Below are 461,373 nucleotides of genomic sequence, written 5' to 3'. Positions count from 1 at the left end.
GGGCCACGGCCTCCCACAGCGTCCTCGGCGTGCGGAACATGTCGGTGAACGGCAGGTCGTCCGGAATGGTGACGCCGTACGCCTGCTCGATCGCCACCAGCATGCCGACCATGCGGAACGAGTCCAGGCCGGCGTCCGCGAGCGAGCGGTCCGCGACGACCGAGTCCCCTTCCGGAGCGAGGTCGAGCGTCTCCCGCAGCAGCGTCTCGAACAGGTCGTCCCACGGGCGGCCGCCGGAGGCGTCCCCGTCCGGGTCCGCGGCGGGCGCGGCGGGCTCGGGCAGCTCGTCGACCGCCAGTGTGCCGTCCGGGTGGAGCGGCCACTTCTCGACCACGGCCCACCGTCGGGGGACGAAGCGCCGGGCGAGCCGTTGGCCGGCGAGCCCGAGGCGTACCGCGTCGACGTCCACCTCCGTCCCCCGCGCCGCCCGTACGTAGGCCGTCACGCACGCCGTCCCGCCGGCGTCCGGGCGGACCAGGACCCGGCTGTCGAGGACCGACGGATGGCGGTTCACCAGCTCCTGGATCCGCAGCAGTACGGCTGCCGAGCCCTGCGGCCACAGCGCCTCGGTCGCCGGGTCGAGATCCGCGGGACCCAGGATCTCCAGGGCGCCGTCGAGCCCGGTACGGGCGGCCGCCCCGGTCCGGTGCGAGTCGATCCACAGGTCACCGGGGACACCGCGCGGGACCGGCAGCCGGTCCGCGTCCAGCACCCGGGCGATGACCCCGGCGGCGGCGTGCCCGGAGCCGGAGGCCGTATCCCCTGAAGACGCCGCCCCTGAAGACGCCGCCTCGGACGGCTCCGCCGGGAGCCCGGTCAGCCGCCGCACCGCGGCCGCGACCGGACCCGGGCCGACCGGGACACCGCCCTCCCACCGGACCGGCCGTCCCGCCTCCGGCTGATCCGCGCCGAGCCGCAGCCGGACCGTGTCCACCGGCCCGTCGGGCCCGAGCGCCATCTCCTCGGCCACGAGCCGGTACAGGGCCAGCAGCACCGGAGCGGCGTCGGGGGCCACCGTGTGGTTGTCCGCGTTGATGCGCAGCACACCCTGCACGGTGAAGACGTGCAGACCGAACTCGTTGACGTTGTCGTTGTACGTCCGGTCGTTCTCGACGAGGGTGTCGTCCACCTGGTGGAAGTCCAGGTAGTTGAAGAACACGTCCAGCAGGCGGTCACCGCCGCCGAACTCCTTTTGCAGCAGCGGCATCGGGTAGCGGCGGTGCGGCCACAGCCCGGTCAGCCGGTCGTGGACCGCGCGCACCAGGTCGCCCCACGTGTGCGCGCCGGACGGCATCCGGAAGGGCAGGGTGTTGAGGTACATGCCGAGGACCCGGTCCGCCCCCACCGTCTCCGGCCGCGCGTCGCACACCAGCCCCGTGAAGAAGTCCTCGGAACCGCCCAGCAGCCGCATCACGGTGAGATGGGCGGACAGCATCACCGCCTTGAAGGACGTGCGCGTCTCCTCGGCCAGCCTTCGCAGCTCGGCGTCCAGGTCCCGCAGGTCCACCAGGTACTGGTCCCGCCTCGGTGCCAGGTGCGGCGGGTCCTGCCAGCTCACCGGCAGAGCCGGCTCCACGCACCCCTCCACCGCCTGCCGCCAGTAGGCGTGGTCCTCGGCGCTGTCCCGGGCCCGCGCCTCAGCCGCGATGTAGTCCGCGTAACGGAACGGCACCGGGTCCGGCTGCTCCGGCGGCCTCCCCTCCCGCAGCCCTCGGTAGACGGTCAGGATCTCCATCAGCATGGTGTGGAAGCTCCACCCCTCCAGGATGGGATGGCACTCGGTGATGGTGAGCCACCACCGCGACCGGTCCGGGCGCGCGTGGGCGTGCACACGGATGAGCGGGGCCCGCGTGACGTCCATCGGGGTCCGCCGCTCGGCGGCCCCGAACTCCTTGAGGACCGGCAGCCAGTCCTCCGGCTCGCCCTGCGCCACGGTGGTCACCCCCACCGCGATCGGGGCGCCGCGGTGCACCAGTTGCAGCGGAACCGAGTAGCCCGCCAGGTCGAAGGACGTACGCAGCACCTCGTGGCGGTCCACCACGGTCTGCGCGGCCCGCCCCAGCAGAGCGGCGTCCAGCGGAGCATCGTCGCGGATCAGGAAGGAGGTGCTGTCCTGGTAGGTGGTGAGGTTCGGCTTCGAGCGGAGCTCGATCAGCATGCCGAGCTGTACGGCGGCCAGGGGATAGGCGTCGACCACGTCCGCCGGCAGGGCCGCCCGGTCCTCGGGGCCGATCAGGGCGAACGGCTCGACCGGGTCCGGTACGTGCGTCACCGCCGCGCGCCGGGCCACGGCCGGGACCAGTTCGGCCACCGACTGGTACGCGAACAGGTCGCCGGCGGCGACGTCCAGCCCCCGGCCGCGCAGCAGGCCCGCGAGCGCGACCGCGCGCAGTGAGTCTCCGCCCAGGTCGAAGAAGTTGTCGTCCGGGTCCGGGTCGTCGACACCGAGCACTTCCGACCATGCCCGCGTCACCAGTTCGGCCACCCGCTCCGCCGGCCCCGGCCCGGCCGCGCCGACGAGGTCCGACTCAGGAGCCCCCGGAGCCTGCCCGGCAACGGGCCCATGGGCCATCCCGGCCGCCGACAGGTCCTCAGGACCCGCCACCGACAGGTCCTCAGGTCCCGCCGCCGGCCGGGCATCGGGATCGCGCACCCCGGCCTCCAGCACCGAACGCCAGCACTCCGCCCACGCCGCCGCCGTCGCCTCGTCGATCACCGCCGCCGCGTACTCCAGCCGCGCCGCGTACCGGCCGTCAGGCAGCACGTCCGCGTGCAGGTTCACATCGAACTTCGCGGGCGTCTCCTGTGCGAGCCCGAGCTGTTCCACCGTGAGCCCCGGCAGCCCGAACAGGTCGCCGTCGGCGGGCTCGTCCATGTCGAACGCCGCCTGGAACAGCGGATTGACACCCGGTGTGCGCACCGGCCTGAGATCGTCGACCACCCAGGCGAACGGTGCGCTCTGGTGGTCCAGCGCGCCCAGCAGCCCGCCGCGCACCTCGTCCAGCAGCGCGCCGAAGGACGTCCCGGGGCGCGGACGGGCCCGCACCACCACGGTGTTCACCAGGTAGCCGACCGTGCCGCGCAGCTCGGGCGAGCTGCGCAGACCGACCGGCAGGCCGACCGTGACGTCGTCGGTCCCCGCGACACGTCCCAGGGCCGCGTGGAACGCGGTGAGCAGCACCGCGAACGGCGAGGTGCGGTGCTTGGCGGCGAGCGCCCGTACGGCGTCGGACGCCGCCGGCGGCACGACCACCGTGACGGCGCCGCCGCGGCTGTCCGGCCTGGCCGGGCGGGGGCGGTCGAGGGGGAGCGGCAGCTCCGTCACCCCGGCCAGCGCGGCACGCCAGTAGGCCAGATGCGGTTCGAGCCGGCCCTGGGCCAGGCCGGACAGCTCCCAGGCCGCGAAGTCCGCGTACTGCACCCCCGGTTCGGGCAGCCGGGGCGGGCGCCCGCCGACCCGGGCCCCGTACAGCTCGCCCAGTTCGCGTCCGATCCGGCCGGGGCCGTCGCACGCGATGTGGTGGACGGTCACCACCATGAGGTGCAGCAGGTCGTCCATCCGGATCAGGGTCACCCGCACCGGCTGCTCGGACGTCAGGTCGAACGGCCGGCGGCGTACCCAGTCCGCCACCTGCCGCGCCCGCTCCTCCCGCCGCTCCGGCGGCAGCCGCGTCAGATCGACCTCGTGCCAGGCCGGCGCGGCGACCGGGTCGACGATCTGGACGGCGTGGTCGCGCCCGCCGGGTTCGGCGTCCGCGTAGCGGGTGCGCAGCACCTCGTGCCGGTCGGCCATGTCCGTCCACGCCAGGCGCAGCGCGGCACCGTCGAGCGGGCCCGTGATCCGTATCGGCCACGACATCAGATAGGCCGGACTGCCGGGGTCCATCCGGTGCAGGACCCACATCTGCTGCTGTCCCGAGGACAGGGCGCAGGGCCGGTCGCGGTCCGCCCTGGGCAGGACCGGCCGCGCCGCCGCCCGGAGACGCCTGCGGACCAGGTCCTCCACCGTGCGCTGGGCCGGGGCTCCCGGCGGGCCGTCAACCTGGTGGGCGGTCATGGTGAGTTGCCTTCCTCCGTGGATGCTCGGGACATGCGGCCGTCTGCCGGGGACCGCCGGCGGATTCAGCCGGTCGAGGCGGCCTCCGCGTCCAGTTCCGCCCGCAGCAGCCGTTCGATCTCCTCCGCCAGCGCGGCCGCCGTCGGACGGTCGAAGAACACCCGCATCGACACCTCGACCCCGAAGGCGTTCTGGACGTTCCAGAGCAGCCTGGCCGCCGCCAGCGAGTTGCCGCCGCGAAGGAGGACGTCGTCCTCGGGGCCCACGTCGTCCTGCTCCAGCACCTCGCGTACGAAGCCCAGGACGGTGGCCGTCACCAGCGACTCCTCCGGCGCCCGTACGGCCGTGCCCGCGTCCTCGCCCCCGGCGGCATCAAGGGAGGGCGCCCCGACGGCCGTGTCCGGGTCGGCGGCGAAAGCGGCCGCCAGCGTACGGAAGCCCTCGACCAGTTCCCGCGCGGCGCCGTCGGACACCACGTCCACGGCGTACTCCAGGGCGCCGCCGAAACCCCCGGCCGCGCTCGGCCACAGCGTGAGCGCCACATCGGTACGGGCCACCCGCCAGGCGTCGGCCAGCAGCCGCAGGTCCCTTGCGCGGACCTCCTGGCCGACGAGCCCGTCCCCGCTCAGCGTGAACAGCGTCTGGAACACCGGAGTGCGGGACCGGTCCCGTACCGGTTCCACCTCTTCCGCCACCTGCTCGAACGGCACCGCGCTGTGGGCGAACGCCTCCCGGCACACCTGCCCGACACGCTCGACGGCCGTGCGGAAGGGCAGGTCCGGGGTCAGCCGGGCGCGTACCACCACGACGTTGATGAACAGGCCCACCAGGTCGTGCAGTTCGGGCCGGTCGCGGCCGACGTGCGGTGTGCCGACCCCGAAGTCCCAGTGCCCGGCGGCCCGGGCCAGCAGCACGGTCCACAGCGTCAGGAACACACCGTGGGCGGGCACCCCGGCGTCCCGGCCGGCCGCCAGCAGCGCCTCGGCGTCCTCGGCCGCCACCGTCACCTCGACACCGGCGCCCTCGATTCCGCGGTGCCGGGGTCGGTCCCGCGTCCCGGGCAGGGCCAGCGGTGCCACGCCGTCCAGCGCGGCGCGCCAGTGGCCGAGCTGTTCCGCGGTCACCCGGGCGGTGAGCTGTTCGCGCTGCCAGGCGACGGCGTCCCGGTACCGCACCGGCAGTTCGGGCAGCGCGGCCGGCCGGTCCTGGCGGACGGCCGCGACGAACGCGCGCAGATCGCGTTCGAGCACGCGTGAGGACCATCCGTCCCCGGCGATGTGGTGGCTCACCACGAGCAGCAACTGCTCGGCGCCGCCGTCGCGGATCAGGCGGTGGCGCACGGGAGGGGCGGAGGCCAGGTCGAAGCCCCGCGCGAGGGCCGTCCGCACATGCCCGACCGCCTCCGCGGGTGTCGTGTCGACCGCCTCGAAGTCGGGGGCGAAGGCCGCCTCCTGGCCGTGCCCGTCATGCTCCGGCCCGGGAGCGGGCAGCACGACGGCGTGCAGTCCGTCCGCGTCCATCGCGTAGCGCGTCCGCAGGGGTTCGTGGCGGGCGACGAGCAGGTCGACCGCGCGACGGATCGCCGGCTCGGGGACGTCGGAGGGGAACCAGCACAGGACCGGCAGCAGGTACTCGGGGCTGCCGGGGTCCAGCCGGTCCTGGAGCCAGAAGCGCTCCTGGGCGGGGGAGAGCGGTACGCGGGAACCCTCGGGCAGCGCGCCGATCGGCCTCGCCCCGGCCGCGTCCGTGAGCAACCGGGCCTGGGCGCGCGGTGTGGCCGCGAAGTGCAGCTCCCGGAAGTCGACCTCCACACCGGACGTCTCGGCGAGGACGGCCGCGAGCCGGGTCATGAGCAGGGAGTGTCCGCCGAGACGGAAGAAGTCGTCGTCGAGCGCGATGCCGCCGACGTCCAGCACCTCCTGCCAGGCGTCGAGCACCAAAGCCTGCTCCCGGGTCACCGCTGGGCCGGTGACCGGCGCCGCGCCGTTCTCCCGCGGCGAGCGCCCCCAGTCCGGCGCCGGCAGCCGCGACCGGTCGATCTTGCCGCTGGTGGTCACGGGCAGCGCCGCGACCGTGGTGACGACCGACGGCACCAGCGCGGTGGGCAGGCCCGCGCGCAGGAAGTCCATGAGGCCGGGCGGCTCGCCGCCGTCGGTGGTGACGAGCCAGACGCCCAGCCGGCGCAGCCCGTCCGGGTCGTCCACGGGCGCGGCCGCCGCCGCGACCACGGCGGGATGGCGGTCGAGGGCCGCCTCGACCTCGCCGGGTTCGATCCGCACGCCGTTGATCTTCACCTGCGCGTCCGCCCGCCCGGCGAAGGACAGCGTGCCGTCCGCGGCCCGGCGCACCAGGTCACCGGTGCGGTACATGCGCGCGCCGGGAGGGCCGGAGGGGTCGGGGAGGAAACGCTCGGCGGTCTGCGCCGGGTCCCCGTGGTAGCCGCGCGCCACCCCGGGACCGGCCGCGTACAGCTCGAACAGGGTGTCAGGATCGTGCGCCGCGCCTTCGGCCGGGGCCGCGTCGGGCGTTGCCCCGGCGGGCAGCAGCCGCACCTCCATGTGGTCAATCGGGCGCCCGATCGGCACCTGCCCGCTGTACTGCGCGGGGTCGAACCGGGCCGCCGTGATGTCGATCGAGCACTCGGTCGGCCCGTAGGTGTTCCAGATGTCGACGGCCACGCGCGCGCGGACGGTCCCGCACAGCTCGGCGGGCAGCGGTTCACCGGCGCAGCACACCGTACGCAGATTGACGCACGCCTCAAGACCGGGTTCCACGGCCAGCAGTCGCAGCATGGAGGGGACCACCTGAAGGACCGTCGCGCCGGTCTCCCGCAGCGACGCCACCAGGGCGGCCGCGTCCCGCCCGGCGTCCGGACGGCCGAACACCACCGGCGCGCCGATGACGAGCGGCGCCATCACCTCCCAGCCCGCGGCGTCGAAGGTGAGCGGGGTCTTCTGGAGGATCCGGTCGGCCGCGGTCAGGCCCAGCGCCCGGATGCCCCACAGCACGCGGTTGGCGATGCCCGCGTGCTCGACCACGACCCCCTTGGGCGTCCCCGTGGAGCCGGAAGTGAACACCATGTACGCGGCCCGGTGGGGCGGAGTCCTGCCGGCCACTCGGGGCGCGCCGTCCGGCGGGCCCGGCGCGTCGACCCGTACGACCGGGAGGTGTCCCGGAGTGGCGGCCGCCCCGGACTCACGATCGGTCAGCAGCACGGCCGCGTCGGCCAGTTCGAGCACCCGGACCTGGCGTTCCGGCGGCGCCAGCGGGTCGAGCGGGACGTAGCACGCGCCCGCGAGCCATGTCCCCACCAGCGCGGCGACCAGGCCGGGACCCGGGGCCACCAGGACGCCGACCGCCGACTCCGGGCCGGCGCCGTGCGCGCGCAGGGCGGCCGCGACCCGCTGCGCCCGCGCTCCCAGCTCGCGGTAGCTGACGACCGTGTCCCCGGCGACGACAGCGGGGGAGTCCGGGTGTCGCCCGATCGAGTCCAGGACGAGTTCCGGCAGCATGGCGGACATCCGCTACCTCCCTGCGTACGGTACGGGCGGGACCGGTGCCGCGGCGCCGCGGACACTGAGCGGACGCAGGTCGTGCCACACCTCGGCGATCCGGGCGAGGCACGCCTGCCGGGTCCCGGTGGAACCCTCGGGCCGCCAGCCCGGCGGCGGCTCGCGAAGCGCGGGCCACACGGAGTGCTGCTCCTCGTCGTTGACCACCACCTGGTAGAGCGGTTCGGAGGAGGCGTCGTCCTCGGAGCCCCCGGACGGGTTCTCGTTCACCGTGCTCCCTTCTCCGGTGTCGTCGTCATCGGCGCCGAACCATCGGCCCGGCGCCTGCCCGCCCCGGCCCGCCCTGCTCTGGCCCGGCAGCAGGGCCTCAAGCGCGCGCCGGTCGACCTTGCCGTTGGCGGTCAGCGGAAAGGCGTCCACGACCACCACGTCGGACGGGACCATGTAGTCCGGCAGTCGGCGGGCCAGTCCGGCACGCACCCGCGCGGTGTCCGGTGCGCGGTCGGGCGCGGGGACCAGGAACGCGGCCAGGCGCACGGGCTGCCCGACCGCCGCCACGACGGCGTCGGCGACCCCCGGTGCGCGGCGCAGGGCCTGGCGTATCTCCCCGGCCTCGATCCGGTAGCCGCGGACCTTCACCTGGTGGTCGGTGCGGCCCAGGAACTCCAGGTCGCCCGAGCCGGTCCGGCGGGCACGGTCACCGGTCCGGTAGAGCCGGGTCCCGGGAGCGCCGTACGGGTCGGGGAGGTAGCGCTCCGCGGTGAGCGCGGGCTCCCCCAGATAGCCGTGGGAGACCCCGGCACCGCCGACGTACACCTCGCCCGGCACGCCGACCGGAACCGGTTCGAGCAGGTCGTCCAGCACGTACATCGTGGTGTTGGGGATGGGCCGGCCGAGCGGGATCAGACCGTGCGGATCGGGATCGTCCACCTGCTGGCCCGAGTTCCCCACGGTGATCTCGGTCGGGCCGTACTCCGTGGCGACCAGGGTCCCGTCCGGGCCGGCGAGGTCGATCCACCGCCGGGCCAGCGCGCCGGTGAAGGCGTCACCCGCCGCGATCACCAGACCGGCCAGTCGGCGCGCCTCCGGCGGAGTCAGTTCCAGGCTCAGCATGTTGAGATGCCCGGGGGTGCACTTGACGAAGCTGTACGGGCCGCCGGCCGTCAGCAGCGCGCCCAGGTCCGCCGGGTCGAGCGGATCGGGCAGCAGGTGCACGCTCTGGCCCACGAGGAGCGGCGTGAACAGATTCGGCACACCCAGGTCGAAGCCGATGGAACCGAAGAACGGCGCACCGCCGGTTCCCCGCGAGGCGTAGCTGTCCGCGGTCCACAGCAGGTAGTTGGCCAGGCCGGCGTGGTGCACCAGCACGCCCTTGGGACGCCCGGTGGACCCCGAGGTGTACATCACGTACGCCGGGCTCTTCGGGCCCGGCCGCACCGCGGGGCCGGGGGCGTCGGCAGTGTCTTCGGATCGGCCGTCCGCTGCCGGCGCGGTGTCCAGCACCAGGGTGTCCACGCCCGCGACGCCGTCCCACAGCGGCAGGTGCCCGGTACGCGTGACCACCAGCCGGCACCGCGCGGAGGACGCCATCGTGTGCAGCCGCTCGGCCGGCAGGCCCACGTCCAGCGGCAGATACGGCGCCCCGGTCTTCCACACGCCGAACAGCGCGGGCAGCAGGTCGGGTCCGCTCCGCAGCGACACACCCACCGGCAGGTCCGGTCCCGCCCCGCGCGCCGCCAGCAGCGCCGCGACGCGGTCGGACCGCTCGTCCAGCTCCCGGTAGGTGAGGACCGTGCCGACGCATCGCACCGCCGGCGCGTCCGGGCTGCGCAGCGCCTGCGCCTGGAACAGGTCGAGCACGGTGTCCCGCGGCCGCTCGGCCCGGCCGCCCGAACTCCACCGCTCCAGCACGGCTCGCCGTTCGGCGTCCGGCAGGCACGCGGCCCGTACGTCCCCTTCCGGCTCCGCGGCCGCCGCCAGCGCACCCCGGTACAGGTCCGCGAGCCGGTCGACCGCGGCGCGCGACAGCGCACGGCTGTCGGCGACCAGCCGCAGCCCGTCCTTCCGCGCCGTCACCACGAGCCCGTACGGGGACCCTTCCCGGGGACGGCTGTCGGCGGGCCCGGGAGGTCCGTCGACGTCCAGCAGCACGCCCGCCGCCGGGTCCTCCGGCACCGGGCTGCCCGCCGTCCACCTGACGGGTCCGCCCGGAGCGGCCCGGGGGCCGGTCAGCAGCCGGGCCAGCGCCGAGGTGAGCTCGCGCCAGGTGCCCACCGCCCGCAGGTCGGCCCGGAGTTCGCGCTCCGCGCCGCCGTCGGGCCGGACGGCGGTGCGGAACCGCCGGTCCTCCGACAGCATGCTCATGACCTTGACATGGACGGCGGCCAGCACCGGCGGCACCGCGCCCGGCTCCGTGCCGCCGCCGTACACGTCGCTCAGCCCGTCGGCGGGCACGACGACGGTGTAACGCGTCGCCGTGTCTGCCGTGTTCGTTTCTGCCGTGTTCGTCGTTTCCACCGGCCGCCAGGCCGTCGGCAGTGACACCACCTGGACACCCGTCACGTCCGCACCTCGGCAGCCGGCAGGGCGGCCAGCAGGGAACCCACCACCGCACCCGCTTCCTTCAGCAGATAGTGCGGGGCGTCCAGCATGTGCACCGCGAAATCAGCGGTGGTCTCCGCGGCCCACGCCCTGAGCGCCGGCTCGGACACGAACCGGTCCCGCCGTCCCCCGATCACCGCGATCGGCGCTGTGAGCGGCGGCCCGGGGGAGTACCGCAGCCGCTCGACCACGCGGTAGTCCGCCCGCAGCAGCCGCTCGACCATCGCCCTCAGGTCGGGGTCGGCCAGCACCTGCGGAGCCGTCCCGCCGTAGTCGACCACCCGGGCCAGCAACTCGTCCCGGGACAGCAGATGCAGCGGGTCCGCGATGTGGCGCGCCGACGGCCCCTCGGCCGACGAGACCACCACCAGGGCCGGCGCCGGATGCCCCGAGAGCTGGAGCCGACGGGCGCACTCGTACGCCAGAACGCTGCCGGAACAGTGGCCGAGCAGCACGAACGGCCGGTCCAGCAGCGGGAGCATCGCGGTCAGCACCGCGTCCACGGCCTGCCCGGGATCGTCGAGCAGCGGCTCGCGCAACCGGTTCTCGCGTCCCGGGAAGCGCACCGCGCACAGTTCGACACCGGCGGGCAGCAGATCCGCCCACGCGTTGAACGCCGCGCCGCCGGCGCCGACATGCGGGAAGCACAGCAGCCGCAGCGCCGGATCGAGAACCTTGCGCGGCCGCGCGAACCAGCGCGACGCCGGAGGCTTCCGGGTTTCACCGGCGGACGGGGTAAGAGAGTTCACGCCCCACAACCCCCTCGTAGCGCCTCGGCCAGACGCGGATCCCGCAGCGCGCCCGCCGGCGACCGCAGACCGTGGTCCAGCGGGCACACCTCCACCGAGGCCAGCGCGGGCCGCCACGCCTCCTCGGCCGGTGCCAGGCGCGCCGAGTCGACGGCCAGCAGGGCCGGAGCGGCGACAGCGCCGAGCCGGTGCCCCGCGACCGCGGCGGTGAGTTCCACCCAGGCCGCCTGCATACGGACGAGTTCCGCCCCGGAGGCGACATCCCCGAACCAGCCCGACGCGTGCGCCTGACGCAGCAGCTCCCCCGGGCCGTCGCCGTCCTCCAGCCCGAACCGGGCCCCCAGCAGCGCCACCCGCTCGGCCAGCAACGCCCTCCGGTCCGGCGCCGCCGTACCCGGCAGCGCGGGCGACACGAGGGCGAGCAGCCCGACCTGCCGGCCGGCCTCTTGCAGCGCATGGGCCGCCTCGCAGGCGAACACCGCCCCCAGCCCGAAACCCGCGATCGACACCGGTCCGTCCGGCTGCCGCTCGCGTACCGCCTCGGCCACGCCGCGCGCAGCCCGGACGATGCCCGGACCGTCCGTGACCGTACCGTCGAGGCCCGGCAGGCGGAGGCCGTGGACGGGACGGCCGAGCTCCCAGCGGAGCAACGCCTCCTGCTCGGCCGTGCGGTGACTGTCCGAATGGATCACGAACAGCGGGCTCCGGGTGTTCCCGCCGCCGGGCGCGGTCGGCGTGCTGCTCCCGTCGGCCGGCGTGCCGTTCGCGTCCGCCGTCGTGCCGTTCGCGTCCGCCGACGTGGCGCTCCCGTCCGCCGACGAGGCGTCTCCGTCCAGCGCGGCGCCCACCAGGGCGAGCAGCCGCCGCGGGGCGGCCGGGCCGGGGGAGGGCATCGTGACGGCCTCCGCCAGCCGCGCCGGAGTCGAGTGCCGCAGCGCCTGCGAGGCGCGCAGCTCCAGCCCGTGCCCGCGTGCGGCGAGCACGATGTCGAGCACGGCGAGGGAGTCGCCGCCCAGGTCGAAGAAGTCGTCGTCGGGGTCCACCGGGCGCCCGAAGTACGCGCCCCACAGGGAACACACCAGGGACTCGACGGCGTGCGTGGGCATGCGTTTCGGCAGCTCGCTCACTGCGCTGGTCACTTCGGTCACCTTCTCCTGCCGTTCGCCGACCGGGCGGCGCCGCGGCGGGGCCCGCACCTCGCACTCCGTGCGGCGCCATGCCGCTTGCCACGGAGCACCGGCTGGTGAGCTTCGCCTCCGCGTACGTGCGCGGGCCAGGCATCGGGGCGGCAAGTTGGGCGCGGTGAGTTGCCGGTCACGTGCCTGGAACGGATGTGCGGTCAGTGACGAAGGTGATACGGACGGATCACGCCTCCGCCGGAGCGGCGCGCACGGCCGCAACCGCGGGCGGGCGTCAGATGGCCGGGACCGCTGCGGAGGGTCCCGGCCGGCGACAAGGGAGACACGGACGTGACGGCAGGACCGGCCACTGCGACGGACGCGCCGCCGCGCGACAGCATGCGGATCCGGCTGACGCCGGACGAGACGGCGGGCATCGCCGCCCTGGCCGAAGGGCTCTCCCGGATCGAGCCGGGCGCCGTCGACCATCCCCGCTGGGTCGCCGCCGCGCGGACCGCGAGCTGCGAACTCCCCGTCAGACTGCTCCAGACCGTACGCGCCTACCGCAACGACCCCGGAACGGACGGTCTCCTGCTCGTCGGCGGCCTGCCGGTCTCCGACGACGTCCTGCCGCCCACCCCGAACGTGCCGGAGTCCGTCGAGCCGGTGGCCACCGTACCGGCGGCGGTCGCGATGCTGGTCGGACTGCAACTCGGCGAGATCATCGCCTACCGGGACGAGAAGCGCGGGGCGCTCGTGCAGAACGTCGTCCCGGTGCCGGCGCTGGAGACGTCGCAGAGCAACGGCGGTTCGGTGTCACTGGAGTTCCACACCGAGAACGCCTACCACTCCCACCGTCCCGACTACGTGGGGCTGCTCTGCCTGCGTCCGGCGCGTGAGGGCGTGGGCACGACCGTCGCGTCCATCCGGCGCGCCCTGCCGCTGCTCGCCGACAAGGATGTCGCCGTCCTGCGTGAGCCCCGGTTCGAGACCGCGGCGCCGCCGTCCTTCAACAACGCCGACTGTTCGCCCCGCCACCCGGTCCTGTCCGGTCATCTCGGCGACCCCGACATCCGGGTGGACTTCCACGCGACGACCGCGCTCGACGAGGAAGGCGCGAAGGCGCTGGAACAACTGCGGTCCGCCCTGGACGCGGTGCGCCGCGATCCCGAACTGCGGCCGGGGGAGATGGTGTTCCTCGACAACCGGCTGGTGGTCCACGGCCGGGGTGCCTTCACCCCGCGCTACGACGGGTCCGACCGCTGGCTGCATCGCGTGTTCGTCCACCTGGACAACCGCCGGAACCGGGAGCGCCGTATCGGCGACGGGGCCGTTCTGGTCTGACCGGTCTGCCCGGCCTGGCCCGAACGCAGCGGACGGAGGAAGCAGACGTTGATGTCGTCGAGGAACGTGACCAGGGGGCAGGACGGGCTGTGGAGAATCGACCGCGGCCACGGCGACGGGCCGCTGCCGTCGTGGATGCTGCTGCGTCTGACGGTCGAGTTCGACACGTCCTCGGCCGTCGTGACGGCAGCAGACGCGCTGACACAGGTCATGGAGCGGCATGAAGGGCTCCGTACGACCATAGAGGTGGACCCGGCGGGTTCCCCCGTCCAGACCGTGCACGAGGACGCGCGGCTGGACGTCGAGACCGTCGAAACGGATGCCGACGGTTTCGACGAGGCGAAGAGCGCTCTGCTTGACCGCCTTTCGGGGCCCCGCTTCGACCTGAGCAGGCACTACCCCGTGCGTGCGGGTCTGGTCGACTGCGGCGAACGCCAGGCCCTGGTGCTGCTCATCCACCACATCGCCGCGGACCGCTGGAGTCTGCGCGTACTCCACGACGAACTCCTGGAGGCGGTCACCCGCGGACGGGTGGACTGGCAGCACCCGATGCAGCCGGGCGACGTGGCGGAGAGAGAATCGTCCCAGGAGGGCAAGCGGCGCAACGAACTGGCACTGCGTTACCTCGAACAGTGCCACGAGAAGGCCCCGCAGTGCCTTTTCATGGAGAGCGAGGGGGACGACGGCCCGCAATTCACCTCCACCTGGCTCCATTCGCCCGCCGCCTACAGCGCGGCCCGGAAGATCGCCTCCCGGTACGGTGTCTCCGAGCCCGCGATCTGGCTCTCCGCCTTGTCGAGCTATCTTTCCCTCACCTCCGGGCTCGATGGATGCCGGTTCCATATGCAGGTGTCCAATCGAACCGACAAGGCCGAACACACGGTCGTGGCGAGAATGGCGCGCTCCGTCCCGGTCGCCGTCGACCTCTCCGGCGACCCGGCTTTCTCCCAGGTGGCCCAGCGTTCCCTCCGCGCCACGGTGGGGGCGATGCGGAACGCGAACTTCTCGAACCGGCAGTACGAGGAAATCGTACGGAGCGCGCAGCGGCGAAGGGGTGTTCACTTCCGTGACCAGGTCTTCGTGAACTATCTGCCCGGACTGCCCTCGGACTCCCGGGCGGACGACGACCCGGACCGGATCAGCGGCGTGGCGTTCACGCGGAGGACCGATTCCGGCCCGACCTTCGAATTCAGCGTCGTGTCCGAGAAGGAGGGCGTCGTGCTGGCCGTGGACAGGCGCTACGTGAAAGACCCGGAGGGCGCGGTCCACTGGGTCGAGAGCACGCTCTGCCACCTCGTGGAGGTCGGTGACGTACCGCTCAGCGCACTGCCCGGACCGACGAGGACCCGGCCGACGGCGGAACTGACCCGGTACGAGAATTCCTGGGTCAGCCTGCCCGAGATCGCGGCGGCGCTGAACTCCCATCCCGCCGTGGCCTCCGCCGAGGTGTCGGTGCGGAGGGACGACGGAGCGGAAACCCTGGTGGCGCGCGTCCACCTCGAACGCGGCGACGTACCACCGGAGGAACTGCGCGCCTACATGGCCGAGAGCCTGCCGCGAAGGTCCACGCTGATGGTGCCGAAGGAGTTCATCGTCCGCCCCGGCGCGGCCGAATAGCCGCTCCGGCCGCGAACGGCTAGCGCCGTGGCCGGAAAGGTTGCCTGGTTCGCGGCGTCCGGTGCGGTGCATCGCAAGGCGGTGGGGGCACCTCCCGGCCGCCAGGCCGGGGGAGCCCTCGTACTGGGCGTACTCGGGCGACTTCGACAACGTGGGGGCACCTCCCGCCGAAGGCAGGGGGAGAGGTGCCGTGCAGGGCGTCGTGAACCGGTGAACCTTTCCGGTCACGGCACTAGCGCCGAACGGCTAGCGCCGGGCGCTTTCGCGGACGTGGCGGTCGAGGCCCGCCCACCAGCCGGAGAGGTGCTGGGCGGGCGCGGCCTGGGTCTGTTCCTCCACCAGGCGGGTGAGCAGGTCGAGTTCGCCGGCCATGGCGAAGCCGTACACGAGCCGTTTGAGGACGCGGTGCTGTCCGGCCGCGTCCGTGGCGGTCCGGGCGTGCTGGTGGAAGACGGCCCGCCAGTAGCTCTCCGGGCTGTGGCCCCCGATGTGCCCCAGCGCGTGCACGGCCGCGAGGGTCACCTCCTGGGGCAGACCCCGGGCCAGGGTGAGATCGGCGACCACGCCGCGCTGGCCGGGCCCACCTAAGACGCGAAGGGCGTGCAGCAAAGGGACGGCGCTGTCCTCGGCGCGTACGGTCGTGGTCCGGCGCAGGTCCGCGGCCAGGGCCGCGGCGATCCGCGGTCCGTACGGACTGGCGCTCAGCAGCATCGCCGCGTAGAGCCGGACGTCCGCCACCGGGTGGTGCAGCAGGTCGTCCACGAGAGTGCCCAGCACGGCGGTCGTCTGCGCGGGCACGTCGTCGTCGCCCAGCCGGGCGACGATGCGGGAGACGGTGACGGAGGCCGCGACCGGATCGGTCAGTGAGCCGTGCGCCACGACGGCCCGGACGGTGGGACCGCGGTGGGCGGCGGAGGCGGTGAGCCGCGCGGTGTGGGCATCCGACAGCGGCAGCCGGTGCAGGAGGACGGCGGCGGCCTCCACCACGGACACCGGATGGGCCGGTTGCGGGCCACCGGTCAGCACCCCGTCCACGACGTCCACGAGCGTCCGGGTCTGTTCGACGGTGAAGTGGCGCTTGCGGGTCTTGCGCGCGGCGGCGAGCAGGGCGCCGTAGAGGCTGTCGGAGGTGGTGGGGTCGGTGAGCTGGCGCAGCACGGCCCGCGCGGCATCCGGATGCGGGCTGCCGTCCAGCGCGCACACCGCCTCGATCAGACCGGCGTGCGCGGGCTGCTCCGCGACCCCGGCGCACACGGCGATGGTCTCCGGCCCCCACAGCGGGTCGGCCATCAACCGGCCCAGCGCCTCGAAGCGACGCATCCAGGAGGCGCCGTCCGACACCAGGGTCTCCTCCAGCAGCCGCCGTACGACCGCGTGGCGGACGCGGCCCGGGGAGACGCGTCCGCCGCCATGGGTGGCCCATCGGGTCAGATCGTCCCAGTCGGCGCCGGTGAGCACCCCGCCGTCGAGGACCTGGTCGAGCAGCGGATCCATGCGCGGGTCGGGGTCCGCGGACGGCGGACCGCCGCCTCCGCGCAGGAACGCCGCGGCGGCCGGGCCCCCTTCGTGACGGGCGATGGTCTGTACCGGCAGGAGCAGACGGTGCGGGGACAGGCCGAGCACATCCTCGTAGCGGCGGATGGAGGCGGACGTCACCGCGACGAGGCCGTTCTCCCAGCGGGACAGCGAGCTGGGACTGATCCCGCCCGCGTACCGCCGGTCCTCGCGGTAGGCGCGGGCGAAGCCGGTCAGCCGCCGCAGCCCCGGGTCGGGGTGGTGCAGCCGGTGTGCCCGCAGCAGCCAGCCGGCCCGTACCTGCCATGGAGTCCACCGGATGACCGCCGGCCCGGCCAAGGTCGTTCGCGCCACTTCCGCCCCCGCTCGCGCGCCACCCCCGCCCGGTCCTGTCCGGGTTTACTCCACACTGGACGGTTTCCTTCGCCACGGCGAGGTGATTTCCGGACGTACCGGATGGGCCGGACGGTCCACCGGCCGGATGCCGCACCGGCCGGACGTCGCACCGGCCGGAGGCGTCGGTCGGGCGGCTCGCAGCGCGTAGCAGAGGCGGCGCCGTGCCGGGGCGGCCGTTGCAGCGGGAATACGGGGGCGAAACGCCGGCCCCTCGGGGCGGACCGCGCACCTAGAACTGGAACCCCCGGGGAAAGCCCCCGGGGGACTTCGGGAAGAGGCCAGACCATGACCACACAGCACGGCCGGCTCACCGCCGGCGGCACCGCGGATCCCGGGCGGGCGCCGAAGACACCCCTGCGCAAGAGGCGCGGCGTCCTGTTCGGGCTGCTGGCCACGGCCTCCGTCGCCGCGATGCTGGCGGCGGGCACCCCCGCCTCGGCCGCCACCCAGGGCGTACGGATCGGCAACGACAGCCTCAGCGTCCGCGACTGCTACCACCCGTACAAGCAGTCCTACCCGAGCCAGAGCTGCACCTTCCAGGCGACCCTGGAGGCGGGTCTCGCCGTCACGCTGGTCTGCCAGACCGCGGGTCAGGGCATCGGTCCGCAGAACGACGTCTACTGGGACTACGTCGTCTACCCGGCGACCGCCGGCCACGGCTCGGGCGAGGGCTACGTCTCCGACTGGTACGTCAACACCGGTGTGCCGAACGCGCCCTTCCGGGACTACAACGTGCCTCTGTGCAGCTACTGACCTCACGACGACGTATCCCGGGCCCCTTCCCGGCCGCGCATCGGCCGGGAAGGGGCCCGGTTCCTTGCCGAAGTCCCCATGAGCGGGTCGCCGGCAAGCCCACCGTCAGCGTGCCGCCCGCGCGTACCGGGCGAGGACGGCGGCGCCGACACGCTCGGCCGACAGGCACTCCAGATACGCGGGCGGCCCTTCGGCGGCGCTGAACTCCAGCACCTCGCGCAGCACGAGCACGGCCCGCTGCCGCGCCGGCAGGATCTGCGTCGCCGCCACCAGCGCGAGCCGTATGCCGGCCCGCACCTCCGGGTCGAACCGCGCGTCGGGGAACGGCTGAAGCCGGGGGATGTCGAACGCCGGCGTGAGCGGCGCCCCGGAATCGTCGCTCGGCGCGCCCAGCCCGGACGGCAACGGCCGCCGGACCCGGCCGGCTCTCCGCCTGCGGTCGTGGGGCGGCCCCGCGGTCCGGCGAAGCGCCGCCGGTCCGAACGGTCCGCAAGACAGGGCTTGTCGGCGGCCCGGGCGGCGCATTGGTCCGCCGACGTCCGTGTGCGACAGGGCCGAAACACGGCGGGCCGCCCTTGAGCTCGGCGATCGAGGCGATCCGGCCCAGGTTTCGGGTCAGGTATGGGCCTGGGTGTAGACGGCCACGGTCAAGGGGTTCGCCGCGGTGTCCTCCGTCGTACCGGCTGTGCTGTTCGCCTGGAGGACTTCGTTGAGAGATCGTTCGATGTCCTGCCAGGCGAGGCGGCCGAGGCCGGCGGCGATGCGGGGCATGGCGATGAGTCGGATGCCGTGGGTGTTCGCTTGGGCGATCATCGCGTGGAAGGCGGTGCGGACATCATCCAGGCGGGCGGGAGTGCGCCAGTGCGCTTGTGTGCCGAGGTTGTAGATGGTGGTGCCGTCGGGTGCGCGCCAGGGGAAGACCTCACCGGGGGTGAACAGTCCGGTGCGGCAGCGGTGCTGGTACTCGGTGTACATCGATGGCCACCGGTGTTTGAACTCCACTGCGATGCCGCGGCCCATGGCACCGGCGCAGTTGCACCCGTGGGCCAGCGCGTCGGCGTCGTCGGCGCTGAACAGGTCGCCGGTGCGGTGGGAGGCGGGACCGCCGGAGACCCGGCTGCGTCGGGTGTCCGTCAGTGGCGGCCGGGGGCGTTGAGGCGGGCGGCCTGGCGGGTCAGGTGGTCGCGCTCCGCGAGGTGGGGCGCCTTTCGGGCCGCCTCGGCGTACAGCCTTGCCGCCGTCTCCAGGTCGCCGTCGCGCTCGTGGAGGTACGCCGCCACCGCGGTGTGGCGGGGGAGCGAGTCGTCCACCCCCGCGAGCGCCGCCAGGCCGGCGCGCGGTCCGTCCGCCTCGCCGACGGCCACCGCGCGGTTGAGCCGGACGACCGGGCTGTCGGTCAGACGCGCCAGCTCGTCGTACCACTCGACGATCTGCGCCCAGTCGGTCTCCTCGGCGAACGGGCCGTCGGTGACCGGCGGGCGGCCCTCGCCGTCGTACCGGACGAAGGTCCCCTCGGGAGCGAGTGCCTGGCCGTCGACGAACTCGCCGGTCTTCTCCAGCCGGTCCGCGAAGTCCCGCATGTACTGGATGTGGGCCGAGATCTCCTCCGGCGTCCACCGGTCCATGGGCACGTCGTTGACCGCGGCCGGGGCGCCTCGGTAGTGCTTGAGCAGCAGATACTTGGCCATGGTGCTTCTCCTCGGTGCTGGTGCGGCCCATTGTGGTCGCGTTGACTGCGGGGACGGAGCCGGGCACGGGTTCTCGACATCGCCGTCCGACTTTTTTGGCTCTCGTGGCTGAACCCGGGCCACCCGTCCCGAGGCCGTCGTCCGCGCCGGGCCCCGCGCCGGGCCCCGCACCGGGCCCCGCGCCGGGCCCCGCACCCGGCCGCGGCAATCGGCGCGTATCGCAGCAGGACCATTCCCCAGAGGGCATCCTCGATTGCGCACGTCACCTGCCCCCTGCCCGCAGGCCGGGCCCACAGCGTCCGGGCAGGTGGCCGGCGGCGCACCGAACCCAGCGGATCCCGAGCGAACGGAACAACTGTGAAGCACATCGAACTGCGTGACCTGGACGTTTCCCGGATCGGCCTGGGTGCGATGGGCATGTCCCATGCCTACACGGGCGCCGGAAGCGACGACGCGGAGTCGATCCGTACCATCCACCGCGCCCTGGAGCTGGGCGTCACCTTCATCGACACCGCCGAGGTCTATGGCCCCTACATCAATGAAGAACTTGTCGGCCGCGCTCTGAAGGGCCGCCGGGACCAGGTCGTGCTCGCGACGAAGTTCGGCCTGATCTCCCACACCGGCCGCGAGGGAGGTACGGACAGCAGTCCGGCCAGTATCCGCACGGCCGTCGAGGGCTCCCTCAAGCGCCTGGACACCGACCGCATCGACCTCTACTACCAGCACCGCGTCGACCCCGGCACCCCGATCGAGGAGACCGTCGGAGTCCTGGCCGACCTGGTCGCCGAGGGCAAGATCCGGCACATCGGCCTCTCCGAGGCCGGACCGGACACCATCCGCCGTGCGCACGCCGTCCACCCGGTCACCGCCGTGCAGTCCGAGTACTCGCTGTTCACCCGCGATCCCGAGGCCCGCGTGCTGCCGGCGCTGCGCGAGCTGAACATCGGCTTCGTGCCCTTCTCACCTCTCGGACGCGGCTTCCTGACCGGCACGATCCGCTCCACCGACCAGTTCGACGCCAACGACTTCCGCGCCAACAACCCGCGGTTCACCGACGAGAACTTCCAGCACAACCTGCGCCTGGCCGACGAGGTCGCCGCCGTCGCCACCGAGATCGGCGCCACCCCGGCCCAGGTCGCCCTGGCCTGGCTGCTGGCCCAGGGCGACAACATCGCGCCCATCCCCGGCACCCGGCGCGTGACCCGCGTCGAGGAGAACGCCGCCGCCGACGCGGTCCACCTCACCGACGAGCAGCTCGCCAAGCTCACCAGCCTTCCCCGGGCCGCCGGGGACACCCACAACGAGGCGGGCATGCGCATGATGGAGCGCTGACCCCCACCGCCGACCACCTGCCGGCCGCGATCGACCGGCTCGGCAAGCGCCGCCTGGACAACTGACGACCGCGCAGGGGCGGTTGCCGGTGAACCGCCGCTGCGGTCCCCGTACGCGTACCCGCGCGTCGGGCCCGGCGGTTCACCGGCAACCGGCGGCGGTGCGGAGCCCGCCGATCGGGTCTCGTGGAGGCCGAGGTCAACCACCGGCACGAGGCGGGGGAGGCCCGGCTGCCGCCGCGGTCCCACCGGGCGCCGGAACGTCCATGCTGCGCAACTCCATGCCTCCGACGAGGTCATACGGTGAAATGCTCCGGGCCTCGCAGTAGAGATTCTCGAAAAACGCGAGAAAGGGGCCGTCCCGGAACTGCCGCTCCGCCTGTACGAATGGTGTGATGGCCTCCCACACCTGGATGATGCGGAAGTGGAAGAGGCCGATGGCGATCCGCCGGTCCATGACACCGAGTTTGTACATCATGCCGATGCTCTCGTACAGGAAAGCCACGTTCCAGACGGCGTTGCGCTCCCTTTCGGGAAGACCGCTGACAGTGATTCCGGGCTGCGGGTGATCCAGGGTCAGTTGTGAGACGACGTAGCTCTGGTCGTCCTGGTACTCCTTGCTCCGCACATCGCGCAGATACACTTCGAGTACCGCCGCGAAGTCGCCCGCACTTTTCGTTTTCTGATCCTGCCGCCACGCGACGAGGACCGAGACGACCAAAGCAACAATCGACGTGGCAAGCGACACCACATCACTCACGATGCCCCCCCGGGATGTGGACTTGGGCCTTCAGTATCCCAGCCGCCACCGCGCGGGGAGGCAGGACAAGAACATTCCCGGCCACCGAAGCACCGGGAGGCCGCCTCCCCGTACGGCCTTCCGCCGCGAGGGGCGTCGTCACCGAGAGTAGCCACGAGGGCCGGCCACTCCGCGGCGGACCTGATCTTCCACGTGGATCGCATGGCGCGAAAACGCCGTGGCCCTGAAGGCCCCTGTTCGCGCCCGAACCCGCATCCGGACCGGCCCCTCTTCTTGTCCGGTCGGACAATCTCGTGCAAATAGGTCATAACGCAACCGCGCTGAAGCCTCCGGCGCGCAGAGGCAGGTCAAGAGCGCGTCAAAACAAAGTGGTCAGGTCACTTGATAACTCCGCGGGGGAGGGATAGCTTTCGGCCATCTCGCCCCGTCCCCAGGGTGCCTGAAGAGCTGAGGAGAGCACACATGGTCAGCATTGCCGGCTGTGGGCAGCGGTTGGGAAGGCGTATAGCGATAGCCATGTTGGCCGGGCTGGCTGCGGGCGTGAGCGCTTGCAGCAGCACGGGCAGCACGTCCAAGTCCGACCCGGTGAAGAGTGACGGCAAGGCGTCCGGCACGGTTTTCTTCCTGGTACCGAACTCGACCACGCCCGCGTGGCCGACGTACTACATGCCGGCCGTGCAGGAAGCGGTCGCGAAGACTCTGCCGGGCGTCAAGTTCGTCATTCAGAGCGCCGACAACAGTCAGTCCAAGCAACTCAGCCAGGTCGAGGCCGCAATCGCCCAGCAGGCAGCCGCGGTGATCATCAGCCCGCCCAATCCGGCGCAGGCCGGAGCGGAGCTGGTCAAGCTCTCCGCCGCCAAGATTCCGGCCATCGGCTACCTCAACGACCCCAACGGCGGGCCGGTCTACGCATATGTGTGGGTCGACTTCGCCACCATCGGCAAGTACTGGGGCCAGTGGCTCACGGACAATCTCGAGAAGTCGGTCGGCCATACGCCGGTGCGCGTGGCGGCCATTTACGGCGACCCGACGTTCAAGGTCTACGACCTCTGGCTCCAAGGCATCAAGCCGGCACTGGACAAGCTGACCGCCGAGGGCAAGATCAAAATCGTCTGCCAGGCCGACACACCCGGATGGGACCCGGCGGTCGCGCAGAAGGCGATGGAGCAGTGCCTCACCAAGACCGGGGACAAGGTCGACGTCACGCTGGCCATGAACGACAGCACCTCGGACGGAATCTGGGCCGCGCTGAAGGCGCAGAGCCTCAACGGCAAGGTGAAGATGATCGGCGGTCACGACGGATCACTGACCGCCGTGCAGCGGGTCCTCGTGGGTGATCAGGTCGGCACCTTCCACCCTGACAGCGCCCAACTCGGTGACTCCGTGGCGAAGCTCCTCCAGACCGCCCTGCAGAACAAGGACGCGGCCGATGCCGGCGTCATCAACGGAACCTTCGACAACGGCTTCGTGAAGAGCGGTGTGCCGACCGTGTTCGGCAAGGAGAACCTCATCTCCGCGGACAACGTCCAGCAGGAGATCGTCGACCACAAGATCTTCACCAAGGATGAGATCTGCAAGGGAATCGCCGCCGGGACCAGCTTCTGCAAGACGCCGTGATTCCGCACACGTAATCGCTCGTCAGCCCGGCCCAGTTCCGGGCCTGCGACGACCCGAAGTCGCCGGCCCGGAACACCCCTAGAGAAGAAGCGATCGTGAATGGAACGTCAATGACGACGAAGAGCCTGCTCGAAGTCTGTGACATAGCGAAAAGCTACGGCCCGGTGACCGCTCTGAAGCGCGCCAACTTCTCCGTCCACGCCGGCGAGGTGGTAGCTCTCGCCGGCGACAACGGGGCAGGAAAGTCGACCCTCATCAAGATCCTGTCAGGATCGGTCACGGCCGACAGCGGGGAAATCCGCTTCGGTGGAACTCCGGTGACGATCACGAGTCCCAACGACGCCACCCAACTCGGTATTCAGACCGTCTACCAGGACCTCGCGCTCTGCGACAACCTCGACGTGGTCGACAACATCTTCCTCGGCCGTGAGCCGCGTGCGCCCTGGTGGCGCGGCTTCCGGGTCAGGCGCCCGAAGATGGAGCGCCTCACCGCCCGTGCCCTTGAGTCGGTGGGAATCAGAATCCAGCGGGTCGACGTCCCGATGGGTTACCTGTCGGGTGGCCAGCGGCAATGCGTTGCTGTCTGCCGGGCCATCCTCGGTGATCCCAAGGTGGTGATCCTCGACGAGCCGACCGCGGCGCTCGGTGTGACCCAGAGGCGCGAAGTGCTCGACCTCATCATTCGGCTGAAGGAGCAGGGGCGCGGCGTCGTCCTCATCTCCCACGACCTCGGGGACGTGTTGCGCGTCGCCGACCGCGTCGTAGTCCTTCGACTCGGAGAAACAGTGGCGGACAAGCCTGTACCGGAATGGACCGAGCACTCTCTTGTCTCGGCCATCACGGGTGCCGGTACGGAGAACGGTTCGATATCGGCCGGGGAGCGGCGATGAAGCTTCAGGAATCCAAGCGAAAGCTCACGACAGCTCTGATGGGCCCGTGGCGCACCGCGCCCATCATCATCTCCCTGATCGTGATCGCACTGTTCTTCAACAGTCAGAACTCACTCTTCCTCAGCAGCAGGAACCTGACGAATCTCACCAGTCAGATCGCCGTCCTCGCAACGGTCGCCCTCGCCCTCGTCGGTCTGCTCCTTGTGCGCCAGATCGACCTCTCCCTGGCGGCGCTGTCCGCTGTCGCCGGGGGGATAGCGGCAAAGCTTTCGGTCGAAGTCGGGATGAATGTCGTCGTGGCGGTCGCGATCGCGCTCGCGGCCGGCGTCGCGGTCGGGATCATTCAGGCGATGATCGTCACGATATTCAGGGCGCCCGCCTTCGTGGTCACTCTCGGCGGCATGTTCATCCTCATGGCCGTCCTGCTGTGGCTGCTGCCCGCGACGTCCGTCATCCCGCTCGCCGACACTCCCTTGGAGAAAATCTCCAACACCTGCATACCGGCCTGGCTGAGCTATGTGCTGCTGGCGGTCGTCCTGGTGGTCTTCGGCGGAATGCGACTCACCCAGCACCGGAGTCGGACAAGCGAGGAGATACCCTCGAATCTGCTGCGCAGCACGGTCGTTCCGACCGCTCTCCTCGCGGTCGTCACGCTGATCCCCTTGATCTTCGTCTTCAATTCCTATCAAGGGGTACCCACACCGGTCGCGATCGTACTGGCGCTCATGGGATTCATCGCCTACGTGACCACTCAGACGCCTCTGGGCCGTCAGGTGTACGCGATCGGCGGCAATCCGGAGGGGGCCAGGCGGGCCGGCATCTCCGTACCGCTGGTGACGACGATCGTCTTCGCGACAGGCGGGTTCCTCGCGGCGGTCGGCGGCATCATGGCCGCCTCGCGCCAACTCGGCGTCTCATCCTCCAACTCCGATCTGACCCTGCTTCTGGAGGCGCTCGCCGCCGTGGTCATCGGAGGCGTCAGCCTCTTCGGCGGACGGGGCACCGTATGGGCCGCGCTGTTGGGGTCGCTGGTGATCGGCAGCATCTCCAACGGGCTGTACCTCCTGAACGCCAGTACGCAGATGCGCTGGACCATCGAGGGCGTGGTGCTCATAGCGGCAGTGGCCATCGACTCGTCGATCTCCCGGAAATCGGGTGCGCAGCAAGACTCTTGAGACCGCCTTTCCACGGCTTTCAAGGAGGAGACACATGGAAATCCAGACAGAGATCAGTCCGACCACGGATGCGCAGCATCTGGTCATGAGGTTCTTCGAGGCGCTGGGCGACTCGACGGCACTGAGCGAGGTGTTCGCCCCGGACGTGACCTGGACCGTGTGGGGGAACTCCCCGCTGGCGGGTACCCACACCGGCCGCGAGGCCGTTGTCCACGGATTCCACGCGGAGGCCGGAAAGCTCTTCTCCGCGGACCACCCCGGCACCCTCACCGTCACCCAGTTCATCGGCGACGGACCGACGGTCGCGGCCGAATTCAACTACCGCACGATGACGGCGCTCGGCCGGCAGTACCACAACCACTACGTGGAGGTCTTCGAAGTCGAGGGCGATCACATACGGAAGGTCCGCGAATACATGGACAGCCAGCATTTCGGGGCGGTGTGCTACTGATGGACAGCGAAAAGAAGATCGATCACGTGGATGTGGCCGTCATCGGTGCGGGCCCCGGCGGGCTGGCGGCCGCGGCGATGATCAAGAAGGCCGGAATGCGGCCGGTGGTCTTCGAGCGGGCGCAAGCGGCCGGAGCCTCGTGGCGCAACCATTACGACCGGCTGCATCTGCACACGATCCGGCGGTTCTCCGATCTGCCGGACCTGCCGTTCCCCAAGGACGAAGGCAAGTGGGTCTCCAGGAACGGTGTGGTGCGGCACCTGGAGAAGTACGTCGAGCACTTCGGTCTTGACCTCCGGACCGGAATCGACGTGCAGCGCATCGATCCCGCCGAGGGCGGGTGGCAGCTGGAGACGTCGAAGGGCCCCGTGCACGCCTGGGCCGTCGTGGTGGCGACGGGCTACAACCGGATTCCGATCGAGCCGGACTGGCCGGGCCGCGACAGCTTCCAGGGCGAGTTCGTTCTCGCCGCCGACTACCGGAACCCCGCGCCGTACCGCGACAAGGACGTGCTGGTGGTCGGACCGGGCAACTCCGGGGGCGAGATCGCCACCGACCTGGCCGAGGGCGGGGCCGACAAGGTCTGGCTCTCCTACCGGACCCCTCCGAACATCATCTCGCGGGACCGGCCGCTCCCTCCGCCGGTGCTGGGCGTGGTCATGGAGGCTCTGCGCGTCCCGCCGAAGTTCGGTGACTGGCTCTCGACGTTCATCCAGCGGCACACGATCGGCGACCTGTCGGCGTACGGCCTCCCGCCGGCGCCGCGCAGCATCGCCACGCAGATGGCTCGTGACGAGGTCATCCCGATCATCGACCTCGGGCTCGTCGCCATGGTCAAGAAGGGCCGGGTCATCCCGGTTCCCGAGACGCGGGGCATGGACGGCCGGGAGGTCCTGCTGGCCGACGGGCGCCGGCTCACTCCCGACGCGGTGATCTCGTGTGTCGGCTACCGCCCCGGGCTTGAGCCGCTCGTCGGGCATCTGGGGGTCATCGGCCCCAAGAAGGGCCATCCCGTCGTCTACGGCGGCGACACCGACCCCAGCGCCCCCCGGCTGCATTTCGTCGGCATGAGAGCGGTGGCCACCGGCCTGTTCCGCGAATTCGGCATCGAGGCGCACGCCATCGCGGCCGCTCTGAAGAAGGCACGGCAGACCGGTCGGTAGAGCGGCCGGAAGCCCCCGTACCCGTCACCACAGGAAGGATGATCCGAGATGACCGAACTTCCCCGCGAAGTGCGAACCCTCCTCGACAAGCAGGAGATCCACGACCACCTCATGCGCTACTGCCGGGGAGTCGACCGCAGTGACGTGGAGCTGATGCGCGGCATCTTCCACGAGGACGGTACGGCGTTCGGCGGCAACGCCTGGGAGTTCTGCGACCACTTCGTTCCGGCCAACGAGGCCGACACGGCCTTCACGATGCACATGATCGCCAACATCCTCGTGGACGTGGACGGCGACACCGCCCACTCCGAGGCCTACTTCGTCACGTACGTCGGCCGCGAGGACCAGGGCAGGGAGTTCGTGGACGCGTTCTGCGGGCGGTACGTGGACCGTTGGGAGCGTCGCGCCGGCCAGTGGGGCGTGGTCGAACGCCGGACGGTCCAGGAGTGGAGCCGCGCGAACCTCGCCGGCCTCGAACCGTTCCCCGTGCCCCCGAGCGAGGAGGGGACCTTCGTGGTCCCGCTCAGATCCCGCGAAGACGTCTCCTACCACAGCTGATCGCCGGCTCGTGCTGACTGAAAGGGTGGACCCTTGACTGGATTGGTCGAGTCCGGGCTGCTGATCGACGGTGTATGGGCCGAGGCAGCCGGCGGAAAACGGTTCGACGTGCTCGACCCGGCCTCCGGCCGGCGGGTGGGCTCCGCGGCGGACGCCGGCGCGGACGATGTCGCGCGCGCGGTCGACGCCGCCGCGGCGGCCCTGCCGGCCTGGCGAAGCACCACCGCCCATGAGCGCGCGCGGGTGCTGCGGCAGTCCGCCACCGTCATCCGCGACCGCGCGGACGGCATCGCCGAGGTGATGACGGCGGAACAGGGGAAGCCGCTGACCGAGGCACGCGGAGAGGTGGAGTACGCGGCGAGCTTCTTCGACTGGTTCGCCGGCGAGGCCGAACGCGTCTACGGCCAGGTGGTACCGGCGACGAATCCCTCGAACCGGGTACTCGTCCTGCGGCAGCCGGTCGGAGTGGTGGCCGCGATCACTCCGTGGAACTTCCCGGCGGCGCTCGCGGCACGCAAGCTCGCCGCGGCGATGGCGGCGGGATGCACGAGCATCGTGAAACCGGCGGAGGCGACTCCCCTCACGGCCGCGCTGCTCCTCGGGGCGGTGAACGACGCCGGCTGTCCCGCCGGTGTGGCCAATCTCGTCACTCCGGCGAACGCCGTGGAATTCGCCGACACCGTGTTCGCCGACGCGCGGGTGCGGAAGATCTCCTTCACCGGGTCGACCACTGTGGGCAAACAGCTGATCCGCAGATCCGCCGACCAGGTCAAGCGCCTCTCGCTCGAACTCGGCGGACACGCCCCCTACCTCGTGTTCGCCGACGCGGACCTGGACCAGGCGGTCGAGGGGATCATGCTCTCGAAGTTCCGCAACGCCGGCCAGACCTGCGTCTGCGCCAACCGCGTCTATGTCCAGCGACCGGTGTACCGCCAGGTCGTCGAGATGCTGGCCGAGCGTACGGCCGCCTTGAAAGTCGGCTCGGGAAGCCGCCCGGGCACCGACATCGGACCCCTCATCGACGCACGCGCGGTGGAGAAGGCCCATACGCATGTCCAGGACGCCGTGGACAAGGGCGCGCGGATTGTGACGGGCGGCACCCGCCTGACCGACGGCGAGTTCGCGGACGGATTCTTCTACGCTCCGACCGTGCTCGACGGCGTCACCCCCGAGATGCTGATCTCGGTCGAGGAGACCTTCGGCCCCGTCGCCGGTGTCACGGCCTTCGACACCGAAGCCGAAGCGGTCCGGCTCGCCAACGACTCCACGTACGGCCTGTCCGCCTACTTCCACACACGCGACTACGCGCGGCTGCTGCGGGTCGCGGAGCAGCTGGATTACGGCGTGGTCGGGGCCAACACGGGAATCATCAGCGCCGCCAGCGTTCCCTTCGGGGGAATGAAGGAGTCCGGCTACGGCAGGGAGGGCGGTTCGCTCGGAATCGACGAATACCTCGAATACAAGTACGTCCTCGTCGCCGGTGTCACGGAGTAGCCCCGTCAGTCCGGATGTGACCCATCCGCTCGCCCGCAGTGGCCTGGTCACTTGTTGAACAGGGCACTGTCGAACCGGTCTTCGCCGCGGCGCGTCGCTCAGGGCGCGGCCACCTTCGAGCAAGAGAGATGAAGCTGTGGAAGATATATCCGCAAAGAGGAACAGTCCTGTGGACACCCTTCCGAAGGGATTGATGATCGGCGGGCGCTTCCTGCAAGCCGCGTCCGGCGCGACGTTCCCCACCGTGAACCCGGCGACAGGAATCGAGCTGGGGCAGGTCGCCCGGGCCGGCAAGGAGGACGTGGACGCGGCGGTGGCCGCCGCCCGGTCGGCTTTCGAGGGGCCCTGGCGCGGTGCGTCCCCGCTGGAGCGTCAGAACGTCCTGCTCCGACTGGCGTCGGCCGTCGAGGACAGCATCGAGGAGCTCGCGCTGCTCGACACCCTCGACGTCGGCATCCCCATCACGCGCTCCCGGGCCGGAGTGGCGGGCGCGGCGAACGCCCTGCGGGCCTACGCGAGCGCGGCACGGACCATCCGTGGTTCCACCATCGAGAACTCGGTCTCGCGGGACATGTTCTCGTACACGCTCAAGGAGCCGGTCGGCGTCGTCGGAGCGATCATCCCCTGGAACAATCCCGTCAACACGATGGTGGGAAAGATCGGGCCCGCGCTTGCGGCCGGCTGCACGGTTGTCGTCAAACCCGCGGAACAGTCGCCGCTGAGCGCGGTCAGACTCGCGGAACTGTGCCTGGAGGCGGGCGTCCCCGACGGCGTGGTCAATGTGCTGACCGGTTTCGGTGATGCCGGGGCGGCCTTGGCCTATCACCCGGGAGTCGACAAGATCTCCTTCACCGGGTCCGTCAAGACCGGGCAGGCGATCATCCGGGCGTCCGCCGGGAACATGAAACGGCTGACCCTTGAACTCGGCGGAAAGTCACCGGACATCGTCTTCGCGGACGCCGACCTGTCGGCGGCGGTCCCGGGAGCGGCGATGGGCGCGTATCTGCTCTCCGGCCAGTTCTGCGCGGCCGGCACCAGGCTGTTCGTCGAGCGCCCCGTCTACGACGAGTTCATCCAGGCCGTTGTCGACTACGGGCGCGAACTCGCGGTCGGCGATCCGCTGGACGACTCGACCGTCCTGGGGCCGCTGGTCTCGGGGGAGCAGCTCACGAAGGTGCTGGAGTACGTGGAGAGCGGTCTGACCGACGGGGCGCGACTGCTCAGCGGTGGCAGGCACCTGACGGACGACGGTTACGCCGGTGGGTTCTACATGCGGCCGACGGTGTTCGGCGAAGTGCGCAGTTCGATGGCCATCGCCCAGGAGGAGATCTTCGGGCCGGTCCTGTCGGCCATGCCGTTCGACGACATCGACGAAGTGCTCTCGGCCGCCAACTCGACGCAGTACGGTCTCGCCTCCGGCGTCTGGACGAGCGACGTACGCAAAGCGCACTGGCTGGCGCCTCGGCTGGAGTCCGGAATGGTCTGGGTGAACACCTACGGGAACTACGACAAGGCCGTTCCCTTCGGCGGGTACAAGATGAGCGGACTCGGTCTCGAGAACGGCAGCGAGGGCCTGGACCAGTACCTCAGGACGAAGTGCGTGTGGATCGACGGTTCCCGGCCCGTACCGAGCGCGGCGGCCCCGACGGCCCCGACGGAGATCTCGTCCCAGGTGTCCGATGAGTGACCACGCGGCGGGACCCACCCTCGGGTACGAGCCTGCCCCGGACTGGGACGGCTTCATCGGCGCGGAGACCTCGTTCGCCGGCGACGCCACCGCCGTGGCAGTGAACTCGCGCGACCAGGTCTTCGTGTTCAACCGGGGACCGGTCCCCGTGATCGTCTTCGATCCGAGTGGGCGGGTTCTCGACGCCTGGGGAGCCGGAGAGTTCACCCGGCCCCACTCGATCCGGATCGACCGGGATGACAATGTGTTCCTGGTCGAGAGCCAAGGCGGCCACGTCATTCAGAAGCGCTCTCCCGGCGGAGAACTGCTCATGGAACTGGGCAGCCGTGGCAAGCCGTCCGGTCCGCATTCGGGAGCGCCGTTCAACAGCCCCACGGACATCGCGATCCACCGTACGACGGGAGATCTCTTCGTATCGGACGGCTACGGAAACTCCCGTATCCACAGGTTCGACGCCCAGGGGAACCATCTTCTCTCCTGGGGCGAGCCGGGGGGCGATCCCGGGCAGTTCTACGTGCCGCACTCCCTCGCGTTCATCGACGACGAGCATCTGGTCGTCTGCGACCGCGAGAACTTCCGGCTGCAGATCTTCACCCTTGACGGCGTCTTCGTGGACCAGTGGCACGCTTTCCGTCCGTGCGCCGTGACCGTCTCCGAGGTGACAGGGCTCCTGTACGTGGCGGAGCTGGGCCCCGCGCCCGCCTATCATGGGCTGCCCGACCTCGGCAGCCGAATCCGGATCCTGACACCCTCGGGACAACGTGTCGGCTCGATGGGTGCGCGGACTCCAGGACACGGCCGCGACCAGTTCATGGCCCCGCACAGCCTCGCCTTCGACTCGTCGGGCGCCCTCTATGTCGCCGAGGTCTCCCGTACCTGGGCGGACAACTACTTGCGCCTGAAGGACGAACCGACCACGGAACCGATCAGTCTGCAGAAATGGATTCAGCGGGGAACGAAGGAGGACCGGGCGTGACCGGCCAAGAAGCTCATGGATTCGGACGCGGGCTGACGTCGTACGGCGACCGCGGATTCAGCCGGTATCTGCGCCAGGCTTTTCTCGCCTCGGCCGGATTCGACGCCGAGGACTGGGAACGCCCGATCGTCGGAATCGCCCACACCATTTCGGACTATGTCACCTGCCATCGGCAGATGCCCGAACTGGTCGACTCCGTGCGCCGGGGAATTCAGCTCGCCGGTGGACTCGGCATGGCGTTCCCGGTCACCTCCCTCGGCGAGATCTTCCTGTCGCCCACCTCGATGATGTTCCGGAACCTGGCGGCGATGGAGGCCGAAGAGCTGGTCAAGGCCCAGCCTATGGACGCCGTCGTCTTCGTGGGGGGCTGTGACAAGACCGTCCCCGCCCAGATGATGGCGGCCGTCTCGGCGGACGTACCGGCTCTCTTCACCGTCGCGGGCCCGATGCTGACCGGCTCCTGGCACGGAAAGCGGCTGGGCGCCTGTACCGACTGCCGCCGCTACTGGACCGAGCACCGGGCCGGTGTTCTGGACGAGGAAGAGATCAACGACGTCCGGGACTCGCTGTGCCAGACCGCGGGAACCTGCTCGGTCATGGGGACCGCCTCCACGATGGCCTGCGTGGTCGAGGCCCTGGGGATGATGCTCCCCGGCGGGGCGACGATGCCGGCGCCCTCGGGCGCGCGCCTGCGCCACGGGGCGGCCACCGGGCGGCTGGCCGCGGGGCTCACCGTGCGACCGAGCGCGGTTCTGACGGCCGGCGCGTTCCGGAACGCGCTGGTCGTCCTGTGCGCGATCGGCGGCTCGACGAACGCCGTCATCCATCTGCTGGCCATCGCGCGCCGCGCGGGCGTACCCCTGTCCCTGGACGACTTCGCGGAGATCTCGCGGATCACCCCGGTCCTGGTCGACTGCAAGCCGGCCGGCGCGGGATATCTGGAGGATCTCGACCGCGCCGGAGGGGTCCCGGTCCTGATGAAGGCGCTCGAACCCCTCCTCGATCTGTCGGCCGTCGGGGTCGGCGGAGAGAGCGTCGGAGACCTGCTCGCCCGTACCGGGGCACCTCAGGGGTGGCAGAGCACCATCCGCAGCCTCGACGATCCGCTCAAGCCGGCGAACGGGCTCGCGGTGCTGACCGGGACACTCGCTCCCGACGGCGCGATCCTCAAGGCGTCGGCGGCCACCGAGAGCCTCCTGCGGCACCGCGGTCCCGCGGTCGTGTTCGACGGCCCCGAAGATCTGGAACGCCGCCTGGACGACCCGGCGCTCTCCCTCACCCCGCAGCACGTCCTCGTGATGCGGAACGCGGGCCCGATCGCCGCCGGTATGCCGGAAGCGGGTCTCATACCGATCCCGCGCCGCCTGGCGGAACAGGGCGTACGGGACATGGTGCGCGTTTCGGATGCCCGAATGAGCGGAACGGGCTACGGCACGGTGATTCTGCATGTCAGTCCCGAGGCGGCCGCGGGGGGACCATTGGCTTTGGTGAAGGACGGGGACATGATTGAACTCAACGCATTCACCGGCAAACTGGACCTTTTGGTGGAATCGGCGGAGCTGGCCGCACGTCGCCGGCAATGGCAACCGCCCGCATTGCCAGAGCGAGGATGGCGCAGGCTTTTCGCGGAACATGTGGCACAGGCCGACAGGGGTGCTGACCTTGACTTCCTGTAGACTTGTCGCGACCAAAAGACCATCTCACCATGCCCGTTCGCTAATTATTGCAGACAAGGAGCGGATGAATTGGCCGCGACACGAAGCCACGACGACGCCAAGGACAATAATGCTGCGAAGTTTGCTCGCGTCACGCGTCGGGGAGCTTCAGCGGAGGCTGTTGCGGGAATTCAGGACCTGATCCGCAACGGTCAATTGAAGGCCGGTGAGCGGCTGCCCACCGAGCGTGAATTGGCCGAAGCGCTCGGACTGAGCAGGCCGACGGTTCGCGAAGCGGTCCAGGCACTCGCGGCCATGAACATCCTGGACGTACGTCACGGGACCGGAATCTTCGTCGCTTCGCTGGACCTCGCGACGCTGCTGGCTCCCCTGTGGTTCGCCCTCGAACTGACCGAACCCGCCTTCGACCAGTTGTACGAGGTTCGGATCATGCTGGAGCCCTATGCCGCACAACTCGCCGCCGCGAGGGCCACGGACGAGGATCTGGCACGTATACAGGAAGCATTGCAGCCGCTCTGCGAAACGGGACTGGACAGAGAAAGCCGGCTGTCCGCCGATGTCACGCTTCACCGCAGCATTATCGAGGCGTCCCACAATGACCTGCTCATCGGGGTCATCGCCAGTCTGACCGTGCTGGCCCGGAAGAGCCGTGAACTGACGGTGGAACTTCCGGGCCGGGAGGCCCGGGCGGTGGACGAGCACCGCGCGTTGGTGGACGCCATCGTCCGCAAGGATCCGGAGGCCGCCCGGCAGGCGATGCAGCACCATCTCGGTGACGTCTACCGCGGGTCGCAGGAGCACCGCGACGAGCTGTTCTCGTCGGGTGACTGAACGACCGGGTCGTGAGCGAGCCCGTCGCCGCCCCCGCCGGGCGCCGGGCCGCCGCTGAGGCTTCCCGAACAGCGGCGGGTTCTCCGGCGGGCCGCCCGACCCGCGGGCCCGCGCCCGTGCCTGCCGGCTGCCCGTTGCCGGCTTTCGGCGTGGGCGCCTGGCACCCGCCCACCGCGACAGGAAGAAGACGAGTTGTGAACAAGGTCTGTGCGAGCGCCCGGGAGGCGGTGGCGGACATCGCCGACGGATCCTCGCTCGCCGTCGGCGGGTTCGGACTGTGCGGCATACCCTCGGTTCTGATCGAGGCGCTGTTCGAGCACGGGACGACGGGGCTCTCCGTCGTGTCCAACAACTGCGGTGTCGACAGTGCCGGACTGGGCCCCCTCATCGCCGCCGGCCGTATCGCCCGGGTGACCGGAAGCTATGTCGGCGAGAACAAGGAGTTCGCCCGTCAGTACCTTTCCGGGGAACTCGAAGTGGAACTCATCCCCCAGGGCACGCTGGCCGAGCGACTGAGGGCGGGCGGCTGCGGAATCCCCGCCTTCTACACACGGGCGGGAGTCGGCACCCAAGTGGCCGACGGCGGCCTGCCGTTGCGCTTCGGCGCCGACGGAAGCGTCGCCGTGGCCTCGCGGCCCAAGGAACGACGTACCTTCGACGGTCACGAGCACATACTGGAGACCGCCATCACCACGGACTTCGCACTCGTGCGGGCCGCAAGAGGAGACCGGCACGGAAACCTCGTCTTCCACCGCTCCGCGCGCAACTTCAATCCCCTGGCGGCCATGGCGGGACGTGTCACCGTGGCCGAGGTCGAAGAACTCGTCGAGCCGGGCACGCTCGACCCCGACGCCGTTCATCTGCCCGGCGTCTTCGTACAGCGGGTCGTCCCGCTCACTCCCGCGCAGGCGGCCGACAAGCTCATCGAGAAGGCGACGGTGCGACGCTGATGCCGTGGAATCGTGATGCCATGGCTGCCAGAGCGGCAGCGGAACTGAAGGACGCCTCCTACGTCAACCTCGGCATCGGACTGCCCACCCTCGTGCCGAACCACCTTCCGCCCGGCAGCGACGTCGTCCTGCACTCCGAGAACGGCATTCTCGGAGTCGGCCCAGCCCCGGGCGACCACGAGGTCGACCCCGACCTGATCAACGCCGGCAAGGAGACCGTGACGGTCACCACGGGAGCCTCCTTCTTCGACTCGGCCCTGTCGTTCGGCATGATCCGCGGCGGCCACATCGACACGGCGATCCTCGGCGCCATGCAGGTCTCCGCAGGCGGCGACCTCGCCAACTGGACGGTGCCCGGCAAGATGGTCAAGGGCATGGGCGGCGCGATGGACCTGGTCCACGGCGCCCGCCGGGTCATCGTCCTGATGGACCACACCGCCAAGGACGGACGCCCGAAGATCGTCCGCGAGTGCACACTGCCCCTCACCGGGAAGGCATGTGTGCATCGCGTCATCACCGATCTGGGCGTTTTCGACATCACGCCCCACGGAGTCGTGCTGCGTGAACTCGCGCCAGGGGTATCGGTCGATCACATACACGACGTCACCGGAACCGATGTCACCGTGGACATCCGCCGGGAAACTCCGGCGTGCGGCGGGAGCCGACGGTGAACGCGGATTCCCCTCTTCGCCGGCCGACGGAGGTCACGTCATGTCCCGCACGGTGGTGAACGGTCAGCGCATCCATTTCGAGGACACCGGGGGCGACGGTCCCGCGGTGATCCTGGCACACGGTTTCCTGATGGACTCGCGGATGTTCACCTCGCAGGTGGAAGCATTGCGCGGGACCCACCGAGTCATCACCTGGGACCAGCGCGGATTCGGCCGGACCGAGTTCGACGGTCGGCCGTTCAGCTTCTGGGACTCGGCCAGGGACTGCCTCGGGCTGCTGGATTGTCTGGGAATCGAGCGCGCGGTCGTGGGCGGAATGAGCCAGGGGGGTTTCGTGGCACTCCGTACGGCTCTTCTGGCCCCTCGTCGCGTCCGCGGGTTGATCCTGCTGGACACGGAAGCCGGTGTCTTCGACGCGGACGAGAAAGCCGCCAACGACGCGATGAACAGTCACTGGCTCACCAGCGGTCCCACGGATGACCTGGTCGAGGCGATTGCCGCTCATATCATCGACGATCCGGCGCACAGCCCCGCGTGGATTCATCGGTGGAAGTCCCGCCCCAAGGAATTCTTCGAGTGCCCCTACGCGTGTCTCGCGGACCGCGACGATCTCACCGACCGTCTCGGTGAGATCAATTGCCCGGCCCTCGTCGTCCACGGGACGGAGGACGTGGCCATCTCGATGGACCGTGCCGAGATCCTGGCGGCGGGGCTTCCCGGCTCCGGCGGTGTCGTGAAGGTCCGCGGGCCGCATGCTGCCTGCCTGACCAACCCCCCGCCGGTGAACGCCGCGATCCTCGGCTTCCTCGCCAAGCTCCGGTTCTAGCGGACAACTCGACCCGCGCAAGCGCGAGTTCGCCGAACGCGCCACCGCCGCTCCCCGGGTTCCCCGACCGCGTCGCCGACGCCGCCACGTGACGCTCCCACGCGACGGCATCGCGGCGCCGGCACCGACGCCCGTGCTCGGCGACGGCGCCGCCTCGTCATCCGCCCCGCTCAGCGCGGCAGATGGATGACACCCACGGCGTGGTGGTTGCTGGAGGGGTCCGGATCGGTGTCCGGGGAGTCCTTCGACAGGCTGGGAACGATCATCCCCATGCCCACGACCGAGCGGCTCGGTGCCCCGGCCACGGAGGTCAGCGGGATGCGCGTGCTCCACTCCGGCACACCGCGTGGGCCGAGACCGGCGGGAACGGTGATGCGGACGACCTCGGGTACGGACGGGTCGGCGTTCTGATAGATCCGTTCCATGTGAACCGGCAGCCGGTGTGTCCGGTCGACAGGTACGCGAGAAGCCGGGCCACTGCGGCGCGTCGGCGCCGGCGCCGGCCCGTACGACGAGGCTGCCCGTGGTCTCGGCGGCGCTTGCGGTGACCGTCGCCCCCGAGCGCGACCAGGACGGTGACGCCCCCGCCCAAGCCGACCATGACGCCGGGTTCGCCGACTCCCGCAGACCGGGGAGCAGTTGGCCGGCACTGGTCATGGGACGGCGCCGGATGCGAGGATCGGGCGCCTGACGGCCGGTGCCCGGCCGGGCTGCCGGGCCCGGCGGGCGCCCTTCGCTTGCGGCAGGGGACGGACCACGCATGCCCACGATTCACCGTGAACCGCGCTTCGTGTACGAGGACTTGCTCGACCTCGTGGAGGGTCAGCTCCGCGTCGTGGAGCTGACCGCCATCAACGCCGAGATCGGCGGTCCGGACGAACGGTTGTGGATGACCGAACCCGGCCTCATGTCACCGGGCGTCTACCGGCTGTGGCGCAAGGGCAAGGGCAGACGTACGTACTGGGCCGTCGACCGGGACGACCCGTGGGAGGCGATGTCCTGGCTGCGCGCGGGCCTGAGCGGTGTCCTGGACCGGCTGACCCGCCCCGGATCGGCGGACGCGTACGCCCTGGAACCGGGCCGCGAGGAGCGTGACCTCGCGGTGCTCTCCGAACTGGACGCCGTATGGCTGTCCGGCCTGTCGCCCTGGGGCAGGGCATTCGGTCCGCGTGCGGCGGAGCGGGCCCTCAACCACGAACTCCTCATACCTGCGCGGGCCGAGCTGGCCCGGGCCGGAGCGCTGCGGTCCCGCATGCTCAGGGAACATTTCGGTACCGGTCCTGACGCGGCGGAGCGGGCCGCGTCCGAACTCGGCTGGGACATGGCCGAAGCCCGCAAGGCGCTGGCCGCGTACGACGACTACCGGCTCTGGGTGCGCGAGGGCGCGGCCCACGCCCGCGCCACCATCCCGGTCCACCGGCCCCCGGGCGACACCGGCCTCCCCGACGTCCTGGCCGCCACGCTGATGACCGAGGCGTGCCGGGGCGAGAAGATCGTCGCCGACCGGCCCAGTCCCGTGCCGCTCCCGGAGGAGCTGGCCCGCTGGTACGTATTCGTCAAGACCCTCGGCGCGTGCGTCGCCGTGGCGGTCGAGGACGTGTACGCGCCCGGCGGCAGCCCCGCCGACTACATGTACGTCGTCCCGGTCGCCATGGTGCTGCGAGCCGGTTGGACCGTACGTGACGGGGTGGTCGTCACACCCGTCCCCTACGACGGCTGCACCGAGTGCGTCGAGTACGACGAAGAGGCGATCCTCGCCGGCGGAGGAGAACCCCTGCACGACGACTCGACGCAGGTCACAGACCCGCGCGAGCGCCCCAAACCCTGAGGTCGGCCAGGACGGCGCCGTGCTCCTCGCCGGTGACCGGCTCCAGCCAGGTGGTGCCGTCACCGACGACCAGGGCGAGGTGAGCCATCACGTTGCTGCCCGTCGCGCCGTACTCCCCACCGGCGCCCACTCGTACGACCCACCCCCGGCACCTCCGACTCGGCCGCCCGGCCGTCGTCGGCACGCGGCGGCGGGCGTGCGATAGGTTGCCCGGCATGACTGAGGTCGGACCCGCCGCCTGGCCGCCCGCCCCGATCAGGACCGGGCGGCTCGTGCTCCGGGAGTCCGAGGCCCGGGACCGCGCGGCGTTCATCGAACTGTTCGCCTCGCCGGAGGTCGGCACCTACGTCGGCGGCCCCCGACCGCGTGCCGAACTCGAAAGCGCGGTGCCCGAGGTGCCCGGGCGGCGCCCCGGCTTCTTCGTGGTCGAGCGCGACGGAGCGATGATCGGCACGGTCCAGCTCGACCCGCACGACCCCGAGCAATCGGGCAACCGCCGCCGGGAAGCCGGGAAGACCGCGCTCGGCTACTTGTTCCTGCCCGGGGCGTGGGGACACGGGTACGCCACCGAGGCGTGCGCGGCGGCACTCGACTGGTTCGCCGACGCGCATCCCGGTGAGCCGGTCGTGTTGTACACCCAGACCGCCAACGCCCGTTCGACGCGCCTCGCGGCGAAGCTGGGGTTCACCGAGGTGGAGCGGTTCGAGGCGTACGGCGCCGAGCAGTGGTTCGGCGTGTGGTCCCCGGGCACGCCGTCCGGTTGAGCCCGCGTCCGTTCCGGTGTCTGCTGAACTCCTGTCCCGGTGTCTGCTCAAGCGGTTGTACAAGGGGCGGGGCCCCGGTTGGAGGCATAGGTGAAGAGCCCTGACATGTCCCGCGGTGCTCGTCTGGCCGCCCACGGTGCCGTGTCCACATCGCTGGCGCTGTGCGGTGATCGCGGACTGCGCGAACTCCTGGACGCCGCCACACCGTTGGGTTCCGGCATCGGCGGGAACACAGCACTGCTGGAAGTGGACGGAACCCCGGTCTTCGTCAAGCAGATACGCCTGACCGATCTGGAGCGACGGCCGGAGAACGTGCACTCCACGGCGAATCTGTTCGGATTGCCGGTCTTCTGCCACTACGGCGTCGGCACCATCGGCGCTCCGGGGTTCGGCGCCTGGCGGGAACTGGCCGTGCACACCATGACGACGAACTGGGTGGTCGCGGGCGACTACGAGGGCTTCCCCCTGATGTACCACTGGCGGGTGCTGACGGACTCCGGCCGGCCACTTCCCGAGGAACTGGCGGATGTGGACCGAGCGGTCGCCTACTGGGGAGGCGGATCAGGAGTACGCCGCCGGATCAAGGCCCTCCAGCAGTCCACGGCGAGCCTCGTGCTGTTCCTGGAGTACATCCCGCACAACCTGCACGACGACTGGTTGGGCGTGCGGATCGGGTCCGGTGACGAGGCGGCCGAGCGGGCCTGCGCCATGGTGGACAGCGAGCTGGAGGCCGGCGTCTCGTTCATGAACGCCCGCGGACTGCTGCACTTCGACGCCCACTTCGAGAACATCCTGACCGACGGCCGGCGGCTCTTCTTCGCCGACTACGGCCTCGCGATCTCCTCCCGTTTCGAACTCACACAGGAAGAGGCCGACTTCTTCGACCGGCACCGGACCTACGACCGGTGTTACACCGTCACGCACCTGGTGAACTGGCTGGCCGTCGCTCTGTACGGATACGCGCCGGAGGAACGCGAGGCGTTCGTGCACACCTGCGCCCAAGGGGTGCCCCCGGAGGGGATTCCGGCGCCGGTCGCGGCACTCCTTGTCCGTCACGCGCCGGTCGCCGCGGCGATGGGCGACTTCTGTCGCCGATTCCGGCAGGAGAGCCGGACAACTCCCCCTCCACTGGCGGCGATCCGCCGGACGGGGCAGCAGGACAGCAGCCCATCCACCGCCTGACGCGTCGACGGTGGTGGCGCTACGAGGTCGGCTGTCGCACCGACGAACGGCGGAACGCCCGACCTTTCGTGATGACCGGGTCCGCGCCGCGAGCGGTCCGCGCTTGCTGGGGGCACCGCCTTGTGCGCCCAAGGGCGCCGCGCGCCCAGGGCGGCGGGAGGACTCTCGTGGACCCTTGCCCAGGGGAACCTAACTTAGACTAGCCTTACCTAAATTGGCGGCGGCTGACGGCAGTCGTTCCGGAGGGTGGGCGGGTGGCATCACAGAAGCTGTCGGGGCGTCAGGTCCTGGCAGGGGCAGTCAAAGGACAGCGGCGTGACGTCGTCGTCGGAACACTTCTGGGAGCCTGCCATCAGTTCGGCGAGGCCCTGGTCCCGGTCCTGATCGGCGTCGTCATCGACCGGGCCGTGTCCAAGGGCGACAGCGGCGCCCTCGTACGGTGGCTGGCCGTACTCGCGCTGATGTACGTGGGGCTCTCGCTCGGCTTCCGCTTCGGCGCCCGCGCGGGGGAGCGGGCCGCAGAACAGGCCGCCCACCTCCTGCGGGTGGAACTCGTACGACGTGTCCTCGACCCCCGCGGCGGCGTCGAGCGCGGGCGGCTGCCGGGCGCGCTGGCCAGTATCGCCACCGAGGACGCCAAGCGGGTCGGGGCCGTCAACATGGCCGTGACGACCGGCGTTTCATCGCTCACCGGGATACTGGTGAGCGCCGCGGCACTGCTGTGGATCTCCCTGCCGCTCGGCCTGGTGGTGCTGATCGGCACCCCCGTACTGCTCTGGCTCGGCCACCTGCTCAGCAAACCGCTGGAGGCCCGCAGCGAGGCCGAGCAGGAGCAGGCCGCGCACGCCTCCGGCATAGCCGCCGACCTCGTCGCCGGGCTGCGGGTGCTCAAGGGCATCGGCGCCCAGGGCGCCGCCGTCGACCGCTACCGGCGCACCAGCCGCGACTCGCTCGCCGCCACGCTGCGGGCCGCCCGCGCCGAGGCATGGCAGAACGGCGTCGTGCTCGCGCTCACCGGAGGCTTCATCGCCCTGGTCGCCCTGGTGGGCGGACGGCTCGCCCTGCACGGCGACATCACGCTGGGTCAGCTGGTGACGGCCGTCGGACTGGCGATGTTCCTCCTCGGGCCGCTGGAGGTGTTCGCGTGGGTGAACACCGAGTTCGCCCAGGGCCGGGCCTCGGCGGCGCGGATCGCCGGAGTGCTGGCCGCCGAGCCCGATGTGGTGCCCGGCGACGCGCCCCTGCCGAGCCCGGTCCGCGGCGCGCTGCGGCTGCGCGGTGTCACCCTCGACGCGCTGCGCGCAGCCGACCTGGCCGTGGCGCCCGGCGAGCTGATCGGCGTCGCCGTCACCGACCCGGCCGCCGCCGAGGCGCTGCTGCGCTGTCTCGGCCGTACCTCCGACCCCGAGGCGGGCGTGATCGAGCTGGACGGCGTGCCGATGCCCGACCTCGACCCGGCCGAACTGCGAACGGCCGTCCTGGTGGCCGCACATGACGCCGATCTCTTCGAGGGCACCCTCGGCGACAACATCACGGCCGGCGGGACCGGCCCGGCGGAGGACGCCATGGCCGCCGCGGGCGCCGACGAGGTGGTCCGCTCGCTGCCGCTCGGCAGCGCCGCCGAGGTCGGCGAGGGCGGCCGTTCCCTGTCCGGCGGCCAGCGCCAGCGCGTCGCGCTCGGCCGCGCCCTCCACGCCGCCCGGCCGGTGCTCGTCCTCCACGATCCGACGACCGCCGTCGACGCCGTCACCGAAGCCCGGATCGCCGACGGCGTACGGCGCTTCCGGCACGGCCGCACCACCGTCCTGGTCACCAACAGCCCGACGCTGCTCGCCGTCACCGACCGCGTGGCGTTCCTCGACGGCGGCCGCTTCACCGCGGAGGGCGCGCACGCCGACCTGGTCCGGTCGAACGCCGCCTACCGTACGGCGGTGCTGACATGACCGGCCCCCACCACCCAGCACACGGAACCTCGTACGGCGGCCGGCCGGGCCCGGGACCACGACGCGCGGAAAGGGCGAACCCATGACCACCGGGCCCGACACCGGGACTCCAGAAAAGCCCGCGGCGCCCCGGGAGCTCCTGCCCACCGCCACCCCGGCCCGCACCCGGGCCGCCGTGCGCGACCTCGTACGCCCCCACCGCGCCCTGGCCTGCGCCGGCTTCGGGATCATGGTGGTGGCCACGGCCGTGGGCCTGATCACGCAGCCGCTGCTCGGCCACATCATCGACCTCGTCACGGACCACCGGCCGGCCGACACCCTGACCCTGCCCGTCGTCCTGCTGGTCCTGGTCGCCGTCGCCCAGGGCGTCACGACCGCGCTCGGGATGTCCCTGGTGTCACGGCTCGGCGAGACCGTACTGGCCGAGCTGCGCGAGCGGTTCGTCGAGCGGGCGCTGTCGCTTCCGCTGGACATGCTGGAGCGGGCCGGTTCTGGCGATCTGACCGCACGCGTCACCCGCGACGTGTCCCGCGTGGCCGAGGCGGTGCGCACGGCGCTGCCGGAGCTGGCCCGCTCCGCGCTGTCCATCGTGCTCACCCTCGGCGCCCTCGCCCTCCTCGACTGGCGCTTCCTGATCGCCGCGCTGCTCGCCGTGCCGGTCCAGGCGCACACCGCCCGCTGGTACGTACGCAACGCCACGCCGCTGTACGCCAAGGAGCGCATCGCCACCGGCGCCCAGCAGCAGCAACTGCTCGACACGATCGGCGGATCGGGCACCGTACGGGCCTACCGGCTGGAGGCCGAGCACACCGAACGGGTCACGGAACGCTCGCGCTCCGCCGTCGGCCTGACGCTGCGCGGGGTGCGGCTCGTGCTGCGCTTCTACAGCCGGCTGCACGTGGCCGAGTACACCGGTCTCGCGGCCGTTCTGGTCACCGGTTTCCTCCTGGTGCGGAACGGGTCCGCGTCGATCGGCACCGCGACCGCCGCGGCGCTGTACTTCCACAGCCTGTTCGGCCCGGTGAACACCGCGCTCGTGCTGCTCGACGACGTGCAGTCGGCCACCGCCGGCCTCGCCCGCCTGATCGGGGTCGCCGACGGCCCGGGACACCGTACGGCGCATCGGCCGGAGGCGCCCGCCGCCGCTCCGGCCGTCACCGTGACCGGCGTCGGCCACGCGTACGTCCCGGGCAGCGCCGTGCTGCGGGAGGTCGACCTGGTGCTCAGCCCGAAGGAGCGGGTCGCCCTCGTCGGCGCCAGCGGCGCGGGCAAGACCACCCTCGCCAAGCTCATCGTCGGCATCCACCGCCCGCTGGAGGGCCGGATCGACATCGGCGGCACCGAGCCCGACGAGGACGGCCGTACGGTCGCGCTCATCACCCAGGAGGTGCATGTCTTCGCCGGGACCCTCGCCGACGACCTGCGCCTGGCCCGGCCGGACGCGGACGAGGAGGAACTGCGCGAGGCCCTGGAACGGGTCGGCGCCCTCGGCTGGGCCGAGGCGTTGCCCGAGGGCCTGGACACGGTCGTCGGCGAGGGCGGCCACCGGCTGACCGCCGACCGGGCGCAGCAACTCGCCCTGGCCCGACTGGTGTTGGCCGATCCGCCGGTCGCCGTCCTCGACGAGGCCACCGCGGAGGCCGGCAGCTCCGGTGCCCAACTGCTGGAGGAGGCGGCCGCGCGCGCCTTGGAGGGCCGTACGGCGCTGGTCGTCGCGCACCGGCTCAGCCAGGCCGCCGCCGCCGACCGGGTGGTGGTGATGGAGGCCGGCCGGATCGTCGAGAGCGGCACCCACGACGAACTGCGCGCCGCCGGGGGGCCGTACGCCGCCCTGTGGCGGGCCTGGTCGGAGAACCGCAGCACCGCACAGCCCTAGCCGGGCCCCCTACGTCCCCGCCCAGCACCGAACACCGAGACCTGAACACCGAGCACCGAGCACCGAGCACTGAGAACCGAGCACCGTACCGAAGAGAAGGATCACGCGATGTCCCGCGCCACCACAGCCCGCCGGTTTGCCGGGCTGCTCGTCTCCGTTCTGTTCCTCGTCGGCACCGCGGCCGCCTGCGGGTCATCCGGTGACTCCGGTGACTCCGGTGATTCCGGGGCCGGCGGCGGCTCGCCCAGCCCCGGGAAGACCACGGCGAGCGGTGCCTTCCCGGTCACCATCTCGCACAAGTTCGGCAGTACGACCGTCAAGTCCGAGCCCCAGCGCATCGTCACGGTCGGTCTCACCGACCAGGACGCCGTGCTCGCCCTCGGCAAGGTCCCGGTCGGGACGACCGAATGGCTGGGCGGCTACAAGGGAGCCATCGGCCCCTGGGCGCAGGACAAGCTGGGCGGCGCGGCCGTGCCGACCGTACTGAAGGACACCGGCACCGGGCCGCAGGTCGAGAAGATAGCGGCCCTCAGGCCGGACCTGATCCTCGCCGTCTACTCCGGGCTCACCAAGACGCAGTACGCGACCCTGTCGAAGTTCGCGCCGGTCGTGGCGCAGCCGAAGGAGTTCAACGACTACGGCGTCCCCTGGCAGCAGCAGACCGAGACCATCGGCAAGGCGCTCGGCAAGGCCGACGAGGCCAGGAAGCTGGTCGACGGCGTCGAGGCCAAGTTCGACGCCGCGAAGAAGGCCAACCCCGCCTTCGCCGGGGCCTCCGCGATCATGGCCACCCCGTACGAGGGCACCTTCGTCTTCGGCAGCCAGGACCCGCGCTCCCGGCTGCTGTCCGACCTCGGGCTCAAGCTGCCGGCCGACCTGGACAAGGTGATCGGCGACCAGTTCGGCGCCAACATCAGCAAGGAACGCACCGACCTGCTCGACCAGGGCGTCGCCGTGTGGATCCTCCCCGACACCACCAAGGCCGTCGACGAACTCCACGCGAACAAGCTCTACGGCGACCTGAACGTGGTCAAGCAGGGCCGTGAGGTCTTCATCAAGGAGAGCGGCGACTACGGCAACGCGGTCTCCCTGTCGACCGTGCTGAGCATCCCCTACGTCCTGGACCGCCTCGTGCCGCAGCTCGCGGCCGCCGTGGACGGCGACCCCGCGACGAAGGTCGAGCAGCCCGCCTCCTGACCGACTCCCCGCGCACGCGAAGGGGGGCAGGCCCGCGGGCCTGCCCCCCTTTTCTTTGTCCGCGTGTTCTCTGTCCGCGCGCCCCGGACTACCCCTCGATGAGGCTCTTGGGGCGCATGTCCGTCCAGTGCGTCTCGACGTACTCCAGGCACTCCTGGCGGCCGGCCGGGCCGTGGACGGCCGTCCAGCCCGCCGGGGTGTCGACGAAGTCCGGCCACAGGCTGTGCTGGCCCTCGTCGTTGACGAGGACGAGGTAGACGCCCTCCGGGTTCTCGAAGGGGTTGCTCATGCTCCAGCTTCCTTTCGCTTGACGAGGGCTTCCAGGGCCAGGAACCAGGTCCGTGCCAGGTCCCGTACGGCCTCCTCGGTGAGGAGACCGGCGGCATAGGCCCAGTGGGCGCCCAGCTCCGGACCGCCGGGGCGGTCCTCGGTCAGGGCGTTGAGGGTGAGGGCGTGCGACATCGGCATGCCCGGGTCGGCGTCGAGGTCGGCGGCGTCGCTCTCCTCGGCGTACGACCAGTCGGCGGCCTCGGGGTGCTCGAAGCGGCCCATGTAGTTGAACTCGATCTGTGGTTCGCCGAGCCGTGCCAGCTCCGGCGCGGTCAGCGGGTTGAGGTGCCGCAGCAGACCGTGGCCGGTGCCCGCCACGGGCGGGGCCGCCAGCGCTTCCTTGACCCGGGCCAGGGCCTCGTCCAGGGCCGGGCCGCCGGCGAAGGCGTCGGCCAGGTCGACGGCGCCCGGGTCCAGCCGGACCGGGACGACGCTGGTGAACCAGCCCACCGTACGGGACAGATCGGCCCCGCCGGACAGCTCCTCCTCGCGGCCGTGGCCCTCCAGGTCCACCAGTACGGCATTCCCCGAGCCGCCCGGGCTACCCGAACCACCGGGCCCGCCCGAGCCGCCGGGCCCGCCCGAACCACCGGGCCCGCCCGAGCCGCCGGACGCGCCCGATTCCAGGATCCGCCCGCGCCAGTCGGCCACCGCCAGTGCGAACCCCGTCAGCAGTACGTCGTTGACGGTGGCGCCGTAAGCGGCCGGCACCCGGCCCAGCAGCGGCCCGGTCACCTCGGCGGGCAGCGTCAGCGACAGATAGCGGGTGGTCTCGACGGTGTCCCGCGCCGGGTCCAGCGGCCGGTCCAGCGGCAGGGCGGCGCCCTCGGCCAGGACCGAGGTCCACAGCGGGAGTTCATCCTCGCGCGCCGGGTCCTTCGCCCGCGCCGCCAGCAGTTCCGACCAGCGGCGGAAGGAGATGTCGACCGGGGGGAGGTCGGGGGCGCGCCCTGCCGAGACGGCCTCCCAGGCGGCGGCGAGGTCGGGCAGCAGGACACGCCAGGAGACCCCGTCGATCACCAGGTGGTGGACGAGCAGCAGCAGCCGCCCGGGACGCTCCGGACCCGCGTCGAACCAGACCGCCCGCACCATGTCGCCGGTGTCCGGGTCGAGTCCGTCCCGCGCGCCGGCCGCGCGCTCGGCGATCACCGAGCGCAGCGCCGCGTCGTCGGCGCCGGCCGCATCGGCGCGGCTCAGCCAGGACGCGACATCGGCCGTACCGGGCGCAGGCACACGCAGCGCCCAGGTCTCCCCGGGCCCGGTACGGGTCCGCTCCAGCCGGGCCCGCAGCATGTCGTGCCGGTCGGCCACCGCCCGCAGCACCGAGAGCAGTTGCTCCTCGTCCAGGCCCGCGGGGGTGCGCAGCAGCGCCGCCTGGTGGTAGCCGCGGATCGGGCCGCCGCGCTCGCGCAGCGCGTGCATGATCGGCGTGAGCGGGACCGGGCCGGTGCCGTCGTCGTGGGTCACGGCCCGGTCCTGGGGGGCCAGCGGCACGGCGACCGCCGCCAGCGCGCCCACGTCGCGGTGCTGGAACACCTGGCGCGGGGTGACCCGCCAGCCCGCCGCGCGGGCCCGTACCACCAGCTGCATGGCGACGATGCTGTCGCCGCCGAGCGCGAAGAAGTCGTCGTCGGTGCCGACGGACTCCTCCGCCAGGCCCAGCACCTCGGCGAAGACCGCGCACAGGGCGCGCTCGGTCTCGTTCGCCGGCCCGCGGCCGCCCGTCGCCGCCGTGAAGTCCGGCGCGGGCAGCGCCTTGCGGTCCGTCTTGCCGTTGCTCAGCAGCGGCAGCCGGTCCAGCACCACGACGGCCGCCGGCACCATGTACTCCGGCAATGTGGCCGCCACGTGCGCCCGCAGCGCCGCCGGATCGGCGACCGCGCCCTCGGCGGGGACGACATAGCCGACCAGCTGCCTGACCCGGGGCCGGTCCTCGCGGACGACGACCACGGCCCGCCCGACCGCCGGGTGTGTGTCCAACGCGGCCTCCACCTCGGCCAGTTCGATGCGGTAGCCGCGGATCTTGACCTGGTCGTCGGACCGGCCGGCGTACTCCAGCAGACCGTCCGGGGTCCACCGGGCCAGGTCGCCCGTGCGGTACATCCGCGCGCCCGCCGGCCCGTACGGATCGGCGACGAACCGCTCGGCCGTCAGATCCGGGCGGCCGAGATAGCCGCGGGCCAGCCCCGCACCCGACAGATACAGCTCCCCGGTGACACCGGGCAGCACCGGACGCAGCGCCGCGTCCAGGACATACGCCCGCGAGTTGTGCACCGGGCGGCCGACGACCGGGCGGTCGCTGTCACGGACCCGGCCCACGAGGGCGTCGACGGTCGCCTCGGTGGGCCCGTAGAGATTGAACGCCTCCGTGGTGCGCAGCGATCCCAACTCGGTCCAGAGCGAGTCCGGCACGGCCTCACCGCCGACTCCGACCACGGCCAGCGGGCACACACCGTCCCGGATCAGGCCGACCGCGGCCATCTGCGCCAGGAAGGACGGCGTGACCTCGATGAAGTCCAGCTCCCTGTCCCGGATCAGGGCGGCGAGCAGTTCGGGGTCGCGCCGGGTCTCGTCGTCCACGATGTGCAGGGCGTGCCCGTCAAGCAGCCACAGCTGCGGCTGCCAGGACGCGTCGAAGGAGAACGACCAGGCGTGCCCCACCCGCAGATGCCGCCGGCCGGTCAACTCCTTGGCGCGGTCGTGCAGATCGTGGCGGTGACTGTGAAAGAGGTTGGCGACGCTGCCGTGGGTGACCACGACCCCCTTGGGTCGGCCGGTCGAGCCCGAGGTGTAAATGACATACGCCGGGTGACCGGGGGCCGGTGCCACCGGCTCCCGCTCCGGCTCGCCGTCGAGAGCGTCGAGGGTGTCGATCAGCAGCACGGGCAGGTCCGGTACGGCCGGATCCGGTACGGGCAGCGCGGCGGCTCGTTCGGCCGTGGTCAGGACCAGGCACGGACGGGTGTCGGCGAGCATGTCGCGCACCCGCTCGGCGGGCAGGTCCGCGTCGAGCGGCAGATAGGCCGCGCCCGCTTTGAGCACCCCCAGGATCGCGGTGATGTGCTCGGCCGTGCGCGGCAGCGACAGCGCCACGTACCGCTCGGGGCCCGCTCCCCGGGCGGCGAGCACCCGTGCCAACCGCTCGGCCCGGGCGTCGAGTTCGGCGAAGGTCCAGGTGACCGTTCCGTCGGTGACGGCGACCGCGTCGGGGGAGGCCGCGACCTGCGCCGCGAAGAGCGCGGGCACGGTGGTCGCCGGAGCGGGCAGGGCGTTGTCGTTCCACGTGTCCAGGACCGTACGGCGGGTGGCGGGCGTGAGGACGTCGAGCCGTCCCACCGGCAGCTCCGGGTCGGCGGCCATCGCCGCGAACAGGGCGGTCATCGCGTCCGCGATCTGTGCGGCCCGCTCCGGCGTGAACAGATCGGGCCGGAACTCCGCCGTCAGCCGCAGCCGTTCGCCCGGCTCGACGGCCCACGCGAACGGGTAGTGCGTGGAGTCCTCATGGTCAAGGACGGTGCTGCGGGGCCCGTCGGACTCCGGGTCGTCCGCGACGGGATACGACTCGAAGACGACGAGGCTGTCGAAGAGTTCGCCGAGTCCCGCGCCGCGCTGGATGTCGGAAAGGCCCAGATACTGATGGTCCATCAGCCGGGACTGCTCGTCCTGCAACCGGCCCAGGAAGGCGCCCACCGGTTCCCGGTCGAGCGGCCGCACCCGTACCGGCACGGTGTTGATGAACAGGCCGATCATCGCGTCGACCCCGTCCAGCTCCGGCGGCCGTCCGGCGACGGTCGCGCCGAAGACCACGTCCTCGCGTCCGGTCAGCCGCGCCAGCACAATCCCCCAGGCACCCTGGACCAGGGTGTTCACGGTCAGCCCGCGACTTCGGGCGAACGCGGTGAGCCCGGCGGTCAGTTCGGCGTCCAGCTCGACGGTGTGCGTGGCCGGGACGACCGGCGCCCGGTTGGGGTCGGCCGGCACCAGCCGGGTCGGCTCGTCCAGACCTTCGAGCGCCTGCGCCCACGCGGCGGCCGAGGCGGCCGTGTCCTGGCGGCCGAGCCACCGCAGATACTCGCGGTACGGGACCGGCGCGGGCGGCACCTTGCCCTCGTACAGCTCCCACAGCTCGGCGACCAGACGCGGCACCGACCAGCCGTCCAGCAGCAGATGCTGATGGGACAGCACGAGCCGGTGGCGCCGCTCGCCCAGTCGCACCAGCAGCAGCCGCAGCAGGGGCGGCTGCGCGGGGTCGAAGCGCCGCCGCTCCTGGAGCAGCAGCCGGTCCCACTCGGCCGCCGTGTCCGCGCGGCCGGTCAGGTCCACCTGCCGCCAGGGCAGCGGCACGGACCTCGGGACGACGGCCACGGTCCGCCCGGAGGACAGATAGCGGAAGCCCGACCGCAGGCTCTCGTGCCGGTCCAGCAGGGCCTGTCCCGCCGCCCGCACCCGCGCCGGGTCCAGGGCGCCCTCGACCTCGTACGACACCTGGACGGTGTAGACGTCCGGGCCGGTGTCGCCGGAGTCGAAGGAGGCGTGGAAGAGCAGCCCGGCCTGGAGCGGGGACAGCGGCAGCACTTCCGCGCCCGCTGTGGCGCTGAGTTCCGCCCGCTCGTCGTCGGTGAGCGCGGGCAGCAGCCCGGCGCCGTCGTCGGCGGCGGGCGCCACCGCGTCACCTGCGACCGCGGCCAGGGCGGCGGCCGTCCGGTGCCGGAAGACATCCCGGGGGCTGATCGTCAGCCCGGCGGCCCGGACCCGGCCGACCAGCTGCATCGCGATGATGCTCTCGCCGCCCAGCGCGAAGAAGTCGTCGTCGGGGCCGACGCGTTCGAGCCCCAGCACCCCGGCGATCAGCCCGCACAGCAGCTCCTCGCGCGGGGTGCGCGGCGCCGTCTCGGACACTTCGGCCGCGAAGTCCGGCGCGGGCAGGGCCCGGCGGTCGAGCTTCCCGCTCGGGGTGAGCGGCAGGCCGTCGAGGACCAGGAACGCGGACGGCACCATGTGCTCCGGCAGTTCCGCCGCCACGTGGGCCCGCAACTCCGCTGCCTGCGGCCGCTGTCCGGCGGCCGGCACCGCGTAGGCCACCAGCCGCTCGTCACGGACGAGGACGGCGGCGTGGGCGACGGCCGGGTGCCGGGCCAGTACCGCTTCGATCTCGCCCGGTTCGACCCGGAAACCGCGCAGCTTGACCTGGTCGTCGACCCGGCCCAGGTACTCCAGTTCGCCGTCCCGGGTCCAGCGCGCCAGGTCGCCCGTGCGGTACATCCGCGCGCCCGCCGGGCCGTACGGATCGGCGGTGAACCGCTCGGCGGTCAGGGCCGCCCGGCCGAGGTAGCCGCGGGCCAGCTGCGCGCCCGCGAGATACAACTCCCCGGGCACGCCCGGCGGTTGCGGCCGTAGGGAGCCGTCCAGCACATAGGTCCTGGTGTTCCACACCGGGCGGCCGATCGGGACGGCGGCCGCCCCGGGGGCGACCTGCCGGGCGGTGACGTCGACGGACGCCTCGGTGGGCCCGTACAGATTGTGCAACTCCACACCGGCCAGCACCTGGTGGAACCGCTCCGCCAGCGGCGCCGGCAGCGCCTCGCCGCTGCACACCACCCGCCGCAGGACGCCCGCGGCGCCGGCGGCGGAAGGCTCCGCCAGGAACGCCCGGAGCATCGACGGCACGAAGTGCGCGGTGGTGACGCCCTGCCCGGCGATCAGTCCGGCCAGGTACGCCGGGTCCTTGTGCCCCTCCGGCCGCGCCACGACCAGCGTCGCGCCCGAGATCAGCGGCAGGAAGAACTCCCACACCGACACGTCGAAACTCGACGGGGTCTTCTGGAGCACGCGCTCTGCCGGGCCGATCCCGTAGGTGTCCCGCATCCACAGCAGCCGGTTGACGATGCCCGACTGCGGCACGACCACGCCCTTGGGCCGGCCGGTCGACCCCGAGGTGTAGATCACGTATGCCGGGTGCCGCGGGTCGTACGACTCCGGCAGTGCGCGACCGGCGTCGGTGTCCCCGGCGGGTGTTCCCCCGGCGTCGACCGGCAGGCGGGGGGCGCCGGAGTCCGGGAGCGTGACGCCCTCGGTGGTGATCACGCAGGCCGGCCGGGCGTCGGCGAGCATGAACGCCAGCCGTTCGGCCGGGTAGTCGGTGTCGAGCGGCAGATAGGCGCCGCCCGCCCGGTGCACCGCCAGCAAGGCCACCACCAGCGCCGTCGAGCGCGGCAGGGCGACGGCGACCGTGGTCTCCGGGCCGACGCCCGCCCCCGCCAGGGCGCGCGCCAGCCGCTCGACGCGCGAGTCCAGCTCGGCGTAGGTCAGTTCGGTGTCCTCGAAGACCAGCGCGGTCGCCGTCGGTGTCCGCTCGGCCTGGGCCCGGAAGAGCTCCGGCAGGGTCGGCGCGGGCACCTCGTGGGAGGTGGCGTTCCAGCCGTCGAGCACCGCCTCGCGCTCGTCGGGCCCGAGGACGTCCAGCTGTCCGACCGGCCGCTCGGGGGTGTCCGCGACCTGCTCCAGCAGGCCGACCAGGCGCCGGCCCAGCGCCTCGGCGGTCGACCGCTCGAAGAGGTCGGCGCTGTACTCGATCCAGCCCTCGATCCCGCGGCCCACACCCTGCTCGACGAAGTCGAAGCCGAGGTCGAACTTCGCGGTGTCCTGGCCGACCGGCTCAGGACGCACCTCAAGACCGGCAAGGTCCGGGGCGCCGCCGCGTCCGGCGATGTGCACGACCATCACCTGGAACAGCGGGTGCCGGGCCAGCGAACGCGTGGGGTTCAGCTCCTCGACCAGCCGCTCGAAGGGCAGGTCCTGGTGCTCGTAGGCGGCGAGGTCGGTCTCCCGCACCCGGCGCAGCACCTCCGTGAACGCGGGGTCCCCGGACAGATCGGTGCGCAGCACCAGCGAGTTGACGAAGCAGCCGACCAGGTTCTCCAGTTGCTCGTCGCCGCGTCCCGACACCGGTACGCCCAGCGGGATGTCGTCGCCCGCGCCGAGCCGGTGCAGCAGCGCGGCCACCGCGGCCTGCGTGACCATGAACAGGCTGGTGCCCTCGCGGCGGGCCAGCTCGCGCAGCCTGCCCTCCAGCTCCGGCGGGACGGTGAAGCCGACCGTGCCGCCGGCGTGCCCGGACTCCGCGGGCCGGGGCCGGTCGGCGGGCAGCGCCAGTTCCGCGGGCAGATCGCTCAACTGCCGGGTCCAGTAGGCGAGCAGATCCTCGCCGGTCTCCTCAAGCAGCTCCCGCTGCCACAGGGCGTAGTCGGCGTAACTCACCGGCAGCGGCGCCCAGTCGGGGGCGCGGCCCGCCGCGCGCGCCGCGTAGGCGGCGCTCAGGTCGGCCAGCAGCGGCCGGTCGGACCACTCGTCGGTGGCGATGTGGTGCAGCAGGAGCAGCAGGACGTGCTCGTCGGGCCCGGTCGCGCACAGCGAGACCCGCAGCGGCGGTTCGTGCGCGAGGTCGAAGACATGGCCGGCCGCCCGCGCGAGGGCGTCGTACGGCTCGGTGCGGATCTCGACGCGCGCCTGCCCGGGGTCCAGGACCCGCTGGTACGGCACGCCGTCCTCGGCCGGGAAGACCGTGCGCAGGGCGGCGTGCCGGGCGACGAGGTCGTCGACCGCCGCTTGCAGCGCGGCGCGGTCCAGGGCACCGGTGATCCGCCACGCGGCCGGGATGTTGTACGCCGTGTTCGGGCCGTCGACCTGGTGCAGCAGCCACAGCCGCCGCTGGGCGGAGGACAGCGGCAGCCGCTCCGGGTGCGGGCGGTCCGCGCCGAGCGCGGGACGGGACCGGTCGCGCTCCTCGTCCAGGCACGCCGCGATCCGGGCGACGGTCGGTGCGTCGAAGACCGTGCGCAGCGACACCTCGGCGCCCAGGACCGTACGGATCCGGCTGACCAGCCGCATCGCGAGCAGCGAGTGGCCGCCCAGGGCGAAGAAGTCGTCGTCGACACCGACCCGCTCCACCTCCAGGGCGGCCGCGAACAGCTCGCACAGCGCCTCCTCGCGCGGGGTGCGCGGCAGGCGGCCGGCCGCGGCCGGGGCGAAGTCCGGGGCGGGCAGCGCGGACCGGTCGAGCTTGCCGTTGACCGTGCGCGGCAGCGCGTCGAGCGCGACGAAGGCGGCCGGCACCATGTGCTCGGGCAGCCTCGCCGCCGCGTGGGCGCGCAGGGACGCCCGGTCGGCCGCGCCGCCGGAGGCGGGCACCACGTACGCGACGAGCCGGGGCACGCCCGGTTGGTCCTCGCGGACGACGACGGCCGCGGCGGACACGTCCGGGTGCGTGGCGACGACGGACTCGATCTCGCCCGGCTCGACCCGGAAACCGCGCAGCTTGACCTGGTCGTCGGCGCGGCCGAGGAAGGCGAGCGTCCCGTCGGCGCGGCGCCGCACCAGGTCGCCCGTGCGGTACATGCGCGCGCCCGGCCCGCCGAAGGGGTCGGCGACGAAGCGGCCGGCGGTCAGCGCCGGACGGTTGAGGTAGCCGCGGGCCAGCCCCTCGCCGGACAGATACAGCTCGCCGGGCACCCCGACGGGCGCCGGCCGCAGCCGCTCGTCCAGCACGTGGGCGCGGATGTTGTCCACCGGGGCCGCCCAGTCGGTGCCGCCGCTGTGCCGGCCGTCCGTGCCGCCGCTGTGCCAGCCGTAGGCGTCGACCGCGCACTCGGTGGGCCCGTACAGGTCGTGCACGGCCGTGCCGGGCAGTTCCGTCAGCCGCCGCCACAGCGCGGCGGGGGTCGCCTCGCCACCGACGGACAGGACGGCGGGGACCCGGCTGCCCGACGCCAGGAAGCCGTGGTGCGTCAGTTCGCGCAGATAGGTGGGCGTGAGGTCGACGTAGTCGATCCCCGCCCGCTCGATGTACGCGAGCAGCGCGGCCGGGTCCAGCACGGTGGTCTCGTCGGGGACGTGCAGCTCATGGCCCGCGAGCAGCCACAGCAGCGGGTCCCAGGAGCCGTCGAAGCTGAACGACGCGTTGTGCACGGCCCGCAGCCGCTCGCGCCCGGTGTCGCGTACGGCCGGGCCGATCAGGTCCCGCAGATGCGCGCCGAAGAGGTTGCCCAGACCGCGGTGGGTGCCCACGACGCCCTTGGGCGTGCCGGTGGAGCCGGAGGTGTAGATCGTGTACGCGGCCGACAGCGGCGGGTACGCGACGGGTTCCCCTACCCCGGCGGCCGGGAGCGGCGGGTACGCGACGGGTTCGCGTACCCCGGCGGTCGGGAGCGGTCCGTCCAGGAGCAGCCGCTCGACGCCCGGCGTCGCGGGTACCCGGTCGGCCAGGGCCGCGGTGGTCAGCACGCACACCGGGGCCGCGTCGGTCAGCATGAACTCCAGGCGCTGAGCCGGGTGTTCGGGGTCCAGCGGCAGATAGGCCGCGCCGGAGGCCAGCACACCGAGGATCGCCGGGACGATCTCGCGTCGCGGCAGGGCCAGCGCCACCACGGCGCCCTCCCCGGCGCCGTGCCGCCGCAGCAGGGCGGCGAGGGCGTCCACCCGGGCGCCCAGCTCGGCGAAGGTCAGCCGCCCGTCGCCCGTGACCAGGGCCGTGCGGTCCGGATGTGCTCGTACGGTGTCGGCCAGGATCTCCGGCACCGCCCGCGTCTCCAGCGGGTGGGCGGTGTCGTTCCAGCTTCCGGTCGACGCCTCCCGCTCGGCGGCGGTGAGCACATCGAGCGCGCGCACCTCGCGGTCGGGGTCCTGCGCGGCCTGCCGCAGCAGCAGTACCAGCCGGTCGATCAGCAGCCCGGCCGTCCCCGGGTCCACGAGGTCGGCCGCGTACTCCAGCAGCAGCGTCATCCGGCCCGCCTCGCCCTGGTCCACGCAGGTGAAGTCGAGGTCGAACTTGGCCGTGCCGGTGTCCATGTCGGACCACCGCGCCGGCAGTCCCAGCAGGTCCGGGTCGCCGTCGGGCCGGTAGTGGTAGCCCAGCATCACCTGGAACAGCGGGTTGCGGCCCGCGACGCGGGGCGGGTTGACGGCCTCCACGACCCGGTCGAAGGGCAGGTCCTGGTGCTCGAAGGCGGCCAGCGCGGACTCTCTTACCCGGCGGAGCAGTTGACGGAACGTCAGCTCGTCCCCGGACAGATCGGTCCGCAGGACGAGGGTGTTGACGAAGAAGCCGACCAGCTCGTCCAGCGCGCTGTCCGTGCGTCCCGAGATCGGCGCGCCGAGCGGGATGTCGTCACCCGCGCCCAGCCGGTGCAGCAGAGCGGCCGTGGCCGCCTGGAACACCATGAACATACTGGTCCCCGTCGCGGCGGACAGCTCGCGCAGCGCCCGCCCGACCTCGGACGGCACCTCGCGCCGTACCGTGCCGCCGCGCCCGGTGGACTCCGCGGGGCGCGGCCGGTCCAGCGGCAGCGCCAGCTCCTCGGGCAGCCCGCGCAACCGCTCGGTCCAGTAGGCGAGTTGCCGCTCGCCGACCTGGGACAGCAGCCGCTCCTGCCAGAGCGTGTAGTCGGCGTACTGCGCGGGCAGCGGTGTCCAACTCGGCGCCTGGCCCGCCGCGCGGGCGGTGTAGGCGGCGTCGAGGTCCGCGAGGAACGGGCGGTCGGACCACTCGTCGGTGGTGATGTGGTGCAGCACCAGCGCCACCACATGGTCGTCGGCGCCGAGCCGGAACACCTCGCAGCGCAGCGGGAGTTCCGCCGACAGATCGAACGGGCGCCGCTGCGCCGACCCGATCAGCGCGGGCAGTTCCTCCTCGGCGCACCCGGTCACGACGAACGACGGCTCGGCCCGCGGCGCCGGGACGATCCGCTGCCAGGGTTCGCCGCCGTCCACCTCGACGAGCGTGCGCAGCGACTCGTGCCGGCCCGCCACGTCGCACAGCGCCTGCCGCAGCGCCGCCGGGTCCAGCTCACCGCGCAGCCGCGCGACCAGCGGGAAGTTGTACGCCGCCCCTCCGCCGGTGATCCGCTCCACCAGCCACAGCCGGCGCTGGGCCGCCGACAGCGGAACGCGCTCGGGCCGCCGTACCACCGGGGTGACCGCCGGACGGGCGGGCCCGCCGGCCTCCGCGCGACCGGCCAGCAGCGCGGGCGTGGGCGCCTCGAAGAGGTCACGGATGGCGAGTTCGGCGCCCAGCTCGGTACGGGCGCGGCTGACCAGCCGGGTCGCGAGCAGCGAATGGCCGCCCAGGTCGAAGAAGTTGTCCTCGGCCCCGACCGAGGGCAGGGCCAGCACCTCGGCGAAGAGCCGGCACAGCACCTCCTCGCGCGGGGTGCGCGGGCCGCGGCCGCCGCCCGTGGCGACCGCGGGTGCGGCGTCGGGCAGCGCCCGTACGTCCAGCTTCCCGTTGTCGTTCATCGGCAGCCGGTCAAGGGTGACGAAGGCCGCCGGGACCATGTAGTCGGGCAGTTGCCGCTTGAGGTCCTCGCGCAGCCGCCGTACGAGACCGGCCTCGTCACGGGCCGCGGTCGGGTCGGAGGTGTACGGGGCCGTGCCGCCGCCCGGCGCGTACAGCCCGTCGGCCAGCCGGAGGTCCCCGGCCGGTACGAACACCGCGTCGTAGGCGCCCGCTTCGCGCGACCAGGTGGTCAGCACGCGCAGGCCCAGCTCGGCGCCCAGGTCGTGCAGCGTCTCCGGGTCGACGCCGTCGCTCCGGGTGCGGCCGTCGGGAACACCCGTGACGCGCAGCCGTTCCGGGCGCTCGGCGCGCAGCCGGCCGGGCAGTTCCGGGTCCCACGCGGTCACCGGTTCGCCGCCCAGGACGAGATCGGGCTCGCCCTTGTACAGCACCGCGTCGTACCGATGCCGGGTCAGCTCGTTGTGGTGCCGGCCGCGCTTGGTCCGCAGGTCGACGCGGTAGCCGAGCGCCGTGAAGTAGTCGGGGTCGACGAGGAGTTCCTTCTCCAGCCGCAGACCCCGCTCGACCGCGCGGTCCACAGCGTCCTCGGCCGTGCCGCGGGCGCGCTGGATCTCGGTGTGGAAGGTGCGGGCGAGCCGCAGATTGCGGACGTCGCCGACGAAGAGCGCGCCGCCGGGGGCCAGCAGGTCCATCGCGCCGCGGATGACGGAGGTCAGATAGTCGGCGCTCGGGAAGTACTGGATGACGGAGTTGATGACGATCGTGTCGAACCAGCCGGTGGGCAGGCCGCTCAGGTCGTCGGCCGGGCGGCAGCGCAGCTCCACCTTCGCCGCCAGCTCCGGGTCGCGGCGCAGGTCCTCGCCGATCTTGCGGATGACGGGGGCGGCGAAGTCCGTGGCCCAGTACGCCTCGGCCGCGGGCGCGAGACGGGACAGAAGCAGGCCGGAGCCGACGCCGATCTCCAGGACACGGCGGGGCCGCAGCTCGCCGATGCGCGCGAGCGTGGCCTCCCGCCACTCGTGCATGTGCGCGAAGGGGATGGGCTGTCCGTCGTAGGAGCTGTCCCAGCCCGCGTACTCCTCCTCGAAGACGGCGGTGGAGATCTCCTCGTACTCGTCGGAGTAGATCTCCTGCCACTCGCCGACCCGGGTCGCCTCCGCGGACTTCCGCTCCCGCTCGTCGAGTTGGGCCGGTACGACATAGCCGACGAGCCGGTCCTCGCGGACGAGCACGGCGGCCTGGGACACCTGCGGGTGGCGGCTGAGCGCGGTCTCGATCTCGCCGAGCTCGACCCGGTAGCCGCGGATCTTCACCTGGTCGTCGGTGCGGCCCAGGAAGTCCAGATTGCCTCCGCCGGCCTCGGGGGACCCCGGGCGACGGCGCACCAGGTCGCCCGTGCGGTACATACGCTCGCCGGGCAGGCCGAACGGGTCGGCCACGAACCTCTCGGCGGTCAGGCCCGGCCGGTCGAGATAGCCGCGGGCGAGCCCGACGCCCGCGATGTACAGCTCACCGGGGACACCGTCGGGCACCGGCCGCAGCCAGCTGTCGAGGATGTGGGCGCGCGTGCCGCGGATGGGCCGGCCGACGGTGGGGGTGGCACTGTCGTGCGTGCCGCCGCCGAGCGTGTTGATCGTGTACTCGGTCGGGCCGTAGAGGTTGTAGCCGTACGTCCCCTCGGTGTCGCGCAGCCGCGACCACACCGTCTCGGAGACGGCCTCGCCGCCGAGCAGCACCAGCGGCGGGACATGCCCCTCCAGCAGTCCTTCCTCGATCAGCAGCCGGGCATAGGTCGGGGTGACGTTGACGACGTCGATCCGGTGCCGCTCGCAGTACGCCACCAGGGCCTCGGCGTCACGCCGCAACTCTTCGTCGCACACGTGCACTTCATGGCCCTCGACCAGCCAGAGCAGTTCCTCCCACGACATGTCGAAGGCGAAGGAGACGGTGTGCGCGATGCGCAGCCGGCGCCCGCCGGCCGAGGCGACGGCCGGGGCGAAGATCTCCTTCTGGTGGTTGAGCCGCATATTCGTCAGACCCCGGTAGGGCGTGACAACGCCCTTGGGGCGGCCGGTGGAACCCGAGGTGTAGATGACATAGGCCGGGTGCTCCGGGCTGAACGAGACCGCGACCGGGCCGGCGGGCAGCGCCGCGAGTTCCGCCGTCACCGCCGGGTCGTCGAGCAGGACACGCGGCAGATCGCCCTCAAGTCCCGCCGAGACGGCCCGCGTGGTGAGCAGGAGCAGCGGCCGGGCGTCCCCGAGCATCAGGGACAGGCGTTCGGCCGGGTAGTCCAGTTCGAGCGGCAGATAGGCGGCGCCGGTGCGCAGCACCGCGAAGAGCGCCACGACCATGTCGGTGGACCGGGGCAGCCCGAGCGCGACGACCCGCTCCGGGCCCGCGCCCCGGGCCAGCAGCAGCCGGGCCATCCGGTTCACGGCCGTGTCGAGAGCGGCGTAGGTCAGGGTCCGGTCGCCGAAGACCAGCGCCGTGGCGTCCGGGGTGCGGGCCGCCTGGGCGGCGAGCAGATCGGCGACGGTCTCCTCCGGCACGGGCACCCGGCTGTCCGCCCACCGCCGCTCCAGCGCGGCGCGTTCGCCCGGCAGCAGCGGGTCGAGACCGCCGACCGGCGCTGCCAGGTCCCGGGCCATCCGCTCCAGCAGCGTGGTGAAGCGGTCCAGCAGCGCGCGTGCCGTGGCGTGCCCGACGGTGTCGGGGCGGTGGGCGAGGGTGACCTGAACGCGTCGGCCCGGTGTCACCACGAGGTTGACGGGATAGTGGGTCGCGTCGACGTTGGCGACGGCGGAGGCGCCGTGCCGCTCGCGCAGCCGCTCCAGACGTTCCCCGGTGTCGTTGTTGCGGAGCACGAACAGTGTGTCGAACAGCCGCCGGTGCCCGGTCTCGGCCTGGAGCACACCCAGGCCCAGATGCTCGTACGGCATCAGCTCCAGGCGCTCGCGCTGGACCCGCCGCAGCAGGTCGAGCACCGGCTCGGCCGGGTCGAAGGCGACGCGCGCGGGCACGGTGTTGAGGAACATGCCGATGATGTGCTCGACGTCGGGGACCTCGCTGGGCCGGCCGGCCACCGTCGTACCGAACACCACGTCGGTGCGGCCGGTCGCCGACGCGAGGGTCAGCCCCCACGCCGCGTTGAGGACGGTGTTCAGCGTCAGTCCGTGCGCCCGCCCGCTCTCGACCAGCAGTTCGCCCAGCTCAGCGGGGAGCAGCACGTCCAACTGCTCGGGAATGACCGGCTCAAGGCCCGCGTCGGCGGCGGCCGGCACCAGCAGCGTCGGCTCCTCCAGCCCGGCGAGCGCGCGGCGCCAGGCGGCGGTGGCGGCGGTGTCGTCCTGACGGTCGAGCCAGGTCAGATAGTCCCGGTAGGAGCCGGGACGGGGGAGCGCGGAGTCGTCGCCGCCCGTCTCGTACAGATCGAAGAGCTGGTCCAGCAGGAGCCACGCGGACCAGCCGTCCCACAGGATCAGATGGCGTCCGACGACCAGCCGGTCGCCGCGCTCCGCGCCGAGCCGGACCAGCAGCATCCGGAACAGCGGCGGCGCCGACAGGTCGAAGCGGCGGGACCGCTCCTCGTCCATCAGCGCGCGCAGCCGTACGTCCTGGTCGGCCGCAGGCAGCGCGGACAGGTCCACCTCCTCCAGCGGGACCGCCGGGTCCTCGACGATGAACTGCACCGGCCGGCGCTGCCCCTCGCTGGTGAACCCCGCCCGCAGGCTGGGGTTGCGGGCCAGCAGGGTGCGCGCGGCGGCGCGCAGCCGGTCCGCGTCCAGGCGCACGGCGAAGTCGAAGGACTCGTGGACGGTGTAGACGTCCAGGGCGCCGTCGTCGTAGGTGGAGTGGAAGAACAGGCCCTCCTGGAGCGGGGCCAGCGGCCAGATGTCCACCACCCGGCTCGCCGTGAGGCCGTGGACGCGGGCCGACTCCTCGGCGGTCAGCTCCAACGGGACGGGCGCGGGAGCGGCTTCGGCCGTCGCGGTGGCGGAGGCCGCCACCGCGAGGGCCGCGGGGGTGCGGTGCTCGAACACATCGCGCGGGCTCAGCTCCAGGCCCGCCGCGCGGGCCCGGCTGGACACGCCGATCGAGCTGATGCTGTCGCCGCCGAGCAGGAAGAAGTCGTCGTCCGCGCCGACCTCGTCCCGGCCCAGCACGGCCGCGAACACCGCGGTGAGCAGCTGCTCCCGCTCGGTCGCGGGCGCGCGCGGCACGGCCCGCTCCTCCTCGGGCGCGGGCAGCGCCGCGCGGTCCAGCTTGCCGCTCGGCGTGAGCGGCAGCGCGGCGAGCACGACGAAGGCGTCGGGCACCATGGGCGCGGGCAGCGCCGCGGCCGCAGCGGCGCGCAGCTCCGAGGTGCCGGTCCGCCCGCCGCGTGCCGGGACGACGTACGCGACCAGCCGCTGCTCCCGTACGGTCACCGCGGCCTGGGCCACGCCCGCGTCCCGTACGAGCGCGGCCTCGATCTCGCCGGGCTCGATCCGGTTGCCGCGCAGCTTCACCTGCCGGTCGGTGCGGCCCAGATAGACGACGGTGCCGTCCGCCCGGCGCCGTACGAGATCCCCGGTGCGGTACATGCGCGTGCCGGGGTCGCCGTAGGGGTCGGCGACGAAGCGGTCGGCGGTCAGCCCGGGGCGGTCGTGGTAGCCGCGGGCCAACTGCACGCCGGTCAGATACAGCTCGCCGGGCACACCGGCGGGCACCGGCCGCAGGCAGGTGTCCAGCACACGCAGCCCGGTGTTCCACACCGGCCGGCCGATGGGCACGGTCGTACCGGGCTCGCCGTCGTACGGGTGGTACGTCACGTCCACGGCGGCCTCGGTCGGGCCGTACAGATTGTGCAGCGGCACTCCGGTGAGCGCGTGCCAGCGGGCAGCGGCCTCCCCGGCCAGCGCCTCGCCGCTGCTGAACACCCGGCGCAGGCTCGCCGCCCACGACGGGTCGGCGGTCACCTCCGGCGTGCTCAGGAAGGCTTCCAGCATCGACGGTACGAAGTGCGTCGTGGTGACGCCCCGGGCCCGGATCAGCTCCGCGAGACAGACCGGGTCCCGGTGCCCGTCGGGCGCGGCGAGCACGATCGCGGCGCCCTCGCACAGCGGCCAGAAGAACTCCCACACGCTCACGTCGAAGCTGGACGGGGTCTTCTGGAGCACCCGGTCGTCCGGCGTCAGCCCGTACTCGCCCTGCATCCACGCCAGGCGGTTGACGACGGCCCGGTGGGTGACGACGACGCCCTTGGGGCGGCCGGTCGAGCCGGAGGTGTAGATCAGATAGGCGGGGGAGTCGGGGCCGGCCGGGACGGACTCCGGGTACGCGTCCTCGTCGGTGTCCGCGGCGTCGTCGTCGAGGACCAGCGCCGACAGGCCGTCCGCGCGGGGCAGCCGGGGCGCGGCGGCGGCCGTGGTCACGACCGTGGCGGCGCCCGAGTCGGCGAGCATGTAGGCCACGCGGTCGGCCGGGTAGTCGAGATCGACCGGCAGATAGCCGGCCCCGGACTTCAGGACGGCCAGGAGCGCGACCACGAGTTCGGCCGAACGCGGCACGGCGACGGCGACGAACCGCTCCGCCCGGGCGCCGCGGGCGCGCAGCCGGCGGGCGAGCGCCTCGGCGCGGGCGTCCAGTTCCGCGTAGCTCAGCGTCGTGTCACCGAAGACGACGGCGGTGGCGTCCGGGGTGCGGGCCGCCCGGGCCGCGAAGGCGGCGGCGAGCGTGGTCTCCGGGACCGCGCGGGCGGAGCCCCGGAGATGGGCCGAGGCCCGTTCGCGCGGGGAGAGCAGATCGACGTCGGCGGAGGTACGGGTGCCGGGGTCGTCGGCGATCGCGTGCAGCACGCGGGCGAGCCGGTCGGCGACGTCCTGGACGGCCGCGGCGTCGAGCCGCCGCGCGTGGTGCTTGAGCCGCAGGTCGAGACGGCGGCCCGGCTTGACGATCAGCGCCAGCGGATAGTGCACCGTGTCGAGGAAGGTGTGCCCGGTGATCCGGACGGCGCCGGACGGATCGGTCGGCCCGGACTCGGCCGGGTAGTTCTCGAAGACCACGAGGGTGTCGAAGAGGTCACCGGCGTCGGAGTGCCCGGCGAAACGCTGCACCTCGGCGAGGCCGAGGTGCTGATGGTCGAGCAGGGCGCTCTGCTCGTCCTGCAACCGCCTCAGCAGCTCCCCGAGCCGGTCGGAGGGGGCCCAGCGGAAGCGGGTCGGCAGGGTGTTGATGAAGAGGCCGACCATCGACTCGATGCCGTCGACGGCCGTGTCGCGGCCCGAGACGGTCGTGCCGAAGACCACGTCCTGACGTCCCGTCAGTCCGCCCAGCAGCAGGCCCCACGCGCCCTGCACCACCGTGCCGAGCGTCACTCCGTGCTCCCGCGCGCGGGCCGCCAGCCGGGCGGTGACGCGCTCGGACAGCTCGACCCGGATCTGCGCGGGCTCGATCGGGCCGCCGTCCGCGGGCACCTCGGCCAGCCGGGTCGGCTCCAGCCCGGTGAGCGCGTCGTGCCAGGCCGTGCGGGCCGCGTCCCGGTCGGCGGCGGCGAGCCGGCGCAGATGGGCGCGGTACGGGGCGACGGCCGGCAGCGCGGCGGGCGCGTCCCCGTACAGGGCCATCAGCTCGCGGTGGATCACCGGCAACGACCAGCCGTCCGCGACGATGTGATGGAACGTCAGAAGCAGTCGGCTACGGTCGTCCCCGAGCCGGATCAGCGCCAGGCGCATCAGCGGCGCCCGGGCCAGGTCGAACGGGCGGGCCCGCTCGTCGGCCGCGATCCCGTCCGCGAGGGTGCCGCGCAGCGCGTCGTCCCGGGAGGTGAGGTCCACCTCCCGCCACGGCAGCGCCGGCCGGGCGGCCGTCAGCTGCACCGGCCGGCCGTCGGCGAGCTGCCGGAAGCAGGCGCGCAGTGGGGCATGGCGGTCCAGCAGCCGTTCGGCGCCGAGGCGCAGGGCGGAGGCGTCCACCGGTCCTGACAGCTCGATCGCCTGCTGCACGACGTAGGTGTCGTGGTCGGCGCCGTCCACCAGGGAGTGGAAGAAGAAGCCCTCCTGGAGCGGGCTCAGCGGCAGCACTTCTTCGACGGTGACCGGGTGGTCGCCTTGGAGGGCGGCGAGTTCGTCCTCGGTGAGGGGCACCAGGGCGCGGTCGTCGGTGTCCGTGCCCGCCGAGCCGCCGTCGGCTCCTTCAGGTTCGGCGACTTCCGCGAGCGCGGCGACCGTGCGGTGCCGGAAGACATCCCTGGGCGTGAGGCGCAGTCCGGCCCGGCGGGCCAGGACGAGCAGCTGGATGGCGACGATGCTGTCGCCGCCGAGGGCGAAGAAGTCGTCGTCGATGGTGACCGAGCGCAGACCGAGCACCTGCGCGTACAGCCCGCACAGCAGTTCGTCGCGGGCGTCGCGCGGGGCACGGCCGGAGCTGAGCGCGCCGTAGTCGGGCACGGGCAGGCCCGCGTTGTCGAGCTTGCCGCTGGGGGTGACCGGCAGCCGGTCGAGGGGTACGAGGGCGGCCGGGACCATGTACGCGGGCAGCCGTTCGGCGGCGTGGGCGCGCAGGGTACGCATCAGCCGGTCGACGTCGCGGAAGGGCGCGGGCCGGTTGGCGTGCGGGTGTGCGCCGCCGGGGCGGTAGAGCGTGCCGAACGCGGTGTCGTCGCCGCGCGCGAACACGGCGTCCAGCCTGCCGTCCGCGGCGGAGCCGTCCCAGGTGAGGGCGGTCCGGTAGCCGTGGCGGGCGGCGAGCGCGCGCAGCGCCTCCGGCTCCACGCCGTCGGCGCCGGGGCCGCTGCTGCCGTCGAGCGCGCCGAGCGCGGCCAGGTCTTCCGTCAGCCGGGCGTTGGGCACCGCGCCGACCCGCAGCAGGTCCGGGCGCCCCTCGCCGGACAGCACTGCGGACAGGGCGTCGAGGCCGCCGAGCGCCGACCACGCGATCTCGGCGGCGGGAGCGGCGGGGGCGGCCGGGTCGTCTTCCGCGGGTGTGCCCGTGGGCCGGAGCACCACGTCGTAGCGGTAGCGGGTCAGCTCGTTGTGGTGCGTGCCGCGCTTGACCCGGATGTCGGCGGTGAAGCCCTCCAGTGACGCGAAGTAGTCGGGGTCCAGGAGCAGTTCGCCCTCCCACGCCACCGACCGGTCCACGGCCGCGCGCAGCGCGTCCTTGTCGTCCGCGCCCGTGCGCCCGCTCTCCACCGCCGCCCGCAGGGTGCGCAGCAGCCGCAGATTGCGGACGTCGCCGACGAAGAGCGCGCCGCCGGGCGCCAGGAGGGTCGCGGCCTTGCGCAGGACGTCCGTCAGATAGTCGGCGCTCGGGAAGTACTGGGCCACGGAGTTGACGACGACCGTGTCGAACCAGCCCTCCGGGAGCCCGGAGGTGTCGTGCGCGGCGCGGGCCAGCAGCTCCACCCGGTCCGCGAGCCCCGGCTCGGCCCGGATCTGCTCGTCGAGGGCGCGGATCGCCTGCTCGGAGACGTCGGTGCCCCAGTACGCCTCGCAGTCCGGCGCGACACGTGACAGCAGCAGGCCGCTGCCGACGCCGATCTCCAGCACGCGGCGCGGACGCAGCGCGGTGATCCGGTCCACCGTCGTCGCCCGCCACTCGCGCATCTCCGCGAGCGGGATCGGCAGCCCGTCGTACATGCTGTTCCAGCCCGCGAAGTTCTCCTGGAAGCCCTCGGACCCCGCGGCGGTGTAGAGGAGTTCGTGCAGGTCCTTCCAGTCGGCGACCTCCGCCTCGCCGTCGAGCGAGGGCACCACGTACGCGGCGAGCCGGCGGTCGCCCGGCCGGTCCTCGCGGATCACGACGGCGGCCTGGTCGACCAGGGGGTGGGCGCGCAGCACGGACTCGATCTCGCCCGGCTCGACGCGGAAACCGCGGATCTTGAGCTGGCTGTCGACGCGGCCGAGGAACTCCAGCCGTCCGTCGGCCTTCCACCGCACCAGGTCGCCGGTGCGGTACAGCCGCTCGCCGGGCGGGCCGTACGGGTCGGCGACGAAGCGCTCGGCCGTCAGGTCGGGCCGTCCGAGATAGCCCCGGGCGAGCCCCGATCCGCCGAGGTACAGCTCACCGGTGACCCCGGCGGGCACGGGCCGCAGCCGCCCGTCGAGGACATAGGCGCGGGTGCCGGGATCGGGTACGCCGATGGGCACGACGGTGCCGGTCGGGGTGTCCGGGTCGCACAGGCCCAGGGTGGAGTTGGTGGTCGCCTCGGTGGGGCCGTAGGCGTTGAACATCATGCGGCCGCGCGCGTACCGGCGCACCAGCTCGGGGGAGACCCGCTCGGTGCCGGCCAGCAGTGTCGCGCCTGCGGGCAGATGGACGTCGTCCGGCATCGCGGCGAGCAGCGCCGGCGGCAGGATCATGAAGGTGACGCCCTGGGCGTTGGCGTAGTCGGCCAGCGGCGCTCCGGGCACCCGGCGCTCGGACGGCACGACGACGAGCCGTCCGCCGGAGAGCAGGCCGAGGCACAGGTCCCAGAAGGCCACGTCGAAGCTGGGGGAGGCGAATTGCAGCACCCGGCTGTGCGGTCCGATGCCGAAGCGCTCGGTCTGTGTGGCGACGAGCCCCGCGACCCCGGCGTGGGACAGCACGACGCCCTTGGGACGCCCGGTGGAGCCGGAGGTGTAGATCACGTAGGCCGCGTGGGCGACGGACAGCCGTCCCCCGAGATCCGGGCCGTGGGCCGGGGCGGCCGCCAGTTCGGCGGCGGTCTCCTCGGTGTCCAGCAGCAGGGCGGTCGCGGCCGGGGGCAGTTCGGGCAGGTCGCCGGCCACCTCGGCGGTCGTGACCACACAGACCGGTGCCGCGTCGGCGAGCATGTAGCCGACCCGGTCGGCCGGGTAGTCGGTGTCGACGGGCAGGTAGGCGGCGCCGGACTTGAGCACCGCGACCTGGGCGACGATCAGTTCGGCCGAGCGCGGCACGGCCAGCGCCACCACGCGGTCGGGGCCCGCGCCCCGGGCGGTCAGCGCGTGCGCCAGCCGGTTGGCGCGTGCGTCGAGTTCACGGTAGGTGAGCCGGGTGTCCTCGAAGACGAGGGCGGTCTCGTCGGGCCGGGCGCGGACCTGCGCGGCGAACATCTGCGGCCAGGTCGCGGCGGGGACGTCGTGCGCGGTGTCGTTCCACTCGACAAGAACGCGGTGCCGCTCCGCCTCGTCCAGCAGCTCCAGTTCGCCGACGGCGCGGTCGGACCGGGCCACGGCGTCCGCCAGGAGCGTCGCGTAGTGGGTCAGCAGCCGGTCGACGGTGCCGGCGGTGAACAGACCGGGGGAGTACGTGGCGTGGACCTCGCCGCCGTCCGTGCGCAGCGCCAGGTCCAGCGGACCGCCGTCCCAACGCCCCTCGCCGAAAGCGGTGTTGCACAACAGCCCACCGCCGCGCGTCGGTTCGGGCCGCAGCTCGGCCGTCAGCGCGGACAGCGGTACGCGGTGCGCCGCGGCATCCTCGCGGACGGCGGCGACCCGGTCGCACAACTCGGCGAACGTGGTGCCGTCCTCGCACGCCACCCGCAGCGGGAGACCGTCGTGCGCGACGGCCACTTCGCCCGCGCCGCCGCCGTAGCGGTGCAACAGCGCCACGAAGGCGGCGAGTTCGGCGACCGTGCCGGCCGGCCCGGACCCCAGGGCGCGGGACCGGGTGAGCACGGGCGCCGAAAGACGCGTCGGATAGGGGAAGTCGACGGGAAGGACGCTCTCGCGCGGGAGCGGAAGCAGCCGCCCACGCCAGAAGTCCCTTGCCGCCGCTGTCAGTTTTCCAGTACCCGACACAGGTGACCGTGCCTTTCCAGACGTGCGGAACCGACTCGACCGGCCCGCGGCCGCTCGCCATATTAAGGTAAGCATTACCTAACTTGATAGCCCCTCGTTCGGAGGGACGCACGGCTCCAGCCGCTAGAGTTAAGGTCTGCCTAACCTAAGGATGTTGACGTGGAGACTGGCCGGTGACCCGGCGCAGGAGGCTGCGCCCAGCCATGCTCGTCGCGCTGCTCGCGGCCGCGCTGACCACGCTGTGCCTGTTGTCGATCGCCCTGGGCGCGCTGAGCATCCCGCTCGACCAGGTCGTTCGCGCACTGGTCGGCCACCCCTCCAGCCGGCTCGTCGACAACGTCGTCTGGACGGTTCGCGTCCCGCGTACCGTCCTCGGTCTGTCGGCCGGCGCCGCGCTCGGACTGTCCGGCGCGCTCATGCAGGCGCTCACCCGCAATCCGCTCGCCGACCCCGGGGTGCTGGGCGTGAGCGCGGGCGCGTCCTTCGGGATCGTGGTGGCCGTCGCCGTCTTCGGGTTCGGATCGCTCTACGACTACGTGTGGTTCGCCTTCGCCGGCGCGCTGGCCACCAGCGTGCTGGTCTTCCTGCTCGGCCGGGTGGGCGGCCCGGGCGGCACCCCGGTCAAGCTGGCGCTGTCCGGAGTCGCCGTCACCTTCCTGCTGTTCTCGCTCACCAACGCGATCGTCCTCACCGACCCGGACGCGCTCGACCGCTACCGCTTCTGGTCCGCCGGGAGCCTCGCGGACCAGGACGGCGCCGTGGTCGTACGCATCCTGCCCTTCCTCGCCGTCGGCGCGGTGCTCGCGCTGACCGCCGCGCCCGCGCTCAACAGCCTGGCGCTCGGCGACGACGTGGCGGCCTCGCTCGGGCGGCGCGTCGGGCTGGTACGGCTCCAGGGCGCCGTCGCGGTGATGCTGCTGACCGGCGCCTCGGTCGCGGTGATCGGTCCGGTGGTCTTCCTGGGCCTGGTCGTCCCGCATGTCGCCCGTGTCCTCGCCCAGTACGCCGGGCTCGGCCCCGACCACCGCTGGCTGCTGCCGCTGTCGGCGGCGCTGGCCCCCTGCCTGCTGCTGACCGCCGACATCATCGGACGGGTGGTGGACCGGCCCACGGAGATACAGGCCGGCGTCCTCGTCGCCTTCGTCGGCGGCCCGTTCTTCATCGCGCTGGTCCGCCGCAGCAAGCTCGCGGAGGTCTGAGCATGACCACTCCCGCCACCGCCGCTTCCGTATCGGTTCCCGCCGTCACCCGGGCCCGCCGGCCCTTCCGGCTCGCCACCCCGCCCGTCTCCGGCGTCCTGCGCCCCCGGCTGGTCGCCGTCTGCGCCGCCCTGACCGTCGTGGTGGCCGTGCTCTTCTGCTGGGGTATCGCGATCGGGGACTATCCGATCAGCCCCACCGGCGTGGTCAAGGCCCTCGTCGGCCAGGGCGATCCGGGCACCCGGCTGGTCGTCCACGAACTGCGGCTGCCCCGCGCGCTCACCGGTCTCCTGGTCGGCATCGCCTTCGGCATGTCCGGCGCCCTGTACCAGACGATGACCCGCAACCCGCTGGCCAGCCCCGACATGATCGGCCTCACCGAGGGGGCCGGCACGGCCGTCGTCGCGGGCATCGTGCTCGGCTGGGACGGCGGCCTCGGCACCCAGACCCTCGGGCTGCTCGGCGCCCTGGCCACCGCGCTGGTCGTGTACGCCCTCGCCTGGAAACACGGCGCCACCGGCTACCGGATCATCCTCGTCGGCATCGGCGTGTCCTGGATGTGCACCAGCGCCACCGACTACCTGGTCGCCCGCGGCCAGCGCTTCGAGGCCCAGGCCGCGCTGGGCTGGCTGGTCGGCAACCTCAACGGCCGTACCTGGGACCAGGTCACCCTGCTCGCCGCCGCGATGGCCGTACTCGTCCCCGCGGCCCTGTGCATGAGCCGCTGGATGCGCACCCTCCAGCTCGGCGACGACATCGCCGCCGGACTCGGCACCCCCGTCGGGGCCGTACGGCTCGTGCTGATGCTCATCGGTGTCGGTCTCATCGCCTTCGGCACCGCGGCGGCGGGACCGGTCGCCTTCGTCGCGCTGGCCGCCCCGCAGATCGCCCAGCGGCTGGCCGGCACGGCGTGGCCGCCGCCGGTCGCCTCGGGGCTGACCGGCGCGCTGGTCGTCCTCGGCTCCGACCTCGTCGCACGCGAGGCGATCCCCGGCACCGAACTGCCCGTCGGCATCGTCACCGGTGTCATCGGAGCGCCGGTGCTGCTCTGGCTACTCATCCGCGCCAACCGCGCGGGCCAAGGAGGCTGAACGCATGGTGACCACAGACCCGACCCCCGCGCCCGGCCCCGACCTGCGGGCCCGCGGCCTGCATCTGGCGTACGACCACCGGCTCGTGGTCGAGGACCTGGACCTCGTCGTCCGCTCGGGCCGGATCACCGCCATCGTCGGCGCCAACGCGTGCGGCAAGTCCACCCTGCTGCGGGCCCTGGCCCGGCTGCTGGCCCCGCGTCAGGGCGCGGTCGAACTGGACGGCCGGGCCCTGCAATCCGTGCCGACCCGGGAGTTGGCGCAGCGTCTGGGGATACTTCCGCAGACCCCGGTGGCACCGGAGGGGCTGACCGTGGTCGACCTGGTCAGCCGGGGCCGCTCACCGCACCAGACCTGGTGGCGGCAGTGGTCGAAGGCGGACGAGCTGGCCGTCCACGAGGCCCTGGCGGCGACCTCGCTGACCGAGCTGGCCGACCGCGCGGTCGACGAACTGTCCGGCGGGCAGCGGCAGCGCGCCTGGATCGCCATGGCGGTCGCCCAGGGCACCCCGGTCCTGCTGCTGGACGAGCCGACGACCTACCTCGACATGGCCCACCAGATCGATGTGCTGGACCTGATCACCGACCTCAACCGCCGCGAGAACCGTACGGTGGTGATGGTGCTGCACGACCTCAACCAGGCCTGCCGGTACGCCGATCACGTCATCGCCATGAAGTCCGGCCGTATCGTCGCCGAGGGGCCGCCGGCCGAGGTGATCACCGCGGCCACCGTCGAGGACGTCTTCGACCTGCGCTGCCAGATCACCACCGATCCGGTCAGCGGCACCCCCCTGGTCATCCCCATCAGCCGCCACCACGACATCGCCGCGGCCCCGGTCGCCGCGGCGGCGACGTCCGGGGCCTGAGCGGACCGGGCCGACCGGGCGGACCGGGCAGCCCGGCCCGCTGTGACGCGCTCCAGGGCGGCCGGGACCGCGCTCACGGCCGCGCGGTGAGGTAACCGCCCATCGTGCGGAAGTAGTCGGCCGCCGCGTACTCGGTGCCGCTGTCGTCGCGCACCCGCCGCACGAGCAGACCGGGACGGCGGCCGGTACGGGCGTCCGCGCCGGCCACGATGACGACGCCGTCGCCCTCGCGGATGAAGATCCGCCCGGGCGTCCCGCCGTACCGGGCCTCGGACAGGGCGGCGGAGACGATACGGACGCGCTCACCGCGGTGGTAGGTGAAGGCGTTGGGGTACGGGTCGGACTGCGCGCGGACCAGGCGTTCCAGGTCCTCGGCGGGCCAGGTCCAGTCGATCCTGCTGTCCTCGATCGACCGCTTGTGGAAGAAGCTGGCCTCCGTGCGGTCCTGGGGCTCCCAGTGGTCGCGGCCGGACGCCATCAGGTCCAGGGACTCGCGCACGATCGGGCCGATGAGGTCGACGGTCCGGTGGAACAGATCGGTGGCGGTGTCGGTCGGGCCCACCGGCACCGAGCGCTGCAACAGGATGTCGCCCGCGTCGAGTTCACCGTTCATCCGGTGCGCGGTGACGCCCACCCGCTGCTCCCCGTTGATCAGGGCCCAGATGATCGGGGAGAAGCCCGCGTACGCAGGCAGCAGCGAGTCGTGCACGTTGAGCGTGCCGCGCGGCGGCAGGTCGAAGATCTCCGGCGGCAGCCAGGTGCGCCAGTTGTTGGCCACGATGATGTCGGGGGCCGCGGCCCGGATCGCCGCTATCAGCTCGGCGTCGTCGGGACGGTTGCGCAGCAGCAGCGGAACGCCGTGCTTGTCGGCCAGTTCGGCGACGGAGTCGTCCCAGATCTTCTCGTACGCGTGCTCGCTCTTGGGATGGGTGACGACGAGGGTGACCTCGTGGTCGGAGTCCAGCAGAGCCTGGAGTGTGCGATGGCCCCAGGTCTGATAGCCGAACATGACGACCCGCATGCGGTTCTCCCCTTCCACGACATCATTGCAAGGCAAGCCTTACCTTACCTACTATGTGTGCGCTGAGGGAGGCGATGCCACGGTGACAGCACCGCGCGTTGAGTCGGGCACCATCCATGACGTCCTGGGAGTGGGTTTCGGACCGTCAAATCTGGCTCTTGCCATAGCCATTGACGAGTGCAACGCCGAACTGGCGGAGGATCAGAGGCTCGACGCCCTCTTCCTGGAACGGCAACCGCGCTTCGGCTGGCACCGCGGCATGCTGATCGACGACGCGACCATGCAGGTCTCGTTCCTGAAGGACCTGGTCACCATGCGCAATCCGACCAGTGACTTCAGCTTTCTGTGCTACCTGCGCGAGCAGGGCAGGCTGGTGGACTTCCTCAACCAGAAGACCCTCTTCCCGCTCCGCGTCGAGTTCCACGACTACTTCGAGTGGGCGGCCGCCCGGGTGGCCCACATGGTGGGCTACTCCTCCGAGGTGGTGTCGATCGCCCCCGTGCGCGACGACGACGGCGTCGTGGGCCACTTCGAGGTGACCTGCCGTCAACCCGGCGATCCGGGACGCGCGGTGATCCACCGGGCCCGCAACATCAGCGTGGCGCTGGGCCTGGAGCCGCATCTTCCGCCCGGCAGCGAGCTGTCCGAACGCGTCTGGCACAACAGCCAGTTGATACCCCGGGCCGCCGAACTGAGCGCCACGGGAACGCCGGTGCGCCGGGCCGTCGTCCTCGGCGCCGGCCAGAGCGCGGCGGAGACGGTGGAGTATCTGCACCGCACCTTCCCCGACGCCGAGATCTGCGCGGTGTTCGCCAAGTACGGCTACACGCCCGCCGACGACAGCCCCTTCGCCAACCGGATCTTCGACCCGGAGGCGGTCGACGTCTTCTACGACGCCCCCGCCGCGGTGAAGCAGTCGCTCTTCGACTACCACCGCAGCACCAACTACTCCGTCGTCGACATGGACCTCATCGAGGCCCTGTACGCGACGTCGTACCGCGAGAAGGTCCAGGGCCGCGAGCGGCTGCGCTTCCTCAATGTCTCCCGTATCCGGAAGGTCGACGTCCTGGACGACCGCGTCGACATCGGCGTCGAACACCTGCCGACCGGTCAACTGCGCACCCTGGAGGCGGATCTTCTGGTCCATGCCACCGGCTACCGCGCGCGGGACATCGCCGCGCTGCTGGGGGAGGCCGCCAAGATCTGCCTGCGCGACGACGGCGACTCCGTCCGCGTGGGCCGGGACCACCGGGTGGAGGTCTCGGCCGAGGTCGCCGCCGGCATCTATCTCCAGGGCGGGACCGAGCACACCCACGGGCTGACCTCGACCCTGCTGTCCACCACGGCCGTTCGGGCCGGCGAGATCCTCGACTCGCTCCTCACCCACCGGAACGCCGGTGAGCAGATCGGCGCGGGCCGCCGCTGAGGCACGGGCGGCCCCCCGGGTGACGTGATCGCGCGGCGGCGCGGGGGCCGCCGCCCTCCGGGGGCAGGGCGGGCGTCCCGGAACCCGGCGAGGGTCGCTAGTAAGGGTAGGCTAACCTTATTCGCATGACGGCTGGTGAGACACCCGACAGCCGACCGCGCCCGCGCGGCCATGAACTGTCGGCCATGGGAATGACGGTGGCGTACGACCGCGTCGACGTCGTGCACGACGCCGCGATCGTGCTGCGGCCCGCCGAGGTGACCGCGCTCGTGGGTCCGAACGGCAGCGGCAAGTCGACGCTCCTGCGGACCCTCGCCCGGCTCCAGCGCGCCCGCGGCGGCACGCTCGTCCTCGACACCGGCGACGACGTCACGGACGGCTTCGCGCTGGGCTCCCGGGAGTTCGCCCGGCACGTGGCGCTCCTGACACAGGGGCGGCCCACGCCGAGCGGACTCAGCGTCCGCGACGTCGTCGAGTTCGGCCGCTACCCCCACCGGGGGCGCTGGGGACGGCCGGACCCCGCAGGCACCGCCGCCGTGGACCGGGCGCTCGCCCTGACCGGTGTGGAGCACCTGGCCGGACGCGGGGTCGAGCACCTTTCCGGCGGACAGCTCCAGCGGGTCTGGCTCGCCAGCTGCCTCGCCCAGGAGACCGGCGTACTGCTCCTCGACGAGCCGACCACCTATCTGGACCTGCGCTATCAGATCGAACTCCTCGACCTGATCCGCGATCTCGCCGACGACCACGCGATCGCGGTCGGTGTCGTCCTCCACGACCTCGACCAGGCGGCGGCCGTCGCCGACCGGGTCACCCTGCTCAGCGAGGGACGGATCGTCGCCGACGGCCCGCCCGGGGACGTACTGACCCCGGAACGGCTGTCCGAGGTCTACGGCGTCCGGATCGACGTCGACACCGACCCCTCGACCGGCCGGCTCAGGACCCGCGCGGTCGGCCGCCACCACACTCGAAGCGAAAGGCTCCACCCCTCCCCATGATCCGCCTCCGCAGGACACCCGGGCCCCTGAACTCCGGTGCCACCGACCGCCCGACGGGCCGGCGCCTCCTTCTCACGGCAGCCGCCGCGGCGCTCTCCCTGACCGCGTGCGGAACGACCCACTCGGCCGACGACGCAGGCCCCGGGTCCTCCGCGCCCACCGGTTCCGCCACCGCCGCCGGCCCGATCACGCTCACCGACGCGACGGGCGCGACCGTACGCCTGGACGCCCCGGCCACCAGGGTCGTCGGCACCGAGTGGAACGTCGTCGAGGACCTGGTCACGCTCGGCGTCGACCCCGTCGGCGTCGCCGATGTGAAGGGCTATCAGGCGTGGGACTCGGCGGCCCCGCTGAAGAACGCGCCCAAGGACATCGGCGTACGCGGCGAGCCCAGCATGGACACGATCGCGGCCCTCGCGCCCGACCTCATCGTCGCCACGGACGACCTGTCGGCCTCGGCGGTCGCCCAGCTGCGGAAGGTCGCCCCCGTCCTCGAAGTACGGTCCGCCGACGCCGGTGACCAGATCGGCGTGATGACGCAGGGCCTCGACCTCATCGCCCGGGCCACCGGCACGACGCAGAAGGCGACCGCCGCCAAGCAGGCGTTCGACACGAAGCTGACCGAGGCAAGGACCGCCCTCAAGGACGCCGGCATCGCCGGGGCCGAGTACGCCTTCGGCGACGCCTACGTCGAGTCCAACCAGGTCTCCATCCGCCCCTTCACCGGCGGATCGCTCATCGGCGCCGTCAACGAGCGGCTCGGGCTGAAGAACGCCTGGACGGTCAAGGGCGACAAGGACTACGGCCTCGCCACCACCGACGTCGAGGGCCTGACCGGCCTGGGCGACGTCCGGTTCGCCTACATCGTGAACGCCGTCGACGGCGACCCGTTCGCCGACAACCTGGCCAAGAACGCCGTGTGGAAGTCGCTGCCCTTCGTCAAGGCCGGCCAGGTGAACCGGCTGCCCGACGGCATCTGGATGTTCGGCGGACTCGCCTCCATGGAGGCGTACGCCGACGCCGTCGTCGACGCCCTGACGAAGTAGCGCCGTGGCCGTCACCACCTCGACCGCCACCGCCGCCGCCCGCCCGGCCGCGTCCACGACGGGCGCGGTCGCGGTGACGGCCGCGCTCGTCCTGCTGGTCGCCGCCCTCGCCGTCGTCGACCTCACCCAGGGCACGGCCGACGTCGGCGCGAGCCAGGTGTGGAAGGCGCTCACCGGCCACGCCGACCCGGGCGACGCCTCCGTCGTCGTCGCCTCGCGCGTGCCGCGCATGGTCGCCGGTGTCCTCGTGGGGGTCGCCCTCGGCGCGGCGGGCGCCGCCCTCCAGGCGGTGAGCCGCAATGTCCTCGCCGCGCCCGACACCCTCGCGGTCAACGCCGGTTCGTATCTGGCGCTCGGGGTGCTCACCGTCACCGGTACGTCGATCCCGCTGCTCGCCTCCGCGGGCGTCGCGTTCACCGGCGGACTCGCGGCGGCCGCCCTCGTACTCGCGCTGTCCGGGCTCGGCGCCGGTACCGTCCGGCTCGTCCTGGCCGGCAGCGCCCTCGCGCTCGGTCTCGGCTCGGTCGCCGACGCGATGCTCCTGCTGTTCCCCGAACGCACCAACGGCCTGTACCAGTGGAGTCAGGGCAGCATCAGCCAGAACGGATTCGACGGCGTCGTGCAGATGGCGCCCGTCGCCGTACTCGGCCTGACCGGTCTGCTGCTCGTCGCCCGCCGCCTCGACGCCCTCTCCCTCGGCGACGACGCGGCCCGCGGCCTGGGCGTCCCGGTCCGGGGCACCCGCGTCACGGTCGTCGTGCTCGCCACCCTGCTCGCGGCCGCCGCGGTGACGCTGGCCGGCCCGATCGGCTTCGTCGGCCTGTGCGCGCCCGCGCTGGTCCGCCCGCTGACCCGCCGCTTCCCCGGACTCGTACGGGCACGGGCCGGCCTGCCCGCCGCCGGGCTCGTCGGCGCGGTACTCGTACTCGGCCCCGATGTGCTGCTGCGCGCGTCGGTGAGCGCCGACTCCGCGGTGGCCGTGCCCACCGGAGTGGTCACGAGCGTCGTCGGCGCCGTGTTCCTCGTCGTGATGGCGCTGCGCACCCGAGGCGGTGGTACGTCCGCCGCACCGGACCGGCTGCGCATCCCGAGCCGGGCGGCGTTCGTCGTCACCGTGGCGGGGCTCGCGGCGGTGCTCGTCGGCGTGGTGATCGCGGCGGTGCTCCTCGGCGACACCAAGCTGCTGCTCGGCGACGTCGTCAACTGGGCCCAGGGCAGGGGCGACCGCGTCGTCACCTTCGTCCTCGACACCCGGGTGCCCCGGGTGCTCGCCGCGCTGCTGGCGGGGGCTGCGCTCGCGCTGGCCGGGACGCTCGTCCAGGCCGTCACCCGCAACCCGCTCGCGGACCCGGGCATCCTCGGCGTCTCCGGCGGGGCCGGTCTGGGCGCCGTACTGCTCGTCACCACCGTGCCGGCCGCCGGTTCGTGGGGCGTGGCCGGAGCGGCGTTCGCCGGCGCCTCGGTCACCGCCGCCCTCGTCTTCGGACTCGCCGCGCGCGGCGGCTTCCAGCAGAACCGGCTCGTCCTGGTCGGCGTCGGCGCGTCCGCCGGGACGACGGCGCTGATCAGCCTGCTCATCGTGCTCACCGACCCGTTCAACGCGACCAAGGCGCTCACCTGGCTGTCCGGCTCGACCTACGGGCGGACCCTGCCCGATGTGCTGCCGGTCGCCGCCGTGCTCGCCGTCGGCGCCGCCGTGGCGGTCGTCCGCCGCAAGGAACTCGACCTGGTGTCCCTCGACGACGACACCGCGCGGCTCCTCGGGATGCGGCTCGCGCCCGCCCGGCTGGGCCTGCTGGCGCTGAGCGTCCTGCTCAGCGCCACCGCCGTCGCCGCGGCCGGGACGATCGGCTTCGTGGGACTCGTGGCCCCGCACGCCGCGCGCGCCCTCGTCGGGCGGCGGCACGTCCGGGTCACCCCGGTCGCGATGATGCTCGGCGCCGCCCTCGTCTGCGTCGCGGACATGCTCGGCCGTACGGTGATCGCACCGGCCCAGCTCGGCGCCGGCCTGATGACGGCCGTCGTCGGAGCGCCGTACTTCGTCTACCTGCTGGTCCGCACCCGCAGGTAGGGGCACGGCCGTACGGCGACCGCGGCGACACCCGCCGTCAGCCCGCGGCGGCACGGCGGGTCAGCGGCCGGACATCAGGCGCAGCATGTCGGCGTACCGGCCGCCGGCCTCGGCGAACCGCAGGGGCTCGACCGCCTTGACCAGGATCTCGTCCGGCTGCCCGGCCGAGCCGAGGATGTCCATGACCTCGTCGAGGAAGGCGTCGAGCGGCAGGGCGTTCTCCATCTCCTCCTGTCCCATCAGGGCGGTGCGCACGGCCGGCGGCACCAGTTCCAGGACCTCGACATTCGTGTCCGCCAGCTGGACGCGCAGGCTCTCGGTGAAGGAGTGGACGGCCGCCTTGGTGGCGCTGTAGGTCGGGGTGAACGGCAGGGGGACGAAGGCCAGCCCGGAGGACACGGTCATGATCGTCGCCCGCGGCCGGGCGGCGAAATGCTCGGTCAGCGCGGCCACCAGACGAAGGGGGCCCAGGAGGTTGGTCGCCACGGTCTCCTCCGCCGTGGCCAGGAAACCGCCGTCGTGCAGATCCTCCGGCAGCATGATGCCGGCCATCGCGATCAGGACGTCGAGGTCGGGAAAGCGGCTCACCAGCCCCGCGGTGACGTCCCGGATCGCGACCGGGTCGGTGGTGTCGAGCACGACGGACTCGACACCGGGGTTCTCCGCGACGATCCGCGCCAGCCGGTCCTCGCGGCGCCCGGAGACGATGACCCGGTTGCCCGCCGCGTGCAGTCGCAGCGCGAGACCGAGGCCGATACCGGAAGTCGCTCCGGCGATGAAAACGGTGTTGCCCGTGGGATTCATGGGGTGCTCCGATGGTCGTTGGCGGATAAACGGATGGCGACTGTCGCGGAACGCAGTACGTCGTCCCGCCATGTCCACTGGACCGCACCCGGCGACGCGGATGAAGGACCCGCTCATCCACTGACTCGCAGTCCGTGGATGAGGCCGCCGCCGGCTGCGACACTGGTGAAAGCGGGGTGACGGCGGCTTCGACCGGCTTCGACCGACGTCGGCACCGCACTCGACACCGCACTCGACACCCGGAGGAGGGCCCATGGAACAGACCGTGGACCGCGCGTCGCTGGGCGCCTTCCTGCGGGCCCGGCGGGAGGCGCTGCAACCGGAGGACGTGGGCCTGCGCCGCGGATCGCGCCGCCGCGCCCCCGGGCTGCGCCGGGAGGAAGTGGCCGAGCTGTGCGACATGTCGGCCGACTACTTCGCCCGTCTGGAACGCGGCAACGGGCCGCAGCCGTCGCAGCAGATGGCGGCCGCCATCGCCCGCGGACTGCGCCTGACCCCCGACGAGCGCGACCATCTGTTCCTGCTGTGCGGGCACAGCGCGCCGCGCCGGCAACTGCGCGACGAGCATGTCAACCCCGGCCTGATGCGCGTCCTGGACCGGCTGCGGGACACCCCGGCGCAGGTCATGGGCCCCCTCGGGGAGACACTGCTGCAGACGCCTCCCGCCGTGGCCCTGCTCGGCGAGGAGACCCACTACACCGGGGACGCCCGCAGCGCCCCCTACCGCTGGTTCACCGATCCGGCCGCCCGCGAGCGGTACTTCCCCGACGACCACGCCCGCGCCGGCCGGGTGCACGTCGCGGTCCTGCGGGCGGCGGCCACGAGCGAAGGGCCCAGCTCGGCGGCCGCGCGTCTCGTGGCGAGCCTGCTGCGCCGGAGTACGGAGTTCGCGGCGCTGTGGGACCGGCAGGAGGTCGGCGTGCGCTGGAGCGACGCCAAGCGGTTCGTCCACCCGCAGGTCGGGCGGATCGACCTCTTCTGCCAGAACCTGCGGGACCCCGACCAGTCGCAGTCCCTGCTCATCTTCACCGCGACACCCGGCACCGAGAGCCACGACAAGCTGGCGCTGCTGAACGTCCTCGGCGCGGAGAGCTTCCCCACCGGCTGACGCCCGCTCGTCAGGAACCCCCACCGGACTCCCCACCGGGCTCCCCGCCGGACGGCCCCGGGCCGGACCACCGGACACCCGGCCTGGGCCGGTCGTCGACGAGCAGACCGAAGACGTCGGGCCGGGAGTAGTGGCCGCTGGCGTCGAAGTCGAACCGGGCGCGGGGCAGTTCGTCGAGGTCGAGTTCGGCGGTCAGGACGCCCTCGGCGTCGCGCAGCGGTCCGGCCAGCACATTGCCGAGCGGGGAGACGATGACGCTGCCGCCGTTGATCAGCACGGTCCCGGGCGCCTCGCCCTGGACCGGCCGGACATCGGGCGGCAGATCGGCGCGGGTCAGGAACTGGTTGGCGCACAGCACGAAGCAGCGCCCCTCCAGGGCGACATGACGCATCGTCACCTGCCAGGCGTCGCGGTGGTCGACCGAAGGGGCGCACCAGATGTCGACACCCTTGGCGTACATGGCCGCCCGGAACAGCGGCATGTAGTTCTCCCAGCAGATCCCGGCGCCGAGGCGGCCCGTGCCGGTGTCGACCACCGGCATGGTGGACCCGTCGCCCTGGCCCCAGACGATCCGCTCTGCGGCGGTCGGCATCAGCTTGCGGTGCTTCGCCAGCAGTCCGGAGCGCGGGCCGAAGAACAGCGCCACGCAGTAGAGGGTGCCGCCGGAGCGCTCGACCGCGCCCGTGACGATATGGACGCCCAGATCCTGGGCCAGCGCGGCCAGGGCGTCGGTCTCCGGACCGGGCACGTCGATCGCGGACGCGAAGTAGCGGCGGAACTCCTCGCGGCCCGGCCGGGTGCGTTCACCGATCGTCACCCCGAAGGTGAGCCCCTTGGGATACCCCCCGAGGTACGCCTCGGGCAGGACGACGATCCGCGCGCCGCCGCGTGCGGCGTCGGCGATCACGTCGTGGGCCTTGGCGAGGGTACGCGGGGTGTCGAAGAGATACGAGCCGACCTGGACGACGGCAGCGGTCACACGGGACATCCACCTGGCTCCCTTCACGTCGTGCCGGCGGGGCTCTCCGTACGGGCGGGCAGGGCTTCTCCCGTACGGGCGGACCGACCGGCCTCAGCCGTACGCCGCCGTGACGAGCAGATCGTCGGCGGGACACCGGGCGCGGGCCACATAGGTGTCGGTGAACTCCGCCACGGCCGCCTGGAGATCGGGGGCGCCCATCCGGGACAGCGCGGCCCCGGCGGCGGTGAAGCAGGTCAGCGCGGCCCGGTGCAGCCGAGGGTCGGTGAGGCCGTAGCGGGCGGCGCGCAGCCACAGCGCGTTGCGCGGGGCGAGCGGCCCCTCAGGAACGGCGAGCTGCCCGACGGCGTCCTCCGCGGCCTGGGTGGCGAGCACGTCCTCGAAGAGCGCGGTGGTCACCGCGAGCGGTACGACCCAGCCGTCCGCGCCGGGCTGTGCGTCGATCATCCGCAGTTCCAGATAGCCCTGCGGGCGTACCGGCGGGAACATCGTGCCCAGGTGGTAGGCGAAGTCGTCCAGCGTCGGCGGCCGGCCGCCGGGCGACTGCGCGCCCTGCTCGATCCACTGACGGAAGGTCATGCCCGGCAGCAGGGACCACGCTCCGCCCTCGTCGGCGTTCCGTACGCACATCACCGCGGCGTCGAGCGCGTACCGCGCCCACCCGGCCCGCGGGTCCGTGCCCGCGGCGGCGACCGCGAGCGTACGGGAGGGGTCCAGCCGCGCCCAGATGGCCTGCCGGGTGGACCGCCATCCGGTGGGACGCCCCGCGGCCATGGGCGAGTTGGCGAACGCCGCCACCAGGACCGGGCCCAGCAGATGCGCCAGCCGCCAGCGCCGCAGATGGTGGGCGGGTCCGGGCTGAGCGGTGCCCGCGTCCACGCAGACCTGGACCGACGCGGAGGCCCCCATCATGAAGCGGCCGGCCGGGGTGAAGGAGTCGAAAAGGCTCTCCATCGCCTGGTAGCGCGGCAGATGCAGCAGGGCGCGCCGAGGCGGCCGCCACGGGTCGATGCCGTGTCCGGCGAGCGTGTAGCCGTACGCCGTGAGCCCGTCGCGCAGCACCCGCAGATCCTCGCGGACGTCCGCGACGCACCGGGTGAGCGAGGGGGCCGCAGCGGAGCTCAGCTCCACCTGGCCGCCCGGTTCGCGGCTCAGCGCGGACCCGCGGGGCAGACCCGAGGAGGGGGAGACGGCTTCGAGCGCGGCGCTCAGACGTTCCTCGTCCACGGGAAGCGTGCGGTCGCGCGCGTCCTGGACGAGCCATTCCAGTTCGACGCCGACGAGTCGCGGCGGCCCGGTGCTCAGGCACTTCTCGCGCGCGTAGCGGGCGCAGTCCGCGGTGTCGGCCGGTGACAGCATGGCTGAAGTCGTGCGCTGGGGCATGGTGCGGACCTCCGGGGGCTCCAGGGGGCGTCGGCCGGTCTCCGGCGGGTGCCGGCCGGCCTCCCGCGTGCGGCCGGGAAGGTCACACCTGGCCGTAGGCGGAGCCCTCGATACGGATGGACTCCTTCTCCCATGCCTCCCGGTCCCGCAGATAGGCGGGGCGGTCGGCCAGGATGGCCCTGGTCTCCGCCGCGCCCTCCCGCAGCGACCAGCGGACCGAGCCGTCGACCCGTACGGAGCAGGTGTCCATGAACGACTGGACGGCATGGCGGAGTTCACCGAACCAGCGGCCCTCCAGGGCCTCGCGCACCCACAGTTGCTCCAGGTGCATCTTCTCCCGCATGGTCTCGGCGCCGAGTGTCGCCGACTCCACGTGCCGGTAGGTACGCAGCAGCAGGGTGGCGGCCGGCATCTCCCGGATCTCCAGCACCTTTTCGCCGTTGTCCAGGTGCTCAAGGCCGGTGTAGCGGCCGATTCCGTAGCGGCCCGCCCGGTCGTTGAGCGCCGCTATCAGATCCTGCAACGGCATGTCGGCGCCGTCGATCGAGGTCGGTGTTCCCCGGGTCAGGCCGACTTCGACGGTGTCCCGGGGGCAGTCGTTCCGTACGGCGCTCCACCGGTACATGTCCTCGGGAATCTCGTGGTTCTCCGGGTCGTCGAGGACACCGGACTCGAATTCACGGCACCACAGATTGGAATCGCCGCTCACCACGCGTTCACCGAGCTGTTCGAGACCGACTTCCTTCAGCTCCCGGATCTTCTGCTCACGGTCGACGGGATCGAGGTCGTACGGGCTGCCGTACCACCCGGTGAAACCGAGCAGCGCGAGTCCGCCGTTGAGCCGGCGCAGTGTGTTCTGGGACCGGTTGGCCGTGTGGAGCACGGCGGAGGCGTCCAGCTCACGGGCGAGGCCGAGGGCCAGCCGGGCGATCAGCGGGCGGCTGAGGCTGGAGCTGACCGGGTGGGTGTCCAGATAGACGGCCTGGGCCGCGATGGCCGGGCGCAGGAAATCCTCGGCGAAGGTTCGGCGGCCGTCCAGGATGTGCAGCCGAGCACCGAGCCGCTCCGCGATCAGGCGTTTGTCCTCGCTGGTCTCGTCCTCTCCGAGGTCGATACTGACCGCGTGGATGTCACGGAATCCCGCCTCCCCGAGCCGGTGCAGCAGATAACTGCTGTCGAGGCCGCCGCTGAAAAGAGTGACGACCGGCCGGCGGACGTCCAGATTCTCGGCCGTGATCTGCTGGAACGAGCGAATGAGCTGGGCATGCCTCATATACGTCCCTCCGAACCCGCTGCTGCGTCGTCGGACCTGGTCAGGCATTGAGTAAATAAGGGAATAGTCATCAGAAATCGGTCACCCGCACCATGCTAGCGGGGGCGCGAGGACACGGCCATTCGGCGTATACGTACGCATACGGGCGCATACGGGAGAGTGGGCGTCCGAAGCCCGTCCGCGCTCGTCGCGGCGGCGGAACGGGGCCGCACACGCAGCCGCCCCGCGAGGCCGTGGGGCCTCGCGGGGCGGATGTCGGCGTCAGTCGGTCAGGCGATGGTGCAGGTGGCCGAGCCGATCGGGAAGTTGTTCCCGGTGGAGTTGGCGGTGAAGCCGAAGGTGGTGGACCCTTCGGGGTTGATCGTGCCGTTGTAGGCGGCATTGGCGACGCTCACCGCGCCACCCGAGCCGGTGCTGAGGGTGCCGTTCCACAGACTGGTGATCTGTGTGCCGGTGCCCAGCGTCCAGTTCGCCGTCCACTTCGTGGAGGGCTTGGTGCCGTGGTTCATGACCGTGACCTCACCCTGGAAGCCGCCGCTCCAGGCGTTGGTGACCGCGTAGGTGACCATGCAGGCGCCGTTGGCCGGAGGGGTGGTGGTGGGCGGCGTGGTCGGCGGGGTCGTCGGCGGCTTCGTGGTGGGCGGAGTCGTCGGCGGCGTGGTCGGCGGCGTGGTGGGCGGGTTGGTGGTCGGCGGGTTCGAGGTCGGGGGAGGCGTGGTGGGCGGAGTCGTCGCACCGCCACGGATGCCGGTGACCTCACCGTGACCGCCGTCGAAGGCGATGTCGGAGCAGGAGAAGAAGTTCTCGTTGCTGTCCGAGCGCACCCACTGGATGAACATCAGGGCGTTGCCCGTACGGCCCGAGGGCAGCGCCTGGTTCCAGTAGTAGTGCCCGCCGTCCGTGCCCGGGGAGCCCACCTGGGGCGGGTTGGTGACGGTCGAGACGAGGTCCAGGTCCGCCCACTTGAGCGCGGACGAGGCCGACCAGCCGGGCTTGGTGAAGTAGACCCGGAAGTCACCCGGGTGGGCGGCCCAGTTGCTGTACTGGAGCTCGATCGTCGCACCGGACGTCAGGTGGGTCCGCGGCCAGTCGTCACGGGCGGCGCTGTAGGCCGAGAAGTCGTACGGCGACTTGTTGCCCGCGCTGCACAGCGTCCCGTCGGGGACGTAGCCGACGTTCTTGCCGCCCGCGTTGGAGTCGAGCACGGCGAACCAGTTGTACAGCGGCGTCGTGCCGGTCGCGGCGATCGCGGCGGCACAGGCCGGGTTGGTCGGAGTGAGCGCACCGTTGGGGGTTTGCGCGTCCTTGTAGCACAGGTACGTACGCGAGCCCGGGGACATCGCGACGCCGTGCGCCGAAGCCGTGCCCTGGCCGAGGAAGATCAGGCCGAGCGCGGAGAAGAGCGTCGCTACAGCGGCCAGTAAAGAGATCGTTCTGCTTCTGTTCAAGGTGGAGACCTTCCGGAGACATCCCCCGGAACCACGGCCCACCGCAGCCGGTCCCGGGGTGGGGGGTTGGATGTTCGAATTCGTGGGAGCGCTCCCATAAAAAACATAACAGCTGATCAACGAGGTGTAAACATGCGTGTCGCAAGGTGTTTCCCGTCTGATGCCGCGTAAGCGGAAGGCGGACGGGGCAAGGTGTGCGCGGTGAACTCCCGTGCGTCCAGGCGGCGTTGAGGTCGACCATGGCCGCCTCGCCGGGCGCCACCGTGCGGACCCGCCCGCCGACCTCGATCCGGAAAGGTGAGCGGTCCGAGCCCGGGACGCTCACCCGCGGCCGGCCCGCCCCCGCCGCATGGGCCCGCGCGGGGCCCGCGTGCCCGGCCGGTCACCGCTCACACGCTCTCCACCTGGCGTCCGGTGGTGGTCCGCGGCCGGATACGGATCCACAGCGGGCGGTCGCCACCGGCCCACGGCTCGGTGACGTCCTCCTCGGCGAGACGCCGGACCGCCGACCGGTCGTCGATCCGTTCGGCCGTTCCGGTGATGAGGACGCTCCAGCCGCCCCGCGTACGGTCGTCGATCCGGTCCACCTGGAAGGACACGTTCGCGCCGGTGTCCAGCGCGGCCGGACCGTGCGGCGCCGTCCGGTAGACGATGGTCCCCGCGTCGACCCCGTAGTTGACGGGGAGCACGTCGGGGGACGGCTCGGCGGGTACGGCGACGCGGCCGACGCCGTGGGTGCCCAGTTTGGCCCAGCACTCGTCCACGGTGAGGTGGGCGAGCGCCGGCCGGGGTGCGGCGCCGGTCTGTCCCGGGGGCGGATCGGCGGGGCCCTGGAGCAGTTCCTCGTAGGTCAGTTGCAGGGCGGCGGCGACACGGTGGACCCCGTTCGGGTCGAAGTCGGCCTCCTCGTCCAGCAGATGCCGCAGATAGCGCGGCGCCATGCCCGACCGGGTGGCCAACTCGGCCTCGCTCAGGCCCAGTCGGCGGCGGTGCTCGGTGACGCGGTGCCGGAGGACCCCGTGCTCGGGCGGGTCCGCCGCGGGATCGGCGTTCTCGTTCACGCTCTGTCCTCCCTGGTCGCTTGCCGGTCAGTTGCCGGTCGGTCGCCGGTCGGTCGCCGGTCGGTCCGTGGTCGGTACCGCGGCCCGCCGGCCGGGACCCCCGGCGGCCGTCCGCCGGGGGCCACGGATGCGCCCGTGCCCGACCAGCCTCGCCCAGGTGGCGGCCGGTCGCCATGCGGCCGCCACCGGCGGTACTCCCCGTCCCCGCCCCAGGACGGAGACGGGGAGTGCGGCCGGCCCGGTCCCGGGGCCGGGCGATTGCCGGTACGGACCGGTGGCCGCATGCTGGGGAACATGGCGCTCGAAGCGGCACCCGGCGGGACCCTGAACGGTTGGGCCGTCGGGGAACCCGGCCCGGTCAGCACACGGCCCCTGGTCCCCGTACGGCGGGAGGTCCCCGTCCCCGGGACGGGTGAGCTGCTGGTCGAGGTCGAGGCGTGCGGGGTGTGCCGTACCGATCTGCATCTGGCCGAGGGCGATCTGCCGCCGCACCGGCCCGCGACGATTCCCGGCCACGAGATCGTCGGCCGGGTGATCGCCGCGGGGGACGGGGTGACCCGCTTCGGGCCCGGTGACCGGGTGGGCGGCGCGTGGCTGCGCGGTACGTGCGGGGTCTGCCGCTACTGCCGCGCCGGACACGAGAACCTGTGCCCGTCGTCCGTGTACACCGGCTGGGACGCCGACGGCGGCTTCGCGGACATCACGGTGCTGCCGGCCGCCTACGCCTACGCGCTGCCGGACACCGCCGACCCGGCCCGGCTGGCGCCGCTGCTGTGCGCGGGCATCATCGGGTTCCGCGCCCTGCGCCGCAGCGCGCTGCCGCCCGGCGGCAGACTCGGCATCTACGGCTTCGGCGCGTCCGCCCATCTGGCCGCGCAGGTCGCGCTGGCCGAAGGGGCGACCGTCCATGTGCTGACGCGTTCGGCGCGGGCCCGCGAACTGGCCCTGTCGCTGGGGGCGTCCTCGGCGCGTGACGCGTACGACGCGCCGCCCGAGCCGCTGGACTCGGCGATCCTGTTCGCCCCGGTCGGTGACCTGGTACCGGTCGGGCTGGCGGCGCTCGACCGCGGCGGCACCCTCGCGGTGGCCGGAATCCATCTGTCGGACGTTCCCGTCCTGAACTACCAGCGCCATCTTTTCCAGGAGCGCGATCTGCGCAGCGTCACCTCCAACACCCGGCAGGACGGCGAGGAGTTCCTCGCGACCGCCGAGCGCATCGGCATCCAGGTCACCGTCACCCCGTATCCGCTCGACCGGGCGGATCAGGCGCTGGCCGACCTTGCCGCGGACCGGGTGAACGGCGCCGCCGTACTGATCCCCGGCGGCGGGCGCGGCCGCTCCTGACGCGAGACCGCGCGCCGGTCGGCACAGGACCGCCGGCCGGTCGGCCCAAGTCCAAGGCCGGTCAGGGACGTCGGCCGCCCGTTCTTCTCCAGGTCTTTCCCGAACCGGGCGTTTGCCGAGGGACGGCCCACCCGTCAGGGTCAACTACGGGCGGCAGCCCTGTTGTCGCGGGCGCGGTGGCCGGACATTGGGGTACATGCAGCATCCGGAGAAAAGAACAGAGGGAACCGTACGGCGTCGTGCCGCCCGACGGGGACTGATCGCGCTGGTGGCCGGCGCCCTGTGCGCCGCCTTCCTGATGGTGGCCGGCGGCAGCGCGTCCGCTGCCCCGCCGGACTCGAACCGCCTGGCGACCTGGAACATGCAGCGGTCGTCCGGCCGTTGGACGTACGCGCTGGACCTGTCCGACCGCGCGAGCGTCGTGGCCCTCCAGGAGGCGTCGATCACGCCGCCGGCCGGGGCCGTGTCGCTGGGCCGTATCGGCGCCAACATCCGCGCCTACCGCATCCCCGCCACCCGCACCCGGGGCGTGCGCTACCTGTACATCCTCCACCAGGGCGCCAACCCCGCCCGCGGCGTCAACCCGGCCATGATCACCTCCTTCCGCCCCGACCGGGTGGAGGAGATCCCCGGCGTCTACCGCTCCGCGCTCGGCGTCACCCGCAGCGCGGACGACACCCTGTTCGCCTCCATCCACGCCAGCGCCCGGGGCGGTACGGACGCCGCCTCCCTGGTACGCCGGGTCAGGGCCCGGGCCAATCTGCGCGGCCTGGCCAACTGGGTGGTGCTGGGCGACTTCAACCGCGCTCCCCGCACCCTGCCCGTCGGCGGCGCCACCGGCATCCCGGCGAACGCGCACATCTACGAAAGCGGCGGACCCACCCAGCTCAGCGGCGGCCGCCTCGACTACGCCGTCTCCAACGTCTACACGGAGAACTGGCAGGCCGCCAGGGGCAATCCCCACGGCAGCGACCACTGGCCGATCACCTTCTCCGCGCTGCGCGCCGGAGCCGGCCCGGCCCGCTTCACCTTCGGCGACAACGGCGGCAACGGCAGCGTCGTCGACGTCTACCAGGCACGGAGGACCAACGGCACGCATCTCATCCTCTACCACCCCGACGGCGGCACCAACCAGCAGTGGACCCTGCGCGCCACCGGCTTCCGGAACGAGTTCGACCGGATCGTCAGCGTGGCCAGCGGCAAGTGCGTGGACGTCGACAACGGCGCCGCGAGCAAGCAGGGCTCCCAGATGAACATCTGGACCTGCCACCGCAACGGCACCGGCAACGACACCCAGAACTTCGCCCTGGAGAACCCGCTGCCGCTCTTCCCGAACCTCACGACCATCGCCGACGAGGCGACCTCGTACCTGCTGAACGTGGCGGGCAACAGCAGCGCCGACGGCACCCCCGTCATCCAGTACGCCCAGCAGTACGGACCGCTGCCCTTCCCCGCGGACAACGAGGCCTTCTACCTCCACCCCGTGAGCTGACACCGCTCGCCCGGCGCCCGCGCCGAGCCCCCGGTCAGGGTCAGGCCCTGACCGGGGGCTCCGGTCAGCCCAGGCGCTCGCGGAGCCGGCGGTACGCGCCGGCCAGGTGCCTCTCCACCGCCTGTACCGCCGCCTCGGGATCGCCCGCGGCGACGACATCGCGCAGCTCCGTGTGCAGGGACGTCGCGATGGCCGCGAAGTCGTGGCTGCCGAGGTTGCGGGAGAGCAGGAACATGTAGACCTGCGGGCGCAGATCCTCCCAGGCCCGCTGGAGCCGGACATGGCCGGACGCCTCGTAGATCGCGTCGTGGAACTCCAGGTCGAGGTTGGCCGCCTCCTGCGGGGTCGAGGACGCGGTCAGCTGGGAGAAGCGGGCCAGCGCCCGGTCGATGGCCGCGATGTGCTCCGGACCGGCCCGCAGAGCGGCGCGTTCCACCGCGAGGCGTTCCAGGGACAGCCGCAGGGTGAACACCTCCTCGGCGTCGTCCGGCGACAGCTGGACGACCTGGGCGCTGCGGTGGCGGCGCAGGGTCACCAGACCTTCGCGGGCCAGCACGGCCAGTGCCTCACGGACCGGGCCCCTGCTGACGCCCAACTGCTGGGCGAGGTCCGTTTCCGGCAGCTCCTGGCCCGGGGCGAGGTCGCCGCGGGCGATGGCCTCCCGCAGATTGTCGACGACGAAGGTGGCCAGGGTGCCGCGCGGGGGAGCCGTCGTCGCCCACCCGAGCTCGGCTTTGGGTCCAGTCATGCTCACTCACTCGTAGAGGCTGCCCGGCCGACGCCGGCCGAGGGCGTCCCACACGATAGCAGCCGACGGTCAACAGTCAACGTTGACTGTTAACAGTTGACAATGTCGGACTCGGGCGTAGTGTTCAGGCCATCGCAAGGCCGGCACCGTCGCCAGGTTGATCGTCACGGTGTGGGGTGCCGCCTCTGCGCGAGCAGCGAGAAGCACCCGCCTCCCCCTACCGCCACCCATCCCCGCCACGGGCGTTTCCCCCATCCGCAGCGCCGGGGACCCGGCGAAGGAGCCGTCACCATGACCAGTCCCGCCCTGCACGTCCTGCGGCGCGGAGCCGAGGGACTCTCGGCGCACCTCCAGCCCTCCGGCGAACTCCACGACCCCGTCTTCGCCGAGCCCACCCAGTACGGAACCGCCTACTACGCCTATGTGAACGCCGCCCTCGCGTCCCTGACCGAAGGCCCGGAACGCGCCCGGTACGCCGACGCGGCCCGCCGCGGGCTGACCGCGACGCTCGACCACCTGCTCGACCCGGACAGCCCGACGCCGACCACCCGCTACTACCCGGCTGTCGGCAGCCCCGGCACCGACAACCTGCGGGACTTCATGTGGCCGCCGGCGCTCCGCGCGCTGCGGCTGCTGCGCGCGGTCGGCGCCCCGGACCTCGACCCGGTGGCCGAGCGAATACGGCGGGTCGCCGTGCCCGACGCCTTCAACAAGCGCCCGCCCGTGAACTGGGCGTCGGTGTGGATGTCCGGCGAGTGGCTGCGCATCGGCGACGGCCTGTCACCGTACGACCAGGGCCGGATGGACGAGTGGCTGGAACCGTTCCTCACCGAGGCGATCGACCTCGAAGCGGGCTTCTACCGCGAACCGGGGCTGCCCAACTCCTACGACCTCTTCACCCGGGTCCATCTCCTCTACCTGCTGGCCGACGGATACGCGGGCGCCCACCGCAAGGACCTCGAACGGCTGCTGGTCACCGGGCTGCGCCGCAGCCTCGCCGTCCAGCTCTCCAGCGGTTCGCTCGCGGGCGCCCACCGCAGTACCGGCCAGGTGTGGACGCTCGGCGCCCAGTGCTCGTACTTCCACCAGGCGGCGGCCCTCGTCAAGGCCGACGACCCGGCCCTGGCCGCGGCCGCAGACGCCGCCGCCGTACGGTCGCTGCACGCGATGGCCGACTGCTTCCGGCCCGCCGGCGATCTCAGCCCGGTGGAGAACGTCCTGCCGGCGAATCACCGGGTGGGATACGAGGTCTACACCTCCGACCCGCACTACGTGAGCCTGCCGCTCGGCTTCCTGGCCACCGCCGTCCTCGCCGGATTCACCGGTGAGGAGCCTGCCGGGCGGACCGCCGCGGACCGCGAACCCGTCGCCCGGGTCGAGGGCGAGCCCGTGCACCGCGCCCTGCTGCACGCCGACGGCTGGTCGGTGCACCTCAACCTCGGCCCGCGCGACGGCTATGTCACCGCCGACCAGGCGTTCGACGCCTTCGGCATCGCCGACCTCACCCTCGGCCCGCGCCGCCGGCTGCGCTTCGGCGGCCAGGTGCATCACATGGCGACCGGGACCCCGCTGACGCTCGGCATCGCCGTCCACCGGCCCGACCGCTCGATTCAGCCGGTGGCCGCGCTGCGGCCCTCGGACCGGGGGCCCGCCGTCGTGACGGGCCGGCGGCTGGAGGCGGTGGCGGACTTCGACGGTCTCGCCTACCGGATCGCGGTCGACCTCGGGCCGGACGAGGCCCGGATCGTCGAGGAGGCGCCCGGCCACCCGGTCAGCCTGCTGGTGCCCTACCTGCGCGACCGCGGCGACGGCCGGACCACCGAGGTCCGGGTGGACGGCGGCCGCGTCCGTCTGACGGCGGGCGACGAGGAGGTCGTGGTCGAGGCCGGGGGCCCGGTGCTGCACACCGTGCACCTGCCGCACGGCTACGAGTCCCGGCACGGCCTGGTCGGCCTGGTGCGGATCGACCTCGCCGGCACCGGACGGGCCGCCTACCGGGTCCGGCGCGTCCGCTGACCACCGCCGGCCGGCACCGCCGGCCACCACCCGGCGGCGACCCGCAGCACCGGCCGTCCCCGTAGCGACGGCGACCGGAACAGGAACAGGGGAGGGAGAAGCACATGGCGATCAGGACGAGCGTCTTCAGCGACGACTTCGTCACCGACTTCACCGCAGCCGCGCGTGGCGCCGCCGAACTGGGCCTGGACGGCCTGGCCGTGCGCAATGTGCGGGGGCGCAACATCAAGGACCTGGAGCCCGACGACGTACGGCGGGTCAGGCGTATCGCCGACGACCACGGCCTGTGCGTCTCGGCCCTCGGTTCGCCCTACGGCCGGGGATTCTTCCTCGACGACGACGGGAGCCGCCAGGAGGCCGAACGGCTGCTTGACCGGATGCTCGGTTACGCGGACCTCCTCGGCACGCGGCTGATCCGGATCTTCGCGCCCTGGCTGCGCGGTCACGACGACTACGCCATGTGGTCCGACCGGCCGGACTTCACCGACTGCCTGGACCGACTGGCGGAACAGCTCGCCCCCTCGGTCCGCGCCGCCGAACGGGCGGGAGCGGTGCTGATGGTGGAGACCGAGGGCGCCAGCCACATCGGGCAGGCATGCGAGACCGCCCTGCTCCTGGAGCGGTTGGACTCACCGGCGCTCGCCCTGTGCTGGGACGTCGCCAACGCCTGGCGCTCGGGCGAAACGCCCCTGGACGGCCTGACCGCGGCCCTGCGGCTGCCGGTCGTGGACGTCCACATCAAGGATCTGCACGCCGACCCGGCCGACCCCGCGAAAGCGGGCACCCGGCGGGCCGTCGCCGGAGAGGGCGACGTGCCCTACCGGACCATCCTCCCCGCGCTGATCGACCACGGCTACGACGGCTTCCTCACCGTGGAGCGCAACTACCACCCCCGCAGGCCCGAGGACGATCCCGGGCTCACCAGCGACGTGCAGTCCGACATCAGGAATCTGCGAGCCATCGTGGACGACATCTACCGGAGGTAGGCAATGACGCCACCCGAACCACCCGTGAACTTCGCCGTTGTCGGCCTCGGCGCCTTCGGTGCGACCAGCGCCGAGGCGGTGACCTCCACCCCGGGCACCCGTCTGGTGGCGGTCGCCGACCTGGACGCCGAGCGCGCCCGGGAGACCGGCGCCCGGTACGGCGTCGACTGGACCACCGACTACCGCGAGCTGCTGACGCGCGCTGACATCGACGTCATCGGGGTGTTCACCCCGAGCAACAAGCACCGGGACATCGTCGTCGAGGCGGCCCGGGCGGGCAAGCACGTCCTCGTCACCAAGCCCCTGGAGATCTCGCTCGACCGCGCCGACGCCATGATCACCGCGTGCGAGGAGGCCGGGGTCGAGCTCTTCTGCGAGTTCTATCTGCGGTACATGGCGGAGAACTTCCGTATCCACCAGGCGATCGAGGCCGGCGCGCTGGGCAAGGTCGTGCTCGGCGACTTCAGTTACAAGTGCTACCGCCCCCAGTCGTACTACGACGCCGACGGCGGCTGGCGCGGAAAGCTGGCCGACAGCGGCGGCGGCATCGTCATCAACCAGAGCATCCACGCGGTGGACAAGCTGCGCTGGTACCTCGGCGAGGTGGAGAGCGTCCAGGCGCTGACCGGGACCTTCACCCATGACATCGAGGTCGAGGACACCGCGGCGGCGCTGCTGAAGATGCGCAGCGGCGCGATCGGCATGCTGGTGGGCACCGCCACCTTCCACAACACCAACCCCGTGCACCCCGTCTACGGCGGCGGCTCCACCAGCCGCAGCGAGGTCAACGGCGACCTGGGCAGCGTCATCGCCATCGACAACGCCATCACGATGTGGAAGACCACCGGGGACTTCGACCCGGAGCCGGGCGACGCGGGCGACGGACCGCCCGCCAATGTCTTCGCCGACGTGGCACGGACACTGCGCGACCCCGGCTACTCCTCGTCCACCCTCGTGCGCGGCCGGGACGCCCGCGCCTCGCTCGAAGTCGTCCTCGCTCTCTATGAATCGGCCCGTACCGGGCAACTCGTCCGGGTTTCCGGCGTGGACGCGGAGGTGGAAGCACGATGAACAGACGCATGACGATCAGACGCACGGCCGGGAACAGACAGCCCCTGCCCGGGACCGGCTCCGCGGGCCGGCGCGGGCCCGCCCTGCGGGGGCCCGGGGCGCTGGTGTGCGCGGTCGCCGTCGCCGCGACCACGCTGGCGGGCTGTGCCTCCGACACGGCCGGCGGCGACAAGGTGATCACCGCCCTGGTCCCGGCGGCCGGCGCCGGACTCGCCAGCCAGTACGCCGAGTACTACAAGGCGCTGGCCGCGGAGTTCAAGGCGACCACGGGCGCGACCGTGAAGTTCCAGTACTTCAACTCGCCCGACCAGGAGACCACGCTCATCCAGACCTCCCTGGTCTCCGGCTCCGGCCCGGACATCGTGGACTACGGCAGCAGCTTCGGCGGCACGCTCTACGAGACCGGCGGCTTCCTCACCCTCACCGAGGACGACTGGAAGGCGGTCGGCGGCCGGGACACCTTCATCCCCGCGCTGCTGTCGATGTCCGGCAAGGGCGAGGGCAAGGAGATCGGCATCCCGCACACCACGGTGCCGTACGTCATGGCGTACAACACCGCGATGTTCGCCAAGGCGGGCATCGACAGGCCGCCGACCACCTGGACCGAATGGATCGACGACGCCAAGCGGCTCCAGAAGGCCAACCCCGGGGTGCACGGTGTCGGCATCGACCCCGCGGACGGCTTCGACCCGTGGAAGTTCGCCTGGTCCTACACCCACCAGCTCGGCGGCAGCGGCTTCCTGTCGAAGGACGGAAAGACCGCCGCCCTCGACAGCCCCCAGCTCAACAGCGCCGTGGACTTCTACTTCGCCCAGATCTACCAGCACAAGGTCGCCCCGGCCGAGTCGCTGACCTGGAACAACGCCCAGATGGTCGCGGCCTTCCTGGGCGGCAAGGTGGCCATGCTGCCGATCGCCACCAACAGCGTCCAGCTTGCCGCCGCCGACCAGCCCATCGCCAAGGACATCGGCCTCGCCCCGATGCCGAACGTGCCCTACGGCATGACCGAGCGCCCGGCCGGCGGCACCCCGGCGCAGAGCATCGTGGCCGGCCGTGACTGGGCGATCCCCAGCTACGCCAAGGGCAAGAAGGATCTCGCGCTCGCCTTGGCCAAGGCCAGTGTCAGCCCGTCGGTCAACAAGAAGCAGTACGAACTCACCGGCTGGATGCCCGCCACCACCGCGGGCATGGACCAACTGGCCACCGACCACCCGGAGGCCAAGCCGCTGATCGCGGTCGCCGGGCAGGAGGAGCCGACCGAGTTCACCGGCGCCTGGTCGTACATCCAGACCGGTATCGGCACGGCGATCAAGAACGTGGCCGGGAACCTCGCCACGACGGGGAGCTGGAAGCCCGACTATCTGACCGCCCAACTGGCCAACCAGAACAAAGCCGTTCAGGCCCATCTGTGAGCAGGACCATGAAGACCTACTCCGAAGACTCCGCAGACTCCGCGCTGCGGGCGTCCGGGGACGCGGTCACCGCCGGCCGGCCGGACGTGCCGGCCGGCGGGCCCGCCCCGAAAGCGGCGGGCCGCGGCCGCCGGCCCCTGTGGATGCTCGTCCCCTGCGGGGCGGCGCTGCTGGCGGTCGTGCTCGTCCCGGTGGCGCTCACCGTCGACATGAGCCTGCACGACGTCAATGTGAGCACGCTGCGCGACTGGGTGCACGCCCCCTGGTCGGGGCTGCGCAACTTCAAGGAGGCGTTCACCGGCCCCAGCGTGCAGGGGGTGGGCGCGGCCAGGTCACTCGGCATCAGTGTGGCGTTCTCCCTGCTGACGACCCTGGTCGTGGTGCCGGTCGGCTTCCTGGCCGCGCTGTCGGTGCACCGACCCTTCCGCGGCCACGGTGTGGTGCGGGCGCTGTATCTGATCCCGCACATCATTCCGATGTTCGTCACCGCGCTGCTGGCCCGGATCATGTTCCTCAACCACTACGGGCTGGTGGACCGGGTGCTCGGCCATGTCGGGCTGGCCAGCCAGGACACGTACTGGCTGATCGGGCCGAACGCCTTCTGGGCGATGACGTTCACCAATATGTGGGCGCAGTGGCCGTTCATCTATCTGCTGGTGCTCGCCGGGCTCCAGACCATCCCGCGTGAGCAGCTGGAGGCGGCCGAGATGGACGGCGCCTCCCCGCTGACGAAACTCCGCAGGATCGTGCTGCCGCAGATGAGCGGGCTGCTGAAGCTGGGCGTACTGCTGTCCACGCTCTACCACTTCGGCAACTTCACGCTCGCGTACGTGATGTTCTCCTCGCCGCCGCCGGCCTCGGTGAACGTGCTGCCGATCAACGCGTACTTCCGCGCCTTCTCGACATTCGACTACGGCGTCGCCAGCGCCATGGCGGTCCTGATGATGATCATCCTGATCGTGCCCGGATACATCTATCTGCGGGCCACCCGTATGACGGACGAACCCGAATGAGCGCCCCGGCGACGCGACCGGCGGCCGGGACCGTCCGGTCGGCGAGAAAACGAGGACCCCTGATGTCCGCTTCCGCGCCCCGGACCCGTAGCCCGCGCCTGAGCCAGCCGGACCGTATCCTGCCCGCCTGGCTGGCCCGGCTCGTCGTGGTGGTGCTCTCGGTCACCACGCTCGTCCCGGTCGGCTACATGCTGCTGCTGTCCCTGAGCCCGGACACCCGCGCGGCCCTGGGCGAGGTGAGCCTCGACGGCCCCCTGCTGCACAACTACCGGGCCATGTGGTCCGACGCGCCGTTGGCCTCCGGCATCCTGCACACCGTCATCATCGCCGGGGTCTCGTCCCTGGCCTCCGTGATCCTCGGGCTGCTGGCGGCCTACCCGCTGACCCGCTACCGCTTCCGCGGCAGGAAGGTCTTCCTCCAGACGCTGATCGGCACCCAGACCGTACCGGGCACCACCCTGGTCCTGCCGCTGTTCGCGGTCTTCTCCTGGCTCCAGACCACGCTGGGCGTCCATCTGATCGGCGGATACGGCGTCATCATCTTCACCTACATGACGTTCGGACTGCCGCTGTCCACCTGGCTGCTGGCCGGCTACCTCCAGACGGTCCCGCGCGAACTGGACGAGGCCGCGGCCATCGACGGATGCGGACCCCTGCGGACCGTCTTCCGGGTGATCCTGCCGCTCAGCCTGCCCGCGATCGTCGTGGCCTTCGTCTTCTCCTTCCTCGTCGGATGGAACGACGTGCTGTTCGCGAGCGTGCTGACCAAGTCCGACACCCAGCCGCTGGCCATCGTCATGCAGGGCTTCGCCAACACCCAGGCCGACTCCGGACTTCCGCTGTACGGCGAGCTGATGGCCGCCGCCGTCATCAGCTCCCTGCCCGTCGTCGTCCTCTACCTGGTCTTCCAGCGCTACCTGGTCCAGGGGCTGAACGCCGGTGCGATGAGCGGGGTCTGAGCCGTGCCCGGAGCGCGCGGCGCGCGGTCCACCCAAGCAGAGCGAAAGGCAGAGCATGAAGATCACCGCGATACGGCTGCGCCGGGTGCGGGGCACCGCGGAAACCGAGGGCCCGCACTGGGAGGACCGGGCGGTACGTCCCCTGGACGTCTACCCGCACTACCGCGAGGACCGCTGGCGGCCCGAAGTCGGCCAGGCCGTCACCTACTTCGAGCGGGGCGAGCAGATCGACGACCACCATCTGCGGCTCGCCTCGACCTTCCTCCAGATCGACACGGACGAGGGCGTCAGCGGTGTCGCCGGGCCGCTGGCCCCGTCCGCCGCCATGCTGGTGGGACTGCATCTGGCCCCCGTGGTCACCGGCTGCGACCCGCTCGCCAGCGAGTATCTGTGGGACGTGATGCACCGGACGCTCTCGCACGGACGGCAGGGCGACGGGATGATGGCGATCAGCGCGATCGACTGCGCCCTGTGGGACCTGCGCGGCAAGTGGTTCGGCGTGCCGGCGTACCGCCTGGCCGGCGGCCCCACCCGCGAGACCGTACCGGCCTACGCCAGCATGTTCGGCTTCGGCGTCGGCGATCTGGGGATGGTCCGCGAGCGCGCCAAGTGGGCGCAGGCGCAGGGCTACCGCGCGCAGAAGTGGTTTCTGCGGTACGGCCCGATGAGCGGGCACGAGGGGCTGCGGCGCAACGTCGACGTCGTAAGGACGGTCCGGGAGGCCATCGGCGAGGACGACGACATCATGATCGACTTCTGGACCGCCCTCGACGTCCCCTACACCGTGGCCCTGGCCGAACGCGTGGCAGAGTACCGGCCCCGGTGGATCGAGGAGCCGGTGATGGCCGACCGGGTCGACAGCTACAAGCGCATCCGGCAGCGCATCAGCATCCCGGTGGCCGGCGGCGAGCACGAGTACACCCGGTGGGGGCTGCGGCGGTTCGTCGACGAGGGGGCGCTCGATGTGCTCCAGCCCGACATCTACTGGGCCGGCGGACTGTCCGAGACGCTCAAGATCGCCGGATACGCCACCGCGCACGACCTCATCACCATGCCGCACGGCACCTCTCCCCAGGCCACGCTGCACTTCTCGGCCACCCAGTCGCCCATCCACACCCCGCAGCAGGAGTTTTTGATCAAGTTCAGCACGGTGACCCAGCACTTCCTGCGGCACCGCGTCGAGCCGGTCGACGGCGAACTGGTCCTGGACGACACCCCCGGCCTCGGCATGGAACTCGACCCCGACCGGATCGAGTCCGAGACCGAACTGGAACCGGCATGACGGGCGCACCCGACGCGGCCGCCGATGTGGAGGTCGCCGCCGACCCGGGGACCGGAGTCGCCGTGATCCGCCTCGCCCGGCCCGGCAAGCTCAACGCCCTGCGCTCCGGCGCGGTCCGCGAACTCGACCGGGTGATTGGCGTACTGGAGGCGGACCCGGACTGCCGGGTGCTCGTCCTGGCCGGCCGGGGCCGGGCCTTCTGCTCCGGCGCCGACCGGGGCGAACGGGCCGACTTCACCCCGGACAGCCGCCGGCGCTTCATCGCCGCCGGGCGCGCGACGCTGGCAAGGCTGCGGTCCTCCCCGCTGATCTCGGTCGCCGCGCTGCACGGGTACGTGCTCGGCGGCGGGCTCGAACTGGCCATGTCCTGCGATCTGCGGGTCGCCGACGAAGGCACGCTGCTCGGGCTGCCCGAAGTGACCCTCGGCCACCTCCCGGGCTGGGACGGCCCGGCCCTGCTGTCCCGGCTCGTCGGCCGGGGCCGGGCGCTCGACCTGGTGCTGACGGGCGAACGGCTCGGCGCGTCCGCCGCGCTGGCCGCCGGCCTGGTGGACGAGGTCACGCCGGACGGCACGGCCTTCGCGGCGGCGCTGGACCGGGCCCGGCGCTACGCCGCCGCGCCGGCGGCGGTGACCGGACGGGTCAAGCAGGCGCTCGATCTCGCCCCGGATCTCGACCCGGCCCCGCGCCTTGCCCCCGGACCGGGCCCGGCGGCCCCGCACCCGGCAACGGAACACACCGAAAGTGAGGAACCCCCGTGCGGATACTGACCGCCCAGGAGGCCGTACGGCTGATCCCCGAGGGCGCGACGGTCGCGCTGTCCGGCGGAAGCTACCGGGCCGTGGCCGAATCACTGCTCGAAGCCCTCGCCGAGCGCTTCGACCGCGACGGTACCCCCACCGGCCTCACCGTGGTCGCGGTGAGCATGGTCGAACGCAGCCGCCGAGGCGAGGGCGGCGCCGGCACCGGACTCAACCTCATGGCCCGCCCCGGCATGGTGACCCGGGTGATCAGCGGCAGCTACGCCCGCAACCCGGAACGGGAGATCAACCGCTTCGTCCGCTCCGGCGACGTCCCCGCCTACAACTACCCGATGGGGACCATCCTCCAGTGGCTGCGCGCCACCGCGGCCGGGCGCGGCGCCCTGCTCACCCCGGTCGGCATCGGCACCTTCGCGGACCCGCGGCTCGACGGCGGCCGTGTGGTGCCCGGCCGGTACGCGCCGCTCAACCGGGTGGTCGAGGTCGACGGCGAGGAACTGCTGAGCTATCCGCGGCTCCCGGTCGACGTGGCACTGGTCAAGGCGACCTCCGCGGACCGCCGGGGGAATCTCTACGCCGACCGGGAGGCGTACGACCACGGCGCCGTCGACGTGGCCATGGCGGCCCGCAACAGTGGCGGCATCGTGCTCGCCGAGGTCAACCGGATCGTCGACAACGGCGAGGTGCACCCGCGCTTCGGCCGTATCCCCGGCCCGCTGGTCGACGCGGTCGTGCTCAGGCCCGACCCGTGGGAGGACGAGCAGGACCCCGGGCTGACCGGGGAGCGGCGGGTGCCGCTGCCGGAGGACCGCCCCGGCGACCGGCCCCGCGACACGATCGCCCGGGCCGTCGTCTCCCTGCTGCCCGAGGGCGGCATGGTCAACCTGGGCGCCGGGCTGCCGATGTACGACGTGCCGGCCGCCGCGCGGCTGAGGGGCCGCGACGATCTGTACTTCACCGTGGAGCAGGGCCCGATGGGCGGCCGGCCGCTGGTCGGCGGCGCGGCCCTCAACCCCGAGATGATCATGGGCCAGTTGGAGGTGTTCGACTTCTACGAGGGCGGCGGCCCCGATCTCAGCGTGCTCGCCTTCGGCGAGATCGACCGGCACGGCCATGTCAACGTGAGCCGGTTCGGCGGGATGATGCCGGGCTCCGGCGGCTTCGTCAACATCGTGCACGGCGCCCGTGAACTGGTCTTCTGCGGCACGCTCACCACGGGCGGGCTGCGTGAGTCGGTGGTGGACGGCCGGCTGGTCATCGAGCGGGAGGGCACGATCCGGCGGTTCGTCGACGAGGTGGAGCAGATCACCTTCAACGGCACCCGGGCCCGCGCGGCGGGACGGCCGATCACCGTGGTGACCGAGCGGGCCGTCTTCGCGGTGACCGGGGCCGGCTACCGGCTGGACGCCGTGATGCCCGGCGTGGACATCCGGCGGGACGTCCTCGCGCACATCCCGTTCCCGGTCGCCGTGGCGCGCGAACCGCGGTCGATGGGGGAGTTCCTGGTCCACACGGTGTCCTGACAGGACACCGGCCGGCGGACCCCGGGGTACGGCGCCGAATCCGGGCCCGTACCCCCGTCCGTCCTCCGGGCCCCGCCCGCCGTACCCCCTCCGGTATCCCCTCCCGTACCGCCGCCGTACCCCGGCCGGCCCAGTCGGCACGTGCCGTGGGCCCGGCCCGGTGCTTCCATGAGAGAAGACCGCGCCCGGCGCTGACGCGGTGTTCGTCAGCCGGCCGGGCACAGGACGGTTCGCCGCCGTGACCGCACGGGCCGGCCGGAGCCGGCGAGGAGGGTCATGGCGATCGACGCACCGGGCGGGGCGGGTCCCGGCAGCCGGCGGCAGACGGTCATCCGTACCGAGGGCCTGAGCAAGGTGTACCCGAAGGCGTCCGTCGCCGCGGTGGACGGCCTCGACCTGGAGGTCTGCGCCGGCGAGCTGTTCGGACTACTCGGCCCCAACGGCGCGGGCAAGACCACCACCATCGGCATGCTCGCCACCCGGGTGATCCCCACGTCCGGCAAGGCGTACATCGGGGACATCGACGTGGTCGCCCAGCCGACGCTGGCCAAGCAGGTCATCGCCGTCGTGACCCAGCAGAACACCCTGGACCGCTCCCTGACGGTGTGGGAGAACCTCTATTACCACGGGCTGCTGTTCGGCATCCCGGCCGGACGGTCCCGCCGGCTGGCCGACGAGTCCCTCGAACGGTTCACCCTGTCCCGGTGGGCGTCCTCCCAGGTGGGGAACCTGTCGGGCGGCATGGCCCAGCGGCTGCTGGTGGCGCGGGCGATCTTCCACCGCCCGGCCGTGCTCTTCCTCGACGAGCCCACCGCCGGTCTCGACCCGCAGAGCAGGCTCGCGCTCTGGGAGATCCTGGGCGACCTCATCGCCGACGGCCAGACCATCATGCTCACCACGCACAACATGGAGGAGGCCGACCGGCTCTGCGACCGGGTGGCGATCATCGACCACGGCAAGATCCTCGCGCTCGACACACCGGAAGCCCTCAAGCAGGGCATCGGCGCCGACACCATCGTCACCGTGCTGGCCAATGGCGACACCGAAGCGCTCGCCGCCCGGCTCGCCGACGACATCGAGGGCGTCGTCAGGACCCGCCAGATCGAGGGCGGGGTCGAACTCCAGGTGCAGGGCGACGAGCGGCTGCTGCCCCGCGTCGTGGCCAGCACCGAGAAGGGCGGCTTCGACCTGGTCGACCTGTCGATCGTCCGCAGCTCCCTGGAAACCGTCTTCATCAGCCTCACCGGGAAGGAGCTGAGGGAGTGATGGCATCCTCGGCCGACGCCTCCACCCCGCTGTCCCCGGCGGACCGCCGCCTGACCGTACGGCCCAGCCGGTCGGTGGCCGCGGCCAGCCGTACCGCACTCGGCGCGCTCATCCGGCGGGACCTGCGGGTGCTGTGGAAGAACTTCGGCCAGTTCGTGGGCCGGACCGTGATGCAGCCGTTCCTCCTGGTGTTCGTGTTCCTCTATGTCTTCCCCACCATCGGGCAGGGCGTCGGCGGGGCCAGGGGCTCGGCGGGCGAGTCGGCGTTCGCCACCGTGCTGGTGCCCGGGGTGGTCGCCATCAGCATCATGTTCCAGGGCATCCAGTCGGTCGCGATCCAGATGTCGCAGGAGTTCGGCTACACCCGGGAGATCGAGGACCGGGTGCAGGCGCCCTGCCCGATCTGGCTGGTCGCCGTCGCCCGGGTGCTCTCCGGCGCGGTCCAGGCGCTGATCTCGGCGGTCATCGTCCTGCCCATCGCGGCCGTCGTGCACGCTCCCGGTGTCCAGGCGCACCTGACCATCCACTGGTGGATCGTGGTGACCCTCGTCCCGCTGGCGTGCCTGGCCATGACCGCGCTCGGGCTGCTGCTCGGCACCACCTTCCAGCCGCAGAACATCGGGGTGATGTTCGGCTTCGTCGTGCTGCCCCTGGTCTTCCTCGGCGGCACCTACTACCAGTGGACGAAGCTCTCCCTCGTCCACCTCGGCGGCTTCCACTGGCTCCAGATCCTGGTCCTGATCAACCCGCTGATCTACATCACCGAGGGCATGCGGGCGGCCTTCACCCAGACGTCCCACATGCATCTGTACATCGTCTATCCCGTACTGATCGGGGCGTGCGTCGCCTTTCTCGGCCTGGGCCTGCGGAACTTCCGCCACCGGGTGCTGTCCTGACCGCGGCCCCGCGGCCCGCGGCGGTTCCGTACGAAAGGCGACAGCGTGTCCTCCCAAAGCCCCGTTCGCGGCACCGCTCCCGGACCGCGGGCGGAGCCCGTGCAGCGCCTGCTGTTCGGCGGCGTGTACGGGACGGTGCTCGCCAGCGCGCTCGCGGCCGCCCTCGACCACGACAGCGGACCGTCCAACCCCGGCTACGACGCGCTGTGGATCCTGGTGGCCTCGATCGCCACGGCCGCCGCGCACGGCTACGCCCACTCCATCGCCCACCGGACGGTCGGCGAAGAGAAGGTCGCCGCCGGGACCCTCCGCTCGGTGCTGGCCGAGTGGCCGCTCGTCGTCGCCGTGGTGCCGACGCTGGCCCTGCTGCTGGGCGCGTCCGCCGGATGGTGGAGCGAGGGCACCGGGATCAACATCGCGCTGGGCATCAACTCGGCGGCGCTGTTCGGATGGGGCCTGCTGGCGGCGCGTACGGCCGGGCAGGCATGGACGTCGGCCTGCCGTGTCGGCGGGGTGGACGTCCTGCTGGGCCTGTTCATCGTGGCGGCGAACATCCTGAGCCACTGAATCGGCGTCCTGCGTCCTGGGCCCTGCGTCCGGCGTCCGGCGTGCTGCCGGGCCCCGAGGCCGCCCGAACGGCCGCTGACGCCGGGGCCGCCGAGGGGCACGCATGAACAGACGACACCTTTCCCCGTTCCTTCCCCCAAGGATGAGATATGTCTGTGCGATTCTCCGCGCTGCGCGCCGTCGAGGTTCTGGACTCACGGGCGCGGCCGACACTCCAGGTCACCGCGGCCCTGGCCGGGGGCCGTACGGTCCGGGCGGGGGTTCCGTCGGGGGCGTCGACCGGCAGCCGGGAGGCGGTGGAGCTGCGCGACGGCGACCCGGCGCGGTACGCCGGGCAGGGCGTGCGCAAGGCGGTCGGCTACGTCAACGGTGAGATCGCCGAGGCGCTGGTCAGCCGGGACTTCGCCTCGGCGGCCGAGATCGACGCCGCGCTCGCCGACCTGGACGGGACGCGCGACAAGTCCCGGCTGGGGGCCAACGCGGTGACCGGCGTGTCACTGGTCGCGGCCCGGGCGGAGGCGGCCGGCCGGGGTCTGGAGCTGTGGCAGTCGCTGGCGGCCGTCGCCGGCACCACGCCCCGCCTCCCGGTCCCGCACTTCAACGTGGTCAACGGCGGTGTGCACGCGGCGAACAACCTGGACTTCCAGGAGTTCATGCTCGCCCCGCTCGGCGCGCCGACCCTGGCGGCCGCCGTACGCGCCGGCGCCGAGGTCTACGGGCGGCTCAAGGCGCGGCTGGCGGCTGCCGGGCATGCCACCGGTCTTGGGGACGAGGGCGGTTTCGCGCCCGCGGTCGACCGTCCGGAGGAGGTACTGGAGCTGCTGGTGGAGGCGATCGGGGACGCCGGCTACACGCCCGGCCGGGACGGCGTCGCCCTCGCGCTTGACCCGGCGGCGAGCGAGTTCCGCAAGGACGGCCGGTACACGGTGGCGGGGGAGAGCCTGACGTCGGACCAGCTGATCGACCGTTACGAGGGGATCGTCGAGCGCTTCCCGGTGTGGAGCATCGAGGACGGGCTCGCCGAGGACGACTGGGAGGGCTGGGTCCGGCTCACCGAACGGCTCGGGGACCGGGTCCAGCTCATGGGCGACGACATCTTCGTCACGAACCCCGCGATCATCACCGAGGCCGTGGCCCGAAAGGTCGGCAACTCGGCGCTGATCAAGGTCAATCAGATCGGCACGGTCACCGAGACCCTGGAGGCCGTGCGGATCTGCCGGGACGCCGGATACACCCGGATGATCTCGCACCGCTCCGGGGAGACCCCCGACTCCTTCATCGCCGACCTCGCCGTCGGTACCGGGGCCGGCCAGATCAAGTCCGGCGCACCCGCCCGCGGCGAACGCGTGGCCAAGTACAACCGTCTCCTCGAACTCGCCGACACCCACTCCGCGCAACTCCCGTACGGCCTCGACTGACCCGTACGAACACGGCCTGGGCCGAGCCGTACGAAGCCGCCGCGCCCCCGGCGTGGGCACGGCGGCCGTTCCGCGCGGTCGACCCCGTGTCCGCACCGGCATGACGCTGCCCGAGCGGCGGCATTCGCGGATCAGTTGTCGTAGTACAGCTCGAACTCGTGGGGGTGGGGGCGGAGTTGGAGGGGGGCGATTTCGTTGGTGCGCTTGAAGTCGATCCAGGTGTCGATGAGGTCGGTGGTGAAGACGCCGCCGGCCTGGAGGTATTCGTTGTCCTCTTCGAGGGCGGTGAGGACGGCCGGCAGGGAGGTGGGCACCTGGGGGACGCTCGCGTGCTCGTCGGGGGCGAGTTCGTAGAGGTCCTTGTCGATCGGCTCGGCGGGCTCGATCTTGTTCTTCACGCCGTCCAGGCCGGCCATCAGCAGCGCCGAGAACGCGAGGTAGGGGTTGGAGGCCGGGTCGGGGGCGCGGAACTCGACGCGCTTGGCCTTGGGGTTGGAGCCCGTGATCGGGATGCGCATCGCGGCGGAGCGGTTGCGCTGTGAGTAGACCAGGTTGACCGGGGCTTCGAAGCCGGGGACCAGGCGGTGGTAGGAGTTCACCGTCGGGTTGGTGAAGGCGAGCAGGGAGGGGGCGTGCTTGAGGATGCCGCCGATGTAGTAGCGGGCGGTGTCGGACAGGCCCGCGTAGCCGTGCTCGTCGTAGAACAGGGGGGTCCCGTTCTGCCAGAGCGACTGGTGGACGTGCATGCCGGAGCCGTTGTCGCCGAAGATGGGCTTGGGCATGAAGGTCGCGGTCTTGCCGTTGCGCCAGGCGACGTTCTTCACGATGTACTTGAAGAGCATGAGGTCGTCGGCCGCGGCGAGCAGGGTGTTGAACTTGTAGTTGATCTCGGCCTGGCCCGCGGTGCCGACCTCGTGGTGCTGGCGCTCGATCTGGAGCCCGGAGGCTTCGAGTTCGAGGGAGATCTCGGCACGCAGGTCGGCGAAGTGGTCGACGGGCGGGGTGGGGAAGTAGCCGCCCTTGTAGCGGACCTTGTAGCCGCGGTTGTTCTCGGTAGCGCCGGTGTTCCAGGCGGCCGCCTCGGAGTCGATGTGGTAGAAGGACTCGTTCGCGGAGGTCTGGAAGCGGACGTTGTCGAAGACGTAGAACTCCGCTTCCGCCCCGATGTAGGCGGTGTCGGCGATGCCGGTGGAGGCGAGATGGGCTTCGGCCTTCTTGGCCACGTTGCGCGGGTCACGGCTGTACTGCTCGCCGGTGATCGGGTCGTGGATGAAGAAGTTGATGTTGAGCGTCTTGTCCCGGCGGAACGGGTCGACCCGGGCGGTCGACAGGTCCGCGCGCAGCGCCATGTCGGACTCGTGGATGGCCTGGAAGCCGCGGATGGACGAACCGTCGAAGGCCAGCTCCTCGGACGGGTCGAAGGTGTCCGCCGGCACCGTGAAGTGCTGCATCACCCCCAGCAGGTCGCAGAACCGGACGTCGACGAAGGTGACGCCCTCGTCCGAGATGAATTTCTTGATGCTTTCAGAGTCCTGGAACATGCCACTCCTCACGGCCGAAGCACCGACGCCCCGGAGGCCGGAACGACGACGACAGAAGGGGACCGGACGGGAAGGAAGGCTGTGCGCCTGGAGAAAGCACGCCTGCCGCGAGGGCGTCGCCGCACAGCGCACACGTTTTCCCCACGCCCGGTAAGGGTGCGGGGACCGTTGGCGGATCTCCGCGGTCGACGGCGAGGTCCACCGTCGTGTGCAGTCCCATTTTAGCCCAAATCGGACGGCGTCCGGTGTTCGGCACGTTACGCCGAGCGGCTGAACCGCACGGCCGCGGCGGCGGTCCGGCGGACCACGACGCCCTACCGGCCGCGCCGCGCCGCGGCCTCGCCCTCGCCGGCGGGCTCACCGCCGCCCTCGCCGCCGGGCCGTGGACTACTCTCCGGTGGCCCCGTCCACCGCCTCGCGGATGAGGTCGGCATGGCCGTTGTGCCGCGCGTACTCCTCGATCAGGTGGAAGAGGATCCACCGCAGGCTGGGCGTTCCGCCGCGGAAGCCGGGGCGCCGGGCGGGCTGATCCAGACCGCCGTCGGCCAGCGCCTCCGCGACCAGCACACGGGAGCGGGCCACGGCGTCCTGCCAGAGCGTACGCAGCTGCTCGGGGGTGTCGTCGGCCGCCGAGTGCCAGTCCCAGTCGGGGTCGGCCTTCCAGTCCACTGTGTCCCACGGCGGGTGCGGCTCCCGCGCGTGCAGCCAACGGGAGCACCACCAGTCCTCGACGTAGGCCAGATGCTTGAGCATGCCGCCCAGGTTCATCGGGGAGGAGCCGACCGTCGCGTTCAGCCCGGCCGCGTCCAGCCCCTCGCACTTCCACGCCAGGGTCGCGCGGTGGAACTCCAGGAATCCCAGGAGCGTGGCGGTCTCGTCCCCGGCGACGGGAGGCGGCGTACGCCCCTGCTCATCCAGTTGGTCCATGATCCGGGAGTCTAGAACAGCCCCGGACCCCGCGGTACGGCCCGTGACGACGGCCCGCCCCCGGGCCGGAGCGCCCCGGCGGCGGCGGACCGGCGGCGGACCGGCGGTCGGCCCCGCCCGACGGGCCGTCAGTGCGCGGACGACAGCGCGAAACCCACGGTGTTCGCCGTGGTGACCAGCGCGGGTGTGAAGGACGTCAGCGTCTCCATCGGCACCAGGAAGGTGACGGTCGAGATGCTGACACCGCCGACCGGCGCCCCCGTGCGGTCGAGCACGGGCGCGGCGACGCAGCGGACCGTCCGCTCGTTCTCCTCGTTGTCGATGGCGAAACCCTGCCGCCTGATCGTCTCCAGTTCCTCGTTGAGCCGGTCGCGGCTGGTGATGGTCGACGGTGTCCTGGCCGGCAGTCCGGCCCGGCCGACGATGTCGGTGACCTCGTCGGCCGGCAGGTGCGCGAGGATGCACTTGCCGATCCCCGTACAGTGCAGCGGCACGCTCATGCCGATGCGCGAGGCCATCTGATACGGCTGGTCGCCCGCCACCTTGTGGGAGTACACCGCGCGGTCACCGCTGCGCAGCGCCATGTGGACGGTGTGGCCCACCTCCTTCACGAGCCGGCCGAGCGTGTCGCCGACCCGGGCGTCGCCGGTCAGCGCCTGGACCGAGGCGGCGAGGGCGAGTGCCCGGGGCCCGGGGCCGTAGACGCCGGAGCCGTTGTCGTTGACGAACCCCAGCTCCACCAGGGTGCCCAGGATGCGGTGGACCGTGGCCTTGGGGACGCCCGTCTCGCCGGCGATGTCGGCGAGCCGCCGGGGCGCGGTGCCGGTCACGGCGGCCTCCAGGATCGTCACCGCCTTGGTCGCCGCGTTGCCCGCGCTGGACGACCGGCCGCCCCTGCGGGGCAGTTCGAGGCTGGCCGGGGCTGACTGCCCGTCTGTTTCGTTCTCTGTTGGATCCATTGACACTCCTTTTGCAGTCCGTATACCGTCGCGGTCGTTCCGCAAGGCAGAGTGTGATTTCACTACGCGGAACGCTGACACTGTAGCGCACCGCACGATGCCGAGTGGCCGGGACCGAGCTCAACTCGCCCCCGGCCCAGGCGCATCACTCCGGTCCTGAGCGATGGCGCCAGGTATGACAAGGAGCGAGACGTGACGAACAGACCGACAGACGGCGGCCCGACGCCGACCCGGCTCGGCTGGGACATTCGAAATCCCGGTACGGGCGCGGTACTTGGCACCATGCCGGTCTCCTCCCCGGAGCAGATCCGGCAGGCCATGGAGAACGCGCTGCGCGGCCGCCGGCTGATGGCCGCGATGCCGGCCCACGAGCGGGCCCGGCTGCTGAACGCCGTGGCGGACGGAATCGAGCGCCGGGGCCCCGAACTGACCGCGCTGGTGGCCGCGGAGAACGGCAAGCCGATCCGGCAGACCCGTGAGGAAGTGGCCGCCGCCGTCAGGATCTTCCGCGGTTTCGCCGCCGAGGCCACCCGGATCTTCGGCCGGCAGATCCCGCTGGACGCCGTACCTGGTCTGGAGACGCACCTCGCCTTCACCGTACGGGAGCCGGTCGGTGTCGTCGCGGCCGTCGTCCCCTTCAACTACCCGGTCGAGCTGTACGCGCACAAGGTCGCGGCCGCGCTGGCCGGCGGCAACGCCGTACTGGTCAAGCCGCCGGAGAAGTGCCCGCTCGCGGTACTGGAGATCGCCGGGATCGTCGAGCGGGCGGGCTTCCCGCCGGAGGCGCACCAGGTGCTGACCGGCGGCGTCGAACTCGTCCGCGAACTGGCGACCAACCCCGCGGTCGACATGGTCACGCTGACCGGCAGTACGGCGGCGGGCCGGGCCATCGCCGAACTGGCCGCCGGCACACTGAAGAAGACCCACCTCGAACTCGGCGGCAACGACGCGCTGATCGTCTGCGCGGACGCCGACCTCGACAAGGCCGTGGACGCCGTCGTCCTGGGCCGGCTGGCCCGCGGCAACGGGCAGATCTGCTGCGCCGTCAAGCGTGTGTATATAGAGGACAGCCTCTACGGCACCTTCGCCGACGCCGTGGAGGCCCGCGCCAGGGAACTGGTGGTCGGCGACCAGCTCGAAGAGGCCACCGACGTGGGCCCGCTGATCACCGAGCAGGCGGCGGAATCGGTGACGGCCGCCGTCGCGGCCGCCGTCGCGCACGGGGCGCGGCTGCTGGTGGGCGGTCCGCGCACCGGGGCCTTCGTACCGCCGACCGTGCTGGTCGATGTCGCGCCGGACGAGGAGACCACGGCCGAGGAGATCTTCGGCCCGGTGGTTCCCCTGATGCGGTTCGGCGACGTGGCGGACGCGGTGGCCATGGCCAACGCCTCCCCGTACGGCCTCCAGGCCGCCGTGTTCACCAAGGACCTCGCCCGCGCCTTCGCGGTGGCCCGCCGGCTGGAGGTCGGCGGAGTGGTGATCAACGGATCGACCGCGCTGCGCGCCGAGAACCTTCCCTTCGGCGGGCTGAAGCTCACCGGCGGCGCCCGCGAGGGACTGCACGACACGCTGCTGGAGATGACCGAGCAGAAGACCGTGGTCGTGATGGACGGCCTGGCATGAGACTCGAACTGCGCGGTGTGCGCAAGGCGTACGCCGGGGTGGAGGTGCTGCGCGACATCAGCCTCACCATCAGGGGCGGGGAAGTGCTCGCCATCGCGGGCGCGAACGGCGCCGGCAAGTCGACCCTGATCAAGTCGCTGGCCGGAGCCGTGCCGCTGGACGGCGGCGAGATCGTGCTGGACGGCGAACGGCTCGACCTGCACCGGCCGCAGGACGCGCACCGGGCCGGTTTCCGTACGGTCCATCAGGAGCTCAGTCTCGTACCGGACATGACCGTGACCGAGAACGTCCTGCTGGGCGCGATGCCGTTCCGGCGTGGCTTTCTGGACTGGCGTGCCGCCCACGACAAGGTGCGGGGGCTGCTGGCGGAGATCGGCTTCCACGAGATCGACCCGCGTACCAGGGCGGGGGAGCTGTCGGTCGCCCGCCAGCAGATGGTGGAGATCGCCAAGGCGCTCTCCGGCCGGCCGCGGCTGCTGGTGCTCGACGAGCCGTCGGCGGTGCTGGCCGGATCGGACCTGGACGCGCTGATGGCGCTGATCGGAAAGCTCCGGGAGAGCGGCGTCGCCGTGGTCTACGTCTCGCACCGGCTGGGCGAGGTGATGGACATCGCCGACCGGATCACCGTGATCAAGGACGGGCGGGTGGTGGCCACGACACGCCCCGACGAGACGAGCGAGCAGGCCATCGTGGAGATGATGGCCGGCCGCAAGCTGGAGCAGGTCTACCCGGACCGGGTGGTCGAGGCCGGGGCGCCACTGCTCAAGGTGACCGGGCTGTGCAAGGACGGCGTGTTCCAGGACGTGTCGTTCTCGGTCGGGGCCGGCGAGATCGTCGGCATGTTCGGGCTCGTGGGCAGCGGCCGCAGCGAGATCGCCCACTGTGTGTTCGGGGCGGACCGGCCGACCGGCGGCTCGGTCGAGGTCAACGGCGAGCAGAAACGTTTCTCCAGCCCCCGGGAGGCGATCGAAGCGGGACTGGCGCTGGTCACCGAGGACCGTAAACGCAGCGGGCTCGTCCTGGGCATGAGCGTCTCGGACAACGCGACCTTCGCCACCCTCGGCCGGATGCGCAGATTCGGCCTGCTGGATCTGCGGCAGCGGGACGCGGCGGTCACGGACATGGTGGAACGGCTCGCCATCAGCCCGCCGCGGCCCCGGATGCCGGTGGTCCAGCTCAGCGGCGGCAACCAGCAGAAGGTCGTCCTGGCCAAGTGGCTGCTGACGAACCCTCGGGTGCTGATCCTCGACGAGCCCACCCGGGGCGTCGACATGGCGACCCGCGTCGACGTCTACCGAATGATCGACGAACTCAGCAAGAACGGGATCGGCGTTCTCTTCATCTCCTCGGACCTGACGGAAGTGCTCGGCGCGACCGATCGCGTTCTGGTGATGCGTCAAGGCCGGCTCGTGGCCGAGGTGCGCTCCGGCGAGACGACCGAGAACGAGGTCCTTTCTCATTCAGTGGGAGTTTCCGCGTGACCGACCAGAGTGCGACGACGCTTGAAAAGCCGCCGGGCCAGGACCCGGCCGGAACCGAGAAGAAAACACCGGCCGTACTGGGCCGTATCCGGCCGACGAACCTGGTGTTCTTCGCTGTCGCGGTGATATTCGTCGTGGTGGCGGCGCTCACCAACGACTCGTTTTTCACCACCGACAATCTGACGAATATTCTTTCGCAGATGGTGACGACAGGACTGCTCAGCCTGGGTATGCTGATGGTGATCCTCACCGGCGGAATCGATCTGTCGGTCGGCGCGATCGTCTCGCTCACCGGAATCATGTCGGCCGGCCTGGTGGCCGGAATGCCCCTGCCGCTCGCCATCCTGCTCGCCATTCTCGTCGGCGCCGGATGCGGAATCGTCAACGGCATACTGGTCGCCCACTTCCGGATGGCGCCGTTCGTGGTCACCCTGGCGGCGATGACCGCCTTCGGGGGCCTCACCTACGTCTACTCCAAGGTCCCCATCACCCCGGACAACCTCGGGTTCCTCACCCTCGGCGCCAAGAACATCGGCGTGATACCGCTGTCGGCGATCATCACGGTGGTCCTCTTCGGACTGGGCTGGATATTCCTCAACCGGACCGCGGCGGGCCGCGCCCTGCTGGGAATCGGCGGGAACGAGGAAGCGGTCCGGCTGGCCGGCGTCAATGTACGCAATTACCTGATCCTCGCCTATGTCATCAGCGGGGTCTGCGCGGGAATCGCGGGAGTGATTCTCGCGTCGCGGGTCGGAATCGCCCAGCCGAATGTCGGCAGCGGTTTCGAACTCGATGCGATAGCCGCCTGTGTGATCGGCGGCGCGGCCCTTTCCGGCGGGCGCGGCACGATAGGCGGCGCGCTCGGCGGAGTGGTCCTGCTCGGTCTCATCGACAACCTGCTGAGCCTGTACGACGTCGAAAGCTACTGGCAGCAGGTGCTCAAGGGAGTCATCATCGCCGTCGCGATTCTCGTACGGCGTCGGGAACAACGGGGCGCTTAGTCCGTCATTCGGTTCGGTTTGCCTCGGAAGGAACAACCATGAAGAAGATCATCTCTGCCGCTGTCGTATGCGCCGCCGCGGTCTCGCTCACCGCGTGCGGCGGAAATTCGGACGACAAGGCGGGCAGCGGCAGCGGCGGCGGCGGCAAGCAGCAGATCACGATCGGTGTGGCCAACTTCGGGCTCCAGGCGCCGTACTTCATCGCCATGTCGAAGGCCGTCCAGGACGAGGCCAAGAACTACCCCAACGTCAAGGTGATCGTCACCGACGCGCACTCCCAGGCCAACCAGCTCACCACCGACGTGCACAACCTGCTCGCCCAGCACGTGGACGGCATCATCATCTCCGGCGGCCCGCTCAACGCCGCGCCCGCCGCCATGAACGCGATCAAGCAGAAGAAGACCCCGGTCATCCTGGTCGACCGCAAGTTCAGCGGGGACCAGTACACCAGCTGGATCGGCCCGGACAACACCCAGATCGGCCAGGGCGACGGCAGTTACATCGCCGACCGGCTCGGTGGCAACGGAACCGTCGCGATCATCAGGGGCGGCCCCGCGGACAACACGATCGGGCTGGACAGAACCAACGGCGTCAAGGCCGCGCTCAAGCAGGCACCCGGCATCCAGACCGTCGTGGCCCCGGACTTCGGCAACTGGAGCCCCGACGGCGGCCTGGACGTCATGCAGAACCTGCTGGTCAAGAACAAGAAGATCGACGCGGTCTTCTGCGAGAACGACGCCATGTGCCTCGGCGCCCAGAAGGCGATCTCCAACGCCCACCGCAGCGAGGAGATGTTCCTGGTGGCCGGCGACGGCCAGAAGGAAGCGCTCAAGGCCATCGTGGACGGCACCAACTACGCCGGAACCGCGCTGAACAACGCCAACACCATCGGCCAGATGGGCTTCAACCGGCTGCTGGCCGTGCTGGGCGGCGCGACCCCGCAGAAGGACACCCCGCTGGCGGCGCCGCTGGTCACCAAGGACAACGTCGCCCAGTACTACGACCCGAAGAGCGCGTTCTGAAGCCGAGCACAGGGACGGCCATGCCATCGGGTCAGGGGAGGACCGTTGTGAACGACGCCATGGGAGCGATCGCCGGTGACACCGGACGTCCGACACTCGTCGCGGTCGGCGAGGGACTGCTGGAGGTGGGCGTACGCGCCGACCTGCCGCGCAACCTCCTCGGCCGGGGGTTCGGGGGCGATGTCCCCAACGCGGCCGTCATGGCCAGCAGGCTCGGGGTGAACGTACGGCTGCTGACGCGGCTGGGCACGGACACCGCCGGACGGCTGCTGCTGGACTTCTGGCGCGAGTCGGGGGTCGACGTGGGACGGATCGTCAGCGACGCCGACGCGCCGACCGGTGTCTACATCAACGACATCGGCCCCCGCGACCACCGGTTCGACTACTACCGGTCCTCATCGGCCGCCACCCTCCTGCACGAGGGCGACGTGGACGCGGAGTCGCTGAACGGCGCCGACGCCCTGTACATCAGCGGGATCTCGATGTCGATCTCCGAGAGTTCGGCCCGCGCGGTCGAACACGCGGCGGCCCTGGCCCGCAAGCGCGGCGTGAAGGTGGCCTTCTGCGTCAACTACCGCCCCGCGCTGCGGCCCGACCCCGACCGGCTGCTGGCGCTCGCGCGCACCGCCGATGTCGTCATCTCCTCGGGGGACGACATGCGGGGACTGCTCGGCTCGGGCGAACCCGAGCTGATCAGGCGGGAGTTGGGGCCGGGGCCCGCGGAGATCGTGGTGACCTCGGGCGGTTCGGGAGCGGTGGTCGACACGGGCAAGGCCAGACACCATGTACCGGCCCCCCGGGTCCGCACCCGCGACACCGCCTGCGCCGGGGACGCGCTGGCCGGCACCTACATGGCGATGCGGCTCACCGGGGCGGCGCCGCACCGCGCCCTGTCCTGGGGCGTCCTCGCCGGGGCCCTGTCCTGCCGGGGCGTGGGCTGCGCGCAGTCCTACCCGTCTGCGGACGAACTCGCGCGGGCCCGTACCGAAGTGGGGGACGACGAGCGGGTGTTCGTCGGCGACTGAGCGGCCCGTCCGCGATGAACTCCGTTCCGAGCCGGTGGCACGGCCCGGAACGGCTCACCCGAAGCCTTCGCAGGCGTAAGGAGGTGCACTTGATCCTCGTGTCGTGGCGCACGGTTCTTTAGCACACGAAAGGAATGATAATGCAAGGCAGAGTTGTGAGGGGGCGTCGGCGCGGACTGGCGGCCTTCGTCACCCTGGCGGTGGCCGCGACCGGTCTCACCGCGGTGACATTGCCCGGCACGGCACAGGCGACCACCATCGGCGGCGGCGCGTCCGCCCTCAAGGTCCAGTCGGTGGCCGCGCACGACGACAAGTCCGTCGACATCACGTTCAACAAGACGCTCGGCAGCGACCTGTTGCAGTTCACGGACGCCAACACGGCCTACGCGGGCCAGTACATCAGGATCAGCGGCGGCGCCGACGGAACGGACGCCGCGCTCGACGGCCGGCCGCTCTCCGAGATCGCGGGCACCGAGGTCCGGCCCGTCGACACCGCGCAGCACAGCACGCTGCGCGTGGTCTTCGGCCCCAGCGTACGGCTCAACGACGCCGCCTACCGGCTGTGGTTCGACGGCGGCGCCGACTCGCTCGACGACCTGTTCTTCCGCGGCGACAACGGCGGCGCCCTGCCCGGCCGCACCACGGCCCAGACCGCGTTCACCGGCACGTCGCAGGACGCGGCGACGGCCGCGGTCACCAAGGTCACGGCGCTGAGCACCCGCAGCGTCGAGGTGACCTTCGCCTCCTCCGTCACCTCCGGGATGCCGAACGGCGCCTACACCGGCAACACCATCTCCCTCACCTCCGGGGCCACCACCGTGACCCCGCGTTATGTCGAGCGGGTGGCCGGCCAGGACAAGAAGGTCTACCGCCTGTACTTCGGCTCGGACCTCCAGGCCGACGGCGCCTACCAGCTCACGCTGGGCAAGTCGCTGAAGCTCACCACCGACGCGGGCGCGAGCCCCGCCGACCTCGTCACCGCGGTGACGGGCAGCCGTACGGCCTGGAAGCCGGCCGAGATCTCCGCGATCGCCGCGAGCGGGAGCGGCGACCAGATCCGGGTCGAGTTCAGCCGGAAGGTCGCGCAGGTCAACCCGGCGGGCGCGGCCGTGCCGGTCAAGGAGACCGCCACCGGGGTGAGCGGCACGACCCTGACGGCCGACCAGGTCAGGAGCCTGTTCACGTTCAGCGGGGTGCGCACCAGCACCCTGCGGGACGCGGCCACCGTGCTGCGCGACGACGCCGCGTACTTCACGGACGCCTCCACCCTGTACATCAAGCTGGACAGCGGAGAGCGGCTGCTCCCCGGGCTGGGCGGCAAGATCGCCCTGCGGCCCGGCGCGCTGACCGACGTCACGGGTGCCACCAGCACCAGCACGGCGGCGGAGAAGGTCTCCGTACCGCTGTTCTCGCTGCCCAAGGACACCGGCTACAACGCCTACGGTCCCGACTACCTCAAGGTCGAGACCCACGCCACGACGGTCTTCCAGCGCTACGACTACTCGGTCAACCCCGACGGTCAGTCGGTCTCGCAGAAGAACGTCAAGGACAAGGTCGTCGGCGAGACGGTCAAGACGATCGTCGCCGAGAACAAGTACATCAAGGCGACCTTCGCGCCCAACTACGGCGGCCGCCTGCTGTCCATCGTGTACAAGCCCACCGGGCACGACCTGCTCTACACCAACCCGGTCGGCACCCCGTACGGCTTCTCGTCCGCGCCCGCCGGCACCCACGGCAACTCGCCGTTCTACAAGAACTGGCTGATGGTCTGGGGCGGTGTCTTCCCGACGATCAGCGAGGCCGAGCACGGCAAGTACTGGAACACGCCCTGGGACTACAAGATCAAGCAGACCGGTGACAGCTTCTCGATCACCGTCGACCAGACCGACACCGTCGACTACCCGGACGCGCCCTCGAAGTACGTCTACGGCGCGACCGGCATCGAGACCTCGGTCACCTACACGCTGACCAAGAAGCAGCCCCAGGTCGGCATGACCGTGTCCCTGCACAACCCGACGGGCCAGGACAAGAAGTACGAGTACTGGACCTGCACCACGCTCGCGCCGGGCGCCGGCTCCCACGAGGGCTCGCCGACGATGTCGATCGTGGCCCCCGCCAAGGAGATCTACCAGGACCCGAGCTACACGTGGATGCGGAAGCGGGAGGCCCCGGCGAACCCGGACACCCCCACCGACGGCTACCTGAAGTTCGACAGCCTCAAGAAGATGGAGAACTGGGACAACAACGGCATCGCCTACGGCCAGAATCTCGCCACGCTTCCGCAGGCGAACTGGTGGGGCGTCATCAACCACGAGAACAACGAAGGCGTCGTCCGGGTCGGCGACAACACCAAGACCCCCGGTATGAAGATCTGGGAGTGGGGCCAGAACGCGTCCTTCGACACCAATGTGTACTCCAAGGGCAACTCGGCCCGGCCGTACATCGAGCTGTGGGCGGGTGCTTCCACGCACTTCTTCACGCCCGCCACGCTCAAGGCCGGGGAGACCCTGTCCTGGACCGAGTCGTTCATCCCCACGATGGACCTCGGCGACGTGACCAACGCCAACACCAACGGAGCGGCCCACGTGGGTGTGGACGCCGCGGGCAATGTGGAGGCCCGGGTGTTCTCCACGCAGTTCGGCCAGATCCTGAACGCGGCGCTGGTCGACGTGACCACCGGGAAGACGCTCACCCAGCGTCTGTTCATCGGTGACGAGCTGACGGCGTTCGAGGTGGACGCGAAGGCGCCCGCCGGGCACCAGGCGAAGCTGGTGCTGACGGACCTCCTCGGCAAGAACCTGCTGACGGCAGAGTCCGGGAAGTAGGCGAGCGGCGTTTGCCGCGGGGGCCGGTACGAGGTGGGTGATCCGCTTCGTGCCGGCCCTCGCGGGCGTTGGTGGGGGCGCGGCCGGCGTGGTGGGCGGTCGGCGTACGTGCCGGGTCCGCGCGGGGGCGTACGGTCGGCGTGCGCGTCGGTCAGGGAAGGGGCGCGCCGGTCAGCTCGGTGGGCGGGAGCTGTGGACGCGGCGGGAACCGTGGACGCGGCGGTAGCTCCAGACGAGCAGCGTGAAGAGCACGACGCCGGACAGGATGAGGCTCGATCCGGTGCTCCAGCCGGTGAACGGCAGTTGCGACACCAGGGGTACACCCCACACGATCCCCGCGGCGACCAGCGCGAGACCGGCCAGGACGGAACCGGCGATCCGCCACGCCGAGGTAACGCTGGCCTCGGCGGCCACCATCGCCTGGTTGCGGACCGGCGCGACGAACCGGGCGAGCGGGGGAACGGCCCGGGAGAGCATGATCAGCCCGGCCAGCACCAGCAGCAGTCCGGGCCCCGGCAGGACCAGCAACGCCGTGCCGATCAGGGTGAGCACGCCGCCCGCGATGCCCAGGACCAGCCGTTTCGCGGGGTGCAGCCGGACCGGGGGAGCCTCGGTCGCCCCTTGCGCGGATTCCGCGTCCGGTGCCCCGGTCTTCGCCCGCCGTGCTCCGTTCACGCGCCCACCGTAACCGCCCCGGGCCTCCGCAGCGGTCCGCGACTCGGGGAGGGACGGGTCGCGGGCGGTACGGAGTGGGGGGTGGGATGGCGGCCGGGCTCACGGCCGGGCTGGCGTGGGCGGCCTGGCGGCGGGGCTGGGTGCGGGCCGGCGTGGCGTGGGCCGGCCTGGCCTGGGCTGGGCGGCGATCATATGCCCGCGGTCACGGCCTTCAGCTCGTCCAGTGACTCCCGTATGAACTGCGCCATGTCCCGCTCGTCCGTTCCGCCGATCCAGCGTTCGAACGCGATCTTGAAGACGGCTATCCCCGCCTCGGCGGCCAGGCTCGCGCCCGGGTCCGCGACGCCGCGCCCGCGCAGCGCCTCGGCGAGGGCGGCGGACAGTGACGCGAGCTTGATCAGCTCGCGTTCCCGCAGCTCCGCGTTCGCGTTGATGACCTTCTGCCGCTGCCGGGAGTGCTCGCGGCGTTCCTCGAAGACGGCCGCGGCGGCCTGGAGAGCCGCGGCCACCGCGTCGATCGGCGCCGCGGACCGCGGCGCGGCGGTGAGGGTGCTCACGAAGAGCTCCTGGAGGGAAGCCGCGCCCGCGAACAGAACCTCGCGCTTGTCGGCGTAGTGCCGGAAGAACGTCCGCTCCGTGAGCCCCGCCCGCCTGGCGATCTCGGTCACGGTGGTCTGTTCGAACCCGCGCTCGCTGTAGAGCTCCAGTGCGGCCTGCTCCAGCCGGCCGCGCGCGTTCGGCTCCCATCGACTCATGTCGCCGATCCTATGTGATGACAGCGACTGGCATCAGATGTAGGTTGATGACAGTCGCTGACATCGACCGCCCCGCCGCCGTGTGTGCCGTGGTGCGGACGGTCGCCCCTATCCGGGAGGTTTCCCTTGCGTGTGTTCATGACCGGTGCGTCCGGCTGGATCGGTTCCGCCGTCGTACCCGAACTCCTCGGCGCGGGCCATCAGGTCGTCGGGCTCGCCCGCTCGGACGCTTCGGCCGCCGCCCTCGCCGCGGCCGGGGTCGAGGTGCGGCGCGGCTCCCTGGACGACCTCGACGCCCTGCGGAGCGCGGCCGCCGGGTCGGACGGCGTGATCCACCTCGCGTTCAAGCACGACCTCTCGTTCTCGGGGGACATGAAGGGCGCCGCCGACGCGGACCGCCGTGCCATCGAGACCTTCGGCGAGGCGCTCGCGGGCTCCGACAAGCCGTTCGTCATCGCCTCGGGGACACTCGGGCTCGCACCGGGACGGATCGCGACCGAACGGGACGGGCAGGCAGCGGACCCGGCCGCGCCGTCGGACGCTCCGGTGAATCCCCGGTTGCTCAACGCGCGGTTGACGCTCGCGCTGGCTTCCCGAGGTGTGCGCTCGTCCGTGGTGCGACTGCCCCCGACGGTGCACGGCGAGGGGGACAACGGCTTCATGGCGATCCTGATCGGCATCGCCCGCGACAAGGGTGTCTCCGGCTACGTCGGCGACGGGGCCAACCGCTGGCCCGCCGTGCACCGGATCGACGCCGCGCACCTCTTCCGCCTGGCGGTGGAGAAGGCCCCGGCGGGTTCGACGCTGCACGCGATCGAGGACGAGGGCGTGCCGGTCCACTCCATCGCCGAAGTGATCGGCCGTCATCTCGGCGTCCCCGTGGTCTCGGTCCCCCCGGAGAACGCGGCCGAGCACTTCGCCTGGCTGGGCGCCCTCCTGGCGATCGACGGCCCGGCGTCCAGCGCGGCAACGCGCGAGCTGCTGGGCTGGCACCCGACCCACCCCGGCCTCCTGGAAGACCTGGACAAGGGCCACTACTTCCAGTCCCCGTCCGCCTGATCCCCTCGCCCGCCGACGAACACCCTGACGACCGTGACGGTTTCGGAGTTCTGTGGCGTCGATTCGGCGTGAGTCCGGGCAAGGCGCTGACGGTGGGCACCTGGGGCCGCGATTCCTCGATCGGGGCGGGGAATTCGCCGAGGGCATCGCGTACGGCCCGGGACGGCTCCTGGGCCATCAGGATCTCGAACGCCTCCTGCCGGCGGACAGGGTCTACGCTGTGGACTGCGGTCACCGCGCGTGATCTTCGGGTTTCGCACACCGAGGATCGACGGTGGCCGTACCCGTCTTCTACCAGGTGGGAGTGGTACTCGCAGTGTCGAATCCGCCTGAGTTCCGCGGCTTCAACGTGGTGTGGCGGGGCTACGACCGCCGGCAGGTCGACCGCTGTCTCCAAGCCCTGTCCGAAGCGGGCGCGCCGGTCGACCCGCCTCTGTTCCGGATCGTGGGGCGGGGCTATGACCGCCGGCAGGTCGACGTACGCATCAGGGACCTCCTGGCGGACAACGACGTCAACGGCTGACTGCCCGCGGGAGTCTGTGACTTCGGGCGACAGATGGGCGTCGCGGCACTATGTGCCCGGCGCCGTGTCGGTGCTGGTCGCGCTGTCGCCGGCGGGTTCCCGGAGGTGGTGGGCGGTTGTGCGGTCGCCGCCGGGCAGGTGCTCGATCGCGGCGAGGAAGTCGCGGAAGGCCCGGTCGGTGCGGGCCGCGTCGGCGGTGGCGTCGAGGTCCATGAGGAGACCGCGGATGACGGCGAGGACGAGCGTCGCCAGCTCCGGCCGGCCGATGCCGCGCAGGCCGTCCTCGAGCGGCCCGAGCCAGTCGGTCGTCGCGGTGCGCCGGAAGTCGGGCCACAACCGCTGCTCCGCGCTCTCGCGCAGCTGACCGAACATCCGCAGGTACGGCCGCCCGGCCGAGCCGGTGATCGAGGTCCAGGCGCGATCCAGGGTGGCGGTGTAGGGCTCGTCGGGTCGCACCCGCAGGAGGTCGCCGAATGTGTCCAGCTGGCGCCGGCGCGCGTGCCCGAGGACGGCCCGCAGCAGGGCGTCGCGGGTGCCGAAGTGATAGATCAGCATGCGGGCCGAGGTGCCGGTGGCGGTGGCCAGCGGTTCGAGCCGGTCGGGGAGGCCGTGCGCGAGGGCGTAGTCGGTGCAGGCGTCGAGCAGCCTGTCCTTGATGTGCGGCTGCGGTCGTCTGCCCATGCCGGCATTTTTTCCCGTAACGGCGGCTACGTCTACCGTTGGTCGAAAGGCAGTCACGGCAGACGCGGAGGCAGCGATGAGGGTCGTGTTCGTCCATGGGGCGTGCGTACGGGACGGGTCGTGGTGGTGGCACCGCACCGCCGGGCTGCTGCGGGAGCGGGGGGTGCTGAGCGTGGCCCCCGCGCTGCCGAGCTGCGGCGAGGCGGGACCGCCCGGCGGCGTCGGCGGTCCTGGGCTGTCCGAGGACGTCGCGGCGGTGCGGCAGGCGCTGCTGGACAGCGACGAGCCGACCGTGGTGGTCGCCCACAGCTACGGCGGCATCGTCACCGCGGAAGCCGCCGCGGGCATCGGGTCGGTGCGCCACCTGGTGATGGTCTCCAGCTACCTGCCCGAGGTCGGGCAGAGCCTGTCGGATTTCGGGGACGGCGGCCCCGCCCCCTTCCTCGACGTCGACCCCGACGCCGGCACCTTCGGGGTCCGCCCCGAGCTGCTCGTGGACACATTCCTGCGGGACTGCGACCCCGAGGTACAGGCGCAGGCGGCGGACCGTCTCGCCCGGCAGAGCGTGCGGGTGACCGGGCAGCCGGTCGGGGCGGCCGCGTGGCGGCAGGTGCCCTCGACGTACCTCGTCTGCGCTCAGGACCGGGGCACCCCGCCGCGGCTCCAGCGGGAGTTCGCCCGCCGGGCCGGCGGCGTCGTCGAGCTCGACGCCGGCCACCACCCGTTCCTGTCCCAGCCCGCCGCGGTCCGGGACCTGCTGCTGAGCCTGTGACGACAGCCGCGGACGAGCCGGGCCGGCGACCCCGACATCACGTGACGGATGCCACCCGAGACCTCGGAGTTCGCAAAACCGCGACCAAGGCGCTCAGAGATTTCCGGAGGGGTGGCTTCGCTGCTCATGCAGGCGTCCCACCTCAAGGAACTGCTGATAAAGGAGGCCGAGCAGCGCCGCGTATGCGTGTTGTGAACGAGCTGCCGCCCGGTCGCCCTCCGACGCGACATCGCCGATCCGATCAATTCGATGCATGACCTCTTGAAGCAAGGTGAGGACATCAACCGGCGCCGGCTTGAAGATCCCGCGGTCCACATATCGGATGACCGTCGTCATGTACTCGTCGGCGCCCGCCAGATCACTGTGAGTGAGAATCAGGTCTTCGCCTGACCCGCTCGGGGGGAAGGGCAGGTGGCGCCACAGAGTATAGGAGTCCATAAAGCTCAGCATCATTTATTCCCTGCTTCTAGTAGGCATCGGCGTACCAGAAGGAGACAACCTTTCCATCCGGACCGATGATCCCACCCGCGCCTCCATGGGGATCTGAGTACTTCACGCCGAACTGACCATTGTCAAACGGCATCCTCTTTGCGTTCAAGCCGGCCTTTCCTCCCGGCTTGGTCAGTCGTTGTGCCCAATTGTTTGAGTCCTGCAAGTACTGTTCTGGCGTGACGTTCGCCGGTGCGCCGTGCTTGTTGTAGTGGTATTGGAAACTGTCCTCGGGCGAGTCAAAAGTGCCCTCGTTCCAGGAATCCGCAACCCCGTTCGGGCATTGCCCCGTATTGTGAACCAATATCGGCGTGGTGCCGGCGAGGACATAGTACGTGTGGAGGTCGTCGACGGTCAGGTTGTACATGTCGGCGGCCGGCGCAGGGAGGGGGTACGTCGCGGCGACGGACACATGCCGGCCGGTCGCCGTGATCAGCGAGTGACCGGGGACCAGGGCGCCGGCCCGTACCCAGGTGTGGGTGGTGTCGTCCCAGAACCGGTGGAGCGACGTGGTGCGGATCGTGCTCGTGCGGCCGGAGCTGTCGCGGATCGTGACATCGGCAAGGTCGGAGTCATGGTTGACGTGTGTGGCCGTGACTTTGCGCGGGCCTTTGTGCTTTCCGTTGTCGGGGTCCGCGGCCTCGACATCGTCACCCTTCTTGATGTCTTCTATCCGCTTCGTCTTCCCACCGGACATCAGGACGCGCGTGTCCGGAGTGAAACTGCAGGCACTGCTGCCCTCCGACGAATCGGAGAGCGCGGTGCGCTCGGAGTTGATGAGGTCGTTGGCGCCCTTGCCGAGGAGGGTGACACCGGCTGCGGCGAGGGTACTGCTGGCGAAGACGGCGGGCGCGCCGACCAGGCACAATGCGCCCGTCGCACATGCGGTACCACCCAGGAGGTCACCGCCCACGCCGACCTCGGTGGCCATCAGACCGAGCACCATTTCACTGGCGCTGAGAAGAGAGGCAGGATTGAATACCTTGAGAGTCTGCTTTCCGGCAGATTTGAAGAAATTCCAGGTCTGACGGGTAATGGAAGGCGGCGGCTTGGGCTTTGCCCGGAAGTGGGCGACGGTAATGCTGGTCTGCCCATGGGTGGGAATGCTGACGACGGCCACCCAGGTGTCGCGGTCGTCCGTCCTGCTGTGCACTTGGTTGTAGGTCCAGCCGCCCTTGGAGGTGTTGGTCCAGAAGGCGTTGTTCTTCTTGTTGTACGCGTCCTCGTCGTAGAGGGAGTCGGTGGCGAGCGGGCGCAGACCGCTGGGGTCGGCGTAGGTGACGGGGTTGGCGTTGGCGTAGGTGTAGCCGTTCATCTGCTGGGGGTTGGTCAGGTCCAGCACCGGGTCCACCGAGATGAAGCGGCCGGTCGACGGGTCGTACTCGCGCGCGCCGAGGTGGGTGAGACCGGTGGCCGCGTTCGTTGTGCCGCCGACGAAGCCCTTCGTTCCCTGCCAGCCCGTGGTCGAGCTTCCGCGTGTGGCGCCGAAGATCGTGGTCTTCCGGCGTGTGACCGCCTGCGTCGCCGCGTCGATCTGCGTCGTCGCCGTTCCGTGCGGGTCGGAGACCAGGTAGACGATCTTCCCGCCCGAACGGAGGGCCACGGTCTTGCCGTTGAAGTCGTAGTAGCGCGTGCCGGTGAGCGTGCCGTCGGGCTTGAGGAGGAGTTCGTTGCCGCCGGGGAGGTAGAGCGTCGTGCCGGTGGCGTCCGTCGAGGTCAGCCGGTTGCCGGCGGTGTCGTAGGTGTAGGACGCGAGCGTGGTGGTGCCCTGCGTGACCGAGGCCAGGTGGCCCTGCGGGTCCCACGCCAGGGACTGCTGCGGGGCGGAACCCAGCGTCCGCGTCGTGGTGTTGCCGTCCGCGTCGTACGTGTAGGTGTCGGTGTGCGGGTTGCTGCCGGTCTGCGTGACGCGCGGCAGGTCGTGCGTGCCGGTGTCGGGGGCCGCGTACGTCCGGGTGGTGTCGGCGGCGGGTCCTGCGGTCGTGGCGTGCTGGGTCTCGGTGGTGCGGTTGCCGACCGGGTCGTAGCTGTACGACGTCCAGTACGCGTCCGGGCCTCCCACGGTCGCGGCGGAGGGCCCGTCGGCGCAGTGGCTGCCGCCGTTGAGCGTCCACGCCTGCGTCACGCGGCGCAGCGCGTCGGTGCCGAAGCACTGGGTGTCGGTGACCGCGCCGGCGTCCTGTCCGGTGGTGTCGCCGATCGAGGTGACGTTTCCGGCCTGGTCGTAGGTGTAGTGGGCGGCGTCGATGCGTTGGGGTGCGGTGTCGCGGTCGGTGATCTGGTCGGTCAGCGCGCCGGTGTGGTCGTCATACTCGTACGACGTATAGACCTTCTGATTGAAGGCGCCGAACTCCTCCCGCGCGTCCCGCCCGTAGTGGTCGTAGACGGTGTTGGACACGACCGGGTCCGAGCCCGCCGCCAGCGTCACCGGCAAGGCCGAACCGGAGGTGTAGAGCGGGGTGACGTCCTCCTGCGGGAGTCCGCCGATCGCGGGCTGCCGGGTCCACTTGACCTGGCCGGTGAAGTAGTACGCGGTGGTCCACGCGTAGGTCCCCGCCGGCGCGACCGTACCCGGGATCGTCACCCGGGAAGCCGCCGGCAGATAGAGACTGCTGTAGGAGGTGACCTCGCTGGTGTACGGCTGCCCGTCGACGTACTGCGTCGACTTCGCCGGCTGCCCCACACCGCCGGTCGCCGTGTCGTACGTCCAGGCCGACAGCGTCGTCGTCGTGCCCTGATAGGTGGAGGTGAGCTGAGTCGGACGGCCCAGGGCGTCGTAGTCGCTGTGCAGACGGTAACCCCGCGCGTCGGTCGTGTCCGTGACCCGGTCACCCGCGTCGTAGGCCACGGAGGCCGGGCCCTTGTCGGGGTCGTTCGCGGTGATCTGCCGGCCGCGGGTGTCGTAGGTGTAGGTCCACTTCGCGCCCGTCGGGTCGGTGACCTGCGCGAGTCGCCCGTGCGCGTCGTACGCCGAGAGTGTGGACTGCGACGACGTGCGGGCGGCGTTGGTGTACTCCTTCAACTCCGTGGTGCGGCCCAGCGCGTCCAGCACCGTCGTCGTGGCCGTCCCGCCCGGCGGCGGCACCACCGTCACACTGTCCCCGGTGTACGTACTCGTCGTAACTTCGGCGGGGTCACCGAACTTCTTGGCGGTCACCGACACCACCCGGCCGGCGCCGTCGTACGCCGTGTCGGTGGAGGCCGGGTAGTGCAGCTCCTGGCCGGTGACGGGGACCGCCTCCGGGGAGCCGTCCGCGTAGTAGGTGCCCGAGGTGCGCCAGGCGAGGCCGCGCGTGTCGTACAGCGTCTCGGTGACCAGCCGTCCGGAGCCGTCGGGGGAGGGCGCCTGCGTCTGGTACGGCCGCAGCATCCCGTCGTAGAAGGCGTAGGAGGGCTGGTAGACCTCCTGGTAGTTGAGGGCCTTGGTGGTGACGACGACCGGGCCGTCGTTGCGGATGGTGTAGCCGAACGTGCAGCTCGGTGTCGTCGGGTACGCGGACTGCGCGCGGGCCGGTGTCCACACCTGGGTGACGCGGCCCAGGGCGTCATAAGTCGTCGTCGTGACACGGCTGTTGGCGTCGGTGACGGTCAACGGCTGGCCGCGCAACGGGTCCAGGGTCGTCGTCACCGTCTGGCCCAGCGGGTTGGTCACCACCGCCTTGGTCGGGACCTCGCCGGTGGTGGGGGTGTAGACGGTCGTGGTGGTCTTCCCGAAGGCATCGGCCACGGAGAGCGGACGGCCGTAGAGGTCGAATTCGCCGGCCGGCACGGCGCTCACCTGGTCGTAGCCCGACCCCGAGCCCTTGATCTGCTCGACCTTGGTGACATCACCCTTGGTCGGCGCGGCCGTGACCGATGTCGCGCCGTCGTAGTACGTACGGGTGTCGGCGTTGAGGTCGGCCGGCAGAGCCGGTGTGACATCGCAGGTCCGGTCGGTGGTCCGGGTCTCGGCGACCAGGTCCAGCAGCCAACTCGTGGTGTTGCGGGTGTAGGTGGTGGTCGTGCAGGACTCGTCGCCGGACTTGGCGGTGTCCCCGGTGGACGAGGACGTCGACACCATGCCGTAGGAGTCGAAGGTGCTGTGCACCGATGTGGTCCGGGTGCCACCGGTCACGGTGGTACGGGTCTGCTCGTCGGATGTCCCGGTGTGGTAAGCGACCAGGTCGGGCAGGCCCGTACGGGTGCGGGTCGCGGTCGCCGCGGACCGCCACGGCGTGTACGAGGTCGCCGACACGAGCTTGGCGGCGTCGTCCCCGTTGTAGGTCGCCGACTCCCGTACCATTCCGGCGAATTGCTCCCGGTCGGTGACCGCCACGCCCGCGGAGTCCTTGACCGCGGCGCCGTCGACACCCCGGAAGTAGCGGGTCTCGCCGAGCGTCAGCGGATCGAGCCCGGCCCCCGTACGGGTCTGCACCAGCCCGTAGCCGCGCTGCACCGAATACGTACGGTCGTCCGCCTTGCTGAACTCGTCCGTCGATTTGGCCCAGGCGGCGCCGCCGACGTAGGCGTACGAGGTGACCTTGTCGGGGGTGGCCGCGAGGTTGTCGCTCTCCACGACCTGCTTGACCGGGTAGGAGTTGAACCAGTCGAGCTTGGCGGTGTCGCCTTCGTAGGGCCATTTGACCGGGTAGCAGGTGGTGGTGTTGTCGGCGTCGGCGGTGGGCAGTGAAGTCGCCGTGCAGCCGGGGTCGTTGTAGTAGACGCCGATGGTGCCGCCGGTCTCGGTGGTGATCTGCGACATCCGCAGCCGGACGAACGGAGCCAGCGCGTCACCGGTCTTGTCGACACGGTTGGCCAACTGCTCACCGCTGAAGGTGACCGGGGGAAGCAGCGCGGTGAACGTTCCCGCGGAGTTCACCGATCCCCGGGTGACGGAGTTGAGCCACAGCGGAGTGGAAATGCCGTCGCCGGCCGGCGGGAAGCCCTGGTCCAGCTTCCAGGAGTCGACGTTCTTGTACGCGCCGCCGGTCAGTACCTGCGTCGTCACCAGGGTCAGCCGCTTGCGGGACCAGAACGTGGGCGAGTACTGGTCGGCGCACTTGGTGGCGCCGTCCTTGCAGTTCTGGTCGACGGGTGTGTCGGGCCAGTTGGCGGCGTGTGCGGTGTCGAAGGTGTCGCAGCCGGTCAGGCAGCGCTCGGAGGTGCCGAAGAGCACTTTGCCCATGGCTTTTCCGGCGTAGACGGCGTTGGAGCGCAGTCCGTAGTCGATGTGGTCGAGGTAGCCGCCGCGGGTGTACGGCGTGACGGTCGACGCGCCGGTGGTGGCGTTGACGTCGCGGCCGTAGTTGTTGGTCTCCTTGTTCCAGTAGTAGGCCATGGCGTTGCCGTGGACGTCGGTGACGTAGTCGAGTTGCCAGCGCCAGGCCTGCTGGCACCAGGCGGCGGCGAAGGAGGAGTTGTAGCAGGGCTCGCCGGTCTGGTTGCCGAAGACGGGTTCGGTCCAGGCGGAGTTGGTCTCCGGCGTGGTGGAACCGGTCCAGCCGGGGAGGCGGTTGAGACCGAAGTAGTACTGGGTGCCGTCGGTGGTGGTGATCTTCCAGTACTCGCCGTCGTTGTCGCCGTTGACGGCGCCGGTGAGCTTTTCGACCTTCTCGCCGGAGTCGTCGGCCGGGTGCCAGCCGGTGGTGGCGTCATGGACGAGTTCGGTGGACTTCCCGCCGAGCGAGAGGGTGGCGTTGTCGTTGTACCAGCACAGATCGCCGACCTTGGTGGTGTTCGTCCCGCCGGTCTTGTCGTCGTCACAGGACTTGTAGCGCCGCTCGACGAACCCCGGCTCGTACGCCCAGCCGTCACCGATCCACGACGGCTGATTGTTCGACGCCGAGGTCTGGCCGTCCACGCCTTGCGAGTTGTAGCCCAGCGACACCGACGGCTGGAGCCCGCCCGGCACCGCCGGGGCGGACATCGGGTACGACCAGCTGAACGCCCCCGTCGAGTCCCCGGCGCTCCACGAACCCGACGGCTGCAACGACGTCGCCGTGTACGTACCCGAGGAGCCCGACGCGCCCGACTCCGCCGCGAGCACCGTGGCCCCCGAAGCGGCGGCGGTGACCTGAGCCGAAAGGGTGGACGCCGTGGTGTCGTTGGTGGTCTCCACCGGGGTGGCGACCTGGCAGGCGGCTTCCTCCGGGGTGGTCAGCGCGCACGCCGGCAGTCGCACCAGGCGCAGCCGGGAGGCCCAGTCACCGCCGTAAGCACCGCGGAAGGACGCGTAGTCGACCTGTACCCGTACGGGACCGGGCTGCTTCACCCCGTCCGTGCGGCCGACCGACAGCAACAGGCCGTCGACGCCCGCGCGTTGGGCCGCGGCGTGATCGGCCACAGTCACGCGTACAGCTGACGGCCGTGACGCTCCGGCCCGTGGCGCGGCCCCCGAGGCGGCCACCCGTACCGGCAACGACCCCGCCCGAACGGCCGATCCGGCCGGGCTGATGTCGGCGTGTCCCGCGCCCGGCCAGCTGACCTTGGGCGCTTTCCAGTGCGTGGCCGCCGCGTTGGGGCGTTTTCTGCCGCCGATGGCCAGCGGCTTCACCGGCACGGCCTTCGGCTGTCTCACCCCCGGCAGCGACAGCCCCGGGACCGCGTCGGCGACCCCCACCGCCGGCAGCAGGGTCACCGCGACCGCGACCACCGCCGACACCGCCACCGACCGCACACCGAACCAGCCCACGCCGACACCCCACCCCTTGCCGTCATTGCAATGAGGGCCGGACTTTAACAACTGCTGCCGCGCGGTCACCAGAGCCGAAAAATTCGCCATTTCTTTGTGAATCCTCGGTCGTAGTACCGGTCACCGCCCGCGCGATAACCGGTCGGGGCGCCCTTCGTCAAGGGGGCGTTTCGGGGCAAAAGTTCCGGGAAAGAATGGCGTCCGCACCCGGCGTACGACGTACGACGGGTCCGGTCGTCTGAGGGTGGGTGCCGCTGTCACCTGCGTAGATACCCTCTTTGGTCGCTGACTGCGGTTCGCTTCGCCGTATAGAGTTCCGTCAAAATGTCCGACGAAGAAAAGGAATGTAATGTTCCAAATAAGGCGTGGCGGGCCGCCTCCGCGAAGGTATATGCACGGTATTGCCGTGGCGATGGCCGCCGTCATCGGGAGCGCGGGACTGATCCCTCTTTCCGTGGCTTCCGCCGCCCCGCGCCCTTTCGATTCGGCCACGGTCAGGGACAGTGGTTCCCGCTCCGTGGCCGGGTCTTCGGGGGTGGATGACGGGTCGGTGTCGGAGGAGGACCGGGCGTTGGGGGAGGCGCGGTCGTCGGGTGTGGCGGTGGAGGTGGTGTCGGCGCGGACGGAGTTGTCGGATGAGTGGGCGGATCCGGATGGTTCGTTCGCGGTGCGGCGTTACGGTTCGCCGGTGCGGGTGTTCCGGGGTGGGGTGTGGGTGGCGGCGGATCCGTCGTTGGTGTTCGCGGGGGACGGGAGTGTGGTGCCGCGGGCGGTGTCGGTGGCGGTGGTGTTTTCGGGTGGGGGTACGGGTCCGCTGCTGTCGGGGGTGAAGGACGGGCGGACGCTGACGCTGTCGTGGCCGTCGCCGTTGCCGGTTCCGGTGCTGGAGGGGAATGTGGCGACGTACGCGAATGTCCTGCCGGGTGTGGATGTGCGGCTGAAGGCGGAGGTGGAGGGGTTCTCGCAGCTGATCGTGGTGAAGTCGGCCGCCGCTGCGCGGAATCCGGCGCTGGCGACGTTGCGGTACACGATGAGTACGGTGGGGCTGTCGGTGGCTTCGGATGCGGATACGGGCAGTATCACGGCGACGGATCCGGCGGGGCAGACGGTGTTCACCAGTCCGACGCCGCTGATGTGGGACTCCACCACGCAGACCAGCGGCACGACCGGCACGGCCGCCGCCAAGTCGGCCAGGGGGGACAAGCCGGCCGGGGCGGGCGGGGTTTCGCGTGCCGCACCGGCCGGGACCCTGCTCGCCGCGGGTGATGCGGGTGGTGTGTTCGAGCCGCCGCCGGGTGCGCGGGACGCGCAGATGGCCACGTCGGTCAGCGGCAGCACTTTGTCGATCACCCCGGACCAGGCCCTGCTGACCGGCAGCAGCACTCAGTATCCGGTGTACATCGATCCGTCGTGGGCGTGGGGCAAGCGGCAGAACTGGACGCGGGTCTACAAGAAGTACCCCACGACGTCCTTCTGGAACGCCAACGAGGTCGCCCGGGTGGGGTACGAGGCGGAGACGAACGGGCTGTCGCGGTCGTTCTTCCAGTGGGACATCTCGAACATCGAGAACGCCGGGGTGATCTCCTCGACGTTCCGGATCAAGAACACCTGGTCGTGGTCGTGCCAGGCACGCCCGGTGCAGCTCTGGCAGACCGGGCCGATCACCTCCCGCACCACCTGGAACAACCAGCCGGGCAAGATCGGCTCCTCCCCGCTGGCCACGGTCGACCAGTCCAAGGGCTGGGGCAGCGCCTGCCCGGCCGGCAACCTCGAATTCGACCTCACCCCCAGGATCAGGGACGCCGCAGCCCATGCCAACGCGAGTGTCACCCTGGGCCTGTACGCCGCGGACGAGTCCGACACCTACGGGTGGAAGAAGTTCGACCCCAAGACCGCCGTCCTGGAGACCACCTACAACCACGCTCCCACCGCTCCCGCCGACCCGGGTACCAACCCCAGGACCTCCTGCGGCGCCGGCGGGCTGATCGGCAACACCACGGTCAGTCTGCACGCGACGGTCGACGACCGGGACGCCGGCAACCTCACCGCCCGCTTCCAGGTCTTCCCGGCAGGGTCCGCCACCGCGGTCGTCAACACCACCGTCCCCGCGCTCAGGGGGCGGGTGGCCACCCTGGTCGTGCCCGACAGCAGCCTGCCCACCGGCACGTACACCTGGAAGGCCAACGCGACCGACGCGATGAACGCCACCTCGCCCTGGTCGGCGACCTGCACCTTCACCGTCGACCGCACCCGCCCCGCCCGGCCACCACTGATCAGCTCCACCGTCTTCCCACCCGGCGACAACGGCTGGCCCACCACGACCGGCAAGGCCCGTACCGCCGCCGACTTCACCCTCGCCGCCAACGGGGTCACCGACGCGAGTGAGTACGGCTGGTACACCGACTACGACCCGCAGGTGAACTACGTACACGTGGCGGCCGGCGGCACCGCGACCGTCCGGGTCACACCGCCCGGCTTCGGCCCGCACTTCGTCTACGCGTTCAGCGTCGACGCGGTCGGCAACCGCTCCGACACCGCTGCGTACATCTACTACGCGGCCGGTTCGGGGGTCCGGGACGTCCCCGGTGACCTCAACGGCGACGGCAACGACGACATCTGGAACGTCGACTCCAACGGCACCCTGCTCACCTACGCGGGCCAGGGCGACAGCCAGTTCTCCGCCGCGACCAACGGCGGCCAGTCCTTCGACGGTGCCCAGGTAGGCTCGCGCGGCGACTGGGGACAGGACGGCTACAACGACCTGATCACCCTCCAGCCCAACGCCACCGGCACCGCCAAGAACCTCTGGGAGTACCCCAACAACGGCTCCGGCATCGCCACGGACGCCGGGGTCGACGGCGGCAAGCAGCCGCTGACCGTCGCCTGCCCGGCCGTCACCGCACCCACCGACGACAACCCCGACGGCTGCGCCACGGGTGACGACCACTGGCACGACGCCGACCAGATCATCGCCCCCGGCGACCTCAACGGCGACGGCGCCCCCGACCTCCTGGTCAAGGAGGGCACCCTGCTGTGGGCCTACTACGGCGACCGCGCCACCAAACGCCTCGACATCCACGGCGACCCCGTCCTCGTCGGCGGCGCCGACTGGAACAAGTACACGATCGTCGCCCCTGGCGATGTCAACGGCGACGGCCTGCCCGATCTGCTGATGCGCGACAAGGCCAGCGGCGATCTCTTGCGCGCCTACGGCAAGCCCGGCGAGCAGCCGGGCGTCGTCAACCCCGCCACCTGGGGCGATCCCGGCAACCGGGTGAAGGTCGGCGGCGGACTGACCTCCGCCTACGCCGTACTCGGCGCGGCCGACGTCAACGGCGACGGCCTGCCCGACCTGTGGGCACGCAAGACCGACAACACGATGGTGGGCTGGGCCGGGATCTACACCGGCGGCGCTCTCACCGGCTACCAGACCTCGTTCAGCATCGACGGCATCGTCGGCGGCACCCGTATCCCCGCGGGCACCACGCTGACCTCCGGTGCGAGCTTCACCTCGCGCTCGGCCAAGCTCACCCTGCGGTCCGACGGCAATCTCGTCATCACCAACAACAGCGGCTCCACCCTGTGGTCCACCGGTACGAGCGGCAACCCGGGCGCCACCGCCGTGATGCAGCCGGACGGCAACTTCGTGCTCTACAAGGCCGACGGCAGCACCGCGCTGTGGGCCTCCAACACCCGGCAGGCGGGCGGCTACGCGCTGCTCCAGGACCGCGGGAGCCTCGTCGTCTACAACGTCAAGGGCCAGTCGCTGTGGAGCAGCGGGACCGCGGTACGGCACGACTACACCGGCGACGGCCGCAGCGACATGGCCGACTGGTACGACTTCGCCGACGGCCACGACGGGACGCACACCTTCCCCGCCGCCTCCGACGGGACGCTCACCACGCCGTTCTCCTCCTACAGTTCGCTCGCGGGCAGTTGGTACGCGGAACACATGAAGTTCGTCACCGGTGACTTCAACGGTGACGGACTGGGCGACGCGGCCGTGCTCTACGGCTACAGCGACGGGTCGGTGAAGCTCTTCACCGCGCTGAACAACGGCAGCGGCGGATTCAAGACGCCGCAGCCGTCCTGGAGCGTCCCGGCGGGTCAGTGGTACTTCGAGCATGTGCACCTGGAATCGGGCGACTTCAACGGCGACGGCCGCGACGACCTCGCCGCCTGGTACGACTTCGCCGACGGCCACGACGCCCTGTACACCTTCACCGCCAATGTCCAGGGCGGCTTCAACGCCCCCTTCTCCTCCTACAGTTCGCTCGCGGGCAGTTGGTACGCGGAACACATGAAGTTCGTCACCGGTGACTTCAACGGTGACGGCCGCGACGACGTCGCCGCGCTCTACGGTTACAGCGACGGCCATGTCACGATGTTCAGCTTCCTGACCAACCCGGACGGCGGCTTCCAGGCCCCCAAATCCTCGTGGACCAGCGCCACGTGGGGTTCGTTCAGCCGCACGTATCCGCAGGCGGGCGACTTCGACGGCGACGGCAAGGACGACATCGTCTTCTGGTACGACTACGCCGACGGCCACGACGCGACGCACACCGCGACTGCCAAGTCCGACGGCTCCGGTGGCTTCAACACCCCGGTCCAGTCGTGGACCACCGTCGCCGGGGACATCTACTACCAGCACATGAAGATCGTCACCGGTGACTTCAACGGTGACGGCAAGGACGATCTGGCCGCCATGTACGGCTACGAGGACGGCTCGGTCCGCATGCTCACCTGGACCGCCAAGTCCGACGCGTCGGGCTCCTTCAACGGCTACACCAAGGGCTGGTCGACCACCCCCGGCAACTGGACCTTCGGCAACGTCACCATGATCGCCCCCTACAACTGACGGACTGACACATCGTCACCCAAGGTGCCCCGGCAGGCGTCCGCCCGCCGGGGCACCCCCTTGCCCGTATGGACGGTGGGGGACTGAACGGCCTTGTCGTACAGGGGAGTTGCGCGGCCTGTGGGAATCGGCCGCCTCCCGGAGGCCGGGAAACCCCCTCCACGGCTGTCACAGGTGTGACATAGGCTGACGACCGCCGCCCCCGCTCGTCGCGGGTGAATCGACGCGGCATTACCTTGGGGGGTAATCACCACCGTGCGTACGCGCACCCTCGCCGCCGCGACCTCGCTCGCGGTCGTTTTCAGCTCGGCCGCGCTCGTCGCGGTCTCGACGGCACCGGCCGTCGCCGACTCCGCCAAGACCCTCTCGCTCAGCTCCGCGGGCGATGTGCTGGTCGACGGGGTCCACCAGCGGGTCTACATCTCCGACCCCTCCGGCGGCCGACTGGTCGTCACCGACTACTCCGGCACGGTGCAGAAGACCCTGCTCGATCTGCGGGGCGTGGACGGCCTGGCGCTGTCGGCCGACTCCGGCAAGGTCTACGCCGCGGTCGCCGGCTCCGACCGGATCGTGGCCGTCAACACCACCACGTACGCCCTGAGCGCGAGTTACCCGATCGGCGCCGACAACCCGCAGACGCTCGGCGAGGCCGGCGGGAAGCTGTGGTTCGGCTACGCCGAGGGGTCCGTCGGCCACCTGGGCTCGCTCGACCTGTCCGGGCCCGAGCCGGTCGTCACGCTTGAGCAGGAGGGCGGCCGGTCCTGGACCCGTACGCCGCTGATCGGCTCCGATCCGGCCGCCTCCGTGATCGCCCTCGGCCAGCGCGAGGGCGGCACGCTGGCCGTCTACGACGTGTCCTCGGGCAGCGCGGAGCTACGGGTCCAGTCCGACCTGGGCAACGAGGGGGACAATCTGCGCGACCTCGACGTGTCGCCCGACGGCACCGAAGTGGTGACCGCCAGCGGGTATCCGTACCACCACCCGGTGTTCTCCACCACTGACCTGCACAAGCTCCTCCAGTACCCGTCCGGTGACTACGGAAGCTCGGTCGACATCAGCCCCAAGGGCGTCGTCGCGGCGGCCACGTCGTCCTGGTATGCCCCGGACCTGCACATCTACGAGCAGGACTCCACCACTGCCGTCCGTGAGTACGACTACCCCAACACGGGCAACAGCAGCGGCGGCGACACCCAGGTCGACGGCGCGCTGGCCTGGGCCCCCGACGGCAGCCGGGTCTTCGCCGTCTCGGTGAACAGCGAGGGCGTGTATTCGCTGCGGACCTTCACCGACCCCACCAAGTACCTGCCCAAGCTCACCGTCAGCGCCCCCGCCAAGGCGACCCGGGCCAAGAAGCTCACCGTCACCGGCAAGCTGACCTCGGCCAAGGCCCTGCCCGCGGGCACGCCGCTGACCGTGACCCGTACGGACATCGACTCGCCCAAGGGCAAGGCGCTGCCGGCGGTGAAGACCGCGGCGGGCGGCGCGTACTCCTTCACCGACACCCCGCCGGACGGCGGCACCGTGAAGTACACGGTGACGTACGCGGGCGACGCGGCGCACGTCAAGGTGTCGGCCTCCGACAGCGTGGCCGTCTCGCGCAACGCGACCAAGCTCACGCTGAACCGCAACGGCAAGCTCTACGCGTACGGCACGCACGTCTCCTTCACCGCGCACCTCGGCTCCACCTACAAGAACCGTACGGTCGCGATCTACGCCGATCCCTTCGGCGGTGACAAGCCCAAGAAGCTGATCAAGTCCGGCAAGGTCAACTCCAAGGGCAATCTGTCGGTAACCGTGTCCATGACGCGGGACACCGCCGTCTCGGCCGTCTTCTCGGGCGACGCGCGGTCCGCGTCGAAGACCGTCAAGTCCACGGCGTACGCCAAGGTCAAGGTCTCCTTGGCCGTCTCCAAGCACTACAAGACGGGCAAGATCGGCTCCACGAAGTACTACTGGTTCCACCAGACCAGCGACCCGGTGCTGACCACGACCATGACGTACTACAAGGGCCGCCAACAGCGGCTCGACCTCCAGGTCTACTCCCAGGGCAAGTGGTACACGACCGCGTCGGAGTACTTCGCGCTGAACACGAAGGGGAAGTCGGTCGTCCGTCTGGAGGGGCCCGGCAAGGGCGGCGCCGGAATCCGCGCGCGCATGCGGGCGGCGTACATCAACGGGTCCTCGGGGGACACGGTGAACTCCACGACGTACGGGGCGTGGAAGTACATCTACTTCACGAAGTAGCGCGCGATGTAGTTACGGGTGGGGGACAGGGCAGGCTTTCCGCGAGGGCGGGGGCCTGCCCTGTTCGCGTTTCGGCGTCAGTCGGCGGCGCGGTGGTCCGCCAGGTGCTCGGTCAGGCGGTCGAGGAAGGGGCGCTGGCCCTTCACGATCTTCTTGCGGGCCTCGTCGAGGGGGAGCCAGGCCGCCCGGTCGATCTCCGGGAACTCCTGGAGTCTGCCGGAACCGTTCGGCCACTCCATGGTGAACGTGCCGGGGACGGCGAGGGCGGGGTCGAGGTCGCCGAGCAGCGCCCAGACGGTGACGACCTTGCCGCCGGACTGGCGGACGTCGCCGAGCGGGACCAGTTCGCCGTCGGGCACGGGGAGACCGAGTTCCTCGCGGAATTCGCGCCGGGCGGCACTCAGCGCGGGCTCGTCCGGCTCGTACTCGCCCTTGACCACGCTCCACGCACCCGCGTCGCGCCGGGCCCAGAAGGGTCCGCCCATGTGGCCGAGCAGCACTTCAAGGGTGCCGTCGGTGGGGGTCGGGGCCGTGTCGTCATCCGTGCCGGGGTTCCCGCGGAAGAGCAGGATGCCGGCGCTGTGTTTGCTCGCCACGCCGCCAAGTCTGCCGGGCTGGTGCGGCGCCCGCGCGGCCGCAGCCCCAGCCGGTGTGTCGGAACGCGGGCGCGCGGGCGGCGGTCCGTAGGGCCTGCCGGTATATACGGAGTAACTGGTTCCGTAACCGCTGGTGTTCGGTCGGGCGATTGTGGTGCAGATTGTGCTGGCCTGCGGTGGCACGGTCATCTGTGGATTCATCACTATAAGTCAGGTAAAGACCGGAACAGGGAATTGATCTCGCCATGACGGGCTATTTCGCCTCTGGGTTCCACTCGACTGGGCAGCTTTGCCAAAGCATGGTGAATCGATTGGATGTGCTTTGCTTTTTGACTGCAAGGATGCAGCGCTAACTGCACGGTGTGATCTGTTCACCGTGTGTTACCTCTGGGTGGGGGCTGGGATGGGGACTGGTGGGGGCAGGCGTCTGCCTGCGTACGCGGCTTGGCTGGCGGCGGGGGCGCTGCTCGTGCAGCCTTTGGTGATGGCCGGGGCTCAGGCGGCCGCGGCTGACACCTCTTCAGGCCCCCGGGCCGCTGCCGGACTGTCACCGGAGGCCGAGGCGTCGCAGCAGGCGGCCGACTCGGGCAGCCCCGTCGTAGTGGCTTCGGAGACGACACCGACTCAGCTCGTGACGGCATTGCCTGAAGGAACGTTTCAGCTGGACGTCGACACGGTGCCGGTGAGGGCCCGTCAGGACGGTTCGTGGGTGCCCCTCGACACCACGCTTCAGGTGCTGGCCGACGGTTCGGTGCGGCCGAAGGCCGCCGCCGCTGACGTGACGTTCTCCGGTGGCGGTGCGTCCGCGCCGCTGGCAACCGTGTCTCGGAACGGCACGTCGTACAGCGTCTCCGCACCGTGGACCCTTCCGGTACCGACGGTCTCGGGTTCGGTGGCGACCTACGAGTCGGTGCTGCCGGACGTGGATCTGCTGGTGACGGCGGTCCCGGACGGCTTCACGGAGAACGTGGTGGTCAAAAGCCGCGAGGCCGCTCAGAACCCGGAGTTGGCGAGCCTGCGGTTCCCGGTGTCCCTCCAGGGACTGGACGTGCGCGGCCAAGCGTCGGGCGGGGCGGTATTGGTCGACGACCAGGGCCGCCCGGTGTTCTCGACGGGCGCGGCGCTGGCGTGGGACAGCGACAGCGGCGGTACGGGCGGTGAGCCCGCGACGGAGCGGATGTTCGGGCCGGCGGACACGGAGGTCGGGCCAGGGCCGGGCTCGAAGACGTCGGTGATGGATGTGGACATCACCGCTACGGCGATGACGGTCACACCGGACCAGGACTTCCTGACCGATCCGGCGACGGTGTACCCGGTGGTGCTGGACCCGCAGACCACCAGTTCGTCACTGGCGGGATGGACCGCCCTGTGGTCGAACGCGAGTATGGCGTCGACCTCCTTCTGGAAGACCACCCACAGCCTGGGCGTCGGCTACGAGGCGAGCGTCGACAACAAGAAGGTCCGCTCGCTTTACCAGTTCGACACGCATGTGGTGGATGGCAAGAAGGTCCTGCAGGCGACGTTCACCGCCGAGGAGATCTGGTCGGCGAACTGCACGGCCAAACCCGTTGACTTGTGGAGCACCGGCGCGATCTCGTCGTCCTCGACGTGGAACAAGCAGCCCAGTTGGAAGACCAAGGTCGACACGGTCACCGTGGCGAAGGGCTGGTCCTCGTCCTGTCCGGGCGGGAACGTCGAGTTCGACGCGACCCACGCGATCCAGGACGGGACGACCACCACCGTGGGGCTGCGGGCTTCGGACGAGTCGGACCCCATCGCGTGGAAGCAGTTCGCGTCCCCGTCGGACACCAAGCCGACCCTGTCGGTGACCTATGTCTCGGCGCCCGCGACACCGACCGCGCTGAAACTGTCCGACCCGAATGTGGCCTGCGGCCCGCGCTCCGGTCTCGCGACGAACATCCGTTCGCTGACGCCGACCCTGACCGCGACGCCGAAGTCGGCGGACGGCTCGCAGGCGACGTTGCGCTCGAACTTCGAGCTGTACCGCTTCGACCCGGACATTCCCGACCCCAAGGTGGCCTCGGGCAGTTCGTCGGCGTGGACTGCGTCGGGCACGGCCGGTACTTGGAAGACACCGACGCTGCAGAACGGCCAGACGTACTGGTTCCGGGCACGCACGGAGTACAAGTACACGTTCAAGGGCGTGACGGCGTCGATGTATTCGGGGTGGACGACCACCGGGGTGTGCGCCTTCCACATCGACACCAGCAAGGTCCTCCCGCCCACGGTGACCTCGACCGCCTATCCGGAGTGCGCGAGCGCGGACGATCCGGACACGTGCACGGCGCACGGCGGGGTGGGCGCGCCGGGAGCTTTCACTCTGACCGCCGGTTCACCGAACGTGGTGAAGTACACGTACACCCTGAACGGCGGGGCTCTGGTGACGAAGTCGTTCTCGTCACCGACCGCGAGTACGGCGGTGACGCTGTCGCCGAACGCGCTGGGGCTGAACGCGCTGACGGTGGAGACCGAGAACTCGGCGGGAGCCACCTCGGTGGGCGTGACGTACTTCTTCCGGGTCGCTCCGGGGGCACCGGCGGTCGACCACTGGGCGTTCGACGAGGGCACGGGCGCGAGCGCGGCTGATTCCGCCGGCACTCATCCGGCGTCGCTGTCCACGGGCGCGGCCTGGTCGGACCGGGCCCGCACGGGTAAGGCCCTGGCCACGGATGGCACCGCGAGTTACGCGTCGGTCGCGTCTCCGGGCCTGGACACCTCGAAGTCGTTCACGGTCTCGGCGTGGGCCCGGCTGACCGGCACATCCCACAACGCGGTGGTGGCCGCCCAGGCCGGTGTGAATGGCTCCGCGTACGCGCTGTACTACTCCACGGCGTACCAGAAGTGGATCTTCAACCGGTACACCTCCGATGTGGCGTCACCGACGATCGTCCGCTCGGTCGCCACGACCAGTCCGGCCGTGGGCGCGTGGACGCATCTGCTGGGGGTGTACGACGCGCAGGCCCAGACCATCCAGCTGTACGTCAACGGGCTGCCGCAGGGTAATCCGGTGGCGTTCACCACCCCTTGGGCGGCCACCGGCGCCATGCAGATCGGCCGCGGACAGCTCAGCACCAGCTTCACCGACTACTTCCCCGGCCAGATCGACGAAGTCCAGCTGTGGAACCGCATCCTGTCGCCTGACGAGGTCGCCGGCATTCAGGACATGACCGATCCGGCAACGGGCCTGGCCCGTCCGGCCCTGGTGTCGGACTGGGAGCTGAACGAGTCGTCCGGCGGCACGGCCGCCGACTCCTCCGGCTACGGTCACGCGGGCACCCTCGGCTCCGGCGCCACCTGGACGGACGACCTCGAAGGCTCGATGGGCAACGTGCTCAGCCTGGACGGCACCGCCGCTTCGTATGTGTCGGTGCCCGGCCCGATCGTCGACTCCCAGGGTGACTTCACGGTGTCGGTGTGGGTGTATCTCGATCCGGATGCCCTGGCCAACACCAGCACCGCGCACACGATGCGGATCGCCGGGCAGTCGGGCACCACCCGCGACTCCTGGGGCCTCTGGTACACCCAGGCGGCGGGTCAGTCGGACGGTCACTGGGTGTTCGGCCGTACCTCGGCCGATACGACAGCGGCGACCACCACGACATCCCCGGGGAATGTGACGGCCGGTAGACCCGCGGTCGTCGGGCAGTGGACGATGCTGACGGGCGTGTACGACGCGGCGAACGGCCGTCTGCAGCTGTATGTGAACGCTCAGCCCTCGGACGCGACCGGTGACGACCCAAACGGCTCCGACACGGGCGGCGGGACCGACTTCACCTCGTCGTGGCAGGCGACCGGCACGTTCTCGATCGGCCGTGGACGTACCAACACCGGCGCCTACGGCGATCCGGTCAAGGGGATGGTCGCCAAGGCCCGTGTGTGGACCGGCCTGGTCTCCTGGCAGGACGTCGTAACGCTGTTCAACTCAGAGGAGCCGCCGCCCGCGTTCCCTGACGAGTGACGAGAGCCTGCGACACGGCGTGAGCCATTTTCGTACGAATACGAGATGCGGAGTTCGGTGATGGGCAGCATTGGGGTGGGGACGGTCAGGCGGCACAGGCAGCGTCGGAGCCGGTGGTGGATTGTGGGGCTGGCGGCCGGGGCGGTCCTGGCCGGCGGCCTCGGATCGGCCCCGGTGGTGTGGGCGAGCGAGCATCACGGGCACTACAACGTGTCCCTGCCCAAGGCGAAGTACGGCACCGCCGTGCCTTTCCAGGTCGCCGCGGTCAAGCGGAAGGACCCGGCGGCCGACGCGGCCAAGCGCACCGCTGAGCTGCTCAAGAAGCCGGTCTCCTGGCCGACTTCGGTCGATGCCGTGGTCAGACCGATCGGCCGGACGGCCGCCGCCTCCGCGGACTCCGCCGGTCTTACTGTCACCGTGGCGCCGCACTCCGCCGCGACAGCTGCCGGAGTCTCCGGGGCCGTGCTGACGGTGACCAGGGCCAGCGGGGCTGAAAGCTCCTCCGCCTCGAAGATATCCCTGGACTACTCCGGCTTCGCGCACGCCTACGGCGGTGACTTCGGCGCTCGTCTCACCCTGGTCCAGTTGCCGGTCTGTGCGCTGACCACACCGGAGAAGGCCGAGTGCCGCACGAAGACGCCGGTGGCGACGGAGAACGACCTCAAGGCGCAGACCCTGACGGCCTCCGTACCGGCGGCGGGTCCCGCGTCGGCCGGCACCCTGCTGCTGGGCGCGGACGCGACCGCGAAGTCGGGGGCGGGCTCCTACCAGGCGACCTCCCTGGCTCCTTCGGCTTCCTGGAGTGCGGGCGGCTCCAGCGGTGACTTCTCCTGGTCGTACCCCTTGGCAGTGCCTCCCGCGGCAGCCGGCCCAGCACCGAATCTGGCGATCGACTACGACTCGCAGAGCGTCGACGGCCGGTTGCCGTCGACGAACAATCAGCCGTCCTGGATCGGTGAGGGCTTCAACCTGCCCGCGTCGTACATCGAGCGGTCCTACGACTCGTGCGACGACGACGGCCAGTCGAAGAAGTACGACGAGTGCTGGGCGAACGACAACGCGACCATCGTTCTGAACGGCAAGGCCACACCCCTGATCAAGGACCAGACCAGCGGCGTCTGGCACCCCAAGGACGACGACAACGAGCGTGTCGTGCGCTCCACGGGAGCGACCAACGGGGACAACGACGGCGAGTTCTGGACCGTCACCACCACTGACGGCACCCAGTACGTCTTCGGCAAGAACCGGCTGCCCGGGTGGACGACCGGTAAGCCGGAGACGAACTCCACCTGGACCGTACCGGTGTACGGCGACGACAGCGGCGAGCCGGGCTACAGCAACGGCACCTCGTTCTCCGGCCGGGCCGTGACCCAGGCATGGCGGTGGAACCTCGACTACGTCGTGGACACCCACCACAACGCGATGTCGTACTGGTACACCAAGGAGACCAACGCCTACGGGCAGAACGGCACCACCACGGCCAACGGCACGGTGTACGACCGCGGCGGCTACCTGTCGCGCATCGACTACGGGGTCACCGACTCCACGTTCTTCGGCAACGCCCCTGACCAGGTCGTCTTCACCACAGCCGAGCGGTGCCTGGTCACGAGCACGGAGACGTGCGGCTCCCTGACCTCCTCCACGGCCAAGGACTGGCCGGACGTGCCCTTCGACCGGATCTGCGCGTCGGGCGCGGTCTGCAAGGACTCGCCCGCGCCGACATTCTTCACCCGCAAGCGGCTGACGGGGATCACCACCAAGGTGTGGGACGCGGGCCTCTCGACGCCTGCCTACCGCAGTGTGGACTCCTGGGCCCTGGACCAGAGCTTCGTCGACCCCGGTGACGGCACGTCGGCGAGCCTGTGGCTGAAGTCGATCACCCGCACCGGCCTGGACGGCACCGCGCAGGCGATGCCGAAGGTCTCCTTCGAGGGCCTCCAGCTGCCCAACCGGGTGGACACCACCCATGACGACATCGCCGCGCTCATCAAGTGGCGGGTCCGGACGATCACCACCGAGACCGGTTCGGTCATCACCGTCAACTACAACGACAACGATCCCACCGGCCAGTGTGTCGCCGGCACGAGCATGCCCTCGGCCCCGGACAGTGACACGAAGCTGTGCTACCCGGTGATGTGGACGCCGCCGACCATGGCGGCCCCGCAACTGGACTGGTTCCACAAGTACGTGGTCAAGCAGGTCGTCGAGTCCGATCCGAGCGGCGGGGCGCCGAGCAGGGAGACGGACTACACCTACGCGAACCCGGCCTGGCACTACGACAGTGACAACGTCACCAGCCTGGCGAAGTACAAGACCTGGTCGGTGTGGCGCGGATTCGGCCAGGTGACGACCACCACCGGCAATGACCAGACCACCCGTACCAAGACGGTTGCCACGTACTTCCAGGGCATGGACGGCGACAAGCAGTCCAGCGGCCCCGCCCGCACCGCGACCGTCACCGACTCCAACAGCACCCACGTCACCGATCAGGACCAACTGGCGGGCAGCGTCCGCGAGTCGCGGACGTTCAACGGCACGGCCGAGGTCGGCAGCACCATCACCGACTGGTGGATTCACCAGACCGCGACCGACGGCACCCGTACCGCCGACTACGTGCGGCCGTCCGCCGTCCACACCCGCACTGACCTCACCAGCGGCCTGCCCCGCACCACGACGGTGTCCACCACCTACGACTCGACCACGGGCGCCCCCACACAGGTGAACGACGGCGGCGACGACACGGTCAGCGGCGATGAACAGTGCACCCGCACCACCTACGCGGACAACACCACCGCCTGGCTGCGGGCCGTGCCGATCCGGATGGAGAGTGTGGACGTCGCATGCGCCGCGGCCACCACGCGCCCCGCCGACGTGATCGCCGACGTCCGCAACCTGTACGACTACCAGTCCTACGGAACCGCGCCGACGCTGGGCGAGCTGACCTCCACCCAGCGGGTGTCGTCCTACAGCGGGTCCACTCCCGTATACCAGACCGTCTCCAGCAGCACATACGACACCCAGGGCCGGAACCTGAGCGTCACGAATGCCGACGGAAACAGCAGCACCACCAACTACACTCCGGTCACCGGCGGCCCGTTGACCAGTACGCTCACCAAGGACGCCAAGCAGTTCGCCACCACGACGACTTTCGATCCGGCACGCGGACTGGCTCTGTCCGTGGTGGACCCGAACAACAAGCGCACCGACTTGGGCTACGACTCGCTGGGGCGGATGACCGGCGTATGGCTGCCGACCCGCATCAAGGCGTCCAACCAGCTGCCCAACATCAGCTACGACTACCAGCTGTCCAAGACTGTCGCCTCGTACGTCCGCACCGGGAAGATCCGTAACGACGGCACCAGCTACAACTACACGTACGCGATCTACGACGCCATGTTGCGGCCGCGCCAGACCCAGGTCCCCGCTCCTGGCGGCGGACGGGTGATCACCGAGACGAAGTACGACTCGCGCGGCTTGGCCGTCGAAGCCGACGCCAACTATGTCGACGCCACGAACGCGTCCGGAGCGCTGGCGAACATCATCTCCGCCCAGCCGTCGCAGACACAGACCACCTACGACGGAGCCGGACGCCCCACCCTCGCCGACTTCTACGCCGGCGGTACGTACAAGTGGTCGAGCAGCACTGTCTACGGCGGTGACCGCACGACCGTGATCCCGCCCAACGGCGGCATCGTCACCACCACTCTGGTCGACGCACTCGGCCGTACCTCCGAGACCCGGCAGTACGACAACGGCACCCCCAGCGGCCCCTACACGTGGATCTCGTACGACTACGACGCCAAGAACCGCCTGAACAAGGTCACCGACGCGAACCACAACGTCTGGACGTACGACTACGACCTGATGGGCCGCAAGATCACCACCACCGATCCGGACGCCGGCGCGAGCACAACCAAGTACACCGACCTCGACCAGGTGCTGTCCACCACCGACAGCCGCGGCAGGACGATCAGCTACACGTACGACGAAATCGGCCGCAGGACGGGTGAGTACGACGCCGCGGGCGATGCGCAGGCCCCCGCCAACCAGCTGGCCAAGTGGACCTACGACAACGTCGCCAAGGGGCAGCCGACCTCCTCCATCCGCTATGTCGACGGTTCCGAGACCGGCGCCACGCAGTACATGTCCCAGGTCGGTGCCTACGACGCCCTGTACCGGCCGACCTCGACCCGGGTCGTGATCCCCTCGGTCACCGGTGAGGAAGCCCTCGCGGGCTCCTATGTATCGTCGGCCTCCTACTTCCTGGACGACACCCTCGCCTCGGTGACCGACCCGGCCGCCGGCGGACTGCCGACCGAAGCGATGGTGTACACCTACAACAACCTGTTCATGCCCACCAAGCTCCAGGGCTCTTACAGCTATGTGCGTGACAGCGTGTACACCAAGCTGGGCCAGGTCCAGCAGATCACCATGGCCACGGCCAAGCAGGTCCAGGAGACCAACACCTACGAGGACGGCACCGGCCGGCTGACCCGCCAACTCGTCACCTACGACACCGGCGGCGGCATCGTCCAGGACACCCACTACGGCTACGACGACGCCGGCAACCCCACGATGACCGACGCCCGCGCGGACGGCGCGGACGACACCCAGTGCTACCGCTACGACGGTCATGACCGGCTCACCGATGCGTGGACCTCGTCGGACACCTGGCAGACCGCGGGCGCCTGCGGTTCGAACCCGTCGACCGCCGCCCTGGGCAGCGGGCCCGCGCCGTACTGGCAGTCCTACTCCTACGACCTGCTCGGCAACCGCACTCAGCTCGTCCGGCACGCCACGGCCGCCGGTGCCCCGGACACGACGACGACCTACGACTACGGGGCCCCGGTCGGCTCCCCGAACGGCAAGCAGCCCCATACCCAGACCGGCTCGGCCACCACCATCGCGGGCAGCACCACCACCAACTCCTACGGCTATGACTCCGCCGGCAACACCACCACCCGTGACCTGGGCGGCACCACGGAAGACCTCGTCTGGGACGACGAGGGGCACCTCGCCTCGGACACGAAGTCCGACGGCACCTCCGCGTCCTACCTCTACGACGCCGACGGCAACCGGCTGCTGACCCGCGACGACACCGGCACCACCGTCTACCTCGGTGACACCGAACTCCACCTCGACAAGGGCACCACCCACACCACCGCCACGCGCTACTACACCTGGCTCGGCCAGACCGTCGCCGTCCGCTCCTCCGACGGCAGCTTCAAGTGGACCCTGTCCGACGCCCACGACACCGGCACCACCCAGATCGACGCCACCACCCAGGCCGTCACCCACCGCCGTACCGACCCCTTCGGCAACGTCCGCGGCACCATACCCGGGGCGTGGACCGGCGACCACGGCTTCGTCAACGGAGTCCGGGACACCACCACCGGCCTCACCCACCTCGGCGCCCGCGACTACGACCCCACCACGGGCCGCTTCATCTCCCTCGACCCGCTCCTCGAACTCACCGACCCCCAGCAGATCAACGGCTACAGCTACGCCGCGAACAACCCGGTCACGGGCTCGGACCCCACGGGCCTGATGAACAAGGACAGCAGCGGGGGTGGCGGCGTCGTGACACCCCCCGCCTCCGACTGCCCGCCCGTCTGCACCCTCGATGGCCAGGCCCATGGCCCCAGCACCGGCGGAGGAGGGAATGGGCAGGCGAAAGAAAGTCAGCGCCCGACGGGCAGTGGTACATCCAGACTGACTAATGTCAGCTCGCATGTTTCGATCGATAAACGGTCAGGCTATGCAGCTCCTCTTGCATCGGCGTGGGCATCGATCGTGCAACATTTTGGACATCTACCGAGTGGTCCCAGTGAGGAATACCGGTACTGGCGAGCACTTTGTGATCTTAATCAGTGCCCTCCGGAGCTCAATGGGGCATTCGGGATAGGGAATTTGAATTTTGGGCAGAGTGATATATTTATCCATGGTGCTGTTCTAGTTACGGCAACTGGAATGGTGAGAAGTTTCAAGGATATTCAGAGCCTGAGAGGGGTCACTCGGGAGGAAGTCAATCAAATGGCTACAGATGCAGGATTCGAGAAGCATGATATGAATCCTAGGGCTGCTACAGGCGGAGAGGGTGACAGGTATTCCATGCCGGATGATCCGGGTGTGCAGATAATGTGGGAGAAGGGCGACCCGGACTCGTATGGGGATCCAGTGCACAGGGGGCCATATGTGAAATATCAGGTGTCGAAGTCTACGATGGGTGGAAAGAAATGGGAGGCGCGAATTCCTGCGTATGGAAACCCGGATCCATCGACGGGTCATGGTGGAGGTTTTCCGTCTCAAGTGGAGGCGTGGTTGGATGAGAGATTTCCATCGGTTGAACCACCTGGCATGTCCGGTGAAGTGGAGTTCCCTGAAGTAGGCGCGCCGTAGTAGCGGGTGTGAATCATCAGGCGCGTACGGGCGATCGGCATGGTATCTTGGCGGACGTGAGCAATAATGTAGGGAAGGTCCCGGAGGACGTGCATCAGTTGGAAGTCCTTTTGCTTCGTGGGGCGTCGACTGTATGTTGGGTGGAGGCAGCCGAAAGGCTGGTGCTGCGGGTCGAAGGGCTTCGGCTCTGGCTTGTTAAGCATGGCTTCATGCGAATGCATCGTGATTCCGCTGGGCGCTTGTATGCAGCAACTGATTTCGACCGAGCGTACGCGGAAGCGATCGAGATGCAACGGTCTGGTGGAGACGGTGCCCTTGCCGCCTCTGGGCTGAATACATCCGAGTGGTCGGTATTGGGGATCGCAGCGAACCTTTCGGGTAAGGTTGGAAACTCCCTACGGTACTCGGTACACAATATTGATGCGGACCATGCTAGCCTCGCCGCGGAAGCAGTCCTGTACGCCATGGGGTATATGGATGCCACTATCGACGTGGTTGGTAATGAAGTGGACGGCATAGGGCCAAATGGGGTGGATTACGAGCGGAGGCTCAACGAAGGGTGACGGCGGGCGTAGGGCCTGCGCGTTCTTCGGCTTTGTTCGTAGTCGCCGGTGACGGTCGGCGATGGGTGTCGTTACCCTCGATGCGTCAGCGGTCGCGAGCGAGTGAATGAGCATCTGATTTGCCCCCTTTGTCCCGTGTGGGCGTGTGCGGGGTCGCCGCGTGTCGCTGCGACTGCGCCGAGGTTCCACGGCACCCGCAGGTGGTGGAGGTGTGCTCCTTGCTGTCTCGTCGGGGCTGGTGGGCAGGATTCAGGTGATGGTCGGCAGGATGGTCAGGCGCTGCCAGTAGGTGGTGAACGCGGTCGCCCAGGGCCAAATCCGCCCGACGCACAGGAAGCAGTGGCGGGCGCGGTCGGCGAGGCGGGTGGGCAGGTGGTAAGCGCGTAACGCGATCTTGCTGAAGTGTCCTGGTTGGCCGTGACCGCTGTGAGGATTCGGCTGTTCGTGATGTGTGACTACTCGGCCGTGGATCGTGGACGACGACTTGTGGGCGCTGATCGAGTCTGTGCTGCTTCCTTGGCCGGAGCGCTCGCCGGGGCCGAGGCCGGACTGGCTCTGTCTCCAGGGCATCCTGTTCGTTCTCTACAACGACATAGCCTGGCAACTTCTGCCGTTGAAGCTGGGGCTCGGCTCGGGCCAGACGTGCTGGCGGCGACTGGACTGGTGGCAGAAGGCTGGAATCTTCGACCAGCTGCACCGGATTCTGCTCGCGGAGCTGAACGCGGTCGGCAAGCTCGACTGGTCACGTGCGTGCGTGGATGGTTCTCACAGCCAGCCCCGCGAAAAAGGGGGCGCCGACACCGGTCCGTCACCGGTCGACCGGCGGAAAACGGGCAGCAAGCACCACCTGATCTACGACGGACGCGACACCCCGCTCAAGGTCATTACGACCGCGGCCAACGTCAACGACGTCTCCCAGACCCTCGCCCTGGTCGGCGGTATCCCGTCCGTCGTCGGACGCTCCGGCCAACCTCGCAGAAGAACCGAAGCGCTGCTCGGCGACAAGGGCTACGACTCCAACCCCAACCGACGGGAACCGCAGACGCCGGATCCGCCGATCCCCGGACGCGCTGAGTGGCGCCGAGGTTCAATCGGCGGCGGCGGAGATTGCCCAGCGGATGCGTTCACTTCTGCGTTGACGTGCGTTCGAATCGAGGGCCTTCGGTCTACGAAAAGGTGGGTTTGCGCAATACTCGACGTGAGTCTCTTCGAGGCGAAAGCCCGCCTTGACCGCAGCAGGACCGTGCGTACGGCGAGGTCGAGGTGAGCCTGAAGGCGGGGAGCAGGGGGCGAGCTTCCGTGGTGGTCGGGGCTGCGATGTCCGTGTGGTCGGGCTCGCGGGGGCGGGGGCGGTCGCGCGAGGATGCGGGGGTGATGGAGTGTGAAGCGGATCTGCTGGCCCTGCTGCGTGGGCTCGACGGTCCGGAGTGGCTGGAGTGGCCACCGGATGACGACCGACGCCGCACCGGTGCGAAGTTCGGCGGCCTGGTGGCACGGCTTGACGGTGACTTCGCCACTCGATGCGCCGAAGCGCGGGACACCCAGGATTCCCCCGAGTACGGACGGGTCACGGTGCCCGCCGAAGCAACCGTGTGCGGGACGCGGATCGTGGTGTGCGTGAGCAAGTTCGGGTCTCTCGCCCTTGTCTGCGCCGACAACCCCGGAGCCTTCCTCGACACCGCGGAAGCCCAGGCCGAAGGCGAGCTGGACGCAGCCGACCTCGCCAAGGTCCGTCGGGCGTTGGCCGACCTCGCATACACGACCGTGCCCGAAGAACTGCTGGAACGCGACTACGACGGGCCCGGCCGGCCGGCTCGGGGCCTTCAACGTCCCAGCTGGTGGGACCGCTTTTTCGGCGTCTTCTGACGACTTCCCTGCCTCTCCTTCAACGACGAGGCGGCGGCCCCCCGTTCGGCCCCCCGTTCGGGCCGAGTGGCGGCGCGGGTCAGATGGAAAGACCTTGAGCCGTGGCTTCGGTGTCGAGGTCTACGACGCGGTAGTCGGTGAGGCGCATGATGAGCTGGCCGGCCTGGAGCCAGCGGGTGCGGGTGTCGTCCAGGGCGAGTGTGGCGACGCCGAGGGCCTGGGGCTGGTACGGGCCGGGGACGTACAGGGCGCCGTACACCCCTGACAGGTGGAAGCGCCGGGCGCGGACGGCGGTGTAGTGGTCGCGCAGGTGGGGGCAGAGCCGCACGGCGCGTACGGCGCAGGCCAGGCAGACGGGCGGGTGCGGCGACTCGACCGGGGCCGGCCAGGGCTCGCGTTCGTACTCGGCCCGGCCCATGAGCCACAGCACCCCGTCACGGCTCTCGTCGGCCGGCCCGCCGCACACCTGACACAGCACCCGCCGCATCGCCCGCCGCTGACGAAGCGTGTGCACCGCCCCGTATTCGGGCCTGCCCTTCCCCGGACTCACACCGAATCGACGCCACAGAATTCTGAACGCATCGCGGTCGTAAGGGTGTTCGTCGGAATAGGCGAGTCGGTCCCGGTGCGCGACCAGGGTCCCGGGTAAATCCCTTTCCGACGACCAGGCGGTGATGTACGGCACGACGGCGCGCTGCGGGTGGGGGAAAGCGCCGAGAGGACGGGTGGCGGCGGCGCCGGTCAGGGCCATGGGGCGGACTCCCTGGGGGTTTGCGGTTGAGGGGACCCACCCTCGCGGTCGGGGTGACCGTTTCCCAGACCCGGCGCGGGGCCAACGTGCGCTTGTCCACAGGACATTGTCCGATCCGGCCGCCCGGCGGTACGTGGCCGGTGCAATATGGCAGGACAAGGAGGTGTGCGGGAAGTGGTCGAACGAGACGATGACGGACGCCTGACCCTGTCACGGGTATTGGGCAACGAACTGCGCCGGCGGCGGGAAGCGCTCGGCTGGTCGCTGCGGGAACTCAAGAAACTGACGACCTATGACCATGCGTACCTGGCACGGGTGGAACGCGGCGAACAGATCCCGTCCGACAATCTGGTGCGCACCCTTGACGAGCAATTGGCGACCGGCGGCATTTTCAGTGAGCTGCTGGAGGCCATCGGCAGTGGAACGATCCAGGAGTACCAGCGCAAAGGTGCCGAACGCGAGGCCAGGGCCGAACGTATTCAGGTCTTCGCCAGCAGCGACATTCCGGCACTGCTGCAGACGGAGGAGTACGCGCGGTCACGTATCAGGGCGCGGAAACCCAAGGCGCCCGCGTCCTTATTCGACGGCGCGGTATCCATGCGTATGCGCCGCAAGCTCGTGTTCGATCGCGAGGACTCACCACCGTATTGGGCGGTGATGGACGAAGCCGCTCTGAAACGCCCGGTCGGCGGACCGACAGTGATGGCGGATCAGATGGAGGCGCTGCTCCGTGCTGCCGAAGATCCGAACATGACCGTGCAGGTGGTGCCGTTCGAAGCCGGGGACTTCTGGATGCTCGGCGGATCGCTGACACTCCTGACCTCCCCGAAGGGGGCGACCATCGCCTACGTCGAATCGTTCGGTTCGGGCGAACTGGTAGAATCGACCAAGCGAGTCGTTGAACTGACGCAACACTTCGATTGGACGTGCAACCTCGCACTCAATGAGGAAGCGTCGTTGGAGTTGATTCGGCGATATTTGGAGGAATACCAGTGAACGTGATAGTCGATCTGAGCACAGCGCCCTGGCGTAAGTCCACGTACAGCGGCATGCAGAACGACTGCGTCGAGGTGGCTCCCGTGGACGGCCGCGTCGCCGCGCGTGACAGCAAGAACCCGGCCGGACCGGCCCTCGTATTCTCCGGCAGTGAATGGGCGGCGTTTGTATCCGGTGTGGCAGCCGGGGAGTTCGGCAACGCGTAATCGACCGCGGCCCACCGCACGCTCGGTGCCCCGTCCGAATCGGGCGGGGCATCGGCATGTGCGGGGCCGGGCTCGGGTGGTGCCGGGCCGGGAGTTGGGGCGGAGTGCCGATACGGCTCGGCCGGTCCTCGGCCGGGGCGGGAAGCGGCGTGGCGGCCTCGGGCAGGTCCGGCGGCCTCCGCGGGGGCACGGAGCGCTCGTCGCCCCTGCGGGCCGCGGGCGCAACGTGGTGCGCCGTCCGCCCCCGAGAGGGCGGACGGCGCGGGGTGAGGGGCGGTGGGGCGCCCCTCGGGGTTGGTCAGGAGCAGGCAGCGCCGTTGAGCGTGAAGCCCGTGGGTGCGGCGTACGCACCCGAGGTCGTGCCCTGGAAGCCGAACGACTGGGAGCCGCCGGCCGGGATCGTCCCGTTGTAGGAGAGGTTGGTCGCGGTGACAGCGCCGGAGGACGGGCTGACCGTGGCGTTCCAGGCGCTGGTGATGGTCTGGCCGGACGGGAGGGTGAAGCCCAGCTTCCAGCTGCTGATGGCGCTGGAGCCGGTGTTGGCCACCTTGACGTCAGCGGTGAAGCCGCCGGACCAGGACTGCGGGGTGACGGTCACCTTGCAGCCGGAGGAGCCGGTGCCGCCGGTGGAGCCGCCGTTGGTCGACCCGCCGGTGGTGGTCCCGCCGGTCGTCGAACCGCCGGTCGTCGAACCGCCCGTGGTGGTGCCGCCGGTCGTGGTCCCGCCGGTGGTCGACCCACCAGTCGTGGTCCCACCAGTGGTGGTGCCGCCCGTGGTGGTCCCGCCGGTCGTCGAACCGCCAGTCGTCGAACCGCCGGTGGTTGACCCGCCGCCGATGTTCACCGTCGAGGAGAAGGAGCTGACGGCCAGGCCCGCGCCGTTCTGCCAGGGCTCGAAACCGGCCTGGACGCTGGTGAGGTACCAGGAGTTCTGGGCCAGACCCCGGTTGATCGTCTCGTTGGCGAACGCCTTGACGTCGAAGCTCCAGCTGTCGATCGCCGAGGACGAGACGAAGGAGATCACGTCGTTGCCACCGTTGTTACCGGTCCACACGTCCCAGTTGCGCCCGGCCACACTCGCCGTGCCCACCTTGGAGCCCACCGGCTGGATGGAACCGACATGGTTGTACCACACCATGATCTCGGTCTTGTTGACGCCGTCCTTCTTGGCCGCCGGGTCCAGCCAGATGTCGTACGCGGCGTCGAACACCGCGTTGTTGACATACGTGTACGAGATGCTGGTCGGCGCGCTGCTGATCGAGCTGAGCTGCGCGGGCAGGTTCGTGCCCGGCGAGCAGTTGGTGTAGTGGCAGCCGTTGTAGATCGACGGGTACGACTTGGGGGCGCCGTTGGTGGCGACGGAACCGTCGGCCTGGGTGACCTGGAAGCCGGTGCTGGTGACGTTGATGCACTGGGCCTCGGAGGTGCCCCAGCGGTTGTTCTGCACGACGTAGCGGCCCTGGATCGTGGTCGAGCCGTACTGCGTGCAGATCTGGGTGTCCGCGTGAGCGGCCGGGGCGGTCGTCAGTGTGAGCAGACCGCCCACACCGAGGCCGAGTGCCGCCACGGAGGCCACGACGGCCTTGCGGGTTGATCGGAGAGCTTGCCTTAGCGTCTTCATGCTGACCCTTCAAACAGGCACGGAAGGTGGGGGGATGAGCAAGCGCCCGTGGAAGCGCTCCCACGCGATCCGTGGGAGCGCTCCCAAAGTGGCTCCGAGCACGGAACCGTATGGGGTCGACGCGCAAGTGACAAGAGTTACGACAGCATCTTCCCGGTGGGCGCCACCGCGATGGCGTGAATTGTCCGGTCGTCGCGGGCCTCGGCCGCCGCGTAGGGGCCCGCAGTCGGGGACATGACAGCCACCAAGCGAACACCGCTGACGTCCGCACCGGCCGCCCCCGCCTCACCCCGGACATGGCCGCGGCCCGTACGCCGGGGGAGCGTACGGGCCGCGGGGCGGAGGGGACTCAGCGGAGGGGACTCGGCGGAGGGGGCTCAGCGGAGCCAGGTGTGACGGCGGACGACGGGGATCGCGGCCCAGATCCGGCCGAGCCCCCAGGTGTTGCCCGCTGCCGCCACCGCGAAGACGATCATCGCGAGGGCGTAGACGACGTGGTAGTCGACGAACGGGTTGGACGACATGCTGGGCGCCCCGGTCGACAGGTGCTGGGCGGGCGGCCACTCCGCGGCCCACATCATGGCCATCAGCACGGTGCCGGCGACCGCCGTCAGCCGCAGGGCGACACCGCTGATCAGCGCGAGGCCGATCGCCAGCAGGCCCAGCATGAACAGCCAGTCGGCCCAGCCCGCACCCGCGATGGAGTGGAAGAAGGACTGGAGCGGGCCCGCCGAGACGCCGGAGAGGAAGCCCTTGGTGGGCGAGCCGCCGTCGGTCCAGCCCTTGCCCGAACCGGTGGCGTAGTGCCAGCCGAAGGTCTTGTCGAGGAACGCCCACAGGAACACGAATCCGGTCGTGATCCGGACGACGGCGAGCGAGCGGGCGACGACCGCGGTGTTCACCGCCGCGGCGGCCGCCGTGCCGTCCGCGCGTCCGGCCCGGCTCGTCAACCCCTTGTACCAGGACGGGAGATGAGCCCCGCTCCGCTGCCCGGCGGCGTGGTCGTGAACGGCCATGATGACTCCCTGGTCGATGAGTGCTGCCCGTTTCTGCCTGCGGTTTCACTGTCCCGCGCGCCGCCCCCGGCCCGCTGGGGGCCGACGACCCGTTCCGGTGGGCCGAACGGCCCTGCCGACAAGGACCGTTCGGAGCGCGCACCGGGACCACACGGGACGTACGACCCCGGTGGTGCGCCGACTCGCGCGTTCCCACCCCGGGCGCACACCGACTCGCGTACGCCACGGCCGTACGTCAACCCGCCTGCCCACCAGGGCCGTTTCGACTCAGCCCGCCGGCACCGGATCTGGAGCCCCCGCCCTCACCCGCCCCAGCTCCACCCCGCCACCTCCGGCAGGTCCGTACCGTGCTCGCGGATCCACGTGTGGTGCCGCAGCCGGGTGTCCTCCATCAACTGCCGTACGGGCGCGGCGGGTACGGCCAGGCCCGGGACACGGTCGATGACGTCCATGACGAGGCGGTAGCGGTCGAGGTCGTTGCGCACGACCATGTCGAACGGCGTGGTGGTCGTACCGATCTCCTTGTAGCCGCGTACATGCAGGTCGTCGTGGCCGGTACGGCGGTAGGCGAGGCGGTGGATGAGCCAGGGATAGCCGTGGTACGCGAAGATCACCGGCTTGTCGGGGGTGAACAGGGCGTCGTACTCGGGGTTGGACATGCCGTGCGGGTGCTCCTCCTTGGGCAGCAGCCGGGCGAGGTCCACGACGTTGACCACCCGCACCGCGAGGCGGGGCAGATGCTCGCGCAGCAGTGTGGCGGCGGCCAGCACCTCCAGCGTGGGGACGTCGCCCGCGCAGGCGAGGACGACATCGGGCTCGCCGCGGCCGTCCTCGGTGCCGGCCCACTGCCACACCCCGGCGCCCCTGGCGCAGTGCGCGCGGGCGGCGGCGGGATCGAGCCAGTCGAAGCTGGGCTGCTTCCCGGCGACGACGACATTGACGTAGTCCTTCGAGCGCAGCACATGATCGGCCACGGAGAGCAGGGTGTTGGTGTCCGGCGGCAGATAGACGCGCACGACTTCGGGCGCCTTGTTGAGCACGTGGTCGATGAAGCCGGGGTCCTGGTGCGAGAAGCCGTTGTGGTCCTGCCGCCAGACATGGGAGGTGAGCAGGTAGTTGAGCGAGGCGATCGGGCGGCGCCAGGGCAGGGAGCGGGTGGTGCGCAGCCACTTGATGTGCTGGTTCACCATCGAGTCGACGATGTGGACGAAGGCCTCGTAGCAGGAGAAGAGCCCGTGCCTGCCGGTCAGCAGATAGCCCTCCAGCCAGCCCTGGCAGGTGTGTTCCGACAGGATCTCCATCACCCGGCCGTGCCGGTCGAGGTGTTCGTCCACCGCCAGGACCCGCGCCTGCCACGCCTTGCCCGACGCCTCGTAGACCGCCTGGAGCCGGTTGGACGCGGTCTCGTCCGGGCCGACGAGACGGAAGTCGCGCCGCTCCGCGGTGTCGGCCATGACCTGTTCGAGCATGCTGCCGAGTACGCGGGTCGGCTCGTGGAGGGTCACCCCCGGTTTGTCGACCGGTACGGCGAACCGGTCCGGGTCGGGCAGGGGCAGATCGCGCAGCAGCAGACCGCCGTTGGCGTGCGGATTGGCGCCGAGCCGGCGTTCACCGCGCGGTACGCGGGCCAGCACCTGCTCGCGCGGCCGGCCGTCGGCGTCGAACAACTCGTCGGCGCGGTACGACAGCAGCCACTCCTCCAACTGCCGCAGGTGCTCCGGGTTGTCGCGTACGGCGGCCAGCGGCACCTGGTGGGAACGCCAAGTACCTTCGACCGGCAGCCCGTCGACGACCGCGGGGCCCGTCCAGCCCTTGGGCGTACGCAGGATGATCATCGGCCAGCTCGGACGGTCGCCTCCGCCGTACGCGGCGCTTCCGCCACGTGCCTCGGCCCGGATCGCGTCGATACGGTCCAGGGCGGTGTCCATCGCGGCGGCCATCGCGCGGTGCACGGTGAACGGGTCGTCGCCGGTGACATGGATCGGGTCGTGGCCGTATCCGCTCAGCAGCTCGTCCAGTTCGGCCTCGGGGAGGCGGGCGAGCACGGCGGGGTTGGCGATCTTGTAGCCGTTGAGGTGCAGGATCGGCAGCACGGCGCCGTCGTCGACCGGGTCGAGGAACTTGTTGCTGTGCCAGGACGCGGCCAGCGGCCCGGTCTCGGCCTCGCCGTCGCCGATCACGCAGGCGACCAGCAGATCGGGGTTGTCGAAGGCGGCTCCGTAGGCGTGGGAGAGCGAGTAGCCCAGCTCGCCGCCCTCGTGGATCGAGCCCGGGGTCTCGGGGGCGACATGGCTGGGCACCCCGCCGGGGAACGAGAACTGCTTGAAGAGCGCGCCCATCCCGGCGGCGTCGCGGGTGATGTCCGGGTAGGTCTGTGTGTAGGTGCCGTCCAGCCAGGAGTTGGCGAGCACGGCCGGACCGCCGTGGCCGGGGCCCCAGACGCAGATCGCGTCCAGGTCGCGGGCGGCGATCACCCGGTTGAGGTGGGTGTGCACCAGGTTCAGCCCGGGGGAGGTGCCCCAGTGGCCGAGCAGCCGCGGCTTGATGTGCTCGGGGCGCAGCGGCTCGGTCAGCAGCGGATTGGCCATGAGGTAGATCTGCCCGACGGCCAGGTAGTTCGCCGCCCGCCAGTGCGCGTCCAGGGCGTGCAGCTCGTCGTCGCCGAGGGCGGCGGGTTCGGGCGTGGGAACGTCGGACATGTCTTCCTCCGCGGGATCGGGGTGGTCCCCTTCACCCTCGGCTGCCCCGCATACCGCCCGATAGGGCCATCCGGGGCGTCCTCGCCGGGGGAGCCCCGGGCGGGCGTACGGCTGCTCCGGGGCCCGCGTCCCCGCCGGGCCGCCCGGGGTGCGCCGAACGGGGGACCGTTCGGCCCTGGTACGGGCGGGGCGGCGCGCGCGATGATCGGAGACCGGGGCGGACGGACGACAGGACGAGGACCGGCGGACATGACCGAGGCACGGCAGTTCTCAGCGCAGGCGCCGATCAGGGTCTTCCTGCTGGACGACCACGAGGTCGTCAGGCGCGGAGTCCATGACCTGCTGGACGCGGAGCCCGACATCGAGGTGATCGGCGAGGCCGGGACGGCGGAGCAGGCCGTGGCCAGGGGCCCGGCGCTGCGGCCGGATGTCGCCGTGCTCGACGTACGGCTGCCGGACGGCGACGGCATCACCGTCTGCCGGGAGCTGCGTTCGCGGATGCCGGCGCTGGCCTGCCTGATGCTGACGTCGTTCGACGACGACGACGCGCTGCTCGACGCGATCATGGCGGGCGCGGCGGGCTACGTGCTCAAGCAGATCAAGGGCTCCGACCTGGTCGCGGCCGTCCGCACGGTCGCCTCCGGGCAGTCGATGCTCGACCCGGCCACGACCACGCGGCTGATGAGCAGCCTGCGCGGCGAGGAGAACGACAGCACACAGGGGAACGCGGCACAGGCGCTCGCCGAACTGTCGCCGCGCGAGCGCGAGATCCTCGGCCTGATCGGCGAGGGCCTGACCAACGGGCAGATCGGCAAGCGGCTGTATCTGTCGGAGAAGACGGTCAAGAACAATGTGTCGCGGCTGCTGGCGAAGCTGGGGGTGGAACGCCGAGTGCAGGCGGCCGTCATCGCCACCCAGGGCACGCCCCCGCCTCCGGCCCACGGCCCCCGCTGACCGCGATTCCCTTGCGCGGGTGCGACGGCCGACGCGGCGGACGGCCGCGCGCCGCGGGCGTGCGGTGTGGGGCCCGGCCGGTTGCCGTCGGGGACAGTTTCCGGCGCTGCGCGCCGCGCGCCCGGCCGGGCCGGTTGGCTTGGCCCTCGTGGGCCTCGTCCTCTGCGGGGGTCGTCGGGGTCGCCCGTCGCTGGTTACGGCATCGCTGGGCCCCCGTCCCGGTCGGGGACGGCTGTGGCGTGGCCGGGTCGGCGTCGACGGCCTCGCCCTCTGCCCGGCCGAGTCGGCCTTGCCAACGGGGGCGGTTCCGGGCTCTGCCTCCGGGCCTCCCGCCCTTCGGTCGCTTTCCCGCCGGGGCGGGGGCGAAGCGATGCCTCGCCGGACTGTTGTCGGGTGCCGTGTGGGCTTTGTCCTTTGCCGGGCGGGGTCCGCCGGGGTCGCCCGTCGCTGGTCTCAACTGCCTCTGGAGCCCTCGCCCCCCTGCCGGGCCGGGCCGCCGTTGCCAACGGTGGCGGTTCCCGGGCCTCCCGGCCTTCGGCCGCCTTCCCGCAGAGGCGGGGGCGGGGGCGGGGCGACGCCTTACCGGGACGCGTGGCCCGTGCCGGCACGGCGGGGAGGGCCGAGTGGCCCACGTGGGGTGACCGACGGGCCCTGCCGGGCCCGCTTCCCGGACGCGAGGCTGGACGTACGTACCCGGGAGCACCGGACGGTCGGGAGGAGAACGGCATGAGGTCCACAGCACTGGACGCGGCGACCCTGGAGAAGCTCATCTCCGCTGCGGTGGCCGCGCCCTCGATCCACAACACCCAGCCGTGGCGCTACCGGCTCGACCCCGACACCTCGACGGTCGAGGTCCGCGCCTCGGCCGACCGCACGCTGCGGCGAGCCGACCCGCTGGCCAGAGCCCTGCACGTGTCCGTCGGCGCCGCGCTGTTCAACCTGCGGGTCGCCGTCGCGCACTTCGGCTGGGAGCCGGTCGTACGGCTGCTGCCCGACCCCGCCGAACCCGACCTGCTCGCGTCCGTCCGGCTCGCGGGCCCGCTGCCCGGCGGAGCCCACCACGGCCAGGACCTGTACGACGTGCTGTGGCGCCGGCACACCAGCCGACTGCCCTTCTCCGACCGGCCGCTGGCCCCGGGCGTGCTGACCGAACTGGTCGAGGCCGCGCACGCGGAAGGCGCCCTGCTGGCCGTACGCGGCGCGGCGGAGACCATCCGCCTGCTGCGGCTCACCGCCGAGGCCGAGTCACGCAACATCAGCGACCCCGAACGCAGGGCCGAGAGCCGCGAGTGGATTCGTGACGACGCCCCCGACGGGCTGCCCGGCTGGGCGCTCGGCCCGCAGGACGCCGACGGACACCTGCCCGTACGGGACTTCTCGGCCCTGCGCCCGGCGGACCGTCGGCCGCCCGCCCTCTTCGAACGGCACCCGGTGATCGCCGTCCTGTCCACCGGCCACGACCGCCCCGCCGACTGGCTGCGGGCCGGCCAGGCGCTGGAGCACGCCCTGCTGGTCGCCACCGCGCACGACGTACGCGCCTCGCTGATGCACCAGGCCCTGGAGTGGACGGACTTGCGGTGGGTGCTGCGGGATCCGCGCGGCGGCGTGGAGCACGTCCAGATGCTGATCCGGCTCGGCTACGGCCGCGAGGGCAGGCCCACCCCGCGCCGCCCCCTCCGCGACGTGACGGACAACTAGCGGGCGGCAGTACGACAATCGGACCGGCGGCAACCGTACGACGCGACCCGCTCCCGTACCCGCCCTACCGCGGTGGCCCCGCCGACGGCGGCGACGCCGGCACCCGCCAGACCAGGCGGGTGCCGCCCTGCGGCCCGGGCCCGATCCGGAACTCGCCGCCGAGCCGCTCCGCCCGTTCCGCGAGGTTGCCCAGGCCGCTGCGGCGGCCGCCGTCGGTGAGGCCGACCCCGTCGTCGGTGACCGTGACGGTGAGAACGCCGGCCCCCACCACGAGCGAGACCTCGGCGCCGGACGCCCGCGCGTGCCGCGCCACGTTGGACAGGGCCTCGGCCAGCACGGCGAGGGCGTCGTCGGCGACCGCGCCCGGCACGTCCGTGTCGATCAGCCCCTCCATCCGCAGCGAGGGGGTGAATCCGAGCGTGCGCGCGGCCTCCTCGACGGCCTTCGCCGCGCGGGCGCGCAGCCCCTGGGACGCGCGCCCGGAGTCGTGGGACCTGAGCCCGAAGATCGTCGAACGGATGATCTTGATGGTCTCGTCGAGGTCGTCCACGGCCCGCAGCAGGCGCTCGGCGGCCTCGGGGTGCTCGATGAACCGCACGGCGCTTTGCAGCGTCATGCCCGTGGCGAAGAGCCGCTGGATGGCCAGGTCGTGCAGATCACGGGCGATCCGGTCGCGGTCCTCCAGGAGCGCGAGCTGTTCGGCGCCGCGCCGCCGGTCGGCCAGTTCCAGGGCCAGGGCCGCCTGACCGGCGAAGGCGAGCAGCGGTGACGTCTCGGCCTCGGTGAAGGGGGCCGCGGCCTCCCGGCGGGCCAGCAGCAGCGCGCCGCGCACCCCGTCGTCGGTGACCATCGGCACCGCGACCGCGGGCCCGAGGCCGTCCCAGCGCGGCGGCCCGACCGTCACCCGCGAGTCCTTGGCTATCCGCGGGGTGGTGATCGGCCGCCCGGCGGCCATCGCGGCGCCCATGAAGCTGCCCTCGCGCGGCAGGAGCAGCGCCCGGTGGGCGTCGGCCTCCACCCCGTCGGCGATCATCACCTGGAGTTCGGTCGTGCCCGCGACGGGCAGCGCCACCACGGCCAGGTCGGCCGACAGGATGCGCAGGCCGTGCTGGGCGATCAGCCGGAGCACGTCCATCTCATCGGCTCCGGACAGCAGCTTGCTGACGACCTCGGCGTTGGCCGTCATCCACAACTGGCCCTCGCGGGCGGTCCGGTAGAGCCGGGCGTTCTCGATCGCGACGCCCGCGGCGACCGCGAGCGTGGACAGCAGGGTCTCGTCCTCGCCGTCGAACTCCTGGCCGCCGCGCTTCTCGGTCAGGTAGATGTTGCCGAACACCTCGTCCCGCACCCGGATCGGCACCCCGAGGAACGAGTGCATCGGCGGGTGATCGGCCGGGAAGCCGTACGACGCCGGGTGCGCGGACAGCTCAGGCAGGCGCAGCGGCTCGGGGTGGCGGATCAGCTCGCCGAGGATCCCGTGCCCGGACGGCAGCGGGCCGATCGCCTCGATCTGCTCGTCGGGGACCCCGACGGTCAGGAAGTCAGACAGCCGCTCGTCCTCGCCGATCACTCCGAGGGCGCCGTACTCGGCGTCCACCAGCACCACGGCGGTCTCCACGATCCGCCGCAGCACATGGGAGAGGTCCAGTTCCTGCCCGACGGACAGCACCGCTTCCAGCAGGCTGTGCACACGGTCCCGGGTGCCGCGCACCGCGTCGATCCGGACCTGCAACTCCTCCAACAGGTCGTCGAGCCGCAGCCGGGGCAGCTGCCTGCCCGAATTGCCGCGATCCTCGCCCAACGGTCCCTCCGTCCGTGCCGGGTCACCACGGTGACCACCGCCCGCCCCACCGTATCGGCTGGAGTGGGGGCGTGCGCCCGCGTGTTCGACATCAAGGGAGGCGAAGCGGACCGGGCGACGGGCACGGCTGTGTGCGCCGGGGGCTCGCGGGGGAGGGTGCACGTGGGGGCGTACGGCGGGCGACCGGTGACGGGCCTACGGCGGCGGGCATACGGCGTTCGGCGTACGGTGACGGCTCCGCGGCGAGGGGCCTACAGCACCGGCCCGCGCTCGACCCCTGCCGGCGAGGCGAGGGAGTCGTCGTACCGGTAGTCCAGATCCTCGGTGACCCGGACGACCCCGTCCACGCCCTGGCACAGCCGGAGCACGACGGGGATCAGACTGACGCGCTCGACGGTTCCGTGCAGCGTGACCTGCCCGTCGGTGACGTCCACTTGGACCTCGGCGGGCGTGATGCCGAGCGTACGGGCCAGCACCTCCCCGCTGATCTCCTCGCGGATGGCCCGGTCCCGGCGCAGGAACACCCGCAGCAGGTCGGCGCGGCTGACGATCCCGACCAGCCGCCCGGTCTCGTCCACCACCGGCAGCCGCTTGATCCCGCGCGTGTCCATGACGCGGGCGGCCTGCACGACCGTCCACTCGGGCCGGGCGACGACGGCAGGGCTGCTCATCAGCCCCGCGGCGCTTGTCGCCGACCGCGCCCGCCCGGCCGGGTCCGGTCGGCCGGACTGGCGGCGCAGCAGATCCGCCTCGGAGACCACGCCGACCGGACGGTCGCCGTCGTCCACGACGGGCACGGCGGTGATGTCGTGCTCGGAAAGCAGCTTGACGACAGCCTTGAAGGGGGCGTCCGCGGGTACCCGTACCACGGAACTGGTCATCAGGTCGCCCACTGTGCGGTGCCTCATGGTGGCTTCTCCCTGCCGGTCGTGGAGTCTTTCCGCCCACTCTGCGCGGTTCGCCGCGCCGGGCGTAGGGCCGACCGGGGCAAGCCCGCCGGGGCCCATGGTCCCGGCGTCCCGGCGTCCCGGCGTCCTGGCGGGCGGGGCCGGGCCGGTCGGCCCGGCCCGGGGTCCCGGACGGCCCTCGCGCGGCGGGCCGGGCGGGACCAGAGTGGAAGAGGTGCCGTACGGCCTCGGGCGGCTCACGGCCTCGCGGTCGTCCCGCACGACCTGCACCGCCGCAGTACGGAAGGACGTGATCGCGTGAACGGACAGCCGGACACGGCAGGCGACATCGGCCGGCGGCTGGCGCTGCGCCGCAAGGAGGTCGGGCTCAGCCGCGAGGAGGTGGCCGACCGGGCCGGGGTGGCTCCCGGCTACCTCCAGTACGTCGAGGAGCAGCAGGGGGCGTTTCCCGGGCAGGCGTTCCTGCTCCGGGTGGCCGACGCGCTGGGCACCACGACGTCCCACCTGCGCGGGGGCGACGCCGGGCTGCCGCCGGGCACGGGCAGGGCCGCGGGCCACCCGACGTTCACCGTCCTCGACCCCGACGAGTGCCGGGCCCTGATGTCCGACCACGGAGTGGGCCGGCTCGCCGCCGTCACCCCCGAGGGGCCGGTGATCCTGCCGCTCAACTACGACGTGGTGGACGGCGCCGTCGTGTTCAGGACGGCCGAGGGCGCGGTGCCGTCCCTCGCGGCGGGCACCGAGGTCGCCTTCGAGGTGGACCGGATCGACGACGCGCTCAGCCAGGGCTGGAGCGTCCTGGTCACGGGCCCGGCGACCCGGGTCACCGACGAGCAGGCCGTACGCCGCCTCGCCGCCGCCGCGCACTCCGGGCCCTGGGCGGGCGGGCACCGGGACGTATGGATCCGCGTCGACCCGGAACGGATCACCGGGCGGCGGATCTCGGCGTCCTGAACGGGTCCGCGTCCGCGGGGGGTCTGTACGCGGCTCCGGGTGCGCGGGCCGGGGGCGGGGCCCCGAACCCGCCGCGACGGCGGGACGTCAGACGAACCGGTTCGGCGGTGTCCGACCGGCCCCCGTCGGTCGGCGACGCGAGCCCTGGGAAGGGGCTCCGGCGCGGGCGGGTGCGGGTGAGTCGGGTGGCGTCACCCGATGCCGCCGCGATGGCGGGACGTGGGACGTCCCGGTCCGGCGGTGCCCGGGCCGGTACGTGGCGCCGGGCGGCGGGGCCGGCGGGTTGGGCGGTCGGGCCTCCGCCGGAGCACCGGCGGCCGTACGTCGCGCCGAGGCACTGCCCGGCCAGGGCCCGTACGGAGTGCGGCGTCGTACCGGTCGACGGTGACGGCGGCGGCCGGTCGCCGACGTGTGGCGGGCGGGCCCCCGGCAGGCCGCGTTACCCGTTCGGCTCTCCCCGGTGGGACGCGCGGGCCGCGTCCGGGCACATGGAGAACATGACCGAGCACTGCGCCGGGCCCGGTGAGGGCGCCCCCGGCGGGGCGGGCGCGCGGGTGAGCGCTGCCCGCGCGGCGCGCGTGCCGGTACGCGGGCGGCGCACGCCGGCCGGGCGCGACCGCCGGAGCGCGGGACCCGCCGACGGCCGGGCGGACCGGGCGGGGGACACTCGTCAGCGGGACCCCGGCGACCGGGGCCCGCCACGGGACGAGGCTCCGCGACGCAGCGCGCCCTGCGACGCGAAACCCCTATCGAACGGCTGGAACAGCCCGTGACACCCTCCCCCCTCGACCCCGCCGCCCTCCTCGCGCGGACCGACGCCGACGTCCCCGCGGCGGTGCGCCGCGCGCTGGAAGCCTTCCTCGACCGGCGCCTGAAGGAGGCCGCGGCCGTCGACGCCACCTTCGCGGCGGACGTGGCCCGGCGGCTCGCGGACTTCGCCCTGGGCGGGGGCAGCCGACGGCGTTCCGCCCTGGTCTGGTGGGCGTGGCGCGCCTGCGCCGCGCCCGCGGACGACAGCGCGCGGGCGGTGCTCGACGTCGCCGCCTCCGTCGAACTCGTCCAGTCCTGCGCGCTCGTCCACGACGACGTGATGGACGGCTCCCTGCTGCGCCGGGGCCGCCCCTCCGTACACGTGGACTTCGCCCGCCAGCACCCGGGCGGCGGCGCGCCCGGCGCCGGGGCGGCCGCGCCCTTCGGCTGGTCGGCCGCCGTGCTCGTCGGCGATCTGGCGCTGGCCTGGGCGGACGACCTGGTCGCCGAGGCCGGGCTGTCGGCCGGCGCGCGGAGTCGGCTGCGGCCGGTGTGGGCGGCCATGCGTACGGAAATGGTCGCGGGCCAGTATCTCGACCTGCACGCGCAGACGACCGGCGAACGCTCGCCGGCCCGCGCGATGCGCATGGCGTATCTCAAGAGCGCGCTGTACTCCGCCGAGCGGCCGCTCGCGCTCGGCGCCGCGCTGGCGGGGGCAGACGCCGCCGACGCCCGCGCGCTGCGTGACGCGGGCCGGTGCGCGGGCGTCGCCTTCCAGCTGTACGACGATCTGCTCGGCGTCTTCGGCGACCCCCGGCGCACGGGCAAGCCCTCGGGGGACGACATCCGCGAGGGCAAGCTCACGTATGTGACGGCCGTCGCGCGCGTCCGGGCCGAGAAGTCCGGCGACAAGGCCGCCTTGCGGCTGCTGGACGACGCGGTCGGCGACCGCGCACTCTCGCCGGCGGACCTCGCCGCCGTACGGGAGGCCCTGACGCGGACCGGGGCACGGGCGGTCGTCGTACGCCGGATCGACCGGCTGATGGAACGCTGCGCCGCCCGTCTCTCCGCCGCCCACCTCACCCCACGGGCCCGCACCGCCCTCCTCGACGTCCTCGAAGCGTCCACGGGCCGGGGCCCCGCGGCCTACGATCCGTACGATCCGACGACGAGGTCGTCGTGACCGACCGCCCCCGCCCGGGCCTGCCGTCGGCCGCGACACAGAACCTCAGCTGCGGCGGCCGTCCGTCCCGGCCAGCAGCCAGGCGAGGAGATCGCCGGTGACACGTTCGCCACCGCTGTCCTCGATGTCCCCGTCGACCGCACGGAAGTCCAGCCGGTACACCGACGTCCGGTCGCGGCCGTGGCGCCGCATGAACAGTCCCCGTCCGCCGCCGTCGTCACCGATGAGCACCCAGTGCGGCGCCAAGGCCCGTACCCGGTACGTCCTGTCGCGTTCGACGAACGTGTGCGGTCCGTAGACATGGACCCCGTCGGGCCGCAGAACGCCAGGGGTGGACCGCCACAAGCGGGCGATCGTCGGGTTCGGGCCGTTTCCGAGCCCCGACGCGAGTGCGACCCGCGCGGTCAGGAATCCCGCGAAGGAATCCGCGAACCGCTCCTCGCCCCCTGTGAAGCAGTCCCACCGGACCACCGGACACTCCTCGTCCTCCCGCTCGTCGAGGGCGAAGTGGTAACTGTCGTCGCAGTCGCCGTCGTCGTGGAAGCCGAGCCGGTTCCCGGCCCGCAGCCCGGTGAGGTCCCCCACCGCCCCGGCGTGCCGGGGCGGTACGACGGTCGCCAGCGCCTCACCGTGGACCGTTCCCTCGCCGTAGTGCGCCAGCCACCACCGGTACGACGCCGGCAGCGGGCCCACGACCGACTCCGCCCGGCGGATGTCGGCCTCCGGGCAGCCCCGGTCGGGCCTGGTGCCGATCACCGGCGACGAATCGATCAGGTCGCGCAGGAGTACGAGATCAGGCTTCACGGAACGCGACACTGCCATACGCGATCCGGCGCCCGCCGAGGGCGTCGCGTCGGGGGTCCCGGCCCGTGCCGCGCGTCCGCCGACGCCCTGACCCGCCGGGCCTGTCGGGGGTGCTTCCCGCGAGGCCGCGGCCGGCTCCCGTACGCGGAGGCGCCGACGCGCGCCGACGTGCGCCCCCCGCGGGGCCTGTTCGGGTCGCCGCGCGCGGCGGGATGGTGACGGATGTCTTGACGCGCGGGCAGCCCGGATGCCATTGATAGGCATCTGTGGGAGCGCTCCCACAAGATCCCCCCACGCGGAAGGACCGAAGATGAGGACCCACCACCCCCTGGCGCGACCTCTACTCAGAACGATGCTCGCCGTGCTGCTCGTCGTGGCCGCCGTCGTCGGTGTGCGGGGCGCCCGCCCGGCCGCCGCCGCGTCGCCGGCCGCCGCTGCCGCGCCCGTGCGGATCATGCCGCTCGGTGACTCCATCACCGGCTCGCCCGGTTGCTGGCGCGCCCTGCTCTGGAACCAGCTGCAGAACGCCGGTTACAAGAACATCGACTTCGTCGGCACCCTCGGCCCGCAGGGCTGCTCGGTTCCGTACGACGGCGACAACGAGGGCCACGGCGGCATCCTGGCGACCAACATCGCCAGCCAGAACCAGCTGCCCGGCTGGCTGTCGGCCACCAAGCCCGACATCGTTATCATGCACCTGGGGACCAATGACGTCTGGAGCAACATCGCGCCCAGCCAGATCCTCGCGTCCTTCACCACGATGGTCGGCCAGATGCGGGCGAGCAACCCCTCGATGAAGGTCCTGGTCGCCCAGATCCTCCCGATGAACCCGAGCAACTGCGCCGAGTGCGCGCAGCGCGTCATCACGTTCAACCAGCAGATCCCGGCGTGGGCGCAGTCGATCAGCACCGCGCAGTCGCCGGTGACGGTCGTGGACCAGTGGACCGGGTTCAACGACGCCACCGACACGTCCGACGGCGTCCACCCCAATGACGCGGGCATCGTGAAGGTGGCCGCCCGTTGGTACCCGCCGCTGGCGGCCCTGCTCAGCACGGGCGGCGGCACCACCGGTGGTACGAGCACCGGTGGTACGACGACCGGCGGCACCACGACCGGCGGTACGACCACCGGCGGGACGACCGCCGGCTCCACGTCCGGTTCGACCGCGGGCTCCACCACGGGGTCGACCAACGGCGGCAGCACCACCGGCAGTTCAAGCGGCACCACCGCCGGCTCCACGACCGGTTCCACCAGCGGCACGACCAACGGTGGTACGACGACCGGCGGCACCACCACCGGAGGCTCCGGCTCCGGCGGCACGGGCGGCGGGGGCTGCACCGCCGTCCTCAGCATCACGTCCTCCTGGCAGGGCGGCTACCAGGGCGCGATCACGGTGAAGAACACCTCCGGCGGGTCGATCCGCAGCTGGGCCGTGACCATCGTCCCGAACGGAGGCGCCCAGATCACCCAGGCCTGGAACGGCACCCTGACCACTGGCTCCAACGGATCGGCCACCGTCCGCAGCGCCGACTGGAACGGCTCTCTGGCCAACGGAGCGAGCACCGACTTCGGCTTCCTCGCCTCCCTGCCCGCCGGCGCGGGCAACCCCACCGCCACGGTGAGCTGCTCGGCGACCGCCTGACCGGGGGCCCGCGCCGACGGGCACCCACCAAGCGGCCACCCGCCCCCGGGCGGGTGGCCGCCCACCAGCCCAACGCCCGGCCCATGCTCCAGCGCCCCGCGCCCCGCGCACGACACGCGCCCCCGTACCCCCGAAGCGCCCCCGCGCCCCCGCGCTCCCGCCCGCGCCGGCCCCACCCGCGCGCCCACGTCCGGCAGTTGACCGGCAATCGGAAAGCCGGGCGCAGCACCGTCAAGGGCCCTCCCACGCCCAGCGGCGCGCCCGGACCGCGCCGACCTGACCTCCTGAGGCGACGCCCCCGGCCGTCACAGGACCCCGGCGTTCCCGTACCGACCGGTCCGTATCCAGTGGCGAGGGCGGAGCCGTCCCGGTCCCTTACGGCCCGCCGCCCCGGCCCGCCGCCCCGTGCCGCCGCCCCGTGCCGCCGCCCCGGGCCGGCGGCACGGACAGGCCCGCGGCCTCGGGCGATCGCGGCGGCGAGTTGCCGGTCCCGGCGGCACGGCTCAGCATGAGAGGACAGGAGACCGCCCGCCGTTCTCCGGAGAGGTCTGGCACTCATGGGCCTGTACTTCGCGAATGAGATCGACGACCTGGTCGGTGACGCCCTGGCCGGTTTCGCCCGGGCCCACGCCGGGACCGTCGTCTGGGACGAGCAGAACGGATACATCCGGTGTCTGCACCCCTCGCCGTCCCGCCGTGTCGGACTGGTGTCCGGCGGTGGGTCGGGGCATGAACCCCTGCACATCGGCTATGTCGGGGCAGGCATGCTGGACGCCGCCTGCCCGGGTCGGATCTTCGCCTCGCCGCACAACCGGCAGATCTTCGCGGCCTCCCGCGCGGTGGCCCGGGAGGGCGGTGTGCTGCACCTGGTGAAGAACTACACCGGCGACAAGATCAACTTCGGGATCGCGGCGGAACGGCTGGCCCGCGAGGGCATCGCCTGCGCCCGGGTCCTGATCGACGACGACGTGGCCTCGGAGTCCGCCGAGGTCGCCACCGGCCGCCGCGGCACGGGAGCGACCGTCCTGGTGGAGAAGATCCTGGGCGCCGCGGCCGACACCGGCATGGGTCTGGCGGAGCTGGTGGCGCTGGGCACCGATCTGGTGAGCCGCTGCCGCAGTCTGGCCGTGGCGTCCGCCGCGCACACCGCTCCGGCGACCGGCCGGCCCGCGTTCGACCTGCTGGACGGCGACATCGAGTTCGGCGTCGGCATCCACGGGGAGCGCGCCCGCCGTACGGTCTCCACCCGGCCGCTGGGCGAACTGGTGGGGGAGATGGTGACCTCACTGGCCGGACCCCTCGGCCTCGGATTCGGCTCGCCGGCCGTGGTCCTGGTCAACGGACTGGGCGCCATCACCCGAATGGAGCTGTACGCCGTCCTCCAGGAGGTGACCCGCCGGCTCGACGAGCTCGGGGTGGTCACCGAACGGGCCCTGGTCGGCGACTACGTGACAGCCCTCGACATGCGCGGCTTCTCACTGACGCTGCTGGAGGCGGACGCGGCCACGCTCACGCTGCTCGACGCGCCCGCGCACACCGCTTCCTGGCCCGAGACACCCCGGTACGAGGGGAGGCGGACTCATGCTCATGCGATCCGGAGCTGAAATCACCGACGCCTGGATGCGCCGCTTCGCGGCCTCCGCGTCGGCGACCGAGGCGGAACTCAGCTCGCTCGACCAGCAGGTCGGCGACGGTGACTTCGGCGCGAACCTGGTGGCCGGACTGCAGGCGACCCTGCGGCTGCTCGGCGAGGAGGGCACGGACACGGCCAGCTCGACCGCGGCCGGTCCGCTGGAGGCCGCGGCCGCCGCCTTCCTGGACGAGGTCGGCGGGACCAGCGGTCCGCTGTTCGGCCTGCTCCTCCAGGAGATGGCGGTGGCCGTGGCCGACGCCGGCGGCGGTCTTGACGCCGGTTCGCTGGCCATCGGCGCGGACAACGGACTGTCGGCGATCCAGCGGGTCGGGGACGCGGCGGTCGGCGACAAGACGCTGGTCGACGCGCTGGTACCGGCCTGCGAGGCCCTGGCCTCCTTCCCCGCGGCCGCCGACCCGCACGAGGCCCTCTCCCACGCGGCGCGCGCCGCGTGGGAGGGGGTGGGGAACACCGCTCGGCTGACCGCCCGCCGGGGCCGGGCCAGCTATGTCGGCGACCGCGCCGCCGGGATTCCCGACCCCGGCGCGGTGGGCATCGGACTGCTCTTCTCCTCGGCGGAGGGGACCGTCACCCGATTGGCTCCCTTCCTGCGGGAGCCGGAGGGCGTCCCCGTGAAGCGGAACGCCTGACGGGCGACGGCCGCCGTCCGCGCGGCCCTAAGCCGACAGCGCGCGGGCCACACGCTCGCCGGCCCACTCGAAGATGTTCGGCTCGTCCAGCGAGCCGACCCACAGGTCGACGCTGGCCGCAATCTGCTCGCCGGGCCACGGGCCGACGCCCAGCACCCGCATGCCCGCCCTGACCGCGGCCTCCACGCCGCAGCCGGAGTCCTCCACCGCGAGGGTGTCGGCCGGTGCCGCGCCGCACAGGCGGGCGGCGGTCAGGTAGACGTCGGGGTGCGGCTTGGGGCGGTTGTCGTCGTCGGGCACCACGATGTGGTCGAAGTACGTCCGGAGCCCCGCGTTGTCCAGACAGGTCTCCACGACCTCCAGGGGGCAGTTGCTGGCGACCGCGAGGGGGGCGAACTTCGCGGCGTTCGTGACCAGTTCGGGGGCGCCCGGCATGGTCTGCGGGTCGTTGGCCACCAGCGTGCGGAAGTGCACGAGGAGACGGCCGGTGAGCTCGTCGACGAGCTCCGGGTGGCCGGACTCGTCGGCCATGAGCCGGCCGCACTCGGTGTAGTGCAGGCCCTTGCTCCGCTCCGCGAATTCCGCGGCGGCGCTGACGCCGAAATCCCGCAGGGTCAGATCGCGGGCGTCCTGCCAATGGCGTTCGGTGTCCATCAGGGTGCCGTCGCAGTCGAAGACGATGGCTGCGGGGGTCCAGGAAAGAATGCGGTGAGAGGTCATCGAGGGGATGTCCGTTCAGGAATGCCTGAAGGCGTCGGCGCCCTCCGCCGCAGCATTTGTGTGGCGAAATGACTGGCGTACCGGTGGATCAGGCAGGAGCGGGCTCTCGGTGGACGCAGCCCGAAAAAGAAGGCGTTCTGGGTGACCACCAAGAACATATCGATCGTTACGCGATGATCCGACACGAAGGGTGGTCAAGCAAGCACGTAAAGAAATGGCGCGTGTCGCCCGTACTCAAGAGCGCCGTACGCCGTGCATTTCGTGCCCTGGCGGATACGGAAGGCGCAGGTGAGGTGGTACGGGACGGACTCGACCCGGGCCGGAGGGGCGAACTCGGTGAAGCGGCGGGCCACCAGCCGGCCCGCCGTCGGCCGCATCAGCGCGCCGTCGCTGGCCTCCGCCGCGGCCTGCCGGGCGGCCTCCAGGAGCACCATCCCGGGCACGTGGTCGGTGGCGTGGTCGAAGAAGAACGGGTGGTGGGGGTCGGCGGGGTCCACGGCCAGCGCGCCCGCCGTACGCGCGATCAGCACGTCCCTCGGCTCGGCGACGGCCAGCTCCGCGGGGTCGGGACGGCCCTCGGCCGTGGGTGGCGGCTGGCGCGCCACCAGCAGCTCGGCGCGCACACCGGCGTAGTCACGGGCGCTCAGGAAGCGGGCACCGCCACCGGCGCGCGCGAATATCGCGCCCCCGGCCAGGTACTTGACGTCCAGCCGCAGCCCGGAGGCGGAGCCGTCGGGTCCGCGGTGGATCTCGCTCACCGTGACCCGGCAGGTGACCTCGGTGCAGCCCTGGCCGGCCCGTGGCTCCCGCCCGGCTATGAGACCGAAGTGCAGATCGCCGATGAGCAGATGGCTGGTCGGCGGGACGCCGAAGTATCTCAGCGGTAGGTAGATGCCCAACTGGCGCAGGGTCTCGACGAGCACCAGCGGGCTGTGCAGGTCCACCCCGTCGCGCGGGAAGGTCGGGTGCGAGCGCGGCCAGCTGGCCGCCGCCTCGAAACCCCCGTACCGGTCCGCCCGTACATCGGTCAGCAGAACCTCGGCGACCGATGCGCGATGCACCATCTCGCGGTCGACCGTACGGGACCAGCTCAGCGAATTGTCCTGCCCGGAAACTTCTTCGACCGAATGATTCATACCATAAGAAGAACTCACGCCCCGCCGATACGCACGCGCATTGCTTCTCAGATGTGTCGGGAAGGCAGTACATTGCCTGCCGTGAGCAACGACGGGTCATCCGGAGTGAACGTGCAGGTACGTGCGGAGACAACGCGAAGGTTTCTCCTGGAGGCCGCTGCGCAATTGTTCGACGAGCGCGGTTACGCCGGGACCAGCATCAGCGACATCAGCGCGCGGTCCGGCCGTACCAGCGGAGCCATCTATTTTCACTATGCGAGCAAGGAAAAACTGGCCCTGGCGGTGGTCGAAGGGCACTTCGAGACCTGGCCCGAGTTGATCGGCCGTATCAGGACCGCGGGCGGCTCCGCGCTGGAGAAAATGGTCGCGCTGAGCTTCCTGGTGGCGCGCTCCTTCCGCGACGACGTCGTCGTCCGCGCCGGGTCCCGGCTGTGGATGGAGCACAAGGCCATCGACGAGCCGCTGCCGACGCCCTTCATCGGCTGGATCGACACGGTCACCGAGCTGCTCGAAGAGGCGCACGAGCAGGGCGAACTGGCCGCCGGCGTGGAGCCGGAGACGGCCGCGTTCGGCGTCGTCTGCGCCTTCTTCGGCCTGCACACCGTCTCCGACGCCCTGGACGGCCGTGACCACATCGAGGAGCGGCTGTACGACCTGTGGCTGCTGCTGCTCGCCGCGCTCCAGTCGGACCCCGACCCCGCGGCCCTGCTGGAGCGGGTCCGGGCCGGCCACCTGTCGGGCGGCACCGACTGAACGGGCCTACGGTGGTGGGAGATGGTGATGCGCACCGCCCTCCGCCGGCGGGGGTCTGCCGACGGCCGACGGTGCGCGGGTGACCCCGGGCCCGCCCGGCGGTCCGCCGGGCGCGCTCGACGAGGACTCCCCGTCCCTCAGTCCGCGCGGATCACGGCGTTGAGGCGGTCGTAACGCCGCAGCCGCTGCGCCCGGTACGGCTCCCGGCTGGTGCCCAGCAGGCCCAACTCGTGCCGTACCGCCAGGCCCAGCCGCCGGCAGAACTCCTTGGGCTCCTGGGCGGCGTCGGGCCGCTCCGGGACGACCTTGTCCACGATGCCCGCGGCCAGCAGATCCGCCGCCCGTACGCCCTGCCGCCTGGCCATCTCGTCGGCGCGGTCGGTGGTGCGGTGCACGATCACCGAGGCGCCCTCCGGCGGCAGCGGCGACAGCCAGGCGTGCTGGGCCGCGATGACCCGGTTCGCGGGCAGCATCGCCAGCGCCGCGCCGCCGCAGCCCTGGCCGAGCAGAATGGTGAGCGAGGGCGCCTCCAGCGCCATCAGGTCGGCCAGGCAGCGGGCGATCTCCGCGGCCAGACCGCCCTCCTCGGCGGCGACGGACAGCGCGGCGCCCGGGGTGTCGATCACATTGACCAGCGGCAGCTGGAGCTGGCTGGCCAGCTGCATCCCGCGCCGGGCGACCCGCAGCGACCCCGGGCCGAGCGGCCGCCCCTCGCTCTGGCCGCGCCGGTCCTGGCCGAGTACGACGCAGGACGCGCCCTCGAACCGGGCCAGCGCCAGCAGCACCCCGGGGTCGGCCTCGCCCACACCCGTGCCGTTGAGCGGGATGACATCCATGGCGGCGAAGTCCAGGAACTCGCGCACACCGGGGCGTTCGGGCGCCCGGGTGCGCAGGATCGACTCCCAGGCGTCGACCGCCGCCGGCTGCTCGAAGACGGGCTCGGGCGAGGGGGTGGGCCGCCCCGCCGTCAGGACCGTGAGGGCGCGGTCCAGGACGTCGGGCAGCTTCTCCGGCGCCACCACGGAGTCCACCAGCCCGTGCGCGTACAGGTTCTCCGCGGTCTGGACCCCCTCGGGGAACGCCTCGCCGCTGAGGGCCTCGTAGACCCGCGGGCCCAGGAAGCCCAGCAGCGCGCCCGGTTCGGCGATGGTCAGATGCCCCAGCGACCCCCACGACGCCAGCACCCCGCCGGTGGTGGGGTGGCGCAGATAGACCAGGTACGGCAGACCGGCCGCCTTGTGCCGGATGACGGCGCCGCAGATCGTCACCATCTGCACGAAGGCCGGGGTGCCCTCCTGCATCCGGGTGCCGCCCGAGGCGGGGGCGGCGAGCAGCGGGATGCCCTCGCGGGTCGCGCGCTCGATCGCGACGGTCAGCCGGCCCGCGGCGGCGCGCCCGATCGAGCCCGCGAGGAAACGGAACTCGCAGGCCGCGATCGCGACCCGCCGGCCGCGGATCAGCCCCTCCCCGGTGATCACCGACTCGTCGGTGCCGGACCGCTCGGCCGCGGCGTCGAGCTGCCGGGCGTAGTCGGCGTCGACGCCTGTCCGGTCGGGCGGGGTGTCCCAGCTGCGGAACGAGCCGTCGTCGACGACGGTCTCCACCAGTTCGAACGCGCTGAGCCGCGGGCGGGATTCGGACATCACCATCTCCTGCTCGTTGGGTCTGACGGCCGCGTGGGCCGAGCCGGCCGGTACGGCCGTGCCTGCCGCGCACGGCCGTACCGGCTTCGGACAGTCTTTCGGTCTCGGACAGCCGTTTCGGTGTCGGACGGCTGTTCAGGAGGACGCCGGCTCGACGGCTTCCCCGCCGGAGACCGGCTCCTTGTCCGGATCGGCGTCCCCGGCGGACTCCTCGTCCGTGGACTCCTCCGTGCCGCCGTGGCCGAGATAGGACTCCAGCAGCGCCGAACGGTCGTTGAGCTCGGCCGACGTCCCCGACACCACCACCTTCCCGGACAGCAGCACCACGCCCTTGTCGCAGATGCTCAGGCCGATCGAGGCGTTCTGCTCGACCAGCAGGATCGGCATGTCCCGCTTGACCTGCGCGAGCGCCTGGTACACCGCCTTGACGACAATGGGCGCGAGACCCAGCGACGGCTCGTCGAGCATGAGCAGCCGCGGCGAGGACAGCAGCGCCCGGCCGATGGCCACCATCTGCTGCTCGCCGCCGGACAGCGCCCAGCCCAGCCGCTTGCGCAGCGGCCGCAGCGCGGGGAAGACGGAGTAGACGTCGTCCAGGCTGAACTTCGCCGGACGCCTGCCGCGCGCGGTCATGCCCACGAGCAGATTGTCGTTCACCGTCAGCGTGCCGAAGACATGACGGCCCTCGGGCACGTGGATCAGACCGCGTCTGGCCAGCTCCTCGGGGGCGACCTTGGAGACGTCCTCGCCGTCGAAGGTCACCGTCCCCGAACAGGGCACCAGCCGGGAGACCGCCCGCAGCGTGGAGGTCTTGCCGGCGCCGTTCGCGCCGAGCAGCGCCAGCGCCTCGCCCGCGCCCACACTGAGGTCGGCGCCCGCGACCGCCTCCGTCGTTCCGTACATGACCCGCAGGTCCTTGACCTCAAGCATCGATCGTCACCTGTCCCAAGTAGGCGTCGACGACCTTCGGGTTCGCCCAGACCTCCGCGGGGTCGCCCTCGGCGATCTGCCGGCCGAGTTCGAGCACCACCATCCGGTGGCAGAGCTCCTCCAGGAAGTCGATCTTGTGCTCCACCACCAGCAGCGCGGGGCCGTCCTGGTCCCGCCAGCGCGTCAGCAGCTCGACCAGTTCGCTGGTCTCGACGTCGTTCAGCCCGGCGGCGGGCTCGTCGAGCAGCAGCGTCCTGGGCTGCCCGGCGTAGGTCCTGGCGAACTCCAGCCTGCGCCGCTGCCCGTACGACAGCGCGCCGGCCAGTACCCCGGCCTCCTTCTCCAGCCGGACGAAGCGCAGGGCCTCGTAGGCCAGATCCCAGTGTTCGCGCTCCACCCGCATCATCGCCGGGCGGCGGAACCAGGTGGGCAGCAGCGATCTGACCCGCCAGTCCTGGAGCCCGATCAGCACGTTCTCCAGGCAGGTGAGTTCGTCGTGCACCTGCGGTGTCTGGAAGGTGCGCAGCACTCCGAGGCGGGACAGCTGTCCCGGGCGGCCGAGCCGTACCTCCGCGCCGTCCACCCGCAGTCCGCCGGTGGCCTTGACCAGGCCGGTCAGCGCGTTGATGAAGGTGGACTTGCCGGAGCCGTTGGGCCCGATCAGCCCGACGACCTCGTGGTCCTCGACTTTCAGCGACAGGCCGTCGACGGCGACGACACCGCCGAATCTGACCCCGATCTCCTTGGCCTCAAGCACGGGCCTTCCACCTCCGTTGGATCGTCTCGCGCAGTCCGGCGATGCCCTTGGGGAACGCCACGACGATGAGCAGCACCGCGAGGCTGTAGATGAAGTCCGAGTACTTCTGCATGGAGCGCAGGTATTCCGGCAGGTACGTCAGCACCGCCGCGCCGATGACCGCGCCGTAGATGGACCTCGATCCGCCGAGCAGCAGCATCAGCAGGACCAGCAGGGCGATGTCGACGTCGAAGGCCTCAAGGCCGACATAGCCGGAGTTGTGGGCGTAGAGCGAGCCGGCCGTGCCCATCATCCCGGAGCCGACGGTGAAGGCGGCCAGTTGCAGCAGCTTCGGCTTGAGGCCGACCACCGCGGCCACCGGGCCGTTGTCCCGGGCCAGTTGCAGATCGCGGTAGGCGGGGGAGCGCAGGAACCAGACGGTGAGCAGCAGGAAGAGCGACAGCAGACCGAGCATCAGGTAGTACCGGTCGGCCTGCGAGTTCAGGTCGAGGCCGAAGAAGCTCGGCACCGCGATGTCGGAGATCCCCGCGAAGCCGCCGGTGAAGGAGATCCACTCACGGAACAGGATGATCAGCAGACCGCCGCAGGCCATCGTCGCTATGGCGAAGAAGATCATCGAACAGCGGGCGAAGACGATCTTCATCACCGCGCCGAGCAGCGCGCAGACGACCGTGGCGGCGATCAGCCCCGACCAGAAGCCGCCCGCGTGGTTCGCCACCCAGATCGAGACGTAGGAGCCCGTCGCGTACACACCGTAGGTGGCGAAGGTGAAGGACCCGCCGAGCGAGAAGCACCAGAAGAAGCCCAGGGTCAGGATCGAGTAGATCATGACCGTGTTCATGATGCCGTCGCTGTACTCGTCACCGCCGTAGACGTACGGGGCGACCAGGCCGAGCACCACCACGACGGCGAGGGTGCGGAACTGGTGCTGCCGGAAGACCGGCGGCGCGAAGCGGAACGCCGAGGCGAGCTTTCCCTCCTCCAGGGGGAGGGGTCTTTGCGTGACGTCAGTACCGGACACCGGACATCATCCTCACCAGACCTTGGGGGCGGACCGCCAGCACGGCGACCAGAATCAGGAACGGGTAGGCGTCGGTCAGGTCCGGCGAGAGGTACCCGCCGAGCAGCGACTGCGCCACCGCGATGGCCAGGGCCGCGGCCGCGACGCCGCCGAGGCGCTCGCCGCCCAGGACCACCGCGGCGAAGGCGCTCAGCAGCAGTCCGAAGCCCAGGGTCGGCGTCACGGAGATGGTCGGGCCGATCAGCACCCCGGCCAGGCCGGCCAGCGCCGCGGACAGCCCGAAGATCACCGGTGACAGCCGCTTGACCCGGATGCCCTGGAGCAGGGCCGTCTCCCGGTCCGCCGCCAGCGCCCTGACCTGCCGGCCGAGCGAGGAGCGCTGGAACATCAGGAACAGGCCGGCACCGACCAGGACCGTCACCCCGACGGTGAGGAACGCCTGCGCGGGGATGGCCGCGCCGAACACCTTCACGGTGTCGTTGCCGAAGGGCGAGGGCAGATTGCGCGGGTCCGTGCCCTGCCACAGGACGATCGCCGAGCGGATCGCCAGGCCGAGGGCGAAGGTGGAGATGACGATGGTGAGCGGACTTCGATTGCGGATCGGCGCGTAGCCGACCCGTTCGAGCACCACGCCGGAGCCGAAGAGCAGCACCAGCATGACCACGAACATGGGCAGTTGACTGAGACCGTGCACGCCGACCAGCCAGAAGCCGACGTAGGCGCCGAGCGTCATGAGGTCGCCCTGGGCGAAGTTCACGACACCGGTGGCGTTCTGCAGCAGGACTATCCCGAGTGCGATGAGCGCGTAGATCGCGCCTTGGGCGATGCCGCTGGACAGGATCGAGACGAATCTATCCATCGAGCCGACCTCCCGATTCTTTGGTGAGTGATGCCGGATCAATCCGTGGGGTCGAAGCAGAGGGCCTCAGAAATCGGTGGGCAGCTTCTCTTCGAGCTTGGCCAGGGTGGGCTTGCCGCCCTCCCAGGACAGCACCGGTACGTTCTGGAACATGTTGTTCTTGTCGTCGGCCTTGAGCGTGCCGCAGGCGCCGTCGCGGGTGATCGTCCTCAGGGCGTCCGACACCTTCGCGCCGTCCGTCGAGCCGGCCTGCTCGATCGCGGCCTTGATCAGGTACATCGAGTCGTAGTTGTTCGGGGACAGATAGTCCGCGGGGGAACGGCCGTACGCCTTGGTGTAGGCGGCGACGAACTTCTCCGACTCCGGGGTGCGCAGGACGGCCGCGCCGCAGTTGGAGACATTGAGGGTGTTCTTGGTGGCCAGTTCGGCGGGCAGCAGTCCTGAGGCCACCGCGGAGCCCACGCTGAAGGTCATGACCGGCACCTTGACGTTGTTCTGCGCGGCCTGTTTGACGACGAGCGCGTCCGTCGTGGCGTAGCCCCACTCCCAGATCGCGTCGGCCTTGCGCGCGGCGAGCACGGGCTCGGTCAGATCGGTGACGTTCGGCGGGACCGCGCGCTCGGTGGTCCTGATGCCCTTGCTCCTGGCGTTGTCGATGACCTTCCGCGCGCCCTCGCTCGGCGCGGCGTCCTCGGTGTGCAGCATGAGGAACGACTTCACGCCCAGGGTGTCGATCAGATAGCTGTTGGCGGCCTCGGCGTACTGGGTGGTCGTCGGGCCCATCCGGAACGCCCGGTCGTACTTGAGGTTCTTGGCCGAGGTGAGCGATCCCAGGGTGTTGTGCAGGACCGGGATGCCGGCGCCCTTGATGCTGAGGATGGACGCCTTGAGGCCGGAGGTGACGCTGTATCCGACCAGGGCGACAGGCCGGTAGCGCAGCGCGAGGCTGGTCGCGCGGGCCGCGCCCTGCGGGGTGATGTCGGTGTCGAATTTCTTGTACTCGACGGTGCGGCCGTTGATGCCGCCCTCCGCGTTGATCTGCTTGATCGCCAGCTCGAAGGCGTCCGTCGATCCCTTGACGGCGTTGGGGCCGCTGAGGATGCCGAGGTACGCGATGCGGATCGGGCCGTTCGCGCCGGAGGAGCCGACCCCGCCACCAGGTGCGCAGGCGGCGGCGGACAGGCCCAGGGCGACGGCTGCGGCCAGCCATGCCGGAGAGTTCTTCATGAGGGCTCCTTCGCGGGACACCGATGGCCCGCTGCGTGAGACAGGTCCCCGTCGCGTCGGACGGAAGGCGGGGGAGCGCAGTACCCCATCACAGTTGCACGAGTTTCAAACTGATGACCCTGGAGGCTATGACACCGAGGTGACGAACTGGATCTGCGGCGCATTGTCGCTGATGTCCATCGCCGGGGTCATCGTGAGCGCCCCGGATTCGGTCGCCTGGCCGAGCCGGACCGCCGCGACCTGCGGATCGGTGTCTTCGCCGAGGTCGTAGACGGCGAGATACCGGTCCGTCCCCTCGTTCAGTCCCAGCCGGTATCTCCGGACCTCTCCGACGACCGACAACAGGGCGCTGACCTGCGGAATGTGCACGGTGTCATACCATTTGTGGAACGCGTCCCCGGCGCCCGGTGCCGGACTGGCCCAGGCGAGTAGCAGAGTGCGAGACATCAAGCCCTCCGAGATAGTTTGATATCTATCAACGGGTAGTTAAGGCTGGTCGGCGCGTCACGTCAAGGGTTTGTTCGAGGACAGGTTTCGGACAGTCGGCCGACAGGTGGTTTACCCGGCCGCCGTACGGTCCTGGCCGGCGGACCCGCCGCCCCCGCGACAGGCCCGCCGGCGCCGGCCGGGGCCGTCAGTCCAGGGATTCCACGAAGTCCCGGAGCTGCCGGATCGAGCGGCACTCCACCACCCGGTCGCACCAGGGGGCGTACCGGCCGATCACCGAGTCACCGCTGTCCCAGGACGCCCTGGGCTCGGGATTGAGCCAGTAGACGTGTCCGGCGACGGCCGCGACGGCGGCCAGCGCCTCCGCCCGCGGCTCGTGGTAGTTCGTCCGCGCGTCGCCCAGCACCAGCACCGTGCTGCGCCGGCTCAACTGCCCGGCCACCGTGTCGCGGAACGACTCGAAGGCGTGCCCGTAGTCCGATCTGCCGTCCAGCCAGACCCCGCCGGCCCGCGCGTTGATCTCGCGGGTCGCGGCCAGGATGTCCGGCGAACCGGCGAGCACGTCGGTCACCTCGTCCACGCCGTCGACGAACACGAAGGACCGCACGGCGGCGAACTCCGTGCGCAGCGCGTACGCCAGTTGCAGGGTGAAGGCCGCGAACGCCGCGACGGACCCGGAGATGTCCGCCAGGACGACCAGTTGGGGCTTGGCCGGGCGCCCGGGCCGGAAGACCGGTTCCGCGGCGGCCGTGCCCGTCGACATCGAGGCGCGGATGGTCCGCCGGAAGTCCAGCACCCCGCGTGAGCGCCGCCGCCGCTTGGTCTGGAGCCGCGAGGCCAGCTTGCGCGCCAGCGGCTGCACCACCACCCGCAGCGCGGCCGCGTCCCGCTGCGACGCCTGGAGGAACTGCACGTCCTCCGGCAGCGGTTCCCGCAGTGTCTTCGCGACCGCCTCGGCCCCCCGGTCGGCGACCAGGCGGCGCCGGATCTCGGACTCCACCTCGCCCTCGACCCGCCGCACACCCCGCTCGGCCCGCTCCCCGGCCAGCCGCCGGTCGAGGTCGCCCGTGACCCGCCGCGGCGAGGCGTCCGGCGGGCCGTCCGGTGGCGCGGCGGCCCCGGTCAGCGCGGCGGACAGGGCGTCGGGGTCGATCGCCCGCATCGTACGGAGCCGGTAGAGCGTCCCCGCGACCGGGCGGCCCGGCTCGAAACCGGCGTGCCGGTCCACGAACCGGCCCACGACCAGCCGGGTCAGGGCGGTGTCCCCGCGGTGCACCGCCCCGGCCAGCGTCGCCCGCAGCTCCCCGTCGTCGAGCGCGTCCAGCGCGCCGCCGGGGCCGGTGCCGGAACCGGTGCCGGAAGCGCCCGGGCCCTCCGCCCCGGGCTCCCCGTCCGTGCCGTCCGGCCGGGCGCGGCCCGCGAAGTACACCTCGAAGACCAGGTCGAAGGTCGCGTCGTGCGCGTGGTCCTTGACCAGCGTGGCCCGCAGCGCGGCGCGTACGGCGGCCCGGTCGATCAGGTCCACCTCCCGCAGCGCGCGGGCCGCGTCGAGGTGTTCCGACATCGCCACCGGGACGCCCGTCGCCCGCAGTTCACGGACCAGTCCGTCGAGCACGCTCAGCATCCTCCGCCCCGCTTCCCCTGGTCAGCCGCGGAGACCCGACGTACTCTCGCGCCGTGTCTGCCACGAGCGTGCTTCTTGTCCACGGACTGGGTTCGACCTTCGAGAACAACTGGGTGCGGCCGGGCTGGGTCGACGTCCTGGAGGCGGAGGGCCTGGCCCCGCGCCCGGTCCGGCTGCCCGGCCACGGCGGCGCACCGCTGGAGACCCCCGGCGCCGCGTCCCCCGCCGGCGCCGCCGCGGCCGCCGTGCTCGCCGCGGCGGACGACGCGGCGGGTGACGCGGCCGGTGACGCGGCGGACGACGCGGCGGGCGGCAAGCCGGACGGCGTCGCCGCCGCCGGCTTCTCCGCCGGGGCGGTCGCGCTGCTGGCCGCGGCCGCCGCCGCGCCCGACCACTTCTCGCGGATCGCGCTGCTCGGGATCGGCGACCATGTGCTGGCCCCCGCACCGGAGTCGGTCCGGCCGCTGGTCGCGGCCCTGCGCGGTCCGGCCGAGCCCGAGGCCGTACGGGAGCGCACGTTCTGGCGGCTGGTCGAGCGCAGCGGCAACGACCGGCTGCGGGTGGCCGACTTCCTGGAGTCCGCCGCGCTGGGCGTCGACCCCGCGCTGCTCGGCGGCGTCCGCTGCCCGGTGCTCGTGGTGGTCGGCGACCGCGACGAGGCGATGCCCGCCGACCGGCTGGTCGCCGCGCTGCCCGACGCGCGGCTGCGGGTGCTGCCCGGGGTCGACCACTTCGCGACCGTGTCGGCGCTCGCGGCCTTCGACGTGGTGGCGCACTTCCTCGCCGCCTAGCCGGGCCGGCGGGCGAGTTCGCCGGTGACGAGCTCGATGTCGGCCTGGTTCTTGAGCAGGACGTTCAGCCCGTCGAGGACCGCGCCGCCGTCGACGTCCCGTACCCCGAGGTGCGCCAGCGCCCGGGCCCAGTCGAGGGTTTCCGAGACGGACGGCTTCTTGCGCAGCTCAAGACCGCGCAGCGAGGCCATGACGTCGGCGATCTGCCGCGCGACGGTCTCCGGCAGGTCCGGTACGTGGGCCCGGACGATCTCGCGTTCGCGTTCTGCGCTCGGGTACCCCAGGTGCAGATACAGACAGCGGCGCTTGAGCGCCTCGGACAGCTCGCGGCTGTTGTTCGAGGTCAGAAAGGTCCGCGGGTGGGTACGGGCGTGCACCGTGCCGAGTTCCGGGATGGAGATCTGGTACTCCGAGAGGACTTCGAGCAGCAGCGCCTCGGTCTCGGTGTCGAGCCGGTCGACCTCGTCGATGAGCAGCACCACCCGCTCCTCGCTGCGGATCGCGGCGAGCAGGGGGCGTTCGAGCAGATAGCGGGCGCCGAAGATGTCGTCCTCCAGGCTGTCCCAGTCGGCGCCGCCCCCGGCCTGGATCCGCAGCAGCTGCTTGCGGTAGTCCCATTCGTACAGCGCCTTGGACTCGTCCAGGCCCTCGTAGCACTGGAGCCGGATCAGCCGCGCGCCGTCGGCCTCGGCGACGGCCTTCGCCAGCGCGGTCTTGCCGGTGCCGGCCGGTCCCTCGACCAGGACCGGTTTGTCGAGCCGGTCGGCGAGGCTCACGGTGCTGAGTGTCTGGGCGTTCGGCAGATATCCGGTACGCCGCAGTGCCTCGTCGAGCGATGTCGGTGCCGCCGACCCGGTGGGCTCACCCATGGAGCATCCCTTCGATCGATACTTTGCCTTTCCTCAAACTATTTTGGCCCACGACCCGGGTCAAGCGGCCCGGGAGCAGGGTTGACAGCGCAATTCCGCCGAGATACTTTCATGACCATCGAATGACCTTGCGGAGAGTCGCACGTCGTCCGACTCTCCGCAAGGCGCTCGAAACGTACGGGATGTACGAAAGGTAGGGGTTCCATGCCGAAGATCGTCGCGCTCGTGAAGCACACGCCGGACCTGGCGAGTGACCGCAGTTACGCCGACGACCTGACCGTCGACCGCGAAGGGGTGGACTGCCACCTCTCCGAACTCGACGAGTACACCGCCGAACAGGCCATCGCCCTGTCAGAGAAGGTGCCGGGCACCGAGATCACCTATCTGACCATCGGACCCGAGGACGCCGACGCCACCTTGCGCAAGGCGCTCGCCATGGGCGGCGACCGAGGGGTGCACGTCCTGGACGACGCCCTGCACGGCTCCGACGCCTCCGCGACCGCCCGCACCCTCGTCGCCGCCCTCGGTCGGCTCGACTACGACCTGGTGATGTGCGGGATGTCCTCCACGGACGGCGCCATGGGCGTGCTGCCCGCGATGCTCGCAGAACACCTCGGACTGCCCCAGGTGACCTACGCGGTGAGCCTGACCTGCGACGGGACCACCGTCGAGGCCGTGCGCGAGAGCGACGAGGGCACCGAGGAACTGGTCTGCGAACTGCCCGCCGTGGTCAGCGTCACCGACCGCACCGGCGAGGCACGCTACCCGTCGTTCAAGGGGATCATGGCCGCCAAGAAGAAGCCGGTCGAGACCTGGACCCTCGCTGACCTCGGCCTCGGCGCCGACTCGGTCGGCGCCGCCGGTTCCCGCACGGCCGTACGGGAGGCCGTCAGGCGGCCCCCTCGGCAGGCCGGCGAGCAGGTCAAGGACGACGGCGAAGGCGGCGCCGTGCTCGCCGACTACCTCGCCCGCAACAAGTTCATCTGAGGAGCCCCGATGTCCGCCGTACTGGTTCTGACCGACGCGCGCTCCGCGCACCTCACCAAGTCGGCCGCCGAACTCGTCACGCTCGCCCGCCGGCTGGGCGACCCCTGGGTCGTCTCCTTCGGCCCGCTCGACCCGCAGGAGTACGGCCGCTTCGGCGCGACGCGCGTCACCGTCGTCGACGACCCCGCGGTGGCCGAGCACCCGGTGCTGCCCGTGGTCGACACCGTGGCCGCGCTGCTGGCCGAACTGCCCGAGCCGCCCGCCGCGATCCTCACCCCGAGCTCGTCCGACATGCGCGAGGTCGCGGCCCGGCTCGCGGTCCGCACCGGCTCCGGGGTGATCACCGACGCCGTCGACGTCCGCCCCGACGGGCAGGGCGCGGTCGTCGCCACCCAGTCGGTGTTCGCGGCCTCGTTCATCGTGACGAGCGACGTCACCGTCGGCATCCCGGTCATCACGGTCAAGGCCAACGCCGTCACCCCCGAGGAGGCGCCGGCCGCCGTCGAGGCCGACCACCGGCCCGCCGTCGTCACCGACCTGGCCCGTGCGGTCCGCGTCACCCGCCGCACCGCGCGCGAGTCCTCCGGCCGGCCCGAGCTGACCGGCGCCTCGATCGTCGTCAGCGGCGGCCGGGGCCTGGGCGGCAGCGAGGCATTCGCCCTGGTCGAGCGGCTGGCCGACCAGCTCGGCGGCGCCGTCGGCGCCTCCCGGGCCGCGGTCGACGCGGGCTGGTACGCGCACAGTTACCAGGTCGGGCAGACCGGCAAGACCGTCTCGCCGGAGCTGTATCTGGCCGTCGGCATCTCCGGCGCGATCCAGCACCGCGCGGGCATGCAGACCTCCAAGACGATCGTCGCGGTCAACAAGGACCCCGACGCGCCCATCTTCGACCTCGCCGACTTCGGAATCGTCGGCGATCTGCACGAGGTCGTACCCGCTCTGTCCGAAGACATCGAGCGCCGTCGCGCTTGACCGATCCGTTCCCGGAGACTCCCCATGGACGTGGACCTCACGGCCGACCAACGGCTGTTCCACTCGACCACCCGCGACTACCTGGAGAAATCCGCACCGCTCAGCCGGGTGCGTGAACTGGCGGACCGGGCGCTCGGATTCGAACGCGACTGGTGGCGGCGGGGCGCCGAACTCGGCTGGACGGCGATGCTCGTGCCCGAGAGCCTGGGCGGCGGCAGCGTCTCCGGATCGCCGGTGGTCGACCTGGCCATCGTCGCCGAGGAGATGGGACGGGCCTGCGCGCCCGGCCCGCTGACCACCACCAGCGCCGTACTGACCGGCCTGGTCCGGGCCGGTGAACCCTTCGCGGACCCGATCGCCGGCATCGTGGCAGGTGAGAGCATCGCCGCCTGGGCGGTGTACGAGCCCGGCCACGGCTGGGACCCCGCGCCGCCCGGCACCCGGGCCGAGCCGGACGGCGACGGCTACCTGCTGACCGGGGTCAAGGACCGGGTCGAGTCCGGTGACCAGGCCGACCTCTTCCTGGTGACGGCCGCCGCGCCGGACGGACCGGTCCAGCTGCTGGTGCCGGCCGACGCGCCCGGGGTGACCGTGACCCCGGTCTGGACCCTCGACCTGGTCCGCCGTACCGCGCAGGTCTCCTTCGAGGGGGTACGGGTCGGCGCCGACGCGGTCGTCCAGCGCGGCGCGGCTGCGGCCGAGGCCGTCGAGGCACAGCTGCGCGTCGCGGCCACGCTCGCCACCGCGGAGATGACCGGCGCCGTGGCGCGGAGCTTCGACGTCACCGTGCAGTGGATGTTCGACCGCTACAGCTTCGGCCGCCCGCTCGCCTCGTACCAGGCGCTCAAGCACCGGATGGCCGACAACAAGACCTGGCTGGAGGCCTGCCACGCCACGACCTCGGGCGCGGCGCACGCGATCGACGAGGCCCCCGAGCGGGCCGCCGAGGCGGTCAGCGTCGCGAAGTCGTACGTCGGCGCCAAGGCCCCGGTGATCGTCCAGGACTGTGTGCAGCTGCACGGCGGCATCGGCGTGACCTGGGAACACGACCTGCATCTGTATCTGCGGCGGGTGACCCTCGACCGGGCCCTGTACGGGACCCCCGAGGATCACCGGCGCCGCGTCACCGACCTGTTGGAGAGGAGCGCCGCATGAGCGCCGGCCCCCTGGACGTCGAGTCCGTCGAGAGCTTCCGGGACCGCGCCCGCCGATGGCTCAAGGCCAGTCTCCCCCCGGCGCCCCCGGCCCACGCCGGGGGTGACGACGACGCGCGGTGGGCGCGCGCCCGCGTCCTCCAGAAGCAGATCCACGAAGGCGGTTTCGCCGGCATCTGCTTCCCTCGCGAGTACGGCGGCCTCGGCCTGACCCCGGCCCATCAGCGGGCCTTCACCGAGGAGTCGCTCGGGTACGAGATGCCGCTGCTGCTGAACGTGCCCACGTTCTCGATCTGCGCCCCGACGATCCTCGACATGGGGACCGAGGAGCAGAAGCTGCGGCACCTGCCGGCCGTGATCCGCGGCGACGAGGTGCTGGTCCAGTTCCTCTCCGAGCCCAAGGGCGGCTCCGACCTGGCCGGACTGATCACCAGGGCGGACCGCGACGGCGACGAGTGGGTGGTCAACGGCTCGAAGATCTGGAGCTCGGGCGCCTACGCGGCCGACTACGCGCTCTGCCTGGCCAGGACCGACTGGGACGCGCCCAAGCACCGCGGGCTGACGATGTTCCTGATGCCCGTGCACGCGCCGGGCGTCACGATCAACCGGATCAAGCAGGTCAACGGTTCGACCGAGTTCTGCCAGGAGTTCTTCGACGACGTGGTGCTGCCCGCCGACGCGGTGGTCGGCGAGGTCAACGGCGGCTGGGCGACGGCCTCGCGCCAGCTCTTCCACGAGCGCAACGCGGTCGGCGGCGGTTCGCCGTACACCAGCGGCGCCGGGCCGCGGCTCGGCGGCACCCCGCCGGACCTCCTGGAACTGGCCCGCGCGACCGGCCAGTTGGAGGACCCCCGGGTGCGCGAGCAGATCGGCGAGGTCCGGGCGATGAAGCTGGTGCAGGAGCAGCTGATCGCGCGGGTCACCCGGGCGATCGGCACGGGCGCGATGGAGGCCCCGGCCGGCTCGGTGATCCGGCTCTTCCACGCCGAGAGCGACTGGCTGGAGGCCGATGTCAGCGTCGCGATCGCCGGCGCCACCGGCGTCACCGGGGAGCCGGACGGCGAACAGGGCCTGGGCCTGTTCGGGGTGAACTACCTCTTCCGCCAGGGCGCGAGCCTCGGCGGCGGCAGTACGGAGATGTCCCGCAACATCATCAGCGAGCGCGTGCTGAAGATGCCGCGCGAGTTCGCCGCGGATCGCGACATGCCGTTCAAAAATGTCAAACAGGGACATTGACGCTGAGAGAGCAGATGTGTCGGAAGTGTCAGGAGTACGCATGAATCCGTACGAACTGCGGCGGCAGGACTTCTCCCTGGACGACGACCACGAGGCGGTACGTGACGCCTTCGCCGGTTTCTTCGCCAAGGAGTGCCCCACCGGCGTGGTCCGCGCCGCCGAACCCCTGGGTCACGACCCGGCGCTGTGGACCAAGCTGGCCGGGATGGGGGCGGCCTCGATGGCGCTGCCCGAGTCGGTCGGCGGGGACGGCGCCGGCATTGTCGAACTGAGCCTGGTCGCCGAGGAGATGGGCCGCACCCTGGCCCCGGTGCCGCTGCTTGAGCATGTGGTCGCCGCCCGGCTGCTGGCGGCCGCGGGCACCGAGGCCGCCCTCGGGTTCCTGGAGCGGGCGGCCGACGGCACCGGGCTGCTCGGTGCCGCCCTCACCCCACTGGGCGGGCCCCGGCTGGTGTCGACCGCGGCGGTCGCGGACTCGGTGGTCGCCCTGGACGGCGACCAGCTGGTCGTACTGACCGCGGCCTCTCCCCGTCCGCACGTGCCGAACCAGAGCAGTCTGCCGTACGCCTGGGTCGACCCGGCGGACACCGGCCAGACCCGTACGGTGGTCGCCGGGTCCGGCGGCCGCGCGCTGCTGGCCCGCGCCGCCCGTGAGTGGAAGACCCTGGCCGCGGCCGCGCTGACCGGCCTGACCGAGGGGGCGCTCGCGCTCGCGGTCGACTTCGTGAAGACCCGGCAGACCATGGGCGTGGTCATCGCCACCCTCCAGGGCGTCTCCTTCCCGCTCGCCGACGTGGCGATCGGGGTCGCCGGAGCCCGCAACCTCTACCGCAGGGCGGCCTGGTTCCTCGACCACGAGCCCGACTCCGAGATCGGCCTCCAGGCATCCGCGCTCGCCTACGCCGCCAAGGTCGCCAACCACGGCGCGACCACCGCCCAGCACGCCCAGGGCGGACTGGGCTTCACCGTCGAGGCCGACGCCGGCCTGTTCTTCCTGCGCGCCAAGGGCTGGGCGCTCAGCGGCGGAGACCCGCAGCAGGACGTACGGACGGTGGGCGAACTGCGCCTGGCCGCCGTCGGTACGCACTGACCCGGGCCACGACCGCGACCACGAGGAGAAAGGACGGACCATGGATTTCGGCATCATCGAGCTGGACGACGCGCACCGCGCCCTGCGGCAGGAGGCCAGGGACTTCGTACGGGAGCAGTTCACCGACGAGGTGTACGAGCACGAGCACCGGACCGGCGACGGATTCAACGAGAAGGTCCATCTGGCGATGGGCGAGCGCGGCTGGATCCTGCCCACCCGGCCGGTCGAGCGCGGCGGCGCGGGGCTCGACCCGCTCGGCGCCCGCATCCTGGAACTGGAGCTCCAGAAGGCGCATGTGCCCTGGGTGACGCTCGGCACCACCCGGCTGGTGCTGTCCGCCGTGGAGCGATATGCCTCCGAGCCGATCCGCGACGACGTGATCTCCGGGGTCGCCAGCGGGCGGGTGCGCTTCTGTCTCGGCTACACCGAGCCCGACGGCGGCTCCGACATCGCCGGGGCGAGGACCCGGGCGGTCAGGGACGGCGACGAGTGGACGGTGAACGGTTCGAAGATCTTCACCACCGGCGCCCACAACTGCCAGTACACCTTCCTGATCACCCGCACCGACCCCGAACTGCCCAAGCACAAGGGCCTGACGATGTTCCTGATGCCCCTGAACAGCAAGGGCATCGAGATCCAGGGCATCCGGGCGTTCAGCGGCGAGCGGACCAACATCGTCTACTACGACAACGTCCGGGTCTCCGACGACTACCGGCTCGGCGGGGTCAACGACGGCTGGGCCGTCCTGCGCGGGCCGCTGGACGAGGAGCACAGCATCGGCGGCGCAGCGGAGGACGCCGGGCTCGACGACCCGTCGATCGGTGTCCAGTTCGTCCGGGAGCTGCACCTCGCGCTGGACGCCGCCGCCGAGTGGGCCAACACCTCGGCCCCCGACGGCTCCCGGCCGGCCGACGACCCGGCGGTCCGCTACCGGCTGGGCAAGGTCGCCGTCGAACTGGAGGCCGCGCTCGCCACGCCCGGCGCCTTCGGCCGGGTCAAGTGCGCCGAGACCATCGTGGCCGGCGCCGCGGAACTGCTCGACCTGCTCGGCCCGGCCGGGCTGATCTCCCGGGGCGCCCCCGGCGCGATCGGCGGCGGCCAGGTGGACTTCGCCCACCGGTACGCGCAGGGCACCGCCACCTACGGCGGCACCGTCGAGGTCTTCCGCACCATCATCGCCCAGCACGAGCTGGGACTGCCACGCGCCGTCTTCCCCGGCAGCAAGGTCTTCTCCGCCCGCTCGGGCGCGTAACCCCCTCGGTATCCCTCCGGTACCTCTCCGGTACTCCTCCGGTATTCCGACGTTTCCGGCGGCTCGCGGCCCTCGCGCCGCGCCGCGTTCACGACTTTCCGTTTCCCGCTCTTGGAAAGGCAGGACCACCATGCCCATCGGACGCCTGTTTCACATCATCCACATGACGGGGGATCTCCCCTCCCTGGAGACCTGGTACGACGACGTGTTCAGCGTGCGCCGCGGTTTCCTCGACCACCACTACATGGAGGGCGAGGTGCGTGACGCCTCGCTGGTGCTCCTCGGCGACACGGTGATCGAGCCGCTGGCCCCGGCCTTCCGGGTCGACGGCTGGGACGCGATGCCGATCGGCCGGTTCTACAACCGGTTCGGCAACCACTGGCACTCGATCGCCTGGTACACCGACGACGCCGGCGAGATCTGGCAGCGCTGCACCGACGCCGGAGTGCGTGTCTACATCGAGGGCGGTCAGCTCACCGACACCCGGCCGGGCCCGGACTCGGCCATCATGACGCACCCCAAGGACACCGTCACCCAGCTCGAATTCATGCGCCCCGGTGAGTTCGGCGAGAAGAACGACCCGCGGCTCCAGCCCGACTGGGACCCGGACTGGTGGATCAACAACCACCCGATCGCCACGCCCGGCCTGGCGTACACCACCGTGCTCACCAAGGACCGGGACCGCGCGGAGCAGGTCTACGCCGGGGTGCTGGGCGGGACCGTGCTGCACAAGGGGAAGTCGGCCCTGACCGGCACCGAGGACACCTATGTGCTGATGGGCGACACCGTGGTGCAGCTGTCGACCCCGTACACCGACGGGACGCTCGCGGCCGACGACATGGCGGCGAACAAGGAGATCCACCACGCGGCCGCGTTCAAGGTGCAGAACCTCGACACCACCGAGGAGTACCTGAAGTCCAAGGGGATCAAGACGCTCGCGCGCGACGACGAGACGCTGATCACCGACCCGGCCACCACGCACGGTGTGCCGTTCCGGTGGACGACGTGGGACGCTCCCGGCGGGCCGCGCGACCGGGGCTGACCCCGCGCGCCGGCAGGTGCGGACCGGGCCGACCGACGGAACCGGGCCGCGGGAGGAAGCCCCGCGGCCCGGTTCCGTCGGTTCTGGCTCCGGTTCCGGTTCTGGTTGCGGTCCCGGTCCCGGCTCTGGTGGCGGTCCTGACCGCGTCAGTTCAGCAGCAGGGTGGCGGTGCCGGGCGCGAGCCGGTTGCCGTCCTGGTCCTCGGTCCAGACCTCGACGTCGACCTCGCGGCCGCCGTCCGCGTCGCGCACCGCCGTGACCGTGCCCTTGGCGGTGACCACCATCCCCTTGGTGTTGGGGGAGCGGAACTGGCAGGCCAGGCGTACGATCCGGGCGCCGGGCAGCCACTCGCGCAGCACGTTGTGCAGATACGCCCACTGCAGATTGCCCATGCCGAAGGCGGTGGCGTAGCCGGCCGCCCGGCCGGCCTCGTCGTCCATGTGGATGGGGACGAACTCGTCGTTGACCGCGGCGTACCGGTTCCAGTTGGCGAAACCGGTGGTCCGGGTGAACACCGGGATCGCCTGTCCGACGGTGATGTCGTACTCGCTCATGCCTCTCCTCGGCGCTCAGTAGCGGATCAGCGTGATCCGGCTGCGGCGGACCACCTGCTCGTCCTGGTTGGTCCAGACGTCCTCGATGACCGTGAACAGCATCAGGCCGAGCCTGCCCTGCCGTTCGCGGTACTCCGCCACACCGGAGACCGTGGAGATGACGTCGCCGGGCCGGATCGGCACGCCGTACTCGACCTCAAGGCCGCCGTTGAGCTGGAACTTCAGACCGGGGCCCGCGATGCCGAGCAGATGCTCGGTGTTGTCCGGGTCGTTGGGCTCGCCCCCCGAGCGGTCGTCCGGGCCCGCCGTCGTCATCCAGGCGAAGGGGTTGAAGTCCTCCGGCGCCACGATGCCGCCGTGCCCGCCCCTGCCCGCCTCCTCCTCGTCCCAGAAGACCGCCGGCGGCGGCTCCGGGTAGTAGACCGCGATCGCCCACTTGCGGATGTCGGAGGCCGACACCGGAAAGCTGGTCGAGTGCCGGAACTTCCGGCCGATCGCGGCCCGCATCTCGGCGGAGATGTTGCTGACTGCCATACCTTCTCCCATCAGTTAGACGATCATCGAATGATCGAGTGCGAGAACTCGTTGACCGTCCCGAATGGCGCAGATAGACTCTACAACACATTTAAGTCTATCGAATAGTGATTGACTCTCAGTGTTGCCACGACGTGAGTGAGGTCCATGTATGAGCATCGCCGCCGACGCGTCCGCCTCCCGGCAGGGTGAGCCCTCCGCCCGCAACCAGGGCGAGGCCCTGCGCCGCCTGCTGAAGCCCCGCACGATCGCCGTGGTCGGGCTGAGCGACAAGTCGTCCTTCCTCGACTACATCGCGCCGAGCCTCGACAGCGACGCCGAGGTGTTCTTCGTCAACCCCAAGTACGACACGGTGCTCGGACGCAAGACCTACGCCCGCATCCAGGACATCGGGCGCCCGATCGACGCCGTGCTCTCGGTGATGTCCGCCGAGCGCACCACCCAGCTCGCCGAGGACTGCGCCGACCTCGACTGCGGCGGCCTGGTGCTGATCGCCGGCGGTTTCGCCGAGACCGGCGCCGAGGGCGCGGCGCTCCAGACCCGGCTGGTGGCCGCGGCCGAGCGCGGCGGCATGGCCGTCATCGGCCCCAACGGACTCGGCTACATCAACGTCCCGCACCAGGTCAGCCTCACCATCGCCAGCCGGCACAAGCGCCGCCCCGGCGGCATCTCCATCGTCTCGCAGAGCGGCGCCATGCTCAGCGGTGTGGCGATGGCCGCCTGGGACCGGCCCGGCACCGGCCTCAACGTCCTGATCTCGGCAGGCAACGAGGCCGTCACCGACCTCGCCGACTACATCGACTACTTCGCCGACGACCCCGAGACCGAGGTGATCGGCCTGGTCATCGAGCAGGTACGGCGCCCCGAGGCGTTCTTCGCCGCGGTCCGGAAGGCGACCGCCGCGGGCAAGCCGGTGGCGGCGCTCAAACTGGCCCGCAGCTCCCGCACCCAGGCGATGGCCGCCTCGCACACCAACGCCCTGACCGGCGACGCCTGGGTCTACGACGTCGCCTTCGCCCAGGCGGGCATCGCGATGGCCCGCGACCCGGAGGAACTGGTCGACCGCCTGTCGATGTTCCCCCAGCTCGACGCCGACCGCTGGACCGGCGTGCGGAACCTCGGCATCATCACCATGACCGGCGGCTTCGCCTCGCTCTCCTACGACATCGCCGAGGCCGAGGGCCTGGAGGTGCCGGCCCTGGAGTCGATGAAGCCCTGGGTGATGGAGAACCTGCCGGGTGTCACCGTGCCCAACCCGCTGGACACCACCGGCCTCGGCAGCGCGTTCTGGCCGCAGATCGTCGACAGCTACGCCAACTCGCCCGAGCTGGACGCCCTGCTCTACATCCACCCGCTGGCCGACGAGGACGACTCGCCGACGACCCGCGGCCTGGTCGCGGAGTTCATCAAGGCCGCCCGCGAGGTGCGCAAGCCCTTCGTCATCGCCAACTGCTCCGGCCCCCTCGGCGACTTCGTGGACGAGCAGGTCAGGGGCACCGGAGTGGTCGCGCTCGGCCACGGGCTGCGCTCGACCCTGCGCGGCCTGGCCACCCTCGGCGGCTTCGCCCGCCGGCAGGCCGCGACCGTCCTCGCGTCCGGCGCGGTGACCCCGGCCCCGCGGCCGGCGGCGGCCCCCGTGCGGATCGCCGAGGGACCCATGCTGCCGTTCGGCGCCACCATGGACCTCATCGCGTCCTACGGCATCCCCACCGCGCCCCACGTGCTGATCGAGGAGGGCGCGCCGGTCGCCGTACCGGACTTCGCGGGCCCTTACGTGGTCAAGCTCGCCGACGTGGGCCACCGTACCGAGCACGGCGCCGTACGGCTCAAGGTCACCGGTGAGACGCTGGCCGGGGCGGTGGCGGAGATGCGGGACATCGCCGCACGCGACGGGCTGCCGGCGCTGGTGGCCGTCCAGCCGATGGCCGACATCCAGGGTGAGACGATCGTCGGCGTGCAGGGCGGCAGCGAACTGGGCCCGCTGGTGGTCTTCGGCATCGGCGGCGTCCTGGTCGAGGTCGTACGGCGGGTCGGCGGGCGGATGGCGCCGCTGACACCCGCCGAGGCACGCGGCCTCATCGAGGAGTTCGCGGACCTCGGGCTGATGCACGGCTTCCGCGGCTCCGAGCCCTGGGACCTGGACGCGCTGACCGAGATCCTGGTCGGCGCCGGCCGGCTCGCCGCGGAGGGCGCCGACTGGATCGCCTCCCTCGACATCAACCCGCTGGTCTACGGCTCCCAGGGGTTCGTCGCGGTCGACGCCCTCTGTCTGCTGCGCCCGTAGCCCGCGCGGCCTGACGGCTCCGCACACGAAACGGCTCCGGCGAACCCCGGGAAGGGGGTTCGCCGGAGCCGTTCCTTGTCGCTTCGGCGTCTACGCCGGGTCGGCGGCCGCGAGCCGCCAGGCGTCGGTCCCGCCGACCGGCCGGGACACCCGCCCGAGCTTCTCCAGATGCCGCAGATGGGTGTACGTCTCGCTGATCGCGGTCTGCCGCATCAGCCCGTAGGTGCTCTCCCAGCCGCGCGACCACGAGATCGTCTCCGCGATCCGCCAGGTGCTGCACCCCGGTTCGGCCCGCACCGCGGCCTCGATCTCCGCCAGCCGCTGGTGATGGTGGCCGAGCATGGCCGTCACCCGCCCCGGCAGGCCCGCGAAGCGGTACTCGTGCGCGGGCAGCACCTCCTCGACCCGCAGCCGTCCGGTGGCCGTGAGCGAGTCCAGGTACGAGCCGATCGCGTCGTCGTCCAGGCCCGGCGCGCGCGAGACATTGGGGGTGATGCGCGGCAGTACGTGGTCGCCGGAGAGCAGCACCCGCTCGTCGTCGAGCAGGAAGCACAGATGGCCCTCGGTGTGGCCGGGCGTCCACACCGCCCGCAGATCCGCCCGCCCCCGCAGCGGCCGGCTGCCGTCCTCCACGAGGAAGTCGGGCGGGGCCAGTGCGTCCTGGAAGCGACCCATGGCCAGCAGCGAACGCCGCAGTTCCTCGTTCTCCGCCCGCGGCGCCCCGCGCAGTTCCAGCCACCGCTCCTGCGTGGGGCCGGTGACGGCGAGCGCGGCGACCCGCGAGAGGACACCGGCCTCGGCGGGGTGCATGCCGACCGCGGCGCCCGAGGCGCCCACGATCCGCGAGGTCAGCCCGTGGTGATCGGTGTGCGCGTGGGTGATCAGCACCGTACGCACGTCCTCGACCCGGTGGCCGGTCGCGCCGATCGCGTCCTGGAGCCCCTGCCAGGACTCGTCCGCCGGCCAGCCGGTGTCGACCAGGGCGATCCCCCCGGTGTCGAGCGCGACCGCGTAGGCCAGCACGTAGCGCAGCGGGTTGTCCGGGATCGGCACCGGCAGCGACCACAGCCCGGGCCTTATCTCCTCGACCGGTGGCAGCCGGCGCTCCCGCCAGGCCCGGTGCTGCTCCCGGCCGGCCGCCGACGGCGCGGCGACCGCCGTCACGGGAGCACGTGTCCGATCAGCTTGACGTCGAGGTACTCCTCGATGCCCTGCGCGCCCCCCTCACGGCCGAGACCGCTCTCGCCGGTACCGCCGAACGGTGCCGCCGCGGCGGTCGGGTTGATGTCGTTGATGCCGACGATGCCGAACTTGAGCGCCTCCGAGACGCGTACCGCGCGGGCCACATCGGTGGTGTAGACGTACGACGCGAGACCGTAGACGGTGTCGTTGGCCATCGCGATCACCTCGTCCTCGTCGTCGAAGGGGATGATCGCGGCGATCGGCCCGAAGGTCTCCTCGCGGTAGATCGCCATGTCCGGGGTGACGTCGGCCAGTACGGTCGGCGCGAAGAACAGCCCGCTGCCGTAAGGCTCTCCGGTCAGCTGCTCGCCGCCGGCCAGCACCGAGGCGCCCTTGGCCCGGGCGTCGGCGACCTGACGCCGCATCTTGTCCATGGCGTCCTGGTCGATGAGCGGCCCCACGGTCGAGGACTCGTCCAGGCCGGAGCCGGCCTTGAGCCGTCCGACCCGGTCGGTGAGCACCTTGGAGAACTCCTCGACGGCCGCGCGCTGGACGTAGATCCGGTTCGGGCAGATGCACGCCTGACCGGTGTTGAGGTACTTCACCAGGGCGGCGCCCTTGGCGGCGTGGGAGGCGTCGGCGTCGTCGAAGACGATGAAGGGCGCGTGGCCGCCCAGTTCCATCGAGACGTGCTTCATCGTCGCGGCGGCCCGGGCGGCGAGCATCTTGCCGACGTCCGTGGAGCCGGTGAAGGTCAGCTTGCGGACGGCCGGCGAGTCCAGCAGCGTGTCGCCGACCCCGGCCGGGCGGTTGGTCGTCACCAGGTTGACCACACCCGGCGGCAGGCCCGCTTCGTCCAGGATCTCGAAGACGGCCGCGGCGCACAGCGGGGTCTGCTCGGCGGGCTTGAGCACGATCGTGCAGCCGGCCGCCACGGCGGGGGCGACCTTGCGGGTGATCATCGAGATCGGGTAGTTCCACGGGGTGATGCCGGCGACGACACCGACCGGCTGGCGCAGGACCGTCAGCCGCTGGTTGACCCGGGGCGAGGGGATCGTGCTGCCGTAGACGCGCTTGGCCTCCTCGGCGAACCAGATCAGGAAGTCGGCGCCGTAGCGCACCTCGTTGCGCGCGGCGCGCAGCGGCTTGCCCTGCTCCAGGCTCATCAGCCGGGCCAGCTCCTCGGCCCGCTCCAGCATGAGGACGTGGGCGCGCAGCAGGGCGTCCGCCCGGGTGTACGCGGACTCGGTGCTCCAGGTGGCGAAGGCCGCGGTGGCGGCGTCGACCGCGCGCCGCGTCTCGGCCGCGGTCGCGTCCGCCGCCCGGCCGATCGCCTTTCCACTGCTCGGATCGGTGACCTCGAACTCCGCACCGTCGTCCGCCCCCGCCCAGCTGCCGTTGATGTACAGCGTTGCGCCGTCATGTGCGCTCATGCTCGACCACCCTTATGACAGATTGATAGTTGTGGAACTAGGAAACCATACTGCAACAACGATCGAAATATCGACCCCGTGTCGTGAGGGACGTCTCACCCGCGGACGGGCGCGGGGGCGGGTGCTGACGTCGGGTGCCGACGGTCGGGCCGGCGCGGCGTGCGCCGCTCCAACGGGAAGGCGCCGGGGGCCGCGCGGGCATGCGAAAGGCGCCGGCCCTTCGTGGGTCGACGCCTGTCAGAGGGTGGCCGGGCGGCGTGCGCCGGGCGGCCGGGGGCTCACCAGGTCAGCAGCACCAGATCGTTCTGCTGGCCCGAGGCCGCCGCCTCCTGCTGCGTGTGCTCGTCCTGCCGGGAGTAACGCCGACGGGACGGCGAACGGTGCTCGACACGGCCCTGCTTGACCGGACGCGGCTCGGGGGCCAGCGCCCACAGCTCGTCCATGAGGTCCCGCAGCACCTCGCGATTGAGCGTGTAGAAGAAATTACGGCCTTCTTTGCGGACTTCGAGCAGACCGACCTGGCCGAGGATCTTCGTGTGATACGAAATGGTCGGCTTGGAGATGGGCAGGGTCGACTCCAGCACCGCGCACGGCAGCTCGGGGACCTCGGCCATCTGGCGGATGATGTCCCACCGGATCGGGTCGCTCAGCGCCTTCATGACGTCCGAGACCGACACGCCCGGATTCGCGATCTGCCTCATCGTGTTCCTTTCGGCGCCGACGGTAGTGTCACAACTATCAATATACTCCCAGCGTAAAGGAACGACGCGCGGTGCGCGTTTCTGGCGCGTTAACGACCCTGGAAGTGCGCGGGCCGATGCTGGCGGCGCGCCTGGATGCCCTCGTGCAGATCCTCGGTCGCCATCGTCACCGGCTGGGCCAGTGCCTCCCAGCGCAGCGCCGCGTCCAGGCCGTGGAAGGACTGCTCGAGCCCGACCTTGGTCAGCCGGGTGGCGATCGGGGCCGCCTGCGCGATCCGGTCGGCCACCTCGAGGCTGTGCGTCAGGACGTCGTCGACGACGTCGCTGACCAGTCCCCAGTGCAGCGCCTCCTCGGCGTCCACCGTCCGGCTCGTGTACAGCATCTCGCGCGCGCGGGCGATGCCGATCACCTCGGGGAGCAGATAGTTGACGCCCATCCCGCCGTGCGTGCCGAGCGAGTTGAAGGGCGCGCTGAAGACGGCGTCCTGGCCGCCGTAGCGCAGATCGCAGGCGAGCGCGAGACACAGTCCGGCGCCGATGGCCGGGCCGTTCACCGCGGCGACCACCGGCACCGGCAGCCGGCGGGCCATCAGCCAGGAGTCGTAGAACGGCGCCATCTTGTCGCGCAGCCGGTCCGGGGTGTTGTGGTGCGCGCTGCCCTGGTCGAGGAACGACAGATCGGCGCCGGAGCAGAACGAGCTGCCCGCGCCGGTCAGTACGACGGCGCGCACCGTCCTGTCGTCGTGGATCTCGGCCATCGCCGCGCGCCAGGTGTCGGTCATCTCCTGGGTCATGGCGTTGCGCACATGCGGCAGGTTCAGCGTCACCAGGCGTACCCCGAAGGAGGGTTCCTCGACCACGACCTCCTTGCCGGTCCGCTTCATACTGGCTCTCCGATCCGTGCGTGCCGACGGCGGAACCGGTCCGGCCCGTCGTGACTCCGTGTGTCGAACTGTTGTCAGTCCGAGAGACCACCTAAGTATCGAACTATTTCCGCCGACCGCAAGTAGACCCCGGACGCCACGCCCGGGGCCCGTGGTGCGGAGGTCAGGGGTCAGTGGGGCGGCGGGGCCGTACTCTCCCTGACCATCAGTTCGGTGGCCAGCTCCAGCCGCTGGGTGCCCCCGGGCAGCACGGTCCCGACCCCTTGCAGCACCATCCGCGCCGCCATCCCGGCCATCTCGCTGAGCGGCTGGCGGACCGTCGTCAGGGGCGGCGAGGCCCACGCGGCGGTGGGCAGGTCGTCGAAGCCCACCATGCTGACGTCCCGCCCGACCCCCAGCCCGGCCCGGCGCAGCGCCTCGTACGCGCCCAGCGCCTGCAGATCGCTGCACGCGAAGACGGCGGTCGGCGGGTCGGCGAGCGCGAGCAGTCCGTTCATGGCGGAGAAGCCGCTGGCGTGGCGGAACACACCGTCGGCCACGAGCGCGGGGTCGACCGGGATGCCGGCCCCTTCGAGCGCCGCCCGGTAGCCGTCGAGTCTGGCCCGGGCGCACAGTACGTTCTCCGGTCCGGTCAGGATGGCGATCCGGCGATGGCCGAGGTCAAGCAGGTGCTGGGTGGCGGCCAGTCCGCCGTGCCAGTTGGTCGCGCCGACGGACGGGACACCGGGGTCGGGGGTGCCGACCGGGTCGACCAGGACCAGCGGCGTGTTCAGGTCCTGGAGCTTGCGCCGGTGCACGGGGGAGAGTTCGGTGACGGTGAGGATGACCCCGTCGCTGCCGCGCTGGGCGATGTTGTCCAGCCAGCGCACGGTGTCCGCCGCCCGGCCGTGCACCGCGGTGACCACCACCCCCGTACGGTGACCGGCCGCGACCTCGTCCACGCCCCGGATGACCTCGACCGACCAGGGGCTGTCCAGCTCGTCGATGACCAGGTCGATCAGTCCGACGGTACGGGCCGGGCGGCTGCGGCGGCGCAGGTAGTGGTGGCTCTCCAGCAGCGATTCGACCTTCTCCCGGGTGACCGGCGAGACATGGCTGTGCCCGTTGAGCACCTTGGAGACGGTCGGCACCGAGACACCCGCCTCACGGGCGATGTCGGCGATGGTCACCCTGCCCGTCTCCGGGGCCGTGCCCTGGCCCTTCGCGCTTCCCTCCGCCGTGGCGGAGGTCGCTCCCTTACGGCCGTTCTCGGGCACGGTCACCTCGTCTCCCTCAGCTGTCCCGGTCGTCGCGGCGAAAGTACCGCGGCGGTGACGGACGGCCCTTGCGACCGGCGCCGGTGAGAAGCGTTCCCGCTGCCGCCCCGCGCGACCCCCGTACGGCCGTACGGGTGACACGCCCGTACGGCGGTCGTTCGGCGCCCGGCTACGGCTGTCGCGGGGCCTCGGTGCTGTCGCATCTCCACAACGGGTCGACGGTGCCGTTCTCGCCGGTCCCGGCGTTCAGACACCTGTCCGCGAAGCCGGAGCGCGTCCCCGCGGCGGCCGGGGCCTTGATCCAGCCGGCCCGGTCGGCGCTCTGGACGGCCCGGTCGAAGGCGGCGGCCATCTTCCGGTAGCCCCGGTCGTCGGGATGCAGCGGGCTCGCCAGGTCGGACCTGGCCACGGCGCTCATGTCGACGTATCCGACGTGCTCGCCGGCCGCGCGCTTCGCCCGCACGACGCCGGGGACCGCCCGGTTGAAGGCGGGCCTGTGCGGCTCCTCGGTGTGGCTCCTGGAGGGGATCAGGGACCCCACCAGCACGGTCACGCCGGGGTCATCGGCCGTGATCCGGTCGATCAGCGCGCTCAGCCGGTCGGCGGCGGTGGCGACCCGGTGGTCCTGGTTCAGGTCGTTGGTGCCGATCTCCAGCGTGACGACGTTGGGCCGGTAACGGGCGAGCGCCGTGTCCGTGAGGGCGGCGATCTGGTCGATCCGGTAGCCGGGGTGGCCCTCGTTGTCGGAATCCGCCATGTCGCCGTGGCGGACGGACCCGACGAAGTCCACCCGGTGACCTTGGGACGACAGCTCGTCCCTGAGCACGGCGCGGTAGCCGTTCCCGGTGCTGCTGCCGACACCCCAGGTGATCGAGTCGCCCAGCGGCATCAGCCGCAGCGCGGTCGCGTGCGCGACCGAGGCAGGGGCGGCCGGTGTCGGCAGCGCGGCGCCCCAGGCCAGGCCGAACACGGCCGTCAGCACGGCCGGCACAGCCACTACGAGTGCTTTCCTCACACCCGTCCTTTCTGAGTGCGGTTGACCTGGTCTCAGCATCTCAAGCCGGGGGCCGTTCGCGGTGCCGTTCGCACCGTCTTGGGCGGTCGTGTCGGGGTCACGAGCCCGGTCCGCCGGCGCGGTGGCACCGTCCTCGACGTTCACCTCCGATTGTCCCCGCCGGTGGCGTCGAGCAGCGCGGGGAGAGGGCCGATGGCCATATGTTCGATCGTTCTGTCGATATAGCGGCTCGCTTTCTTGTCACAGGTCGGGCCATTGGCACCGCTCGCACGCTTCGGGCGGTCAGGCGCGTGCCGGCCTGGGGGCCGGTCGGTGACAAGGTGGTTGGCGGGTCCGGCGCACGCGTCGGCGCGAGGGCGGGACCGGCGTTGTGAAACGGTGAACGTCGAACACCGCTCGTTTCGGGGAGCGCCCCCGGCAGTCAGGAGAGGGACCTCATGGCCTGTGTGGACGGATCCTCCCCCGCCGAGGCGCCCGGGCCGGAGGCGGACGGCGGCGCGGCTGCCGCGTACCCGTGGGCCCGCGTCGACGGGGGTGCGCAGTGAGTGCCCGGGAAGCGGAGGTTCGTCGGCTGCGGGAACTGCTCGGCGGCGGGGTCGCCGACGACCCCGGGACCCGCGCGCTCTACGCCTCCGACGCGTCCAACTACCGCGTCCCGCCCGCCGCCGTCGTCAGAGCGACCTCCGAGCAGCACGCCGTGGACACCGTGGCGTACTGCCACCAACTCGGCCTGCCCGTCACCGCGCGCGGCGCCGGGACCTCCGTCGCGGGCAACGCGATCGGCCCCGGCGTCGTCCTGGACCTCACCGCCCTGGACCGGATCACCGAGGTCGACCCCGACGGACGTACCGCCACCGCGCAACCCGGCGTCGTCCAGGCCGATCTGCAACGCGCCGCGGCCCCGTACGGCCTGCTGCTCGGCCCCGATCCGTCCACCGCGGACCGCTGCACCCTGGGCGGGATGATCGGCAACAACGCCTGCGGCGCGCACGCCGTGGCCTGGGGCAACACCCGGGACAACGTGGAGTCGCTGCGGCTGCTGCGGGCCGACGGCAGCCTGGTGACGGCAGGTCACCACGGCACCTCCGACCCGGCCCTCGACGCGCGCCTGCGGTCCGTGGCCGACGCCCGGCTGGCCGTGCTGCGCACCGAGTACGGCAGGTTCCCGCGCCAGGCCTCCGGCTACGCGCTGGACGCGCTGCTGCCCGAGCGCGGCTTCGACGTGGCCCGCTCACTGGTCGGCTCCGAGGGCACGCTCGCGCTGGTCCTTGAGGCCACCGTACGGCTGGTGCCGCGCCCGGCGGCCCGCGCGCTGGCCGTCCTCGGCTACCCCGACATGCCCTCCGCCGCCGACGCCACCCCCGCGCTGACCGCCCTGGGCCCGCTGGCGGTCGAGGGCATGGACCGCAGGCTGGTCGACGTCGTGCTGCGCCGCCGCGGCCCCGGGGCCGTACCCGTCCTGCCGGCGGGGGCCGGCTGGCTGCTGGTGGAGACCGGCGGCGCGACCGCCGCGGAGGCCGAGGCCGCCGCCAGGGCCGTCCACGCCGCCTCCGGCGCGGTGGACGGTCAAGTGGTCACCGACCCGGGCCGGATGGCCGCGCTGTGGCGCATCCGCGCCGACGGCGTGGGTCTGGCCGGGCGCACCCCGGCCGGCGCCGACGCGTGGCCCGGCTGGGAGGACGCCGCCGTGCCGCCCGAGCGGCTGGGCGGCTATCTGCGCGACCTGGCCGCGCTGCTCGACCGGCACCACTACGACGGCCTGCTCTACGGGCACTTCGGCGACGGCTGTGTGCACGGCAGATTCGACTTCGACCTGCGCACCGAAGGCGGCGCGCGGCGGACCCGGGCCTTCCTGGAGGACGCCGCCGACCTGGTGGCCGCGCACGGCGGCTCGCTCTCCGGCGAGCACGGCGACGGCCGGGCACGCGGCGCGCTGCTGCCGCGGATGTACTCCGCCGACGCCCTGCGGGCCGCCGCCGAGGTCAAGGCCGCCTGGGACCCGTCGGGGCTGCTCAACCCCGGGGTGCTGGTCGACCCCGCGCCCGTGGACGCCGACCTGCGGGTACGGCCGCGACTGCCGGTGGTACGCGGCGGGGGCTTCGCCTTCGCGGACGACTCCGGCGATCTGACCCGGGCGGTCCACCGCTGCGTGGGCATCGGCCGGTGCCGCGCCGACCTGACGGCGTCGGGCGGCGCGATGTGCCCGTCGTACCGGGCGACCGGCGAGGAGCAGCACTCCACCCGGGGCCGCGCCCGGCTGCTCCAGGACATGCTGCGCGGCGACCTGCTCACCGGCGGCTGGGCCGACCCCGCGGTGCACGAGGCGCTGGACCTGTGCCTGTCGTGCAAGGCGTGCGCGCGCGACTGCCCGGCCGGGGTGGACATGGCCGCGTACAAGGCGGAGGTGCTGCACCGCAGATACCGGCGGCGGCCGCGCCCGGTCAGCCACTACTCGCTGGGCTGGCTGCCGCGCACCGCCCGCCTCGCCACGCTCCTCCCGAGGGCGGTCAACGCGCTGTTCGGCAACCGGGCCGCCGCGGCGGCGCTCAAACGGCTCGGCGGTATCGACGGGCGGCGCGGCCTGCCGCGGTTCGCGACCCGGACCTTCCGCCACTGGTTCGCCCGGCACCGGGCGGCCACCGTCGAGCAGCACGCGGCCGCCGCCGGGCAGCACGCGGCCACCGCCGGGCGGCACGCGGCCGCCGCCGGGCAGCACGCGGCCGCCAAGGACCAGCGCGCGACCGCCGAGCGCCGCGTCCTGCTGTGGGTGGACAGCTTCACCCAGTCCTTCTCGCCGGAGGTCGGCGCGGCCGCCGTACGGGTGCTGGAACACGCCGGCTACACAGTGGAGTTGACGACACGTCAGGTGTGCTGCGGGCTGACCTGGATCTCCACCGGCCAGCTCGACGGCGCCCGGCGGCAGTTGCGCCGTACGTACACCGCGCTGGAGTCCGCCGTGGCCGACGGGCTGCCGGTGGTCGGCCTCGAACCCTCCTGCGCGGCCGTACTGCGCGGCGACGGGCCGGAGTTGCTGCCCGACGACCCCCGGGCGAAAGCGGTGGCCGGCCTCACGGTCACGCTCGCCGAACTGCTGGCCGCGACCGACGGCTGGCGGCCGCCGGACCTGTCGGACGTCACGACGGTCGCCCAGCCGCACTGCCACCAGCGGGCGGTGCTGGGCTGGGAGGCCGACGCGGAGCTGCTGCGGCGGGCCGGGGCCGAGGTCAACGCGGTCGGCGGCTGCTGCGGGCTGGCCGGGAACTTCGGTGTGGAGCGCGGCCACTACGACGTGTCGGTCGCGGTCGCGCAGACCGCCCTGCTGCCCGCGCTGGCCGAGGGCGGGCGTACGGGACCGGTGCTGGCCGACGGGTTCTCCTGCCGTACCCAGGTGGCCGACCTGGCCGGGGGCGGCGCCGTGCACCTCGCCCAGCTGCTGGCCTCGCGGCTGGACGCGGGAGCCACGTAAAGGGCGCGCGGCCGGGCGGTGAAAAAAAGCGCGGACCGGGCGAGGGGCGCGGGCGCCGCGGCCGTAAAGGAGATGGCCATAAGTGTGCCCGGTGCCTTCCGTGCCCGAAAACGCGCCTATTGGCCGGGTGTCTCGGACCCGGCGGCGGTGAAGCCAAAAGAGATGAATTCCCGGCCGCGTGGCGGAAAAGACCCGGAACATTCAGGACAACGAACCGCGTGCGAAAGTTAGTGATGAATAACTGACAACTTTCCCACGCTTATGGCGGTGGCAAAATCGCCCGGTTGTGCGAGTGTGGGCGAAGTGTGTGCCACTACCCCCACTCGGGGGTGGCGGTGTGAGGTGGCCCACATCTGCCGGGTCTGCTGAGGTGCGTGGGGAACCGGAGCCTCCATCCGCCCCTGACACCCCGCTGGCCAGCGCATTTGGCATCGGGCGCGGTCCGCATATGCCGTTTCGGTGGTTAGTGGTTACTAACTGCTAGATTCCCATTCTGATAACCGGAGATTAAAAGTTGTGCTTTTCCTCTGTGCGGCCTTGGTGAAGGTGGGCTCCTTGTTTAGGCTTCGACGGGTATTGAGATGGCCGTCAGGCACTACTCGGTATTCGGCCGATGTTCCGTACGAGGGAGGAGCAGGTGATGAGTGCTGTAACGGCGAAGGACGCTCAGGACTGGCTGATCGACAAAATCGCTCAGCGTCTGGGGGTGGACCGCAGCGAGGTCCCCTCCGAGCAGTACTTCGACGAGCTGGACCTCGACTCCACCGAGGCGCTGATCCTGGCCGGCGAGCTGGAGAACTGGCTCGGCTTCGAGCTGGGCACCACGGCACTCTGGTACCACCCGACGGTGAAGGACCTCGCCGAGTTCATATCCGAGGAGAGCACCCAGCGTGCCGGCGCCGCGCAGTAGCGGCGGGGCGGGCCGGAGACCGCCGGCCGTCGTCCGCCGGGTCCGCACGGCCGGCCCCGGCGGCGTCACGGCCGTCGTCGTTCACCCCGGCGCCCTGGCCCCGACCGTCTACCAGACCCTGGCCGCCGCCCTCCCCGAGGGGGACGGCCTGACCGTACTCGACCTCGGCAGCCTGCCGGACTACTGGGAACCGGCGCTGACCGGCGCCCCCGCCGACACCACGGTCGAAGACCTCGCGGGCCGGCTGCTCGCGGAGTTGGACGCCACGCACCCGGACCCGGTCCCCGTACTCGCGGGCTGGTCCTTCGGCGGGGTCGTCGCGCACACCATGGTCGCGCTGACCCCCCGGGCACGGCGGCCCGCGCGGCTCGTCCTGCTCGACAGCATCGCCCCCCTGGACGACTACCAGCGCGCGGACGACGAACTCGACACCCCCCTGCTGCTCGGCTGGTTCGCCATGTACCTGGGCGCCAAACGCGGCCGGGCGGTGGAGTGTCCGCCCGAGCGGCTGGCCACGGCCTCCGCCGACGAGGGACTGACCGCCGTGCTCGACGCCGCCACAGCCGCCGGCGCGCTGCCGGCGGACGTCACACTGCCCGGGGTGCGCAAGCTCTACGACACCTACGTCGACGGGCTGCTGCGCAACAACCGGCTCACCCTCGGCCACCGTCCGGCGCCGGCCCCCGTGCCGCTGGTGCTGGTCAAGGCGGCCCGCAGCCTGATCCCCGGCGACCGCGACCTGGGCTGGGGACCCCTGGCCCGCCACGGGCTGGGCATCCTGCCCAGCCCCGGTGACCACTACACCATGCTCACCCGTCCCGACGCGGCGGCGGTCATCGCCCAGGCGCTTTCCGGCCGCCCGGCGGCGGAACCGGCCCCCCGCGGACCCCACGGCGTGCCCAGCACCGTCTGACCGGGACCCGCCTGTGATCCGGCCATCGCAATGAACACAGGAGAGCTTCTCAGTGAACCCTAACCTGGAGTCCGACCTCGACCGTCGACTCGCACGTGATCCCGTGGCGATCGTCGGTCTGTCCGCCCTCTTCCCCAAGTCGCCCGACCTGGGCAGTTTCTGGGGCAACGTCATGTCCGCCGCCGACTGCATCGAAGAGGTGCCGGCCGGACACTGGGACGTCAATGAGCACTACGACCCCGACCCCTCGGTGCCGGACAAGACCTACGCCAATCGCGGCGGCTTCATCCCCGACGTCCCCTTCAACCCGCTGGAGTTCGGACTTCCGCCCAACACCCTCGAAGTCACCGACGTACTCCAACTGCTGAGCCTCGTGGTCGCCCGCGACCTGCTCGCCGACGCGGGCGCGGGACAGTCGTGGTACGACCCGACGCGTACCGGGGTCATCCTCGGCATCACCGGCGCCAACCAGCTCACCCAGCCGCTCTCCGCCCGGCTCCAGACCCCCGTGCTCAAGGAGGTCGTCCGCAGCTGCGGGCTCAGCGACCGGGACGCCGAGGAGATCGCCGAGAAGTTCAAACTCGCCTTCGCGCCCTGGGAGGAGAACTCCTTCCCCGGCATGCTCGGCAACGTCGTCGCGGGCCGGATCGCCAACCGGCTCGACCTCGGCGGCACCAACATGACCATCGACGCGGCCTGCGCCAGCTCGCTGGGCGCGGTCAAGGCGGCGGTCAGCGAACTGCTCGAAGGCCGCGCCGACACGATGCTGACCGGCGGCTGCGACGCCGAGAACACCATCTTCATGTACCTCTGCTTCAGCAAGACGCCCGCCTTCTCCAAGTCCGGCCACATCCGGCCCTTCGACAAGAACGCGGACGGCACGCTGATCGGCGAGGGCATCGGCATGCTCGCGCTGCGCCGGCTCGCCGACGCCGAGCGCGACGGCAACCGGATCTACGCCGTGCTGCGCGGCATGGGCTCCTCCAGCGACGGCCGCTTCAAGTCCATCTACGCGCCGCGCAAGGAGGGCCAGACGGTCGCCCTGCGCCGGGCGTACGAGGACGCCATGTGCGCCCCCGACTCGGTCGAGCTGTTCGAGGCGCACGGCACCGGCACCGCCGTCGGCGACGCCACCGAACTGTCCGCGCTCGCCGAGGTGGTGAGCGCGTCGACCGACCAGAAGCAGTACGCGGCCATCGGCAGCGTCAAGTCGCAGATCGGGCACACCAAGGCGGCGGCGGGCGCGGCCGGGCTGATCAAGCTCTCGATGGCCCTGCACAACCGGGTGCTGCCGCCCACCATCAACGTCGACGAGCCCAACCCGGCGATCGACTTCGCCTCCGGCCCGCTCTACGTCAACACCGCGGCCCGGCCGTGGATCAGGGACCCGCACCGCCCCGAACGCCGGGCCGCGATCTCCTCCTTCGGCTTCGGCGGCACCAACTTCCACTTCGTGCTCCAGGAGCACGGCACGGGCGAGGACACGCAGACCGGCCACCCCGTCGCCGCCGTCCACCTGTGGCACGCGCCCGACACCGCCGCGCTGACCGCCCTGCTCGCGGACGACGCGGCGCCGGTCGCGGGCCCGGTGCCCGCGGGCCACGCCCGGATCGCCCTGGCCGCGACCGGTGACGCCCAGCTCGCCGAGCTGAAGCGGGTCGCGCTCGACGGGCTGCGGGCCCGGCCGGACACCACCGAGTGGTCGCACCCCAAGGGCGTCCACTTCCGCGCCCGGGCGGCCGAACCCGGCAAGGTCGGCGCCCTGTTCGCCGGACAGGGCAGCCAGTACGTCGACGCGGGGCTGACCGCCGTCATGGCGCTGCCCCCGTTGCGCGCCGCCTTCGACCGGGCCAACCGGCACTTCGAGGGCACCGAGCCGCTGTCCAGGGCCGCCTTCCCCATCCCGGTCTTCAGCGCCGAGGACCGCGCCGCGCAGGAGGAGTCGCTGCGCAGGACCGAGTACGCCCAGCCCGCCATCGGCGCGCTGTCCGCCGGCCAGTACGGCTACCTGCGCGAACTCGGTTTCCGGGCCGACGGCTTCCTCGGCCACAGCTTCGGTGAGCTGACCGCGCTGTGGGCCTCGGGCGCGCTCGCCGACGACGACTTCTTCGCGCTGGCCCGCGCCCGCGGCAAGGCGATGGCGCCGCCGGACACCCCGGGCTTCGACGCGGGCGCGATGGTGTCGCTGACCGCCGGCGAGGACAAGGTCGCCGAACTCCTGCGCGAGGTCCCCGGCGTGGTGGTCTGCAACCGCAACGCCGCCGACCAGATCGTCGTCGGCGGTCCCACCGACGCGGTCGTGCGGCTCCTTGAGGTCGCGGCCGCCGCGGGTGTGCAGGCCAAGCGGCTCCCGGTGTCCGCCGCCTTCCACACCCCGCTGGTCGCCCACGCCCTCGACGCCTTCCGCGACAGTCTGGCGGACGTCACGATCGCCCGGCCGGCGGCCCCGGTCTTCGCCAACACCCCCGGCGCCTCCTACGGCGACGACGCCGACGCCAACCGCCGGGTGCTGGCCGAACAGCTGGTCAACCCGGTGGCGTTCGCCGACCGTGTCGAGGAGATGTACGCGGCGGGCTTCCGCACCTTCGTGGAGTTCGGGCCCAAGGGCGTGCTCGGCCGGCTGGTCGGCCGCATCCTGGGCGGGCGCGAGCACACCGTGCTCTCGCTGGACGCCGGACCCGGCAAGGACGCGGACCTGGCCCTCAAGCAGTCCGTGGCCCGGCTCGCCGTCCTCGGCCTGCCGCTGGAGACCGCCGACCGGTACGTCGCCGCGCCGCGGCCCGTGCGGCAGACCAAGGGCATGACCATCATGCTCAACGGCATCAACTACGTCTCGGACGCCCGCAAGGCCGCCTACCGGAACGCGCTGGAGAACGGCTACCGGGTGGCCCAGGTGACGGCCGGCTCCTACGCGCTCGCACCGGCGGCCTCGGTGCCGGCCGTGTCCGCCGTGGCGGCGCCCGTAAGCGTTCCCGTGCCCCAGCCCGCGTCCGCGTCCGTGTCCGCGGCCGCCTCTGTCGGGGGAGGCGCGGTCGCCACACTGCCCGCACCGGCCCCCGCGGCGGCCGTACGCAGGCCGGAACCGGCCCTGGCCGGCCCCTCCCCGTCCCGTTCCACGCCCACCCCCGCGGGTGGAGTCACCACCGCCGACGTACAGGACAGGCGTACCGTGAACGATCCGAACCCGGCCCCGCGAGCGGCCGTGCCCGCGGCGTACGACGCGCTTCCCGGCGCCGTCGCCGACCATCTGACGATGCATCACCAGTACCTGGACGGCCAGTTGGAGACCGCGCGGCAGCTCACCGAGCTGCTGGCCGGGGCCGGTGAGCAGGGGCGGCTCGACGCGATCCTGCCCGGCGTGACCGCTGTCAAGGAGCACGGGCTCGCCATCGGCCGCACCCATCTGCGGGCCAACGAGACCCTCCAGGAGCTGGCCCGGCTGGAGTACGGGGCCGCCGCGCCCGTACGGCCCACCGCGCTGCCGCCCGCCGCCGTTCCCGCCCCCGCCGCCTACGCGCTCGCGCCCTCGGCGCCCGTCGCCGCGGCGGCCCTTCCGCCCGCCGCCCCGGTGCGGGTTCCCGAGCCGGCGCACGTTTTCGAGCCGGTACGGGCCCCCGAGCCGGTCGTGGCACCGGCCCCCGTCACCCCGGCCCCCGTACCCCCGGCGGCCGTCGCCGCGCCCGCTCCGGCCCCCGCGCCCGCCGCCCTGGACGCCGACGCCGTGCGCGAGGCGCTGCTCGACGTCGTGGCGGCGAAGACCGGCTACCCGGCGGACATGCTGGATCCGGCGATGGACATCGAGGCGGATCTGGGCATTGACTCGATCAAGCGGGTCGAGGTGCTGGGTGTGCTCCAGGAGCGCTTCCCCGGCGTGACGAGTGTCGGGCCCGAGCAGTTGGGTGAGTTGCGGACGCTGGACGACATCGTCGGCTTCGTGGTCGCAGGGGCCGGCGAGTCCGCCGCGCCCGCTTCGGCCGTCCCCGCTCCGGCCGCTCCGGCTTCCCCTGCTGTGGACGCCGACGCGGTTCGGTCCGTGCTGCTGGAGGTGGTGGCGGCGAAGACCGGCTATCCGGCGGACATGCTGGATCCGGCGATGGACATCGAGGCGGATCTGGGGATCGACTCGATCAAGCGGGTCGAGGTGCTGGGTGTGCTCCAGGAGCGCTTCCCCGATGTGAAGAGTGTCGGGCCCGAGCAGTTGGGTGAGTTGCGGACGCTGGACGACATCGTCGGCTTCGTCGTCGGCGACACCCCGGCCGGGCCCGCCGAGCCGGCCGCGCCCGCCGCCGCGCACACCGCCGCCGCCGCCGAAGCCACCACGGCCGCCGCTCCCGCCCAGGCGGCGGCGCCCCAGGCCCCCGGCATCGGCCGCGCCCACGCGGCCCTGGCCGAAGTGCCCGCCCCCGACCGCCTGCTCGACGTCTACCCGAGCAATGCCCCCGCGCTGGTCGTGGACGACGGCGGCGACTTCGTCCCCGCGGCCGTCGCCCGTCTGAGCGCCGACGGCTGGCAGGTCCACGTACTGCGGCTGCCCGGCGTGCCCCAGCGGCTGACCGACGTCAAGGACCACGCCCTCACCGGCTGGGGGGCCAATGAACTCGCCGCCCGTGTCGAGGAGATCGCCGCGGACCATCTGCACCTGGTGCTCGTCCCCGCCACCCGGCAGGACACCGACTGGCGGGACGGCGTACGGCAGTTGACGCACGGCCTGCTGCTCGCGCGACACGTCGTGGAACCGCTACGCGCGTCCACCGCGGCGGGCCGGGCCGCCTTTGTGACGGTCACCGCGCTCGACGGCGGCTTCGGCCTCGGCGGGGTCGACGAGTCCCTGGCGCCGGCCGGCGGCTTCGGCGGCCTGGTCAAGACGCTGGCGATCGAGGCCCCCGAGGTCTTCTGCCGCGGTGTCGACCTTGCCCCGGGCCTCGCGCCCGAGGACGCGGCCGCCCTCGTGGTCGCCGAACTCACCGACGCCGCCGCGGGACCGGTCCAGGTCGGCCACGACGGCCGGCGGCGCCTGACGCTGTCGCTCGCCGCGACCCCGCTGTCGTTCACCGACGGGGAGGCCGACTCCTCCGAGGCGCCCGCGCTGACCCCCGACGACCTGCTGGTCGTGACCGGCGGCGGACGCGGCATCACCGCGCGCTGCGCGGTGGAGCTCGCCACGCGGTACCGGAGCGGACTGCTGCTGCTCGGACGTACCGTCCTCGGTGACGAGCCCGGCTGGGCGGCCGGCGTCGAGGGCGCGGCCGAGCTGAAGGCCGCCGCGGTGGGGCAGTTGCGGGCCGACGGCGAGAAGCCGAGCCCCAAGCGCGTCGAGCAGCTGTACCAGGAGGTCATCGGGGCCCGCGAGATCCGCTCCACCCTGGCCCTGATACGCGGGACGGGCGCGTTCGCGGAGTACCTGGCGGTGGACATCACCGACGGGGAGGCCGTACGCGCCGTGCTGGCACCGTACGAGGCCCGGATCACCGGGCTCGTGCACGGCGCCGGGGTCCTGGCCGACCAGCTCATCGCGCAGAAGAAGGCCGCCGAGGTCGAGCGGGTCTTCGCGCCGAAGCTCGGCGGGCTGCGGGCGGTCGTCGCCGCGCTGCCCGAGGACCGGCTGCGGCACGTCGTGCTCTTCTCCTCGGTCGCCGGCTTCTTCGGCAACCGGGGCCAGTCCGACTACGCCATGGCCAACGAGGTGCTGAACGTCTGGGCCGCGGCCTTCAAGCGCCGCCACCCCCGGGCCCGGGTGACCTCACTCAACTGGGGCGCCTGGGACAGCGGAATGGTCTCGCCGCAGCTCAAGGCGGTCTTCGCCGAGCGCGGCATCCGGCTGATCGACACGGAGACCGGGCCCAGGCTCTTCGCCGAGCAGTTCGCCGCCGAGCACACGGGCGACGTCGTGACCGTACTCGGCCCCACCAGCCCGCTGTCCTCCCGTGAGGCCGCACCCCCGTCGGCCGGCATCGTGGTCGAACGGCGGCTGGACGACGTGGCCCAGGCGCCCGTCGTGACCGACCACGTCATCGGCGACGCGCCCGTGCTGCCCGCGACGGTCGCGCTCGGCTGGCTGATCGGCGCGGTCGAACGGCTCACCGGCGCGACCGTACGCCAGGTGCGGGACTTCGCCGTCCACAAGGGCGTCGTCTTCGACGGCGCCGAGCACACCCGCTTCCACCTGACGGCCGCGCCCGGCACCGAGCCCGGCACGACCGACGTGGCCGTCCGCTCCCTCGGCGACGACGGTTCGGTACGCCCCCGCTACGCCGCCCGGGTGCCGCTCGCGGCCGACCCGGCGCCCGCACCCCGCGCCACCGGCCTGCCGGCGCTGGGCGGCGGCCGCGACGCGGCCGGCTTCTACACCGACGGCACGCTCTTCCACGGCCCCGCGCTGCGCGGGGTCCGCCGGGTCGCCGCCGAGGACGGAGAACGACTGGTGCTGGAGTGCGCACTGCCCGAACAGCGGCCCGGCGCGGGCGCGTTCAACGCGACGCTGTACGGTCCCGGCACCGCGGACCTGCTGCTCCAGGCGGCGCTGGTGTGGAACCGGCTGCACCGCGGCACGGCGAGCCTGCCGCTGTCGGTCGCGCAGGTCGACCTGTACCGGGCGCTGCCCGACGCGGAGCCCTTCCTGGTCGCGGTCGAACCGGCCGAGGAGGGCGGGCAGTCCGGGCCGCTGACCGTCACCGCGTACGACCCGGTCGGTGAGGTGCTCGCCCGGTTCACCGGGGTGTCGGTGGTGTCCTCCCCGCAGCTCGCGGCCAAGTTCGCCAACCGCTGACGCAGTCGCCCCCGCCGGGGCCGGCCGTACCACGGCCGGCCCCGGCCTCCCCGCCCGGAGGGATCACACCCCGCATGAGCAAGTTCGCCATCGTCGGCCTCTCCTGCCTGTTCCCGGGTGCCGCCACCCCGGCCGAGTTCTGGGACAACCTCCGGGCGGGCACCGACAGCCGCCGCGAGGGAGGCGAGGAGGTCTTCGGACCCGAGCCGCCCTCCGCCGACGGCGACCCCGACCACCGGATCTACTGCACCCGGGGCGGGTTCGTCACCGGCTTCGACTTCGACCCCGACGGCTACCGTCTCGACCCCGGCTATCTGCGCGGCCTCGACCGGCTCTTCCACTGGACGCTGCACACCGGCCGTGAGGCGCTGCGCGACAGCGGCTACGCGGACGACTCCGGCACGCTGGCCAGAACCGCGCTGATCCTCGGCAACTACTCCTTCCCCACCCCGGCCTCCGCCCGTACCAGCCTGCCGCTGGTCCAGGACGCCGTCCTGCACGGGCTGCGCAGGGCCGGGCTGCCCGGTATCGCCCCCGCCGCCGACCGGCCCCCGCTGCCGTCCGCCGAGAACGCCCGGGTCAGCGGCGCCCCCGCGGGTGTCGCCGCCGCCGCGCTCGGCCTCGGCGGCCCCCGGTACGCGCTCGACGCGGCCTGCTCCTCGGCGCTGTACGCGCTGAAGCTGGCCTGCGACCACCTCGACTCCGGCGAGGTCGACCTCGCCCTGGCCGGCGGGGTGTGCGCGCCCGACCCGACGCTCATCCACCTGTCGTTCTCCAATCTGCACGCCTACCCGGAGGACGGCTTCAGCCAGCCCTTCGACGCCTCCTCCGCCGGCATCCTCACCGGCCAGGGCGCGGGCATGATGGCCGTGCGCAGACTGGCGGACGCGGTCGCGTCCGGCGACCGGATCTACGCGGTGATCGACGGCATCGGCCTGTCCAACGACGGCGGCGGCCGCCATCTGCTGATCCCCAACCCGGCCGGCCAGCACCGCGCCTACGAACTCGCCTACGACCAGGCCGGGGTGGCGCCCGCCGAGATCGACTACCTGGAATGCCACGCCACCGGTACGAGCGTCGGCGACCGCACCGAGGCCGAGACGGTCACCGAGTTCTTCGGCGGCCATGGCCGGGTGCCGCTGATCGGCTCGGTCAAGGGCAACATCGGGCATCTGCTGACGGTCGCGGGCCTGAGCAGCATGATCAAGGTCGTGCTGGCCATGAGCCACGGGCACATACCGCCGACGCCGGGGGTACGGGCGCCGCTGGGCGCCTCGGGTGCGGCGGGCTCCTCGGGCGCGGCGGGTTCTTCGGGCTCCTCGGGCGCCGGCGTGGCGGACGTGCTCGTGACCGCGGGCCGGGAGTGGCCCGCGCACGAGGGCGCCCGGCGGGCCGCGGTCTCGGCCTTCGGCTTCGGCGGTACGAACGCGCATGTCGTGCTGTCGCTGCCGGACGAGTTCCAGGCGGCGGACGTTCCCGCCGGGGGCGCCCCCGAGCCGCGTACCGTACCGCCGGCCCTCGACATCGTCGGGATCGGCGCGCACTTCGGTTCGCTGGACTCGGCCGAGGCGTTCGAACGCGCGCTGTTCGACGGGCGCGAGGCGTACGGTCCGCTGCCCGAGCGGCGCTGGCGCGGTCTCGAACAGCCGTCGGACGGACTGCTCGCGGCCGCCGGACTGCACGAAGGGGCGCTGCCCGAGGGCGCGTTCGTCGACGCGGTCCAGGTCGACCCGGTCGACCAGCGCATCCCGCCGGCCGATCTGCGCAACTACAACCTCCAGCACGCGCTGGTCTCCAAGGTCGCCGACGAGGCGCTGCGCGACGCCGGGTACTCCCGCGTCCCCGAGGGCGGCGGGCGCTCGGCGCCCGCGCCGCGCCGGGTCGGTGTCGTCGTCGCCATGGAGATCGAGGCCAGCGCGCATCTGCATCTGGCGCGGTACGGGCTGGCGTCCTTCCTGCGCGAGGCGTACGCGGCGGCCGGTTTCGAACCGACCGAGGAGCAGCGCGCCGAGCTGGCCCGGATCGCCCGCGACGGGGTGCACGAGCCGATCGTCGCCAACGAAGTGCTCAGTTACATCGGCAACATCATGACCAGCCGGATCTCCTCGCTGTGGAACTTCACGGGTCCGTCGTTCACGGTCTCGGCGGACGGCGCCGGCGCGGCGGAGGCGCTGCGCACGGCCCGGCTGCTGCTGCTCGACCCGACGGTCGAGGCGGTCCTGGTCGGCGCGGTCGATCTCGCCGGGTCGCCGGAGAGCCTGCTGCTGCGCAGCGCGTCCGGCGGCGGCCCGGTGGCCGGCGGGGGACTCACCTTCGGCGAGGGGCAGCGCGGCTGGCGCATCGGCGAGGGCGCCGGAGCGGTGGTCGTCACCCGCCCCGGCGAATCCCCCCGCCCCGCCTACGCCCGCCTCGACTCCCTCGCCATCCACTACGCCGCCTCCGGCGCGGACCTTCCCCCCAACGCCCTCGCCGAGAGCGGCACGCCGCCCGGCGTCGGTACGTCTGCTGACGGTACGTCGGGGGTTTCGGGTCGGACCACTGCCCACGCCGGTTCTGCCGAAGGCGCTGCGTCCGGCGGTGGCGCGTCCGCCGCTTCCGGCGCGGGTGTGCCGGGCGTCTCCGTTCCGATTCCGTCCGCCGGGAAGACGTCGGGTGCCCCCGGTCGGGCTGAGGCCCACGCCCCCGGCAGGGGCGCCCCGACCGCCGTCAACGGCGCGGCCGGCGGTGTCGCGCCGGGCGCCCCCGGCATCGGTACGTCTGCTGACGGTACGTCGGGGGTTTCGGGTCGGACCACTGCCGACGCCGGTTCTGCCGAAGGCGCTGCGTACGGCGGTGGCGCGTCCGCCGCTTCCGGCGCGGGTGTGCCGGGCGTCTCCGCTCCGATTCCGTCCGACGGGAAGACGTCGGGTGGGCCCGGCCGGGGCGCGGCCGACCGTACCAACCCCCTTGCCGCCGAAGGCGGCGCGCCGGGTGGGCCCGGCCAGGGTGTCGCGTTGGACGGGGACGCGCGCGTGCTCGCCGGCGCGATGCGGGAGTCGCTGGCGCAGGCCGGGATCAGTGCGGGCGACATCGGGTACGTGGAGGCGTGTGCGGCCGGGAGCGCCGAGTTGGACCGCGCCGAGCTCACCGCCCTGGCCGAAGCGCACCCCGCAGGTGGTGACGCCGTCGCCCTGGGCAGCGCCAAGGCCCACCTCGGGCACACCGGGGCCGCCGCCGGAATGGCCGGCCTGCTGCGGGCCGTACTCAGCGCCCACCACGCGTACCTCCCCGGTACCCCCTCCTGGCGGCGGCCCGCCGAGGACATCGCCGACGTCTTCGGCAGCTCCGCCCTCTACGTGCCGGACGCCTCGCAGCCGTGGCTGCGCCGTACCAACACCGCCCGCCGCTACGCCGCCGTCACCTTCCTCGGCGACGGCGCCCACGGCCACCTCGTCGTGTCGGCCGAGCAGTCCGCCGCCCCCAGGAAGCCGCAGTGGCGGCAGGCCGGCGGCCCGCTGCTGCTGCCGCTCGCCGCGGACGACCTGCCCGGACTGCTCGCCCGGATCGACGAAGCGCGTACCGAACTCGCGCAGAGCCCCGACCCGTGGCACACCGCCGCCGAGGCGGTACGCCGGCTGCCGACCGCGCCCGGCCCCCGGGTCGTCCTCGTCGGCGCCGACCGGGACCGGCTCGTCAAGCAGTTGGAGCTGGCCGCCCAGGGCATCCCGGACGCGTACGCCAAGGGCGGCGAGTGGAGCACCCCGGCCGGCAGCTACTTCACCGCCCGCCCGCTGGGCCCCGAGGGCAAGGTCGCCCTGGTCTACCCGGGCGCGTTCAACTCCTACCCCGGCCTCGGCCGCGAGCTGTTCCGCGCCTTCCCCGACCTGCTGCGCCGCTTCGAGGCGGAGTCGGCCGAGCCGGACCGCACCTTCCGCACCGAAGGGCTGCACCCCCGTACCCAGGCCGCGCCGACCCGGCGCGACCTGATGCGGCTGGAGGCGTCGCTCGCCGACGACCTGCCGTTCATGCTGGCGACCGGCACCACCTTCTCGATCCTCTACACCGACCTGGTCCGCGAGGTGCTGGGCGTACCCGCGCACGGCGCCTTCGGCTACAGCCTGGGCGAGAGCAGCATGCTCTTCGCCACCGGCGGCTGGCGGCGCGAGGCCCGCAGGGACGACCGGATCAGCGCCACCCCGCTCTTCCGGGACCGGCTGTGCGGCCCGCGCAAGACCGTACGCGCGCTGTGGGACCTGCCCGCGGACACGCCCGACGACGCCGTGTGGGCCTGCCATGTCCTGCTCACCGGGGCCGACCGGGCGCGGGCGGCGATCGCCCGCCACGACCGGGTCTTCCTCACCCACGTCAACACGCCGAACGAAGTGGTGATCGCGGGCGATCCGGACCAGTGCCGGGCGCTGATCGCCGAGTTGGGCTGCCCGGCCGCCCGCTCGCCGGTCAACGTGGTGATGCACTGCCCGGTCGTCGACGCCGAAGTCGACGCCCTGGCCGAGCTGAACGACCACCCCGTGGGCTCGCCGGGCGACCTGGAACTGCTCAGCGCCCACGACTACGCGTCCTCCGGCCCCGCCGACCGGCTCACCGTCGCCCGCCGGATCGCCGGGACGCTGCGCGACACCATCGACTTCCCCCGGCTGGTCCGGGCCGCCTACGACCGCGGCTTCCGCTACTTCATCGAGGTCGGCCCGAGCGCGACCTGCACCCGGTGGGTCAGGGAGACGCTGGGCGACGTACCGCACCTGGCGGTGGGCGTGGACCGCCGCGGCGCGACCTCCACCCGCGCGATCGCGGAACTGGTCGCGCGCCTGGTGGCGCACGGGCTGCCGGTGGACCTCGCCTCGCTGCTGGGCGCGGAGCAGCCGGCCGCCGCCCACGCCCCGACCCGCCGCTTCCCCGTGGGCGGCGGGGCCCCGATCCCGGCGGGAGTCGCCGCAAAGGCGCGGTCCCTGCTGGTGGCGGAGCACCGGCCGGTGCAGGTGGCCGCATCTGCCGGTGCTCCGACCCGCGTCACCGCGGGAGTGGGCGCGGGACCCCGAACGGCCGCCGTGCCCACGGGCGTCGGCGCCGCCGGGCCGAGCGCGGCCACCGGTACGGCCGCGCGCGCGACCCGTCCCCCCGCGCCCCCGACCCCCGCGTCGCCGCCGACCCCCGCGTCCACAGGCCCCGCACGTGCCGTCCCACCCGTACCAGCCCCGACCGCTTCCGTCGCGGCCTCCGTGGAGGAGCCAGCCCCGATGACCGACGCCCTGTCCTACGACTCCCACGAGGCGCTCGCCTTCGACGGCGAACCGGCCGCCTTCCTGCCCTGGGCACCCCAGGAACCCGTCCAGCCCCCGACCCCGACCGGGCCGCCGGCCGCGTACACGGCCCCCGCCCCGGCCCCCGCCCCCCGTACAGCGGCCCCCGCCGCGCCTCCGTCCTCCTCCGCCGCCGCGCTCGTCCGCGACATGCGGCGGCAGATGGTCGACACCCACCTGGTGGTGATGGAGACCCAGCGCGTCCTCCAGGAGGTCGCCCTCGACCAGGTACGGGAAGCGCTCGGATCGGCCCCCGCCGTACCGCCGCCCGCCCCCGTGTACCCCGACGCGTTCACCGCCCCCCGACCCCCGCTCCCCGCGCTCCCGGAGCCCCCGCCCGCCGTCACCGCACCCGCCGTGACCGCTCCCGCCAAGCCCGAGGGCGTCCTGTGGGACGAGCGCGACCTGCTCGCCTTCGCCACCGGCGACGTCGCCGACGTCTTCGGCCCCGGCTTCGCCGCGATCGACGGCTACGGCAAGCGGGTACGGCTGCCCGCGCCCCCGTACCACTTCGTCACCCGCGTCACCGCCCTCGACGCCGAGACCGGGGTGTTCCGGCCGTCCTTCATCCGTACCGAGTACGACGTGCCCGAGGACGCCTGGTACGCGGTGGACGGCGGGGTACCGCCGGCCGTGGCGATCGAGGCGGGCCAGTGCGACCTGCTGCTGATCAGCTACCTGGGCATCGACTTCCGCAACAAGGGCGAGCGCGTCTACCGGCTGCTGGACAGCACCCTGGTCTTCCACGGCGACCTGCCGCGCACCGGCCAGACCCTGCGCTACGACATCTCCATCAACCGCTTCGTCCACCAGGGCGACACCACGCTCTTCTTCTTCAGCTACCTCTGCTACGCCGACGGCGAGCTGATCCTCGAACTCAAGGACGCCTGCGCCGGGTTCTTCAGCGAGGAGGAGCTGCGCACACCGCTGGGCGTGGTCGTCACCGAGCGGGAGAAGGCCGAGCGGGCCCGGCTGACCCGGACCTCGTTCAAGCCGCTGGCCCCCACCGGCCGGGACCGGCTGACCGCCGCCGACCTCGATCTGCTCGCCCAGGGGCGGCCGGGCGAGGTCTTCGGGCCCGGCCACGCCCAGGACCCCGGGCTCAATCCGGCGCTGCGGCTGCCGGACGCGCGGCTGCGGATGGTCGACGAGATCACCATCGACCGCACCGGAGGCCCGCGCGGCATCGGCGCGATCAGCGCGGTGAAGCATCTGGAGCCCGACGCCTGGTACTTCGAGTGCCACTTCCCCGACGACCCGGTGCTGGCGGGCTCCATGGTCGCCGAGGGCGCGGTCCAGGTGCTCCAGACGTATCTGCTCCACCAGGGCATGCACCTGGTGCTGCCCGACGCCCGCTTCCAGACGATCGTCGGCCTGGAGACCGGCGTTCAGGTGCGCGGTCAGATCACCCCCGAACACCGGTCCATCCGCTACGAGTTGGAGATCCGCGAACTCACCCTCGTACCGCGCCCGACCGTGGTCGCGGACGTGCTGGTGTACCTCGGCGACAAGCCGGTGATCCGGATGAGCAACTTCGGGGTGCAGATCCGTGAGAAGGACGGCGCCCCCTACCGCCCGGGCGAGGGCGGAGTGCCCGTCTTCCTCGGCCGCCGCAACCGGCAGGGCGAGCCCGCGATGATCAACGAACTCCACCTGGCCCACGCCGCCAAGGGCAACCTCGGCACCGCCATGGGCCCGGAGTTCGACATCTACGACCATCTGCGGGCCCCGCACATCCCCAACGGCGACTTCCAGTTCGTCGACCGCATCATGAGCCTGTCCGGCACCCGAGGCGACCTCTCGCCGGGCGCCGAGATGGTCACCGAGTACGACTCGCCCGCCGACGCCTGGTACTACCGGCAGAACACCCACCCCCACGTGCCGAACAGCGTGCTGATGGAGACCTCCCTCCAGGCGGCGATCCTGCTCGGCTACTACCTCGGCGCCACCCTCAAGCAGCCCGACACCGAGTACCGCATCCGCAACCTCGACGGCCGCGCCACCCTGGTCAAGGACATCGACCTGCGCGGCAAGACCATCCGCCACCGCTCCAAGCTGCTGATGACCAGCTCGGTGACCGGCGCCGTCCTGCAGAACTTCTCCTACGAACTCTCCGCCGACGGCGAGGTGTTCTACACCGGCGAATCGCTCTTCGGCTACTTCGCCGACGCGGCCCTGGCCACCCAGGTCGGCCTGGACAGCGGCAGTTACACGCCCACCTGGATCGAGTCCGAGCAGCCCGCGGCCGAGCGGGTGCGGAGGATCGAACTCGGCGCGGGAGCACCGGCGTTCACCGACCCGGCGGGCGGACTGCTCAAGCTGCCCGGCGACCACTTCGACCTGGTGGACCGGGTCGACCTGGTCACCGACGGCGGCCGGCACGGACGCGGCTATCTGCACGGCAGGCGCGAGGTACGGCCCGACGAGTGGTACTTCGACTGCCACTTCCACCGCGACCCGGTGATGCCCGGCTCGCTCGGCGTCGAGGCCGTCCACCAGGCGCTGCGGCTGTACGTCATCGAGCAGGGTCTCGCCGAGGGCATCGAGCAGCCCCGCTTCGCCCTGGCCACGGACGTCGAGATGAGCTGGAAGTACCGCGGCCAGATCCTGCGCGGGGACGGTGAGCTCTTCTTCGACGTGCACGTCAAGGACGTCCGGCGCAGCGGTGACCGGGTGGTCGTCGTCGCCGACGCCGACCTGTGGAAGCCGGGCCTGCGCATCTACGAACTGACCGACGTCGCCATCGAGGTCCGCTCCGCGCGATGACCCGCAAGGGACCCGCCGGAACCGCACGTTTCAACGCCTTCAGGAGACGCCCGCAGCCATGAACAGCCCACAGACCCCCCTGCGATGGCACGGAGAGCAGTACCCGGGCACCGCCCCGGCCGACATCTACCAGGCCCTGACCGATCTGGACCGGCCCTGCTTCGTCGTCAGCACCCCGCACGGTGTCGGCGCCGCGTCCGGCGGCCGGGTCTCGGCCGCCGGCAGCGCGACCGCCGGGGACGGACTGCCGCTGCTGGCCGGGGTGCCGGCGCTGCCGCCCGACCGGCTGGGTTCGCCCGCCTTCCGGGCCGCGCACGGAGTGCGGTACGCCTACATGGCCGGGGCCATGGCCGGCGGCATCGCCTCGGCCGAGCTGGTGATCGCCCTGGCCAGGGCGGGCTTCCTCGCCTCGTACGGCGCCGCGGGCCAGCTGCCGGAGTCGATCGGGAAGGCACTGGCCCGGTTCGCCGAGGAGATCCCCGGTCTGCCGTACGCCGTCAACCTCATTCACAGCCCCAGCGAGGAGGCCCTGGAACGGCAGGCCGTCGAGCTGTTCCTGCGGTACGGGGTGCGCTGCGTGGAGGCCTCGGCCTTCATGGGGCTGACCCCGCACGTGGTCCGCTACCGGCTCAGCGGGCTGACCACCGACGCCCAGGGGCTGCCGGTGGCCGGGCACCGGCTGGTGGCGAAGGTGTCGAGGACCGAGATCGCCGAGCGCTTCATGCGCCCGGCGCCCGCCGAGATGGTCAGCGCGCTGCTCGACCAGGCGCTGATCACCGCGGAACAGGCCGATCTGGCCAAGTACCTGCCGATGGCCGACGACATCACGGTCGAGGCCGACTCCGGCGGCCACACCGACCGCCGGCCGCTGGTCGCGCTGCTGCCCAGCGTGCTCAAGCTGGCCAGGACCGTGCAGAACGAGCACCGCTACCGGGAGCCGGTCCGGGTCGGCGTGGCCGGCGGGCTCGGCACCCCGGTCGCGGTGGCCGCCGCCTTCGCCATGGGCGCGGCCTATGTGGTGACCGGTTCGGTCAACCAGTCGTGCGTGGAGTCGGGGACGTCCAAGGCGACCCGGGCGATGCTGGCCGAGGCCGGCATCGCGGACTGCGAAATGGCGCCCGCGGCCGACATGTTCGAGATGGGCGTCGAACTCCAGGTGCTCAAGAAGGGCACCTTCTTCCCGATGCGCGCCAAGCGGCTCTACGAGCTGTACCAGGCGTACCCGGGCCTGGAGGCGCTGCCGGACGCCGACCGCGAGCGGCTGGAGCAGCAGATCTTCCGCCGCCCGCTGGACCAGGTGTGGGCGGACTGCGTGGAGTACTTCGAGCGCCGCGACCCCGAGCAGCTGGCCCGCGCGGCCGACAACCCCAAGCGGCGGATGGCGCTGGTCTTCCGCTGGTACCTCGGGATGTCCTCGCGCTGGGCGGTGACCGGCGAACAGGACCGGGCGCTGGACTACCAGATCTGGTGCGGCCCGGCGATGGGCAGCTTCAACGACTGGGTGACCGCCAGCTATCTGAAGGCCGCGGGCAACCGCAGGGTCGCCGAGGTCGCCCACCATCTGATGACCGGGGCCGCCTTCCACACCCGGCTGGCCGAACTGACCACGGCCGGGGTACGGGTGCCCGCCGCGGCCGGCGACTACCGCCCGGTGCCGCTCGAGGTCCCGCAGGCCGGCGCGGTCGAGGGGGTGCGGTGAGCGCCGCGGCGGCCGAGGCGCTCGAACACGTGCTGGGCGACCCCTGGGACCCGGCCAACCCCAGCGGCTTCGCCGCGGCCGTGGCCCGCGACGAGCGCGACGAGTACCCGCTGGCGCTGGCCGCGACGCTGCGCGCCACCGGCTTCCACCTCAACTACCTTCCGCAGCGGCTCGGCGGCCGGTTCACCTCCTTCGCGGACAGCCTGACCCTGGTCAGAACCGCCGCCCGGCGCGATCTGAACGTCATGCCCGCCACGATGTTCAGCATCACCGCCGCCACCTGTCTGCTGCTGCACGGCTCGGACGAGCAGCAGCGCGCGGCCGCCCGGCTGCTGAGGGACGGCGGGGCCGTCGCCTTCGCGCTCTCCGAGGCCGACCACGGCAGCGATCTGCTCGCCAACGAGACCCGGCTGACCCCGCGTCCGGACGGCGGCTGGACGCTCACCGGCCGCAAGTGGATGGTCGGGCTCGGACAGCGCTGCGAGAAGGCGTACATCGTCGCCAGGACCGGGGAACGCGGCCCCGGCGCCTTCTCGGCCGTCCTGCTCGACCTGCCCGAGCAGGGCGCCGGGACCGGCCTCGACCGGGGCCCGGCCGTCCGTACCTCCGGGATGCGCGGAATCGACTTCGCCCACCTGGACTTCGACCGCTTCCCCGTTCCCGCGCGGGCGCTGGTCGGCCATGAGGGGCAGGCCCTGGAGGCGGCCGTACGGGCGCAGCAGGTGGTCCGTGTGATGAGCACGGCCGGCAGCCTCGGCTGCGCGGACACCGCGTTGCGGCTCGCCCTGGACTTCGCCGGGAGCCGGACGGTGGGCCGCACCCCGCTGTCCCGCGCCCACCAGCCGCGCCTGGAACTCGCGGCGGCCTCGGCGGCGATGCTCGCGGCGGACGTCACCGCGCTGGCCGCCGCGCGCGGACTGCATGTGCTGCCCGAGGTGTTCAGCGTGTGGGGGAGCGCGGCCAAGCACGTGGTGGCCGAGTCCGCGGAACGGCTGATCGCCGGGTGCGGAAGCGTCCTGGCCACCCGGTCGGTGCTGCGCGGCGAGGGTCCGGGCGGCGGGTTGTTCCAGAAGCTCCAGCGGGACGCGGGCCTGGTCCGCGTGGTGGACAGCAGCACGGTGGCCAATCTGCGGTCGTTCGCCGGACAGCTCCCGGCGCTGGCCGCGGCCGTACGGGAGCCGGCCGCCGCGGCCGTGGGGGAGCCCGCCGCCCCCGACCCCGACGGCACGCTGCGCGCGGTCTTCGACCTCGGCCGGCCGCTGCCCCCGTACGAGCCCTCCCGGCTCGACCTGACCGCGCGCGGCCGGGACCCGGTGACCGTCGGGGCGGTGGCCCTGGCCACCGCGCTGGCGGCGGGGGAGGGCGAGGACACCGAGCTGACCGCGCTCGCGGCCCGCCTGGCCGACGCGCTGACCTCGCTCGCCGCGGAACCGGCGCTGGCCCCCGACGCCGGCCGCCGCCTCGCCGAGGGCCGGGTCGAGCTGGCCGAGCGGTTCTCCTGGCTGCACGCCGCCTCCTGCTGCCTGCTGCTGTGGTGGGCCAACCCCGAACTCCCGCTGTACGGCGGCAAACCCGGCGGCACCGCGTGGCTGCGCGCCTGCCTGGCGTATCTGCTGGCCCGGGCCGACGGCACGGAGCCCAAGCGCGAGGGCGACGCGTTGTGGCCCGCTCTCGACGCCGTCGAGGAGCTGTACGCGAGCCGCCGGCTCTTCTCCGCCGTACCCGTCCGACTGGCCGACCGCGGCGGCGCGGACCCGTACGCCACCGGTCCCGCCGCGCTCCCCGACGTCTCCGCCGCAGAAGGGACGACCCGTGCCCAAAGCTGATCTGACGGAACTGGCCGACCGGCTCGAACGCCACCTCGGCGACCCGCACGACCCGGACAGCCGGATGCCGTTCCACCGCATCCTGGAGGCCGACGAACGCGAGGAGTACCCGTACCCCTTCGTGAACCTGCTCCAGCGCTGGGGGCTGCCCGAGTACGGCATGCCCCGGGAACAGGGCGGGCTCGCGGGCGACGTCGAGACCGGCTTCAACCTGCTGCGGCTGGTCGCCCGGCGCGACCCCACCACGGCGACCGCCCTGATCATCACCAACCTCAGCTTCATGCCCGCCTGGATCGCGGGCACCGACGCGCGCAAGCGGGAGCTGGTGACGGCGATGCGGCAGGGCGCCCGCTACGCCTGGGGCCTGTCCGAGCGGCAGCACGGCAGCGACCTGCTCAACAACGAGACGGCCGCGGTCAAGACCGACGGCGGCTATCTGCTCAGCGGCGAGAAGTGGCTGATCGGCAACGCCCGGGTGGCCGACGGCCTGACCGTGCTCGCCCGCACCGACCCCAAGGGCGGCCCGGCCGGCTACTCGGTCTTCCTCGTCGACAAGCGCGCCACCCCGGCGGGCACGGTGGACGAACTGCCCGACGAGCGGCTGCACGGCCTGCGCGCGCTGGACATGAGCGGCTTCCGCCTCGACCGGGTCTTCGTCCCGGACTCGGCGCTGCTCGGCAAGGCGGGCCAGGGCCTGGAGATCGCGCTCAAGAGCTCCCAGGTGGCCCGGGTGCTGATCAACTCCATCGCCCTGTCGGCCACCGACACCGCGCTGCGGGTCACCCTCGACTTCACCGAACGCCGGACGATCTTCGGCAAGGCGGTCAGCGACATCCCGTACTCCCGGCGGCAGATCACCGAGTGCTTCGCCGACCTGATGCTCTGCGACGCGATGTGCCTGGGCGCGGTACGGGCCCTCCAGGTGGTGCCCGAGCAGTCGGGCGTGTGGTCGGCGGCGGTGAAGTACCTGGTGCCGACCGTGCTGGAGCGGACCATGTCCCAGCTCAACGTGGTGCTGGGGGCCCGCTTCTATCTGCGCGGCCACCCGCACTACGGCATCCACCAGAAGATGCTGCGCGACCTGCCGGTGGCCAACTTCGCCGACGGCAACACCGTGGTCAACCTCAAGTCGCTCGCCTCCCAGCTCGTCGGCCTGCTCGGCACGGCGACCCAGGCGGGGCCCGAGCCGCGCGAGGAGGCGGCCGAACGCGCGGCCGTGCTGTACGGCATCGACCGGGAGCTGCCGCGCTTCGAGCCGTGGCGCCAGGAGCTGTTCAGCCGCGGCGGCATGGACGACGCGCTGCTCGCCGCCCCCGCCTCCCTGCGGCGGCTGCGCGAACTGGCCGGGCGGGCCAAGGAGGACGAGCGCGAGTGGCTGCTGCGCGCGGCGAACGCCGCCGAGCGCCTGCTGAACGGCGCCGCCGAACTGCACGACCGGGTGACCGCGCTGCGCGCCCGGCTGGGCCGCGGCTACGGGCAGTCGGCCGAGGTGTTCGACCTCGCCAAGGAGTACACGGTGCTGCACGCCACCGCGGCCTGCCTGCACACCTTCACCCACTCCTACGACGCCATGGCCGACCCGCTGCCCAGCGGCGCGCTGCTGCTGCTCCAGTTCGAGCGGCTGCACCGCATGAGCCGGCCGTTCGAGCAGATCACCGACGAGGCCGTGATCGACGACGCGATGCGGGTGCTGCGGCATCTGCACCGGGAGGACCGCCTCTTCTCGTACTGGCAGTTCCCGCTGGCGGCCCGCGGCGACCTTCCGGCGGCCGCGCTGTGAGCGCCGCCGCGGGTACGGGGGCCGGTACGGGGATCCACCCGGGGCCGCCGCCCGTACGGCCGCCCGCCGAAGCCGAAGCCGAAGCCGAAGCCGAAGCCGACACCGACACCGACGTACGCCTTCGCGCCGACACCGACGCCGTGGATCTGTGGCTGCTGCCCGAGGACGCGGTCGACTACTTCAGCGACCGGCTCGGCGGCCCGGAGCTGCTCACCCCCGAGGAACGCGCGCGCATGCACCGGATGCGCGTGCCCGCCGCCCGCCGCCGCTTCCTCGGCGCGCGGCTGCTGTCGCGGCACGCGCTGAGCGCCCGTACCGGACTTCCGCCGGGCCGCTGGCGGTTCGCCGCCGGCCCCGACGGCCGCCCGGAGCCCGAACCCGCGCCCGGCGGCGTACGGTTCAACCTCTCGCACACCGACGGGCTGGTCGCCTGCGTGGTGACCCGGCAGCGGGACTGCGGCGTGGACGTCGAGCGCACCCCCGCCCGCACCGCCGCCGCGGCCCGGCTGCCGCACTACTTCGCCCCCGCGGAACAGGCCGCCGTCGAGGCCGCGCCGCCTGGCCGGCGGGCCGAACGGGTCGCCGCCTACTGGGTGTTGAAGGAGGCGTACGTCAAGGCCCTGGGAACGGGCCTGCGCCGGGCGCCGGAGAGCTTCGCCTTCTCCCCGCCGCACCGGACGCCGATCGAGGTCACCGATCCGCAGGCGCCGCCCGACGCGCGCTGGCGGTTCGTCCTGCTGCGCCCGACGCCCGGCCATGTGCTCGCGGTCGCGGTCGGCGGCGTCACCGAAGGCCCCCTGCACCTGACCGTCCACCCCTTCTGCGCGCCACCGGCCGCCGCCGCACTTCCCCTTGCCCGCAGTCACGTCCGGTCCGCCAGGGCCGCTCACCACTCCAGGGACCGTCATGTCTGACAGCGCGAACACCCCCTCCGCCCGGCCCACCGTCGCCGTCGTCGGCGCGGGCGCGGCCGGCCTGTCCGCCGCCTACCACCTGCGCGAGCACGCCGACATCACCCTCTTCGACCGCGACCGGCGGGCCGGCGGCCACGCCCACACCATCGAGGTCGAGGAGGACGGCAGAACACTGGGCATCGACACCGCCTTCGTCGTCTTCAACCGGCCCAGCTACCCGGTGATGAGCCGGGTCTTCGACGAGCTGGGCGTGGGGACCGTCCGCCACCTGGGCGGCTTCACCTTCTTCGACCAGGACAGCGGACTGGAGTTCGGCACGGCCGAGATGGCACTGCCGGACGAGGAGGCCGCCGCGACCCTCCCGCCCCAGCTCCTGGCGATCCGCGAGGAGGCCCGGCGCTTCCACACCCGCGGCCGCCACGACTTCTTCCGCAAGCGGACCGACATGCCGCTGGGCCAGTACCTCGACGAGGGCGGCTACAGCGAGGAGTTCAAGTACGGCTACGTCATCCTGCTGTGCACGGCCGTCTGGTCGGTGCCGGCCGAGCTGATCTGGGAAATGCCCGCGACGACCGTCATCGCGTTCTTCATGGCCCACGATGAGGGCGGCCTCGGCGGACAGCGCGTGGACTGGCGTACGGTCGAGGGCGGTTCGATCTCCTACGTCCGCAAGCTGCTCGCCGCCGTCGACCCCAAGCTGCGGCTGGGCGAGGCGGTCACCGGGATCAGGCAGGAGCCGGACGGCGTGGTAGTCGCCACGCCCGGGGGAGCCGAGCGCTACGACCATGTGATCCTCGCCGTCCACGGCGACCAGGCCCGCGACCTGCTGGACAACCCCAGCCCCGTGCAGCGCGAGACGCTCAGCCGGGTCCGCTACAACTTCTCGACGGCCGTACTGCACACCGACACCGCGGTCATGCCCGCCGACCGGGTCCGCTGGGAGAACTGGAACTACGGCAAGGTCCAGGTCGGCGGCGAAGTGCGCCCGTATGTCGCCTACTACATGAACCGGCTGCACCAACTGTCCTCGCACAAGGACTACTTCGTGACCGTCGACTACCCCAGGGAGCTGCGCGAGGAGACGGTGATCCGCGAACTGCGCTACGCCCACCCGGTGATCGACATGGACCTGCGCCGCCTGCAGAAGGACATCTACGCGGTCAACGACGGCTCCCGGCTGAAGCTGTGCGGCTCGTACTTCCACTCCAAGCAGCTCCACCACGACCAGATCGGCTCGCACGAGGCGGCGTTCGCGTCCGGCATGGAGGCCGCGGCGGGGATCGTCGCGGACCTGCGGAAGGCGGAGCCGCCGACCGCGTGAGGCCCCGCCGCACGAGGTTCAACTCCCGTCCGCCTCCTGGTGGCCGTGGTGGTGGTCATGGCCGTCATGGTGGTGGTCATGATCGTGGTCGTGGTCGTGAGGATGGTCGTCGGGAGCGCCGTTGCGCAGTGCGGAACGGTGCTCCTGGGCCATCCGGCGCAGTGCCATCAGCGCCGGTTCGAGCAGTACGGTCAGCAGGATCGCCCGCTCGGCCAGCTCCAGCGGGTGGTCGGCCACGTCCATCTGGTCGAGGTCGATGTCCGCGGTCTGCTCGGCCAGCCGGCCGTACGGGAGCAGGGTCCGCGCGCTGATGTCCAGGCCGAGCTGCTGAAGGCTCTCCAGCGTTCTGGCCAGGGTGTCGGGCGAGCTGGATGCCGGGTGGATCCGCCAGCCCAGCGCCTCGACGAGTGCGTCCACCTCGTGGAGGTTGGCCGGGGGCGCGGGCGGGGCGTCCTTGCGTCCGCTGACGTCCAGCGCGCCCAGCACCAGCCCCAGCGTGAGGTGGATGTCCGTGCCGTCGGCCGGCAGCGACCGCAGGATCGCCGCCGTGGTCTGCACCGACAGCCCCCGTACCGAGATCAGCGCGCGGACCAGCCGCAGCCGGCGCAGATGGTCCTCGTCGTACTCGGCCTGGGTGGCGGCGATCGCGCGGCCGGGCGGGAGCAGTCCCTCCCGCAGGTAGTACTTGATCGTCGCGACAGCCACACCGCTGCGGCGGCTCAATTCCGACATGCGCATCGCGTTTCGACTTTCTTCCCGGTGGAGCTGGTGCTCGGAGAGTTCCACTGTCTAACATGGATAGTGAGACTCCCCAAGAAGCGGGGCCGACTATTCGCGTCCCGCATCCGTACCGCTTCGCTCCGTGACCGTCCACAAGGCGGTTTGTCCGTTTGAGGCGTCACGCGTGGATCCCGCGTCCGGCGCCGGCTCCAAGGAAGGCCCGACATCCCGTGCCCACTCTCGCCTGGATCACCCCGAACCCGCCCCGCCCGCAGACCGAGGCGCTGGTCATGGCGTCCCGGCTGGAAGTCGCCAGGCTCAAGGACGTGCCGCGGTTCTTCGTGAAGTCCCTCGCCGCGTGGAAGCAGGTGGGCAAGGCCCCGGGCGCCGTGGGGGCCTCGCTCGTCGCCGAGCCGCTCAAACGGACGTTCTGGACCCTGTCGGCCTGGGAGTCGCGCGAGGCGCTGTACGACTACGTGGCGGCCGAGCCGCACCACACGATCATGACCGGCCAGCGCGCGGTCATGCGGGACTCCACCTTCGTCTTCTGGAACGTGCCGACCGAGCAGCTGCCGGTCTCCTGGGAAGAGGCCCGCAGGCGCCTGGCCGAGCAGGACGAGAAGAAAACCCGCCAGGGCGCGGCCGGGCAGTAGCCCCCGGCCGCCCGCCGACGGCCACCACCCACCGGCCGTCGACCGAAAAGAAACCACCGGAACTTGATCGAGGGAGACCCCACCCATGTCAGCACCGGACGCATCGACCACGGCCGGGAACGCCGTGCCGGCGCCGCCCCCGGCGGGGAGCGGGAAACGGGTGCCGCTGTGGCTCGCCATCGTGGCGTGCAGTCTTCCGATGTTCATGGTGGCCCTGGACAACCTGGTCGTCTCCACCGCGCTGCGCACCCTCGCGGTCGACCTCGACGCCTCCACCCAGCAGTTGCAGTGGTTCGTCAACGCCTATGTGCTCAGCTTCGCCTGCCTGCTGCTGACCGGCGCCGCGCTCGGTGACCGCTTCGGCCGCCGCAAGGTGTTCGCGCTCGGCCTCGCCCTGTTCACCCTCGCCTCGCTCGGCTGCGGGCTGTCCGACACCAGCACCCAGCTGATCGTGGCCCGGGTGATCCAGGGCTTCGGCGCCGCCGCCGTCATGCCGCTGTCGCTCACCCTGCTCTCCCAGGCCGTGCCGAGCCGGATGCGCGGGCTGGCGCTCGGTCTGTGGTCGGCCGTCAGCGGCATGGCGATCGCCTGCGGCCCGGTGGTGGGCGGCGCCGTCGTCGACGGCCTGGCCTGGCAGTGGATCTTCTGGGTGAACATCCCGGTCGGCCTGGTCGCGATCCCGCTGATCTTCTTCGCGCTCGACGAGAGCCGGCTGCCCGACAGCCCGCTCGACCTCACCGGCATGGTGCTCGCCGCCGTCGGCCTGTTCGCCGTCGTCTGGGGCATCGTGCACGGCGAGACCGACGGCTGGTCGTCGGCCAAGGTGCTCGGCGCCTTCGTCCTGGGCGCCGCGCTGCTCACCGCCTTCGTACGGTGGGAGGGCCGCACCGCGCATCCGCTGCTGCCGCTGTCGTTCTACCGGGTGCGCTCCTTCGTACTGAGCAACATCGTCTCGGCCACCATGTACTTCGGCGTCTTCGGCTCGATCTTCCTGCTCTCGCAGTACCTCCAGATCGCGCCGCCGCGCACCCCGCTGCACGCCGGTGTGCTCACCCTGACCTGGACCCTGGTGCCGATGTTCGTCGCCCCGGCCGCCGGGGTGCTCACCGACAAGGTCGGCGGCGGGCGGCTGATGGCCCTGGGCCTGCTGCTCCAGGCGGCCGGCCTGTCCTGGATCAACCTCGTCGCCACCAGTGACACCCCCTACTCCCACCTGGCAGGACCGATGATCCTGGCCGGCGCGGGCATGGGGCTGGTCTTCGCCCCGACCGCCGCGGTGGTGCTCGGGGCGGTCAGCAAGGAGCACGCGGGCAAGGCGTCCGGCGCCAACACCACCGTCCGCGAGATCGGCGGCGCGCTGGGCATCGCGGTCCTCAGCAGCGTCTTCACCGCCTACGGCGACGACCGCGGCGCCGAGCACTTCGTGAACGGTATGCACCCCGCCATCTGGGTGGGCGTGGGCGTCGTGCTGGTGGGCGCGGTCGCCGGACTGGCGATCCCGCACCAGCGGCCCGGGACCCCACCGGAGGGCGAGACCGTGGCCGGGGATGACCTGAGCACCGTACAGCGGCCGGCGGAGAGCCGGACCCGGGCGGCCGCCGAGACCTGAGGGAGCCCCGGACACGTCAAGCCGTCTCTTTCCCAGCCGCGTCTGACCGGAGGGACCCCACGCGTCTCCTCGGCCGGCGAGCCGGCGCCACTGACTCCGTGAAGGTTGGCAGTATGAGGAAGACCGCTGATGAACGCCGCGCCGATGTCGTCAGGGCCGCGCTGAAGGAGTTCTCCCGCCGCGGCCTGCACGGCACCTCGACCGATGCCATAGCGCGCATGGTCGGAGTCTCCCAGCCCTATCTCTTCCGGCTCTACCAGAGCAAACGCGACATCTTCCTCGCGGCCGGCATGCACTGCTTCGAGCGCACCCACGAGGCGTTCGAGCTGGCCGCCATGGGACATGTCGGCGAGGACGCGCTCGACGCGATGCGGCTGGCCTACGAACGGCTCGCCGAGGACCGCGAACTCCTGCTGATGCAGATGCAGTTGTACGTGGCCGCCAGCTCCGACGAGGAGATAAGGCGGGTGGTCGTGGAGTGGTGGGGCGACCTGTGGACCCTGGTGGAGAAGCTGACCGGCATGCCGGAGAGCGTGGTCACCGAGTTCATGTCCTGGGGCACGCTCGCCAATGTCAAGGTCGCGCTGCACACGTACGAGGGGCACATGCCCGTCGGCGCGGCCCGCTCGCACGCGGCGAGGTGACGACCGCTGGGCGTGCGGGCCCCGCTAGGGGCGCTGGGGGTACCCCGGGCGGAGCCTGGTGGGGGTGCCCCCGGGCGGAGCCTGGGGGAGGAACTGCGCGACCGACCCACGCCGGGCCGTACCCGGCAAGCAGTCGAACCCCCGTGGCGGGTGGCCCCGTCAGGGGCGCTGGGGGTGCCCCCGGGCGGAGCCTGGGGGAGGAACTGCGCGATCAGCCGACGTGGGGCCGCGCCCGGCAAGCTACCGAACCCCTGCGGCGGGGTGGCCCGCGAGGCCGCCGGGGCGGGTGGGCCCCGTCAGGGGCGCTGGGGGTGCCCCCGGGCGGAGCCTGGTGGGGGTGCCCCCGGGCGGAGCCTGGGGGAGAAGTGCGCGACCGGCCCTGTGCCGGGCCGCGCCCGGCACACAACCGAACCCCCGCGGCGGGTGCCCGTCAGGGCGGGTCAGCGATTCTCGCCGTGGACGCCCGACGAACTCACCGTCGCGTGGACGCTGTCGGTCGGTACGAACCTGCGCAGCCGGGCCGGTCCCGCGGGTGGCTCCTCGGCCAGCTCCTTGATGTCCTTGAGCGCGTCCTCCTGGCCGGTCACCGGGGCCTTCGGGCGCTCCTCGCCCACCCCGGGGGCGCCGGAGGCCTCATCGCTCGGCGGCGTGAGCCCGTAGTGGACGTACAGCAGCTGCTCCTGGTCGAGGCCGAGGTGCTGCTCGGCGTGCATCCGCGGCGCGGACTCGACCAGCTCCAGGGTGAAGGCGATCCGCAGATTGCCGTCGGTGTCGTAGTGCGCGCCCGCCAGCGGGACGAACGCCGCCCCGGCGACGCGCGGCTCCTTGCGCACGGCCACCCACTCGGGGCGGCGGCTCCAGTCCTCGACGTACACCTCGGCCACACCGCCGATCAGTCGCCCGTCGCGGTCATGGACGACCGCGTGCCTCAGCGCTTCCGGGTTGTGGAAGGTGTCCTCGTTCACGGGTGATCACTCCTCGGCCGACGATCGTGGTGACGCGTCCTTCGCCTGCCCGGGGGATCGCGGGGCAATCCTCGGGGGCCGGGCGGGTCCGGACGGGTTCACGGCCGGTTTCCGGCCGGGACATCACGGCCGGAACGTCACGCGGGGATCGCGGGCGACGGTGCCGCGGCGCCAGGGGGGTCGGCCGGCGCCGCGGCACCGCCGTCCCGCCGGGGGAGTGGGACCGGCGGGACGGGGTGGGCCTCAGGCCGCGCTGCAGCTGGGGGCAGGGAGCGCGGAGCCCGAACCCGGGTCCGTACCGAGGTAGCCGAAGACGGCGGTCGCCCCCGGGTCGAGAGTGCCGTTCCAGGACTCGGCCGTGGCCCGGACCGAGCCGCCGGTGGTGGCGAAGGACGCGTTCCACGACTGCGTGACGTCGGAGCCGGGCCGCAGCCGCCAGCCGACCTGCCAGTTCCGGATCGGCTTCGAGCCGGTGTTGTGCACGGTCACCTGCGCCAGATAGTTGCCCGACCAGCGGCTGAGCACCTGGAAGTCGGCCCGGCAGCCGCCGTCGTGGGTGAAGTCGCCGAGTTCGTCCAGGGTGATCACCTGGTCGTCGTTGTACACCCGCCGCAGGAAGCCGGCCGAGTTGCTGGTCCCGTCGGTGACGTAGTCCCCCGACCAGGTGACGAAGTACGACCAGTCGGCCTGGTAGGCGCGGGTCAGCTCCGGGTCGGGGACGCTGCCGACCTCGGCGAGCGCGGCGGGCTTGGTGTCGTTGCCGAGCGAGAGCAGCCGGTCGTAGGTCAGCGCGACCGGGCCGTGGTCGCCGGCCGCCGGGTACGAGTCCGCGCTGACGATGTCGACCACGTCGTCACCGGGGTACCAGGCCGGGTCCACCGAGTTCCACACCCAGATCAGATTGTGCAGGTGGTGGACGTTGGTGAGCCGGTCGTACATCAGCCGGTACAGCGCCTTGGCCGGGCCCGCGCCCTTGGCACCCCACCAGAACCAGCCGCCCTCGGCCTCGTGCAGCGGCCGCCACAGCACGGGCACGCCCGCGTCCTGGAGCCGACCGAGCTGGACGGCGATGGCGTCGATGTCCCGCAGCAGCAGCTGGTAGTCGGCGGACGTGGGGTCGGCCAGCGCGGCCGCCACGTCGAAGGTGGTGGCGTCGGTGTAGAAGCCGCGCCACCACTCCTTGCCCGGCTGGTCGATCAGATCGGTCGGCGCGTTCCAGTGCCAGACGAGGCTGACGATGCCGCCGCGCGCGTTCCAGGCGAGCGCGTTCTCGATCTCCTGAGAGTTGGTGCCGCGCTCGACCCGGCTGGGCGAGTAGTCCATCAGGTCAAGGCCCTCGATCGCCGGGGCCCGGCCGGTGATGCCCTCCACGGCCTGTTCGCTGGCGCTGTCCTGCTGGCCGCTGAGCAGGTTCCGGCCGTACTGGGAGGTCAGATAGCTCATCAGGGAGCGGGCCTGCGGGGTCGCCCGCGGGTCGGTCAGCGCGCCCGTCACGGCGTGCGGCGCGCGCGGCGGTACGGGGGCGAGCGAGATCGAGTCGATCCCGTACCAGCCCCAGTCGCTCTGTACGGTCACGGTGTTGGCGCCGGCGGTCAGCAGCACTTTGCCCGCTTGCGCGTCGGCGAATCCGCTGTCGGTGCCGGGGAGGTCGACCTCGCCGATGCCGCTGCCGTTGACCAGCAGCGAGGCTTTCTTCTCGCCGAAGGGGGAGCGGTAGCGGACCGAGAGGGCGAAGAGGCCGCCGGGGCTGTTCGGCACGGAGATCGTGACGCTGTCCGCGCCGTCGTCGAAGCCCTCCACGTAGCCGGTGCCCTGGTAGCCGGGCTCGTCGGTGGCGACGACGACGCCGTGCAGCGTGCCGTCCTCGGCCTGGTAGACGGTGGCGCCGGAGGCCGGCGGTGGCGCGGTGTCGGCGTGCGCGCGGCCGGGGCCGGCGGCGACGACGGCCGACGCGAGAAGCGCGCCGGCGAGGAGAAGGTGTACGGCGTGAGCCGTACGGCGGGCGTGCGAGGCCAAGGCGCTCACTCCTAGCTCGGTGGGGCGAGGGGCCTGGGCGCGGGGGCGCGCCGTCGGCGTTGAACGGAATGGGAGCGCTCCCATGAAGCCAGACCCCCCACCCCCACGTCAATCCTCCCCACCACCCCGGCGCTGCCGGCCGGAGGCCGGGGGGCGGGCGGAGCTCCGCCCCGAGGGTCCGCGTGTGGCGCCGTGCCGACGCCCGCCTTGGCGCCGCGGCGGCGGATCGCGGAACGGCGCGGCCCGCCCCGGCGGTGGCCCTGCCCGGGCGGGCCGCGCCGTTCCCGGCCTCGGGGATGACCGGGAGCCGCCGGTGGGGGTCGGCGGGCACCTCTAGTCCGCCGCAGCGGTGGGACGCGGGATGGCGCAGCCCGGCGGTGCCGTGCGGGCCCGACCCGGTGGTCGGCCCGGCCGGAGGCCGGAGGCGCGGGTGGGGCTCTGCCCGAAGAGTTTGCGTGCCGGGTGGGGCTGCCGCACACCCTTGTCCGCCGCAGCGGCGGGAGGCGGGATGGCGCAGCCCGGCGGTGCCGTACGGGCCCGGCCCGGTGGTCGGCCCCGCCGGAGGCCGGAGGCGCGGGTGGGGCTCCGCCCGAAGAGTCTGCGTGCCGGGTGGGGTTGCCGCACACCCTTGTCCGCAGCGGTGGGACGCGGGATGGCGCAGCCCGGCGGTGCCGTGCGGGGCCGGCCCGGTAGTCGGCCCCGCCGGAGGCCGGAGGCGCGGGCCGGGGCTCCGCGCGAAGCGTTCGGCGTGCAGGGTGGGGTCGCCGCACACCTTGTCCGGTGCGGCGGTGGGAGGCGGGACGGTGTGGTTCGGCGGTGCCGTGCGGGGGCGGCCCCGGGTCGCAGGGTCCGCGCGCGGGTCGGCGCATCCCTTGCTCCGGCGGTGCCGTACCGGGCTGGCCCGGTGGTTGGCCCCGCCGGGGGCCGGTTGGTCCTCGGCCTCCGGGATGGCCGGAGGCCGAGGTTCGGGCGATGTCCCCAGGCCCGCGTGGGCGGCCGCGCACCCATGCCCGCCGCCGCGGCGGGACGTGGGACGGTGTGGTCCGGGGGTCGCAAGGGCCCGCCCGGTTGCCGCACACCCTGTCCGCCGGGGTGGCGGACCGGCCGTGATGCCCGCCCCGGAGGGGCTTAGCGCTCGGTGACGGTGATCGCGCCCGAGGGGCAGACCGTTGACGCCTCGCGGACGTCGGGGCGGATGGGCTCCGGCGGCTCGGGAGCGAGCAGGAGGACGATCCCGTCCTCGTCACGCTGGTCGAACACGCCCGGCGCCGTCAGCACGCACAGCCCCGACCCACAGCACTTCTCCTGATCGACATGGACTCGCATCTCGACCCTCCCTTGTCGTGGGCTCGTCACCAGGCGACGGGCAGCGCGTGCACGCCGTAGACGGCCATCTCGTGCCGGAAGCGGATCTCCTCGAACGGCACGTCGAGCCGCAGGTCCGGCAGCCGGCGCAGCAGCGTGGCGAGCGCGACCTGGAGCTCCACCCGGGCCAGCGGCTGCCCGAGGCACTGGTGGACGCCGAAGCCGAAGGCGACATGCCGGCGCGCGTCGCGCGAGACGTCGAGGTCGGCGCCGCCGGGAAACGCGTCCTCGTCCCAGTTGGCGGTGCCGAGCATGCACAGCACGCCCTCCCCGGCCCGTACGACGGTCCCGCCGATCGTGACGTCCTCGGTCGCCACCCGGGCGAGCCCGCTGTGCACGACGCTGAGGTAGCGCAGCAACTCCTCCACCGCGACGCGGAGTTGCTCGGTGTCGGCGTGCCGCAGACGGTCGAGCTGGTCGGGGCGGCCGAGCAGCGCGAGTACGGACAGCGCCGTCATATTGGCCGTGGTCTCGTGCCCCGCGACCAGCAACAGCCGTCCCATGGAGGCAATTTGATCGTCCGTCAGTTCGGTGTCGTGGGCGAGCCTGCTGAGGATGCCGTCGTCGGGCGCGGAACGCTTGGCGTGGGTCAGCCGCCCGAGGTAGTCGATGAGCCTGGCCTGCGCGGTCTCGACCTCCCCCGGGTCCGCGTCGGTGCGCAGCATCACCCGGCTGCACTCCTGGAAGAAGGCGTGCTCCTCGTAGGGCACGCCGAGCAGCAGGCAGATCACGATCGACGGCAGCGGGAGGGCGAAGTCGCCGACCAGGTCCGCCCGTTCACGCCCGTCGGTCATGCGGTCCAGCAACTCGTCCGCGACGCCCTGGACCTGAGGCCGTAACGCCTCGATCTTCTTCACCATGAAGTCGGCGGTCAGCATCCGCCGCAGCGTGGCGTGTTCGGGGTCGTCCATGCGGATGAACGTGGGCCGGTCGTTGGCCAGCACTTTGCGGCCGGCGCTGAGGAACGGGAAGCCGGGCCGGGCGGCGTCCGCGCTGAACCGCGCGTCGCGCAGCACCGCCCTGACGTCCTGGTGCCGGGTGATCAGCCACGCCGAGGAGTCGTCCCACAGGGAGACACGGCTCAAGGCGGGCTCGTCGCGGGCCTGTTGATAGGCGGGCGGCGGGGCGAAGGGGCAGGCACCGCGCGGCGCGGGGGCGGTGAGAGCGGTCTGCTGTCCGGTTGCGGCCATGGTGGGCTCTCTTTCCGGAGATACGGACGTTCCGGAGGTGCGGATGAGACGCACGAGGTCATTGCCGGATGCAGTAGATGCTCGGGGCAATTAACCTTCCGTCACGCTAGCTCGCCCTCCGTGGTGAGGGAAGGGGGCCTCGACCCGCGGGCGAAGACTGTCCCAAACTCGTCCCCGAGCCGAGCCGAGCCGAGCCGAGCCGCCGCCCGCCCCAAGCCCGCCGCTCACCCCGCCTCGCCCCAAGCCCGGCCGCCCACCCCACCCCACCCCGCCCCGCCCCAAGCCGCGCCCGCCCCCGCCGGCCCGAGCGGCCGGCGCACCCGTACCCCCCTCACGCCTCCTCCGACGGATACGGCACGAACGTCGTGCTGTTCTCGTCGATCGCCAGCGTCCGCCCCAGCGGCGGCACGGCCCGCTGCGGACAGTCCAGACGTTCGCAGATACGGCAGCCCATGCCGATCGGCGTCGCCGCGGCGGCGTTGCCCAGGTCGAGCCCGTCGGAGTACACCAGCCGGGACGCGTGCCGGATCTCGCAGCCGAGCCCGATGGCGAAGGTCTTGCCCGGCTCGCCCCAGCCGCCGCGGTGCCGGGTGACCGTACGGGCGGTCCACAGATAGCGCTGCCCGTCCGGCATGGCCGCCACCTGGACGTGGATACGGCCGGGCGCGGCGAACGCCTCGTAGACGTTCCACAGCGGGCAGGTGCCGCCGGCCCGCGAGAAGTGGAAGTCGGTGGCGGACTGCCGCTTGGACATGTTGCCCGCGCGGTCGACCCGGACGAAGGAGAACGGCACTCCGCGCAGCCGCGGCCGCTGAAGGGTGCTCAGCCGGTGGCAGACGGTCTCGTAGCCCATGCCGAAACGGTCGGTGAGCCGCCCGATGTCGTACCGCAGCTCCTCCGCGGCGGTGTGGAAGGTGCTGTAGGGCAGGATCAGCGCGGCAGCGAAGTAGTTGGCGACGCCGATCCGGGCCAGTGACCAGGTCGGCGAGCCCTCCTCGTAGTCCTGGGAGGCGGTCCGGGACAGCTCGTCGCCGTATTCGAGCAGGGCGAGCTGGGTGGCCATCCGGAACGCCTGCTGGCCCGGGCTCAGCCGGTTGGACAGGTGCAGCATCCGGGTGGCCGGGTCGTAGTGGTGCAGCCGGTCGGAGTCGGCGGCCACCCGTACGCCGTGCCGCTCGTCGAGGCGGACGGCCAGCGCCCGCAGCGCCTCGCCGCGGCGGAGCCCGATCCCGGCGGCCAGCTCCTCGGCGGCGGTGTCGGCGTCGTGCAGGTAGTTCTGCCGCCGGTAGAAGAACTCCCGGATCTCCTCGTGCGGGGAGCGCGGCCCGCCCGGGAGCCCGGTGCCGCGCTGCTCGTCGCTCTCCGCGAGCTGTTCGGTCAGCGCCAGATTGCGGCGGCCCAGGTCCAGCAGGACGGCCGCGACGGCGGGCAGCCGGGAGGCGAGGTCCGACAGATCGGACGGCGAGACCCGGGCGGCGGCGATCTCGTCGGCCAGCGCCTCGCGCAGATCGGCCAGCACCCGGCTGGTGTCGCGCTCGGAGAAGAAGCCCGCGTCCACGCCGAACACCTCGGTCAGCCGGAGCAGTACGGGCACGGTCAGCGGCCGCGAGTCGTGTTCCATCTGGTTGAGGTAGCTGGGCGAGATGGCCAGCATCCGGGCCAACTCGGCCTGGCTGAGCCGCCGTTCCTCGCGCAACCGGCGCAGCCGCCCGCCGGCGTACGTCTTGCCCGTCGCCTTACCCGCCGCCCGGCCCGCGCCGCCCGCCGCCCGGCCCGCGCCGCCCGCCGCCCGGCCCGCGGAGCCCACGGCCCTGCCCGCCCTGCCCGCTGTCCCGCTCACGCCGCACAGCCTAAGCCGGATCGGGCGGAACGGAAGCTTCGCAACCTTGGCGAATTGTCGCCGGAAGACTCGCAGAAGTTGGCAGACGGACACACTTGCTGGCACTCAGTGCCACTGTCACAGTCGTCGTGCGGCCCGCCGGAGCCCCGGCGGCCGGACCGGAGACCGGGCACGATTTCCGCCCTGACGTCGGACACCCCGGCATCTCCGGCCGGACAGCCCGTGGCCGTACCCCGCCTCACGCACCGGGAGCGGCACGGCGGGCCGCGCACCCACCGCAGCGTGAACCCCCTTCGCAGACTTCGCTGTCGGACATCCCGTCCGACAGCCCGCATCCGACACCGGGAGACGGTCATGACGCACACAGGGACCACAGCGGCCCAGGAGCTCGCCCGCCAGTGGGCGACGGACCCGCGCTGGAAGGGCACCGAGCGGACCTACACCGCCGAGGACGTCGTACGGCTGTCCGGGAGCGTCCGCGAGGAGCACACACTGGCCCGGCGCGGCGCCGAGCGGCTGTGGCGGCAGCTGCACGACCGGGAGTACGTGCACGCGCTCGGCGCGCTGACCGGCGGGCAGGCCGTGCAGATGGTCAGGGCCGGGCTCCAGGCGATCTACCTGTCCGGCTGGCAGGTCGCCGCCGACGCCAACCAGGCCGGGCAGACCTACCCCGACCAGAGCCTCTACCCGGTCAACTCCGTGCCCTCGGTGGTGCGCAGGATCAACAACGCGCTGCTGCGCGCCGACCAGATCGCCACCGCCGAGGGCGGCACCGACACCACCGACTGGCTGGCGCCGATCGTCGCCGACGCCGAGGCCGGGTTCGGCGGCCCGCTCAACGCCTTCGAGCTGACCAAGGCGATGATCGCGGCGGGCGCGGCCGGCATCCACTACGAGGACCAGCTCGCCTCCGAGAAGAAGTGCGGCCACCTCGGCGGCAAGGTCCTCGTCCCCACCTCCCAGCACGTCCGCACCCTCAACGCCGCCCGGCTGGCCGCCGACATCGCCGGTGTGCCGACCCTCGTGGTGGCCCGTACCGACGCGCTGGCCGCGACCCTGCTGACCAGCGACGTCGACGAGCGCGACGCCCCCTTCGTCACGGGGGAGCGTACGGCCGAGGGCTTCTTCCGGGTACGCGGCGGCATGGACCCGGTGATCGCCCGCGGACTGGCCTACGCCCCCTACGCGGACCTGCTGTGGGTGGAGACCGGCACCCCGGACCTGGCGCAGGCCCGGCAGTTCGCCGAGGCGATCCACGCGCGCTACCCCGACCAGATGCTCGCGTACAACTGCTCGCCGTCGTTCAACTGGAAGGCCGCCCTGGACGATGACCAGATCGCCAAGTTCCAGCGGGAGCTGGGCGCGATGGGCTACCGCTTCCAGTTCATCACCCTGGCGGGCTTCCACTCGCTCAACCACGGCATGTTCGAACTCGCCCGCGGCTACGCCGAGCACGGCATGACCGCCTATGTCGACCTCCAGGAACGGGAGTTCGCCGCCCAGGAGCAGGGCTTCACCGCCGTCAGGCACCAACGCGAGGTCGGCACCGGCTACTTCGACCTGGTCTCCACCGCCGTCAACCCCGACTCCTCCACCACCGCGCTGAGCGGGTCCACCGAGGAAGAGCAGTTCCACTGAACCGCCGCGCCCCCGGCGCCGGAGAGCCGACATCCCAGGAGATCCGTATGTCCTCCACAGAAACGACCAGCCGTGTCCGGGTGTCCGGGCCGCCCGGCGACCGCTTCGACGAGATCCTGACCCCCGCCGCGCTGGAGTTCATCGGCCGGCTCGACGCGGCCTTCGCCGCCCGGCGGCGGGAACTCCTCGCCGAACGCGGCCGCCGCGCGGCCCGCACCGCCTCCGGCGACCCGCTGGACTTCTCACGCGCCACCACCGCGCTGCGCGCCGACCCCGACTGGCGGGTGGCGCCGCCCGCGCCCGGACTGACCGACCGCCGGGTGGAGATCACCGGCCCGCCCGAGCGCAGGATGACGGTCAACGCCCTCAACTCCGGGGCCCGGGTGTGGATGGCCGACTTCGAGGACGCGACCTCGCCCACCTGGGAGAACGTCATCGGCGGCCAGCTCAGCCTGCTCGACGCCATCGAGCGCCGGATCGACTTCACCACCCCCGAGGGCAAGGAGTACCGGCTCGGCGACCGGCTCGCCACCGTCCTCGTACGCCCCCGTGGCTGGCATCTGACCGAGCGGCACCTCCAGGTCGACGGCCGCCCGGTGCCCGCCTCGCTGGTCGACTTCGGCCTGTACTTCTTCCACTGCGCCCAGCGGCAGATCGACGCCGGGTACGGCCCGTACTTCTACCTGCCCAAGCTGGAGAACCGCTACGAGGCCCGGCTGTGGAACGACGTCTTCGTGCTCGCCCAGGACCTGCTGGGCATCCCGCGCGGCACCGTCCGGGCCACCGTGCTGATCGAGACGATCACCGCCGCCTTCGAGATGGAGGAGATCCTCTACGAGCTGCGCGAGCACAGCGCCGGGCTCAACGCGGGCCGCTGGGACTATCTGTTCAGCCTGATCAAGAACTTCTCCCACCGCCCGGACTTCGTCCTGCCCGACCGGGCCGAGGTCACCATGACCGCGCCCTTCATGCGCGCCTACACCGAACTGCTCGTCCGCACCTGCCACCGGCGCGGCGCCCACGCGATCGGCGGCATGGCCGCGCACGTCCCCAGCCACGACACCGCCGCCAACGAGGCCGCGCTCGCCAAGGTCAGGGCCGACAAGGAACGCGAGGCCGCCGACGGCTTCGACGGCTCCTGGGTGGCCCACCCCGGCCTCGTCCCGGTCTGCCATGACGTCTTCGACGCCGTGCTCGGCGAACGGCCGCACCAGATCGCCCGCACCCGGGACGACGTGGCCGTGACCGCCGCCGACCTGCTGTCCGTACGGCGGACCGGCGGTGCCCCCACACCCGACGGCGTCCGGGCCGATGTCGCCGTCGCCCTGCGGTACTTCGACGCCTGGCTGCGCGGTCAGGGGGCCGTGGCGCTGGGCGGGCTGATGGAGGACGCCGCCACCGCCGAGATCGCCCGGGTGCAGATCTGGCAGTGGCTGCGGCACGGCGCCGTCGACCGGGCCGGCGTGGTCGCGCTGCTCGACGAGGAGTGCGACGCGCTGGCCCGGGAGCGGCCGGACGCCCTGGTCGCGCAGGCCCGCGGCATCTTCGAACGCACCGCCCTCGCCAGGGAGTTGCCGGACTTCTTCACCACCGACGCCTACGCCTGTCATCTGGTGCGCCGCGTGGGGGAGTGAGCGCGGGGCCGGCCCCGGGGTGCGCTGGTGACCGGCCGCAGGGGGCACGTAGGTGCGTGCCCCCTGCGGCCGGCGGTCGTACGGGACCGGCCCCGGCCGGTCAGGCGCCCATCGTCCGGGCGAAGGTGTCCGGGTCGGCGTCGAAGCCGCGCAGGAACGGGTGGAACTCCCACGCGCCCGACCCGTTGCGGGTGAACTCCGCCACGGTCGCGGCCGTCGAGTCGGCGACGGCCGCGAAGTCGCCCCCGGCCAGCTCCGTGTAGCCCTCCACGACCACGAAACCGGTGCCGGCCACGTCGCCGAACACCATCCGCCCGCCGCGCTGCTGAATGGCGACGCCTACCACGACCCGGCCGTACTGGGAGCCCAGCCGGTCGAGTTCGAGGGTGATCACCTCGTCGTAGCCGAAGCCCTGGCCGTTCTGGCTGTCCCGGTTGAGGGTGATCGTGCCGTCCGGCGACCTGCTGTCGAAGTGCACGAGATACGCGGGCGGGCCGGCGGGTTCGCGCGCGTAGTAGGTCGCCGCGATGATGTCGAGATCGCTCGCGGGCGCGCCCAGCGGGCTCGGGTCCCACTTGACCCGGACCTCGACCTTCTCCGTCCCCTTGCCGAAGCCGCTCATCGGACCGCTCCCCCCGCTGGTTCACCGCTCGGACGGCCGCAGGGACCGTCTGTCTCGATTAACGCCGCTGCGGGGCGAGTTGTCCACCACGCCCCGCGCCCGCCCGTACCCGAACGGTTCCTTCCGGCCACGGTTCGAACGGCGCACACGGGTGTTCCGGGCGGTCAGGGCGGGGAACAACCGCGCGGGCCCGGGGATTGAGGAGGGGGAACGATCACCGAAGGGACGTACAGTGGATCTTCAACTCATCGGCCGCCGGGCCGTCGTGACCGGCGGGAGCCGTGGCATCGGGCTGGCCGTCGGCAGGGCGCTGGCCGCCGAGGGCGCCGATGTCGCGCTCGTCGCCCGCGACGCGGAGGCACTCGCCCGGGCCGCCGAGGAGGTCGCGGCGATCGGCGCCGGGCGGGCGATCGGCGTACCGGCGGACACCGGGGACGACGCGTCGGTCGCGGCGATGGCCGAGGAGGTCGTACGGAGGTTCGGCGGCGTGGACATCCTGGTCAACGCGGCCGCCCCCGCGAACCGCGGCGCCTTCCCGGAGAGCGCGCTGGAGGACCAGATCAATGTCAAGGTCCGCGGCTATCTGCGGACCGCCCGGGCGTTCGCGCCGCTGATGACCGCTCAGGGCTGGGGCCGGATCGTCAACATCAGCGGTCTCGCCGCGCGGCAGACCGGCTCGGTGGTGGGCTCGGTGCGGAACGTCGCCGTGGCCGCGCTGAGCAAGAACCTCGCGGACGAACTCGGCCCGCAGGGGGTCAACGTCACGGTCGTCCACCCCGGCGTGACCCGTACCGAACGGACTCCGCAGGTGCTCGCCGAGTTGGCCGAGGCGCGGGGCACGGACGTCGAGGAGGCCCTGCGGGTCATGGAGTCCGGGGTGTCCATCGGCCGTATGGTCACCGCGGAGGAGGTCGCCTCCGTCGTCGCCTTCCTCGCCAGCCCCCTGAGCGTCGCCCTCAACGGCGATCCGGTCGTGGCCGGCGGTGGCGTCCTGGGGCCGATCCACTACTGACGCCGGGACCCCGGGATCGCCGGAGTCCCGGACCGCCGTCGCGGCCCCCGGGCCGTCAGCCCTCGGGGTCGGACAGGAAGTGGCCCAGCGCGAGTGCCGCCGGCGGCAGCGCGCACAGCAGGGTGAACACCCCCTGCGGGCCCCATGCCTCGGCCGCGACGCCCAGGGCGGGCGCGACCAGACCGCCGATGCTGACCGCCAGGCCCAGGGTGACCCCGGCGGCGGTGCCGGGCCGGGTGGGGAGATAGTCCTGCCCCAGCTTGACCAGCACCCCGAAGGGGATGTTGAGCGCGACCCCGGCCAGCAGGGCGAACAGCAGCGGCGCCACCGCCCCCGGGGTCACCCGCAGGCCGACGAGCATCGGTACGGCCAGCAGCGCGCCCAGTTGGACGGTCCGCACCAGGCCGATCCGGTCGGCGATCCGCCCGCCGAGCAGCGTGCCGGCCACCCCGCCGACGAGGAACACGGCCAGCGCCGTACCGGCGACCAGCCGGCCGGCGTGCAGATGCCTGATCCAGAACAGCTCGATGAAGGTGATGACGCCGAAGAAGGCGACCGAGCGGACCACCTCGATGGAGGTCAGGACCATGAACGGGCCCCACCGGTCGGTGCCGGTGCCCGCCTTCGCCCGGGCGGGAGCGGCGGCGGGCCGGTGTCTGATCAGCACGAACGCGATCAGCAGGGCCGGCGGGATGAAGAAGACGGTCGCGCCGACGCCGTGCGCGACCAGCGCCGGAGTGGCCAGGACGGGCGCGAGGAAGAAGCCGACGCTGCCGCCCGCGGCGAAGACGCTCATGGCCGCGGTGCTCTCCCCGGCCGTCTCCCGGGCGCCCCTGCCCGCGGCGGGGTGGAACATCGCCACGCCGAGACCCGAGAGCAGGATCAGCGTCCAGACCAGGGCGTAGGAGTGCGCGAGACCCGACAGGCCCAGGCCGAGACCGGCGGTCGCGACACCCGCCGAGGCGAGCCACGCGAGCCGGTGGCGGTCGACCAGGACGCCGATGAACGGCTGCGGCACGGAACTGCCCAGCGCGGCGGCCATCGTCAGACCGGAGGCCGCCAGATAGCTGTAGTGCCGGTCGAGCACGAAGTACGGCACGCAGGCCGGTACCAGGCCCTGGTACAGGTCGTCGACGGCGTGCGCGGTGGCCCACAGCCACATGCGCCGCAGGGCCGACCCGCCGCTCACGGCGGCGCGTTCAGGTGCTTCGGGGGGACGGGACGTCTGTGTCACGGTGGGACTCCTCGTTGCTGATGCGCTTCGAGGATTCCGGTCCGCACGGGCGGCGGGCTAGCGATAGTCTGCCTCATCATGTCCACAACCCGCCAAGGTGCCCAGGGCGCCGTCCGGGTGCTGCTCGCCCACCGGGAGCGCATCGCCTGGCACCACCACACGTTCCACCAGTTCATCCATCCGCTGCGCGGGGTGCTCCAGATCTCCACGCCCGCCGGCGACTGGATCGTTCCGCCGCACCGGGCGGTGTGGGTGCCCGCGCGGACCGAGCACGCCCACCGGGCGTACGGCGCGACCGACATGCGGGCCCTGGAGTTCGACGGCCCGGTCGACCCGCTGGGGTCGGCCCAGCCGTCCGTGCTCGCCGTCACCCCGCTGCTGCGGGAGGCGGTGGCGGCCCTCACCGACGACACCGGGCTGACCGCCGGCCAGCGCCGCAACATCGAGCGGGTCGTGCTCGACCAGCTGCGCCGGGTCGACGTGCTCAGGGTGCATCTGCCGCTCCCGGACGACCCGCGCCTCCAGGACGTCATGGCGCTGCTGCGCGAGGACCCCGCCGAACCCCGGACGCTCGCCGAACTCGGCCGGGCGGTCGGGGCGTCCGAACGCACGCTGAGCCGGCTGCTGCGCGACCGGACCGGGATGTCCTTCCCGCAGTGGCGCACCCAGCTGCGGCTGCATCACGCGCTCACCCTGCTCGCGGCGGGCGCCTCGGTCACGGAGACGGCCGTCGCCTGCGGCTACAGCGGGCCGAGCCCCTTCATCCAGGTCTTCCGCGGCGCCTTCGGCACGACCCCGGGCACCTACGCGCGCGAGGACGCGACCGAAGGGGCGGCCGGACCGGTCAGGAATGGAGAAGCACAGGTCACGAGCCGCGACTAGCGTGATCGTCATGGGCGTCACCGTCCACGGGACCTTCCTCCCGCACGGCGACCCGGGCACCTCCCGGGCCGGACGCCGTGCCACCCGGAGGACGTTCCCATGGCCGTCCCGCCCGTCCCGACCGGAACCACGACTTCAGGAGCGACCATGACCGGCTCTCCCACCCAGGGCATCAAGACCGTGCTGCACCCCGTGTCCGACCTGGCGGCGGCCAAGGCGGTGTACGCCGCCCTGCTCGGCGTGGAGCCGCAGGCCGACGCGCCCTACTACGTCGGCTTCGAGGCCGCCGGCCAGCACATCGGGCTGGTGCCCGGCGGCGGACCGCAGGGCATGACCTCGCCGGTGACCTACTGGCACGTGCCGGACATCGAGGCGAAGCTCGCCGAGGTCACCGCCGCGGGCGCCACCGTCAAGGAGGCCGCGCACGATGTCGGCGGCGGCCGCCTGGTGGCCACCTTCACCGACCCCGACGGCAATGTGCTCGGGCTGCTCCAGGACAGCTGAGCGCGGCCCCCGGACCGGAGGGGGCAGCAGGAGTGCCGCCCGGAGCTGGTTGAATCGGCCCGGGCGACTCGGATCGCGTCGGGTGACGTGAACCGGGCCGGGTGACCCGGTTTCGAGCCGGGCGACGCCGACGGAGACCGCGCGGGCGGCCCCGCGCAACAGATGGAGACACCATGAGCATGGCCACGGGACCGGGCACGCGGTCGCCCGCGCCGCACACCGCCGACAGCCACGAGGTGATCCGCGTGCACGGCGCGCGCGAGAACAACCTCAAGGACATCAGCATCGAGATCCCGAAGCGCCGGCTCACGGTCTTCACCGGGGTCTCAGGATCGGGCAAGAGCTCCCTGGTGTTCGGCACGATCGCCGCGGAGTCGCAGCGGCTGATCAACGAGACCTACAGCGCCTTCGTCCAGGGCTTCATGCCGACGCTCGCCCGCCCCGAGGTCGACGTACTCGACGGGCTGACCACCGCGATCGTCGTCGACCAGCAGCCGCTGCGTCCCGACGCCCGCTCCACGGTCGGCACCGTCACCGACGTCAACACGATGCTGCGCATCCTCTTCAGCCGGCTCGGGCAGCCGCACATCGGCCCGCCCAGCGCCTACGCCTTCAACGTCCCCTCGGTGAAGGCGAGCGGCGCGATCACCGTCGAGCGCGGCGCCAAGAAGGCGGTGAAGGCCACCTTCCACCGCACGGGCGGCATGTGCACGCGCTGCGAGGGCCGGGGCACGGTCTCCGACATCGACCTCACCCAGCTCTACGACGACTCCAAGTCGATCGCCGAGGGCGCGTTCACCATCCCCGGCTGGACGACGGACAGCTTCTGGACGGTACGGGTCTACGCCGAGTCGGGCTTCCTCGACCCGGACAAGCCGATCCGCGAGTACACCAAGAAGGAGATGCGGGACTTCCTCCACAAGGAGCCGACCAAGGTCAAGGTCGAGGGCGTCAACCTCACCTACGAGGGGCTGATCCCCAAGATCCAGAAGTCGATGCTGTCCAAGGACAAGGAGGCGCTTCAGCCGCACATCCGGGCCTTCGTCGAGCGGGCGGTCACCTTCACCACGTGCCCCGAGTGCGACGGCACCCGGCTCAGCGAGGGGGCCAGGTCCTCCCGGATCGGCGGGATCAGCATCGCCGACGCCTGCGCGAGGCAGATCAGCGACCTGGCCGACTGGGTCCGCGGCCTTGACGAGCCGTCGATGGCGCCGCTGCTGGCGGCGCTGGGGCAGACCCTCGACTCGTTCGTGGAGATCGGGCTCGGCTATCTCTCGCTCGACCGGCCGTCGGGCACGCTGTCGGGCGGCGAGGCGCAGCGCGTCAAGATGATCCGCCACCTCGGCTCCTCGCTCACCGACGTCACGTATGTCTTCGACGAGCCCACCATCGGTCTGCACCCCCATGACATCCAGCGGATGAACGGCCTGCTGCTGCGGCTGCGCGACAAGGGAAACACGGTGCTCGTCGTGGAGCACAAGCCGGAGACGATCGCGATCGCCGACCACGTCGTGGACCTCGGCCCCGGCGCCGGTACGGCGGGCGGCGCCGTCTGCTTCGAGGGCACCGTCGAGGGCCTGCGGACCGCCGGTACGATCACCGGCCGCCACTTCGACGACCGGGCCGCCCTCAAGAAGACGGTACGGACGCCCACCGGCACGCTGCCGATCCGCGGCGCGACGACGCACAACCTGCGGGACGTCGACGTCGACATCCCGCTCGGGGTGCTCGCCGTCGTGACCGGCGTCGCGGGCTCCGGCAAGAGCTCGCTCGTGCACGGGTCGCTGCGCCAGGAGGCCGTCGCCGGGGGTGTGGTGGCGATCGACCAGGGCACGATCCGCGGCTCGCGGCGGAGCAACCCGGCGACGTACACCGGCCTGCTCGACCCGATCCGCAAGGCGTTCGCGAAGGCCAACGGGGTGAAGCCCGCGCTGTTCAGCGCCAACTCCGAGGGCGCCTGCCCCACGTGCAACGGCGCCGGTGTCGTCTACACCGACCTGGCGATGATGGCCGGAGTCGCCACCACGTGCGAGGAGTGCGACGGGAAGCGGTTCCAGGCGTCGGTGCTCGAACACCACCTGGGCGGGCGCGACATCAGCGAGGTGCTGGCGATGTCGGTGAGTGAGGCCGAGGAGTTCTTCGGCGCGGGCGAGGCGCGCACTCCGGCAGCGCACACCGTCCTCGGCCGGCTCGCCGACGTCGGGCTCGGCTACCTCACCCTCGGCCAGCCGCTCACCACGCTGTCCGGCGGGGAGCGGCAACGGCTCAAGCTGGCCACGCACATGGGCGAGAAGGGCGGCGTCTACATCCTGGACGAGCCGACCGCCGGACTGCACCTCGCCGACGTCGAGCAGCTGCTCGCTCTGCTCGACCGGCTGGTCGACTCCGGCAAGTCGGTGATCGTCGTCGAACACCACCAGGCGGTCATGGCGCACGCGGACTGGATCGTCGACCTCGGTCCCGGCGCCGGGCACGACGGGGGCCGGGTCGTCTTCGAGGGCACGCCCGCGGAGCTGGTCGCCGCGCGGTCGACGCTCACCGGCGAGCACCTCGCGGCCTATGTGGGTGGCTGAGGGGCCGGTCGCGCCGGGCGCAGTACGTCCGTCCCGCCGCCGGCCGCGGGGGCTGTGGGAAACTGGGCGGGTGAGACGACCGGACCTCGACGACCTCGTCCGGCTGCGGCGGTCCCGCGACCGGATGGACCGCGACTACGCCGAGCCGCTGGACGTCCCCGCGCTGGCGCGGGACGCCCTGATGTCGGCGGGCCACTTCTCCCGCAGCTTCCGCGCGGCCTTCGGCGAGACGCCGTACGGCTATCTGATGACCCGTCGTATCGAGCGGGCCAAGGCGCTGCTGCGGCGCGGCGACCTCACGGTGACCGAGGTCTGCCTCGCGGTCGGCTGCACCTCGCTGGGGTCGTTCAGCTCGCGCTTCACCCAGCTGGTCGGCGAGAGCCCGAGCGCCTACCGGGCCCGGAGCCATGAGCACGGCGCCGTCATCCCGGCGTGCATCGCCAAGATCCACACGCGGCCGGTCAGGAAAGCGGACGCGAGCCCCGCCGCCCGGCCGTAACGTGACCGGCATGGACATCAGGCTCTCCCAGTGCTTCCTCGCCGTCGACGACCCCGACAAGGCGATCGCCTTCTACCGTGACGCGCTCGGCCTTGAGGTGCGCAACGACGTCGGGTTCGAGGGGATGCGCTGGGTGACGGTCGGGTCGCCGTCGCAGCCGGATGTGAACATCGTCCTGGAACCGCCCCTCGCCGATCCGAGCGCGTCCCCGGCCGACCGGCAGGTCGTCGCGGAGCTGCTGGCCAAGGGGCTGCTGCGCGGCGTGATCTTCGCGACGGACGACTGCGACGCCACGTTCCGGCGCGTCGGCGCCGCGGGCGGCGAGGTGGTGCAGGAGCCGGTGGACCAGCCCTACGGTGTCCGCGACTGCGCGTTCCGCGACCCGGCCGGCAACCTCCTGCGCTTCACCCAGCCCCTCCCCAAGTAGCCCCCCGCCCCGGGAAAGCGGCGCGGCCGCGGGGGCCCGAGCGGGGGGAAACGCCGCCCGGGACGGATCCATGACACGGTGGGGGTATGGAAACGCAAGCGTTGCCCCGGCGGTGCCACGAGAGTGAGCTGGCCGGCCTGTCCCGCACGTGCCCCTATTGCAGGAAGACGATCTACCCGGCCGCCGTCAAGGTCGAGGCCCTTGAGGAGCGGCCCGACCCGGCGTACACCCTCGACTGGTTCTGCCCCGACAGCGCGTGCAAGGGCAAGACCCGCATCCGCTGAGCCCCGGACGGCCCCTGCCCCGACATCCGCCCGCGTAGGCACGTACGCCCGCCCGGCCAGGGGCACGGCCGTACACACGTACGCCCGGCCAGGGGCACGGCCCCCACCGCATCACCCGCACCGCCGCCCGCGGCGCCTCACCGCACCGCCGCGGGCGAATTCGCGTCGTGGATCAGCAGCCGCGGCGCCCCGCTCCCGTCGGCCGGCGCCGCCCACACGTCCCAGCCGCCGCCGTGCCGCGGCAACCCGTACATCACCGTGCGGTCGTCCAGCCAGGCCGCCTGGTCGTCGACGCTGTGCTCCTCCGCGAGCGGCGTCTCCCGCATGGTCGCGAGGTCCAGGACGTACAGCCGCCACGGCCGGTTGGCGCTGGCGTTGACCCGCTTCTTGAAGACGATCCGGGTGTTGTCGGGCGACAGCGACGGGCACTCGACGTTCGTCCGCAGCGTGCGCGCGGTCCACTTCCGGAAGTCGCCCTTGACCAGGTACGTACGGCCCGAGGTGCGGACCGTGGCGTAGAAGGTGTTGTCGTCGGCGGCGAATCCGACACCCCAGTAGTTCACGTCGGCCGCGTGGTACGGCTTCCCGTCGAGGGTCAGCGGGATCTGCTCGACGGTGTCGACCAGCCGCCCGGTCCTGGTGTCCAGGATCGACGTACGGGTCGAGAAGTCGTCCCGCAGATAGGAGTCGCCCTGGACGAAGGTGGTCCAGGAGAGCATGGCCCCGCTCGCCGAGACCCGCGCCCGGTTGGGGAAGCCCTCGGCCTTGACCTCGCGCACCCGCCGCAGCGAGCGGTCCAGGACCGTGACATGCGTGGAGGGCACCGGGCCCTTGCGCTGCATGCAGATCCCGGTGCCGTCGGCGGCGTAGAGCCGGTCGCACAGCACGCTGCCGGTGGTCCGCGCGGCGCCCGGGCGGTCCAGGGGCACCGAGGCGATACGGCCGAAGCCCGCCCCCGGCGCGGTGTCGCGGAAGAGGATCTGCCCGGCCGTGTCCAGCCGTACGGTGCCGCTCGCGCCTCCTGAGCCGCTGTCACGGGTGCGCAGGACGTATCCGGTGACGGCGCAGGCGGCGACGAGGGCGACCACCACCAGGGTCAGCAGCCGGCTTCTGGTGTTCACGCGGTGTGCTCCTCACGCAGCGGAAGGATGATCAACGCCGCCGCGACCGCGACGACCAGGACGGCCAGGGCCACGGCGAGCGCGGTGTGCAGCCCCCACATCGACCAGGCCGCGCCGAACAGCACCGAGGACGCCAAAGTGGCCATCGACTGACCGGTCTGAATCAGCGACATACCCGCCGCCCGCAGATGCGCCGGCACCATCGGCCCGACGGCGGCCATCAGCACCCCGTCGGTGGCGGCGTAGAACACGCCGTGCAGCACGAGCGTGAGGACCACCAGAAGGGGACCGCCCACCGGGCCGAACAGCAGCAGATACGCGCAGAGCAGGGCGGCGTAACCCGCCACGAACACCCGCAGCCGGCCGGCCTTGTCGGCGAACCGGCCGAGCGGCATGGCGAGCAGCAGATACGCGCCCGTGGTGCCCAGCGGCAGCAGCGGGAAGTACTCCTCGGAGATGTCCAGCCGCTGCTGGATCAGCAGATAGACGAACGAGTCGCTGAGCGTCACCGTGCCCAGCAGCAGGACGCCGACGCCCACCCGTCGAAAGCCCGGCCGGAGCAGCAGCGCGAGCACCGCGCGTACGGTCGCCCGCTCGCCCTGCTCCATCGGCTGCCGCCGGTCGCGGACGAACAGGACCAGGATCATCACCGCGAGCGCGGCGACGCAGAAGCTCGCCACGAACACCGTGTCGTAGTGGCCGGGCGTGGCCAGCAGCAGCCCGAAGGCGGCCAGCGGACCGAGGAACGCGCCGGTGGTGTCCAGCGCCCGGTGCGCGCCGAAGGAACGCCCCAGCGTCTCCGGGGTGCTGCTCAGCGAGATCAGCGCGTCGCGCGGCCCGGTGCGCAGGCCCTTGCCCGTACGGTCGGCGGCGATCACCGCGCCCAGCACCGGTACGGAGGCGCCGGCCGCGAGCAGGCCCAGCTTGCAGGCCGCCGACAGCGCGTATCCGCTGCCCGCCACCAGCTTGCGGCGCTGCCAGCGGTCGGCCGCGTGGCCGCCGGCGACGCGGACCAGTGCGGTGACGCCGAAGTACATGCCGTTGAGCGCGCCGAACTGGAGCGGGCTCAGGCCGAGGGTGAAGATGACGTACATCGGCAGCACCGCGGTGATCATCTCGGAGGAGATGTCCGTCACCATGCTGACCGATCCGAGCGCGAGCACATTGGCGTCCACGCCCGCCCGCCACCACGTCCCGCGCGCGCGGCGGCCGGCCGGGGAGGCGGTGTCCGAGGCGGTGTCGGAGGCGGCCGGGGACTTGGCGGACACGGGCGGCGCCGGTGACTCCGGGTGGCCGCCGGCCCGGCTCGACGAGATGTACATGACTGTCCTCTCTGACGGAATCACTCACGGGGAGGGGGCCCGCCGGCCGGGACATACCGGCCGGCGGGCCCGTGAGCAGCTGGTCAGCTGTCGATCCGGTACGAGTCGCCGTAGGTCTTCCACTTCAGCGGCGGTTTGAGGTCGAGATTCCCGTCGGTGAGGAAGACGCGCTGTTCGGTGTCCACCCGGCTGGTGTCGTCATGTGCCGCCTCGGTCTTCATCGCGGCCTTGCGGGCGTCGAGGAAGGCGTTGAGGTAGGTGGTCTCGTTGCCGCCCTGCGCGGGCGTCTTGGCCTTCTTCATGGCGGCCTTGCGGATGCCGCCGAAGCTGGTCGCGTCGTCGCCGGGGCCGTGCATCACGATCGCGTCGTAGTACATGAACTGCCCGAGCGCGCGCAGGCCGTCGGCCTTGGCCTGGGTGACCGCCGGGTTGAAGTACACCCGGTCGAGTTCGTCGTTCTGCGCCTGCTGGAAGACACCGTCCTTGGCGGCGGTGTGCCAGTCGGCGACGAAGTTCGGGTCGAGGCCGGAGTGCAAGGCGGTGCCGTTGACCTTCTTCAGCGCGGGCAGGTACTTGGCGAGGACATTGCCCGGCTTGAGGTCGGTGTAGTGCTGGACGAGGTCGAGCATGTCGCCGGTGCCCGAGCAGAAGCCGACGATCCCGGCGGTGTAGCCGCGGCCGTCGTCGATGTCCTCGATGTAGGTGTACTGGGCCTTCCAGTCGAGCGAGGAGTTCTCCGCGGAGGAGACCAGCTCCATCGCGATCTCCCGCTTGTGGGAGTCCGTCAGGTCGGCGCCGGTCCCGGCGGGCGGGGTGGTCGGCGGAGTGGTCGGCGGGGTGGTGGGAGGGGTGGTCGGGGGAGTCGTGGGCGGAGTCGTCGTGGGAGTTGTCGGGGACGTGGTCGTACCGGCGCCGTACACCTCGAACTCGTACAGCGAGTAGCCGTAGGACGTGCCGCGCTTGGTGCCGTTCATCCGCACATAGCGCCCGTGGCCGCTCACCGTCAGGTCGTCGGTGCCGCCGTCACCCTTGGTCGTGCTGTAGACCGTCGTCCAGGTCTTGTTGTCAGGGGAGGTGTCGATCGTGTACGACTTCCCGTACGCCGCCTCCCAGTTGAGCTTCACCCGGCTCAGCGCGGTGTCGGCGCCGAGGTCCACCGAGATCCACTGCGGATCGGAACCCTCCTTGCTGCCCCAGCGGGTGGACGTGTCGCCGTCCACGGCCTTGGCGCCGCTGTACGAACTGCTCTCGGTGGACGAGGTCGTCGTCGGACGTCCGAGCGCGAGGTTCACCGTCCCGGCCGGCGGGGTCGTCGGCGGCGTGGTGGGCGGGGTGGTGGGCGGTGTGGTCGGAGGCGTGGTCGGCGTGGTGCCGCTCAGGTCCCAGATGTCGGTGATCGGGGTCGCCGAGGCCGCGCTGCCGAGGGCGGGCAGCCCGTACATGTCCTCCAGCGTGCGCAGCACCGAGTAGTGGTTGTACTTGGTCTTGGACTTCGCGCCCGTCTTGACGTGCGCGCCGACGATCATGGTCGCGATCTGGTTGGTCGAGTCGTCCCCGTCGTCCTCGTCCCAGGTGAGCACGAGGGCGCTGTTGTGCGTCTTGGCCCACTGGACGTAGCCGTCGAAGTGGCTCTTGAGCCAGGTGTCGCCCTGCTTGACGGTGCCGTCGTGCATGTCGTTGTCGAGGTTGGGCGTCACGAACGACACGTCGGGGAGCTTGGTGTAGTCGGTCGGGAAGCGGCTGTAGCGCAGGTTCGAGGCCGCCGGGACGTTGGCGAAGTCGACCCAGCCGTTGTGCTTGCGGGCGTAGCCGCTGTCGCCGTCGTCGCCGCAGTCCTTGGAGCCGTCGGCCGGCAGGTCCTCGGAGTAGCCGACGAAGGAGTGACTGTGCGTCAGGAGCTGGTTGCCGAGGTTGTCGGCGCTGAAGTCGTGCGGGCAGTCGTCGTCGGCGACGCTGTGGGTGGAGCCGGAGAACAGGGCGATGTAGTTGCCCTGGCTGGGGTGCGTGGTGCCGTGGAAGTTCGAGAAGGACGCGCCTTGCGTGGCAAGGGAGTTGATGTACGGAGCATTGCTGCTGCCGACGATGTCCTCGTAGAACTTGTTCTCCTCCATCACGACCACGACGTGGTCGAACTGGGGGATGCCGTTGGCGGTCACGCCGGCCGGGGCCGCCGTGGCGGCGGCGTTGTTGGTGGACGCCATGGCGGTGGCGGTCAGGCCGAGCAGGCTCACGGCCACGCTGAGGCCGGCCGCGACGAGTGCGCGGCGGGTCCGCCGGCCGTGTGCCGCGTGCGCCGCGCGGGTCCCCGGTGGGGAGGCGGCGCGCCCTGCGGACAGGGGAGGGTAGGGAGGCGTCATGCTGGTGATCTCCTTGACAGGACAGGCTGAAGTGCCGTCGGTGCGTCAGACCTGAGCAACACCTGGGCGACTTGCGGCAGACGGCGGGCCGGCCGGGCCCGCGGGGTGCGGGCGGCGGGCCGTCGCTGCGGCAACAGGCAGAGCGGCATACGGCCGCGGGCGGCCGGGTCAGCTGCATCGGCGAAATGCAGGTGAGCGCGTCGGGTTCGGAACGTCCGCGCCGAGCCGCTGACCGGATTCCTACGCGGCCCGACGAGTCCCTGTCAACAGGGGTGCGGGGATCTCTTACGGGGGGTTGACGGCGGCTCGGCGGGGCTGGTAGTCCTATGTGGATAGGAAAGTTAACTAACAGATTTTCCCCGGGGGATCGTGCGGGTGGGTGCGGCCGTGGCGCGTGGCGACCGTCGCTTCGGGCGCGCCGGCCGCACGGTTCCTCCGGGGAAACGCCCCCGTCGGCCGAGCGGCTAGATCCCGCCCGGCCGCCGGCCCGCCGGGCAGCCCGCCGGCGCCCGTACCTACGGAGCCGGCGGCAGGGGCACGCGCAGGGAGCTGACGCCCGCGCGCCAGGCGGGCAGCAGATACGCGGCGAGGCGTTCCTCCAGCAGCCCCGTCGCCTCGATGCCGAGGACGACATCGGGTTCCAGTCGCGGTTCCGCCGCCAGCAGAGGCGCGATCACCTCGTGCCGTACGACCTGTTCATGGACCGCGTCCGCCTCCACGTGCTCGCGGTAGAACCTCTCGGCGGCCGGACCCGCCCCCGTACGCCGCATCGCCTCGGCCATCCGGCGCGACCCCGGCGAGGAGGTGATCTCCACCGACGCGAAGTGCCCCACCAGGGCGCCCCGCAGCGCGCGGTGCAGCCCGAGCAGGGACATCAGATTGACCGTGGCCAGCGCCGCCGAGGGCGCCGCGTCCAGATAGTGGCCGTAGGCGGTCTCCAGGCCCAGGTCGTCCATCAGGTCGGCGAAGAGCCGCGCGTGGATGTCCTCGGCCCGGCCCGCGCCGAACTCGTCGTACTCCACCGCCACCATCGCGGCCTTCGCGCGACCGTGCAGCCGGGGGATGACCCAGGCGTGCGGGTCGGCCTCCTTGAGGTGGTAGAGCGAACGCAGCGCCGCGTACTCGCGCAGGTGCCCGAGGTCGCCCTCGCGCCGCAGGAAGTGGCTCACCCCGGTCCCGTCGTCCGAGACCGGCTCGACCAGCAGCCCGGCCAGCGCCTCGTCCACGCCCGCGACCCCGGGGACCTGCGCCCGTACGGCGTCCAGGAAACGCGCTTCGAGTTGCTGCCGCAGGCCCAGCAGGCCCACGTCCCACTCACGGTCGTCGGCCACGCCGAGAAAGCCCTGGTAGTGCAGCTCGTACAGGACGTAGAGCGCGAGCTGGAGGTCGTCGCCGTACGGGTCCATGTCGCCGATCCGCTCCGGCAGCGGGCCCCCGCCCCGGCGCAGCGACGAGATCACCGCCGAGGACAACTCGCCCCGGGGCGGCGGGAGTTCCGGGCTCGTACGGCGCGACTCGCGGGCCGGCGCGGTCGTCATCGCGGGTCCCCGTCGCGGGCGGCGTCCGTATCCGGCGCCGGCCTCGTACGCCGCCGGTGGCTCGTGTCGCACCAGGGATACGTACGGCTGCGCCGGCACACGCACACCGCGACCGTGAAGCGGTCGGACGTGACCTCCGTGCCGTCCTCGCCCACGACCGTCACCGGGCCCTCCACCAGCAGGGGGCCGTCGCGCTCGACCGAGATCCGGCGGGGGCGCGCGCCGGGGTGTGTCGGGGAACTTTCATCATGGCGTTCAGGGACGTTCGGCACGGATGACCACCAACTCTTCCTTGTCCTGGCTCTCCGCCACCAGCCCCCGCCGGCGCAGCCACTCCAGCCGTGACCGCAACACCGGTCCGAACGGGATCAGTTCACGGTCGCTGACCGTCGCGCGCAGCCCCGCCCGGCGCAGTTGCCGGAGCGTGGTCTCGGTGTCGCACAGCTCGGAGTGGACCATCAGCAGCACACCGCGCGGCCGCAGTGACCGCGCCGCCGACCGGCAGACGCGGTCCACCACGTCCCGCCCGTCGGGCCCGCCGTCCCAGGCCCTGGCCCGCCCGCGCCGGGGCAACTCGTGGTCGGGCGCGGGCACATACGGCGGATTGCTGATCACCAGGTCGTATCCGCCACCCGCGACGGACAGGTCGCCGCGCCGTACGGTCACCCGCTGGCCGCTGAGCGCCGCGTTCACCCGGGCGCACAGCACCGCCCGCCACGCGATGTCGACCGCCGTCACCCGGGCGCCGAGTTGGGCGGCGCAGACGGCCAGGGCGCCGCTGCCCGTCCCGACGTCGAGTACGTCCGCCCCCGGGCGGATGCGCTCGCGGTGGAGGGCCCGCATCAGGATGCGCGTGTCGTGCTGGGGTGCGTAGACGCCCGGCAGGGTCAGCATGCCGCGCTCACCGGTCAGTGCTGCGACCACAGGACATCACCTCGTACTCAGGGTTCCGCGGGCTCCCGGGGTTCTGCGGGCGGTGACGTACGGTGGCCGCCGCGCCCCGGGGCTTCGGGCGCGGCACTGCGCCCTGTCCCTCGGCGTGTGCCCCGAGCGCGGCGATTCACGCGTCATCGGTCCTCCCGCCCCTGAATGGCTGCGCGCGCGAATCGGGGGAACATGGGAGGCATGGCGCTGACCTCCCACGATGACGCGGCCCTGATCATCCTCGCCAACTTCGCCTCGCCGACCGCGCTCGACCTGCGCGAACACGCCCCTGCCCGGAAGTGGGCCGAGCAGGCGCCCCGCGAGATCTGGCTGACCCGGCCGGGTGATGTCCTGCTCACCTCCGTGCCGCTGTCGGAGCCCTTCACCCGCTACGCCTGCGCGGCGCTTGGTATCCGGCGGGACTCCGTCCATACGATCACTCTCCGTGACGACCTGGGGGTGTCGACCGCTGAGACGGTCCACCACCACGACGGGCTCGTCGACCGGCTGCGCGAGTACGGTGCCCGCCGGCCCGGGACCCGGCTGCTGCCCATCGTCCTGGACGCGCCCACCATGGCGCTGGCCGCCGATCTCGGCACGCCCGTGTGCACCCTCGGCAGGTCGGGACCGGCGATCGGCCCCGAGGCGCTGGCCGGGGTCGCCCACCACAACACCAAGGCGGGCTTCCGCGCGACCGCCGAGGAACTGGGCATGCGGCTGCCGCACGGCCGGGTCTGCGACGGCGCCGAACTGCCGAGTACCGTAAGGGACGTGCTTGCCCGGTACGCCCGGGTGGTCGTCAAGCCGGACCGGGCGGCCGGCGGCCACGGGCTGCGGTTCGTCGGGCGCGACGAGCCCCTGCCCGGGCCCGAGCCGGCGGGCAGCCGGTGGATCGTGGAGGAGTACGTGGCGCACACCGCGTCGGTCAGCGCCCAGTTCGAGGCGACGCCCGCGGGTCCGCGCTTCCGGTTCGACGGCGAGATGCGTACGGTCGACGGCGCCTTCACTGGCTACCACTCGCCCGCGCCGGGCACCGACACCGACCGGGTGCGCGGTGAACTGCACGGCTGGGGGCGGGAGTTGGGTCACCGCCTGGCGCGGGGCGGGTACTTCGGGCCGTACGACATCGACGCCGTCGTGGCCGAGGACGGCCTGCTGTACGCGACCGAGTGCAACGTGCGGCGGACCGCGACGACCACCCCGCACGCGATGGTCGGCCGGCTCACCGCGTCCGCGGGGCACCCGGCCCCGGCGTGGATCATGGCCACGGCGGCCCCGGGCCCGAGCCTCACCTTCGCCCAGGCGCTCGACCGGCTCCGCGCGGGCGGCCTGGACTACGACGCCGGCCGCGGCGAGGGCGTCGTCCTGTACGCCGACCGCCCGGCGGAGGGCACCGGCTGGCGCTACGTGGCAGTGGCCCCCGACCGGCCCCACCTCGCGGAGGTGGAATCCCGCCTCTCCGCTGCGCTCGGCTGACCAGGGTCCTGAACCGGCCGCAGCACGCCGGACTTGCGAGGGCGGCCGATTCCGCTGACCGCCTGCGGCGGGTACCTCTGGTGCGCATGGTCGTCGCCACGGCCCTTGGCAGCCGTTTCAGGCAAACACGGCTGGGCCTGTCAGCTCCGCGCGGGCAGCCTGGACTACGACGCCGCCTGCGGCGAGGGCGTCGTCCTGTACGGCCGTTTCGCCGGATCCGTCGGCCGGCTCACGGGCGGGACGGGTTCGCCGGAGCCCTCCGGGCTCACGGGGGCTCGCCGCCCGCACGCCGGTGCGGCTTGGGCATACGGAAGTGGCCCCGGCTTCACCCACCGGCCCGTGGGGCCGCCCGCTGGTGCTGCGTGGCCGTGGGGCCCTCGGCGATCGCCCTGGGCGGAGGCGGCGGGTCCGACCGCAGCACTCGGCAGTCGCGGGATCGGGGCCCCGGAGCGGTCCAGGCGCAGCCCGTCGACTCACGGGCGGGCTGGACCGACGAGTGGGAGCCGGTGCCAAGCCCGCCCGGGCTTGCGGGTGCAGGCCAGGTCCGGCGGAGCTCGCGGGCTTTACGGGGACGTGCCATGTTCGCCGCAGCCGCCAGGCTCATGGGCGCAGGCCGGGGCCCGGATTGGGGCGGGTTCGAGAGGGCCGAACGGGCCTGCGGATGCGGTCCGCGCCGACCGGAGTTGCGGGGGTCGAAGCGGTCCTCCCGCAGGGCGGTTCTCGCCGCGGTGCGGGGGCCGGGGGAATCCTCCGGGAGTCGGGGCTCCGGGTGGGCGTCCGGTCGCGGGGCTGCCGGGGCGGAGGTATGCCTTGAGGGGGCACGCGCCCCCGAACCCCCCATGTCCGTGATCGCCTCGCACAGGAGGACGCGATGGGCGCGCGCAAACTGATCCGGGGCTGGCCGGTGTACCGCCAGCTGACCGGCGCCGACCGGCTCGGCCGCGGCCGAGCCGCCATGTCGCGGCGGACCGAGGAGCTGACCCCCCGCACCGCGACCGCCGACCGGGTGGTGGGTTCGATCTGCCCGTACTGCGCGGTCGGCTGCGGCCAGCAGGTGTACGTCAAGGACGAGAAGGTCGTCCAGATCGAGGGCGACCCCGACTCGCCGATCAGCCGCGGCCGGCTGTGCCCCAAGGGCTCGGCGACCCTCCAGCTCACCACCGGCGACGCCCGTCGCCACCAGGTGCTGTACCGCCGCCCGTACGCGGCGGACTGGGAACCGCTCGACCTGGAGACGGCCATGGACATGGTCGCCGACCGGGTGATCGAGACCCGGCGCGCGACCTGGCAGTGGGAGCAGGACGGACTGCGCACGGCCCGCACCCTGGGCATCGCCAGCCTCGGCGGCGCCACCCTCGACAACGAGGAGAACTACCTGATCAAGAAGCTGCTGACCGGCCTCGGCGTGATCCAGGTGGAGAACCAGGCGCGGGTCTGCCACAGCTCGACCGTCTCCGGACTGGGCACGTCCTTCGGACGCGGCGGGGCCACGACCTTCATGCAGGACCTCCAGCACGCGGACTGCATCGTCATCCAGGGCTCCAACTATGCCGAGGCCCACCCGGTCGGCTTCCAGTGGGTGATGGAGGCCAAGGCGCGCGGCGCGCGGATCATCCACGTCGACCCGCGCTTCACCCGCACCAGCGCGCTGGCCGACCTGCACGTACCGATCCGCGCGGGCAGCGACATCGCGTTCCTCGGCGCGATCATCAACCACGTGCTCAGCGAGGGCAAGGATTTCCGCGAGTACGTGCTGGCGTACACCAACGCCGCCACCCTGGTCGGCGAGGACTTCCGGGACACCGAGGACCTGGACGGCGTCTTCTCCGGCCTGGACGAGGAGCGGCACCACTACGACCCGGCGAGCTGGCAGTACGACGGCGCCGAGGTGCAGTCCCCGGCCGGCGAGGTGGACGAGCAGTACGACCGCCGCGCAGCCCCGGACACCAAGGACGGCGACGGCAAGGGCGTCGAGGGCGCCGAGAACCTCGACCCCGACACCCTCGCCCGCGTCCACTCCGCGGCCGGCTCGGAGAGCCACGGCTCCGGCGGCGCCCGCGCCGAGGGCCGTCCCCGCCGCGACGACACCCTCCAACACCCGCGCTGCGTCTACCAGGTGCTGAAACGGCACTACGCCCGCTACACCCCCGAACTCGTCGAGACCACCTGCGGCGTCCCGCGTGAGACCCTCTCACAAGTGTGTGACGCTCTCACACGCAACTCCGGCCGCGACCGCACCAGCGCCTTCGTCTACGCGGTCGGCTGGACCCAGCACTCGACCGGCTCGCAGTACATCCGCGCCGCCAGCGTGCTCCAACTGCTGCTCGGCAACATCGGCCGTCCGGGCGGCGGCATCCAGGCGCTGCGCGGCCATGCCTCGATCCAGGGGTCGAGCGACATCCCCACGCTGTTCAACCTGCTGCCCGGCTATCTGCCCATGCCACACGCCCACGCCCACCAGAACCTGGACACGTTCATCGCCGCCAGCCGTACGGACAAGGGATTCTGGGGCAACATGCGGGCGTACTTCGTCAGCCTGCTCAAGGCGTACTACGGCGACGCGGCCACCGCCGGCAACGACTACTGCTTCGACCACCTGCCGCGCCTGACCGGCTCCCACTCCACGTACGACACGGTGCTCGCCCAACTGGACGGGATCTGCAAGGGCTACTTCCTGATGGGCGAGAACCCCGCCGTCGGCTCGGCCAACACCCGGCTGCAACGCCTCGGCATGGCGAAGCTCGAATGGCTCGTCGTCCGGGACTTCTCGCTCATCGAGTCCGCGACCTGGTGGCAGGACGGCCCCGAGATCGAGACCGGCGAGATGCGCACCGAGGACATCGGCACCGAGGTGTTCTTCTTCCCGGCCGCCGCGCACACCGAGAAGTCCGGGTCGTTCACCAACACCAACCGCTGGCTCCAGTGGCACCACGCGGCCGTGGAACCCGGGGGTGACGCGCGCAGCGACCTGTGGTTCATGTACCACCTCGGCCGCCGGATCAAGGAGCGGCTGGCCGCCTCGACCGACCCGATGGACCGGCCGATCCAGGACCTCACCTGGGACTACCCGGTCGACGGCCCGCTGCGCGAACCGGTCGCCGCCGCCGTGCTCGCCGAGATCAACGGACACGGCCCGGACGGCACGCCGCTGAGCGCGTACACCGAACTCAAGGACGACGGCTCCACCCGCTGCGGCTGCTGGATCTACTGCGGGGTCTACGCGGACGGCGTCAACCAGGCGGCCCGCCGCAAGCCGCACACCGAGCAGGACTGGGTGGCCGCCGAGTGGGCCTGGGCCTGGCCCGCGAACCGCCGCATCCTCTACAACCGCGCCTCCGCCGCGCCCGACGGCACACCGTGGAGCGACCGCAAGGCGTATGTGTGGTGGGACCCGGACGCGGGCCGGTGGACCGGCCGCGACGTACCCGACTTCATCCCCGACCGGGCGCCGGACTTCGTACCGGCCGAGGGCGCCACCGGGCCCGACGCGCTGCGCGGCGACGACCCGTTCATCATGCAGGCGGACGGCAAGGGGTGGCTGTACGCGCCCGCCGGGCTGGAGGACGGGCCGCTGCCCACGCACTACGAGCCGCAGGACTCGCCGTTCGGCAACGCCCTCCACCCCCGCCGGCCGCGTTCGCCCGTGCGCAGGCTCGTGGCCCGCGAGGGCAACCGCTACCACCCCAGCGGCGACGAGCCCGGCGCGGGCGTGTACCCGTACGTGGTCACCACCCACCGGCTGACCGAGCACTTCACGGCGGGCGGGATGAGCCGCTGGTCGCCGTATCTGTCGGAACTCCAGCCGGAGTTCTTCTGCGAGATCTCCCCGGCGCTGGCCGCCGAACGAGGCCTCGCGCACGGCGGCTGGGCCACCATCGTGACCGCGCGCAACGCGGTCGAGGCGCGGGTGCTGGTGACCGAGCGGATCAGAACCCTGACCGTGCACGGGCGGACCGTCCACCAGATCGGACTGCCGTTCCACTGGGGGCCCAACGGGATCGCCACCGGCGACGCGGCCAATGAACTCGTCGCCATGGCGCTGGACCCCAACTCCCTGATCCAGGAGGACAAGGCGCTCACCGCCGACATCCGCCCCGGCCGCCGGCCGCGCGGCCGCGACCTCCCGGAGCTGGTCGCCGCCTACCGCCGCAGGGCGGGCATCACCGAGACCACAGGAACGGAGGTCTGACATGACCGGCCACCCGCTCAGCGGCCCCGAGCCGGACCCCGCGCGGGACGCCGGCCACCCGCAGGCCCCGCCGCGCGTCGGCTTCTTCACCGACACCTCCGTCTGCATCGGCTGCAAGGCGTGCGAGGTGGCGTGCAAGGAGTGGAACGCCGTCCCCGAGGACGGGCTGACCCTCAGCGGGATGAGTTACGACAACACGCAGAGCCTGGGCGCCTCGACGTGGCGGCATGTGGCCTTCATCGAGCAGTCGACACCGGCGGCGGCCCCTCCCGCGAGCGTCCCCGCGCCCGACTCCGCGAGCGTCCCCGCACCCGACTCCGCGAGCGTCCCCGCACCCGACTCCGCGAGCGTCCCGGCACCCGACGGCCGCACTCAACTCCCGCTCGCCGGGACCGAATCGGCCGACACGGCGCCGACCGCCCCCGGACTGCCCGGCGCCGGGGGCGACTTGCGCTGGCTGATGTCCTCCGACGTGTGCAAGCACTGCACCCACGCCGCCTGTCTGGACGTGTGCCCGACCGGCTCGCTGTTCCGCACCGAGTTCGGCACGGTCGTGGTCCAGGAGGACATCTGCAACGGCTGCGGCTACTGCGTCCCGGCCTGCCCGTACGGTGTGATCGAGCAACGGCCCTCCGACGGGCGGGTGTTCAAGTGCACCCTGTGCTACGACCGGCTCGGCGACGGCCAGGAACCGGCCTGCGCCAAGGCCTGCCCGACCGAGTCCATCCAGTTCGGCCCGCTGGACGAACTGCGCGAACGGGCCGCCCTGCGGGTCGAGCAGCTGCACGAGGCGGGCGTGGCCGACGCGCGCCTCTACGGCCACGACCCGGACGACGGCGTGGGCGGCGACGGCGCCTTCTTTCTGCTGCTCGACCGGCCCGAGGTGTACGGTCTGCCGCCCGACCCCGTCGTCACCACCCGCGACCTGCCTACGATGTGGAAGCACGCGGGCGCCGCCGCGCTCTCCCTGGTCGGCGCCTGCGCGCTGTCCTTCGCCCTGCCCGCACTGACCCGGTGGAAGGGGTCGCGATGAGCGCCTTCGAAGAGACCGCGCGGAAGGCCGCCGGAACCGGCGGTACCGCCGGAACCGCCGGAACCGGCGGGCGGCGCCGGGGCCGTCGCCGCGGCGGCGAGGAACTGATGGTCCCGCGCGCCGAGTTCGGCTCCTACTACGGCAAGCCCGTGATCAAACCGCCGTCCTGGTCCGCCCTCGACATCGCCGGGTACTTCTTCCTCGGCGGCCTGGCCGGAGCGGGCTCGGTGCTCGCGGCCGGCGCCCACGCGACCGGCCGGGGCACGACGGCGACCGCGATGAAGGTCTCCTCCCTCACGGCCGTCTCGCTGTCGGCCGCCGCGCTCGTGCACGACCTGGGCCGGCCGGCCCGCTTCCACCACATGCTGCGGGTGTTCAAGCCCACCTCGCCGATGAGCGTCGGCTCCTGGCTGCTGTCGGTCTACGGGCCCGCCGCCGGAGCGGCCGCGCTGTGCGCGGTCACCGGCCGCACCCCCAGGATCGGGGCCGCCGCGACCGGCGCCGCGGCCGTACTCGGCCCGGCGCTCGCCGCCTACACCGCCGTCCTGGCCGCCGACACCGCGGTGCCCGCCTGGCACGGCGCCCACCGCGAACTGCCGTACCTGTTCGCCGCGTCGGCGACGGCGGCCGCGGCCGGGATGGCGCTCGTCGTGGGCCCCGGGTACGAGAACGCGCCCGCCCGCGCCGCCGCCGTCCTCGCGGCGGCCGGCGAGGGCGCCGCGACCCGGGCGGCCGAACGGCGGCTCGGCATGGTCGCCGAGACCTACCGCGAGGGCCGGGCCGGGACGCTGCTGCGTACGGCCAAGTGTCTGACGGCGGGCGGCGCCGCGACGGCCGCGCTGTTCGGGCACCGCAGTCGCGCCGCCGCTGTCGCGGGCGGGCTGGCGCTGCTGGCGGGGTCGGCCTGCACCCGGTTCGGGATCTTCGCGGCGGGCGTCGCCTCGGCGCTTGACCCCGCGTACACGGTCGTACCGCAGCGCGCGGGCCTCGACGCCGCCGAGTACGAGCAGGGCGAACGCGAACAGGAGGCGGGCTGATGGCGGCCGGCAAGGACAGCGCGGTGCTCTTCGACGTGGACGGCACCTTGATGGACACCGTCTATCTGCACACCGTCGCCTGGTGGGAGGCGCTGCGGCAGCACGGCGAGCACGTGCCGATGGCCGAGGTCCACCGGTCGGTCGGCAAGAGCGGCGGACCGCTGCTCGACGGCCTGCTCGGCGAGCACCGCGACCACAGCCGCGACGAGGCCATCGGCTCCGCGCACGACGCGCTCTACGCCCAGTTCTGGACCCGGCTCACCCCGCTCGACGGCGCCGCCGACCTGCTGCGCGCCTGCGCCGGGCGCGGTCTGAAGGTGGTGCTGGCGTCCTCCGCGTCGGCGGCGGAGCTGAAGGTCATGACCGACGCGCTCGGCGCGGACGACGCCATCGACGCGGCGACCACCGCCGACGACGTGGAGGAGGGCAAGCCCGAGCCCGATCTCGTCCGGCGGGCGCTGGAGCTCGCCGACGTGCCGCCGGAGCGCGCCCTGTTCGTCGGGGACGCGGTGTGGGACGCGGTCGCCGCCCGCCGCGCCGGGGTCCGCTGCATCGGGCTGCTGTCCGGCGGCACCTCGCGCCAGGAACTCTTCGACGGGGGCGCGGACCAGGTGTACACGGGCCCGGCCGACCTGCTCGCGCACCTCGACCACAGCATGCTCGGCGCGCCGTGAGCGCGCCGTGACCGTGGCCCGCCGGGGCCGCCCGTACGCCCCCGCGCCCGGCGGGCGGACCGTGCGCAGATCGGTCCGCGCCGCCGGGCGCCCAGGGGGTCAGCCCGCGACGGCGGCGTAACGGGCGCTGACGTCCGACCAGTTGACCAGGTCCCAGAGCTTGGTGACGTAGTCGGGGCGGACGTTCTTGTACTGGAGGTAGTACGCGTGCTCCCAGGCGTCGAAGACCAGCAGCGGGGTGGTGCCCTGGCCGACGTTGCCGTGGTGGTCGTAGACCTGCTCGATGATCAGCCGCTTGCCCAGCGGTTCCCAGGCCAGCACACCCCAGCCGGAGCCCTGGACGGACGCGGTGGCGACGGTGAGCTGCTTCTTGAACGCCTCGAAACCGCCGAGGTGCTCGTCGATCGCGGTGGCCAGGGCGCCGTCGGGGCGGTCGCCGCCGTCGGGGGACAGGTTCTGCCAGAAGATCGAGTGCAGGACGTGGCCCGACAGGTTGAACGCGAAGGTCTTCTCCAGACCGACAAGACCGGTCGGGGTGATCGCGTCCTTGTCGCGGATCTCGGCGATCTGCTCCAGCGTGTCGTTGGCGCCCTTGACGTACGCGGCGTGGTGCTTGGCGTGGTGCAGCTCCAGGATCTCGCCGGTGATCGCCGGTGCGAGGGCGGAGTAGTCGTACGGCAGGTCGGGAAGCGCGTAGGTGCCCATCAGGCACGGCCCCTTTCAAACGGTGCGCGGATCATGTCGCGACCCACCCTAGACCGCTATTGCGAAGAGCTTGCAACAACATCGGGTGTGCAGCAACATGGTGTCGGGCGGGGGCGGCCCGACAGCTCCGGAGTCACCTCCTCGCTGATCGTCTTTCACCCGGCACCCGCCGGTTCGCCGACCCCGCCCGCCTGTGCGCGCTGTTCCGTCCTTCCCGATGTCCGTCCGCCGTGGTCAGGCCGCGTACTGCTTGAGCTTGGACTCGAAGTCCCGCAGGGCCAGTTGGCCCCAGCGGTAGCTGCACACGTCGTTCCAGGTGATCGGGTACGCGTGGCCCGCCCTGACCGCGGGCAGGTGCGCCCAGCCGGGGAGCCTCAGCACGTCGGCCAGTCCACCGGCGGGCGCGCCCTTCGCGTCGGCGCGGTAGAGCAGCAGGTCGCAGTCGTCGAGGCGGCCGATCTCCTCAAGGGACAGCTCGACGCCGTTGTCGCCGTTGGCCTTGCCGGCCCGGCCCCAGGTCACGCCGGTGTCCCGCAGCACCACGCCGTCGCTGCCGTCGGGCAGGTCGAGCGAGTAGTTGCCGTTCTGCGCGTAGCTGAGCACACCGATTCTCGTGCGGCCCAGCAGTCCGGTGTACGCGCCGCGCAGCCGGGTGGCGTCGGCCTCGTAGTCCGCCTTGAGCTTGTCGTGGACGGCCGTGCGGTTGACCGCGCGGGCGGTGTCGGCGAGCGGGCCGCGCCAGTCGCCGCTCGTACCGAAGTCGACCGGGAAGACCGGCGCCAGTTCCTTCGCCTTCCGCATCGCGCCGGGGGAGTTGTCGTACCGGCTGCCCGGGGTGGGGCCGAGGATCAGGTCCGGGTGGAGGGCGGCGATCCGCTCGATGTCGGTCGCGGTAATCTTGCCGATGTCCGCGATCCTGAGCAGCGGCGCGACATAGTCCGGGTACATGTTCGACGCGTCCGTGCCGGTGTAGTCGATGCCGCCGACCGGCGGGCGGCGGCGGGCCTGGGGGGTCAGTTCGCGGCGGCGGGCCGGTGGACGCGGTGCCGGCCGATCGGGAGCACCAGCGGGGTGTGCGAGACCTCGTCGTCGACGATCCGGCACTCGATGCCGAAGATCTCCCGTACGGTCTCCTCGGTCACGATCTCGGCCGGTGGGCCCTCGGCGGCGATCCGGCCGTCCTTCATGGCGATCAGGTGGTCGCCGTAGCGGCAGGCCAGATTGAGGTCGTGCAGCACGGTGACGACGGTCGCGCCCCGGTCGCGGTTGAGGTCCGTGACCAGGTCGAGGACTTCGACCTGGTGGGGGAGGTCGAGATACGTGGTCGGCTCGTCGAGCAGCAGGACGCCCGTGCGCTGGGCGAGGGCGACCGCGATCCACACGCGCTGGCGCTGGCCGCCGGACAGTTCGTCCACGGAACGCTCGGCGAGGTCCAGGGTGTCGGTCGCGGTCAGCGCCTCGGCGACGGCCTCCTCGTCCTGCGCGGTCCACCGGCGGAACCAGCCCTGGTGGGGGTAGCGGCCGCGGCCGACCAGGTCGATCACCCGGATGCCGTCAGGGGCGACCGGGGTCTGCGGCAGGATGCCGAGGCGGGCGGCGACCTGCTTGGTCGGCAGGGAGTGGATGTCCCGGCCGTCCAGCAGCACTTCGCCCGCCGCGGGCGCGAGCAGGCGGGCCAGACCGCGCAACAGCGTGGACTTTCCGCAGGCGTTGGGGCCGACGATCATGGTGACGCGGCCCGGGGGGATCTCCACGGTGACGTCGCTGACGACGGTCCGCTGCTCGTACCCCAGCCGCAGCCCGCGCGCGGCAAGCGCCCCGGCGTCCGGACCGGGATCGGGGCCGGCCGGTGTCGGGGCGGGTTCGGCGCCCGCGAGCGGGGGCGTCGCGGTGACGGGTCCGGGTATCGGCCCGGGGACCGTGTCCGGGGCCGGATTCGCCGTCCCGGCCGGAGGGAGCGTGTTCATCGGGGTGTCCTCATCCTCCCTGCCCGACCCGGTTCGCCCGGGCCAGCAGCCACAGCAGTCCGGGAGCGCCCAGCACCCCGGTGATCACGCCGACCGGGAACTCGGTCGGTCCCAACAGATGCGCCCCGGCGAAGTCGCAGCCGAGCATGATGACCGCGCCGGTCAGCGTGGACAGCACCAGCGCCGGCCCCCGGCCGTGCACCAGCCGCCGGGCCACCGGCCCGGCGAGGAAGGCGACGAACGCGACCGGCCCGGCCGCCGCCGTGGCGACCGCGGCCAGACAGACCCCGGTCACGATCAGCAGCAGCCGGCTGCGTTCGACCCGTACGCCAAGACCCTTGGCCGTGTCGTCGCCCAGGCCGAGCGCGGGCAGGGCGCGCGCCGCGAGGAAGGCCGCGGGCAGCAGCGGCGCCAGACACAGCAGCAGGGTCCGGGCCCGGGTCCAGTCCGCGCCGTTCAGACTGCCGGTCAGCCACAGCAGCGCCTGTTCCGCGGTGTAGATGTCCGCCCGGGTGAGCAGGAAGGACACCACGCTGGACAGCGCGGCCGACACCCCGATCCCGACCAGCACCAGCCGATAGCCCGTCACCCCGCGCCGCCAGGCCAGCAGATAGATCGCGAGCGCGGTGACGATCGCGCCGGTCACGGCCACCACGGAGACCGAGGACCCGCTCAGCCCGAAGACGACGATGGCGGTCACCGCGGCGGCGCTCGCCCCGGCGGTGATGCCGATGACGTCAGGACTGGCCAGCGGATTGCGGATCAGCGTCTGGAAGATCGCGCCCGACAGCCCGAACGCGGCCCCCGCGGCGATCCCGGTGACGGCCCGCGGCATCCGGACCTTGAGCACGATGAAGTCCGTGCTCGCGTCCCCGTGCCCGGCCAGCGTCCGCAGCACGTCCGGCACCGGGATGCGGAAGCTGCCGACGGACAGCGACGCGCACAGCAGCACGAACAGGACAAGGACGAGGACGGCCGCGACCGCCGAGCTGCGCGCCTTGGGCCGCAGCCGGGCGGCCCGCAGCGCGCGCAGCGTGCCCTCGGGCAGCGCCGCCTTCTGCGGCAGCGCCGAGGCGGGCGTCCGCGTGTCGGACGGCGTCGTCATCACAGCCCCGCCCCCGCCAGCCTGCTCCGCCGTACCAGGACGATCAGCACCGGCGCCCCGATCACCGCGGTGACGATGCCGACCTGGATCTCCCCGGGCCTGGCCACCAGCCGCCCGACGATGTCCGAGACCAGCAGCAGCGCCGGGGCCAGCAGCAGGGAGTACGGCAGGATCCACCGGTGGTCGGGGCCGGTGAAGAACCGTACGACATGCGGGATCGTCAGCCCGACGAAGCCGATCGGCCCGGCCAGCGCGGTCGCCGCGCCGCACAGCAGCACGACGGAGACGGCGCAGAAGATCCGGGCCCCGGCGATGTTCAGCCCGAGGCCGCGCGCGGTGTCGTCGCCGAGGCCGAGCGTGTTGAGCAGCCGTCCGGAGCCCAGCGCGCACACCGCGCCGACCAGGACGAACGGCCCCGCCTGGTACGCCACCGACAGATCGCGCCCGGCCAGCGCGCCGACCTCCCAGAACCGGAACCGGTCGAAGGTCGCGCTGTCGGTGAGCAGCACGGCGGTGGTGAACGACGAGAGCCCGGCGCTGACCGCAGCGCCCGCGAGCGCGAGCTTCACCGGGGTCGCGCCCTCCCGGCCGAGCGAACCGATCGCGTAGACCAGCAGCGCGGCCGCCGCGGCGCCGAGGAAGCCGAACCACACATAGCCGGTGAAGGAGGTGATCCCGAAGACGCTGATCGCGGTCACCACGGCCAGCGCGGCACCGGAGTTGACGCCGAGCAGCCCGGGGTCGGCGAGCGGATTGCGGGTCAGCCCCTGCATCACCGTCCCGGCGAGCCCGAGCGCGGCACCGGCCAGCAGCCCGATCACCGTACGCGGCAGCCGCAGCGAGGTGACGATGATCTGGTCGCCGTTGTCCGGGTCGTGGTGGAAGACCGTGTTGAACACGGTGTCCAGCGGTACGGACTTGGTGCCCACCGCCAGGCTCGCCGCGACGGCCACCACGAGGACGGCCGCGCACACCAGCAGACCCGCGGTGAGCGCGGCGGCCCGGTCGCGGCCCGGCGCGGGCCTGCCGGTCGTACCGGAGGCGGACGTGCCGGCTGTGGACGCGCCGACCGTGGATGCTTCGGCGGCCGTTGCGGCGGGCGCGCCGGGCGCGGACGCACCGGCCACCTGAGCGGGCCCACCACGGGCTCGCAAGACGTTCATGGGTACTCCTCGGCGGACTTCCCGGCAGGGAAAGTAAGGGGAGGCTAACCTAAAACTGCTCGCCCATCTGTCGTCTCTTGATGTGAATCGCACCTCCTGGCCGCGTCCGATGGGCGTGAGGCGGACAAGTTGTATCGCTGAACGGACAGTCCGGCGGGTGCGTCCGCCCGGTCCGCGCGGCGGGACGCGGCACGTCCGGAACGCCTCGGGCGGGGGAAGTGCGCGGCGGGGCGGGGGAGTTGTCGGAATCGGGGAGGGGGCGGCGGTCCCTGGGGTCGGGTATCGCGGTGGCGTGTTCGAGCTATCGGCTGTCCGCACCTCGATTTCGGTGGCCAAAGCGCGACTTAGGGTGTCCAAAGTTAGGTAAACCTAAGTTCGGTTCGGGTGGGCGCTCAGCCACCCGTCCCGCGTCCCCGCGCACTTCCGGAGGTCCCCATGTCCCTGTCGCCCGATCCCTCCCGGCCGAGGTTGTCCACCCCGACCCGCCGCGGACTGCTCGGCGTTGGAGCCGCGGGCGCCGCACTCCTCGGCCTCGCCGCCTGCGGGTCGGGCGGCAAGAGCGACAGCAGGAGTACGGACGCCAAGGGCGCGGGCAAGGGCTCGGGCGGCAAGAGCGGCGGCACCCGTACCGTCGACACCGCCAAGGGACCGCTGGAGATCCCCGACCGCCCGCAGCGGGTCGTCGCCCTCAACGACTTCCCGATGTCCGCGATGTTCGACCTCGGCCTCACCCCCGCCGGCCTGTTCAACGCCGGCGAGCAGTACGTGGCGCAGCGCTACCTCGACCGCTGGCGCACGGTCCCCAAGGTCTCCAACGGCGTCGGCGGCGCCATCCAGGTCGAGAAGGTCGCCGAGCTGCGCCCCGACCTGATCCTCGCCATCGACGCCCAGGCCGACCTCCCGTACAAGCAGCTCAGCGAACTGGCCCCGACCGTGGTCCTGTCGTTCAACAAGTCCCGTGCCCCCTGGCGGGACGTGGCCGACGAGACCGCGAAGGTGCTCGGCGTCCCGGACGCGCTCGACAAGCTCAAGCAGCGTTACGCCGAGCGCACCGCGGAGATCAAGAAGAACCACGCCGCCGTGCTCGGCCGTATCCGCTGGGACCTCCTCCAGGGCGGCTTCGACGAGGGCCAGTGGTGGCTGTACGGCCACGGGTCGCCGATCGGCGGCATCCTCGGCGACGCCGGCGCGCAGTTCGCCACCGCGAGCACCCGGCTGGACGAACAGCAGCCGGTCTCCTACGAGTTGGTCACCTCCAAGCTCGCCGACGCGGACGCGCTCTTCTACTACACGACCAACGACGGCAAGCCCGCCAACCTCGGCCCGAAGCTCTTCGCCCAGAAGTCCTTCCAGCAGCTGGCCGCCACCAAGGCCAAGCACCTGTTCGGCAGCATCTTCTTCCTGCCCGGCGGCTACGAGGACGCGTTGGGCGCGCTGGACGACTTCGAGAAGGCGCTGCGGTCCCTCTGATGTGACGAGGGCCGGGCGGGCGTTGGCTGTGGCTGTACGGGTCTCGGCTCTCAGCCGCGCCCACGCTGCGGCGGCACCGCGAAGTACGCGCCCGGGGTGCGGCCGGTCTCCTGCCGGAAGGCGGCGATGAAGGAGCTGGGGGTGGTGTAGCCCACGTGGTGCGCCACCGCCGCCAGCGGCCGGTTCGCCGCCATGTGCTCAAGTCCCGCCCGCAGCCGGGCCCTTGTCCGCCACCGGCCGAACGACATACCGGTCTCCGCGCCGAACAGCCGGGCCAGCGTACGGGAGCTGGCGCCGACCATCCGGCCCCACTCCTCCAGCGAACGCTGGTCCGCGGGCCCGGCCACCAGCGCCTCGGCCACCCGGCGGGCCCGCTCGTCCACCGGCATCGGAAGCTCGATCGTGGTCACCCCGACCGGCCGCAGCAGATCGAACATCACGGCCTCGGCCCTGGCCTTCGCGGCCGGGTCGGGGCCGGGCACGGCCAGATGCGTCACCAGCTCGCGCAGCAGCGGTCCGACGGCGACCACGGTCGGCTGTGCCCAGCGCACCGGGCAGTGCTCGGGCACCACGTAGACGCTGCGCATCTGCGCGGGCCGGGTGGCTCCGGTCGCGTGCGGCACCCCCGCCGGGATCCACAGCGCGAGCGTCGGCGGCAGCACCCACGAGTGGTCGCCGATGTCCACGGTCAGTACGCCGGCGGGGGCCCACACCAGTTGGTGGGTGTCGTGGTCGTGCTCGCCGAAGCGCTGGCCGCGGGCCATGTCGAAGTTGACGACCCGCAGCCCCTCGGCGGCCGGGCCGCCCTCGCTGGTGTGGCTGTCTCGCGGCATGGTTCAGCAACATAGCGCATTCCGGTCACGGCCCGGGCCCCGGGCCGTGGGCAGGCGGCTCGGCCCGCTCAGTGACGGCTTACGCCGCGCGCGGCCTGCCATCCGGCGGCCGGGGCCGGCGCCGCCCCTCCCGGGTCGCGGCTCGCGCCTGCGCGGCCGTGACTCCGTCGCTGCCCACCCGCCGGTCGGCGGCGGCCCCCGGCTCTGCCCGCTCAGTGTGGCTCGTGCCGCCCGGCCAGATCCGCCTCCAGGCCGGCGATCGCGGCCTCGACCGAGTACGTGTAGAGCTTCTCCCGGTGCGTCTCGGCGTCGGCGATCCACTGCGAGACGTAGCCGTGCATGGCCTGCCAGCCCGGCCCGGCGTCCGAGGGCTCGGCCATCGCGAGCATCGCGCCCGCCGTGGCGTCGCGGCCGCTCCCGGCCAGCGTGCGGTCCTCGTCCAGGGCGATCACCAGGAACGCGCTGTCGACCAGGACCCCGTACGCGCGCGGCGCCCGCTCGCCGAAGCCGGCCCGCAGCAGCAGCCCGACCCCGCGGTCGATGATCGGCAGGGCGGCGGGCACGGTCGGCCCGTCGCGGCACAGCAGCCGCGCCACGCCGACGTACCGCAGGAAGACCGGGCGGCTGCCGAACAGGAAGCCGCGGAACCACTCCTGCCAGCTGAGGTCGGCCGAGGGGTTGGGCAGCTCGGCCACGACCCGGTCCAGGACCAGCCGGAGCACCGCGTCGCGGTCGCCGACGTGGTGGTAGACGCTGTTGGGCCACGAGCCGAGCGCGGCGGCCAGATCGCGGATGCTCCAGCCCTCGGTCCCGTGCAGACGGGTGAGTTCCACGGCCGCGTCGACCACTCGGGCGGGCGTGAGCGGAGTGTCGTTGGTTCGCCTGGCCATGTCGCCAGACTGCCATATTCGCCGTCTGAGCAGGGCGTCCGCCGGTGGGCAACCCCTCGGGCCGGCCGAGGGGTTGCCCGAGAACTTAGGTAAGGCTAAGTTAATTGGACACTGTCCAATTGAACGGTGTCCAATCGCCCTGTCCACCTTTTTGGAGATCCGATGCCCGACGCGGAAAGCGGCGGCGCGTCCGCCCGCACCGGCGGCCGGACGGCGGGCCCCGGCCTGCTGCTGCTCGTCGTCTGCCTGTGCCAGCTCGTTGTCGTACTCGACATGACCGTGGTCAACGTCGCCCTGCCCGCGATCCGCACCGACCTCGGCTTCAGCCCCGGCGATCTGCAATGGGTCGTCAACGCCTACACGCTGACCTTCGGCGGGCTGCTGCTGCTCGGCGGGCGGCTCGCGGACCTGTTCGGGCACCGGCTCGCCATGCTGCTGGGGCTGGTCCTGTTCGGCGTGACCTCGCTGTTCGGCGGCCTCGCCCAGAACCCCGGCGAGCTGATCGCCGCCCGCGCGGCCCAGGGCGTGGCCGGGGCCGTACTCCTGCCGGTCAGCCTGACCGTGATCTCCGCCAACTTCGCGGAGGGGCCGGCGCGCAGCCGCGCGCTGGCCGCGTGGGGAGCCGTCGCGGGCGCGGGCGGCGCGGTCGGTGTGCTGCTCGGCGGGGTGCTGACCGAGTACCTCGACTGGCGCTGGGTGCTCTTCGTCAACCTGCCGGTGGTCGCGGTGGCCGTACCGCTGGCGCTGCGCGCGATCCCGGTGCACAAGGCGGCTGCCCGGCCCCGGCTCGACCTGCCGGGGGCGGTGCTGGTCACAGCGGCGATGATCACCCTGGTCTACGCGGTGGTCCGTACCGGCGACCACGGCTGGGGCTCGGCCCAGACCCTCGGGACGCTGGCTCTTACGGTCGTCCTGGGCGGCCTGTTCGTGCTGGTCGAGCGGCGGTTCGCCACTGCGCCGCTGGTCAGATTCGGCATTCTGCGCCAACGGCCGGTCCTGGTGGCGAACGTGGTGGTCTTCCTCATCGCCTCCGCCCAGTTCGGCGCCTTCTACTTCGCCTCGCTCTACCTCCAGGGCGTGCTCGGCTACAGCCCGGTGCGCACCGGGCTGGCGTTCGTGCCGTTCAGCCTCGGCATCGTGGCGGGCACGATCGTCGCCGCGCGGCTGATCCGCCTGCTCGGGCCGCGGCTGCCGCTGGTCGCCGGACTGGCGCTGGCCGCCGTCGGCATGGCGTGGTTCGGTCTGGTGAGCGCGGACGGCACGTTCCTCGGGGACTTCCTCGGGCCGTCGCTGGTGGCCAGCGTCGGCCTCGGGGTCTGCCTGGTCGCGAACACGACCGCGGCGACGGCCGGCATCCCCGTCCACGAGGCCGGGCTCGCCAGCGGACTGCTCAACGCCTGCCGTCAGAGCGGCGGAAGCATCGGCCTCGCCGTCCTGGTGACCGTCGCCGACGCGGTGACCCGCCATCACTCCGCGGGCCCCGCGAGCCGGGTGGCGCTCACCGCCGGATACGACCGGGCGTTCCTGGTCGGCGCCGTACTGATCGCGGCCGGCGCGGTCACCGCGGCCCTGCTGCTGCCCCGTACGCCACGGCCCACCGCCACCGCGCAACCCCCCGCCCCGGCCCGCGCTTTGGCCGAAGAAGCCTGATCCAGGGGCAGTTGGGGTCTTGTCCCGGGACGGGTACGGGCGGAGGCTGGGAGCTTGGGCGGCGTACGGGGGCGCGAATCGGGGGCGTGCGAACGCCCCGACACCGGGAAGGGGGAGCGACGCATGACGACGGAACAAGCGGAGCGGCCTTGGGAGTTCACCGACGACCGGGGTACCACGGTGACCGCGGGGCGCAGACCGCGGCGAGTGCTGGCGTATGTACGGGCCGGCGCCGGGCTGTGGGAGTACGGCCTCCGGCCGGTGGGCGTCTACGGCTCCGCGCACGACAGCGGCACGGAGGTCGACCCGGTCAAGGCGGGCGCCCTGGACAGCGCCGAAGTGCCGTACCTGGGCCAGGGATCGGACCTCGGCGAGGACACGCTGAGCGAACTGCGCCCCGATCTCCTGGTGGACGTCACCTACGACGGTGAACACGCCTACGCCGTGGGGAAACCGCTCCTCGCGGAGGCGGAGGCCGCCGGGGTGCCGGTGGTGGTGCTGTCGGTCGCGGGCGGGTCCTCGCTCACCGGCATCCTGGGCCGGTTCGGCGAGCTGGCCACCGCGCTGGGCGGGTCCGCCGGGGGCGCGGCCGCCGAACTGGCCGCTGTGGAGGAGGAGTTGCGTGCCGTCGCGGCGGTCCGAGCACCGCGCGCGCTGGTGCTGTCGGGGGCCGGGACCGAGCAGGTCCATGTCGCCAGGCCCGAGGCGTGGCCCGAACTGCGCCACCTGACCGGGCTCGGCGTCGACCTCGCGGACCCCGGCCCGGGCCCCGGGGCCAACTGGCTGACCACGGACTGGGCGCACGCGGTCGAGCTGGGCCGCGGCGCCGACCTCGTGCTGGCCGACTCGCGCGCGCACGCCTCCGGGCCGGACGCGCTGGCCGAACTGCCCGCGTGGCGGGAGCTGACGGCCGGCGCGGCCGTGGTGCCGTGGAACCCCGAGCTGCCGCCGGCGCCGGCGGCCTGCGCGGACTTCCTCCGCGCGGTCGCGGCCGCGCTCCCGGGAACGCGGTAAGCCGGCCCACCGCTACGAAGGCCCGAAGGCCCGAGGGCCCGGCGGAGACCTCGTCATGACGTCCCCGCCGGGCCCTTCCGCCCGCCTCGCCCCGCCTCCCCGCAGGGGTCAGACGAGGCCACCCCGTGGCCTGCGCGTCACCCGCCCTGCCGCGACCCCACGTCGTGCCCCCGCGCGCCCGTGCTTGAGGGACGCCCTCGCGGCTGTCGACGGGCTGCGCGGTGCCGCGCGGCTCGCCCGACATGCGGTCTCCGACCCCGACCCTGCCGGGCGGGCAGATCCCGGCCGGTTCGGCGAAGGTGCCGGACAGAACCTAGCGCTTGGGGCCTTCCATCAGCTTCTTCGCGACGACGTCGTGCACGTCGGGGCACAGGCCGTCATCCGGCATGGAGACGGAGGTGATCACGCCCATCGCGTCCCACTCGCTGATCAAGTGCATCCGAAGATCGGCCACGACGTCGTCGTAGTCGTCGCCGCGGCGCAGCTCGGCGCACGCCTGGTCGCCCAGGGAGAGAAGGTCGGCATCGGACCGGTCACCGATGTCGGGATACATGGCATGCGTCAGCTTCAGGAAGATCTGCCGCGCCCGTTGGGAGGGCTTCCCGGCGGCCGCTGACGGCGAGGCCGCATCCGCTGTGCTCCCGGTGTTCCCCGCAGCCGTCGTCCCCGCCGCGTGCGCGGGGGACGTGTGGTCCGCCGGCCCGCAGGCTGTGGCCGCCGTCCCGATCACGGCCGCGAGCAGCAGCACCCCGCCGACCCCGTACCTGTTCATGAGCCCCCCCGACCTGCGCGGCGCGTGCCGCCCTGTGACCGCGCGGAATCATCCGCGGGACGGGCATCATACGATCATGCCGCGCCCCCGCGCACGGCCGATGCACAGCAACTCCCCTGCCCGGCAAGGGACATGGTCGCCGCGCGCCGCGGTCGAGTCCGCCCGCGCGGGCGGTGGACCAGCCATATCGTCCACCGCCTCAAGGGCACGCGTTCGCCACGAGGTACGACAGACGGGCGTACGCCTTCCACGGCACAGCCGGCGGCGGTGTTTCCGGCGGAGTCAGACCGCCGGTGAGGGTTCGGGGAGGGGGAAGGAGAGGGCGCGCAGGGTGACCGGCGGGGTGTCGTCGAACTCCCGTGGGGGGCGGACGATCTCGCCGACGTCCTGCCAGCCCCAGCCCTGGAACGCCGCCAGCACGGCCCGGTTCGACGCCGGGACCGTCGTGACACCCAGGGACGACTGGTGATCGGTGATCAACCGGTGCTGGAGCCGCCCCGCCAGCCCGCGGTCGCGCTCAGCGCGGTGGACCACGACGTCCGTGATCGCGAAGACATGGCCGGACGCGGTGAGTTGGTCGATGTGCGGCGGGAGCGTCCCCCGAAAGCCCTGCCACCAGCCGCCGTCGCGCGCGACCGGGCACCCGAACACCGCGCCCACCAGCACGGGCGCCTCACCCGACACCGTCGCCTCCGCGATCAGCATGTCGAAGCCCGGCCGTCGTACGTCCTCGGTGAGGCGGTGCAGAAAGGCCGCTCGGCTGTCGTACTCGTCGCCCGCCGTCACCGGGGACGACTCGACGTACAGATCGGCGATCTCCTCGCGCTGGTCCTCCGCCTGCCAGCGGCTGAGGCCACGCAGATAGATCACGCCCCCGGCGGAGGGTTCGTAGTCGTCGATGCGCTGGGCCTGGCCCGGCCCGGTGGGCGCCATCAGCTCGTGCTCCCCGCGCACGCCAGCGCGTAACGGCCCGGCGAGATGCCCGGCGCGACGCCGGGACCAGCGGCCGTACCTGTGACCGTAGCCGCCGCCGGGCCGACCACCGTGCCCACCGCCGCGCTCGCGGCCTTGCTCCCGGCGTTGCGCAGCAGCGACGTCCGGCCCCGGACGAGCCCGACGCCCGCAGGCTCGGCCGCCGGGATGCCCAGCAGGATCCGTCCGACCCCCACGACGGTCAGCAGCCGGAGCACCGTACGGGTCGGCGAGTACAGCCGCAGTACGGCTCCGGACGCCGAGGCCGACTCCCGCGCGGCCAGGAACGCGTTGAGCCCGCTGCAGTCGCAGAACGGGACGGCGGTGAGGTCGACGTCGATGACGCGGATGCCGTCGAGCAGACAGCCCTGCAACGAGTGGCGCAGCTCGGGCGCGGTCTCCAGGTCGATCTCGCCCGTCACGGTGATCAGTGCCCGGTCGCCCTCGTCGCGCCGGGAGATGTGCAGCAGGTGTGAGATGGGCATGGCCCCTCGGTTCGGGAGACCGTATGCGGCAGCGGCCCGTACGGGTGCCGGACTTCCGGCTCCGCGTACGCGCTGCCGACAAACGGTCGGATGATGGTGCGGAAATCGGATATCGGTGCGGAAAGGAAGAGTGGCCGCCCCGGGAATCCGGCGGGCGGTCGCGGTCCTGATCGGTCTCTTCGGTGACGGGCGGGGCGACCGGACGGGAATCCGCCCTGCCCGCGCGCCTGGACCTCGGCGCGGTGAACGGCCGGGTCGGGAGCATCTGATTCGAAGCATAGTCCCTGAACGGGCGCAATAGTCGGGTGGAGGCCCTTCAATCACGTGGTGAGCGACACGTACCGAGGCCGTCTACCCAAGCGGTCGCGCGCTCCCTACGGTGGTCGCAGCGGATTCGCGCGGGTTGAGGGGGTTTCGTGGAGGCCGAATTGACGGCGCTGGCGGCGTCGGGGGCGACGACGCTGGTGGGGCTGATGGTGTCGGACGCGTGGGCCCGTACCAGGCAGCGGCTTGAGCGCTTCCTCGCCCGGGGCGGTGACGGCAGCGCGGCGGCCCGAGAACTCCAGCTGTCCCAGGAGGAGTTGGTGGCCGCCAGGGCCGCCGGGGACGAGGGCGCCGCCGCCGACATCGAGGCCGAGTGGCGGACGAGACTGCGCCGCGTCCTGCGGGCCGACCCGGCCGCCGCGGGCGAACTGCGGGCGCTGCTGGCCGAGTTGGACCCGGCGGCAGGCGGCGGGCAGGTCAATGTGGTGAACAACTCGTTCAGCGGGGTGGCGAACGGCCCGGTCTTCCAGGGCCAGAACTACTCCATCGGGAGCTTCCACTCCGGCTCGGCGCCGGTCCCGGTCACCGACCGCGCCCCCGACCGCCGCGGCTCCGATCCGGCGTAGACCCGCGGGTCTAACCTCCGTGGACCCGCGGCCCGGACCCCCGCGTGGACCGCGGGTCTGACCTCCGTGGACCCGCGGCCCGGACCCCGCCGTCAAGCGGACGCCCGGGCCACGGCCGCGGGGCCCGCGCTACGCCGCCGTATCCCCGCTGGGGCCCGCGCCCCCGCTCACTCCGCGATGCCCCGGGTGAGCAGCACGACGGTGATGAACGTGCGGTAGAGCCGGATCGGGTCCTCGTCGGTGATCCGGACCGTCACCGCGTCGCCGGGCTCGGGCTCGACCCCGCTGACCCAGGTGGCCATCTCGGCCAGATCGGGGTTGCGCATCCGTACGGTGAGCGTGGCGGGCAGCGTGATGGCCGGCGCCGCGGCGGACGGCAGCGACTCGATCGCCCGGCGTGCGGCGTCGTGGATCACCTCGCGCGCGTCGGCCGGGTGCAGGCTGTCTGCGGCGAAGCGGGAGACCGACGACTTGACCACCGCGCCGACCACCCCCGGGCAGAACGGCTCGGCCTCGGCCACCGTGGTGTCGTCCCCGGTGATCAGCACCACCGGCACCCCGTGGCCGAGGGCGACCAGCGCGTTGATGCCGCTCTCGCCCGCCACGACGCCGTTCAGCCGCACCTCGGCGATGGCCGCCGGGTTGTAGGTGTGCGACAGCGTGGCCCGCTCGCTCGACATCGAGCCGTGGTAGGAGACGAAGAAGACGGCGTCGAAGGACGGGTCGAGGCCCTGCATCATGTAGAACGGCTTGTGCCGCCCCGACAGATAGCGCGCCCGTCCGGCGAGGGCGTCGGGACGCAGATTGGCCATCGTGGAGTGCGAGTCGTTGACCAGGAACTCGCTCGCGCCGCCCGCGAGCGCCCCCTTGATCGCCGCGTTGACCTCGTCCTGGAGGAGCGAGCGGTAGTAGGTGTACTCGGGCTGGCCCGGCCGGCACTGCGCCCAGTCCACGACTCCGGCGGTGCCCTCCATGTCGGAGGAGAGGAAGATCTTCACAGCACGCTCCGCGGGCGGAACTCGGGTTCGGTGGACGCCTCGGTCATCAGCGCGTACACGCTGCCCTGCTGTCCGGCCGCGCCGCCGTGCCGACCGTCGGGGGTCAGCGCCAGGGCGCGCAGCTCGGAGCGGAAGTCGTCCGGCAGCGTGGCCGCGTCGGCGAGCCCGGCCCGGCACGCGTCGGACGGGTCCGCGCCCGCCGCGAGCAGGTCCACGATCGTACGGGCCGTGTTGCCGCGCATGCTCAGCTCGCCGCGGCCGGTGCAGGCGGCGCCGCCGGCCCGCAGATCGCACCAGTTGCCCGCGCCCGGCAGCGCGGAGTCGCCCACCCGGCCGGGGTACTTGTACGGAAAGCCCGAGGTGGAGACCCCGACGCACATCTCGCCCGAGGCGTCCAGGGCGATGATGTTGATCGTGCCCCACGGGCCGTCGTGCGGCGCGAGCCTGCGGATCAGGGCGAGCGCGCTCTCCCGGTACCGCTGGTCGCCCTCGGTCGCGGCGGTGTTCTCGCCCTCCACCGACTCCCGCGACAGCGTGACCTGCTCACGCCACTTCGCCCGTGACTCGTCGGTCAGCAGCTCGGCCGTGGTGAAGCCGCACTCCTTCGCGAACAGCTCCGCGCCCTCCCCGACCAGCAGGCTGTGCTGCGGCAGCCGTTCCAGGACCGCGCGGGCGACCGAGATCGGGTTGGGGTAGCCGCGCAGCGCGGCCACCGCGCCGAACCGCCGCCCCGAGCCGAGCATCAGGGACGCGTCCAGCTCGACCACGCCCTGGGCGTTGGGCAGGCCCGCGGTGCCCACGTAGTGGTCGGCCGGGTTGTCCTCGCAGCGGCGCATCGCGGCCTCCACCGCGTCCAGCGCCGAGCCGCCGCGCCGCAATACGTCCATTCCGGTCGGCAGGCCGACCTCGCTGCGCTCACTGCCGATGATCACCGTGTCCGGCATGTTCCTCCTGTCCGGTGCATCCTGTCCGACCTGCGGGTACGCCGTCGGACTCAGCGGCAGTGTCGCACCCGGCCCGGACTCTCCGCTCTCCGGGGCCGCGACGCTCCGGCGGGACACGCGGGGCCGTCCGGTGATCGGCGGCTGCCGCGCGGGCCGTTCGGGTCGGCGTCCTGCGCGGACCCGCCGCGGACCGTCACTCCCCGCGCAGGGCGTCCGAGAACGCGGGCGGCTCCTGTGCCAGGGCGAGCCCGGTGACCGCCCGGCCGTACGACCCCGAGACGCGTGCCTGCTCGACCACCTTGGCCACCCCGGCGGCCAGCGCCGTCTCCGCGCGGAATCCGAGCACCTTCTCCGCCCGCGTGGTGTCCGCCAGCAGCCGGCTCGCGTACGGCTCGACCGGCACCCCGCTGAAACGGAACTCCGCCTCGACGCCGCAGGCCGCCGCGATCAGGCGCACCAGCTCCCGGTGGGTCGTCTCGACACCCGTGCCCACATTGACCGGCTGCGTCGCCGGCTCCGGCACCTCGGCGGCCAGGGCGAAGGCCCTGGCCACGTCGTCCACGTAGACGAAGTCCCGGGTCTGCCGGCCGTCGCCCCACAGCACCGGCGTGCGTCCGGCCAGCACGGCCCACACGAACAGCGACACGACGTTGGCCAGCGGGCCCTTTTCGGTCTCGTCGTCGCTGTAGACACTGAACGGGCGCAGCGAGATCGTCGTCATGCCGTACCGGGCGGCGTATATCCCGGCGATGTCCTCGGTCGTGCGTTTCGCCAGGGATTTCAGGTCCGGCGGGCTGAGCGGCATGTCCTCGCGGTACGGCACGGGATTTCCCTCGTACACCGCGCTCGTACTCGCGTGGACCACCCGCCGCACACCCGCGTGACGGGCCGCGTCGAGCACGGTGAGAAATCCCGTGATCGCGTTGGAGGTCTCGGCCACCGGGCTGCGGCTGTAATGCACGAAGGAGGGGCCGGCCGCGAGATGGAAAACCGTCCCGACACCCGCCATGGCCGCGCGGACATCCGATTCCTTGCGGGTGTCCCCGCGAATCCATCGCACATCGCGGGCCATCGACCGCAATTCCGGGTTCCGCCGGGCGACTTCGGAACGCGGCCCGGTGAGATCGAGCACGACGACCTCGTACCCGCCCCGTGCCAGGTGCCGTACCAGCCGCCGCCCGATCATCCCGGCGCCCCCGGTCACGAGCGCCTTGCCCCTGCCGTCCGCCATGTCCACCCCGCCCCTCCGCTACCTCACCAGGAACTGAACATACGTCCGATCATCAAAACTCCCCGCCCCCGGCCGCAGCGGTTTGGTCTTCGGATAGGCGCCGACCATCAGGGGATCGGCGGCCAGTACGTGTGCGAGGTTTTCCTCGGTCTGCTCGAAAGTCCCGAAGAGCTCCGGATAGCCGTCGCTCGCCAGGGTCACCCGTGCTCCGGCCGAAACCCGCACGCACGACAGGAACCGGTCCGGGACATGGCGCCCGTCGATGCCCCCGAAATGCCAGGGTGCCTCGGTGTCCACATTCCGCAGCGCCTTCTCGTTGCGGAGAAGGGGCAGGATCAACTCCCGTCCGGGGTCGGTGCGGCGCAGCTCGTCGGGGTCGTGCCCCTGGGAGAGCAGCGACATCAGATACGAGGCCCGGGTGCCGGCCGCGTACTTCTCGTGCAGCGGTTCGAATGCGTAATTCCTGCTGTCGACCCGCACCATGGCCGATCCCACCACCCAGATCTCCCGGCGTGCCGAGGAGTAGACCGTCACCGAGGCGGTGGGCGGCGCGGCCAGATCCTTCCAGCCCGAAAGGCTCTCGGTGAACGCGTCGACCGCTTCCCGCTCGCTCGCGCCGGGGGGCAGCCCCTCGACGGTCTCCGCGATCAGTCGCGCGGCGACCGCTCCCGGTGTGGAGTCGCCGAATTCCTCCGCCGAATAAGGCGCCTTGGCCGTGGCTCCGTCCACCACCGCGACAAAGGATTCCGTCACGACCAGCCGGTCCTCGTTGGGTCCTTCGGAGGACTTGGCTTCCGTGTAGTGCGCGATGATCTCATGCATCACATGCCCATCAGAAAAAGAACGGGCCGCAATAGAGTTCCGGGGGCTCAACATGCTCCTTGGCCGTGACGGCGGATTTTACGACCAGTGCGAAATTCCGGTGCGACATCTTGCGCATTTCGCGCTGGTGTGTCAGGAAGTACTGGGCTGCGGCGATGATTCCATAGGTGTGCTGCCCCGCGAATATCATGAGCGTGGTCTCGCTGTTGAAGCAGTTGGGCGCCCTGATGATCAGACCGTAGTCCGCGCCCGCCCGGCCGTGTGAGGGCGCCTGGCCGCTCGGTGGCGGAAGCGCCTCGTCCTCACTGTTCCAGCTGGTGCGCCGGTATATCTTCTCGTCTCCCTCGGTGCGCATGGTCACGGGCAGCCTGCGGTCGAGCCGGGCCAGCGCCTCCCTGGTCACCTCGTTGTTCTTCGGCCCGCCCAGAAGTATCAGATCGCCTTCCCTGTCCCGGTCCTCGACCAGGCTGGAGAGCATGGCGACACCGTCGGGTATCCGGTAGGCGCGGGCCAGGGACGGGGTGAGAAGACTCAGGGCGCGGGCGCCGCCGAGGCCGGTGACCGGACGGAAGTAGGTGGGCGTCTCGATACGGGCACTTGTCGACAGCACAATGCGCAGCCTGTCCGGCCGACGGAGCCGCCACATTCTTTTGGTCCCATTGATCTGAATGCGTCGACCGATCCAGGTCAGCACGAGTGTGACAAGGGCGCCGATCAAGGCACTGAAGATCTGGTCCCCGAGAGACCGAATCATGACGGCACTCTAGCAAGCGGCTATCGGCGGGGTAAGAGGTTGAGTACGGTGTACCTGACGTCAAGTCAGGCCGGGTTCGGCGGAATTCTGAAGGGCGCAGGTCAGCGTACGTACCGGTGGCAGCCCGGCGCGCGCCGGTGGGTTCGGGTGCGAGGAGGGCGGACGGCGTGGGAATCGGACAACTGTGGCTCGAAACCGGGCGGAACGCATCGCTCCCATTCACTCTGCCGAGTGATGTACCAGGAGCGGTACGACTTCTGGAAGACGTACTGGCCGACGAGTTGTGGGTGCGGCGGATCGCCGAGCGCTCCTATCGGCATGCCAACGGATTCGACAAGATGGTCATCGCGGTGGAGCGCGGCGAGTATCTGGTGAAGTTCGACGTGTGGTGGGCCGGTGACGCCCGGGTGGACGAGGCGCCGCACAATCACCGCTGGGATTTCGAGTCGCGGGTCCTGGCCGGGCGGCTCGACGTCCGTCACTACGACGTCGACCCCGGCGGCCGGGGATTCCACCGCTTCCGGGTGCTGGGCTTCGGCCGCCGCGACGAGTTCGTCCGGCTGGGGGAGGTGGGGCTGACCGGCACGTTCGAGGCGGCCCTGCCCGCCGGGACCCGCTACTTCCTGCACCACCGTCAACTCCATTCGGTCACGGCCCTTCCCGACACGACGACGATCACCTTCTCGGTGCAGGGGCCGACCGCGCAGGAGCGGTCCGAGATCGTGGAGCGGTCCCGGGACAGGGCCAGGGTCCAGGCGCTGCCCGCCTTCGCCGAGGACGAGGTGCGGGACCGGCTGGCGGCGATGAGGGACGTACTCACGGCGGCGGGCGGGGGTACGGGGTAGGGGCGGCGGCCATGCCCGCCCGGTACACGGTGCTTTCCGCGCCGCCGTGGGCGGGGTCAGGGGGTGGTGGGGGTGGCCAGGGAGAGGAATTCGGCGCGGGAGCGGGGGTCGTCGCGCAGGGTGCCCTGCAAGGTGGACGTGATGGTGGTGGAACCCGTGGCCTGTACACCCCGCAGTGTCATGCAGGTGTGCTCGGCGACGACCACCACGCCGACGCCCTTGGGGTCGAGTTGGATCCGCAGCCAGTCCGCGATCTGCTTGGTCAGCCGCTCCTGCACCTGCGGCCGGCACGCGAAGTGCTCGACCACACGGGCCAGTTTGGACAGCCCGAGGATGCGCTGCCCGGGCAGGTAGCCGACATGCGCGGTGCCGACGAAGGGCAGCAGATGGTGCTCGCAGACCGACCGCACCGGAATGGAACGGGCCAGCACGAGTTCGTCGTAGCCCTCGTCGTTGGGGAAGGTCGTCAGGTCGAACGGCCGGGGGCTGAACAGTTCGGCGTAGGCGCGGGCCGGCCGTCGGCGCCGGCGCGCGGTGCGCAGCCCGGAGAGCGGGCCCGCGCCGCCGCGCTGCGCGCCGCGCGCCGGCGCGGTGAGGAGACCGGCGCGGCCGAGCGGGCCCGTACCCGCCCCGGCCGGCTCGGACCCGAGCGGTCCATCGGGGCCGGCGAGAGCCTGCTCGCGGCCCACGGATTCGTGCCCGAACGCCGGACGCCCACCCGGCTGCGCCTGCTCAACTGCCCTTTCCGCCCACTGGCCGCCCGCTCGCCCGAACTGGTCTGCTCGCTCAACCTGGCCTTCGTGGACGGACTGCTGCACGGTCTCCAGACCACCGGAATCGAAGCAGCACTGGCCCCCGGGCCGGGCCAGTGCTGCGTCGAACTGCGTCAGCCGTTCCCGGAGGACGCGGCCGCGGCCGACGGCTGAGCCCGGCCGGAGGAGGGCCCGTCCGCCGGGGAGGAGGAGGCCAGCGCGCGCAGGATGTCGTCCACGCTCTGCTTGGCGTCCCCGAAGAGCATCCGGCTGTTGTCGCGGAAGAACAGCGGATTCTGCACCCCGGCGTACCCGGAGGCCATCGAGCGCTTGAAGACGATCACGGTCCCGGCCTCCCACACCCGCAGCACCGGCATCCCGGCGATCGGACTGGAGGGGTCATCGGTCGCCGCCGGGTTGACCGTGTCATTGGCGCCGATGACCAGGACGACCGTGGTGCCGGCGAAGTCGTCGTTGATCTCGTCCATCTCCAGCACCACGTCGTACGGCACCTTGGCCTCGGCCAGCAGTACGTTCATATGGCCGGGCAGCCGTCCGGCGACCGGGTGGACGCCGAACCGGACCTCGACCCCGCGCGCCCGCAGCACCCGGGTCAGCTCGGCCACCGGGTGCTGGGCCTGGGCGACGGCCATCCCGTACCCGGGGGTGATGATCACCGAGGTCGCGTCGGCGAGCAGGTCGGCGGTCTCCTCGGCGGTCGTCTCGCGGTACTCGCCGAGATCCGTGTCGCCGCTCGCCACCGCCTCGATGCCGAAGCCGCCCGCGATGACCGACACGAACGACCGGTTCATCGCCTTGCACATGATGTACGACAGATAGGCACCCGAGGAGCCGACCAGCGCGCCCGTGACGATCAGCAGATTGTTGTTGAGCAGGAATCCCGCCGCCGCGGCCGCCCAGCCCGAGTAACTGTTGAGCATGGAGACCACGACCGGCATGTCGCCGCCGCCGATCGAGGCGACCAGATGCAGCCCGAGCAGCAGCGCCACCGCGGTGATCGCGATCATCAGCCCCAGGTTGGGGCTCACGGCGAACCAGACGGTCAGCGCCACGAAGGCGGCGAGGGCGCCGATGTTGAGCAGATTCTTGCCCGGCAGCGTCAGCGGGCGGGACTTGATCCGCGCCGACAGCTTGAGGAAGGCGATGATCGAGCCGGTGAACGTGACCGCGCCGATGAAGATCCCGATGAAGACCTCGGCGTGGTGGATGCGCAGCAGGGAGTGGACCACCTCGGTCTGCGCGGAGCCGCGCGCCTCGACCTGGTAGTAGCTGTCCCAGCCCACGAGGACCGCGGCCAGGCCGACGAAACTGTGCAGGACCGCGATGAGTTCCGGCATGCCGGTCATCTCCACCACGCGGGCCCGCCACAGGCCGAGCGCGGCGCCGATCGCCATCGCGACGACGATCAGCGCGATGCCGGTGCCGGAGATGTCGTGCGCGGCGAAGCCGACGGTGGCGATCAGCGCCAGCGCCATCCCGCACGCGCCGAAGACCACCCCCGCGCGGGAGGTGCGGTGCTGGGAGAGCCCGGCGAGGCTCAGGATGAACAGCAGCGCGGCGACGATGTCCGCGGCCTGGGTGCCCGTAGTGGCGTTCATGACCTCAGCCCTTCGAGAACATGCCGAGCATGCGGCGGGTGACGGCGAATCCGCCGAAGATGTTGATGCTGGTCAGCAGGATCGCCACGAAGGACAGCACCGTGACGACCGTCTGCCCGCGCCCGATCTGCAGCAGCGCGCCGATGACCACGATCCCGGAGATCGCGTTGGTCACGGACATCAGCGGGGTGTGCAGGGCGTGGTGGACCTTGCCGATGACGTAGTAGCCGATGACCACCGCGAGCGCGAACACCGTGAAGTTCTCGGCCAGTTGGGCGGGGGAGAAGCCGATCAGCAGGAAGAGCGCGGCCATGCCGAGACCGATCAGACCGTAGCGGGCGACCGGCGACAGGCCCCGCTTCTTCTCCGGCTGCGCCTGCGCGGCGGGAGCGGCGGCCGGCTGCGCGGGCGCCGCGGAGACCGGTACGGGCGGCGGCGGCCAGGTCTTCTCGCCGTCGCGCACCACGGTCACCGAGCGCTGCACGATGTCGTCGAAGTCCAGGTGCAGCCGGCCGTCCTTGGCGGGCGTGAGCAGCTTCATCAGGCTGACCACATTGGTCCCGTACAGCTGCGACGCCTGGGCGGGCAGCCTCCCGGGGAGGTCGGTGTAGCCGATCAGCGTCACCCCGTTGTCGGTGACGACCGCCCGGCCGGCGACCGTGCCCGCGACGTTGCCGCCCTGGGCCGCCGCCATGTCCACGATGACGCTGCCCGGCTTCATCACGGCCACGTCCTCGGCCGTGATCAGCTTCGGGGCCGGCCGGCCGGGGATCAGCGCGGTGGTGATGATGATGTCGACGTCCGCGGCCTGCTCGTGGTAGATCTCCGCGGCGCGCCGGTCGTAGTCCTCGGAGGTCGCCCTCGCGTACCCGTCGGAGCCGCCCTCCTGCTCGACCTCGACGGCCAGGAACTCGCCGCCCAGCGAGCGCACCTGGTCGGCGACCTCCGGGCGCGGATCGGTCGCGCGGACCACCGCGCCCAGTGAGCCGGCCGCGCCGATCGCCGCGAGGCCGGCCACGCCCGCGCCCGCGACCAGCACCTTGGCGGGCGGCACCTTGCCGGCCGCAGTGACCTGGCCGGTGAAGAACCGGCCGAAGACATGCGCGGCCTCGATGACCGCCCGGTAACCGGCGATGTTGGCCATCGAGCTGAGCACGTCGAGCGACTGGGCCCGGGAGATCCGCGGCACCGCGTCCATGGCCAGGACGGTGATCGGCCGGCGGGCCAGCTCGTCCAGCAGCTCCGGGTTGAGCGCCGGGGCGATCAGCGCGACCAGGGTCGCGCCCTCGCGCAGCCGGGCGGTCTCCTCGGTCGAGGGCGCGTTGATCTTCAGGACCACATCGGCGTCCCAGGCGTCACCGATCTCCGCCCCGGCCTGTGCGTAGGCGTCGTCGGAGAAGCCGGAGGCCGCCCCCGCCCCTGATTCGACCACGACCTCGTAACCGAGCGCGAGGAGCTGGCGGACGCTCGGGGGAGCGATCGCCACCCGGGTCTCCCCCGCGCTGGACTCCGCGGCGACGCCCACTCGCTGGGCCGGCACATCTGACATCGTCATCCCTCTCACCTGCGTATTCGGACAACCGAAAAAAGGGCGGTGGACATGGTGCAAGGCGTACCCAGAAGACACTGGAGGAGCCGAACCCGCCGCACAAGCTCTGCCACACGATCATTGGTCGACGGTCGTCCGTACGGAAGCCCGCATGTCGGCGCGGCCCGCGGGGCCGCGGAACCGTACGGTGGGCCGCGGGAGAGTTCCCCGAGTCCGGAGAAGGTGTGATGGAGCGGCACGTCGGGTTGGGCAGGATCGGCATCTGGAGCGGGGTCTGGAGCAACGCCCTGCGCGGCGACGGACCGCCGTACACGGGCGAGTTCGACGACGCGGCGGCCGAGCTGGACGCGCTGGGGTACGGCACCCTGTGGCTGGGCAGCAGCCCCTCGGTCGCCCACGCGGCCCGGGTGCTCGACGCGACCGCGCGCATCACGGTGGCCACCGGCATCCTCAGCATCTGGCAGCACCCGGCCGCCGAGGTCGCCGAGCAGCGCGCCGAGGTCGAGCGGCGGCACCCCGGGCGTTTCCTGCTGGGCCTGGGCGTCAGTCACAGCAGCGCCACGGAGAAGTACGCGCGGCCGTACTCGGCGATGCGCGACTATCTGACCGGGCTGGACTCGGCCGCCGAGCCCGTGCCGGTGAGCGGGCGGGTGCTGGCGGCCCTCGGGCCGCGCATGCTGGCGCTGTCCCGGGACCGGGCGGCGGGCGCGCACCCGTATCTGGTCACCGTGGAGCACACCGCGCGGGCCCGCGAGATCCTGGGACCGGACGCCCTGCTCGCGCCCGAGTTCAAGGTCGTGCTCGACGCCGACCTGGACCGGGCCCGCGAGACCGCGCGGACCTATCTGCGCTTCTATCTGTCGCTGCCCAACTACACGGCCAACCTCGTCCGGCTCGGCTTCGACGAGGACGACTTCCGCGACGGGGGCAGCGAGCGGCTGGTCGGGGCGCTGTTCGCGCTCGGGGACGCCGAGGACATCGCCGCGCGGGCGGACGCGTTCCTGGCGGCGGGCGCGGATCATCTCGCGATCCAGGTGGTCACCGGCGACCCCCGGCGCGATCTGCCACGGGACGCCTGGCGCCGGCTGGCCGAGACGCTTCCCCTGGCGCGGTAGACCGGCCAGGGGCCGGGCGTCGCCGGATGCCCGGCCCCGGCGTCCGCGGGCCTCCGGCCGGGCACGCGGGGGCGGCCCGTCGGCAGCGCGGCGCGGACCGGGCCGGTGACGCGGCCTCGGCCGCCGTCGGCGGTCGGCCGGCTCACGGCAGGCCGGACGCGGTGAGGCCCGAGAACGGGTCGACCCGCGTGCCCGCGGCGTCCTGGTGTGCGAAGTACCTGTCCATACCGTCCTCATTGAGGTCAAGGGGGACGGCTTGTGGCCGGGGGAGCGGGCGCGCGGTCTCCCGCGTCGGTGCCGGGAGCGCGGCCGGGGGTGGTGGACGCGGTGGCTGTAGGGCTTCGGTGCAAGTTCCGGAACGTTCCGGAAAGTTGCAGCCGACCGTAGGAGGGGCGGTGGGCCGGCGTCAAGGGTCGCCGGTGGAATCGGGGGAGCGCCGACGCCGACCGTGGACTGAGAGGGTACGGCCCGCGCGGTGCCGGTACGGGCGTTCGGCCGGTGGGCGGCGGACCGGTCCGCCGCGGCTGCCTATGCTGGGGGCAGTCTGCGGAGGAGGCACAGGTGGTGACAGAGCGCGCGGGTCGCGTGACGATCGCCGACATCGCGCGTGAGGCCGGTGTCTCGCTGCCGACCGTCTCCCGCGTGCTGAACGGCCGCAACGACGTGTCGCCGGCCACCCGCCGCCGGGTCGAGGAACTGCTCGCCCGGCACGGCTACCGGCGCCGCGCGCCCAGGGCCGAGAACCGGGCCAATCTGATCGACCTCGTCTTCAACGACCTCGACAGCCCCTGGGCGGTGGAGATCCTGCGCGGCGTGGAGAAGGTGACGCACGAGGCCGGGGTGGGCGCCATCGTCTCCGCGGTCCACCATCGAGCCACCTCGGCGCAGCAGTGGCTGGCCGGCGTACGGGCCCGCAACTCCGACGGCGCGATCCTCGTCACCTCCGAACTCGCTCCCCAACTGCACGCGGAACTTAGCCGGTTGGGCATGCCCACGGTCGTCATCGACCCGGCGGGCGTACCCACCTTCGACATCCCGACGATCGGCGCGACCAACTGGGCCGGGGGCCGCAGCGCCGTCGAGCACCTGCTGTCGCTCGGCCACCGCCGGATCGGCATGATCGCCGGGCCGCCGACCCTGCTGTGCAGCCGGGCCCGGCTCGACGGCTACCGCGCCGCGCTCGACGTGGCCGGGGCCGAAACCGACGACGCGCTCGTCCGGCAGGGCGACTTCTCGCACGAGTCGGGCTTCGCCCAGGGCACGGCGCTGCTGGACCTCGACCGGCCGCCGACCGCCGTCTTCGCCTCCAGCGACCAGATGGCCCTGGGCGTCTACGAGGCCGCCCGGCAGCACGGTCTGCGGGTCCCCGACGACCTCAGCGTGGTCGGCTTCGACGACCTGCCGCAGGCCCGCTGGTCCCCGCCCCCGCTCACCACGGTCCGCCAGCCGCTGGCCGAGATGGGCCTGGCGGCGGCCCGCACCCTCCTTCAACTGGTCCAGGGCGAGTCCCCCGACGTGCTCCGCGTCGAACTGGCCACGCACCTGGTCGTCCGCCACAGCTCCGCCCCACCGCCCCGCCCGTCGCGCTGAGCCGTTCCCGCACCGCCCGAGGCGTAACGACGTCGGCGAGGTCCAGCTCGCGGATGTCCGCCAGAACCCGCACCTCGTGCCCAGGCGCAGCCTCCGCGCCTTCGCCCGCGCGAGTCGTACCCGGCGCCGATGAGGATCAACCCATTTCACCCGGTACCGGCGCTTCCCGCCGTACGGTCGCGGGCGCTCCGATCAAGGCCGGGTCCGGCCTGATCGGAGCGCCGCGGGCGGGTGCGGGGGCGGGCGCTGTCGAGAAGACGGCGGGTGCGAGATATCTTGATGTCAAGCAATGTTGCAGACGTGGAGCGGAGCACCGGTGACTGACTCGACCATCATCTATACGCACACCGACGAGGCCCCGGCCCTGGCGACGTATTCGTTCTTGCCTGTGATCGAGGCCTACGCCTCGACGGCCGGGGTGACCGTGGAGAGCCGTGACATCTCTCTGGCGGGGCGGATCATCGCCAGTTTCCCCGAGCGTCTCCAGGAGAGTCAGCGTATCGATGACGCGCTGGCCGAGCTGGGAGCGCTGGCGAAGACCCCCGGGGCGAACATCATCAAGCTGCCGAACGTCTCGGCCTCGATCCCGCAGCTCAAGGCCGCGATCGCCGAGCTCCAGCAGCAGGGCTACGCACTGCCCGACTACCCGGACGACCCGAAGTCCGACGAGGACCGGGACGTCCGCGCGCGGTACGACAAGATCAAGGGCAGCGCCGTCAACCCGGTGCTGCGCGAGGGCAACTCCGACCGCCGCGCCCCGGCCTCGGTGAAGAACTACGCCAAGACCCACCCGCACCGCATGGGCGCGTGGACCCCGGAGTCGCGGACGAACGTCGCGCACATGGACGCCGACGACTTCCGCAGCACCGAGAAGTCCGCGGTCGTCGCGCAGGACGGCGCCCTGCGGATCGAGCTGGCCGGTGACGACGGCAGCACCACCGTGCTGCGCGAGTCGGTGCCCGTGCTGGCCGGCGAGGTCGTGGACGCCTCCGTCATGCGGGTCGCGGCGCTGCGCGAGTTCTTCACCGCGCAGGTGGCCCGGGCCAAGGCCGAGGGCGTGCTGTTCTCGGTGCACCTCAAGGCCACGATGATGAAGGTCTCCGACCCGATCATCTTCGGCCATGTGGTCCGCGCCTTCTTCCCCAGGACCTTCGCCGAGCACGGCGCCACGCTCGCCGCGGCCGGGCTGAGCCCCAACGACGGACTCGGCGGCATCCTCAAGGGCCTGGAGGCGCTGCCCGAGGGCGCGAAGATCAAGGAGTCCTTCGAGGCCGAGCTGGCCGAGGGCCCGGCGCTGGCGATGGTCGACTCCGACCGCGGCATCACCAATCTGCACGTGCCGAGCGATGTCATCGTGGACGCCTCGATGCCGGCCATGATCCGTACCTCCGGCCACATGTGGGGCCCGGACGGCAAGGAGGCCGACACCCTCGCGGTCATCCCCGACAGCAGCTACGCGGGTGTCTACCAGGTCGTCATCGACGACTGCCGGGCGCACGGCGCCTTCGACCCGGCCACCATGGGCTCGGTGTCGAACGTCGGCCTGATGGCACAGGCCGCCGAGGAGTACGGCAGCCACGACAAGACCTTCGAGATCCCGGTCACCGGCACCGTACGGGTGGTGGACGGCAGCGGTGAGGCCGTGCTCGAACAGGCCGTGAGCGCGGGCGACGTGTTCCGGATGTGCCAGACCAAGGACGTGCCGATCCGGGACTGGGTCAAGCTCGCCGTCACCCGGGCCCGCGCGACCGGCGACCCGGCCGTCTTCTGGCTGGACGAGGGCCGCGCCCACGACGCCAACCTGATCGCCAAGGTCAACGCGTACCTGCCCGAGCACGACACCGAGGGGCTGCGGATCGAGATCAAGTCGCCCGAGGACGCGACCGCGTTCTCGCTGGAGCGCATCCGCCGCGGCGAGGACACCATCTCGGTCACCGGCAACGTACTGCGCGACTACCTCACCGATCTGTTCCCGATCCTCGAACTCGGCACGAGCGCCAAGATGCTCTCGGTCGTCCCGCTGATCAGCGGCGGCGGGCTGTTCGAGACCGGCGCGGGCGGCTCCGCGCCCAAGCACGTGCAGCAGCTGGTCAAGGAGAACTACCTGCGCTGGGACAGCCTGGGCGAGTTCCTGGCGCTGGCGGTCAGCTTCGAGCAGCTCGCGCAGACCACTGGCAACGCGCGCGCCCAGATCCTCGCGGACACCCTGGACCGGGCGACCGGCACCTTCCTCAACGAGGACAAGTCGCCCAGCCGCAGGCTCGGCGGGATCGACAACCGCGGCAGCCACTTCTACCTGGCGCTGTACTGGGCCCAGGAGCTGGCCCGGCAGACCGACGACGCCGAGCTCGCCGAGGCGTTCTCGGCGCTCGCCGCGACGCTGGCCGAGCAGGAGCGGACCATCGTGGACGAGCTGATCGCGGTGCAGGGCTCGCCGGTCGACATCGGCGGCTACTACCGGCCGGACGCGGCCAAGGTCTCGGCCGTGATGCGTCCGTCGGCGACCTTCAACGAGGCGCTGGCGACGCTGGCCTGAGCCGCGGGAGCGCCGGCGGCCGGCTGAAGCCGCCGGCGCCCGGGCCCGGCAACGCCGGGCGCGCGGGTCCGCCGGACCCGACAGCACCGGGGCCCCGGCCCCCGCGTACCGGCTGAACTGCCCCTCGGGGGGCGGGCGGAGACTTCACCACCGCCCGCCCCCCGAGGCATGTCCGGCGTTCAAGAGATGAATCCTGCGCGCTGTCTTGACTGTACCCCGTCATGACTTGACACTGCCTAACGGATCCAGAGAGTCCCTGATACGCAGACTGAGAGCGTTCTCAATTCGCACAATCCAAGGCTCACGGCCCGATCTGTGGCCTGAATGCGTAGTTTCAAGCGCGATCCACCCCCACAACTCCGCGCTGACCCGGGCGTTCACTCCATGAACCCGGGTGAAAGGACACCGCCATGCGCACACTCCTTCCGCCGGGTGCCGCAGAGCCCCGGCAGCACCCGTACCGGCGTACCGTCGCCCTGTTCGGCGCACTCGTGCTCGCCCTGGCCGGACTGCTGGGCCTGCTCGGGGCCGCCGGGACCGCCTCGGCGGACTCCTCCGACTACACCCAGAGCGTCTCCCAGCTCAGCTCGACGCAGGCGCAGATCACCTTCAAGCCCACCACGGCCGCGGCCTACGTCGATGTGCACTACCTGGTCAACGGCGCGAACCAGCAGAACTTCCGGATGACCAACACCTCCGGCACCTGGACGCAGACCGTCAGTTCGCTGACCACGGGCACGGTGCTGGAGTACTGGTTCACCTACGAGAAGAGCGGCCCGCAGTACGACACCCCGCACTTCACGTACACCCAGGGCAGCGGCGGGACCACCACCACCGGCGGCGGTACGGGCGGGACCGGCGGTACGGTCGCCACCCCGACCTTCAGCCCGGCCGGCGGCTCCTTCACCTCGGCGCAGTCCGTGACGATCTCCGACGCGACCAGCGGCGCGGCCGTCCACTACACCCTGGACGGCTCCACGCCGACGGCGAGTTCGGCCACCTACGGCGGAGCGCTCACCATCTCTGCCACCACCACGGTGCAGGCCATCGCGGTGAAGTCCGGGCTGACCAACTCCGCCGTGGCGAGCGCCACCTTCACGATCGGCACGACGTCGGGCGGCTGCCCCGCGCAGTCCGACACCCCCAACTTCGGGCCGAACGTGCACATCTACGACCCGAGCATGTCGGCCGCCACGATCCAGGGACAGCTCGACGCGCACTTCAACCAGATGAAGGACACCCAGAGCGCCCAGTTCAGCGAGAACCGGGTCGCCGACCTGTTCAAGCCGGGCACGTACAACGTCAACGACAACGTCGGCTTCTACACCTCGGTGGCCGGCCTGGGCCAGAACCCGGACGACGTGACGATCAACGGCAACATCACCGTGGACGCCTTCAACGCCTCGGACGCGGGCAACGCGACGCAGAACTTCTGGCGCTCGGCGGAGAACCTGGCCATCAACCCCGGTGGCGGAACCGACCGGTGGGCGGTGGCACAGGCCGCCCCCTTCCGCCGGATCGACGTGCACGGCGGGCTCGCCCTCTACCCGGCCAGCTACGGCTGGGCGAGCGGCGGCTATGTCGCGGACACCAAGGTCAGCGGCCAGGCCGCGTCCATCTCCCAGCAGCAGTGGTACACCCGCGACAGCAACTTCGGCAGCTGGGACGGCGGCGTGTGGAACATGGTCTTCTCCGGGGTGAACGGCGCCCCGGCGAACACCTTCCCCAACCCGCCCGAGACCACCCTGTCCTCCACCCCGGTCTCCCGCGACGTGCCCTACCTGTATGTGGACGGCTCCGGCAAGTACCGGGTCTTCCTGCCGTCGCTGCGCACCAACGCCTCCGGCCCCAGTTGGGCCAACGGCAGCACCGCGGGCACCTCGCTGCCGATGAGCCAGTTCTACGTGGTCAAGGCCGGTGACACCGCCGCGACCATCAACACCGCGCTCTCCCAGGGCTGCAACCTGTTCGTCACCCCGGGCGTCTACCACCTGAACCAGACGCTCAACATCACCAAGGCCAACACGACCGTCCTCGGCATCGGCTACCCGACCTTCGTCCCGGACAACGGGGTCAACGCGATGCAGGTCGCCGACGTGGACGGCGTGCGCCTCAAGGGCCTGCTCTTCGACGCGGGCACCACCAACTCCGCCGCGCTGCTGACGGTCGGCCCCTCCGGGTCGTCCGCGAGCCACGCGTCCAACCCGACCACGATCCAGGACGTCTTCTTCCGGATCGGCGGTGAGAAGGTGGGCAAGGCGACCACCAGCCTCATCGTCAACAGCAGCAATACGATCATCGACCACATCTGGGCCTGGCGCGCCGACCACGGCAACGCGGGCACGGTCGGCTGGACCATCAACACCGCGGACACCGGCCTGATCGTCAACGGCGCCAACGTCGAGGCGACCGGCCTGTTCGTCGAGCACTACCAGAAGTACGAGGTGGTGTGGAACGGGCAGGGCGGCAAGACGATCTTCTTCCAGAACGAGATGCCCTATGACGTGCCCAACCAGGCGTCGTGGAACAGCGCCTCGGGGGTCAACGGCTACGCCGCCTACAAGGTGGGGACGGGCGTGACCACCCATGAGGCCTGGGGCCTGGGCAGCTACTGCTACTTCAACGTCAATCCGGCGGTCAACAGCTACCACGCGTTCGAGGTGCCCAACACCTCGGGCGTGAAGTTCCACGACCTGCTGACCGTCTCGCTCGGCAACGTCGGCACCATCACGCATGTCATCAACGACACGGGCGCCGTCACATCGAGCGACACCACACCGAGCTACGTGGTCTCCTACCCGTAGCGCGGCGGCGCCGATGAGGCGCTGTGCCGGCGGTGGCGGGCGAGCCGCCGGTACGGAACAGCGGCGCCGCACGTAAGTGCGGCGGCGCACCGTACGACAACGGAACAACGGTCCGGGGCCCGGCGAACACACGGGCCCCGGACCGGCTTGTACGGCCCCGCGTCAGCTGTCGTAGTCGACGGTGAGGGTGTCGGAGGCCGGGAAGGACTGGCAGGTCAGCACATAACCGGCGGAGACCTCGGCCGCCTCCAGGGCGAAGTTGCGCCGCATGTCGGCCGCGCCCTCGGTGACCAGGGCCCGGCAGGTGCCGCAGACCCCGCCCTTGCAGGCGAACGGCAGGTCGGGGCGGGTGCGCTGGGCACCCTCCAGGACGGTGCCGTCCATCGGCAGCGCGGCGGTGGTCGCCCGGCCGTCGAGGACGATGGTGACCTGACTGACCGGGCCGTCGGCGGCGCGGTCCTCGTGCCGGGTCTCCGTGACGGGCTCGTCGTCGGCGAAGAACAGCTCCTGGTGCACCCGCTCCTCCGGTACGCCCAGTTCGGCCAGCACCTTCTGGGCGTCGGTGACCATGCCGTGCGGGCCGCACAGCCACCAGTGGTCGGCGCTGCCCACGTCGACCAGGCCGTCGATCAGCGCGCTCAGCCGCCTGGCGTCCAGTCGGCCGGAGAACAGCTCGGCCTCGCGGGGCTCGCGCGACAGCACGTGCGCGATCTGCAGCCGGTCCGGGTAGAGGTCCTTGAGGTCGGCCAGCTCGTCGGCGAACATCACCGTGGCCGTGCGCCGGTTGCCGTAGAAGAGGGTGACCCGCGAACGGAGGTCGGCGGCCAGCACGGACTCGGCGATCGAGACCATGGGGGTGATCCCGGAACCCGCGGCGATCAGCACATGGTGGCCGGGCGTGCCCGGATCCGGGGTGAAGAAGCCGGTCGGCGCCATCACCTCGACCATGTCGCCGGGGCGCACCTCGTGCACCAGCCACGAGGAGAACAGCCCGCCGGGCACCTCCCGCACACCGATGCGCGGCGCGGCGCCCGCGGGCGAGCATATGGAGTACGAGCGGCGCTCGTCGCGGCCCTCGATCTCCCGGCGCAGGGTGAGCGACTGACCCGGCCGGTGGGCGAACTCCCCGGCCAGCTCACCGGGTATCTCGAAGCTGACGACCGCGGCGTCCTCGCACAGCGGCCGGACGTCGGCGACCCGCAGACGGTGGAACGCGGGCCGGCGCCGCGGCCGGGCGGTGGCGGCGGGGCGCGCGCCGGTGCTCGGGGTCGGGGCCATCACAGCTCCTTGACGTGCTCGAAGGGTTCCAGGCAGGCGCGGCAGCGCCACAGGGACTTGCAGGCGGTCGCGGAGAACCGCGAGGTCTCCTCGGTGTCCGCCGAGCCGCACCGCGGACACTCCACGGCCCGCCGCACGGCACCCAGCACCAGCGGTACGGGTCCCGGCGCGTGCCGGGGCGCCGGGCCGGGCGGCGCGATGCCGTACGCGCGGAGCTTGCGGTGTCCGTCCGGGGTGATCCAGTCGCTGGTCCACGGCGGGTCGAGCACCGTACGGATCTCCACCCGCGCGAAGCCCGCCCTGCGCAGCCGCGCGTCGACATCGGCGCGCATCTCGGCTATCGCGGGACAGCCGGAGTACGTGGGTGTCAGGCTCGCGGTCACGGTGCCGTCGGGGCCGACCTCCACGTCGCGCAGGACGCCGAGGTCGGCCAGCGTCAGCATGGGCAGCTCGGGGTCGGGCACCTGCGCGGCGATCCGCCGGGCACGGGCGCGCTCGAGCTGTGCGTCGATCCGGGAAAGGGTGGTCACCATGTCGCCTCCGGGTGCGCGCGGGCCACGCTCTGCAACTCGGCCAGCAGCGGGGCCAGATGCTCGGTGTGCTCACCGGTCCGCCCACCGCCGTGAGGCCGGCCGCCCTCGGCCCCGGACGGCGCCGGGTCCATCGGGTCCGGCGCCGGGCGGTCCTCCGGGCGGTCCAGCCCGGCGGCCGTCAGCACCTGCCGCAGCACGGCCTCCGTCTCCTCGCGCACGGCCGCCATGTCCACCGCGAACTCCGGGTGGCCGGTGAACAGGCCGTCGGCGAAGAGCTCGTCGAGCCAGGGCGCGACCGCGTCGACCGCCGCCCGCATCCGGCGGTGCGACTCCTCGGTGCCGTCGCCCAGCCGTATCGCCCACTCGGCGGCGAACTGGCGGTGGTAGGTCAGCTCGGGCACACCCTTCGCGGCGACCGCCGCCAGCACCGGGTCAGCCGCCGAGGCGAGCTGCCCGAAGAGCGCCAGCCGCCAGGCGGACAGCGCCAGCAGCCGGGTGACGGAGAAGGCGAAGTCCCCGTTGGGCAGCTCGGTCAGCCGTACATTGCGGAATTCGGCCGGGTCGCGGAAGTAGGCGTACGCGTCCTCGCTCCGGCCGGTGCCGTCCACCTGCCCGCAGCGCGCGTACAGCAGCCGGGCCTGGCCCAGGAGGTCGAGGCCGATATTGGCCAGCGCCACCTCCTCCTCCAGCTCCGGGGCGCGGGTGCACCACTGGGCCAGCCGCTGGGCGCCGACCAGGGCGTCGTCCCCGAGCGCCAGCAGGCAAGCGGTCAGCGCGGCGGTGTCGGTCCCGGGGCGCACGGACTGGTCGACGCCGTGCAGCGGGTCCTCGAAGCCCGTGCCGAACGCCCACTGGGCGTCGCCGTCCTCCTGCCCGTCGGCCAGGGAGAGATAGACGTGGTCGTCGGAAGCGTCGCTCATGCCGTCCCTCTCCTCAGATGTGCGGGACATCGTCGGGGATGTCGTAGAAGGTGGGGTGGCGGTAGACCTTGTCGGCGCTCGGCGCGAAGAACGGGTCCTTCTCGTCACGGGTCGACGCGGCGATGTGCGAGGAGCGCACCACCCATATGGACACCCCTTCGTTGCGCCGGGTGTAGACATCCCGGGCGTGGGTGAGCGCCATGTTGTCGTCGGCGGCGTGCAGCGAGCCGACATGCACATGGTTCAGCCCGCGCTTGCCGCGGACGAACACCTCGTAGAGCGGCCATTCGCCCTTCGCGCCCGCCGCCGTGGTCTCGCTCATGCCGCGCTCCCTTCCTGTGTCCGCGCCGCCCGGGCGGACCGCTCGGCCCGCGCCGCCTGCTTGGCCGCGTGGGCGGTGGCCGCCTCGCGTACCCAGGCGCCCTCCTCGTGGGCGGCCCTGCGCCGCGCCACCCTTTCCTCGTTGCACGGACCGTCGCCGCTGATCACCCGCTTGAGCTCGGACCAGTCGGGGGTGCCGAAGTCGTGCCGGCCGCTCTCCTCGTTCCACCGCAGCTCGGGGTCGGGGAGGGTCACACCGAGCCGCTCGGCCTGCGGGACCGTCATGTCCACGAACCGCCTGCGCAGCTCGTCGTTGCTGTGCCGCTTGATCTTCCAGGCCATGGAGGCCGCGGAGTTGGGGGAGTCGCCGTCGGGCGGGCCGAACATCATCAGCGACGGCCACCACCAGCGGTTCACCGCGTCCTGCACCATCTCCCGCTGCGCCGGGGTGCCGCGCATCATCGTCATCAGCAACTCGTAGCCCTGCCGCTGGTGGAAGGACTCCTCCTTGCAGATCCGGACCATGGAACGGGCGTAGGGGCCGTACGAACTGCGGCACAGCGGCACCTGGTTGCAGATCGCGGCGCCGTCCACGAACCAGCCGATCACTCCGACGTCGGCGAAGGTCGGCGTCGGGTAGTTGAAGATCGACGAGTACTTCTGGCGGCCGTCGATCAGCCGCTGGGTCAGGTCCGCGCGGTCCGCGCCCAGGGTCTCGGCGGCCGAGTAGAGATACAGCCCGTGGCCCGCCTCGTCCTGGACCTTCGCGAACAGGATCGCCTTGCGGCGCAGCGAGGGCGCCCGGGTGATCCACTCGCCCTCCGGCTGCATGCCGATGATCTCCGAGTGCGCGTGCTGCGCCATCTGCCGGATCAGGGTCCTGCGGTAGCCGTCGGGCATCCAGTCCCGCGGCTCGACGCGCTGGTCCCTCCCGATGGTGGCGTCGAACTGCGCCTGGAGCTCTTCCTCCGCTCCCGGCGCGCTGCTGACGGGGCCTGCGGCCATGACACCCTCCCAACCGACCGTTCGTTCGGTGTTAAGTCTGACCGATTCCGCCGCCCCTGGCAACAGCGCCGACCGGGTGAACCGTGAGTCCGCCGGCGCCGGCCCCCCACCGCGCCGTACGTCCCGCCACCGGCCGGACCCGCCCGCCGGGTCCGCGCCCGAATCGCCCGCCGCACGCCGTACAGTCCGCTGCCGCCCGGACCTGGCCGCCCGTGTCCGCCGCCCGACCGGCCCCACCCGAGCGGAAAGCCCCTGGTGAAGCCGCCCCACCTGTCCCGTTCGCCGCTTGCGGAACGTGTGCGCGGCCGACCGCCGGAGGTTTTCGCGAACGGGAAATTCTCGTCACGCTCTGCCGCTACAGTGAGCTGTCCGCCGCCTCATCGCAGGCGGTGACCGGGTGGGGACCAGGGGGCGGGGATGACGACCATTCTTTTCGTGCACGGCACAGGTGTGCGTGCGGACAGTTATGACGTGACCCTGGAGCAGGTGCGCCGAGGACTGGCGAAGGCGCTGCCGGACGCGGCCGTCGAGGGATGCGCGTGGGGCGATGTGCTCGGCGTCGGCGCGCAGCCGACCGCCCGGGCCGAAGAGGACGAAGCGGAACCCGTCGGGACAGGCGCCGTGCCGGGTGGCCCGCGCTGGTCCGACGCCGAGCGGGCGGTATGGGCCCGCCTCTACGACGACCCGCTGTTCGAGATCCGGCTCACGGCGCTGGAGGACACACCCCCGCCCTCGGCCCGCGCTCTCTCCCTGCTCCGCGACCGAATATCGGCCCTGCCCGACCAGCCGGAGATACGCGACGCGCTGACCGGCGAGGGACCCGGCCCCGACCTCCCCGGCCCGGACCGCGCGGACGCCGCCGGCGCCGGCCCGGAGGGCCCCGCCGACGCCCGTCAGTCCGGCGCCCGCCAGGCCGCCGCCCCTCAGCCCACCACCCCCGAACCCGCCGCCCTGCGCGAAGCCGCCCGCCTGCTCCTCGCCGACGCCGAGTTCCAGGCCGCGTTACCCTCCCTCGCGGCCGCCAAGTCGCACGACCTGATCGCCCGCGCCCTGGTCTCCGCGTACATCCGGCTCCGCGAGGAGGCGGCCGGCGGGGTGATCGTGGCCGCCGACGACCGCGACGCCCTGGCCCGGGCGCTCACCGACGCGCTCGGCGGTGTCGCCCTCGGCGTCGGCAGCCGGGCCCGCGGCGCCGCCTGGACCACCGCCCAGTACGCGGCCCGCCCCTATCTGCGCCGCCGCCGGGACAAGCTCCTCGACCTCGCCACCCCCGCCGCCGGGGACATCCTCGTCTACCAGGCCCGCGGCAAGGCACTGCGCCGGTTCATCGCCGAGCGGGTCCGTGCGGTGGAGGGCCCCGTCGTCCTGCTCGGCCACAGCCTCGGCGGGATCGCGTCCTTCGAGACGCTGCTCACCGAATCGCTCCCGCAGGTCGAGCTGGTCGTCACGGTCGGCAGCCAGGTGCCGTATCTCCACGGTCTCGACGCCCTGGCAACCCACCGGCTGGGCGCGCCGCTGCCCGAGCGCTTCCGGGCCCGCTGGCTCAACCTCCACGACCCCGTGGACCTGCTCTCCTACCCCGCGGCCCCGTACTTCGGCAGCCGGGTCGTGGACGTCCAGGTGGACACCCGGGAACCCTTCCCGAGGGCGCACAGCGCGTACTGGACCACCCGGGCGGTGTACGAAGCCGTCCGCGTCCAGGTCGAGGGCGGCCCGCGGTGACCCTGCGCGCGCTGGTGGTGTGCCCCGAGACGTACGGCGAGGCGACGCTGCCCGACCTGCCCGGCTCGGTGGAGTGCGCGGCCGCGTTCGTCCGCTGGCTCCTGGGGTTCACCGAGGAGACCTGCCATGTGACGGTCTTCGCCGATCCGCAGGACGCCAGCAAGGACGTGCTGGCCTCACTCGCGGCCGGGACCGGCGAGCACAAGGTCGACTTCGGCACGTCGCTGGCCCTGGCGGACGAGTTCGCCCCGGGGGAGCGGAAGATGACCGCCCTGGGACCGGAGGACACCTTCGTCCTCTACTGGCTCGGGCACGGCGCCGTCGGCCGCGCCGACCGCCGGCAGTGGCTGTACCTCCCGCCGGGCGAGCGGGTGGAACTCGGCGACATGGTCCGGTACATGAACGGCCCCGGCCGTCCCGGCCGTCAGCTCTACGTCATCGACGCGTGCCGGGAGGACGACGCCAGGGCCGTCGGTTTCGACGGCCGGGCCGCCCGCCTCTTCGCCGAGGGCGCGGGCGTGCCGCGCTCCGACCACGTCGACCAACTCGAACTCCAGGCGACCCGCCTCGGCGACCAGGCCGTCTTCACCGGCCGGGGCGGCGTCTTCTCCCGCCGCCTGGTGACGGAGCTGACGGCCGGGGCGGAGGGGGCGTGGACCTCGCTCGACCTCGGCCGGGTGGCAAGGACGGCCGAGCGGCTGAAGGCCGAGTTCGACCGGGATTTCCACGCCCGGGAAGCGGACAGCATCCCCACGATCTTCTTCGCGGCCCGGCAGGGCGCCCCGCTGCTCAGGGGCGACTACCGGCTGCATGTGACGGTCACCGAGGAGCAGGCGGAAGAGCTGCGCCGTATCCTCGCCGCGGGCGACATCGGCGAAGTCCGCGAAGGCGACGTGCGCTTCCGGCTGATGCAGGACGGACTGCTCCCCGCCGACCCCGGGCAGCCGTTCCCCGAGTTCGCCGCCCATGTGGCGAGGCTGGCCAGACCCGAAGGACGCCAGCCCTACATCGTCACCCTTTGCGCCGAACTCGCCCCCAATCCCGAAGTGGGCGCGGAGATCCGGCGCTGGTACGGCGAAGTGGCGCGCCGGGCCCACCTGCCCGCGCTCGCCTCCCTCACCCCCCTGCCGCAGGTGTCCGCCGACGGCTGCGTGCTGGTGGTGCTCTTCGACCGGGCGGCCGAGATGACCGAGGACGCCCCGCCGTTCCGGGGACCGGAACCGGAGCCGTACTACACCGCGCAGGCGTGGTTCTACGCCGGGCCGCTGCTCCAGCGCGTCTCCCCGGTGACCGGAGCCTGGCCCCGGGACCGGCTGCACGAGGGCTTTCTGCGGACCTTCGCGCGGGCGCTGGCCGGCTTCGGGTCGGTGCTGTACCGGGCGCGGGTCGAGTTCATCGTGGAGAACGGCCTGTTCGACCACGACTTCCACGCCTTCGTCCCGTTCGAGGTGGAGGAGGGCCGGGCCCCGGTGATCGGCGACACGGCGCCCCTGGTCGTACGCAGCAGATGGCGGAACGCCCCCGGCGCCCAGGTGCTGCCCTGGCAGGAGCGCGGACCGGCGATGGAGTCCGTGCCCGCGGCCGCGCTGGTGTGGGGGACGTGCGCGGGCCCCGAGGACGTCCCCCACACCGGCGCGGCCGAGGACAGCGCCGACACCCGGTCGACGGGAAACGCCCCCGCGCCGACCGCGCCGACCGTCGGCCAGGTCTTCGCCCGCAAGGGCGCCGACGCCGTGGCCGGCATCGTGCTCTCCCGGCCCAGGAGCGTCGCCATGGGCGCCGACGACGTCGCCAGCGCGGTCAACTCGGGCGCGGTGCTGGCCATATGGCCGCGCGCCGACTGCCATACGGACTGCCCGCTGCGGGAGATGGGCCCGCCCTGCCACCGGCTGGCCTTCGAGAGCAGGCTCCGCGCGGAACTGATGAGGCGTCCACTCCAGGAGATACCGGAGATCATGTTCGAATTACGGCAGTACATGGACGCCGGCGCCGGTACATTCCGGAACGTCACCGTGCTCTTCGACGATCCGCGTCGTTCTCCTCTCGTCCAGACAGCAGTCACCGCGCCCGTGGAAGGAGAGGTGCGATGAGCGAGCCCGAGGACGCCCCCACCCCGGACTGGTGGGTCTACCGAGGGCGGCAGCCCGACGAGGAGCCGCGCGGCGACGGCCGAGCCACGGTGCCCGCCCCGCCCGACCTGCCCGCCCCGCCGCCCTGGCGGGCCTTCGGCCTGCCCCGCCTCGTCCGCGAGGACAAGGAGCACGAGCTGACGGCGGACGACCCCCGCCGGCCCGTGCCGCCACCGCCGGCGGACGGCCGGGCGCCCTCGTGGGAGGACCACATCGCCGTCTCCTACCAGGGCGACCCCCGCGCCCGCGACCTGGTCAACGCGGCCATCCACCTGCGCCGCCCGCTGCTGGTCACCGGACCGCCCGGTACGGGCAAGACCACCCTGGCGGCCAGTATCGCCAGGGAACTCGGCCTGGGACCCGTGCTGCGCTGGGGCATCACCAGCCGCTCCACCCTCAAGGAGGGCCTGTACGACTACGACGTGCTCGGCCGGCTGCACGACGTCAACCTCCAGCAGCGGATCGCCCCCGACCGGATCCCGGAGGCGGCCGAGGACATCGGCAAGTACCTCCGGCTCGGCCCCCTCGGCGACGCCCTGCTGCCCCGGCGCCGCCCCCGGGTGCTGCTCATCGACGAGATAGACAAGAGCGACGTCGACCTCCCCAACGACCTGCTGCACGTCTTCGAGACCGGCGGCTACGAGATCCCCGAGCTGCGCCGCACCGAACTCTCCCCCGTGCGCGTACTGCCCGCCGACGGCGGCCCCCGGGTCCCGGTGCACCACGGCAAGGTGCGCTGCGCGCAGTTCCCGGTGGTGATCCTCACCAGCAACGGCGAGCGCGAGTTCTCCGCGGCCTTCCGCCGGCGCTGCCTCTTCCTGCGCCTCGGACACCCGGAGGGCGAGCGGCTGCGGAAGATCGTCCTCACCCATGTGCCCGAGCTGACCGACGCCGGACAGGTCGAGGACATCGTCGTCGAGTACGAGCGGCTCATGACCGAGGGCCGTCAGCTCTCGCCCGACCAGCTGATCAACGCCGTACGGCTGCGACTCAGCGCCCAACTCGGCCCCGGGGACCTGGAGACCATCAGGGAAGCCGTCCTGCACCCCTTGTCCGGGGCATGAGCGTGAGCGTGGACACGGCGATGGCGGAGGCGCTGCTGAAGTCGGGGGCCGACATCGGCATGTCCGAGGTGCTGGACATCGCCTGGCTGGCCCGCCGGATCTCCGCCGCCCCCGGCCGCCCGGCCGAGCCCGCGCCCACCGTGACGCCCCCCACCGTCCACCGGGACGCGGCCGGGCCGGGCGCCGGGCCGCGCGCCACCGCCACCGGGCCGGCGGGCGGGGCCCGGGCCGCCGGACTCGACCTGTATCCCCGGGAGGCCGCGGCCGTGCTCGCCGCGGCCGGCGGCCTCACCGGCGACGTGGCCGCGCCCGCCGTGCCCCGGGCGCTGCCCGACCCGATCGGCCTCGGCCGCGCCCTGCACGCCCTGCGCCGCACCCGCCCCTCGCCCGTACGGCAGGAGGTCGACGAGGAGCTTTCCGCGCAGTGGACGGCGGCCACCGGCATGGTCCTCCCGGTGTGCAGGCCCGCGCCCGAGCCGTACTACGACCTCACCCTGGTCTGTGACGACACCGGGCCCTCGATGCGGCTGTGGGGACAACTGCTGCGGGAGGCGGCCCAGGGCGCCGAACGCAGCCGTTCCTTCCGGTCGGTGACGGTACGCCGGCTGTGCTCGGCCGGTGACCGCATGGTGCTGCGCAGCCCGGGCGGCGACACCGGGCTGGGCGAGCTGGTCGAGCCCAACGGCCGCCGGGTCGTGGCCTTCCTCACCGACGGGGTGGGCGGCGGCTGGCACGATGGCCGGATGGCGGGACAACTGCACCGGCTGGCCGGTTACGGGCCGGTCGTCGTCGTCCATCTGCTGCCCCGGCACCTGTGGCCGCGGACCGGGATCAACCCGCTGCCGGTGTACTTCCGCCCGGACCCCGACGGCGGCGGCAGCGTACGCGGCGCGGGCGGCACCCACGGCTTCCGGCCGGCCGGCTGGTCGCTCGAAGAGCTGCGTCCCGGCGGGGTCCCGGCGGACGGCGGCGACGCGCGGGCCGTGCCCGTGGTGCCGCTGGCGGCGGCCCCGCTGACCCGCTGGGCGTCCCTGGTCACCGGGGACGACGGCCGTACGGTGTCCGGCTCCGCGTGGATCGTGAGCGCCCGGCACCGACCGGGCGTCCCGTACCAGGCATTGGGGGCGGCCCCGCCGCGCGCCGAAGCGACCGCGCTGCTGCGGGAGTTCGACGCCACCGCCACGCTGCGGGCCAGACGGCTGCTGCGGTCGCTGTCCGTCGCGCCGCTCAACCTCGACACCATGTGGCTGGTGCACCGCGCGACCAGTCTCGCCGCGGGCGAGCACAGCGACCCGGCGCCGCTGGCCGAGGTCTTCCTCAGCGGTCTGCTGCGCAAGCGGCCCGGCGACGCGGCCGCACCGCGCGGCGCCAGCGAGTACGAGTTCGTCGGCGACCTGCGGCGACGGCTCTTCGAGGGCATGGAGGGCGACGACGCGCTGCGGCTGTTCACCGTCGTCTCCCGGTACGTCACCGGGCTGTTCGGGCTGACCCCGCTGACCTTCCCGGCCTTTCTGGCCTCCCGCGAACAGCGCGAGCGCGCGAGCGAGATCGACCCGGAGGTACGGCCGCTGGCCGAGATCGCCGCCCTGGTGCTCAGGGGGCTCGGGCCCGCGTACCGATCGGCGGTGGAGGCCGTCGAACAGTGGCTGGCGCGCTCCGGCGTCGACGTCCCGCAACGGCAGAAGGAGCCCCGGGCCGTCACGGAGACGACGGCCCCGGCCCCGGACACCGTTCTGCCCCCCGCCCTGGCCCCGGCCACCGCCGTGCTCCCGGACACCGCCCCGCCCACCGATCCGCCCGGTGCCGTGGCGTCGCTCCCGGCGCGCGGCCCGGCCCCGGCCGCCCTTCCGGCACCGAAGGACGCGATCGCGGTGCTCGGCGCCCCCAGCAGCGGCAAGACCTCGCTCCTGGGCGCGCTCCGGCTGGCCGCCATCCGCTCACCGGTCGGCCGGGGGCGATGGGCCATCGTCCCCGAGGACACGACGGCCGAGCACTTCATGATCCTGCAGTCCAACTACCTTGCCGTCGAACGCCGTTTCCCCGATGCCACCTTGACCCCCCGGGGCTTCACCTACCGCTTCCTCGCCGACCTGCCGGACCCGGACTCGCCCGACGGTGGGCGCCGGCAGGTCGATTTCGGCGTCGACTTCTTCGACGCGCACGGGTCCGAGTTCATGCACGGGCACGGTATGGACCCCGACGTCGACCGCCATCTGGCCGCCGCCCGCCGCATCCTGCTGCTCGTCGACCCCTTCCCCGACAAGGGCGGCGAGGGATTGCAGGAGGAGAACGTGGCCCCGCCGCTGCGCCGGCTGAGCGGCGAGTACGCGGCGCGCGACCGGCTGATCCGCGACCGGCTGCCGCACCATGTGGCCGTCTGCGTCAGCAAGTTCGACCAGCCCCGGCTGTTCGCCCTCGCCCGGTCCGGCGGCTGGGTGAACCAGAACGCCGACGGCGACCCCTGCGTGGCACCGGAGGACGCCGGGCCGTTCGCCGCGTGGCTGGCCGGGCACTCGACGGCCGTGGCGGACGTACGCCGGCTGGTCGGCGAGCACTTCCTGCCCGAGCGCGTCTCGTGGTTCGTGCTGTCCGCGGTCGGCTTCCACCGCCGCCCGGACGGCTCCCTCGACCCCGACGACTGCTACAACGTCGTCCACGACGGCGGCGGCGCCCTGCTGCGCGGGCCCGCCCGGCCGGTGAACGTACTGGAGCCGCTGGTGGCCCTGGGACTGTCGGATGAGGACTGAGCCCATGAACGAGCCCGCCCTCGTCCGCGCCCAGTGGGCCCTGCTGTCCAAGCCGCCCGCGGACACCGGTGACTACCGGGTGCTCGCGTGCAGCGCGGGCCGGTCCGGCTTCCACGCATTCGAAAGGCTGGTACGCGACACCTTGTTCGGCACCCCTCCGCAGTGGTCCTCGTCCGGCCGGCCCGGTGAGAACCTGCCCTGGATCTCGTTCGGCGTCTCCGGCGACGGACGGTCCTCCGCGCGGCGGGTGAGCGTCTCGGTGACCGACTGGCGCGTCGGCGGCGCCGACATCTGGGACTCCGCGGGCCGCCGCCCGGTGGCGACGCGTTACTTCGCCGTGCGCTACGAGGACCTGGCCCGGCACGGCGCCGGCCTGGCCGCGCTGTGGGACGCGGTCCTCCCGGTCGTCCTGCCGCCCGGCCCCGGCGATACGGACGTGCCGGACGAGCTGAGCCTGCGGATCGACACCGACCCGCTGCCCCGGCTGGCCCGACTGCTCGACGAGGACGTCGACTTCGGCTGGGCCGCGGCCACCGCGGCGGCGGCGCTGACCGGCCCCCTCGCCCTGGTCGCGCACACCAGCCGGTACGCGCTGACCCGGATCGAGACGATGGACGCGGTGGCCGCGCTGCTGCCCTACGGCTGCCGGGCGGCGCTGACGGCCGCGACCTGGGCGCCCGACCCCACGGCGTACACCCCCTGGCTCTGCTACACCCACCCCGCGGACTCGCCCGCCCGGCTGACCGTGTACGAGGGGGTCGTGCCCCAGGTGAGGGGAGCGGCGGGCAGGGCCCATCTGGACCTGCTGCTGCGGCTGCGGGAGCGGTCGGGGACCCTGGCCTGCCTGCGCGCCCTGGCCGGCGCCGTGGAACCGGCGGCGCTGCCGGCCGGCTCCGGGCCGACCGGAGAGGTGGGCTGAGGCATGGACATGGAACCGCTGACCCCGGACGACCCGCGGCTGCTCGGCGACTTCGGAACGCTCTGCCGGATCGGCGTGGGCGGCTTCGGCGAAGTGTTCCTGGCCCGGCGGACGGCCGGCGGCACGCTCGCGGCCGTCAAGCTGATCCGGCAGGACATCGCCGACTCCGAACGGCTGCGGCCGCGCTTCGCCAGCGAGGTCGAGGCGCTCGGCCGGGCGGCCGGGCGCGGGGTGCCCGAACTGCTCGGCTCCGACCCGGCCGGGCGCCGGCCGTGGCTGGCCACCCGCTACATACCCGGCCCCTCGCTCCAGCAACTCGTCGACCGGGCGGGGCCGTTGCCCGAGCGGTCCGTGTGGGCGCTGGCGGCCGGGCTCGCGGACACCTTCCGGGTGCTGCACGCCGACGGGCTCTACCACCGCGACCTCAAGCCGAGCAATGTCCTGATCACCAGGGCCCGGGCCTGGGTCATCGACTTCAGCCTGGTCAGGCTGGTCGGCGATCCCCGGCTGACCTCGACCGCCGACGCCATGGGCAGCTTCCAGTACGCGGCGCCCGAGCAGGCGGACGGGCTCGGGCGGGCGCAGAGCGAGGCCGATGTGTTCGCCCTCGGCGCCTCGCTGCTGTTCGCCGCCACCGGCCACCCGCCGCGCGACGGCCAGAACCAGATGGAGATCCGGCTGCGGGCGATGACCGACCCGCCCGATCTGCGCGGCCTGGACCGCGGCCCGCTACGGGAGTTGATCGCCGACTGCATGGAGGCCGCCCCCGAGCACCGGCCCTCGACCGCCGCCGTGCTGGCCCGGGCCCGCGAGGGCGGCGGCAGCGTGTCGCGGTGCCTGCCGCTGCCCGGCCGCGCCCTGGCCGTACTGGACCGGCACCGCGACCGGTTGCGCACCCTGGCCGGGGTCGGGGACGACTTCTCCGCGGACGACGCCTTCCCGGCCGAACGGTCCCACCACCGCAGGACGACCGCTGCCTCGGCACCGGCCACGGCGGACGGCACACCGGTCCGCACCCGGTGGACCTGGCGGTGCTACGACTGGCTGCGCGGCGCCCCCGTGGTCCACGGCGACCTGGTCCTCGCGGTCACCGCCGCCGGCGCGCTGCACGCCCTGGACCGGGCCACCGGCGTGGAGCGCTGGCACCTGGACCTCGGCCATGCCGCGCGCGGCGGCCTGGTACGGGCCGGGGACACGGTCGCCATGGGCACCGCCGACGGCTCGACGCACGTGGTGCGCATCCGCCCGAGCGGACCCGCGCACTCCCGGGAGGACTTCCCCGCGCCGGTGCACGCGGTGGCGCTCGCCCCGGGCGAGGAGCGCGGTGGCCGGACGCCGCCGCTGGTCGTGTGCAGCCGCCGCGACCTCCACCTCTTCGACCCGGCCGTCCCCGCGCCGCGGTGGAGCGCGCCCGGCGTGGGCGTCGTCGCCGGCACCCCGGCGGTCGACGAGCACGCGGTCTACTGCCGTACCGACGACGGGTCACTGGGCGCCTGGCGGCTGACCGACGGCGCCGCGCTGTGGCGGATACGGCCCGGGGGAGCGTCGTTCGCGGGCCCGGTGGCCGGCCCCGGCGGCGTGGTCTACACGGCCTCCGCCGACGGCACGGTCGCCGCCGTCGCGGCCCGTACCGGCGGCACGCGCTGGTCCCGCCGGCTGGACGGCACGGTCCACCACCCGCCCGTCCAGGCCGGTACGACGCTGGTGGTCGCCACGGTCGAGGGCGAGGTGACGGCGCTGAACGCCGCCGACGGGTCCGTGCGCTGGAGTGCGCGGGGCGCGCCGCACGGCGGACTGTCCTCGCTCGGCATCGGCCACGACACCGTGTACGCCGCCGACCGCCGGGGCGTACGCGCACTGTCCGGTACGACCGGCGACGAGTGGTGGCGGTGGGACGTCGGCGGCGTGTCGGGCCTCCACGCCGATTCCGACGGGCTCGTCGTGGGTGGTCTCGACGGTGTGCTCAGGTCCGTGAACTGGCCTTCTGCCACTGCTGTACCGGCCGCGGGGCCCTGGCCGGAACGGGTCGGAAAAAAGTCGGATTGAATCCCTTTCATCGGCGGACAATCATTGAGTGGACAACTACCATCGGTGAACACGCCAGGGCGGGGTCGGCGTCCGTACGAGCGGCCCGACACGGCGGCGGTTCGGTCCGGGCCGTGCCGGGCACTTGGCGTCGTCCGCAGGCGGGGAGGATCGCGCGACGTCCGATACGTACGAACGCAAGGCGGCGGGGTTACTTCCCCCGCCGGGGTGGGGGCACGTGTCACCCTCCGGGTGGGGGTGGAGGCACTTGTCACCGCCGGGTCGTCGGGGCACCCGCCCTTGCCGGGCGGGGCTGGGGTACCTGCTTCCGCCGGGTCGGTGTGGGGCACCTGTCCTTGCCGGGTTGGGGGCACTCGTTCCTGCCGGGTGGGGCTGGGGTACCCGCTTCCGTCGGGGTGGGTGGGACACCCGTCCTCGCCGGTTGGGGATACTCGTTCCTGCCGGGTCGGGTTGGGGTACCTGCTTCCGCCGGGTCGGTGTGGGGCACCTGTCCTTGCCGGGTTGGGGATACTCGTCCCCGCCGGGTGGGGTTGGGGCACCTGCTTCCGCCGGGCTGGCACGGGATGTCCGTCTCCGTCGGGGTGGGTGGGTCACCTGTCCTTGCCGGGCCGGGTTGGGGTACCTGCTTCCGCCGGGTCGGTGTGGGGCACCTGTCCTTGCCGGGTTGGGGATACTCGTCCCCGCCGGGTGGGGTTGGGGCACCTGCTCCCGTCGGGGTGGGTGGGACACCCGTCCTCGCCGGTTGGGGATACTCGTCCCTGCCGGGTGGGGCTGGGGAAGCCTGTCGCGCAGGCTGGGCGGCTTCTGTCTCCCGGTCCGGGGCGGGAGTACCTGTCACCCGCCGGGCGGGTGTGGTGGCTCCTGCCATCCGGTGGGGGCACCCCAGCCGCCTGGTTGGGGTGGCGGCACCTCTCAGCCACCAGGCCGGGTGGGGGTTTCTGCCACCCGACAGGCCGGGTGGGGGCACCTCCCAGCCGGCGGGCTGGGGGAAAGAGGGGCCGGCGTATCTGGCCGGCCGAGCGGGACAGACGGTAGGTGTTGGACGCGGCGCAGGGGGAAGGCGGCCGTGCGGCGGGCGCCGGAACCGGCGGTTCGCCACTCGCGGTGACGCGAAGAACGCTCGTGCCGGGCCCGTGGGGTCCGGCCTGAGGGGGGAGAGCAGTTGACGGGTAGGTTACGTGCGCCGTCGTACGGCGCGCGCGCGGGCGGGCGCGACCCGTCCGCCGTGGGGGCCGCACGGTGAGCCGCCCCCGCCAGGGGCAGCCGGACCGCTGGGGATGGCCCGGCGACCCGGACCGGCAGGACGCCGACCGGCAGTGCCCGGTCTGCTGGAGCCGTGTCGGGGCCGTGCCCTGCCCGGTCTGCGAGTGGGACTTCCCCGACGACCCGGCCGCCGCGCGCCGCCGTGAGCGGTCCGCCGCCGCCCAATGGGACCTGCGGGCGGCGTTACGGGCCTCGCGCGCGGCCCCGGACCGGGTCAGGCCGGCCGGACGGGGGCGCGTACTGCCCGAGTTGGAGGCCCTGCTGCGCCGCTCCCCGCCGGCCTGGGACGCCGTACCTCCGGCGGACCGGAGCCGGTCCGCCGGCCCCGCCGAGGACATCACCGGGGCCGGGAGCCGTCCCGTGGACCGGTCGGGCGCGGTGTCCGTGCTCACCGCGCTGGCCGCGGGCGAGGTCGACGCCGTGCACTTCCTCACCGTCTCGGCCGCCGGCCTCACCGCGGACGTCCTGGTCCGCGACCACGGCGGCGGCCTGTGCGCCCGGGAGGACCGCCGCGCCGAGATCGCCTGGCCCGAGGTGGCGCCCTGGCTGCCGCACGCGGCGGCCGAGCGGGACTTCCTGCTGGCCGGCGGTATCGGCGTGACCCCTCCGTACGGCGCCAACGGCCTCGCGCGCGCCGCCGATCTGGTCTGGGACGCGCCGATCGGCCGGGCGGCGGGCAGTCTGCTCGCCGCGCTCAGGACGGCCAGGGACGAGGGCCGTTCGGCGCCGCTGGTGCTGGCGGGCGGGGCGCCGGGCTGGCGCTGGCCCGATCTGACCCTGCGGGCGATCGCGCACGCCGTGCCGCCGACCGCCCGGATCACCCTGGCCGACGACCGGGCGCCGCTCGACCTGCTCTCCTCCGTCTGCCGCGGGGTGCCGTTGCGGCACGGATACGCGCTGCTCACCCGCCGTGTCGGCACCGAGGTCGACGCCTCCGCGCAGGAGCGGATCAAACCCCTGCTGCTCTTCCCGTCCGGCACGCTCCTCCCGGACGACGGCGAGCTGTCGGTGAACGTGACCCTGCGGGCCGCGCCGGACGAGACCCGCTCGACCTTCGCCCTCCCGCTGGTGGTCGCCAGGGGCGCGAACCCGCGGGACTGGGCGGTCGTCCGCACCGGCCAGGTCCGGATCAGTCCCGGCGGGCAGACCGATGTCACCGTCGTCCTGGACCCGTCGGCCGGACCGCGCTTCTCGGAGCCCGGCACGGTGGTGGAGACCCTGGTCGACGAGGATCTGCTGCTCGGCCGGTCGGCCCCCGCGGCCGAGCCCGACGTCGATCTGCTGCTGCTGCTCGAACTCGGCGGCAGCGCGGCCGATCTGGCCCGCAGGGCCGGGCTGCTGACCGAGGTGCTGGAACAACTGGCCGCGCAGTGGCCCGAGTCGAGCAGGCTCAGGGTCGGGGCCATCGGCTACGGCGGCCACACCTTCGGCCCGGTCCGCGCGTCCGCCGACGAGGACGTGCTGACGTACTCGCGCCCCGGGCGCGCCCACGACGTGGCCCGCGAGTTGAAGGCGTGGCCGCCCGCGCCGGCGGGGCACGCCTTCGCGGCGCCGCTGGAGGACGCGCTGTACGCCGCGGCGCGCTCCCGGATGTGGCGGGCGGACGCCCGGCACATCCTGCTGGTCGTCGGCTCCCGGCCGCCCCACCCGTGGCGCCAGGGAAGTGATCTCGCCCTGCCGTGCACCCACGGGTGGGACTGGGAGGAAAGCCTGCGCGGCCTGCGCGAAGGGAGGCGGGCGCGGGTGGTCGCCGTCCACGATCCGTACCCGCCGCCCCGCAGCTGGCGCAGACAGAGCCTGGACCGGCTCCGCCACGCCTGGCGCGAACTGGGCCGGCAGCACTACTTCGAACTGGGCGCGCACGGAGCCGAGGACGTCGCCTCGGCGGTCCGTGCCGCCGCCGGGATGCGGGGCACCGCGCCCGGCCTGATGGTCGACGCCCACGACGGCGACACCCTCTTCGGCACGTGGACCAGGAATGAGAACGAGGAAACATGAGCGAAGACGAGTCAGGACACACCCGGTTCCCGGGCCCGCTGCCCCGACCCCGGCCGGAACTGCCCGAACCGCCCGCGGTCGACGGGTTCGAGGACGACACGGCGTCGCTGCGGCTCGACCTGCCGGCCGAGCCGCACGACACCCCTGACCGGGACGGGCTGCGGATCGGCCTGTGGGGTTCCCAGGAGTCGGGCAAGACCACCTTCCTGGGCGCACTGCGGCTCGCGATGTTCAACACCGCCTCCACCTACGGCCGTTGGCAGGTGATCGCCTCCGACGACGCGTCGGAGAGATTCATGGTCGAGACCTCGCGCCTGCTGTCGGTCGAGCGGAAGTTCCCCGAGGCGACCCAGTCCGCCGTGGAGTTCAGCTGGCGGTTCCTCGGCGACCTGGCCGGTTCGCCCTACGCCCAGCGCCGGCGGCTGTTCGCACGCCCCCGGCCCGGCGCCGACGAGATGCAGTTCCTGCTCACCATGCTCGATGTCGGGGGCGGCACCTACGAGGACCTGAACGAGGACCTGGAGGCCAGGAGGAGCACCGACCACCTGGCCGCCTCCGCCGGTCTGGTCTACCTCTTCGACCCGATCCGCGAGGCGTCCGAGGGCAAGTCCTTCGCGTATCTCAACGGGACCCTGGCCCGGCTGACCCGCAAGGCGCTGAAGGACGGGCGTCTGGAGGGGCCGTATCTGCCGCAGCACATATCCGTCTGCCTCACCAAGTTCGACGACCCGGAGGTGTTCGAGCGGGCCAGGCGCGGCGGCTGGACGGACGAGGGGCCGCACGGGACACCCGTCGTACCGGACCCGGAGGGGTTCTTCGACTGGCTGGCCAAGGATCTGCACGGCGGCACCATGCAGCAGGTCGGCGAGGCGCTGCGGGCCAGCTTCCACCCCTCCCGGATCCGCTTCTTCGCCACCTCCTCGATCGGCTTCGGTACCTCCCCGGCGGGCGGGGTCGACCTCGGCCGCTTCGGGAACGTGGACGAGTCCGACGGGACGCAGCAGATCATCGGCCCCGTCCGCCCGCACAACGTGATGGAGCCGGTGATCTCCCTGCTCGTGGGCCTCAGAAAGCAGGGACGGGCGTGAGCGGCGGCACCCTCGACGTACTGTGGGCCCTCTTCGGCAAGGAGGAGCGCTCGTCGCGCGAGTACGCGGTGATCGCCAACAGCGGCGGCGAGGAGCAGCGCCGTACCTTCGACGACTACATCCGGGCCTCGTCGGCCGGGAACCCCCCGCCGGAGGGACAGCGCGGCGCCGACGCCCTGCCCTGGGTCACCGTCAGCGGCTGGGCCCTGGAGACCGGGCGGTGGATCGGTGTCTCCGTGATGGAGCCCGCCGATCGCCGCAGCCACGGCGGCCGCCGGGACCACAGCGGCCGGGCCGTCGTCCCCACCCGGTTCTTCCTGGTGCAGCAGGACGGCCCGGGGCAGCCCGACCACTCGTATCTGACGCTGTTCCAGGCGGTCGACGGCATCACGCTGCCGCCGGCCGCGCAGGAGAGCACCCAGAAGGCGCCGCTGCCGCCCGGCAGGCCCGGTGAGTCGTATCTGACCGGGATCGAGCACATCGCCGCGGTGGTCAAGGCCACCTCGGACAAGCCGGAGCGGAGACGGGACGCCGCCGCGCACTGGGCGGCGGCCGTGGCGGCCGAACTGCTCACCGGCGACAGCCTGATCATCACCCACGCCGGGCACCTCGGGCACGAGGACCGGCTGGCGGTGCTCGACGCGGTGGCCGCCTTCCTGCCGTACGGGCTGCGCACCGATCTGCGCGTCGGCACCTGCGTCAACAGCCTGCGCCCCCCGGTGGCCCAGCTCGCCTTCTGCTCCCAGCCGCCGCCCGGCAGCCGCCCGATCGCCCTCGGCCGGCCGCCGAAGGCCAGTCAGGGGGCCGCGGGCGCGTACCGCGAACGGCTGCACCGGCTCATCAACCGGCTGGGGCCGGCCAAGGTCGCCGACGCCCTGTGGGCCCGGCGCGAGACCCTGCGGCGCACCGACCACCAGGCGATCCTGGGCTGCCTGAACGACCTGGACATCGTGCACACCGTGAACCAGGCCATCGCGGAGGGCAGCGACACCCCCGCCAAGCTGCGGGACGCGCTCCAGGCCCTGCACGGCGAGCCGCCGCACGCCGGATGGCAGGGCATCGTCCGCGCCGCGCTGGCGCACGACGACCCGCGGCTGACCGACGAACTGCGGTACCAGTGGAGCGAACCGGCGCTGGCCGACGCGATGACCCAGCTGGTGGCCGACGCCATGCCGGCGCTGCGGCCCGGCGACCCCCACCGGGCGAACCGGCTGCGCCGGCTGTGGGAGACGGCGAAGGGCCTGGGCCGGGCCGCCGACCTGCTGGCCGCGCTGATCGACCGGCCGGGCCGCCCGACCGGGGACGGCGAGGCGCGCTACGAGTTCGGGCAGGTGGTGGGCTGCGTGCGCGCGCTCGGCCAGGAGGTGTTCACCGCGGGCAGCCCGGCGGTACGGACGCTGCGCGAGAACCGGCCGTTCACCCTGGGCCTGCTGAGCGCCGAGGCCGACGACGCCGCGACGCTCGGATCATGGCTCGGCACCCTCGATCCCGACGAACCGGGCACCCCGTACTGGCTGGCGGCGTGGAGCCCGCTCGGCAGATGGCCGCAGGGCCCCGCGGTGGTCCTCCCGGCGGCGGACGCCCCGCTGGCCGCCCTGGTCCTCGACGCGGCGACCAGGGGTGGCGACGCGGGCCGGATCTTCCACACGACCGCGCGGCTGTTCGACGCTCTGGTGACGGTCGCCCGGGCGGAACGGGCCGCGTCCGGCGCCGCCGCCGCGTACCGGATCCCCCCGGACCGGGCGCACGGGCCGGGGGAGGGGCCCGCCGCGCTTGCGCCGGCCCCGGCCGGGCCGGTCCCGCCCCGGCTCGCCGAACTCCTCGGCTGGCACGAGGCATGGGACAGCTGCCGGGGGCTCAGCGACCTCCTGCGGTCCCTGACGGGCCTGCCGCTGCTCGGTCCGCTCTGGGACCGCGCGGGCCAGGAGGAGTACACCCAGGCCGTCCGGCTCGTCGGCGACGACCCGCACTTCGCCCCGGAACGCGGAAGCGCCGCGCACGCCATGGCCCGGGTCGCGCTCGGCACGATGCCGGACCGGCGGACCGCCGACGCCGTCCTCACCGAACTGCGCCGGATCGATGCGGCCCGCGAGCTGATCGACGACTACGACGAGAAGGAGCGGCGCAAGGAGGAGGCCGCCCGGAGGGCGGAGGAGGAGGCCCGCCGCAGGGCCGAGCAGATCCGGCTGCGGGAGGAACGGGAGGAGGAGAACCGGCGCAAGGACGAGGAGAGCCGGCGCAGGGCCGAGGAGAAGCGGCTGCAACGGGAGGCGGCCAGGCGCCAGGCGCCCAAGCCGCCCGTCCTCCCGCCGCCCGGACAGCAGTCGGCTTTGTCGCAGCAGCGCCGGCAGCCTGGCCCGCCGCCCCGCCGCCAGGCCGCCGTGACACCGCCCGACCTGGAGGCAGCGCTCACCCGGCTGCACCTCGTCACCGAGAACCACATCACCCCGCTCGGCACCGTCGTCGACGCCTGGGTCCCGCTGGTGTTCACCGTGTTCGAGGAGCAGGCCACGCTCGCCGTCGGCCGGTGGTGGAACCGGGCCATGGCGGACCGGCGCGACCCCCTGCTCCACGAGCTGGAACGGGCGCTTGCCGTGCTGCCCGGCTGTTCGCCCGAGCAGGCCCACCGCTATGTGCGGCGGCTCGCCGACCGGATCGCCGCCGGCGAGCTGACCTCCATCGTGGAGGGCAACCCCGGCTGGCGGGCGGACTGGTTCATCGAGGGCGAGAAGCGCAACCGCGCCGAGGTGAGCCGCCGGATCAGGCGCGCCCGCTGGGTCCGGGTGCGCGCCGCCCTGCACAGGCCCCCCCGCCACGACCCGCCGGACCACACGACCGGCAGGTCGGGGAATCACAGCGGCGACCGCTGACACGGACCGCTCCCGTGCCCAACGGCGGCCGCCGCCGCTCCACCCGACCTGCTCCACCGACACACCCATGAGAAGGCCATGATGGTCATGCCCAGACGCGGTGCCGACACCGCGACAGCGCTCCGTCCCCACCGGACCAGCCTCACCGCGACCCCCGGCGACGCCCGTCGCGCCGCACGGGTCGCCCTCTCCCGCCTTTCGCGTGCCGCCGGAGCCGCCGCGGCCTCGGTCGCCCTCGCGCTGCTGCCGATGGCCGGCACCGCGAGCGCCCAGGGCTCGGACGGTCTGGAGACGCTGCTGAACCAGCTCACCGCCCGCCAGAGCGCCAACTACGCGGTGCTGATCGACACGTCCGGGTCGATGGAGACCAGCGGCTACTACGCCCGGGTGCTCCAGGTGCTGCCCCGGTTCCTGTCCTCCCTCACCCCCCAGGACCAGGTCTGCCTGATCACCTTCAGCACCGGGGCCGACGTCTGTGATCTGGTCTCCCCCTCCCAGGCCCAGCAGAAGGTGCAGGCGCTGCCCCGGCACGCCACCGGCGGCGCCTCCGACTTCGGACGCGGCTTCGAGTCCGCGCTCGACGGCCTGCGCCGCGGCGGTACGGCCACCTCCGGGGTGCTGCTGCTCTCCGACGCCGAACTCAACGCGCCCGACGACCCCGAGTACAAGACGTTCGGCAGCCCCGGCTGGGCCCGGCTGCGCCAGGAGGCCGGTTCGCTGCCCGGCTCGCAGAGCCTGACCGGATACGGGGTGCCGTTCGGCAAGGGCGGCGACGTCCAGGACGTGCTGGCCAAGGTGCTGCCGCACGTCCAGATGCTCGACCCGACCACCGACGACCTCAGTTCGGTGCTGGACAAGGCCCGTGACGACACCCGGGTCCGGCAGGCGAAGAAGGCCGTCGTCGCGGACGCGGGCAAGGGAGTCGCGGTCAGCTGGCCCGGCACCGACCCGGGCACCCCGCTGGTCGCGGGCAGCGTGCTGCACCTGCGGCTGACCGCGACCACCGTGTCGCTGCCGGTGCGTCTGTCCGGACTGCGGCTGAACGGACTGCCCGACGGCGTCCACCTCACCCAGCCGCTGCCCGACCGGGCGGATCTGCCGGCCGGCCAGCACAAGGACTACGCCCTCACGGTCGCCTCGGTGGACGGCAGCCGCAGCGGCTGGACGTCCGGCCAGGAGTCCACCACCGGGAAGCTGTCGGTCGACGGCGTGGTCAGCACCCCGCTGGCCGCCGACGTCAAGACCTATCTGGGCGGCCAGAGCACGCAGTTGGCCGACCGGCCGGCCGGCGACCCGCTGGCCGTCACCGGGACCGTACGGAAGTCCCTGGACATCGTGCGGTGGCTGGTGGCCGTCGTCGGGTTCGTCCTGGTCGTCGGCCTGGCGATCGCCTTCTGGCGGCGGTCCCACCCGTCCATGACCGGCATGCTCGTCGCGGAGGGCGTCACAGGCGCCCGGGTCGAGATACCGCTCCAGGGGGAGACCGAGACGAACCGGGATCTGTCCGCCCTCTTCGAGCGGGGCTCGGCCAAGGTACGGGTGCGCAGCGCGCCCGGGTGGCCCGGCTCCCGCCCGCCGCTGCGGCTGCTCTGCCAGGTGAACGGGCAGCCGGCGCGCGAGGCCACGTGCCGGCCGGACGACCGGGTGCTGCTGTGCGGGATCGACTTCCAGTACCACAGCGGCCAACGCTGAGCGGGTGAAGGGCCAGGGCCTCCGTACGGCGACCCGCCTGACGTCCCGTCAGCCACCGGGCCCCCACCGCGCGTTCGGTGGGGGCCCGGCCGTCGGCTCAGCGCCAGCCGTGCGACGCGAACCAGTCGGCGCACCACTCCGTCCACCGTGCCGGATACGGGTCCTCCGGCGCGAGGCCCAACCCGTGCGGCCCGTGCGGCAGTACGTGCAGCTCCACCGGCACACCGGCCCGGCTCAGGGCGGCGGCGTACCGCAGCGAGTGCTCGACGTCGACGGTCCGGTCGTCCGCGGTGTGCCAGGAGAAGACCGGGGGTGTGTCCGGGTGCACGGACGCCTCGGCCGAGGCCGCCCACCGCTGCGCGAGCGTGGCGTCCTCGCCGAGCAGCGCCCGCAGCGAACCCACGTGCGGCTGGTGGGCGAAGGAGATCAGCGGGTAGCACAGCACGGCCAGGTCCGGGCGCTCCCCGCCCTCCGGCCGCGGCCCGCTCGCGAGCACGGCGGCCAGATGCGCGCCGGCCGAGAAGCCGAGGACGCCCACACGTGACGGGTCCACGCCGGACCCGCCCGCGCCCTCCCTGATCGCCCGCATCGCCGCGCGGGCGTCCTCCAGCGGCGCGTCGCGCAGCGGCTCCGGCTCGCCGTTCGGGGCGACGGGGTAGCGCAGGACGAACGCGGCCAGGCCGAGGCCGTTGAGCCAGCGCGCCACGGGCTCGGCCTCGTGCGGGGCGTGCACCTCGTAGCCGCCGCCCGGCAGGACCAGGACGGCGGGGGCGGGGCCGCTGCCGGACGGCGAGGGGAAGAAGTCGAGCCGGTCGCGCGGGGCGTCGGCGGTGTGCGTGGTGTCCATGTCGCCCATCATCGGTCCCACTCCCGCGTCGGTGACCCCGGGGCCCGGTCGCCGCCCGCGCCCCCGCACACATGTGCGGGGGCGTGCCGGAGGTGTTCTCCCGGGGCGCGCGTGGCGATAATGCCCGGATGGGTTCCGTGGTCACCGTCGTGTCGGTCGCACTGGTGATCGCGGGAGCCGCGGCCGCGCTGTTCTGGCTGGTGCGCGGCCGCCGCGGTTTCGGCACCCCCGCCGACCGGGCCGCCTTCGCCACCCTGCACGCCGCCTCCCTGGCCGCCCCGCCGCTGCGCGAGGGTCTGAACCCCGAGTCGGCCCGGCGCGCCGCCCGTCATCTGCGGGCCCTGCTCGGCACCCCCGCCCTCGCCGTGGTCGGCGACGGAGTGCTGCTCGCCTGGGAGGGCCCCGGCCGCCGCCACGCCGCCGAGGCCGTCGAGCACGCCAGGGAGGCCATGGACGCCGGCCGCCCCTGGGTGGTCCCGGCCGAGGTCATCGACTGCGGTGACATGGGCTGCCCGGTGCGCAGCGCCGTCGTCGTCCCGCTGGTGGTCGACGGCCTCGTCGTCGGCGCGCTGTCGGCGTACGGGCGCCAGGTGTCGGCCGGTCTGGTCCGGGCGGCAGGCGAGGTCGCCCACTGGGTGATCTCCCAGCTCGAACTGGCCGAACTCGACCGCTCCCGCACCCGGATGATCGAGGCGGAGCTGCGTGCCCTGCGGGCCCAGATCTCCCCGCACTTCGTCTACAACTCGCTGACCGCGATCGCCTCCTTCGTCCGTACCGACCCCGACCAGGCCCGGGAACTGCTCCTGGAATTCGCCGAGTTGACGCGCTACAGCCTGCGCAAGCACGGAGAGTTCAGTACCCTCGCCGAGGAGTTGCACTCGGTCGACCGCTATCTGCGGCTGGAGCGGGCCCGGTTCGGCGCCCGGCTGCGGGTGGACCTGCTGATCGCCCCGGAGGTGTTGCCGGTCGCGGTGCCGTTCCTCTGCCTCCAGCCGCTCGTTGAGAACGCCGTACGGCACGGCCTGGGTCCCAAGTCGACCCCGGGGCGGATCACGATCCGGGCCGAGGACGCCGGTGCGGAGTGCCGGATCAGTGTGGAGGACGACGGCGTGGGCATGGACCCGGAGGACGTACGGGCGCTGCTGGCCGGGGAGGCCGGCGGCGACTCGCTGGGCCTCGGCAACGTGGACGAGCGGCTGCGCGCGGTGTTCGGCGACGAGTACGGCCTGGTCGTGGAGACCGCGCTCGGCGCGGGCACCAAGGTCAATGTCCGCGTCCCCAAGTACCGGACCGGGGTGCACGCCTCGTGACGTCACTGCGGGTCCTGGCGGTGGACGACGAGCCGCCCGCCCTGGAGGAGCTGACGTATCTGCTCCGCGGCGACCGGCGGATCGGGCATGTGCTCGCCGCGGGCAGCAGCGACGAGGCGCTGCGGCGGCTGGAGGACGGGACCGTCGACGCGGTCTTCCTCGACATCCGGATGCCCGGCCTCGACGGGCTCGACCTGGTCCGGGTGCTCGGCCGCTTCGCGCAGCCGCCGGCCGTCGTCTTCGTCACCGCCTACGAGGACTTCGCCGTCGACGCCTTCGCCCTCAAGGCCTGCGACTACCTGCTCAAACCGGTCCGCAGGGAACGCCTGGCCGAGGCCGTACGGCGGGTGGCGGCCCTCATCGAGGGCGGCGGCGCGCCCGGCCCGGTCGCCCCCGAGCGCGTGGTCGAGCGCATCCCGGTCGACCTGGGCGGCGTCACCCGGTTCGTCTCGCGCGACGAGGTCGCGTACGTCGAGGCCCAGGGCGACTACGTACGGCTGCACGCGGGCGGTGACGCGCCCCTGCTGCGCATCCCGCTGGCGTCCCTGGAGGAACGCTGGGCGCCGCACGGCTTCCTGCGCATCCACCGCCGCTATCTGGTCTCGTTGCGGCACGTCGAGGAACTGCGCTCGGACGCCGGGCACTGGACGGTCCGGACGGCCGGCGCCGAACTCCCGGTCAGCCGCCGCCACACCCGCGAGCTGCGGGACCTGCTGACGCGCTGGGCGTCCGCGCCGGGGGAGGAGCCGTCATGAGCGGCGCGCAGCATCCACCGCCGCCCCCGCGCCGGACCGCGGTCTCGGGCCCACGCCGCAACCGGGACGGCGGCTGGTCCGCGCGCGCCGGCGCCGAGGACCTGCACACCCAGCCGCGTCTCGGCCAGGTGTACGTACGCTCGCTGGTCCGCGACCAACTGCGGCTCTCGCTGGGGGTGCTGGCCGTGCTCGCGGTGGCGCTCGGCGGACTGCCCGCGGCCTTCGCGCTGGCCCCGGGGCTGCGTACGGCGGACGTCTTCGGCATCCGGCTGGCGTGGCTGCTGCTCGGGGCGCTCGCGTATCCGCTGCTGGTGGGGGCGGCCTGGTTCCACGTACGGCACGCCGAGCGGGTCGAGCGCGACTTCACCGATCTGCTGGGCGGCCCCGGCACAGGCCCCGGCCCCGGCGCCCCGGCCGGACCTCCTGACATCCCGTGAACCCCGCGCTCGGCCTCACCGCCCTGATCGTCGTGCTGGTCGCGACCGTCGCCGTCGGCGTCTACGGGCTGCGGCTGTCCCGGGCCACCTCCGACTTCTACGTCGCCTCCCGGGAGATCTCCCCGCTGTGGAACGCCTCGGCCATCGGCGGCGAGTACCTGTCGGCGGCCTCCTTCCTCGGCGTCGCGGGCCTGGTGATGGCCTACGGCGTGGACATGCTCGCCTACCCGGTGGGCTACACCGCCGGGTATCTGGTGCTGTTGCTGCTGGTGGCGGCCCCGCTGCGCCGCTCGGGCGCCTACACGCTGCCGGACTTCGCCGAGGAACGGCTCGGCTCCACGGCGGTGCGGCGGGTGGCGAGCGTACTGGTCGCCGTCATCGCCTGGCTGTATCTGGTCCCGCAGTTGCAGGGCGCGGGCCTGACCCTCCAGACGGTGACCGGCGCGCCGCGGTGGGTCGGCGCGGTGGTCGTCGCGGCGGCGGTGGTCTGTGTCTCGGCGGCGGGCGGGATGCGCAGCGTCACGCTGGTGCAGGGCTTCCAGTTCTGGCTGAAGCTGACCGCCATAGCGGTCCCCGCGGTGTTTCTGATCCTGTCCTGGCGCGCGGCCGGATCGCCGAGCCTGACCGGGCCCGACACCCCGGTCTTCCCGCACACCACCGTCGTCCGGATCGAGGACCCGGTCCGCTTCGACGTGCGCGCGCCGGTCACGATCACCGTCCGGGGCCGCCTGGACGGGACCGCGTACGGGACGGCGGGCGGGCCGGCCGGGACCGTACGGCTGGTGAAGGGCGAGCACGCGGCGGCGGCCGGCGCCCGGCTGACCTTCCCCGCCGGGGTGCCGGTGCCGCAGAAGACGGGCCTGAAACCGGCGACCGGCGCCATGTGGGCGAGCCCGCTGTCCGGCGCGGGCGGCCGCTCGCACCCGCTGTACGCGGTGTACTCGATCCTGCTGGCCACCTTCCTCGGCACGATGGGCCTGCCGCATGTGCTGGTCCGCTTCTACACCAACCCCGACGGCCGGGCCGCCCGCCGCACCACGCTGCTGGTCCTGGTGCTGCTCAGCGGCTTCTATCTGCTGCCGCCGGTCTACGGCGCGCTCGGCCGGATCTTCGCCCCGCAACTGCTGCTCACCGGGCGGACCGACACCGCGGTGCTGGTGCTGCCGCAGATCACACAGGCGGGGGAGGGCGGGCGGCTGCTCGCGGCGCTGGCCACCGCGGGGGCCTTCGCCGCCTTCGTGTCGACCGCGTCCGGGCTGACCGTCTCGGTGGCCGGCGTGGTCTCGCAGGACCTGCTGCGCGGCTCGACCCGCGGCTTCCGCTGGGCGTCGCTGATCGCGGGCGTGCCACCGCTGCTGATGGCGACGGCGACGACCGGTCTTCCGGTGGCCGACGCGATCGGACTGGCCTTCGCGGTGGCCGCGTCCTCCTTCTGCCCGCTGCTGGTGCTCGGCATCTGGTGGCGCGGGCTGACCGACGTCGGCGCCCTGCTCGGCCTGGTCGCGGGCGGCGGCCTGGCCGCCGTCGCGGTGGTGCTGACCAGCGTGATCGGTCCCGGGCGCGGCTGGCCCGCCGCGCTGCTCGAACAGCCGGCGGCGTGGACCGTACCGGTGGCGTTCACGGTCATGGTGGCCGGCTCGCTGCTGACCCGGCACCGGCTGTCCCCGGCGGCCGTGGACCGGGTGATGCTGCGGATGCACCTGCCGGAGGAGGCGGGCGTCCTGCCGCCCGTACCGCAGGGCGCCCTGGCCGCGAGCGCCGCTGCCGCCGCGCGCAAGGCGGCCGGGCGGCGGACGGTCGTCCCGGGCCGGACGGGCGGACCGGTGGGGGTCGGCGGGCCGGGGGGAGCCGGTGGTCCGGTGGGCGTGGGCACTCCCGCCGGACCCGCAGGGCCCCCGGACCCCGCCGGCGGCGCCGCGCGACCCGCCGGGAACGGTGGAAGCGCCGGGCAATCTCGCCCGGACCGGCCGCCCGCGCAAGCGGAAGAACCTCCGCTTCACTGACGCATGCTGTCCGTAATCGACCGCTCACCGTACTGGAACGACCGTCCGGCGAGCGGACCGTACCGCTGGGCGACACCTCTGGTGCACGGGTGTCCTGTGAGCCGTCCGGGTTTCTAGCGTGGAGGCGGGACCGGAAACGGTCCCGGCAGTTCCGCTGCCGTTCCTGACGAGGAGGGAACCCCCACATGAGCACTCCCGTTCCACAGCCCAGGACCGACTCGATCGCCGACCCCGGACCGCTCGGGCTCGCCGGATTCGCCTCCACGACCTTCGTGCTCAGCTCCTTCAACGCCGACCTCATCCACGCGAACCTGCTCTCGGTGGTCCTGCCGCTCGCGCTGTTCTACGGCGGGCTCATCCAAGTGCTCGCCGGTATGTGGGAGTTCCGCAAGGGCAACACCTTCGGCGCCACGGCCTTCGCCTCGTACGGCGCCTTCTGGCTGTCGTACGCCTTCTACGTGAAGTTCGTCGTCGGCGGTCTGCCGCCCGCGACCGCACACCAGGCCACCGGCCTCTACCTCCTCATATGGGCGGTCTTCACCGTCTACATGACGGTCGCCGCCCTGCGCACCACCGGCGCCCTGGCGGCCGTCTTCGTCACCCTGTCCGCGACCTTCGTCGTGCTGACCATAGGCGAGTTCGCCCAGTCGACCGGCACCACCAAGGTCGGCGGCTGGATCGGCCTGGTCACCGCGCTCGTCGCCTGGTACGCCTCGTTCGCCTCCGTCACCAACAGCACCTGGAAGCGGCCGGTCGTACCGGTCTTCCCGCTGACCGGCGTCGTGCGGGGCGGACCGGTGGAGGGAGCCCACTCATGAGCGGAGAAACACTCTCCAACCTGCTCAGGGAGGACCGGCGCTTCCCGCCGCCCCCCGAGCTGGCCGCGCACGCCAATGTCACCGCCGCCGCCTACGAGGAGGCGGCCGCCGACGGCGAGGCGTTCTGGGCCGCGCAGGCCGCCCGGCTGGACTGGGCCGAGCCCTGGACCCGGGTACGCGACTGGAGCAACGCCCCCTTCGCGCGCTGGTTCACCGGCGGAAAGCTCAACGTCGCGGACAACTGCGTCGACCGGCATGTGCGCGCCGGGCACGGCGACCGGGTCGCCTTCCACTGGGAGGGCGAGCCCGGCGACACCCGCACACTGACCTACGCCGACCTCAAGGACGAGGTGAGCCGGGCGGCGAACGCCCTGCTCTCCCTCGGGGTTCGGGCCGGCGACCGGGTCGCGCTCTACCTGCCGATGATCCCCGAGACGGTCGTCGCGATGCTGGCCTGCGCCCGTATCGGGGCCCCGCACACCGTGGTCTTCGGCGGCTTCTCCGCCGACGCGCTGCGCGGCCGGATACTCGACTGCGACGCGCGTGTGGTGATCACCGCCGACGGCGGCTACCGCAAGGGCGCGCCCTCGGCGCTCAAGTCCGCCGTGGACGAGGCCGTCAAGGGCTGTCCCGACGTGCGCAGTGTGCTCGTCGTGCGCCGCACCGGCCAGGACGTCGAGTGGACCGAGGGCCGGGACGTGTGGTGGCACGACCTGGTGGACGCGCAGTCCGCCGAGCACGAGCCGGAGGCGTTCGACAGCGAACACCCGCTCTACATCATGTACACCTCCGGCACCACGGCCCGCCCCAAGGGCATCCTGCACACGACCGGCGGCTATCTCACCCAGGTCGCCTGGTCGCACTGGGCGGTCTTCGACGTCAAGCCCGAAAGGGACGTCTACTGGACGGCCGCCGACATCGGCTGGGTCACCGGCCACTCGTACATCGTCTACGGGCCGCTGGCCAACGGGGTCACCTCGGTGCTCTACGAGGGCACCCCGGACACCCCGCACCAGGGCCGCTGGTGGGAGATCGTCGAGAAGTACAAGGTGTCGATCCTGTACTGCGCGCCCACCGCGATCCGCACCTTCATGAAGTGGGGCGAGGAGATCCCGGGCCGCTTCGACCTGACCTCCCTGCGTCTGCTCGGATCGGTCGGCGAGCCGATCAACCCCGAGGCGTGGATCTGGTACCGGCACGCCATCGGCGGCGACCGCACCCCCGTGGTCGACACCTGGTGGCAGACCGAGACCGGCGCCCAGATGATCAGCCCGCTGCCCGGGGTGAGCACCTGCAAGCCCGGCTCCGCGCTGCGCCCGCTGCCGGGGATCTCGGCGGAGGTCGTGGACGACGCGGGCAAGCCGGTGCCCAACGGCTCGGGCGGCTATCTCGTGCTGACCGAGCCGTGGCCGGGCATGCTGCGCACCATCTGGGGTGACGAGCAGCGGTACATCGACACCTACTGGTCGCGCTTCCCCGGCTGGTACTTCGCCGGGGACGGCGCCAAGAAGGACGAGGACGGCGACATCTGGCTGCTCGGCCGGGTGGACGACGTGATGAACGTGTCCGGGCACCGGATCTCCACCACCGAGGTGGAGTCCGCGCTGGTGTCCCACCCGCTCGTCGCCGAGGCCGCCGTGGTCGGCGCCGCCGACCCGACCACCGGCCAGGGCATCGTCGCGTTCGTGATCCTGCGCGCCGACGGCGAGCAGGCCGCGGCCGAAGCGGGCGGTGAGGACGTGGCCCGGCGACTGCGGGCACACGTGTCCAAGGAGATCGGCCCGATCGCCCGGCCGCGGCAGATCCTGGTCGTGGCCGAACTGCCCAAGACCCGCTCGGGCAAGATCATGCGCCGACTGCTCCAGGACATCGCCGAGAACCGTTCCCTCGGCGATGTGACGACGCTGACCGACTCCACGGTGATGGACGCGATCCGCGACCGGCTGCCGGCCGGCCCGTCCGGAATGGACGGGTAACCCACCGAGCGCGTCCCCGCGGGCCGTACGGCACTCCGGCCCGCGGGGGCGCTTCCACATCGGGTGACGGCGGCGCACCCGGTGACGGCGGGCCGCCTACAGCGGCGGCAGCGCCAGGTGCTCGCGCAGCGTCGTGCCCTCGTACTCCGTGCGGTAGGCGCCGCGCTCCTGGAGTTCGGGCACCAGCTTGTCGACGATGTCGGTGAGCGACGACGGCAGCAGATGCGGGCTGATGTTGAAGCCGTCGACCGCGCGGGTGCGCACGAAGCGCGTCCACTCGTCGGCGATCTGCGACGGCGTGCCCACGAAGGACGGGTGCCCGGGGGAGACCTCAAGCGCGAGCTGACGGATCGACAGATCGCGCTCCTCGGCCAACTGCCGCCACTGCCGGATGCGTTCGAGCTTGCCCGTGCGCAGCTCGATGGCGAGCGTGCCGCGCGAGGGGTCCAGCTCCTCCTCGCTCGGCTCGATGTCGGGCAGCGGCCCGTCCGGGTCGTAGGCCGACAGGTCCGTGCCCCAGAACTGCTCGAAGAACGCGATGGCCCGCGGCGCCGAGACCCGCTCGTTGCGCAGATACCGTGCCTTCTCCTCCGCCTCCTGCGGGGTGTCGCCGAGGACCACCGACGCGCCCGGCAGGATGCGTACGGAGTCCACGTCGCGCCCGTACGTCGCCAGCCGCGCCCGCAGGTCCAGCGCGTAGGCGACCGCCTTCTCGTAGCTGGTGTTGGCGGAGAAGACCACGTCGGCGTGGCGGGCGGCCAGGTCGCGGCCCCCGTCGGAGTCGCCGGCCTGGAAGAGCACCGGGCGGCCCTGCCGGGCGGCCGGCACGGTCGCGGTGGCCCGCAGCCGTACGAGGTCGGTGTCGCGCTCGACGGTACGGATCGCGCCCGACCGCGCCCAGCTCTTGGCGTCGGGGCTGTCGGTGCCGGCCGCTGTACCGGCCACGGCGTCCGGCTCCCAGGACGCCCACAGCTCCTTGGCCGTCTCGACGAACTGCCCGGCCCGCTCGTAGCGGCGCGCGTGCTCCAGCCAGCCGCCGTGCCGGAAGTTCTCACCGGTCCACGCGTTGTCGGTGGTGACGATGTTCCAGCCCGCGCGGCCGTCCGAGAGCAGATCGAGGCTCGCCAGCCGCCGGGCGAGGTCGGCCGGGAAGTTGTAGGTGGTGTTCTGGGTGGCCACAAGACCGATCCGTTCCGTGACCGCGGCGAGCGCCGACAGCTGGGTGATCGCGTCGGGCCGCCCGGCCACGTCGAGGTCGAAGATCCGGCCGCGGTTCTCCCGCACCCGCAGCCCCTCGCCGAGGAAGAAGGCGTCGAACAGGCCGCGTTCCAGCAGTTGGGCGGTCTCGATATTGGTCTCGATGGTCGTGTGGGGGGCGTTGTCCGGGTCGGTCCAGACGTACTGGGGTCCGACGCCGGTGTAGAAGACCCCCAGGTGCACCTGGGCGTTCGGGTCGTACGGGGCTCCGGTGTGCTCTTGTGTCACGGCTCTCACCTCAGGCGTTCGTGGTCGCCGCGGCGGCGAACCGGTTGGTCGGACGGGCCAGGCCCAGCGTGCCGCGCAGGGTGTACCCGGCCCGCGGCGCCCGGTGCAGGCCCTCGGCGGCCAGGGCGGGCAGCACCTGCTCGGTAAGCACCGGCAGATCGACGGCGAGCACGGCCGGGTGCAGCCGTACGCCGTCCACCACCTCGGCCAACCGGCGCAGCAGGTCGACGAGTCCGGCGGCCGAACCGACGTGCCGCAGCCGTCCGGAGCGCGGCCACTGCGTCGACTCGTCCAGTCGGGCCAGGCGTTCGGCCGCGGGCGCGTCGGCGTCGAGTACGACCTCGACCTCGGCGAAGATCAGCGGCGCGCCCGCCTGCCCGGCCTGCCGGGCCCGCTCCCGGACCGCGTCCAGGTCGGGCCGTGCCACCAGGACGATGTCGGCGCGGGCGTCGGCGTCCAGGGCGTCCGGGGCGAGCACGACGACCTGGCCCTGCGGCGGCCGGGGAGTGATCAGCGGTCCCTTGACGGTGAATCCGGCGCCCTCGAAGTCGACATGGTGGATCTTGTCCGGGTCGAGATAGCGGCCGGTCTCGACGTCCTTGATGACCGCGTCGTCCTCCCAGGAGTCCCACAGCGCGCGGGCCACGTCGATGACGTCGGCGACCTCATGGCGCAACTCCTCGGCGGACAGCGGCTCCGCGCCGATCGTGGCCCGCTCCTCCGGGCTGTTGGCCGCGCCCACCACCCAGGCGGCGCGGCCGTTGCTCGCGTGGTCGAGACTCGCGAGCTGGGCGGCCAGATGGAACGGCTCGGTGGTGGTGGCGTGCAGGGTCGGCGCCAGGCCGATCCGGTCGGTGAGCGCGGAGACGAAGGCGGCCCGCGAGCCCGCCTCCACCCGGCCGGCCGCGTCGAGTCCCGCGCTGGGCGGCACGGGCGTGTCGGCGAGGGTGACGAGTGTGAACCCGGCCTCCTCGGCCGCGGCCACGCCGGCCCGTACGGCCCCCGGGCCGAGCACGGCGGCGGCCGGCCGGCCGGAGTACCGCCACGCGGCGGGGTGCGCGCCGTCGCCGTCGGCCTCAAGTGCCAGATGCAGCCGGGGACGCGCGGTGTCGTGGTCGTGGTCACTCATGAGCAGGAGTCTCCGATCGAGGTACGGGAAAGGGGGTGCTGCCCGGTGGCGGGGTCTACGGGGTCCGCGGGGTCCGGCTTGTCCGGTACGGCTTCGGCGACGGCTCCGTGCTTCGGCTCCGGTACGGCGGCGGCCCCTGCCCCGGTGCCCGTCCGGCCGCGCAGCCACAGGGCGACCGCGCCGGCCGCCAGCGCGGACGCGCCCGCGCCGCAGCCCAGGCCCCAACGGGCGTCCGCGTGCTGGGAGATCCAGCCGATCACCGGTCCGCCGAGCGGGGTGCCGCCCATCGAGATCACGGTGTAGACGGCCATCACCCGGCCGCGCATCGCCTCGCTGATGTCGGTCTGTACATAGGCGCTGACCGCCGTGTTGAGGATCATCAGGGTGAAGCCGGCCGGCACCAGCAGCGCCAGGAAGCTCACATAGGTGGGGGCGAGCGCCGCGGCCGCCTCGCTCACCGCGAACAGCACCGCGCCGACCACCACCGTCCGCACCCGCGGCGCCGCCCGGCGGGCGGCCGTCAGCGTGCCCGTGACCGTGCCGACCGCGAGCGCGGTCGACATCAGCCCGAGCCCGGTCGAGCCGACGTCGAAGATCCGCTGGGCGAACAGCGCCATCGTCGTGGGGAAGTTGGCCCCGAAGGTCGCGACCAGGCCGAAGATCGCGAACACCCCGAGGAGTTCGGGCCGGTCGGTGACGTACCGCAGGCCGGCCGCGCCCGCCCCGGCCCAGGGCGTGGGCGCCACCGGGACCGCGGGCGGGCGCGGACGGATCACCAGCAGCCCGGTGAGGACGGCCGCGAAGGACACGAAGTTCACCGCGAACACCCAGCCGGTGCCGATCGTGCTGATCAGCACCCCGGCGACGGCCGGTCCGACCAGCCTGGCGACGGTCAGCGACAGGATGTTCAGACCGGCCGCGTTCGGGATCAGCGGCCGGCCGACCAGCTCCGTCACGAACGACAGCCGCGCCGGGTTCTCGACGGTGAACACACAGCCCAGACCGAACGACAGCACATAGACCAGCCACAGCGGAGCGTGCCCGCTGAACACCGCCACCGTCAGGATCAACGCCTGTGCCGCGTACAGCAGTTGGGCCGCCATCAGCAGGGTGCGCCGGTTGTACCGGTCGGCCAGCACCCCGCCCCACAGGCCGAAGAGCAGGACCGGCGCGAACTGCAGCCCGACGGTCCAGCCGACCGCCGTGCCGCTGTTCGTCAGGGTGAGCACGAACCAGTCGAGTGCCACGCCCTGCATCGCCGTTCCGACGTTCGACGCCAGGCCGGTGCTCCAGTAGATCCGGTAGTCACGGACGCGCAGAGCCGCGAAGACACCGGAGGGTGCGTGGTTCACGGTCGGTGGCTCACCGGCTGCCGCCGCGCTCGTACGGGATCTTGTCCCCGGCCTCGACCGCGACCGGCAGCCGGTTCTCGGCCGGCGGCAGCGGGCAGGTGGCCAGGTCGGTGTAGGCGCACGGCAGGTTCGCCGACCGGTTGAAGTCGATCAGCACCGTGCCGTCGGCGTCCGGCGCGGCCACCGAGACCGTACGGTTGGCCGCGTAGGTGGTCACGCCCGAGGTCGCGTCGTTGAAGAGCACCAGCAGGCTGCCGGGCTGCTTGCCGTTGAAGGCGGTCAGCCGGTGGGTGGTGCCGTCGAGCTCGAACTCGACCTGGCCGGGGGCGTCGTAGACATGCTGGAGTCCTTCGACCGCCGCGCCCACGGTCACCGGCCGGGGCTCGTCGAAGGGCACGTAGCGCCCGGTGCGGGCCCAGCGCGGGTCGGGCGCGTACGACGGGGTGTCGGTGTGCGCGAGCCGCAGCGCGTTCTCCGGGTGGCGCGGCCGGATGATGTCGTGCCCGCCGCGCTTGGCGACCTCGATCACCGCGTCGCCCGCCGCCGGGTAGAGGCTGGCCCGCTCGGCGATCACCCCGAAGCTGTGCCGGCCGCGGAGGGTCCGCCCGTCGAGCGTCAGCTCCTCGTCCTCGCCCAGCTCGACCACCACGCCCTCCTCGGTGGTGGACCAGGCGCCGGGCGCGTCGGCGAAGCGGGTCGGGGTGGCGTCGAGCCAGTTCAGACTGGTGATGGCGAGGAAGCCGTGCGGGTCGGTCAGCACCCGCTCGTGCTCGGCGTGCCAGCCCTCCCACTGCTGGACGAAGGTCTCCCGGTCGAGGTCCTGAACGGTCATGACGTCTCCTTGACGGTGGTGGATGCGGTGCTGTGCGGCTGGGGTACGTCGTGCGGCGCCGCGGCCGCCTCCAGCCGCCGGAAGCGGCTGGAGTGGAAGACCAGCGGCACCACGGCGGGGTCGGCGTCGAGCGCGTGCACCCGCAGCAGGACGATGTCGTGGTCGCCCGCCCGTATGTGCTGCTCGACGCTGGTGTCGAACCAGGCGCTCGCGCCGTCGATCAGCACGGCGCCGTCGTCGGTGGCCGTCCAGTCGAGATCGGCGAAGCGGTCGCCGCCGCGCGCGGCGAGCTGGGTGCACGCGCGCTCCTGGTGGCTGCCGAGCACGCTGACGCCGAGCCGCGCGAGGCCGGACAGCGCGGGCCAGGTGGTCGAGGTGTGCGCGACGCAGACCGACACCAGCGGCGGGTCGAGCGACACCGAGGTGAACGAATTGGCGGCCAGGCCGACCGGCACGCCGTCGACCAGCGCGGCGATGGCCGTCACGCCGGTCGGGAAGGCCCCGAACACCCGCCGCAGCTCGGTCGGGTGCAGCGCCGCGTCGACGACGGATGGCTCAGTGACGGCTGACGGCTCGCCTGCGCCGCCTGGCTCGGTGACCTCTGACGGCTCCGTGGCGGATGGCTCGGTGACGGTCGGCTCACCGCGGCCGTTCGGCGACGGCGGCCGGCCCGCGGCTCGCGGGCCGGGTCGCTGCCGGCGGTCGTCCAGGCACTGCGCCCTGGTCGTGGTCATCGTGAACTCCCTTCCAGAGCGGGCCGCCTGGCCGAGGTGAGGCCCAAGTGGTCGCGCAAGGTGGTGCCTTCGTATTCGGTGCGGAAAACCCCGCGCTCCTGGAGCAGCGGGACGACGGTCTCGGCGAAGTCGTCCAGACCGCCGGGTGTCAGGTGCGAGGCGACGATGAAGCCGTCGGCGGCGTCGGACTGCACCGAGTCGTTGAGGGCTTCGGCGACCTTGGCCGGGGTGCCGACGAAGGACTGCGGGCCGGTCACCTCGATGATCAGCTCGCGGATCGACAGCTTCTTCTCCTCGGCCAGCGCCCGCCACCGCGCGGCGGTGACCAGCGGGTCGCGCCGGGTCCGTACGCCCGCCCGGCCGCGCGAGATGTGGTCCTCGCCGACCAGCGGATCGGACTCGGGCAGCGGGCCGTCCGGGTCGTAGCCGCTCAGATCGCGGTTCCAGAGCTGTTCCAGCAGCTTGATCGCGGTCTGCGGGCCGACCTGCTGACGGCGGATCAGCCGCGACTTCTCCTGCGCCTCGGCCTCGGTGTCGGCGAGGACGAAGGTGATGCCGGGCAGGATCAGCAGCTCGTCGCGGGAGCGGCCGTACTTCGCCAGCCGCGCCTTGACGTCGGCGTAGAACGCCCGGCCCTCCTCCCGGGCGCCGTGCCGGGTGAAGATGACGTCCGCCGCCGAGGCCGCGAACTCCCGGCCCTGCTCGGAGTCGCCCGCCTGGAAGATCACCGGCCGGCCCTGCGGGCTGCGCGGGACGTTGAACTGCCCGCTGATGTCGAACTGGCTGTCGTGGTGGTCGAATCGCCCCGGGCGGGGCTCGCCCAGGAAGGTCCCGGACTCCTTGTCGGCGACGATCTCGTCACCGCGCCAGGAGTCGAAGAGCCGCCCGGCCGCCGCGAGGAAGCGGGTGGCCCGCTCGTAGCGGTCCTCCTGGGCGAGGAAGCCGCCGCGCCGGAAGTTCTCCCCGGTGAACTCGTCCCACGAGGTCACCACGTTCCAGGCCGCGCGCCCGGCCGACAGATGGTCGAGCGAGGCGAACTGCCGGGCCACCTCGTACGGCTCGTTGAAGGTCGAGTTGATCGTCCCGGCCAGTCCGAGCCGGTCGGTGACCGCCGCCAGCGCGGACAGCACGGTGAAGGTGTCGGGGCGGCCGACCACGTCCAAGTCGTAGATCTTCCCGCCCTGTTCGCGCAGCCGCAGCCCCTCGGCGAGGAACAGGAAGTCGAACTTGGCGCGCTCGGCCGTCCGGGCCAGGTGTACGAAGGAGCTGAAGTCGATCTGGCTGCCGGCGGCCGGGTCGCTCCACACGGTGGTGTTGTTCACGCCGGGAAAGGGCGCGCCGAGGTGGATCTGCTTGACGGGTTCGGTCATGCGGGAAGTGCCTCCTTGCGGCATCACGGGCGGCGCTGAGGGGGGCGTTGCGGCGGGCGGGCGGGCTTCAAGGCGTCACGGCGTCGGGACGTCACGGCGTCGGGACGTCAGGGCGTCACGGCGTCGGGACGCGGGTGTGCGGCAGATCGCGGTACGAAGCGCTGTACGGGAGGCGTACGGGCCGCGGCGGAGACCTGCGGGCCCGTACGGGAACGTGGACACGCCGAAGGGGGCCGCACCCGGCGCACGATGTGCGCGGATACGGGGGAGGGGGTGGGGTTCAGAGCTGGACGGCGGTGTCCCGGGAGTTCGCGAGCCGCGGCGGAGCGTTCTCGTACGCCGGACACAGGGCGCCGGCGACACGCTGCAGATCGATGTGGCGCCGCGAGTAGGTGGCGACCGCGGTCATGGTCCGCCCCGAGATCTCCTGCGAAGCTGTCCGCACCGTGTCACCTCCCCCCTCGATCGGCTCGCGCCGATTCGAGCTCGCGCTTGCGGGCCGCCGTCGGCTCCGCCCGGTCGTCACCTGGAGCACCCCGCCGCGAAGGAGGGTTGCCGGTCAGCGAGCCAGGGCTTGTCGCTGACACTCATGACCTGATTGCACGGTAACTCCGTACCGGCGCCGAACACAATCCCCCTTCGGACCCGCCCCCAGGTCACGGCCTGCGGTTCCCTTGCCGCACCCGGGCCGCGCGCGGGCCGTCCGGCGGGTGCGACGTCCGTCACCCCCGCGGGGATTGTCTGAAAGTCGGCGGGCGGATACCGTTGCCGGTCGGAGCCCCCTGAGGGGCCGGGAGGACGGCGGACGACACCGCCGACGAGACCGAGGGGACGGGGACATGAGCGCACGACACCACTGCGGCGCGCCGCGTCCGGCCGACTTCTTCCAGCTGCGGGTGTCCCGTCGCCATGTGGACCTGCTGCGCGTGAGCAGCGCCCTGTGTCCCGCGACGACCCCGGCCCGCTGACCGACTGACTCTTCCCGGTCCGCCCGGCCGTCCACGCACGTCCATCGCCCTTCACGGCGGCGTACCGCCGACCGCGGTGTGCGCCCGGTGCGGCGTCCCCGCGGCACCTTCCGCTCCCTTCCAGTAGCCCTCATCGGCGACACGGCGCCCCCGTACGGCCGTTGCCGCTGCACAGCGCTGCCGTGACCCCCGACGAGACGGGAACCACCGACGATGAAACAGCAGGAGACCCCTGGGCTCAGGCCCCCCTCGCCCGAGCACCATCCCCCCGGGACCGCCCTGGCGACCGACGCCGATTCCGGTTCCGACTCCGACCCCGGCTCCGGGTCGGTACGGCCGCTGGACGTCCGGCCGGCGGACGGGCAACTGCTGGCCGCGCGGCTGGTACCGCTGCGCCGCCCGGGCCAGTGGGCCTCGGCCGCCGTACTGCTCGTGCTGTTCGCGATGCTCGTGCACACCCTGTTCACCAACCACCGCTTCCAGTGGAACGTGGTCGGCGACTACTTCGTCCGCGGCTCGATCATGAAGGGCCTTGAGCTGACCTTGTGGCTCACGGGCGCGGTCATGGTCAGCGGCTATCTCCTCGGCATCGGCATCGCCGCGATGCGGCTGTCCGGCAACCCCGTGCTGCGCGGCCTGAGTTTCGGCTACGTCTGGCTGGTCCGCTCGGTGCCGCCGCTGGTGCAGCTGCTCTTCTGGTACGAACTCGCCTCGCTCTACCCCCAGTTGTCGCTGGGCATCCCGTTCGGGCACGAGTTCGTCACCGTGAAGACCGCGCATCTGTTCAGCGGCATCCTCGCGGGCTATGTCGGACTCACCCTCGACATCGCCGCGTTCTCCTCGGAGATCGTCCGCGGCGGCATCCTGTCCGTCGACCACGGCCAGACCGAGGCGGCCCAGGCGCTCGGTCTCGGCAACCGCCGGATCTTCCGCAAGATCGTGCTGCCGCAGGCCATGCCCGCGATCGTGCCCGCCTCGGGCAATCTGCTGATCGGTCTGCTGAAGGCGACCTCGATCATCAGCGTCATCGCGGTGGAGGACCTGCTGTACTCGGTCCAGCTGATCTACAACCAGAACTACCTGATCATGCCGCTGCTGCTGGTGGCCACCATCTGGTACATCATCCTCACCACGCTGCTGTCCATCGGCCAGTACTACGTCGAGCGGTACTACGCCCGGGGCAGCAACCGCGGCGCCGGGGGCCCCAAGCGCGGCTTCTGGCAGGTGACGCGGGCCAACCTCCCGCTGTTCGGCTCGGCCAGGACCGATCTGGCGGGGCTGTCATGACGGCGATCAGCAAGGCGGCCGGGGGCACGGCCGCGGACGGTACGCAGACCGGGGCCGTGAACGAGGCCGCCGCCGTGAGCGGAACCGCGGCCGGGACCGCCGCCGGGAACGAACGGCCGCTGGTCAGGGTCCGCGGGCTGCGCAAGAGCTTCGGCGCGAACGTCGTACTGGAGGGCGTCGACCTGGATGTGCGCGAGGGCGAGGTGGCCGTTCTGCTCGGGCCCTCCGGCTCCGGCAAGTCCACGCTGCTGCGCTGCGTCAACCACCTGGAGAAGCCGGACGCCGGCTTCGTGGAGATCGGCGGCGAGATCGTCGGCTACCGCCACGACGGCACCCGGCTGCGGGAGTTGCGGGCCCGCGCGATCACCCGGCAGCGGGCCGACGTCGGCATGGTCTTCCAGCAGTTCAACCTCTTCCCGCACATGACCGCGCTGGAGAACATCACCCAGGCGCCGGTCGCCGTGCGCGGCACGTCCAGGAAGCAGGCCGCCGCCCAGGCGCGCGAACTGCTGGAGCGGGTGGGTCTGGCCGGCCGCGAGGACTCCTACCCCCGGCAGATGTCCGGCGGCCAGCAGCAGCGGGTGGCCATCGCCCGCGCGCTGGCGATGGAGCCGCGGCTGCTGCTCTTCGACGAGCCCACCAGCGCGCTCGACCCCGAACTCGTCGGCGAGGTGCTGACCGTCATGAAGGACCTGGCGGTCAGCGGCATGACGATGATCGTGGTCACCCACGAGATCGGCTTCGCCCGCGAGGTGGCCGACACGGTGGTCTTCCTCGACGGCGGCCGGATCATCGAGTCCGGCGCTCCGGCGGACGTCCTGACCGCGCCGCGGCACGAACGGGCGCGCGCCTTCCTGTCGGCGGTGCTGTAGCGCCCGCACCGGCGGACCGATTCCCCGAGCCCGAACGCCTCGCGGTCGGCGGGTCACCCCCGTCGTCCCTCATTCAGGTCACTTCCTTCGCTCCCGTCATCTCTGTCACTCCCGTACCTTCCCGGTCGCCGACGCGGCGACCCGTCTCCCGTACTCCGAAAGGCACCCCGTGACCACCGAAAGACGTTTCAGCCGCCGTACCCCGCGCCTGGTCGCCGCGACGGCCGCGTCCGCCGTCGCCCTGACCCTGCTCGCCGCCTGCGGCGGTTCGTCCTCCGACTCCGACTCCGACGCCACCTCCGGGTCGACGCCGAGCGCGGGCGCATCGAAGTCCGGCGACACCGCGGCCGCCGTCTCGACGGCCATCCCCACCCAGGACGTCGTCTCGGCGATCACCGCCGACCCGGCGATCAAGGCCGAGCTGCCCGCCAAGCTCCGCGACAGCGGCACGATCACCCTCGGCAATACCCGCGCCCCCGGCGTCACCAGCCTCCCGCACGGCGGCGAGACCTCCGACGGCACGCCCATCGGCCTGGACGTCGACCTGCGCAACGCCGTCGCCAAGGTGCTCGGGGTGACCTGGAAGGTCGAGTACGGCACCTTCCCGACGATCATCCCCGGCGTGCAGAACGGCCGTTACGACGTGGGCATGGACAACTTCGGCGTCACCAAGGCCCGCGAGGAGGTCGTCGACTTCGCCACCTACCTCAGCGACGGCCAGTCCTTCCTGGGCTCCAAGGACGTGTCGATCGACAAGGTCACCGCGCTCACCGACCTGTGCGGCCTGACCGTGGCCACCAGCCCGGGCTCGACCTTCCAGCAGATCCTGGAGGACGGTGCCGCCAAGTGCGGCGAGGCGGGCAAGAAGCCGTACAAGGTGCAGTACTTCGCCGACACCGCGCCGATCTTCCTCGGCCTGCAGAACGGCAAGGTGGACATCTTCTTCGGCCCGACGCTGAGCCTGAAGTACGACGAGGCGCGGGTGCCGGGCACCAAGTACCTCGGCCAGATCAGCACCACGCCGGTCGGGTTCGTCACCGAGAAGGGCTCCCCGATCGCCAAGGCGCTCAGCGACGCGGTCAACAAGCTGATCGCCGACGGCGACTACGCGAAGATCTTCGAGAAGTGGGGTGTGCCCGGCACCGGCATCGACAAGTCCGAGGTGAACCCCGCCGCCACCTTCTGACGGCTGCCGGCGCCTGTCGGTTGGCGCTTTCAGCGGACAGGCCCCTCCCGCGGTCGGCCCCCGACGGCCGCGTGAGGGGCCCTGCCTGTCGTGATCACTCTTGACGCCGCCGGGGCGGCGGCCTAGCGTCGGTGCGAAAGAAGTCGGAAAGCACCACGAAACTTTCGGCACCCGATCGGGCGGGGCTGTGCGCGGGGCCGGAACCGGCCCCGCACGCGGCGCCGCCCGACCCGCCGGCGCCGCCCCGCACCCGCGAAAGGAGACGGCGGCCCCGATCCCGGCGAGGGACCCGGGCCGCGGACTCGCCATGCCGAACCCCGAGCACACCCCGGCGCCGCCCACCGGCACGCACTCCGCCCGCAACCCGGTCCTGTCCGGCGTCCACCCCGACCCCTCGGTCTGCCGGGTCGGCGACGACTACTACCTGGTCAACTCCTCCTTCGAGTACTTCCCCGCGCTGCCCCTGCACCACAGCCGCGACCTCGCGCACTGGCGGCCGATCGGCCACGCCGTCGACCGCCCGGAGCAGCTCGCGCTCGACGGCGTACGGGCCTCCGGCGGCCTCTACGCACCCCAGCTCAGCCACCACGACGGCCGCTTCCACCTGGTGTGCACCCTGGTCGACGGCCATCGGCGCAGCGGCAACTTCCTGCTGACCGCCGAGGACCCGGCCGGGCCCTGGTCGGACCCGGTGTGGATTCCCGAGGCGCCCGGCTTCGACCCCTCGCTCTTCTTCGACCACGACGGCTCGACGCATCTGCTGGGCACCCGGCAGATCCACGAGGACGGCCGCACCGCGATCTGGCTGCGCGCACTCGACCCCGCCACCGGGGAGCTGTCCGGCCCCGAGCACGTGCTCTTCCACGGCGCCCTGGTCGGCGCCCGCTGGGCCGAGGGCCCGCACCTCTACCACCACGACGGCTTCTACCACCTGCTGCTGGCCGAGGGCGGCACGGAGTTCGAGCACGCCGTCACCGTCGCCCGCAGCCGTACGCTGACCGGGCCGTACGAGAACAACCCGCGCAACCCCGTACTGACCCACCGCCACCTCGGGGCCGGGCAGGCCGTCACCGGCACCGGTCACGCCGACCTGGTGGTGACGCCGGCGGGGGACTGGTACGCGGTGCTGCTCGCCTCGCGCCCGTACGGCGGCGGGCCGCACGCCAACCTCGGCCGGGAGACCTTCCTCGCCCGCGTCGAGTGGCAGGACGGCTGGCCGGTCGTCAACCCCGGCGTCGGGCGGCTGGAGGAGCACACCGAGGTCGCGCTGCCCGCGCACCCCTGGCCCGAGCCGGACCCGGTGGACGACTTCGACGCCCCGGAGCTCGACCCCCGGTGGAACATGCTGCGCACCCCGCGGACCGTGTTCCACAGCCTGACCGAGCGCCCCGGGCATCTGCGGCTGCGCCCGCTGCCGCACACCCTCGCCGAGGCCGCCACCCCGGCCTTCGTCGGCCGCCGCCAGCAGCACATGGACGTCACCGCGAGCACCGAGCTGGACTTCGCGCCCGCGTCGCCCGGCGAGGCCGCGGGCCTGGCCGTGCTCTACGACAACGACCACCACTTCACCCTGCTGGTCGCCCACGACGCGGCGGCCGGCCGGGTGGTCCGGCTCACCGCGCGCGACCGCGGCGCCGACACCGTACGGGCCGAACTCCCGCTGCTGCCAGGACCGTTCACCCTCACGGTGACCGCCGCCGGCCAGGACTACACCTTCTCCTGCGACCGGATCGCCGACGGCCGGGACCCCGCCGAGCCTGCCGTGCTCGGCACGGTCGACGGCCGCGTCCTCAACAACGCGCACGTCGGCGGCTTCACCGGCACCTACTTCGGCCTCTACGCCACGGCCCCCGGACCGACGGCCCCCGTCGCCGACTTCGCCCGGTTCTCGTACCGTCCGACGACCGCGCCCTGACCGGGTGGATCGTCGACTGGACCACCGCGGTGATCGACGACGTCACCGCCGGGTGACCGGCACGGCGCAGCGCCCGGCCCCGGGGTTCTCCGGGGACCGGGCGCTGTGAGGGTGCGGACGGGTCAGGAGGGTCAGGCGGGCAGGGTCGCCGTCGTGAACTCCGCGTGCAGCCGCCGGGTGTGGTCGACCTCCCGCACCGGTCCGGTGAGCGTGACCGTCGCGGTGAGCCTGGTGTCGGTGCTGGAGGCGGCGAGCCGCAGTTCCAGCGCCCCGGGCTCGACGATCCGCTGTCCGTCGCGGCCGGTGAAGGCCGCGAGGTCGGCGGGCACGGTGACCTCCACGCGCGTAGCCTCGCCCGGTGCGAGCGGCAGGCGTACGTAGCCGATCAGCCGCTGCACCGGCTGGACGACCGAGGCGACCGGGTCGTGCAGATAGATCTGCGCCACCTCGGTGCCGGGCCGCTCGCCGGTGTTGCGGACGGTGAACGCCAGCCGCGCCTCCCCGTCCGTACGCGTTTCCGCGTCGACCACCGCCAGGTCCGACCAGTCGAACGCGGTGTACGTCAGCCCGTGCCCGAAGCCGAAGGCCGGGGTCGGGTCGATGCTGGACACCTCGCTGATCTGGCCCAGCCGCGCCGCCAGATACGTCGACGGCTGGGTGCCGGGCTGCCGGGGCACGCTCACCGGCAGCCGGCCCGCGGGCTCGACGCGGCCGCTGAGCACGCCCGCGACCGCCGCGGTGCCCTCCTCGCCGGGGAAGAACGCCTGCACGATCGCCGCGGCCTCGCCCACCGCGCGCCCGAGCGCGTACGGCCGCCCGGCGAGCAGGGTGACGATCACCGGGGTGCCGGTGTCGAGCAGCGTGTCGAGGAGTTCCTGCTGCACGCCGGGCAGCGCCAGCGACTGCGCGTCGCAGCCCTCGCCGCTCGTGCCGCGGCCGAAGAGCCCGGCCCGGTCGCCGAGCGCGAGCACCACCACGTCCGCGTCCGCCGCCAGCCGGCGGGCCTCCGCGAAACCGGCCGTGACCTGGCCGTCGACGCTCGCGCCGGCCGCCGTGACGATCTCGGCGCCGGGGAACTCGGCGGTCAGCGACTGCCGCAGCGTGGGCAGTTCGATGCCCAGCGGGATGTCCGGGTGCTGCCCGCCGACGTGCACGGGGAAGGCGTAGCAGCCCAGTACGGCCGTCGGCACGTCGGCGTTGGGACCGATGAGCGCGATCCTGGCCGGGCGCGCCAGCGGCAGTGTGCCGTCGTTGCGCAGCAGGACGACGCTCTGCTCGGCGACCTGCCGGGCGACATCCCGGTTGGCCGCCGGGTCGAGGTCCACCGAGCCGCGCAGCGCCTCCGGGTCGGCCGGGTCGGTGCCGGCCAGCACGGCGGGCACCGGGTCCCAGTCCGGGTCGAGCAGCCCGAGTTCGGCCTTCTGCGCCAGGACGCGGCGCAGCGCCCGGTCCACCAGCTCCTCGGACACCTCGCCCGCGGCGATCGCGTCGAGCAGCGGTTCGCCGAAGGACTTCACGGTCGGCAGTTCGACGTCCACGCCCGCCGCGAGCGCCGCGCCTGCCGCCTCGCCGAAGGTGCCCGCCACACCGTGCAGGGTCTTGAGGAAGGAGATGCCGAAGTAGTCGGCGACCACCGTCCCCTCGAAGCCCCAGGTCTCCCGCAGCAGTCCGGTCAGCAGCCGTTCGTCGGCGGCCGAGGGCACTCCGTCGGTGTCGGTGTAGGCGTGCATCACCGAGCGGGCGCCGCTCTCGCGCACCGCCATCTCGAACGGCGCGAGGATGACGTCGGCCCGCTCCCTGACACCCATGCCCACGGGCGCGAGATTGCGGCCCGCGCGCGAGGCCGAGTAGCCGGCGAAGTGCTTGAGGGTGGCGACGATCCCGGCGGACTCCAGGCCCTGGATGTAGGCGGTGCCGACCGTACCGACCAGATACGGGTCCTCGCCCATGGTCTCCTCGACCCGGCCCCAGCGGGCGTCGCGCACCACGTCGAGCACGGGAGCCAGACCCTGGTGCACACCCACCGAACGCATGTCTGCGCCGATGCGCCCGGACATCGTCCGGATCAGCCCGGGGTTGAAGGTCGCCCCCCAGGCCAGCGGTACGGGGTAGGCGGTGGCACCCCAGGCGGCGAATCCGGCCAGGCACTCCTCATGGGCGAGTGCCGGTATGCCGAACCGGTTGGCGGCCGAGATGGTGCGCTGGGTGCGCAGCAGCGACAGCGCGCCCAGCGCGGCGTCCACCGGAGCGGTGCCGAACGGCCGGGTCAGCTGTCCTAGGCCATGCGGCAGCAGGGAATCGAGAGTGACCGGCTCCTCCATCTCGTGCTGGAACGGGGCGACTTCGCCCCCCTCGTCGGAGGCCCCCACCCACACGCCGAACAGCTGCGCGACCTTTTCTCTGACGGTCATCGCGGCGATCAGCGCGTCAACTCGGGCCTCCGCGCCCAGGGAGGTGTCCCTCCACGGGGGAACGGCGGAATCATTCTCTTCGACCACGGTGTCGGTCACTTTCCTCCGACGCCCATGAGTCCCTGGACCAGGGCACGGCGGGCGAACAGGTAGACGATGAAGATGGGCAGCATGGACAGCACCACCGCGGCCAGCAGACCGGGGACGTCGATGGCGTGCTCGGTCTGGAAGTTGTAGAGGCCGAGCGTGACGACCTTGGTGGAGTCGGACTGGGTGAGCACCAGGGGGAACAGGAAGCCGTTCCACGCCTGAAGAGCCGAGAAGACCACGATGGTCGAGATCCCGCCCTTGGACAGCGGCAGCACCAGCTTGAAGAACACCCGCCAGGGCGAGGCCCCGTCCATGGCCATGGCCTCGTACAGGTCCGAGGTGATGTCACGCATCACCCCGGTGAGGATCAGGGCGCAGACCGGCAGCGAGAACGCCGCCGTCGGCAGGATCACGCCGAGCAGGTTGTCGTACAGACCGGCCTTGCTGATGACGTAGAACATCGGCACGATCACGGCCTGCGCCGGGATGGCCAGGCCCAGCAGGAACAGCCGGAAGACCCCCGTGGTGATCCGGCCGCGGCTGCGCACGATCGCGTACGCCAGCGGGGGCACCAGCAGCAGCACGATCCCGACCACCGAGCCGGTGACGACGACGGTGTTGAGGAAGTACCGGCCGAAGCCGTTGGAGAAGTCGGCCGTGTAGTTGTGCAGCGTGAAGTGCTTGGGGAAGCTCAGCGGGCCGCCGGCGGCGTAGTCCGGACGGCTCTGCAGCGTCGCCGCCAGCATCACGTACAGCGGCAGGCCGACCAGGAAGAGCCAGATCAGCGAGCCGAGGCCGGCGAGGTAATTGGGACGGTGTTTCATCACAGACCCTCCGACGTGCTGCGCATCTTGTCGTAGCCGGAGACCTTGACGACGATCAGCGAGATGATCGTCGCGACGAGCACCAGCACCAGTGCGATGGCCGAGCCGCCGCCGAAGTCGAAGCTCTTGAACGCCTTCTGGTACATGTAGTAGGCGCTGATGGTGGTGTCCGTGCCGGGGCCGCCCTGGGTGAGGATCAGCACCGTGTCGAACGTGGTCAGTCCGCCGACCACCATCAGGATCATCGAGGTGATCATCGTGTTGCGGAGCTGCGGCAGCGTGATGTGGAAGAACTGCCGTACGGTGCCCGCGCCGTCGATCGCCGCCGCCTGGTAGAGCACCTGCGGGATCGCCCGCGCCGCGCCCTGGTAGATCAGCGTGTGGAACGGGGTGAACTGCCAGGCGCCGACAAAGACCAGCACTCCGATGGCGCCGGACTGCATCCCCAGCAGGTTTCCGTCCCCGAACAGCCACTTGGCCTGCGAGGGCACCCCGAAGTTGGGGTCGAGCAGCGCCCGCCACAGCACGGACACCGCGGTCGCCGACAGCAGCAGCGGTACGAAGTAGATCGCCGAAAGGATCGCGCGGTTGCGCTGGCGGCCGGCCGCCCAGACCCCGAGCAGAATGCTCAGCGGGGTCTGGACCGCGACACCCAGCACCGTGATCAGCACGCTCAGCCAGAGGCTCTGGATCATCACGTGGTCGTGGAACAGCGTGGTCCAGTTGTCGACACCTGCGAACGAGGGCGAGCCCAGGCCGTCCCAGTGGGTGAAGGACAGCACGGCGACCAGCAGCAGCGGTACGACGGCGAAAAGGACGAAGAACAACGTGGCGGGGACCGCCCAGGCAAAGCCCGGGCGGGTCACCCGGGCGCCGGACCGGGTGGCCCGGCGCCCTCCCACTGACGGTGTGGTGGTGGTCATGTCGGCGTCCGTCTCAGGAGGTCGGCAGGGCCTGCATGGCCTTGATGAATCCGTCGGCGTCGAGCTTGCCGTCGAAGAACTCCTGGATCGCCGTGTGCATCGCGGTGGACGCGGTCTGCGGGTACGCCTGGTCCCACGACAGCTGGAACGAGGGGGCCGCCTTGACCAGGTTGAACTGGAACTTCGCGTAGTCCGGGCTGGCGGCGGTGTCGAGGAACTTCTCGGTGTTCGTGGTGGTCGGCAGGTTGCCGATGGCCATCTGCGCCTTCACGAACTCGTCGGAGTACTGGAGCTTGAGGAACTCCGCGACCGCGTCCGGGTACTTGGTCTTCTTCAGCACCGAGTAGAAGTTGTTGGTGTTGCCGACCACGTCGTTCGGGTCACCCTTGCCGCCCTCGACGGACGGGAAGTTGCCGAAGCCGAGGTCGGTCTTGGCGAAGTCCGGGTAGGCGTCCTGGATCGTGGAGTACTCCCACGAGCCCATCAGCTCGAAGGCCGCCTTGCCGGTGGCCAGCAGCGCGGGGGAGCCGCCGTCGGTGAACTTCACCGAGTCGTAGTTGGTGCCGAAGGCGCCGGCGTCGACCAGTTCCTTGAGCTTGGCCAGGGCGGCGCGGCTGTCGGGGCTGTCCCAGGCGCTCTTGTCGCCGCCGAGGGCCTTCTCGAACAGGCCGGGGCCCGCGATGCGGTCGTACATGTACTCGTACCACATCAGGGTCGGCCACTGGTCGCCGCCGCCGAGCGCGAACGGGGTCTTGCCCTTCGCCTTGAGCGTCTTGACCGCGTCGAGCAGTTCCTGCCAGGTCTTGGGCTCGGCGACGCCGGCGTCGGCGAGCACCTTCTTGTTGCTGAAGAGGAACACGGGCTGGGTGCCGCGCATCGGGACACCGTAGGACTTGCCGTCGACCACCGCGGTGTTGAACACCGACGGGAGGAAGTTGTCCTTGAGGCCCGGGTCCTTGGCGATGAAGTCGTCGAGCGGGAGCAGCAGTCCGGCCTTGACGAAGGGCGCGATGCTGCCGCCGCCCCAGTTGTAGAAGACGTCGGGCGCCTGCTTCGTGCTGATGATCGTCTGCAGCTTCTGCTGGTAGTCGGCACCGGGGATGGTGTCCAGGACCGCCTTGACCTTCGAGGTCTTGTTGAAGGTGGCGACGATCTGCTTCTCCACCTTGTTGGTGGCATCCCCGTAGACCAGGACGTGGAACTCTCCGGACTTGCTACCGGAGTTGCTGCTGCCTCCACCGCAGGCCGCCAGGGACAGCCCGAGCACGAGAGTGACGCCACCGGCGACGGCGCGAGGGAGCCAAGCGCGCTTCTTCATCGTGTAGCCTTTCGAAAAGTTTCGGCCGCGTTGCCGAAATTTGCTGCGCGCTGCGACGCTAAAGTGCCGTCCGGAAGGGGGTCAACCCTCGGGCTCCGGGTTATCAAAGCGTTACGTCCAGGTGTGCCGTACGCTGCGGGCCATGAGTGATGACGAGGAGACGGGCCGAGTGACCCTCGCCCAGGTGGCCGAAACTGCCGGGGTCTCCATCTCGACAGTTTCGAAAGTCCTCAACGGCCGTCAGGATGTATCTCCTCCGACCAGGATGAAGGTCGAGCGTCTGCTGGAGATCCACGGCTACCGGCGGGCGCCGCGGTCGTCGCCCGAGGCTCCGTTGGTCGAGATCGTCTTCCACGAACTGGACGGCGTCTGGGCGATGGAGCTGATCCGCGGCGTCGAGAACATCGCCAAGGAGATCGGCGCGAGTGTGGTGCTCACCGAGAGCGGAACACGGCACTCACCGGGTCCCGAGTGGATCGAGGGGGTGCTGAGACGCCGTCCGCTGGGTGTGATCCTGGTCTTCTCGTCGCTGCCGCAGGAACTCAAGCGGCAGCTCAAATCCCGGTCCATCCCGTTCGTGATCATCGATCCGGCCGGCGACCCCGAGCCCGATGTGCCGTCGGTGGGCTCGGCGAACTGGTCGGGCGGGCTGGCCGCGACCCGGCATCTGATCGACTGCGGACACCGGCGGATAGGGATCATCACCGGGCCCGAGGACATGATGTGCTCGCTCGCCCGGCTGGACGGCTACCGCTCGGCGATGACCATGGCCGGGCTGGAGCTCGAACCCGCGCTCATCGCCTTCGGCGACTTCCATGTCGAGGGCGGCTACGAGGTCGCGCGCCGGATGCTGGGCCGTCCCGACCGGCCCACCGCGATCTTCGCGGGCAGCGACCTCCAGGCGATAGGCGTCCTGGAGGCGGCCGGCGACCACGGGCTGCGAGTCCCCGAGGACTTGTCGGTGGTCGGCTTCGACGACGTGGCCATCGCGCAGTGGTCCCGTCCGGCGCTGACCACCATTCACCAGCCGCTGCGGAAAATGGCGGAGGAGGCGACGCAGATGCTGATGCGGCTGCGGGCCGACGAGCACCCGACCACACGCCTGGAACTGGCCACGAGCCTGGTCCTGCGCAAGAGCACGGCTCCCCCTCGGGAGGCCGCCTGACCCGCCGGGACGCCCGGGGCCGCCAAGGCCCCGGGCGCCCCGGCGTGCCAGGGGCGGTTCCCGAGGTACCGCTTCGGTGGGGTCGCTCGGCGCGCCACCTCCGGGCGGATCGGGGGAGCGGGGGCCTCGTGAACGGCGACGGCCGAGCGGACCGCGGTCTGCACGCCCCCGCCGGGGTCGTCGACAGCCGGCTCGCCCGGACCCGCGCGATCTACGGCACACTGCGGCGCTCCCTGGACACCTCGGCGGCGTACGTCGACTTCTCCGACCCCGATCTGCGCGGCTGGAGCCACGTGTACTACGGCGACAACTACGCCCGCCTCACCGACGTCAAACGCCGCTACGACCCCAGGGGCCTCTTCCGCTACGCCCAGGCGGTGGCGGGCTGACCGTTCTGCCCGGGCCACGTCCCGACCGGCCGGCCGCGCGGCGCGCCCCACGTGCCCCGGGGCGCGGTTGACGGTGATCGGTGGGGTCGATTACGTTCGGCAGCGCCCGGGGGCGCGGCGGCTCAGGATCACGCGGAGCGGCCCGCGTCCGACCTGCCGGGCCCCGCAAGGGAACCGGACGGACGGGGGAGACGCCAGTGGCACGACACCCGGTGACCGCCGCCGCCCGCCCGATCCTTGTCTCACGCCGCGACGTCGACCTCGTACGGATGGCGAGCGCGCTCTGTAGGTGACCCCGCCGGGAAGCAGCCGCGCCAGGGGCCCGTCACGTACGCACGTACCCACGGATCACCCCCCGCCTGACGCGCGGCCGCCCCCGGAACGCCGGCCGACCGGCGCCGCGGCTCGCGGCGCCCCCGTACGGCCGGGCCGCCCGTGTGCGCGTCCCGCCCTTCGACGCCCGCCCGCACCGCAACCGCGCGCACACCCGGGCCCGTACGCGGCCGACCGCGTACACCCACCACCGCGGGCAACGGCACACCTCCCGGGGGAAGTTGATGGACCCGCTCGAACTCGTCGCGGCACACAGACCCGCACTGGACCGGCTGCACACGGCCTGGCAGAGCTGCCTGGCCGGACGCGGACGGGTGGTCGCGCTCACCGGGCCGGTCGGCGCGGGCCGCACCCGGCTGCTCGACCGGCTCGCCCGGCAGGCGACCGCGCGCGGCGCGCTGCACCTCGCCGCGGCGGGCGACCGGACGGGCCGGCCGCTCGGCCTGTTCCACCAGCTCCTCCCGCCGGGGTACCCCGCCCGGGACCGGCGCGAGCGGCGGGACCCCCGCGACCCCCGCGACCTCGTGGCGCCGCTGCTGGACCTGTCCGAACGGACCCCCGTCCTGATCACCGTGGACGACAGCCAGTACGCCGACCCGCAGTCGCTGCGCTGCCTGCACCACTTCGCACGGCTGGCCCGCTCCTCGCGCGTGCTGCTCGTCGTGAGCCGCCGCGACGGCTTCGCGCCCCCGCGTGCCACCGGGGACGGCGAGCTGCCCCACGACGAGCGCGTCCGGGTCCCGCTGCTCACCCGCGCCGAGGTCGGCGCGTACCTCGGCGGGCTGCCGGGCGCGGGCGACGGCCGGGCGTCCGCCACCGCCTTCCACGCGATGACCGCCGGGAACCCGGTGCTGCTCGCCGCCCTCGCCGAGGACCACCGGTCGGCGCCCGCGACCCGGGCGCTGCCCGTGCCCGGCGAGGCGTTCGGGCGCGCCCTGATGCGCTGCCTGCACCGGCTTCCGGCCCTCGCGCTGCCGGTCGCCGGAGCCGTCGCCGTACGCGGCCGGGCCGCCGACCCCGGTGAACTCGGCCGGGCGCTGGGCGTCCCCGCCCACCGGATCGCCCCCGTGCTCGCCGCGCTCGACGCGGCCGGGCTGATGGAACGCGGCGACTTCCGCCATCCCCGCGTCCGCGCCCATGTACTGGCCGCGCTGCCCCCGGGGGAGCGGGCGGCGCTGAGCCGGGGCGGGGCCGTGCTGCCCGTGCCGCGCGGCCCAGTCGGCGCCCCCGCCGCCCTACCGCAGCTCCCGCCGGGCGAGCGGCTGCCGCTGAGCGAGGCGGAGTGGCGGGTGGCCCGGCTGGCGGCGGACGGCCTGACGAACCGGCAGATCGCGGCGCGGCTCTACATCACGGTCAGCACGGTCGAGCAGCACCTCACCCGCGTCTACCGCAAACTCGTCGTCTCCCGGCGTATCGACCTCCCCCGGTCCCTCCCGCGCCCGGCGGCATAGGCCCCTCGCCCGGGCGCCCGGAGCCCGAACCGACGCCCCCGTCCCGCTCCCCGGCCGCCTTCGGGACGCTCGTGCGGAGGTACCGGGCGGGGGCGGCCGGTACTCCGGCCTCCGGGCCGGCGCGGCGGTTCCGGCCGGCCATTCGCCCGCGGACCTGGAGTTCGTCCCCGGGGCCCGCAGAGGCCGGCCTCCCCGGGCCGGCCTCTCTGACGCCGCCTCACATGTCCCTTTTGGCACCCCATGCGGGCCACCTCTCCCGTCCCTCCCACCCCTCCGGTGCGGCCGGTGCCGGCGCCCGGGGAGGGCGGGTGTGGGGCGGGGGAGATCGGGGTGGCGGATGGGGGACGAAATCGGCACAGCATTCACATAGGTTTGCGCCCGAATTGTCCCGGCGATATCCCCCGGCCTGCGGCGGACCCTCACGTGGCGGAACTGTGCAGTGTCATATCTCCGCCACGCAGGACCGTTCCTGTGAGGCCCCGGCACGTGTCAGTCTCCGCCCAATCCGAACGGGTGATCCCCGTACGGGTTTTCGACAAGGAGGGTACGAATGCGCCTACACTCAGTGCGCGTGCGGCGGACGTTCTTGGCCGTGGCCACGGCCGCCGTCGTGGCGGTGGTTCAAATGCCATCCGCCGGCGCGGACTCGGACTCGGTACGGCACAAGCCGTCCCAGTCCGGCGCCGCGGCTACGTCCCACACACAGGGGCACGGAAAACCGGACAAGGACCTGCCCGGGACGTTCAGAGCTCCGGCGGCCAAGTCCAAGAGCGCCGCCGCCAAGGGCAAGGCCCGGGTGACCTGGAGCCGTTACGGCACGCCGACCACGGTGGTGCCGGAAGGCAACGGCAAGGCCCTGGCGACAGGTCTGCCGACCAAGTCCGAGCAGACGGCCCGGGAATACCTGAAGCAGAACGCCGACCTGTTCGGCATCTCCGCCGACCAGGTGGACAGCCTGAAGCTGGTCTCGAACAGCCCGATCGGCAAGGGTGCCGCGGTGCTGCTCGCTCAGGAGGTGGACGGCAAGCGCTTCGGCCGTGACGGCCAGATCTCCGTGGGTGTGGTCGACGGCACCGTGGTCAGCGTGACCGGTGCGCTCGCCCCCGTCACCGGCAAGCCGAAGCCGGCCACCCTGTCGGCGCAGGACGCGATCAAGGCCGCGCTGGCCGACGTGACCCTGTCCGCGGGCAAGCTCACCGCGTCCGACGACGCCAACGGCTGGAAGAAGTTCGACGCGTCCGGCCTGGACGGCGAGCAGCTGGTCCGTGAGGTCGTCGTCGCCGACACCGACGGCACCGTGCACTCGGCCTACCAGGTGCAGGTCGGCACCGCCGGCGAAGCGCCGCTGCTCTACGACAGCATCGTGGACGCCCGCACCGGTGAGGTGCTCTCGCGTCGCTCCCTCGTCGAGGACGAGGTCGCGGCCGACCACGACGGCAACCCGCAGTGGAAGGCGTTCCCCTTCTCGCCGCCGATGGACGGCTCGTCCAAGGACACCCGTCAGACGGTGTGCTGGGTCGCCGGCCCCGGTTGCGACCAGGTGCTCAGCGACAGCGCTCCGGGCACCCCGCACCACGCCTGGGACATCGCGTCCGGCGAGGGCGGCGGCACCTACGGCAGCTACTACAAGCTGGGCACGACGCTGGGCGACAACGCCTTCACCAGCGACGGCCTGAACTCCACCGGGCGCAACTGGCTCGGCATCACTCCGGACGTCCGGCCCGACCGGGTCTACGACTACACGTTCACCGACGCCTGGCACGCCAGCGGCTGTGACCCGAAGGTGCTGACCAACCCGGCGCAGCCCGACCGCGACGCCGCGATGGGCAACCTGTTCGTCCAGCACAACATCATGCATGACTTCTCGTACCAGCTCGGGTTCACCGAGAAGACGTGGAACATGCAGAGCGACAACTACAACCTGGGCGGCAAGGGCGGCGACCCGGAGATGGGCGTGGCCCGCTCCGGCGGCAACAACCCCGCCACCCGCAACAACGCCAACCAGAGCACCGGCGCCGACGGCGGTGTGGCGCTGACCAACATGTACCTGTGGCAGCCGCAGGCCGGCACCTTCTACGGGCGCTGCGCCGACGGTGACTTCGACAACTCGGTCATCGGCCACGAGTACACCCACGCCATCACCAACCGCATGCTCGGTGGCGGCACCTCCGGTATCTCCGGTACGCACGGCGGCTCGATGGGCGAGTCCTGGGGCGACCTGGTCTCCACCGAGCGTCTGATCGAGACGGGCGCGGTCCCGGACGGGGTCGACCCCTGGGTCGTCGGCCCGTACGTGACCGACAACAACGAGCGCGGCATCCGCAACTTCGCGATCGACAACAACCCGCTCAACTACTCCAACTTCGGCTTCGACATGGCCGGACCTGAGGTGCACTCCGACGGTGAGATCTGGAACGCCGTCAACTACGAGGTGCGCCAGGCGCTCGTCGGCAAGTTCCCCGAGCCGTCCAAGAAGGTGCTCGCCTCCTGCGCGGCCGGCAAGACGTCGGTCGACGTCTGCGGTGGCGGCCGTCGCTGGATCCAGCTGATGTTCGACTCGTACCTGCTCATGGGCACGGGCAAGGTCACCATGGTCGACGCCCGTGACGCGATGCTCGCCGCGGACAAGATCCGTTACCACGGTGACGACCTCGACGTCCTGTGGGCCGCGTTCGCCAAGCGCGGTCTGGGCACCGAGGCCACCGCCCTGTCGACGAGCGACACCCGTCCGCACGCGGACTTCGCCACCCCGGCGGACGTCAACAGCGCGGTCACCTTCAAGGTCGTCAACAGCGGGGACGACATCCCCAACGCCAAGATCCTGATCGGTGAGTTCAGCACGCGGACCACGCCGATCGCCGGCACCACCGCGGACCTGAGCCCGAAGGCGAACTTCACCAAGGGCCACTACAAGGCCATCGCTGTCGCCCCCGGCTACGGCGAGACCCCGTTCGAGTTCGACGTGACCGATGGCACCAAGCAGAACGTCAAGGTCAAGATGCAGCCGAACCTCGCCTCGGCCGCGGCCGGTGCCTCCATCACCGGTGGTGACGGTGTGAACCTGGCGGCCCTGATCGACGACGACGAGGGCACCAACTGGGCCTACCTCGGTGAGTCGACCAAGTCCACCGTGAGTGGCCGCGCGGTCCAGATCCACCTGGCCGGCGACACCGCGAGCAAGATCCGTCGCGTTCAGGTCAGTGCCCTGAACCGGCCGACCGCCTCGAAGGACCCCGGTGGCGACACCGCCGCCCAAAGCCGCTTCTCGGCCCTGCGCCAGTTCGAGATCTCGGCCTGCACCCGGACCGCGACCGTCGACTGCTCGCAGGCCAAGCAGTTCCACGTCGTCTACCTCAGCCCGAAGGACGCCTTCCAGGCGGCCAAGCCGCGGCCGGTGGCGCCGAACCTGACGATGCGCAGCTTCGACATCCCGGTGACCACGGCCACCGACCTGCGCTTCGAGTCCATCACCAACCAGTGCGTCGGCAACCCGGCGTACGCGGGTGAGCAGGACAACGACCCGACCACCATCACCGACTGCGCCACCGGCTCGCCGGCCGCGTTCACGGTGCGGGCCTCGGAGTTCCAGGTGTTCGAGAAGTAATCCCGTACATCCCGTAGGCAGTCCCTCGGTGGTGCCGGTGCTCCCCGGGATCGGCACCACCGTCTGAGGGGGATGGAGCCCGACGGCGTGTCTCAGTCGCGCCGGACGGCAGGTGAAGGGGCCCTCGACCCGAAGTACGGGTCGAGGGCCCCTGATCGCGTGACGGGGTAGGCCGGTCCGGCCCGTTCGATCGGTCGGATCAACGGCTCGACCGGCGCGTGCTGTTCACGCCTGCCCGGTGGGCGGGTCAGAGCCAGCCGTGGCGGGCCGCCTCCCAGGCCAGTTGCATCCGGGTCTGGACCCCGGCGGCCTCCATCAGATCGCGGATGCGCCGCTGGACCGTACGCAGGCTCAGGCCCAGCTGACCGGCGATCGCGGTGTCCGTCAGTCCGGTCAGCAGCAGCGAGAGCAGCAGCAGACCCTCCAGCGGAGGGGCCTGGCCCGGCTTCTTCTCGTCGATCCAGCCGTCCTCGGTGAGGATCAGCGGGGCGGCGCCGGCCCACAGCGTCTCGAAGACCCCGACCAGGGTGTCGAGCAGCAGGCCCGGCTGGACCAGAAGCGCGGTCGGCTCCTCGGAGGGCTCGCCGGATGTGTCGGGGAACAGGCCGCCGGACCCGACGTACCCGACGGAGCCGGTCGATCCGTTCGCGCCCGTGGACCCCGTGGCCTCCTTGCTCCGCGCGGACCCGGTGGACCGTACGGGCGAGGACACCAGCATGGCCAGCGACCGGTCGGCGATCACCAGCTTGGCGGGAAGCTCCGGGGCGACCCGGGCCTGTTCGCCGTTCCTGATGAACTCCCGTATGCGGTACACCTCGGGCGGCACCTCAAGGGCCGACCGTTCGTAGACCGCCCGGTAGCGTACGCCCGAGGCCAGGACCCCCAGCTCGGTGTCGTTCCCCTGCGGCGGTACGGCCACGTTCGGCGGCTTGCACAGCGCCAGGACCTCCTCCCGGGCCCCTCGCTGCAATTGGTAGAACATCCTGGCGATCGAAGTCGCTCCCGTAATGGTCTCGACCATTTCGTTCGAACCCCGGCGCCGGGCCTCGCTGTGGTACTCCTCGGTGAGCTGGGCCACGGCGGACTGCACGGCCTGGAGTTCCTGCTGCCTGTTGCGCAGGATCGGGCCCAGCGCCAGATCGGGTGGTGCCGCTCGGAATCTGTGCCCCGCCCCCGTGGCGCGGCTCACCAGCCCCTTGGCCTCCAGCGTGTCGAGCAGTGCGGCGGCCTCACGGCCGGACAGTCCCAGGCGATGGGCGAGTTCGGGCGGCGTGGCCGCGGGCATCTTGACCAGGCTGCGGTATGCGCGTACTTCCACAGGATCGAGACCGGCCGCATCGAGCATGGTGTGTGTTCCTCTTCCTCATCCGCTCATGTACTGGTCCCCGTTTTGCCATATTTTTAGCCTCTGTTGGTGTCCGGTTCCAGTCCAGGAGGGGCATTGGAACAAGAGATCTTGACCGGTTCTTGCCCTGCGGTGCCCGAAAGCAACCGTGAATGGGGGTATGTGAAGGCCGCGGAGACGTCTTCGTCAGAGGTGGGAACCGCGCTCCGCGTCGAGCAGGGCGGCGGCGAGGCGGGTGAACTCGGCGTGCTGCGCCGGGGTGAATTGGCTGGTCAGCGCCGTGACGCGGCGGCCGATCTCGGCGACGCCCCGGTCGACGAGCTGCCGGCCGAGCGGGGTGAGCGAGACCAGGACGGCCCGGCCGTCGTGGGGCGAGGGCGAGCGCTGGATCAGGCCGCGCTTCTCGGCGCGGCTCACCAGGCCGGTCATGGAGGACTTGTCCAGGCCGAGGACGCCGGCGAGTTCGAGCATGCCGGCCTGCCGGTCGCGCAGGACGCCGAGCAGCCTGATCTGGACGACCGACAGGTCGTGCTCGGCGCCGGCGGCGGACAGGACGCGCTGGATCAGGAAGGACAGCTGGACCAGGGCGTCCACCGTGTTCAGGGGCCGGTCGTCGGCGGGGCCCACCGGGGTGGCGTCGGTCGTCATGGGCCCAGCTTAGTTGACGTAGTACGTGGCACAAACTACCTTCGAAAGTAGTACGTGCCGCAAACCTCTTGGTGGCGGCAGCCGCACCTCCACGCCTCCGGCCGGTCAGCGCCGAGGGGCAGTACGGGAGAGCCCTCATGCATGCCGCAGTCGTCCGTTCCTTCGGCGCCCCGCCCCGCTTCGACACCTTTCCCGACCCTGTCGCCGAGGGGGAGCACGAGGTCCTTGTCGACGTCCTGGCGGCCGGACTGCACCCCCGGGTGCGCTCGGCCGCCGACGGCAGCCACTACACCTCCGACGGCACCCTGCCGCTGATCCCGGGCATCGACGCGGTCGGCCGCACGGCGCAGGGCGAGCTGCTCTACTTCGTCGCCCCCGACGGCGCCCTGGGCACGATGGCCGAGCGGGCCGTCGTCGACCGCCGCCGGGCCGTCGCCCTGCCGGCCGGCACCGACCCGGTCGCCGTGGCCGCGGCCATGAACCCCGGTATGTCCTCCTGGGTGGCGCTGCGCCGCCGGGTCGCCCTGCCGCCCGGCGGCTCCGTCCTGGTCATGGGCGCCACGGGGAACGCCGGACAGCTCGCCGTCCGGATCGCCCGGCACCTCGGCGCCTCCCGGGTGGTCGGCGCCGGCCGTGACCCGGGGCGGCTCGAACTGGTCAAGGATCTCGGCGCCGACGAGGTGGTCGGTCTGGACGGCGACGACAAGGACGTGGCCGAACGGCTCGGGCGGGCGGCCGGGGACGTCGACGTCGTCCTGGACTACCTGTGGGGCCCGCCCACTGAGCGGGCGATGGTCGCGCTGCTGACCGCCCGCGCCGACCGCTCCAAGGCGCTGTCCTGGATCCAGATCGGGTCCATGGCCGGGGCGGACATCACCCTGCCGTCGTTCCTGCTGCGGGCGGGGAATCTGAACATCCTCGGCAGCGGGCAGGGTTCCGTGACGACCGCGGGCATCGTCGCCGAACTGCCCTCCCTCGCCGAGCAGATCGCCTCCGGCACGCTGGCCGTGGACACGCAGCCCGTCCCCCTCTCCCAGGTCGAACAGGCCTGGACCTCCCCCACACCCCCCACCCACCGCCTCGTCCTGATCCCCTGACCCCTCCACCCCCTGCCCGCGCGCGGTCGGTCGAGACCCCCGCGCGCTCCTTCCGCGCGCCCGCCGGCCGCCCGGAAGCGCCCGCCGACCCCCCGCCGAACCACCCGTGGTGAATGGGACAAAATCGGCCTGACGTCCGCGTCGCGCGGTGTTAACACGCCCGCCCATGGCGGATACACGAACGCCGGGATCTCGCCTCATTTCGACAGTCGTCCGGGCCCGCAAATTTGCCCTGTACTCGACCCCTACCCCGGGGTGGCCTCGTGACATCCCGAGCTTCCCGGTGCGTACCGCCCTCCGGGGAACGCCCCGGCCGATACGGCTGGCCGAATGTTGACCCTTGTACGACCGATGGTTTCCGGCCGGGGCGGGAGGTTATTCATTGCCTTGATTCGTATGCACCCGCACTCTGATGAGTCGTCGCTTCGCCGTGAAATCCGAGCCCTGGAGGACCGACACCCGATCAGTACCGCAGCCGTCCGCCCTGCCGCGCCCGGCGGCGGTCGGAGCGCGCGATTCCCGTACCGCACTCGTCCGTCCGTCCGGCACGTCCCGGGTCGCGGACACCCGGCAACAGCACTTCCCGAACGTCGAGTCGAGCAGGTCGAGGCAAGGGAGGAACCGATGAGTACGAGCACGCAGCCCCGTGAGTACACCGGCGCGACCGGCGGTGTCCAGGCCCTGTTGTACCACGCGAGTCAGGTGGGTGAAATCGCCCGGTTCCTCAACGGCAGAGGCTGCGGCGCCCAGGGGCGGGACGCGGTGGACGCCACGGACAGCACGGTCCATCAGTTAATCGAGCAGGTCCGCCGCCGATCCGTGACCTCACGGATCAGCCTGGGCGCGGCGGTCCCCGACACGCCCGCCGACCCCCTGGGCTCGCTCCAGGCGTCCCTGCTCAAGGGCCAGGGGGAGACCCGGCTGCTGGTCTCCCGTTCGCTGCTCGCCGACGGCACCGAGCCGTGGCAGCTGTCGGCGTACGCGGGGGACGCGGCCGTGCGCGTCGCGGGCCATGTCATCCCCCGGATGACGCTGATCGACGGCACGGTGGCCGTACTCGGCGACTCCTCGGGCCGGTTGACCGTCGTACGGGACAAGGTCGTGGTCAGGACCCTGCGGTCGCTCTTCGACACGGCGTGGGACGGCGCCGTCGACCCCGGAGTCTTCACCGGCGCCGACGGCGGGCCGCTGTGGGACACCGAACCGGGCAGCCCGCTGGCGCAGATACTGCCGCTGCTCGGCTCGGGCTGGACCGACACCGCCGCCGCCCGCGAACTGGGCTGGTCGGTGCGGACCTACCGGCGCCATGTCGCCGACCTGATGCAGAGACTCCGGGCCAGATCGCGCTTCGAGGCCGGCATGCGCACGGCCCAGTTACGGCTTGGGTCCGGCCCCGAGTAGCCCGGCCCCGAGCAGCCCGGGGGCGGACGCGCCCGGCGTGCGCGGGAGGGCCCGGCCGCGCGGCACGACCAGGCCCTCCAGCGCGGTGAGCAGCGCGTCGAGCGCCATGCCGTACGCGTGGGCCGCCGGAGTGGCGTAGCCGACGACCAGGCGGGGCGGGCCGGGCGGAACCGGACCGCGGGCGTAGGCGCTCAGCGGATGGAGCCGCACCGAGGCCGCGGCCAGGGCGGCCATGATCTCCGCCTCGGGCGGCGCGCCCGGCGGCAGATCGAGGATCGCGTGCAGCCCCGCCGTGATCCCGGTGATCCGGGCACCCGGCAGCCGCGCGGCCACCGCGGCGGCCAGTTCGTCCCGCCGCCGCCGGTAGCGCTGGCGCATCAGCCGCAGATGCCGGTCGTACCGGCCCGAGGCGATCATCCCGGCGAGCGCGATCTGGTCCAGCGGGCCGGTCACCCGGTCCGCCAGGGCCTTCGCCCCGACCAGCCGGTCCAGCAGGCGCGGCGGGCAGGCGATCCAGCCGATCCGCACCCCGGGCCCCAGCGACTTGCTCGTCGTGCCGACGTAGACGATCCGGGACGGGCTGCGGGCCTGCAACGCCCCGATCGGCCTGCGGTCGTAGCGGAACTCCCCGTCGTAGTCGTCCTCGACGATCCAGCCGTCGCGCTCCCGCGCCCAGGTCAGCAGCCCGGTCCTGCGGGCGGACGACATGCTCACCCCCAGCGGGAACTGATGGGCCGGCGTGCAGGCCACCGCCCGGATGTCGGGGCGGGCCAGGGCCTCCAGCCGCATCCCCTCGTCGTCCACGGGTATGTCCACGACGGTCAGCCGCCCGCGGGCGATGGCGACATGGTCGGCGAGCGCCGGGTCCTCCATGCCGATCGTCCGCACCCCCGCGTCGGCGAAGACCCCGGTGAGCAGCCCGAGCGCCTGGGTGTACCCGGAGCACACCACGAGGTTTGCCGGGTCCACGCGCACCCCGCGGGCCCGGCCCAGATAGCCGGCCAGGGCCGTACGCAGCTCGGGCCGGCCCCGGGGGTCGCCGTATCCGAACGCCTCGGCGGGCGCCTCCCGCAGCGCCTGCCGCACGGCCCGCAGCCACTCCGCCCGGGGGAACGCGGCGACGTCCGGGCGGCCGGGGCCCAGGTCGTGCCGGGGCTCGCGGGCGGCCGGGGCGGCGGGCGGCGGCGCGGTGGCCGCGGCCTCGGGGCGCGGCTGCTCGGCCACCCGGGTGCCCGCCCGGCCCGGCCGCGTCGTCAGCCACCCCTCGCCGGTGAGCTGGGTGTACGCCTGGCTCACCGTGCCCCGGGACAGCCCGAGTTCGGCGGCCAGGCCCCGGGTCGGGGGCAGCCGGGTGCCGACGGTCAGCCGGCCCTCGCGGATCGCCGTGCGCAGCGCCTCCTCCAGGGCCCTGGCCCGGGTGCCGTGGGCCGGCAGCTCCAGCCACAGGTCGAGCCCGGCCACCGCGCCAGTCATCCCCGGTTCTCCTTCACTGTCTTTTGGACCAGTCTTCCGTACCGTTTTTGGCCCATGCCTTCGAGCCTCTCTTTTTCTAGTCTGATCGCATGATCACCCGCGGACCTCGGCCCGGTGGCTCCCTGTCCGGCCCCGCCCTGCCGGGAGCGGGCGTCTCCCGCACTCTGGTGCTGTTCCTGTCCGTGGCGTGCGGTCTGATCGTCGCCAACAACTACTACGCCCAGCCGCTGCTGCCTGAGCTGCGCGAGAGCTTCCATGTCTCCTCCGGGCTGGTCGGGCTGTGCATCACGCTCAACCAACTCGGTTACGCGGCCGGCCTGGTGCTGCTGGTGCCGCTGGGCGACCTGCTGGCCCGCCGCCCGATGATCGTCACCATGCTCGTCCTCGACGCGGTGGCGCTGGCCGGGGCGGCCGCGGCGCCCGGCGCCTGGGCGCTGGTCGCGGCCCTCACGGTGGCCGGCCTGACGGGCACGGCGATCAACATCCTGATCCCCATGGCCGCCACCCTCGCCCGCGACGACCAGCGCGGTCAGGTCGTCGGCACGTTGATGACCGGGCTGCTGCTGGGCATCCTGCTGGCCCGGACCGTGGCCGGCGCCCTGGACCAACTGGTCGGCTGGCGCTTCGTCTACGCGGTGGCCGCCGCGATCATCGCCGTGCTGGCGGCCCTGTCCCGTGTGATGCTGCCCGACCTGCCCGCGACACCCGGCTCGACCTACGGCCGGCTGCTCGCCTCGGTCGGCTCGCTGATCGCCGCCGAGCCCTTCCTGCGGCGCCGGATGGCCACCGGGGCCCTGGGCTTCGGCGTCTTCCAACTGCTGTGGACCGCACTGCCGTTCATGCTCTCCGACGATCCCTACGGCTACTCGCCCGGCGTCATCGGCCTGTTCGGCCTGCTCGGCGTCGCCGGGGCGCTGTGCGCCCAGCCCGCGGGCCGGCTCCAGGACCGGGGACTGGCCCACGCCGCGACCGGGGTGCTGCTGGCCGCCATCGGCGTGTCCTGGGCACTGCTCAGCGGCAGCGGAACGCTGCTGCTGGTGGTCGCGGGCATCCTGGTGCTCGACGTGGGCGTGCAGGGCGTGCACGTCCTCAACCAGACCCGGATCTACGCCTACCCGCCGCGGATCAGGTCGCGGGTCACCACGGCCTACATGTCCGCGTACTTCCTGGGCGGTTCTGCGGGCGGCGCGCTGGCGGTCACGCTGTACCCGCGCTGGGGCTGGACGGGGGTGTGCGTCGCGGGCGGCGTGCTCACCGCGGCGGCCCTCGCGCTGTGGACGACCGACCGCACCCGGCCGCCGTCGGCCGCGCCGGCAGCGGTGCCGGCGCCCGCACCGGGCCTGCGGCCCGCCGAGGACGCCAACGCGCACGACTGAACCACCTGTCCGACACTCCCTTTCACGACTCCCTTTTCACGCAGCGCTTTTTGGAGAATCGATGACGCGCATCTTCGTCGCTGGAGGCACCGGGGCCGTGGGGCGGCTGCTCGTGCCGCTCCTGGTCGAGGCCGGGCACCAGGTCACGGGCGGTACCCGTACGGCCGAGGGGGTGGAGGACCTGCACGCCCACGGCGCCGAAGGAGTACGGCTCGACGTCTTCGACCGCGACGCGGTGGCCGACGCCCTGACCGCCGCCGCCCCCGAGGTCGTCGTCCACCAGCTGACCTCGCTGGCCGGCGGCAACCCCGTCGACAACGCCCGTATCCGCCGCGAGGGCACCCGCAACCTGGTGGACGCGGCGAAGAAGGCCGGAGTGCGGCGGATCGTCGCCCAGTCCATCTCCTGGGCGTACGAGGAGGGCGGCGTCCCCGCCGACGAGACGACCCCGCTGGACACCGGCGCGCCCGACCCCCGCGCGACCAGCGTCGGCGGCATCGTCGCCCTGGAGGACGCGGCGGCGGAGATCGAGGAGCATGTCGTCCTGCGGTACGGGACCTTCTACGGCCCCGGCACCTGGTACGCGCCCGGCGGTCTGATGGCCGGCAAGCTCGCGGACGGCGCGCTGCCCGCCCACTCCGGCGTCTCCTCCTTCGTGCACGTCGAGGACGCCGCCCGGGCCGCCGTACTCGCGCTGGGCTGGCCGAGCGGCCCGGTCAACGTCGTGGACGACGAGCCCGCGGCCGCCCGGGAGTGGGTGCCCGCGCTGGCCGCGGCCCTGGGCCTGGCCGTGCCCGAGCCGTCGGAGGGCGGCGCGGGCTGGGAGCGCGGGGCCGTCAACGCCAAGGCGCGGAGCCTGGGATGGACGCCCGCGCACACCACGTGGCGGACCGGGTTCGCCCACCAGGGCTGAGGACGGGCTGCCGCCCGGGAGACGGCGTTCTCCCGGGCGCGAGTCCTCCGCGCGGTCGCCGGATCGCGTTCAGCCGGCCAGTAACTCGGCCACCGCGTGGGACAGTTCGCGCGCCTGGGCGCGATTGAGCCGGGGGTCGCAGGCGGTCTCGTACCGCAGCGGGAGGTCGGCGAAGCCGAGCCCTTCCGGGCCGCCGACGCACTCGGTGACGTCCTCGCCGGTGAGTTCCAGATGGACGCCGCCGGGGTGGGTGCCCAGCGCGCGGTGGACCTCGAAGAAGCCCCGGATCTCGTCGAGCACCGTGTCGTACACGCGGGTCTTGTGGCCGGTGGGGGCCTGGACGGTGTTGCCGTGCATCGGGTCGCAGACCCACACCACCCTGGCGCCGCAGGCCGTGACCTTCTCGACCAGACCGGGCAGCAGATCGCGCACCCGGTCGGCGCCCATGCGCGTGATCAGGGTGAGCCGGCCCGGTTCACGCCGAGGATCGATCCGGTCGATCAGCGCGAGGGCCTCGTCGGCGGTCGCGGTCGGCCCGAGCTTGACCCCGACCGGGTTGCCGATCCGCGCGGCGAACGCGATGTGCTCGCCGTCGAGCCCCCGGGTCCGCTCGCCGATCCACAGCATGTGCCCGGACAGCCCGTACGGGCGGCCGGTGCCGGAGGCGATCCGGGTCAGGGCGTGCTCGTACTCCAGGAGCAGTGCCTCGTGGCTGGTGAACAACTCCGCGTCCGCCGCGTCCTGGGCGAGGTCGTCCGGTACGGCCCGCCCCGGGCCGGGCCCGCCGTCCGGGGACAGCGCCCGCAGCACACTCATCGTCTCCGCTGAGGCGTCGTACATCCGCCGCAGCCGCCCGGGGTCGGGGGTGCGGGCCGACGCGGTGAAGTCCGGGCCGTTGACCGCGTCGCCCCGGTAGGAGGGCAGGGTCAGCCCGCCGCGGGTCTCGGTCGGCGCGGACCGCGGCTTGGCGTACTGCCCGGCGATCCGCCCGACCCGCACCACCGGCACGCCCGTGGCCGCGGTGAGCACACCGGCCATCTCCCGCAGGGTCCGCAGCTTGCCGCGCACCCGCTCGGGGCCGTTGCCGTCGAAGGTCTCCGCGCAGTCCCCGCCCTGGAGCAGGAACGCCTCACCGCGGGCCACGGCCGCCAGGCGCTCGCGCAGCCGGTCGCTGCGCGCGGGCGAGGTCAGCGGCGGGGCGGCCGCGAGGTCGGCGAGGACCCGGCGCAGCGCCAAGGGGTCGGGCCAGCGGGGCTGCTGCGCGCCGGGGACGGGCCGCAGATCCGGTGAGCCCGCTTCGGTGACGGTCATGGGTGGGGTGGGCGACGTCCGGCCCGCCGTCGCGCTTCCTTCCGTGGCGTGGGGACGGCCGGATGAGAGCCGCCTTCGGCGCGGCCTCAGCAGTCGGGGCGGTTCCGTGCGGGGTCGCGGGCGACGGGGATCAGGGACCGGAGGAACGACGCGGGCCGGGGTCGGGAAAGCGGGGTCAGGGACGCAGGGCGCGGTCCACCAGGGGGCCCGCCGCGCCGGTGTAGCCCGCCGGGTCGAGCAGGGCGTCCAGTTCGGCGGCCGACAGCGTGCCCTTGATCTCCGCGTCCTCGGCCAGGACGTCGCCGAGCGGGCGGCCGTCCCTGGCGGCCAGCGCGGAGGCCCGGGTGAGCAACTGCCGGGCGGGCAGCCGGCCGAGCAGCGGGGTGAGGCGGGCGGCGAGCCGTTCGGCGACGATCTGGCCGCCGGTCAGACCGAGGTTGTGCCGCATGCGGTCGACCCGGACCTCCAGACCCTCCAGGAGTTCGACCGCCGTGTGCGCGGCGCCGCCGGTCAGCCGCAGACACTCGCGCAGCGGCTGCCACTCCGCCTGCCAGACCCCGCCGGACCGCTCGTCCTCGGTGAGCAGGGACTGCGTCAGCACCGTCGCGTACGCGGGCACCTGGAGCGCGGCGCTGCGGATCAGCGCGGCCAGGACGGGATTGCGCTTGTGCGGCATGGCCGAGGACACCCCGCGCCCGGCCGGTCCGGGCTCGGCGAGTTCCCCGATCTCGGTACGGGCCAGGGTCTGCACGTCGACGGCGATCTTGCCCAGGGCCCCGGTGGTGAAGGCCAGTACGGCACCGAGGTCGGCAAGGGGGGTGCGCAGGGAGTGCCAGGGCAGGGTGGGGCGGGCCAGCCCGGTCTCCTCGGCGAAGGCGTCGGTGAGGCGGTCGAGGTAGACACCGCCGTCCGCGCGGGGGCCGGGACCGGTGGCGGAGCGGCCGGCGGCCTCCAGGTCGGCGTACTCCAGATACCCGGCGCTGGTGCCGGCGGCGCCGCCCAGGGCCACGGGCAGCCCGCTCGCCACGAGCCGGTCGGTACGGTCCAGCGCGTCCAGCACCAGCGCGCGCCAGCCGGCCGCCTTGAGACCGAAGGTGGTGGGCACCGCGTGCAGCGCGAGGGTACGGCCGGCCATGGTGGTGTCGCGGTGGTCGGCGGCCAGCCGGGCCAGGGCGTCGGCCGCGCGGGCCAGGTCCGCGCGGACGACGCGCAGCGCCCGCGAGGCGACCAGCATGGCGCCGGTGTCGAAGATGTCCTGGCTGGTGGAGCCGCGGTGCACGTACTCGGCGGCGTCCGGAGCGCGTTCGGCGACCGCGCGGGTCAGCGCCTGGACCAGGCCCACGACCGGGTTGGCGGTCTCCCGCGCGGTCAGCGCGAGGGGACGCGGGTCGGGCGGGAACGCGGCGGCCGCCTCGGTGATCGCGCGGGCGGCCGCCTCCGGGACCGTGCCCAGCCGCGCCTGGGCGCGGGCGAGGGCCGCCTCGGCGTCGAGCATCGCCCGCAGCCAGGCGGCGTCGTCGACCGCCGCCTCCACCGGGGTTCCGGCCCGCACGGGTGACAGCAACCCGGTGTCCGGCGCGACGCCGGCCCCCGGGCCGGGGCTTTCACCCGGCGCCGGGCCGGGCGGAGGGGGAGGGAGGGTCGGGCCGGTCATGCGTACACCCCGTTCAGGTCACTGTCCGTCTGGCTGCCGTCGGTACCGTTTGTACCTTCCGCCGCGCCCGGGGCGCCCGGCGGAGGGTCGTTCCGGGCGGACCGCGAGGAGAGAACGGCGCGGGCGATGGCGTCGGAGTCGCCGAGGGTGACCGAGTCGACGCCGGGGCGGATGCCCGCCGCGGTGACCCAGTGCACCGCCTCGGTGGGGACACCGTAGGCGTAACGCCTGGGGTGGGCCCGGCCGTTGGCGTCCAGCAGGCGGTACGGCCGCTCGGTGACGGCCAGGCCGCCGCTCTCGTAGGGCTCACCGGACCCGGCCGGGATCGTGTAGGGCCGGCACTGACCGGTGCTCAGCAGATGGCGCAGCAGCGGGTCCGCGGTGCGGCGCAGGTCCGGCTCGGGCAGCCGGGCCTCGATGAGGACCCCGGCCCGCACCCGGCTGCCCGGGACATCGGACTCGGCGACGAAGGACGGTGTGTCCGCGTCCAGCCGCACCCGTACCCCGGGACCGAGCACGGTCAGCACCCCGGCCTCGATCAGGGCCGTCATCTCCTCGATACGGGAGGTCGGCGGGCCGATGGACAGGAAAGCGTTGAGCGGGGTGTACCAGTCCCGCAGTTCCGTGCGGTAGGACCCGCCGTCTATCCCCGCGTGGTCGACGGCGAGCCGTATCTCGTTGCGCAGGTCGCGCAGCACGTCGAGGGCGGCCTTGAGGGGACCGCCGACGTTCCCGGCGCGGGCGTCGAGGACATCGCGGCGCAGCCGGTCGAGCAGCCACGCGTGGAAGTCGCCGGGGCCGGTGAACGTGACGTCGCCGTGCGGGCGGGCCAGATCCGCCCACTCCCAGCGGTCTGCGGCGCCGATGCCGTACGAGTCCAGCAGCGCCCGCCGCTCGTCGTCCCGCCGGGCGGCCAGGTAGCGCGCGACCAGCGCGGGCCGCTCGGCGTCACGGCCGAGGGAGGTGAGCAGGGTGCCGTAGTAGACGCTCTCGACCTCCGTGGCGATCAGCGGCCACAGGTCCTCGCGGAAGGTGACCCGGCCGCCGCCCCGGACGCGTTCGCGCAGGCGTCGGACCGTGTCGACGGTCAGCAGGGCGGGCTGGTGGCGGCCGTGCGCTCCCTTCTCGTTCTCGCCGCGCGCGTGGTAGGGCACCCCTCGCCGCGATCCGGCGTACAGCCGCGGCTCGCGGCCGGAGGGGCGGTAGACCAGGCGGTCGCCGGCCCGCTCGAAGGAGCCGCCGCGGCCGTGGGTGAACAGCGCCATGTGGTCGAAGAAGTTCAGGCCCAGGCCGCGCAGGAGTACGGCCGCGCCGGGGCCGATCGCGGCCAGGTCCACATCGGCGGGGTTGGCCGGGGCGATGTACGTCAGTCCGGCCTCCCTCGCCCGCCGGGCGAACTCCTCCTCCCCGGCGTCGGGCCGGGCCGGCACATGGCCCTGGGCGAGCACCACCGCGTGCAGACCGGTGAGGCGGGTGCCGTCCTCCAGGGTGAGCGTCTGGAGGCGATCGCCGGTGCCGTCGTCGTCCAGGGCGAGGGCGAGGCCGCGGTGGGTGACGACGGTGACGTGCGCGGGAGCGCCGGCGGTGAGGTAACGGTGGACGGCCTCCAGGTAGTGGCCGTAGAAGGCGCGGGTGGGGTAGTCGTCGGGCCCGAGCGCGCGGGCCTCGGCGCGCACCCGTTCGTCGTGGTCGCCGGGCGGGTCCTCGTCCGGGTGGCTCAGCAGCGCCGGTGAGCGGGCCCACTCGTACAGGCTGGGGCCGGACTCGACGGGACCCTCGATCCGGACGCTGTCGTCGGTGAAGAGGGTGATCTGCGAGGCGACGGTGTTCATCAGCAGATGCCGGGACTGGGCGGTGCGCCACACCCGGCCGGCGCCGGGCGGGTAGGGGTCCACGACATGGACGGTGACGGCGTCGCGGGAGGGGGACTTGCGCTCGTTGGCACACAGCCGTTCGAGCACCGACAGCCCCCGCGGTCCCATGCCGACGAGTCCTACGCGCAGATGTGTGCCGGTCACTCGGGCTCTCCTGTTCCACGGGTCCGCGGACCCGGACGAGTGCCCGCCGGGCCGGGCAGGGCGTTCCGCGCGGCGGCGCCGGCAGCGGCGGCGGCGCCGGTCCGCGTCACGGCCGGCCGGCCCGGGCGAGGCGGGTCAGCGAGGCGACGGCGTTGGCGATGATCAGATGGCCGGCCCCGCCACGCGTGGTCATGATCGATTCGGGGTGGAACTGGACGGCGGCCAGCGGTCGTTCACGGTGCTCCACGACCATGGCCACGCCGTCGTCGGTCTCGGCGGTCACCCGCAGCTCGTCCGGTACGTCGCCGGTGGGAGTGTACAGCGAGTGGTAGCGGCCCGCGTCGAACTCCGCCGGCAGCCCGGCCAGCAGCGCGCTGCCGGGGTCGGTGACCCTGACCCGCGAGGGCTTGCCGTGCATCGGGAGGTCCAGGACGGACAGGGTGCCGCCGAAGTACTCGATCAGGCCCTGGAGGCCCAGGCACACCCCGAAGACGGGGAGGTCCAGCTTCTCGGCCTCGGCGAAGGTGCCCGCCAGGTCGAAGTCGGCGGGCCGGCCCGGGCCGGGGGACAGGACGAGCAGATCGGGGCGTTCACTGGTCAGCAGCGGCAGATGGCGGCCGGCCCGGTAGGTGCTCACACGGGCGCCGGTCTGCCGCAGATAGTCGGCCAGGGTGTGCGCGAAGGAGTCCCGGTGGTCGACCATCAGCACCCGCAGGCCCTCGCCGGGGCGCCCGGCGTCGGTGCCGTTCCCGTCGGCGCGTCCGGGGCCCGGGGAGTACGGTGCGGCCGGCGCCTCCAGGACCCGCAGCAGCGCCTTGGCCTTCAGTTCGGTCTCGGCCTCCTCCGCCTCGGGCGCGGAGTCGTGCAGCAGCGTCGCGCCGGCCCGTACGGTGGCCACCCCGTCGCGCACCTGGATCGTCCGCAGCGTCAGCACGGTGTCCAGCGTGCCGTCGAAGGCCAGCACCCCGGCCGCGCCGCCGTACCAGCGGCGGGCGGACCGCTCCTCGCGCTCGACGAACTCCACGGCGGCGAGCTTGGGGGCGCCGGTGACGGTGACCGCCCACAGGTGCGCGAGGAAGCCGTCCAGCGCGTCCCGGCCGGGGGAGAGCAGGCCCTCGACATGGTCGACGGTGTGGATGAGCGTGGAGTACATCTCGATCCGGCGGCGCGCGGTGACCCGTACGGTGCCGGGCACGCACACCCGTGCCTTGTCGTTGCGGTCCACGTCCGTGCACATGGTCAGCTCGGACTCCTCCTTGACCGAGCCCAGCAGGTCGCGGACCCGCTCGGCGTCCTCCAGGACGTCGGCGCCGCGGGCGATCGTGCCGCTGATCGGCGAGGACTCCACGACCAGGCCGCCCCGGGCGTCGGCCGCCCGGTGCCGGACCCTGACGAACATCTCGGGGGAGGCGCCGACCAGGTACTCGCCCTCGCCGAGGTTGGCCAGCAGGCTGTGCGGGGCCGGGTTGGACGCGCGCAGCCGCCGGAAGAGTTCGGAGGGCGGCTGGGCGCAGGCGCGGCGGAAGACCTGGCCGGGCACCACCTCGAAGAGGTCGCCGGAGCGGAAGAGCGACTTGGCGCGGGTCACCACCTCGGCGTACTCGCCGGGCGCGTGGTCGCGCGGCGCGTCGGGGACGCCGGGTACGAAGGGGCGGGCGGGAGTGGTCCGGGGCAGGCCCTCGGTGGTGCGGCCGGCCGCGGCGAACTCGTAGCGGTGGCGTACCGCCCGGTCGTGGCGCAGGTCGAACTCGACGATCTCGTCGGGCAGATGGAGCACCAGGTCGCGGTCGCCCGGGTCGCGCGGCTGACGCAGGGGGACGGGATCGAGGTGGAAGATCAGGTCGTAGCCGAACGCGCCGTACAGGCCCAGCAGTTCGTCCCGCGGGCCGGACATGGCCGTGAGCAGGGCGCGGACCGGGGCGAAGGCACCGGCGTGGCGGGTGCGGTCCTCCTCCGCGAAGACCCGGTCGCCGGCCGGCACCCGGCCGCTGACCGTGCCAGGACCGCTCTCGGTGAGGGTCAACAAGCGGGCCAATAAGGGTTCCAGGGCGTGCAGCAGCACCTGACCGCGGTGGTTCAGGGCGCTCACGGCGATCAGATCGCCGCGTACCGTCACTTCGAGCGGCGGGTCCACGTAGCCGACGACCCGGTCGTGGCCGCGGTGGATCAGCATGCCGCGGCGCTGGTCGAGGGCGCGCGCCAGGCCGTCGCGGACGAGGCGGGCGGGGCCGGCCGGTTCGCTGACGCGGTGGACGCGGACGCCCGCGGGGGTGGTCCAGAGCCGGTCCGCGGTACCGGACGGGCCGCCGGCTTCCGCGGTGCCTGCTGTTTCTACGGTGCTCGCTGTTTCCGCGGTTCCGTCCGCTTCTGCGGTGCCGGCCGCGGCGGCCGTCGAGGTCTCCAGCAGTGACATGGCAACGGGCCTTTCCTGCACGGATGTCGGGAAGGGAAGGGCGGAGCCCGGGGCGCGGGCCCCGGCGGGCGCCCCGGAGGCCGGGCGGGTCGCGCCGCCCGGCACCGGAAGGGCCCTCGGATCACGCGCTGCGCGCCATCACCGAATCCCGCAGCACGGAGCGCTGGAGCTTTCCGGTCGCGCTCGACGGAAGAGCGGTGACGAATTCCACCAGTCGGGGGTACTTGTAGGGAGCGATCGTGGCCTTGACGAACTCCTGTATGTCCTTGGCCAGTTGCCCGGACGGAGAGTGCCCGGGGGCCAGTACGACATAGGACTTGACGAGGGCTCCGCGCTCGTCGTCGGGGACGCCGACGACACCGCAGTCGGCCACCGCGGGATGCCGTATGACGGCCTGCTCGACCTCGGGGGCGGCCACGTTGTAGCCGGAGGTCACGATCATGTCGTCGGAACGCGCCTGGTACCAGAAGTAACCTTCGGTGTCCCGGATGTAGATGTCGCCGGTGATGTTCCAGCCGTCCCGTACGTGGGTGCGCTGCCGCTCGTCGCTGAGGTAGCGGCAGCCGGTCGGGCCCTGGACGGCGAGCCGGCCGGGGGTGCCGTCGGGCAGCTCGGCGCCGCCCTCGTCGACGACCCGGGCCCGGAAGCCGGGCACCGGCCGTCCGGTGGCGCCCACCCGGATGTCGTCGTCCGCCGCGGAGATGAAGATGTGCAGCATCTCGGTCGAGCCCAGACCGTCGATGATCCGCAGACCGGTGGCGTCGTGGAAGGCCCGCCACACCCACGCGGGCAGCGCCTCGCCCGCCGAGACACAGCGCCGCAGCGAGGACAGGTCGTAGTCCTTGATCCCGTCAAGTGCCTTGCGGTAGGCGGTGGGTGCGGTGAAGAGCACGCTCGCGCGGTGCCGTTCCACGGCGCGGAAGAGCGCGTCGGGCGGCGCCTTCTCCAGCAGGACGGCCGAGGCGCCGGCCCGCAGCGGGAAGACCACCAGACCGCCCAGGCCGAAGGTGAAGGCCAGCGGCGGGCTGCCGATGAACACGTCGTCGGGGTCGGGCCGCAGCACATGCGCGCTGAACGTGTCGGCGATGGCGAGCACATCGCGGTGGAAGTGCAGCGTCGCCTTGGGCTCCCCGCTGGTGCCGGAGGTGAAGGCGATCAGCGCCACGTCGTCTGCGGCGGTCCGCACGGCGGTGAAGTGCGGGGAGCGGTCGGCCGCCAGCGGGGCGGGCCCGCCGTCCGTCCCGTCGGCGCCGGTGTAGGTGAGGATGCGTGCGCGGGGGAAGCCGGCGGCCTCCAGCTCACCGGTCAAGTCCTGCTCGCACAAGGCGAGTTGGACCTGGGCGCGGTCGGTGATCTGCTTCAGCTCACCGGCCCGCAGCAGCGGCATCGTCGTCACCACGACGGCCCCGGCCTTCAGCGCGGCCAGCCAGCAGGCCACCAGCCAGGGGGAGTTGGGGCCGCGCAGCAGCACCCGGTTGCCGGGCACCAGACCGTGGTCGTCGACCAGCAGATGGGCGATCCGGTTGGCGCGGTCGCGCAGTCGGGCGTAGCTCCACTCCCGCCCGTCCTGGTCGTACAGGGCGGGCCGGTCGGCGCCGTACCGCTCGATGGTGGTGTCCAGCAGCTCGTGGGCGCAGTTGAGCAGCCGCGGATAGCGCAGTTCGGGCAGATCGGTGACCAGTTCGGGCCACTGCTCGGCGGGCGGCAGGCCGTCGCGGGCGAAGGTGTCCCGGTGGGCGGAGGGGGTCGGCGGCACCATGGGCTGATCTCCTCGATCTCTCAGGCCCGCGAACGCACGCAGGTCATCCGGGCGCTGCACACCCGGCGGCCCTGCTCGTCCTCGACGGCGATCTCGTACGTGGCGTGGGTACGGCCCAGACGTACGGCGGTGGCCACACCCGTGACCCGCCCGGTGGACACCGGCCGGTGGTGACTGGCGTTGATCTCGGTGCCCACTCCGACACCGCCGTCGGCCGCGAAGTGCAGACAGGCGCCGATCGAGGCAAGGGACTCGGCCAGTACGCAGGAGGCGCCGCCGTGCAGCACCCCGAAGGGCTGGGTGTTGCCGAGCACGGGCATCGAGCCGACGACGCGGCCGGGTTCGGCGGAGATCAGCTCGATGCCGAGGCGGGCGCCCAGTTCGCCGGCGCCGACGGGGACGGTGGGCTCGTCGGCGGGAAGGCTGAGGCCGGGATCGTGGTCGGGGGCGCCGAGGCCCGGCTCGCCGGTGGGGACGGCGAGGCCCGGCTCGCCGGTGGGGACGCCGACGCCCAACTCCACGGCGGCCGACGGCCGGTGACCGGTGTCAGTCACGGACGCCTTCCTTCTCCAGCAGCCGGATCAGCTCCGGCCGCCGTACCTTCCAGGTCGAGGTGCGCGGCACCCGGTCGAAGGGCAGTTGCACCACCTCGGCCAGTACCGGCAGTCCGGACAGCGCCAGCCGCCAGCGCTCGTCGTCCAGCGGCTCGTCCCCGCGGGTGCACACCACCGGCACCGGTACGGGGCCGAGCCCGCCGAGGACCACGACCTCGCGCAGCTCCGGCAGCCGCTCCATCAGGGTGTCCTCGATCTCCAGGTTGGAGTCGACCGTGCCGACCGAGTCGATCTCCCGGTCCAGCAGATGCAGCCGCCCCAGCCGGTCCAGATAGCCCAGGTCGCCCATCCGCCACCAGGAGCCGTTCTGCTGCTCGGCGAAGCGGGCGTCCTCCTTGAGGTAAGTGATCGCGCGCGTACGGCTGTTGACCTCTATGTGACCCACCGTGCCGGCCTTCACCCGGCGGCCCTCGTCGTCGGTGATACGCATCCGGATCACCCCGGGCAGCGGCCGGCCCACACACCGTCCGTCCATCCGGGCCAGCCCGCGCGCGGTGTAGAAGCGGCCGGCGACCGGCCCGGTCTCGGTCTGCCCGTACAGCTGGATGAACTTCGGGCCGCGGCGGACCGACGCGCCCAGCAGGGTCTGGATGGTGCGCGGGTGCATCGCGTCGAAGGTGGCGCTGTAGCACCGCACGCTGGACAGCGGCCGGCCGTCGGCATCGGCCAGCACCTCCCAGTCGATGAAGGTGTTGGGCTGGGTCTCCACCGCGCCGGGCCGGTGCCGGGCGAAGAACGGCCCGATGTTCTCCGGGCCGGTGTCCACCGCGATCAGCAGCGGGTTGCCGTAGGAGATGCCCAGGTCGAGGGCGCTGTAGAAGCGGGCGTGGACGAAGGTGACGGCGAGGGCGACGGTCTCGTGCCGCCACACCCAGGAGCCGACGACCTTCTGGAGCCACAGCCGGTGGTAGAGCGCGTTGGGCGTCTGCACGACCAGCTTGGGCAGTCCGGTCGTCCCCGAGGTGTGGCTGATCAGACCCGGCTCGTGCGGTCCGGGCACCGACGTGCCGCGCAGCGAGGCCGCCCGGTGGCGGCTCAGCGACTGGGTGCCGGGCAGCTCCTCGCCCGCGACCAGCAGCACCCCGCGCGCGGCGGAGGCGTCGAGCCCGGTGGCGGTGAACTTGTCCGCGTCGGTCAGCAGCCACGGCGAGTCCAGGCGTTCCAGCAGCCCACTGACCGTCTCGCCGGTGAGCATCGGTGAGAACAGCGCGGGGACCGCGCCGGCCCGCTGGACCGCGGCGGCCAGCAGCGCGATGTCGAAGTTGTTGGTCTTGTAGACGGCGACCCGGTCGCCCGGCCGTACCCCGGCGGTCACCAGCCGACCCGCCAACTCCCTTACGAGTTCAGCCAGTCGGCCGACCGTCACCGTGGTGCCGTCCTGCGGCGACAGCTGCAACGGGGTGTCGAGTACGACCGGTGCCGCGGCGTGCCGCCGCGCGGCGCGGTCGAACATCAAGCCGATGTAGAAGCCCTTGCTCCTGGGCACGTCGTCCACTCCCCTCGCTGACTCCTGTGGTGGTCACATGCTGGGGGAGTGCCGGGAGGCGGACGACGGCCACTGACATCTTGCTGCCGCCCGCCCGCGCACCACTGGCAGCAAGCTGACTGCCGCGACTGCCCAGGTCAGCGGAGGAAATACGGTGCGGCTACTGGCGGAAGGAGACTGGTGGTGGCCGAGCGAACTACCCAGACGCCCCCGATTCCGGGCGGCGCCGAGCTGCTGGCGGAGGTCGAGGCGGCCGAGTCCGCGCTGAACGAGGCGGCAGCGGCCGGGACTTCGGTGAGCGCGTCCGCCGCTTCGGAGACTTCGGAGGCCGGGGCCGGGGCCGGGGCTCGGGCCGACGCCGGGGCCGCTGCCGGCCCTTCGGACGAGCCCGCGCTCGCGGCGGCCTTCGAAGCCATGATCGCCGCCGACCAGAAGGTCGAGCCGCGCGACTGGATGCCCGAGGGCTACCGGGCCTCGCTGGTGCGCCAACTCGCCCAGCACGCCCACTCCGAGGTCGTCGGCATGCAGCCCGAGGCCCACTGGATCGCCCGTGCCCCCTCCCTGCACCGCAAGACGGTCCTGCTGGCCAAGGTGCAGGACGAGGCCGGGCACGGCCTCTATCTCTACGCGGCGGCCGAGACCCTGGGCGTACGCCGCTCCGATCTGCTCGACGCGCTGCACGAGGGCCGCCAGGGCTATCTGTCCTTCATCAACTACCCCACGCTGACCTGGGCGGACACCGGCGCCCTGGCCTGGCTGACCGACGGCGCCGCCATCGTCAACCAGGTGCCGCTGTGCCGTACGTCCTACGGCCCCTACGCGCGGGCGATGGTCCGGGTGTGCAAGGAGGAGTCCTTCCACCACCGGCAGGGCTTCGACTCGCTGTGGGCGCTGACCCACGGCTCCCCGGCGCAGCGCGAGATGGCACAGGACGCGGTGGACCGCTGGTGGTACCCGGCGCTGGCGATGTTCGGCCCGCCGCACAGCTCCTCCACCCACTCCGAACGGTCCATGGCCTGGCGGATCAAGCGGTTCACCAACGACGAACTGCGCCAGCGGTTCGTCGACATCTGCGTCCCGCAGGCCGACGCGCTGGGCGTCACCCTGCCCGACCCCGAGCTGCGCTGGAACGCCGAGCGCGGACACTACGACTTCACCCAGCCGGACTTCGCCGAGCTGCGCGAGGTCATCAAGGGCAACGGGCCGTGCAGCCGGCAGCGCGTCGCACACCGGCGGCGGGCGCACGAGGAGGGGGAGTGGGTGCGCGAGGCCGCTTCGGCGCACGCCGCGAAACGCCGGGCCGCCGCTGAGACCGCCGCTGAGACCGGGCCCGGACCCCGTGACGAAGAGGAGCAGGTGGCATGAGCGAGCGCGACTGGCCGCTGTGGGAGGTCTTCGTACGGGCCCGGCGCGGGCTCGCGCACACCCACGCCGGGAGCCTGCACGCCCCCGACGCGCACCTGGCGCTGCGCAACGCCCGCGATCTGTACACCCGGCGCGGCGAGGGCGTCTCACTGTGGGTGGTGCCGGCCGACGCCGTCGTCGCCTCCAGCCCGGACGAGAAGGACCCCTTCTTCGACCCGGCGGCCGACAAGACCTACCGGCACCCCACGTTCTTCGAGCTTCCCGAAGGGATTGAGCACCTGTGACGTCGCCCGCCCGCTCCGGGGCGCCCGGGGCCGTAGCGGACACCGCGAGTGCGCCGGACACCGCGCCCGCCGCCGGGGCCGCGTCCACGTACCCGTACGTCCTGCGGCTCGCCGACGACGCGCTGATCGCCGCCCAGCGGCTGGCCCAATGGTGCACGTACGCACCGCAGTTGGAAGAGGACGTGGCGCTGGCGAACATCGCGCTCGACCTGCTGGGCCAGGCCCGTACGCTGCTGGGCCACGCCGGCGCGCTGGAGGGCCGGGGCCGTGACGAGGACGCCTTGGCCTTTCTGCGCGAGGAGCGGGAGTTCACCAACGTCCAGCTGGTGGAGCTGCCCAACGGCGACTTCGCGCACTCCATCGCCAAGCTGCTCTTCCTCGCCGCCTACCAACGGCTGCTGTACGAGCGGCTGTCCGGCTCACAGGACCCGGTACTGGCCGCGCTCGCCGCCAAGGCCGTCAAGGAGAGCGTCTACCACCTCGACCACGCCGCCGCCTGGACCGAACGGCTCGGCGACGGCACCGAGGAGTCCCACCGCCGGATGCGGGACGCCGTCGCGGCGGTCTGGCCGTACACCCACGATCTGTTCGCCGGCGACCCGTTGTACGCGCGGGTGGCGGCCGAGGGGGTGGGCGTGGACCCGGCGGCGCTGCGCGAGGAGTGGCTGAACGAAGTCCAACGGGTGTTGACAGCAGCCACGTTGAGCATCGCCGACGACAAGTGGACCCCGACGGGCGGGCGTCGGGGTGTGCACACCGAGTCGTTCGGCCCGCTGCTGGCGGAGATGCAGGCGCTGCACCGCGCGCACCCCGGGGTGACGTGGTGACGCGGATTCCGGCGGGCGGGGCGCGGGCGGCGTCTCCGGTGGACGAGGTGGGCGAGGTGGGCGAGGTGGGCGTGGGGGGCCGGGCGCCCCTGGCGTACGGGGACCCCGCCGGGCGACTGCGCGAAGTGCTGTCCACCGTGCGCGACCCGGAGATCCGCGTGCTGTCCCTGGAGGAACTGGGCATCCTGCGGTCCGTGGCCGTCCTGCCGGACGGCGTACCCGTCGTCACCGTCACCCCCACCTACACCGGCTGCCCGGCGATGGACGTGATCCGCGCGGACATCCGTACGGCCGTACTCGCCGCCGGCTACCCCGAGGTGCGGGTCGAAACGGTGTGGTCGCCGGCCTGGTCCACCGACTGGATCGGCCCCGCGGCACGCGCCAAGCTCGCCGCCGCGGGCATCGCCCCGCCGGTCGCGCGCGGCGCCGTACCCGCTGCCCCCGGAGCCGCCGCGCCGCACGGCCGCCGGCTGCTGCCGCTCGCCGTCGCCGTACCGCCCTGCCCCCGCTGCGGCGCGGCGGACACCGAGGAGGTCACCCGTTTCGGCTCCACCGCCTGCAAGGCGCTGTGGCGCTGCCGGTCCTGCCGCGAACCCTTCGACCATCTCAAGGAGCACTGATGAGCGCCGAGACGGCGACCCTGCCGCCGGTGGCCGCGCGAACAGGCTTCCACCCGTTGGAAGTTACGGCGGTCACCCCGGTGGCGGACGACGGGAGCGCGGTGGCCGTCACACTGTGGGTGCCCGAGCCCCTGCGTGAGCGCTTCGCCTTCTCGCCCGGCCAGTTCGTGACCGTACGCGCCGAAGTGGACGGCGAGTCGCCGCGCCGCACGTACTCGGTCTGCTCCACGCCCGAGGCCCTGCGCCGCGAGGGCGAACTGCGGGTGGGCGTACGCGCGGTGACCGGCGGGCGCTTCTCCTCCTGGGTCCACCAGCGGCTCACCCCGGGCGACCGGCTCGAACTGCGGCCGCCCGAGGGCCGGTTCACCACTCCCGTCGCCCCCGGCCGGGCCCGGCGTTACGCGGCGGTGGCGGCCGGTTCCGGCATCACCCCCGTACTGTCCCTGGTGGCCGAGGCGTTGGCGGTCGAGCCGGACAGTGTCTTCACCGTGCTGTACGGCAACCGTACGATGCGCTCGGCGATGTTCATGGAGGAACTGGCCGACCTCAAGGACCGTTACGGCCCCCGCCTCCAACTCGTCCACTTCTTCTCCCGCGAGGCCCATCTCATCGGCCCGGCCGGCCGCCGCCTCGACGCCGACGTCCTCGACCGCGTGCTCACCTCCCTGCTGCCGCCCGCGCTGGTGGACGAGTGGTTCCTCTGCGGCCCGTACGCGATGGTGACCGGGGCCGGCCAGGCGCTGGAACGGGCGGGGGTGCCGGCCGCGTCGGTACGTACGGAGCTCTTCCACGCGGGACCGCTCACCGCGCCGCCCGCGGACGTCGCTGGGGACGATGCGGTTGCCGCCGGGGGCACGGAGCTGTCGGTACGCCTGGAGGGCCGTACGTCCACGGTCCGGACGACGCCCGGCCAGACCATCCTCGAGGCCGCCCTGTCGATCCGCCCCGAACTCCCCTTCTCCTGCCGCTCGGGCGTATGCGCGACCTGCCGCGCGAAGGTCGTCTCCGGCACGGCCTCGATGCGCACGAACTACACCCTCACCGCGCAGGAATCAGCCGAGGACTACATCCTCACCTGCCAAGCGGTCCCCACCTCCGACGCGGTGAGCGTCGACTACGACGTGGTGTAACCGCCCCGATTCTTTTGGCCGTTGAGTCCGGTGTTATCGGCTCGGACGTTGTCAGAGCGGCGTGCGAGGCTCTGGGCATGACCTACGACCTGGCTGTGTGGGAAGGTGGGCGACCGGCGGAGAACAAGGCCGCCGGCCGACTCTTCACCGACGGCCGATGAGGGGCGCGGCTGTGCCGACCGAGGGCGCGGAAGTGCTCAGCCTTACGCCCGTGGCGGCGGTGGAGCAGGCGGCAGTACCGAACTCGACGTGCGGTGCGGGCGGAGTCCGCATGGCAGCCGGGCCCTGGACCCCGGGCTGCGCGGCATCGGTGGCGGGCCTTCCTTCCTCCAGGCCCGCGAGATCCCCGCCGACGACGGGCCGGCGCGGTCGGGGACCGCGGCCGGCGAGGCGTGAAGCCCGGCTCGACCGGGCCCACGGTGTCCGCGGGGCTCGCGGAGCTTGCGGCCAAGAGACCGCAACGAGGCCGCAACGGATGGGTAGCGGCGCTGTCGCTCGGGCATGGGACGTCCCTACCATCGGGTGTGCAGGGGTGCGAAGGGCGATCCCCCGGGCCAAGGGGGCTTTGTGCGGTCGACCGTCTCACGCCCGGCTTTCCGCCGTTTCGCCGCCGTTGTCGCGGTGGGCGCGGCTTTGGCCTCAACCTCAGGATGCACGGTTCCCATTGACGCGATCACCGGTATTTCCGTCACCGCCGAGGGCCACTTGCTCGGTGTCATGATGGTCTGCGGGCACCGGATCGACGGCGCGACCCTCTACGTGGACGCCCCGGACCCCGACCATGAGACTGTGGTGGGTTCATGGACCGCCGACCGTCCTCTCGCGGCCGGTCTCGGCACCTGGACCCTCGACGTTCCCTCGGCCGGCTGGACCGCGACCAGCCCCTTCACTCCGCTCATCCCCGGCACCACCTACATCCTGTACGGCTGGACCAAGGACAACTCGTGGTCGGCGAGCAGCGTTTCCTTCACCCTGGCCGACCGGGACCGCCTCACCCCGGGAACCGTGCGCTACGTCAGCACCTCGGGCCACGGCCACGATTCCGCGATCTCGGTCCCGGTGACGGAGTTCAAGGCCGAGGCATGCCCGAACGGCTGACGCACCAAGTGACGCGGGAACAGGCGGTCCGGGCGGCGGATGCGGAACACTTCCCCAGGTGATCCTGATGCAGCCCGTCCTTGAGGTATACATGCCGGACGGTTTCGCCCTCTGGCCGGTCGCCGATATCGAGCCGTTCGGCCACCTGTCACTGCACGGTGAGCTCTCCCATGCCGAGGTCGGGACAGCGGTGATGCGTATCGCCGGCTGCAACGACATGGAACCCGGTCAGGGGGACGACCGCCCGCCGCGACCAGCCGACCCGCTCGGTGCCTTCCTCCACGGACTGCTGACCTTCGAAGACCTTTTCGCAGCCGGCGGCCTGCGGGTCACGGACACCGCCACGGGCATCACGTTCGCGCCCGGCTGCTGCAACGGCCTGGAGGACTGGCGCGACTGGTACGAGATCGTCGACGGCAGCGGCCATGCCTCCTTCGGCCATGACCCCGACCCGCTTGCCGAGCGTTTCGGCGACACGGTCCGGCTGACTGTCGACGGCGAACAGAGCGACAGTCCGGTGATCGAATTGACCGTCGCCGAGGTTCGCCGCCTGCTTGACGGCGTCGAGCGTGATCTGAACAGCTTTCTGGCGCTGGCTGCCGACTGGATGTCCCGGTACCTGCACGGCTACTCCACCCCTGTCACCGCCGCCCTCGCGCGGGTCCTGGCACTGCCCGAGCCGACCGGGCTCATGCCGCGCTGAGGCCGAGGGGTGAGCCGCGGCGGCAGCCGCGTTGTGTCAGATCCTGATCTCGGTCGCCGGGTGCACCGCCGAGGCAGCCTCATGCCGCCCGCCCGCCTTGAGGCCGTACCGCCGGCGACCACCGGTCGCCCGTCACCTCGACCGCCCGGCTGATCGGGCATCCCGACCGTGCACAGGGTCTCCCACGTCGGCCTTCGAACGGTGACGCCGCTTCGCTGTCGGTTGTGTTAGCGTCATTCGGTTTACGTTCATTATGCGATCAGCGCGGGGGCGTGATGAAGCTTCTCCTTACCGACTCCGGTGTCAGGAACGCGAGCATCCTGGCGGCACTGGTCGAGCTCCTGGGCAAACCGATCGCCGAGGCCGACGCCCTCTGCATCCCCACCGCGGGCTACGGGGGCCCATACGGGGAACCGGGCGGGCCATGGCGTTTCATCAGCGGACGGTCCCCCAGCCCCATGACCGAGTTGGGGTGGAAGTCGGTGGGCGTGCTGGAACTGACCGCACTGCCCACCATCGACAAGGACCGCTGGACCTCCTGGGTCCGAGAGGCAGACGCCCTGCTGGTGAACGGCGGCGACGCGCTGTACCTGTGCCACTGGATGCGCAAGTCCGGACTGGCCGACCTCTTGCCGTCGCTGCGCGACACGGTCTATGTCGGACTCAGTGCCGGGAGCATGGTGCTGACCCTTCGCATCGGGGAGCACTTCGTCGGCTGGAGGCCGCCCACCGGTGACGACCGCACGTTGGGAGTCGTCGATTTCTCCCTCTTCCCGCACCTCGACAGCCCGGGCTTTCCGGAGAACACCATGGCCGAGGCGGAACGGTGGGCCGCCGGGATCAGGGGACCGGCGTACGCCATCGACGCTCAGACCGCCATCAAGGTGACCGACGGCGGCGTTGAGGTCGTCTCGGAGGGGCACTGGAAGCTGTTCAACCCGGCAGCATGAACGTCGACGATCTTTCCGTCCTCGAACTCGCCGCGCCGGGCCCCGGGCGATTTCGTCGCGCAGTTCCTCGGGGGTGCCCGAGCTCAACGACGACACAGTCGTGGTCACCCAGCGCTTCCACGTGATCGACCGGCTGAGCCGTGACGGCGAAGCCGCCGAGCACTGATTCCCCGCCCGCCGGGCCCACGACCACGGAGCCCGCACCCGCACCTGACACACCCCGACATGTGGCGGCGTTCAGAAGGGCGGAATCCGCTCGGGTACGAGCCCCGCTTGTCCGGCGGGCAGCGGGCGTGCCAGAGTCACCGCTGACTGCACCCACTCATAGAGCTGGAGCTGAAGCCACGTGGACGCGGGCGAGTTCTCTTCTTGAGCCGCCGACGCACCGAATACGTCGCCCGACGCGCCCTTACTCACGGGCTCAGGCGATATCGGCGGCAAGTCCGAGCCTTACGTGCCTTCAGAAGGATCTCCTTGTGGACTTCGACGTCCAGAACCATGCGCGTACGCGCGCCCTGCGTTCCGACGGCCATGTGCGGAGCGGCCCGTTCGTGGTGCGCTACGACCGCACCTGGTCGAGCCCGTTCGCCAATTACGCGATCCCGGATGACGGGGCCACACCGACCGCGAGCGAGGTCAGCGCCCTCATCAGCGCGTTTCGCGCACTCGATCGGGTGCCTCGTCTGGAGTATCTGCCCTCCTGCGCGCCGCAAGTCGAACCCGCCCTGCTCGCGGCCGGGTTCACGACCGAGAACCGCGCCTCGGTCATGGTCTGCTCAGCCGGAACACTGATCACCCCCAGAGCGGCGACCAATGTCCTGATCACCGAGCCGACCGATGACGCCGGGATCCTTGCCACCGCGACGGTGCAGCACGCCGGGTTCGGTCAGCCGGGTGAGCCGACATCGGGCGAGACCGCCTGGCTGCGCGACACCATGGCGGGCGGCGGTGTGGTCGCCCTGGCCAGAGTCGGCGTCGGTACGGCGGTGGGCGCCGGCGTCTGCTCACCGCCGGTCGACGGCTTGAGCGAGCTGGCCGGCCTCGCGGTCGCCGCGAGCTTCCGGCGGCTCGGCATCGGAGCCACGGTCGCCGCCTACCTGACCGCCGCGGTCCTGGACCGAGGCTGCCGGACGGTGTGGCTGGAGCCAGGCGATCTGGGCATCGAGCGGATCTACGCCCGGATCGGCTACCGAACGGTCGGCGAGAAACTCAATATCTCTCTGCGGTAGACCGGTTGGGGGGACCCAAGGCCACCAAGACCCGTCCCACGGCTCCGCCAACCGCCACCCCCGGCCCAGCTTCATCCTTCCGGCGCCGACACGTCCCGTGGGGGACGTCGAGCAACAAGCTCGCCGTCCCCCACGACGACAGAGAACCCCTCCCCACCGCACCCCGCACCGACCCCCCGTAAGGGCCTGACAGCCGGCGCTCAGCCGCCTCCGTTCGACGGGCTACTGGCCGGCGCCACCTGGGACTGAAGATCAATTCACACGAGGCGTGGCGCCTGAATTCCGGATTGCGCGGCTTCGAAAATCCGAACACCTGGGCTATCGGCCGAATTTCGACGCATGACCCCGTTCATCGGCATGCCACACTCCACCAGTGACATTATATCGATGGATACTGTCTCCATTGACGAGCTGGTACGCCCTGCGACTCGTACGCGCCTGCGACGGCCTGCTTGATCCGGATGCGGCCTGGAAAATGGCCCGTGTGTGCCTCAACCCCGATGAGCTGCCGTTTCTTCTCCACGGGCACGGAGTGAGAGACGTCCCGCCGCGCGAGTGACCGGCTCGCGTTCGAATATATTCGCGCGATCGAAAATGTGACCGAGAAGTCGGAAAATCGAATGATCGCCGTCCACGTTCCACGGTGAGGATTCGGCCATCGTCTTCATTCGCGGCGCGCCGCCCACCTTTCCGGATGTATGAATGGCTGTCAGGCGATCAGTCAGCATCTTTCCGGGGGATCCGATGTCCGAAGTCCTCAGCCTCTCTGCCGTGGCCGCTGCGGCTTTCCAACCGACTTTCACCTTCCTCTACGGGCGCCTTGACGCACTCCTCAACCGCCACGAGGGACGCGACGCCACTGACGAACTCACCGAGTCCGACCTGCCGCCGACGCTCGTAGGGACCGTCGCCCTGCCGCTCGTGGCCGACGACCAACGTCTGCGTGAGTACGCCGCACAGCTGCGCATGGCCAGGACCGTGCTCACGCGCTACCAGCAGGACCCGACTCTGGTGGTGCCGAGTGACTCGATCCTGACCGATGTCCTCGGCCAGCTCCGCGCGGCACTCGAAGAGATCTACTCGCACCGTTTCACCTTCACCGGCGAGAACCGCGAGCGCTCTGCCCCGTTGGTCGTGCAGCGAATCGACAACGTGACCGGCAAGGTGACCGGCATGCGAGCGGATGAGGCGATCGTCACCGGAACGGTCGAGCAGGACTTCAAGACCGTCACCAGCGGCTCCACGGTGATCGGGATGTCCGCCCCCGTCATCGGTGGTGACGCATGAAGGGCTGACCCCCAGGCGCGCGAGCGCTCCCCGGCACGCAACTCGCCCACCACCAGGAGAAGTCCGTCATGAACTCGCCCTTCCGTTTCCTGGGTCATGACCCAGCCGACGACCAGTCGCCGGATCAGCCGCTTGTGCCTCCTTCGCATCCCAACCCGGCGGAGCCCTCTCTGTCAAAGTAGATCGAGTCGGGCATACTGGATGATTCATTGAGTCGAGGGCGGAGAAGGAGTAGTGCCCGGGTGGCCAGCACGAATGACCACGGGACCCCTGATCCGCAGGTGGAAGCCCGCTCGACCGGCCCGCGCCGGTATACCGCGGAGTACAAGGCGAGGATCCTCGCCTTGTACGAGACGTTGGACAAGAAGGGCAAAGGTGCCCTGCTGCGGCGGGAGGGCCTGTACTCGTCGTTGATCACAACGTGGCGGCAGCAGCGGGACAAGGGCGCCCTGGACGCGCTCGCCGCGCCGGCCGGACGGCCGAAGGCGGACCCGCGGGACAGGGAGATCGCGAAGCTGAAGGCGGAGAGGGACCGGCTGGAGGCCGATCTCGCCAAGGCCCGCACCGTGATCGAGGTTCAGGGAAAACTCTCCGCGCTGCTCGACCAGTTCGCCACGGACAGCGCCCCGAACCAGAACGGCGAGAAGGACCAGTGACCGGGGCCGACCCCGCGGCCGGGTTCGACGCTGCCCGCTACCAGGCCCTCGAAGAGCTCACCGGGCTGGTCGGACGCGTCCAGGCATGCGCCGCGCTCGGCGTGAGCCGGGCCACCTACTACCGCCACCACCGCCAGAGCCCCGCCCCGGCCAGGCCGCGGCAAAAACGACGCCGGCACCCCCGCGCGCTCACCCCGGAGGAGGAGATACGGGTCCTCGACGTGCTCCACTGCCCGGAGTTCGCCGACATGGCGCCCGCCGAGATCTACGCCATCCTTCTGGACCGGGGTGTCTACCTGTGCTCGGAGTCGACGATGTATCGGCTCCTGCGACGCCGTGGCGAGGTCCGTGAACGCCGCCGCCAGGCCGTCCACCCGCCCCGGGCGGTGCCCGAGCTGATCGCCGAGGGCCCGAACCGGGTCTGGAGCTGGGACATCACGAAGCTGAAGGGGCCGGTCAAGGGCGTCTACTACTGCCTCTACACGATCATCGACATCTTCAGCCGCTACACGGTCGGCTGGATGATCGCCGACCGGGAGAACAAGGACCTCGCCGGGCGGTTCCTGTCCGAGACGATCGCCAAGTACGGCATCGGGCCAGGCCGGTTGACGATCCACTCGGACCGCGGGTCCCCGATGGTCGCGCAGAACGTCGCCCAGATGATGGCCGCTCTCGGCGTCACCAAGTCGCATTCGCGGCCGAAGACGTCGAACGACAACCCGTACAGCGAGAGCCAGTACAAGACCCTGAAATACCGGCACGACTTCCCGGACCGTTTCGGCTCCCTCGAGGACGCCCGGGCATGGTGCACCCATTTCTTCACCTGGTACAACGAGGAGCACCGGCACTCCGGGATCGGCCTGCACACCCCCTACGACATGCACTTCGGCCTCGCCGAGCAGCTCCGCGAGATGCGTGCCGACGTCCTCCAGGCGGTCTACGCGAAGCACCCCGAGCGCTTCGTCCGCAAGCCGCCGGAGCCGCCGAAACTCCCCGCAGCAGCCTGGATCAACAAGCCGGCACAAGACGGCCCACTGATCCCGGCACAGCGTTAGAACGATCTACCTGCCTTGATCGCTTTGACAGGTTCCGGAGCATGGAGGACCGGCGCCGGCACCGGCAGCAGCGCCGGCACCCAGCACTGCCGGCTCGGCGGACCATGGGGAATCGGACCAGGTTCCGGCCCATCACGATCACGACCCGCGAGTGGAAAGTGGCTCGCACGAGGAAGCCACGGCCCTCTCGCCGTCGTCCGGGCAGCCCGACATCCCCCGGCAGTCGGTGCGGCAGAGCTTTGGTACGAACAACGGCGTCGCCATCGGCATGCAGTTCCAGAACATCATCAACGGAATGCGCACCGTCGAGCTGCGCGACGACTGGGTCGACCGTCAACTCGCCGTCTACGTACCGCCCAAGAACGAGGAGGACGCGGCCGACAAGCTTCGTGAGAAGCACGTCGTCGTACTTCTCGGCGAGAACGGTGCGGGCCGTGAACCCACTGGTCTCGACCTCCTGCGGCGGCTCAACAAGGGACTCACGCTCAAGCGTTTCCACCGGGAGCCGGGGGATCCGTTCTCCCTCGCCGACCTGACCGGCCAGCAGAACGTCGGCTGGATTCTCGACCTCAGGGCCGAGGGCGACACCGTGTCGGGTGGCTTGGGCTACTCGCTTCAGGACACCACCGCGCTCAAGACCGCGGCGTCGTACCTTGTGGTGCTGGCCGGCCCACAGGTGTGGGCGACCATCAGCGGCGGCAGCGACAAGGTCGATGTCCGGCTCCAGGCACCAGAGGCGCCGGATGTCCTGCGGGCCCATCTGCGGGCGGCCGAGTGCCGGAACCCCGAGCAGTGGATCGCGAATGCTCGGATCGCTCAGGCCATCGCCGGCAAGTTGCCGGGCGAGGTGAAGCGATGGGCCGATGCCGTCATGGCTGAGGAGGCTCGGCCGGTCGCCGCGTTGGCTCCCGCCGCAGCCGATGAGCAGGTGGAGTTCAACGAGCGGGTCGAACGTGTCATCGAGGCGATGGCCGACTGGCGCAACGAGCTGCGTACATGGCACATCGCTCATCCTGACAGCGATCACCGCAACTTCCTGCTCGCGGCCGCATCCATGGACGGCACCCCGGTCGAACTGATCTACCGTGCCTCGGAGAGCCTTGCCAGCACCCTCGGAGAGACGCCCACGCCGAGGCTGGGCCAGCAGGGACCGGGCATTATTGAGCTGGTCTACATGATCGGCGCCGAGCTCTCTGCCGACGGTACGGTCACCCTGCCCAGCGAGGGCTACGCCGAGGCCGTCGTCGAGTACTTTCTGATGGACCGGGCCCATCTCGTCGACCGCTTCACGGAGTGGACCGCCAAGCAGGCCGCCGGCCTCCAGGGCGACCTCGGGACGCAACTCGCCGACCGTGTCGCGGTGTGGGTGATTCGCCATACCCAGAAGAACCGCTCCGTGGACGTGCTCAAGTCGGTGGTCAAGGAGTGGTCTGCCGGCAAGCTCCTCCGGGGGCACGCCCGGGACCTCCTGTCGATCGCGGCCGTGGACAGCAAGATCGGCCGCCTCGTACGGGAGCAGAGCCTTGTATGGGCTCGCGACGACAAGGAGCCCGACACCCTTCGAGCCGCCTTGGCCGGGGTGTGCCAGCAGGTGAGCCAGGTCTACCCGAGGGAAGCACTGCTTCGGCTGGGCGAACTGGCTGCCACCGGTAACCCTGCGGTCACCGCTGCGGTGGGTGAGGCGATCAACGCCATGTGGGAGCGCCCTGACCAGCGGCAAAGGGCCCGGAAAGTGCTGCGGAAATGGGCCGGGAGCGCCACGGAATCGCTCCGCCGCTCCAGCAGCCACGCGTTCCTGCACCTCGCCGGCCGCGTGGAAGAGGACAACACGCCGTCCCTGCTGGTCGCAGGGGACGACTACGAGAACGATCTCCCTTGGATCATCCAGAGCTGGCGCACCGCCCTGGAGTACGACCCCGCTCCCGAGAGCGCGATCGACGCGTTCAAGGTGTGGATGGAAGCGTCCGTCACCGTGCCGGACACACGCGACACGGTGTTCGGCATTCTCGCCCGGGCGGTCCACGACGCCCCTGAGGACAACAGCGCTGTCCGCTTCCTGAGCCTGAACCGGCTGGCCAGCCACTGGGAACCGTCCGAGCCGAGGAAGCCGCTCACCGACCGTGCCCGCTTGCGCGACTCACTGGTCGACTGGGTCAGGGCCGCGGACCCCATCGACCTCGGAGCCGGCTCCAGTGTTCCGTACGCGTAACCCCAAACCGCGCGAAGGTCTCCTGCACGTCGCCGGCACGGTGCCGAGCTCGGCTGAATGTTATCGATTCCACTTCGAGGGCAGCGGTCATTGGCGTGACTTCCCCGGACCCGACCGCCACCACGATCCCGAGGCCGCCGCCACCGACCACGTCCTTGCCGTCATCCGGGAGATCGCAGCAGCGCACGCGCTGTCCGACGCGCTGACCGTGGAGAACCGTGTCAATGCCCGCCTCGGCCTGCCGACCCCTGTACCTGGCATGCCGGTATCCCTCAGCTGGGCATCCGTACGGCTGTGGGGGACACCCGAAGACGTTGCTCGCGCCTCGCGGTCCCTGCAACGCGTCCATGAGCACAACCTGAAGGAGGAACAACACAGGCGAGAGATCGAACTCAGCGAGTCGTTTCGGGACGTGCTGCGCACGGACCCGAGCCTGGCGCTCGCCCATCTTGCCCTTCGGCACCCGCAGGACCTGTCGGCGCAGGTCATCGATCACATCGACCGACTCATTGTCAGGATCGCGTCGTGCGACCCTGGCACCTCCTGGGTCGCAACGGCCAAGCTCCTCCAGGAGCTCATCCGCGACATGAAAGCGGACACAAGGGCCCACCTCCTCGACGAGGTTATCTCTCTCGCCACTCGGTTCGGCCAGTCGAAGGCCGCCGACGACCTACGGAGTCATCGTCAGCAGGCCGAGCCACAGCCGAGAGTCCGCAGCTGACCGGGGAGGCTGTCGGAGTCAGCCTCTTGCCGGAATGCTGTGATCATCCGGACGCCGAGGAGCCGGCCCCCGAGGTCAAGGAGGAACTCGGCATCACCCCGCCGATCGGCCGCATCCCGCGCCTCGCCCGCCGCGTCCACGCCGCCTGTATCGCCAGGACGCAGTCCGAGACCGTCTACCTGGAGCACGGAGCGACCCACCCGTAGATCCACGGCGACCCCGGCGATGCGCGAACATCCCTGGGCCCGGCACCAGGAGCGCGAACTCCCGATACGGTTCCGATGGCTGGCGCGAGGACGGCCGGCACAGGCCCCAGGGCCGTGGGGCGATCCGCAAGGCCCTGAAGGAGCTGACCGGAGCCGGGTTCTACCGGGTTGAAAGAACCCCTGCGGTGATGAGCTCGTGAAAGAGGAGGGACGTCAAGATGGGCGCATGGGAGTTGCTGAGAGGGCTCATGCCGGTCACGGCCGAGAGTGACACCTCGGTCGACTGGGGTCGGGCGGAGGAGTCGTGGGGGAAAACGTTCCCGCCCGACTATCGAAAATTCATCGAGACTTATGGCGCTGGGGTGATTGAAAACTACCTGGTGATCTTCAAGCCGGAATTTAAAGGCGGACAGCCGGAGTCGGATTACGGAGGCATGATTCCTTCCACGCTCGATGCCGAAGGCGCCTGGGTGGACTATGAAAAATCCCCCGAACTGCAAGGGGCGGCCCCCGAGCTGATCGCATGGGGCGGTGATTCCAGTGCGGACCTTCTGTGTTGGGATGCTTCCGGTAGTGATCCCGAAGCATGGCCCGTCCTCGTCTGGAACAGAGACGACCTCCTGTGGAGTCGCTACGACTGCGGAATGGTGGAATTTCTTGTGCGCATGTTGCGGGAGGAATTCTCCGAATGTCCGCTGGGTGGGCTGTCTCTGTGGGGAAAACAACCTGCGCTTTTCCTCAACGAACGTGAAAAGGAACGGTTGCTGGCACAGGGTCTGGACCCGTGGACGGGCGAGCCCGATCCCTTCGCCGGCCGACGCTGGGGCTGACGGACCCTGATCCCCAGTACGGTGGGCTGGAGCCGCTGATACGTCTGGCCGCGTGTGGGCCTGCCCACGTTGACTGATGAATTGATGTGCCTGCCGCGCGTCGGAGTCGATGCTCTGCCGGTGGGAACACCGCGCCTACGAGCACCCCAGCCAGGAGTACGTCGAAGCTCTGTGCACCGTGTACCAGGCACCGCCGGCATCGCTCGGACTGGGCCGCGCCACCGGCCGTGACGGGGCTGATCGGGGGCGTGCTGGTGGATACAGTGCTTCCGGGCCTGAAGCGTGCGTGCTGCCCGCACGGGAAAGCATGGTGACCATGACGACCTCTGCCGGTCTGCCGGCCGTCCGGGACTCGCTGCACCTTGCACTGCTCGCCGACCCCGCGGGCAGCCCGGCGGTGGTCGACCTCACCGAGGCCGCGGTCGAGCACTACGCCCTCGGCTACAGCAAGCACCCGCCGCACGTACTATTCACCGAAGTGCACGGCGCGCGCGGTCTGTTGATGCGCGCCCTCACCAGCGGCACGCCTGTGGCGGTACCCGTGGAGGCCGAGCTGCGCCGGGGGATCGGCTGGCTCTCCGCCCTGCTGGGCAACCTCGCTTTCCACCTCGACGACCCCACCGGGGCCCGGGTCCACCTCGCCACCGCCGTCACCTATGGCGACCGCGCAGGTGATGCCCGCCTGTCGGCCTGGGCCTGGGGCGCCCAGGCGATGGTCGCCCGCGCCACCGGCCGGCACACCGCGGCCCTGGCCCATGCCGAGCGGGCGGTTGCCTGCGCACCCGCCGGCCTGCCACGCGCCCAAGCACACGCCTGGGCACGGCTCCCGTCCCTCGCCGCACTCGGCCGGGAACGAGAAGCCGACGCAGCGCTCGCGACGGCGACCCGGGAACTGGAAGCCGACGCCCACGGATGGGCACCCGGACGCTTCGGCTACGACGCGGCCGAACACGCCCTCCACGAAGCCGACGCCCACCGCGCCCTGCGGCGCACCGAACGCGCCACGGCCTGCGCCGAACAGTCCCTGAGCACCGCCACGCCCGGCACACCGGCATGGGCCGCCGCCTCCCTGCTCATGGCCCAGACCGAGGCCACCACCGCACCCACCGACGCCGCGCAGCGCGCCGACCACGTACTGACGCGCATCCTCGCCACACGGCTGCGCTCCCCCTCGCGCGCCCGCCTCACGCAGCTCGCCTCGGCCCTTGCCGGAGTTGACGCCGCCGGTGTCGCCGACCTGCGCGAGCGCGTACGCGCACTGCCACCGTCCATCGACGCTCACGGCGGGGCCGTGAGCGCCTGACACGCCGGAAGGACGGCTGATCGGCCGGTCGGCCCTCGCCGGTCGCGGCTGGCTGATTGAAGGATCTGGCGGTGAGGGCGTCCCACAGGTCTGGGGCGCAGGCAGGTGCAGCACGGTGCCCAGTTCCGCGAGTGCGGAAGTCAACGGCTCCGGGCCGTACGGGAGTTCTTCGGCACTGGTCGCCTGGATCAGCGGTTCTGGGCGGCTGGCTGGCTGCCTCGTTGTCCAGCAAGGTGCGGGCGAGGTGTCGGCTGTTCCAGCGGGCGTACCAGGTGTCGGCACCGGCGTTCACGCCGGACCTACACGCACTTCATGCCGCAAGCCGGCGCGCGCGGACTGTCCGCCATCGAGTCGTGGTTCTCGGGCCTCGACCGGGGCTGACGGGCCGGGCCCGCCGGAAGTCCCTGAGAAGTCCCAGGGACGTGAACCGGGCCCGGAAGTCACACAAGACCTTAGGTCAAAGCCATACCGGCTCAGTGGGGAAGAGACCCGGCGTACACTCCAGCCGATCAGTTCTTCGACGTGTATGTGTGCAACGTTCCCGTGCGGCAGGTGACTTGCTGATGATGTCCGAGGTGGAACGTGTGCTGCCGGGACTCCACGCGCACCGCAGGACGCGGGCCAGGGGCATCGACTGGCGCTGCCTCGAAGAAGCCCTCGGTGTCGTCTTCCCCGATGACTACAAGGAACTCGCCGGGTTCTACCCGGCCTTCGAGGTGTGCGACTTCTTCCGGGTCGGCGGGCCCCGGCCCGGTGGTGAGCGCGCGTTCCTCGACTCGATCCTCTCGGACCTGGAAGACCTTCAGGAGAGCTACGACGCCGAGATGACCACCTACCGGCCGCATCCCGCTCCCGAGGACGGCGGCCTGCTGCCGTGGGGCGAGTCGTCCTCGGGGGACCGCTACTACTGGCGAATCGAGGATCAGCGCCCGGTGGCCATCGTCACCGGCAGCCGTAGCGACGATTTCTGGGAGTTCCCCGGCAGCCTGTCGGAGTTCCTGGCGGCATGGCTGGGCGGCACCGTCCAGCCGACTGGGCAGCCGACGATGGAACAACTCGGCGGCGCCCGGTACTTGGTCTTCGGTCCCTGAGGCGAGAAGGTGTGTGTCTTCGACGCGGCTGATTCACAGATCTCGGTCACCGTTCCCGTCCGTCTCCCCGGCGGCTGGCTCGCGGACCAGCGGCGGTATCTTGCTGACGTCGTGAGGGCCTGCCGGATGGGCGAGCCGGAGCACCGAAGCTGACGCCCCGGCAGCCGCACGGCTGCGGACGCCGACCCCGGAGGAAACGACCACCCCATGGCAAGCCCGTTGTTGCAGTCCCTGATCGCGCTCCTCGCGCCGCCGCGCGAGCCTGTCGGAGATCCGTCTGACTGGGACGCTGTCGCCGAGGCATGGGGGACCGGTTTCCCCGCGGACTACCATGAGTTCCTGGCGGTCTACGGGGCGGGCTCGATCGATAACCACATTTGGGTCGCCACCCCTGCCGACCACGAGGACAGAGGTGTGCTGACGGTCCGCCGACGGACGCCGACATCGATGCGGACGGCACGGCTCCGGGCGGAGTGGCCGTATCCGCTCTGGCCGCAGTCCGGTGCGCTGCTCGGCTGGAGGGCCACCGCCGACGTCATCGACCTGTACTGGGACACCTCGGCGCCGGACCCCGACCTGTGGACGGTGGTGTCCCACAGCCACGAAGGAGACTTCATCCAACACGGCTGCGGCATGGTCGAGTTCCTGTGCCGGATGCTCGGGCCCAGGGGGGAGCGTCCGCTGGAAAGCCCTACGCTCTACGGTGCTCCCAACTCGCGATTCCTCGGGCCGGTCGAGGAGCGGCTGCTGAAGAAGGCGGGCACGGACCCCTGGGAGTACCTGGAGGAGCTGTACCAGGCGAATGAGGCCGCCGATGAGCTGTCCGAGGGCGGACTGGTCGTCGTCCAGCCGGACGGGACCATGACGGTTTTCCCGGGCGTCACCACTCCGCCGGAATCCTGCGAGATCCAGCCGCCGCCGGTGCCGCGACCCGACCCGGAGCCTGGCCGCGGGCTGAGCGAGCTCTGGCTCAGCCCGGAGCGGATCGCGGCGCTTTCCGCGCCTTCGGCGCCGACGTTGTCGGTGCTGGGCCTGCACGAGGGCGACGGCGACGGCGTGGTGTTGATGACGGTGGTGATCGAACTTGGCGTCGAAGGCGCCGCCGACCTCACCCTGCCCGCATCACTCCGCGTGGAGGTGACGGTCGTGGGCCCCGGGATGCGGAGCCACTCCGCCACCGTCGATCCCGTGCCGGTCCTCGGTGCCGGTGGTGCGCCGGCTGCCATGGTCGTCCGGGAGGACATGCCACTTGTCCTGGAGGTGCCGGTGCCCTGGCCGCTGCTGCCGGTGAGACTGGACGGGCAGCGAGTGGGGCCGGGTACGAGCAGCGGCCTGACGTTCGCCGCTGAGATCACCGACCCGGCCATCGAGGAGTTCCGTGCGGCGCACGGGATACCGGCGGAGCCGAAGTCCGAGGACATCCTCCTCGGCACCTGGACCAGCCCCTGACGGACCGCCTTGTCAGTCCGCTCGGCGACGAACCCCCGACCACCCGGGCGTGAGCGCGTCCCGGAAGGGGAGGGCGACGAGCAGTGCGACCGCGACCAGGAGTCCGCTCGCCCAGAGCGGGCCGAGCTCCCCGGCCCCACCGCTCAACGTGCCCGCCGCGATGACCGCCGCCGTCGCGTACGAGCCCGCCATGGTGGGAGCGCCGGCCGTCTTGTAGAGGACCTGCGTGATGAGCGTGCTGCCCAGCGCGAACGACAACGCGCCCTGCGCGAAGACGAGTACGAGCAGAGCGGCCGGCTTGTCGGCCAGGCTGCCCAGCCGGCGAGCAGCAGCCCGCCGACTGCGACGACCAGGCCGGGACGCCGGTCGGAGTACCGGCCCGCCAGCGCGACACCGGCGAACGAAACCCGCACCGAAGAGCATCAGTACGACGGAAACCCACAGTTCGCCCAGCCCGGCGGTGCCCGTCACGACGGGGGCGAGAAAGGTGAAGCTCCCGAAGGCCGCCGCGTTCACCAGCGCGCCGAGCAGCATGACGAGAAGCAGCCGCGGACGCCGAAGCTGTACGAGCTCCGCCCGCAGCCCCGGCCCGGCAGGCGCGCCCACGACAACCGCAGCCTTCAGGACGTGGGAACCACCCCAGGGGCTCGGTTGATGGCAATTCGGACCACAAGGTGATCCCGCACGCGCCTGTTCGGGCCTCGCCCCGCCGCCTGCGCCCCGGCCGGGTGCTGCCCCCCAGGACGGTCACTGCCAGCCGCATTCGGTGCCGACCGCAGGACGCGACCGTGTTCCCGACCGCCCTGACCGGGCACTGGCACCGTAACGCCCGCCTCCTGGACCCCCGGAAGCCCTCGGACTGCGCGGCTGTGACCGTCACGGGGGAGGTCAGGTTCCGGTGGGGGCCGGGGTGTCGGTGATCGTCCAGCTTCCGCCTGTGCAGACAGGCGGCCCGTACGTGTAGGTCCTGCCGGAGGGCGCGGTGGCGATCAGCTGGTACTGCGTGGCGCAATCGCCGTCGGACCCGAGACGGATGGCCCAGATATTGGCCTTGCCCGGGGGGATGCTCCCGCCGGGATACCTGATCGGCTCGGCGCCCGGGCGATCCAGGACGAGATGGCTGATCACCAGGCGTTCGTGGGTGTTGTTGTGGATGGTGAACTGCGACTTGGGCTGGCACGCGGTAAGCGGGGCTGTGAGAACAGCAGCGGCGACCGCACCGGCGAACAGCCGCGCCCGGCGCTTCCGGACCGCCGCGTCCGGGGCGGGGTTCGTGGGGCGGGGGCGGTGCGACGTCATGACCCGCGAACCTCCACTTCGTTGACCATGCTCCATGCCGTGCCGCCGTCCACCTCGATCCTCACATACCGTCCGGTCGTCGCCACGTTGATGGCGCGGTAGGTCTTGGACTGAATGCCGGCGCTGATGGCAGGCTGGTCGATGCTGCTGACCAGGCCGTAATCCACTCCGTTCTCGGACACCAGGTACCGTATCTGAGGGGGCAGGAAGACGTAGTCCTGGCGGACCTGGAACCAGGAACTGTCGATCTCCTTGATGGCGCGCTCCGAGCCGAGGTCGACGGTGAAGCTGTATGTGCCGGGGTTGTTGCGGCCCTGCCACTGAGGCCCGTAGAGGTCGGCACCGTACAGCCCGTCCGTCAGCGAGGTGCCGTCGGTGTCGGGGTAGCTGAAGTCGGCGGGTGTGTCGCTGGTGTAGGAGCAGCCGGGCTGACCGTCGGGAGCGCCGCAGCGCGCGTAGTTCACCGGGGCCGCCGGCAGCGCGGGGGTGGTGGCCGACACCAGGGTGCTCATGGCGGAGGTGTTGCCGGAACCGTCGAACGCCTGGATTCCGTAGGTATAGGTGGTGCCACCGTCGAGTTGGCGGTCCCAGTAAGATCCGGACGATCCGAGTTTGTCGGTGACCAGCTCACCATTGCGGTATATGTGATAACCGGCCACTCCGCTTCCCGTATCGGTGGAGTCCGGCCATGAGAGCGCGACTGTTTGCGGGCCCATCACCGTCGCGCTGGGCTGCGGCGGCGTGGACGGTGTGTCGCCGTCGTCTCCGTCGCCGGTCGGGGTCCGTGCCCACGACTGGTAGGCGTTGAAGTAGGCCGCGGTGGGCAAGGAAGAATTCAGTGAGAGGTAGTGGTTGAAAGAGAACGACCAGAAACCGGCCACGGAATTCTCGACTGCGTGCAGGTCGGCGACCAGCGTTTTGGCCGGCATGGGTTCCAGCCCCGGCAGCGCCATGATGTAGGTCTCACTGTCGGAATACAGGACAGTGCTGGGATGCCCGGCGGTGATGGCGTCCTTCATGGCCGCGAACCAGGTCGGGAGCATGCCCGCGTCCGCGTGGCCCGCTCCGACGCCGTCCTGGAGCGCGACGACGTCGATGTCGGTGTGACTGAGGATGTTCTCCCACATGTCACTCCAGGCGCTGGCCGACTGCCAGCCGGTGAGTGCGGTGTTGACGGCATTGTAGAACGGTGCCACGGCCACGGGCATGGTGTCGTCGACGGTACGCAACCCGCCGATCACCTGGTTGTAGAAATCAATCATGTTGTTCTGGTCGTAGCTGCTGCTGAAATGGACGTTGTCCATTTCCAGGGGCAGATACCAGCCCTTGAAAGAGCTGTGACTGTGGTAACGGCTCCACAACTCATGTGCGACGGCCAGGTCCGAGGTTCCCTGGTAACCCAGCCAACTCGAGTCGCCGGCGTAGACCGACCACCATGTGTCACTGGTGGGGAGCCCGACCCACACCTCCACTCCTGCCGTGTCCGCGGCGGACAACAGCCGCTGGACGACGTCCGTGGAGGTGACTTGGAGGTAGCCCGGCTGATTGGTGGGATAGACCGCGGTCTTGGCCCCGTTGCGGTGGCTGTCGGCCGTGTTCGCGCTCCATTGGAGGATCAGGCGCGAGATGTGCAGGTTCTTCATGTCCGCCATCTCGTCGGCCAGCGTCGCGTCCGACCACTGGTCCACCAGGTCGGGCTGAATGAACGACCCCCCCAGCCGCCCGGCAGCTGCGGGATCGGGCTGGGCGGCGGTGCGTGCGGGGGCTTCCGACGTCGCGTACCAGCTCACGTCCGCCTGTGAGTTGGCCGGGACGGAGTCCGCGGAGTTGACGTAGTCCGACCGCTCCACCACCAGAGTCACGAAGGTGACGCCGTTTCCCACCACCGCTGACACATGGCCGGAGGAATCCCCTTGGATCAGGTGCCCAGGCACCGACCCGTACCACGGAATCAGCCCGAATCGGGTGTCGGAGGGGGAGCCGGTGCCGGTGACGGCGTGAACCGCGACGGTGATGCGCCGGCCTCCACTCGCCGAGGTGGGGATGAGATCCACATATCCGGCACCTCCGGGCTGGAGGATGACATCTCCGCCGGCCGTCGTGGTCACGTTGGCGGTATTCCGGGCAGGGCGTGCCTGGCCATGCGAATCGGCGTGCGTATTGGCGTATGTGCTGTTCTCCAGGACCGAGGGCCAGAGGCTTTCGGTGTCACTTTCGCCGAAACCGTCGAAGGAGGCAGGTCCGGCCATCCGGTAGTTCGCCGCCGCGAAACCGAGCAGTTCCTGTTTGAAGTCCAGACCGTAACCCGCGAAGACCGTATTGATCGCGTCCATCGGCAGGAGGTCGTCCTGCTTGATGGACTGCCAGGTCCTCAGTACCGCGTCGGAGTCGTCGGTCTGTTCGCTCAGATATTCAGCAAGACCGAACTCGCCGTACTGTCTTCCGGAGCCGAGTCCGGCCCATGAATTCACGGCATGTTCGGGCGCCGTGAAGAAATCTGGAAGTTCCTGGGCGTAGTAGCTGCGCTGATAGTCTGCGTAATCGTTCGCCGTATATCCGTCCCAATAGGTCCAGCCAGGGTCGAAATCAAAGTACCAGTACGGGTTGAGTACGTAGGTCCGGTGAGTGGCCCACTGTGCTGTTGATTCCATCCACCAGTTCAGGGCGGCGAAGTCGCTGGAGAGATTGATAGATCCGGCGAACGGATCCAAGACTATGCCGATTTGGGAAATGTACTGGTATTGAAATGCGTGAAAAAGTTCGTGCCGGACGAGCGCGTCGTAGTCGTGTGGGTCGGCCGGCATCCAGATCGACGGCTGACTTCCGGGTCCGACCGGCAGGGTGAACGCTGCCCCGTCGTCCGAGTGGTCGTGAATCCAGTCTCCGACGAAAATGGTGAGCCGACCGGACGGCTCCTGATATCCCATACCCGAGACTCCGGGCAGCCCATCCCCGGTGGTGTACAGCCCGTATGCCTCCTCTGCTGCGTTGGCGATCGTAATGATTGCCGAAGGTATTCCGTTTGCGCCATGGGATTCCGGCAGGTCCGTGCCGTGGTTGTAAAGGACGTTGAAGTCGGGCGTGATGTAGTCGCAGTAGTACCGGTGGTGCTGTGTTGGCAGGTCCGGCCAGTCATAGACGGAGGAATCGCCGCAGCTGGGATCGGTGCTGTCGTCGGCAGTGAGTTTTTGCGCCGACCCGGTGGCCTTTGCGGGCTCCAGGTGGACGGGTGAGTACTTGGGGTGGACCTCGGAGGTCGCTGAGGGATCGGCTGCCAGGTTCTTCGTCAGCGATTCCACCCACGAGCGGGTAGCCGGTGACGTCTGCTTCGACTTGCCGATGAGGTAAGTCAGATACAGGGGAGCCAATTCACTCAGAGCACCTGTGGGACGCCACTCCTCGGGAACGGCATCGGGTTGAATGATGGAATTAATTCCATAGCGCACCATCTGGTCAATGGACAACTTGTGCGCCGACCATCCGCTGACGATGTGCTCGCCGGGCCCAAAATCTGGCGTGGCGGATTTTGCCTTCTTTGCGGCGTTCAGTTCTGAAGTGCTTGGCCGGACTGCGTGGTAGGGACCCACCTTGGTGCTTGGCGCCGGTGCCGGCTGCTGCCCTCGAACGTGGGTGGCCTGGCTGCTCTTTGCTTCCTTCTTCAGCGGAGTGGCGGATGCCGTAGGGGAAATAACCAGGCATGCGATGCAGACAAAGGCAATAAATGATGCCAATCTTGCCAGCCCGCGCCGCATTTTTCTGGGTATCACAGCTTCCCCCTGTTTTCGATTGTGTTTACTATACAAACATCAAAGTGTTGCAAGCGATTTGAAGTTGGCACAAGGGGATTTCAGGACTTGTGCAATCCCGTATTTTGACTTGATGTCGCCGATGCCTCGGGCACCCTGGACGAGTATCCGGCCGCCGTCGGTACGGCCTGGCCGGGAAGGCTACGCGGCAGCCCGTCGAGGGATCGGCGTCACTGATCACCCGCGTGGCTTGCGCCAACTCTTGATCTCGGTCGCCAGCAGGCACTCCGCGAAGCGGTTGTCGGGTGACGTCTCCCGCAGGAGTGCCCGGAGGTCCCGCTCAAAGGGCGATCCGTTCGAGTTCGGCGGCCAGTGTGGGGGAGACGGCCACCTCAGGTACGTGGCGAGGGCGTGGGCGCAGATCGGTGAACGGTCGAACACAGTGACGGGGTTGGTGGCCGCCACCTGCGGCTCCCGTTGGAGGGCGACGATGTCGTCGATGAAGGTCGCTCGCATCCAGGGCTTGTCCTCGCCCCCGGCCTGGGCCTGCGCGATGACCGCCGTCGCGGCCTCCTTGAGAACGCCGTAGCTGAGTTGGGCCAGGCACCGCAGGATGGACGTCTTGCCCGCTCCCGGCGTACCGGTGGGAACGTATCGCCGCATGCTTCAAGAATCCCTTCGCACAATTCGGAACGACCCACAGCCCACGGCCCCCTCCGGAGGCAACGCGCCAACAGGGCACTGGGGTTGGTGGTGGGGAAGGGAGGTGGTCGAACGGCTCACGCGCCGGGGACACCCCTGAACCCAAGACGTCGAACAAGGCAACCACGGCCGGACCGCCAACGTCCCTCCTATTACAGCCCCCGCCCGGTCCCTCGGCAACGCAGTCAGGGCTCATACCCGGCGCTGTGACCGGCAGGCGGAAACGCTCAAGGTGAGGTGCCACCGGACAGCGAGTGCGGGGCCGCTCCCGGCCACGACGGGCGCGTACGCCGACCACGTACGACGGGCGCGGACCCCGGGCGCGGACCTCAGGCACGCACGCCGAACGTGGACACCGGCCGTGGTAGATCTTGCACCTGATGACGCGTGCAGCCGACAAGGGGACGCGGGCATGAGCTGGCACGGAGCCCTGCTGCTGTGGTGCGCGGCCTGCGCCGCACTCGCCCTGATCGGTTATGGCCGGTCGCTCGCCGGCACCACCCGGGCGCAGCGGGCCGTGCGCGTCCCCGGGCGGATAGCCGAGGTGGGGACCCCGCCCCACGGAGGCGACGGCCGGGCCGGGATACCCGTGACGATCGCCTTCCCCGACCCCGCCACCGGACAGGAGCACGTCCTGCCCTACGTGGCCGGGGACAGGGGCATCCGGCTGGACACGGTGTGGGTCGGCCGCGAGCCGGCAGTGCTCCACCCGCCCGGCGACCCCGGCCGTTTCAGGATCGCGTACGACCTCGGGGACAACCGGCGTGGCCTTGCCTGGCCCCACTTCCTGGTCTTCCTGCTGTACGCCGGACTGGTCGCCGACACCACGATCAGGTACGGCTACCCGTGGGTCCTCCTCGGCGCGGGAGTGCCGCTGGCCGTCGTCATCGTGTTCTTCCTGCGCGACGATCTCCGCCGGGCATGCCGTGACGCCGCCAGGCTGGACGCCGCAGTCGCCGTTCCGGGCCGTGTCGTGGCCGTCCTCACGACCGACCACGACGACGGCGGGTCCGCCTGGACCAGTTACGCGGCGGTCCTCACCTTCACCACGCGCGACAACACGGTGGTCACCGCCCGTTTCCGGATCGAGCCGGAGGAACGGGCCACCGCGTACGGCCGGGAAGTCACCGTCCACTACGCCCCCGACGCCCCCGAGAAGTACACGCTGGACGTCGCCGTCGCCCGACGCTCCAACACCTGGGACATCGCCTTCGTCCTCACGTGCCTGCTGCTCGGCGCCGCTGCGACGGTGACGGGCGCGGTCCTGCTCTGAGCCCCGCCCCACGCGAGCACGCGAGCCGCCCCCGGTAAGCCCCGCCCCCGCGCAGTGCCGCCTCACGCGTAGTGGCGCAGTTCGCCCCACATCTCGCCCCACGGCTCCCGCGGCCCCGTGCATACGTAGACGTGCCCGCCCCACTCGATGTTGTGCACGCCCTCGGGGTTGGTGAGGGTCGCGGCCACCCGCACGTTCCGGAAGTGCTCGCGCAACTCCGCCTCGTACCCGGGCAGATGCTCGGGGCCGGGGGCGATGGCCACCACGGTCGTGGCGTGCGGATTGCCGGGCCCCCACCACCAGTTGGTGTTCTGCGCGCCCACGGCGGTGGGCAGCCCGGTGCCGCGGCCCAGTTCGTTGACGGCGCCGGCCTCGCCGTAGTCGGCCGCGAAGATCACCGCGTTCGCGCGCTGCTCGGCCGGGAGCCCGGTCCACACCTGCCGTACGGTGCCGACCAGTTGGGGCCAGCCCAGGGATTCCCCCGAATTCGTGTTGACGCCGTACGTCCAGGCCGCGTCGGACGGCGGCAGCACCGGCAGTACGATCACAGCCGCCAGCGCGGTCGAGACGCAGGTTCCGATCACGATGCCGCGCAGCCGCTCCCGACTGGAGTGCACCCACGCGTCGAGGTCCACCGCGCCGGCCGCCAGCAGGCACACGTAGAGCCCGCCCAGGTAGTACACCTGCGCCCCGGTCGTGACGGCGAACAGCACGAACAGCACGGCGTACGCGATCGGCAGGCATCGCCACAGCGGTCGGCCGGACCGCCACAGGAACCGTAGGCCCGCGAACCACAGCACCGCCGTCGCCAGGCAGGCCATGCCGAGCTGGCCGACGATCCAGGTGGGGATGTTCCCCGGGCCGCCGTTCTCGCCGTTCAGCGCCCGGGTCATCTCGAACATGGCCCAGCCGTGCCGCGACTGCCACCACAGGTCGGGCAGTACGAGCAGCACGGCGATGACGACGCCCGCGAGCAGCCGGAGGTCGACCACGGTCCGGCGGGCCGGGCCGGTCAGCGCGGCGGCGAGCAGAACGGCCCCGAAGATCCCCGCGAGGTGGTTGAACTCCGCGCCGACGCCGACCAGCGCGCCCACGGCGAGCCACCACCGCGTGTCCCCGGTACGGCCGATGCGTACGACGACGAGCGCGATCGACGCCCACGCCAGCATTTCGTACGACGTCGTGTTGGCGACGTGCGCGCCGCCCAGCAGTACGGGCATGGTGGCCGTAGCGATCGCCGCGAGCAGTTGGGCGCGCCGCGCGCCGCCGAACTCCCGCGCGGTCAGGGCGCCCACGACCACCGTGCCCGCGGCGGCCAGCGCGGCCCACAGCCGCAGGCCCGCCGCCGAGACCCCGAACAGCGACAGCGAGACCCGGGCCAGCAGCGGCGCCAGCGCCGGCTGGTCGACGTAACTCGCCTGGAGGTGCCGGGCGCTGTCGAGGAAGTACAGCTCGTCGCGGTGGAAGCCGTAACGCGTGGACAGCGCCATCAGCACGGCGAAGACGGCTGCCGCGACGGCGAACACCCGCCGGTCCAGCGGTACGAGCCCCCCGCCGTCCCCCTCGGCCGAGTCCCCGGGCCCCACATCGGCCGCGCCCGCCCGGCCCGCGCCCGCCCGGCCCGCTCCAGCCGCGTCCACCTCGTCCGCCCGGCCCAATTCCGCCGCGTCCGCCATCCCGCACCCCCGTTCCGAGGCCCCCGGCCGCGCCGTCTTCACGACCGGGACCGCTGGTACCTTACGCACCCGCCCCGCACGCGGTGAACGACCCCCGCCCCGCACCCGCCCCGCGCCCGGTGAACCACCCCCGCCCCACCCGGCCCCGACGAATCAGCGCGGCGCTGCCCGCAACTTCCGGGGCTCGACGCGTACTTCGACCGCCCGCTCGCCCTCGCGCGTGACGAGATACGCGGCCTTGCCCGGGATCTCCGTCACCGCCTCGACCAACTCCGTTCCCCGGTAGACCAGTCCGACCCCGTCGTCGGTGCAGTGGGACGTGGGCAAGGTCCCGTCCGCGACGAGGCGGTGGATCAGCGGCCGTCGGCCCCTGTCCACGTCGTAGTGCACGCCGTTGCCGTACGGCAGGAAGCCGAGCGCGTTCGTCAGCGGCCGCAGTTCCGGCCCGAACGAGTCGGTCGTCCCGCCCTCGAACCAGCAGATGGACCCCGCGCTGACCCCGCTCAGCACGACCCCGGCCTGCCAGGCGCGGCGCAGGATCGCGTCCAGGCCGTGGACGCGCCAGACGGCGAGCAGGTTCGCCACCGAGCCGCCCATGACCCACACGACGTCCTGGTCGAGCACCGCGCCCTCGACGTCCTCGACGTTGGGCATGGGGAACAGCTCCAGCGGCGTCAGGTCGAACCCCGCCACCCGCGCGGCCTCCGTCATACGGGCCGTGAAGTGCTCGGCGTCCCCGATCGCGGTCCCGACGTACATGACGCGCGGACGCCGACCGTGCGCCCCGGAGAGGTCGACGGCGTGATGCACGAGAGCGTCGAACTCGACCCTCGTACGTCTCCCGGCCCGGTGCCCGCCGGAGGTCGCGACGATGGTCGGTTCAGGTGCCGTCATGGCCGCGATCCTATCGACGCGACGTCGCCGCGCCCGGCGGCACGCGGCGGTACGGTACGGCCCCGGCGGCCGGTCCACGGCAAAAAGCCCGTCACGAACCGGCACCCGCGATCAGCGAACTGACCACACTCACACGGCGGTTCAGTTCCCCGGCCGGGACGTCGATCAACTCGTATCCGAACGTCCGATAGCTCTCCTCGTGGATCTTCTCGAAGGCGAGCGATTCCTCGAAACTGATCCGCCGGGCCGAAGTCGGTTCGCAGAAGCCGAGGTTGCGGACGAAGAGGACCTGCCGCTCGTAGACGCCTTCGGAGGTGATCCGTTCCAGCTCGGCGGCCAGCGCGGGGGAGACGGGCCACCCCAGGTACGTGGCGAGGGCGTGCGTGCAGACCGGTGAACGGTCGAACACCGTAACGGAGTTGGTGGCCGCCACCTGCCAGTTCCGCTGGAGGGCGACGATGTCGTCGATGAAGGACGCCCGCCTCCAGGGCTCGTCCTCGCCCCCGGTCTGGGCCCGCGCGATGACCGCCGTCGCGGCCTCCTCGACGACTCCGTAGCCGAGTTGGGCCAGGCCCCGCAGGATGGACGTCTTGCCCGCCCCCGGCGTACCGGTCAGCACGTACCGCCGCATGATCCCGAATTCCTCTCGCGCAGGTCAGGAATGACAGCTCCCCGCTCCACCCCCTGAGCAACCACCCAGACCCCGGGGGCGCGGCTCAACTCCCGGAGTCCGATGTACGGTGCCTGACATCGCTCATCAGCTTGTCCAACAACGCCATGAGCGCGGCGCGTTCGGCTTCGGACAGGCCGCTGACGAGTGAGGCTTCGCGGCCGAGCACCGCGTCGACGGAACGCTCGATGAGGGCGTGCCCTTCGTCCGTAAGCGAGACAAGTACGGTTCGCCGCCCGGTCGTTCCCGGTCCTCGCCGTACGAGTCCGTCGCGTTCGGCCCGTGCGACGCGCTGGGAGACGGCGCCGGCGGTCACCAGCGTCCGTTGGGCGATCTCGCGGGTGCTGAGCGAGTACGGCGGCCCGGAGCGGCGGATGACGGACAGCAGGTCGAGGGTGGCCGCGTCGATCCCCGCCGCGCGCAGGACCCGGTTGCGGTCGTCCGCGAACAGTTTCGCCAGGCGCCAGATGGGCGTCACGATCTCGATCGAGTCGGTCGGGGTGCCCGGCCGTTCCCGTCGCCAGGCCGCCGCGATCCGAGCCGCGGGGTAGGGGTGGGGGACGGCGGCGTCCCCCACCCCGCCGTACGGGACAGCGGCGTCCCCCGTTGCCGGAACGGTGTCAACCACGGTGTGAACCCCTGTCGGCGTCGGTTATGTTTAGGTCTAAACGTAGCAGCCAGGAGGAACCTTGACCCGCATCGTGCTCGTCACCGGAGCCACCAGCGGCATCGGCCGCGCCATCGCCGCGCGGTTCGCCGCCGACCGGGCCGAGGTCTACATCACCGGACGCCACGCCGACACCGTCGAGCGGACCGCGAAGGAGTTGGGCGTGCGCGGCGTCGTCTGCGACGCGACCCACCCCGGGCAGGTCGCCGCGCTGAGCGCCCGACTCGGCGGAACCCTCGACGTGCTCGTCAACGCGGCCGGTGGCCTGCCCGACGCGGCACCCACCGACGTCCCGCCCCTGGAGTCGCTGCTCGCCCAGTGGCAGGACAGCCTGGCCCGGAATCTGCTCGGCGCGGTCCTGACCACCGCCTCGGTGCAGGACAAGCTTGCCCCCGGCGGCTCGGTCGTCAGCATCGGCTCGATCGGAGCCGAGCGGCGCGGCGGCTCCTACGGCACGGCCAAGGCCGCCCTCGCCGCCTGGAACGCCTCGCTCTCCCACGAACTCGGCCCACGCGGTATCACCTGCAACGTCATCTCGGCCGGCTACATCGCGGGCACCGACTTCTTCCGCGGGCAGATGACGGACGAACGCCACGACGCACTCGTCCAGGAGACCCACAACAAGCGGCCGGGCACCCCGGACGACATCACCGAGACCGCCTACTTCCTCACGTCCCCCGGCGCCGCACACATCACCGGCCAAACCATCCACGTCAACGGCGGCGCATTCACCACGCGCTAGCGTCTCCCACCGGCCCAGCCCGTACGCGGCCCGGGCGTCCCCTCGTCCCGTACGTCACCCCGCCGCCCCCGCAGGGCCGCCTCGCGCGCCGCGCCCCCCTCCGCAGGCCCGGAGGGCACGCCGTCGCAAACGCGCCACGGCGCACACCCGCCCCCGCGCCCCCACCCCCTCCAGTGGCGGAAGCCAACCCTCACTCGTAACGTCGAAAAAGGGTCGAAATGCCCCTAAAGGGGATGAGTCAACAAACAGGAGTCCACTATGACCGGTACGTTCCGTAATCACTGGGGACGCGGGTTCACTGTAGGTGCCCTGACCACGGCACTGGTAGCCGGCGGTGCGGCAAGCGGCGTGGCGTTCGCGTCGGCGCCCACGCAGCACTCCGGAACCGCGATCTCGGCGGCCACGTCGACCTCAAGCCCGAGCGCCAGCCCGAGCACGAGCTCGACCGCGAGTACACACCCGAAGATCACGATCAAGGTCATCCCCACCACGACGATAGTGAACACCATCGTCACCGTGAGCGGCACGACCAAGAATCTGCCCGAGGGAAGCACGGTCCAGCTCCAGCACAAGGTCAACAACAAGTGGACCTCGCTCAAGGCCAAGACCACCGTGAAGGTGGGTGGCCTCTACTCGCTGACCACCAAGTTCTCCAGCAAGGGAACGCAGCACCTCCGGGTGAAGGACGGCAAGGCCCACTCCCCGACGGTCAAGGTCACAGTGCACTGACCCCCGCTTGCCACAAGGCGTGCCGCGAAGGCGTGGCACAAGGGCGGAGCCTCTTCCGTGAACCGCCCTCCGTTTCTCCGCCCGCCGTCCACCGGCGGGCGGAGAAACGCGTTGTACGCGAAGCCCCCGCCCCCGCCACGACTCCTGACGCGGATACGACGGAACCGTCCCTCCTGCCCACCGGTGGACAGGAGGAACGGTCCCAAGCGGGCCTCTCCGCACGACGGCCACGGGGGCAGCCGTCGAGTCAAGCCGGAGGAGACCCCCTCACCTCGGCGGGGCGAACCTCTTCTCCCGCCACGGCGAGGAGCTTTCGCGCAACGCCTGCGCGCGTCCGTACGGCGATCCCGCCGCGTTCGCCGATCCCGCCGCGTACGGCGACCCGGCCACGTACGGCGACCCGAGCGCGGACCCGGACCCGGACCCGTACGCCGACCCGACCCCGTACACCGACTCAGGCGGCACCCGCCCAGGCCCGTGCTCCGTGCGGCACCCCACGAGATCCGGTACGAGATAGCCGCTCGCCGAGCACCCCGGGCGTGCGTCCGGCGGGTAGTGGGCGAGCCGTTCCCGCGCGTACGCGGCCCGCTCCACCGGCCTCAAGTCCCCTTGCGCCGAAGGAACGTTGTCAAGGGTCGCTTCCAGCCAGGCCAGCGCGTAGTCGGGTTCGTCGAACGTCGCCGCCACCATGCTCCGCGCCGTGAATCGCCATTCGCGCACGACCAGCGGCGACACCCCGCACGGCTCCATCGGTATCGCGATGCCCGTGACCACCGAAGTGTGCCAGTGAAGTTCAGAGCTACGCACGACTACGCGCCCTCACTCGTAGTGATCGCCGAAACCGTACTAACAACGTCCATAGCGCAGATCGACGTACCAAAGCCGTCCGAACCGCCAGAATTCACCTGCGCCCACACCGACTTGCCGACGCCCTCGCGCTCGCTGACCCCCCACTGCTCGGGCCCGACCAACGCGTTCACCAGCGCCAACCCCCTTCCCTGCTCGTCCTCTTCGGCCGGCCGACGCCGCTCGGGCCGGTCGTAACTGGCGTCGTGGACCTCGATCCGTACGCCGCCCCCGCGCCGGAAGAACTTCGTCTCGATCTGACGGCCCCGCACCTTGCCGTGGACAACCGCGTTGGTCGCGAGTTCCGTCAGCACCAGCTCCGCCGTGTCCGAGAGTTCGGACAGATTCCAGCTCCGCAGCACGTCACGGAGGTGATGACGCGCGCGGGCGACGGAACGAGGGGTGCTCGGCCAGCGCGAGACCACCAGTTCGTCAAGACAGTTCCGCGTCGGTGGTGGTGCTCCCATGGCTGACCTTTCGCCGTTTTTGCCTCATGCCCCTTTGGCTACTCCTAGGCTGTCTCATGACCGCAAGGAGTGATAGAGCCCACTCCGGGACCGCAACACAGGTCCAGCACTACCCCAGGAGTACGCATGAGTGTCGAAGAAGCGACCACGGATCTGTTCGACCCCACCACCTCTCCGCTCCAGCACTTCGGCCACGAAGTGCGGCTCGCGCGTGAGCGTGTGGGCATGTCGCGCGCCGAGTTGGGCACGCACGCCCACTGCGGCTACTCGCTGGTCGCCAAGATCGAGGTCGGCGAGCGCGTCCCCACGCTCTACTTCGCCGAGTCGTGCGACCGCGCGTTCCCGCACTCGTACGGGCGCTTCGAGCGGTTGTGGCAACTCGTCATCAAGCACGCGTACCCGACATGGTTCCGGCCGTGGGTCGTGCTGGAGGAAGCGGCGACGGCGATCAGGTCCTTCCAAGTGCAGCTCGTACCTGGCCTGTTGCAGACGGAGGACTACGCGCGGGCCGTACTGTCCTGCGGCCGCCTGACCGCTGAGCGCGTCGAGGTGCTGCTGACCGCCCGAATGGAACGGCAGCGCATCCTCACCCGGGACACCCCGCCGGACCTGTGGGCGGTACTGGACGAGAACGTGCTGCGTCGACAGGTGGCGCCGTCCAAGGCGTTCGCCGGGCAACTGGCCAGGCTGATCGAGGAGTCCGAGAAGCCGAGCACGCTGATCCAGGTGGTGCCGTACGGGGCGGGCGCCCACGCGGGATTGGGGGGTCCGTTCTCCGCTCTGACGATGGAAGAGGGCCCGGACGTGCTGTACGTCGACGGGTTCGCGCAGGGTCAGATCCTGGCCGATCCGGAGGTCGTGAAGGCCGCACTGCGCACCTATGATCTCCTTCAAGCCGTGGCTCTGTCCCCGAGCGCGTCGGTTGATCTGATCCACACCGTCATGAAGGAACTGAACTGATGACTTCGGCCAGCAACTTGCCGGTAGCGGCATGGCGTAAGTCCAGCTACAGCGGCCCCAACGGGGGCGACTGCGTCGAGGTCGGCGTGGGCATCTCCGGCGTCGCCCCGGTCCGCGACAGCAAGAACCCCGAGGGCCCGGCGTTGCTCTTCCCGACGCCGACCTGGTCCACCTTCCTCACCGCCCTGAAGTCCGGCCACTTCCCACTCTGACCCCGACCCCACACCCACCGCGTCCCACGTGGTCCGTCACCGCGGCCGGCCTGTCCGGCCGCGAACCGGCCACCGCTCGCGGCACGCGACCTGGCACGACCGGCCACTCGTCGCGCCGCCGCAACGTCGCGGCCTCCCTCATCGAGTGGGCCCACTCGCAGGAGGGTTGATCGGTCACGCTCGACAGGGACACGGCGGGTCGGCCGGGGATCTGTCTCAGCCCTGCGCCTGAGGCGGAGTGAACTCACCTGTCACCGCGTCGATTCCGACAACGGGACCGGCATCGCTGCCGATACCCGTGGGGAAGAGCCACGCGGCGCGCCAACTCCCGTCGACGCTCACCATGGCGAGCGTCCCTTTGCCGATCGTGACGTCCGGCGGAACGCGCGGACTGTGCCGGGCCGCGTCTTGCGCCTGAGCTTCCGTGAGCTTCGGGGGAGTGGGAAGGGCCGGGTCCGCGACTTCACGGACGAGAAGTTGGGAGAGGTTTCCACGCCGGTCGATCTCCACATCGAGGCGCATCGGCATGAGCACTCCCTTGACGGTCCGGCGCCAGCTCACACTCCAACCGAGGCGGCCGTCAGCCACCGGATAGCCGGCGATCTTGGACCCGGGCAGAGCCCATGGGAAGTGCTCTCGAACGTACTGTGTGGCGATCTTCCGGGCATCCTGCTCGTTTCTCGGCGCGGAGAGTCCTTCGGTGACGGATATCGACCCCACGGCGGAGGGGTCGACGCCTGACTGGTACGGGGGAAAGCTGGCACTGAATTGTCCGTTGTCGGGCCACGCCAGTTGAAGTGACCCCTTTCCGACAGACGCGACGACGAATTTCCCGGAACTGACGTACTGCACACGTCCCACGCCGACGCCCTCTCCGAATGCCTCACGCACCCGGGCCTCGACCGCTTCGCGCATCGCGCTGCTCCCGTACTGAACGCTCGTCGAGTCCATGAAAACAGGAGTCACCAGCAGAGCGCCTGCGGCGGCGTTTGCGGCAAGTGTGCCGGCCAGCCCCCACACCAAGGGACGGGGGTTTCCTGTCCATGCCGGAATTCGGTGGCCGGCCCCTGCCCGGACCAGGCCCCAGCCGACAGCGGCGCCGATCAGCCCTCCGGCGGAGTTGGCGACCCAGTCCGAACTGTCACACGTACGCGCCACCGCGGGCACGGTCGCCTGGACGATCTCGATGGTGAGGCTCAGGGCGCTGCTGCCGATGATGACGGCGAGCGGCTGACGCAGCGCGAGGACACCGAAGAACCCGAGCGGAACAAACAGGGCAACGTTCAGCAGACCCTGATCGTTGAGAAACGCCTCGCTGATCTGCCGGTTGACCGTGCAATTCCCTACGTATCCGCTCCCCGATCCCCAGAAGGTCAGCAGAAGGACCGCGGATAAACTCCCCGTCAGACCGGTGGTGGTCAAGGTCCGAGAACAATGTCGGCGTGCCCAAATATACGTTGCAGCCATGACGATGACGACAAGTAAGAGAGCCAAGACGACGAAGCGTCCGTGTCCAGCGAAAACTGCCTGCAGCATGAGGATGTGGTTCCGAAACTCGTGGACGATGGCCGCCTCCCGACGGGGAGGCCGCTGCCGGGGACGGCGCGGGGCTTGCGGCGTGGCATGGTGATCGAGTACGTCCGAGTGGGCTCGCTCATGCTCCTTATCCTGCCTCGTATGCTCTCCGGCTGTCGGATCGCGAGCTTTGTCGTGCGCGACCTGCGGGTCCTGCCGGGCGCAGGCCGATTCCCCGCCCGCCGAAGCCCGGGAGCGGCCTCGCGCCCGCCGCCGCGCCGCCGTATGGGTGGCCTGGTCGTTCCGACAGGAGGCACGTCATGGAGTGGATCGACCCCCGGCGGTACAGGACTCCTGAGGATGAGTTGGAGAAGCTGAGGGCCGGTCAGACGGAGGCGAGGAAGCTGATGGCGCGTTCATCGAGTTCGGCTGCGCAGCGCAGCCCACGGGTGCGGTAGGGGGCCAGACCGCGGCGCATCGTGCGAACCGCTCTGCGGGTGCGGGCGGAGGCGACACCGTCCATGTGGTCCATTGCCCGCGACCAGGTGGCGCAGGCTTCTTCGACGCCGCCCTGCTTGAGCTGGGACTCGGCAGCGGCCACGAGGTCCAGGGCGACGATGCGCGCGTAGGTGCCGACCGGACGAGAGGCTGCGGCGCGAACGTAGTGCTGTCCGGCGCGGCGATGATCGCCCAGGGCTTCGAGGACCTTGGCCGTTCGGGAGGTGACGGTGGCCTCCGGCGGACCCCAGGCCAGGGCCCAGAACGGCACGTCCTCTCCGCGGCCGGCATCCAGGGCGGCCCGGGCGGCTTCGATTTCGGCGACGGCTGCCGTGCGCCGGCCGGCATTGGCCAGAGCGTGGGCTCGGGTGATGTGAAACAGCGCCTCGACGCGGGCGGGAACGTACCCTGCGGCCCTGGCCAGCCCGGTCTCCGCCAGGTCCAGGCAACGTTCGGGCCGGTGGAGTTTCATGCCTTGCTGGGACATGGTGCGCATGACGAACCCGTCCTGCCCGGGCTCGCCGGACTCGACGGCCAGGGCGAAGGACTGCATGTAGTAGCGCTGCGCGAGCCCCTGCTCCCCGGAGTCGTACGCCTTCCATCCTGCGAGGTGGGCGGCGGAGGAGGCAACGGAGAGCATTCGGCGCCGCAGTTCCTCGTTGTGGAAGCGGCTCCGGCAGAGCGGAGCGACATCGGTGATGAGGTACTGCACGAATGCGGAGCGGCCGTGCCGACCGCCGAGACGTTCGTCCATCTCGGTGAACATCGCCACCATGTCGCGTACCGCGGTGACCTCCGCGGCACCGACGGTCGCTCCCCGGCGGGCTGCGGCGGTGCGCTCGGCCATCTCCTCGACGTAGCCCAGCGGCAGCACGGTGGCAGCCATGGAGTAGGCGGAGGCGGTCAGGAACCGGCGTCGGCGCACGTCAGCCTCTCCGATCGTCGCGAGTACCTCGACCGGGTCCGGGCCGAGGGCCAGTCCGATGCTGTCATCCTCACGCGGGGTCAGGGAAGGAACTCCCAGATCGTGGAGGGTGATGCGGCGGCCAAGGCGGCGGGAGAGGGCTTCGGCGAGGCAGCGGGCCGCGGGTTCCTCGGGTACAGCGCCGTAGCTCACCCAGTGGTGCACGCCGGACTTGTTGGTCTGTAGGTCCTCACCGAGTTCGGCTGCGACGGCACGGATCGTCCGGGCGGTGGACTCGTACGTCAGCCTGGCCTCGTCCAAGAGGCCTTTGAGTTGGTGGTTCGGTGTGCGCTTCGGCATCGGTGCCCGCCTCGTATACCGGATATACCGCTCCGCTCGTCCTCCACGGTACCGGCCGATCCCTCCGCGCGATTCACTCTTCGCAGAACACCGGTGACGGACAGTCCGCCATCGAGAGAGCTTGCGAGGGAGGTGAGTGCCATGGAGCAGAACGTTCCGGTCTACGTCGCGCCCGTCGTGCTGGACGCCGGCGCCGTTGCCGAAGTGACGCTGGGGTCGAACAACTTCGACACCGCGGACGACACCCAGTACGTCAAGTCGCAGGACGACTGACGCCGACACGATTCAGGGCCGGGTCCGGGGAGGCGGGCCGTGCCCCGGGCCCGGCCCGCCCGCTTCCAGGACAGAGAAATTTGGGGTGAGTTGACGTGAGGTGGTGTACAGGGTGGGCGGGCCGTTCGGCACCCGCCGTCCGGCCGCTGGCCGGCCGGAAAGTGCCTGACTTGGACGCGGTGTGGTCCGTGGGCCGGCCTGCAGACCGGGTGAGAACAGTTCGCGCGGGAGATACCGCGCTGGCTGTGGTCGGACAGTGCGGGGCCGATGACGTTCAGCTCGCCTCCGCCCTGGGGGCGGTACGGACGGGCCGCTGGCGGGAGCTCACCGGCTGGCCCGGCTCCTACCTGGTGGTTGCGGAGTATGGGCCGCTCACCGTGGTGTGCGGGGATCTGGCAGGGCAGCACCCGGTCTATTGGCGGGCCTTGGGCGGCGGGACATGGTGGGCAAGCGCGGCCTCCGCACTGGCCGCTCTTGACGCCGCGCCGGTCGATCCGGTGGCGCTGGCGGCGTATCTGGCCCTCGGGCAGCCGGACATCCTCGCCGAGCGGTCGTTCTTCCGCGACGTGCACCGAGTCCCGCCCGGATGCTTGCTGCGCATCGACGTCGGCGTCCCGACCCTCGAACGGTATGAGCCCGCCGAATACGAGCCGGTCTCGCTGGAGGAGGCGGCCCCGGCGGTCGGGGCGGCGCTGCGGCTCGCGGTCGCGGCCCGCCTCGACGGCCGCCGACCGGTGAGCTCCGATCTGGCCGGGCTGGACTCCACCACCCTGGCCTGCTTGGCGGCCGGGCACGGACCGGTGACAGCGACGACGTTCTCCGATCCGCGCATCCGCAACGATGACCTCTCCTTCGCCCGCCGCACCGCCGCAGCCGTTCCGGGCCTGCGGCACCGCGTCGTCACGGGCAGCGCGGACACCGTCTATTACAGCGGTCTGCATGACATCCGCCACCTGCCCGCCACCGATGCCCCGAACCCCTACGCGGCCACCGCGGCGATCAAGCGCGCGGTGTTGGCCGCCGCCGCTGCCGACCGGGGCCCTGGGCTGCACTTCACCGGTACGGGCGGGGACACCGTGCTGTCCGCGACCGGTTACCTGCCCGACCTGCTGCGCCAACGCTCGTACCGAGCGGCTTTCGCCCACGCACAGGCCCGCGCCCGCATCGGCCGCACCTCGGTGTGGAGGGTGCTGCGCCGGGCCCGCCCCGCGGCCCGTACGACCGGGGCCGGCTCGCTCCGGCTTGCCGCTGTTGAGCTGCGACGCCCGGCCCGCCCTTGGGACCCGGACCACCGGCCGCCGCAGACCTGGACGCCGCTGCTGGCCACTGCCACTTGGATGGCCCCGCAGGCCCGCGCCCAGCTCGCCGACGCCTTGGACCAGGCCGCCGACAGCCTCACCGCGGCGGCAGGACGGCTGGCCGCATGGACGGACCGTCAGGACCTGCTCCGCCTCGGTGCCGACATGGGTGGGTGGCGGGCCCTGGCCGAGGGAGAGTTCGGCACCGAGCTTGCCGCCCCCTATCTGGACAACGAGGTTATCCGCGCCTGCCTGGCCGTCCCGCCTGAACAGCGCTGCGCCCCGGGCCGGTTCAAGCCGCTGCTGGCCTCTGCCTTCCCTGCTGGGCCCGTCCCTACCTTTGTGTTGGAGCGGGTGACGAAGGGCGGCTTCAACGGCGTCTCCTACGCCGGCCTGCGCGAGCACGCCGCTGTCATCGGCGCACTGCTCGGCCCCGCCTCTCGCTTGGCCGCCCTCGGCCTGGCCGGCTCCGGGGCGGTCGCCGCAGCGGTCCAGCGGGCCGCAGAGGGGCAGCGCGCCCCACAGGGATCGGTGCACCTGGCAGTTACGGCCGAGGTGTGGCTGCGGCAGCTCGACATCCGCCCCACCGAGTGGTGGGAGGAGGCGATCGGCCGTGTGGCAGCTGCGTGAGGAAGCCCACCTGGTCCTGACCGACGATGGCGGCGCCGTTTTGAATGAGCACACAGGCCGATGGACGCACCTGACCTCGACCGCCGCGGCGGCCGTGATGCTCCTCTGCGCCTCCGTCACCCGTGAGGAGGCGGCCGAGCAGTACGCCGAGCACTACGGCCTCACCTCCAGTCGGGCGGCGGCCGACATCACCACGGTGGCCGACGCCCTGACCGCCGCCGGGCTGGCCACGGACGGGCAGCTCACCACCTCGCGACGACGCCGGTTCCGCTGGGGGTGGTGGCAGTGACAGTCATTCAGGTGTACACGGCCTTCCGATCCGGAACCTTCGCCGAGCGGTCGGCGGCCCGGATCGGCCTGGCGGCCGCTGTGGTGCTGCTGCGGCTGCCGTTTCGGCACACCGCCCGTGTCGTACGCTTCGCCCGGCGCTTCGGCCGCCGCCCCCTCACCCCTGGGCACGCCGAGGAGTTGGTGGCGGCGGTGCGGTACGTCGGCCGACGCTGGCCAGTGAGGATCGCCTGCATGGAGTCGAGCCTTGGCGCCGTGCTGGCCGCGGCGATCCTGCGTCGGCACCTCACCTGGTGCCTAGGTGCCCGCTTCACCCCTCCGCCGGTGGAGTACCACGCCTGGGCCGAACTCCCCGGTCACGGCCCGGTCGGCGAATACACGGAAGGTGGCTGGCACCACCACACCGCTCTCTCGATCTGATCAAGACGCCGCCCGGACGTGTCTTTCACCCGGCCGGGCCGGTTGAGCACACGAGTTCCCCAACCACTCGAAGGAGTGAACAGCGTTGAGCGCACCCGCCGTCGATGTCCCGATCGCCCCGGAGGTTGCCCAGGCCGCCGAGGCCGTGCCGGAGAAGCACTACACCCACCACGACGGGCGCGGCCCCACTGTGCACCGCACCAACCCCGTCTTCGTCCACCGCGACGTCTCCCACCTGGCCGTCGCCGAAGGCATGAACGTGCTGGAGATCGGCACCGGTTCGGGCTACTCGGGCGCCCTCATCGCCCACCTCGTCGGCCCGGCGGGGTCGGTGACCAGCGCGGACATCAACGGCTACCTCACCCGCTGGGCCAACCTCATCCACCACCGGCGCGGTCTCACCCAGATCCGCTGCCACACCGCCGACGGCACCGCCGGGTACCCGGCCGCAGCACCGTACGACCGGATCGGCGCCTGGTGCGCGCCGCCGCTCCTGCCGAAGGCATGGGTGGACCAGAGCGCCGAGGAGGGCCGGATCGTTTCCACCCTTCCCGTCGCCCCCGTACCCGACCTGACCGTGCTCGCCGTCATCCGTGTCACTGGCGGCCGCCCCGAGGTCGAGGCCATCACCGGCGGCAACTACATCGACGCCACCCCTTCCCCGAAAGCCGACCTGGAGCTTCCCGGCCGCTGGATCGACTGGGAAACCCGGGTGCCCGATCACCGCTGGGTCTCTATCGCCTGGCGGGACCGCGACGACTGGCACCATTCCGGTGCCCGCGCCACCCTGGAACGTCTCAGTGACCCCGCCCACACCGAACCCGCCGCCACTGAGGCGCCTTGGAAGCCGCTCCAGTACTGGGCTGCCGCGACCGCAGACCCTGGTCTCACCGTCGCCCGGCTCGACGGGGAGACGGCGTTCGGACACTCCACCCCCAGCTCCGCCGCCGCCCTCACCAAAGGCGGCCGGCTCATCGCCGACTCCCCGAACTCCCTTTCCCTGGACATCGTCCGCGGCTGGATCAACGGCTGGAACACCGCTGGACGCCCGGCCCGCGACGACTACACCCCCACCCTCACCCCGGTCGACGGGCCGGACGGGGCGGGCTGGAGACTGCGGCTCACCTGGTAGAACCGGGCAGTTCGAACCACGAGGGCGTCCGGTGGCGGCGGGCAAGGGCCGGTGACGGCCCCGGCCGCCGCCCGGCGCGCCTGGCTCACCGAGGACGTGGCCGTCCACGGCGTGATCACCGATTTCCGGCACGCCGGAGTACGGGCTGTCCCGTAACGGCGTTCAAGTGCCCCGGGTGACCGACAGGTTCAACCCGGCTCAGCCACGTGGGAGTCAGCTGACCCCGGCGGCTTCTGGTGGCCGCACTCCAACCGGGTGCCATTGGAGTCGATCACCGTGTACTCCAGGACGACCTTGGCCGGGTCGCCCTCCTCGTAGAGCCACACCGTGATGCCCTCGCGCCAGACGACAGTGGAGAACCAGACATCGATTCCGTCGACATCCGGTACGACGGTGAAGACTTCCCCGGGTTTCAGCCAGTAGTACTCACCGTACGGCTCGATGAAGAGACAAAGATCGTGGTCGCCCGCATTCTCCACAGGAAGCCTGCTGCCTCCCACTCGTCCCCCGAGGACCGCTGTCCCTACGAACCTCTGCACACTGTCCGCCCAGCCCGTACCGCTGTTTCCAGCATCTCACGGCGCACGGATCTGGACAGCGGCGAGATCCTCGTACAGGGCGAGGCCGCCACCGATCCGGATGATGTCGCGCAACTCAAGGACACCGCCCCGAACGAGGGATTCGTCATCGTTCCGCGCGAATTGCTCACCCGATTCGCCCTCAAGGATGCGCCACTGCCGCTACCGAGGCCGGCCGAAAGCCCACCTGCAACACGTCCTCACGGCCATCGCCGTGAATATCGAACGACTCAGCAGCCTGTCAGCGACCGAGGAAGCCTCATCACCGAGACCGCCGACCGCCTTCCAGACCCTCCTGGACCAGCAGGGGTTACCCCGGCCCAAGTCCTGGCGCACCCTCGGCACCTGACCGCGTCCAAGATCACCGACAGAGTCAAGGTCAGAACCTGTTTTCTGATCCCGCTTACGAGTGGGCGTTCGGACCTCCGTGTCGTGGTGGCCGAGGGCATCGTGCCACGGAACCGGTCGCCGGTCGGACGGCGTCTATCCGAACGACTGCATCGCTGCGATGAAATGCCGTTCGGCGGTCCACGGGGTCGCCGCCGGAGGTACGGCACCGTCATGCCCCCAGGCGTAGGAGGACATCGTGAGCACCGACATCCCGCCGGCGGAGAACGCCGCAACCGTCAACCCCGACAACCAGTTCAACGACATCGCTCCGGAAGTCCCGGCCGCCCCCGAGGTCGCCGGCGCTCCGGCGCACAAGCCGTCCGTCTCGCAGGTGGTGTCCCCGGACAACTTCCACAACGACTCCGCCCCCCGAGGGGTGACTTGAGCTTGTCGTTTGACATCTGAGCGCTCGTGACGAGGTCAGGAACTTGGGTTGCGTTGCTCGGCTTGAGCTTTGTGGACTTCCTCAAGGTGCCTTGCCTGCCGTCGCGTCAGCAACTCATCGATGGGTTCGAGTACTTGATCCCAGGCGCGTTCTGCTTCTGGTGACTGGCTGCGGCTGGGAGTCCGTGCATAGCTCAGAGCTGCGGTGATTGCTTTGTCGTAGAGGGCGTGATCTGTTGGGAGGGCGGTTGAGCGCTCGCGTCGCAACCACGTGATCAGCCACGGCATGTCTCTGACCCAACTCGGGTTTGCCAGGGAACGCACACGCAGATAGCCCAGCTGGTCCCACCATCGGCGGCGGTGCCACTTGCGGGAGTCTTCCGGCGGAAGGCCGGGGGGCAGATCCTTCATCGGACCCATATTGCCGGGTAGCGGCGCCCGGGCCTACGGGTTTCTTGTTCAAGCAGTGCGTCGGGGCCTGGTGCCTGTCTTGTGGTGGGCAGGTCGGCGGCGGGGCCGGCCGGTGACAAGTCCGAGGCCGACGTCGTGGCGTGTTGCCGGGTGGCGGTTCTTCGAGCCGGGCGGCCGTCCGGGGCCTGGGCGGGAGGGTTTGGGAACAGCCGCCTACGAAGGCAGCCGTGCGTGCAGGTTCCGGAACCCACGGCGGACACGGGCCGGGGTCGGTCCGTCCGGGTCCGCCGGCAGTGGGAGCGGCAGCCCGCCACGCAGATCCTTATGGCGACGGCTGGCAGACCAGTACGACAGCCTGGGCGCCGGCGGGAAGAGCACGGTGCTGGCTGCGTTGATCACGCTCTTCGGGACGTTGGTCACCGCCATCGTGGTTCCCCTCGTCTCCGGATCCGGCAGCGACGGCCGGACCCAAGCAGAGAACAAGCCGACGTATGTGAGCAGCCCGAACGGGACGTCGGCCGCCAACCCGACGGAGTCCGCCGTCCCCCCGTCCGGTTCCGTTCCCGTGTGCGGCACGTCGAGCAAGGACGTCGTTCTCAAGCTGGACGGCCCGCCGACGCGTTCCGCGGCGCACGTCACGGCCACGGTGTCGTGTGTGCTCGCGCCCGGTCACTATCTCTCCTGGGTCGTGCGCAAAGTCGCCGGTACCGCGGCCGATCCGCACGTGCACTACACGTTGAGATACGACCTGAGCGACGGGCCCGGCAAATACCCGTACCCGGCTCTTCTCGACAAGACCACGCCAGGGTCCGAGCGATCAGTGTTCGTGGTGCTGATGGACAGCGACGCGTACCAGAACGCCAAGAAGACAAGGGACCCCGAGACGGACTATGTCCAACTCCCTTCGCCGGTCCCCATCGTGTCCAACTCGGTGCTGATCAGGACCCCTGCCACGTGACCCCAGCGAGGTCGGCCTCTGTTGTGCGGATCGTGCCGCGGTCGCGACCGTCTTGGCCACGAATTGCGGTCTGTATCCCGATGTTGTCGGTCAATCATCTTGCGGTTTTCTGACCAGATCACTCCGTCACCGGCAGGCACTCGGCGAGCAGGCCGACGACGTCGCGCCAGGCTCGCTGCGCGTGCCGTGGATGGTAGCCGACGCCGGGGACCACGGGGTGGTCGACCGTCGGGTGGTGGAAGGCGTGCAAGGCGCCGCCGTAGACCGCGAGGCGCCAGTCGACGCCCGCGGCCTGCATCTCGGCGGTGAACGCGTCCCGTTGCGCGGGCGGCATGATCGGGTCTTCCGACCCGACCCCGGCCCACACTGGGCAGCGGATGCGCGCCGTCTCGCCCGGTCGGCCTGTGGTCAGTGCGTTGACTGTGCCGATCGCGCGTAGGTTGACGCCGTCGCGCCCGAGTTCCAGCCCGATGGCGCCTCCGGTGCCGTAGCCGACGGCGGCGATCCGGTCGGGGTCGGTCCGCGGTTCGGCGCGCAACACGTCGAGCGCCGCGTGGCCTATGCCCCGCATCCGGTCGGGGTCGGCGAGGAGCGGCATGCAACGGGCCAGCATCTCGTCCGGGTCGCCCAAGTAGCGCCCGCCGTGGAGGTCGAAGGCCAGCACTACGTATCCCAGCTCGGCGAGCGCATCGGCCCGGCGGCGCTCGACGTCGCTGAGTCCCGGGCCCTCTGGTCCGAGCAGCACCGCGGGCCGGGGGTCGGCACCGGCGGGGAGCGCGAGGTGCCCGATCATCGTCAGGCCGTCGGCCGGGTACGCGACCGTGCGTGTGGTAACCGTCGTCATGAGACTGGACGGTAGTGATCGTCGAGCCCGGTTGGGGTGGTGTTCACCGCCGGCAGAACAGCGCGGGTGTGCCTCTGAAATGCGGTGACAGCTCACAAGATCACCAACCCCGTTCCCGTCGCCCGTCAGATCGGGACTTTTCAAGATCCCCGACAGCGTCAGGTACTCAGACCTTGATCACAGTTATCCGGTGGCCGTTGCCCAAAGTGGTGAGGTCTTCGGGGTCGGAGGTGAGGACCGTGACCGGGCCGGGGGCGGCGAGCGCGGTGGCCGTCAGAATTGCGTCGATGGCGTGTTTGTGGCCGTGAAGGCCCGCGTCCGCGAGGAGTGCCGACGCGCGGCGAGCGATGGCTTCGGTGACGGGTTCGACGACGAGGCGGGAGAGAGTCCACTCGAGGGCGGGGCGGTTGATGCGCGGGTGGACGACTTCGACGAGGGTGGCGGCGCTGGTGACGACACGCATGTCGTCGGCGAGGGCAAGGGCGAGCCAGCCGGTGACTTCGCGGTCGCGCAGCACGGCTTTGGCCAGGCCCTCGCTGTCCAGGATGAGGCTGCCGCCGGGGACGGCGGGGGAGCGGGTCATGCGGCGTGCGAATCCGTTCCGTCGGCCAGTGCCTGGGCCTGGCGGGCCTGGTGGAGTTGGTCGCGCTTGGCCTGGATTTCCTCGTCTGTGACGGGGCCGTGTTCGGCTTCGGCGACAGCGATGAGTTCGCTGAGATTGTCCCGCTCGACCTGCCGGGCGACGGCTGCGGCGACGTAGGCGGAGAGTCCGGAGTGGCCGCTCCGGGCGCGGGCGGCTTCGGCGATGTCACGTGGCATGGTGATCGAGTACTTCTGAGTAGGCTCGCTCATGCTCCTTATCCTACCTCGTATGCTCTTATGTGCATCGTCGGCTCTGTCATACGCGAACTGCTGGCCCCTGCTGGGGCGCGGCTGGTCCCTGGCGGCTGAAGCACTGTCGCGGCCTCGCGTCCGGAGGCCGGACGTCGTGTTCGACGGTCGGCAACTCGGCAACTCGGCGACGTCAAGCCGAGGTTGGCCCGTGCCCCGCAGGGTGGCGGTCGCCCGCCAGTGGCGCTCCGATTGGTCTGGACCAAGTTCGGGAAAGGTCTTGTGGAGGGGTCAACGGTGACGCTATCTTTGCGACGTCTTCACGGGCTTTGAGCGTTTATAGACCACTTTGCGGCGAATCTTCGTGCGTGCTCGATCAGCACCGCCCCGCCGGGTCAGCCGAAGCCGGAATGACGTTCCACCGCTCCACCGCGCGAATCACCGGACCGTCACGGCAGACGGCTCGGATCGAGCAACTCCACGTCATCGGATCAACACGTCATCGGATCAAGGAGTCCCCATGCGCAAAATGAGAAGCGTGACCGGTGCCGCCGCCCTCGCGGTGGCCTCGGCCGGAATGATGCTGGCCGCGGCCGGCTCTGCCCAGGCCGATCCCGGCAACTGCACGATCACGTACCCGAGTTCGAACCACATCGCCAGCGTGTGTACCACCGGCACCGGGCACCAGCGGCTCCACATGGTGCTCAACGCCCTTGACCCGAGAAACGGGCAGATGCCTCTCGTGGGCAACTGGGCGGCTCCGGGGGAGTCCTCCACCATCACGTACCCGTCGTGGACCATCGCCAATGTCTGGATCGAATACAGCAACTCGTGACAGCGGGTGCGTGACGTCGGGTACGCCCGTCGGCACGACCGCAGCCCTCATCTCCCGGCCGGGGCCGTCACCGAGACGGTCCCGGCCGGGACACGTTCCACCGGACCGCCGTGGGCGCCGGTTTTCGCGTGTCGGTTCAACGAAGCGACAGCGCGAATTCGACGTACGGCCCGGTTCCCCTGCCGGCGGGGTCCGGGACCAACACGCCGCGCACACCCCCGGACGGATGGCGATGGTGCTCCGCGGCCCAGGCGAACAGGGCCCCGACCGCGACTTCGACCTGGGTTCCGCCGGCCCACCGACCGGGCGTCTGCGGGCGGACGAACGCTTCCTGGTGCGCGGGCTCGGTGCGCAGGGTGAGATCGGGGAACCCGGCCGCGATCTCGGCTGCCCGGTCCCCGGGTACGGGCCGGCACCACTCGACCGGGCCGTCGCTGTCCCCGCTCACCTCCCCGTGGTAGATCGTGAACGGCGCACCGGCGATCCCCTCGACGCGCGGGACACCGCCACCGCGCAACCGGTGGATGAACAGCTCCCGTGTCCTGGGCTCCAACTCGTCCTGATGCACCCTGCTGACCAGGCTGAGCACGCTGCGCTCGGGGATGTCGCGGACGGTGACCTCGTACATGGCGGACTTCTTCCCGTGAAAGCGGTCGACGAGGCGGTCGATCAGGACGCGCTGGGCGGCGTGCTCCGCTTCGGCCTCGGTCCAGTGGGCGCGGATCTCCTCGGCGGCCGCCGCCGGTTCCAGGGCCAGGATGTCCCTGATCCGGGCCAGCGGGACACCGGGCCGGCGGCCCGACCCGGACATGCCGGAACGGCCGGTCGTGGCGTGCGACATGCGGTGGGCCGCGGAGATGATCACCGGATCGAGTGGCTTATACGTGGATCGGTGCCTCGCCGGACGATCTCGCCCCATGCTGAGGGAGCCAGGAGACAAGATCACGAAAGGACCCCCGGCACTCATGACTACAACGGCGCAGGACGTCATCAGCATCAAGCTTGAGCGTTCATTTGACGCCTTGGACGCCAACAACGACGGCTATCTGGACTGGTCGGACTACCAGAAGCTCGCCGACCGCTACATCCAGGCCTACCGGCTCGACAAGGACGACCGCCGGGCCAGGGCACTCCAGAGCTTCAACCAGATCTACTGGCTGGAGCTGCTGCGCCACGCGGGCGCAGATGGGGATCGGCTCACGAAGGACCAGTTCGTGGCGGCCAACCGCCTCGCGGTCATCGACACCAGTCGGCTCAATGTGACCGAGGGCGGCGGCCACGCGATCTTCGACGTCATCGACGTCAATGGCGACAACGAGATCACCAAGGACGAGTTCGCCCGCTTCCTGAGGGACGTGTGGAGGAGCGACGCGCCCGACGGGATGGACTCGTTCACCAAGCTGGACACCGACGGGGACGGCTCGATCTCGCGCCACGAGTTCATCCGTGCGGTGCGGGAGCACTTCCTGTCGAACGACCCGGACGTACCGGGCAGCCTGTTCTTCGGACACATCTGATCCACCCGCTTCGAGGCGTCGGCCGGGTCCGGCCGGAAGCCTCCCACGGCCGCCCGTCGGAGCCTCGGCTCCGACGGGCGGCCGTCGTCGTACGCACATCCCTCGGCGAGCCGTCGATGTTCCGCAAGCCGCGGACGAGGTAAGGCCGTTGGCCGTTCTCCGACCGCGCCGGGCCGTTCCCTGAACCGTGCCGGGCCGTTCCCTGGCCGTGCCGGGCGCGCGCCGGAGGCCGGCACCGGGACGGTGGCCAGGAATCCGTGGCGTTCTTGAGAGAAATGGTTAATTCTATTTTTCACTTTATTGCGCCGAATGAATTCTTTGCGGGAAAAGTAATGACGTCTCTTATCTCTCACGCTAAAGTGAGTGTTGCGTACAGATGTGCCAATGGCTGTTCGCTCACGGTCCCCTTCCGTTCCCCTTCTCGCCGTCCGATCCGGTCGGCGAGGGCCTTCTCACCTGCTGTGGCGCTCACTTCACGGCCACGGCAATAACCATGTGCCGTGGCCACCGAGTCCGCAGTGGCGACGCGCATTCTTTCTGTGCCCGTTCAACCTCTCGCGCTTATCCGTCCGGTCCTGTCGGGCGGGCGGTGGGAGAGGACACGGTAAAAGTCGTGCGCGGCACGAAAACCCGAAGGAGCAGCATGCGTTCTCACCGTAACAAGACCTTCAAGGCGGCCGTGGCCGTCACGTTCGCCGCGGCGATGGTCGCGGGATCGGCCGTGTCGGCAGTGGCCGCGCCGTCGAGCGCGTTCATCAACCGTACGGACTGCAACAACCGGTCGGACTTCTTCCAGCTGTGGAAGCAGCCATCCGGTGAGGAACTCTGCTTCGCCAACGCGGGAGACCTCCCCGTCGCCGTCTACGACGTCACCTACCTCAACTCGGGCAACAACGCGGGCTACGTCCGGGTGGACAACAACGGCAGGGCGTTTCAGGTGAACTTCCTCAAGGACCAGCGGAACGTGGCGGTCAACGGCACCGTCACCTTCATCCACATCAACTGACCGGCGGACCGGAGCGCGGCACCACCCGCCGCGCTCCGGCCTCCAGCGGCCAATGAACGACGGGACGTCAGTGGCCCAGGAACGCGTTCACCTCTGCCGCGAAGTCGGCCGGGTACTGCCAGAGGAAGCCATGACCGGCGTCCGGATAGATGCTGAGCTTGGCGTTGGGGATGCGGTCGGCGAGCAGGTAGGTGTTCTGGGTCGGGATGACGCGGTCGTTGTCGCCGTTGGCCACCAGCGTCGGCTGGGTGATGGCGGCGAGCCGGACCAGCCGGCTCTCGTCCGGCCGGCGCGCGGCGGCCGCCTACGGTGAACACGAGAAGCTCACTGGTGAGGAAGACGAGAACTGGCCCGACTGGTACGCCGCCGCCATGGTGAGCGAGCAGGACGGTACGGGACGTCCCACGTGAGCGGCGACTTTGACGAGGCGTGATCCCAAGTCTCTGTCGACGTACCGTCCGACGGCGTCGGCAGGAGCACCGCCGCCGACCCCCGACCCGGTGGACCGCCGATGCTCCGGCCCGGCGCGCGGAATGCCCTCGCCAAATGGGTGAACGTGAGGGCAAGCCCCTCGTTCGGCACCCGCTGAGGAGCCCCTTCGCCTGGGTGAGCGCGGCGGCGTGTCGGGTGGCGGAATGACGGTCCGTGAGGCAATGGTGACGGACGGACCCCACGAGAAAGAGCGAGAGATGCCTGAAGCCACCACCCCGTACGCGACCGGCACGCCGTGCTGGGTCGACCTGATGGCGAAGGACCAGCAGGCGGCGCTGGACTTCTACCGCGACCTGCTCGGCTGGCAGGGACGGCCCGGCCCGGCCGAGTTCGGCGGGTACGCGGTCTGCGAGCTCGAAGGCAAGGCCGTGGCCGGTATCGGCCCGGCCACGGCCCCCGAGGGGCTGCCGACCCCGCCGACCGTGTGGACCAGCTACCTGGCCAGCACCGACGCCCAGGCCACCCAGGACGCGATCGTCGCCGCCGGCGGCAGCCTGCTCGTTCCGGTGGTGGATGTCGGCGGCCTCGGCCGCATGCTGATCGCCGCCGACCCGCAGGGAGCGGCCTTCGGTGTCTGGCAGCCCGGCGAATTCCACGGCGCCCAGGTGGTCAACCAGCCCGGCGCCCTGATCTGGAACGAGCTGCACACCAGCGACGTACTCGCCGCCGCGTCTTTCTACGGCGATGTGTTCGGTATCGACATCGTGCCGCTGGAGGGCGCGGATTCGTACTGGGAGCTGCGGGTCGCCGGCCGTACGGTCGGTGGTGCCACGCTGCTCGCCAACGACCCGCCCGGCACGCCGGCGCACTGGCTGACCTACTTCGCGGTCGACGACGTGGACTCCACCGTGGACGCCCTGGTCAAGCGCGAGGGCACGGTTCTCGCGCCGCCGTTCGACATGACGGCCGGCCGGATGGCGGTGGTCGCCGATCCGCAGGGCGCGCCGTTCGCGCTGATCAAGCCGACCCCGAGGTAACCCTCGCCACCCCGCATCCTCGCCCCGCCCGCCCGGCACCTCCCGGGCGGGCGCCGTCCGCCCGGGAGGCCGCACCCTCGCCCCTGCCACAGGTCGGAACGCGGTCTCGGCCACGACGCGGAGTTCTCCGCCGCCGGCAACGAGCAGTTGGGCCAGGGGCCGCACGACGGACGAATTCCCCCAGCCTCAAGGCCGTGACCCGTCACCTGACGCTGACCTGAGCGGCCCTCACCGAAGCCGCCGTGTCCACCGCGTCCACCGCGTCACACGCTGGTGAGGAGGTCGGCGAGCGGGGCCGGTACCTGGTCGGGGGCCAGGGCCTCGACCAGGACGCGGCCGTAACGGATCTTGCGGCCCTTCTTCGTACCGAGGAAGCGCCGCAACTGCTGCTGCGGGGGCCGACCGTGCTGCGCTGGCTGCTGGACGAAGGTCTGCCAGGCGCGAAGGTCGCCCTCCGCCCCGATGACCTCCTCGACCCTCGCCGTGCCCAGCGCGCGGATGAGTTCGTCCTCCAGGTCCGCCGCGCACACGAAGAAGCCCCGGCGCGGCGCCCCTGCCCGCTCCAGGCCGCGGTCGTAGAAGTCCCGTTCGCCCTCGTCGCACAGCCCGGCCAGGCGCAGGCCGAGGCCGGGCGGCCCGAGGAGGCCGGCGTAACGGCCGACGCTCATCGCCCGCCCATCGGCACGACGCACACCCCCTCGGCGGCCAGGTCCCGGCCGCGCCGGGCGGCCAGCGCCTCAACGGCCGCGAGATCGCTCAGCCCTTCCAGCAGCACCGCGGTGCGCACCCGTAGTCGCTCAGCCAGTTCGCTCGCCGGTCCGCCGGGCCCGCCGGCCGCCCAGGCACCGACCGCGTCCCGGAACGCCCGCATCTCCGCCATGGAGCAAGTCTGCCCCTGTCACTCATGGCGTGGCACGCGATTATTCAGGGCCTCGCGCCGCTCCCGGCCGAATCGGTGCAGGCGGGTGAAGGCGCACGGCACACCTGCGGTGCCTCCTCGCTTCGTCGCCCAGGAGCGATTAGACAGGGCCTGGCTCGTGAACCCGACGTCGAGAGGCATTGCGTTGAAGGTGACCGGAAACCTCCCGGGCTCCCCCTGCTGGGCGCAGCTGAGCGCCCTCGACCCGGAGGCGGCCCAGCGGTTCTACGGGCAGCTGTTCGGCTGGACCGCCGAGACCGACCCGGACCCGCAGTACGGCGGTTATACGACCTTTTCCCTCGACGGAGCCCCCGCCGCCGCCGTCGCCCCGCTGATGAACCCGCAGCAGCCGGTGCAGTGGCAGCTCGCGTTCTCCACCACCGACGCCGACGTCACGGCCGAGGCCGCGAGGCGCGCGGGCGCGCGGGTGTGGATGGGGCCGATGGACGTGGGCGTGCTGGGGCGTTGGGTGTTGCTGAGTGACCCGACCGGCGCGCCGTTCACGGTGTGGCAGGCCGGACGGTTCAGCGGCTTCGGCGTCGTGAACGAGCCGAACGCTTTCGGCTGGATCGACCTCGCGACCCGGGACGTGGCCGCCGCACTGGACTTCTACAAGACGGTGTTCGACTGGCAGGTCTGGCCGCACCCCGACTATCCGATGGTGGGCCTGGCCGACACGATGTTCGGCGGCGTGATGGAGATGGGGGACATGTTCCCGCCGGACATGCCCTCGCACTGGAACCCGTTCTTCGTCGCCGCGGACGTGGACGCCACCGCGAACGAGGCCGCGAAGCTCGGCGCCGACATCGTGCACGGCCCCGTCGACGTGGAGATGGACAACGGCCCCAGAATCGCCGTCATCAGGGACCCCCAGGGCGCCACCTTCGGCATCTTCACCCCGAGGCAGAGCTAGAGGCACTACTGATGTACGAGCGACGGCCGCGCCGCTGGCTCCCACGCGTGGCCGTCGCGCAACGGGAGGCCGTCGGGCGGTCGTATCAGGCCGCGATGACCGCCCGTACCCACGTACGGTCCTCCGTCAGGTACGCGTCCACCGTCAACCCCGCCTCCGCGAGAGCCGCTTCGAACTGAACCTTCGTCAGCGGCCGGGACAGGAACGTCTGTGTCCACGCGGCATCGGGGAACGCGTACTCCGCGTACACCGAGTTCACTCCGTCGCCCACCGGATCGGACGACACGATCCGCACATTGAGGCCGCTGGGGTTGGCGTGGTCACGCGGCAGGTCCGTGTGCCAGTCCTCGCCCTCGCGCTGGATCAGCACACAGCCGCCCGCCGCGACATGTCGTACGCAGGTACGCAGCAGCGCCCGCCGTATGTTCACGCTCCCGGCGTGCACGAGAAACGACGCCAGCATCACCGCGTCGAACCTCTCGTCCAGGTCGAGGTCCTCGATCGAGCCGCACACCGTGCGCGCGCCGCGGACCAGCTCCAGCATCTCCGGGGACTCGTCCACCGCCGTCACCGCGAATCCCCGCTCCACCAGCGGATGCGTCATCCGCCCGGCGCCGCAGCCCAGTTCCAGGATCCGCGCACCCGCCGGTACGGCCGCCGCCACGATGTCCGGCTCGGCCCCGGCCGGCAGCCGCGCGTACAGCTCGACCGCGCACCCGTCCGGGGTGATCGCCCCGGGTCCCGTCCCCTCATATCCCGCCCGCACATTCAGCCCCATACCCACCCAACGCCCCGCACCGCCCGGCCGTTCCCCCCGCCGACCCGGCCCGTGCGCCGGAGACTCACGGGCGTTGTCAGTGCGGTGTGCGACGCTCGGGCGCATGGGATTCTTTGACGATCTTGTGCTTCCGGAGGAACCGGCCGCCGAGCGGGCCGTGTTGGCGCGGCTGCGACCGCCGGGCGAGGACGACGGGCGGTACCGGCCGCCCGTCGACCGCTTCGCGCCCGCGCTGGTGCCGCAGCTCGAAGTGGTCGGCGAAGGTCCGGAAACCCGGATCGTGCTGACGGGATGGTCCGTGTGGCCGCGATCGGTCACTTTGCACCTGGCGGTCTTCCACAAATCCCGCAGGCAGAGCGCGGAGGCGAAAAGGCAGTCCGGACTCCGGGTGGGTCTGCTGTTCTCCGACGGCCGGCGGGTGACCTCGCTGGACGGCACGGTGATACGCAGTATCTCGTTCAGGAACTCCGGGGGACAGGCGGGCGAGGCGCAGACGGATCAGGCGGTCGGACTGATCCCGTTGGACACGGGCCTGCAAGCCCGCAGGTCCCTGTTCAAGACGGACGTCGACCTGTATCTGGCGGAACTCCCGCCCCCCGGGGACGCGTGGCTGGTGGTCGAGTGGCCGGACGAGGAGATCGCCGAGGTCCGTACCCCGGTCGACGCGGCGGCCCTGCGTGCCGCGTCAGGCCGGGCGCTGGAGATCTGGCCGGGACTTGAGCCGCCGGACCCGGAGACGCTGCCGGGTCGGATCGCGATCACGGAGATGAGCGGACCGCCGGCGTTCCTGGCGCCGCCGCTGACCCGGGACCAGCGCGAGCGGCTACGCCGCGAGGAGGAGGCCCGGCAGCGCTACGTACCCCGGGCCGACTGGCAGCGGATGGGCTACCAGGACTGGGGGGACACGGCCCTGATCCGGGCCCGCCTGGAAGGAGGCGCGCCGCCCGACGCGGTCGTCGTGGGACGGCCCGGCGCCACGCCGCTGCACCGGGTGGCAGAGCAAGGCGCGGCGGAAGCGGCAGAAGTGCTCCTGGCGCATCACGCGGACGTCGACGCACGCGACAGCGACGGCCACACGCCACTGTGGTACGCCGTCGTCAGCATGGGCGAGGCCGCGGTCCGTACGCTGATCGACGCCGGGGCGGATGTGTGGACACCGCAGTCAGGGCCGTGGTCGCCGGGCCGACTGCTGTTGACCACGTCGCTGGCACCGCTGGTGCGAGGTCTGCCGGGGGCGGTGGAGCTGCCCCCCGAGGAGGTCGCCGCCCAGCGGTCGGCGGACGCGCTCATCGCGGCGTTCGGCGATGAGTCGCTGTGGACCCAAGGGCTCGGGATCTGCTTCGTGCGGGACCTGAGCGAGGACGAGCTGATCCGGCGGATCGGTGCCGACCCCGCGCGGTGCCCGAGCGCGGATCCCGAACACGCGCCCTTCGATCAGGCGGACTTCGACGAGTCCCTGCGCCACGTGGGCGTCAGGAGCGTGGAAGGCGCCCCCGGCGGCTGCGTGATCACACAGGACGGGTACATGCCGAGCGACAACGCCCTGATGCAGGCGATATCGGCGGGCACCACCGCCTACGGGGTGTACTTCAACGCCAAGGGCGGGACCTTCGGCACCCTGGCCCGCGACGGTGAAATCGTCGCCTACGAGGAGATCGGCCTCCCGCCCCAGGAGTCGGACCCGGCTGCCCACTGGACCTTCCGTTTCTGGCAGGGCAAGCGCACGTTCCCCTACGGCGCCGAGATCTTCGCCTACGCCTGCGCCGCGGCCGGCCTGAGGATCGCCGACGGCCGGGACGCGGTCGATCCCGGCATCCCACGCCGCTGGGTGGCGCTGCCTACGCGACTTCAGAGCTGAGCGCCTTCCGGGACGGGACGGGCGGACGCCGCGCTCACCCCGCCGCCGGCATCGGCCGCACGCCGGTCGGCAGGTTCGGGTCGAATGCCGCCCCCACGACAAGCGCCTCGAAGTCCAGCATGAGCGCTTTCACTTCGTCCACGGACACATGGTGAGTGTCCGCGTGGATCTCCAGCTCCACCGTGTCCATGGCGGCCCCGACCTGGATCATCAGCTTGTCGTGGTACCGCGGGAAAGGTTGGCCCCAGCGCAGGGCGCTCTCGGCCTGCGCGGCTTCCAGTTCGTGCCGGGACGGCGCCACCGGGTCGGGCGGCTCGACGCCGATGCCGAACCGGCGATCGTTGAACAGGCAGGAGAGATCGACCGTCTCCTCTCGCTCCCGGTCGATCCGGGCGCGCAGCTCTTCCATCTGTTCCGGGTCGTAGTACGCGTACTTCGAGCAGAGCGCCGAGGCCCGCCGCGTCCGGTCCACCACCTCGTCGAAAGAGGCGTCCGCGACCTCGACCATGAACAGGCCCGCCACGGAGAGGGGATGGGACACGTCGGCCAGACCCGGCCGGAACCGGTTGCTGACCACCACCTGGATCAGCGCGGGGGTGATACCGGTCAGCCGCGCCACGGCCACCGCGTACCCGGCCAGCAGCACCGAGGACGTCGAAGTACCGGTCCGGGCCGCCACCACCTTCGACGCCAGGTGCAGGGCGCGGGACTCGAAGACCCCCCGCCGGTAGCGCGGCTCGCCCCGGTCCACGCGCGGGCCGAACCGCCGGGGCACGGCCGAGCGCAGCAGACGCTCCCAGTGGCGCAGCGAGACATCGCTCTGCCGCCGGACGGACGGCGTGCGCTGCATCGCCGCCAGTTCCAGCGGCCCCATCGGCGACGCCGGGTTCTTCGGCTCCCCGGTGACCGGGTCGCGCTCGCTCAACTCCCCGAGCATGACGGCGATTCCGCTGCCGTCGGTGGCGATGTGCGAGATCATCACGATCACATGGGTGACCGAGCCCCGGCTGCGCACCGCGGCCATCCGGATCGGCCACTCCTCGGCGTGGTCGAACGGCGTCGCCTCCCACTGGTCGGCCAGGCCCTGGGCGACCTGGTCCGGGTCGTCGTCGTCCGCGGCGTCGACGATCCCCAGCACGGCCAGGCCCGAGCCCGACACCTCCTGGATCAGGTCGCCGTCCTCGCCGGCCCGGATCCGGGCCCGCATCGACGCGTAGCGGCACATGAAGAACCGCAGTTCCGACGCGAGATCCTGGACGGTCCTGCCGTCCGTCACGGGCACAGCCCCACCCATGCTTATCGACGTGCCGGCCTGCTGCATCAGCGTCCAGACCTTGCGCTGCCCCCAGGTCAGCCCGCCGACGCCGGCTCCGGGCCCCTCGAACGGCACGACGATCCGATCCGTCATCCGCGCCCCGCCCAGGATCGTTCTCGATACCGGTTCAGCCATCGACCGCCGTCCCCCTCGAAGTGTGTGCCGCTCACCGATGCCAGGCACACACTGGACCGGGTCCGAACGTCGAAACGTCGTCGAATCATCTCGTCCAGAGGCATTCGCGGGAGGCCGGCGCCCATGTGCGCACCATTTTCAGTCAGCCGTCCCAGCGACGCAAGACTCTGAGAAAATTTAGCAAGAACCGTATTCTGATCGGTCAGATCCTGACCCTGCCGGACGGCCGGCCGCTGTGGACGAGCCCGGTATGCCTTGGGCGTGAGCACGACATCACCGCCGCCCGCACCCACGACCTGATCGAACCCCTCGCCGCCCCGGCACGCACCGGCCTGCCCACGCTCGCCGACCGCGGCCACGAACGCGAACGTCTCATCCCGACAACTCGCACAGGACGAGGACTGATTGCCGGGAACGGCTCGGTGGGCGGCAAAAGAGAAAGGCAAGGAGGTCATCCGCTCCTTGCCACTCTCAACTTATAGCGCACAGGGGGGCTTGCGGCAAGGCCCGGGCCGTGCCGCAGAATGGTCGGCCAAGGCCAGGACCTGCGGAAATGACAGGTTCGCGAGGTGGCGTGCGGTGCCGTCGACGTAGGGATCGCGCGTACGGATCGCGCGGGAACGTCGAAGCGCGGGCGGGCCTCGCGGCGAGCAGGCGCGGAGGCGCTAAAGGGCGCGAGTGCGCGCGCCGCCGTGCCCCGCAAAGCGCCTGGCCGACATTCCGAAGTCGTTGAATGGGCGTATTGATGATTGACGTGATCGTGGTCGGCGGCGGACCGACCGGCCTGATGCTGGCCTGCGAATTGCGGCTGCACGCCGTCCACGTGGTCGTACTGGAGAAGCTGACCGAGGCGACCGAGCAGTCCCGCGGCCGCGGCCTGCACGCCCGCAGCGTCGAAATGATGGACCAGCGCGGCCTGCTGGACCGATTCCTCGCGGTCAGCGAGAAGTTCCGGGCGGGCGGCCTCTTCGGCGGAATCGTCAAGCCGTGGCCGGACCTGCTGGACACGGCCCACCCGTACGGCCTCGCCACCCCGCAGCCGGTCACCGAGCGGCTGCTCAACGAGCGCGCCCTCGAACTCGGTGCCGAGATCCGGCGCGGCCGCGAGGTGATCGGGCTGAGCCAGGACGAGGACGGGGTGAGCGTCGAGTCGGCGGACGGCACGCGGCTGCGCTCGCGCTACCTCGTGGGGTGCGACGGCGGACGCAGCGCGGTGCGCCGGCGGCTCGGCGTCGGTTTCCCCGGCGAGCCCGCCAAGGTCGAGACGCTGATCGGCGACATGGAGGTGACCGAGGACGCGGCGACGATCGACGCCGTCGTCTCGGAAGTCCGCACCACCCAACTGCGGTTCGGCGCCATCCCCCTCGGCGACGGGGTGTACCGCGTCATCGTGCCCGCCGAAGGAGTGGTCGAGGACCGTAACGTCGCGCCGACCCTGGAGGAGTTCAGGCAGCAACTACGGGCCGTCGCGGGAACCGACTTCGGGGTGCGCTCGCCGCGTTGGCTCTCCCGGTTCGGCGACGCCACCCGGCAGGCCGAGCGCTACCGGGTCGGCCGGGTGCTGCTGGCCGGGGACGCGGCGCACATCCACCCGCCGACCGGCGGGCAGGGGCTCAACCTCGGCGTGCAGGACGCGTTCAACCTCGGCTGGAAGCTGGCCGCCGAGGTCAACGGCTGGGCGCCGGAAGGGCTGTTGGACAGCTACCACGCCGAACGCCACCCGGTCGGCGCCCGCGTGCTGGAGAACACCCGTGCGCAGATCACCCTGCTGAGCACCGAACCGGGTCCGACCGCGCTGCGGGAACTGTTCTCGAAGCTGATGGACTTCGAGGAGGTGAACCGCTATGTGACCGGGATGATCACCGCCGTCGACGTCCGTTACGACGTCGGCGAGGGCCATGAACTGCTCGGCCGGCGGGTGCGGGACGTGCGGCTGAAGCAGGGCCGCCTCTACGAGCTGACGCACGACGGCCGCGGCCTGCTGCTCGACCGCACCGGCCGGCTCTCGGTGGACGGCTGGGCGGACCGCGTCGACCACGTCGTGGACGCCAGTGACGAACTGGACGTCCCCGCAGTGCTGTTGCGGCCGGACGGTCACGTGGCGTGGGTCGGCGACGACCAGGAGAACCTGCTCACCCACCTCCCCAAGTGGTTCGGCGCCCCCACCGGTTGACCCGGCCCCCGAAGGCGCGCGACCCGTCCCCGGGTGCACCCCGACGCCCGTACACCTCCCCTCGCGGGGCCCTCGTACCGCTCGCCCGCACTGTCTGTGTACCGCCGGTAACGCGCTCCTCGCCGCCCACGCCCGCTCGACGCGCGAGGCCGGCCGATGGCGCCTACGGTGGAGAGTGAAGCATCACTGGCCACAGTGATGACCTCTAGTTGAGGAGGCAACAGTGCTTGCTCACACCTTGCACGCACCCGTCACGACACCCGACCTGGCGGCCCTCGGGACCGCGATGGTGGAGCCCGAGACAGCGGTGAGCGACGCTCCCGTGTACTCGCCGCAAGCCTTCGGTGGAGGACTTCTCCTGCTCGGACTGCTGCTGTCGCCGACGCAGCCGAAGGAGCCGAAGAACAAGTGAGCTCCGATCGGTCGCGGACGGCGTACGCCGACTCGGCGGCCGACCTGGCTCGTAGTGCCCTCGACGCCCTTCACGGCGCCGGGGGCACGGCCACGGTCGCCGCGCACGTCGAAGGAGCCGAGGACGGAACCGCGGCGCTCGCCGCGATCCGGGTCGTCGGCGCCGACACCTTCGCCCCCCACCTGCTGAACGGCGCCGCCCTCCACCCCCTGGACGCGGCCACCGTCGTACAGTCCTTCACCGTCTTCCCGCTCCCCGAGACCACCCCGCAGCCGCCCCCCGCAGGGCCCGCCGAGCCGTGGGTGATGGCGTGGCGCGACTGGGCCACCGCGTCGATGCTCGCGCGGTTCGCCCCCGCGGCGGAGGGCGGCGGCGCGGCCCCGTACGTCGCGCAGCCCGGGGGAGCGCCGGTCCTCGCGGACGATCCCGGCCTGGGCGTGGGCGCCCAGGGCCCCGACACCGCGGACTCCGGCCCCCTGGGCTGGGCCGAGTGGTCCGTACGCATGGGCCAGCTCTCGTCGCTCGCCCTCCCCGGACTGGACGGCCCGGTCCACACCGCCGCCCGCCAGGCCCCGCTGGCGCTCGCCCGGGGCGCGACCCGTTCGATGCTGCGCCGCGACTATCCGACGGCGGCGCGGATCGTACGGTGGCTGGCGCTGCTCCGGTACGAGGGCACGACGCTGCCGCTGGACGCCGTACCGCTGGTCACCCATCTGCGGGCGCTCGGCGTCGGCCCCCGGATCGCCCTCGACGCGGCGATCGCCGGGAAACTACTCGGACTGGAGCCCGCATGAAGGCCTCGGTGACCGCCACCGCGCACCAGGTGAGCGTCAAGGCGCTGGGCTGGCTGCACGAACACCACGAGCGCGGCACGCTGCCCGTCGGCGTCGGGACCGACATCTCCGAGCCGAAGGGCGTGTACAAGGCGCTCGGCGAGTTGTCGCTCGCCAGCTCCCTCGTGCTGCGCGAAGCCGTCTCCGGCGCGAACGAACTGCGCCTCGCCCACACGATGCTGGACCACGTCTGGGACCAGTTCGGCGCGGGCGACCTGCTGTACGCGCGCCTGCTGCGCTACCCGCTGATGACCGACTCGATGGAGACGTACGCCCATCTCGCCCGCGGCGGCTACCGGCACGAGCCGATGGAACAACTGATGGGCCACGTCAGCGGGTTGAAGTCCGTGCGCGCCGTCGAGCACGCGCCCAACCGCGCCCTCGCCGTCGCCAACGCGGCCCGCGTGGCCGGCCTCGACACCAACGGACGGACGGGCGACTGGGAGCAGTTGATCCGTGCCACCTGGCTCGGCAACGTGCCCGAGCCCTGGCTCATCGACTGGATGACCGGCTACCACATGACCCACGCCGTCTTCCACATCACCGACTGGGGCCGGCGGCCCGAGGACCTTCCCGACGACGTCAACGACTACCTCACGGCCTGGCTCCCGGCATGGATCAACGCCTGGGCGGAGGTCGAGGAATGGGACCTGCTGGGGGAGTTGATGATCGTCGGCAGCTGCTTGAAGGAGCCGTACTGCGACCCGGGGACGTGGGACCTGCTGGCCCGTATCCAGCACGAGGACGGGCTCGTGCCGCGCGACGGGAACGAGATCGCCGAGGATCCCGACGTCCGGTTCGCGGATCAGCAGCACACGGCGGTGGTCGCGGTGGTCGCGGGAACGCTGGTGGTGTCGCGGACGCTGGGGGACGGAGCGGCCGAGTCGTGAGCGGCGCCACCGGGTGGGCGCCCTTGTGGGCGTCCGACATCGCCGGGCCGGTGCTCGGCGCGAGCGGCCGGGGGAGCGGTACGGTCGTGGCGCTGCGGCGCGGCGACGAGCGGGTCTTCCTCACGGACGGGCACACGGCGTACGGCGGCCGTGAGCCGGTCGGGGCCGACACCCGGTTCGAAATCGGCTCGCTCACCAAGGTGTTGACGGCGCTGCTCCTCGCCGAGCGGGTCGCGCGCGGCGAAGTCGCCTACGGCAGCCGGGTGTCGGGGCTGCTGCCGCCCGGGGTCACGCTCGGTGAGCACGGCGCCCCCGTGACGCTGCTGCACTTGGCCACGCACACGTCCGGACTCCCGCGCCTGCCACCGGGGTTGCCGGCCTCCGCCCGGGGGAGATGGCTGACCAACCCGTACGAGGCTTTCTCCGCCGATGACTTGATGACGGCGGTGGGCCGGACGCGTCCGCGCTTCGTGCCCGGGACGCGGGTGCGGTACTCGAACTTCGGGGTCGGGCTCCTGGGACGGCTGTTGGTGGGGGCCGGTGGCTCGGGCGTCGACGGGTACGGCGCTCTGCTCGGGGCGAGGGTGCTGCGGCCGCTCGGGCTGGAGCGGACGGACTGCGGCGAGCTGTCCCAGGCGACCGGGTACTGGCACCGGCACGCGCAGCCGCCGTGGCGGATTCCGGGGCTCCCGGCGGCGGGGGCGGTCCGTTCCAGCGGGCGGGACCTGCTGCGGCTGCTGGACGCCCTGATCGACCCGGGCGAGGTGCCGGAACCGTTTCTGCGCGCCGGACTGGCCGACGTCGTACGCCCCCGGCTCGCCCTCCCGCGCGGCGACCGGCGGCTCGCCCTGATCTGGAACATCCAGCCGCGCCCCGGCCACGACCTCTACCACCACTCGGGCGGCACCCGCGGCTTCTCGTCCTTCGCCGGATTCAGCCCGCGGACCGGGGTCGCCCTGGTCGCGCTCACCAACACGGCGCCGCGGATGGGCAGTCCGTTCATCCAGTCGGCGTACGAGGCGCTGCGCGCGCTTGCGTCGGAGCGGGCGGGCGCGGGTGCGCGGGGTGGCGTTTCGTCACTGGATCCGGCGGTCACGGCGGTCCCGTTCGACCCGGCCGCCGTACGCCGCTAATCTGAGGCCCGCCGGACCGACCGGTCCTGTGGCCGCCGTCGTCGTCTTGCTTTTCCTCTCGCGCGTGGACGCCAACCGGCGCCCAGCAAGGGACGCTTGACGTCTCTCGTTCGCCGGCCGCGGGGTCGAAACGCGATTCGTGGTCGTCAGGCCGATGTGCCGCGGGTCCAGGCCACGACGTCGAGGACGCGCAGCAGCGGTACGTCGGCCGGGGCCTCCTTCGCCACGGCCGCCCACTCGTCCGGCCGGCTGTCGAGATCGTCCACCATGCACTCGGCGAGCCGAGCGAAGAACTCCGCCTTGGTCCGCCCCGACACCGGCCGCAGGGGCCACTTGTCGCCGGAGCCGTAGTAACAGGCCTTCACCCGCCGGTCGAAGAGCGGCAGAAACAGCGGCCGCTTCCGGTGGAGGACCTTGGTCAACGTCGTCAGGCCGACCCCGCGCACACCGCCGGGCGCGTCCAGAACGCCGAACAGCCCCTCGATCAGCGTCCGATGGGCTCCCCGGCCCTCACGTACCGCGGATCGCAACGTCAGATCGGGCGGGATCGCCGCGAGTCCGGCCTCCAGCGTGGGCCGGACCGCCTGGAGGGAGTAGACGGCGGCGATGGTGGGCCCGGCGTTCAGGAGCAGCGGGGCGAGGAGATCGCCGTCGTTCAGCTCGTCGGGACCACTGCCGGTGACCATCCGGTCGTACGCCGGATAGGCAAACGGTCGCCCTTTCACGGCACTTGCGGCCTTTCGGCTGCCGGCCTCGTCGAAATAGCGGCGGACGTGTTCCGCGGCGCGCTCCACGGTGATGTCGAGACCGCCGACCTTGAGTATGCGAGCGTCCACGCGGCTTTCCTCTTACCCCACATGCGATTCCCGCACGGGCGGCGCGTGTTGAGGCGGATGGCGTCGGCCCGATCGGTAACGGGACGCGGACTCTACACCCGCGCACGCCCTTTCCTGGCCCCGGCCCGCCCCGCGGGCGGCTCGTAGCTCCCGGCCCGCGCACCCCGGCCGCCATGGCCGCGCGCGGAGCCCTCGTGATCCGGAAGTTCATCGAAAGTTTCGATCTCGCGGCCTTGTCCGCCGGCGACCAGTGGAGCGACCGGTACAACCTGAACGTCTCGGTCGCCGGCTCCAGCAACTGGACCGTGACGATGACCCTCCCGGCGCCCGAGAAGATGATCGCGACCTGGAACATCAGCGCCAACTGGCCCAGCGCGCAAGTGCTCACAGCGAAACCGAACGGCAACGGCAACAACTGGGGCGTGACGATCCAGACCAACGGAACCTGGACCTGGCCAAGCGTCTCCTGCAAGGTCGGCTGACGCCCACCCGTCTCCCCGAGTCTCCCCCCGCCCGCGGCGCGGCGGCCCCACACCGCCGCGCCGCGCGCCGCCCACGAAGCGGCGCGGTGCCACTCTCGTCACCGGACGGCTGGCCCGAGCCCTTCACGGTACGGACCGGACCGGACCCGGGCTGCCGTCCTCGTCGTGAGCGCTGTACGCGGGCGCGGGAACGCGGTTGACGGGGTGGCGGGCGCCCGGGTTGTCTGCTGCGATGACCGCCCTCCGTATCGAGCCGCCGCACGGCGACGCCATGCTCGGCGACTGGCTGCACGTGCACAACACGATCATCCCCACCGACCCGCTCACCCTGGACGACGTGCGGGAACGTGTCCGGCGCCACCGCCTGGCGGTCGCGTACCGCGGGGACACCGTCGTGGGGTGCACGACCGTACGCCCGCCCGTGGACGGTTCGTCGACGGCCGTGGTGATCGCCAGGGTGCTCCCCGAACACCGCGGGCAGGGCCTCGGCGCGGAACTGTACGCGCGCGGGCTGGCCCTGGCGCGGGCGCTCGGCGCGGAGGTCGTCGAGACGGTCGTCCTCGCCTCGAACGAGGACGGACTGCGGTTCGCCCTGCGCCACGGCTTCGTAGAGTTCGAGCGCTACGTACTGCCGGGGGACACCATCCCCTTCGTCGAGCTGCGCATGCGCTGAGCGGAGCCGGCCCGTCGGCGGGGTACGACGGCGAAGGTGCGCCTGACGTGTACGGACTCGCGGCTCCCCGGCGCGCTCACCGCGCCCGGCTCGCCCTCGCTGGCAATAATCGACCGGTGAGTACCATCGAACGCCCCATGCCGCCCCTGAACACCGACGAACGCACCACCCTCGAAGCCTGGCTCGACTTCCACCGCGCGACCCTCGCCGTCAAGTGCGCCGGCCTGAACGACGAGCAGGCCGCCACCGCCTCCGTACCGCCGTCCGGCTTCACGCTGACCGGCCTGGTGCAGCACATGGCGGAGGTGGAACGGAACTGGTTCCGCCGAGTGTTCGCCGGGGAGGACGCCCCGCCCATCCACGATCCGCGGGCCGACCCGCGCGGCCCCGACGGCGGCTTCGAACTGGCCGAGGGCGCGACCCTGGAGGGCGCACTCGCCACCTGGAACACGGAGATCGCCCGCGCACGGGAACTCTGCACGGTCCACGAGCTGACCGACACGGGCCGGTTCCTGGACCAGGAGGTCAACCTCCGTTGGGTCTACGTCCACATGATCGAGGAATACGCCCGCCACAACGGCCACGCCGACCTCCTGCGCGAACGCATCGACGGCACAACCGGCGTCTGACCCCCGTCCCCACCGCCCCGCGCGGGAGCGCGGGGGCGGGTCCCCGGGCCCGCCCCGGGCCGGCCGCCCCGCGCCCCGCCCGGTCATGGCGCGAGCCGCCGTCCCCCGGCGCGCGGCGCGAACCCGCTCGTGGCGGCCGCGTGTGGTCCCTGGGCCCGGGCGGGAGGCCGCGGGGCGGGGCGGCCGAGTGAGTTGACGCCCACTCGGGCGATGGGCACCATGGGAGCGCTCCCACGGAGGACGTTCGCGCACCGACCCGGCTCTGCCGGCCCCCCACATGACGGAGGCGCTCCATGCGAAGTACCCGACACCCGAACCCACGCCCCCCACGCCGCCCCTCAGGGCGGCTCCTCGCGCTTCTCGCCACCTTCTTCGGCGCCGCGCTGATCTGCGCCATGACGATGGTCCCCGCGCCCGCGGCCACCCCCGCCGCCGGACAGCTCCAGGCCCAGGCCGACGTCGTCGGCAACGCCACCCACTTCGACGGCCTCGGCCAGCCCTACGGCGGCTGCGGCGTGCCCCAGTCCCAGCTGGACTCGCAGGACTTCGTCGCCCTCAACGTCTTCAACACCCCCGGCGACTACGGCAACTACCCCCGCCCGCTGCCCGATTCGCTGAGCGCCAAGAAGGGCGCCTGGGACAACGGCCACAACTGCGGCCGCTGGGTGCAGGTCACCATCGGCGACTACTGCACGGGGACGAATGACGGCGCGCCCAACCAGGCGTTCTGCCGCAACGGTTCGTGGACGCAGGACTCGTACAACGGCGCCACGCTCACCATGCAGGTCGCCGACAGCTGCGCCGACGCCAACGCCTGGTGCCGTGACGACCCGAACCACCTCGACCTCGACACCCCGTCGCTGAGCCGTTTCACCAAGAGCGGCGCCCCGGTCACCGGGCTCGCCGACCACTGGAACAACCGCCACGTGTCGTGGAGTTACGTGGCCGCGCCCAACTACACCGGTGACATCAAGATCGGCTTCCTCCAGGGCGCGCAGCGCTACTGGGGCGCCGTCTCGGTCTCGCACCTGCCTAACGGCGTGCACGGCGTGCAGTACCTCGCCGACGGCACCTGGCACGACGCCCAGATGAACAGCGACATGGGCCAGTCCTTCATCCTCAACCCGACCACCACGGGCGGCACGGACTTCAGCATCCGGGTGCGGGACGTCACCGACGCGTACGTGTTCGGCGGCCGGACGTACAACTTCTCGCTCCCCGCCGCCTGTTCGAGCACCTGCTCGGCGGCGTACACGGCTGCCACGTACACCACGCAGGGCGGTTCGACGACTTCGCCGACGACCCCGCCGACCACACCCCCCACCACCCCGCCCACGACGTCTCCGACCACCCCGCCGACCACTCCGCCCACGACGCCTCCGACCACCCCGCCGACGACGCCTCCGGCGGGCGCCGGATGCAGCGCGGCCGTCACCGTCACCAGCTCCTGGCCCGGTGGCTTCCAGGTGGACGTGAACGTCACCAACAAGGGGCAGAAGGCGCTGACCGGCTGGGCCGTCAAGCTCACCCTGCCCTCCGGCGCGACCATCGCCTCGGTCTGGAACGCGACGGTGGACAGTTCCGCGCCGGCCACCACATTGCGCAACGTCGCGTACAACGGGTCGCTCGGCGCCGGCGCGTCGACGTCCTTCGGCATGACGCTCAACGGCTCCGGTACGAGCCTGGGTACGCCGACCTGCACAGGGTCCTAGCGGTTCGCGCCACAACGCAGCCGGTGGCCGTACTGCCCGCAAGGGCGGTACGGCCACCGGCCGTTGGAGCGGGTGCGGTTACCCGAACTCAGCAGCCGATCGGCGAGGAGCCGACGGCCACGTCGTCGAACCACAGGGTGTCGTCACCCGTGCTGTAGTTCTCCCAGCCCAGGCGCAGGCCGGTCGGGCGGGGCGGGGTGGTACGGCTCAGCCACTGCTGGTCGATGTCCTGGGTCGGTACGCCGTCCAGGTGCAGGCCGGGCACCAGCGTGTCGTTGAGCCAGGTGTCGCCCTTCGGCGCGGAGGTGTCGATCGAGAACCGCAGGCACTGCCACGAGTTGGTCGGCAGCGGGCTGCTCTGCGCGACGCCGGCCGGGCTCTGCGCGGGCAGGGTCGCGTCGTCCGTCTCACGGTTCCACTGCAGTGCGCCGTTCTGGCCGCCGATCCGCAGGGCCTTGCCGCCCTGGGAGGAGTCCGGCATCGAGACGAACGCGACGTGGCCGGACGGCAGCGCGGTGGTGTGACGCACCCACAGACGGACGTACATCACCGGGCCGACGTTGGACAGGTCCTTGCTGCTGGACAGGAACGCGTGGTTGCAGTAGCCGGCCTTGCCGTTGACCCGGATCGACCGGCTTCCGCTGTGGGCAACGGAGGTGTCGACGCTGAGGGTGCCGGTGCCCGAGCAGTCGGGCGCCGCGAATCCCCAGTCACCCGAGGGTGAACTGCCGGTCTGGTCCTCGAAGTTGGCGCAGATCACCGCACTGCCGCAGCCGGCCGGGGGGTTGGTCGGAGGAGTGGTGGGCGGAGTCGTGGGGGGCGTGGTCGGAGGGGTGGTGGGGGGTGTCGTGGGCGGAGTGGTCGGAGGCGTCGTGGGCGGGGTGGTGGGGGGTGTGGTCGGCGGGTTGCCGGTGCCGTTGCAGGCGACGCCGTTCAGGGTGAAGCTGGTCGGCGCGGTGTCCGACTGGGCCCAGGTGCCCTGGAGGCCGAAGTCGGTCGAACCGTTGCTCGGCAGCGAGGCGTTGTAGCCCGCGTCGGTCGCGACGATCGCCTTGCCGGACTGGGTGACGGTGGCGTTCCACGCAGACGTGACGTGCTGGTCGCCGGGGTAGGTCCACCCGACCTTCCAGCCGTTGACGGCCGAGCCGAGGTTGGTCACGTGGATGTTGGCGGTGTAGCCGCCGGACCACTCGTTGGTGGTGTACGTGACGGTACAACCCGAGGCGGCGCCGCTCGCGGGCAGCGCCGTCACGGTGGACAGCACGAGGGCCACCGAGGCGATGGCCCACAGCCATGGCCGGCGGACTAACCGCCGGAGAGTGTCCTGCACGAGTGCTCCTCCAATTCGTGGGGGGTGTGGGAGCGCTCCCAAATATGGGAGCGCTCCCACGGGCTGTCAATGCCTAGTGCAGTGGCCTGCGGCGCGCGGACGGGTGGGCGCGGGTCCCTCCGCGCCGGGTCGGACGGGCCTGCGGCCCCCACGGCAGCCGCTGCGCGGCGGCTCGTACGACGGTGTGAACGTCCCGCTGCGCGGTGGGCGAAACGGGCCGCGGGCCCCGCCGGGGGATGCCGCCGCGCGGTGGGGTTGGGGCGGGGCGCGGCCCGGTGGGGGCGCTGCACGACGGCCTGCACGACGCCGTGCGCGTCCCGTTCCGCGGTGGGTGGAAGGGGCGTACGGCCCCGCCGGGGGATACCGCTGCGCGGGTGCATGAGCGTCCCGCTGCGTGGCGGGTTGGACGGGCCTGCGGCCCCCGCGTAAGCCGCTGCGCGGCGGCCCGTACGACGGTGTGAACGTCCCGCTGCGCGGTGGGTGGCGCGGGTGCGCGGCCCCGCCGGGGATGCCACTGCGCGGTGGGGTTGGACGGGGCACGGCCCAGTGGGGGCGCTGCGCGACGCCGTGCGCGTCCCGCTGCGCGGCGGGCGAAAACGGGTGCGCGGGCGCCGCCGGGGGGTGCCGCTGCGTGGTGGGTTCGACGGGCCTGCGGCCCCCGCGGCAGCCGCTGCGCGGCGGCTCGCACGACGGTGTGAACGTCCCGCTGCGCGGTGGGCGAAACGGGCCGCGGGCCCCGCCGGGGGATGCCGCTGCGCGGGTGCATGAGCGTCCCGCTGCGTGGCGGGTTGGACGGGCCTGCGGCCCCAGCGTGAGCCGCTGCGCGGCGGCTCGCACGACGCCGTGCGCGTCCCGTTCCGCGGTGGGCGGAACGGGCACGTGGGCTCGCCGGGGGATGCCGCCGCGCGGAGGTTTTCTGGACGGCAATCGGCAACCGGACGCCAAGGGCTACGCGTACGGCATGTTGCTGTGGTTCCTCGGCATCCCGTGGGGTCGGACGGCTTCGGGTCGGCACGATTCCGTGGCGTTGCCGAAGAAGCCCGAACTCACCGAAGCGCGTATCGGTGAATCCCCGTACGGGCAAGCCCTGGTGGACGCCTGCGCCCGGGGCTGTCCGTTCTCCGGCCCGACCGGAGAACGGACAGCCCCGGGCACGCCGCCTGTGCTGGGGCCCGCGGCCTGGGGCTGGGGTCAGCGTTCGAAGGTGGCGGTCAGGCGGGCGCGGTCGAGGACGGGGGCGGTGATGGCGGGCAGGAGGACGCGGGGCCGTGCCCGGTCCACTGGCGTCGTGCCGGGGGCGCTGTCCACGGGGGTTGCGAGGGCGAACAGTTGGAAGGTGTAGTGGTGTGGCCCGTGGCCTTTGATGGGTGCGGGCCCGTGGTAGCCGCGTCCGACGGTGGACCGCAGCACCCGTACCCCGGTGGCGGGCTGCCGCGCGGCGAGGGCGCCGGGCTCCAGGTGTTCGGCCGCCGGGTCGATCAGGGCGACGCAGTGCACGGCGGGCTTGGCCAGGGGGACGTCGATGTCCTCGACGACCAGGAGGAGTTGGGCGGTGCCGGGCGGCGGCGGGGTCCAGGCCAGGTGGGGGGACAGGTCGTCGCCGCCGATGTGCTTCGCGCCGTGCTTCAGCGGCATGACGTCGCCGTGGCCGAAGTCCTGGCTGGTGAGGGCCAGCAGCTCGGGCCCTTGCAGGTTGGGCAGGTTCCACGCCATGTGGGTCTCGCCTGCTCTGCGGTTGTTCAGGAGTCGGCCGAGGAGGATCATCGTGTTGCCCCGACCAGGTCGATGATCTCGACGGCGGTGACCGGATGGTCGGTGCGGGACGGGACGATGCGCTTCTGCGGGTCGGTCACGACGCGTGCGGTCATGGGGTCGATCGTTGTCGGTGTCATGGTGGTGGTCTCTCCTGCGGATGCCGGCTCGTTGCCGGGGTCGGGCGGTGCGGTGGTCTCTCAGCCGCTGGTGTACCTGTCCGGTCGCGCGACGGGGTCACCGGTGGCGGCCTGTTGCGGTTCTGGGGCCTTGGCGGCGGGGCCGGCGCCGCGTAGGAGGGAGGCGATCGCGGCGAGGAAGGCGAGGACGGCACCGAAGGCGAACACGATGACCAGGCCCGAGTGGAAGGGCCCGGAGATCAGGGCCGGGAAGAACTCGCGTCCGGTCAGGGTCTGTTGCTGCGCCGCCGTCAGGTGCGCCAGGGCGCCGCTTGGCTGGAGCAGGTGCTGGATCGGGTTGACGCCCAGTTGGGCGGCGAACAGGGACGAGACCGGGGGCAGGCTGCCGACCTGGGTGGCGACGTGGGCCGGTACGCCCTGCTGTCGCAGACCGGCGGTGAGGGTGTGCGGCAGGCTGCCGGCCAGTCCGGCGATCATGAGGGAGAAGAACACGCCGATGGAGACGGCGGTGCCGGAGTTCTGGAAGGTGGCGCGCATGCCGGAGGCGACACCGCGCAACCGCGCGGGCACGCTGCCCATGATCGAGGAGGAGTTGGGGGAGGCGAACATGCCGCTGGCGATCCCGTTGAGCGCGATCAGCACAGCGAAGATCCAGTAACCGAAGTCGATCGGCAGAAGCATCAGGCCCAGGAAGCTGGCGCCGAACAGCAGCGCGCCGCCGGTGGCCAGCCCCCGGGAGCCGATCCGGTCGGACAGATAGCCGGAGACGGGGCCCGCGGCGAGGAACCCGGCGGTCAGCGGCAGCATGAAGATGCCCGCCCACAGCGGCGTGGCGCTGTAGTCGTAGCCGTGCAACGGAAGCCAGATGCCCTGTAGCCAGATGATCAGCACGAACTGCATCCCGCCGCGGCCGATCGAGATGGCCAGGCCCGCCAAGTTGCCGAAAGTGAAGGCCCGCAGGCGAAAGAGACCGAGTTGGATCATCGGCGCGCTGACGCGGTTCTCGATGGCGACGAATGCTGCCAGGAGGAGCAGTCCGCCGGCGATCATCGCGTCGACCAGCGGGTTGGTCCAGCCCATGGTGTGCCCGCCGTGGGGCTGGAGGCCGAAGGTGACCGCGATGAGGACCGCGCTCAGGCCCACCGCGAAGGTGATGTTGCCCCACCAGTCGATCCGGCCGCCGCCGCGCTTGCCGGTCTCACGCAGGGTGCGGTAGGCCCACAGCGTGAAGAACACGCCGACGGGCACGTTCACCCAGAACACCGCCCGCCAGTCCCAGGCGGCGAGCAGTCCGCCGGCGACCAGGCCGATGAACATCCCGGCCAGGCCGGCGACCTGATTGATGCCCAGGGCGAAGCCGCGCTGCTCCTCGGGGAAGGCGTCGGTCAGAATCGCGGCCGAGTTCGCGGTCAGCATCGACCCGCCGACGGCCTGCACCACCCTCCAGGCGATCAGCCACATCGCTCCGTGGCCGCCGTCGAAGGGATCGAAGGACAGCAGGATCGAGGCGAAGGTGAAGACCGCGAACCCGGAGTTGTAGATCCGGACCCGGCCGTACATGTCTCCCAGCCGGCCCACCGTGACCACCAGAACGGCCTGGACCAGCCGGTACCCCATGATCATCCACAGCAGGTACGCGATGTTGCCCGGAGCCAGCGGGTCCAGGTGAACGCCGCGGAAGATCGCCGGCAGGGCGATCAGCACGATGGAGCCGTCCAGCGCGGACATGAAGACCGCCGCGGTCGTATTCGTCAGCGCCGTCCACTTGTACCGGTCGTCACCGGCCGAGCGGCGCGGGGCGCGCGACGCGAGAGGATCCGTCATCTGCTTGCTTCCTCACGGTTCCGTCGGCGTCAGATGTTCTGGGCCAGCCGCTCCAGCAGCGGCGCGGCCGCTGCGAGCCGCTCCAGCTCCGTCGGGGTGAACTCACCGCTGGTCAGGGCCCGGGCGATGAGTTCGGTCCGCGCGTTGCGCTTGTCTTTGAGCGCCTGCACACCGGCGTCGGTCACCGTCAGCACCGCGCGCCTGCCGTCTTCCGGATCCGGGCGGCGTTCGACCAGGCCACGGGCCCGCAGCGCGCCGAGCGTCGCCCCCATGGCCTGTGCGGTGATCTGTACTTCCCGGGCAAGCGCCGAGGAGGTGGTGGGGCCCGAGCGGTCCAGCTGCGACAGAGCGGTCCGCTCGGGCATCGTCAGTCCGCCGTCGACCGGTACTTGGCGTACCCGTCGCACCAGCACGCTGAGACTCGCCAGCAGGACCGAGGCGACTCCATCAGGGTCCAGGTCATCGTTCATATGCTAAGGCTACTTTATCAATCTACCTTAGTACATTCGCCTGGCCGTGCCGCCGGGGCGACTGTGCCACCGGCCGCCGCGGGGGACACCGCGGGTCGTGCGGGACGGGAGGTCGAAGGTTCAAGATATTGAAGATCAACTTAGAAAAATCAATGTTTGCGCGTTGACGTCTTAAAAAACGCAAGGTACAAATGAACGGTAAGCACGTCGCCGAGAGCAACGGAGCCGAGGGTGGACTGGCAGGAACTGACGGACCTGACGCAGGGACGGCCGTTCGTGGTCGAGCGGGTCCGTCTCGCGGACAGCGGCGTTGCGATCGAGGGGCAGTTCGAGCCGCCGCAGCTGGCTCAGCTCGGCGTCGACGACCAGGTGTTCGTCGCCGCGTTCGTACGGTCGCACGGTTCGATCAAGGAGATGGAGCGGATCTTCGGGGTGAGCTACCCGACGATCAAGTCCCGGCTCAAACGGATCGCCGAGGAGCTCGACTTCGTCGACACCGACCCCGCGCCCACCGGCGCCGACGTCGTCGACCGCCTGCGGCGGGGGGAGATCAGCGCCCAGGAGGCGCTGGCCGAGCTGGAGAGGTCCCGATGATCCCGCAGCTGGTGACGGTGCGTTATCGCCGTTCCGACGGCCGACGGCGGCGGCTGTACGTCCCCGTCCTGCCGGTACTGCTGGTGTTCTCCCCGCTGCTGCTGCTCGCCGTGGGGGCCGGAGTGATCGTCTGCCTCGCCACCGGGGTGAGCCCGGTGGGCGCGCTGCGCGGCATCGGGCAACTGCTGTGGGCGCTGCCCGGCACCCGGTTCGAGATCGAGCAGGGCCGAACGGCCGTACTGATAAGCGTCAGATGAGTCAGAGGAGAGGGAGCAACGATGAATGAGCAGCGCCGCCAGATCCTGGAGATGCTGGCCGAGGGCAGGATCACCACGGACGAGGCCGAGCAGCTGATCGACGCCCTCGAACGGGAACAGCCCGAGTTGCCGCCGGGAGCCGTGCCCCGCCCGAAATCCCGGCCCAAGTACCTGCGCGTGGTGGTGAACGCGATGGACGACTCCGACGGCGACGGACCCAGCCGGGTCAACATCCGGGTCCCGCTGCAACTGCTGCGCGCCGGGGTCCGGCTCACAAGCCTCATCCCTCCGGGGGCGCTCACCAAGGTCAACGCGGAACTGAACAGGTCAGGGGTGCCGATCGACCTGAGCGAGCTCAAGCCGCAGCACATCGAGGAGTTGATCGAGCACCTCGACGACATCACCGTCGACATCGACGAGCCCGACACCAAGGTGCAGGTCTTCTGCGAGTAGCACCACCACGGCGCCGGACGCCCGCCACGACCACGGCGCCGGACGCCTGCCACGACCACGGCGCAGAGCGGCCATCCGTCCGGCCGCCGAACGCGGGCGTTCCACCCGTCGCGGCGAGTGCCGGAGAATCCGCGGACGCTGTGGACGCGGCCTGCGGCCAACCGCACTGCGCAAGGCCCGCCGCTGGCAACGTCTGCCACGGCGAGCCCGTGCCGGGCGACTTCGCGTGCCGGGTGGAGGGGGCGGAGGGGTGGGTAGGGGTCGGGGGTGGGTGGTGAGGAAGCGCGGGCGGGGGTTGCGCGGGGGGTCTGCGGGGCCCTGGAGGCCGCGTGCGCCGGGTCGCGGGCCCAAGTGGTCGGCTCGCTCGCAGCGGGGGCTGACGACGCGTACAGCGACATCGACGTCGAGTGGGTCGTACCCGATCCCTCGTTCACCGGGTGCGTGACGCGCGCCCGGTCCGTGCTGGAGCGGGTGCGGCCCGTCGCCGACGTGCGGATCGACCCGGACTTCCGTCACTCCGAGCGCCGGCGCCTGCTGTTCGTACGCTTCGAGGGCCTGCCACTGTTCTGGCGCCTCGACCTTTCCGTACGGGCCGAGTCCGTCGCCGGGGACGCCGCGTACGACGTCGGGAATCCGCGGGCGTGGGCGCGGGACGACGAGTGGTCCCGGCCGGCCAGCGCCCTGGCCAACGCGGTCGGCGCGGTCAAGGCCGTGGCCCGGCGCCGCCCGCAGGACGCCCGCGGGCTGCTGGACCGCGGCTTCGACCGGATCGGCGTCGACGACCGGGCCACCGGCGCCTGGACCGACGACATCGCGCGCCTGGCCCGCGCCTCGGCCGACCAGGAGCCCGCCCTGACCGCTCTCGCCGCCCAAGTCGTCGCCCTGGCCGCCGAGCACGCCGAGCACGCCGAGCACGCGGGAGACACGGACACCGCCCACCCGGGCGCCTGAGCGCGGGCCCCCGCGCCCGCCCGCCCGCCGCTCAGCCCTTGCCGGACCCCAGCGACAGCCCCGCGATGAACTGCTTCTGCAACAGCACGTACACCACCAGCGTCGGAACCGCCACGATCATCGCCGCCGCCGCGATGAGGTTCTGATTGCTGACGAACTCCCCCTGGAGATTGGCCAGTGCGGAGGTGACCGGGCGTTTGTCGCCCGACGACATCAGGGTGACGGCCCAGAAGAAGTCGTTGTAGATCCAGGTCGTCAGCAAGGTCGCCAGCGCCGCGAGGGCCGGCCGGCACAGCGGAAGCGTCAGCCGCCAGAACCGCGTCCACAGCCCCGCGCCGTCCACGAGCGCGGCCTCGTACATCTCACCGGGGATCGACTTCATGTAGTTGCTGAGCACGAAGACGCAAAAGCCCAGCTGGAAGGCGACGTTGATGACGACGAGGCCGAAGAGCGAGTTGTACATCAGTCCGCTGCCGCTGAGGAAGGACGGCAGCGGGATCTTCAGGTACATACGGAACAGCGGTGTGATGATGACCTGTTGGGGGAGCAGATTGCCGGCCGTGAAGACGATCAGCAGGGCGACGTTGACCTTCACGTCGACCCGGGTGAGGACGAACGCCACCCCCGAGGCCAGCGCCAGCACGATGACCACCGCCGGGACGGTGATCAGCACCGAGTTCCAGAAGAAGCGCGGCAGGTCCGACTGGGTCCACGCCTGGCGGAAGTTGTCGAACGTCAGGTGGTGCGGAAGGGAGACATAGCCGTGCGTCCGGGTGTCCGAGTACGGGCGTACGGCCACGTAGAGGGCGAAGAGTATCGGCAGGACCCACAGCACCGAGGCGCAGATCAGGAAGACCTGCGAGGTGATTTGGCCCCACCGCCGCGGCCTTCGACCACGGTCCGTCCCGGCAGCCGCCGCGGGGGACGCCGGGCGCCGCGCAAGGGTGTCGGTGCTCACTACGACTCCTCTCGGCGGAAGGTCTGGTGGAGGAAGAGGCTGATCGGCACCAGCGAGATCAGCAGCAGCACCACACCCAGCGCGGACCCGAAGCCGACCCGCTGCGTCTCGCCGACGATGTTGGAGGTCACCAGCACCGAGAGCAGTTCGAGGCCGTTGACGCCCTTGTTGGTGATGTAGACCAGGTCGAAGGCGCGCAGGGACTCGATGACGGTGACGACCATGATGACGATGTTGATCGGCCGCATCACGGGGAAGATCACCCGCCAGAAGGTCTGCCAGTCGTTGGCGCCGTCGACCCGCGCTGCTTCCCGCAGCGTCGGGTCGACCGCTTTGAGCCCGGCCAGGTAGAGCACCATCACGTATCCGGACTGCCGCCAGGTGGCCTCGACCAGCACCGCCCACAAGTTGAGACGCGGATTGCCGAGCCAGTCGATCGCGTTGTCGTTGCCGTCGCGCCCGATCACGGTGTTGATCAGGCCGAAGTTCTGCGAGTAGACGAACTCCCAGATGATGCCGATCAGCGCGAGCGAGAGCATGACGGGCAGAAAGAGCATGCTCTGGTACATCCGGCTGCCGCGGATGCCGCGGTCGATCAGCACCGCGAAGAGCATGCCCAGCGGGGTGGCGAACAGCACGAAGACGGCCAGCCAGATGAGGTTGTGGCGGACCGCGGGCCAGAACTCGGGGTAGATCGTGGCGGCTTGGTGGTAGTTCTGCACGCCGTACACACAGCCGTTGTTGAGGATCGACGGCAGGTTCGGCTTGCAGGTCGTCGTGTGCAGACCGCCGACGCCGTTCCACTTGGTGAACGACAGCAGCACCGTGCCGATCGCGGGGAACCAGACGAAGGCCAGGTCCAGCAGCAGCGGGATGCCGAGCAGCAGGGCGACCACCACCCGGTCCCGGGCGGACAGGCCGCGCACGCCCCGGCGGCGACGGGCCGGCGACCCGGTCCCGTCCGGCGCCGCCGCCGGGGTGCGCGCCTGGGAGACGGCGGAACTCATCAGGAGTAGATCGCCTTCGCCTGGGACTCCGCGCTCTTCTGCAGCGCCGCGATGTTGCCCGTGCTCGGGTCGTCGATGAACTTCTGGATGACGGCGATCATCGCGGTGGCCATCGCCGGATCGGCGTCGCGGTCCATGAACTGCGCGACCGCCTTGCACTTGGCGATCTCGGTGACCGACTTCCGCTGGATCGCGTTGTACGAGGGCACTTCGAGGCCGTTGGCCAGGCCCACGTCCCACTGGTCGGTCTTGAGGTACTGCGCCTCGGCAGGTCCGGTGCCGATGTACTCCAGGATCGCCTTGGCGGCGTCCGGGTTCTTGGCCTTCCGGCTGAGCATGAAGCCGTCGGTGGGCGCGTCCATGTAGTCCTGGCCCCACTGCGGGTTGATCGCGGGGAAGGGGAAGAAGTCCAGGTCGTCCAGGTCCACTTGGTCGGTGACGTACTGCGCCGCCACCTGGTTGGTGCCCTGGAACATCATCCCGGCCTTCTTGGTCTCCAGGGTCTTGGCCGCGTCCTGCCATATGCGTCCGTTGGCGCCGGACTGGAGATACGGCATGATCTCCGCCCAGTGCTGGAAGACGGTGTGCACGCCCTGATCCGTCCACGGGATCTCGTGCTTCATCAACTTGCTGTGGTAGTCGTACCCGTTGATCCGCATATTGAGGATGTCGAACGTGCCGAGCGCGGGCCAGCCGTCCTTGTCGGCGAAGGCGATCGGGACCAGGCCGTCGCCCTTCATCCTCTTGGCCAGCGCCACATACTCGTCCCAGGTGGCGGGGACGGTGTAACCGGCCCGCGCGAACTGGCTCTTGTTGTAGAAGACCACCCAGGGGTAGTTGTAGATCGGCACCAGGTACTGGTGGCCGTCCAGGCCGGTGGAGAGCTTCTTTGCGGAGTCGCTCAGGCCGCCGCCGATCTTCTCCCACACGTCGTCGATCGGCTCGGCCAGGCCCTGCGCGGCGAAGTACTGCATGCGGTAGCCCGCGAACCAGGTGAACAGGTCGTCGGGGGTGCCCTGCAGATAGCTGGTGATGCTCTGCTGGAAGGTGTTGTGGTCGACCGTGTTGGTCTTGACCTCGACCTTGGTGGCGGCCGTCGCCGCGGTGGTCAGCGCGGCGAACGCGGCCTTGGCCGAGGGGTCGGAGTAGTTCGACCCGAAGGTGACCGTGCTGCCCGCCACGGAGGCCGTGCCGCCCCCGGAGCCGCCCTTCTTCTCGTCCTTCGCGTCCGAGCCGCTGCCGCAGGCCGTCAGCAGTCCCCCGGAGACAGCGGCGAGTCCCGCCGCGCCGGCCACTCCCCGCAGTACGTTCCTGCGCGAGGGGGACGTATGAGACGTATTACTGGTCACACTGCCGCTCGACGAACCGACGTCCGACATGGTGCCTCCATGTGAGTGTGGGCGCATCCGGGGGACCAAGGAGGGAAACGTTGTCGCCGCGAACTTTCCGACAGCCCTTTCTATGTCCTGTTTCCAACAGAAGTCACCAAGATAGAACGCCTTCGCAACTGCACGGTAGTTCTACGCCACATGCACACCACCGTCAACGCTCTCTTCCGGATGTGTTGCCGTACCGTGATAGCCGGTGGTGTTGGAACATGTTTGCTTCCGGCGGCCGCCGCGACCACGTCAACAGGCCCACGCCCGGGGTCGCGTGGCGAGGGCGCGCCGAACCGCCGACGGGGCCCGGACCCCCGCGCGGCCGGTGGGAATGGTCGAATGACCTTGCGGAACGCGGCCGGTCGTTACTGAGACGGATGGCCGTCGAATCCCGGACAGCCTGGCGCGTACGCGGTGTATGCGTGTCGGGCAACCCCGAATCGGAGAGATCATTCGTACGGGGACCCGCGCGTTCCTCGCCGGCGGCACCGCCGGCGAGGAACGCGCGGGTCCCCGCCCGGCAAGTCCGACCCCATCGGCTGATGGCCTGTGATGGCTCGAAAGGCTCCCATGAAAGCTGAGATCGCCGTGCCCACAGGTGCGCGGCACACCCGGATCCTCGGAGTCGGTGCCTACCGGCCCCGGCGGATCGTCGACAACACCGAGATCTGCCGGCACATCGACTCCTCGGACGAGTGGATCCGCTCCAGAACGGGCATCGTGACCCGTCGCTGGGCCGGTCCCGACGAGACGCTGGGGGCCATGGCGGAGCAGGCCGCGAGCAAGGCCATCGCGGCGGCCGGCCTCACGCCCCAGGACATCACCTGTGTCATCGCCGCGACCTTCACGCATCTGATGCAGACCCCCGCCGTCGCCACGGAGATCGCCGACCGGATCGGCGCCACCCGCGCCGCGGGCTTCGACATCTCCGCGGGCTGCGCGGGCTTCGTGCACGGCGTGGTGCTCGCCTCGGACGCGGTGCGCGCCCGCGGCGGCCATGTGCTGGTGGTCGGCGTGGAGCGGATGTCCGACATCCTCGACCTGACCGACCGCTCCACCGCGTTCATCTTCGGCGACGGCGCGGGCGCGGTCGTGGTCGGCCCCTCGGACACCCCCGGCATCGGCCCGGTGGTCTGGGGCGCCGACGGCTCGCAGTCCGACGCCATCAGCCAGACCGTCCCGTGGAGCGTCCTGCGCGACGACCCCGGCCACGCCTTCCCGGTCCTGCGCCAGGACGGCCAGCGGGTCTTCCGGTGGGCGGTGTACGAGATGGCCAAGGTGGCCGTCCAGGCGCTGGAGGCGGCCGGGATCGGCGCCGACGACCTGGACGCCTTCATTCCGCACCAGGCCAATGAGCGGATCATCGACAGCATGACCAAGTCCATGGACCTGCCCGCCCGGGTGACCGTGGCCAAGGACATCGTCACCAGCGGCAACACCTCGGGCGCTTCCATCCCGCTCGCCATGGAGGAGGTGCTCTCCTCCGGCGCCGCGGCCTCCGGCGACACCGCGCTGCTGATCGGCTACGGCGCCGGTCTGTCGTACGCGGCGCTGGTCGCGACACTGCCCTGAGCCCCGGCCGCCCCGTCGGTCACGGGTCGGCGGCGGGAGTCCCGCCACGGGAGGACGGCGGGCTCCGCCGGGGGTGTCCGGGCGACACGGAACGGCGGTGGTCCGCAAAGCCACCGCCGTTGCGTGTACTCACCCCGCCGCGCCGGAAACGTGCCGGGCGACCGGCCGGTCAGGCGGCCGGTGCCCGGGGAACCGTCGGGCGGGGAGCTTCGGGGCGGAGGTGCGGCCACGTGCGTGAGGGCGTCGACGGGGGATGTCCGTCATCGCGCACGCACCGGGCCGGGTGTCGGGCGGGTGCCGCGCGCGCTCGCCGCCCGGGAATCCTCTCACCGCCGCCGCGGCAATGGTCGAGAACCGGCCAGGGCACAGGCGCGTTCCGGCCCCCGCCGGATCGTTCCGGCAGGCCATGCCGGACGGACCCGCGTACCCGGCACCAGGCGGGCGTACGGCGGGGGCGACGGCCGACCGGGTGACCGACCGGCGGCGTGATGGCCGAAACACGCCCTCCGTACGGGTGAGTTCAGCCGTCCGCGCGCGCCGCTTCGTCCCCGCGCAGCACGCCCAGCGCCGCCACCAGCCGGGGCCCGGCGAAGTCCCGGGTCCATGCCAGCTGCTCGCCCGTGGTGGCCCGGGGGACGGTTTCGGTCAGCATGATCAGATACAGATAGCACCGGTAGAGCGCGATCCGGCGCCGGGCGGCCGCGTCGAAGTCGGTACGGCCGCCGCCCGCGCCGTATCCGGCCAGGAAGGCGGCGTCGCCCTCGGGCCCGGCGGCGGGGTCGGCGTAGAGCAGGGACAGCGACGCGAAGTCCGCCAGCGGGTCACCCCAGAACATCCGCTCGCCGTCGATGAGCCCGCTGACCGTACGGTCTCCCGCCGGGCCGTCCAGCAGCACATTGCCCGGCCACAGGTCGAAGTGGACCAGGGCCGGGACGGTCACCTCGGCCAGCAGCGGTCCGGCCGCCGCGAAGGCGGCCCGCAGCTCCGGCACCGGGACCGGCAGCCCGGCGCCGTACGCCTCCGCGTCGGCCAGCAGCGCTTCGGCCATCGCGGCGAAGGCCGGGGCCCAGCGGTCGGCGAGCGGGGCCAGGGACTGAGCCGGGTAGCCGAAGCCGGGCCCGCGCACGGCGTGCAGCCGGGCCACCAGGCCGCCCAGCGCCGTCCGCAGCCGGTCCTGCTCGGCGTCGTCGATGTCCGCGCCGACCAGGTGCCAGGGCGTGCCGGGGCAGTGCGTCATCAGCAGGTAGGGCGGCTCGTCCGCCGACTCGGCGGGCTCGGCGCGCACCACCCGCGGCGCGGGCACCCCGGCCCCGGCGGCGGACTCGTAGAAGCTCGCCTCGCCGCGCAGCAGCTCGGCCTCGTAGGACAGCCGCGGGGTGTGCGGGGGCGGCGGGACCTTGAGCACCAGCCGGGTGCCGTCGGTGAGGTCGACGGCGTAGAGGGCGTTGTACGTGCCGCCGGTCAGCGCCGTGTGGCCGGCGATCCGGGAGGCGGGGACGCCGGCCCGTGCCATCAGCCCGCGGACCTGCTCCCGCGCCCGCCCCTGGACCTGCTCGCCCACCGTCATGCCGTCCGCCCCTTCGGTCCGCCCCGCGACCCGCCCCGATGATCCGCGGACACCCTACGCCGCCGCCGGGTCCTGGCCTGTGGCGGCGTGCGGGTGCTTCTGGGCGCCGGGGCGATTAGCGGAGGAGTTAATCGGTCATAACGTCAGAAAATATGACGGATGAGAGAGCTGTCCTGGCGCGCGACAGCGGCGCGCGGCGGCGGGGCGGTACGCGGAAGGACACACCATGACCCAGGGCGGGCGGATCGCGGAACGGCAGCCGGGCGGCGGGACCGCCGAACCGGCCGGGGACGGCCCCCGGCGCCGCAGAAGGCTGCTGCCGTGGAAGCACAAACGGGATCTGACGCCCGCCCAGCTGCGCCGCAGGCGGCTGGCCACCCGCGGCGCCCTCGGGGTGTGCGTGATCTGCGTCGGCACCGTCGGCTGGTCGGTCGGCCGGGCGCTGACCTACCCCGGCAAGGACAGCTCCGCCGCCCGCCTCGCCGAGTGGGCCCGCGACCACGAACTGGGCTTCGTCGTCAACGAGCTGGAGAACGCCCAGTACCGGATGAACCCCCCGAAGGTCGGCGGCACCCTCCCGCCCGAAGCGCTCGCCCGGATGGACGCCACCGCCCCCACCCCGGCCGGCGGCCCCACGCACGCCCCGGCGCACGTCCCCGCCCAGCCCCTGGTGCCGCTGCGCGCCCCCATGAAGCCCCTGGTCAGCCCCGCGCTGCCCGGCGAGGGCGTCTACCGCACCCTGGCCGCCGCGCACGGCGAGCCCATCGTGCAGGGCACCTACGTACGCCCCGACGCCGAGCACACCTCGTACGAGGCCGCGGTCGCCTGGGTCAGCGTCAAGTACGCCCGCTTCCAGCTGCACCCCGGCTTCCGCGAGCCCGGCGGCACCTTCGACGTGCCGCCGACCATCCCCGAGGGGCAGCGCACCGGCCTGGTCGCCACCTGGAACGGCGGTTTCCGGATCACCGACGGCGGCTCCCGCGGCGGCTTCTACCTCGACGGCAGGACCGACGGCGAACTGCGCGACGGCACCGCCTCCGAGGTCTTCTACCGCGACGGCTCGATCAAGGTCGGCGTGTGGGGCCGCGATGTGCGGATGACCCCGGACGTGGTCGGCGTCCGGCAGTGCCTGGAACTCATGGTCGACGGCGGGAAGGTCGTCCCCGACATCGACGACGACGCCAAGTGGGGGGTCAGCGACCAGAGCAGGATGTTCGTGCCCAGGTCGGGCGTCGGGGTCACCGCGCAGGGCGACATCGTCATGGTGGTCGGCCAGGCGCTGTCCGCGCGGACGCTGGCCGGGCTGATGCAGCGGGCCGGGGCCGTACGCGCGATGCCGCTCGACATGAACCGCGCCTGGCCGTCCTTCATGTCCTACGACGGCACCCGCGACCCGTCCAACCCCAAGCCCACGAACATCCTCGACTTCGAGGACCCGCCGGACCGCTACTACACGCAGGCCACCCGCGACTTCGTGGCCGTCTACGCCCGCTGAGGGGTCGCGTACCTTAAGGGTGTCACGCCCGCTGGACGCGCGGGGCGGGCGCCGCCGACTCGGCGAAGGCCCGGATACGCGCGTTGGCCCGGGACGCGCGCCACACCGGGCCCCAGTCCAGCGGCGGCGTGTCGTGGAAGGGCACGAAGGCGACATCGGGCCGGGCGTGGAACCGGGTGGCGTGCGCGCCCACCGGGAAGACCCCCTGCCCGGCCCCGACCAGCGTCAGGATCTCCTGGAACGTCGCCGCCGTACGCCCCTGCGGGATCACCCGCCCGGCCGGGGTCAGCCGCGGCGAGCCCGGATCCCGCCAGTGGTCCGGCAGCGAGCAGGGCGCCTGAAGCACCTCGACCCGGGCCAGATCCTCCACCGACACCGAGCCGCGCCCGGCGTAGGGGTGCCCGGCGGGCACCGCCAGCATCCGCGGCTCGGACAGCAGCACCGGGCCGTTGGCCAGGTCGTTCCCGGTCAGCGGCAGGCAGGCGATCAGTACGTCGAGGGCGTCCGCGCGCAGCCGTTCCAGCGCCTCGCCCATCTGCACCTCGCGGATCTCCACCTCGCACCCCGGGTGGCGGGCCTGGAACGTCTCGGTCGCCCGGATCATCAACTGCCCGGCCGCCGCGCCCACGAAGCCGACCCGCAGCACCCCGGTCACCCCGCGCCCGGTCGCGACGGCCGTGGCCAGCGCGGCCTCCAGGCGCTCGAACGCGGGCCGCAGGTCGTCGTGGAGCCGCCGGCCGATCGGGGTGAGCGCGACACTGCGGCTGGTCCGCTCGAACAGCGGCGCGCCGACCCGGCGTTCGAGCTTGCTGACCACCTGGCTGACCCGGGCGGTGGTCACCCGCAGCCGTACCGCCGTCCGCCCGAAGTGCAGTTCCTCGGCGAGGGTCAGGAACGCCTCGATCTCGTACCGTTCCACGGCCCTGCCTCCGTTCCCCCGCGACGGCGATCTTGCTATGCATTAAATCGTACTTAACGATCCTTGCGACAAGCGTTGTTGATCGGTCCCCGGCCCGCCGCGCAGGGTGGACGCATGTACCTCACCCATCACCACGCGATCGACGTCCACGCCGGCGAGGACGTCGTACGGGAACTGCGGGACCGCGCCGAGATCGTGGACGCGCTGTACCGCTTCGGGCTCGGGCAGGATCTGCGCGACCGGGCGCTGTTCGCCTCGGCCTTCGCCGCCGACGCCGTAGTGGACTTCGGCCCCGCCGCCGCCAAGTGGGGCGCCGTCAGCCCGCCGATGACCGGGCGCGACACGATCGTGGACACCGTCCTCGCGCTCTTCGCCGGCCGCGTCGACACCACGCACACCGTCACCAACCCGCGCATACGCGTCGCCGCCGACCGCCGATCCGCCGCACTGACCGCGCTCGTCGAGGCCCAGCACCTGCTGTCCGCCGACCACTCCCGGTACGCCCTGCTCAAGAACCTCTACGCGGTCTCGCTGGTGCCCGACGGGCGGCGCTGGGTGATGCGCCGGGTCCGGATCGACAACGTGTGGTTCACCGGCGACCCGGTGGCGATCTTCGGCTGACGGTCGGCGGGGCAGGGGCATGCAGGGGGCGTCCGCGAGGACAAGGGCCGAAATCGGCGTGAGAAGCGGCGGGCGGTGGCCGTAGGCTCGGGGCATGGCGGGACAACAGGGCGAGAGCGGCGGCAGCGCACGGGTCGACAGCTGGATCTGGGCCGTACGGCTGACCAAGACCAGGTCGCAGGCCGCCACCGCGTGCCGCGCCGGGCACGTCCGGGTGAACGGCGAGCGGGTCAAGCCCGCCCAGCCGCTCAAGACCGGGGACGAGGTACGGCTCTTCCACGCAGGACGCGAGCGGATCGTGGTCGTCTCGCGGCTGATCGCCAAGCGGGTCGGCCCGCCGGTGGCCGCGGAGTGCTTCGTGGACAACAGCCCGCCGCCGCCCCCGCGCGAGGCCGCCCTCGCCCTGGGCGTACGCGACCGGGGCACCGGCCGCCCCACCAAGCGCGACCGGCGCGAGATGGAGCGGCTGCACGGCCGGCCGCCGCGTTCCTCGGCCGGCTGAGCCGTGGCCGCGGCCACCGGCGGGCCCGAGGCGGTCGGGCCCGAGGCGGTCTTCGAACAGCACCGGCCGCTGCTCATCGGCCTGGCCTACCGGCTGCTCGGCAGCATGTGGGACGCCGAGGACGTGGTGCAGGAGGCGTATCTGCGCTGGACCCGCACCGGGCGCGAGCAGGTCCGCGAGCCGCGCGCCTTCCTGGTGACCGTGGTCTCCCGGCTCGCCCTCGACCAGCTGCGGTCGGCGCGCGTCACCCGTGAGGCGTACGTCGGGCCGTGGCTGCCCGAGCTCGTGGACACCCGCGCCGCCGGTCCGCTCGACACGGCGGAGCTGCGCGACACCCTGTCGTACGCCACCTTGCACCTGATGGAGCGCCTGACCCCGCCGGAGCGGGCGGTCTTCGTGCTGCGGGAGGCGTTCGAGCTGCCGTACGACGCCATCGCGGAGATCGTCGGCGTCAGCACGCCCAACTGCCGGCAGCTGCACCACCGGGCGGGGAAGCGGCTGGCCGAAGGGCGGGGGCCGGGTGCGGACGGGGGCGCGGCCGTACGGTTCCGGCCCTCGGGGGCGGACCACGCGGCGCTCTTCACCCGCCTCCTGGACGCCGCGCGCGGCGGCGACCTCGACGCGCTCACCGACCTCCTCACCGAGGACGTCGTGTCCTGGAGCGACGGCGGCGGCCGGACCCGTGCCGCCCTGCGGCCGATCCTGGGCCGCTCCCGGGTGATCGCCTTCCTGCTCGGGCTGATCCGCCGCCACAGCGCCGACCACTTCCGGCTCACCGAGGCCAACGGGCAGCCCGCCCTGCGGCTCACGGTCGACGGCCGCGACCACCTCACGCTGCTCGGCATCCGCGACGGCCGGATCTGCGGGATCTTCACGGTGCTCAACCCGGACAAGCTGACCCGGCTGGCGCCGGAAGAGGCGTGAGGGGCGGGCGGCGCGGGAGCGTACGGAGGAGGCCGGGCTCGGACGGGAGGGGGCGTCGCCTCCGTAAACTCGCAGTGCTAGTTTCGGTGGCGGTCCACCGGCCCACCGGCCCACGGGCCGAACCATTGGCCCACGCCTCACGTCCCACGAGGAGCACGCGATGCGCCCAGTCCACTTCGCCGCTGCCCGGCGCACCCCGATCGGGCGGCTTCGGGGAGCGCTCTCCACGGTCCGGCCCGACGACCTCGCCGCCACCGCGCTGCGCGGTCTGCTCGCCGACGTACCCGCCCTCGACCCGGCACGGATCGACGACGTCTACTGGGGCGCCGCCAACCAGGCCGGCGAGGACAACCGCAACGTCGCCCGGATGGCCGTCCTGCTCGCCGGGCTCCCCGACACCGTCCCCGGCGCCACCGTCAACCGGCTCTGCGCCTCCGGCATGGAGGCCGTCACCACCGCCGCCCGCATGATCGCCGCGGGCGAGGCCGACATCGTGGTGGCCGGCGGCTCCGAGTCGATGAGCCGCGCCCCCTTCGTCCTGCCGCGCCCCGACGAGGCGCTGCCGCGCGCCCTGGAGACGTACGACACCCGGCTCGGCTGGCGGCTCACCCACCCGCGCATGGCCGAACTGCACGGTGTGCTCGCCATGGGCGAGACCGCCGAGGAGGTCGCGGAGCGGTACGGGGTCGCCCGCGCCGACCAGGACGCCTTCGCGCTGCGCAGCCACCGCAACGCCGCCGAGGCCCGCGCCAAGGGCCTCTTCGACGCCGAGATCCTGCCCGTCACCCGGCCCGACGGCGAGGTCGTCACCCAGGACGAGTCCATCCGCGAGGACACCACCGCCGACCGGCTCGCCGCCCTCAAGCCGGTCTTCCGCGCGGGCGGCACCGTCACCGCGGGCAACTCCTCGCCGATGAACGACGGCGCCGCCGCCCTCCTCCTGGTCAGCGAGGAGGTACTGGGCGAACTCGGCCTGGAATCGCTCGGGCGGTACGCGGCCGGTGCCAGCGCGGGCGTCCACCCCGACGTCATGGGCATCGGCCCCGTACCGGCCACGGAACGCGCTCTGCGACGCCTGGGCCGTACGGTCGACTCGGTCGAGGACGCCGAGTTCAACGAGGCGTTCGCCGCCCAGGCGCTCGCCGCCGTGACGCTGCTCGGCATCGACCCCGACCTGGTCAACCCGACCGGCGGCGCCATCGCGCTCGGCCACCCGCTCGGCTGCTCCGGCGCCCGCATCCTGACCACCCTGCTGCACCGCATGCGCCGCGACGGCACCCGGCGCGGGCTCGCCGCGATGTGCGTCGGCGTCGGGCAGGGCAGCGCCGTCCTGGTCGACCGCGACTGACCCGCCGTGACCGGGCCGTCGTGACCGCGCAGGTCACGGCGGCCCGGCGCTCCCGGCCCGGTGCTCCCGGCCCGGTGCTCCCGGCCCGGTGCTCCCGGCCCGGTGTTCCCGGCCCCGGGGCGGCCGGCTCCCGCAACTCCGCTCGCGAAGACAGGGGTTGGCCACCCTCCGGCACTCTGGGAGAATCGCGCGTGTGCATATTCCCACTCCGCTGCGCGGACGGACGGCCCGGCGTTGACCGGCGCCGGCGGGGCGCAGCTCCTCGCGATTAGTGACCTGCACGTCGGATACTCCGCCAACCGCGAGATCGTCGAGCGGATGCGGCCGGAGACGGACGAGGACTGGCTGATCGTCGCCGGTGACGTCGCCGAGCGCTCCACCGACATCATCTGGGCGCTGGCCACCCTCAAGAAGCACTTCTCCACCGTGCTGTGGCTCCCCGGCAACCACGAGCTGTGGACGCCGCCCGACGACCCCGTCGCCCTCCGCGGCGAGGCGCGCTACCGCCACCTGGTAGACGAGATCCGCCGCCTCGGCGTCATCACCCCGGAGGACCCGTACCCCCTGTGGGAGGGCCCTCGGGGGCCGGTCGCGGTCTGCCCGCTCTTCCTGCTCTACGACTACACCTGGCGCGACGGCACGCCCGGGGCCGGCACCAAGGAAGAAGCCCTCGCGCAGTCCCGCGAACTCGGCGTCATCTGCACCGACGAGAGGTTTCTGCACCCCGACCCGCTGCCCGGCCGCGACGACTGGTGCCGGGCCCGGGTCGCCGAGACCGCCCGCCGCCTCGAAGCGCTCGACCCCGCGCTGCCGACCGTGCTCGCCAACCACTGGCCGCTGCACCGCGAGCCCACCGCCATCCTGCGCTACCCCTCCTTCGCCCTGTGGTGCGGCACCGAACTCACCGAGGACTGGCACGTACGCTTCCGCGCCACCGAGGTCGTCTACGGCCATCTGCACATCCCGCGGATCATCTGGCGCGACGGCGTGCGCTTCACCGAGGTCTCGCTCGGCTACCCGCGCGAGTGGGGCGCCCGCGCGACCGGCCCCGCCGGGCCGCGCCGCATCCTGGCCGGGCGCCAGGAGGCCGGCCGGTGATCGAGCACCTGGTGCCCAAGTCCGTACGGACCCGGGCCGCGTACGGCGACGAACTCGACCACGTCCCGCTCTACCCGCAGGAGGCTGTGAGCGTCGCCAAGGCCGTGCCCAAGCGGCGCGCCGAGCACGCCGCCGGACGGGCCTGCGCCCGGGCCGCGCTCTCGGCCCTCGGCCATGAACCAGGGCCGATACCGCGCGACGCCGAGCGGGGCGCGCCCGTCTGGCCGACCGGCATCGTCGGCAGCATCACCCACTGCGACGGTTACCGGGCGGCCGCCGTCGGCCGCGCGACCGACGTCCTGGCGATCGGGATCGACGCCGAGCCGCACGGGCCGCTGCCCGACGGGGTCCTCGACGTCATCCTCGCCACGCCCGAGGAGAGGGCGGCGCTGGCCGCGCTCGCGGCGGCGGTACCGCAGACGCGCTGGGACCGGCTGCTGTTCAGCGCGAAGGAGACGGTCTACAAGGCGTGGTACCCGTACCACCGCCGCATGCTCGGCTTCAAGGAGGCGGAACTCCTCTTCACCCGCGACGACGGCGCGCCCGACCGCGGCTCCTACACCGCCCGTGTCCTCCTCCCCGGCCCCCTGCTGGCCGAGGGCGTCGGCCCGGCGCTCTTCACGGGCCGCTGGATCGTCCGCGACGGCCTGGCGGCCACGGCCATCACGGTCCCGGCCGACCCCGCGCCCTAGCAGGCGCGGCGGGCGGTGCACCCGCGAGCCGGCGTCCGGCCGGCGGGGCCGTTGGGGTCGCAGTGGGTCGGGGCGGGGAGAATTACGGGTGCCGGGGCGGGGGCGGCCTCGTAGCCTCGGGGCCATGCGACACGTCCCCGCCCTGCTGAA

At 71.9% G+C, this 461,373-nt stretch carries 353 protein-coding genes, 9 pseudogenes and 1 riboswitch (2 of these 363 only partly in view); of the genes and pseudogenes, 211 read left to right on the top strand and 151 right to left on the bottom strand.

Translation table 11 applies throughout. The features are described from left to right. The 5 genes from OHA30_RS03535 to OHA30_RS03515 all read right to left on the bottom strand — a co-directional run. Nucleotides 1-4,057 carry the 5' portion of a condensation domain-containing protein gene (locus OHA30_RS03535; RefSeq protein ID WP_328912316.1) on the bottom strand. It extends 26 nt beyond the left edge of the window, so the window shows 4,057 of its 4,083 coding nt (coding positions 1-4,057); its start codon is at nt 4,055-4,057; the stop codon falls past the left edge of the window. A 65-nt stretch (nt 4,058-4,122) separates the two neighbouring features. Further along, nucleotides 4,123-7,578, bottom strand: coding sequence for an amino acid adenylation domain-containing protein (locus tag OHA30_RS03530; protein WP_328912315.1), 3,456 nt, complete (start codon nt 7,576-7,578; stop codon nt 4,123-4,125). 3 nt (nt 7,579-7,581) lie between these two features. Further along, nucleotides 7,582-10,131 (bottom strand): amino acid adenylation domain-containing protein, encoded by a 2,550-nt coding sequence (locus tag OHA30_RS03525; RefSeq protein ID WP_328912314.1) that lies wholly within the window; start codon nt 10,129-10,131, stop codon nt 7,582-7,584. Next, nucleotides 10,128-10,919, bottom strand: coding sequence for a thioesterase II family protein (locus OHA30_RS03520; protein WP_328912313.1), 792 nt, complete (start codon nt 10,917-10,919; stop codon nt 10,128-10,130). The genes OHA30_RS03525 and OHA30_RS03520 overlap by 4 nt, the downstream gene beginning before the upstream one ends. Then, nucleotides 10,916-12,058: a phosphopantetheine-binding protein gene (locus tag OHA30_RS03515; RefSeq protein ID WP_328912312.1), complete on the bottom strand. Its 1,143-nt coding sequence runs from the start codon at nt 12,056-12,058 to the stop codon at nt 10,916-10,918. Before OHA30_RS03515 ends, OHA30_RS03520 begins: the two co-directional genes overlap by 4 nt. A 330-nt stretch (nt 12,059-12,388) precedes the next feature. Here OHA30_RS03515 and OHA30_RS03510 point away from each other — a divergent pair, with 330 nt between their 5' ends. Then, complete coding sequence (locus OHA30_RS03510) at nt 12,389-13,381, top strand: TauD/TfdA family dioxygenase (protein WP_328912311.1); 993 nt, start codon at nt 12,389-12,391, stop codon at nt 13,379-13,381. 51 nt (nt 13,382-13,432) lie between these two features. Further along, nucleotides 13,433-14,998: a condensation domain-containing protein gene (locus OHA30_RS03505; RefSeq protein WP_328912310.1), complete on the top strand. Its 1,566-nt coding sequence runs from the start codon at nt 13,433-13,435 to the stop codon at nt 14,996-14,998. A gap of 246 nt (nt 14,999-15,244) precedes the next feature. Here OHA30_RS03505 and OHA30_RS03500 read toward each other — a convergent pair whose 3' ends face one another. After that, nucleotides 15,245-16,867, bottom strand: coding sequence for a helix-turn-helix transcriptional regulator (locus tag OHA30_RS03500; protein ID WP_328912309.1), 1,623 nt, complete (start codon nt 16,865-16,867; stop codon nt 15,245-15,247). 327 nt (nt 16,868-17,194) lie between these two features. On the opposite strand from OHA30_RS03500, the gene OHA30_RS03495 reads away from it, so the two are divergent. Further along, on the top strand, nt 17,195-17,662 hold the full coding sequence (locus OHA30_RS03495; protein ID WP_328912308.1) for a hypothetical protein: 468 nt from the start codon (nt 17,195-17,197) through the stop codon (nt 17,660-17,662). 105 nt (nt 17,663-17,767) lie between these two features. Here OHA30_RS03495 and OHA30_RS03490 read toward each other — a convergent pair whose 3' ends face one another. From OHA30_RS03490 to OHA30_RS03480, 3 genes and pseudogenes are all read right to left on the bottom strand, one after another. Next, complete coding sequence (locus OHA30_RS03490) at nt 17,768-18,067, bottom strand: hypothetical protein (protein ID WP_328912307.1); 300 nt, start codon at nt 18,065-18,067, stop codon at nt 17,768-17,770. Nucleotides 18,068-18,277: 210 nt separating this feature from the next. After that, the gene (locus tag OHA30_RS03485; protein ID WP_328917708.1) at nt 18,278-18,712 is read right to left on the bottom strand and encodes a macro domain-containing protein; all 435 of its coding nucleotides are present in this window, start codon (nt 18,710-18,712) and stop codon (nt 18,278-18,280) included. Nucleotides 18,713-18,795: 83 nt separating this feature from the next. Then, a pseudogene (locus tag OHA30_RS03480) lies at nt 18,796-19,128 on the bottom strand (RNA polymerase subunit sigma-24); the annotation flags it as partial. A 579-nt stretch (nt 19,129-19,707) separates the two neighbouring features. On the opposite strand from OHA30_RS03480, the gene OHA30_RS03475 reads away from it, so the two are divergent. Continuing rightward, the gene (locus OHA30_RS03475) at nt 19,708-20,682 is read left to right on the top strand and encodes an aldo/keto reductase (protein WP_328912306.1); all 975 of its coding nucleotides are present in this window, start codon (nt 19,708-19,710) and stop codon (nt 20,680-20,682) included. A gap of 198 nt (nt 20,683-20,880) precedes the next feature. On the opposite strand, the gene OHA30_RS03470 is transcribed toward OHA30_RS03475, so the two are convergent. After that, the gene (locus tag OHA30_RS03470; protein ID WP_328912305.1) at nt 20,881-21,441 is read right to left on the bottom strand and encodes a DUF4760 domain-containing protein; all 561 of its coding nucleotides are present in this window, start codon (nt 21,439-21,441) and stop codon (nt 20,881-20,883) included. 462 nt (nt 21,442-21,903) lie between these two features. Here OHA30_RS03470 and OHA30_RS03465 point away from each other — a divergent pair, with 462 nt between their 5' ends. From OHA30_RS03465 to OHA30_RS03400, 14 genes are all read left to right on the top strand, one after another. After that, complete coding sequence (locus OHA30_RS03465; RefSeq protein WP_328912304.1) at nt 21,904-23,058, top strand: substrate-binding domain-containing protein; 1,155 nt, start codon at nt 21,904-21,906, stop codon at nt 23,056-23,058. 110 nt (nt 23,059-23,168) lie between these two features. Continuing rightward, on the top strand, nt 23,169-23,948 hold the full coding sequence (locus tag OHA30_RS03460; RefSeq protein ID WP_328912303.1) for an ATP-binding cassette domain-containing protein: 780 nt from the start codon (nt 23,169-23,171) through the stop codon (nt 23,946-23,948). Beyond that, nucleotides 23,945-25,123: a sugar ABC transporter permease gene (locus OHA30_RS03455; RefSeq protein WP_328912302.1), complete on the top strand. Its 1,179-nt coding sequence runs from the start codon at nt 23,945-23,947 to the stop codon at nt 25,121-25,123. Before OHA30_RS03460 ends, OHA30_RS03455 begins: the two co-directional genes overlap by 4 nt. A gap of 34 nt (nt 25,124-25,157) precedes the next feature. Continuing rightward, nucleotides 25,158-25,574 (top strand): nuclear transport factor 2 family protein, encoded by a 417-nt coding sequence (locus tag OHA30_RS03450; RefSeq protein WP_328912301.1) that lies wholly within the window; start codon nt 25,158-25,160, stop codon nt 25,572-25,574. Continuing rightward, nucleotides 25,574-26,737, top strand: coding sequence for a flavin-containing monooxygenase (locus OHA30_RS03445; RefSeq protein WP_328912300.1), 1,164 nt, complete (start codon nt 25,574-25,576; stop codon nt 26,735-26,737). Before OHA30_RS03450 ends, OHA30_RS03445 begins: the two co-directional genes overlap by 1 nt. Before the next feature lie 48 nt (nt 26,738-26,785). Next, nucleotides 26,786-27,295 (top strand): nuclear transport factor 2 family protein, encoded by a 510-nt coding sequence (locus tag OHA30_RS03440; protein ID WP_328912299.1) that lies wholly within the window; start codon nt 26,786-26,788, stop codon nt 27,293-27,295. A gap of 33 nt (nt 27,296-27,328) precedes the next feature. Next, on the top strand, nt 27,329-28,789 hold the full coding sequence (locus tag OHA30_RS03435; RefSeq protein ID WP_328912298.1) for an NAD-dependent succinate-semialdehyde dehydrogenase: 1,461 nt from the start codon (nt 27,329-27,331) through the stop codon (nt 28,787-28,789). 169 nt (nt 28,790-28,958) lie between these two features. After that, on the top strand, nt 28,959-30,476 hold the full coding sequence (locus tag OHA30_RS03430) for an aldehyde dehydrogenase family protein (protein WP_328912297.1): 1,518 nt from the start codon (nt 28,959-28,961) through the stop codon (nt 30,474-30,476). Further along, nucleotides 30,469-31,452, top strand: a complete 984-nt coding sequence (locus OHA30_RS03425) for a peptidyl-alpha-hydroxyglycine alpha-amidating lyase family protein (RefSeq protein ID WP_328912296.1) — start codon at nt 30,469-30,471, stop codon at nt 31,450-31,452. Before OHA30_RS03430 ends, OHA30_RS03425 begins: the two co-directional genes overlap by 8 nt. After that, nucleotides 31,449-33,128, top strand: a complete 1,680-nt coding sequence (locus OHA30_RS03420; protein ID WP_328912295.1) for a dihydroxy-acid dehydratase — start codon at nt 31,449-31,451, stop codon at nt 33,126-33,128. The genes OHA30_RS03425 and OHA30_RS03420 overlap by 4 nt, the downstream gene beginning before the upstream one ends. A 69-nt stretch (nt 33,129-33,197) precedes the next feature. Next, a complete protein-coding gene (locus OHA30_RS03415; RefSeq protein WP_328912294.1) occupies nt 33,198-33,959 on the top strand; it encodes a FadR/GntR family transcriptional regulator in 762 nt (253 codons plus the stop codon). A gap of 194 nt (nt 33,960-34,153) precedes the next feature. Further along, nucleotides 34,154-34,909: a CoA transferase subunit A gene (locus OHA30_RS03410; RefSeq protein WP_328912293.1), complete on the top strand. Its 756-nt coding sequence runs from the start codon at nt 34,154-34,156 to the stop codon at nt 34,907-34,909. Next, nucleotides 34,909-35,580: a 3-oxoacid CoA-transferase subunit B gene (locus OHA30_RS03405; RefSeq protein WP_328912292.1), complete on the top strand. Its 672-nt coding sequence runs from the start codon at nt 34,909-34,911 to the stop codon at nt 35,578-35,580. The genes OHA30_RS03410 and OHA30_RS03405 overlap by 1 nt, the downstream gene beginning before the upstream one ends. A 40-nt stretch (nt 35,581-35,620) precedes the next feature. Beyond that, entirely contained in the window at nt 35,621-36,406 is a 786-nt protein-coding gene (locus tag OHA30_RS03400) for an alpha/beta fold hydrolase (protein ID WP_328912291.1), read from the top strand. A 170-nt stretch (nt 36,407-36,576) separates the two neighbouring features. Here OHA30_RS03400 and OHA30_RS03395 read toward each other — a convergent pair whose 3' ends face one another. Then, nucleotides 36,577-36,831, bottom strand: a complete 255-nt coding sequence (locus OHA30_RS03395) for a hypothetical protein (protein WP_328912290.1) — start codon at nt 36,829-36,831, stop codon at nt 36,577-36,579. Between the two features lie 17 nt (nt 36,832-36,848). Between OHA30_RS03395 and OHA30_RS03390 the strand changes: the two genes are divergently transcribed. Both OHA30_RS03390 and OHA30_RS03385 read left to right on the top strand, forming a co-directional pair. Next, a complete protein-coding gene (locus OHA30_RS03390; protein ID WP_328912289.1) occupies nt 36,849-37,097 on the top strand; it encodes a hypothetical protein in 249 nt (82 codons plus the stop codon). A gap of 69 nt (nt 37,098-37,166) precedes the next feature. Further along, nucleotides 37,167-38,234, top strand: coding sequence for a hypothetical protein (locus OHA30_RS03385; protein WP_328912288.1), 1,068 nt, complete (start codon nt 37,167-37,169; stop codon nt 38,232-38,234). Here OHA30_RS03385 and OHA30_RS03380 read toward each other — a convergent pair. Further along, nucleotides 38,203-38,364 carry a hypothetical protein gene (locus OHA30_RS03380; protein WP_328912287.1) on the bottom strand — a complete coding sequence of 54 codons (162 nt, stop codon included), beginning with the start codon at nt 38,362-38,364 and terminating at the stop codon, nt 38,203-38,205. The genes OHA30_RS03385 and OHA30_RS03380 overlap by 32 nt on opposite strands. Before the next feature lie 85 nt (nt 38,365-38,449). Between OHA30_RS03380 and OHA30_RS03375 the strand changes: the two genes are divergently transcribed. The 5 genes from OHA30_RS03375 (at nt 38,450) to OHA30_RS03355 (ending at nt 45,196) form a co-directional block, all read left to right on the top strand. Continuing rightward, nucleotides 38,450-38,998, top strand: coding sequence for a GNAT family N-acetyltransferase (locus tag OHA30_RS03375; RefSeq protein ID WP_328912286.1), 549 nt, complete (start codon nt 38,450-38,452; stop codon nt 38,996-38,998). A 105-nt stretch (nt 38,999-39,103) separates the two neighbouring features. Continuing rightward, a complete protein-coding gene (locus OHA30_RS03370) occupies nt 39,104-40,180 on the top strand; it encodes a protein kinase family protein (RefSeq protein WP_328912285.1) in 1,077 nt (358 codons plus the stop codon). Nucleotides 40,181-40,434: 254 nt separating this feature from the next. Further along, nucleotides 40,435-42,123, top strand: coding sequence for an ABC transporter ATP-binding protein (locus OHA30_RS03365; protein WP_328912284.1), 1,689 nt, complete (start codon nt 40,435-40,437; stop codon nt 42,121-42,123). 82 nt (nt 42,124-42,205) lie between these two features. After that, entirely contained in the window at nt 42,206-43,999 is a 1,794-nt protein-coding gene (locus OHA30_RS03360; protein ID WP_328912283.1) for an ABC transporter ATP-binding protein, read from the top strand. Nucleotides 44,000-44,107: 108 nt separating this feature from the next. Beyond that, a complete protein-coding gene (locus tag OHA30_RS03355) occupies nt 44,108-45,196 on the top strand; it encodes an iron-siderophore ABC transporter substrate-binding protein (RefSeq protein WP_328912282.1) in 1,089 nt (362 codons plus the stop codon). Nucleotides 45,197-45,284: 88 nt separating this feature from the next. On the opposite strand, the gene OHA30_RS03350 is transcribed toward OHA30_RS03355, so the two are convergent. After that, on the bottom strand, nt 45,285-45,485 hold the full coding sequence (locus OHA30_RS03350) for an MbtH family protein (protein ID WP_328912281.1): 201 nt from the start codon (nt 45,483-45,485) through the stop codon (nt 45,285-45,287). Continuing rightward, nucleotides 45,482-67,564 (bottom strand): non-ribosomal peptide synthase/polyketide synthase, encoded by a 22,083-nt coding sequence (locus OHA30_RS03345; protein ID WP_405785862.1) that lies wholly within the window; start codon nt 67,562-67,564, stop codon nt 45,482-45,484. Before OHA30_RS03345 ends, OHA30_RS03350 begins: the two co-directional genes overlap by 4 nt. A 203-nt stretch (nt 67,565-67,767) precedes the next feature. On the opposite strand from OHA30_RS03345, the gene OHA30_RS03340 reads away from it, so the two are divergent. Genes OHA30_RS03340 through OHA30_RS03330 form a run of 3 tightly spaced genes read left to right on the top strand, consistent with a single transcriptional unit; the run spans nt 67,768 to nt 70,719 of the window. Then, a complete protein-coding gene (locus OHA30_RS03340) occupies nt 67,768-68,763 on the top strand; it encodes a FecCD family ABC transporter permease (RefSeq protein WP_328917706.1) in 996 nt (331 codons plus the stop codon). Nucleotides 68,764-68,765: 2 nt separating this feature from the next. Then, nucleotides 68,766-69,854, top strand: a complete 1,089-nt coding sequence (locus OHA30_RS03335; protein ID WP_328912280.1) for a FecCD family ABC transporter permease — start codon at nt 68,766-68,768, stop codon at nt 69,852-69,854. A 4-nt stretch (nt 69,855-69,858) separates the two neighbouring features. Next, the gene (locus OHA30_RS03330; RefSeq protein WP_328912279.1) at nt 69,859-70,719 is read left to right on the top strand and encodes an ABC transporter ATP-binding protein; all 861 of its coding nucleotides are present in this window, start codon (nt 69,859-69,861) and stop codon (nt 70,717-70,719) included. A 73-nt stretch (nt 70,720-70,792) separates the two neighbouring features. Here the strand turns inward: OHA30_RS03330 and OHA30_RS03325 are convergent, their stop codons facing one another. Then, complete coding sequence (locus OHA30_RS03325; protein WP_328917705.1) at nt 70,793-71,740, bottom strand: methionyl-tRNA formyltransferase; 948 nt, start codon at nt 71,738-71,740, stop codon at nt 70,793-70,795. 82 nt (nt 71,741-71,822) lie between these two features. Between OHA30_RS03325 and OHA30_RS03320 the strand changes: the two genes are divergently transcribed. The 4 genes from OHA30_RS03320 (at nt 71,823) to OHA30_RS03305 (ending at nt 77,278) form a co-directional block, all read left to right on the top strand. Further along, complete coding sequence (locus OHA30_RS03320; protein ID WP_328912278.1) at nt 71,823-73,166, top strand: lysine N(6)-hydroxylase/L-ornithine N(5)-oxygenase family protein; 1,344 nt, start codon at nt 71,823-71,825, stop codon at nt 73,164-73,166. 125 nt (nt 73,167-73,291) lie between these two features. Then, nucleotides 73,292-74,161 carry an ABC transporter ATP-binding protein gene (locus tag OHA30_RS03315; protein ID WP_328912277.1) on the top strand — a complete coding sequence of 290 codons (870 nt, stop codon included), beginning with the start codon at nt 73,292-73,294 and terminating at the stop codon, nt 74,159-74,161. Then, nucleotides 74,158-75,207 (top strand): iron-siderophore ABC transporter substrate-binding protein, encoded by a 1,050-nt coding sequence (locus OHA30_RS03310; RefSeq protein ID WP_328912276.1) that lies wholly within the window; start codon nt 74,158-74,160, stop codon nt 75,205-75,207. Before OHA30_RS03315 ends, OHA30_RS03310 begins: the two co-directional genes overlap by 4 nt. 4 nt (nt 75,208-75,211) lie before the next feature. Then, entirely contained in the window at nt 75,212-77,278 is a 2,067-nt protein-coding gene (locus OHA30_RS03305; protein WP_328912275.1) for an iron ABC transporter permease, read from the top strand. A gap of 60 nt (nt 77,279-77,338) precedes the next feature. On the opposite strand, the gene OHA30_RS03300 is transcribed toward OHA30_RS03305, so the two are convergent. Next, nucleotides 77,339-78,082, bottom strand: coding sequence for an SDR family oxidoreductase (locus OHA30_RS03300; protein WP_328912274.1), 744 nt, complete (start codon nt 78,080-78,082; stop codon nt 77,339-77,341). Nucleotides 78,083-78,335: 253 nt separating this feature from the next. On the opposite strand from OHA30_RS03300, the gene OHA30_RS03295 reads away from it, so the two are divergent. Further along, the gene (locus OHA30_RS03295; RefSeq protein ID WP_328912273.1) at nt 78,336-79,190 is read left to right on the top strand and encodes a helix-turn-helix transcriptional regulator; all 855 of its coding nucleotides are present in this window, start codon (nt 78,336-78,338) and stop codon (nt 79,188-79,190) included. 10 nt (nt 79,191-79,200) lie between these two features. Here OHA30_RS03295 and OHA30_RS03290 read toward each other — a convergent pair whose 3' ends face one another. From OHA30_RS03290 to OHA30_RS03270, 5 genes are all read right to left on the bottom strand, one after another. Further along, nucleotides 79,201-80,178, bottom strand: a complete 978-nt coding sequence (locus tag OHA30_RS03290) for a nitrilase-related carbon-nitrogen hydrolase (protein WP_328912272.1) — start codon at nt 80,176-80,178, stop codon at nt 79,201-79,203. 84 nt (nt 80,179-80,262) lie between these two features. Beyond that, nucleotides 80,263-81,552 (bottom strand): ergothioneine biosynthesis glutamate--cysteine ligase EgtA, encoded by a 1,290-nt coding sequence (gene egtA, locus OHA30_RS03285; RefSeq protein WP_328912271.1) that lies wholly within the window; start codon nt 81,550-81,552, stop codon nt 80,263-80,265. Nucleotides 81,553-81,634: 82 nt separating this feature from the next. Then, nucleotides 81,635-82,825: an argininosuccinate synthase-related protein gene (locus tag OHA30_RS03280; protein ID WP_328912270.1), complete on the bottom strand. Its 1,191-nt coding sequence runs from the start codon at nt 82,823-82,825 to the stop codon at nt 81,635-81,637. Nucleotides 82,826-83,094: 269 nt separating this feature from the next. Beyond that, complete coding sequence (locus tag OHA30_RS03275) at nt 83,095-84,273, bottom strand: lytic polysaccharide monooxygenase (protein ID WP_328912269.1); 1,179 nt, start codon at nt 84,271-84,273, stop codon at nt 83,095-83,097. A gap of 389 nt (nt 84,274-84,662) precedes the next feature. Continuing rightward, nucleotides 84,663-85,334 (bottom strand): helix-turn-helix domain-containing protein, encoded by a 672-nt coding sequence (locus OHA30_RS03270; protein ID WP_328912268.1) that lies wholly within the window; start codon nt 85,332-85,334, stop codon nt 84,663-84,665. A gap of 294 nt (nt 85,335-85,628) precedes the next feature. Here OHA30_RS03270 and OHA30_RS03265 point away from each other — a divergent pair, with 294 nt between their 5' ends. Together OHA30_RS03265 and OHA30_RS03260 are read left to right on the top strand one after the other, a co-directional pair. Further along, complete coding sequence (locus tag OHA30_RS03265; RefSeq protein ID WP_328912267.1) at nt 85,629-86,678, top strand: zinc-dependent alcohol dehydrogenase family protein; 1,050 nt, start codon at nt 85,629-85,631, stop codon at nt 86,676-86,678. Between the two features lie 196 nt (nt 86,679-86,874). Continuing rightward, nucleotides 86,875-88,170: an RICIN domain-containing protein gene (locus OHA30_RS03260; protein ID WP_328912266.1), complete on the top strand. Its 1,296-nt coding sequence runs from the start codon at nt 86,875-86,877 to the stop codon at nt 88,168-88,170. A 64-nt stretch (nt 88,171-88,234) separates the two neighbouring features. On the opposite strand, the gene OHA30_RS03255 is transcribed toward OHA30_RS03260, so the two are convergent. Further along, a complete protein-coding gene (locus OHA30_RS03255; protein WP_328912265.1) occupies nt 88,235-88,918 on the bottom strand; it encodes a GntR family transcriptional regulator in 684 nt (227 codons plus the stop codon). Nucleotides 88,919-89,209: 291 nt separating this feature from the next. Here OHA30_RS03255 and OHA30_RS03250 point away from each other — a divergent pair, with 291 nt between their 5' ends. The 13 genes from OHA30_RS03250 (at nt 89,210) to eno (ending at nt 104,088) form a co-directional block, all read left to right on the top strand. Beyond that, nucleotides 89,210-90,934, top strand: a complete 1,725-nt coding sequence (locus OHA30_RS03250) for a hypothetical protein (RefSeq protein WP_328912264.1) — start codon at nt 89,210-89,212, stop codon at nt 90,932-90,934. 104 nt (nt 90,935-91,038) lie between these two features. Then, complete coding sequence (locus OHA30_RS03245) at nt 91,039-91,920, top strand: sugar phosphate isomerase/epimerase family protein (RefSeq protein ID WP_328912263.1); 882 nt, start codon at nt 91,039-91,041, stop codon at nt 91,918-91,920. A gap of 3 nt (nt 91,921-91,923) precedes the next feature. After that, the gene (locus OHA30_RS03240) at nt 91,924-92,991 is read left to right on the top strand and encodes a Gfo/Idh/MocA family protein (RefSeq protein ID WP_328912262.1); all 1,068 of its coding nucleotides are present in this window, start codon (nt 91,924-91,926) and stop codon (nt 92,989-92,991) included. Nucleotides 92,992-92,999: 8 nt separating this feature from the next. Continuing rightward, nucleotides 93,000-94,403 carry an ABC transporter substrate-binding protein gene (locus OHA30_RS03235; RefSeq protein WP_328912261.1) on the top strand — a complete coding sequence of 468 codons (1,404 nt, stop codon included), beginning with the start codon at nt 93,000-93,002 and terminating at the stop codon, nt 94,401-94,403. Between the two features lie 8 nt (nt 94,404-94,411). Next, entirely contained in the window at nt 94,412-95,416 is a 1,005-nt protein-coding gene (locus tag OHA30_RS03230; protein ID WP_328912260.1) for a carbohydrate ABC transporter permease, read from the top strand. Nucleotides 95,417-95,478: 62 nt separating this feature from the next. Continuing rightward, on the top strand, nt 95,479-96,375 hold the full coding sequence (locus OHA30_RS03225) for a carbohydrate ABC transporter permease (RefSeq protein WP_328912259.1): 897 nt from the start codon (nt 95,479-95,481) through the stop codon (nt 96,373-96,375). A 55-nt stretch (nt 96,376-96,430) separates the two neighbouring features. After that, nucleotides 96,431-97,657, top strand: a complete 1,227-nt coding sequence (locus tag OHA30_RS03220; RefSeq protein ID WP_328912258.1) for an enolase C-terminal domain-like protein — start codon at nt 96,431-96,433, stop codon at nt 97,655-97,657. Next, nucleotides 97,654-98,427 (top strand): enoyl-CoA hydratase/isomerase family protein, encoded by a 774-nt coding sequence (locus OHA30_RS03215; RefSeq protein WP_328912257.1) that lies wholly within the window; start codon nt 97,654-97,656, stop codon nt 98,425-98,427. The genes OHA30_RS03220 and OHA30_RS03215 overlap by 4 nt, the downstream gene beginning before the upstream one ends. Then, nucleotides 98,415-99,941: a malonate decarboxylase subunit alpha gene (locus OHA30_RS03210; RefSeq protein WP_328912256.1), complete on the top strand. Its 1,527-nt coding sequence runs from the start codon at nt 98,415-98,417 to the stop codon at nt 99,939-99,941. Before OHA30_RS03215 ends, OHA30_RS03210 begins: the two co-directional genes overlap by 13 nt. Nucleotides 99,942-100,217: 276 nt before the next feature. Then, on the top strand, nt 100,218-101,207 hold the full coding sequence (locus OHA30_RS03205) for an ATP-binding cassette domain-containing protein (protein ID WP_328912255.1): 990 nt from the start codon (nt 100,218-100,220) through the stop codon (nt 101,205-101,207). After that, nucleotides 101,207-102,103, top strand: a complete 897-nt coding sequence (locus OHA30_RS03200) for an ABC transporter permease (protein WP_328912254.1) — start codon at nt 101,207-101,209, stop codon at nt 102,101-102,103. Before OHA30_RS03205 ends, OHA30_RS03200 begins: the two co-directional genes overlap by 1 nt. 99 nt (nt 102,104-102,202) lie before the next feature. Beyond that, nucleotides 102,203-102,670, top strand: coding sequence for a hypothetical protein (locus tag OHA30_RS03195; protein ID WP_328912253.1), 468 nt, complete (start codon nt 102,203-102,205; stop codon nt 102,668-102,670). Between the two features lie 149 nt (nt 102,671-102,819). Then, nucleotides 102,820-104,088 carry a phosphopyruvate hydratase gene (gene eno, locus OHA30_RS03190; RefSeq protein WP_328912252.1) on the top strand — a complete coding sequence of 423 codons (1,269 nt, stop codon included), beginning with the start codon at nt 102,820-102,822 and terminating at the stop codon, nt 104,086-104,088. A gap of 131 nt (nt 104,089-104,219) precedes the next feature. Here the strand turns inward: eno and glnA are convergent, their stop codons facing one another. The 3 genes from glnA to OHA30_RS03175 all read right to left on the bottom strand — a co-directional run bounded on the left by glnA (nt 104,220) and on the right by OHA30_RS03175 (nt 107,515). Beyond that, a complete protein-coding gene (gene glnA, locus OHA30_RS03185) occupies nt 104,220-105,629 on the bottom strand; it encodes a type I glutamate--ammonia ligase (protein ID WP_328912251.1) in 1,410 nt (469 codons plus the stop codon). 387 nt (nt 105,630-106,016) lie between these two features. After that, the gene (locus OHA30_RS03180; RefSeq protein WP_328912250.1) at nt 106,017-106,556 is read right to left on the bottom strand and encodes a DinB family protein; all 540 of its coding nucleotides are present in this window, start codon (nt 106,554-106,556) and stop codon (nt 106,017-106,019) included. Nucleotides 106,557-106,684: 128 nt separating this feature from the next. Next, entirely contained in the window at nt 106,685-107,515 is an 831-nt protein-coding gene (locus tag OHA30_RS03175; protein WP_328912249.1) for an IclR family transcriptional regulator, read from the bottom strand. 192 nt (nt 107,516-107,707) lie between these two features. Here OHA30_RS03175 and OHA30_RS03170 point away from each other — a divergent pair, with 192 nt between their 5' ends. From OHA30_RS03170 to OHA30_RS03145, 6 genes are all read left to right on the top strand, one after another. Next, nucleotides 107,708-109,138 (top strand): aldehyde dehydrogenase family protein, encoded by a 1,431-nt coding sequence (locus tag OHA30_RS03170; RefSeq protein WP_328912248.1) that lies wholly within the window; start codon nt 107,708-107,710, stop codon nt 109,136-109,138. Next, nucleotides 109,135-110,619, top strand: a complete 1,485-nt coding sequence (locus tag OHA30_RS03165; protein ID WP_328912247.1) for a sugar ABC transporter ATP-binding protein — start codon at nt 109,135-109,137, stop codon at nt 110,617-110,619. The genes OHA30_RS03170 and OHA30_RS03165 overlap by 4 nt, the downstream gene beginning before the upstream one ends. Then, the gene (locus OHA30_RS03160; protein WP_328912246.1) at nt 110,616-111,620 is read left to right on the top strand and encodes an ABC transporter permease; all 1,005 of its coding nucleotides are present in this window, start codon (nt 110,616-110,618) and stop codon (nt 111,618-111,620) included. Before OHA30_RS03165 ends, OHA30_RS03160 begins: the two co-directional genes overlap by 4 nt. A gap of 38 nt (nt 111,621-111,658) precedes the next feature. Next, complete coding sequence (locus OHA30_RS03155) at nt 111,659-112,642, top strand: substrate-binding domain-containing protein (protein WP_328912245.1); 984 nt, start codon at nt 111,659-111,661, stop codon at nt 112,640-112,642. Between the two features lie 47 nt (nt 112,643-112,689). Then, complete coding sequence (locus tag OHA30_RS03150) at nt 112,690-113,667, top strand: sugar kinase (RefSeq protein WP_328912244.1); 978 nt, start codon at nt 112,690-112,692, stop codon at nt 113,665-113,667. A 140-nt stretch (nt 113,668-113,807) separates the two neighbouring features. Beyond that, a complete protein-coding gene (locus OHA30_RS03145) occupies nt 113,808-116,492 on the top strand; it encodes a DUF5107 domain-containing protein (RefSeq protein ID WP_328912243.1) in 2,685 nt (894 codons plus the stop codon). 171 nt (nt 116,493-116,663) lie between these two features. Here OHA30_RS03145 and OHA30_RS03140 read toward each other — a convergent pair whose 3' ends face one another. Together OHA30_RS03140 and OHA30_RS03135 are read right to left on the bottom strand one after the other, a co-directional pair. After that, entirely contained in the window at nt 116,664-117,167 is a 504-nt protein-coding gene (locus tag OHA30_RS03140) for a PGPGW domain-containing protein (RefSeq protein ID WP_443045028.1), read from the bottom strand. Between the two features lie 188 nt (nt 117,168-117,355). Beyond that, nucleotides 117,356-117,922: a TetR/AcrR family transcriptional regulator gene (locus OHA30_RS03135; protein ID WP_328912242.1), complete on the bottom strand. Its 567-nt coding sequence runs from the start codon at nt 117,920-117,922 to the stop codon at nt 117,356-117,358. A 126-nt stretch (nt 117,923-118,048) separates the two neighbouring features. Here OHA30_RS03135 and OHA30_RS03130 point away from each other — a divergent pair, with 126 nt between their 5' ends. Both OHA30_RS03130 and OHA30_RS03125 read left to right on the top strand, forming a co-directional pair. Beyond that, nucleotides 118,049-118,981 carry an SDR family oxidoreductase gene (locus OHA30_RS03130; RefSeq protein ID WP_328912241.1) on the top strand — a complete coding sequence of 311 codons (933 nt, stop codon included), beginning with the start codon at nt 118,049-118,051 and terminating at the stop codon, nt 118,979-118,981. Nucleotides 118,982-119,255: 274 nt separating this feature from the next. Beyond that, nucleotides 119,256-119,504 carry a hypothetical protein gene (locus OHA30_RS03125; protein WP_328912240.1) on the top strand — a complete coding sequence of 83 codons (249 nt, stop codon included), beginning with the start codon at nt 119,256-119,258 and terminating at the stop codon, nt 119,502-119,504. Between the two features lie 48 nt (nt 119,505-119,552). On the opposite strand, the gene OHA30_RS03120 is transcribed toward OHA30_RS03125, so the two are convergent. Beyond that, complete coding sequence (locus tag OHA30_RS03120) at nt 119,553-120,185, bottom strand: TetR/AcrR family transcriptional regulator (RefSeq protein WP_328912239.1); 633 nt, start codon at nt 120,183-120,185, stop codon at nt 119,553-119,555. Nucleotides 120,186-120,261: 76 nt separating this feature from the next. On the opposite strand from OHA30_RS03120, the gene OHA30_RS03115 reads away from it, so the two are divergent. Then, a complete protein-coding gene (locus OHA30_RS03115; RefSeq protein WP_328912238.1) occupies nt 120,262-120,957 on the top strand; it encodes an alpha/beta fold hydrolase in 696 nt (231 codons plus the stop codon). Nucleotides 120,958-121,050: 93 nt separating this feature from the next. Here the strand turns inward: OHA30_RS03115 and OHA30_RS03110 are convergent, their stop codons facing one another. Next, nucleotides 121,051-121,410, bottom strand: coding sequence for a hypothetical protein (locus OHA30_RS03110; RefSeq protein WP_328912237.1), 360 nt, complete (start codon nt 121,408-121,410; stop codon nt 121,051-121,053). A gap of 13 nt (nt 121,411-121,423) precedes the next feature. Next, nucleotides 121,424-128,206, bottom strand: coding sequence for a polymorphic toxin-type HINT domain-containing protein (locus OHA30_RS03105; RefSeq protein ID WP_328912236.1), 6,783 nt, complete (start codon nt 128,204-128,206; stop codon nt 121,424-121,426). A 598-nt stretch (nt 128,207-128,804) separates the two neighbouring features. Here OHA30_RS03105 and OHA30_RS03100 point away from each other — a divergent pair. Continuing rightward, on the top strand, nt 128,805-132,974 hold the full coding sequence (locus OHA30_RS03100; protein WP_328912235.1) for an FG-GAP-like repeat-containing protein: 4,170 nt from the start codon (nt 128,805-128,807) through the stop codon (nt 132,972-132,974). Between the two features lie 255 nt (nt 132,975-133,229). After that, entirely contained in the window at nt 133,230-135,218 is a 1,989-nt protein-coding gene (locus OHA30_RS03095) for an Ig-like domain repeat protein (RefSeq protein WP_328912234.1), read from the top strand. Between the two features lie 77 nt (nt 135,219-135,295). Here the strand turns inward: OHA30_RS03095 and OHA30_RS03090 are convergent, their stop codons facing one another. Continuing rightward, nucleotides 135,296-135,814, bottom strand: coding sequence for an NUDIX domain-containing protein (locus OHA30_RS03090; protein WP_405785874.1), 519 nt, complete (start codon nt 135,812-135,814; stop codon nt 135,296-135,298). A gap of 709 nt (nt 135,815-136,523) precedes the next feature. On the opposite strand from OHA30_RS03090, the gene OHA30_RS03085 reads away from it, so the two are divergent. The 5 genes from OHA30_RS03085 to OHA30_RS03065 all read left to right on the top strand — a co-directional run bounded on the left by OHA30_RS03085 (nt 136,524) and on the right by OHA30_RS03065 (nt 148,621). Next, nucleotides 136,524-139,793, top strand: a complete 3,270-nt coding sequence (locus OHA30_RS03085) for a LamG-like jellyroll fold domain-containing protein (protein ID WP_328912233.1) — start codon at nt 136,524-136,526, stop codon at nt 139,791-139,793. Between the two features lie 123 nt (nt 139,794-139,916). Further along, nucleotides 139,917-146,192, top strand: a complete 6,276-nt coding sequence (locus OHA30_RS03080) for an RHS repeat domain-containing protein (protein ID WP_328912232.1) — start codon at nt 139,917-139,919, stop codon at nt 146,190-146,192. 140 nt (nt 146,193-146,332) lie between these two features. Beyond that, nucleotides 146,333-146,755, top strand: coding sequence for a hypothetical protein (locus OHA30_RS03075; RefSeq protein WP_328912231.1), 423 nt, complete (start codon nt 146,333-146,335; stop codon nt 146,753-146,755). Nucleotides 146,756-147,227: 472 nt separating this feature from the next. Then, complete coding sequence (locus OHA30_RS03070; protein WP_328912230.1) at nt 147,228-148,022, top strand: IS5 family transposase; 795 nt, start codon at nt 147,228-147,230, stop codon at nt 148,020-148,022. Nucleotides 148,023-148,129: 107 nt separating this feature from the next. Further along, nucleotides 148,130-148,621, top strand: coding sequence for a hypothetical protein (locus OHA30_RS03065; protein ID WP_328912229.1), 492 nt, complete (start codon nt 148,130-148,132; stop codon nt 148,619-148,621). A gap of 79 nt (nt 148,622-148,700) precedes the next feature. Here the strand turns inward: OHA30_RS03065 and OHA30_RS03060 are convergent, their stop codons facing one another. Continuing rightward, on the bottom strand, nt 148,701-149,372 hold the full coding sequence (locus OHA30_RS03060; RefSeq protein ID WP_328912228.1) for a hypothetical protein: 672 nt from the start codon (nt 149,370-149,372) through the stop codon (nt 148,701-148,703). 174 nt (nt 149,373-149,546) lie between these two features. Here OHA30_RS03060 and OHA30_RS03055 point away from each other — a divergent pair, with 174 nt between their 5' ends. Further along, entirely contained in the window at nt 149,547-150,368 is an 822-nt protein-coding gene (locus OHA30_RS03055) for a helix-turn-helix domain-containing protein (protein WP_328912227.1), read from the top strand. Further along, the gene (locus OHA30_RS03050; protein WP_328912226.1) at nt 150,365-150,574 is read left to right on the top strand and encodes a DUF397 domain-containing protein; all 210 of its coding nucleotides are present in this window, start codon (nt 150,365-150,367) and stop codon (nt 150,572-150,574) included. The genes OHA30_RS03055 and OHA30_RS03050 overlap by 4 nt, the downstream gene beginning before the upstream one ends. A 298-nt stretch (nt 150,575-150,872) precedes the next feature. Here the strand turns inward: OHA30_RS03050 and OHA30_RS03045 are convergent, their stop codons facing one another. The 3 genes from OHA30_RS03045 to OHA30_RS03035 all read right to left on the bottom strand — a co-directional run bounded on the left by OHA30_RS03045 (nt 150,873) and on the right by OHA30_RS03035 (nt 155,910). Then, the gene (locus OHA30_RS03045; RefSeq protein WP_328912225.1) at nt 150,873-152,195 is read right to left on the bottom strand and encodes a GH12 family glycosyl hydrolase domain-containing protein; all 1,323 of its coding nucleotides are present in this window, start codon (nt 152,193-152,195) and stop codon (nt 150,873-150,875) included. A gap of 377 nt (nt 152,196-152,572) precedes the next feature. Then, the gene (locus OHA30_RS03040) at nt 152,573-153,211 is read right to left on the bottom strand and encodes a hypothetical protein (protein ID WP_328912224.1); all 639 of its coding nucleotides are present in this window, start codon (nt 153,209-153,211) and stop codon (nt 152,573-152,575) included. 302 nt (nt 153,212-153,513) lie between these two features. Beyond that, nucleotides 153,514-155,910, bottom strand: coding sequence for a phosphoketolase family protein (locus tag OHA30_RS03035; protein WP_328912223.1), 2,397 nt, complete (start codon nt 155,908-155,910; stop codon nt 153,514-153,516). Between the two features lie 249 nt (nt 155,911-156,159). On the opposite strand from OHA30_RS03035, the gene OHA30_RS03030 reads away from it, so the two are divergent. Then, on the top strand, nt 156,160-156,864 hold the full coding sequence (locus OHA30_RS03030) for a response regulator transcription factor (RefSeq protein ID WP_328912222.1): 705 nt from the start codon (nt 156,160-156,162) through the stop codon (nt 156,862-156,864). A gap of 726 nt (nt 156,865-157,590) precedes the next feature. After that, nucleotides 157,591-158,562, top strand: a complete 972-nt coding sequence (locus OHA30_RS03025) for an Acg family FMN-binding oxidoreductase (RefSeq protein WP_328912221.1) — start codon at nt 157,591-157,593, stop codon at nt 158,560-158,562. A 64-nt stretch (nt 158,563-158,626) separates the two neighbouring features. On the opposite strand, the gene OHA30_RS03020 is transcribed toward OHA30_RS03025, so the two are convergent. Beyond that, a complete protein-coding gene (locus tag OHA30_RS03020) occupies nt 158,627-160,363 on the bottom strand; it encodes a sensor histidine kinase (protein ID WP_328912220.1) in 1,737 nt (578 codons plus the stop codon). A 251-nt stretch (nt 160,364-160,614) separates the two neighbouring features. Beyond that, nucleotides 160,615-161,271: a CBS domain-containing protein gene (locus OHA30_RS03015; protein WP_328912219.1), complete on the bottom strand. Its 657-nt coding sequence runs from the start codon at nt 161,269-161,271 to the stop codon at nt 160,615-160,617. A gap of 297 nt (nt 161,272-161,568) precedes the next feature. On the opposite strand from OHA30_RS03015, the gene OHA30_RS03010 reads away from it, so the two are divergent. Continuing rightward, nucleotides 161,569-162,225, top strand: coding sequence for a helix-turn-helix domain-containing protein (locus OHA30_RS03010; protein ID WP_328912218.1), 657 nt, complete (start codon nt 161,569-161,571; stop codon nt 162,223-162,225). 769 nt (nt 162,226-162,994) lie between these two features. Next, nucleotides 162,995-164,158 (top strand): polyprenyl synthetase family protein, encoded by a 1,164-nt coding sequence (locus OHA30_RS03005; RefSeq protein ID WP_328912217.1) that lies wholly within the window; start codon nt 162,995-162,997, stop codon nt 164,156-164,158. Between the two features lie 45 nt (nt 164,159-164,203). Here OHA30_RS03005 and OHA30_RS03000 read toward each other — a convergent pair whose 3' ends face one another. Next, a complete protein-coding gene (locus OHA30_RS03000) occupies nt 164,204-164,962 on the bottom strand; it encodes an SMI1/KNR4 family protein (RefSeq protein ID WP_328912216.1) in 759 nt (252 codons plus the stop codon). Nucleotides 164,963-165,272: 310 nt separating this feature from the next. Between OHA30_RS03000 and OHA30_RS02995 the strand changes: the two genes are divergently transcribed. The 3 genes from OHA30_RS02995 to dhaL all read left to right on the top strand — a co-directional run bounded on the left by OHA30_RS02995 (nt 165,273) and on the right by dhaL (nt 168,887). Further along, nucleotides 165,273-166,604 (top strand): GDSL-type esterase/lipase family protein, encoded by a 1,332-nt coding sequence (locus OHA30_RS02995; protein WP_328912215.1) that lies wholly within the window; start codon nt 165,273-165,275, stop codon nt 166,602-166,604. Between the two features lie 557 nt (nt 166,605-167,161). Beyond that, nucleotides 167,162-168,208, top strand: a complete 1,047-nt coding sequence (locus OHA30_RS02990) for a dihydroxyacetone kinase subunit DhaK (RefSeq protein ID WP_328912214.1) — start codon at nt 167,162-167,164, stop codon at nt 168,206-168,208. Further along, nucleotides 168,192-168,887 (top strand): dihydroxyacetone kinase subunit DhaL, encoded by a 696-nt coding sequence (gene dhaL / locus OHA30_RS02985; RefSeq protein WP_405786163.1) that lies wholly within the window; start codon nt 168,192-168,194, stop codon nt 168,885-168,887. The genes OHA30_RS02990 and dhaL overlap by 17 nt, the downstream gene beginning before the upstream one ends. A 27-nt stretch (nt 168,888-168,914) precedes the next feature. Here dhaL and OHA30_RS02980 read toward each other — a convergent pair whose 3' ends face one another. Next, entirely contained in the window at nt 168,915-169,607 is a 693-nt protein-coding gene (locus OHA30_RS02980) for an HAD family hydrolase (RefSeq protein WP_328912212.1), read from the bottom strand. 194 nt (nt 169,608-169,801) lie between these two features. Further along, complete coding sequence (locus tag OHA30_RS02975) at nt 169,802-170,743, bottom strand: ScbA/BarX family gamma-butyrolactone biosynthesis protein (RefSeq protein WP_328912211.1); 942 nt, start codon at nt 170,741-170,743, stop codon at nt 169,802-169,804. 111 nt (nt 170,744-170,854) lie between these two features. Here OHA30_RS02975 and OHA30_RS02970 point away from each other — a divergent pair, with 111 nt between their 5' ends. Further along, entirely contained in the window at nt 170,855-171,496 is a 642-nt protein-coding gene (locus OHA30_RS02970; protein WP_328917702.1) for a ScbR family autoregulator-binding transcription factor, read from the top strand. A 137-nt stretch (nt 171,497-171,633) separates the two neighbouring features. On the opposite strand, the gene OHA30_RS02965 is transcribed toward OHA30_RS02970, so the two are convergent. The 8 genes from OHA30_RS02965 to OHA30_RS02930 form a co-directional block, all read right to left on the bottom strand. Then, nucleotides 171,634-173,139, bottom strand: coding sequence for a carboxyl transferase domain-containing protein (locus tag OHA30_RS02965; protein ID WP_328912210.1), 1,506 nt, complete (start codon nt 173,137-173,139; stop codon nt 171,634-171,636). Nucleotides 173,140-173,274: 135 nt separating this feature from the next. Next, the gene (locus OHA30_RS02960; RefSeq protein WP_328912209.1) at nt 173,275-174,069 is read right to left on the bottom strand and encodes an ABC transporter ATP-binding protein; all 795 of its coding nucleotides are present in this window, start codon (nt 174,067-174,069) and stop codon (nt 173,275-173,277) included. Beyond that, the gene (locus OHA30_RS02955; RefSeq protein WP_328912208.1) at nt 174,062-174,826 is read right to left on the bottom strand and encodes an ABC transporter ATP-binding protein; all 765 of its coding nucleotides are present in this window, start codon (nt 174,824-174,826) and stop codon (nt 174,062-174,064) included. Before OHA30_RS02955 ends, OHA30_RS02960 begins: the two co-directional genes overlap by 8 nt. Next, complete coding sequence (locus OHA30_RS02950) at nt 174,819-175,847, bottom strand: branched-chain amino acid ABC transporter permease (RefSeq protein WP_328912207.1); 1,029 nt, start codon at nt 175,845-175,847, stop codon at nt 174,819-174,821. The genes OHA30_RS02955 and OHA30_RS02950 overlap by 8 nt, the downstream gene beginning before the upstream one ends. Then, a complete protein-coding gene (locus OHA30_RS02945) occupies nt 175,834-176,706 on the bottom strand; it encodes a branched-chain amino acid ABC transporter permease (RefSeq protein WP_328912206.1) in 873 nt (290 codons plus the stop codon). Before OHA30_RS02945 ends, OHA30_RS02950 begins: the two co-directional genes overlap by 14 nt. Before the next feature lie 66 nt (nt 176,707-176,772). After that, complete coding sequence (locus OHA30_RS02940) at nt 176,773-177,933, bottom strand: ABC transporter substrate-binding protein (protein WP_328912205.1); 1,161 nt, start codon at nt 177,931-177,933, stop codon at nt 176,773-176,775. A gap of 126 nt (nt 177,934-178,059) precedes the next feature. After that, complete coding sequence (locus tag OHA30_RS02935; RefSeq protein ID WP_328912204.1) at nt 178,060-178,302, bottom strand: hypothetical protein; 243 nt, start codon at nt 178,300-178,302, stop codon at nt 178,060-178,062. 265 nt (nt 178,303-178,567) lie between these two features. Next, nucleotides 178,568-179,995 (bottom strand): VWA domain-containing protein, encoded by a 1,428-nt coding sequence (locus OHA30_RS02930; protein WP_328912203.1) that lies wholly within the window; start codon nt 179,993-179,995, stop codon nt 178,568-178,570. A 62-nt stretch (nt 179,996-180,057) separates the two neighbouring features. Here OHA30_RS02930 and OHA30_RS02925 point away from each other — a divergent pair, with 62 nt between their 5' ends. After that, nucleotides 180,058-180,795 carry an alpha/beta fold hydrolase gene (locus OHA30_RS02925; RefSeq protein WP_328912202.1) on the top strand — a complete coding sequence of 246 codons (738 nt, stop codon included), beginning with the start codon at nt 180,058-180,060 and terminating at the stop codon, nt 180,793-180,795. On the opposite strand, the gene OHA30_RS02920 is transcribed toward OHA30_RS02925, so the two are convergent. Then, nucleotides 180,792-181,664 carry an AAA family ATPase gene (locus tag OHA30_RS02920; protein ID WP_328912201.1) on the bottom strand — a complete coding sequence of 291 codons (873 nt, stop codon included), beginning with the start codon at nt 181,662-181,664 and terminating at the stop codon, nt 180,792-180,794. The two genes, OHA30_RS02925 and OHA30_RS02920, sit on opposite strands and share 4 nt — an antisense overlap. Before the next feature lie 204 nt (nt 181,665-181,868). Here OHA30_RS02920 and OHA30_RS02915 point away from each other — a divergent pair, with 204 nt between their 5' ends. The 7 genes from OHA30_RS02915 to OHA30_RS02885 all read left to right on the top strand — a co-directional run bounded on the left by OHA30_RS02915 (nt 181,869) and on the right by OHA30_RS02885 (nt 189,397). Then, complete coding sequence (locus tag OHA30_RS02915; protein ID WP_328912200.1) at nt 181,869-182,651, top strand: electron transfer flavoprotein subunit beta/FixA family protein; 783 nt, start codon at nt 181,869-181,871, stop codon at nt 182,649-182,651. A gap of 9 nt (nt 182,652-182,660) precedes the next feature. Next, the gene (locus OHA30_RS02910; protein WP_328912199.1) at nt 182,661-183,623 is read left to right on the top strand and encodes an electron transfer flavoprotein subunit alpha/FixB family protein; all 963 of its coding nucleotides are present in this window, start codon (nt 182,661-182,663) and stop codon (nt 183,621-183,623) included. Nucleotides 183,624-183,647: 24 nt separating this feature from the next. Next, complete coding sequence (locus tag OHA30_RS02905; RefSeq protein WP_328912198.1) at nt 183,648-184,778, top strand: acyl-CoA dehydrogenase family protein; 1,131 nt, start codon at nt 183,648-183,650, stop codon at nt 184,776-184,778. Then, the gene (locus tag OHA30_RS02900) at nt 184,775-186,013 is read left to right on the top strand and encodes an acyl-CoA dehydrogenase family protein (protein WP_328912197.1); all 1,239 of its coding nucleotides are present in this window, start codon (nt 184,775-184,777) and stop codon (nt 186,011-186,013) included. Before OHA30_RS02905 ends, OHA30_RS02900 begins: the two co-directional genes overlap by 4 nt. Before the next feature lie 40 nt (nt 186,014-186,053). After that, nucleotides 186,054-187,103, top strand: coding sequence for an acyl-CoA dehydrogenase family protein (locus tag OHA30_RS02895; RefSeq protein WP_328912196.1), 1,050 nt, complete (start codon nt 186,054-186,056; stop codon nt 187,101-187,103). 40 nt (nt 187,104-187,143) lie between these two features. Next, on the top strand, nt 187,144-188,355 hold the full coding sequence (locus OHA30_RS02890) for an acyl-CoA dehydrogenase family protein (RefSeq protein ID WP_328912195.1): 1,212 nt from the start codon (nt 187,144-187,146) through the stop codon (nt 188,353-188,355). Between the two features lie 163 nt (nt 188,356-188,518). Beyond that, entirely contained in the window at nt 188,519-189,397 is an 879-nt protein-coding gene (locus OHA30_RS02885; RefSeq protein ID WP_328912194.1) for a hypothetical protein, read from the top strand. Nucleotides 189,398-189,543: 146 nt separating this feature from the next. Here OHA30_RS02885 and OHA30_RS02880 read toward each other — a convergent pair whose 3' ends face one another. Both OHA30_RS02880 and OHA30_RS02875 read right to left on the bottom strand, forming a co-directional pair. Next, the gene (locus OHA30_RS02880; protein ID WP_328912193.1) at nt 189,544-189,951 is read right to left on the bottom strand and encodes a MaoC/PaaZ C-terminal domain-containing protein; all 408 of its coding nucleotides are present in this window, start codon (nt 189,949-189,951) and stop codon (nt 189,544-189,546) included. 15 nt (nt 189,952-189,966) lie between these two features. Further along, nucleotides 189,967-190,485: an FAS1-like dehydratase domain-containing protein gene (locus tag OHA30_RS02875; protein WP_328912192.1), complete on the bottom strand. Its 519-nt coding sequence runs from the start codon at nt 190,483-190,485 to the stop codon at nt 189,967-189,969. 151 nt (nt 190,486-190,636) lie between these two features. Here OHA30_RS02875 and OHA30_RS02870 point away from each other — a divergent pair, with 151 nt between their 5' ends. After that, nucleotides 190,637-192,769, top strand: a complete 2,133-nt coding sequence (locus tag OHA30_RS02870; protein WP_328912191.1) for an acetate--CoA ligase family protein — start codon at nt 190,637-190,639, stop codon at nt 192,767-192,769. A gap of 90 nt (nt 192,770-192,859) precedes the next feature. Here the strand turns inward: OHA30_RS02870 and OHA30_RS02865 are convergent, their stop codons facing one another. The 6 genes from OHA30_RS02865 to OHA30_RS02840 form a co-directional block, all read right to left on the bottom strand. Next, entirely contained in the window at nt 192,860-193,933 is a 1,074-nt protein-coding gene (locus tag OHA30_RS02865) for an MBL fold metallo-hydrolase (RefSeq protein WP_328912190.1), read from the bottom strand. Then, the gene (locus tag OHA30_RS02860; protein ID WP_328912189.1) at nt 193,930-195,384 is read right to left on the bottom strand and encodes an NAD-dependent succinate-semialdehyde dehydrogenase; all 1,455 of its coding nucleotides are present in this window, start codon (nt 195,382-195,384) and stop codon (nt 193,930-193,932) included. Before OHA30_RS02860 ends, OHA30_RS02865 begins: the two co-directional genes overlap by 4 nt. Nucleotides 195,385-195,662: 278 nt before the next feature. Next, nucleotides 195,663-196,085, bottom strand: a complete 423-nt coding sequence (locus tag OHA30_RS02855; protein WP_328912188.1) for an ArsR/SmtB family transcription factor — start codon at nt 196,083-196,085, stop codon at nt 195,663-195,665. A gap of 89 nt (nt 196,086-196,174) precedes the next feature. Then, nucleotides 196,175-196,969, bottom strand: coding sequence for an enoyl-CoA hydratase/isomerase family protein (locus OHA30_RS02850; RefSeq protein WP_328912187.1), 795 nt, complete (start codon nt 196,967-196,969; stop codon nt 196,175-196,177). Between the two features lie 170 nt (nt 196,970-197,139). Then, entirely contained in the window at nt 197,140-198,225 is a 1,086-nt protein-coding gene (locus OHA30_RS02845) for a LacI family DNA-binding transcriptional regulator (protein ID WP_405786165.1), read from the bottom strand. Nucleotides 198,226-198,394: 169 nt separating this feature from the next. Next, nucleotides 198,395-199,222: an SGNH/GDSL hydrolase family protein gene (locus tag OHA30_RS02840; RefSeq protein ID WP_328912186.1), complete on the bottom strand. Its 828-nt coding sequence runs from the start codon at nt 199,220-199,222 to the stop codon at nt 198,395-198,397. 559 nt (nt 199,223-199,781) lie between these two features. Here OHA30_RS02840 and OHA30_RS02835 point away from each other — a divergent pair. From OHA30_RS02835 to OHA30_RS02790, 10 genes are all read left to right on the top strand, one after another. Continuing rightward, nucleotides 199,782-202,706: an FAD-binding and (Fe-S)-binding domain-containing protein gene (locus OHA30_RS02835; protein ID WP_328912185.1), complete on the top strand. Its 2,925-nt coding sequence runs from the start codon at nt 199,782-199,784 to the stop codon at nt 202,704-202,706. A 640-nt stretch (nt 202,707-203,346) separates the two neighbouring features. Beyond that, entirely contained in the window at nt 203,347-203,616 is a 270-nt protein-coding gene (locus OHA30_RS02830; RefSeq protein ID WP_328912184.1) for an acyl carrier protein, read from the top strand. Next, complete coding sequence (locus OHA30_RS02825) at nt 203,597-204,529, top strand: thioesterase domain-containing protein (protein ID WP_328912183.1); 933 nt, start codon at nt 203,597-203,599, stop codon at nt 204,527-204,529. Before OHA30_RS02830 ends, OHA30_RS02825 begins: the two co-directional genes overlap by 20 nt. 52 nt (nt 204,530-204,581) lie before the next feature. Continuing rightward, nucleotides 204,582-211,295: a polyketide synthase gene (locus tag OHA30_RS02820; RefSeq protein ID WP_328912182.1), complete on the top strand. Its 6,714-nt coding sequence runs from the start codon at nt 204,582-204,584 to the stop codon at nt 211,293-211,295. 74 nt (nt 211,296-211,369) lie between these two features. Beyond that, complete coding sequence (locus OHA30_RS02815) at nt 211,370-219,358, top strand: beta-ketoacyl synthase N-terminal-like domain-containing protein (RefSeq protein ID WP_328912181.1); 7,989 nt, start codon at nt 211,370-211,372, stop codon at nt 219,356-219,358. A 58-nt stretch (nt 219,359-219,416) separates the two neighbouring features. After that, nucleotides 219,417-221,057, top strand: coding sequence for a PfaD family polyunsaturated fatty acid/polyketide biosynthesis protein (locus OHA30_RS02810; RefSeq protein WP_328912180.1), 1,641 nt, complete (start codon nt 219,417-219,419; stop codon nt 221,055-221,057). Next, nucleotides 221,054-222,883 (top strand): acyl-CoA dehydrogenase family protein, encoded by a 1,830-nt coding sequence (locus OHA30_RS02805; protein WP_328912179.1) that lies wholly within the window; start codon nt 221,054-221,056, stop codon nt 222,881-222,883. Before OHA30_RS02810 ends, OHA30_RS02805 begins: the two co-directional genes overlap by 4 nt. Further along, nucleotides 222,870-224,663 carry an acyl-CoA dehydrogenase gene (locus OHA30_RS02800; RefSeq protein WP_328912178.1) on the top strand — a complete coding sequence of 598 codons (1,794 nt, stop codon included), beginning with the start codon at nt 222,870-222,872 and terminating at the stop codon, nt 224,661-224,663. The genes OHA30_RS02805 and OHA30_RS02800 overlap by 14 nt, the downstream gene beginning before the upstream one ends. Further along, nucleotides 224,660-225,577, top strand: coding sequence for a 4'-phosphopantetheinyl transferase family protein (locus OHA30_RS02795; RefSeq protein ID WP_328912177.1), 918 nt, complete (start codon nt 224,660-224,662; stop codon nt 225,575-225,577). Before OHA30_RS02800 ends, OHA30_RS02795 begins: the two co-directional genes overlap by 4 nt. Further along, nucleotides 225,570-226,898 (top strand): NAD(P)/FAD-dependent oxidoreductase, encoded by a 1,329-nt coding sequence (locus OHA30_RS02790; protein ID WP_328912176.1) that lies wholly within the window; start codon nt 225,570-225,572, stop codon nt 226,896-226,898. The genes OHA30_RS02795 and OHA30_RS02790 overlap by 8 nt, the downstream gene beginning before the upstream one ends. 18 nt (nt 226,899-226,916) lie before the next feature. Here OHA30_RS02790 and OHA30_RS02785 read toward each other — a convergent pair whose 3' ends face one another. After that, on the bottom strand, nt 226,917-227,636 hold the full coding sequence (locus OHA30_RS02785) for a MerR family transcriptional regulator (protein ID WP_328912175.1): 720 nt from the start codon (nt 227,634-227,636) through the stop codon (nt 226,917-226,919). A gap of 212 nt (nt 227,637-227,848) precedes the next feature. Between OHA30_RS02785 and OHA30_RS02780 the strand changes: the two genes are divergently transcribed. From OHA30_RS02780 to OHA30_RS02770, 3 genes are all read left to right on the top strand, one after another. After that, complete coding sequence (locus OHA30_RS02780) at nt 227,849-228,271, top strand: DUF3291 domain-containing protein (RefSeq protein WP_328912174.1); 423 nt, start codon at nt 227,849-227,851, stop codon at nt 228,269-228,271. Between the two features lie 85 nt (nt 228,272-228,356). Further along, on the top strand, nt 228,357-229,880 hold the full coding sequence (locus tag OHA30_RS02775; RefSeq protein WP_328912173.1) for a DHA2 family efflux MFS transporter permease subunit: 1,524 nt from the start codon (nt 228,357-228,359) through the stop codon (nt 229,878-229,880). A gap of 113 nt (nt 229,881-229,993) precedes the next feature. Then, on the top strand, nt 229,994-230,524 hold the full coding sequence (locus OHA30_RS02770; protein ID WP_328912172.1) for a TetR/AcrR family transcriptional regulator: 531 nt from the start codon (nt 229,994-229,996) through the stop codon (nt 230,522-230,524). A gap of 440 nt (nt 230,525-230,964) precedes the next feature. Here OHA30_RS02770 and OHA30_RS02765 read toward each other — a convergent pair whose 3' ends face one another. The 5 genes from OHA30_RS02765 to OHA30_RS02745 all read right to left on the bottom strand — a co-directional run bounded on the left by OHA30_RS02765 (nt 230,965) and on the right by OHA30_RS02745 (nt 237,765). Further along, entirely contained in the window at nt 230,965-231,489 is a 525-nt protein-coding gene (locus OHA30_RS02765) for a hypothetical protein (RefSeq protein WP_328912171.1), read from the bottom strand. A 243-nt stretch (nt 231,490-231,732) separates the two neighbouring features. Further along, entirely contained in the window at nt 231,733-233,514 is a 1,782-nt protein-coding gene (locus tag OHA30_RS02760) for a glycosyl hydrolase (protein WP_328912170.1), read from the bottom strand. Between the two features lie 1,119 nt (nt 233,515-234,633). Further along, the gene (locus OHA30_RS02755; RefSeq protein WP_328912169.1) at nt 234,634-234,831 is read right to left on the bottom strand and encodes a ferredoxin; all 198 of its coding nucleotides are present in this window, start codon (nt 234,829-234,831) and stop codon (nt 234,634-234,636) included. A 26-nt stretch (nt 234,832-234,857) separates the two neighbouring features. Continuing rightward, a complete protein-coding gene (locus OHA30_RS02750; RefSeq protein WP_328912168.1) occupies nt 234,858-236,060 on the bottom strand; it encodes a cytochrome P450 in 1,203 nt (400 codons plus the stop codon). A gap of 331 nt (nt 236,061-236,391) precedes the next feature. Further along, complete coding sequence (locus OHA30_RS02745) at nt 236,392-237,765, bottom strand: short-chain fatty acyl-CoA regulator family protein (protein ID WP_328917700.1); 1,374 nt, start codon at nt 237,763-237,765, stop codon at nt 236,392-236,394. Between the two features lie 489 nt (nt 237,766-238,254). Here OHA30_RS02745 and aceA point away from each other — a divergent pair, with 489 nt between their 5' ends. Next, nucleotides 238,255-239,538: an isocitrate lyase gene (gene aceA / locus OHA30_RS02740; protein ID WP_328912167.1), complete on the top strand. Its 1,284-nt coding sequence runs from the start codon at nt 238,255-238,257 to the stop codon at nt 239,536-239,538. A 47-nt stretch (nt 239,539-239,585) separates the two neighbouring features. After that, on the top strand, nt 239,586-241,172 hold the full coding sequence (gene aceB / locus OHA30_RS02735; protein ID WP_328912166.1) for a malate synthase A: 1,587 nt from the start codon (nt 239,586-239,588) through the stop codon (nt 241,170-241,172). Between the two features lie 100 nt (nt 241,173-241,272). Here aceB and OHA30_RS02730 read toward each other — a convergent pair whose 3' ends face one another. Next, complete coding sequence (locus OHA30_RS02730; protein ID WP_328912165.1) at nt 241,273-241,794, bottom strand: TerD family protein; 522 nt, start codon at nt 241,792-241,794, stop codon at nt 241,273-241,275. A 232-nt stretch (nt 241,795-242,026) separates the two neighbouring features. On the opposite strand from OHA30_RS02730, the gene OHA30_RS02725 reads away from it, so the two are divergent. Continuing rightward, the gene (locus OHA30_RS02725; protein ID WP_328912164.1) at nt 242,027-242,806 is read left to right on the top strand and encodes an SDR family NAD(P)-dependent oxidoreductase; all 780 of its coding nucleotides are present in this window, start codon (nt 242,027-242,029) and stop codon (nt 242,804-242,806) included. Between the two features lie 55 nt (nt 242,807-242,861). Here OHA30_RS02725 and OHA30_RS02720 read toward each other — a convergent pair whose 3' ends face one another. Further along, the gene (locus OHA30_RS02720; RefSeq protein WP_328912163.1) at nt 242,862-244,040 is read right to left on the bottom strand and encodes an MFS transporter; all 1,179 of its coding nucleotides are present in this window, start codon (nt 244,038-244,040) and stop codon (nt 242,862-242,864) included. A gap of 78 nt (nt 244,041-244,118) precedes the next feature. On the opposite strand from OHA30_RS02720, the gene OHA30_RS02715 reads away from it, so the two are divergent. The 6 genes from OHA30_RS02715 to OHA30_RS02690 all read left to right on the top strand — a co-directional run bounded on the left by OHA30_RS02715 (nt 244,119) and on the right by OHA30_RS02690 (nt 249,209). Continuing rightward, complete coding sequence (locus OHA30_RS02715; RefSeq protein ID WP_328912162.1) at nt 244,119-244,922, top strand: AraC family transcriptional regulator; 804 nt, start codon at nt 244,119-244,121, stop codon at nt 244,920-244,922. Between the two features lie 147 nt (nt 244,923-245,069). After that, nucleotides 245,070-245,426 (top strand): VOC family protein, encoded by a 357-nt coding sequence (locus OHA30_RS02710; protein ID WP_328912161.1) that lies wholly within the window; start codon nt 245,070-245,072, stop codon nt 245,424-245,426. 173 nt (nt 245,427-245,599) lie between these two features. Then, the gene (locus OHA30_RS02705) at nt 245,600-247,999 is read left to right on the top strand and encodes an excinuclease ABC subunit UvrA (protein ID WP_328912160.1); all 2,400 of its coding nucleotides are present in this window, start codon (nt 245,600-245,602) and stop codon (nt 247,997-247,999) included. A 70-nt stretch (nt 248,000-248,069) separates the two neighbouring features. Beyond that, entirely contained in the window at nt 248,070-248,498 is a 429-nt protein-coding gene (locus OHA30_RS02700) for a helix-turn-helix transcriptional regulator (protein WP_328912159.1), read from the top strand. A gap of 10 nt (nt 248,499-248,508) precedes the next feature. Next, complete coding sequence (locus OHA30_RS02695; RefSeq protein ID WP_328912158.1) at nt 248,509-248,925, top strand: VOC family protein; 417 nt, start codon at nt 248,509-248,511, stop codon at nt 248,923-248,925. A gap of 86 nt (nt 248,926-249,011) precedes the next feature. Continuing rightward, nucleotides 249,012-249,209: a hypothetical protein gene (locus tag OHA30_RS02690; protein WP_328912157.1), complete on the top strand. Its 198-nt coding sequence runs from the start codon at nt 249,012-249,014 to the stop codon at nt 249,207-249,209. Between the two features lie 137 nt (nt 249,210-249,346). On the opposite strand, the gene OHA30_RS02685 is transcribed toward OHA30_RS02690, so the two are convergent. The 7 genes and pseudogenes from OHA30_RS02685 to OHA30_RS02655 all read right to left on the bottom strand — a co-directional run bounded on the left by OHA30_RS02685 (nt 249,347) and on the right by OHA30_RS02655 (nt 256,441). Then, nucleotides 249,347-250,330 (bottom strand): TolB family protein, encoded by a 984-nt coding sequence (locus tag OHA30_RS02685; protein WP_328912156.1) that lies wholly within the window; start codon nt 250,328-250,330, stop codon nt 249,347-249,349. Next, a complete protein-coding gene (locus tag OHA30_RS02680) occupies nt 250,327-251,652 on the bottom strand; it encodes an MFS transporter (RefSeq protein ID WP_328912155.1) in 1,326 nt (441 codons plus the stop codon). The genes OHA30_RS02685 and OHA30_RS02680 overlap by 4 nt, the downstream gene beginning before the upstream one ends. 83 nt (nt 251,653-251,735) lie before the next feature. Further along, entirely contained in the window at nt 251,736-252,572 is an 837-nt protein-coding gene (locus OHA30_RS02675) for a chitosanase (RefSeq protein WP_405786166.1), read from the bottom strand. 18 nt (nt 252,573-252,590) lie between these two features. After that, nucleotides 252,591-253,763 (bottom strand): annotated as a pseudogene (locus tag OHA30_RS02670) (alkaline phosphatase family protein); the annotation flags it as partial. A gap of 761 nt (nt 253,764-254,524) precedes the next feature. Then, complete coding sequence (locus tag OHA30_RS02665) at nt 254,525-255,547, bottom strand: iron-containing redox enzyme family protein (RefSeq protein WP_328912154.1); 1,023 nt, start codon at nt 255,545-255,547, stop codon at nt 254,525-254,527. After that, complete coding sequence (locus tag OHA30_RS02660) at nt 255,544-255,819, bottom strand: CDGSH iron-sulfur domain-containing protein (RefSeq protein ID WP_328912153.1); 276 nt, start codon at nt 255,817-255,819, stop codon at nt 255,544-255,546. The genes OHA30_RS02665 and OHA30_RS02660 overlap by 4 nt, the downstream gene beginning before the upstream one ends. Further along, entirely contained in the window at nt 255,803-256,441 is a 639-nt protein-coding gene (locus OHA30_RS02655) for a HemK2/MTQ2 family protein methyltransferase (protein ID WP_328917699.1), read from the bottom strand. The genes OHA30_RS02660 and OHA30_RS02655 overlap by 17 nt, the downstream gene beginning before the upstream one ends. Nucleotides 256,442-256,672: 231 nt before the next feature. Between OHA30_RS02655 and OHA30_RS02650 the strand changes: the two genes are divergently transcribed. From OHA30_RS02650 to OHA30_RS02630, 5 genes are all read left to right on the top strand, one after another. Then, entirely contained in the window at nt 256,673-257,947 is a 1,275-nt protein-coding gene (locus tag OHA30_RS02650) for a peptide ligase PGM1-related protein (RefSeq protein ID WP_328912152.1), read from the top strand. A gap of 871 nt (nt 257,948-258,818) precedes the next feature. Beyond that, the gene (fdh, locus tag OHA30_RS02645) at nt 258,819-262,136 is read left to right on the top strand and encodes a formate dehydrogenase (RefSeq protein WP_328912151.1); all 3,318 of its coding nucleotides are present in this window, start codon (nt 258,819-258,821) and stop codon (nt 262,134-262,136) included. A gap of 1 nt (nt 262,137) precedes the next feature. After that, a complete protein-coding gene (locus OHA30_RS02640; protein ID WP_328912150.1) occupies nt 262,138-263,169 on the top strand; it encodes a 4Fe-4S dicluster domain-containing protein in 1,032 nt (343 codons plus the stop codon). Between the two features lie 107 nt (nt 263,170-263,276). Next, nucleotides 263,277-264,206, top strand: coding sequence for an NrfD/PsrC family molybdoenzyme membrane anchor subunit (gene nrfD, locus OHA30_RS02635; protein WP_328917698.1), 930 nt, complete (start codon nt 263,277-263,279; stop codon nt 264,204-264,206). After that, entirely contained in the window at nt 264,206-264,880 is a 675-nt protein-coding gene (locus tag OHA30_RS02630; RefSeq protein WP_328912149.1) for an HAD family hydrolase, read from the top strand. Before nrfD ends, OHA30_RS02630 begins: the two co-directional genes overlap by 1 nt. Before the next feature lie 99 nt (nt 264,881-264,979). On the opposite strand, the gene OHA30_RS02625 is transcribed toward OHA30_RS02630, so the two are convergent. The 5 genes from OHA30_RS02625 to OHA30_RS02605 form a co-directional block, all read right to left on the bottom strand. Further along, nucleotides 264,980-265,585 carry a superoxide dismutase gene (locus OHA30_RS02625; protein WP_328912148.1) on the bottom strand — a complete coding sequence of 202 codons (606 nt, stop codon included), beginning with the start codon at nt 265,583-265,585 and terminating at the stop codon, nt 264,980-264,982. Nucleotides 265,586-265,819: 234 nt separating this feature from the next. Next, entirely contained in the window at nt 265,820-266,533 is a 714-nt protein-coding gene (locus OHA30_RS02620) for an ABC transporter substrate-binding protein (RefSeq protein WP_405785901.1), read from the bottom strand. Nucleotides 266,534-266,598: 65 nt separating this feature from the next. Then, entirely contained in the window at nt 266,599-267,552 is a 954-nt protein-coding gene (locus OHA30_RS02615; protein ID WP_328912146.1) for an ABC transporter ATP-binding protein, read from the bottom strand. 10 nt (nt 267,553-267,562) lie between these two features. Next, the gene (locus tag OHA30_RS02610; protein ID WP_328912145.1) at nt 267,563-268,657 is read right to left on the bottom strand and encodes a FecCD family ABC transporter permease; all 1,095 of its coding nucleotides are present in this window, start codon (nt 268,655-268,657) and stop codon (nt 267,563-267,565) included. Next, a complete protein-coding gene (locus OHA30_RS02605) occupies nt 268,657-269,820 on the bottom strand; it encodes a FecCD family ABC transporter permease (RefSeq protein ID WP_328912144.1) in 1,164 nt (387 codons plus the stop codon). Before OHA30_RS02605 ends, OHA30_RS02610 begins: the two co-directional genes overlap by 1 nt. Before the next feature lie 435 nt (nt 269,821-270,255). Here OHA30_RS02605 and OHA30_RS02600 point away from each other — a divergent pair, with 435 nt between their 5' ends. After that, nucleotides 270,256-271,290, top strand: a complete 1,035-nt coding sequence (locus OHA30_RS02600; protein WP_328912143.1) for an ABC transporter substrate-binding protein — start codon at nt 270,256-270,258, stop codon at nt 271,288-271,290. Between the two features lie 50 nt (nt 271,291-271,340). On the opposite strand, the gene OHA30_RS02595 is transcribed toward OHA30_RS02600, so the two are convergent. After that, nucleotides 271,341-272,123, bottom strand: a complete 783-nt coding sequence (locus OHA30_RS02595) for an AraC family transcriptional regulator (protein ID WP_328912142.1) — start codon at nt 272,121-272,123, stop codon at nt 271,341-271,343. 212 nt (nt 272,124-272,335) lie between these two features. Continuing rightward, nucleotides 272,336-273,013 (bottom strand): TetR/AcrR family transcriptional regulator, encoded by a 678-nt coding sequence (locus OHA30_RS02590; protein WP_328912141.1) that lies wholly within the window; start codon nt 273,011-273,013, stop codon nt 272,336-272,338. A 162-nt stretch (nt 273,014-273,175) separates the two neighbouring features. On the opposite strand from OHA30_RS02590, the gene OHA30_RS02585 reads away from it, so the two are divergent. Together OHA30_RS02585 and OHA30_RS02580 are read left to right on the top strand one after the other, a co-directional pair. Then, complete coding sequence (locus OHA30_RS02585; protein ID WP_328912140.1) at nt 273,176-274,663, top strand: MFS transporter; 1,488 nt, start codon at nt 273,176-273,178, stop codon at nt 274,661-274,663. A gap of 123 nt (nt 274,664-274,786) precedes the next feature. Then, nucleotides 274,787-275,677 carry an ABC transporter substrate-binding protein gene (locus OHA30_RS02580; protein ID WP_328912139.1) on the top strand — a complete coding sequence of 297 codons (891 nt, stop codon included), beginning with the start codon at nt 274,787-274,789 and terminating at the stop codon, nt 275,675-275,677. Nucleotides 275,678-275,990: 313 nt separating this feature from the next. On the opposite strand, the gene OHA30_RS02575 is transcribed toward OHA30_RS02580, so the two are convergent. The 3 genes from OHA30_RS02575 to OHA30_RS02565 form a co-directional block, all read right to left on the bottom strand. Further along, the gene (locus OHA30_RS02575; RefSeq protein WP_328912138.1) at nt 275,991-276,449 is read right to left on the bottom strand and encodes a DUF732 domain-containing protein; all 459 of its coding nucleotides are present in this window, start codon (nt 276,447-276,449) and stop codon (nt 275,991-275,993) included. Between the two features lie 282 nt (nt 276,450-276,731). Further along, nucleotides 276,732-277,403: a hypothetical protein gene (locus OHA30_RS02570; RefSeq protein WP_328912137.1), complete on the bottom strand. Its 672-nt coding sequence runs from the start codon at nt 277,401-277,403 to the stop codon at nt 276,732-276,734. Continuing rightward, entirely contained in the window at nt 277,382-277,906 is a 525-nt protein-coding gene (locus OHA30_RS02565) for an STAS domain-containing protein (protein WP_328912136.1), read from the bottom strand. Before OHA30_RS02565 ends, OHA30_RS02570 begins: the two co-directional genes overlap by 22 nt. 416 nt (nt 277,907-278,322) lie before the next feature. Here OHA30_RS02565 and OHA30_RS02560 point away from each other — a divergent pair, with 416 nt between their 5' ends. Beyond that, nucleotides 278,323-278,796 carry a hypothetical protein gene (locus OHA30_RS02560; protein ID WP_328912135.1) on the top strand — a complete coding sequence of 158 codons (474 nt, stop codon included), beginning with the start codon at nt 278,323-278,325 and terminating at the stop codon, nt 278,794-278,796. 167 nt (nt 278,797-278,963) lie between these two features. Here OHA30_RS02560 and OHA30_RS02555 read toward each other — a convergent pair whose 3' ends face one another. The 5 genes from OHA30_RS02555 to OHA30_RS02535 all read right to left on the bottom strand — a co-directional run bounded on the left by OHA30_RS02555 (nt 278,964) and on the right by OHA30_RS02535 (nt 283,545). Next, complete coding sequence (locus OHA30_RS02555; RefSeq protein WP_328912134.1) at nt 278,964-279,794, bottom strand: M55 family metallopeptidase; 831 nt, start codon at nt 279,792-279,794, stop codon at nt 278,964-278,966. Then, nucleotides 279,791-280,738, bottom strand: coding sequence for a N(4)-(beta-N-acetylglucosaminyl)-L-asparaginase (locus OHA30_RS02550; protein WP_328912133.1), 948 nt, complete (start codon nt 280,736-280,738; stop codon nt 279,791-279,793). The genes OHA30_RS02555 and OHA30_RS02550 overlap by 4 nt, the downstream gene beginning before the upstream one ends. A gap of 193 nt (nt 280,739-280,931) precedes the next feature. Next, on the bottom strand, nt 280,932-281,969 hold the full coding sequence (locus tag OHA30_RS02545; RefSeq protein WP_328912132.1) for an NAD-dependent epimerase/dehydratase family protein: 1,038 nt from the start codon (nt 281,967-281,969) through the stop codon (nt 280,932-280,934). Between the two features lie 18 nt (nt 281,970-281,987). Next, nucleotides 281,988-282,791, bottom strand: coding sequence for a hypothetical protein (locus OHA30_RS02540; protein ID WP_328912131.1), 804 nt, complete (start codon nt 282,789-282,791; stop codon nt 281,988-281,990). Between the two features lie 10 nt (nt 282,792-282,801). Further along, nucleotides 282,802-283,545 (bottom strand): hypothetical protein, encoded by a 744-nt coding sequence (locus OHA30_RS02535; RefSeq protein WP_328912130.1) that lies wholly within the window; start codon nt 283,543-283,545, stop codon nt 282,802-282,804. 167 nt (nt 283,546-283,712) lie between these two features. Between OHA30_RS02535 and OHA30_RS02530 the strand changes: the two genes are divergently transcribed. Then, the gene (locus tag OHA30_RS02530) at nt 283,713-284,390 is read left to right on the top strand and encodes a hypothetical protein (protein ID WP_328912129.1); all 678 of its coding nucleotides are present in this window, start codon (nt 283,713-283,715) and stop codon (nt 284,388-284,390) included. A gap of 56 nt (nt 284,391-284,446) precedes the next feature. Here OHA30_RS02530 and folE read toward each other — a convergent pair whose 3' ends face one another. Beyond that, on the bottom strand, nt 284,447-285,079 hold the full coding sequence (gene folE, locus OHA30_RS02525; protein ID WP_328912128.1) for a GTP cyclohydrolase I: 633 nt from the start codon (nt 285,077-285,079) through the stop codon (nt 284,447-284,449). Nucleotides 285,080-285,085: 6 nt separating this feature from the next. On the opposite strand from folE, the gene OHA30_RS02520 reads away from it, so the two are divergent. Further along, complete coding sequence (locus OHA30_RS02520) at nt 285,086-285,316, top strand: hypothetical protein (protein WP_328912127.1); 231 nt, start codon at nt 285,086-285,088, stop codon at nt 285,314-285,316. Here OHA30_RS02520 and pntB read toward each other — a convergent pair. Next, nucleotides 285,277-286,761 carry a Re/Si-specific NAD(P)(+) transhydrogenase subunit beta gene (pntB, locus tag OHA30_RS02515; protein ID WP_328912126.1) on the bottom strand — a complete coding sequence of 495 codons (1,485 nt, stop codon included), beginning with the start codon at nt 286,759-286,761 and terminating at the stop codon, nt 285,277-285,279. The two genes, OHA30_RS02520 and pntB, sit on opposite strands and share 40 nt — an antisense overlap. A gap of 4 nt (nt 286,762-286,765) precedes the next feature. Next, entirely contained in the window at nt 286,766-288,310 is a 1,545-nt protein-coding gene (locus OHA30_RS02510; RefSeq protein WP_328917697.1) for a Re/Si-specific NAD(P)(+) transhydrogenase subunit alpha, read from the bottom strand. A gap of 227 nt (nt 288,311-288,537) precedes the next feature. Here OHA30_RS02510 and OHA30_RS02505 point away from each other — a divergent pair, with 227 nt between their 5' ends. The 4 genes from OHA30_RS02505 (at nt 288,538) to OHA30_RS02490 (ending at nt 296,355) form a co-directional block, all read left to right on the top strand. Further along, entirely contained in the window at nt 288,538-289,425 is an 888-nt protein-coding gene (locus OHA30_RS02505) for an LLM class F420-dependent oxidoreductase (RefSeq protein ID WP_328912125.1), read from the top strand. Nucleotides 289,426-289,986: 561 nt separating this feature from the next. Continuing rightward, on the top strand, nt 289,987-291,015 hold the full coding sequence (locus OHA30_RS02500) for a LacI family DNA-binding transcriptional regulator (RefSeq protein ID WP_328912124.1): 1,029 nt from the start codon (nt 289,987-289,989) through the stop codon (nt 291,013-291,015). A 316-nt stretch (nt 291,016-291,331) separates the two neighbouring features. After that, nucleotides 291,332-293,551: an NADP-dependent isocitrate dehydrogenase gene (locus OHA30_RS02495; protein WP_328912123.1), complete on the top strand. Its 2,220-nt coding sequence runs from the start codon at nt 291,332-291,334 to the stop codon at nt 293,549-293,551. A gap of 410 nt (nt 293,552-293,961) precedes the next feature. Then, the gene (locus OHA30_RS02490) at nt 293,962-296,355 is read left to right on the top strand and encodes a chitobiase/beta-hexosaminidase C-terminal domain-containing protein (RefSeq protein ID WP_328912122.1); all 2,394 of its coding nucleotides are present in this window, start codon (nt 293,962-293,964) and stop codon (nt 296,353-296,355) included. A 162-nt stretch (nt 296,356-296,517) separates the two neighbouring features. Here the strand turns inward: OHA30_RS02490 and paaE are convergent, their stop codons facing one another. The 5 genes from paaE to paaA (OHA30_RS02465) are packed head-to-tail and all read right to left on the bottom strand — an operon-like array spanning nt 296,518 to nt 300,412. Continuing rightward, entirely contained in the window at nt 296,518-297,633 is a 1,116-nt protein-coding gene (gene paaE, locus OHA30_RS02485) for a 1,2-phenylacetyl-CoA epoxidase subunit PaaE (RefSeq protein WP_328912121.1), read from the bottom strand. Continuing rightward, nucleotides 297,633-298,166 (bottom strand): 1,2-phenylacetyl-CoA epoxidase subunit PaaD, encoded by a 534-nt coding sequence (gene paaD / locus OHA30_RS02480; protein WP_328912120.1) that lies wholly within the window; start codon nt 298,164-298,166, stop codon nt 297,633-297,635. The genes paaE and paaD (OHA30_RS02480) overlap by 1 nt, the downstream gene beginning before the upstream one ends. Beyond that, entirely contained in the window at nt 298,160-299,086 is a 927-nt protein-coding gene (paaC, locus tag OHA30_RS02475; protein ID WP_328912119.1) for a 1,2-phenylacetyl-CoA epoxidase subunit PaaC, read from the bottom strand. The genes paaD (OHA30_RS02480) and paaC (OHA30_RS02475) overlap by 7 nt, the downstream gene beginning before the upstream one ends. A 13-nt stretch (nt 299,087-299,099) precedes the next feature. After that, nucleotides 299,100-299,408 (bottom strand): 1,2-phenylacetyl-CoA epoxidase subunit PaaB, encoded by a 309-nt coding sequence (paaB, locus tag OHA30_RS02470; RefSeq protein WP_328912118.1) that lies wholly within the window; start codon nt 299,406-299,408, stop codon nt 299,100-299,102. After that, entirely contained in the window at nt 299,405-300,412 is a 1,008-nt protein-coding gene (paaA, locus tag OHA30_RS02465) for a 1,2-phenylacetyl-CoA epoxidase subunit PaaA (RefSeq protein ID WP_328912117.1), read from the bottom strand. Before paaA (OHA30_RS02465) ends, paaB (OHA30_RS02470) begins: the two co-directional genes overlap by 4 nt. Nucleotides 300,413-300,829: 417 nt before the next feature. On the opposite strand from paaA (OHA30_RS02465), the gene OHA30_RS02460 reads away from it, so the two are divergent. The 10 genes from OHA30_RS02460 (at nt 300,830) to OHA30_RS02415 (ending at nt 319,950) form a co-directional block, all read left to right on the top strand. Continuing rightward, nucleotides 300,830-302,134 (top strand): hypothetical protein, encoded by a 1,305-nt coding sequence (locus OHA30_RS02460; protein WP_328912116.1) that lies wholly within the window; start codon nt 300,830-300,832, stop codon nt 302,132-302,134. Next, entirely contained in the window at nt 302,131-304,224 is a 2,094-nt protein-coding gene (locus OHA30_RS02455; RefSeq protein ID WP_328912115.1) for a hypothetical protein, read from the top strand. The genes OHA30_RS02460 and OHA30_RS02455 overlap by 4 nt, the downstream gene beginning before the upstream one ends. Further along, entirely contained in the window at nt 304,221-305,327 is a 1,107-nt protein-coding gene (locus OHA30_RS02450; protein ID WP_328912114.1) for an AAA family ATPase, read from the top strand. Before OHA30_RS02455 ends, OHA30_RS02450 begins: the two co-directional genes overlap by 4 nt. Then, nucleotides 305,324-308,074 (top strand): SAV_2336 N-terminal domain-related protein, encoded by a 2,751-nt coding sequence (locus OHA30_RS02445; RefSeq protein ID WP_328912113.1) that lies wholly within the window; start codon nt 305,324-305,326, stop codon nt 308,072-308,074. Before OHA30_RS02450 ends, OHA30_RS02445 begins: the two co-directional genes overlap by 4 nt. A 4-nt stretch (nt 308,075-308,078) precedes the next feature. Then, the gene (locus tag OHA30_RS02440) at nt 308,079-308,993 is read left to right on the top strand and encodes a hypothetical protein (RefSeq protein ID WP_328912112.1); all 915 of its coding nucleotides are present in this window, start codon (nt 308,079-308,081) and stop codon (nt 308,991-308,993) included. Between the two features lie 3 nt (nt 308,994-308,996). Beyond that, the gene (locus OHA30_RS02435; RefSeq protein ID WP_328912111.1) at nt 308,997-311,039 is read left to right on the top strand and encodes a serine/threonine-protein kinase; all 2,043 of its coding nucleotides are present in this window, start codon (nt 308,997-308,999) and stop codon (nt 311,037-311,039) included. Between the two features lie 1,239 nt (nt 311,040-312,278). Beyond that, complete coding sequence (locus OHA30_RS02430) at nt 312,279-314,300, top strand: hypothetical protein (protein WP_328912110.1); 2,022 nt, start codon at nt 312,279-312,281, stop codon at nt 314,298-314,300. Then, nucleotides 314,297-315,388 (top strand): hypothetical protein, encoded by a 1,092-nt coding sequence (locus tag OHA30_RS02425; RefSeq protein WP_328912109.1) that lies wholly within the window; start codon nt 314,297-314,299, stop codon nt 315,386-315,388. The genes OHA30_RS02430 and OHA30_RS02425 overlap by 4 nt, the downstream gene beginning before the upstream one ends. Continuing rightward, nucleotides 315,385-318,258: a hypothetical protein gene (locus OHA30_RS02420; RefSeq protein ID WP_328912108.1), complete on the top strand. Its 2,874-nt coding sequence runs from the start codon at nt 315,385-315,387 to the stop codon at nt 318,256-318,258. The genes OHA30_RS02425 and OHA30_RS02420 overlap by 4 nt, the downstream gene beginning before the upstream one ends. 87 nt (nt 318,259-318,345) lie before the next feature. Then, nucleotides 318,346-319,950, top strand: a complete 1,605-nt coding sequence (locus OHA30_RS02415) for a vWA domain-containing protein (RefSeq protein WP_328912107.1) — start codon at nt 318,346-318,348, stop codon at nt 319,948-319,950. A gap of 97 nt (nt 319,951-320,047) precedes the next feature. Here OHA30_RS02415 and OHA30_RS02410 read toward each other — a convergent pair whose 3' ends face one another. After that, a complete protein-coding gene (locus OHA30_RS02410; RefSeq protein ID WP_328912106.1) occupies nt 320,048-320,797 on the bottom strand; it encodes an alpha/beta hydrolase in 750 nt (249 codons plus the stop codon). 128 nt (nt 320,798-320,925) lie between these two features. Between OHA30_RS02410 and OHA30_RS02405 the strand changes: the two genes are divergently transcribed. The 6 genes from OHA30_RS02405 (at nt 320,926) to acs (ending at nt 328,096) form a co-directional block, all read left to right on the top strand. Next, nucleotides 320,926-322,107, top strand: a complete 1,182-nt coding sequence (locus OHA30_RS02405) for a sensor histidine kinase (RefSeq protein ID WP_328912105.1) — start codon at nt 320,926-320,928, stop codon at nt 322,105-322,107. Then, nucleotides 322,104-322,862 carry a LytR/AlgR family response regulator transcription factor gene (locus OHA30_RS02400; RefSeq protein ID WP_328912104.1) on the top strand — a complete coding sequence of 253 codons (759 nt, stop codon included), beginning with the start codon at nt 322,104-322,106 and terminating at the stop codon, nt 322,860-322,862. The genes OHA30_RS02405 and OHA30_RS02400 overlap by 4 nt, the downstream gene beginning before the upstream one ends. Beyond that, the gene (locus OHA30_RS02395; protein WP_328912103.1) at nt 322,859-323,299 is read left to right on the top strand and encodes a hypothetical protein; all 441 of its coding nucleotides are present in this window, start codon (nt 322,859-322,861) and stop codon (nt 323,297-323,299) included. Before OHA30_RS02400 ends, OHA30_RS02395 begins: the two co-directional genes overlap by 4 nt. Further along, nucleotides 323,296-325,302, top strand: coding sequence for a sodium/solute symporter (locus OHA30_RS02390; protein WP_328912102.1), 2,007 nt, complete (start codon nt 323,296-323,298; stop codon nt 325,300-325,302). The genes OHA30_RS02395 and OHA30_RS02390 overlap by 4 nt, the downstream gene beginning before the upstream one ends. A gap of 185 nt (nt 325,303-325,487) precedes the next feature. Beyond that, nucleotides 325,488-326,120, top strand: a complete 633-nt coding sequence (locus OHA30_RS02385) for an acetate uptake transporter (RefSeq protein ID WP_328912101.1) — start codon at nt 325,488-325,490, stop codon at nt 326,118-326,120. Then, nucleotides 326,117-328,096 carry an acetate--CoA ligase gene (gene acs, locus OHA30_RS02380; RefSeq protein ID WP_328912100.1) on the top strand — a complete coding sequence of 660 codons (1,980 nt, stop codon included), beginning with the start codon at nt 326,117-326,119 and terminating at the stop codon, nt 328,094-328,096. The genes OHA30_RS02385 and acs overlap by 4 nt, the downstream gene beginning before the upstream one ends. Nucleotides 328,097-328,192: 96 nt before the next feature. Here acs and OHA30_RS02375 read toward each other — a convergent pair whose 3' ends face one another. The 7 genes from OHA30_RS02375 to OHA30_RS02345 all read right to left on the bottom strand — a co-directional run bounded on the left by OHA30_RS02375 (nt 328,193) and on the right by OHA30_RS02345 (nt 335,443). Next, nucleotides 328,193-329,581: an NtaA/DmoA family FMN-dependent monooxygenase gene (locus OHA30_RS02375; protein ID WP_328912099.1), complete on the bottom strand. Its 1,389-nt coding sequence runs from the start codon at nt 329,579-329,581 to the stop codon at nt 328,193-328,195. 10 nt (nt 329,582-329,591) lie between these two features. After that, nucleotides 329,592-330,710: an LLM class flavin-dependent oxidoreductase gene (locus tag OHA30_RS02370; protein ID WP_328912098.1), complete on the bottom strand. Its 1,119-nt coding sequence runs from the start codon at nt 330,708-330,710 to the stop codon at nt 329,592-329,594. Next, nucleotides 330,707-332,062, bottom strand: coding sequence for an MFS transporter (locus OHA30_RS02365; RefSeq protein ID WP_328912097.1), 1,356 nt, complete (start codon nt 332,060-332,062; stop codon nt 330,707-330,709). Before OHA30_RS02365 ends, OHA30_RS02370 begins: the two co-directional genes overlap by 4 nt. Before the next feature lie 10 nt (nt 332,063-332,072). Next, nucleotides 332,073-332,894 (bottom strand): DUF1684 domain-containing protein, encoded by an 822-nt coding sequence (locus OHA30_RS02360; RefSeq protein ID WP_328912096.1) that lies wholly within the window; start codon nt 332,892-332,894, stop codon nt 332,073-332,075. Continuing rightward, nucleotides 332,891-333,628: a flavin reductase family protein gene (locus OHA30_RS02355; protein WP_328912095.1), complete on the bottom strand. Its 738-nt coding sequence runs from the start codon at nt 333,626-333,628 to the stop codon at nt 332,891-332,893. Before OHA30_RS02355 ends, OHA30_RS02360 begins: the two co-directional genes overlap by 4 nt. Then, nucleotides 333,625-334,998: an NtaA/DmoA family FMN-dependent monooxygenase gene (locus tag OHA30_RS02350; protein ID WP_328912094.1), complete on the bottom strand. Its 1,374-nt coding sequence runs from the start codon at nt 334,996-334,998 to the stop codon at nt 333,625-333,627. The genes OHA30_RS02355 and OHA30_RS02350 overlap by 4 nt, the downstream gene beginning before the upstream one ends. A 280-nt stretch (nt 334,999-335,278) precedes the next feature. Next, nucleotides 335,279-335,443: a putative leader peptide gene (locus tag OHA30_RS02345; protein WP_328912093.1), complete on the bottom strand. Its 165-nt coding sequence runs from the start codon at nt 335,441-335,443 to the stop codon at nt 335,279-335,281. Between the two features lie 38 nt (nt 335,444-335,481). Next, nucleotides 335,482-335,593, bottom strand: a riboswitch (SAM riboswitch). 244 nt (nt 335,594-335,837) lie between these two features. On the opposite strand from OHA30_RS02345, the gene OHA30_RS02340 reads away from it, so the two are divergent. The 5 genes from OHA30_RS02340 (at nt 335,838) to OHA30_RS02320 (ending at nt 341,226) form a co-directional block, all read left to right on the top strand. Continuing rightward, a complete protein-coding gene (locus OHA30_RS02340; RefSeq protein ID WP_328912092.1) occupies nt 335,838-335,966 on the top strand; it encodes a putative leader peptide in 129 nt (42 codons plus the stop codon). A gap of 213 nt (nt 335,967-336,179) precedes the next feature. Further along, nucleotides 336,180-337,253 carry an amino acid ABC transporter permease gene (locus tag OHA30_RS02335; protein ID WP_328912091.1) on the top strand — a complete coding sequence of 358 codons (1,074 nt, stop codon included), beginning with the start codon at nt 336,180-336,182 and terminating at the stop codon, nt 337,251-337,253. 74 nt (nt 337,254-337,327) lie between these two features. Next, the gene (locus OHA30_RS02330; protein ID WP_405786167.1) at nt 337,328-338,125 is read left to right on the top strand and encodes an amino acid ABC transporter ATP-binding protein; all 798 of its coding nucleotides are present in this window, start codon (nt 337,328-337,330) and stop codon (nt 338,123-338,125) included. Between the two features lie 169 nt (nt 338,126-338,294). Beyond that, nucleotides 338,295-339,311 (top strand): ABC transporter substrate-binding protein, encoded by a 1,017-nt coding sequence (locus OHA30_RS02325; protein ID WP_328912090.1) that lies wholly within the window; start codon nt 338,295-338,297, stop codon nt 339,309-339,311. Between the two features lie 307 nt (nt 339,312-339,618). Beyond that, complete coding sequence (locus OHA30_RS02320; protein WP_328912089.1) at nt 339,619-341,226, top strand: glycoside hydrolase family 43 protein; 1,608 nt, start codon at nt 339,619-339,621, stop codon at nt 341,224-341,226. 131 nt (nt 341,227-341,357) lie between these two features. On the opposite strand, the gene OHA30_RS02315 is transcribed toward OHA30_RS02320, so the two are convergent. The 4 genes from OHA30_RS02315 to OHA30_RS02300 all read right to left on the bottom strand — a co-directional run bounded on the left by OHA30_RS02315 (nt 341,358) and on the right by OHA30_RS02300 (nt 346,792). Next, complete coding sequence (locus OHA30_RS02315; protein ID WP_328917695.1) at nt 341,358-343,637, bottom strand: beta-glucosidase; 2,280 nt, start codon at nt 343,635-343,637, stop codon at nt 341,358-341,360. Nucleotides 343,638-343,732: 95 nt separating this feature from the next. After that, on the bottom strand, nt 343,733-344,551 hold the full coding sequence (locus OHA30_RS02310) for a carbohydrate ABC transporter permease (RefSeq protein ID WP_328912088.1): 819 nt from the start codon (nt 344,549-344,551) through the stop codon (nt 343,733-343,735). After that, nucleotides 344,551-345,474 carry a carbohydrate ABC transporter permease gene (locus OHA30_RS02305; protein ID WP_328912087.1) on the bottom strand — a complete coding sequence of 308 codons (924 nt, stop codon included), beginning with the start codon at nt 345,472-345,474 and terminating at the stop codon, nt 344,551-344,553. Before OHA30_RS02305 ends, OHA30_RS02310 begins: the two co-directional genes overlap by 1 nt. 13 nt (nt 345,475-345,487) lie before the next feature. After that, nucleotides 345,488-346,792, bottom strand: coding sequence for an ABC transporter substrate-binding protein (locus tag OHA30_RS02300; RefSeq protein WP_328912086.1), 1,305 nt, complete (start codon nt 346,790-346,792; stop codon nt 345,488-345,490). 142 nt (nt 346,793-346,934) lie between these two features. Between OHA30_RS02300 and OHA30_RS02295 the strand changes: the two genes are divergently transcribed. The 5 genes and pseudogenes from OHA30_RS02295 to OHA30_RS02280 all read left to right on the top strand — a co-directional run bounded on the left by OHA30_RS02295 (nt 346,935) and on the right by OHA30_RS02280 (nt 353,734). After that, nucleotides 346,935-347,957 carry a LacI family DNA-binding transcriptional regulator gene (locus OHA30_RS02295; RefSeq protein WP_328912085.1) on the top strand — a complete coding sequence of 341 codons (1,023 nt, stop codon included), beginning with the start codon at nt 346,935-346,937 and terminating at the stop codon, nt 347,955-347,957. Nucleotides 347,958-348,085: 128 nt separating this feature from the next. Next, nucleotides 348,086-348,346: a BBE domain-containing protein gene (locus OHA30_RS02290; RefSeq protein ID WP_328912084.1), complete on the top strand. Its 261-nt coding sequence runs from the start codon at nt 348,086-348,088 to the stop codon at nt 348,344-348,346. 557 nt (nt 348,347-348,903) lie between these two features. Continuing rightward, nucleotides 348,904-349,329, top strand: a pseudogene (locus OHA30_RS33885) (ATP-binding protein); the annotation flags it as partial. Nucleotides 349,330-349,947: 618 nt separating this feature from the next. Then, nucleotides 349,948-350,130 (top strand): annotated as a pseudogene (locus OHA30_RS33880) (helix-turn-helix domain-containing protein); the annotation flags it as partial. Nucleotides 350,131-350,755: 625 nt separating this feature from the next. Then, the gene (locus OHA30_RS02280; protein WP_328912082.1) at nt 350,756-353,734 is read left to right on the top strand and encodes a M36 family metallopeptidase; all 2,979 of its coding nucleotides are present in this window, start codon (nt 350,756-350,758) and stop codon (nt 353,732-353,734) included. A 247-nt stretch (nt 353,735-353,981) separates the two neighbouring features. Here the strand turns inward: OHA30_RS02280 and OHA30_RS02275 are convergent, their stop codons facing one another. Both OHA30_RS02275 and OHA30_RS02270 read right to left on the bottom strand, forming a co-directional pair. Beyond that, nucleotides 353,982-355,079 (bottom strand): helix-turn-helix domain-containing protein, encoded by a 1,098-nt coding sequence (locus tag OHA30_RS02275; protein WP_328912081.1) that lies wholly within the window; start codon nt 355,077-355,079, stop codon nt 353,982-353,984. 186 nt (nt 355,080-355,265) lie between these two features. Then, on the bottom strand, nt 355,266-355,727 hold the full coding sequence (locus OHA30_RS02270; protein ID WP_328912080.1) for a MarR family winged helix-turn-helix transcriptional regulator: 462 nt from the start codon (nt 355,725-355,727) through the stop codon (nt 355,266-355,268). A 137-nt stretch (nt 355,728-355,864) separates the two neighbouring features. Between OHA30_RS02270 and OHA30_RS02265 the strand changes: the two genes are divergently transcribed. Beyond that, nucleotides 355,865-356,824 carry a quinone oxidoreductase family protein gene (locus OHA30_RS02265; protein ID WP_328912079.1) on the top strand — a complete coding sequence of 320 codons (960 nt, stop codon included), beginning with the start codon at nt 355,865-355,867 and terminating at the stop codon, nt 356,822-356,824. 624 nt (nt 356,825-357,448) lie between these two features. After that, entirely contained in the window at nt 357,449-358,225 is a 777-nt protein-coding gene (locus OHA30_RS02260) for a helix-turn-helix transcriptional regulator (protein ID WP_328912078.1), read from the top strand. Here the strand turns inward: OHA30_RS02260 and pdxR are convergent. After that, nucleotides 358,199-359,698: a MocR-like pyridoxine biosynthesis transcription factor PdxR gene (gene pdxR, locus OHA30_RS02255; RefSeq protein WP_328912077.1), complete on the bottom strand. Its 1,500-nt coding sequence runs from the start codon at nt 359,696-359,698 to the stop codon at nt 358,199-358,201. The genes OHA30_RS02260 and pdxR overlap by 27 nt on opposite strands. Before the next feature lie 89 nt (nt 359,699-359,787). Between pdxR and OHA30_RS02250 the strand changes: the two genes are divergently transcribed. Continuing rightward, entirely contained in the window at nt 359,788-361,074 is a 1,287-nt protein-coding gene (locus OHA30_RS02250) for an MFS transporter (RefSeq protein WP_328912076.1), read from the top strand. Between the two features lie 61 nt (nt 361,075-361,135). Then, nucleotides 361,136-361,987 carry an NAD-dependent epimerase/dehydratase family protein gene (locus tag OHA30_RS02245; RefSeq protein ID WP_328912075.1) on the top strand — a complete coding sequence of 284 codons (852 nt, stop codon included), beginning with the start codon at nt 361,136-361,138 and terminating at the stop codon, nt 361,985-361,987. 69 nt (nt 361,988-362,056) lie between these two features. Here OHA30_RS02245 and OHA30_RS02240 read toward each other — a convergent pair whose 3' ends face one another. The 7 genes from OHA30_RS02240 to OHA30_RS02210 all read right to left on the bottom strand — a co-directional run bounded on the left by OHA30_RS02240 (nt 362,057) and on the right by OHA30_RS02210 (nt 373,242). Beyond that, nucleotides 362,057-363,298 (bottom strand): 3-deoxy-7-phosphoheptulonate synthase class II, encoded by a 1,242-nt coding sequence (locus OHA30_RS02240; RefSeq protein WP_328912074.1) that lies wholly within the window; start codon nt 363,296-363,298, stop codon nt 362,057-362,059. Between the two features lie 175 nt (nt 363,299-363,473). Then, nucleotides 363,474-364,952 (bottom strand): lyase family protein, encoded by a 1,479-nt coding sequence (locus tag OHA30_RS02235; protein ID WP_328912073.1) that lies wholly within the window; start codon nt 364,950-364,952, stop codon nt 363,474-363,476. After that, entirely contained in the window at nt 364,949-366,970 is a 2,022-nt protein-coding gene (locus OHA30_RS02230; protein WP_328912072.1) for an FAD/NAD(P)-binding protein, read from the bottom strand. The genes OHA30_RS02235 and OHA30_RS02230 overlap by 4 nt, the downstream gene beginning before the upstream one ends. 106 nt (nt 366,971-367,076) lie before the next feature. After that, complete coding sequence (locus tag OHA30_RS02225) at nt 367,077-369,383, bottom strand: anthranilate synthase component I (protein ID WP_328912071.1); 2,307 nt, start codon at nt 369,381-369,383, stop codon at nt 367,077-367,079. 121 nt (nt 369,384-369,504) lie between these two features. After that, entirely contained in the window at nt 369,505-371,142 is a 1,638-nt protein-coding gene (locus OHA30_RS02220; protein WP_328912070.1) for an AMP-binding protein, read from the bottom strand. Nucleotides 371,143-371,162: 20 nt separating this feature from the next. Next, nucleotides 371,163-371,696, bottom strand: a complete 534-nt coding sequence (locus tag OHA30_RS02215; RefSeq protein WP_328912069.1) for a hotdog fold thioesterase — start codon at nt 371,694-371,696, stop codon at nt 371,163-371,165. Next, nucleotides 371,689-373,242: a class I adenylate-forming enzyme family protein gene (locus OHA30_RS02210; protein ID WP_328912068.1), complete on the bottom strand. Its 1,554-nt coding sequence runs from the start codon at nt 373,240-373,242 to the stop codon at nt 371,689-371,691. Before OHA30_RS02210 ends, OHA30_RS02215 begins: the two co-directional genes overlap by 8 nt. A 294-nt stretch (nt 373,243-373,536) precedes the next feature. On the opposite strand from OHA30_RS02210, the gene paaA (OHA30_RS02205) reads away from it, so the two are divergent. The 19 genes and pseudogenes from paaA (OHA30_RS02205) to OHA30_RS02115 all read left to right on the top strand — a co-directional run bounded on the left by paaA (OHA30_RS02205) (nt 373,537) and on the right by OHA30_RS02115 (nt 392,255). Beyond that, entirely contained in the window at nt 373,537-374,607 is a 1,071-nt protein-coding gene (gene paaA, locus OHA30_RS02205) for a 1,2-phenylacetyl-CoA epoxidase subunit PaaA (protein WP_328917694.1), read from the top strand. Then, the gene (paaB, locus tag OHA30_RS02200) at nt 374,604-374,891 is read left to right on the top strand and encodes a 1,2-phenylacetyl-CoA epoxidase subunit PaaB (protein ID WP_328912067.1); all 288 of its coding nucleotides are present in this window, start codon (nt 374,604-374,606) and stop codon (nt 374,889-374,891) included. The genes paaA (OHA30_RS02205) and paaB (OHA30_RS02200) overlap by 4 nt, the downstream gene beginning before the upstream one ends. Then, entirely contained in the window at nt 374,888-375,718 is an 831-nt protein-coding gene (paaC, locus tag OHA30_RS02195; protein WP_328912066.1) for a 1,2-phenylacetyl-CoA epoxidase subunit PaaC, read from the top strand. The genes paaB (OHA30_RS02200) and paaC (OHA30_RS02195) overlap by 4 nt, the downstream gene beginning before the upstream one ends. An 89-nt stretch (nt 375,719-375,807) precedes the next feature. Then, entirely contained in the window at nt 375,808-376,338 is a 531-nt protein-coding gene (gene paaD / locus OHA30_RS02190) for a 1,2-phenylacetyl-CoA epoxidase subunit PaaD (RefSeq protein ID WP_405786168.1), read from the top strand. Beyond that, a complete protein-coding gene (locus tag OHA30_RS02185) occupies nt 376,338-377,468 on the top strand; it encodes a 2Fe-2S iron-sulfur cluster-binding protein (protein WP_328912064.1) in 1,131 nt (376 codons plus the stop codon). Before paaD (OHA30_RS02190) ends, OHA30_RS02185 begins: the two co-directional genes overlap by 1 nt. Before the next feature lie 633 nt (nt 377,469-378,101). Beyond that, complete coding sequence (locus tag OHA30_RS02180; RefSeq protein ID WP_328912063.1) at nt 378,102-378,566, top strand: hypothetical protein; 465 nt, start codon at nt 378,102-378,104, stop codon at nt 378,564-378,566. 58 nt (nt 378,567-378,624) lie between these two features. Continuing rightward, on the top strand, nt 378,625-379,269 hold the full coding sequence (locus OHA30_RS02175; RefSeq protein ID WP_328912062.1) for a hypothetical protein: 645 nt from the start codon (nt 378,625-378,627) through the stop codon (nt 379,267-379,269). Nucleotides 379,270-379,544: 275 nt separating this feature from the next. Further along, nucleotides 379,545-380,219, top strand: coding sequence for a Type 1 glutamine amidotransferase-like domain-containing protein (locus OHA30_RS02170; protein ID WP_328912061.1), 675 nt, complete (start codon nt 379,545-379,547; stop codon nt 380,217-380,219). A 476-nt stretch (nt 380,220-380,695) separates the two neighbouring features. Beyond that, complete coding sequence (locus tag OHA30_RS02165; RefSeq protein ID WP_328912060.1) at nt 380,696-381,448, top strand: GNAT family N-acetyltransferase; 753 nt, start codon at nt 380,696-380,698, stop codon at nt 381,446-381,448. A gap of 771 nt (nt 381,449-382,219) precedes the next feature. Continuing rightward, a complete protein-coding gene (locus OHA30_RS02160) occupies nt 382,220-382,735 on the top strand; it encodes a hypothetical protein (protein ID WP_328912059.1) in 516 nt (171 codons plus the stop codon). A gap of 242 nt (nt 382,736-382,977) precedes the next feature. After that, a pseudogene (locus OHA30_RS02150) lies at nt 382,978-384,446 on the top strand (IS3 family transposase). 151 nt (nt 384,447-384,597) lie between these two features. After that, the gene (locus OHA30_RS02145) at nt 384,598-386,655 is read left to right on the top strand and encodes a hypothetical protein (RefSeq protein ID WP_328912056.1); all 2,058 of its coding nucleotides are present in this window, start codon (nt 384,598-384,600) and stop codon (nt 386,653-386,655) included. Further along, entirely contained in the window at nt 386,639-387,376 is a 738-nt protein-coding gene (locus tag OHA30_RS02140; protein ID WP_328912055.1) for a hypothetical protein, read from the top strand. The genes OHA30_RS02145 and OHA30_RS02140 overlap by 17 nt, the downstream gene beginning before the upstream one ends. Nucleotides 387,377-387,402: 26 nt before the next feature. Then, nucleotides 387,403-387,582, top strand: coding sequence for a hypothetical protein (locus OHA30_RS02135; RefSeq protein WP_328912054.1), 180 nt, complete (start codon nt 387,403-387,405; stop codon nt 387,580-387,582). Nucleotides 387,583-387,800: 218 nt separating this feature from the next. Further along, the gene (locus OHA30_RS02130; protein WP_328912053.1) at nt 387,801-388,412 is read left to right on the top strand and encodes an SMI1/KNR4 family protein; all 612 of its coding nucleotides are present in this window, start codon (nt 387,801-387,803) and stop codon (nt 388,410-388,412) included. 316 nt (nt 388,413-388,728) lie between these two features. Further along, complete coding sequence (locus OHA30_RS02125) at nt 388,729-389,715, top strand: Twin-arginine translocation pathway signal (RefSeq protein WP_328912052.1); 987 nt, start codon at nt 388,729-388,731, stop codon at nt 389,713-389,715. A 563-nt stretch (nt 389,716-390,278) separates the two neighbouring features. After that, complete coding sequence (locus OHA30_RS02120; RefSeq protein ID WP_328912051.1) at nt 390,279-390,806, top strand: SMI1/KNR4 family protein; 528 nt, start codon at nt 390,279-390,281, stop codon at nt 390,804-390,806. A 9-nt stretch (nt 390,807-390,815) separates the two neighbouring features. Next, complete coding sequence (locus OHA30_RS33875; RefSeq protein ID WP_405785936.1) at nt 390,816-390,959, top strand: DUF5959 family protein; 144 nt, start codon at nt 390,816-390,818, stop codon at nt 390,957-390,959. Between the two features lie 54 nt (nt 390,960-391,013). Further along, a complete protein-coding gene (locus OHA30_RS02115; protein WP_328912050.1) occupies nt 391,014-392,255 on the top strand; it encodes a hypothetical protein in 1,242 nt (413 codons plus the stop codon). 12 nt (nt 392,256-392,267) lie between these two features. On the opposite strand, the pseudogene OHA30_RS02110 reads toward OHA30_RS02115, so the two are convergent. From OHA30_RS02110 to OHA30_RS02095, 4 genes and pseudogenes are all read right to left on the bottom strand, one after another. Continuing rightward, a pseudogene (locus OHA30_RS02110) lies at nt 392,268-392,915 on the bottom strand (chloramphenicol efflux MFS transporter); the annotation flags it as partial. A gap of 228 nt (nt 392,916-393,143) precedes the next feature. Further along, a complete protein-coding gene (locus tag OHA30_RS02105; RefSeq protein WP_328912049.1) occupies nt 393,144-393,554 on the bottom strand; it encodes a hypothetical protein in 411 nt (136 codons plus the stop codon). Beyond that, complete coding sequence (locus OHA30_RS02100; RefSeq protein WP_328912048.1) at nt 393,551-397,306, bottom strand: DUF4434 domain-containing protein; 3,756 nt, start codon at nt 397,304-397,306, stop codon at nt 393,551-393,553. The genes OHA30_RS02105 and OHA30_RS02100 overlap by 4 nt, the downstream gene beginning before the upstream one ends. A 231-nt stretch (nt 397,307-397,537) precedes the next feature. Then, on the bottom strand, nt 397,538-397,963 hold the full coding sequence (locus OHA30_RS02095) for an AAA family ATPase (protein WP_328912047.1): 426 nt from the start codon (nt 397,961-397,963) through the stop codon (nt 397,538-397,540). A gap of 451 nt (nt 397,964-398,414) precedes the next feature. Between OHA30_RS02095 and OHA30_RS02090 the strand changes: the two genes are divergently transcribed. Then, nucleotides 398,415-399,275 carry a DUF3592 domain-containing protein gene (locus OHA30_RS02090; protein WP_328912046.1) on the top strand — a complete coding sequence of 287 codons (861 nt, stop codon included), beginning with the start codon at nt 398,415-398,417 and terminating at the stop codon, nt 399,273-399,275. 62 nt (nt 399,276-399,337) lie between these two features. Here the strand turns inward: OHA30_RS02090 and OHA30_RS02085 are convergent, their stop codons facing one another. From OHA30_RS02085 to OHA30_RS02070, 4 genes are all read right to left on the bottom strand, one after another. After that, entirely contained in the window at nt 399,338-400,951 is a 1,614-nt protein-coding gene (locus OHA30_RS02085) for an ArnT family glycosyltransferase (protein WP_328912045.1), read from the bottom strand. Nucleotides 400,952-401,104: 153 nt separating this feature from the next. After that, entirely contained in the window at nt 401,105-401,845 is a 741-nt protein-coding gene (locus tag OHA30_RS02080; RefSeq protein ID WP_328912044.1) for a peptidase E, read from the bottom strand. Nucleotides 401,846-401,936: 91 nt separating this feature from the next. Then, entirely contained in the window at nt 401,937-402,476 is a 540-nt protein-coding gene (locus OHA30_RS02075) for an ATP/GTP-binding protein (RefSeq protein ID WP_328912043.1), read from the bottom strand. 85 nt (nt 402,477-402,561) lie between these two features. Then, nucleotides 402,562-403,143, bottom strand: coding sequence for a MarR family winged helix-turn-helix transcriptional regulator (locus OHA30_RS02070; protein WP_443045027.1), 582 nt, complete (start codon nt 403,141-403,143; stop codon nt 402,562-402,564). 61 nt (nt 403,144-403,204) lie between these two features. Between OHA30_RS02070 and OHA30_RS02065 the strand changes: the two genes are divergently transcribed. After that, nucleotides 403,205-403,924, top strand: coding sequence for an SDR family NAD(P)-dependent oxidoreductase (locus OHA30_RS02065; protein ID WP_328912042.1), 720 nt, complete (start codon nt 403,205-403,207; stop codon nt 403,922-403,924). A gap of 278 nt (nt 403,925-404,202) precedes the next feature. On the opposite strand, the gene OHA30_RS02060 is transcribed toward OHA30_RS02065, so the two are convergent. Beyond that, nucleotides 404,203-404,451: a hypothetical protein gene (locus OHA30_RS02060; RefSeq protein ID WP_328912041.1), complete on the bottom strand. Its 249-nt coding sequence runs from the start codon at nt 404,449-404,451 to the stop codon at nt 404,203-404,205. On the opposite strand from OHA30_RS02060, the gene OHA30_RS02055 reads away from it, so the two are divergent. Next, entirely contained in the window at nt 404,441-404,653 is a 213-nt protein-coding gene (locus OHA30_RS02055; RefSeq protein ID WP_328912040.1) for a hypothetical protein, read from the top strand. The genes OHA30_RS02060 and OHA30_RS02055 overlap by 11 nt on opposite strands. Nucleotides 404,654-404,920: 267 nt before the next feature. Here the strand turns inward: OHA30_RS02055 and OHA30_RS02050 are convergent, their stop codons facing one another. Together OHA30_RS02050 and OHA30_RS02045 are read right to left on the bottom strand one after the other, a co-directional pair. Beyond that, nucleotides 404,921-405,460 (bottom strand): hypothetical protein, encoded by a 540-nt coding sequence (locus OHA30_RS02050; RefSeq protein ID WP_328912039.1) that lies wholly within the window; start codon nt 405,458-405,460, stop codon nt 404,921-404,923. A 2-nt stretch (nt 405,461-405,462) separates the two neighbouring features. Further along, nucleotides 405,463-405,966 (bottom strand): ATP-binding protein, encoded by a 504-nt coding sequence (locus OHA30_RS02045; RefSeq protein ID WP_328912038.1) that lies wholly within the window; start codon nt 405,964-405,966, stop codon nt 405,463-405,465. 126 nt (nt 405,967-406,092) lie between these two features. Between OHA30_RS02045 and OHA30_RS02040 the strand changes: the two genes are divergently transcribed. Both OHA30_RS02040 and OHA30_RS02035 read left to right on the top strand, forming a co-directional pair. After that, on the top strand, nt 406,093-406,926 hold the full coding sequence (locus tag OHA30_RS02040) for a helix-turn-helix domain-containing protein (RefSeq protein ID WP_328912037.1): 834 nt from the start codon (nt 406,093-406,095) through the stop codon (nt 406,924-406,926). Next, a complete protein-coding gene (locus OHA30_RS02035) occupies nt 406,926-407,138 on the top strand; it encodes a DUF397 domain-containing protein (protein WP_328912036.1) in 213 nt (70 codons plus the stop codon). Before OHA30_RS02040 ends, OHA30_RS02035 begins: the two co-directional genes overlap by 1 nt. A gap of 216 nt (nt 407,139-407,354) precedes the next feature. Here OHA30_RS02035 and OHA30_RS02030 read toward each other — a convergent pair whose 3' ends face one another. Both OHA30_RS02030 and OHA30_RS02025 read right to left on the bottom strand, forming a co-directional pair. Further along, nucleotides 407,355-408,674 carry a VanZ family protein gene (locus OHA30_RS02030; RefSeq protein WP_328912035.1) on the bottom strand — a complete coding sequence of 440 codons (1,320 nt, stop codon included), beginning with the start codon at nt 408,672-408,674 and terminating at the stop codon, nt 407,355-407,357. A 364-nt stretch (nt 408,675-409,038) separates the two neighbouring features. Further along, the gene (locus OHA30_RS02025; RefSeq protein WP_328912034.1) at nt 409,039-410,415 is read right to left on the bottom strand and encodes a hypothetical protein; all 1,377 of its coding nucleotides are present in this window, start codon (nt 410,413-410,415) and stop codon (nt 409,039-409,041) included. A 141-nt stretch (nt 410,416-410,556) separates the two neighbouring features. Between OHA30_RS02025 and OHA30_RS02020 the strand changes: the two genes are divergently transcribed. The 5 genes from OHA30_RS02020 (at nt 410,557) to OHA30_RS02000 (ending at nt 414,456) form a co-directional block, all read left to right on the top strand. Next, nucleotides 410,557-410,688 carry a lasso RiPP family leader peptide-containing protein gene (locus tag OHA30_RS02020; RefSeq protein ID WP_328912033.1) on the top strand — a complete coding sequence of 44 codons (132 nt, stop codon included), beginning with the start codon at nt 410,557-410,559 and terminating at the stop codon, nt 410,686-410,688. Nucleotides 410,689-410,783: 95 nt separating this feature from the next. Next, nucleotides 410,784-412,616 carry an albusnodin/ikarugamycin family macrolactam cyclase gene (locus OHA30_RS02015; RefSeq protein ID WP_328912032.1) on the top strand — a complete coding sequence of 611 codons (1,833 nt, stop codon included), beginning with the start codon at nt 410,784-410,786 and terminating at the stop codon, nt 412,614-412,616. Further along, nucleotides 412,600-412,905 (top strand): PqqD family protein, encoded by a 306-nt coding sequence (locus OHA30_RS02010; protein WP_328912031.1) that lies wholly within the window; start codon nt 412,600-412,602, stop codon nt 412,903-412,905. The genes OHA30_RS02015 and OHA30_RS02010 overlap by 17 nt, the downstream gene beginning before the upstream one ends. Beyond that, nucleotides 412,902-413,324: a lasso peptide biosynthesis B2 protein gene (locus tag OHA30_RS02005; protein ID WP_328912030.1), complete on the top strand. Its 423-nt coding sequence runs from the start codon at nt 412,902-412,904 to the stop codon at nt 413,322-413,324. The genes OHA30_RS02010 and OHA30_RS02005 overlap by 4 nt, the downstream gene beginning before the upstream one ends. Nucleotides 413,325-413,409: 85 nt before the next feature. Continuing rightward, nucleotides 413,410-414,456 carry a protein-L-isoaspartate(D-aspartate) O-methyltransferase gene (locus OHA30_RS02000; protein ID WP_328912029.1) on the top strand — a complete coding sequence of 349 codons (1,047 nt, stop codon included), beginning with the start codon at nt 413,410-413,412 and terminating at the stop codon, nt 414,454-414,456. Between the two features lie 188 nt (nt 414,457-414,644). Here OHA30_RS02000 and OHA30_RS01995 read toward each other — a convergent pair whose 3' ends face one another. After that, nucleotides 414,645-414,935, bottom strand: a complete 291-nt coding sequence (locus tag OHA30_RS01995) for a hypothetical protein (RefSeq protein WP_328912028.1) — start codon at nt 414,933-414,935, stop codon at nt 414,645-414,647. A 685-nt stretch (nt 414,936-415,620) separates the two neighbouring features. Here OHA30_RS01995 and OHA30_RS01990 point away from each other — a divergent pair. Next, a complete protein-coding gene (locus tag OHA30_RS01990) occupies nt 415,621-415,809 on the top strand; it encodes a hypothetical protein (RefSeq protein WP_328912027.1) in 189 nt (62 codons plus the stop codon). A gap of 35 nt (nt 415,810-415,844) precedes the next feature. On the opposite strand, the gene OHA30_RS01985 is transcribed toward OHA30_RS01990, so the two are convergent. After that, nucleotides 415,845-416,219 carry a hypothetical protein gene (locus tag OHA30_RS01985; RefSeq protein ID WP_328912026.1) on the bottom strand — a complete coding sequence of 125 codons (375 nt, stop codon included), beginning with the start codon at nt 416,217-416,219 and terminating at the stop codon, nt 415,845-415,847. A 48-nt stretch (nt 416,220-416,267) separates the two neighbouring features. After that, a pseudogene (locus OHA30_RS01980) lies at nt 416,268-416,522 on the bottom strand (NF041680 family putative transposase); the annotation flags it as partial. 76 nt (nt 416,523-416,598) lie between these two features. Between OHA30_RS01980 and OHA30_RS01975 the strand changes: the two are divergent. Beyond that, complete coding sequence (locus OHA30_RS01975; protein WP_328918104.1) at nt 416,599-417,177, top strand: hypothetical protein; 579 nt, start codon at nt 416,599-416,601, stop codon at nt 417,175-417,177. A gap of 118 nt (nt 417,178-417,295) precedes the next feature. Here the strand turns inward: OHA30_RS01975 and OHA30_RS01970 are convergent, their stop codons facing one another. From OHA30_RS01970 to OHA30_RS01960, 3 genes are all read right to left on the bottom strand, one after another. Beyond that, complete coding sequence (locus OHA30_RS01970) at nt 417,296-418,021, bottom strand: dienelactone hydrolase family protein (protein ID WP_328912025.1); 726 nt, start codon at nt 418,019-418,021, stop codon at nt 417,296-417,298. A 166-nt stretch (nt 418,022-418,187) separates the two neighbouring features. Then, a complete protein-coding gene (locus OHA30_RS01965) occupies nt 418,188-418,604 on the bottom strand; it encodes a type II toxin-antitoxin system VapC family toxin (RefSeq protein WP_328912024.1) in 417 nt (138 codons plus the stop codon). Further along, a complete protein-coding gene (locus tag OHA30_RS01960) occupies nt 418,601-418,873 on the bottom strand; it encodes a CopG family transcriptional regulator (RefSeq protein WP_328912023.1) in 273 nt (90 codons plus the stop codon). Before OHA30_RS01960 ends, OHA30_RS01965 begins: the two co-directional genes overlap by 4 nt. Nucleotides 418,874-419,372: 499 nt before the next feature. Here OHA30_RS01960 and OHA30_RS01955 point away from each other — a divergent pair, with 499 nt between their 5' ends. Next, on the top strand, nt 419,373-419,687 hold the full coding sequence (locus tag OHA30_RS01955; protein ID WP_328912022.1) for a hypothetical protein: 315 nt from the start codon (nt 419,373-419,375) through the stop codon (nt 419,685-419,687). A 136-nt stretch (nt 419,688-419,823) separates the two neighbouring features. Here the strand turns inward: OHA30_RS01955 and OHA30_RS01950 are convergent, their stop codons facing one another. Next, nucleotides 419,824-420,552 (bottom strand): hypothetical protein, encoded by a 729-nt coding sequence (locus tag OHA30_RS01950; protein WP_328912021.1) that lies wholly within the window; start codon nt 420,550-420,552, stop codon nt 419,824-419,826. Nucleotides 420,553-420,652: 100 nt separating this feature from the next. Here OHA30_RS01950 and OHA30_RS01945 point away from each other — a divergent pair, with 100 nt between their 5' ends. Continuing rightward, nucleotides 420,653-421,204, top strand: a complete 552-nt coding sequence (locus OHA30_RS01945; protein ID WP_328912020.1) for an EF-hand domain-containing protein — start codon at nt 420,653-420,655, stop codon at nt 421,202-421,204. A gap of 643 nt (nt 421,205-421,847) precedes the next feature. Further along, nucleotides 421,848-422,210 carry a beta/gamma crystallin domain-containing protein gene (locus OHA30_RS01940; protein ID WP_328912019.1) on the top strand — a complete coding sequence of 121 codons (363 nt, stop codon included), beginning with the start codon at nt 421,848-421,850 and terminating at the stop codon, nt 422,208-422,210. A gap of 67 nt (nt 422,211-422,277) precedes the next feature. Here OHA30_RS01940 and OHA30_RS01935 read toward each other — a convergent pair whose 3' ends face one another. Next, entirely contained in the window at nt 422,278-422,445 is a 168-nt protein-coding gene (locus tag OHA30_RS01935; RefSeq protein WP_328912018.1) for an alpha/beta fold hydrolase, read from the bottom strand. Between OHA30_RS01935 and OHA30_RS01930 the strand changes: the two genes are divergently transcribed. Continuing rightward, nucleotides 422,438-422,620 carry a hypothetical protein gene (locus OHA30_RS01930; protein WP_328912017.1) on the top strand — a complete coding sequence of 61 codons (183 nt, stop codon included), beginning with the start codon at nt 422,438-422,440 and terminating at the stop codon, nt 422,618-422,620. The two genes, OHA30_RS01935 and OHA30_RS01930, sit on opposite strands and share 8 nt — an antisense overlap. Before the next feature lie 279 nt (nt 422,621-422,899). Beyond that, nucleotides 422,900-423,679: a VOC family protein gene (locus OHA30_RS01925; RefSeq protein WP_328912016.1), complete on the top strand. Its 780-nt coding sequence runs from the start codon at nt 422,900-422,902 to the stop codon at nt 423,677-423,679. A 263-nt stretch (nt 423,680-423,942) separates the two neighbouring features. On the opposite strand, the pseudogene OHA30_RS01920 reads toward OHA30_RS01925, so the two are convergent. Then, a pseudogene (locus OHA30_RS01920) lies at nt 423,943-424,559 on the bottom strand (TOPRIM nucleotidyl transferase/hydrolase domain-containing protein). A gap of 190 nt (nt 424,560-424,749) precedes the next feature. On the opposite strand from OHA30_RS01920, the gene OHA30_RS01915 reads away from it, so the two are divergent. Beyond that, the gene (locus tag OHA30_RS01915) at nt 424,750-425,511 is read left to right on the top strand and encodes a VOC family protein (RefSeq protein ID WP_328912015.1); all 762 of its coding nucleotides are present in this window, start codon (nt 424,750-424,752) and stop codon (nt 425,509-425,511) included. A gap of 85 nt (nt 425,512-425,596) precedes the next feature. Here OHA30_RS01915 and OHA30_RS01910 read toward each other — a convergent pair whose 3' ends face one another. Beyond that, nucleotides 425,597-426,289 (bottom strand): class I SAM-dependent methyltransferase, encoded by a 693-nt coding sequence (locus OHA30_RS01910; RefSeq protein ID WP_328917692.1) that lies wholly within the window; start codon nt 426,287-426,289, stop codon nt 425,597-425,599. Between the two features lie 103 nt (nt 426,290-426,392). Between OHA30_RS01910 and OHA30_RS01905 the strand changes: the two genes are divergently transcribed. Beyond that, nucleotides 426,393-428,147: an ankyrin repeat domain-containing protein gene (locus OHA30_RS01905; protein ID WP_328912014.1), complete on the top strand. Its 1,755-nt coding sequence runs from the start codon at nt 426,393-426,395 to the stop codon at nt 428,145-428,147. Nucleotides 428,148-428,181: 34 nt separating this feature from the next. Here the strand turns inward: OHA30_RS01905 and OHA30_RS01900 are convergent, their stop codons facing one another. Continuing rightward, nucleotides 428,182-429,597 (bottom strand): condensation domain-containing protein, encoded by a 1,416-nt coding sequence (locus OHA30_RS01900; protein WP_328912013.1) that lies wholly within the window; start codon nt 429,595-429,597, stop codon nt 428,182-428,184. Between the two features lie 125 nt (nt 429,598-429,722). Here OHA30_RS01900 and OHA30_RS33870 point away from each other — a divergent pair, with 125 nt between their 5' ends. The 6 genes from OHA30_RS33870 (at nt 429,723) to OHA30_RS01870 (ending at nt 435,038) form a co-directional block, all read left to right on the top strand. Next, entirely contained in the window at nt 429,723-430,079 is a 357-nt protein-coding gene (locus OHA30_RS33870) for a hypothetical protein (protein WP_405785948.1), read from the top strand. A 263-nt stretch (nt 430,080-430,342) separates the two neighbouring features. Continuing rightward, complete coding sequence (rox, locus tag OHA30_RS01890) at nt 430,343-431,770, top strand: rifampin monooxygenase (RefSeq protein ID WP_328912012.1); 1,428 nt, start codon at nt 430,343-430,345, stop codon at nt 431,768-431,770. Nucleotides 431,771-431,993: 223 nt separating this feature from the next. Then, nucleotides 431,994-432,182: a hypothetical protein gene (locus OHA30_RS01885; protein ID WP_328912011.1), complete on the top strand. Its 189-nt coding sequence runs from the start codon at nt 431,994-431,996 to the stop codon at nt 432,180-432,182. Then, nucleotides 432,179-432,976 (top strand): hypothetical protein, encoded by a 798-nt coding sequence (locus OHA30_RS01880; protein WP_328912010.1) that lies wholly within the window; start codon nt 432,179-432,181, stop codon nt 432,974-432,976. Before OHA30_RS01885 ends, OHA30_RS01880 begins: the two co-directional genes overlap by 4 nt. Then, on the top strand, nt 432,973-433,905 hold the full coding sequence (locus OHA30_RS01875) for a DUF6895 family protein (RefSeq protein WP_328912009.1): 933 nt from the start codon (nt 432,973-432,975) through the stop codon (nt 433,903-433,905). The genes OHA30_RS01880 and OHA30_RS01875 overlap by 4 nt, the downstream gene beginning before the upstream one ends. After that, nucleotides 433,902-435,038 (top strand): serine hydrolase domain-containing protein, encoded by a 1,137-nt coding sequence (locus tag OHA30_RS01870; protein ID WP_328912008.1) that lies wholly within the window; start codon nt 433,902-433,904, stop codon nt 435,036-435,038. Before OHA30_RS01875 ends, OHA30_RS01870 begins: the two co-directional genes overlap by 4 nt. Nucleotides 435,039-435,184: 146 nt before the next feature. Here the strand turns inward: OHA30_RS01870 and OHA30_RS01865 are convergent, their stop codons facing one another. Next, on the bottom strand, nt 435,185-435,874 hold the full coding sequence (locus tag OHA30_RS01865; protein WP_328912007.1) for a DUF6308 family protein: 690 nt from the start codon (nt 435,872-435,874) through the stop codon (nt 435,185-435,187). Nucleotides 435,875-436,101: 227 nt separating this feature from the next. Between OHA30_RS01865 and OHA30_RS01860 the strand changes: the two are divergent. The 4 genes and pseudogenes from OHA30_RS01860 to OHA30_RS01845 all read left to right on the top strand — a co-directional run. After that, nucleotides 436,102-436,356 (top strand): annotated as a pseudogene (locus OHA30_RS01860) (glycoside hydrolase family 11 protein); the annotation flags it as partial. A gap of 232 nt (nt 436,357-436,588) precedes the next feature. After that, on the top strand, nt 436,589-437,029 hold the full coding sequence (locus tag OHA30_RS01855; protein ID WP_328912006.1) for a GNAT family N-acetyltransferase: 441 nt from the start codon (nt 436,589-436,591) through the stop codon (nt 437,027-437,029). A gap of 116 nt (nt 437,030-437,145) precedes the next feature. After that, on the top strand, nt 437,146-437,658 hold the full coding sequence (locus OHA30_RS01850; RefSeq protein WP_328912005.1) for a DinB family protein: 513 nt from the start codon (nt 437,146-437,148) through the stop codon (nt 437,656-437,658). A 293-nt stretch (nt 437,659-437,951) separates the two neighbouring features. Further along, nucleotides 437,952-439,370 carry a cellulose binding domain-containing protein gene (locus tag OHA30_RS01845; RefSeq protein WP_328912004.1) on the top strand — a complete coding sequence of 473 codons (1,419 nt, stop codon included), beginning with the start codon at nt 437,952-437,954 and terminating at the stop codon, nt 439,368-439,370. A gap of 88 nt (nt 439,371-439,458) precedes the next feature. On the opposite strand, the gene OHA30_RS01840 is transcribed toward OHA30_RS01845, so the two are convergent. The 4 genes from OHA30_RS01840 to OHA30_RS01825 form a co-directional block, all read right to left on the bottom strand. After that, nucleotides 439,459-440,643, bottom strand: coding sequence for a cellulose-binding domain-containing protein (locus OHA30_RS01840; RefSeq protein ID WP_328912003.1), 1,185 nt, complete (start codon nt 440,641-440,643; stop codon nt 439,459-439,461). A 1,248-nt stretch (nt 440,644-441,891) separates the two neighbouring features. Then, a complete protein-coding gene (locus OHA30_RS01835; RefSeq protein ID WP_328912002.1) occupies nt 441,892-442,464 on the bottom strand; it encodes a YbhB/YbcL family Raf kinase inhibitor-like protein in 573 nt (190 codons plus the stop codon). Nucleotides 442,465-442,652: 188 nt separating this feature from the next. After that, a complete protein-coding gene (locus OHA30_RS01830) occupies nt 442,653-444,416 on the bottom strand; it encodes an MFS transporter (RefSeq protein WP_328912001.1) in 1,764 nt (587 codons plus the stop codon). A 29-nt stretch (nt 444,417-444,445) separates the two neighbouring features. Next, the gene (locus OHA30_RS01825) at nt 444,446-444,886 is read right to left on the bottom strand and encodes a MarR family winged helix-turn-helix transcriptional regulator (RefSeq protein ID WP_328912000.1); all 441 of its coding nucleotides are present in this window, start codon (nt 444,884-444,886) and stop codon (nt 444,446-444,448) included. Nucleotides 444,887-445,117: 231 nt separating this feature from the next. On the opposite strand from OHA30_RS01825, the gene OHA30_RS01820 reads away from it, so the two are divergent. The 4 genes from OHA30_RS01820 (at nt 445,118) to OHA30_RS01805 (ending at nt 447,141) form a co-directional block, all read left to right on the top strand. Further along, a complete protein-coding gene (locus OHA30_RS01820; protein WP_328911999.1) occupies nt 445,118-445,480 on the top strand; it encodes a DUF2089 domain-containing protein in 363 nt (120 codons plus the stop codon). Beyond that, a complete protein-coding gene (locus tag OHA30_RS01815; RefSeq protein ID WP_328911998.1) occupies nt 445,477-445,737 on the top strand; it encodes a hypothetical protein in 261 nt (86 codons plus the stop codon). Before OHA30_RS01820 ends, OHA30_RS01815 begins: the two co-directional genes overlap by 4 nt. A 21-nt stretch (nt 445,738-445,758) precedes the next feature. Beyond that, complete coding sequence (locus tag OHA30_RS01810; RefSeq protein ID WP_328911997.1) at nt 445,759-446,190, top strand: SHOCT-like domain-containing protein; 432 nt, start codon at nt 445,759-445,761, stop codon at nt 446,188-446,190. 267 nt (nt 446,191-446,457) lie between these two features. Continuing rightward, entirely contained in the window at nt 446,458-447,141 is a 684-nt protein-coding gene (locus OHA30_RS01805) for a hypothetical protein (protein WP_328911996.1), read from the top strand. Nucleotides 447,142-447,172: 31 nt separating this feature from the next. Here the strand turns inward: OHA30_RS01805 and OHA30_RS01800 are convergent, their stop codons facing one another. Genes OHA30_RS01800 through OHA30_RS01790 form a run of 3 tightly spaced genes read right to left on the bottom strand, consistent with a single transcriptional unit; the run spans nt 447,173 to nt 450,485 of the window. Then, complete coding sequence (locus OHA30_RS01800; protein ID WP_405785954.1) at nt 447,173-448,099, bottom strand: carbohydrate ABC transporter permease; 927 nt, start codon at nt 448,097-448,099, stop codon at nt 447,173-447,175. Further along, entirely contained in the window at nt 448,099-449,106 is a 1,008-nt protein-coding gene (locus tag OHA30_RS01795; RefSeq protein WP_328911995.1) for a carbohydrate ABC transporter permease, read from the bottom strand. Before OHA30_RS01795 ends, OHA30_RS01800 begins: the two co-directional genes overlap by 1 nt. After that, nucleotides 449,106-450,485, bottom strand: a complete 1,380-nt coding sequence (locus OHA30_RS01790) for an ABC transporter substrate-binding protein (protein ID WP_328911994.1) — start codon at nt 450,483-450,485, stop codon at nt 449,106-449,108. The genes OHA30_RS01795 and OHA30_RS01790 overlap by 1 nt, the downstream gene beginning before the upstream one ends. A gap of 570 nt (nt 450,486-451,055) precedes the next feature. Between OHA30_RS01790 and OHA30_RS01785 the strand changes: the two genes are divergently transcribed. Beyond that, nucleotides 451,056-452,057, top strand: coding sequence for a beta-ketoacyl-ACP synthase III (locus OHA30_RS01785; RefSeq protein WP_328911993.1), 1,002 nt, complete (start codon nt 451,056-451,058; stop codon nt 452,055-452,057). 520 nt (nt 452,058-452,577) lie between these two features. Here the strand turns inward: OHA30_RS01785 and OHA30_RS01780 are convergent. Then, nucleotides 452,578-453,624, bottom strand: coding sequence for a phosphotransferase family protein (locus OHA30_RS01780; protein ID WP_328911992.1), 1,047 nt, complete (start codon nt 453,622-453,624; stop codon nt 452,578-452,580). Between the two features lie 226 nt (nt 453,625-453,850). Here OHA30_RS01780 and OHA30_RS01775 point away from each other — a divergent pair, with 226 nt between their 5' ends. Next, a complete protein-coding gene (locus OHA30_RS01775; RefSeq protein WP_328911991.1) occupies nt 453,851-455,119 on the top strand; it encodes a phosphodiester glycosidase family protein in 1,269 nt (422 codons plus the stop codon). A gap of 22 nt (nt 455,120-455,141) precedes the next feature. Here OHA30_RS01775 and OHA30_RS01770 read toward each other — a convergent pair whose 3' ends face one another. Continuing rightward, on the bottom strand, nt 455,142-456,038 hold the full coding sequence (locus OHA30_RS01770) for a LysR family transcriptional regulator (protein ID WP_328911990.1): 897 nt from the start codon (nt 456,036-456,038) through the stop codon (nt 455,142-455,144). Nucleotides 456,039-456,152: 114 nt separating this feature from the next. Here OHA30_RS01770 and OHA30_RS01765 point away from each other — a divergent pair, with 114 nt between their 5' ends. The 7 genes from OHA30_RS01765 to OHA30_RS01735 all read left to right on the top strand — a co-directional run. Beyond that, on the top strand, nt 456,153-456,659 hold the full coding sequence (locus OHA30_RS01765; RefSeq protein ID WP_328911989.1) for a nuclear transport factor 2 family protein: 507 nt from the start codon (nt 456,153-456,155) through the stop codon (nt 456,657-456,659). A gap of 94 nt (nt 456,660-456,753) precedes the next feature. Next, nucleotides 456,754-457,161 (top strand): RNA-binding S4 domain-containing protein, encoded by a 408-nt coding sequence (locus tag OHA30_RS01760; protein WP_328911988.1) that lies wholly within the window; start codon nt 456,754-456,756, stop codon nt 457,159-457,161. 3 nt (nt 457,162-457,164) lie between these two features. Then, complete coding sequence (gene sigJ / locus OHA30_RS01755) at nt 457,165-458,085, top strand: RNA polymerase sigma factor SigJ (RefSeq protein ID WP_328911987.1); 921 nt, start codon at nt 457,165-457,167, stop codon at nt 458,083-458,085. A 160-nt stretch (nt 458,086-458,245) separates the two neighbouring features. Further along, nucleotides 458,246-459,433, top strand: coding sequence for a thiolase family protein (locus OHA30_RS01750; protein WP_328911986.1), 1,188 nt, complete (start codon nt 458,246-458,248; stop codon nt 459,431-459,433). A 234-nt stretch (nt 459,434-459,667) separates the two neighbouring features. Then, nucleotides 459,668-460,531, top strand: coding sequence for a metallophosphoesterase family protein (locus tag OHA30_RS01745; protein WP_328911985.1), 864 nt, complete (start codon nt 459,668-459,670; stop codon nt 460,529-460,531). Continuing rightward, a complete protein-coding gene (locus OHA30_RS01740; protein ID WP_328911984.1) occupies nt 460,528-461,223 on the top strand; it encodes a 4'-phosphopantetheinyl transferase family protein in 696 nt (231 codons plus the stop codon). Before OHA30_RS01745 ends, OHA30_RS01740 begins: the two co-directional genes overlap by 4 nt. Before the next feature lie 124 nt (nt 461,224-461,347). Beyond that, on the top strand, nt 461,348-461,373 hold the 5' portion of the coding sequence (locus OHA30_RS01735; RefSeq protein ID WP_328911983.1) for a 3'-5' exonuclease. Its footprint extends 571 nt past the window's final position; the window shows 26 of its 597 coding nt (coding positions 1-26); it begins with the start codon at nt 461,348-461,350; the stop codon falls past the right edge of the window.

Origin of the sequence: Streptomyces sp. NBC_00223 (genome assembly GCF_036199905.1) — a bacterium.
GTDB lineage: Bacteria > Actinomycetota > Actinomycetes > Streptomycetales > Streptomycetaceae > Actinacidiphila.
The sequence above is the reverse complement of the archived record's forward strand: the minus strand, read 5'-3'. Positions and strand labels throughout refer to the sequence as shown.

Bases quoted from the DNA above. Each gene is read 5' to 3' on its own strand.
- OHA30_RS03530 (WP_328912315.1), bottom strand. From the start codon at position 7,578: ATGTCCGCCATGCTGCCGGAACTCGTCCTGGACTCGATCGGGCGACAC.
- OHA30_RS03505 (WP_328912310.1), top strand. From the start codon at position 13,433: ATGTCGTCGAGGAACGTGACCAGGGGGCAGGACGGGCTGTGGAGAATC.
- OHA30_RS03495 (WP_328912308.1), top strand. From the start codon at position 17,195: ATGACCACACAGCACGGCCGGCTCACCGCCGGCGGCACCGCGGATCCC.
- OHA30_RS03465 (WP_328912304.1), top strand. From the start codon at position 21,904: ATGGTCAGCATTGCCGGCTGTGGGCAGCGGTTGGGAAGGCGTATAGCG.
- OHA30_RS03460 (WP_328912303.1), top strand. From the start codon at position 23,169: ATGACGACGAAGAGCCTGCTCGAAGTCTGTGACATAGCGAAAAGCTAC.
- OHA30_RS03455 (WP_328912302.1), top strand. From the start codon at position 23,945: ATGAAGCTTCAGGAATCCAAGCGAAAGCTCACGACAGCTCTGATGGGC.
- OHA30_RS03450 (WP_328912301.1), top strand. From the start codon at position 25,158: ATGGAAATCCAGACAGAGATCAGTCCGACCACGGATGCGCAGCATCTG.
- OHA30_RS03445 (WP_328912300.1), top strand. From the start codon at position 25,574: ATGGACAGCGAAAAGAAGATCGATCACGTGGATGTGGCCGTCATCGGT.
- OHA30_RS03440 (WP_328912299.1), top strand. From the start codon at position 26,786: ATGACCGAACTTCCCCGCGAAGTGCGAACCCTCCTCGACAAGCAGGAG.
- OHA30_RS03425 (WP_328912296.1), top strand. From the start codon at position 30,469: ATGAGTGACCACGCGGCGGGACCCACCCTCGGGTACGAGCCTGCCCCG.
- OHA30_RS03405 (WP_328912292.1), top strand. From the start codon at position 34,909: ATGCCGTGGAATCGTGATGCCATGGCTGCCAGAGCGGCAGCGGAACTG.
- OHA30_RS03400 (WP_328912291.1), top strand. From the start codon at position 35,621: ATGTCCCGCACGGTGGTGAACGGTCAGCGCATCCATTTCGAGGACACC.
- OHA30_RS03395 (WP_328912290.1), bottom strand. From the start codon at position 36,831: ATGGAACGGATCTATCAGAACGCCGACCCGTCCGTACCCGAGGTCGTC.
- OHA30_RS03385 (WP_328912288.1), top strand. From the start codon at position 37,167: ATGCCCACGATTCACCGTGAACCGCGCTTCGTGTACGAGGACTTGCTC.
- OHA30_RS03375 (WP_328912286.1), top strand. From the start codon at position 38,450: ATGACTGAGGTCGGACCCGCCGCCTGGCCGCCCGCCCCGATCAGGACC.
- OHA30_RS03370 (WP_328912285.1), top strand. From the start codon at position 39,104: ATGTCCCGCGGTGCTCGTCTGGCCGCCCACGGTGCCGTGTCCACATCG.
- OHA30_RS03360 (WP_328912283.1), top strand. From the start codon at position 42,206: ATGACCACCGGGCCCGACACCGGGACTCCAGAAAAGCCCGCGGCGCCC.
- OHA30_RS03355 (WP_328912282.1), top strand. From the start codon at position 44,108: ATGTCCCGCGCCACCACAGCCCGCCGGTTTGCCGGGCTGCTCGTCTCC.
- OHA30_RS03350 (WP_328912281.1), bottom strand. From the start codon at position 45,485: ATGAGCAACCCCTTCGAGAACCCGGAGGGCGTCTACCTCGTCCTCGTC.
- OHA30_RS03340 (WP_328917706.1), top strand. From the start codon at position 67,768: ATGCTCGTCGCGCTGCTCGCGGCCGCGCTGACCACGCTGTGCCTGTTG.
- OHA30_RS03335 (WP_328912280.1), top strand. From the start codon at position 68,766: ATGACCACTCCCGCCACCGCCGCTTCCGTATCGGTTCCCGCCGTCACC.
- OHA30_RS03330 (WP_328912279.1), top strand. From the start codon at position 69,859: ATGGTGACCACAGACCCGACCCCCGCGCCCGGCCCCGACCTGCGGGCC.
- OHA30_RS03325 (WP_328917705.1), bottom strand. From the start codon at position 71,740: ATGCGGGTCGTCATGTTCGGCTATCAGACCTGGGGCCATCGCACACTC.
- OHA30_RS03315 (WP_328912277.1), top strand. From the start codon at position 73,292: ATGACGGCTGGTGAGACACCCGACAGCCGACCGCGCCCGCGCGGCCAT.
- OHA30_RS03310 (WP_328912276.1), top strand. From the start codon at position 74,158: ATGATCCGCCTCCGCAGGACACCCGGGCCCCTGAACTCCGGTGCCACC.
- OHA30_RS03300 (WP_328912274.1), bottom strand. From the start codon at position 78,082: ATGAATCCCACGGGCAACACCGTTTTCATCGCCGGAGCGACTTCCGGT.
- OHA30_RS03295 (WP_328912273.1), top strand. From the start codon at position 78,336: ATGGAACAGACCGTGGACCGCGCGTCGCTGGGCGCCTTCCTGCGGGCC.
- OHA30_RS03290 (WP_328912272.1), bottom strand. From the start codon at position 80,178: ATGTCCCGTGTGACCGCTGCCGTCGTCCAGGTCGGCTCGTATCTCTTC.
- egtA (WP_328912271.1), bottom strand. From the start codon at position 81,552: ATGCCCCAGCGCACGACTTCAGCCATGCTGTCACCGGCCGACACCGCG.
- OHA30_RS03280 (WP_328912270.1), bottom strand. From the start codon at position 82,825: ATGAGGCATGCCCAGCTCATTCGCTCGTTCCAGCAGATCACGGCCGAG.
- OHA30_RS03265 (WP_328912267.1), top strand. From the start codon at position 85,629: ATGGCGCTCGAAGCGGCACCCGGCGGGACCCTGAACGGTTGGGCCGTC.
- OHA30_RS03260 (WP_328912266.1), top strand. From the start codon at position 86,875: ATGCAGCATCCGGAGAAAAGAACAGAGGGAACCGTACGGCGTCGTGCC.
- OHA30_RS03255 (WP_328912265.1), bottom strand. From the start codon at position 88,918: ATGACTGGACCCAAAGCCGAGCTCGGGTGGGCGACGACGGCTCCCCCG.
- OHA30_RS03250 (WP_328912264.1), top strand. From the start codon at position 89,210: ATGACCAGTCCCGCCCTGCACGTCCTGCGGCGCGGAGCCGAGGGACTC.
- OHA30_RS03245 (WP_328912263.1), top strand. From the start codon at position 91,039: ATGGCGATCAGGACGAGCGTCTTCAGCGACGACTTCGTCACCGACTTC.
- OHA30_RS03240 (WP_328912262.1), top strand. From the start codon at position 91,924: ATGACGCCACCCGAACCACCCGTGAACTTCGCCGTTGTCGGCCTCGGC.
- OHA30_RS03235 (WP_328912261.1), top strand. From the start codon at position 93,000: ATGACGATCAGACGCACGGCCGGGAACAGACAGCCCCTGCCCGGGACC.
- OHA30_RS03230 (WP_328912260.1), top strand. From the start codon at position 94,412: ATGAAGACCTACTCCGAAGACTCCGCAGACTCCGCGCTGCGGGCGTCC.
- OHA30_RS03225 (WP_328912259.1), top strand. From the start codon at position 95,479: ATGTCCGCTTCCGCGCCCCGGACCCGTAGCCCGCGCCTGAGCCAGCCG.
- OHA30_RS03220 (WP_328912258.1), top strand. From the start codon at position 96,431: ATGAAGATCACCGCGATACGGCTGCGCCGGGTGCGGGGCACCGCGGAA.
- OHA30_RS03215 (WP_328912257.1), top strand. From the start codon at position 97,654: ATGACGGGCGCACCCGACGCGGCCGCCGATGTGGAGGTCGCCGCCGAC.
- OHA30_RS03205 (WP_328912255.1), top strand. From the start codon at position 100,218: ATGGCGATCGACGCACCGGGCGGGGCGGGTCCCGGCAGCCGGCGGCAG.
- OHA30_RS03200 (WP_328912254.1), top strand. From the start codon at position 101,207: ATGGCATCCTCGGCCGACGCCTCCACCCCGCTGTCCCCGGCGGACCGC.
- eno (WP_328912252.1), top strand. From the start codon at position 102,820: ATGTCTGTGCGATTCTCCGCGCTGCGCGCCGTCGAGGTTCTGGACTCA.
- glnA (WP_328912251.1), bottom strand. From the start codon at position 105,629: ATGTTCCAGGACTCTGAAAGCATCAAGAAATTCATCTCGGACGAGGGC.
- OHA30_RS03180 (WP_328912250.1), bottom strand. From the start codon at position 106,556: ATGGACCAACTGGATGAGCAGGGGCGTACGCCGCCTCCCGTCGCCGGG.
- OHA30_RS03175 (WP_328912249.1), bottom strand. From the start codon at position 107,515: ATGGATCCAACAGAGAACGAAACAGACGGGCAGTCAGCCCCGGCCAGC.
- OHA30_RS03165 (WP_328912247.1), top strand. From the start codon at position 109,135: ATGAGACTCGAACTGCGCGGTGTGCGCAAGGCGTACGCCGGGGTGGAG.
- OHA30_RS03155 (WP_328912245.1), top strand. From the start codon at position 111,659: ATGAAGAAGATCATCTCTGCCGCTGTCGTATGCGCCGCCGCGGTCTCG.
- OHA30_RS03145 (WP_328912243.1), top strand. From the start codon at position 113,808: ATGCAAGGCAGAGTTGTGAGGGGGCGTCGGCGCGGACTGGCGGCCTTC.
- OHA30_RS03135 (WP_328912242.1), bottom strand. From the start codon at position 117,922: ATGAGTCGATGGGAGCCGAACGCGCGCGGCCGGCTGGAGCAGGCCGCA.
- OHA30_RS03120 (WP_328912239.1), bottom strand. From the start codon at position 120,185: ATGGGCAGACGACCGCAGCCGCACATCAAGGACAGGCTGCTCGACGCC.
- OHA30_RS03115 (WP_328912238.1), top strand. From the start codon at position 120,262: ATGAGGGTCGTGTTCGTCCATGGGGCGTGCGTACGGGACGGGTCGTGG.
- OHA30_RS03110 (WP_328912237.1), bottom strand. From the start codon at position 121,410: ATGATGCTGAGCTTTATGGACTCCTATACTCTGTGGCGCCACCTGCCC.
- OHA30_RS03105 (WP_328912236.1), bottom strand. From the start codon at position 128,206: ATGGCGAATTTTTCGGCTCTGGTGACCGCGCGGCAGCAGTTGTTAAAG.
- OHA30_RS03065 (WP_328912229.1), top strand. From the start codon at position 148,130: ATGGAGTGTGAAGCGGATCTGCTGGCCCTGCTGCGTGGGCTCGACGGT.
- OHA30_RS03060 (WP_328912228.1), bottom strand. From the start codon at position 149,372: ATGGCCCTGACCGGCGCCGCCGCCACCCGTCCTCTCGGCGCTTTCCCC.
- OHA30_RS03045 (WP_328912225.1), bottom strand. From the start codon at position 152,195: ATGAAGACGCTAAGGCAAGCTCTCCGATCAACCCGCAAGGCCGTCGTG.
- OHA30_RS03040 (WP_328912224.1), bottom strand. From the start codon at position 153,211: ATGGCCGTTCACGACCACGCCGCCGGGCAGCGGAGCGGGGCTCATCTC.
- OHA30_RS03035 (WP_328912223.1), bottom strand. From the start codon at position 155,910: ATGTCCGACGTTCCCACGCCCGAACCCGCCGCCCTCGGCGACGACGAG.
- OHA30_RS03030 (WP_328912222.1), top strand. From the start codon at position 156,160: ATGACCGAGGCACGGCAGTTCTCAGCGCAGGCGCCGATCAGGGTCTTC.
- OHA30_RS03025 (WP_328912221.1), top strand. From the start codon at position 157,591: ATGAGGTCCACAGCACTGGACGCGGCGACCCTGGAGAAGCTCATCTCC.
- OHA30_RS03015 (WP_328912219.1), bottom strand. From the start codon at position 161,271: ATGAGGCACCGCACAGTGGGCGACCTGATGACCAGTTCCGTGGTACGG.
- OHA30_RS02995 (WP_328912215.1), top strand. From the start codon at position 165,273: ATGAGGACCCACCACCCCCTGGCGCGACCTCTACTCAGAACGATGCTC.
- OHA30_RS02990 (WP_328912214.1), top strand. From the start codon at position 167,162: ATGGGCCTGTACTTCGCGAATGAGATCGACGACCTGGTCGGTGACGCC.
- dhaL (WP_405786163.1), top strand. From the start codon at position 168,192: ATGCGATCCGGAGCTGAAATCACCGACGCCTGGATGCGCCGCTTCGCG.
- OHA30_RS02980 (WP_328912212.1), bottom strand. From the start codon at position 169,607: ATGACCTCTCACCGCATTCTTTCCTGGACCCCCGCAGCCATCGTCTTC.
- OHA30_RS02975 (WP_328912211.1), bottom strand. From the start codon at position 170,743: ATGAATCATTCGGTCGAAGAAGTTTCCGGGCAGGACAATTCGCTGAGC.
- OHA30_RS02965 (WP_328912210.1), bottom strand. From the start codon at position 173,139: ATGTCCGAATCCCGCCCGCGGCTCAGCGCGTTCGAACTGGTGGAGACC.
- OHA30_RS02960 (WP_328912209.1), bottom strand. From the start codon at position 174,069: ATGCTTGAGGTCAAGGACCTGCGGGTCATGTACGGAACGACGGAGGCG.
- OHA30_RS02945 (WP_328912206.1), bottom strand. From the start codon at position 176,706: ATGGATAGATTCGTCTCGATCCTGTCCAGCGGCATCGCCCAAGGCGCG.
- OHA30_RS02940 (WP_328912205.1), bottom strand. From the start codon at position 177,933: ATGAAGAACTCTCCGGCATGGCTGGCCGCAGCCGTCGCCCTGGGCCTG.
- OHA30_RS02920 (WP_328912201.1), bottom strand. From the start codon at position 181,664: ATGGGTGAGCCCACCGGGTCGGCGGCACCGACATCGCTCGACGAGGCA.
- OHA30_RS02915 (WP_328912200.1), top strand. From the start codon at position 181,869: ATGCCGAAGATCGTCGCGCTCGTGAAGCACACGCCGGACCTGGCGAGT.
- OHA30_RS02910 (WP_328912199.1), top strand. From the start codon at position 182,661: ATGTCCGCCGTACTGGTTCTGACCGACGCGCGCTCCGCGCACCTCACC.
- OHA30_RS02905 (WP_328912198.1), top strand. From the start codon at position 183,648: ATGGACGTGGACCTCACGGCCGACCAACGGCTGTTCCACTCGACCACC.
- OHA30_RS02900 (WP_328912197.1), top strand. From the start codon at position 184,775: ATGAGCGCCGGCCCCCTGGACGTCGAGTCCGTCGAGAGCTTCCGGGAC.
- OHA30_RS02895 (WP_328912196.1), top strand. From the start codon at position 186,054: ATGAATCCGTACGAACTGCGGCGGCAGGACTTCTCCCTGGACGACGAC.
- OHA30_RS02890 (WP_328912195.1), top strand. From the start codon at position 187,144: ATGGATTTCGGCATCATCGAGCTGGACGACGCGCACCGCGCCCTGCGG.
- OHA30_RS02885 (WP_328912194.1), top strand. From the start codon at position 188,519: ATGACGGGGGATCTCCCCTCCCTGGAGACCTGGTACGACGACGTGTTC.
- OHA30_RS02880 (WP_328912193.1), bottom strand. From the start codon at position 189,951: ATGAGCGAGTACGACATCACCGTCGGACAGGCGATCCCGGTGTTCACC.
- OHA30_RS02875 (WP_328912192.1), bottom strand. From the start codon at position 190,485: ATGGCAGTCAGCAACATCTCCGCCGAGATGCGGGCCGCGATCGGCCGG.
- OHA30_RS02870 (WP_328912191.1), top strand. From the start codon at position 190,637: ATGAGCATCGCCGCCGACGCGTCCGCCTCCCGGCAGGGTGAGCCCTCC.
- OHA30_RS02860 (WP_328912189.1), bottom strand. From the start codon at position 195,384: ATGAGCGCACATGACGGCGCAACGCTGTACATCAACGGCAGCTGGGCG.
- OHA30_RS02855 (WP_328912188.1), bottom strand. From the start codon at position 196,085: ATGAGGCAGATCGCGAATCCGGGCGTGTCGGTCTCGGACGTCATGAAG.
- OHA30_RS02850 (WP_328912187.1), bottom strand. From the start codon at position 196,969: ATGAAGCGGACCGGCAAGGAGGTCGTGGTCGAGGAACCCTCCTTCGGG.
- OHA30_RS02830 (WP_328912184.1), top strand. From the start codon at position 203,347: ATGAGTGCTGTAACGGCGAAGGACGCTCAGGACTGGCTGATCGACAAA.
- OHA30_RS02815 (WP_328912181.1), top strand. From the start codon at position 211,370: ATGAGCAAGTTCGCCATCGTCGGCCTCTCCTGCCTGTTCCCGGGTGCC.
- OHA30_RS02810 (WP_328912180.1), top strand. From the start codon at position 219,417: ATGAACAGCCCACAGACCCCCCTGCGATGGCACGGAGAGCAGTACCCG.
- OHA30_RS02790 (WP_328912176.1), top strand. From the start codon at position 225,570: ATGTCTGACAGCGCGAACACCCCCTCCGCCCGGCCCACCGTCGCCGTC.
- OHA30_RS02785 (WP_328912175.1), bottom strand. From the start codon at position 227,636: ATGCGCATGTCGGAATTGAGCCGCCGCAGCGGTGTGGCTGTCGCGACG.
- OHA30_RS02775 (WP_328912173.1), top strand. From the start codon at position 228,357: ATGTCAGCACCGGACGCATCGACCACGGCCGGGAACGCCGTGCCGGCG.
- OHA30_RS02770 (WP_328912172.1), top strand. From the start codon at position 229,994: ATGAGGAAGACCGCTGATGAACGCCGCGCCGATGTCGTCAGGGCCGCG.
- OHA30_RS02755 (WP_328912169.1), bottom strand. From the start codon at position 234,831: ATGCGAGTCCATGTCGATCAGGAGAAGTGCTGTGGGTCGGGGCTGTGC.
- OHA30_RS02750 (WP_328912168.1), bottom strand. From the start codon at position 236,060: ATGGCCGCAACCGGACAGCAGACCGCTCTCACCGCCCCCGCGCCGCGC.
- aceA (WP_328912167.1), top strand. From the start codon at position 238,255: ATGACGCACACAGGGACCACAGCGGCCCAGGAGCTCGCCCGCCAGTGG.
- aceB (WP_328912166.1), top strand. From the start codon at position 239,586: ATGTCCTCCACAGAAACGACCAGCCGTGTCCGGGTGTCCGGGCCGCCC.
- OHA30_RS02730 (WP_328912165.1), bottom strand. From the start codon at position 241,794: ATGAGCGGCTTCGGCAAGGGGACGGAGAAGGTCGAGGTCCGGGTCAAG.
- OHA30_RS02715 (WP_328912162.1), top strand. From the start codon at position 244,119: ATGTCCACAACCCGCCAAGGTGCCCAGGGCGCCGTCCGGGTGCTGCTC.
- OHA30_RS02710 (WP_328912161.1), top strand. From the start codon at position 245,070: ATGACCGGCTCTCCCACCCAGGGCATCAAGACCGTGCTGCACCCCGTG.
- OHA30_RS02705 (WP_328912160.1), top strand. From the start codon at position 245,600: ATGAGCATGGCCACGGGACCGGGCACGCGGTCGCCCGCGCCGCACACC.
- OHA30_RS02695 (WP_328912158.1), top strand. From the start codon at position 248,509: ATGGACATCAGGCTCTCCCAGTGCTTCCTCGCCGTCGACGACCCCGAC.
- OHA30_RS02690 (WP_328912157.1), top strand. From the start codon at position 249,012: ATGGAAACGCAAGCGTTGCCCCGGCGGTGCCACGAGAGTGAGCTGGCC.
- OHA30_RS02680 (WP_328912155.1), bottom strand. From the start codon at position 251,652: ATGTACATCTCGTCGAGCCGGGCCGGCGGCCACCCGGAGTCACCGGCG.
- OHA30_RS02665 (WP_328912154.1), bottom strand. From the start codon at position 255,547: ATGACGACCGCGCCGGCCCGCGAGTCGCGCCGTACGAGCCCGGAACTC.
- OHA30_RS02655 (WP_328917699.1), bottom strand. From the start codon at position 256,441: ATGCTGACCCTGCCGGGCGTCTACGCACCCCAGCACGACACGCGCATC.
- OHA30_RS02650 (WP_328912152.1), top strand. From the start codon at position 256,673: ATGGCGCTGACCTCCCACGATGACGCGGCCCTGATCATCCTCGCCAAC.
- fdh (WP_328912151.1), top strand. From the start codon at position 258,819: ATGGGCGCGCGCAAACTGATCCGGGGCTGGCCGGTGTACCGCCAGCTG.
- OHA30_RS02640 (WP_328912150.1), top strand. From the start codon at position 262,138: ATGACCGGCCACCCGCTCAGCGGCCCCGAGCCGGACCCCGCGCGGGAC.
- nrfD (WP_328917698.1), top strand. From the start codon at position 263,277: ATGGTCCCGCGCGCCGAGTTCGGCTCCTACTACGGCAAGCCCGTGATC.
- OHA30_RS02630 (WP_328912149.1), top strand. From the start codon at position 264,206: ATGGCGGCCGGCAAGGACAGCGCGGTGCTCTTCGACGTGGACGGCACC.
- OHA30_RS02625 (WP_328912148.1), bottom strand. From the start codon at position 265,585: ATGGGCACCTACGCGCTTCCCGACCTGCCGTACGACTACTCCGCCCTC.
- OHA30_RS02620 (WP_405785901.1), bottom strand. From the start codon at position 266,533: ATGTACCCGGACTATGTCGCGCCGCTGCTCAGGATCGCGGACATCGGC.
- OHA30_RS02615 (WP_328912146.1), bottom strand. From the start codon at position 267,552: ATGAACACGCTCCCTCCGGCCGGGACGGCGAATCCGGCCCCGGACACG.
- OHA30_RS02610 (WP_328912145.1), bottom strand. From the start codon at position 268,657: ATGACGACGCCGTCCGACACGCGGACGCCCGCCTCGGCGCTGCCGCAG.
- OHA30_RS02605 (WP_328912144.1), bottom strand. From the start codon at position 269,820: ATGAACGTCTTGCGAGCCCGTGGTGGGCCCGCTCAGGTGGCCGGTGCG.
- OHA30_RS02600 (WP_328912143.1), top strand. From the start codon at position 270,256: ATGTCCCTGTCGCCCGATCCCTCCCGGCCGAGGTTGTCCACCCCGACC.
- OHA30_RS02595 (WP_328912142.1), bottom strand. From the start codon at position 272,123: ATGCCGCGAGACAGCCACACCAGCGAGGGCGGCCCGGCCGCCGAGGGG.
- OHA30_RS02590 (WP_328912141.1), bottom strand. From the start codon at position 273,013: ATGGCCAGGCGAACCAACGACACTCCGCTCACGCCCGCCCGAGTGGTC.
- OHA30_RS02585 (WP_328912140.1), top strand. From the start codon at position 273,176: ATGCCCGACGCGGAAAGCGGCGGCGCGTCCGCCCGCACCGGCGGCCGG.
- OHA30_RS02580 (WP_328912139.1), top strand. From the start codon at position 274,787: ATGACGACGGAACAAGCGGAGCGGCCTTGGGAGTTCACCGACGACCGG.
- OHA30_RS02575 (WP_328912138.1), bottom strand. From the start codon at position 276,449: ATGAACAGGTACGGGGTCGGCGGGGTGCTGCTGCTCGCGGCCGTGATC.
- OHA30_RS02565 (WP_328912136.1), bottom strand. From the start codon at position 277,906: ATGCCCATCTCACACCTGCTGCACATCTCCCGGCGCGACGAGGGCGAC.
- OHA30_RS02550 (WP_328912133.1), bottom strand. From the start codon at position 280,738: ATGCCGGACACGGTGATCATCGGCAGTGAGCGCAGCGAGGTCGGCCTG.
- OHA30_RS02545 (WP_328912132.1), bottom strand. From the start codon at position 281,969: ATGGCGGACGGCAGGGGCAAGGCGCTCGTGACCGGGGGCGCCGGGATG.
- OHA30_RS02540 (WP_328912131.1), bottom strand. From the start codon at position 282,791: ATGCATGAGATCATCGCGCACTACACGGAAGCCAAGTCCTCCGAAGGA.
- OHA30_RS02535 (WP_328912130.1), bottom strand. From the start codon at position 283,545: ATGATTCGGTCTCTCGGGGACCAGATCTTCAGTGCCTTGATCGGCGCC.
- pntB (WP_328912126.1), bottom strand. From the start codon at position 286,761: ATGAACGCCACTACGGGCACCCAGGCCGCGGACATCGTCGCCGCGCTG.
- OHA30_RS02510 (WP_328917697.1), bottom strand. From the start codon at position 288,310: ATGTCAGATGTGCCGGCCCAGCGAGTGGGCGTCGCCGCGGAGTCCAGC.
- OHA30_RS02505 (WP_328912125.1), top strand. From the start codon at position 288,538: ATGGAGCGGCACGTCGGGTTGGGCAGGATCGGCATCTGGAGCGGGGTC.
- OHA30_RS02490 (WP_328912122.1), top strand. From the start codon at position 293,962: ATGCGCACACTCCTTCCGCCGGGTGCCGCAGAGCCCCGGCAGCACCCG.
- paaE (WP_328912121.1), bottom strand. From the start codon at position 297,633: ATGGCCCCGACCCCGAGCACCGGCGCGCGCCCCGCCGCCACCGCCCGG.
- paaD (WP_328912120.1), bottom strand. From the start codon at position 298,166: ATGGTGACCACCCTTTCCCGGATCGACGCACAGCTCGAGCGCGCCCGT.
- paaC (WP_328912119.1), bottom strand. From the start codon at position 299,086: ATGAGCGACGCTTCCGACGACCACGTCTATCTCTCCCTGGCCGACGGG.
- paaB (WP_328912118.1), bottom strand. From the start codon at position 299,408: ATGAGCGAGACCACGGCGGCGGGCGCGAAGGGCGAATGGCCGCTCTAC.
- paaA (WP_328912117.1), bottom strand. From the start codon at position 300,412: ATGGCCGCAGGCCCCGTCAGCAGCGCGCCGGGAGCGGAGGAAGAGCTC.
- OHA30_RS02460 (WP_328912116.1), top strand. From the start codon at position 300,830: ATGACGACCATTCTTTTCGTGCACGGCACAGGTGTGCGTGCGGACAGT.
- OHA30_RS02450 (WP_328912114.1), top strand. From the start codon at position 304,221: ATGAGCGAGCCCGAGGACGCCCCCACCCCGGACTGGTGGGTCTACCGA.
- OHA30_RS02445 (WP_328912113.1), top strand. From the start codon at position 305,324: ATGAGCGTGAGCGTGGACACGGCGATGGCGGAGGCGCTGCTGAAGTCG.
- OHA30_RS02440 (WP_328912112.1), top strand. From the start codon at position 308,079: ATGAACGAGCCCGCCCTCGTCCGCGCCCAGTGGGCCCTGCTGTCCAAG.
- OHA30_RS02435 (WP_328912111.1), top strand. From the start codon at position 308,997: ATGGACATGGAACCGCTGACCCCGGACGACCCGCGGCTGCTCGGCGAC.
- OHA30_RS02425 (WP_328912109.1), top strand. From the start codon at position 314,297: ATGAGCGAAGACGAGTCAGGACACACCCGGTTCCCGGGCCCGCTGCCC.
- OHA30_RS02415 (WP_328912107.1), top strand. From the start codon at position 318,346: ATGCCCAGACGCGGTGCCGACACCGCGACAGCGCTCCGTCCCCACCGG.
- OHA30_RS02410 (WP_328912106.1), bottom strand. From the start codon at position 320,797: ATGGACACCACGCACACCGCCGACGCCCCGCGCGACCGGCTCGACTTC.
- OHA30_RS02405 (WP_328912105.1), top strand. From the start codon at position 320,926: ATGGGTTCCGTGGTCACCGTCGTGTCGGTCGCACTGGTGATCGCGGGA.
- OHA30_RS02395 (WP_328912103.1), top strand. From the start codon at position 322,859: ATGAGCGGCGCGCAGCATCCACCGCCGCCCCCGCGCCGGACCGCGGTC.
- OHA30_RS02385 (WP_328912101.1), top strand. From the start codon at position 325,488: ATGAGCACTCCCGTTCCACAGCCCAGGACCGACTCGATCGCCGACCCC.
- acs (WP_328912100.1), top strand. From the start codon at position 326,117: ATGAGCGGAGAAACACTCTCCAACCTGCTCAGGGAGGACCGGCGCTTC.
- OHA30_RS02370 (WP_328912098.1), bottom strand. From the start codon at position 330,710: ATGAGTGACCACGACCACGACACCGCGCGTCCCCGGCTGCATCTGGCA.
- OHA30_RS02360 (WP_328912096.1), bottom strand. From the start codon at position 332,894: ATGACCGTTCAGGACCTCGACCGGGAGACCTTCGTCCAGCAGTGGGAG.
- OHA30_RS02355 (WP_328912095.1), bottom strand. From the start codon at position 333,628: ATGACCACGACCAGGGCGCAGTGCCTGGACGACCGCCGGCAGCGACCC.
- OHA30_RS02350 (WP_328912094.1), bottom strand. From the start codon at position 334,998: ATGACCGAACCCGTCAAGCAGATCCACCTCGGCGCGCCCTTTCCCGGC.
- OHA30_RS02340 (WP_328912092.1), top strand. From the start codon at position 335,838: ATGAGCGCACGACACCACTGCGGCGCGCCGCGTCCGGCCGACTTCTTC.
- OHA30_RS02335 (WP_328912091.1), top strand. From the start codon at position 336,180: ATGAAACAGCAGGAGACCCCTGGGCTCAGGCCCCCCTCGCCCGAGCAC.
- OHA30_RS02320 (WP_328912089.1), top strand. From the start codon at position 339,619: ATGCCGAACCCCGAGCACACCCCGGCGCCGCCCACCGGCACGCACTCC.
- OHA30_RS02315 (WP_328917695.1), bottom strand. From the start codon at position 343,637: ATGACCGTCAGAGAAAAGGTCGCGCAGCTGTTCGGCGTGTGGGTGGGG.
- OHA30_RS02310 (WP_328912088.1), bottom strand. From the start codon at position 344,551: ATGAAACACCGTCCCAATTACCTCGCCGGCCTCGGCTCGCTGATCTGG.
- OHA30_RS02305 (WP_328912087.1), bottom strand. From the start codon at position 345,474: ATGACCACCACCACACCGTCAGTGGGAGGGCGCCGGGCCACCCGGTCC.
- OHA30_RS02300 (WP_328912086.1), bottom strand. From the start codon at position 346,792: ATGAAGAAGCGCGCTTGGCTCCCTCGCGCCGTCGCCGGTGGCGTCACT.
- OHA30_RS02295 (WP_328912085.1), top strand. From the start codon at position 346,935: ATGAGTGATGACGAGGAGACGGGCCGAGTGACCCTCGCCCAGGTGGCC.
- OHA30_RS02280 (WP_328912082.1), top strand. From the start codon at position 350,756: ATGCCATCCGCCGGCGCGGACTCGGACTCGGTACGGCACAAGCCGTCC.
- OHA30_RS02275 (WP_328912081.1), bottom strand. From the start codon at position 355,079: ATGCTCGATGCGGCCGGTCTCGATCCTGTGGAAGTACGCGCATACCGC.
- OHA30_RS02270 (WP_328912080.1), bottom strand. From the start codon at position 355,727: ATGACGACCGACGCCACCCCGGTGGGCCCCGCCGACGACCGGCCCCTG.
- OHA30_RS02265 (WP_328912079.1), top strand. From the start codon at position 355,865: ATGCATGCCGCAGTCGTCCGTTCCTTCGGCGCCCCGCCCCGCTTCGAC.
- OHA30_RS02260 (WP_328912078.1), top strand. From the start codon at position 357,449: ATGAGTACGAGCACGCAGCCCCGTGAGTACACCGGCGCGACCGGCGGT.
- pdxR (WP_328912077.1), bottom strand. From the start codon at position 359,698: ATGACTGGCGCGGTGGCCGGGCTCGACCTGTGGCTGGAGCTGCCGGCC.
- OHA30_RS02250 (WP_328912076.1), top strand. From the start codon at position 359,788: ATGATCACCCGCGGACCTCGGCCCGGTGGCTCCCTGTCCGGCCCCGCC.
- OHA30_RS02245 (WP_328912075.1), top strand. From the start codon at position 361,136: ATGACGCGCATCTTCGTCGCTGGAGGCACCGGGGCCGTGGGGCGGCTG.
- OHA30_RS02240 (WP_328912074.1), bottom strand. From the start codon at position 363,298: ATGACCGTCACCGAAGCGGGCTCACCGGATCTGCGGCCCGTCCCCGGC.
- OHA30_RS02235 (WP_328912073.1), bottom strand. From the start codon at position 364,952: ATGACCGGCCCGACCCTCCCTCCCCCTCCGCCCGGCCCGGCGCCGGGT.
- OHA30_RS02225 (WP_328912071.1), bottom strand. From the start codon at position 369,383: ATGTCACTGCTGGAGACCTCGACGGCCGCCGCGGCCGGCACCGCAGAA.
- OHA30_RS02220 (WP_328912070.1), bottom strand. From the start codon at position 371,142: ATGGTGCCGCCGACCCCCTCCGCCCACCGGGACACCTTCGCCCGCGAC.
- paaB (WP_328912067.1), top strand. From the start codon at position 374,604: ATGAGCGAGCGCGACTGGCCGCTGTGGGAGGTCTTCGTACGGGCCCGG.
- OHA30_RS02185 (WP_328912064.1), top strand. From the start codon at position 376,338: ATGAGCGCCGAGACGGCGACCCTGCCGCCGGTGGCCGCGCGAACAGGC.
- OHA30_RS02170 (WP_328912061.1), top strand. From the start codon at position 379,545: ATGAAGCTTCTCCTTACCGACTCCGGTGTCAGGAACGCGAGCATCCTG.
- OHA30_RS02130 (WP_328912053.1), top strand. From the start codon at position 387,801: ATGGGCGCATGGGAGTTGCTGAGAGGGCTCATGCCGGTCACGGCCGAG.
- OHA30_RS02125 (WP_328912052.1), top strand. From the start codon at position 388,729: ATGACGACCTCTGCCGGTCTGCCGGCCGTCCGGGACTCGCTGCACCTT.
- OHA30_RS02120 (WP_328912051.1), top strand. From the start codon at position 390,279: ATGATGTCCGAGGTGGAACGTGTGCTGCCGGGACTCCACGCGCACCGC.
- OHA30_RS02115 (WP_328912050.1), top strand. From the start codon at position 391,014: ATGGCAAGCCCGTTGTTGCAGTCCCTGATCGCGCTCCTCGCGCCGCCG.
- OHA30_RS02105 (WP_328912049.1), bottom strand. From the start codon at position 393,554: ATGACGTCGCACCGCCCCCGCCCCACGAACCCCGCCCCGGACGCGGCG.
- OHA30_RS02100 (WP_328912048.1), bottom strand. From the start codon at position 397,306: ATGCGGCGCGGGCTGGCAAGATTGGCATCATTTATTGCCTTTGTCTGC.
- OHA30_RS02095 (WP_328912047.1), bottom strand. From the start codon at position 397,963: ATGCGGCGATACGTTCCCACCGGTACGCCGGGAGCGGGCAAGACGTCC.
- OHA30_RS02090 (WP_328912046.1), top strand. From the start codon at position 398,415: ATGAGCTGGCACGGAGCCCTGCTGCTGTGGTGCGCGGCCTGCGCCGCA.
- OHA30_RS02085 (WP_328912045.1), bottom strand. From the start codon at position 400,951: ATGGCGGACGCGGCGGAATTGGGCCGGGCGGACGAGGTGGACGCGGCT.
- OHA30_RS02080 (WP_328912044.1), bottom strand. From the start codon at position 401,845: ATGACGGCACCTGAACCGACCATCGTCGCGACCTCCGGCGGGCACCGG.
- OHA30_RS02075 (WP_328912043.1), bottom strand. From the start codon at position 402,476: ATGCGGCGGTACGTGCTGACCGGTACGCCGGGGGCGGGCAAGACGTCC.
- OHA30_RS02045 (WP_328912038.1), bottom strand. From the start codon at position 405,966: ATGGGAGCACCACCACCGACGCGGAACTGTCTTGACGAACTGGTGGTC.
- OHA30_RS02040 (WP_328912037.1), top strand. From the start codon at position 406,093: ATGAGTGTCGAAGAAGCGACCACGGATCTGTTCGACCCCACCACCTCT.
- OHA30_RS02035 (WP_328912036.1), top strand. From the start codon at position 406,926: ATGACTTCGGCCAGCAACTTGCCGGTAGCGGCATGGCGTAAGTCCAGC.
- OHA30_RS02030 (WP_328912035.1), bottom strand. From the start codon at position 408,674: ATGCTGCAGGCAGTTTTCGCTGGACACGGACGCTTCGTCGTCTTGGCT.
- OHA30_RS02025 (WP_328912034.1), bottom strand. From the start codon at position 410,415: ATGCCGAAGCGCACACCGAACCACCAACTCAAAGGCCTCTTGGACGAG.
- OHA30_RS02020 (WP_328912033.1), top strand. From the start codon at position 410,557: ATGGAGCAGAACGTTCCGGTCTACGTCGCGCCCGTCGTGCTGGACGCC.
- OHA30_RS01985 (WP_328912026.1), bottom strand. From the start codon at position 416,219: ATGAAGGATCTGCCCCCCGGCCTTCCGCCGGAAGACTCCCGCAAGTGG.
- OHA30_RS01970 (WP_328912025.1), bottom strand. From the start codon at position 418,021: ATGACGACGGTTACCACACGCACGGTCGCGTACCCGGCCGACGGCCTG.
- OHA30_RS01965 (WP_328912024.1), bottom strand. From the start codon at position 418,604: ATGACCCGCTCCCCCGCCGTCCCCGGCGGCAGCCTCATCCTGGACAGC.
- OHA30_RS01960 (WP_328912023.1), bottom strand. From the start codon at position 418,873: ATGAGCGAGCCTACTCAGAAGTACTCGATCACCATGCCACGTGACATC.
- OHA30_RS01955 (WP_328912022.1), top strand. From the start codon at position 419,373: ATGCGCAAAATGAGAAGCGTGACCGGTGCCGCCGCCCTCGCGGTGGCC.
- OHA30_RS01945 (WP_328912020.1), top strand. From the start codon at position 420,653: ATGACTACAACGGCGCAGGACGTCATCAGCATCAAGCTTGAGCGTTCA.
- OHA30_RS01940 (WP_328912019.1), top strand. From the start codon at position 421,848: ATGCGTTCTCACCGTAACAAGACCTTCAAGGCGGCCGTGGCCGTCACG.
- OHA30_RS01925 (WP_328912016.1), top strand. From the start codon at position 422,900: ATGCCTGAAGCCACCACCCCGTACGCGACCGGCACGCCGTGCTGGGTC.
- OHA30_RS01910 (WP_328917692.1), bottom strand. From the start codon at position 426,289: ATGGGGCTGAATGTGCGGGCGGGATATGAGGGGACGGGACCCGGGGCG.
- OHA30_RS01905 (WP_328912014.1), top strand. From the start codon at position 426,393: ATGGGATTCTTTGACGATCTTGTGCTTCCGGAGGAACCGGCCGCCGAG.
- OHA30_RS01900 (WP_328912013.1), bottom strand. From the start codon at position 429,597: ATGGCTGAACCGGTATCGAGAACGATCCTGGGCGGGGCGCGGATGACG.
- rox (WP_328912012.1), top strand. From the start codon at position 430,343: ATGATTGACGTGATCGTGGTCGGCGGCGGACCGACCGGCCTGATGCTG.
- OHA30_RS01875 (WP_328912009.1), top strand. From the start codon at position 432,973: ATGAAGGCCTCGGTGACCGCCACCGCGCACCAGGTGAGCGTCAAGGCG.
- OHA30_RS01855 (WP_328912006.1), top strand. From the start codon at position 436,589: ATGACCGCCCTCCGTATCGAGCCGCCGCACGGCGACGCCATGCTCGGC.
- OHA30_RS01845 (WP_328912004.1), top strand. From the start codon at position 437,952: ATGCGAAGTACCCGACACCCGAACCCACGCCCCCCACGCCGCCCCTCA.
- OHA30_RS01835 (WP_328912002.1), bottom strand. From the start codon at position 442,464: ATGATCCTCCTCGGCCGACTCCTGAACAACCGCAGAGCAGGCGAGACC.
- OHA30_RS01830 (WP_328912001.1), bottom strand. From the start codon at position 444,416: ATGACGGATCCTCTCGCGTCGCGCGCCCCGCGCCGCTCGGCCGGTGAC.
- OHA30_RS01825 (WP_328912000.1), bottom strand. From the start codon at position 444,886: ATGAACGATGACCTGGACCCTGATGGAGTCGCCTCGGTCCTGCTGGCG.
- OHA30_RS01815 (WP_328911998.1), top strand. From the start codon at position 445,477: ATGATCCCGCAGCTGGTGACGGTGCGTTATCGCCGTTCCGACGGCCGA.
- OHA30_RS01810 (WP_328911997.1), top strand. From the start codon at position 445,759: ATGAATGAGCAGCGCCGCCAGATCCTGGAGATGCTGGCCGAGGGCAGG.
- OHA30_RS01795 (WP_328911995.1), bottom strand. From the start codon at position 449,106: ATGAGTTCCGCCGTCTCCCAGGCGCGCACCCCGGCGGCGGCGCCGGAC.
- OHA30_RS01790 (WP_328911994.1), bottom strand. From the start codon at position 450,485: ATGTCGGACGTCGGTTCGTCGAGCGGCAGTGTGACCAGTAATACGTCT.
- OHA30_RS01785 (WP_328911993.1), top strand. From the start codon at position 451,056: ATGAAAGCTGAGATCGCCGTGCCCACAGGTGCGCGGCACACCCGGATC.
- OHA30_RS01780 (WP_328911992.1), bottom strand. From the start codon at position 453,624: ATGACGGTGGGCGAGCAGGTCCAGGGGCGGGCGCGGGAGCAGGTCCGC.
- OHA30_RS01775 (WP_328911991.1), top strand. From the start codon at position 453,851: ATGACCCAGGGCGGGCGGATCGCGGAACGGCAGCCGGGCGGCGGGACC.
- OHA30_RS01765 (WP_328911989.1), top strand. From the start codon at position 456,153: ATGTACCTCACCCATCACCACGCGATCGACGTCCACGCCGGCGAGGAC.
- OHA30_RS01760 (WP_328911988.1), top strand. From the start codon at position 456,754: ATGGCGGGACAACAGGGCGAGAGCGGCGGCAGCGCACGGGTCGACAGC.
- OHA30_RS01750 (WP_328911986.1), top strand. From the start codon at position 458,246: ATGCGCCCAGTCCACTTCGCCGCTGCCCGGCGCACCCCGATCGGGCGG.